Here is a 458,326-nt window from a genome sequence, read left to right as displayed (position 1 = left end):
TGCCACACCTCGGCGACCCGCTCGGGGGCGACGAAGGTGCCGAGGCGCTCGCCGAGGCGAGGGACCACCGAGAGCGCACCGCCGACCCACAGGTCGTAGCCGATGCCCAGCTCGGGGTGCTCGACGGCGACGAAGGCGCAGTCGTTGATCTCGTGCACGACGTCCTGGCTGGGGTGGCCGGTGATGGCCGTCTTGTACTTGCGGGGCAGGTTCGCGAGCGTAGGGTCGCCGATGAATCGGGCCGCGATCTCCTCGATCTGCGGGGTCGGGTCGATGATCTCGTCGGCGGCGATGCCGGCCACCGGGGATCCGAGGATGACGCGCGGCACGTCACCGCAGGCCTCGGTGGTGCTCAGGCCGACCTCTTCGAGGCGGCGCCAGATCTCCGGGACGTCCTCGACCTGGACCCAGTGCAGCTGCACGTTCTGACGGTCGGTGAGGTCGGCGGTGTCGCGGGCGAACTCGGTGGAGATCTCGCCGATCACGCGGAGCTGCTGCGTGGTGAGCTGGCCGCCGTCAATGCGGACCCGCAGCATGAAGTACTCGTCCTCGAGCTCGTGCGGCTCGAGCTGGGCGGTGCGGCCGCCGTCGATCCCGGGCTTGCGCTGCGTGTACAGACCCCACCAGCGGAAGCGCCCGTGCAGGTCGGTCGGGTCGATCGATGCGAAGCCGCCCTTGGCGTACTCGTTCTCGATGCGCTCGCGGACGTTCAGTCCGCCGTCGGCGAGCTTGAACTCCTCGTTGGCGTTCAGGGGCTCGTTGCCGTCGACGGCCCACTGGCCGTGCGGTTTCGTCGGCGTCCGGGTGGTGCGCGTGCGCGCGCCGCGGATCGGCGTCGGCTGCTGAATGGTCATGCCTGCTCCCTGGGTGGCTATCACTCAAGAGTGAGACGCCGCGTCCCATTCGAGAATCCGGGATGACATGTTGCGTCAGCGAACGTCACACAAGGTGATGTTCGGCTGAAGGTCTTGACAGGGCGGGGGAGTCAGGCTTCGATGCGCGCGGCGGCATCCCGGTAGCGCGCGACGACGAGATCGACGAGCGGCCGCGGCACCGGTCCGCCGTCGAGGAGCGGCAGCGTGAGCGCGCGACCCGGTGCCTGGCGCACGGCGAGGTCGAAGAAGAAGCCCCTGGCCAGCAGGTAGATCGACACCACGGCATCCGGATGCTCCGCGAGCGAGGTCGGCAGGTCCGGCTGGCGGGCGGCGAGGTAGGAGAGTTCGACGGGACGCCTCAGGCGCTCGGTGAGCAGGGCGGCCATGCCCTCGGCATCCGTCAGCGAGCGTGGATCGCGGGATCCGGCGACGGCGAGGATGACGGGAGCGTCCTGGTCGAGCTCGCCCAGGCGCTCGGCGAGCACCTCGGCGAGGAGCGGATCCGGGCCCATCGGATCGGCGACGACGGCATCCGCCCGCTTCGCCGCGATGCCGTGCAGGTCGTGGTGCACGTGGAAGCCGCTGGACAGCAGCAGCGGCACGATGACCACTGGTCCCTCGATCTCCGGCACCAGGTCGGCCGCGTCGGGCTGCTGCACGTCGACGAACGCCGCGCGCACCGGCACGTCGGGGAGGACGCGCTGCACCTCGTCGACGAGCGCGGCGATGGTGCGGGCGCCTTCGGCATCCGAGGTCCCGTGCGAGACGGCGAGCAGGGTGGGGCGTGACATGCGCTCAGCCTATGACGCGGGTGTGACGGGGGCGTTTCGCGGGTTCCCGACCTCCGGGTCGGTGAGGATGCGATGCAGGGTGCTGCGGCCCAGCGCGCTCATGCCCGGATTGGAGACGCGGTAGTACCAGACGAGACCCATCGCCTGCTGGAACGCCCAGGCCGCTCCGCGCAGCCACTCCGTCTCGCCGGAAGCGAGACCTTCGCGGACGACCGCTCGGGCCTCGGCATCGAGGAGGTGCCAGGCGGAGACGAGGTCGAGGGATGGATCGGCCGGGGCGAACCCGCCACCGTCGAGCACTCCGGCGAGGCGCTCGCCGGAGACGAGGAGATTGCCGGGCGTAAGGTCGCCGTGCGCCATCACGTCGGGGCCGGGCGCCGGGAGCATCCGGAAGCGAGCCCACAGTGCGCGCAGGTCGTCGACAGGCAGAAGCGCTGCGCTCTCCCGGAAGCAGGTCTCCATCCACGCGTCGGAGTCGCGCAGATCGCCGCCTCGTCCGCCGCCGTCGAAGGCGCGGCCGCGGGTGTCGGCGCCGCGGAGCGCGACGATGAGCTCGACGAGGTCGCGCGCGAACGTCGCGGAGTGCGCGAGACCGTCAGGGGTGGCGACGTCGCCCGGCACCCAGGTCTGGACGGACCAGGGAAGCGGATAGCCGGGGCCGGGCTCGCCGATCGCGACGGGCGCGGGAGTCGGCACCGGGCAGACGCCGACCAGCTCGTGCATGGCGGCGGCCTCACGCTCGAGAGCCGCGCGCAGCTCGTCGGGATCGGCGTCGGTCAGCGGCAGTCGGGCCGCGAGATCGTCGCCGATGCGGAAGATCGCGTTGACGGTGCCCTCGGAGGCGACCCTGCGGATCTCCTCGTGGCGCCATTCCGGATGCTGCGCGCCGATGAGCCGGCTCGCCGTGGCATGGTCGATGTCGAGTTCGCCGGCGTGCATCTTCATCGTGGAGAGGGTACCCGGTGCTGCGTCGTATCAGGTCTCCTGGCTGCGCGCGGGGGCGATGGCCGCGGCCACCGCTTCGGCGACCAGCCTGCTCGCTTCGGCGTCCAGGTGGATGCCGTCGGGGTGCGCCGTGACGCCCTGTTCCGTGACCGCGAAGACGTCGATGAGAGGCAGGCCGAGTCGCGCGGCGACGCGGCGCACGATCGGCGCGACCTCCTCGGCGACGATGCGCTCCGAGACGCCTCGGCGGTTGGGGAATGCGACGGGCGGCGTCAGGAGGTAGACGGCCGACCGGCCGCCGGCCCGGTAGCGGATGGCGAGATCGGCGAGTTCCGACTCATAGGCGTCTGCGTTCCAGTTGCCGCCCCGCGCATCGTTCGTCCCCAGCATGATGAGGACGATGTCGGCCCGTGCCCGGAGGGACGCCTCCGCGAAGCGGTTCGCGGCGTACGGCCAATCGCCGTCGCGCTGCAGCGTGCGTCGATTCAGCCCGTAGTTGAGCACCTGATACGAGTCGCCGAGCAGGCGGGCGAGCTGGGCTGGATAGGACCACCTGCGACGCCCCTTGAGGAGCACTCCCGCGCCGTAGGTGTTGCTGTCGCCGATCGCGGCGACGGTGATCTTGCCCGCTTCCGGGCGAGGGACCGGAGGATGCATCGTCCGGCGGGCGGCGTAGGCGATGCCGGAGGCGATGAGGAGTGCGACTGCGATGGCGATGAAGAACGGCATGAGGCTCCCGGTGTGTGTCCGTCTGGTCGATAATGGCAGTGTCTGCCAAGTGACAGTTACTGTCAAGAATTGCGCGGCAATGATCGCCTCGCCCAGTACATTGGTTCGATGGCATCCGGGCTGCGAGCTCTCAAGCGGGCGCGAACGCGAACGGCGATCGCCGACTCTGCGCTGCGTCTCTTCATCGAGCATGGATTCGGTGCCGTGACCGTCGCCGATGTCGCTGCTGCGGCGGGGGTCAGCGAGCGAACGGTCTTCCGCTACTTCGCCGACAAGGAGGACCTTCTCTTCGCCGAGGACGATGACTTTCGCGAGCTCCTCGCCCGTGAACTCGCGGCGAGAGATCTGAAGACGGCGCCGATCGCCGCCCTTCGTGGTGCGACGGTCGCCGTCGCCCTGACTGTCGAGGATCGTCGTGCGGAGCTGGTCGAGCGCTGGAAGCTGGTGGAATCCTCTTCGGCTCTGCAAGCGCGCGAGAGAGCGCGGCATCGGCGGTATGAGGCGACCATCTACTCCGCCGGCGTCACGGCCGGTCTCGCGGCGCAGACGGCGCGGCTGACGGCTCGATTCGGCATGATCGGATACGCCGAGTCGCTCCAGCGATGGCTGGAGGGTGAACCGGATGTCGATTTCCGCACGCACGTCGAGGCGACGTACGCGGAGATGCGCGAACTGATGGCGTGACGGCTGTGGGGGCCGCGGGGGCGCCTCGGATCAGCTGATCCGCGCGAGCCACTCGCCGAGCACCCGCCGGAACGCCTCCGGCTGCTCGACCCAGGGATAGTGCCCGCAGTCCTCGATCATCTCGACCTGGGCGCCGAGCGCGGCCGCGTAGTCGAGCACCGGGCGGACGCCGGTGAGCACGTCGCGGTCGCCGCCCACCACCAGGGCCGGCGGCATCTCCGCCGCGAGGATGCGCTGCGTCACGTCTTCGGGGATGTCCTGGAACCACGCCGCGTCCGACGCCAGACTCACCGCCCCGACTCGTGCGTGCTCCTGCTCGACGGTCGTCCAGTGGGCGTAGCTCGCGGGAGCCTGCCGCAGGAAGGTCTCACGGAACTCCTCCTCGGAGTCGCCGTCGCCGTCCTCCATCAGGGAGCGGATCGCCTCCGCGACGACCGGATCCTCCCTGTCGACCACCAGATCGTCGCCGTCATAGGCGCTGCCGGTCAGCCACATCGCGGGCGGCGTCACGAGAGCCATCGTGCGCACCCGCGCCGGGAATCGCGTCGCCGCCGCGAGAGCCAGGCGGGTGCCCGCCGAGTGCGCGACGAGGTCGGCGGCTTCGAGCCCGAGTGCGTCGATGACCGCGGCGACGTCCTCGGCATCCGTCCACCACCCGCGGGAGAGCCCGCCAGTGCGCGACGTGCCGCGGGGATGCAGCACGACCAGCGGCCGGGTCGAGCCGAGCCCGGCCAGATCGCCGAGATACTCCGGGCCGCGGCAGGCGCCGCCGGGAAGCACCACCGCCGGGTCCGCGTCATCCTCTCCGATCCAGGTGACGGCGACGGGCAGGTCTGAGGAGTCGATGCGCACGGGACCACATTCGCACAGCGGCGCGACGGCGCGCGCAGCATCCGAGGCCGCTGGCACGGGGATGACCCGCCTCGCTCAAAGTTGAGCCAATTCATATCAACTTTGGTTGACAGCATCCGACGCTCGGAGTACGGTTGAGTCATCGCGACTCAGGTTTTCCTGATCGCCGCAGATCTTCCCGATCAGACAAGACTTCTAACCCAAAGGAGAAACACATGGCACGTGCTGTTGGAATCGACCTCGGTACCACGAACTCCGTCGTCAGCGTCCTCGAGGGCGGTGAGCCGAAGGTCATCGCCAACGCGGAGGGCTTCCGCACGACCCCGTCCGTCGTCGCATTCACCAAGGACGGCGAGGTGCTCGTCGGCGAGACCGCCAAGCGCCAGGCCGTCACCAACGTCGACCGCACCATCTCGTCGGTCAAGCGCCACATGGGCACCGACTGGACCTTCGACGTCGACGGCAAGAAGTGGACGCCACAGGAGATCTCCGCGCGCATCCTCATGAAGCTCAAGCGCGACGCCGAGTCGTACCTCGGCGACACGGTGACGGATGCCGTCATCACCGTCCCCGCGTACTTCAACGACGCCGAGCGCCAGGCCACCAAGGAGGCCGGCGAGATCTCGGGCCTCAACGTCCTGCGCATCATCAACGAGCCCACCGCAGCCGCCCTGGCCTACGGCCTCGACAAGGGCAAGGAGGACGAGCTCATCCTCGTCTTCGACCTCGGTGGCGGAACCTTCGACGTCTCCCTCCTCGAGGTGGGCAAGGACGACGACTTCTCCACCATCCAGGTGCGCGCCACCGCCGGCGACAACCGCCTCGGCGGCGACGACTGGGACCAGCGCCTCGTCGACTACCTGATCAAGCAGTTCAAGGAGACCACCGGCGTCGACGTCTCGGGCGACAAGATCGCGCTGCAGCGCCTCAAGGAGGCCGCGGAGCAGGCGAAGAAGGAGCTCAGCTCCTCGACGAGCACCAGCATCAACCTGCCGTACCTGTCGCTGACGGAGTCCGGTCCGGTGTCGCTGAGCGAGACGATCACGCGCGCGAAGTTCGAGGACCTCACCAAGGATCTCCTCGACCGCACCAAGAAGCCCTTCGAGGATGTCATCCGCGAGGCCGGCATCAAGGTCGGCGACATCGCCCACGTCGTCCTGGTCGGCGGCTCCACCCGCATGCCCGCCGTCGCCGAGCTCGTCAAGCGCGAGACCGGCAAGGAGGCCAACAAGGGCGTGAACCCGGACGAGGTCGTCGCCGTCGGCGCCGCCCTGCAGGCCGGTGTCCTCAAGGGTGAGCGCAAGGACGTGCTGCTCATCGACGTCACCCCCCTCAGCCTCGGCATCGAGACCAAGGGCGGCATGATGACCAAGCTCATCGAGCGCAACACGGCCATCCCGACCAAGCGCAGCGAGACCTTCACCACGGCCGACGACAACCAGCCGTCCGTCGCGATCCAGGTCTTCCAGGGCGAGCGCGACTTCACCCGCGACAACAAGCCGCTCGGCACCTTCGAGCTGACCGGCATCGCCCCGGCCCCCCGCGGCATCCCGCAGATCGAGGTCACCTTCGACATCGACGCGAACGGCATCGTGCACGTGTCCGCCAAGGACAAGGGCACCGGCAAGGAGCAGTCGATGACCATCACGGGCGGCTCGTCCCTCTCCAAGGAGGACATCGACCGGATGGTGCGCGAGGCGGAGGAGCACGCCGCGGAGGACAAGAAGCGCCGTGAGGCCGCCGAGGTCCGCAACCAGGCCGAGACCCTCTCGTACTCGATCGACAAGCTGATCAAGGAGAACGAGGACAAGCTCCCGGCCGACGTCAAGGAGTCGGTCCAGGCCGACGTCGACGCCCTGAAGACGGCCCTGGCCGGCGAGGACGACGACGCCGTGAAGGCCGCGTTCGACAAGCTCAACGAGTCGCAGACGAAGCTGGGCGAGGCGATCTACGCGCAGTCCCAGGCGGATGCCGCGGCCGCTGCCGACGGCTCCGGCGAGGCTCCCGCGGGTGACGCCGCCTCCGAGGAGGATGTCATCGACGCAGAGGTCGTCGACGACGAGGACGAGAAGAAGTAACCATGACGGACAAGAACTTCGAAGAGAACGAGGTTCCGGAGGGGTCGGATGCTCAGGCATCCGGCCCCGCGCCGCAGAACCCGGACTCCGCTGAGGCCAGGGCGGCGGAGGGCTCCGACGACGAGCTCACCGTCGACGACATCCTGAACGCCGACCAGACCGCGGATGCCGCCGCAGGCGACCCGATCGAGGACGCCGAGAACGCGCTCCTGGTCGACCTGAAGCGCCTGACCGCCGAGTACGCGAACTACCGCCGTCGCACCGAGGAGCAGCGCGAGCGTGACGTCGAGCGTGCGAAGGGCGAGGCCGCCAAGGGCCTCATCCCCGTGCTCGACGACCTCGCCAGGGCCGAGCAGCACGGCGATCTCGTGGAGGGCAGCCCCTTCGCCGTGATCGCCGAGAAGGTGCGCGCGGTCGTGGAGCGGCTCGGGGTCGTCTCGTACGGCGAGCAGGGCGAGGAGTTCGACCCGCAGCGCCACGAGGCGATCTTCCAGCAGCCCACCCCGGGTGCCGAGAAGACCACGGTGCTCGAGGTCGTCGAGGTGGGCTACCGTCTCGGCGAGATCGAGCTACGTCCCGCGAAGGTCGTCGTCGCTGTTCCGGCCGAGTAGGCAGGTGATCGATGGCTAGCCAGGACTGGTTCGACAAGGACTTCTACAAGACCCTCGGGGTCACGAAGAACGTCAGCGACGCCGATCTCAAGAAGACGTACCGCAAGCTCGCCCGCAAGTACCACCCGGACTCCAACCCGGGGGATGCCGCGGCCGAGGCGAAGTTCAAGGAGATCAGCGAGGCCTACTCGGTGCTCTCCGACGCGGAGCAGCGCAAGGAGTACGACGAGATCCGCGCCATGGGCTCGGGCGCCCGCTTCACGGCGGGCGGCCCGGGTGCGGGCGGCTTCGAGGACGTGTTCAGCCGGTTCGGCCAGCAGGGGCGCGGACAGACCGCCGACTTCGAGGACATCTTCGCGATGTTCAACCAGGGGCAGGGCGGCTTCGGCTCCGGACGCTTCGGGCAGACCTCTGGCGGGTTCCGCGGCTTCGGAGGCCCGCAGCGCGGCGCCGACGTGACCGCGCGCACCACGATCGACTTCGCCACCGCCGTGCACGGCGAGACCATCACACTGCAGGGCGAGGACGGCAAGCCGTTCAAGGTGAAGATCCCCGCCGGCGTCGCCGACGGTCAGAAGATCAAGCTCCGCGGCCGCGGCCGGCCCTCGCCCGACGGCGGGGAGAACGGCGACATCGTGGTGCAGATCACGGTGCGGCCGCATCCGGTGTTCACCCGCGACGGACTCAACCTGCGCGTCGTGGTGCCGGTGACCTTCACGGAGGCCGCGCTCGGCGCGACCATCGAGGTTCCCACCCTCGGCGGGGACCCGGTGAAGCTCCGGGTCGCCCCCGGCACCCCGTCCGGCCGCGTGCTGCGGGTCAAGGGCCGCGGGGTCACCACGACGAAGGGCACCGGCGACCTGCTCGCCGAGCTCCAGATCGCGGTGCCGTCGCACCTCGACGAGGCCGCACGCGAGGCGCTGGAGAAGTTCCAGGCCCTCGAGCCGAACGAGAACCCGCGCGCCGACCTGATGGCGAAGGCGCGCCGATGACGACCGCGACACCGGGGCAGGAGGTGCAGGACCATGGCTGACAGGCGCATGGATGCCGACACCCCGGTGTTCGCGATCGCCGTCGCGGCGGAATTGGCGGGCATGCACCCGCAGACGCTGCGGCAGTACGACCGGATCGGGCTCGTCGTGCCCGGTCGCACCTCCGGCGGCTCCCGCCGCTATTCGACCCGCAACATCGAGCAGCTCCGCGAGGTCGCCCACCTCTCCTCGGAGGGCATGAGCCTCCCCGCGATCGCGCGGCTGCTCGACCTGGAGGACGAGAACCGCGCCCTGCGGCGCCGCATCACCGAGCTGGAGGGCGCGCTGCGCGCCGAGCGGGAGAACCGCCCCGGCGTCCGCGTCTTCGCCGCCGGGTCCTCCGGCGTCGTCCCGGTGCCGAGCGGCCGCCGCATCCGCCGCTCCACCGAGGTCGTGCTCTGGCACCCTGATCGAGGCTGAGCGCGCGATGGACTCCGGGGGGATGACACACGCGCCGCGCACGGCTCGGCCGCGACGCACCGCGGAGCAGACCCGGCGCCTGCTGATCGCCATCGCGATGGACCTCGTCCTCACCCGCGGCGTCACCAGCGGCGTCGCGCACATCCGCCTCCAGGAGGTGCTCCGGATCGCGGGCCTCACCACCGGCGCGGCGTACCGCATCTGGGCCGACCAGGAGGACTTCCAGCGCGAGCTCGCCGCCGCCGTCATCCGCTGCCGCATCGACGAGCCGACCGCGAGCACCCGTGAGGTGGTCTGCGGCGAAGGCTGGCCGGAGCACCTCGACGACGTCATCCGCCGAGGGGCGGAGCGCCACATGGCGACGTTCGCGCCCGAGAACCGCTCCGAGGTGTCGTCGCGGATCTTCCTCGCCGCGCTGGCGCTGCGGGCGACCGCGCAGGCCTCCGACCGGCTGATCGCCGCGAGCCGCGACCGCCACGAGCGGTCGATCGCCGAGTTCACCGCGTTCTATTCCGAGGCGATGCGCCGCTACGGGATGCGGCTGCGCGGGACCTACACGATGACCCAGTTCACGACCGCGATGGCGGCGCTGGGGGAGGGGTTCGCCCTGCAGGCGCTGGAGGGACTCGAGCACGAGACCGTGACCCGCAGCGCACCGGGCCGTGCCGACGAATCCTGGACCCTGTTCGGCGCCGCCGTGGCCGGGCTCGTTCGCGAGTTCTTCGTGCCGGCCGCGGAGGATCCGGCCGCGGAGGATCCGGACGCGGAAGCGCCGGCCGCGGAGTCTCCGCAGCCGGCGCCGTGACGCAGTCCGCGCGCCTCAGGACAGCTTCGTCTTGACGGACACGACCGCGTAGTAGGTGAGCGCGGTGGACTTGCAGGCTGCCCGGCGCGGATCCCAGCTGCCGTAGTAGTGCTCGCACTGCTGCAGCAGGTTGCTCTTGAAGCGGCTGTCGCAGGTGGAGCGCGTGACCGCGCGGTCCATGATGCACAGGTCGTGGCGCGCGCACGGTCCGCGGAAGTTCGCGTTCGTGCCCGGCGCGGAGAACTCGTCGGGCGACATCGTGCAGTAGTCGTGCAGCGTCCGCTGATAGGTGGCGTCGGGGTTGTACACGTAGCGATCCGGCACGCTCACATAGTCGGCCGCGGAGGCGGGAGCGACGCCGGCGGCGAGCACCATTCCGGTGGCGAGGGCGATGACGGCGAGGGACTTGGACAGGATCTTCACTGCTTCTCCTTCGAGGGGGGCGACGTCGTCCCGGTGGGGACGGCCACATCCTGTCCGTCGGGCCACGGCCAGGACCAGAGAAAACAATTACCTCCGCGCGGCGTCGGCGGCACGGCATCCGCCGGCCGCGCGATGCGCGGTATCGTTGCGACACGATGAGGATGACGCGGCGCACTCTGCTGGTCGGCGCCGGAGCCGGCGTCCTGGGGGTGCTGCTCGCCTCCTGCACCCCGGAGCCGGTGCCCACGCCCACGCCCACCTCGCCGTCGCCGAAGCCGACGCCGAGCGGTGACGGGCCCACGCCGAGCGCCTTCGCCCGCAGCGCCTGGACGACCGATCCGTTCTCCCGCGGAGCGGCGAGCTTCACGCCGGTCGGCACCCAGCCGAGCGCCCGGGAGGCCCTGGCCGCGCCGGTCGGGGACCGCCTGTTCATGGCCGGTGAGGCGACGGATGCCGACGCCCCCGGCACCCTGTCCGCGGCTCTGCGCTCCGGCCTCCGCGCCGCGGAGGAGCTTCTCGACGTCGCCGTCGAGGGCGAGCGGGTCGCGGTCGTCGGCGCCGGGCTCGCCGGGGCGGCAGCGGTCTCCCGCCTCCTGGCCGCCGGGCTCGAGGTGACCGTGTTCGAGGGACGCGACCGCGTCGGCGGCCGCGTCCGATCGGTGGTCGACGAGGAGTCCTGGCCGTTCCCCGCGCAGCTCGGCGGCTGGCTGGTGGGGGAGGACGGTGCGGAGATGGGCGAGCGGCTGGACGCGCTCGACATCCGCACCGCCACGCTCGAGACGCCCGCCTGGCGCTCGGCTGAGGGCGAGGTGGAACCGGTGCCGGATCAGCGGATCACGGATGCCGTCGCCGCCGCGCAGCTCCTCCCCGCCGACAGCTCGCTCGCCGACGCCCTCGCCGCGGCCGGCGCCGACATCGAGGAGCCGGGTCTCGCCGCCCTGCTGGCCGCGGTCTCCGCATCGACGGGGATCGCGCCGGACGAGGCGTCCTCCTGGTTCCCGCCCGCGCTTCCCGCCGCGTCTCCGACCGTGGCGCTCGGAGATCTCGGCTCCGTCTTCGACTCGCTGCTCGAGGGCGCGAGGATGAGCCTGTCGTCGCCGGTGTCCCGGGTGGCCCACGACGACCGCGGTGTGAGCCTGGGGATCGCGACGGGAGAATCGCTGTCCTTCGACCGCGTGGTCCTCACGGTGCCGCTCGGCGTGCTGCAGAGCGACGGGATCGAGTTCTCTCCGGCGCTGCCCTTCAGCCACCGAGGGGCCATCGCCGCTCTCGGCATGGGGCGCATCGAGACGATCTGGCTCCGCTTCGACGAGCCGCTCATCGAGACCGACGCCGCCCTCTGGCACGTCGTCGGCGGCGAGGCGCTGATCCGCACCTGGTACAGCCTCGCTCCTGCCACCGGCGAGAACGTGCTCGTCGGCATCGTCGGAGGAGCATCCGCCGCGGAGTTCGCCGATCTCGATGACGACGACGCGCTCGCCGCCGCTCTCTCCTCACTCGCCGTGTTCACGGCATCCGGCGGCTGAGACCGGTCATACCGGCAGCGGCACCTGACCGCGCGGGCGCACCCGGCTGATGATGACGAGCACCGTCGCGACCGCCGCGAAGATCGCGAGGGCGACACCGCTGGTGAGCAGGAACTCGGGCGGACCGGACACCTGGCGCGGGTCGAGGAAGTAGTACGGGTACCACCCGACAGACGGGCCGCGCCACATCGTCACCCCGCCCCAGCCGAGCGGGAAGGTCAGGGAGACGGGCACCACCCACCACGGGACTCCGCGGTGGCCGGGGGTGAGGATCCACGCGAGGGCGGTGCACGCGGGCAGCCAGAAGTGCAGCAGATGGTCGGACCAGGGCACGTCGACGCGGATGCCGCGCAGGCCGGCCTGCCACACGATCAGCGCGAAGGCGAGTCCTGCGGTGATCGTCCACGTCAGCACCAGGGCGAGGGCCACCGAGAACCAGCGCGGATCGGAGGGACGGTAGAACGCCAGTCCTGCGCCCAGCAGCAGGATGATCACGAGGGCGCAGTTCGACTGCACGGTCAGATAGGCGAGGAAGTTCTCGCCCGCGATCGTGCGCGAGCTCAGCCCCCAGAACAGGCGATGCACGAGGGCGGCCGTGCAGGCGGCCGCGCCGGCCAGGCGCAGTGCGCCGAAGACCGTCCGTGCCCTCACCGTCTTCGCGTCTCCTTCCGTCCTTCGCCGTTCCAGCGAGTCTACGGAGGCTTCCTGATCCGATCGGGTCGTCGGCGTCACGTACAGCCCGCGGAAATGTCGGCTTCCTAGCGTGGAGGCAGGGATCGCCCCTGCTCCGCGCCTGCGCGCGGTGTCCTGCCACGAAGGAACATCTCCGTCATGACGAACACCACCGCATCCACTCCGGCCGCCTCGTTCGGCCTCCTCATCCTCCGCATCGTCGTCGGCGCCGTCTTCGCCGCGCATGGCGCGCAGAAGATCTTCGAGTTCACCATCCCCGGCACGATCGGCAGCTTCAGCGACATGGGCGTGCCGCTCCCGGAGGTCGCCGCACCCGTCGTCGCCTTCGTCGAGCTCATCGGCGGCATCCTGCTGATCCTCGGCCTGTTCGCCCGACCCATCGGCGTCCTCCTCGCGGTCGACATGATCGTCGCGCTCATCGCCGTGCACCTTCCGGCAGGGCTGTGGGTCGGCGAGGGCGGCTACGAGTTCGTCGCCGTCCTCGGGGCCGCCGCGCTCGCGCTCGCCTTCACCGGCGCCGGGCGCCTCTCGCTCGACGGAGCCTTCCTGCGGGGCCGGGTCCCCGCCTGGATGAGCTGAGCCCGGAAGGACGAAGATCCCCGTCAGGACGGTTCCGGTGGAACCTCCTGACGGGGATCTCCCGCGAGCGGACGCGGCTCAGGCCGGCGCGAACTCCGCGTCGAGCGCGTCGATCTCCGCCTCGACCTCGGCGCGCAGCGTGTCGCGCTCAGCGGCGGGCAGCCACGAGGCGTCGACAGCGCGCAGCGCCATCGCCCGCAGCTGGGCATGAGTCGCGCCGATCTGCTCTGAGAGGATCGTGTACTCGTTCGTGAGCGTCGTCGGGAACATCCCCGGATCATCGGAGCAGGGGATCACCGACAGCCCGGCGTCGATCATGGCCCGGATGGACGCGCGCCGCCACGGGCGCCAGGAACGGCGGGATGTCGTGGACCCGACCGTGAACACGACTCCCTCATCGCGCACGCGTGCCACGACCTCCGGGTCCTCGACCACGTAGTAGCCGTGGTCGATGCGGTCGCAGCCGAGAAGGTCGAGGCAGGTGATCGTGTTCTGCGCGCTCGGCACATGCTCGGAGGAGTGCGCGGTGCGGCCGAGTCCCGCCTCGCCGGCGAGACGATACGCCTCGGCGAACCTCTCCGGAGGGCCGGCCGTCTCGAGATTGTCGAGCCCGATTCCGGCGACGTACTCATGCGGGTTGTCGACCACCTCGCGTACCTGCGCGAGCGCCGCCTCGCCGCTCTTCGAGCGGTCGATTCCCTTGATCATCCGTCCCGTCATCCCGAACTCGCGCTCGGCCATCCGGATGCCCTCCGCGTACGCCTCGACGCTTCCCGCGTACCCGAGCGAGGCGAGGTGCTCCGGCACGTCGTCGAAGAAGAGCTCGAGGTGACGCACGTTGCTCTGCCGATGTGCGTCCTCGAACGCCTCGTAGACGATGCGGGTGAGATCGTCGGCGGAGCGGAGCGCGTCGATCACCCACTTCGACGCCTGGAAGAGCGAGTACGACACCTCCGGCTCGTCGGCCGAGCGCTCCTGAGGCACGGGGATCACGGTGTTCCGGTAGAGCGCCGGATCCGGAGGCAGGGAGTTGATGTCGGCGAAGATGCGCTCGGGATCGTCCGGGAGGTCCAGCTTCTCGCGTCGCGCGAGCTCGGCGAACGTCGTCGCCCGGACGGCGCCGATCAGGTGGCAGTGCAGCTCCACCTTCGGCAGCCGTTCGATCCACCCTGCGGAGACTGCGCCTGCGGTCGGGCTCACTGGGCCGTGACCTCGCGGGCGAAGCGCTCGACCCACTCGTTGCGCGTGGGGATGAGCTCGGTCGGGTCGAGGGTCTCGAAGCCTGCGGCCACCGGGTCGACGGCGATGTCTCCGACGACGGCGGTGATCTCGGCCGGGATCTCGGCTCCGGGGTTGACCGGGAGGTCTCCGACGAGCGCGGCGGACGCCGTCTGCGCCTCGACGCCGAGGAGGTAGTCGATGAACTGGTGCGCGGCGTCGACGTTCGCAGCCCCGGTCGGGATCATCGCCCGGTTCGTCGCCATGTAGGCGCCGCTGGACGGGGCGACCCAGGCGATCGGCTCACCCGCCGCGACCAGGCTGGTCGCGAAGCCGTTGAGCGCGTCGGCCGCGACGATCTCACCCTGCGTGAGGAGGTTCGTGACCTCGGTCGACGAGCTGTAGAACTGCAGGATGTTCGGCGCCCAGTCACCCATCGTGGCGAACGCGGTGTCGGCGTCGTAGGGGCCGTCGCCATAGGTCGCCGCCACACCGCTGACGGCGAGCTGACCGGCGGTCACCGAGATGTTCGGCAGCGCGAGCTGACCAGCGTAGGCCTCGTTCCCGTAGAGATCCCAGCTGGAGGCCTCTTCGGCGGAGAGCTCGTCGGTGCGGTAGAGCGTGCCGTTGAGCTGGTAGCTGTAAGCGGGGCCGAAGTACGCGTCCTCGCGGGCGAAGTCGGCGATCTCGGCGAGAGCCGGAACGGCATCGGCGTCGACCTGTTGGAAGAGGTCGTCCTCCTGGCCGAGAGCCGCGTAGAAGTCGCTCATGAGCATCACGTCGACGCCCGGGTCGACGCCGCCGGCCAGCTGCAGCTGAGAGAGGCGGTCGGCGTTCGAGCCGGTCGCGATCTCGACCTCGATGCCGGTCGCCTCCGTGAACGGGTCGATGACCGCCTCCTGGAGCTGCTCCACGCCGAACGGGAAGGTGCTGACGACGAGCGTCTTCGGATCGCCGGCGCCCTCGGGGGCGTCGTCGGTGCCGGCGGTGCAGCCGGAGAGCGCGAGTACGCCGGCGGTGATGCCGGCTGCGAGCCCGAGCGGCCGGATGGGGAGGTGACGCGACATGGTGTCGTCCTTTCGGGAGGGGGGTCAGTCGGCGAGTGCGATCAGGCGTGACGCCGGGGCGGTGACGGTGACGGTGTCACCGGGGGATACGTGGGGGGCGCCGTCGGCACGGACGTCCGAGAGGAGCGTCGTGATGCCCGCCGCGTCGCTCGCGGAGACGGTGATGAGCAGGTCGACGCCACGGTAGGCGACATCGGTGACCGTGCCGGTGAGGGCGAGGCCGGCGGCATCCGGACGCTCGCCGGCGGTGACCGAGAGGTGCTCCGGCCGCACGGTCACCAGACCCTGCGGCGTGGTCACGAAGTTCTCGTAACCGAGGAAGTCGGCCACGAAGCGGTTCGCGGGGGATCCGAACACGTCGGAAGGCGCACCCTGCTGCATGATCCGCCCCGAGCGCATCAGCACCATCTCGTCGCTCATCTCGAGCGCTTCGTCCTGATCGTGGGTGACGAGCACGACGGTCAGGCCGGTCTCGTTCTGGATGCGCCGGATCTCGGCGCGCATCTGCACGCGCAGGCGGGCGTCGAGGTTCGACAGCGGCTCGTCCAGCAGCAGCAGCTTCGGTCGGATCGCGATCGCGCGGGCGAGGGCCACGCGCTGCTGCTGGCCGCCGGACAGTGCGCGGGGGCGGCGTGCGGCGAGGTGTCCGAGGCCGACGAGCTCCAGGCACTCGGCGACGCGGGCCGTGCGCTCCGCCTTCGACGTGCGCTGAAGTTTGAGACCGTAGGCCACGTTGTCGGCGACCGTCATGTGCGGGAAGAGGGCGTACGACTGGAAGACCATGCCGAGGCCGCGCTTCTCAGGCGGCAGGTCCGTGGCGTCCGCGCCGTCGATCAGGATCCGGCCCGAAGTGGGGCGGGTGTATCCCGCGAGCATCCGCAGCGAGGTGGTCTTGCCGCAGCCGGACGGGCCGAGCAGCGTCGTGAGCTTGCCTGCGGGGATGCTCAGGTCGATGTCGTCGACGGCGGTGAAGTCGCCGAAGACCTGACTGACGGAGACGAACTGGGCAGCGGCGTTCATCGGTTGATGCCTCCGAAGATCTTGGCGAAGCCCACTGTGCGCTCCGCGATGATGGCGATGACGACGGTCGCCGCGAGGATGAGGGTCGAGGTGGCGGCGATCATCGGGTCATAGCTCTGCTGCACGTAGTCGAGCATCGTGATCGGCAGGGTCTGGGTGGTGCGGCTCTGCAGCAGGAGCGAGAGCGGCACGTTGTTGAACGAGGTGATGAAGCTGAGCAGCGCGGCGGAGAAGATGCCGGGACGGAGCACGGGCAGCGTCACCGTCCAGAACGCGCGCCATGGCGAGGCGCCGAGTCCGCGCGCGGCCTCCTCCAGGCCGGCGTCGGCGCCCACGAGCGCCGCACCGGTCACCCGCACCGCGTACGGAAGCAGCAGTGCGGTGTGGCCGAGCAGGAGCACCGGGAAGTTGTCGATGCGGAAGGTGACGATGAGCTGCTGGAACAGAGCGAGGCCCACGACGAGCTCGGGCACGATCAGCGGGGAGAGGAACAGCCCCTCCACGATGCCCCTGCCGGGGAGTTTTCCGCGGTAGATGGCCAGCGTCGCGGGGACGCCGACGAGCAGCGCGAGCACCGTGGCGAGGATGGCGATCTCGGTGCTCGTCAGGAGAGAGCGTACGAACGGCGCGTAGCTGAGGGCCTCGCCGAACCACTGCAGCGAGAAGCCCTCCGGAGGGAACCTGAGCGTGCTTCCGCCGGTGAACGCGGTCGCCACGACGAAGAGGATCGGCACGATCATCACGATGTAGCCGGCGACGGCGAGCGCGGTCGCGATCGGGCGGCGGGTGTTCACGACGTCGCTCCCTTGCGTCCGACCGTCGTGGCGACCGCCGAGACGGCGAACACGAGCACGGTCATGATCAGTGCTGTCGCGGAAGCGCTCGCCCAGTCGATCGTGACGCTGGCGTACGAGAACAGCTGGGTCGAGAGCATCCGGTTTCCGGACCCGCCGAGCAGGTACGGCGTGGTGTACGCCGTCACCGAGCCCGCGAAGACCAGGGTCGACGCGACGACGATCCCAGGCAGGGACAGCGGGAGGACGACGTCCCAGAACGTGCGGATGCGGGAGGCTCCCAGTCCTCGTGCGGCATCGTCGAGGCCCGCATCGACCTGGGACACCGCGGAATAGCAGGTGATGATCGCGAGCGGCAGGAACAGCTGGGTGAGACCGAGGATGATCGCGAGCGGTGTGTAGAGGAGCTGCGGGGCCTTGTCGACGAGGCCGAGTCCGGTGAGCAGCTGGCCGATCGCACCGTTCGATCCGAGGACGACGAGCCAGCCGAAGGTGCGGACGACGTTGCTCAGCAGCAGCGGGAAGATCGCGAGGGCGAGGAAGACACCGGCCCAGCGCGAGGTCGAGCGGGCCAGCAGGTAGGCGGTCGGGAAGCCGAGGCACACGCAGATCGCGGTGACGACGAGTCCCAGCAGCAGCGTGCGGCCGATGATCGCCAGGTCGTAGGGGTCGGTGAGCATCTCGCCGAGACGCACGAAGATGTCGGATGTCGCGGTGCCGGGCGGGGCGAGGAGCATCGCGAGCGACGGAACCAGGAAGCCGATGAGCAGGAAGGCGAGCCCCGGCAGCAACAGGAGCGCTGGTGTGAGTCGGGTCCTCATCGCTGCCTCCAGATTCGTCAATGTAACCGGTTGCATGACACAGTACGCGTTGGAGGGAGTTTGCGCCAGACTTGGAGTAACATCTGTCCTGCGGGATCATGAAACCGGTTGTTCGAACAGCGCGGTCGAACCGGCAGGGGAGGGCGAATGGCGACGATCGCAGACGTCGCGATGCTCGCAGGGGTGTCGAAGGCCACCGCGTCCCGCGCGTTCTCCCGGGCCGAGATGGTGTCGCCTGCGACGGCTCAGCGCGTACGCGAGGCCGCCGAGAAGCTCGGCTTCGTCGCGAACAACGCCGCCCGCCAGCTCGCCGGCGGACGCACCGGCATCGTGGCGCTCGTCGTGCCGACTCTCGACAACAGCTTCTTCACGCCCATCATCGGCGGCGCCCAGGCGTGCGCCGACGCGGCGGGGCTGCAGCTCACGGTCGTCGTGCACAACCTCGCGCACAGCGGCGATCTCCTCGCGTTCGAGCGGCTTTCGCGACAGGTCGACGGCTTCATCATCGTGGCGCCGCTCGGCACCGACGACCTCGTCGAGGCGGTGGCCGGCCGCAAGCCCACGGTGCTCGTCGACCGCGAGACCGAAGGGGTCTCCTCGGTCGTGGCGGACACGGGGACGGCCTTCGGCGAGCTGGCCGCGCATTTCATCCGCAGCGGGTACCGGCGACTCGTCTACGCCGGAGGACCCGCCGGGTCCTGGCAGGATCGGCAGCGAGAGGCGGCAGTCCGGGCGGCGGCGGAGCGATCGGGCGTCGAGGTGGAGGTGGTCGGGCCGTATCCGCCCACTTTCGCCGCCGGGATCGGAGCCGCCGCCGAGATCCGATCGTTGAAGCCGGATGCGGTCATCCCCTACGCCACGGCGCTGGGTCTCGGCGCTCAGTACGCGTATCTCTCCGCGGGGGAGCAGCCGCCCGTGGTCAGCTCGGAGCGGGCCATCGTGCAGGCGCTCGGTCTGCGCGACGTTCCCGCGATCGACGTCGACGGGTCGGAGCTCGGCCGGATGGCGGCGCAGGCGCTCATCCGTGAGATCGAGTCGCCGGGCGCGGCACCGCAGCGCCGGCGGCTCCGGGTCCCGGTCGAGTGGGGCGCCTGAGCGAGGGAGCGGCACCGGGCGCGTGGATGCAAGGGATCCCGGGTCCTGAGCGAATCTGAATCGCTACAGTTGTCGCATGTCCAAAGCGAAGCGCGTGACGATCACAGACATCGCGCGGCTTGCGGGGGTCTCGCCGGGCGCGGTGTCGTTCGCGCTCAACGGGCGGCCAGGCGTCAGCGAGCAGACCCGGCAGCGCATCCTGGACATCGCCGCGCAGCACCAGTGGGAGCCGAGCTCGGCGGCGCGGGCCCTCGTCGGCGCCCGGGCCGGCGTCATCGGCTTCGCGGTGAACCGTCGCGCCGAGACCCTGGGCGCCGAGGCGTTCTTCACCGACCTCATCGCCGGCGCGCAGTCGGCCCTCGCGGCACGGCGGATCGGTATGCAGATGGTGCTCGTCTCCTCGATCGAGGAGGAGGTGGCCACCTACCGTCGCTGGAGCAGCGCCAACCAGGTCGACGGCGTGCTCGTGATCGACCCGCTCGAGGACGATCCGCGCCTGGCCGTGCTCGCCGACCTCGGGCTCCCCGCGGTCGTGATCGGCGGCCGGGCCTCCGAGCCGGGTCATCCGGCGACCATCTGGCTCGATGACAGCCAGGTCGCGCACGAGCTCTTCGGCTACCTGGGATCCCTCGGGCACCGCTCGATCGTCTACGTCGCCGGGCCCGCCGAGTTCCAGCACACCCGGCTGCGCACCGACGTGCTGGCCGGCCTCGCCGCCGGCGGCATCACCGGGGAGGTCATCGCGACGGACTACTCGCCGGCCTCGGCATCCGCCGCCACCCGGCGGCTGCTCGACCGCGAGGATCGCCCGTCGGCGATCGTCTTCGACAACGACGTCATGGCCATCGCCGGATTCCGGGTCGCGCAGGAGAGGGGCGTCGCCGTGCCCGGAGACCTCTCGATCGCCTCCTTCGACGACTCCGTCGTCGCGGGCCTGGTGCACCCGTCGCTCACCTGCATCACCCGCGACACCTTCGGCCTGGGAGCGGATGCCGCCGCCTTCCTGCTCGCCCAGATCGACGCGCCCGGCATCCTGGAGGACCGGAGGGGCGCCGCCCCGCGGCTCACCGTGCGGGAGAGCACGGCGGCCCCGCACTAGACGACGGTGTTCTGCGAGGAGTAGGGGGCGCCGGAGAGGGCGGGGCGGACCAGCTCGGTGATGCCGCGCGCCGCGAGGACCTCGGGCCTGTCCGCATCCGCCGAGGTGACGAAGGCGGGGTCTGCGCCGTCGGTGCAGGCGTCGACCCATGCCTGGAAGACGGAGCCGCCGGGGGCCATCGCGCTGCGGCTGACCGGCGTCTCCTGCTCGTCGACCTCGACCACGATGCCGAGGCTGCGGGCGGGCGGCTCCCGGCGCTCGCGCAGCTCGGGGATGATCTCTGCGAACCGGCGGCCGATCGGCTTCGCCGCGCCGTCCTGGTCGACGAGGCCGAGCGTGTACTCGAGCTCGGGGAAGTCGGCGAGGGCGCGGCTCACGTCGTGCGAGCACCACCAGGTCACGCCCCAGAGGTTCTCCGTGCGCGCGGCGGAGCGCACGGTCGCCTCGAGGAAGTCCGGCGTCTGCCCGGGGGCGAGGCAGTTCGACGGCGCGCCGACCTCCTGCAGCCAGATCGCCCGGCCCGGATCGGTGGCGAAGGCGCGCGCGAGCTCGATCATGTACTCGGCGTGCCGGTCGGATGCCACGGACCGGCCGCCGTACTTCTGCGCGGTGCCGTTGAAGATCCAGGAGTGCACGGTGGTGATGTCGCCGAGCCGGGAGGCGAGGGCGGGGGTGAAGCCGTGCCCGTCCATGTACCAGGCGGCGTCGTATTCGCTGTGCACGTGCTGCTGCGCGGGAGCGACGGCGTGCGCGGCGTCGAGGAGGGTGGTGATCCAGTGCGCGGCCTCGGCCTCGGTGACCGGCCACGGGGAGGGGTGGTTCGCGGCCGAGAACTGGTTCGTCTCGTTGCCGAGGGTGAATCCGAGGAAGTTGTCCGCGTCGCGGAGCCGCTCGCCGAGCCGGGTGACCAGTGCGACCTGGCCGCTGAGCGCGTCCGGGTGGGTGAACATGTTCTTGTCGTGCCAGGTGAACAGCCAGGACGGGATGAAGTCGAAGCTCGACAGGTGCCCCTGGATCACGTCGACGCTCGCGTCGAGCCCGAACTCGCGCGCCATGTCGACCACAGCCCGCACGTCCTCGACGGCCTCCTCGCGGATCAGCGTGCGGTTCGGCTGCAGCTGCGTCCACAGCGGGAGGATGCGCACGTGGTCGAGGCCGAGCTCGGCCAGGGCCTCGAAGTCGCGCCGCACCTCGTCGAGGTCGAGGGCCATCCAGGCGTGCATCCACTGCGAGCGCGGCGTGTAGTTCGCGCCGAACCGGAGCGGGGCGGTCGAGCGGGGCATCGCTGTCCTTTCGAGGGTGAAGCCGCGGGTCGAAACGGATCCGAGGGTGGACGCTCCGAGAGCCGGTGTGCCATGCTATGGTCACTATACCGTTTTAGTAGGGCTTGTGACAGCGACTCGAACGGAGCGCAGCAGCAGCCTGGACCACTTCGAAGGAGAACGTCCATGAAGTTCCGAATGACAGCAGCCGCGGGCATCGCGGCAGTGGCGTCCCTCGCCCTCGCCGGGTGCACCGGCGCCACGGGCGGCGGGGGAGCGGCCGGCCCGATCGACACGGACGGAGAGCTCAGCGGCACCATCCAGTTCCAGACCTGGTCTCTGAAGAACGAGAAGTTCACCCCCTATTTCGAGGACCTCATCGCCGAGTTCGAGGAGGAGCACCCGGACGTCATCGTCGACTGGATCGACCAGCCCGGCGACGGCTACCAGGACAAGATCCTCAGCCAGGCCAACTCCGACACGCTCCCGGACGTGCTCAATCTGCCGCCGGACATCGCCTTCCCCCTGGTTCAGGCCGGCAAGCTCATGGACCTCGCCGCGGCGGACCCGGAGCTCGAGGAGGGGTACAACGCCGGGGGCTGGGCGGCGTACAGCCAGTTCACGGGTGTCGAGGGCACCTACGGCCTGCCCTGGTACCTCGGCAGCGACCTCTCCTGGTGGAACCTCGAGAAGCTCGCGCCGTACGGCGTCACCAAGGCCGACCTGCCGGCCGAGACGTCCGACTGGCTCGAGCTCGCCAAGACCGTGGCCGCCGACTCCGGAGGCAGCGTCCAGCTCGTCTCCTCGATGCCGGGGCTGGACACCTTCGTCTCCGCGGGCATCGACATCATGGACGAAGACGGCGCCTTCATCTTCGACACCCCCGAGGCGGTGGAGATCGTGCAGCAGTACGCCGATGCCTACGCCGCCGGCGCGATGCCCGCCGAGGCGCTGACCGGCAGCTACGCCGGCAACGCCGAGATGTACCTGCAGGGCAAGGTCGCCTACACGACCGGCGGCTCCGGCTTCGCCGGAGACCTGCGCACCAAGGCGCCGACGCTGCTCGAGCAGACCACCGCCACGGCGCGCCCCGGCATCCCGCCGCTGTTCGTGCAGGGCCTGAACGTCTCCGCAGACACCGAGAACCCGTCGGCCGCGCTCGCCTTCGCCGAGTTCGTCACGAACGAGGAGAACCAGGTGGAGTTCGTGAAGCTCGCCGTCGGCTTCGCCCCCGGCACCGCCGAGGGCGCCGATGAGGTCGTCTCCTCGGTGTCCGCCGACCTCGACCCGGCGCAGGCCGAGGCGATGACCGTCATGTTCGACGCCCTCAGCACCGCCGAGGCCACGCCGTTCCAGTGGACCGGCGCGATGACGGACTACCTCAACCAGCAGATGGCGCTCGCGATCCGAGGCGATCTCGGCGCTGAGGAGGCGCTGGGCAAGATCGTCGAGTACGCGAACGACAACCGCATCGACCAGTAGCCGCGCAGCGCAGGCACCAGCACCCCGAGGAGGAGACTCGCATGAAATCGCACAGATGGTTCACCCCCTGGCTTCTCATCGGGCCCGCAGTCCTCTGGGTGCTGGTGTTCTCGCTGTGGCCGTTCCTCAACACGGTGATGCTCAGCTTCACCGATGCGCGGCCGCTGCGACCCGCGAACCCGGTCGGTTTCGCCCAGTACGAACGGCTCCTCACCGACGAGCAGTTCCAGTACGCGCTCATCACGTGCCTCATCTACGTCGTGGTGTGCGTGCCCCTGCTCACGATCCTCCCGCTGCTGCTGGCACTGCTGGTCGAGAAGAACATCCCCGGCATCGCCGTCTTCCGGACGACGTTCTACTTCCCGGTCATCGCCTCGGTCGTCGTCGTGGCGCTGATCTGGAGCTGGCTCTTCGACAGCAAGGGCGTGATCAACCAGGCACTCGAGTTCATGGGCATCGTCGATCAGCCGATCGCCTTCCTCGTCGACCGCTGGTGGCTGCTCGGCTGCGCCATCCTGCTCACGGTGTGGAAGGGCGTCGGGTACTACATGGTCGTGTACCTCGCCGCCCTGGGCAACGCGGGCAAGGAGCTGCACGAGGCCGCCATGCTGGACGGCGCGGGCAGCTTCCGCCGCTTCCTCAGCGTCACCATCCCCAGCGTGCGCGGGGCGATGCTCCTCATCTCGGTGCTCATCGCCGTCTCCGCGATGCGCGTGTTCACCGAGCTGGACATCCTGTCCAACGGCACGGGCGGCCCCGGCGGCTACGACATGTCCATCGTGATGCTGATCCGCCAGGTCGGCTCCGGCCTCAACGGCAACCTCGGCTACGCGGCCGCCATCAGCGTCGTGCTCTTCCTGCTGACGCTGATCCCGCTCACGGCGATCGCCCTGCTGAACCGGGAGAAGAAGGCGAAGGTTCCCGCATGACCCTCACCGCAGATCGCGAGACGACCGCCCCCGCCGCGCAGAGCCTGCCGCGCGAACGCCGCTGGCGGCGCAAGGGCTCCGGCGACTTCAGCAAGCCGACGCTCGCGTCGCTGATCCTCCGCTACGTGCTGCTGCTCTTCGTCCTCGTGCTCGTCATCGGCCCGTTCCTCTGGCAGCTCTCGACCTCCTTCAAGGGTCCGGCCGACGACCTGTACACGTTCCCGCCGAACCTCTTCCCGGTCGATCCGACGCTGGAGAACTACAGCAAGGTCACCGACATCGTCCCGGTGTACACCTACGCCTGGCACTCGCTGCTCGTCGCGGTCGGGTCCGTCATCACGAATGTGGTGCTGTCGGTGTTCGGCGGCTACGCGCTGGCATGCATGAGGTTCCGCGGCAAGATGATCGCGCTCGGCATCCTCGTGTCCACCATGCTGCTCCCCGGCGAGGTCACCATCACGAGCAACCTGCTCACGATCAACGCGCTCGGCCTGGCCAACACCCTGTGGGGCGTGTTCCTGCCGGGAGCGATCGCCGCGATGAACGTGCTGCTCATCGCCACCGCCTGCCGGATGATCCCGAAGGACGTGCTGGATGCGGCGACCGTCGACGGGGCCACGACCTGGCAGCGCATCCGCCACATCGTCTGGCCCAACGTGCGCGGCATGGCGAGCGTGGTCGCGATCTTCACCTTCATCGGCGCCTGGGACGACTACCTCTGGCCGCTCATGGTGCTGACGAACCCGAACAACTACACGCTCACGGTCGGAATGGCGTATCTCAACAGCAACTTCTCGCCCGATCCCCGGCTCATCGCGGCGGGCACCATGGTCGCCCTGATCCCGATCATCGTGCTGTTCTCGATCATGCAGCGCTTCTTCTTCCGCGGCGTCCAGGAGGGGGCGGTCAAGGGATGACCCTCCCCACCCTGCGGGCGGCGGACGGACCGGCGGATCCGCCGTCGTCCCGCCCTTCGTCCGGGGTGCTGGGCGGGCAGGTGCTCGCCTTCCGCTTCGACGCCTCCGAGGGTGTCCAGCGTCTCGCGATCCCCGGCGAGACCGACGTGGAGATCGCTCGGGACGCCCTGCTGCACTGGGCCTTCTACGCGGACGGCCCTGCTGCCACCCACGCGCCGCACTCGGCGCTCGCCGTGACGGTGGACGTCGTGTTCGACGACGGCTCGCGGCTCTCGGACGATGTCCGCGTGCGCGACCGCTACGGCTTCGCGGTCACCCCCGACACCCAGTTCGCGGCGGCCTGGTCGATGCCCGAGCAGTGGAACGCAGACAGCGTCTCGCTCGCCCCCTGGTCGGGGCGCCGCGGCACGGTCGAGGTCGTGCTCGGCGCCGTCGGACTGGCCGGAGAGGCATCCGGCTTCGTGGAGATCGCCTGGGGACGGATGCCGGAGGAGCCGGGCTCGCTCTCCGACCTCGTCGACACCCGCAGGGGCAGCCACTCGGGCGCGCGCTTCTCACGCGGGAACACGATCCCGATCGCCGCGGCCCCGCACGGGTTCTGCTTCCTGACCCCCGCGACCGACGCGTCGGATCCGCGCTGGCCGTACCGCTGGTCGGTGCACGACGACGCCGAGGGGCGCGCGCTCGAGGCGATCCAGTTCTCGCATCAGCCGAGTCCGTGGATCGGCGATCGCGGGGTGCTGCAGCTGATGCCGTTCCGGGGGGAGCCGACCTCCGACCGCGCCGCCCGTCGTCGCCGGATCGTTCCCGGCACGGAGCGGGCGCGCCCGTACGGATACCGTGCCGAGCTCCGCGGGGGCCTCGCCGTCGAGGCGACGCCGACGTCGCATGGCGGCGTCTTCCGTGTCCTGGCCGACGACCCCGCCGCGGCGATCGGCTTCGTGATCGACCAGGTCGACGACGGGGGCCGCCTGCGGATGCACGCCGGCGGCGCCTTCGACGGCTGGATTCCCGAGGGGAGTGCCGACTGGGGCAACCCGCCGCGGACCTACTTCGCCGGAGTGGTCCTGGGCGACGCCGCGACCGGGATGCTGACGGATGCCGGTCGTCCCTCCGTCGCCGGGTACGTCGGCGGGACCGGCGTCGTCGAGGTGCGCATCGCGCAGTCCTTCCTCTCGGTCGAGGAGGCGCGCCGCTCGCTCGAGGAGGAGCTGCCGGCGCACATCGGCTTCGACGAGATCCGCGAGAGATTGCGGGAGCGGTGGGATGCCCTGCTGGGCGCGGTGGAGGTCCCCCGTTCCGAGGACCAGCCGCATGCGATGCTCGCGCAGCGGGAGACCCGGGAACGGATCGCGAGCGCCCTCTACCGGCTGCATCTGTACCCGAACGACGCTTCCGAACGGGGTCGCTTCGCCGATCCGTTCGCCCCCGCCGGCCCGCATGGCGAGGAGACGACGGGCGCGCCCGTGCGCCGGGGCGGGCTCTTCGTGAACAACGGCTACTGGGACACCTACCGCACGGCCTGGGCCCTGCTGGGCCTGGTCGACCCGCGGGGGACGGAGCGGATGCTCGACGGCATCCTCGAGCAGTGGCGCCGTGGCGGCTGGATGGCGCGCTGGAGCGCTCCCGGCTACGTCGACTCCATGGTGGGCACCTCGAGCGACCAGATCCTCGCGGACGCCGAGCGCTGGGGCCTGGCGCTCGCCGACGCCGAGGCGCTGGAGAGCGCCTGGCGCAACGCCTGCGAGCCGAGCGCCGACCCGCGCCGCGGGCGCAAGGGCATCGGACGCGGCCGGTTCGCAGGATACGTGTCCTCCGCGGTACCGGAGGGGATGAGCTGGAGCCTGGAGAACGCGGTGTCGGATGCCGCGATCGGCCGTCTCGCGTCGAGGCTGGCCGCACGCGGCGGGCCCGAGGCCGCCCGGCACCGCGCATTCGCCAGGTACTTCGCCAATCGCTCGCGCTCCTACCGGTCGCTGTTCGATGACGGGCACGGGTTCTTCCGCGGACGCGACGAAGCAGGCCGCTTCGGCGACGAGCCGTTCGATCCGCGCGTATGGGGCGGCGACAACGTGGAGACCAACGCCTGGGGCATCTCGGTGAGCGCCGTGCACGACGGAGCAGGGCTCGCGGCCCTGCACGGCGGGCCGGCGGGGCTCCGCGCCCACCTCGATCGTCTGTTCGCCGAGCCGGAGACCGGAGACGAGGCCTTCGGCGGCTCGTACGGCACCGTGATCCACGAGCAGCGCGAGGCCCGGGCGCAGCGCTCCGGCATGTGCGCGATCTCGAACCAGCCCGCCCACCACATCCCGTGGATGCACGTGCACGGCGACGAGCCGTGGCGGGCCGGCGCCCTCGTGCACGGCCTCGCCGAGCGGCTGTTCGCCGGCGCGATGATCGGTCAGGGCTTCCCCGGCGATGAGGACAACGGGGAGATGAGCGGTTGGTGGCTGTGGGCGGCCCTCGGCCTGTACCCGCTGGAGCTCGCCTCCGGCGAGCTGCGCATCGGCTCCCCGCTGCTCGACGAGGTCACCGTGCGCCGCGGCGACGGCATCCGCCTGCGCATCCGCTCCGTGCGGGAGGAGGTGGACGCCCGCTTCCTCGTCGGGGCCAGGCTGAACGGCGCGCCGCTGGACCGGCCTGTGCTGCCCGTCGACGCCCTCCGCGGCGACACCGAGCTGGAGCTGGTCTTCACGAGCGACGCCGCGACCGCGGCCCGCAGCCCGCTGTGGTCCGTGCGGGAGACGCCCCTCGCATGGCATCCGGACCTCACGGCCGGCGGCGGCGCGCCCGCCGGAGCGGCCTTCGGCAGGCCGGAGCTCTTCGACGACCGCGGTGAGACCGCGGTCGCGCTCGCCGTGGGAGAGTCCGCAGGCTGGAAGTTCCGCGCGCCGACGAAGGTCACGGAGGTCTCCATGACGGCCGCTGCCGAGGCGCCCGCCGATGCGGTCGTCTGGGAGTCGAGCGACGACGGCGTACGGTGGGCCGCGGTTCCGACGACGCACTCCGAGGCCCTGCACGCGGACCGCACGACGCCGTTCGCCTTCACCCGTCCCGTCACCGCGCGGATGCTCCGCGTGCGCGCCGTGGCACCGCTCGCGCTGACACAGCTCGAGCTCTTCGACCTGGGCGGAGACCCCGCCCCGGACCTGCGATGACGCAGAGAGAGGTACGAGGTTCATGATCGATTCGAACGAGAAGCGTCACAGCCGACGCCGTGCACGATGGACGGCCTTCGCGGCGGCCTGCCTGGCCGTCGCGGGACTGGGGGTGCCGGCCACGGCATCCGCCCAGACTGCGCCCCCGAACCCGGATGACGACCCGAAGCGCGTCGTGTACGTCGAGGTCAACAGCAACGACATGGCGAACGTCGCCGACTACTCGCTCGAAGGCACCCAGCGTCCCGCCTTCGACATCGCGATCATCTTCGCGGCGAACATCAACTACGACACCGCCGCCCAGAGCGCGTACCTGCACCTGAACGAGCGGGTCACCGAGACGCTGCAGGATGCCGAGAACCAGATCCGTCCGCTGCAGGAGCGCGGCACGAAGGTGCTGCTGTCCGTCCTCGGCAACCACCAGGGGGCCGGCATCGCGAACTTCCCGACCAGGGAGGCCGCCGCGGCGTTCGCCGACGAGCTGGCCGCGGTCGTCGAGCAGTACGGCCTCGACGGCGTCGACTTCGACGACGAGTGGTCGAAGTACGGCGAGAACGGCACAGGACCGGCGAACGAGTACTCGTTCGTGTACCTCGTCGAGGAGCTCCGCGAACGACTCGGCGACGACAAGCTCCTCACCTTCTACAAGATCGGCGAGGCGGCGGAGGCCACCGAGTACGACGGCATCCGGGCCGGCGACCTGCTCGACTACGCCTGGAACCCCTGGTACGGCTACTGGTGGGTCCCGGAGACCGCGGGCATGGACGCTTCGCGGCTGGCCCCGGGAGCGATCAACCTCACCGCGACGAGCCAAGGCACTGCGGCGGCCTTCGCGCAGCGCACCGCCGACGAGGGCTACGGGGCGATCGTCACGTACAACCTCACCGCCGGCGACCACTCCGGGTACCTGTCGTCGATCACTGAGCCGCTCACGGGCCTGCGCACCGCCTACCGGGCGCCCTGGTACGACGTGGACGTCGACGCGACCGCGACCTGCGCGGGCGACGATGTGAAGCTCAAGGTCCGCGTGGCGAACGCCGGCGGAGTGTCCGTGGATGCCGAGGTCGTGTCGTCGCTGGGCAACCGAGTGCTCACCGGCATCGCCGCCGGCGAGGACGCGGTGGCCGTGCACCGGGCGAAGGGCGACGCGATCGCCGACGGCGCGGTGCGGGTGAGCCTCGGCGGCCCCGACGGCGCGAGCGCGATCGACGCCGTGTACACCGTGCCGGACTGCGGCTGACCTGGCGCTGTGCCAGAGCACGACATGCGGACGGCTGCGGGGGAGCGCTGGCTCGCGATCCCGCAGCCGTCCTCGTTCGCGCCCGCGGGCGGGAGATGGATGCCGTCGTCCGTACGGGTCTTCGCTGAGGAGCCGGCCCTCGAGGGTGAGGCGGTGCGGCTCGAGGAGGAGCTCGCCGCCCTCGGCATCCCTCGCGGCGATCGCGCGGTCGTCCGGCTGCGGCGCTCAGGCTCGTCTCCGGAGGCGTTCGCGATCGAGATCGGCGAGGACGTCGAGGTGAGGGCGGGGGATGCGGCGGGCAGCTTCCGGGCCACGCGGCAGCTGCTGCACAACCTCCGTGCGCAGGGTTTCGTGCCGTGCGGCCGGGTCGAATCGGCTCCCGCCGTCGCCGAGCGCGGGCTCCACCTCGACGCCGCGCGCAAGCACTTCCCGGCGGACTGGATCGTCGGGATGCTGCACGCCGCCGCCGACGTCGGCATCAACGTCTTCCAGTGGCACTTCTCCGAGAACGAGGGGTTCCGCCTGGCGTCCGAGACGTTCCCCGAGGTCGTCTCGGCCGACCACATCACCCGGGAGGAGGCCGGCCGGATCGTCGAGGTCGCGCACGACCTGCACGTCGACGTGGTCCCGTCGCTCGACATGCCGGGGCATCTTCGGCGGGTGCTGTCCGCGCATCCGGAGCTGAGGCTGCCACCGGGCGTCGACGCCGTCTCGGGAGGCGCCGTCGACACCGCGCACGCGCTCGACATCACGCGTGACGAGGCGATCGCCTTCGCGAGGGGGCTGATCGACGACATGGCGCCGGTCTTCCCGCACAGCACGAAGTGGAATCTCGGCGGAGACGAGTTCGTCGCGTTCGAGCGCATCGAGGACTACCCCGCGCTGACCGACGCGGCGCGGGCCCGATACGGCCCCGACGGCACCGGGTTCGATCTGCTCGCCGCGTTCGTGAACGAGATCGCGCGGCACCTGGGCGGCCGGGGTCTCCAGGCGCGGGCGTGGAACGACGGGATGCTGCGCGGTGCGGTCGTGCCGCTGGACCCGGAGGTGGTGCTGACGTGGTGGACCAACTGGCACGCCGCGATGCGGCCGGTGTCGGAGGCCCTGACGGCCGGACATCGACTCGTCAACCTGAACGACGATCTCCTCTACTACGTGCTGGGGGAGAACGCGGGCTACCGCTACCCGACCGCGGAGCGGATCTGGGCGGCGGACTGGCATCCGGGCCTGTTCCCCCGGCTCTGGGGCGAGGGCGGGCAGGCCACCGTGCGACAGGAGCTGGCGGCTCCCTATCCCGCTCCGCTGGTCGGATGCGCCTTCGCGATCTGGTCGGACCGGCCTGAGGCGCAGACGCCGGAGCAGGTCGCCGAGGGCATCCGTTCGCCGATGCGTGCGATGGTCGAGCGAGCCTGGAATGCCGGAACACTGCTGTCGCATCAGGAGTTCTGTGAGATCGACGCGCTGATCGGTGTCGCAACCGAAGTCGGGCGAGCGCGCCGGTAGCGTCGAGGGCGTCGCGATCACTAGGCTCGGGAGATCAGGGTCACTAGAGCGATTTAGTAAATTAGCCTGAGTAAATCCCCCGCCCGTCAAAAACGGAGACACGACCTCATGCATGACGACACCTCGCTCACCGTCGGCCGCGTCAAGCGCGTCCTCGACGAGCGCATCCGCCCGGCCATCCACTCGGCTTCGGTGCCGCTGACGGTCGAGGTGAACGAGCTCCCCGGCGAGCCGATCACGCCCGCCGAGGGACTCGCCCTCGAGTTCGCCCCCACCGCCGTGCCGAGCATGTGGGGGCCGGCCTGGTCGACGACCTGGTTCAAGCTCACCGGCCAGGTCCCGGCCGAGTGGGCCGGTCGCCGCGTCGAGGCCGTGATCGACCTCGGCTTCGACATCAACATGCCCGGGTTCCAGTGCGAGGCCCTCGTCTACCGCCCCGACCTCACCCCGGTGAAGAGCATCAACCCGCGCAACCAGTGGCTGCCGATCGCCGAGGTCGCACAGGGCGACGAGCCCGTGGAGCTGTACCTCGAGGCCGCGGCCAACCCGGTGCTGCTCGACTATCACCCCTTCCTGCCCACCCAGGAGGGCGACATCCGCACCTCCTCGCCCGAGCCGCTGTACCGCACCCGCCGGATCGACCTCGCGGTCTTCGAGCAGGAGGTGTTCGAGCTCTCCCTCGACCTCGATGTGCTCTTCGAGCTGCAGGCCGAGCTGCCGGCGACCTCGCCGCGGCGCATGCGCATCCTGCAGGCCATGGACGACGCCCTCGACGTGCTCGACCTGCAGCGCATCGCCGAGACGGCATCCGACGCCCGCGCCCGGCTCGCCGAGGTGCTCGCCGCGCCGGCCGAGGCCAGCGCCCACCGGATCTCGGCCATCGGCCACGCGCACATCGACTCCGCCTGGCTGTGGCCGGTGCGCGAGACGATCCGCAAGGTCGCCCGCACCACGTCCTCGATGACGACGCTCATCGAGGAGCAGCCGGACTTCCAGTACGGCATGTCCAGCGCCCAGCAGTATGCCTGGCTCAAGGAGCACCGTCCCGAGGTGTACGCGCGGGTGAAGGCGGCCGTGTCCGACGGGCGCTTCCTGCCGCTCGGCGGCATGTGGGTCGAGTCCGACACGGTGATGCCCTCCGGCGAATCCCTGGTGCGCCAGTTCCAGTACGGCCAGCGCTTCTTCGAGCGCGAGTTCGGCATCCGCTCGAGGGGCGTCTGGCTGCCCGACAGCTTCGGCTACTCACCCGCGCTGCCGCAGCTCATGCGCCGCGCCGGGTTCGAGTGGTTCTTCACGCAGAAGATCTCCTGGAACCAGCAGAACGTCTTCCCGCACCACACCTTCCTGTGGGAGGGCATCGACGGCTCGCAGATGTTCACGCACTTCCCGTCGATGGACACCTACAACTCGCAGCTGAGCGGCATGGAGGTGGCCAAGGCCTCCCGCCAGTTCAAGGAGAACCGGGTCACCTCGCGTTCGATCGCCCCGGTCGGCTGGGGCGACGGCGGCGGCGGCACCACCCGCGAGATGGCAGGCAAGGCCGCGCGCCTTGCCGATCTCGAGGGCAGCGCTCGGGTCGAGTGGGAGCATCCCGACTCCTTCTTCGAGAAGGCGCGCGCGGAGCTGCCGCATCCGGCGGTCTGGGTCGGCGAGCTCTACCTCGAGCTGCACCGCGGAACCCTCACCAGCCAGCACGCCACGAAGGCCCTGCACCGCTGGGCCGAGCACGCCCTGGTCGAGGCCGAGCTGTGGGCGGCGACGGATGCCGTGCGCACCGGCGCCGCGTACCCGCAGGCCGACCTCGACCGGCTGTGGCAGACCGTGCTGCTGCACGAGTTCCACGACATCCTCCCTGGCACCTCGATCGCCTGGGTGCACCGCGAGGCCGTCGAGGTGCTCTCGGGAGTGCTGGCGGATGCTCGCGGGCTCGCCGACGCCGCCCGCCGCTCGCTCGCGGGAGAGGGCGAGCGCGAGCTCGTGTTCGACCCCACCTCCGTCGGCGGCGGACGCGCGCTGGGCGCCGCTTTCGCAGAGGCGCCGACGACGGCATCCGTCTCCCTCGCCGAGGAGGCCGGGGGCCACCGCCTGGAGAACGATCTCGTGTCGGTGCTGATCTCGGCCGAGGGGCTGATCGTGTCGGCCGTCGACAAGGCCACCGGCCGCGAGGCCGTCGCGGCGGGGAAGGCGGCGAACCTCTTCCAGCTGCACCAGGACTTCCCGAACATGTGGGACGCCTGGGACATCGACCGGTACTACCGCAACCGCGTGGACGACCTCACGCAGGTCTCCGAGCTCTCGGCATCCGTCGTCGACGGGGTCGCGACCGTGACGGTGACCCGGGCGTTCTCGGAGTCGACCCTCGTGCAGACGATCACCCTCGCTCCGGATTCACGGACCGTCCTGCTGCGGAACGACATCGACTGGCACGAGACCGAGAAGCTGCTCAAGCTCGCCTTCCCGCTCGACGCGCAGGCCGCGCACACCGAGGCCGAGACGCAGTTCGGCTATCAGGCGCGCGTCACGCACACGAACACGAGCTGGGAGGCGGCGAAGTTCGAGACCTCGATGCACCGCTTCGTGCTGGTGCGCGAGCAGGACTTCGGTGTCGCCCTCGTGAACGACTCCATCTACGGCTACGACACCACGCGAGAGGTCGACGGCGACGCCGTGACGACGACCGTGCGGCTGTCGCTGCTGCGCGCGCCGCGCTTCCCCGACCCCGACACCGACCACGGCAGGCACGAGATCACCGTCGGTCTCGTGATCGGCGCGGATGCCGGCATCGCGACCGCCGAGGGCATCCGGCTGAACTCGCCGGCGACGCTCGTGCGCGGTGCGCGGGAGGTCGAGCCGCTGGTCTCGGTTGCGGGCGAGGGCATCGTGGTCTCGGGCGTGAAGCTCGCCGACGACGCCTCCGGAGACGTGATCGTGCGGGTGTACGAGTCGCTCGGCCGTCGCGCGACGGGGGCGCTGTCGGTCGGGTTCGAGCACCGGGAGGTGCGCGAGGTCTCTCTCATCGAGGACGAGCTGGAGTCGCCGCGCACCGGCGGCGAGCTGCGGCTGCGCCCGTTCGAGGTGCGGACGCTGCGCATCGTGCGCTGATCGCCGCCCCGGCGGGTGCGAGAAGTCGGAGTTTCCGCGCGACATGCGCGGCGCCGGGCACGTCGGGCGGCGTGTCCCTCCGGAACTCCGACTTCTCGCACGGCGACGCCCGCCCCTCGGCTCCGCCCCTCGGCTCCGCCTCCCGGGCGGCGGATGCTGCGCGTGCCGGTGGCGGGGCTGCGCGTGCGAGGTGCGGATGCCGTTCGTGCGTGTGGCGTTGCGAGGGCGCACGCGCGGGAGGACGATGGTGCGGTGGCGACCGTCGACGACGTGCGCGAGATCGCGCTGGCGCTGCCCGGGGTGACCGAGGTCATGGGCGGGCACACCGGCGCGGCCGCGTGGCGCCTGAAGGGCGGGCAGATCGCGTGGCTGCGCGGTCCGACCGGAGCCGACCTGCGCCAGCTCGCCGACGTCGGCCGGAGCTGGCCGTCGGGGGAGGTTCTGGGCGTGCGCGTCGGCTCGCTCGAGGAGAAGGAGGCCCTCCTTCTCGCGGAGCCGGATTGGCTGTTCACGATCCCGCACTTCGACGGCTACCCCGCGCTGCTCGTGCGCCTCGACGCGATCGACCGCGACCGGCTCGCCGAGGTGATCGCCGACGCATGGCTCCTGCGCGCACCCCGCACCGCCGCGAAGGCCTGGCTCGCGGAGCGCGGGCTGGAGTGATCCCCGCCCGGTGGACGAGGGCTTCCGTCCGCGGTCGTCGAGTGAGCGAGTCGAAACGCCTGTGCCCTGCCCCGCGGTCGTTGAGCGAGCGCGAGTCCACCGGTCGTTGAGCGAGCGGAGCGAGTCGAAACGCCCTTTCCGAGCACGACTCGAGATTCGGTCGAAAAGTTTCTCCGATCTGGGGAAACCGGCCTCACAATGTCGGTGGCCCCGTGTTCAATGGGAGGTATGAACAGCCCCGCCGACACCGTCGCTCAGGTCGCTTCCGACCTGCGCGAGCTGCTGTCCGGCGACACGGTCGCCGGGTTGTCGGATGCCGACCGCGCGGCGCTACTCGTCGGCCTCGGTGAGGTCTCCCGGCTGGCGGATGCCGGCATCGTGGAGGCGGTGGCGACGGCGGATGTGGAGTTCGGTCACCGATTCGGATGCCGCGGCATGAACGAACTCCTCCGCCGCGCCACCCTGGTCGATGCGCCGACGGCAGGGAGGATCATCCGCGCTGCGGACGCGGCGGCGCGGGAGGTGAGTCTGGTGTCGGGGGAGCGGATGCCGGCCCGCTGGCCCGCGATGCGCGAAGCACTGCTGGACGGTGCCGTCGGCGTGACCGGTCTGCTGGCGGCGGTGGGCCCGTTGGAGCGCGCGCGGGATCGGATCTCGCTCGAGGAGCGGTTGTGGGCGGACGCGAACCTCGCGGCGTTCGCGCGCGGTGAGAACCTCCCGGATGTGGACGCGGATGCGGATGCGGACACAGGGGCCGCGGTGGAGGCTGGGGCTGGCCAGGATGTCGATGCGGGCGAGGGGCGTCCGGATGCGGGTGTCGAGGACGATACGGCTGCAGGCACGGACGGCGATGCGCCCGGTCGGGGTCCGCGGGCATCCGCGGAGGACTTGAAGATGTTCGCGAGTGCTCTTGCGGTGGGGTTGGATCCGGATGGGGCAGAGCCCTCGGATCAGGAGGCGCAAGCGCGTCGCTGCTTCACGGTGGGCCGGTTGCGCAATGGGGTGCATCCGGTGCGCGGGAATCTGACTCCGGAGGTCGCTGCGGCGTGGCAGCTGATCGCCGACGCGTACAACAATCCGAAGGTCGGCGGCGCTCCCGCTCCTGGGGTGCGGTTCGAGCCCGCCGAGGATGAGTTCGACACTGACCCCGATGGCCCCGACCCCGATGGTGGTGAGGGGGAGGACAGGTTCAATATCGATCCGCGGAACCTGATCGATTCCCGCACGCCCGGGCAGAAGCGCCACGACGCTCTCGCCGCCGTGCTGGGGATCGCCGCGCGCCACGAGGAGATGCCGTCCCTGGGTGGTGCTGCGCCGACGCTGGTGGTGCATGTGGAAGCGAAGGACCTCGCCACCGGGACGGGCTGGGCGACGATCCCCGGCGCCGACACCCCCGTCTCGCTCGGCGTCGCCACGCACACGGCGTGTACGGGTGCGGTTCAGCGGGTGCTGTTCGACGAGGGCCGGATCATCGGGATCTCGACCACCGATCGGGTGTTCACGGTGCATCAGCGGCGGGCGATCGTCGCCCGCGATCGGGAGTGCCTGATCCCCGGCTGTCATGTCCCCGCGTCGTGGTGTGAGATCCATCACGTCCACGAGCACGCGAAGGGCGGTCCGACCCATACCGATAACGGGGTGCCGTTGTGCTGGTGGCATCACCGCTCCCTGGAGCATTCCGGGTGGGAGATCCGGATGAACGGCGGGGTCCCGCAGATCCGCGGTCCGGAGTGGTGGGACCCGCAACAGCGATGGCGCACCCCGAGACATTCCCTTCCCCTGAAGTCAGCGCGGCGGCCGGTGTTGCGTACCTGAACAGCATCTGCACTATCCGCGCGTACGTGTCGTGCTCCGGAAGGGGCGTTTCGTCTCGCTCCGCTCGCTCAACGAGCGGGTGGGCGCTCACTCAACGACCGAGCGACCGGATGGGTGCTCGGGTTCAGAGTGGAGCGATGGATGTCGTGGGGAAGCTGGCACCGGGTCTGGCGGGAGCACGCCGAAGGCGAGCGAGGGCATGTCTTCCTCACGACATCCATCGCGCAGCGCCCCACAAGCAACCGATGCCGCACCCCACAGGAAGCGCAGCGCCCACAGAACACGCCCCGCGCGCGAGCGACGGACGCCCCGGGCCCTAGTGTCGATCCCATGACCCCGCCCGCAGAGCTCGACCTCACCGATCTGCCGCGGTTCCTCGCCCGTCTCGGCGACCGGGACGCGGGTGCCGCGGCGCTGGCGCGTCAGCTGCTCGATCGCGGCTGGTCGGTGCAGAGCTTCTGGGGACCCGAGCAGATGGACGTGTGGTCCCTCACCGTCCGCCGCGAGGACCGGACGGTGCGATTCGGCATCGAGCGCGGCTACGTCGACCCCGTGATGGTGGCATCCGACGGCGACGGCGACGCCGAGCCCGCCTACCGGCTCCTGTCGCTGGCCATTCTCGGCTGGGCGCGTGCATCCGGCGTCGACCTGCCGTTCCCCGGCGTGAAGGACTTCCGCCCCGACCTCGGCGCGCACGGCCTCGAGGCGATCGATTGGCTCGCGGCCGGGAACGACCATGTCCTCGCGCGGATCGATGCGGCGTGGAAGGCGGACCGCGCCCGCCGCCACGAGCCGGCGGGCCGCGCGGGCGACGGCATCGTCGTCGACGCGAGGGCTCGCGGCATCCGTGCGATCGAAGAGGCGGCAGCGCCGCGCTGAGGCAGGAGTCGTTCAGTCTCCGACGAGGAACGGCCGCGCGGCCGCGAGGAACGCCCGCGGGTCGTCGGCCCACAGTCGGATGCTCTCGACCTCGTGCGACCCGCCGCGTGGCGCCAGTCCCGGCAGGGTGACGACGTGGGGGCGTTCCAGCTCGATGAGGATGTTCGTCTCGTCCTGCATCCGCTCGGCGTACTCGCCGTCCGTGACCCGTGGCTGCTTCGGCTCGTCGACGCGGCGGGAGATCTCGACGGAGGCGATGGCGTCCCAGGGCACGGGGACGTCGACCTCCAGGCCGTTGCGGACGCGGATGCCGTCGGGCCCGACCGTGTGGGGCCTCATGAGCATCGCGCAGAGCAGGCCGACCATCCAGGTGACTCCCCAGATCCCGAGGATGAGCATCGGGATGCGCACGGCCGGCCAGCGGTGCACGATGAGGTCGATGATCGGGATCTCGACCGTCGAGAGGCCGATGAAGATGAACAGCACGGTGAGGACGGGCCGGTGGTAGCCCAGGCCCGTGCCCCCGGTGGGGATCGCCGGACGTCGCGCGATGGCCCGGCCGATGCTGGAGTAGACGCGGATCTCGGCGTGCAGGGCGCGGCGGAGGAGGTCTCGGAGCCGGGCGCCGCGCGAGGGTGGGGCGATCGTCGTCGTCATCGTGCCTCCCCGGCCTGCGCCACGAGGGCGGCGAGGTGCTCGGCGATCGCCGCGACACCCCGCTCCACGGCGTCGCGATCCTCCGGCGCGACCGCCGAGAGCAGCGAGGCGCTCAGCTCCTGATGGTCCTGCTGCATCCGGGTCATCGTCGCGACCGCGTCCGGCGTGAGCTCGACGAGGACGGCGCGGCGATCCGTCGGGTGCGGGGTGCGGCGCACGTGCCCGGTCCCCTCGAGTGCGTCGACGAGTGCGGTGATGTTGCGCGGCGTGACACCGCAGAGGCCTGCCAGCGCCTGCTGAGTCGACGGGCCGGCGTGCTGCAGCGCCCACAGCACGTGCACCCGGGCGGGAGTCAGGCCGGTGCCCGCGAAGGCCCGATCCATGTCCTTCTGGAACAGGTCGCCGATCTGCAGCAGCCGGTCGAGAAGAAGGGGTTCCATAACCGTTACCTTACTACATGATTACATATATTCACGAAAGTGCGCGTCCGCTTCGCCGACGGCGCGGGGCCAGAAACGCACGTTCCGCGGGCTGAGAACGTGCACTTCTGACCCCGCGTCCGACCACGGCGGAAGCGCGAGCACGGGTTACGCTGACCGGGTGAGCAGCCCCGCGTCATCCGCCGATCGCTCCCTGTCCCCGAGCCTGCGCACCCTGCTGGCGCTCGCCGCGGCCGTCGTCGTGATCGCCGGCATCTCGCTCGCCCGCGAGATCGTCGGACCGCTCGCTCTCGCCGCGGTCATCGTCATCGTCTGCGAGCCGGCGCGCGCCCCGCTCGAGCGCCGCGGCTGGCCGCGCGGGCTGGGCACGACCGCCGTGATCGTGCTCGCCTACCTGATCCTCCTCGCGATGGGGGCGCTGCTCTGGTTCGCCGGCGTGCAGTTCACCGGCCTCGCCAGGGACTTCGCGTCGGACGGAGAGCTCGTCGGGCGGGTGAAGGACCTGATCGCCTGGCTGCAGTCCCTGGGGCTCGCGGAGGAGGGGGCGGACGCCCTCGCCTCCGCCCTCGACCCGGCGACGCTCCTCTCGATCGTCTCGCAGGTCAGCGGCGCGGTCCTCGCGGTGGCCACAGCCCTCTTCTTCGTCTTCGCGTACATCATCTTCATGACGGCGGATGCTGCCCGCTACCGCGAGGCTCCCGCGCTGTTCGGCGCCGTCCGCGGCCGGGTGCTCGGACGGATCGCGCACCTCAACAGCGGCATCCGCCGGTACTACGTCGTCAACGCGGCCTTCGGCGCCGTCGTCGCGATCGTCGACGGCCTGGCGCTGTGGTGGATGGGCGTGCCTGCGCCGCTGGTGTGGGCGATCCTCGCGTTCGTCACGAACTTCGTCCCGAACATCGGCTTCGTGCTCGGCCTCGTGCCTCCCGCGATCCTCGCGTTCGTCGTCGGAGACTGGCCGCTTCTGCTCGCGGTGATCGCCGTCTACAGCGTCGTGAACGTGGTGCTGCAGGTGCTCGTGCAGCCGAAGTTCGTCAGCGACGCGGTCGACCTCAGCCTCACCCTGAGCTTCTTCTCGGTGATCTTCTGGACCTTCGTGATCGGCCCGCTCGGCGCGATCCTGTCCATCCCGCTCACGCTCCTCGCGCGCACCCTCGTGCTCGAGCCGAACCCCGATGCGCTGTTCCTGCGCTGGGTGTCCGGCGACCGCACGGCCGTGCCGCCGCCTCCGGAGCCCGAGCCGCTGCCGATCCGCCGGCGCGGCCGTCGCCGGTGGCCGTGGAGCCGCCGCTGAGCCCGGCTCAGGCCGGATCGAGCCGCAGCACCTCGGGCGACTCTCCGCCGGTGAGCTCGTCGGCCACCCGGATGCTGCGCGCCAGGTCGTCGAGGGCGCCGCTCAGCGTGCCGAAGCGCTCGCGGTCGCTGCAGATCGCGGTCAGCGTGATGAGGTGCGTGCCGGTGTCCCAGGTGTAGGTGGTGAACGGGGGAGCGGTCGGCGACGGAGGCATCGCCACCACGAGCTTCTCGCCGGCGCCGAGCCAGCGGCTCCGGAACGTCTCCGTGTCGTCGTAGTCCATCGGCATGGATGCCCGGGCGATGCGCACATCCGGGGTGAGTGCCTGTGCTGTGGCCATCGCCACCACCAGCTCGGGCTCCGCCTTCCATGTCCAGGCGAGCACGCGGCCGTCGGCCTTCTTCATGAGGAGCGGCGCAGCCTGGCTCATCGCCCATGCGCCGAGCTTCGACCCCGGCCGCGGCGTCGCGCCCATCGCGGTGCTCGCCTGCCCCAGGAGCATCCGGATCGCCGCCTTGCGGTGCCGGCGTCCTTTCCAACCAAGGGAGTCGGTCACGGGGATCCAGCGCTGGGGGTCGGCCTCGGCTGTCAGTCGCATGCCCCCCACGGTACTGGCGGAGCCTGAGGGGATGCCGGTATGCCTGGGCGGTGCGATCAGGGCCCTCGGGTAGAGTGGCCAGCGCCCGAAAGGGCCTCCCGTGGCCGTTGTACCGTAAGGCAGCATGTCTTCTTCCTCCTCCGACCCGACGAGCGCACCCTCCGCCGAACCCGATAGGGCCGAGCCCGGCGGGGCCGGTGCGGAGCAGCGACCGCTGCGCATCCTGATCGGCTGCGACACCTTCGCGCCTGACATCAACGGCGCCGCGCGCTTCGCCGAGCGTCTCGCCGCCGGCCTCGTGCAGCGCGGCCACGACGTGCACGTCTCAGCCCCGAACCAGGCCTACCGCCGCACGCCGGCGCGCACCGAGGTCATCGAGGGCGAGCCGATGACCCTGCACCGCCTGCCGTCGGTGCGCTGGCTGCCGCACGATTGGATCCGCTTCGTGTGGCCGTGGCGCTCGAAGCACTACGCCCGCGAGGTCCTCGACCGTGTGCAGCCCGACGTGGTGCACATCCAGTCGCACATCATCATCGGCCGCGGTCTCGCCCGCATCGCGCACGAGCGGGGCATCCCGGTCATCGCGACGAACCACGTGATGGCCGAGAACATCCTCGACCACACCCTGCTGCCGAAGGTCGTCGCCGAGCCGATCCTGCGCGTCGCGTGGTCCGACGCCAAGCGCACGTTCGAGCGGACCCGCGCGATCACGACGCCCACTCGCCGCGCCGCGGACTTCCTCGAGCGCACCGTCGCCGTCGAGGGCGTCATCCCGGTGAGCTGCGGCATCGACCGGTCGCAGTACCAGCCGGTGATCGGCCCCCGCGAGAAGAACCGGATCATCTTCGTCGGCCGCCTCACCGCCGAGAAGCAGGTCGAGGTCATCCTCAAGGCGATGACCAGGCTCGACCCCGCGCTCGACGTCAGCTTCGACATCGTCGGCGGCGGTGACCAGCGCAAGCAGCTCGAGCACCTCAGCACGCAGCTCGGCCTCGGCGACCGCGTCACCTTCCACGGCCGCACCACCGACGAGGAGCTGCGCGCCCTGCTGTCCCGGGCCTCGGTGTTCACCATCGCCTCGATCGCGGAGCTGCAGTCCATCGCCACCATGGAGGCCATGGCCTCGGCGCTGCCGGTCGTCGCGGCGGATGCCGTCGCCCTGCCCCACCTCGTGCACGACGGCGAGAACGGCTACCTGTTCGAGCCGGGGAACGACGCCGAGCTCGCCGCGCGGCTGACGGACGTGCTCACCGCCGATCAGGCCGAGTACGAGCGGATGCAGCAGGCCTCGCTCGACGGCGTCGCGATCCACGACATCAACCGCACGCTCGACACCTTCGAGGCCCTGTACCGCGACGAGCCGCTGCCCGAGTGACGATGCACATCGTCTTCTTCGGCGATCAGCACCTCGGCTCGCTCGGCGGTGCGCAGGTCTCGATGCGGCTGCAGCGGGAGTTCCTGGAGCGCGCCGGCCACACGGTGACGGTGGTGGCGCCGAAGATGCACGGCCCCCGCGCGGCGGCTCCGGACCCGGCGTACATCGACCTCCCCTCGATGCCGATCACCGTCGACCGCGAGTACTCGATGAGCCTGCCGGGACGCGCGACGGACCGCTTCCTCGACCGCGCCCTGACCCGGCGCCCGCCGGTCGACCTCGTGCACGTGCAGGCCGACTTCTGGGGCGCCTTCATCGGCCACCGTTACGCGGCGCGCCACGGACTCCCCGTCGTGCACACGATGCACAACCGCGTCGACGTCGGCATCCAGGCGGTCACCCCGCTGCACCGGCCCGTGCTCGCCGTTCTCAACGCCTGGCGCCGTGGGGCCCTCCGCGGTGTCGCCGAGAGCGCTTCGGGCCACGACGGCTGGGCATTTCTGCGCGGCCTCGCCGCGGGGGCGGATGCCGTCACCGCGCCGTCGACGCACTTCGCGCGCCGGCTCGAGGAGCACGGCGTGTTCTCGCCGGTCGACGTCATCTGGAACGGCATCGACGACGACGTGCGCGCCGAGACGCTTGCCGGAGCCCCCGTGACGCGCGAGCCCGGCCGCCCGCGGTTCGTCTGGCTCGGACGGATGAGCCCGGAGAAGCGCCTGCTGCCCTTCCTCGAGGCGTTCGTCGCCTCCGGCGTGGACGCCGATCTCGAGATCATCGGCGGCGGCGGGCAGAAGGCCGCGGCCGAGAAGATCGTCGCGGGGCTCCCCGGGGTGCGCTTCGCCGGACGCCTCAGCTATCCGCAGACGCTCGCGCGGATCGCGGCGGCCGACGCCCTCGTGCAGACATCGATCGGCTTCGAGACGCAGGGCATGACGCCGTTCGAGGCGGCCACGCTCGGCACGCCCTCGGTCATCTGCGACCCCGACATCGCCGCAGAGCTCGGCGGCGGCCTGTGGGCCGTGCCCGGGGCCGAGGGCACCGAGGCGCAGCGCACGGCGGGGCTCATCGAGACGCTGCGGCGCGCGGCATCCGACATCGCGAACGGCACCGCCCCCGTCCCCTCCAAGGAGGTCGCCGAGGCGTTCCGGCAGTCCTCGCGCACCGCCGCGATGATCGAGGTCTACGAGCGGGTGCTCGCCGGCTGAGCGGTGCCGCCTTGCGGGGGGGGGGGGGGGGGAGATCAGAAGAAGCGGAAGAACAGCGACGACATCCAGGTGATGACCGTGCCGAGGATGCTCGAGCCGGCGATGCCGATCGCGATGCCGGCCAGCAGCGGAGATCCGGGGCGGCGGAGCGCCGTGATGCCGAGGATCAGGGCGACGACGGACCCGGCGACGCTGATGAGGCCCGTGGCGCCGCTGTACAGCTCGAGGAGCACTCCGTCGAAGTCGACGGCGCGGTAGGCGAACGGCAGCATCAGCGACATCAGCAGCGTCACCGTCATCGTGATCAGGGCGACGAGGAACGCGGCCCGGGCGAGTCCGTTCCCGGTGCCCGCCTGTCGCGGGGCCGGCGCGGCGGGATACGCCTGCGCCGACGGTGGGGAGCCGTACGGCTGCGCGATCGGCGGCTGCTGCGGCTCGGCAGGCGGGTACGCGGGGCCCGGCTGCGACGCGTACGGCGGGACGGGAGGCTGCGAAGGGTCGCTCATGCCGTCGAGCGTAACCGCATGCGCGGCACGACGGGGAGGTCAGAGGTGCCCATGCCGCGCGGTCTCAGCGGTATCCGTGCCCGATCTCTGCACGGTCGAGGGGCTCCCTGCCCGCGACGCGGCTCCAATCGGTCGGCACGGGACGGTAGCCGTCGCGGCGCACCTCGATGACGGTGGCGACGATCCCCCAGACGACGATGGCGATGAGTGCGATGACGAGTATCATGGCAGAAACACTACGTTCGACGTCTTACCGCCACGAGTGGCAGAAATGACTTAGTTCGTATGAAAACTGCCATGCTTCGACAATCTCAGCAAGCCAGACGAGGAGTGCACATGAAGACGGTGGCCTGCGTCATCCAGGACGGATTCGCCCCGTTCGAGTTCGGCGTCGCGTGCGAGGCCTTCGGGCTCGATCGCTCCGAGGACGGCATCCCGAACTTCGACTTCCGCGTGGTCGCACCCCGCCCCGGCGTCGTGCAGTCCAAGATGGGCTTCTCCCTCAACGTCGAGAACGATCTGTCCTTCGCGTACGAGGCCGACCTCGTGGTGTTCTGCCCGCTTCCGCGCGAACACTGGGGCAGCATCGACCCGCTGCTGCTGGACGTCGCCCGCGACGCGGTCGCCCGCGGCGCCTGGGTGATCAGCGTCTGCAGCGGCTCGTTCATCCTCGCCGCCGCCGGAGTGCTCGACGGTCGCAGGGCGACGACGCACTGGATGTACGCCCACCACCTGACCGCGATGTACCCGCAGATCGACGTCGACCCCGACGTGCTCTTCGTCCAGGACGGCCGCATCATCACCAGCGCCGGCACCGCGGCGGGGATCGACGCCTGCCTGCATCTGCTGCGCCAGGAGATCGGGGCGGAGCTGACCAACCGCATCGCCCGACGCATGGTCGTCCCGCCGCAGCGCGACGGCGGCCAGGCGCAGTTCATCGACCGGCCGATCCCCGTCGTCCCGAGCGACTCCCTCGCCCTGGTCGCCGACTGGGCGGTGGAGAACCTGCGCGAGGACCTCGGCGTCGACCAGCTCGCGGCCCGGGCGCTGATGTCGCCGCGGACGTTCGCACGCCGGTTCAAGGCCGAGTACGGCGCGACGCCGGCCGCCTGGCTCGCCCGCCAGCGCATCATCCATGCGCAGCGGATGCTGGAGCGCACCGACCTCCCCCTGGAGCAGATCGCCGACCAGTGCGGCTTCGGATCGGCCGCCGTGCTCAGGCAGAACTTCGCCCGCGTGCTGGGGCTCACGCCGACCGCCTACCGTGCCCGGTTCTCCTGCGCCGACGAGGACTGCGCGACCGAGGAGGACAGCGACGCCGCCTGAGCGCACCGCTGCCGGCCGGGTGCGGGCTCAGCCGCCGATGTAGCTCATCTCGATGCGGTTGCGCGCTGCGCGCAGCTCCGGGGTGAGGCTGGAGCGGATCTCGGAGTAGCGGTCGTCGCGAGCTCCCCAGAGGGAGGACAGCGCGGCCGCGAGCTGCTCGTCGTCGGCGCCTCCGCGCAGCAGCGCGCGCAGATCGTGCCCCTCGGTGGCGAACAGGCAGGTGAAGAGCTTCCCCTCGGTGGAGATGCGGGCGCGGTTGCAGGTGCCGCAGAACGCGTTCGTCACCGAGGAGATCACGCCGATCTCACCGGTGCCGTCGGCGTAGCGCCAGCGTGCGGCCGTCTCGCCTGGCGCCGCCGGCGCCGCGGGCTCCAGCGGATGCAGGGCGCTGATGCGCTCGACGATCTCCGCGGAGGGCACGACCTCGTCGAGGGACCACCCGTTCGAGGTGCCGACATCCATGTACTCGATGAAGCGCAGCGTGTACGGCGTGCCCTTGAACCGGGTCGCCATCGCCTCGATCTCGCCGTCGTTGAGGCCTCGCTTGACGACCATGTTCAGCTTGATGGGGGCGAGGCCGGCCTCGTGGGCGGCGTCGATGCCCTCGAGCACCCGCGCGACCGGGAAGCGCACGTCGTTCATGCGCTGGAAGAGCTCGTCGTCCAGGGAGTCGAGGGACACGGTCAGCCGGTCGAGCCCCGCATCCTTCAGGGACCGCGCCTTGACGGTGAGCGCCGAGCCGTTCGTGGTCAGTGCGATCTCCGGGCGGATGCCGTCGGCGCCCCGCAGTGCGGCGAGCCTGGCGATGAGGTCCTCGAGGCCGCGCCGGAGCAGCGGCTCCCCGCCGGTGAGGCGGATCTTGCGCACGCCATGGGCGACCGCGACCCGTGCGATCCGCTCGATCTCCTCGAAGCTCAGCAGTTCATCACGGTCGAGGAATGCATAGTCGCGGCCGAATACCGATCGCGGCATACAGTAGACGCAGCGGAAGTTGCAGCGGTCGGTGACCGAGATCCGGAGGTCGCGCAGGGGGCGGTCGAAGCGATCGGCGAGGCGGCCGGAGGAGGGCAGGCGGAGTGCCCCGGCGGTCCGGTCCGAGCCTGCGGCGGTCGGCGTGGACGCCATGCTCCCACCCCCTTTCGACGGGGCAACGGTACACCGTCGCACCGGAATCGGCACAGCCGGTAAGGTCACGTTTCCATACCACGATGTGGAAAACCAGTTCCGAAGATTGTGTGGACCTTTGCGGATGCGGCTGTTACAGTCGAACCCAGCTCGGGCCTCAACAGAGGTCGTCGGGCGGAAAAAGCACAACCTAGCGGTTCGACGTATATCTCGTGGAAGCGGCCCGATCCTGGCCCGACCCGATAAGCCGTATCACTGCGACGACAGCAAGGAAGCTTTCCGCATGAACCGTATCGACGTGCCCGCTGACGGGCCGCAGCCGACTCCCGTCGAGTATCTCGCCCGCGCCGTCGCCCTCGCAACGGACAACGTCCGCAACGCCGGCGGTCCGTTCGGGGCCATCGTCGTGTCCGCGGACGGACGCGTCTTCGAAGGCGTCAACCGCGTCACCGCGAACCTCGACCCCTCGGCGCACGCCGAGGTCACGGCCATCCGGAACGCCTGCCAGGGACTGGGGACGTTCGACCTCACAGGCGCGGTGCTCTACACGAGCTGCGAACCGTGCCCGATGTGCCTGGCGACATCGCTGTGGGCGCGGATCGACCGCGTGTACTTCGCCGCGAACCGCGACGACGCAGCGGATGCCGGATTCGACGACGCGGTCTTCTACCGCTACTTCGAAGGAGGCGAGGAGGACCGGGCGATCATGCCGGTCACCCAGGAGACGCTGCCTCCGGCGCAGCGCGTCGCCCCCTTCACCGAGTGGAGCACCACCGCCACTCGCATCGATTACTGACCCGACTGAACGTACTGGAGCCGAAGATGTCTTCATCCGTTTCCCTGCCCGAGGAGTCCGAGGGCGAAGCAGTCCGGCCGGCGGAGCATCCGCCGCTGCCCACCGGCGCGACCACCACCGTCGACGCCGAGCCCAGGAACGCGCTCGACCGCTTCTTCGAGATCACGCAGCGCGGCTCGACCGTCGCCCGTGAGATCCGCGGCGGCATCGTCACCTTCGTGACCATGGCCTACATCGTCATCCTCAACCCGCTGATCCTCGGCGGCGTCGCCGACGTCGCCGGCACCGAGCTCAACGGGGTGCAGATCGGCGCGGCCACCGGCCTCACCGCCGGCGTCATGACCATCCTGTTCGGCCTGGTCGCGCGGCTGCCGTTCGCCCTGGCCGCAGGCCTCGGCATCAACTCCTTCCTCGCCGTCTCCGTCGTCGGCCAGGTCACCTGGGCCGAGGCGATGGGCCTCGTGGTCATCAACGGCGTGCTCATCGTGCTCTTCGGAGCCACCGGCATCCGGACCGCCATCTTCAACGCCGTGCCGCAGCCGCTCAAGGCGGCGATCACCGTCGGCATCGGCCTCTTCATCGCCTTCATCGGCTTCGTGGACTCGGGCTTCGTCAACCGCACGCCGGGCGGCCCGCCCGTGCAGCTCGGCGACGGCGGCTCGATCACCTCGGTGCCGACCCTGATCTTCCTGCTCGGGCTCCTCATCATCGGCGTGCTCGTCGCGCGGAAGGTGCCCGGCGGCATCCTCATCGGCATCGTCGCCTCGACCGTGATCGCGATCGTCGCGCAGGCGTTCCTCAAGCTCGGCCCGAGCTTCGAGGACCCGAAAGGCTGGCACATGACGATCCCGGAGATCCCGACGTCCTTCGTCACGATCCCCGACTTCGGCCTGATCGGCCAGTTCGACCTGTTCGGCTCGTTCAGCCGCATCGGCGCCCTCGCCGCCACCATGCTCGTCTTCACCCTGGTGTTCTCGAACTTCTTCGACGCGATGGGCACCATGACCGGCCTCGCGAAGAACGCCGGGCTCGCCTACAAGGACGGCATGTTCCCGCGGCTGCGCTCGGCGTTCGTCGTCGAAGGCTTCGGCGCCGTCGCCGGCGGCATGACCTCGACCTCCTCGAACACGGTCTACGTCGACAGCGCCTCCGGCATCGGCGAGGGCGCCCGCACCGGACTCGCCTCGGTCGTCGTCGGCATCCTCTTCCTGCTCTCGATGTTCTTCACGCCGCTCACGCTCGTGGTGCCCATCGAGGTCGGCTCGGCGGCTCTCGTCGTCGTCGGCGCGATGATGATGGCGCAGATCAAGGAGATCAAGTTCTCCAACTTCGCCGTCGCGCTGCCCGCCTTCCTCACCATCGTCACGATGCCGCTGACCTATTCGATCGCCAACGGCATCGGCGTCGGCTTCATCGCCTGGACCCTGGTGAACGCGCTCTCCGGCCGGGCCCGCAAGGTGCACTGGCTGATGTGGATCGTGGCGGTCGGCTTCACGCTCTACTTCGTCCGCGGGCCCATCGAGCAGCTGCTCGCCGGGTAGCCGAAGAATCCCTCCCCTCCGCCGCCGCACAGGCATAGACTCACTTCACTCGGGAGACCTCCATGAACGACATCGCCGTCAACGTCAACGGTCAGCGCCGGCCCCTCGCGGGCACCGCCGCCCATGCGACAGCGCTCGACTGGCTGCGGGACGTCGGTCTCTCCGGCAGCAAGGAAGGCTGCGCGGAGGGGGAGTGCGGCGCGTGCGCCATGCTCCTCGCGACGCCGACGCCGGACGGCGGCACCGCCTGGACCCCGGTGAACGCCTGCCTCGTCCCGGTCTATGCGCTGAACGGACAGGAGATCGTCACCGCGGAGGGGCTCGGCAGCCCCGAGGCCCTGCACCCGGTGCAGGAGAAGCTGGCAGAGGCCGGCGGGTCGCAGTGCGGATACTGCACCCCGGGCTTCGCCTGCAGCATGGCCGGCGAGTTCTATCGCGAGGACCGGAAGGCCCCGGCGGGCGACGGCGAGGACTGCCCTGTCCACGATGCCGAGCACGGCCCGAACGGGTTCGACCTGCACGCCCTCAGCGGCAACCTCTGCCGCTGCACCGGCTACCGGCCGATCCGCGACGCCGCCTACACGCTCGGCGAGTCGGCGGCCGACGACCCGCTGCAGCAGCGCCTCGCGGAGCCCGCGCCGGTGCCGGTGCCGACGGATGCCGAGGTCGGCGGGGCCCGATTCCTCCGCCCGGCGACCCTCGACGAGACGCTGCGCCTGCTGCGCGACGAGCCGGAGGCCCTGCTCGTCGCGGGTTCCACCGACTGGGGCGTCGAGGTGAACATCCGCGGTCGCCGGGCTCCGCTCGTCGTCGCGATCGAGCAGCTCGAGGAGCTGCGCACCCTGCGCGTCTCGGATCAGGAGATCGAGATCGGCGCGGCCCTCTCGCTGTCCGAGGTGGAGAAGCGCCTCGACGGCACGGTGCCGCTGCTCGCCCAGCTGTTCCCGCAGTTCGCGTCCCGGCTGATCCGCAACCGCGGCACCTTCGGCGGCAACCTCGGCACCGGCTCTCCGATCGGCGACACCCCGCCCGCCCTGCTCGCGCTCGGCGCGAAGCTCGTGCTGGCCTCGGCGCCGGCATCCGGCAGCGGTCTCGTCGAGCGCGAGGTCGACCTGGCCGAGTACTTCACCGGCTACCGGCAGACCGTGCGCCGACCCGAGGAGCTCATCCGCGCCATCCGCATCCCGCTGCCGCTGGCGAAGGTGACCGCCTTCCACAAGATCGCGAAGCGCCGCTTCGACGACATCTCCAGCGTCGCTGTGGCGTTCGCCCTCGACATCGAGGGCGGCGTCGTGACCGCGGCGAAGATCGGCCTCGGCGGCGTCGCCGCCACACCTTTGAGGGCCTCCGCGACCGAGGAGGCCCTCGTCGGCAGGCCCTGGGACATCGCGACAGTGCGCGCCGCGTCCGAGATCCTCGGGTCCGAGGGCACCCCGATGTCCGACCACCGGGCGAGCGCCGGCTACCGCGCGCTCATGCTCAACACCGCACTGCTGAAGCTGTACAGCTCGACACTCGCGCCTGATCACAAGAGCAGCATCGACTCGAAGGAGGTGCCGGCATGAGCGCTCTCGCCGATCGTCCGGCCGACCCCGTGGTGGGCACCCGCGCCGCGCACGAGAGCGCGGCCCTGCACGTCACCGGCGCCGCGATGTACACCGACGACGTCGCCGCGCACACGGCCGGCGTGCTCACCGCCTGGCCGGTGCAGTCCACGAACGCCCACGCGAAGGTGACGGTCGACGTCTCCGGCGCGTACGACGTCCCGGGCGTCGTCCGGGTGCTCACCGCCGAGGACGTGCCGGGCGTGAACGATGCCGGCATCAAGCACGACGAGCCGCTGTTCCCCAGCGAGGCCATGTTCTACGGGCACGCCCTGGTGTGGGTGCTCGGCGAGACGCAGGAGGCCGCACGCCTGGGCGCCGAGCGGGTGAAGGTCGAGTACGAGCCGCTGCCCTCGCTGATCACCGTGCACGACGCCATCGAGGCGGGCTCGTTCCAGGGGATCGCGCGAACGGTGCAGCGCGGCGACGCGGCATCGGCCCTCGCCTCCGCCGCCCACGTCTTCGAGGGGGTCACCGAGTTCGGCGGCCAGGAGCACTTCTATCTGGAGACGCACGCCTCCTTCGCCCAGCGCGACACCGAGGGCGGCTACTTCGTGCAGTGCTCGACGCAGCATCCGTCCGAGACGCAGGAGATCGTCGCGCACGTGCTCGGCATCAGCTCCAGCGAGGTCACGGTGCAGTGCCTGCGCATGGGCGGCGGCTTCGGCGGCAAGGAGATGCAGCCGCACGGCTTCGCCGCGATCGCAGCGCTCGGCGCCAAGCTCACCGGCCGGCCGGTGCGCCTGCGACTCAACCGCACGCAGGACATCACGATGACCGGCAAGCGGCATCCGTTCCACATCTCATGGAAGGTCGGCCTGGACGCCGACGGGATGCTGCAGGGCCTGGACGCCGTGCTCACCTGCGACGGTGGCTGGAGCCTCGACCTCTCCGAGCCGGTGCTCGGCCGGGCGCTCTGCCACCTCGACAACGCCTACTGGATCCCGAACGTGCACGCGCACGGCCGCATCGCGAAGACGAACAAGACCTCGAACACCGCCTATCGCGGCTTCGGCGGCCCGCAGGGCGTCTTCCTCATCGAGGACATCCTCGGCCGGGTGGCCCCGGCGCTGGGCATCGACCCGATCGAGCTGCGGCAGCGGAACTTCTACCGGCCCGGTCAGAGCACGCCGTACGGACAGCTCGTGAAGGACGCCGAGCGGATGGACACCATCTGGGGTCAGCTCCGCGAGGAGGCCGACGTCGACGCGCGCCGTGCGGAGATCGCCGAGTTCAATGCGCGGAGCCTGCACCTGAAGCGTGCGATCGCGATGACGCCGATCAAGTTCGGCATCTCCTTCAACTTCGCGGCCTTCAACCAGGCCGGCGCGCTCGTGCACGTCTACAAGGACGGCTCGGTGCTGATCAACCACGGCGGCACCGAGATGGGCCAGGGACTGCACACGAAGATGCTGCAGGTGGCCGCGACCGCGCTCGGACTCGAGCTGCACCAGGTGCGCCTCGCGCCGACGCGCACCGACAAGGTGCCCAACACCTCGGCGACCGCGGCCTCCTCGGGCAGCGACCTCAACGGCGGCGCGGTGAAGAACGCATGCGAGCAGATCCGCGAGCGTCTCGCCAAGGTGGCGGGCCGGCTGCTGAACGTCGACGAGCGCGACGTGGTGTTCTCCGGCGGGTTCGTCACGGGCCTCGGCAACCGCGAGCAGCGGCTGAGCTTCGCCGAGGTCGTGAATGCGGCCTACCTGCAGCGCGTGCAGCTGTTCGCCGCCGGCTACTACCGGACCGAGGGGCTGCACTGGAACCCCGACATCATGCAGGGGTCGCCGTTCAAGTACTTCTCCTACGGCAGCGCCGCCACCGAGGTCGAGGTCGACGAGTTCACCGGTGCGTACACGGTGCGCCGCGTGGACATCATCCACGACGTGGGCGACTCGCTCTCGCCGATGCTCGACATCGGGCAGATCGAGGGCGCGTACGTGCAGGGCGTCGGCTGGCTGACGCTCGAGGAGCTGCGCTGGGACGAGACCGACGGCCCCAACCGCGGCCGCCTGCAGACCCAGTCGGCGTCGACGTACAAGCTGCCGAGCTTCTCGGAGATGCCCTCGGAGTTCCACGTCCGCCTGTTCGAGAACGCCCGCGAGGACGGCGCCGTCTACGGTTCGAAGGCCGTCGGTGAGCCGCCGTTCATGCTCGCGTTCAGCGCCCGCGAGGCGATCCGCCAGGCCGTGGCCGAGTTCGGGCCCGCGGGGCACATGGTCGAGCTCGCGTCGCCGGCGACGCCCGAGGCGGTCTTCTGGGCCGTGCGCGCCGCGCAGCAGGCGGCGGATGCCGAGGGCTCGGCTGCGTCATCGCACGAGCTCGTCGGCGCCGACAGCGTCGGCTGAACCGGCGCAGTCCGAGAGGCACGGTCATGGACTGGCTCGACGCCCTGCAGGACCTGCGCGCGGCGCGCACCCCCGCAGTGGTGGTGACGCTCGCGCTGGTTCGCGGGCACGCTCCGCGCAACGGCGGCGCGAAGATGGTTGTCGCCCCGGACACGGTGTTCGGAACCGTCGGGGGAGGGAACCTCGAGGCGACCGCCGTCGAGCGCGCGCGGGCGATGCTCGCCGAGGGCGCGGCGGAACCGGAGCTGCTGACCCTGACGCTCAGCGACAAGGCGGTGACGGAGTACGGGGTGCAGTGCTGCGGAGGAGAGGTCACGATGATGCTGGAGCCCATGCGAGTGACCCCGGGCATCGCCGTGTTCGGCATCGGTCACGTCGGACTGGAGCTCGCGCGCATCCTCGCCCGGCACGAGGTCGACCTGCACCTCATCGACTCGCGGCCGGAGATGCTGACCGCCGAGCGGATCGGGGTTCCGGGACGGTCCGGCGTCTTCGCCGACGCCGTGGCGCGGATGCACATCACGCATGCGCCGGTGCCGGAGGCGGCCCTGGCGGGGCTGCCCGCCGGATCGCACGTGCTGGTGATGACCCACGACCACGTCGAGGATCTCGCGATCGTCGACATGTCGCTGCGCACCCCGGGGCTGGCCTCGATCGGGCTCATCGGCTCGGCGTCGAAGTGGGCGCGCTTCCGCAAGAAGCTCGGCGAGCTCGGTCACGGGGAGGACGCCCTGGCGCGGGTGACCACGCCGATCGGCATCCCCGAGGTCGCGGGCAAGCAGCCGGCCGTGATCGCCGTCAGCGTCGCCGCCCGGCTGCTGCAGCTCATCGACGAGGCCGCGGTGGTGGAGTCGGCGCCTGCGGCGCCTGCTCAGGAGTGAGGCCAGGGGCCGCCGCGTGCGCGGGCGTTCCCTGCGCCCGTCGCGGGCTCGACGTCAGGAGGCCTTGGGGAAGAGGATGCGCATCGCGCGGAGGTAGCTGTTGCCGCGCTCGCCGCCGGCGGGGATGTAGAAATCGGGATCGATGTTGACGATCGGCTGCTCGCGGACCGTGCGGTTCGCAGCGGGGGCCTTGGTCGTCTCATGGCGGTTCATGACGGTCACCTCTCTCCTCGGACGTTCAGTCGTTCTAGATTCCATAATCCGGAACTAATGTTTTGAACTATGGAAAGAGTACGTCGAAGTCGGGCGCGCCGTCAAGGGTTTCGCTGTAGAGGGCCGGAATCAGTCGGCCCAGTGCGCCGGTGCAGGCAGGGCGTGATAGTCGACGTCGACTCCCGTCGCGGTCACGGCGGCGGTGCAGTACAGCAATGATTGGGTGGGGTAGCCGTGGGGGCGGTTGTCGCGGATGATCGCCCTGTCGTCCTCAGGGGAGAGGCGGGCGGATGCCGCCAGCACGGCGATCCACTCCGCCGGCCAGTCGGCGCTCGCCGCGGCAGGGTCGAGCGCGCGGAACTCGGGCAGCCAGGCCGCGATGCGCGGGGTGCCGGGGTCGTCGAGGTCGTCGTGCGCGATCATGTGCGTCCCCGCGTCCACGGCCGTCTCACGCAGGAGTGCACCGTCCCAGCTGAGCACCCGTGCCCCCTCGGCGCCCACCTCGAGAAGGTTGAAGCCGTGCATCGAGAGCGGCGCTGCGGGGGAGCGGCCGCTGACCGACTCCAGTGCGAGCGAGCCGCGGGAGAGAGCGAGTTCCTCCGGCAGGTCCACGACGTCGGCGCGGTTCAGCAGCACCGCGAGGCGCCGCTCCGCCGGATTCACCGCGAGCCAGGCGCCGCCGGCGCGCCGATCCCGGATGCCGGACACTCCGGGGTACTGCTCGGGCCACCAGGCGCCGAGCGCATCCCACTCGCGCAGCGGGTCCTCATCGCGCACGGCGAGCAGCCGCGCCGCGTCCGACCCATCGACATCGATCACGACCGTGCACACGGTCGTCAGTCTAGGTCGTGCCCGCGAGTGACAGCTCGGTCCGGGCCGGCGCGTGCGTCCCGGGGTTCGGGCTCTGGATGGCGGGATCCGGGTGCGCGTCGTTGTCGGGTTTCGCGGGTGGTGGCGGCGATTCCGCGCACGTGGTTGGGGGATGCGGGGGTCCGGGCTCTGGGTGGCGGCATCCGGGTGCGCGTCGTTGTCGGGTTTCGCGGGTGGGGGCGGCGATTCCGCGCACGTGGTTGGGGATGCAGGGTTCGGGGCGTGGCGGCGGGAGCGGATGCTGCTGCGGCCCGCGCGCCCGCGGCACCGGATGCTGGGGCAGAATCGAACCGTGAACATCGTCGTCTCCGTCACCGGCGGCATCGCCGCCTACAAGACCGTGCACCTCGTGCGCCTGCTCACCAAGGCGGGCCACGATGTGACCGTGGTGCCGACGGAGGACGCGCTGCGCTTCGTCGGCCTGCCCACCTGGGAGGCGATCAGCCGCCACCCCGTCACGACGAGCGTGCACGACGACGTCGCCAGGGTGCGCCACGTGGCGCTCGGCCAGAACGCCGATCTCGTGGTCGTCGCCCCCGCCACCGCGAACTCGATCGCGAAGATGGCGGCGGGGCTCGCCGACGACCTCTTCGGCACCACGCTGCTGGCGACCGAGGCGCCCGTCCTCATCGCCCCGGCGATGCACGCGGAGATGTGGCGGCATCCGGCCACTCAGGCGAACATCGCCACGCTCCGCGCGCGCGGCGTGCACATCGTCGGCCCTGCCGACGGCGAGCTCGCGGGCGGCGACAGCGGCCTGGGGCGGATGTCGGAACCGGAGGAGATCTTCGACGCCGCTGTGGCGCTGCTCGCTCCGCGCGACCTCGACGGGCTGACCGTGGCGATCTCGGCCGGCGGCACCCGGGAGCCGATCGACCCCGTGCGCTACCTCGGCAACCGATCCAGTGGACGCCAGGGCGCTGCCCTCGCTGCGGAGGCGGCGGCCAGAGGTGCGGAGGTCGTGCTGGTCGCGGCGAACATCTCCGCAGACGTGCTCTCCGCGGCGCAGCATCCGTCGATCCGGGTCGTGCCGGTCGGCTCCGCCGCGGAGCTGTCGGCGGCGATGAAGGATGCCGCGGCTGAGGCCGACGTCCTCGTGATGGCCGCGGCCGTGGCCGACTACCGGCCGGTGGCGGTGTCGGACCGCAAGCTCACGAAGGAGGGTGGCGGCATCCCGCCGATCGAGCTCGTGGAGAACGAGGACATCGTCGCCGCCCTCGTGGCCGCCCGCCGGCCGGGTCAGCTCGTCGTCGGCTTCGCGGCGGAGACCCCCGAGGATGAGGAGGAGCTGTTCGCCCGCGCGCGCCGCAAGCAGCAGCGCAAGGGCGTCGACGTCCTCGTGGTCAACGAGGTCGGCTGGGATCGGGGCTTCGAGAGCGCCGACAACGCCGTGCACATCCTCGGGCGCGACGGCGCGGCCGCCGGATCGGCATCGGGGTCCAAGCGCGCGGTGTCCGCCGCCGTCTGGGATGCGATCGCCGGCGCGCGCTGAGGGCTGGCGCCGCAATCCCCGGAGCGTTACAATTTTCGAACTGTAGAAGTCTGATTCCACAGAACGGAAATCACCCATGAACGCTCCTCTGCCCGCCCGAGCACCGCGCGAGATCGCGCCCGAACTGGCCCGCTCCTGGCTCCTCGTCGCCGCGACCAGGCCGGAGACCTTCGACGACGCGGCCGCGTCCGCCGCCGACGTCGTCGTGCTCGACATCGAGGACGCGGTCGACGCCAGCCGCAAGGACGAGGCGCGGCAGGGAGTCGTCGACTGGCTCTCCGGTGGCGGCAGCGGCTGGGTGCGCATCAACGACGCGACCAGCGAGCACTGGGACGCCGATCTCGAGGCCCTGCGCGACGCCCCCGGACTGCGCGGCGTGATGCTGGCCAAGACCGAGCTCGGCGGCCAGGTCATGGACACATACAACCGCCTCGGCGCCCGCGTGCCCGTGGTGGCTCTCGTCGAATCCGCCATGGGCATCGAGAACGCGACCGAGATCGCCCGGGCCAAGGGCGTGTTCCGCCTGGCGTTCGGCAGCGGCGACTTCCGCCGTGACACCGGCATGTCCGCCGACAGGGAGGCCATGGCGTATCCGCGTGCGCGGCTCGTGATCGCCAGCCGCTGCGGCGAGCTCCCCGGGCCGATCGACGGGCCCACGGTCGGCAGCAGCCACCCGCTCCTGCGCGAGCAGTCCGCGATCACGGTGTCGATGGGCATGACAGGCAAGCTCTGCCTGTCGCCGGATCAGACGCCGGTCGTCAACGAGGTCATCAGCCCCACGCGCACGGATGTCGAGTGGGCGCACTCGTTCCTCGAGGACTTCGACGCCCGCGGCCGGATCGTGCGCGACGGCAGCGACCTGCCGAGGCTCGGCCGCGCCCGCAAGATCTTGCAGCTCGCCGAGGCCTTCGAGGTCCACCTCGTCCTGCGCTGAGCGCGCCCAGAACCACCGAGAGAAGGAGAACCATCATGACCGCACGACTCGCCGCCGGCGACGCCGCCCCTGACTTCACCCTCGCCGACGCAGACGGGAACGGCGTCGCGCTCGCCGACTACCGCGACAGGAGCGTCGTCGTGTACTTCTACCCGAAGGCTGCGACGCCCGGATGCACGACGGAGGCCTGCGACTTCCGTGACAACCTCTCCTCCCTCGCCGCAGCCGGATACGCCGTGCTCGGCGTCTCGCCCGACACGGTCGAGGAGATCCGTGCCTTCGCGGATGCCGAGGGGCTGACGTTCCCGCTGCTGGCCGACTCCGACGCTGCCGTGGCGCGCGCCTGGGGCGTCTGGGGGGAGAAGACCGTCGGCGACCGCACCTTCGACGGCGTCATCCGCTCCACGTTCGTCCTCGACGGCGACGGAATCGTGCAGCGCGCCGAGTACGGCGTCGACCCGAACGGACATGTCGCTAGGCTCCGAGAAGAACTCGGTGTCTGAAAAGGGTTGACAACCGCTCGGACCTCACGCACACTAGTTGCACATGCTGAAATAACAGTTCCGGGATACGGAAATCAGTCTCTCCCTCGGGGGAGTTCCGTATAGCTCTTACACCCCGGATGCCAGTATGTGCTGAGGTACGAAGATGTTGCTCGAAGAGTTCAACGCCGCATCCCGTGACGCAGCCGTCACGTTCGTGAAGCCGGCGCTCGACATCCCCCGTTGGATCGACGCGATCGTGGACGCACGTCCCTACGCATCCGTCGAGGACCTGACCGCCGCCGCCCTCGAGGTCGCCGCTCCGCTCAGCGAGGGCGAGCTCGATGGCGCGCTGGCGCATCATCCCCGGATCGGGGAGCGCCCGCAGGGCGCCACCGCCGAGGCCGCGCTCGCTCGCAACGAGCAGTCCGGCGTCGACGCCTCCGCCGCCGAGGCCCTCGCCGCGGGCAACCGGGCGTACGAGGAGAGGTTCGACCGGGTGTTCCTGGTCCGCGCCGCCGGCCGCAGCGCCGACGACATCCTCGCCCTGCTGCAGCAGCGCCTCGGCAACACCCCCGAGCAGGAGCTGGCGGTCATCGACCAGCAGCTGCGCGAGATCGCCGCCCTGCGCCTGGCCGGAGCCGTCGAGGCCCCCGGCGCCGAGACAGAAGGAGCACGCGCATGAGCGTCTCTCACGTGACCACCCACATCCTGGACACATCGATCGGGCGCCCCGCGCCCGGCGTCGCCGTCGAACTCGAGGCCCGAGCCGGCGACGGATGGGTCGGGATCGGTACGGGCCTCACCGATGCTGACGGGCGGGTGAAAGAGCTGGGCCCCGAGAGGCTGGAGAGCGGTGCGTACCGCCTCCGGTTCGACACGGCGGCCTACTTCGCCGGCATCGACACGGACACCTTCTTCCCGGAGGTGGTGTTGACCTTCCTGGTCGACTCTGAGCAGGCGCACTATCACGTGCCGCTGCTGCTCAGCCCGTTCGCCTATTCCACTTACCGAGGAAGCTGAGTACGAAATGACCGACATCATTCTGGGAAAGAACCAGTACGGCAAGGCCGAGAACCGCGTCGTCCGCATCACGCGCGACACCCCCCGCCACGAGATCGAGGACCTGAACGTCACCTCGCAGCTGCGCGGCGACTTCGCCAGCGCGCACTTCGACGGCAACAACGAGAACGTCGTCGCCACCGACACGCAGAAGAACACCGTGTACGCCTTCGCCAAGGACGGCATCGGCAGCCCCGAGGACTTCCTCCTGCGTCTCGGCCGTCACTTCACGGGCGAGTTCGACTGGGTGACCGGCGGCCGCTGGTCGGCCGAGCAGTACACGTGGGCCCGCATCGAGGGCGACAGCGGCCCGCACGACCACGCCTTCGTCCGCGCCGGCACCGAGACCCGTACGGCGATCGTCCAGATCGACGGAGACGACACCGTCGTCATCGGCGGACTGCAGGACCTCACGGTCCTCAAGTCCACCGCGAGCGGCTTCGTCGGCTACCCGCGCGACAAGTACACGACGCTGCCGGAGACCGAGGATCGCATCCTCGCGACCTCCGTCACGGCCCGGTGGCGCTACAACCGCATCGACCTCGACTTCAACGAGGTCTTCGCCGACGTCCGCCGCCTGCTGCTCGCCGGCTTCTCGCGCAACTACTCCTACGCGCTGCAGCACACGCTGAAGGAGATGGCCGAGGCTGTGCTCGAGGCGCACCCCGAGATCGACGAGATCCGCTTCTCGACGCCGAACAAGCACCACTTCGTCGTCGACCTGTCGCCGTTCGGCCTGGAGAACCCCAACGAGGTGTTCTTCGCGGCCGACCGTCCGTACGGGCTCATCGAGGCGGCGTTCCTGCGCGACGGAGCCGACACCGACCACTGGTCGTGGACGGGCGCGGCGAACTTCTGCTGAGCCGCCCGCGTCCACCGCATCCTGACTGCGATCGACTGATCGCCTGAACTGTGCCGGCGACCTTGCCGGCGCACCCGGGGTGAGCCCGTTCCCGACGCACCGGGCTCACCCCGCACCCTCTTCGAGGCTGCCCGCCGACGGGCTGCTTCGCCATGCCCACAAACCGACACGCCCACCCCGATTCAGCGGGTCACGGACAAGGAGGTCCATCGATGTTCGCAGCACGCAATTCCACGAAGACCAAGACGAAGACCGAGTCGAACCGGCCAGAGGACGAGCGCCTCGGCGTCGGGACCGCCTTCACGTTCGGTCTCCAGCACGTCCTCACGATGTACGGCGGCATCATCGCCCCGCCGCTGATCATCGGCAACGCGGCGGGCCTGACGCCCGCCCAGGTCGGCGTCCTCGTCGCAGCCTGCCTCTTCATGGGCGGTCTCGCGACCCTCCTGCAGACCCTCGGCATCCCCTTCTTCGGCTCCCAGCTCCCGCTCGTGCAGGGCGTCTCCTTCGCGGGCGTCGCCACCATGCTCGCGATCGTCAACCAGGGGGCGGGCCTCAGCGCGGTGTTCGGCGCCGTGATCGTCGCCTCGCTGATCGGTCTCGTGATCGCGCCCTTCTTCGCGCAGATCGTGCGGTTCTTCCCGCCGGTCGTCACCGGGACGGTGATCACCATGATCGGCCTGTCGCTGGTCCCCGTCGCCGCGCGCTGGATCACCGGCGCGAACCCCGAGGCGCCGAACTACGCCGACCCGGTCTTCGTCGGCATCGCCGGCTTCACGCTGCTCGTCATCATGCTGCTCAGCAAGCTCGGCAACGCGACCATCTCCCGCCTGTCGATCCTGCTCGCCATGGTCATCGGCACGATCTTCGCGGCGCTCATCGGCAAGGCCGACTTCTCGAAGGTCTTCGAGGGGCCGGTCTTCGCCTTCCCGACGCCGTTCGCCTTCGGCGCGCCGACCTTCGACTTCGCGGCGATCATCTCCATGACCATCGTCGTCCTCGTCATTCTCACCGAGACCACCGCCGACATCATCGCGGTCGCCGAGATCACCGGCTCCAAGGTCGACCGCAAGCGCATCGCGGCCGGTCTGCGCGCCGACATGGCGTCCAGCGCCATCTCGCCGATCTTCAACTCGTTCACTCAGAGCGCGTTCGCGCAGAACGTCGGCCTCGTCGCGGTCACGAAGATCAAGAGCCGCTATGCGGTCGCCGCCGGTGGCGTGATCCTCATCATCCTCGGCCTGCTGCCGGTGCTCGGCCGCATCGTCGCCGCGGTCCCCACCGCCGTCCTCGGCGGGGCGGGCCTCGTGCTCTTCGGCACCGTCACCGCTTCCGGCATCCGCACGCTCGCCAAGGTGAAGTACGACGGCAACATGAACCTCATCATCGTCGCCGCCTCGCTCTCCTTCGGCGTGCTGCCCGAGGTCAACCACGACATCTACACGAACTTCCCGACGTGGTTCCAGGTCATCTTCGGCTCCGGCATCAGCTCGGCCGCGATCATGGCGATCCTCCTGAACCTCGTGTTCAACCACTTCCAGAAGGGCACGCCGGAGAACCCCTCTGTGTTCGCCGCGAGCCCGGTGCGCGCCGTGAAGACCGATGTCATCCGCGTGCTCCGCGACGGGGACCGCTACGTCGACGGCAAGCTCATCGACGCGAAGGGCACACCCATCCCCGTGGTCGACGACGAGCCGGCCGGCTCGGGGCACTGAGGCCGAGTGCTCTCATCGGGGCCTGCGGATCTGCGTCCGCGGGCCCCGATGCCTTGACAAGCGCACCCCGGGAAGCGCACACTTGTTACACATATTGAAATAGTTCTTTCATGATATGGAAGAACAGCTCGAACTGCTCCCGGGGGTCGCGGCCGCGCGCCGCGCAGGAGCGGCAGAGCCGTATGTGAGGTACGCCGGTCCTCTTGCCGGCGCATCAGGGGTGAGCCCGTTCCTTTGACGCCGGGCTCACCCCGAACCCCGAATCCCGTTCCCCGAACCCTGAATCCCGAGAAGCTTCCGACCCGCGCATCGACAGGAGGTCTGCGATGATCGGCATCCGTCTGCGCTCAGCCGCGGCCGCCGAACGGCATCCCGGAGGCTGCCACGGTCAGCGAGGAGATGTTCGCCTCGGCGGGCAGCTGCGCCATGAAGAGCACGGCGCGCGCGGCATCCGCCACGTCGAAGGTCGGCTCCACCCTGCGCGTGCCGTCCGCCTGCAGCGCGCCGGAGCCCACGCCGAGCTCGGTCATGATCGAGGTCCGGGCGTTGCCGATGTCGATCTGGCCGGCGGACACGCCGTGCGCGCGGCCGTCGAGGTCGATGGACTTCGTGAGACCCGTGATCGCGTGCTTCGTCACGGTGTACGCCACCGAGAGCGGCCGCGGCACGTGGGCCGAGATCGAGCCGTTGTTGATGATCCGTCCGCCGGACGGCTGCTGGGCGATCATCGCCCGCATCGCCGCCCCGGCGCACAGCAGCGAGCCGGTGAGGTTCACGTCCAGCGTGCGCTGCCAGTCCTCGAGCGAGATCTCCGCGGCGGATGCGGCGGGCCCGAACGCGCCGGCGTTGTTGAACAGCACGTCCACGCGGCCCCACTCGGCGACCACTCGCGCGAACAGCGCCTCCACCTCCGCCTCGACGGTGACGTCGGTGGGCACCACCAGCGCGTGCGGATGCTCGGCCGCGGTCTCCCGCAGGGCATCCTCGCGCCGGCCGGCCAGAGCCACGCGGAATCCGGCCTCCAGAAGCGCGTGCGTCACGGCACGGCCGATCCCTGAACCCGCACCCGTCACGACGGCGATCCGTCCGTCCATCCCGACACCTCCGACTTCGACCATCTGCCCGACCGGCAGCTTCCCTCCATCTAACAAGAAAGGCCGAACCGTGACCGACAATCGCGTCTCCGCCCTCACGAGCAGTGCCGCCACAGGCAGTGCCCCCGCAGCCGCCGACTTCGACCCCGAGGAGACCGCGGAGTGGCTCGAGTCCCTCGACGCGCTGATCAGCCAGCGCGGCCCCGATCGCGGCGAGCACATCGTCCGCACGCTGGCCGACCGTGCCGGCATCCGCTCGGAGCCGAGCGCGACGACCGACTACGTCAACACGATCCCGGTCTCGGCAGAGCCCGAGTATCCCGGCGACGAGGAGCTCGAGCGCCGCTACCGCGCCTGGATGCGCTGGAACGCCGCCATCATGGTGCACCGTGCGCAGCGGCCCGGCATCGGCGTCGGCGGGCACATCTCCACGTACGCGGGAGCGGCGACCCTCTACGAGGTCGGCTTCAACCACTTCTTCCGCGGCAAGGACCACCCCGGCGGCGGCGACCAGATCTACTTCCAGGGTCACGCCTCCCCGGGCATGTACGCCCGGGCCTTCATGGAGGGCCGCCTCAGCGAGGAGGATCTCGACGGCTTCCGCCAGGAGAAGTCCCGCGAGGGTCACGCGCTCTCCTCCTACCCGCATCCGCGCCTGATGCCGGAGTTCTGGGAGTTCCCGACCGTGTCGATGGGCATCGGCCCGATGAACGCCATCTACCAGGCGCAGTCGAACCGGTACCTGCACGGCCGCGGACTGAAGGACACCTCCGACCAGCACGTCTGGGCGTTCCTCGGCGACGGGGAGATGGACGAGCCGGAGTCGCGCGGCCTGCTGCAGCTCGCCGCGAACGACAGCCTCGACAACCTCACGTTCGTCGTCAACTGCAACCTGCAGCGCCTCGACGGCCCCGTGCGCGGAAACGGCAAGATCATCCAGGAGCTCGAGGGCTTCTTCCGCGGCGCCGGCTGGAACGTCATCAAGGTCATCTGGGGCCGTCAGTGGGACCCGCTGCTGGAGGCGGATGCCGAGGGCGCTCTCGTCGACATCATGAACACCACCGTCGACGGCGACTACCAGACCTACAAGGCCGAATCCGGCGCATTCATCCGGGAGAACTTCTTCGGCCGCGACCCGCGCACCCGCGCCCTCGTCGACGGTCTCACCGACGACGAGATCTGGGGCCTCAAGCGCGGCGGCCACGACTACCGCAAGGTGTACGCGGCCTACGCGAAGTCGATGGAGCGCAACGGCAAGCCCACCGTCATCCTCGTCAAGACGGTCAAGGGCTACGGCCTCGGCCAGCGCTTCGAGGCGCGCAACGCGACGCACCAGATGAAGAAGCTCACCCTGCAGGACCTCAAGGACTTCCGCGACCACCTGCGGGTGCCGATCACGGACGCCCAGCTCGAGGCCGACCCGTATCAGCCCCCGTACTACCACCCGGGCGCGGATGCTCCGGAGATCGCGTACCTGCACGAGCGCCGCCGCGCGCTCGGCGGGTTCGTGCCGGAGCGGCGCCCGCACGCCTCGGGCGAGATCGCGCTGCCGGACCGGAAGGCGTACGAGGTCGCCGCCCGCGGCTCGGGCAAGCAGGAGGCCGCCACGACCATGGCGTTCGTCCGCGTGCTCAAGGACCTCATGCGCGACCCGGATTTCGGCAAGCGCATCGTCCCGATCATCCCGGACGAGGCGCGCACCTTCGGCATGGACGCGTTCTTCCCGACCGCGAAGATCTACAACCCGAACGGGCAGAACTACCTCGCCGTCGACCGCGACATCGTGCTCTCGTACAAGGAGTCGACCTCGGGGCAGATCGTGCACGTCGGCATCAACGAGGCGGGCTCGATCGCGGCGTTCACCGCGGCCGGCACCTCGTACGCCACCCACGGCGTGCCGCTGGTGCCGGTGTACGTCTTCTACTCGATGTTCGGCTTCCAGCGCACCGGCGACTCCCTCTGGGCGGCCGCCGACCAGATGGCCCGCGGCTTCCTCATCTCCGCGACGGCGGGGCGCACCACGCTGACCGGCGAGGGCCTGCAGCACGCCGACGGCCACTCGCCTCTCCTCGCTGCCACGAACCCGGCCGTGGTCACCTACGACCCTGCGTTCGGCTACGAGATCGGCCACATCATGCGCGCGGGCATCGAGCGCATGTACGGCCCGTCGTCGGAGGACCGGAACGTCATCTACAACCTGATGGTCTACAACGAGCCGATCGTGCAGCCGGCAGAGCCGGAGGGCGTCGACGTCGAGGGCATCCTCGGCGGCATCCACCGGATCGCTCCGGCGGCCGGCGACGGCCCGCGGGCGCACCTGCTCGCCTCGGGCATCGGCGTCACGTGGGCTCTCGAGGCGCAGCAGCTGCTGCGCGACGAGTGGGGCGTGGCGGCGGACGTCTTCTCGGTGACCTCCTGGACCGAGCTGCGCCGCGACGCCGTGGCCGCCGAGGAGGACGAGTTCCTCGGGCGCGGCTCGCGGACGTCGTTCCTCGTGAAGCAGCTCGAGGGCGCCGAGGGGCCGATCGTCGCCGTGAGCGACTACGCCAAGGACCTGCCCGACCAGGTGCGCCAGTTCGTGAAGAACGACTGGGCCACCCTGGGCGCCGACGGCTTCGGCTTCTCCGACACCCGCGCGGCCGCGCGCCGCTTCTTCAAGATCGACGGCCCGTCGGTCGTGGTGCGGACGCTGCAGCTGCTCGCGAAGCGGGGAGAGGTGGATGCCGCGATTCCGGCCCAGGCGGCCGAGAAGTACCGCCTGCTGGACGTGAACGCCGGCACCAGCGGCTCCGACGCCGAGTAGGCGCCGGAACGACGCGGCCGCCGGAGGGACGGGAGATCCTCCGGCGGCCGTTCCGCATGAACGGCCTCCGTCAGGAGACCAGCTCGTCGCCGATCGCGGCGGCGGCGCGGCGCAGCAGCGGCACGGCGCGGGCGCCGAAGGCCTCGTCGACGCGCGAGATCGGCCCGGAGACCGACACGGCGGTCGGCGTCGGCGCGTCCGGCACAGCCATGGAGAAGCAGCGGACGCCGATCTCCTGCTCCTGGTCGTCGATCGCGTAGCCGCGCTCGCGGATGCGCTCGAGCTCGACGAGCAGCTCGTCGACGGTGCCGATGCTGTGCTCGGTCGGCGTCGGCATCCCGGCGCGCGTGACGATGCCGCGGACGGTGTCGTCGGGGAGCTGCGCGAGGATCGCCTTGCCGACGCCGGTGTCGTGCAGGTGGGCGCGGCGACCGACCTCGGTGAACATGCGCATCGAGTGCAGCGACGGCACCTGGGCGACGTACACGATCATGTCGCCGTCGAGCACCGCCATGTTCGCGCTCTCGCCGAGAGCGTCGACGAGGCCCTTGAGCTGCGGCCGGGCGAGCGCGCCGAACTGGCGCGAGGCGCCCTCGCCGATGCGGATGAGGCGCGGCCCCAGGGCGTAGCGGCGGTTCGGCAGCTGCCGCGCGTAGCCGAGCGAGACGAGCGTGCGCAGCAGCCGATGGATCGTCGGGAGCGGCAGATCGGTGGATGCCGCGAGCTCGCTGAGCGTCACATCGCCACCGGCATCCGTCACCAGCTCCAGGAGCTCGAACACGCGCTCCACCGACTGCACGCCGGATCCGGCCCCCTTCGGGGTCTTGTTCTCGGCCATCGAAACCTCCATTGTGTCGCGATCATTCCATCATGCGAGAGCCCGGTATCGGAACTCGGACGGCTCTGAAGTTCGACGCGTGTGCATGACTTCTCCGGAAGTATTTCGCGTCTTGCGCGAAACTTCCATAACGTAGATAATAGAGTCCACGATACGAAAATCGCTACACAATCACACGGTGGGTCCGGGCGTCGCAGCCCGGCGCATCTCGACGAGGAGGAATCATGGCGAATCCGGGTCCCGGAAACTCCATCACGCTGCGGATCGACGCTCCGTCGAACTTCAGCGTCACCAGCGAGCTGGCCGCAGCCGCGGCCGAGGCGGGAGCCGCGGTCACCGCGCTCGACGTCGTCGAGTCCCATCCGTCGACGATCGTCGTCGACCTCACCTGCAACACCGCGGGCGAGGAGCACGCCGAGCAGGTCCGCGCCGCGATCGACGCGCTCGAGGGCGTCACCGTCCGCCTCGTCAGCGACCGCACCTTCCTCATGCACCTCGGCGGCAAGCTCGAGGTCAACCCGCGTGTCCCCCTCCGCAACCGCGACGACCTGTCGCGCGCCTACACCCCGGGCGTCGCCCGCGTCTGCATGGCGATCGCCGAGGACAAGAGCAAGGCCCGCAAGCTCACCGTCAAGCGCAACACCATCGCCGTCGTCACCGACGGCACCGCCGTGCTCGGCCTCGGCGACATCGGCCCCGAGGCCGCGCTTCCCGTCATGGAGGGCAAGGCCGCCCTGTTCAAGCAGTTCGCGAACGTCGACGCCTGGCCGGTCTGCCTCGACACCAAGGACACCGAGGAGATCATCTCCATCGTCAAGGCCATCGCCCCGGTCTACGGCGGCGTGAACCTCGAGGACATCGCCGCCCCTCGCTGCTTCGAGATCGAGGCGCGCCTGCGCGAAGAGCTCGACATCCCGGTCTTCCACGACGACCAGCACGGCACCGCCATCGTCACCCTCGCGGCCCTCCGCAACGCCCTCAAGGTAGTCGGGAAGAAGTTCGAGGACGTGCGCATCGTCGTCTCCGGCGTCGGCGCCGCCGGCAACGCGATCGTGCAACTGCTGCTCGCCGAGGGGGCGCGGGACATCGTGGCCTGCGGCCGCGACGGGGCGATCCACGCCGGCGCCGAGTACACCGACGCGCACCGTCGCGAGCTCGCCGCGACCACGAACCCGCGCGGCTTCCAGGGCACCCTCAAGGAGGCCATGGTGGACGCCGATGTCTTCATCGGCGTGAGCGCCCCGAACATCCTCGACGAGAACGACATCGCCGCTATGGCCGACGACGCGATCGTCTTCGCGATGGCGAACCCGACCCCCGAGGTCGACCCGGTCGTCGCGTCGAAGCACGCCGCCGTCGTCGCCACCGGCCGCAGCGACTTCCCGAACCAGATCAACAACGTGCTGGCGTTCCCCGGCGTCTTCCGCGGCCTGCTCGACGCGGGCGTGTCGGACATCACCGCGCCTATGCTGGTCGCAGCCGCCGAGGCCATCGCTTCCCGCGTGGGCGACGACGAGCTCAACGCGAGCTTCATCATCCCCAGCGTGTTCGACCCGCTGGTGGCCGGCGCGGTCGCCGAGGCGATCGTCCGCGTCGCCGCATCGAGCCAGGAGTGAGCACAGTGGCCGCCAGCGTCAACACGAGCAGTTCGACCCTCGGCGAGGAGGATCTCGCCGCCATCGACGCCCGGCTGTCCGGCACCGACACGCTGCTCGCCACCTCCTACCCGGGGGATGACGGCACGCGTCAGCCCGTGCACACGCTCTACGTGCCCGCCGACCGCTACGACCCGGAGCTTCCCGCCCGGTTCGGCGCGGAGGCGGCCGCGGCGGTCGCCGGATTCGGCGGCGCAGCGGCGCTGGCCGAGGCGGTCGGACTCGGCCACCTGGCCGAGGAGCTCGCGCCGCTCGTCGACGCCAAGCTCGCGAGCGAGCCCATCGAAGACCTCCGCCTGGACTTCGAGGACGGCTACGGCGCCCGCCCCGACGAGGAGGAGGACGCGGATGCCGTGCGCGCGGCCGAGCAGGTGGCGCAGGCCGTGGCCGCCGGCGTGGCGCCGCCGTTCATCGGCATCCGGTTCAAGTGCTTCGAGGCGCCGACCCGGCGCCGCGGCATCCGCACCCTCGACCGGTTCCTGACCACCCTGGTCGCGAACGGCGGACTGCCCGACGGACTGGTCCTCACCCTGCCGAAGGTGACCACCGTCGAGCAGGTCGAGGCGATGGTCGCGCTGTGCGAGATCTTCGAGGAGCGCCTGGGCCTCGCGCCCGGCCGCCTGCGCTTCGAGGTGCAGATGGAGACGCCGCAGCTCATCGTCGCGGCCGACGGCACCGTGCCCGTCGCGACGCTGCTGCACCGTGCGGACGGCCGCGTCTCGGCGCTGCACTACGGCACCTACGACTACAGCGCCTCGCTCGCGATCGCGGCGGCGTACCAGTCGATGGAGCATCCGGCCGCCGACTACGCCAAGCAGGTCATGCAGGTGGCCGTCGCCGAGACCGGCGTGCGGCTCTCCGACGGGTCGACGAACGTCATCCCGGTCGGCGAACCGGAGCACGTCCGCGGCGCCTGGCAACTGCACGCCCGCCTGGTGCGGCGCTCGCTCGAGCGTGGCTACTACCAGGGCTGGGACCTGCATCCCACGCAGCTGCCGACCCGCTATCTGGCGACCTACGCGTTCTACCGCGAGGGCTTCGCCGCCGCCGCGAAGCGCCTGGACAACTACCTGCACGGCAGTGACGCGACGATCATGGACGAGCCGGCCACGGCCCGTGCCCTGGCGCGCTTCGTCGTCCGCGGCCTGGAGTGCGGCGCGATCATCGAGACGGAGTCGCGCGAGGCGACCGGCGCCACCCGTGCCGAGCTGATCAGGCTCGCCCACCCGAAGCTCGCCCTGGCTGCGGCATCCGACACGTCCGAGAAGGAGAACTCATGAGCACCGAGGCTCGCACCTACTACACCCCGGCCGGAGGGCTGCCTCCGCAGACCGACCTGCTGACCGACCGCGCGATCGTCAAGCTCGCCTACACGGTCATCCCGAAGGGGGTGCTGCGCGACATCGTCACCAGCAGCCTCCCGGGCTTCACGAACACCCGCGCGTGGATCATCGCCCGGCCGACGCCGAGCTCGGCGACGACCTTCTCGCAGCTGATCGTCGAGATCGCCCCCGGGGGCGGTGCGGTGAAGCCGGAGCCGGAGGCCGGCGTCGAAGGCGTCGTGTTCGTCACGACCGGAAAGCTCACCCTGACGCTCGAGGGCGAGACCCACGTGCTCGAGGCGGGCGGCTACGCGTTCCTCGCGCCGGGCGCGAACTGGTCGCTCGCCAACGAGGGCGACGAGATCACGAGCTTCCACTGGATCCGCAAGGCGTACGAGTGGCTCGACGGCGTCGACGCCCCGGCATCCTTCGTCACCAGCGACGACGACATCGAGCCCACTCCGATGGTCGGGACGGACGCGTGGCTCACCACCCGCTTCGCGGACTCGAACGACATGGCGCACGACATGCAGGTGAACATCGTCACCTTCAAGCCGGGCGGCTCGATCCCGTTCGCCGAGACGCACGTCATGGAGCACGGCCTCTTCGTGCTGGAGGGCAAGGCCGTGTACCACCTCAACGGCGACTGGGTCGAGGTCGAGGCGGGCGACTACATGCTCCTGCGCGCGTTCTGCCCGCAGGCCTGCTACGCCGGCGGTCCCGGCAACTTCCGCTACCTGCTCTACAAGGACATGAACCGTCAGATCAAGCTGACCTGAGGTCCGACCCGGAAGGCGCCGTCCCCGCAGCGGGGCGGCGCCTTCCGCGTGTCCGGGGGCGTGCGAAGGTGCGGGGCGGATGCTTGTGAGGCAGTGCTGACCGGGAGGGGGGGCTGCCCGTCGGGAGGGGAAAGCGCGTACGGGAGGAGGAATCTGTGGCGAACCTCAGCCCGAGTGTGCGTTCTCCTCCCGCAGGGCGAGACCCGGCATCCGCCCCTCTGAGCGGGAACACGCAGAAGCGGGGCCCGCCGGATGGCGGACCCCGCTTTCGACGCGTGCGACTCAGGGCTTCGCGTCGTCCTTGGCGCCGGCATCCGGCAGGGCGATCGTCGTGCCGTCGACCATTCGGATCTCCGGGTACTCGTCCTCGAAGGGTCCACCGCCGAACTTCGGGAGCGCCGGCTTGCCCTCGGCGACGCGCTGCGCGTTCGCCCGCTCGAACTCCTCGTCCTCGCCGAGCATGATCGCCGAGTCCTCGTTCGTGATCGCGCCGGCGAAGGCGGCCTTCATCACCTTGGGGTCGAACTGCTTCTCCCACTTCGCGACGACGAAGGTGGCGACGCAGTTGCCGAGGAGGTTGACCGAGACGCGCATCGAGTCCATCAGCCGGTCGGCGCCGAGCAGCAGGGCGACGCCCGCCACGGGGAAGATCCCCAGTGCGGCCGCGGTGGCGGACAGCGCGAGGAAGCTCGATCCGGGTACGCCTGCCATGCCCTTCGACGTGAGCAGCAGGATGCCGAGAGCCGCGAGCTGCTGGCCGAAGCTGAGGTCGTGGCCGAAGGCCTGTGCCAGGAACAGCAGCGAGATCGACAGGTAGATCGCCGCGCCGTCGAGGTTGAACGAGTAGCCGGTCGGGACGACGAGACCGACCGTGGCCCGGGAGCAGCCCGCGTTGGTGAGCTTGGTCATGATGCGCGGCATCACGGCCTCGGTCGACGCGGTGCCGAGGGCCAGCAGCAGCTCGTCCTTGATGTACTTGATGAAGGACCACAGGTTGACGCCGGCGAACACCCAGGCGACGACGAACAGCAGGCCGATGAAGATGATCGCCGCTCCGTAGCAGGCGAGGATCAGCACGCCGTAGGTGCTGAGGGTCTCGATGCCGTACTGGCCGATGATGAAACCCATCGCGCCGAAGGCGCCGATCGGCGCGATGCGCATGATCCACGACATGATCTTGAAGATCAGCTCGAGGATCAGCTCGAACAGGCTGAGCACGGGAGCGCAGCGCTTCGGCCCGATCACGATGATCGCCGCGCCGAAGAAGATCGCGAAGAACAGAACCTGGAGCAGGGTGTTCGTCGCGAACGCGTTGACGACGCTGTCAGGGATGACGTTCAGCAGGAACTCGGAGGCGCTCTTCGCCTCTCCGGTCTTGTCCGCCAGCGCTCCCTCGTCGAGGGTGGACGGGTCGATGTTCAGTCCCTTGCCCGGTTGAACGATGTTCGCGACGATGAGGCCGAACACGAGCGCGAACCCGGTCGCCGCCGTGAAGTACACGAGCGCCTTCACCCCGACCCGGCCGACGGACTTCACGTCGCCGACGGCGGAGATGCCGGTGACGATCACGAGGAAGATCAGTGGCGCGATGATCATCTTGATGAGCCGGATGAAGCCGTCGCCGAGCGGCTTCAGCTGCGCGCCGATGTCCGGGAAGAAATGCCCGATCGCGACGCCGAGCACGACGGCTACGGCCAGGTGGAAGAAGAGCGACTTGTAGAACGGCTGGCGCTTGGCCGGAACGCCGATCGTGGAAGTTGCAGTGTCTGGATCAGTGATCCTCATGGGAGACCTCTCTTGCTCGACATCGAGTTGAGTCTGGACGCCTCTGGAATCAGGGCGTTCGTGAACTGTAACGCCGACGCCAGAAATTCCGCAATAGGAAAGCAAACCTCCATATGATGAAAGTTCTGGTATACCAAAAGGGTGAACCTTCCCGTTGACATGCTCCCGCGACGCGCGTAGAGTTTCATTACTAGGAATTCTTCTTCCACGATCCGAAATCAAGGATGATCCCATGAGCTACACCGTGAACGCCTCGATCCTGCTGACCGAGCTGCCGCTCCTCGACCGCCCCGCCGCGGTCAAGGCCGCCGGCTTCGACGCCGTCGAGTTCTGGTGGCCGTTCGCCACGGCCGTCCCCGCCCAGGAGGAGGTCGACGCCTTCGTCGCCGCCATCCAGGACGCCGGCGTCCAGCTCACGGGCCTCAACTTCTTCGCCGGCGACATGGCCGGCGGCGACCGCGGCCTGGTCTCCTGGATCGGCCGTGAGGACGAGTTCCGCGCGAACGTCGACGTCGTGGTCGGCATCGGCGAGCGCCTCGGCACCAAGGCCTTCAACGCCCTCTACGGCAACCGCATCGAGGGCGCCGACGCGAAGGCGCAGGACGACCTCGCCGTGCAGAACCTCGCCTTCGCCGGCGCCGCGGTCGCGAAGATCGGCGGCATCGTTCTGCTCGAGCCGGTCTCCGGCATGGACGCCTACCCGCTGAAGACGGCGGCGGATGCTCTCGCGATCATCGACCGCGTCAAGGCCGAGCACGGCGTGGACAACGTCAAGCTGCTCGCCGACTACTACCACCTGGCCGTGAACGGCGACGACGTCGCGGCGGTCATCGCCGGCCACGCCGCCGAGTTCGGCCACATCCAGATCGCGGACGCGCCCGGCCGCGGCGAGCCCGGCACCGGCGAGCTGCCCCTCGAGGAGTGGATCGATGCGGCCCGCGCCGGCGGCTACACCGGACCGATCGGCCTCGAGTACAAGGCCACCCAGGCCGCACCGTTCGCCTGGCTCGGCCAGAACGCCTGACACCCTCTTCCCGCTAAGGAGCGACGACATGACCAGCATCGCCATCATCGGCCTCGGCATCATGGGCCTGCCCATGGCCAAGAACCTCGTCAAGGCCGGCTACGACGTGACCGGCTTCAACCGCAGCCAGGAGCCCATCGACAAGCTCGTCGAGGCCGGCGGCAAGGGCGCCTCCAGCGTCGCGGACGCCGTCAAGGACGCCGACGTCATCATCACCATGGTCCCGGACTCCCCGGATGTCGAGGGCGTCGTGCGCGGTGAGGACGGCGTGTTCGCCAACGCCAAGGCCGGTGCGCTGTGGATCGACAACTCCTCGATCCGTCCCGACGTCGCGAAGACGCTCGCCGAGGAGGCCGTCGCGGCCGGCTTCGGCGCGGTGGATGCTCCCGTCTCCGGCGGCGAGCAAGGCGCCATCGACGGCGTCCTCTCGATCATGGTCGGTGGCTCGCCCGAGCACTTCGCGGCCGCCGAGCCGGTGCTGAACGCCATCGGCAAGACCATCGTGCACGTCGGTCCCGCCGGCGCGGGTCAGACGGTGAAGGCCGCGAACCAGCTCATCGTCGCCGTGAACATCCAGGCCCTCGCCGAGGCCGTCACCTTCCTCGAGGCCTTCGGCGTCGACACGGATGCCGCCCTCAAGGTGCTCGGCGGCGGGCTCGCCGGCTCCAAGGTCCTCGACCAGAAGGGGCAGAAGATGCTCGACCGCAACTTCGACCCCGGTTTCCGCCTCGCCCTCCACAACAAGGATCTGGGCATCGTCACCTCCGCAGCGCGTTCCGTCGGGGTCACCGTCCCGCTCGGCGCGGCAGTCGCCCAGCTCGTGAACGCCCTCGTCGCCCGCGGCGACGGCGGACTCGACCACTCCGGGCTCTTCAAGCTCACCACCGAACTCTCCGGCCGCTGACGCGTTTCGTCTCTGCGTTTCGACTCGCTTCGCTCGCTCAACGACCGCAAAACCTAAGGACACTCCCATGACTCGCATGCGCGCAGTGGACGCCATCGTCCAGATCCTGGAGAAGGAGGGCGCCACTGAGGCGTTCGGCCTTCCCGGCGCCGCCATCAACCCGCTGTACTCCGCGATGCGCCGGCACGGCGGCATCCGCCACACCCTCGCCCGCCACGTCGAGGGCGCCTCGCACATGGCCGACGGCTACAGCCGCACCGGCGACGGCCGCATCGGCATCTGCATCGGCACGTCCGGCCCGGCCGGAACCGACATGATCACCGGACTCTACGCGGCGATCGCGGACTCCATCCCGATGCTGTGCATCACCGGCCAGGCGCCGGTCGCGAAGCTCGACAAGGAGGACTTCCAGGCCGTCGACATCGCGTCCATCGCGAAGCCGGTGACGAAGTTCGCGAAGACCGTGCTCGAGGCCGGCCAGATCCCCGGCGCCTTCCAGACGGCCTTCCAGATCATGCGCTCCGGCCGTCCAGGCCCCGCGCTGATCGACCTGCCGTTCGACGTGCAGATGACGGAGATCGAGTTCGACATCGACACCTACGAGCCGCTGCCCGTGGCCAAGCCCGCCGCGACCCGCGCGCAGGCCGAGAAGGTGCTCGACATGCTCATCGCGGCGAAGCACCCCGCGATCATCGCCGGCGGCGGCGTGGTGAACTCGGGCGCCTCCGCGAAGCTCGTCGAGCTCGCCGAGACGCTGGGCGTTCCCGTGTTCCCGACCCTGATGGGCTGGGGCGCGATCGGCGACGACCACCCGCTGGCCGGCGGCCTCGTCGGCATCCAGACCTCGCAGCGCTACGGCAACGCGAGCTTCCTGGAGAGCGACTTCGTGCTCGGCATCGGCAACCGCTGGGCGAACCGCCACACCGGCGGTCTCGACACGTACCGCAAGGGCCGTACCTTCGTGCACGTCGACATCGAGCCCACCCAGATCGGCCGCGTCTTCGCTCCCGACTACAGCGTGGTGTCCGACGCCGGGGCGTTCATCGACGCCCTGCTCGAGGCCGCCCGCGACCGCGTCGCCGAGCTGCCCGACTACAACGCCTGGGCCGAGGAGTGCCGCGGACGCAAGGCGCGACTGCAGCGCAAGACCAACTTCGACAACGTGCCCATGAAGCCGCACCGCGTCTACCAGGAGATGCTGTCCGCGTTCGGACACGACACCACCTACGTCACCACGATCGGCCTCTCGCAGATCGCCGGCGCGCAGCTGCTGCACGTGTACGGACCGCGCCAGTGGATCAACGCCGGCCAGGCCGGGCCCCTCGGCTGGACCCTGCCCGCCGCCCTCGGCGTCGTCCGCGGCAAGCCGGAGGAGAAGGTCGTGGCGCTCAGCGGCGACTACGACTTCCAGTTCATGATCGAGGAGCTCGCCGTGGGTGCGCAGCACAAACTGCCGTACATCCACGTCGTGGTGAACAACAGCTACCTCGGACTGATCCGCCAGTCGCAGCGTCCGTTCGAGATGGACTACGAGGTCTCCCTCGCCTTCGACAACATCAACACCCCGTACGACGAGAACAGCGTCGCCACCGGCTACGGCGTCGACCACGTCAAGGTCGCCGAGGGGCTGGGCTGCAAGGCGATCCGCGTGGAGCGTCCGGAGGACCTCGCCGCCGGCTTCGCCGAGGCGGAGCGACTCAAGGCAGAGTTCCAGGTGCCGGTGGTCGTCGAGGTCATCCTCGAGCGGGTCACCAACATCGCCATGGGTGCCGACCTCGACACGATGAACGAGTTCGAGGACCTCGCAGTCACCGCCGAGGACGCGCCCGAGGCCGTCTACGCGCTGCTCGACTGAGCTCCGCACCGTCATGCGCATCCTGATCGCCTCGGACAAGTTCAAGGGCTCCGCCACGGGGTCCGAGGTCGCCGCCGCCCTCGCGGACGGCATCCGGGAGGTCATCCCGGATGCCGTCATCGAGGCCGTGCCGGTGGCCGACGGCGGCGAGGGGACGGTCGACGCCGCCCTCGCCGCCGGGTTCGAGGCGATCACCGCGACGGTGACCGGGCCCACGGGGGAACCCGTCGAGGCCCGGTTCGCGGCGCGCTTCGGAGAAGGGCGCGCGGAGGCCATCATCGAGATGGCCGTCGCCAGCGGCCTCGACGTGCTGCCGGACGGCGAGAAGGCGCCGCTCACGGCGACGAGCCGGGGGACGGGCGAGCTCATCGCCGCCGCGCTCGATCGCGGCTGCACCACGATCGTGCTCGGCGTGGGTGGCAGCGCCAACACCGACGGCGGCGCGGGGATGCTGCAGGCGCTGGGCGTCTCGCTCCGCACCGCCGACGGCGAGGTCGCGCCCGGTGGCGCGGCCCTCGCCGACCTGACTTCCGTCGACGTCTCAGGACTGGACCCGCGCATCGCCGGGGCGAGCATCGTGCTGGCCAGCGACGTCGACAACCCGCTCCTGGGCGACCGGGGGGCCGCTGCGGTGTTCGCGCCGCAGAAGGGGGCGAGCGCCGACGATGTCGCCGTCCTCGAGGCGGGCCTCTCGCGGCTGGCCCATCTCCTCGAGGCCCAGCCCGGCGTCCGGCCGTCCGCCGGCGACCCCGGCGCCGGCGCCGCCGGCGGGGTCGGCTACGCCGCGCTCGCCGTGCTCCGCGCGAGCCGCGAGCCCGGCATCGACGTCGTTCAGCGCCTCACCGGGCTCGCCGCGCGCGTGGCCTCCGTCGACCTCGTCATCACCGGCGAGGGCAGCCTCGACGACCAGAGTCTCGGCGGCAAGACCCCGCTCGGGGTCGCCGCCGCCGCGAGGGCGGCCGGAGTCCCGGTCGTGGCCGTGTGCGGCCGCTCCACCCTCAGTCCCGCCGACGCGGAAGCCGCCGGCTTCCGTGCCGTCTACCCGCTCAGCGAGATCGAGCCCGACCCCGCCGTCAGCATCGCCAACGCGAAGCCGCTGCTGGTGCGGGTGGGGGCGCGGATCGCCTCGGAGTCCCTCACCCGGTGAGGTGTGCTCAGCGGGGCTCCTCGGAGCCCCGCCCAAAACCATTGACAAGTGATTTGTCATATGATTTGATCTCTACATCCCGAAATTACTTTTCCACTTTCTGGAATAGAATCTTCACAGACCTGACGTCGTCGTCAAGGAAGGGCCAAAGATGTCCGCTGAAGAGTACGTACACATCCCGAGCCGCCGCTCCGAGGGACTCGACGAAGCACCGTCGGCCCTCATCGCGGTGCAGGCCGGCATCAGTCCGCGCCTCTACAACAGCGACCTCGCTCCGACCACGCGCGAGGGCCGCCACTGGCACGCCTACAGCATCTTCGCCCTGTGGGCGAACGATGTCCACAGCCTGGGCAACTACGTCTGGGCGATCGGACTGTTCTCGCTCGGCATGAGCGGCGGCGCCATCCTGGGCTCGCTCTCCTTCGGCGCCCTGTTCCTGTTCCTCCTGCTCACCCTGTCCGGGTTCATGGGGGAGAAGACGGGCGTGCCGTTCCCCGTCATGAGCCGCATCAGCTTCGGAATCCACGGCGCCCAGATCCCCGCCCTGCTCCGCGGCGGCGTCGCCATCGCCTGGTTCGGCATCCAGACGTACCTCGCCTCGCAGGTGCTGCAGGTCGTCATCCTCGCGCTCATCCCCGGCGCCGCCGGCCTGCAGGAGGGCGCGTTCCTCGGCCTCTCCGCGCTCGGCTGGATCACCTTCCTCGCCCTCTGGGTCGTGCAGTCGATCATCGTCAGCTACGGCATGGAGATGATCCGCAAGTACGAGGCCTTCGCCGGCCCGATCATCCTCGCGACCTTCGTGGCGCTGGCCGTCTGGGTGCTCGTGCAGGCCGACTTCCAGATCTCCTGGTCCAACGACGCGCCGCTCACCGGCGTCGAGCTCTGGCTCAACATGCTCGGCGGAGCATCCGCCTGGGTCGCGATCTACGGAACCTTCGTGCTCAACTTCTGCGACTTCACCCGCGGAGCCCGCTCGAAGAAGGCCATCATCAAGGGCAACTTCTGGGGCATCCCGATCAACATGCTCTTCTTCGGGCTCATCGTCGTGATCCTCGCCGGCGGCTCGTTCACGGTCAACGGCCAGGCCATCGGCTCGCCCGCCGACGTCGTCGCCGCGATCCCGAACACGCTGCTGCTCGTGCTGGCCTCGCTCGCCCTCATCGTCCTCACCATCGCGGTGAACCTGATGGCGAACTTCGTCGCCCCGACCTACGCGCTGACCAACCTGTTCCCGAAGCGGCTGAACTTCCGCAGGGCGGCGCTGATCTCGGCGGTCATCGGGCTCGTCATCCTGCCCTGGAACCTCTACAACTCGCCCGTCGTGATCGGCATCTTCCTGAACGGCCTCGGCGCCCTGCTCGGTCCGCTGTTCGGCATCATCATGGTGGACTACTGGCTCATCCGGAAGCAGCGGATCAACATCCCCGACCTGTACTCCGAGCACGCCACCGGCGAATACCACTACACGCGCGGCTTCAACCCCCGCGCCGTCATCGCCCTGGTGATCTCCGGCGTGATCGCCCTCCTCCTCACCTTCGTCCCGGCGTTCCAGGTGGTCAGCCAGTTCTCCTGGTTCCTCGCCGCAGGCCTCGGCGCGATCGTGTACGGCGTCCTCGCCGACCGCCGCGGCCCGTTCCACGATGTCGAGGCGGGCGACATCGCCGTCACCCCGACCCACTGACCCGGAAGGCAGCACGAACATGCGCATCCTCGTCGCCAATGTGAACACGACCGAGACGATGACCGAGGCGATCGCCGAGGCGGCCCGTGCGGCCGCCTCGCCGGGAACCGAGATCATCGGCCTCACCCCGGACTTCGGAGCCGACTCCTGCGAGGGCAACTTCGAGAGCTATCTCGCCGCCATCGCCGTGATGGACAAGGTCGTCCGGTACGAGGGCGAGTACGACGCCGTCATCCAGGCCGGCTACGGAGAGCACGGCCGGGAGGGGCTGCAGGAGCTGCTCTCGGTGCCCGTCGTCGACATCACGGAGGCGGCCGCGTCCACCGCCATGTACCTGGGCCGCACCTACTCGGTCGTCACCACGCTCGACCGCACGGTGCCGCTGATCGAGGACCGCCTGATCCTCGGCGGCCTGCACGACCGCTGCGCCTCGGTGCGCTCCTCCGGGCTCGGCGTGCTCGAGCTCGAGTCCGACCCGGAGCGCGCGGTGGAGGCCATCGCCTCCGAGGCGCAGCGGGCCGTGGAGGAGGACCGCGCCGAGGTCATCGTGCTCGGCTGCGGCGGCATGGCCGAGCTGAAGGATCGCGTCGTCGAGCTCTGCGGCGTGCCCGTCGTCGACGGCGTGCAGGCGGCCGTCGCGGTCGCCGAGAGCCTCGTGCGCCTCGGACTCACCACCTCGAAGGTGCGCACCTACGCCCCGCCCCGCCCGAAGCGGATCACCGGATTCCCGTCCGCCGCCCGCTGAACTCGCGGATAATCCAGAACAGACACCACCACATCACACACGGCCCGGCGAAGGCGCCGGAAGAAGGGAAGAGCGACATGTCGCAGGAGAACGAGAAGCAGGATGCCGCAGGCGCATCGCTCGACCCGACGGGCGAGCACTACGACCTGGTGATCCGCGGTGAGCGCGTGCTCACCAGCGCCGGCATCCGTCCGCGGGAGGTCGGCGTCCGGAACGGCGTCATCGTCGCGATGCAGCCGCTGGGCAACAACCTCGACGGTGCCGAGATCATCGAGCTCGGCGAGGACGAGACGCTCATCCCGGGCCTGGTCGACACGCACGTGCACGTCAACGAGCCCGGCCGCACCGAGTGGGAGGGCTTCGCGTCGGCGACCCGCGCCGCCGCGGCAGGCGGCGTGACGACCATCGTCGACATGCCGCTGAACAGCATCCCGCCGACCGTCAGCGTCGAGGCGCTGAACGTCAAGCGCGAGGCGGCGAAGGGGCAGACGCACGTCGACGTGGGCTTCTGGGGTGGCGCCGTGCCCGGCAACACCGCGGACCTGCGCCCGCTGCACGACGCCGGCGTCTTCGGCTTCAAGTGCTTCCTGCTGCACTCCGGCGTGGACGAGTTCCCGCCGCTGGACGCGGACGAGCTCGAGACGGACATGCGCGAGCTCGCGAACTTCGACTCGGTCATGATCGTGCACGCCGAGGACTCCCGTGCGATCGACCGCGCCCCGCAGCCGGAGGGCGACGACTACAGCAAGTTCCTCGCGTCCCGTCCGCGCGGTGCGGAGAACCTCGCCATCGCCGAGGTCATCGAGCGTGCCCGCTGGACCGGCGGCCGGGCGCACATCCTGCACCTGTCGTCCTCGGATGCGCTGCCGATGCTGCGCTCGGCGAAGCAGGACGGACTGAAGCTCACGGTCGAGACCTGCCCGCACTACCTCACCCTGACGGCCGAGGAGATCCCGCACGGCGCCACGCAGTTCAAGTGCTGCCCGCCGATCCGCGAGGCGGGCAACCGCGAGCTGCTCTGGCAGGGCCTGGAGGACGGCACGATCGACTTCATCGTGTCGGACCACTCGCCCTCGACCCTCGACCTCAAGGACCTGGAGAACGGCGACTTCGCCGTGGCATGGGGCGGCGTCGCCTCGCTGCAGCTCGGCCTGTCGCTGATCTGGACCGAGGCGCGTCAGCGCGGCCTCGAGCTGGAGACCGTCGTGTCGTGGATGAGCGAGCGCCCCGCGCAGTTCGCCGGCCTCACCGGCAAGGGCCGCATCGCCCCCGGCTACGACGCGGACTTCTCGATCTTCGCGGCCGACGACGCCTACGTCGTGGACGTGAAGAAGCTGCACCACAAGAACCCGCTCACCCCGTACCACGGCAAGGCGCTCGCCGGCGTCGTGCGCAGGACGTGGCTGCACGGCGAGGTCATCGACTTCGAGACCCCGCGCGGCCGGCTGCTGCGCCGCGGCATGACCGACGCGGAGTGATCCGTCGCGGAGTGATCCGTCGCAGTCGCTGAGACCCCTGTCTGCCACCGAGACCCCCACCTGTTCACGCGGACAGCTGGGGGTCTCGACGGCATTCGGGGGTTTCGGCGTTGACGGGGGAGAGGCCTCAGGAGTAAAGTTGAGTCAACAACACTCAACTTTGTTCCGGAGGGCCGCACCGGTCGCCGGCGAACGACCAGAAGGAGTCTCCTCAGGAGGAACGCATGACCACCCCGCAGACCAGCTCTCAGAACCAGGAACAGCAGTCCGCCCTCGAGCAGTTCGGCATCAACCTCACCGATCGCGCCCGCCAGGGCAAGCTCGACCCCGTCATCGGACGGGACAGCGAGATCCGGCGCGTCAGCCAGGTGCTCACCCGCCGCACGAAGAACAACCCCGTCCTCATCGGCGAGCCCGGCGTCGGCAAGACCGCCGTCGTGGAGGGCCTCGCCCAGCGCATCGTCGCCGGCGACGTCGCCGAATCCCTCAAGGACAAGGAGCTGGTCACCCTCGACATCTCCGCGCTCGTCGCCGGCGCGATGTACCGCGGGCAGTTCGAGGAGCGGCTGAAGAGCGTGCTCAAGGAGATCACCGAGTCCGACGGGCGGATCATCACCTTCATCGACGAGCTGCACGTCCTGATGGGCGCCGGCGGCGGCGAGGGGTCGGTCGCGGCCTCCAACATGCTCAAGCCCATGCTGGCCCGCGGAGAGCTGCGCCTCATCGGCGCCACCACGCTCAACGAGTACCGGGAGTTCATCGAGAAGGATGCCGCGCTCGAGCGCCGCTTCCAGCAGGTGTACGTCGGCGAGCCCTCGGTCGAGGACACCATCGCCATCCTCCGCGGGCTCAAGGGCCGCTACGAGGCGCACCACGGGGTGACCATCTCCGACAGCGCCCTCGTCGCCGCGGCGGCCCTGTCGAACCGCTACATCCCGGCCCGGCAGCTGCCGGACAAGGCGATCGACCTCATCGACGAGTCCATGTCGCGGCTGAAGATGGAGATCGACTCCTCCCCGGTGGAGATCGACCAGCTCAAGCGCCAGGTCGACCGCATGAAGCTCGAGGAGCTCGCTCTCAAGAAGGAGAAGGACGCCGCGTCCAAGGAGCGCCTCGGCACCCTCCGCGAGCAGCTCGTCGAGATGGAGCGGGAGCTCGCCGGCCTCGAGGAGCGCTGGGCGCGCGAGCGCCAGGGCCTGAACCGGGTCGGCGAGCTGAAGAAGCAGCTCGACGACGCGATCACCCAGCGCGACCTCGCCATGCGCAACGCCGACTACACGAAGGCCTCCAAGCTCGAGTACGAGACGATCAAGCGCCTGGAGCGCGACATCGCCGAGGCCGAGCAGGCCGAGGCGACGGTCTCCGACGAGGGGCGCATGGTCAACGAGCAGGTCACCGAGGAGGACATCGCCGCGGTGATCGCGGCGTGGACCGGCATCCCCGTCGGCCGTCTCCTGCAGGGGGAGAGCGAGAAGCTCCTGCACCTGGAGAACGAGCTCGGCAAGCGCCTGATCGGCCAGAAGGAGGCCGTCAGGGCGGTGTCGGATGCCGTGCGCCGCTCGCGCGCCGGCATCAGCGACCCCGGCCGCCCGACCGGATCGTTCCTCTTCCTCGGCCCGACCGGCGTCGGCAAGACGGAGCTGGCCAAGGCGCTCGCGGAGTTCCTCTTCGACGACGAGCGGGCCATGGTGCGCATCGACATGTCCGAGTACGGCGAGAAGCACTCCGTCTCCAGGCTCGTCGGCGCCCCTCCCGGGTACGTCGGCTACGAGCAGGGCGGTCAGCTCACCGAGGCCGTGCGGCGTCGTCCGTACAGCGTGATCCTCCTCGACGAGGTCGAGAAGGCGCACCCCGAGGTGTTCGACATCCTGCTGCAGGTGCTCGACGACGGCCGTCTCACGGACGGCCAGGGGCGCACGGTCGACTTCTCGAACGTCATCCTCGTCCTCACCTCCAACCTCGGCTCGCCGATCCTCATCGACCCGACCCTGTCGGACGAGGTGAAGCGGGAGCAGGTGATGGCGCTGGTGCGGCAGGCCTTCCGGCCCGAGTTCCTCAACCGCCTCGACGATGTCGTGATGTTCTCCGCGCTCAGCGAGGACGACCTCGCGCAGATCGTGGAGCTCTCCGTGGACCAGCTGCAGCGGCGCCTGCACGACCGCCGGCTCACGCTCGCGGTCACTCCGGACGCGCGCGCCTGGCTCGCCGAGCGCGGCTACGACCCGGTGTTCGGTGCCCGGCCGCTGCGCCGCCTCATCCAGACCGAGGTGCAGAACAAGCTGGCGACGGCGCTGCTCGCAGGCGGCGTGCGCGACGGCGACGCGGTGCGCGTCGACGTGGCCGCCGACGGCTCGGGGCTCGTGCTCACCAGCGCCGGCCCGGCGCCCGAGGCCACCGGCCCCGACGACGACGTGATCGAGGCCGAGCTGCTCGACGACTGACATCCTCCACCGCGACGCCCCACCTGCGCGCCGACGCCCCACTTGAACGGCGTCCGCCAGGTGGGGCGTCGCGCCTCAGATGGGGCGTCGGCGCGATGCGAACCGGGCCGCGATCCAGTCCGCGGCTTCTGACGGGGCGTGCTGCGGATGCATCGTCCCGGAGTGGTGCGTGGGCCACCAGCGGCTCGTGAGGTCGACGCCCGCGGCGCGGTAGGCGCGCAGCAGGCGGCCGGAGAGGGGAGCGGGAGCCACCTCGTCGAATCGGGCGGCGTCGACGCGTACGGGGGCGCGGAAGCCTCGGAGCGCGACCACCTCGTTCGCCCGGAACGAGGCGTCGAGCCGCGCGAACAGCTCACGACCGGAAGCACCGCCGATGCGGCCCGGCGCGATCCCGCCCCAGGAGCGGGACGCGGCGAGCTCGGTGAGGGTGAGCCGGTCGAGATCACGCCATACGGCGGACGCCGCGGCGCCGAGCCCGTCGGCGGCGAGGAGCGCCCGCATCCGTTCGTCGGTCGTGGCGGCGCCGCGCAGCATCAGCGCGATCAGCGCCGAGACCACCCCCGATCCGGGGAAGCGCCCCGGCGCGCGCCGGGCGAGCCCGATGCTCACGTCCATGCGTGTGACGGGCGCGAACGCCGCGGTGCCGAGGAGTCGTGAGCGACGGTCGGGCTCCGATGCCACCGAGGCGTGCAGCGCGGCCACAGCCCCCTCGGAGTGCCCGGCGGCGACCCAGTCGTCGCCCAGATCCGCTGCGAACGAGTCCCGCGCCCGCATCATCCCGGTCATCGACGCCGCCAGCGACGCCCCGATCAGATACGGGTGGATGCCGGGGCCCCCGATGCCCTCGTAGTCCGGGCGGAGCACCGCGATGCCACGGGTGACGAGGGCGGCGCACAGCGCATCGCCCTGCGACATCCGCCGCCACTCCGGATGCTCGGGATCACCGGTGCTGGGTGCGGAGCGGGGCGAGCCGCCGGTGGTCATGTGGCCGTACACGACGACCGGGAACCCGCCCCGCGGCGGCGCCGCAGACGGCAGATGGATCAGTCCGGTCTGCTCCTGCGGCTCCCCGTCGATGCCGGTCGCCGGGAAGGAGACGACGCAGCCCTTCGCGAGCGGCCCGGTCATCGGGGCCCCGGTCACCAGCGCCCCCGCGGCAGGAGCCGACGCAGCGCGGCGGGCATCGTGCCGAGCATCCGTCCGTCCCGCCGCTCGGCGTCGTCGACGACGTCGGCGAAGAACCGGGCGACCGGAACGAGCTGGCCGCGGTCGATCCGGTCGATCGTGTCGGCGTCGTCGTAGAGGTACAGCGGGCCGGAGATGAGGCTGACGGTGGGCACGCCCGAGACGAACGTGAACGAGGCGTCGGTGGGGATGCCGGAGGCGAGGAACTCGAGCAGCCCGGCGCCGAGGAGGCTCGTGCCGTGCAGGCCTTGCCGCCGCACGGCGCGGCCGATCCGCCCGGTGAACGCCGGATTCACGTTGACGAAGATACCGCGCGGCTCGGTCTCCCCTGTGGACGCGAACCCGCCGTCCGCGCCCTCGACCGCGCGGAGCCCGATGTGCTCGATCGTGGCGTTCAGCACGATGTTCCACGGGGCGCCGGGGGAGAGCACGTGCCTCCTGGCGAACTCGCGGTGCGCCTGGTAGCCCGTGAAGTGCGTGTCGAAGGTGACGAACAGCAGCGTCTTCTCACGCGTCGCTCCCGCCGCGGCCGCCGCCCCGTAGTGCTCGGCGAGGGCGATCACCTCGGCGGTGCCGGAGGCGTCCTCCACGGCGCCGGGGCCGATCGAGTCGTGGTGGGACTGGATCATCACGGCATCCGTCGTGCGGCCGGGGAGCATGCCGATCACGGTGCGCGAGACGACCTCGGTGCGGGTGACGTCGAGGGTGAGCCGAGCGGCGGATGCGCCCCGCAGGAGCCGTCGCAGACGCGCGCCCTCGGCGCGCGTGACCCAGGCGCCGGGCAGGGGGAAGAGCGTCCGCCGGTAGTACTCGTTGTGGTAGTTCCGGGAGTCCGGGTAGTCGCGGAGCACGCCGATCACGCCCACTGCGCCGGCCGCCGCCGCCTCGGTCATCGTGCGGGCGAGGGAGGTGACATACGGGTTGCGGCTGCCGAGCACCTCGCGGCGCAGCACCCGCCGGCCGGGGTCGTGCAGGAAGAGCGTGAGCGGCAGCGAGTGCGCCACCGTCATGTCGAAGGTCAGGTCGAACAGCACGATCGCGCCGCGGACGTCGTGCCGGCGCACCCGCCCGTCGCCGATGTCGACGACCCGCGCCTCGATCCGGTGCTCCGCGGCGCCCGTCCAGTCATGCGCCGGAAGCGCCGAGTGCAGGATCGGCGCGCAGGCGACGGATTCGCCCCCGACGCTGACCGCACAGGTGCCGGCCCGCCAGGAGAACGACGGGACCTCGAGCACCTCGGTGGTCAGCCCGGCCGCGGCGAACCGCCGCTCGACGTAGCCGGCCGCCGCGGCGCCGCCCGGCGAGCCGGTCGCCCGCGGCGCCATCGCGACGAGATCCTCGATGGTCGCCATGATCGCGTCTTCGGTCATGCTCATGCCCTCGAGGCTAGGGAGACCGCGGTTGTGCCGCGCCATGCGCATCGAATCCTTCAGTACGGATGCTCTGATGCGTACGATTCGTCACATGGCACCACTCGACGACGGCGACGCCCGGATGCTCGGCGAGCTCGACCTCGCCATCGTGCACGCGCTGCAGATCGACGCCCGCGCCCCGTGGACGCGGGTCGCCGCCGCCGTCGGAGCGGACGCGGCCACCGTCGCCCGACACTGGCAGGCGCTTCGCGACGAGTCGACGGCGTGGCTCACCGCGTGGCCGACTCCGGAGCGCTGGTCGTCGTCGACGGACGTCGCCGTCGTGCTCCTCGATCCGCGCACGACGCCGGACGTGATCGACCGTGTCTCCGCCCTGCCGTGGGTGCTGAGCGCGGACGAGACCTCGGCCGGCTGCCTCGTGCTCGTGGCCTCCTCCGGCGGGCTCGCCCAGCTCGGGGAGCGCGTGCGCGAGATCGCCGCGCTCGGCGCCCGGGTGCGGCGGATGGACGTGGCGGCCGCGATCACCGCGGAGGACTCCGGGTGGCGGCTGCGCGTGCTCTCACGCCAGCAGCAGCGGGCCCTGCGGGACCCGAACCGCCCCGACGAGGCGCGGGCGCCTCGGCCCGACATCGTCGCCGAGCTGGCCGAGGCCCTCGACGAGGACCCGCGGATGCCGGCCGCCTCCGTGGCGAAGATGCTCGGCGTCTCGGAGGCGACCGCGCGGCGCACGGTCGACCGCGCCGTCGCAGCCGGGCTCCTCCGGCTCGGCTGCGACGTCGCGATGCCCGCTGCCGGCTACCGGCGTGGCGCCGTGCTGTGGGCGCGCGCGACGGATGCCGAGGCCGCGGCCGGGCACGCCGCACGGCTGCCGGAGGCGCATCGCGTCGGCATCCTCGTCGGTCGCGCGCCGCTGTTCGTCTGCGTCCGCGCCCGCTCACTCACCGCCCTGCCGGCGATCGAGGAGGCGTGGGGTGACGGCGTGGAGGTCGTCGACCGCTGGACCGTGCTGCGCAGCATCAAGCGCAACGGGCACTTGCTCGATGCCGAAGGGCGCTCGGCGGGTCGCGTGCCGCTGCGCTGGTAGGCGCCGGTCAGGCGGGGCTCCTCCCCGCGGTCGCCGCCTCGGCCCGCAGGCGCGCGTCCAGGCGGTAGCGCGACAGCGGCACGAGGCTGATCGCGCAGAGCACGGCGGGGATGACCGAGACGCCCAGCACGATGGCCCACTGCGCGGCGTCCGACTGCACCACCTCCGCGCCGGTCGTCGCGACGTAGCCGCCGATGCTGAGCACGAGACCCAGCACCGCCGGGCCCAGGGCATACCCGAGCAGCTCGAAGCCCGACCAGACGCCTGAGATCATGCCGATCCGGTTGGTGCCGGTGCGCTTCGCGTCCTCCGCGGCGAGGTCGGGCAGCATCGCGAGCGGGAACAGCTGTGCGCCTGCGTAACCGACGCCGACGACACCCGAGGCGATCAGCATCGGCACGGGATCGCCGGTGCGCGCCGAGAGCAGGGCGACGAGGCCCGCGGTCATCACGAGGGTCGCGACCGCGAAGCCGCCCTTCTTGCCGATGCGGCGGCCCAGCGCCGACCAGGCCGGGGTGAGGACGACGGCCGGGGCGACGAAGCACAGGAACGCGACCGTCGCGACGCCCGGGTCGTGCACCACATGGCGGGCCACGTAGACGACCCCGCCGAGGACCATGCCGATCGCGACGGCCTGCAGCACGAACGAGACGATCAGCGTGCGGGCATCGCGGTCGCGCAGCACGATCGCGAGCTGGCCGAACAGGCGCCCGCCGGCGACCTCGGTGCGGGTCAGCGCCACGCGCCGGGTGCCCCACCACACCCCGAAGGCGCCGACGAGGATGAGCACGGCCATGGCGCCCGCCATGATCCGGTATCCGCCGACGCCGCCCACCGCCTCGACGAGTGCCGGCGCGGTCGCGCCCGAGACGAGGATCGCGAGGGTGAACACGATGACCCGCCAGGTGATGAGCCGGGTGCGCTCGGAGTAGTCGTCGGTGATCTCCGCCGACATCGCCAGATACGGCACCTGGAAGAAGGCGTACACGGTCGCCGAGGCGAGGAAGAGCGCCAGCACCCACAGCGCGGCGGCCACCGGGGGAGCGGTGGGGCCGAAGAACATCGCCAGGAACGCCAGGGCGAGCAGGATGCCGGCGCGCAGGATGAACGGGCGCCGGCGGTCGTGCGGATGCCGGGAGCGATCGCTGAGCCGCCCGGCGATCGGGTTGAGGAAGAAGTCCCAGGCCTTCGGTGCGAACACGATCATCCCGGCGATCGCCGCTTCGACGCCGAGGAGGTCGGTGAGGAAGGGCATGAGGATGAGGCCGGGGACCGTGCCGTAGGTGCCGGAGGCGATGCCGCCGAGCGCGTAGCCGGCCCGGGTGCGGCGGGAGAGGGCGGTCATGAGCCGATGGTAGGGGTGCTCGCTCAGTCCCGGTCCGGAATTGACGGTGATCCGTCATCGACATGAGCGCGCGGGGCATCATCCGTCATTCCTGCTGGTTGGTGCCGGAGCATCCGCCCGCACCGGCCCAAGCGCGTCAATTTCGCTTCATGGAATAAGCAGTCCGGTTCTCGGAAGAAGTTGTTGACCTCCGGAAGCGCGCCGTGATACATCTGGAGGGTTCCGATGGCGGGACTCCTGGATCAGCAGACAGGGCAGAACTGAGCTGGCCCCCTCATCGTGGGGTCGCCGGCGACCCCACCGTCACGGATGGAGTCTCCCATGTCACAGAACACCGCCAGCGTCTGGCTGAAGAACCCGCTCGGCATCCACACCGGCACCGACGCCGACGCCCGCGGCGGGATCGTCGTCGACGGAGCGCGGGTACGCGAGCTCGTTCCCGCGGGGAGTGCGCCCGCCGCCCCCGTGGATCAGGTCGTCGACGCGTCGCGGCACGTGATCATCCCCGGCCTGATCAACACGCACCATCACTTCTACCAGACGCTCACCCGAGCCTGGGCGCCGGTCGTCAGCGCCGAGCTCTTCCCCTGGCTGAAGGGACTGTACGGGCTGTGGGCGGGGCTCACCCCGCGCGATCTCGAGCTCGCCACGACCGTCGCGCTCGCCGAGCTGCTGCTCTCCGGCTGCACCACGGCGGCCGACCACCACTACCTCTTCCCCGAGGGGCTCGAGAACGGCATCGACGTGCAGGTCGAGGTCGTCCGGCGACTCGGGATGCGGGCGACGCTGACCCGCGGCTCGATGTCGCTGGGCGAGGAGGACGGCGGTCTCCCGCCGCAGCGGACGGTGCAGGATGCCGACGTGATCCTCGCCGACAGCGAGCGGCTCATCGCGGCCCATCATGAGCGCGGGGAGGGCGCCTTCGTCCAGATCGGCCTCGCACCGTGCTCGCCGTTCTCGGTGACGACCGGAGCGATGCGCGACACCGCCGCGCTCGCCGACCGGCTCGACGTGCGCCTGCACACCCACCTCGCCGAGACGCTCGACGAGGAGGACTTCTGCCGCGAGATGTTCGGGCTGCGCACCGTCGACTACCTCGAGAGCGTCGGCTGGCTCACCGAGCGCACCTGGCTGGCGCACGGCATCCACTTCGATGACGCCGAGATCGCCCGGCTGGGCGCCGCGGGAACCGCGGTCTCGCACTGCGCCACCTCGAACATGCGGCTCGCCTCCGGCATCGCGAGGGTCCTCGAGCTGGAGGATGCCGGTGCGCCGGTCGGCCTCGGCGTCGACGGCTCGGCCTCCAACGACGGGTCGAACATGATCCAGGAGGTGCGTCAGGCCCTGTACCTGCAGCGCCTCCGCTACGGGGCGGCGGCGGTGACGCCGGAGCGCGCCCTGGACTGGGCGACGGCCGGGTCCGCCCGTGCCCTCGGCCGCGACGATCTCGGCGTCCTCGCACCCGGGAAGCAGGCCGACCTCGCGATGTTCACCCTCGACGAGCTGCGCTTCTCCGGCAGCCACGATCCCGTGGCGGCTCTGCTGCTCTGCGGCGCGGATCGCGCCGACCGCGTCATGGTCGGCGGAGACTGGCGCGTACTCGACGGCGCCGTCGTGGGGCTCGACGTCCCGCAGCTCATCGCCCACCACAGCGAAGCGGCCCGCGGCCTGCTCGCCAGGCACTCCTGAACACCGACAGCCACCGAAACCACCACACCGACGAAGAGGTCGAAATGAACAAGCAGAAGACGGCGGTCCGCCCCGAGGACGAGCGGCTCCCGCTCGGCTCCACCATCGCGTACGGCTTCCAGCACGTGCTCACCATGTACGGCGGCATCATCGCGCCACCGCTCATCATCGGCTCCATCGCCGGACTCGACGGCGCCGAGATCGGGGTGCTGATCACCGCCTGCCTGTTCATGGGCGGCCTCGCGACGGTCCTGCAGACGGTCGGCATCCCGTTCTTCGGCTCGCAGCTGCCCCTCGTGCAGGGCGTCTCCTTCGCGGGCGTGGCGACCATGGGCGCGATCGTGACGAGCGGCGGCGGGCTGCCGGCTGTGTTCGGCGCGGTGATCGTGGCATCCGTCATCGGCCTGCTCATCGCGCCGGTCTTCGCCACGATCATCCGGTTCTTCCCGCCCGTGGTCACCGGCGTCGTCATCACGACGATCGGCCTCACCCTGCTGCCGGTCGCCGCCGGCTGGGCGATGGGCGGCAACCGGGAGGCGGAGGACTTCGGCTCCCCGCAGAACCTGCTGCTCGCCGGGATCACGCTCGTGATCGTGCTGGTGCTCAGCAAGGTGCCGGTCGGGGCGATCTCGCGCCTGGCGATCCTCCTCGCCATCGTGCTCGGCACGATCGTGGCCGCGATCCTCGGACGCGTCGACTTCGCGACCGTCGCCGACGGCCCGATCTTCGCGCTGCCCAGCCCGTTCGCCTTCGGGATGCCGACCTTCGAGATCGCCGGCATCATCTCGATGTTCATCGTCATCCTGGTGACGCTCACCGAGACCACGGCCGACATCCTCGCCGTGGGCGAGATCGTCGGCACCAAGGTGGACTCGAAGCGCATCGCGGCCGGCCTGCGCGCCGACATGCTCTCCAGCGCGGTGTCGCCGGTGTTCGGCTCGTTCACCCAGTCGGCATTCGCGCAGAACGTCGGCCTCGTCGCGATCACGGGCGTCAAGAGCCGCTTCGTGGTCACCGCCGGCGGCGTCGTGCTCGTCGTGCTCGGCCTGCTGCCGGTGCTCGGCCGGGTCGTCGCCGCCGTGCCGACGCCTGTCCTCGGCGGCGCGGGCATCGTGCTGTTCGGCAGTGTCGCGGCCAGCGGCATCCGGACCCTCGCGAAGGTCGACTACCGCGGCAACATGAACCTCGTCATCGTGGCGACCTCGATCGGCATCGGGATGCTGCCGATCGCCGCGCCGACGATCTACGACCAGATGCCCGCCTGGTTCGACACGATCTTCCACTCCGGCATCAGCTCGGCCGCGGTGGCCGCGATCCTGCTGAACCTGCTGTTCAACCACCTCGGCAACGGCCCCGACAAGGATGCCTCGGTGCTCGCCGCGGCGCCGACGCGCAGCATCCCGGTCGCCTATCTCGAGGCGCTCGAGGACGGAGATTCCGTGGTCGACGGCCGCATCGTCGACAAGGACGGCAACGAGGTGACCGTCGACCGCCCCGAGCACTGACCCCGGGCACGCTCGACGCCCCACCTGGCGGACGCCCGTCAGGTGGGGCGTCGACCGCCAGATGGGGCGTCGGCGTGCGGGGGGTGCAGCGCTCAGGCGCTGAGGATCACGGTCTCCGCGATCGGACGGCGCACGCGCGGGGCGGTCTCGCCCTGCTGCAGGCCCTCGGGCAGCGCCGAGGCGTCGCCGAGCTCGCCGACGGCGATGACGGTCGTGGCGGTGAAGCGCGGGGCGAGGTCGGCGAACTCGCGGACGACCTCCGGGTCGAAGCCGCTCATCTGGTGCACGAGCAGGCCGTCGTTGTGGGCCTGGACGGAGAAGTGGGCGACGGCCTGGCCGAGGTCGTAGATCGCGTGGCTGATCGCGTTGCCGTCCTCGGACTCGGTCTCGGCGATCGCGACGATGAGCACTGCCGCGTTCGCGGCCCAGAGCTGGTTGAACTCGACCAGCGAGTCGACGATCTGCGCGTGCAGGGCGGTGCCGCGGCGGGCGACGATGAAGCGCCACGGCTGCAGGTTGTAGGCGGACGGGGCCCAGCGGGCGGCCTCGAGGGCGGCGGACAGCTTGGCCTCGTCGATCGTGTTCTCCGCGTCGTAGGCGCGGGTGCTCCAGCGGCCGGCGAGGACGTCGAGGACGGGGTGCTCGGTGGGGGCGGTGCGGTCGAGGACGGGAGTGCTCACGGAAGTGCCTTTCGGAAGGAGTGGATCGGACTCCTTCGTCCGCGTACATCGAGTCTAAACACATGTATGTGAATGCATATTCCCGATGTCACGGAACGACTTCCGGCACGCGTCAGGAGCTCGTCGGGCACCCCAGCTGCTCGGCGACCGCACGCATCGCCGCCGCCGCCTTCGGCACCGTCATCAGCGCGTTGCCGGCGACGATGTGCAGGCCGTAGGCGTCTTCGAGTGCGACGAAGGTCATCGCCAGCTGCTCGTCGTCGAGGCCGGGGGAGAAGACGCCGGCCGCGCGACCCGCGGCGAACACGCCCCGGTAAGTCTCCAGCTGCCGCACGTAGAGCGTCTGCACGAGCTCGTCATGCAGCTCCGAGTTCCCGGCGAGCACGTCGAACTCGTAGAGCAGGCTCATCAGGGCGTCCTCCGGCCCGTCGGGCAGGCCCGCGTCGATCGCCGCGCCGAGCTGGTCGCGCGGGTCCTCGATGTCGGCGAGCACGGCGTCCCGCTCGTCGCAGAAACGCTGGACGCCGGCGGCGTGCGCCTCGACGAGCAGGGCGTCGAGGTCCTCGTAGTAGTACAGGATCGCGCCGCGCGTGAGGCCGGCGGTCGCGGCGACGTCGGTGAGGGAGAGGGAGCGGAGGCCGTGCTCCTTGCCGGCCGCGTAGGTCGCCTGGATGAGCGCAGCGCGCCGCTCCTCCTGCCGTTTCGGTCGTGCCATCCCTTGACACTACCCGAGCGCCGTGTCACACTCGAAGAGTTATTTGACGTTTGAGTCAAAGAATTACGAGGAGCTCCCCGATGACCGTCGACACGCTGATCACCGGTGCGCGCGTGCGCACCTTCGACCCCGCCCAGCCGTGGGCCGAGGCCGTCGCCATCGACGGCGACCGGATCTCCTACGTCGGCCCGGCCGTCGACGCTCCGGCCGCCCGCCGCACGATCAACGCCGAGGGGCGCCTGCTCACCCCCGGCGTCATCGACAGCCACAACCACCTGCTGCTCGGCTTCGACGAGGACGCGGTCTCGTTGGAGGGCGCGCACACGCTCGCCGAGGTGCGCCGCCGCATCGCCGAGTTCGCCGCCCGCCGCCCCGACCTCACCTGGATCTGCGCGGAGAACGCGGTCTACTCCGTCGTCGAGGGGCGCCGCCCGAACGCCGCCGACCTCGAGGGGCTCACCGACCGCCCGGTGTTCGTCACCACGTACGACCAGCACTCGGTGTGGCTCAACCGGCACGCGCTCACGGTGCTCGGCATCGCGAACGGCGTCGACATCGCCTGGGGCCGCCCCGAGCGGGATGCCGCCGGCGAGGCCACCGGCTGGGTGACCGACTTCTACACGAGCGCCATGACCATCGCCGGCCTCGCCGAGCTGCAGCGCGACATCCCGATGTACTCGCCCGAGCGCCGCTACCGCAAGCTGCTCTCCAGCATGCGGATGGCCACCGCGAGCGGCATCACCACCGCCGTGGAGCCACAGGTCCCGCTCGCCGAGATCGGCCTCTTCCAGCGCGCCCTCGCCGCGGGGGAGCTCACCTCGCGCGTGATCACCGCGCTGTTCCACCCGGTGGGCGCCGACGGCGCCTTCCGCCAGCAGCTCAAGCAGGCGGTGACGGATGCCGAGGCGAACGCGGATGCCGCCGGCATGCTGCGTCTCGGCCCGCTCAAGCTCTACGCCGACGACGTCATCGAGCCGCACACCGCGCTGATGCTCGAGGACTACGCCAACCGCCCCGGCGTGCGCGGACGGCCGAGCTACCCGGGCCGCGAGCTCGTCGACGTGATCACGGAGCTCGACCGGATGGGCTTCCAGACGCACACGCACGCGACGGGGGATGCCGGCATCCGCCTCGCCCTCGACGCGATCGAGCAGGCTGGCCTGCGCAACGGCACGACCGACCGCCGGCACGGCATCGTGCACGTCGAGTGCCTGCACCCCGACGACCTGCCCCGGTTCGCCCAGCTCGGGGTCACCGCCGCGATGCAGCCGCGGCACTGCTCGCCCGACCTCGTCGCAGGCACCTGGATGGAGAACATCGGCGAGGATCGCTGGTCGCGCGCCTGGCGGTTCAAGAGCCTCCTCGACAGCGGGGCGACGGTCTCCTTCTCCAGCGACTGGCAGGTCGGCGAGATGGACCCGCTGATCGGTCTCTTCTCCGCGGCGACCCGTGCCGGACTCGACGGCTCGGACGCCTGGACCGCCGCCGAGCGGGTCGGTCTCGACCAGTCGCTCGAGGCGTACACCCTGCACGGCGCCCGTGCCTGGCACGCCGAGGGCGATCGCGGCCGCGTGCGCCAGGGCATGCTCGCCGACCTCGTGGTGTGGTCGGACGACCTGTACCGGCATGAGCAGGACCCGGCGGGACTCCTCGACCAGCACGCCGAGCTCACGATCGTCGGAGGCGGCTTCGCGCACTCCGCCGGCGCGCTCGCCGCACCGACCGCCGCACGCGCGGAGGACCCGGCGGCCTCGGGGCACGGCGCCGGCGAGGAGCACGTGCACACCCACTGAGCGCGCATGCACGTCGCCGCTGAGCGCGCATGCACGTCGCTGAGACCCCCACATTTCGCCGAGACCCCGGGCTGTTCGCGCGAACAGCCCGGGGTCTCGTCGCTGAGACGGGGTCTCGGCGAGCATGTGACGGGGCTCAGTCCGGCAGGATCAGCCCCGCGGCATCCGCGAGCGCCCGCCGTACGGCCCTGATCGACGGGGCGGCCGCCGAGACGCGCCGCGCCGAGGAGAAGATCTCGCGGCGCGGCGCCCCCGGCAGCGGCAGCAGGTCGACCGTGGGGGCGTCGCCGGCCCAGACCAGCTCCGGCAGCAGCCCGACGGCGAGCCCGGCGCGGATCAGGCGGATGTGCGTGGTGAGGTCGGCGACCTCGAAGTGCACGTCGGGCTCGAAGCCCGCCGTCCGGCACAGCTGCTCGGCCCAGGCGCGCGAGGCCGTGCCCCGCGGCTCCAGCACCCACGGCTCCTCCCGCGTCGCCCAGAGGGCCGCCGTGACGTCCTCGGGTGTGGAGCGCGCCTCCGCTCCGACCGACCTCCGGGCGAGGGCGATCGCGTCGTGCGTGAGCACCACCCGGTCGAGGTCGGCGTTGATCGGCCGGGTGTGACCCGGGTACTGCTCCGCGAGCATGAGGTCGAAGTCGCGGCTCGCGACGCCGACGAGGCTGGACTCCGGGTCGCTCTCGGTGACGTCGACGCGGAGCGCCGGATGCTGCGCCTGCAGGGCGAGCAGCGCGGGCGGGAGCAGCGCGTGCGCGGCCGTCTGGAACACGGCGATGCGCACCGTGCCGGTGACCTCGGTGAGCGACTCGGCGACCGCGACCTGGGCGTGCTCGAGCTGATCGAGGATGCCGATCGCCTCGGCCACGAGCACGTTCCCCTGCGGGGTGAATTGCACGCCCCGGCCGACGCGTCGCAGCAGCGGGGCGCCCACGTCGCGCTCCAGCGCGCTGAGCTGCTGCGACACCGTCGCCTTGCTGTAGGAGAGGGCGTCGGCGACAGCGGAGAGCGTGCCGCGGCGGGAGAGCTCGACGAGCATCCGCAGCCGGTTGACGTCCAGCATCCGGTCCTCCCGATTGTTCAGTCTGACCGAACGGAAATCATGCAGATCGGTTGATAGACGTAGCCTACTGGCCGGCCGGAAAATGATCGAGACGCACACGACCCGGGTGTGCGCCCCCTGAACCCGGAAGGCCCGCCGATGTCCGTCGTCGACACCACCACTCCGCGCACCGAAGAGGTCGCCGCCCTCGTCCAGCGCTGGCTGACGGAGAGCGAGACCCATCCGGTCGAGCCCGCAGCGCAGCGTCTCTCGGAGGTCCTGAAGGACCCGAACGGCCTCGCCTTCACCGTCGGCTTCGTCGACGGCGTGATGCGCCCCGAGGACCTGTCGGTCGCCGGTCGCAAGCTCGCCGACCTGTCTGAGATCACCCCGAGCCTGCTGCCCGGCTACCTCCGTCTCGCCATCAAGGCGGGCGGGTTCTGGGCGCCGAAGCTCCCCGGCGTGGTCGTGCCGATCTCCCGTCGCGTGCTGCGCGCCATGGTGGGCCACCTCGTGCTCGATGCCACCCCCTCGAAGCTCGGGCCGGCGATCGCGAAGCTCCGCAAGACCGGCAACCGGCTGAACCTCAACCTCCTCGGCGAGGCCGTGCTCGGCGAGCGCGAGGCCGGCCGCCGCCTGAAGGGCACCTACGAGTTCCTCGCCCGCGACGACGTCGACTACGTGTCGATCAAGGTGTCCAGCGTCGTCAGCCAGCTCTCGATGTGGTCGTTCGACGAGGCCGTCGCCGACGTCGTCGAGAAGCTCACCCCGCTGTACGAGCTCGCGGCGAAGGCCGAGGCCCAGGGCAAGGCGAAGTTCATCAACCTCGACATGGAGGAGTACCGCGACCTGGACCTCACCATCGCGGCCTTCACGACGATCCTCGACCAGCCGCAGCTGAAGGACCTCGAAGCCGGCATCGTGCTGCAGACCTACCTGCCCGACGCCCTCGGCGCCATGCAGCATCTGCAGGAGTGGGCCGCCGCCCGCCGGGCGAAGGGCGGGGCGCCGATCAAGGTGCGTGTCGTCAAGGGCGCGAACCTGGCGATGGAGGAGGTGGACGCGAAGGTCCACGGCTGGCCGCTCGCCACCTACGGCACGAAGCAGGACTCCGACACGAACTACAAGCGCGTGCTCGACTGGGCGATGACACCCGAGCGGCTGGATGCCGTGCGCATCGGCGTCGCCGGCCACAACCTCTTCGACATCGCCTGGACCTGGCTGCTCGCGAAGGCCCGCAACGTGACGGATGCCGTCGAGTACGAGATGCTCCTCGGCATGGCGACCGGTCAGGCCGAGGCCGTCCGCAAGGACGTGGGCCGCCTGCTCCTCTACACGCCGGTCGTGAACCCGGCCGAGTTCGACGTCGCGATCGCGTACCTCGTGCGCCGGCTCGAGGAGAACGCGAGCCAGGAGAACTTCATGTCTGCGGTGTTCGAGCTCGCCTCGAACCCCGCCCTGCTCACCCGCGAGCGTCAGCGCTTCGAGCGCTCGCTCGCCGCACTCGAGGTCGACCGCTCGGTGCCGGCGCCCAACCGGGTGCAGGATCGCACGACCGAGACCACGGATGCCGTCACGACGGGCTTCGAGAACCAGGCGGACACCGACCCCGCGCTCGCCGCCAACCGGGCCTGGGGCCGCGAGATCCTCAGCCGCTCCGCGTCGACGCGACTCGGCGTGGACGCCATCGCCTCCGCGCGCATCGAGACGGCCCCGCAGCTCGACCAGGTGTTCGCCGCGGCGACCGCCGCCGCGGAGAAGTGGGCCGCACGACCGGCATCCGACCGCGCCGCCGTGCTGCACCGCGCCGGCGACGAGCTCGCCGCCCGCCGAGGGCAGCTGCTCGAGATCATGGCCCATGAGGCCGGCAAGACCATCGCCGAGGCCGACCCGGAGGTCAGCGAGGCGATCGACTTCGCGCACTACTACGCGGAGCGCGCCCTCGCCCTCGAGGCCGTCGCGGGAGCCGAGTTCGTGCCGTCGAAGGTGACCGTGGTCACCCCGCCGTGGAACTTCCCCGTCGCGATCCCCGCCGGCGGCGTGCTGGCCGCACTCGCCTCGGGCTCCGCCGCCGTCATCAAGCCCGCCAAGCTCACCCAGCGCTGCGGCGCCGTGATGGTCGAGGCGCTGTGGGCCGCCGGCGTGCCGCGCGACCTGCTCGCCCTCGTCGACCTCTCCTCCCGCGAACTCGGCACGCAGCTCGTGTCGAGCCCGTCGGTCGACCGGGTCATCCTCACCGGCGCCTACGAGACCGCGCAGCTGTTCCGCTCCTTCCGGTCCGACCTGCCGCTGCTCGCCGAGACCAGCGGCAAGAACGCGATCATCGTGACGCCGTCGGCCGACCTCGACCTGGCAGCCGCCGACGTCGCCCGCAGCGCCTTCGGCCACGCCGGCCAGAAGTGCTCCGCGGCCTCGCTGGCGATCCTCGTCGGCTCGGTCGCCGACTCGAAGAGGTTCGAGCGCCAGCTCGTCGACGCCGTGCAGTCCATGCGGGTCGGCCTTCCGCAGGACCCGGCCACGCAGATGGGCCCGATCATCGAGCCCGCGAGCGGCAAGCTGCTGAAGGCGCTCACCACGCTCGACAAGGGGGAGCGCTGGCTCGTCGAGCCCCGCAAGCTCGACGCTGACGGGAAGCAGTGGACGCCCGGAGTGAAGACGGGCGTCGTCGCCGGCTCCACGACGCACATGACCGAGTTCTTCGGCCCGGTGCTCGGGATCATGCGCGCGAAGGACCTCGACGAGGCCATCCGGCTGCAGAACGCCGTCGACTACGGTCTCACCGCCGGTCTGCACTCCCTCGACTCCGACGAGGTGGCGACCTGGCTCGACCGTGTCGAGGCCGGCAACCTCTACGTCAACCGCGGCATCACCGGCGCCATCGTGCAGCGCCAGCCGTTCGGCGGCTGGAAGCGCTCCGCCGTCGGCGCCGGCGCCAAGGCCGGTGGCCCGAACTACCTGTTCGGCCTCGGCGAGTGGGCTCCGGCCGATCTCCCCGCTGCTGCTCCGGGTGCCGCCGTGGCCCCCGCCGTCGAGAAGCTGCTGAAGGCGGCCGGCGGCGCGCTCGACCCGGTCGAGTCCGAGTGGCTGCACCGCGCGGCGGTCTCGGACGAGCGAGCCTGGGTCGACGAGTTCGGCGCCGTCACCGACGAGTCGGGTCTCGGCGTGGAGCGCAACGTCTTCCGCTACCGCCCGGTCGCGGTCGACGTGCGCATCTCCGAGCAGGCGCCGCTGGTGGACGGCATCCGCGTCCTCGCCGCAGCTCTCCGCAGCGGCAGCCCGTTCACGGTCTCCGCTCCCGCGCTGCCCTCGGCGGTCGAGAAGGCGCTGCGCGCCGCCGGCGTGACCGTGACCCACGAGAAGGACGCAGCCTGGGTCAAGCGGTTCGCGAAGGAGCAGTCGAAGGCCGCGCACACCTGGCGGCGCGTCCGCCTGGTCGGCGGAGACTCGGCTCCGCTGTTCGAGGCGCTCGGCGGCATCCCGGATGTCGCGGTCTGGTCGCACGCCGTGACCGGTGCCGGCCGCGTCGAGATCCTCCCGTTCCTGCACGAGCAGGCCGTGTCGATCACGAACCACCGCTTCGGCAACCCGACCGCGCTCTCCGAAGGCGTGATCTGAGGCACACCTCCCGCTGAGCGCCGAGACCCCTGGATAACCCCGAGACCCCCAGCTGCCGACGTCGGCAGCTGGGGGTCTCGGCGATACGGCGGGGTCTCGGCGATCAGGGCGGGTCAGACCGCGACCGACGCCCCGGTGCGGATGCCGTGGCCGAACCGGAAGCTCGGCTCCGCCGTGTCGAAGGGCACGTCCTCGCGGGACGCCTCGACCGCGGCCATCGACGACGGGATGTCGAAAGGCAGCGTCCCGGTGAACGGCGCCATGCCGCTCAGGGCGTCGAGCACGACCGCGTCGCTCGCCCCGAAGTCGCCGACGACGCTCGTCGCGATGTCGACGAGGGGCGCGAGCACCGCGGGCCGCTCGAGGAAGACCGCGACGTGCACCGGCGCGATCGCCGCGTACGCCTTCAGCTGAGCGAGCTCCGCGGGGGAGAACTCCAGGCTCCCGCCGCGGAAGAAGTCGCCGAGCGAGCCGCGCCCCTCCTCGTAGGGCGCGTCGCGGCGCACCACGATGGCATCCGCCTGGGAGGGGTCGTCCACGATCTCGTTCGGGAGACCCGCGCCCGCGGCGGTCAGACCGTCGAGGAACAGCCGGGCCGTCGGTGCGATCGGCGCGGGATCCTTCTGCGAGATGAGAACGAGCGAATCGCGCTGCGCCTGGCGGCCGGCCTCGAGCAGCTCGGGGGCGCCGCAGATCGCCCCGGCGGTGTCGACGTCCACGCGCCGGTGCTCGAAGGCGCCGAGGCGGAACTTCTCGCGCAGCAGCCGGCGGACCGACTCGTCCAGCCGGGACTCCGCGATCTGCCCGCTGTCGACGAGCTCCTCGATCAGCGCCGGGTTGCGGTCGCCGCCGAACTGGTCGACGCCCACGGCGAGGGCGATCCCCGCGCGCTCCACCGCCGTGCGGTCCTCGAGGCCCCAGCCGTTCGGGCCGAACTCGATGTCGCCCATCGGCGTGGACTCGAGGAGGTTCCAGTCGGTCACCACGATGCCGTCGAAGCCGAGGCGGCGACGCAGGATGTCGCGCACGACCGGCTCGCTGAACGCGAAGCCGACCTCGGGCCAGTCGGTGCCGACCGGCTTGCCGTAGTACGTCATCACCTGCGTCGCTCCGGCCGCGAACGCCTTCACGAACGGCTCGATGTGCAGCTCCTGCCGCCCGCCCGGGTACACCTGCTCGGGGTAGCGCGGGTCGTGCGCGTCGTCGCCGCGGAGCTGCGGTCCGCCGCCGGGGAAGTGCTTCACCACGGCGGCGACGGAGCCGGCGCCGAGCTCCGGGCCGCCGCGGAGCGCCTCGATGAAGGCGACCGTGAACTCGGCGACGCGGGAGGGGTCCTCGCCCCAGGTGCCGAATCCGCGCGACCAGCGCGGCTCGCTGAAGATGTCGGCCATCGGGCCGAGGTACACCCGGATCCCCATCGCGAGGAACTCGCGGCGGATCGCCTCGCCGTAGGCGCGCGCGGCCTCCGCCGTGCCGATCGCGGCGATCCCGGTGGTCTCCGGCCAGCGGGAGAGGCTGTCCAGCGCCTGGCCCGTGAACGGGTTGTCGCGGAACCCGTGGCGCGGGTCGGAGGAGAGCGTGATCGGGATGCCCAGGCGCGTGCTCTCCGCCATCTCCTGGATGGTGTTGTGCCAGCGGGCGACGGCGGCGGAGTCCTCGCCGCCGAGCACGTTGAAGTGGGTGATGCCGCGGTTCACGACGTCCTCCTCGGCTGCGGCGAGGGCGGCCGGAGCGTCCGGGGTGTCGCCCGGCTGGGTGGAGGGGTGGAACATGAGCGCGGCCTTCTCGGCGACGGTCATGCGCGAGAGCAGGTCCTCGACGCGGCGTTCGACGGGCAGTGCGGGGTCGAGATAGTCGGCCATGCGTGCGGTCTCCTTACTTGGTCGACTTGATCATCGCCAGCGGCACGAGGCCCGCGAGCGACAGGATCGCGCCGGTGATCAGCAGCGCGGGGTAGTTGCCCTGTCCGCCGCCGATGCCGAGCAGGACCGGCGCCACGAACGGCATGATCGAGTAGGGCAGGGTGTACGCGATGTTCGTGACGCCGAGGTCGCGGGCCGAGGAGTTCGGATCGTTCATCGTCGCGATGGCGAGGCCGATGTACGTGCCGGAGAGGATGCCGGTGCCGATGCCGGAGGCGATGACCACGGCGATCAGGTACGGCGTCACCTCGGTGGTGAAGGACAGCATGGCGGTGCCGAGGGCGATGACGACGCCGGCGGAGCCCATGAGCACCTTGCGGCGACCGGTGCGGTCGTTGAGCCATCCTGCGACGGGGGCGATGACGGTGGCGATGACGCCGGGGATGACATAGGCGAGGGTGATCACGCCGCCCATCTCGTCCTCCGTCACGTTCACGCGGTCCTGCAGGATGTACACGGTGTAGGTGCCGACGACGGCGATGCCGCAGGAGACGAGGAACATCGTCACGAGGAACTTCGCGAAGTCGGGGGACCTGCGCGGGTCGACGTAGAAGCTGCCGAAGAACTCGGCGATGCCGAACGGCTGCGGCGCGAGGTCGCGCGAGTCGTCGCCGCGCAGGAGCCACATCAGGATGCCGCAGAAGACGAGCGCGATCAGGACGGGGAGCCCGAACTGGGCGAGCATGTTCGTCGGGAACCACTGCACGAAGAACACGCCGATGACGAGCGAGGCGGAGGAGGCCATGCCGGAGAGCGCGCCGACGAGACCCTGCTGTGCGACCGGCACGCGGTCGGCGACCACGGCGAGGGCGGCCGCGATCGATGCGTTGATGAACGCCTGCATCACGAGCCAGCCGAGCAGCAGCATCGGGAAGGAGCCGCTCAGCGCGATGATGAGCGCGCCGACCATCGTGCCGGCGAGGCCGATCACGATCCAGGGGCGGCGGCGGCCGAATCGGCTGCGCGTGCGGTCGCTGAGCCGGCCGAAGAAGGGGTTGGCGAGAAGGGCGACGAGCGTGCCGAGACCGGACGCGATCGAGTAGCTCGTGGTCTTGCCCTCGGGGTCGATCTCGGAGATGCGCAGCGCGATGGTGACGGATGCCGGAAGCATGATCGACATCCAGATGCCGAAGAGCGCCAGGGCGTAGATGACGATGAACAGCGGGCCGACGCGGTCGGCGAGGACGGCCGCGTCAGGCCGGGGTTCGTTGCGGGTGGTGTCGGTCACGGCGTGACTCTCCTTTGAGCGAGGGGGATGCGCTTCGGGTGCGCGATCCGGAATCGTTACCGGAAACGATTCCGGTAGGTTTTCACATAGAGTACGAGCACGGAGAAGACTTCGTCAAGAGGGAGGATGCATGGCAGCCGCAAGGGCGACGCTCGCCGACGTCGCACGGGAGGCCGGTGTCGGCCTCGCGACCGTGTCGCGAGCGCTCAACGGACGGCCCGACGTCAGCGCCGAGACCACGGCGCGCGTGCGCGAGGTCGCCTCCGCTCTCGGCTACCGGCCGTCGGGCACCGCGCGGGCGCTGCGCCGCGGATCCTTCTCGGCGCTGAGCGTCATCGTGCCCGACTCGGACTGGGGCTGGTGGGAGCCGGTGCTCCGCGCCGCGGCATCCGCGGCGGGAGAGGCCGGCATCCACCTCTTCGTGCATCCTGTCGGCACCGTCGAGGGCGGACCGGAGAGCCTCATCGAAGGGCTTGCGGACGTGCCCACCGAGGGCGTCATCGCGATCAGCGTGCCCGATCAGCAGGCCATCCGCGCGGCATGCGACCGGATCGGCCTTCCGGTCGTCGCCATCGACGACAGCACGCACTCGCTGCATCTGCCCACCGTCACCGTGGACAACCGCGCGGGCGCGCGGGCGATGACCGAGCACCTCATCGAGCGCGGCCACCGCAGGATCGCCTTCGTCGGCGCCGCCCTCGAGGAGCTGAGCGACTCGTGGGGCGAGGGCCTGTTCATCGAAGAGCGCCTCGCGGGCCATCGCGAGGCGCTCGAGGCCGCCGGCATCCGCTCCGACGATCTGGTGCTCGCCTGGGGCGGCGTGGGCAGCGAGGGCGCCGAGATCGTGCCCCCGCTCGATGACCTCCTCGCTGCAGGCACCGTGCCGGACGCGATCTTCTGCGTCGCCGATCTCGTGGCGCCGCCGGTGCTGCGCACGCTCGCGGCGCACGGGCTGTCGGTGCCGGCCGACGTCGCGGTCGCCGGATTCGACGACGAGCGGGCCGCGCTGCTGACGAGTCCGCAGCTGACGACGATGCGGCAGCCGTACGACGACATGGGGCGCCTCGCCGTCGATCTGCTGCGCAGGGCGATCGCGGGGGAGGACCTGCCGGTGCGCCGGCACACCCTCCCCGCGACCCTCGTGGAGCGGAAGTCCACGGAGCGGTCGTAGCGCCCCGCCCGGCTCGGGTCAGCCGCGCAGCGCCTCCGCGAGCTTGACGCGGGCGCCCATGCGCAGCAGCGAGTTCTCGTAGATCTTCGCGCCCAGGATGATCGCCACCACGCAGCCGGCGAGCAGGATGACGAGGGAGAGCAGGGGCTCCCACCACTGCGCCTCGCCGACGAAGAGCCGCATCGGCATCCCGACCGGCGCCGAGAACGGCACGTACGACATGATCGTCAGCACCAGCGGGTTGTCGTTGAAGAGGATGACGAGCAGGTAGGGCGCCATCACGAGCATCATGATCGGCGTGGTGGTCGAACCGATGTCCTCCATGCGCGACACCAGCGCCGCCGCTGCGGCGTAGAGCGCCGCCAGCAGCACGAAGCCGAACAGGAAGAACACGGCGAACCAGATGATCGGGGCGCCGAGGCCGGAGAGCACCTCGTCCTGGTCGGTGACGATGAGCCCGACCGTGGCGATCGCGGCGAGGGCGAGGATCTGCGCCATGGCGAGGACCGTGTTGCCGACGACCTTGCCGGCGAGCAGGGTGCGGGCGGGGATCGCCGAGAGCAGCACCTCCACCACGCGTGTCTGCTTCTCCTCCACCACGCTCTGCGCGATGGTCGCGCCGAAGGTCGAGGCGGCCATGAAGAAGACGAGGCCGAAGCCGATCGCGATGAAATAGCGCAGCAGGGGGTTCGTCGTCGCCGGTTCCAGGATCTCGACGGCGGGTGACAGCGACAGCCCGGAGACGAGGGCGCCGGGGGCGTCCTCGAGCGCGACGACCGTGTATCCGGTCGGCCCGTCGCCGGGCAGCACCGCCGCCTCGACCTCCTCATCGCGCACCAGCCGTTCGGCCTCGGCGCGGTCGGCCACCTCCGTGGTCTTCACGTTCGGCAGCGCTTCGACGACGGATGCCGTCTCCGAGGTCACGGCGACCGCCGTGGCCTCAGGGTTCTTGCTCGTGAAACCCCCGATGAGGATGCCGGCGAGGGCGATCAGCAGCAGGATGCCGGTCGAGATGAGGAACGTCTTGCTGCGCAGCTTCGACGTGATCTCGCGCTCCGCGACGAGCCAGATGCCGCCGGAGGCGGAGAGCGGGGAGCCCGAGTTCTTCGAAGGGCGGGCGGGGGTGCTCACTGGATGACCTCCTTGAAGATCTGGGCGAGGGACGGATGCTTGGGGGCGAAGCTGGCGACGTCGCCGCGCTCCACCGCGCTGCGCAGCACGCGCTGCGCCGTCTCCGGGCCGTCGGCGTCGAACAGGGCGTAGCCGCCCTCGAAGTCGAGCACGGTGACTCCCTGCTCGGTGCGCAGCCACCCCGCGTCCCCGGCGGAGACGAGCTCGTAGCGGTCGCTCGCGTGCTCGGCGCGGAGGCCGTCGCGCGAGCCCGCCGCGCGGATGGTGCCGCCGGCGAGGATGACGAGGTCGTCGCAGAGCCGCTCGACGACGTCGAGCTGGTGCGAGGAGAAGAGGATCGCAGCGCCCTGCGCCGCGCTCGCCTGGAGGACCCCGGCGACGACGTCGACGGCGAGCGGGTCGAGTCCGGAGAACGGCTCGTCGAGGATGAGCACCTCCGGCTCGTGCACGAGGGCGGCGGCGATCTGCGCGCGCTGCTGGTTGCCGAGGGAGAGCGACTCGATGGTGTCGTTCAGCCGGGCTTCGAGCCCGAGCTCGGTGAGCAGCGCGGTGGCGCGGGCCGTGGCATCCGTCCTCCCGAAGCCGTGCAGGCGGGCGAGGTAGACGATCTGCTCGAGCACCTTCATCTTCGGGTAAAGGCCGCGCTCCTCGGGCATGTAGCCGAAGCGCCGGCGGTCCTCCGTGGTGACCGGCCGGTCGTCGAGGTCGACGCTCCCGCCGTCTGCGGAGAGCAGCCCGAGGACGATCCGCATGGTCGTCGTCTTGCCTGCGCCGTTGCCGCCGACGAACCCGGTCAGGCGCCCGGGCGCCACCTGGAAGGACACGTCGTCGAGCACACGCCGTGAGCCGTAGCTCTTGGTGATGCCGGTGAGTCGCAGATCTCCTGTCATGCCCTTCACGCTACGGATGCCGCGGGGCGGGGGCATCCCCCGTGCGGCTGATCCGGAAGGCGGATGCCGCGGGCGGTGCGGTCCGCCGTGCGGGGGACATGCAGTCTCAGCGCGTGAGCAGCAGGGCGAGCATCCCGAGCGCCACGGGGAAGAGGGCCACCGCGCCGAGGACGGCGACGATGATCCCGACGATCAGCCAGGGGCTCCGGCGCTTCAGTCGCTGCCCGGGCGGCGCGACTCCGGGTGGCGGGGTGAGCAGCGCTGTCGGCGCGGCGAAGGGCAGCGCGGGCGGCGCTCCAGCGATCGGTGCCGGCGTGACCCCGCGCAGCCGGTCGTCGCGCCAGCGCGCCCACTGGTCGAGCTTGGACAGCAGCGCGGCGACGGCGCCGAACAGCCAGGCCCAGGTGGCGGGGTCGAGGCTCGAGGCTGCCCGGCGCGTGTACAGGAAGAGCCAGTCGTCGACGATCTCCACGTCGAGCTCGGCGGCGTGGTCGATGAAGCGCGCCATCACGTCGGGTGTGAAGAGGTACAGCGCATCGGTCTCGTAGCCGGCAGGGCAGTACAGCGAGAAGTACCGGTCGAAGTCGCCCTCGAGCGAGAGCCGCTGATCGCCCTGGAAGCCGAGCGCCATGGCGCTGCCGAGCGCGTTGTTGCCGAGGGCGTCGAGGACGATGTGCGGCAGCGGCACGTCGAGCTTCACCGCGACGTAGCCCCAGTGGTGGGTCCGGCGGTCGTCGCCGCTCCCTGTCGTGTACTGGTAGTTGCCGAACTCGACGAACCTCGGCTTCTCCCCGCGCAGCACGTGCGTGGACCGGCGGCCGGACCCGTGCCCGAAGAGCATCCCGGGCAGGGGAGGGGCCTCGATGGAATCGATGTACGTCAGGGCGTTCGAGGCGGCGAACTGTGCGAGACGGTAGTGGGCGACCCTCTGCGCGCGCAGCGAGCTGCGGATCAGCAGCACCGCGCCGACGACGACGCCGCCGACGAGCAGCAGCGCGAGCACGCCCGCCGCGAACAGGCCGCCGACGCCCCCGAGCATGTAGCCGAGGCCGAGCACGGTGATCGACAGGATCGGCACGACGAGCAGCAGCATCGCTCCGAGTGCGATGACCCAGCCCACGATCTGGAGGGCGGATGCCGAGGAGGCGGCAGGACGGCGCGCTCGGGTGAACGCGTCGACGGCGGCATCGTCGACGGGGTCGGTGAGCGCCCGGGCGTCGAAGTAGCCGAGGGGAGCGCCGGCGGCGGGTGCGGTCACGCGTCTACGGTAACCCGAGGGCGTGAGCGCGAGCCCCTCCTTCCGGCGCATCCGCTCTTCAGCGCCGCCCCGCGTGCAGCACCACCCGCACCATCAGGCCGGCGACCAGCGCCCAGAAGGCGGCGCTGACGCCGAGGAGGGAGATGCCGGATGCCGCCACGAGGAAGGTCACCACGGCGGGGACGCGCTCGCCGGGGTCGTCGATCGCCTGCTGGACGGAGGAGCCGAAGGCCCCGAACAGCGCGAGGCCTGCGACCGCGGGGATCACCGCATCCGGTGCCAGGAGCACGAGGGCGGCGAAGGCGGCGGAGAGGCCGCCGAGCACGAGGTAGGAGACGCCGGTCGAGACGCCGGCCACCCAGCGCCGCCGCGGGTCGGGATCGGCGTCGGGTCCTGCGGCGAGGGCCGCGCTGATCGCGGCGAGGTTGATCGCGTGCCCGCCCGCGGGGGCGCCGAGCGCCGTGCCGAGCCCGGTGACGAGCATCGCCGGGCGCCACGGCACCTCGTACCCGAAGCTGCGCATGATGGCGACGCCCGGCACGTTCTGCGACGCCATCGTCACGATGAACAGCGGCAGGGCGATGCCGACGGCCGCGCCCGCAGTGAACGTCGGGGTGGTGAGCTCTGCATGCGGCAGCAGCAGGGCCGGGTCGACGGCGGCGCTCTCGCGGATCAGGGAGACGCCCACGACGACGGCCGCGGCGGCGAACGCCAGGGGCACGGCCCACCGGGGTGCGATCCGCGCGAACACGAGCCAGGTCAGCACGACCGGCACGACTCCCCACGGGTTCTCGACGAGGCCGGTGATCGGCGCGAGGCAGAGCGGGAGGAGCACACCGGCGAGCATCGCCTGCGCGATCGACGGCGGGATGCGGGCGATCAGGGCCCCGAGCGCCGGCCAGAGGGCGGTGAGCAGGATCAGCGCCGCCGTGAGGAGGAACGCGCCGATCGCCGCCGGCCAGCCGCCGTCGACGGCGCCGGTCGCGGCCAGCAGCGCGGCTCCGGGCGTCGACCAGGCGACGGTGATCGGCATCCGGTACCGCCAGGCGAGGATCACGCAGGCGAGTCCCATCGTGATGCTCGCCGCGAGGAGGCCGCCGGCCGCCTGCGCCGAGCTCGCGCCGACCGCGGAGAGTCCGGTGAGCACCACGGCGAAGGAGCTCGTGAAGCCGACGAGCGCCGTGACCACGCCCGCCATGATCGGTCGGGAGAGCGGTGCGGCCTCGGGCATGCCTTCGAGGCTAGCGGTCACGCCGATGCGAGGCCCATCCGGTGCGCGAGCACCACGGCCTGCACCCGGTCGCGGGCGCCGAGCTTCTGAAGGATGCGCGAGACATGGGTCTTCACCGTGGCCTCCCCGATGAACAGCGCGCCGGCGATCTCCGCGTTGCTGCGGGCGTCGGCGAGGAGGGCGAGCACCTCCGCCTCGCGCTCGGTGAGCGGCTCGGCGAGTCCTGGATGCGCTCCGGTCGCAGTTCGGCCCGGTCCGGAGGGGGCTGCACCGGCAGGGGGTGCGACCGGAGCGGGGGCGGATGCCGCGGCGAAGCGCGACAGCACCCGGCGAGTGACCTCGGGCGCGAGCATCCCGTCGCCGGCGGCGAGCGCGCGGACGGCGGCGATGAGGTCTTCCGGGCCCGCGTTCTTCAGCAGGAAGCCGCTCGCCCCGGCATCCAGCGCCCGGTACAGGTAGTCGTCGCGGTCGAAGGTCGTGATGATCGCGATCGCGGCCTCCACGGCCGGGTCGGCGACGAGCATCCGCGTCGCCTCGATGCCGTCCATGTCGGGCATCTGCACGTCCATCGTGATCACATCGGGGCGGAGAACGGATGCCTGCTCCACCGCCTCCGCGCCGGTCGACGCCTCGCCGACCACGGTGATGTCGGGCTGCGTGTCGAGGATCGTGCGGAAACCGGCACGGAGCATCGCGTGGTCGTCGACGAGGAGCACCCGGATCATGAGAGCGTCCCCTCGGCCGCGCGGGGGATCGGGGCGTGCGGCTCGGGCTGCAGGGGCACCCGCGCGCGCACCCGCAGGCCGCCGGGCGTGCGCGGCGTGATCTCGAGGGTGCCGCCGGATGCCGCGGCCCGCTCCCGCATTCCCAGCTGACCGAGGCCGGGACGCAGCGCGCCCACGGCGCGGCCGGTGTTCACGACCTCGACCTCGACGCCGTCCTCGTCGTAGCGGACGCGCACGTCGGCGGTGGCGCCCGGCCCCGCGTGCCGGCGGGCGTTCGTCAGGGACTCCTGCGCGATCCGGTACAGGTTCACGGCCACGACGGAAGGCACGGGGACCGGGTCGCCGATCACCGCGTACTCGGTGGGGAGCCCGGCCGCGGTCGACGCCTCGGCGAGGTCGGCGATGTCGGCGAGGGTGACGGTGGAGGCGGCATCCGAGGAATCGCCCGGCGTGCGCAGGGTCTCCAGCAGCTGGCGGAGCTCGCGGATCGCGTCCCTGGCCGAGCTCTCGATCCCGGCCAGGATCCGCCGGGACTGCTCCTGATCCTGGTCGAGCACGAGACGCGCGGCCCCGGCCTGCACGCCCATGACCGACACGTGGTGGGCGACGACGTCGTGCAGCTCCCTGGCGATGCGCACGCGGTCGAGGGCGACGGCCTGCGCCGCGGTGACCTCGCGCTCGCGCTCCAGCTCGATCGTGCGCTGTTCCAGCACGCTGCGCTGCACGGCGGCGTGCCAGGAGCGCTCGCCGAAGTAGTACGCCCCGCCGAAGTACAGCACGTTCAGCAGGATCTGGATCATCATGAAGGCGACATACGGCGAGAAGGCGCCGGCGGCGACGTCGGCCTTGTCCGCCTCGCTGATCGCGTCGCGGTACATCGTGATGATCAGCCAGATGAACATCCCGACGATGATGCCGACGCGCACGACGAGCGCGCGGCGGCGGTCGTTCATCCAGGCGCCGACCGTGTACAGGCCGACGAACATGGCGATGTTGCCGACGTAGATCTCCGGCACCTTGATCGTGACGGCGGCGAAGTACGCCAGCGCGGTGATGATCGCGACGATGCCCGGCCAGCGGCGGCGCACGGCGAGCGGAGCGGTGATCACGGCGGCGTACACGAGGGCGGTCCACAGTTCGGCCTGCTCGTCGCCGTAGACCTCGGCGATCGACGAGAGCGCAGCGCTGAGCACCGCCCCGGCGAACATCACCGCCGCCAGCACGAGGTCGCTGCGCAGCTCGCGCGGGGTGGGCGTGCGGGTGAACGGCATGCCTCCCACGGTACGGGGGCCGGATGCCGGGGGCATCCCCCGCAGGGCGGATCGCGGCTCGGGGCTTGCTATTGACAAGCGGGCTTGTTTTTTGCAAGTATCGCCTCATCGGGTCGACGACAGCGCCGTCCCAGACATCGAGAACGACATCGACAAAGGAGCACGCATGTCCACCAAGGTCTTCGTCAACCTGCCCACCACCGATCTCGAGCGCGCCAAGGCGTTCTACACTGCGCTCGGCTGCGAGATCAACCCGCTCTTCACCGACGAGAACGCCGCGTGCGTGGTGTGGAGCGAGGACGTCTACTTCATGGTCCTCAAGCGCGAGTTCTTCGCCACGTTCACCGACAAGCCGATCGCCGACCCGAAGGAGGTCTGCCAGGTCTCGGTGTCGTTCGCGAAGGACTCCCGCGAGGACGTCGACGCCATCGCCGAGAAGGCCCTCGCAGCCGGCGGCTCCGAGCCCAAGCCCGCGCAGGACTACGGCTTCATGTACTCGCGCGACATCGACGACCCCGACGGCAACTCGCTGGGCTTCCTCTACATGACCCCCGAGGCCGTGGAGAACGGTCCGGAGCACGTCGCGGAGCAGAGCGCCACGGCCTGACATGGCGGCGCGCGGCTACGGCCAGTACTGCGGTGTGACGACGGCCGTCGAGCTGATCGGGGAGCGATGGGCGCTGCTCATCGTCCGCGATCTGCTCGTCGGGCCGCGTCGCTACACCGATCTCAAGCAGGGCCTGCCGCGCATCCCCACGAACATCCTGTCCACGCGCCTGAAGGAGCTGCAGGAGGGCGGGGTCGTGCGGCGCATCCCGCTGCGACGCGGCCTCGCCTACGAGCTCACCCCCTACGGGCAGGCGCTCGAACCCGTTATCCTCGAGCTCGGACGGTGGGGCTTCCAGACCATGGGCGACCCGGAGGAGGGCGACGTGGTCACCCCCGATTCCCTCACGATGGCGCTGCGCACGGCCTTCCAGGCGGATGCCGCCGCAGACGGGGCGCTGGATGCCGAGTACGAGCTGCACGTCGGCGAGGTGGCTCTGCGCGCCTCGGTGCAGGGCGGCACCCTGACGGTCTTCCGGCTCGCCCCACCCGAGCCGGTGGGCGGCCCAGGGCCTGAGGGTGAGCCGGATGCCGTGATCGTCGCCGGTCCCGGCATCCGCCGTCTGATCGGGGGAGAGATCACGCCTGCCGAGGCTCTGGAGCAGGACGTGCTCGCCGTGGTGCGCGGCGATCTCGGCCACCTGGAGTCGTTCGCGACGACCTTCCACATCGCCCCGATCGACGAAAGACTGAGTGCGTAACGAACCGACTGCGTAAGGAGCATCACCATGACCGGTCGCATCCTGATCGATCTGTTCACCACCCTCGACGGCGTCGCCCAGGGGCCCGGCGGCACCGAGGAGGACACCTCGGGCGGCTTCCGCTTCAGCGGCTGGCAGGCCGGCCACCCCTCCTCGGGCGTCGGCGAAGAGGTGATGAAGGGGATGCAGGGCCTCGACGCGCTGCTCCTCGGCCGCCGCACCTACGACATCTTCGCGGCGTACTGGCCGCATCACACCGACGGGCCCTCGGGGGAGATCGGCCGGCTCTTCGACCGCGTGCCGAAGTACGTGGCCTCCCGCGACGCCGGCATCGCGCTCGGCTGGCAGGGCTCGACGCGGGTCGGCGACGATCTCGCCGCCGAGATCGCCGAGATGCGTGAGCGGCACGGCGAGGTGCACGTGATCGGCAGCCTCGACTTCGTGCACACCCTTCTCGCCGAGGGGCTCTTCGACGAGCTGAATCTGTGGGTCTACCCGATCCTGCTCGGCGCCGGCAAGAAGGTCTTCGACGACCACGCTCTGCCTTCGGTGCTGGAGCTCCTCGCCCCTCCGGTCGCGGACGACGGCGGCGTGACACTGCTCCGATACCGCCGCACCGATCGGGTGCCGGAGGTCGGCACCTTCGAGGACTGATATCGCTTTCATCAAGACGCTCGACGGAAACCCCGGGATCCCCTAGATTCGGAAGGCACATTGCCGCGATCGGCAGGGTGATCTGCTGATCGGCGCGCACTGAGGGGTGCCGCGCCCCGACCCGTGGGGGAAGAAGATGTCGATGCGTGGTGCGCTCCGGCGCAGGATTCTGGGCGGTGCGATCGCCGGACTGGCGGCTGCGGCCCTGATGCTGGGTGGGTCGGTGTCGGCAGTGGCCGAGGAGCCGGTCCCGGGGACTGGCTCGATCCGCGGAGTCGTGACCAGCGAGACCCACGGGCAGCCCGTCGAGGGTGTGTCGGTGGCGGCTTGGAGCGAAGACGGCAGTTGGGCCTCGGCGACGACGGATGCCGCGGGCGCCTATGTCCTGGAAGGGCTGGCGCCCTCGGACTACAAGGTCGAGTTCACCGAGCCCCCGGCACCTCTCGTCGGTGAGTTCTACAACGGCGTTCACTGGAGCTGGGAGGCGCAGTTGGTTCCCGTCGGTGCCGGAGAGGACGTGACGGGCATCGATGCATCGCTCGAGCTGGGCGGTTCCATCGAAGGTCGGGTGACGCGGGATTCGGATGGCGCGCCCGTGCAATCCGGGATCGTTCAGGTATCGGGTTCTTCAGGTGGTCACGGTTCCGCGTTCACGGATGCGAATGGCGAGTACGTGATCTCCGGGCTCATGCCCGGGGAGTACCGGGTGGAGTTCCTCGGCGACTCGGGCCTGGCCGGCGAGTACTTCGACGGCGCGCGGTCGTGGGTGGACGCCCAGCTCGTGGTGGTGAACCCGGGCGAAACGACCTCTGGCATCGATGCGGGACTGGCGCAGGGCGGATCGATCTCGGGCATTGTGACGCGTGAGGGCGACGGTTCGCCCGTCGAGGGTGCATATGTGCACGTCGTCGACCAGAGCGGCTCCGCCTATTCCAGCGCCGTGACCGACGAGGGCGGCTTCTACCGTGTGGATTCCCTGGTCGCGGGTGAGTACACCGTCACCTTCCGGCCGGGCGTCGACGATGGACTCGCCGTGGAGTACTGGGACGGCGTCCACAGTGCGGGACAGGCGACGAGTGTCGCGGTGGCGCCCGGCGAGGACTCATCGGGTATCGATGCGTCGCTTGTCGAGGCGGCGACGATCAGCGGAACGGTGACGCGGGGGAGCGATGGCAGCCCTGTCGAGGCCAGTGTGACAGTCGGTGGCGAGTACACGACGACCGACGAGCACGGGAACTACTCGGTGAGAGTGGCTCCCGGTGAGTACACCGTCCACTTCCAGCCCTTCGACCAGTCCCTTCTCGCCGAGTACTGGCAGGACGCACGGGCGGAAGCCGACGCCACGCGCTTCTCAGCCGGAATCGGCGCGCAGGTCACAGGGATCGACGCGCAGCTGACGTCGGCCGCGCAGATCACCGGGACCGTCTCCACCGGCGGTGTCGAGATCTTCGAGGGCTCCGTCTCCGCTTGGAGCGGGGACGAGTTCGGTGGCATGGCATGGCTGAACGAAGACGGCACGTACACGATGTACGTCGCGCCGGGAACCTACACGATCGAGGCCTACGCGACTGCGCGCGAGGGAGCGCTCGTCACCGAGTACTACGAGTCGGCCGTGAGGCGCGCTGACGCCACCCCGATCACCCTTGCCGGAGATCAGACGATCTCAGGAATCGACTTCACACTCGAGCGCGGGGCGGACATCCGCGGAGCTCTCTCCGCGGAGGGGGTCGCCGGCGGCGAGGTCCAGGCGCACGTGACCGCATACCGCTGGAGCGGCGAGGAATGGCAGGCGATCCAGAGCATCCTCACCGGAGCAGGGGACTATTCGTTCAGCGGTTCCTTCGAGGACGTTCAAGCCGGGAGGCTTCCCGCGGGGACCTACACGATCGGCGTCCAGGCCGAGGGATTCTGCGACCTCTACTACGGTGGCGCGACATCGCTGGCCGACGCCGAGACCTTCGAGCTCTCGGCAGGGCAGACGTACTCCGGCATCGACGTGGAACTGTCGCGCGAGTGTCCCTCACCAGGCGTCTCCGCGGGTGTCCCCGTGATCGTGGGCGAGCCCCGCATGGGTCAGGTGCTCACGGTCCTGCCCGGCGACTGGGGCCCTTCGGGCGTCGAACTCCACTACCAGTGGCTGGCGGACGGTGAGCCCATCCCGGGTGCGCAGAGTGACATTCTGCAGGTGACGGGGCGTCTCCGCGGAGCCCGCATCAGCGTCGTCGTCACCGGAACCCTTGCCGGGCACATCCCCGCCGAGGCAGCATCTGCCGTGCTGGCGCCGGTCTATGCGGGTCCGAAGCGCGACGTGCCGGTCGGCTGATCGACCGCACGGTGCATGATGGCAGGATGCTGCGCGATCTGAGCCACCCGATCCGGGACGGCATGATGGTCTACCCCGGAGATCCCGCTGTCACGGTGAGCCCCGCGCTCACCGTGACAGCGGACGGCGCCGCGGTCGCTCGCCTCGGCCTCGGATCGCACACCGGCACCCACGTCGACGCGCCCGCGCACACGATCGCCGGCGGCCGCACCCTCGCCGACGTCTCACTCGATGCACTCGTCGGCGAGGCCGTCGTGCTGCGACCGCCGAACACCGAACCAGGGCACGCCATCCGCTGGGACGACCTCGCCGCCCCCGATGACCTGCCCTCGATCGTGATCGTCGACACCGGCTGGGCGCGCCTCTTCGGCACGGAGCGCGCACTGCGGCATCCGTTCCTCGACCCGGACGCCGTCCGCGAGCTCATGCGCCGCGGGATGCGTGTGCTCGCCGTCGACACCCTGAGCCCCGACCCGACGTCCGGCGCCGGCTTCCCCGTGCACGAGATCGTGCTCGGCGGTGACGGGCTCATCGTCGAGAACCTCTGCGGGCTCGATGACCTCCCCACGAGGATCCGCGTCGGCTTCTTCCCGCTGCGGCTCGAGGGCGACGGGGCTCCGGTCCGCGCGGTCGCGTTCCTCGACGCCGTCGCCGGCTGAGGGTCAGCCGAGCATCCGCTCGATCACCCGCGCCACACCGTCGTCGTCGTTCGACAGGGCCACCTCGTCGGCGGCGTCGAGCACGATCGGCTCGGACCCCGCCATGGCGACGCCGTGCCCCGCCCAGCGCAGCATCTCGACGTCGTTGAGCGCGTCGCCGAAGGCGACCACGTCGGCGCGGTCGACGTGCAGGTGCTCGCAGAGCCGCGCCAGCCCGGTCGCCTTGGTGACGCCCTCGGCCATCACCTCGACGAAGGGGGCGCCGGACAGCGTCGCCTCGAAGCCGGTGAGACCGAGGTCGCGGAGGTTGTCGAAGAGCACGGACGGCGCGAGCTCCGGATGCCGGATCACGAGCTTCAGGCTGGGAGCGGCGAGCACGTGCTCCAGGTCGACCCCGCCCATCGTGCGCGGGTGGCGCTTGTGGTCGGCGTAGTCGGCGATCTCCGCGTAGCCGTGCTGTGCGACGAAGGTCTCGCCGCCCTCGCGCACGCTCGCGAACAGCAGTCCGGGGATGCTCGCACGCAGCGCCTCGGCCAGCGTGCGGATCGTGTCGGCCGGCAGCTCCTCGGCGAACAGCATCCGGCCGTCCGCGAGGTTCGTCGCGTACGCGCCGTTGCCGCACAGCGCCCAGTCGTCGAAGCCCGCCTCGGCGGCGATCGCCCGCAGTCCTATGGGCTGGCGGGCCGTCACGGGGACGACGTGGATGCCGCGGGCGCGCGCCGCATCGAGCGCGCGGCGGGTGCGCGGCGTGACCGCGGCCGCAGAGTCGAGGAGGGTCCCGTCGAGATCGGTCGCGATCAGCCGCATTTCGTCTCGCTCCGCTCGCTCAATGACCGGAAGCCGGTCAGGAGAAGATCATCGGCAGGTCGTCGTCCTCTGCGGCCGAGCCGAAATCGAGGTCGACGACCACAGGGACGTGGTCGCTGGGCTGCTCGCCCTTGCGCTCGTCGCGGTGGATGGACGCGCCGGTGACGGCATCCGCCAGCGTGCGCGACCCGAGGATGAAGTCGATGCGGATGCCCTCGTTACGGGGGAACTTCAGGCGCTGGTAGTCCCAGTAGGTGTAGCCCTCCGGCAGCAGCGGGCGCACGACGTCGCTGACGCCGGCATCGGCGAGGGCGAAGAACGCGGCGCGCTCCTGCGGGGAGACGTGGGTGGAGCGGCCGACCACGATGTCGGGGTCGCCGTTGTCGTGGTCGAACGGGATGATGTTGAAGTCGCCGACGAGCGCGAGCGGCAGCTCCGGGTTCGCCGAGAGCTCCGCGGCCGTCGACTTCTTCAGCTCCTCGAGCCAGTGCAGCTTGTAGGCCAGGTGCGGGTCGTCGAGCGAGCGGCCGTTGGGCACGTACAGGCTCCACACCCGCACGCCGTCGACGATCACGCCGAGAGCGCGCGCCTCGAGCGGAGCATCCGGCCCCTCGTGCCCCTTCGCGAAGCCGGGCATGCCGGCGAACGAGGTCTGCACGTCGGTGATGGGCAGGCGGCTCGCGATGGCGACGCCGTTCCACTGGTTCAGGCCGTGCACCTCGACGTGATAGCCGGCCTCCTCGAACGGGCCGTACGGGAACTGCTCCGGCTTGCACTTGATCTCCTGCATCGCCAGCACATCGACGTCCTCGCGGACGGCGAACTCGACGGTGCGGGCGACACGGGTGCGGATGGAGTTGACGTTCCAGGTGGCCAAGCGCATGAGTCCAGCCTAGAGGCGGGTGCGGACACCGGATGCCGGGCGTCGGCCCCCTCCGCCAGAATGGGGCCGACCGCCGGTCGAGAGGAGCGCACGTGCAGAGAGTCATCGTCATCGGGGCCGGCATCGCCGGGGCCGCCGTCTTCTTCGCACTCGCGCGCCGCGGCGCGGACGTCACGCTCGTCGACGACGGCGCGGCGGGCCAGGCGACAGCCGCGAGCGCGGGGATCATCCAGCCCTGGTCTTCGAGCGCGACCGGCGCTTACGTCGACCTCTACATGGCCGGCGCCGCGTACTATCCGGAGCTCCTGTCGCAGCTCGCCGCTGCCGGGATCACCCGCACCGACTACCGCCGCTCCGGCGGACTCATCGTGCACCGCGACCCGGCGGAGCTCGACGCGGCGGAGGCGCTCCTCGAAGACCGCCGTGCCGAGCACGGGGAGGCGATGGGCCGGGTCGAGCGGATCGGAGGCGCCCGCGCCCGTGAGCTCTTCCCGCCGCTCGCCGAGGGACTGGACGCGCTCCTCGTGGAGGGCGGCGGTCGCGTCGACGGGCGGACGCTCTGCGACGCGCTGATCGCCGCCGGCCGCGCCCTCGGCGGAACGGTGCGCGGCGGAGCGGCGGCGCTCCGCGGTGACACCGAGGTCGTCGTCGACGGGGAGACCCTCTCGGCGGATGCGGTCGTCGTGGCGACCGGCGCGTGGACGCATGCCCTGTTCACCGGCCTCGGGCTGGACATCCCCGTGCAGCCGCAGCGCGGCCAGATCACGCACCTGCGCGTCGAGGGTGTGGACACCGCGGCCTGGCCGAGCGTGTTCCCGCTCTCGCATCATTACCTCGTCGCCTTCGATCACGGCCGCGTCGCCGTCGGCGCGACCAGGGAGAGCGAGGCCGGGTTCGACGCGCGCGTCACCGCGCAGGGTCAGCTCGAGGTGCTGCGGGATGCGCTGTCGGTGGCGCCGGGGCTCGCCGACGCCACGGTCATCGAGACGCGCGTCGGACTGCGGCCGCTCGCCGACGGAGGCACGCCCGTGGTCGGCGCGGTGCCCGGCATGCCGGGGCTCTTCGTCGCCACCGGCTACGGCGCCGGCGGGCTCACGATGGGCCCTCTGCTCGGCGACCTCCTCGCCAGGAGCGTACTCGGCGAGAGCATCCGGATGCTGGATGCGACGGCCCCGCGACCGGCATCCGGAATCTGATCCAGACCCCGGGGACTGCACCGCGCCCCGATCGCAGAGACGCGCTTCCCTCGCACGAATCCGGAAGATTCCTGCGAGGGAAGCGCGATTCTGAGGTCGAAGAGCCGAGATTTAGGCCTTGGCGGTCTGCTCGGCCTTCTTCTCGCGGCGCAGGCCGTGCAGCAGCGGCTCGGTGTAGCCGCTCGGCTGCGCTGCACCCTCGAGGATGAGGCGGCGGGCGGCCGTGTAGGCGATGCCGGGCTCGCCGCCCTCGGGGAAGGCGAGCGGCTCGTAGTTCGGATCGCCGGCGTTCTGCTCGTCGACGACCGGAGCGAGGCGGCGCAGGCTGTCATCGATCTGCTCGACGGTGATCACGCCGTGCTCGAGCCAGTTCGCCAGCAGCTGGCTGGAGATGCGCAGGGTGGCGCGGTCCTCCATGAGACCGACGCCGTTGATGTCCGGCACCTTCGAGACGCCGACGCCCTGGTCGATCCAGCGCACCACGTAGCCGAGGATCGACTGCACGTTGTTGTCGATCTCCTCCGCGACGATCTCCGGAGTCAGGTCGCCCTCGCCGGCCAGCGGCGGCACCAGCAGCGCGTCCAGGGCCTCGTCGCCGACGGCAGGGAGGGTGGCGCGAACGGCGAAGGGGTCGACCTGGTGGTAGTGCAGGGCGTGCAGCGTCGCTGCGGTCGGCGACGGCACCCACGCGGTGGAGGCGCCGGACTGCGGGTGCGCGATCTTCTTCTGGAGCATGTCGTGCATGAGGTCGGGCTCCGCCCACATGCCCTTGCCGATCTGGGCACGGCCGTCGAGACCGGCGGCGAGGCCGATGGCGACGTTGCGGTCCTCGTAGGCCTTCATGAACGGCTGCGCCTTGATCGCGGCCTTCGGCAGGAACGGGCCGGCGTGCAGCGAGGTGTGGATCTCGTCGCCGGTGCGGTCCAGGAAGCCGGTGTTGATGAAGACGACGCGGTCGGATGCCGCGGCGATGCTGGCGGCGAGGTTGGCCGAGGTGCGGCGCTCCTCGTCCATGATCCCGACCTTCATGGTGCGGGCGGGGAGCCCGAGGAGCTCCTCGACGCGGCCGAACAGCTCGGCGGCGAAGGCGACCTCCTCCGGGCCGTGCATCTTCGGCTTCACGATGTACATCGAGCCGGTGCGCGAGTTGCGGCCGGCGTCCGGGCCCTCGAGCTCGGGCAGGGAGCCCAGTGTGGTCATGATCGCGTCGAGGATGCCCTCGAAGATCTCCCCGCCGTCGCGGTCGAGCACGGCGTCGGTGCGCATCAGGTGGCCGACGTTGCGGATGAACAGCACGGCGCGGCCGGGAAGCGTGATCTCGCTGCCGTCCGCCGTCGTGTAGGTGCGGTCGGCGGCGAGGCGACGCTCGAACGTGCGGTCGCCCTTGGTCACCGTCTCGGTGAGGGTGCCGTCCATGAAGCCGCGCCAGTTGCGGTAGCCGAGGGCCTTGTCGTCGCCGTCCACCGCGGCCACGGAGTCCTCGAGGTCGAGGATCGCGGTGAGCGCGGACTCGAGGATGATGTCCTGGACGCCGGCGGCATCCGTCGATCCGATCCGTCCGGCGCGGTCGATGAGGATCTCGGCGTGCAGGCCGTTGTGCACGAGCAGCACGGCGGAGGGAGCATCCGCCTCGCCGGTGTACCCGACGAAGCTCTCGGCGGTCTTGAGGCGGCGCTCGCCGTCGGCGGTGTCGATGACGAGGCCGTCGGCGTCGACCCGGTACGCGGTCGCCGCGGTGTGCGAGCCCTCGGTCAGCGGGGCGATCTCGTCGAGGAACTCACGGCCCCAGGCGACGACCTCGGCGGCGCGGGCGAAGTTGAACTCGCGGCCAGGGGCGAGCTCGCCCTCCTGACTGATCGCGTCGGTGCCGTACAGGGCGTCGTAGAGGGATCCCCAGCGCGCGTTCGCGGCGTTCAGCGCGAAGCGGGCGTTGAGCAGCGGCACGACGAGCTGCGGGCCGGCCATGGTCGCGATCTCGGGGTCGACGTTCTCGGTGGTGACGGCGACCTGCTCGGGCGTCGGCACCAGGTAGCCGATCTCGGTGAGCAGGGCCCGGTAGGCATCGCGATCGGGCGTGCCCGGGTTCGCGCGATGGTACTCGTCGATGCGCTGCTGGAGCTCGTCGCGCTTCGCGAGAAGGGCGGCGTTGCGGGGGACGAGGTCGTGGATGATCGCACTCGCCCCGGACCAGAACGCGTCGACGTCGCGCCCGGAATCGGCGAGCGCCGCTTCGGCGAACTCGACGATCGGCGCGGCCACCGAGAGGTCGGCGCGGGAGAGATACGAGGTCATAGTTCCATTCCTTACTGCTGTTCGAATCCGACGGTGTTCGCGCCGAGGCGCTTCAGAGTCTTCAGGGCGATCTCGGCATCCTGCGCCGGGCTGCCGCCTGCCACGCCGAGCCCGCCGACGTGCGTATCGCCGAAGACTATCGGCACGCCTCCGTCGATGGTGGTGAGGGCGCCGCCCGTGCCGAGCGGCAGGGCGGTCGAGAGCGCTTCGGGGATGAGGCCGGTGCGGCGGCGGGTCGAGGCCGAGGTCGCGGCCTTGCGCCTGCTGGTCTCGGCGCTGTGCGGGGTGGCGCCGTCGGCCATGCCGTAGGCGATGAGGGTCATCGACGGGTCGGCGACGGAGACGACGGTCTTCACGCCGTGCTGCTCTCCCACCTCCATGGCGACCGCGACGGCACGGGCGGCCGTCTCGTAGGTGATGGCGACGATCTGGCGGTGGGTAGACATGCTGTCTCCTCTTCTCGTGCAGGTCGGGGTCATGCAGGCGGTCATCTCGGAAATTCACATAGCGAATAATTACTCTCGCATGACGGAATCATATGACAAATGCTCGACGAGGTCCAGCGTGCCTTTCACGCGCCTTCTACACTGGATGCCGTGACCGCACTCGACGCAGACCGTCAGAACCTCCTCGACCTGATCAAGGGCGAGGCGGTGTTCCACGGAGACTTCACCCTTTCCAGCGGCAAGAAGGCGACGTACTACGTCGACATGCGCAAGCTCACCCTCGATCACCGCGCCGCCCCCGCCATCGGCCGCATCATGCTCGACCTCATCGCCGATCTCGACGTCGTCGCCGTCGGCGGCCTCACCCTCGGCGCCGACCCGATCGCGAACTCGGTGATGCACGCCTCGGTCGCCACCGACCGGCCGCTCGACGCCTTCGTCGTGCGCAAGGAGCCCAAGGACCACGGTCGCGGCCGTCAGATCGAGGGCGCCGACGTCAAGGGCAAGCGCGTCGTGGTCCTGGAGGACACCTCGACCACCGGCCAGTCCGCGCTCAAGGCCGTCGAGGCGCTGCGCAAGGAGGGTGCCGAGATCGTGGCCGTCGCCGTGATCGTCGACCGCAAGACCGGGGCGCAGGCCGCGATCGAAGCCGAGGGACTCGAGTGGCGCGCCGCCTTCGACCTCGACGACCTGGGCCTCGACCCGCAGTGACCCGCCTCGCCCTCGCCGTCGACGTCGGCGGCACCAAGATGGAGGCCGCGCTCGTCGGCGCCGACGGCGCCCTCGTCCCGGGCAGCCGCAGCCGTCAGGCGACGGGGCGCGAAGCCACCCTCGACTCGCTCGACGCCGCCGTGCGGGCGATCGTCGAGCACGCCCTCGCCGCCCTCCCCGCCGACGCCGAGCTCGTCGGAGCGGGCATCGGCAGCGCCGGCCCCGTCGACAGGACTGCCGGCACGATCATGCCCGTGAACATGCCGCAGGCGTGCGGCTTCGGCCTCGTCGAGTCTGTCCGGGCCGCGGCATCCGCCGTGCTCGGCCGCGAGGTCCGCACCGTCCTCGGTCACGACGGCGGCGCGCTCGCGCTCGCCGAGTCCTGGCTGGGTGCCACGCAGGATGCCGGCGCCTCGCTCTCCATCGTCGTCTCCACGGGCGTCGGCGGCGGCTTCGTCGTCAACGGGGCGTACATCCCCGGAGCCACCGGCAACGCGGGTCACCTCGGGCAGGTCCGCCGCGAGGGCGGGCTGACGCTGGAGGAGATCGCCTCCGGCCCCGCGAGCGCCGCCTGGGCGCAGCAGCAGGGCTGGACCGGCGCCACCGGCGAGGACCTCGCCCGGGATGCCGCGGCCGGCGTCGCCGTCGCCCGCGCCGCCATCGAGCGCTCGGCGACGGCGGTCGGGGAGGCGCTGGCGGATGCCGCCACCCTCGTCGACCTCGACGTCGTCGCGATCGGCGGCGGGTTCTCCCGCGTCTCCGCCGACTACATCGATCTCGTGCAGCAGGCGCTCACCGCGAGCGCCGCGCACGAGTACTCCCGCCGCACCCGCGTGGTCCGCTCCGGCCTCGGCGACGAGGGCCCGCTCATCGGCGCCGCCGCCCTCGTGCTGCGCTGAAACCCTCGACGGAAGGACGGAGATGCGCGTTCTCGGCCTGCTCTCCGGCACCTCGCACGACGGGATCGACGTCACCGTCGTCGACTTCACCGAAAGCGACGGCGCGGTGCACGGCACCGTGCTCCACGAGGACAGCATCCCGTACGATCCGGCGCTGCGCGCCCGGCTCGTCGCCGCGCTCCCGCCCGCGCAGACGACCTTCGCGGAGGTGTGCGAGCTGGACACCCTGATCGGGCAGGCGTTCGCCGAGGTGGCCGCGAACGCGGCAGCCGCGGTCGGCGGGGTCGACGCCGTCTGCTCGCACGGCCAGACGGTGTTCCACTGGGTGGATGGCGAGCAGGCCAGGGGCACGCTGCAGATCGGCCAGCCGGCCTGGATCGCCGAGCGCACCGGCGCACCCGTCGTGTCGGACGTGCGGATCCGCGACATCGCGGCCGGCGGACACGGCGCGCCGCTGGTGTCGTTCCTCGACGAGCTGCTGCTCCGCGGCCGTGCAGGCGTCTCCGCGGCGGTCAACCTCGGTGGCATCGCGAACATCACCGTGGTCGGACCCGACGGGCTCTCCGCCTACGACATCGGACCGGCGAACGCCCTCGTCGACGCGGTGGTCGTGGCGGAGGGGCTGAACGAGCGCGGCTACGACGCCGACGCCGCCATCGCCCGCACCGGAGCGGTCGACGAGGACCTCCTCGCGGCCCTCCTCGCCGACCCCTACTACGCCCTCCCCGCGCCGAAGAGCACGGGCAAGGAGCATTTCCACCTCGACTACGTGCGCGCGCACACCGCCGGGAGGGACCTCGCCGTCGCCGACCTCGTGCGCACCCTCACCGAGCTCACCGTGCGGACCGTCGCGCAGGACGTGCGCGCCGCCGGGATCGGCTTCCTCGCGGCCTCAGGCGGGGGCTGTCACAACCCGCTGATCATGGAGGGCCTGCGTGCGGCGCTCCCCGGGGTCGAGGTCGTGCTCGCCGACGAGCTCGGTGCTCCTGCTGACAGCAAGGAGGCCATCCTCTTCGCCCTCATCGGCTGGTGCACCCTGCATGGCGTGCCCGCGGTGATCCCGGGCGGCACCGGGGCGCAGGAGCCGCGGATCCTGGGCACGATCACCCCCGGCGCGGGGCCGCTGAGGCTGCCGGAGCCGGTCGCCGCGCTGCGGAGCCTGACGCTCGGCTGAACCCGGCCTCCCGACTCAGGGCTTGCGGTCCTCGTCCCACGGGCCCTCCCACCAGCCCGCGCGGCCGTCGTCGCCGGAGCCTCCGCCGCGCCGCCCGCGGAAGAACTGCACGACGAACACGATCAGCGACGTCGACGTGATCGCGATCAGCACCAGGAACAGCCAGTCGGACTGGTTCACGGTCTCCTCCCCTCCGCGGCATCCGCCACGATCTTCGCGATCCGCGCCGCGCGGGTCTCCGGCCGCTTCGCCATCGCGATGCTCGTGAGCCCGAGCTTCTTCACCGACTTCGGGAACGCGTCCCAGTTCTGCCGGGCCGCGGGCACCGCGTCCAGCGCCGCCGCGAACTCGGGAGGCTCGATGCCCGCCTCCGGGCCGTCGAGCACCGTCCACGACCCGTTCGCCTTCGCGGCCTCGATCGCTCGGATGCCGGCGGGTGCCAGCTGTCCCGCCGCCTCGAGCTCGGCGATGCGCGCCTTGTTCGTCGCCGCCCAGCCACCGGAGGGCCGGCGCGGCGAGAACCACTGCCCGACGGTCCCGTCGTCGAAGGTGCGCACCGGGCCGTCGATCCAGCCGAAGCACAGGGCCTGCCGGACCGCATCCTCGTAGCCGACGCCCTCCGCAGCCCCGCCGCGCACGCTGAGCAGCCACACCCCGGCGGCTCGCTCGTGGTGCGCCTCGAGCCAGGAGCGCCAGGTCGCGGCATCCGCGGCCGTGATCCGCTCGCCGTCGTCGAGGACGCCCATCTCAGCCCTTCGTCTTGACCGTCGGGATGGTGTCGGTGATGCGGGGCAGCAGATCGGCCACCGACTGCACGATCTCGTCCGGCCGGAACGGATACCTCTCGATCTCCGCCTGGTCGCTGATGCCGGTGAGCACGAGGACGGTGTGCAGGCCCGCCTCGATGCCGGCGACGACGTCGGTGTCCATGCGGTCGCCGATCATGCCGGTGCGCTTCGAGTGCGCGCCGATCTTGTTGAGCGCAGAGCGGAACATCATCGGGTTCGGCTTGCCGACCACGTACGGATCCTTGCCGGTCGCCTTGGTGATGAGCGCCGCGATCGCGCCGGTCGCGGGCAGGGGGCCGTCGGCGCTCGGGCCGGTGGCATCCGGGTTCGTGACGATGAATCGCGCGCCGGCGTTGATGAGCCGGATCGCCTTCGTGATCGCCTCGAAGGAGTAGTTGCGGGTCTCGCCGACGACCACGAAGTCGGGGTTCGTCTCGGTCATGATGAACCCGGCGTCGTGCAGCGCGGTGAGGATGCCGGCCTCTCCGATCACGAACGCGGAGCCGCCGGGGAGCTGCTGCTTGAGGAAGTCGGCCGTCGCGAGCGCGGAGGTCCAGATGCGCTCCTCCGGCACGTGCAACCCGCTGGTGCGCAGGCGCGCGGAGAGGTCGCGCGCGGTGAAGATCGAGTTGTTGGTCAGCACCAGGTAGGGGATGCCGGCGCTCTCCCAGCCGGCGAGCAGCTCGGATGCCCCGGGGATGGCGTCGTTCTCATGGACGAGCACGCCGTCCATGTCGGTCAGCCAGCATTCGATGTCGTCTCTCTGAGCCATGTGCACAGCCTAAAGGGCGGACGTTGCGGGCAGATGTCGGGTTCTCGCACGGGCGCGTGCGTGGTCGAAGATGCTCCTCTCGAGGGCTCCGCTGAGGCGTGCGTGGTCAATATCGCTTCTCTTCAGGGCTGCGGGGATGCACTTCTGACCTCGCAGTGACGAGCGTGACGCTTCGGGGTGCGAATGAGGCGCGCACCGGGGTCGGGTTCAGGCGCTGAGCCAGACCACCTCGGCGGCGCCCTCGGGCAGCCAGACGGCCGCCCCGTCGAGCTCGACGCCGGATGCCGTCGCCGTCACCGCGCTGCCGACGGTGAGGCCGAGCGACTCCAGGGCGCGCAGCAGCTCCGGGTCGCGGTCGTCGACCCGCAGCACACGGCCCTCGTGCCCGGCCGGCGCATCGGCGAGCAGCACGAACGGCTCGCGGTGGACCGTGCCGTCGGCATCCGGGATCGCATCGCCGTGCGGGTCGAAACGGGGGCGCCCGAGCCGGGCGTCGATGCCCTCCAGCAGCCGGTCGCTGATGGTGTGCTCGAGCACCTCCGCCTCGTCGTGCACCTCGTCCCAGCCGTAGCCGAACTCGCGCACGAGCCAGGTCTCGATCAGGCGGTGGCGGCGCACCATGGCGAGCGCGCGCTGCGTTCCGGCATCCGTCAGCCGCACCGCGCCGTAGGGCACATGCGAGACGAGTCCGGCGGCGGCGAGCTTCTTGACCATCTCCGTCACCGAGGACGGGGCGATGCCGAGCTTCGCGGCGAGGACGGACGGCGTGATCGGCGCGTCCTGCCACTCGGTGTGCGCGTACACCGTCTTCAGGTAGTCGTCTGCCGCCGGGGATGCCACGGGTGCCAGCCTACGTCAGAGGCCTCAGGCCGTGGCGGCGGCCAGCAGGCCGAAGGCGACCTGGCCGGCGAAGAACACGACGGCGAAGCCGAGCAGGGCCGCGGCGAGCGAGAGCCGTCCGTCGAAGCCCTCGACCTCGGCGATGCCGACGGTGCGCGCGCGGAACGCGAGCACGATGGTCGCGACGCCGAGAGCCAGCTGCACCCACGGGCCGCCGGCCGGCAGCGCCTTGGGGAATGCGACGAGCAGGATGCCGATCACGCCCGTGGCCACGCCGATCCAGGTGAGGACACGGACCTTCGCTGCGGCAGTCATGCTTCGAGCCTAATCGCCGGCCTGGCGAACGACCTTCGCCTGGCGTCCAGGCCTCCTAGTGGAGGACCGGATGCCGGCGCCGGCGGAGCAGCACGCGGATCACTCCCTGCCGCGGGCTGAACAGGTAGACGAGGCCGAACACGCACCCCTGCACGAGCACGACGAGACCGCCGGATGCCGCGTCGAGCCAGTAGCTCAGGTAGATGCCGAGCACGGAGGAGAGCGCGGCGATCGTCGGGGCGATCGCGAGCATCCGGCCGAAGCGGTCGGTGAGCAGGTAGGCGGTGGCGCCGGGGATGATGAGCATCGCCACCACGAGGATGACGCCCACAACCTGCAGGGCGACCACGGCCGTCAGTGCGAGCAGGCTGAGCAGCAGGGCTCCGAGCAGCCGCGGGGAGAGCCCGATGGCGAAGGCGTGCGCCGGATCGAACGCGTACAGGGTGAGGTCGCGGCGCTTGATCATCAGCACGAGGAAGGCGGCGGCCGCGAGCACGGCGATCTGGATGAGCTCCGCCGCGGAGATGCCGAGGATGTTGCCGAAGATGATGTGGTTGAGGTCGGTCTGGCTCGGGGTGACCGAGATGAGCACGAGGCCGAGGGCGAACAGCGTGGTGAACACGATGCCGATCGCGGCGTCCTCCTTGACGCGGCTCGTGCCGCGGATGAGCCCGATCAGCCCGACGGCGAGGAAGCCGAAGACCAGCGCTCCGATCGCGAACGGGGCGCCGAGGATGTAGGCGATCACCACCCCGGGGAGCACGGCGTGCGAGACGGCGTCGCCCATCAGCGACCAGCCGATGAGCACCAGCCAGCAGGAGAGCACGGCGCAGAGGACGGCGGCGATCACGGTGGCGACGAGCGCGCGGACCATGAACTCGTACTGCAGCGGCTCGAGGAGCAGGTCGAGGATGCTCATCGGCCGCCCTCCCCGTCTCCGTGGCTGCTGTCGCCGCCGCTGCCGCTGCTGCGGTCGCCCCGGCCGTCGCCGAGCACGTCGAGCCCGAAGGTGCGGGCCAGCTGCTCCGGGCGGAGCGCCTCGTCCACCGGACCGTGGAACAGCACGCGGCGCAGCAGCAGCACGGCGGCATCCGCGAGTGCGGGGAGAGCGTGCAGGTCGTGGGTGGAGACCAGCACGGTGCGGCCCTCGGCGGCGGACTCGCGCAGCAGCCGGACGATCATCGCCTCGGACTTCTTGTCGACGCCCGCGAACGGCTCGTCGAGGAGCAGGATCCGCGCGTCCTGGGCGATGCCGCGGGCGACGAACACGCGCTTGCGCTGACCGCCGGAGAGCTGGCCGATCTGACGGTCGGCGAGGTCGGCCAGCTCGACGCGCTCCAGCGCGGAGTCGACGATCTCCCGGTCGGCTCGGTGCGCCCGCCTGGTCGGGCCGAGATGCCCGTAGCGCCCCATCATCACGACGTCGCGCACCGACACGGGGAACGCCCAGTCGACGTCCTCGCTCTGCGGCACGTAGCCGATCATCCGGCGCCTGCGCGCCTCGAGCGGAGCGACGCCGTCGAGGCGGACCCGGCCGTGCGCCGGGCGCACCATGCCGGTGAGCGTCTTGAACAGGGTCGACTTGCCGGAGCCGTTCATTCCGACGAGGGCCGTGACGCTCCCGAACGGCACCTGCAGCGACACGTCCTCGAGGGCAGTGACCTCGCCGTAGCGGACGCTCACGTCATGCGCGTCGATCGCGGGAGACACTGTGGTCATGGGGCGCTCCCGGTGAGGGCGTCGACGATCGTCTCGGCGTCGTGACGGATGAGCTCCAGATAGGTCGGCACCGGCCCGTCGGCCTCCGACAGCGAATCGACGTACAGGATGCCGCCGAACTCGGCATCCGTAGCTTCGACCACCTGGCGCATGGCCTTGTCCGACACGGTCGACTCGCAGAACACCGCGGGGACGTCGTTCTCCTCGACGTACTCGATCGCCCGCGTGATCTGCTGCGGGGTGGCCTGCTGCTCGGCGTTGACCGGCCAGATGTAGGCCTCGCTGAGGCCGGCGTCCCTGGCGAGGTAGGAGAACGCGCCCTCGCAGCTGACCAGGGCGCGCTGGCGCTCGGGCAGCGCCGACAGTTCGGCGACGAGCTCGTCGTTGACGGCCTGCAGCTCGGCCTTGAAGTCCTCGCCGTTCGCGGCGAAGTCGTCGGCGTGGTCGGGGTCGAGCTCGCTGAACGCCGTGACCATGTTGTCGACGTAGATCTGCACGTTCAGCGGGCTCATCCACGCGTGCGGGTTGGGCTTTCCCGCGTAGGCGTCCTCCGTGATGTCGATCGGCTCGATCCCATCGGAGACGACGACGTGCGGCACGTCGACGGACTCGACGAATTGCGCGAACCACGCCTCGAGGTTCAGCCCGTTGTCGAGGATGAGGTCGGCCTCGGCCGCCTTCGTGATGTCGCGCGGGGTGGGCTCGTAGCCGTGGATCTCGGCACCCGGCTTCGTGATCGACTCGACCGTGAGGTGGTCGCCGGCGACGTTGGCGGCGATGTCGGCGAGCACGGTGAACGTCGTGAGCACGACGGGGCGGTCGGAGCCGGGCGCGTCCGCAGGCGCTCCGCACGCGGCAAGCGGCAGCAGGGTGGCGCCGAGGAGGACGCCCGTGAGGATGCGGCGACGTTGAGGCATACCGAGATCGTATCGGATTTTTCGGTGTGCCTAAATATGCCTCGGCCGGGCGGATCGTGGGAGGGAGCGGCGACGTGTTAGACCTGAAGCCTGACCATCGACGGGAGGCGGAATGGTGCTCAAGCGGGCGCGGGCGAGCTGGTGGGTGCTACTGCTCCTCGCCGTGCTGTGCGTGTTCCCCGTCGCGACCGCGGGGCTGTCGCAGGCGGCGGATGCCGGTGCGGACGTCGTCGACTCCTGCTGGGAGAGCGAGTTGCCCGAGGGCGTGCAGCCGCGCGACGGCACGCTGCGCAGCGCGGCCGTCACCGCGATCCCCTCCGGGCTGCACTGCGACTGGGAGGCGGGGGACACCCAGACCGGCTGGCCAGTGACCGTCGCCGCGCTCATCGCCTCGGGCGCGTGCGTCGTGCTCACGCCGTTCGCGCTGCGGTAGGGCAGCGGGGGAAGATGGGTCGTCAGCCTGCTGCCTGTGCTCGCGATCGGCCTGATCTGGCTCGCGATCTGGTCGAACACGGTGTTCGTGATCATCGACTGAGCGGCGGGCCCTGGGCTGCCGGGCGGATAGCCTGGCGGGATGGAAGAGCAGACGCCCGAGCGCACGACCTACGGCGTCGGCCCCTGGCCCGGCGGTGAGGGCGAGTGGCCGGAGGGTGAGCAGTACGATCCCGATCTGCTCGCGCACGGCGACACCCGCAACGTGATCGACCGGTACCGCTATTGGCGGATGGAAGCGATCGTCGCCGACCTCGACACGCGCCGGCATCCGTTCCACGTCGCGATCGAGAACTGGCAGCACGACATGAACATCGGGTCCATCGTGCGCAGCGCCAACGCGTTCCTCGCCGACACCGTGCACATCATCGGCCGGCGGCGCTGGAACAAGCGGGGCGCGATGGTTACCGATCGGTACCAGCACGTCGTGCACCACGAGGACGTGGAGGCGTTCGCCGCATGGGCGGCCGCGGAGGGCATCCCGATCATCGCCGTGGACAACGTCGAGGGCGCCGTGCCCGTCGACAGAGCCGATCTGCCGCCGCGGTGCGTGCTGCTGTTCGGACAGGAGGGGCCTGGCCTGTCGGAGGCGGCGCTCGCCGCGGCATCCGCCCACATCGAGATCACCCAGTACGGCTCGACCCGCTCGATCAACGCCAGTGCCGCCGCGGCCGTGATCATGTACGAGTGGTGCCGGAGGCACGCGGTCTGACTCACCCGCGCGGGCGATCCGGCGTCTCTCCGGTGCATGAGAGCATGAGGGCGATGCGCCCCGAACCTGCACCGTCTCCGCCGGGCTGGCGGGCCTGGCTGCGCGCCGACACCGTCGTGGCGCTGGCCGCGCTCGTCGTGCTGCTGCCGTCGAGCATCGCGCTGCTGACCGTGGAGCCCACGCGACCCGAGGACGGGGTCGTGGCGCTCGCGGTCGCGCTCTTCATCGCGCTCCACCTCGCCACGCTGCTCGCGGTGCGGCATCCGCTCGTCGCCCTCGGGATCGCGAGCCTCGCGATGCTGACCCTCGCGCTGACCCCCGGCATCCAGGCCGTCGCCGGAGTGCTCTTCCCATCGGCCGCCGCCTATCTGCTGGTGATGGCCCAGGTCGCGATGCGGATCGTGGGTCCGTTGCGCATCGGCGCGCTGACGAGCGGCGTGCTCGGCGCCGGGATCATCGCCTTCACCGAACCGCGCTTCGACGACGGGATGCTGAAGATCGGCTCGTTCATCGGGCTGAGCGCCGCGGTCGCCGCGGCCTGGACCATCGGACTGCTGATCCGGCTGCGTCGTGCGCAGGCCGAGCAGCGCCTGCAGGCGCGGGTCGCGCAGGCCCTCTCCGACGAGCGGATGCGCATCAGCCGCGACCTGCACGACATCGTCGCGCACTCGATGACCGTGATGATCGCGCAGGCGGAGGTGGCGCGTGCCCTCCGCGACGACCCTGCGCGCAGCGACCGTGCTCTCGGGGTGGTCATCGACACCGGGCGGGAGGCGCTCCGCGGCATGCGCACGGTCGTGTCCGACGAGGCTCCCCGAGAACCGCTGCCGACGATCGGCTCGCTCAGCGCGCTCGTCGAGGGCGTGCGCACCCCCTCCGCCGAGGTGCGGCTCGTGGAGACCGGGGTGCGGGGGCGACTGCGCCCGGATGCCGCGGTCGCGCTGCACCACGCGGTGCGGGAGGCGCTCACGAACGCGGTCCGTCACGTCGCCCCGCCCGTGACGATCGAGGTCCGGCTCACCTGGGGTGCCGATCGGCTGCACGCGGTGGTCGCCGACGACGGCGGTGCCGGCCCGGGGCGCAGCGAGCTTGGCAGCGGCACCGGGCTCGTGGGCATCGCCGAGCGCGTGCGGCTCGCCGGCGGCACGCTCACCGCGGCCGCGCGGGAGCCCCGCGGCTGGACAGTGACCGTGGACCTGCCGGTGGAAGGGGCCTCCGCATGAGCCTGCGCATCCTGCTCGTCGACGACCAGGAGCTGTTCCGCGAGGCCATCGCGGTGATGCTCGCGCGCGATCCCCGCATCGCGGACGTCGTCGCCGTCGCCTCCGGCGCGGAGGCCGTCGCGCATGTGCGCGCGCACGCCGTCGACGTGGTGCTGATGGACATCCGGATGCCCGGCATGGACGGCATCGCCGCGACCCGCGAGGTGCGGGCCGTGCGGCCCTCGGCGCGGGTGCTCGTGCTCACGACGTTCGATCTCGACGAATACGTGTTCGCCGCGATCCGGGAGGGGGCGAGCGGCTTTCTCACGAAGGACGCGAGCGCGGCGGAGCTGGCGGATGCAGCGGCGGCGGTCGCCGCGGGGGAGTCGGTGCTGTCGCCGCGGGCGACGGCCGCACTGGTCGGTTTCGTGCGCGACGGGGCGCCCGCCCGGTCGCCGGAGGAGGCGCTCGCTCCGCTCACCGCACGCGAGCAGGAGGTCGCCAGGGCGCTCGCGACCGGCGCCTCGAACGAGGCCATCGCCCGGCAGCTGTTCCTCTCCGAGAACACCGTGAAGACGCACGTGAAGGCGGTGCTCGCGAAGCTCGGGCTTCCCGACCGCGTGCACGTCGTGATCTGGGCGTACGAGAACGGCGTGCTGCGGCCCGGCGCATGACCGTGCGGCGGTGCGCCGGCTCTCACCCGCGCGGGTGAGGCGGTCGACCCCGGCGGGCGATGTCCGGTCGAGGAGGCGCCGCAAGGCTGGAGCCATGACAACTCGCACTCGCGTTCTCGTCCTCCTCGTCGCCGCTCTCGCCGCCGCAGCGGTTGCGGTGGCTTCGCTGCTGCGGATGCTCGTCCCCGAGTTCCTCGCTTCCCTGCCGACCAGCCTCGCGGGACGCCTGGGTCACGGCGTGGAGCTCGCCGTCGCGCTCACCGGGGCGCTCGCCGTGCTCGTGGTGGCGCTGCTCGCGCTCGCCGCCGAGCGAAGTGCGCAGGTGGCAGTTTCGCCGGCCGCGCAGGTGGCGGTTCGGCCGGCCGCGCAGGTGGCGGTTCGGCCGGCCGCGCAGGTGGCGGTTCGGCCGGCCGCGCTCCGTGGTGTCGCCCTGCTCGCGGGACTGCTCCTCGCGGTCACGACTCCGGGCGGTGTGATCCCCGCCGCCGGCTACACGTTCGCGATGGCGGTCGTCGTCGGCGGCACCGTCTTCATCGTCCTCACGGTGCTGCGCCGGCCCTGGCTCGGCATCCTTCTCGCGGTCGTCGTCGGCGGCATCCTCACCCACGCCGTCGTCAACCTCGGTGCGGCATCGATCCCGGTGCGCCTCGTCGGAGGGTACGCAGCGGTGCTGCCGTTGGTCTCCCTCGCGCTCGGGCACGTGATGGCCGCGAGCGGCCTCCTCGTGTGGGCGGTGACCGACGCCCGCAGCGCGATCGGCCCGGTGGGCGGGTTCGTACTCCGTCACCGCGTCGCGATCACGGTCGTGGCCGCCGCGTGCGCCCTGCCCTACGCCCTCGCCCGGGCCAGCTGGCTCACCCCCTGGCCCCTGTTCGGCGGCAGCGCCGAGCTGTTCGCGGAGGAGCCCTCGATGCTTGTCACGGGACTGATGCTCGGCACGGGCATGCTCATGGGCGGCGTGCTGACGCTCGGTCTCGTCCTGCCGTGGGGCCGGCGCTTCCCGCGGTTCCTCGCCGGTCTCGGTGGGCGGGACGTGCCGCTGGCGCTGGCCGTGATCCCGGCGAGCATCGTCAGCGTGCTCTTCACCGCCGCCGGGGTCGAGTTCGCGATCGAGGGCGTCGGCCCGGCGAAGGAGGGGCTGTACCTCCTGCTGATGTTCCCGTTCTGGCTCTGGGGCCCGCTGCTCGGCCTCGCGGCCTGGGGCTACGCGATGCACCGCAGGCAGCAGGCGGAGGTTGCTGCTCCGATTCCGGGGGTTCCCGTCAGCGCGTGATCAGGCGACTGCGCAGAGCGGATGCCGTGGGTCTGGTGCCTGCGGCATCCGCTCGCACTGTGGCTGGCGCATCCCGCTCTGCCACGGCCGGGATCGACGACGGAGCCGGGTGCCAGGAACTGGTGATGTTCCCGGTCAACCGCGGTCGGTGCCGAACGCGTGCTTCATGAGCGCTGCCGACATCTCGTCACCGTGCGTCGTCCCTACGCCTCGACCGTGACCCAGCGCCCCGAGCGCACGCGCCAGCCGAGCGTGCCGAGTCGCGCGAGGAGGTAGACGCCGAAGAACGCGACGGAGAGCCAGATGAGCCCGGGGACGCCGTCGACGCCGGTCGCCGCGATGATCCAGAGTGCGGGCAGGAACGGCACGAGGTTGATGCCCCCGGCGATGGCGAGGTAGCGGGCGTCGTTCGCCCCCATCAGCACGCCGTCGAGCACGAACACGATTCCGGCGATCGGCTGCGCGACCGCGAGGACGATCAGCGCCGGCTGCACGAGCTGGGCGACCTCGGCGGAGCCGGTGAAGACGAGGCCGAGGACGCCGGAGAGCGCGGCGATCAGGCCGCCGACGATCACGCCGAACCAGGCTCCCCAGGCGACGGTGCGGGCGAGCACACGGTGCACCTGCTGCTGGTCGCCTGCCCCGAGCTCCTTGCCGATGAAGGCCTGTGCGGCGATCGCGAGGGCGTCGAGGGCGAACGCGGCGGCGGAGAAGATCGTGAAGACGATCTGCCAGCCGGCGAGTTCCTCGGTGCCGATGCCGGTGGCCACGCCCACGGTCGCGAGCAGCGCGATGCGCAGGCTGATGGTGCGCAGGAACATCCAGCCGCCGGAGCGGGCGGTGCTGCGGAGTCCGTCGCGCTGGGCGCGGAGGGAGGCGCTGTGCTTCGTCGCGAGGCGCTGCACGACGAGGACGTAGGCGGCGACCATGCCCCACTGAGCGGTGACGGTGCCGACGGCGGATCCGGCGATGCCCCAGCCGAGTCCGTAGATGAACAGGGCGTTGAGGAGCGCATTGGCGCCGAAGCCGAGCCCGGCGATCCACAGCGGCGTCATCGTGTCCTGCATGCCGCGGAGCAGGCCGGTCGCCGCGAAGACGATCAGCATGGCGGGCAGCCCCCACATCGAGATGACGAGGTAGGCGCCGGCCTCGGCGGCGACGGCGTCGGATGCTCCGAACAGCGACACCATCCACGGCGTCGAGACGGCGCCGATCACCGCGAGGATCGCACCGAGCCCGAGCGCCAGCCACATGCCGTTGATGCCGACGGAGACCGCCTCGCCCGGCTCCCCGGCGCCGAAGCGACGGGCGACGGCCGGGGTGGTCGAGTACGCGAGGAACACCATCAGGCCGACGATGGTCTGCAGCACGGCACCGGCGATGCCGAGGCCCGCGAGGGGCGTGGTGCCGAGATGCCCGACGAGGGCCGCGTCGACGATGAGGAACGCCGGCTCGGCGATCAGCGCACCCAGCGCGGGGACGGCGAGCCGCAGGATCTCTCGGTTGAGGGAGGCGCGCGGGTTCACCCCTCGAGCCTATGGGGTGGTGGGGACAGCGGTGCTCGGGGCTGAGGGTGGCGTGCGCAGGCGGCACGACGCGGGCGGCATGACACCGACGGCACGCGCGGGCGGCACGGCGCAGCGGGCACGACGCAGACGACAGGACGCGGGCGGCACGACGCAGGCGGTGGTGCATGCGGCGCTCGCGGCGTACGCGGACGGGTGCACCCTGTGCGACCCGAGCAGCTGCGGTTCGCGCGAGCGACGCGCGTGATCCGAGCGACCCGGGGTCAGACGAACATCATGCGACGGGGCGGCGGATCCACGTAGTGCCGGCCGAGCGGGCTGGTCCACTGGATCGAGCTGTCGGGGAGCGCCCGGGCCGACCAGCGGATGCTGTCGTCGAGGTCGGGGTGCTTGAGCACGTGGTGTCCACGACAGAAGTGCGACAGGTTGCCGAGGGCCGTCGGGCCCCCCTTGGCATGGTCGTGGTTGTGATCGATGTCGCAGCGGTGCACCGGCATCCGACATCCGGGGAATCTGCAGTGCTGGTCGCGAGCGCGCAGGAACCGGCGCATGCCCTCCGTCGGACTGTACGTGTCGGTCTCGATGACCATTCCGGTCGGATCGAGGAGCAGCCGGGTCCATCCGCCGTTGCGTCCGGCGAGATCGCGGGCGACGTCGGGATCGAGGGGGCCGTGCCGGTCGAGCTCGGCGAGCCGGTCGTCGCCGCCGGCGAGCGTCGTCGCGGCGATCGTGACCTGAACGTGTGCGGTGATGTTGTCGAGGGCGGTGCCGTGCGCGGCGCTCGGGTCGCTGGCGAGGAGGAGATCGGTGAGCAGATCGGCGCGGATCTGGTCGAGCGTGCGGGTGTCGGCGGGGATGTGCTCGACATCGGCCTCGGCGGCCGGCGCGGTGCTCACGTGCTCGACGTCGGCCTCGGGGCCGCCGTTCGAGGAGCTGTCAGCGCTGGCGCCCTGAACCGAACCGTCTGCGAACGGGTCGGTGGTGAAGGTGTCGTCGTCTCCGAAGATGGCGTCGCCGACGCCCCAGGCCTCGTCGTACGCGTCGTCGTCGGGGGAGAGGTCCTCGGCGTACACCGGGTCTGGGCCATCGTCGAGCAGGTCGAGGTCGAGCGCCGGCTCGCGGTCGTCGCGCGTCGCCACGACCTTGCGGGCGAGCTGCGTCAGGCGGTCGAGGATGGCGTACGCGAGGTACTCGGGCAGGACGACGGTGAGCAGGGCGAGACCGTCACCGAGAGGGCGCACGGAGACGGCCCGCTCGCCGGCCGCGCGGCGATGACGCTGCTTCTCGGTCTCGCCGGCGAGCGCTGAGGCGATCTGCCGGACATGCGCGCGGGTGCGCGACGGGGATTCCAGCTCGGCGACGACCAGGGCGGCGGTGTCGTACGCGGCCAGCGTCGCGGCATCCGCCCTCCTGTTGTTCACGGCCTCGCGGACGACCGCTCCCGCGCGGACGATCTCCCGCACATGAGCCGCCGTGATCGTGCCGCTCTCGAACGCCGCGCGCACAGAGGGGAGCGAATTCTCGAGCGCCACGGCGTCGGCGAACGCGTGATCCATGCTGCCCGTGGCCATCCGGGCCGCAGCGGCGTACTCGGCGACCATCGAGCGGCGAATCGTCTCACGATGGTACGGATGTTCGCCGACATCCTCGTCCATCAGGCGGGCGCGCGCGGCGAGCAGGCGGGAAGCCTTCGCCTCCATTCTGGCGATCTCGCGACGCGTCTCGACCCACTCGTCGAGCAGCGCGCCACGCTGTTCGGGGTCGAGATCCGAGGAGAAGGCCATAGGCTCAGTTTAGAATATAACTCCGAAGAAGGGAAGGGGTTATCCACAGAATCTCGCCGCTTCTCCGCCGCTGCGAATTACCCTGGAAGGGACCGGATGTCACGGAGGTGAGCGATGACCGACCCGCGCGAGGCCGCGGCGCGGTACCGCGCGCGGCAGCAGAACCCGCAGTTGGATGCGGAGGAGGAATCGGCCGCCGCGCAGGGGGCGGCCGCCGCCGTGGACAGGGCCGCGTACATCGAGACCGCGATCCAGGTCGTGATCCGGCGCGGGGATTTCGACGACCTGCCCGGCGCCGGGAAGCCTCTCGAGGGCCTCGGTTCGCACCATGACCCGGACTGGTGGATCCGGCGGAAGATCGAGACCGAGAACCTCACCGGACTCGGTCCGCCAGCGCTGCTGCTGCGCGTCGAGGACCGCGAGCTCGACGATCAGCTCGACCTGCTCGGCCAGGAGAGCGACGTGCGCGCCGTGCTGGAGGACTTCAACCGCCGGGTCGTCGAGGCCCGCCGTCAGCTGCTCGGCGGCCCGCCGGTGGTCACGAGCCCGAGGGACGTGGACGCCGAGATCCGCGCTTGGCGCGAGCGGAGGGATGCCGCCCGCGACGCGGCCCCGCCGGCTGCGGCATCCGCTCCGGAGAAGCCGCGCCGACGGAGGCTGTTCCGCCGGAGGTGAAGGCATCCGGACGCAGCTCGAAACGACCCCTCGGGAGTTTTATAGATCGTCTGGAAGAACCCGTTGACACCGTTCAGGGCCAGGAGTAGACCTCAGGTAGACCGGGCCGTCCGACCCGATCCTGAACGAAGGGCATGACATGACCACTGTCAAGAAGTTCCTCACCCAGGCGGGTGTCGTCTCGGGTCTGACCGCGGTGCTGGTGCTCGGAAGCGGTGCGACCGCTTTCGCCCACGAGTGCTTCATTCCGAACCGCTCCGACAAGGCGAACGAGAACGCCGCCAACTCGCAGCAATGGATTCCGCTCGCCGACATCATCACGATGTTCGAGCCGGAGGCAGCAGCGTGCCTGATTCCTGCGCTGGAGGAGCAGGGCGTCGACACCTCGACGCTGCTCTTCGGGCACCACACCCTCGGTGAGAACCGGGCGTCCGGCGACTGGATGGCCGACGGCTCGGGCGTCGACCACCTCTTCGCCGCCTATGGCGCCCAGATCGGCGCAGCATCGGAAACCTGCGGGATCGCAGCACCGTAAGAGGATCGCTCCATTTCGCCCGCGGCGTCGGCGCCGCGGGCGATTCGCATGTCGTCCGGACGTCGTTTTCTGATCCTCGGATGTCGTTCTCCGGACTTCGGATGCCGTCGTCTGTGAAGATCCTGAAACTGCCTATTGCGCAGGGGCGGACGCAGGTCCACTATGTGCTCAAGGAGCCGCGGAATACTGGGACGACCGCGACGCCGACTCTGGGGACCGGGACATTCGGAATGATTGGCGCTGCTGGGGCGCGCCGGTACAGAGCAACCCATTCCGTCGTCCCTAAGAGGGGTTTGCCATGCGCACTATCCACCGCCTCATCGAGGCGAAGAAGGCCGAGCGGGAGGAGAACGGCGAAGCCGGCTTCTCGCTCATCGAACTCATCATCGTCGTCGTGATCCTGGGGATCCTGGTGGCGATCGCGATCCCATTGTTCGCGAACATCCAGACCCAGGCGCAGACCAATGCGCTCAAGGCAGCTGCGGCGAATGGCGCCACGGCTGCTGCGGCGGAAATCACACAGCCGGGTGCGACACTCGCGACCGCACAGACTGCGGCGGCTTCGGCCGGTGATTCACCGATCGTCACATCCCTGGAGAACGCCGCCTTGCCGACGATCGACAAGATCTGTGTGAAGGCGGCGGGTGGTACGGGATGGCCTGCGGCCGTCTATGCCGGTCCGGGCGCAAATGCTGCTGGCACCGCCTGCACGGCTCCTTGATCCTCATCGCTGAGTGACGAGCGGAGGCCCGCCCGGCCTGACCGGCGCGCGGGCCTCCGCCTCAGCATCCGTCTGGAGGCCGGCATGCTGCCACGTGCGCACGACGACGAGGGCTTCGGTCTCGTCGAGGTCGTCATCGCGATGTTCCTGCTTGCGATCATCGCTGTGGCGCTGCTTCCCGCGCTCTGGAACGGCATCGCCCAATCCTCCCGTCAGTCGGCGACCGCCACGGCGACGCGCGAGCTGAACTCGCTCATCGAAGAGGCGAGAGACGCTCACACGTGCGCGGCTCTCGACGCGATCACGACGACGCAGACCTTCTACGGCGGCACGCAGAAGGAATTCCTCGTGCGCGTGCCGAGCGGGTTCACGTACTCGTGCACGGCCAAATCGGCGGTGCCGGTCACCCTCGAGGCCGTGCAGGGCGGCGTGGTGCTGGCCGTGGTGGAGGCGAAGGTGTACGTCTCATGAGCAGCGCGGCCGCCGATCACGCCGTCGCCGACGACGTCGGCCTCTCCCTCATCGAGCTGATCGTCGTGGTCGTGGTGGTCGGGATTCTCAGCAGCGTGGTCGTGATGATCCTGGTGAACTCGTGGACGACTCAGCAGGACGTGAACTCCACGACCGTCGCCACGAACGAGGGTCAGGTATACGCCTCGAGCATCGAGAAGGCGGTCCGCAACGCGGACGCCATCCAGCTCAACGGTGCACAGACGCAGCTCCTGGTGCGGACGACGCTCGGCGGCGCCCTGACCTGCCAGGCGTTCAAGATCGAACCCGTCGACGCGCTGAATCCCGCTCGGGGAGACGCGGCGTATCTCGCGACCGGGGCGAGTGCCACGACCTGGTCGGGGCCGAGCATCCGGGAGAGTGTCGATCCGGTCGCCGCCTCCTACTTCACCAAGAGCGGAAAGGTCATCACCTACGCGTTCCAGATCGAGACCGAGGCCTCTCCCGTCACGTTCGATGGCGAGGTCTCGGCACGCAACAATCTCAGCGAGACAGGTGCACCGTGCTGGTGATCAACAGCTTCCTCGACAAGGCCCGGGCACGCAGCGGTGATGACACGGGGGCGGTGCTCGTCGCCGTCGTCGTGGTGATGCTGCTCGGCTTCCTCGTCGCCGTCACCATCGCGGGGAGCGTGGTGTTCACGATCCAGGCGAACGTCGGCAACCGCAGCAGCACACAGGCGTTCATCGCCGCCGAGTCGGGTCGAGACGCGGCGGTCGCGCAGCTCGGCGCGGCCATCTCGTCGAACGGCAGGACGTTCACCTGCAGCGCCGGGACGCTCACGGGCAGCGGGACGAATCCCACGTACACATTCACGATCTACTGGACGCCGAGCGACACCGCGCCCACCTCGCATCTCGACGCCGGTCTGTCGTCGACCTGTCCCACCGGTGAACCGGGGCACGTCGTCATCAACGCGGTCGGCACGGATGCCGCGGGCGGACGCGCCGAGATCGACGCGGTCTACCCCTGGGACTACAAGGACGAGCAGCAGGCGGGCGGCGTGCTCGCGTACTTCGCCGGGAACGTGACCTCGACCGTGTCGAACTACACCGGTGACCTCGTCGTCCGGTCGGGCAGCTACACGTGCGTGAACGAGGGCACGATCAACGGCGATCTCTACGTCACGCACGGCAGCGTCACCCTCAGCCGGGAGTGCACCGTCAACGGCAGCATCTGGGTGCGGGACAACGTCGACGCCTCCTCTCAGCGCATCGAGGTCACCGGCGAGATCCGTGCCGGCGGCGACGTCACGTTCACCTCCAACGGCACGAAGCTCGGTGCCACGCCGGCTCCGGCGCCCCCCGCGCCCAACGGCGACATCCTCGCGGGCGGAGACATCGATCTGACGGACACCGGCTCGACGAACGGGCTGGCGTACGGCATCCTCTCCGCCACCGGCGCGATCGATGTCGGCAGCAAGTGGACGGCCACCGGCACCCGGACCCCGGGCGCCGCCGCACCGGAGTTCAACCCGACCCTCGACTTCATCAAGTCGGTCACGTCCTGGATCGACCTCGACGGCGCGTCCGGGTGGGGCGTGACGCCGGTGTCCGCCTGCTCGCTGAGCTCGGCCGACATCGTCAGCATGATCTCGAACGGCTCCACCGATCCGATCGCGCTCGACTACCAGAGCTGTTCCTCCGTCGACACGGACATCGTCATCAGCGGTCCGTCGACGGTGGCCGTGACCAAGGACGTCGTCTTCCTCGCTCCGGCAGGCAAGAGGATGAACCTCCACATCGACACCAGCCTGACCGGCGGCAAGCAGCTCGTGTTCCTGCACGCCGATGCCAGCCGCGCGCTCGTCAGCGACGAGACGGCGCCGAGCTGCGGCAACGGGAACACGAAGGACACGTTCGACCTCGACGCCGGACGCGACGTCACCGACGTGAAGATCATGGTCTACTCTCCGTGCGGTCTCACCGGCAACATCCACGCGAGCTTCACCGGTCAGCTGTACTCGAACGACTCCGGCAATCTCTCCTTCGGCAACGGCGCCTCCTACACCTGCGCGCTGATGAGCTGGCCCGATGCGTTCGAGAAGCTCGGCTGCAAGGTCCGCGGCAGCGGTGACGACGTCGTCGTGGAGACCGTGAAGGTCTACAAGCTTCTCGACCGGACCTACCAGACGGAGCGATGATGCAGACCTCGCTCACGATCTTCGTCACCGTCTTCGCCGGGCTCTTCGGGCTCGCGATCGGCTCCTTCCTGAACGTCGTCGCCTACCGGCTGCCGCGGAGGATCTCGCTGCTGCGGGAGAGTCGCTGCGCGAACTGCCGCTCCCGCATCCGCTGGTATCAGAACATCCCCGTGGTCTCCTGGCTCGCGCTGGGCGGCCGGTGCGCCGTGTGCTGGGACCGGATCCCGGTGCGCGACCTCCTCGTCGAGATCGGCACCGGCGTGCTGTTCGCCGCGGTGGCGCTCGGGGTGACGGTGAGCCGGCCGTTCGACGCGCGCCCTGTCGACGGGCCGCAGTGGTTCGGGACCCCGGAGTACTGGGGCGTCCTCCTCACCCTCGAGGTGTTCGCGGCGCTGACGGTCGTGCTCACGCTCATAGATCTCGACACGAAGAGGCTGCCGAACGCGATCGTGCTGCCCGGCTGGGCGACGGTGGTCGCGCTGATCCTCCTCACGACGATCGCGACCGTGCTGATGCCGCAGCCGGTTCCGGAGGCGAGCGCGATGGCGGGCCCTTCGGGCGCAGGAACGCCGGCGGCGGGCATCGAGCTGTGGATGCCGCTGCTGCGGGCGCTCATCGGAGGAGCATCGCTCTTCCTCTTCTACTTCCTCGTGCGGGCGATCAGCCCGCGGGGGATGGGGGGCGGCGACGTGAAACTCGCCGGCCTCGCCGGGACGGTGCTCGGGTGGTTCGGCTGGGGCGAACTCCTCGTCGGCGCCTTCTCGGCCTTCCTGCTCGGCGGCGTCTTCGGCGTCGTGCTGATCGCGCTGGGGCGCGCGAAACGCAAGACGGCGATCCCGTTCGGGCCCTGGATCCTCGCGGGGGCGTGGGTCGGGCTCGTGGCGGGGGCGCCGCTGAGCACGTGGTACCTGAGCCTGTACAGCTGATCGGCTGAACAGGGCCAACTGAACAGCAAGAGGGGTGTGAGATGGGAGCCAGTCACGTCGGTGTGGAGATCACCGAGGAGAGCGTGCGGGCGGTGGAGGTGACCACGGGACGGAGTCCGAAGGTGATCGCGTACGGCGAGGCGCCGCTGCCGCCGGACGCGGCGAAGGATTCCGAGGTGGTCGACGAGGGCGCCGTCGCGGCGGCGATCCGGCAGCTCTGGCAGGGCGCGCACATCAAGGCGAAGACCGCGACGCTCGGCATCGCGAGCCGCCGCGTGCTCGTGCGCGAGTACATCACCACGGCCATGCCGCCTGACGTGCTGCGCAAGGCGCTGCCGTTCCAGGTGCAGGACCTGCTGCCCGTGCCGGTGAACCAGGCCGTGCTCGACTACTACCCGACATCGCAGAGCGGGGACCGGCTGCACGGGCTGCTGGTCGCGGCCGTCGCCGACACCGTCGAGCAGATGATCGCCGCCTTCACGCGGAGCAGGATCCGGGTGACCGGCGTCGACCTCACGGCGTTCGGGCTCGCGCGGGCCGCGCGCACCGCGGCGCCCGAGGGCACCGCCGCGATCGTCAGCGTCGGAGACCACACGACCCAGGTCGTCATCATGCGCGACGGCATCCCCGTCTTCGTCCGCATCCTTCCCGCCGACCTGGACACGGCGGCCGTCCGCCGGCGCAACGTCGTCGCCTCCGACGAGTACCTGTCAGGCGACGTCGCCGACGACCTCTCAGGCACCGCCGGGATCATCCCCCGTGGCGCCCTCCGCGGCGACGTCGGCAACAAACCGGTGGCCGACCTCATCGCCCGCCTCCGCGGCACGATCGCCTTCTACCTGGAGCGCCCCGGGGCCACGCCCGTGTCGCAGGTGCTGCTGACCGGAGCCGGAGCGATGGTCGAGGGGGTGCAGAGCGGACTCGAGGAGCGAGGCGAGTACCCGGTCCGCCTGCTCGCACTGGCGGATGCGGTGGCGGTGCGGGATGCCCCGCCGACGGGTGAGCTCGCCCTGAACCTCGTCGGCACCGCCGGCCTGGCGATCGGGAGGGACAGCTGATGGCCCGCGCAGCAGCGGTCGCATCCACCGCGATGCCCCGCGTCAACCTCCTCCCGCCCTCCGAGGTCGCCCGCCGCGAGCGGGAGCGTCTCGGCAGGGGCTGGACCTGGATCGTCATCGCCGCCGTCATCGTCTCGCTCCTGATGATCGGGGCCACCTGGGTCTGGAACCAGGTCGCCCAGCAGCAGCTGGCCGCCGAGCAGGCACGGACGAACACGCTGATCGCGGAGATCGGCTCGCTCTCCGACGTGAGCGGCGCGCTCGCCGCGGAGAGCGAGCTCACCGGATACCTCGCAGAGGCCATGGGATCCGACCTCACCTGGCAGGACGTCCGCCGAAAGGTGGAGTCCGTGCTCCCCGCCGACGTCTCCCTCGTCGGATTCGACCTCATCCCCGGCGCCCCGTCGACGCTCGTGCAGTCCGACGACGAGGCGGCGGGTGCGGTCGGACTCGCGGGGACCATCACGCTGGACAGCCCGAACACGATCGAGATCGCCACCATCTCCGCCGCGCTGCGGCAGGTCGACGCGATCATGCTCAGCGACGCGAACGCGATCACGGAGAGCTCGATCCAGGAGGGACGCTTCACCTACACGATCGACGTCACCTTCGACCAGAGCATCTACACGGCCCGGTTCGCCGCCGAGGAAGGGGGCGAGTGATGTCCAAGCAGCTGATCACCCTCCTCGGCGTCCTCCTCACCGTCGCTGTGCTCGCCGTCGCCGTCATGGTCGGCGTGATCCCGCTCACGGCCGGAGTGCTCGGCGCCTACGCCCAGCGTCAGCTCGTCGCCTCCACGAACGCCGACTACGAGGCGCAGATAGCGGCGCTGGAGCAGCAGGCGGAGCGCATCGGCGAGATCGAGGAGTCCGTCGCCGGCCTGCGTGCGCGGATCCCCGCCGCCGAGCAGCTCAACGAGGTGTTCGAGAGGATCGCACGGGCGGAGGAGTCGGCCGGAGTGCAGGTCGTGTCCGTCACCCGCGGCGACCTCGTCCCCTATGCCGTGCGCACCGGGACCGGAGACGACCCCGTGCCCGCGCCCGCCGCCACGCCGCCCGCCGCGGAGACGCCCGCCGCCGACGGCTCCGTGCCCGACCCGAGCGCGCCGATCGACGCCGCGCAGGGCGTCGCCGATGCCGCCGGCGGGCAGGGGGATGCCGTCGCCGCGCCGGTCGCGTCGTCCCGGAGCCAGGTGGAGCTGAGCATCGCCGTGACCGCTCTCGACATCGGCAGCGCCTTCGCGTTCATCGACGCTCTGCGGGAGGGGCCGCGGGCCATCGCGGTCGACAAGGCGGTCGTCACCGGCAGCCCCGGCGCGTTCGACGTGCAGGTCACCGCCCTCGCATTCATCCAGACCGACGGGGGAGAGTGAGATGCCCGCGACCCTCACCGAGCTGCTCCGCATCGGCGCCCGCGCCGGAGCATCCGACGTCCACATCACCGCCGAGGCGCCGCCGCTGATGCGCGTCGACGGCGACCTCGTCGGCATCCCCGGCCACCCCGACGCGCTCGGCGACACGTGGGTGCGGGACGCGGCCTTCGGACTCATGAACACCGGACAGCGGGCCGAGTTCGAACGCCATCACGAGGTCGACCTCGCGCACGCCGCCGAGGGCATCGGACGCTTCCGGGTCAACGTGTTCCGCCAGCTCGGCGCGATCGCGATGGCGCTGCGGTTCATCCCCGACCGGGTGTTCACGCTGGAGCAGCTGGGAGCCCCGGCGATCGCGCACGACCTCGCCCTGCGTGCGCGGGGTCTCGTGCTGCTCACCGGGCCGACCGGATCCGGCAAGTCGACCACCCTCACCGCCATGGTCGACATCATCAACAGCACCCGGCCCGTGCACATCGTCACCATCGAGGACCCGATCGAGTTCCACCACACCAGCCGCCGTGCGCTCATCCACCAGCGCGAGGTGGGCAGCGACACCAACTCCTTCGCCGAGGCGCTGCGCCGGGTGCTCCGGCAGGACCCGGACGTCATCCTCGTCGGAGAGCTCCGCGACCCGGAGTCGATCTCCACCGCCCTGTCCGCCGCGGAGACCGGGCACCTCGTGCTCTCCACACTGCACACGCAGGGTGCCGCCAAGGCCGTGAACCGCATCGTCGACGTGTTCCCGTCCGACCAGCAGCACCAGATCAGGGCGCAGCTGGGCGACACCCTGCAGGGAGTGATCAGCCAGACGCTGCTCCCGCGCGCGCAGACGAACGGCCGCACCATCGCCACGGAGGTGCTCATCAACACCCCGGCGGTCGCGAACCTCATCCGCGAGGGCCAGGTCGCCCAGCTCTACACGGCGATGCAGGCCGGGGCGAGCGACGGCATGCACACCCTCGACCAGGACCTGCGGCGCCTCGTCGGCGAGGGCGTCATCGCCGCGCACGTCGCACGGACGTTCGCCACCGATCCGGCATCCCTCGACGGGGTGCACGTGCGGCCGGCCGACCTGGACGCCGAGTCCTGGTCGCACTTCGCCGTCGACCAGCAGCTGAAGGAGTGGGGATCCTGATGGCGACCATGCAGGAGTGGCAGTACCAGGCGGTCAACCCCGCCACCAGCCAGAGCGTCAAGGGGACGATGGATGCCACGAGCGAGGCCGCCGTCACGGCGAAGCTCCGCGCGCAGGGGCTCATGCCCACGCACGTCGGCGTCGTCGAGAAGACGGGACTGCGGCGCGAGATCTCGATGCCGAGCCTGAGCCGCGGGGTCTCCGCGAAGACCCTCGCGATCTTCGCCAGGCAGATGGCGGCTCTCATCAACGCGGGCCTGCCGCTGATGCGCACGCTGAGCGTGCTCACCGAGCAGACCACCGACAAGAAGCTGCGCACCGTGCTCACCACCGTGTCCGTCGACGTGGAGAGCGGATCCTCGCTGTCGGCGGCGCTGGCGCGGCACCCGCTGATCTTCCCGCCGCTGATGGTCTCGATCGTCCGCGTCGGCGAGTCCGGCGGCTTCCTCGGGGCCGCGCTGAACTCGATCGCCGAGAACTACCAGAAGCAGGCCGAGCTGCACGGGAGGATCCGCTCGGCGACCACCTACCCGGCGGTCGTGCTCGTCATCGCGATCATCGGCGTGCTGGTGATGGTGACCTTCATCGTCCCCGTGTTCGAGAACATGTTCAAAGGCCTCGGCGGGGAGCTGCCGCTGCCCACGCAGATCCTCGTCACCATCTCGCACAACATGGTGTGGATCCTTCCCGTGCTCCTCGTGCTCATGGTCGTCCTCTGGGTGCTGTGGGTGCGCAACCGGTACACCGACGGCTACCGGAAGGCCGTCGACCCGATCAAGCTGCGGCTGCCCATCTTCGGCCCGCTGATCACCAAGATGGCCGTGGCGCGGTTCAGCCGGAACCTCTCGATGATGCTGGACGCCGGCGTGCCGATCATCCAGGCGCTGTCGATCGTCGGCCAGGCCTCGAACAACTGGAAGATCGAGGAGACCGTGCGCGACATCCAGGAGTCGATCCGCGGCGGACGCTCCTTCGCGGTGCCGCTGGCGAAGGCCGCGGTGTTCCCGCCGATGGTGTCGCAGATGGTCGCCGTCGGCGAGGAGTCCGGCACGCTCGCGCAGATGCTCGGCAGCATCGCCGACTTCTACGAGGACGAGGTGGAGACCGCCACCGAGCAGCTCTCCTCGCTCATCGAGCCGGTGCTCATCGTCGGCCTCGGCGTCGTCATCGGCGGCATGGTGATCTCGCTGTACCTGCCGATCTTCACCCTCTACGGAGACCTCGCCAAGCAGTGACCCGCGTCACACCGAGACGCGCAGCACCTCTTCGACCGTGGTGATGCCGTCGGCGACCTTCGCCCAGCCGTCCTCGCGCAGCGGCACCATGCCCTGCTCGAGGGCGAGGTCGAGCAGCTCGGCCCCCGTCGCCCGCGCGACGAGCCGCTGCTCGATCTCGTCGGTCACCGTCATCACCTCGTGCAGGGCGACCCGGCCGCGGTACCCCGTGCTCGAGCAGCTCGCGCAGCCGACGGCGCGGAACACCTCGGCATCCTCGATCAGTCCCTCCGGCATCCCGATGTGCCTGAGCACCTCGCGGTCGCCGTCGAACGGCTGCCGGCACTTCGTGCACAGGCGCCTGGCCAGGCGCTGGGCCACCACGGCGCTGAGCGCGGTGGCGACGAGGAAGGGCTCGGTGCCGATCTCGGTGAGCCGGGTCAGGGCGCTCGGTGCGTCGTTCGTGTGCAGGGTCGACAGCACGAGGTGGCCGGTGAGCGCCGCCTCGATCGAGATCGCGGCCGTCTCCCGGTCGCGGATCTCGCCCACGAGCACCACGTCGGGGTCGGAGCGCAGGATCGAGCGCAGCGCCGTCGCGAACGTGAGGCCGGCACGCGGGTTGACCTGCACCTGGTTGATGCCGTGGATGCGGTACTCCACCGGGTCCTCGACGGTGATGACGTTGATCTGCGGGTTCGCGACCGTGCGCAGCGCCGTGTAGAGGGTCGTCGACTTGCCGGAGCCGGTCGGCCCTGTGACCAGCACCATCCCGTGCGGGCGGGTGATGGCGCGGTGGAAGCGGTCGCGGTTCACGGTCGAGAAGCGCAGGTCCTCCATCGTCATCACCTGGCCGGTGTTGTCGAGGATGCGCATCACGATCTTCTCGCCCCACACGGTCGGCAGCGTCGCCACGCGGAGGTCGACCGAGCGCCCCTCGTGCAGCACCGAGATGCGGCCGTCCTGCGGGATGCGGCGCTCGGCGATGTCGATGGAGGACATGATCTTCAGCCGCGAGATCACCCCGTCCTGGATGGTGCGCGCGGCGCTCTGCATCTCGTGCAGCACGCCGTCGATGCGGAACCGCACGGTGAGGTGATGCTCGCCCGGCTCGATGTGGATGTCGCTGGCCCTGTCGTTGATGGCCTGGGTGATGAGCAGGTTCACGAACCGCACCACGGGGGCGTCGGCATCCTGGTCCTCGAGGTGCTCGGTGAACGTGACCTCGGAGCCGGTCGACGACTCGTCGATCTGCTCGGACAGGTCGGTGAGCTCGCCGTCGGAGCGCAGATACCGCTCGAACGCCTGGGCCAGAGCGTCCGCCGCGGCGACCACCGGCGTCACCCGCCTGTCGGTGAGCGTCGCGACGTCGTCGAGGGCGATGATGTCGTTCGGGTCGGTCATCGCGACGGTGAGCTCGTCGCGGAACACCCGCAGCGGCAGCATCCGGTACCGGCGGCAGAGGTTGCCCGGCACCAGTGCGATCACGTCGGGATCGAGCGGGTAGGTGGTCAGATCCACGTACCTGTGCCCGGTCGTGAGCGCGACGGCCTCGGCGAGCTGGGCGTCGGTGACGGCGCCCTTGCGCACCAGGTGCGGCCCCAGCTCGTTCCCCTCGCCGACCGCGGCCAGCGCCGCGGAGACGTCCTCTGCTCGTGCCGCCCCGGTGAGCACGAGCGTATGCGCAAGTCCGCGCATGGCAGCCTCGTTTCCCCTCACGGCATCCGCGTCCCCAGCGGAATGATGCCGTGGCACGATTCTAGGCCTCGAGGATGCGCGTGACCAGGCCTTTCCCGCGTCACCCCGCGATCGGCAGCCGGATGTCGAATCGTGCTCCCCGGCCGGTGTCGTGCGCGCTGATCGCGCCGGCGTGCGCTTCGACGATGCCCCGGGCGATCGCGAGACCGAGGCCGGCTCCGCTGGTCCCGAGCACGCCCGTGCCGGGGGTGCGGGCATGGGTGCCGCGCCATCCCGGTTCGAAGACGCGAGCGAGGTCCGCGTGCGGGATGCCGGCGCCGGAGTCCTGCACGGACAGCACCATCTCCTCGTCCTCGCGAGCCGTGCTGATCCGGATCGTCCCGCCCTGCGGGGTGTGCTCGATCGCGTTCGCGAGCAGGTTGACCACGACGCGGGCGAGTTCGCGAACATCCCCGACGACCGTGTGGTCGGGGCTGGTGAGCTCGATCAGAGTGACGTCCTTCGCCTCGGCGATCGGAGACAGCTCTGCGGCCGCATCGCTGACCAGGTCGTGCAGCGACAGCGTCTCCGGGCGCAGCACGAGGGTCCCGGACGTGATCTTCGACAGCTGGAAGAGGCTCTCCACGAGCTCGGTCATGTGGTCGACCTGCAGGCGCATCTGCCGGTGGAAGCGGGCGGGATCCTCGGCGAGTCCGTCGTCGAGTGCCTCGGTCATGGCGCGGAGGCCGGCGAGCGGGCTGCGCAGATCATGGGAGATCCACGCCACCAGCTCGCGCCGTGACCGGTCGAGCAGCTGCACCTCCTCCCGCGCTGCGGCGAGGCGCTCGCTGGTGGCGACGAGCTCGTCGGCGACGCGGGCGAAGTCCGCGTTCACCTGGAGGCCGCCGGTGCCCTCCAGCCTCTCGCCGTCTCCGACGGAGTGCGTCAGCTGCTGTAGGGAGCGGACGCCGCGCAGCAGCTGCGCCGCGAGCAGGGCCGCCACGAGCAGCGCGACGACGGCTGAGATCGCGGTCACGACCACGACCACGAGGAAGTCGTGCGGGGAGATGTACATCGCCTCGGCCACGGCGAGCACGCCGGCTGCCAGGGAGACCACGACCGCGAGGATCACCACGCACAGCTGCAGCAGGAGCGAGCGCCGGCGCAGGAGCCACAGGGCGACCACCCCGGCGAGGCCGACGAGAAGCGCGCAGGCCAGGGCGATGCCGGCGATGGCGACGACGTCCGCGAGAGGCATCAGCCGTCTCCGAGCTCGAGGCGGTACCCGACGCCCCAGACCGTGACGAGCACCGTGGGGTGGCCGGGATCGTCCTCGATCTTCTCGCGCAGACGCCGCATGGTCACCGTGACGGTCGACAGGTCGCCGAACTCCCAGCCCCACACGCTGCGCAGCAGCGTCGGCCGGTCGAACGTCTGCTGCGGATGCTTGAGGAGGAACGCGAACAGGTCGAACTCGCGCACGGAGAGCTCGAGCGGGATGCCGTCACGGCTGACCAGCCGCGCTGACGGGTCGAGCCGGAACGGCCCCAGTGCGAACGGGGCCTCTCTGGCGAACTCGGGCAGGCTGCGGCGGAGCACCGAGTTCACGCGGAGCACGAGCTCGCGCGGGGAGAACGGCTTCACGACATAGTCGTCTGCACCGGCCTCCAGCCCGTCGATGCGGTCGTCCTCCGAGCCGAGGGCGGTCAGCATGATGATCGGCACGGCCGACTCCGCCCGGATGCGACGGCAGACCTCGGCGCCGTCGATGCCGGGCAGCATCCGATCCAGCACGATGAGGTCCGGCGCGCTGGCCGCCGCGGCGGCCAGTCCGGAGAAGGCGTCCTCGGCGCTGTCGACCAGGTATCCGGCTGCCCGCAGGTACGTGCGGACCACCTCGCTCACCGTCGTGTCGTCCTCGATGACGAGCACGCGGCGGTCGGCGAGTCCGGGCGATTCCGCTGGCGCCTGCGTCATGCTCTCATCGTAGGTTCGAACCGTCGTCGCCGACCCCCGGATCCGGGGCCGGCCGGCATCCTTCCTTGCTTCGTAAGGAGTTAGCGTTCCCCGGGCGCCCCGCGCTTCCTACCGTCGGATCATGAGCATCCGCGTCGACGTCGTCCTGCCCTGTCTCAACGAGGCGGCGGCGCTGCCGGGCGTGCTCAGCGCCCTTCCGGAGGGCGCGCGGGCGATCGTGGTGGACAACGGCTCGACCGACGGCTCCGCCGAGATCGCGCACCGCGCCGGCGCGCTCGTCATCGACGCTCCCGTGCGCGGCTACGGGGCGGCGGTGCACGCGGGGCTCTGCGCGGCGACGGCGCCGGTGGTGGCGTTCTGCGACGCCGACGGCTCCTTCGATCTCGGCCAGCTCGACCGGGTGACCGGACCGGTGCAGCGCGGGGAGAGCGACCTCGTCTTCGGCCGTCGCCGGGTCACCCGGAGCTCGGCCTGGCCGGTGCATGCCCGCGTCGCGAACGCCGCCCTGATGGCGATGGTGCGCGAGCGCACCGGACTCGGCCTGCGAGATCTCGGGCCGTTCCGGGCGGGCCGGCGGGAGCAGCTCCTCGCCCTCGGACTGGAGGACCGCCGCAGCGGCTACCCGCTGGAGCTGCTGCTGCGGGCGTGGCGGTCGGGGCTGCGCATCAGCGAGACCGACGTCGACTACCGCCCCCGCCTGGGCAGGTCGAAGGTGACCGGCACGGTGCGCGGCACCCTCACCGCGGTCGCGGACATGCGGCGCGCGCTGCGGAGGTTCGCATGAGCGCCCCGGTCACCGTCATCGTGATGGCGAAGGAGTGCGTGCCCGGCCGGGTGAAGACCCGGCTGCATCCGCCGTTCACGCTCGAGGAGGCCGCCGGCCTCGCGGCGGCCAGCCTGGCGGACACGCTCGACGCGGTCGCCGGCACCGGCCTCCCCGCCGTGCTGTGCGTGCAGGGCGAGGTGGCGGCGCCGGCCGGGATGCGCGCCGTGCCGCAGGCGGAGGGCCCGCTGGACGAGCGGATCGCCGCGGCCGTCGACGCCTGCGCGGGGCGCGTGCTGCTGATCGGCATGGACACCCCGCAGGTCGATCCCCGGATGCTGCGCCGCATCGCCGACGAGTGGCCCGACGACGTCGACGCCTGGTTCGGCCCGGCGTCGGACGGCGGGTTCTGGCTGCTGGGCCTGGGCGATGCCCGTCCGGGCCTGCCGGGCCGGCGCGGCGACCTCGTTCGCGGCGTGCCGATGTCTCGGTCGGACACAGGGCGGGTGCAGCGCCGCCGGCTGATCGACGCCGGCCTGCGGGTCGCGGACGCACCCGCGCTCACCGACGTGGACGACCTGGCGTCGCTGCGCACGGTCGGACCGCTGCTGCCTGTGCGGAGCCGGCTGGCGCGGCTGCTGGCGGAGAGCGCCGCCCTCTCCGAGACGGGAGGTGCATCGTGAGCACGGTGCAGACCTCGCACTTCGGCGCCGGAGGCGACGCGCCGTACGACGTCGCGCTGCGCAACGGCGGCGGCACCCTGCGACTCGTCGAGCTCGGCGCCGGCGCCGGGCGCCGCGTCGAGATCGGTCGCTTCCTGGCGGCCGCGGACGCGGCCGACGAGTCGGTGATCGCGCAGCTCGACGGCTCGGTGCTGGACGTCGGCTGCGGACCGGGGCGGCTCGTGCACGCGGCGATCGTCGCCGGGCACCTCAGTCTCGGGGTGGACGTGTCCCGCACCGCGGTCGAGCACGCGCGGGAGCGCGGCCTGCCGGTGCTGCACCGCTCGGTGTTCGATCCGCTTCCCCAGGAGGGCGCCTGGCGGACGCTGCTGCTCCTCGATGGCAACATCGGCATCGGCGGGGATCCGACGCTCCTGCTCGCGCGCTGCGCGCAGCTCGTCGCGCCGGAGGGACGCATCATCGTCGAGGTCGATCCCGTGCGCACCACCGACCGCGGCTACGCGGCCACCGTGGTGGACGAGGACGGCCGCTCGAGCTCCGTGTTCCCCTGGTACGACCTCGGTGCGGAGGCGCTTCGCACCCGGCTGGACGGCACCGGGCTCGACCTCGCGGGGGAGTGGGCGGTCTCAGCGAGAGCGTTCGTCCTGCTCGTGCACCGGCGCTGAACGGCGAAGGCGGTGGCGGATCGCGCTCGCCACCGTCAGTCCGCCGTCGTGGACGACGACCACCGCCGCCAGCCAGACGGCCACGCTGAGCAGCTGCACCGGATCCTGATCGCTCACCAGCAGCCAGGCGCCCCAGCCGAGCATCAGGATGCCGCCGGCGGCCGTCGCGACCCGCGCGACCCGCATCAGAGCACCTCGATCGACGCGAGCCACTTGGTCTGCAGCACTCCCGGCCTTCCGGGGGCGATGACCCTGGCGGGGGAGCCGTGGTCGAGGTCGAGGCGCTCTCCGTTCAGACGCAGTGCGACGAGCGTCAGCGGGTCACGGGCGAACTCGGGCGGCATCGTGGTCGCGCGGAACGCGCCGCGCTGTTGGAGGCTGCGGAACCGGATCGTGGCCGCCTCGGGCGCGTCGACGAGGGCGAGCAGGTCGCGCAGCCGCACTCCGGTCCACACGGCATCCGCCGTCCACCCCTCGACGCACGCGATCGGCAGCACCTCGGTGCGCTGCGGCATGGCTTCGAGGTCGGCCGGAGCGAGGGCGATCGTGGAGTACCCCGACTGCAGGCGCAGCATCCAGCCGGGGTCGAGTGCGAGCTCTGCGACGCCGGCCTGACGGGCCGACTTGTTCACCGGCAGATCTTGCGGACTGCCGGCGCGGGCGCGCGGCGCCTTCAGGCTGAACGGGCCGACCGGTGCGACCGCATGCGCGAGCGCCGCGGCGCCGAACACCGCGGACGCCCCGCCGACACCCCACAGGAAGCGCCTGCGTGACACCTCATCGGTCATCGCGATCCTCCTCTTCCTGTGCGCTCGCCGAGACGTCGCCGTCGGCGCGCCAGGCTGCGGCGATGGCAGGCAGGTGCACGGCGATGTGCACGGCCATCGCGCCGATCAGCACCCAGGCGAGGGCGAAATGCGTGCGGCGGAAGGAGAAGTCCCACGGGTACCACTGCAGGGCGTTCAGCGCTCCCGTGACCGGCATCATCAGCGCGGTCGAGACGAGCACGGCGACGCTGATCCGCTCCAGCAGGTGCGGGATGCTGCGCACCGGGGGCCACTCGAAGAGCTTCGGGAAAACCGTCCAGAGCTTGGCGAGCAGCAGCGGGACGAGCATCGATCCGACGACGACGTGGATGCCCTGGTTCCAGGCGTACAGGTGCACCGGCCGGGTCGGCAGGCTGAGCCACGGCAGCGGGTCCTGGTGCAGGTGGCTGTACAAGCCGGTGAGGAAGCAGATCACGAAGGCGATCCCCAGCAGCCGGCCGACGACCACCGCCATCCGGGTGGTGCGCACCGGCGACCCGAGGGCGCGCTGCGCGCCCTCGGCGCGGTGCCGCAGCGCGAGCGACAGCCGCTCGGTGACCGAGGGCCGGGTGCTCCGGCCCGTGCCGGTGTCTGCGCTCATGCCCTCAGTATGCGAACGCACGGAGCGGGACCGCGCCCCGATCCGATTACAGAGCGGTGACGGCGCGCGTGTCCTCGGCGTGTAAGGAAATCGGGTCCCGCTCGCGCCCGGCGGCGCGCACGCTGGACTCATGACGGATGCCGACGCGCCACCCGCGCCTGCCGAGATCGAGTTCGCGGTGATCGGCGGATCGGGCTTCGAGAGCCTCGACCTCGCCGATCGGGTCGTGCTGCCCGCTCGGGACTCCCCGTGGGGACAGGTGCCCGAGATCGTCACCGGCCAGCTGCGCGGGCGGGGCGTGGCGTTCGCCCCGCGCCACGGGGCGGGCCACGGGCTCCCTCCGCACCGCGTCAACGCGCGGGCGCTGCTGTGGGGCCTGCGCCGGCTCGGCGCCGGCGTGCTGGTCTCCACGAACGCGGTGGGCGGGCTCGCCGCTGCGCTTCGCCCCGGCGACCTCGTGCTGACCGACCAGCTCATCGACCGCACGCACGGCCGGGACGACACGTACTTCGACGGCCGGTCCGACATCGCGGGCGTGCAGCACCTCCCGTTCGCCGAGCCGTACGACCCGTCGCTGCGGGCGGCCGCCTTCGCCGCGCTGCAGGAGATCGGCGAGCGCGTGCACCCCGCCGGGACGAGCGTGGTGATCCAGGGGCCCCGGTTCTCGACCGCTGCCGAAGCGGCCTGGCATCGAGCGATGGGCGCGCAGCTGGTCAACATGACGCAGCTGCCGGAGGCCGCACTGGCGGCAGAGCTCGGCTTCGCGCACGTCAACCTCGCGCTGATCACCGACACCGACACCGAGCGCGGATCCGCTGACGCCGACACCTCGGTCACCGCGGAGCGGGTGTTCGCGGTGATGGCCGCCGCCCGGCCGCGGCTGGCCGCCGCCGTCTCGGCGATCATCGCCGCGGTGCCGCCCGGCCACCGGGCCTCGCCGAGACTGGATCCCGTGGTCGTCGACGCGCTGCTGCGGTGGCAGGGATGAGCGGTCTGCTGCTGGTCACCGGCGGCTCCGGCTTCATCGGCTCGGCGGTCGTGAGCGAGGCCCTGGCGACTGGCTGGCGGGTGCGCGTGCTCGATTCGCTGCGCGCGGACGTGCACGGCCACGGGCAGGAGCTGCTCGCCGGCGTCGAGTTCATCCGCGCGGACGTGCGCGACCCCGACGCCCTGCGCGACGCTCTCTCCGGCGCGGATGCCGTGTGCCACCAGGCGGCGAAGGTCGGACTCGGCGTCGGCATCCGCGACGCCCCGGACTACGTCTCCTCGAACTCGCTCGGCACCGCCGTGCTGCTCGCCGCGATGGCGGATGCCGGGATCGGCCGGCTCGTGCTCGCCTCGTCGATGGTCGTGTACGGGGAGGGACTCTACCTCGACGGCGACCGGGTCCTGCAGGCGCCGGCGCGGACGCGCGCCGACCTCGAGGCCGGACTCTTCGAGCCGATGTCTCCGCGCACCGGTGAGCCGCTGACGTCCGTGCCGATCGGCGAGGACGCGCCCTGCGACCCGCGCAACGTGTACGCGGCGACGAAGCTCGAGCAGGAGCTGCTCGCGCGGACCTGGGCGCAGGGCGGCGGCCGGGTCGCGATGCTGCGCTACCACAACGTCTACGGCCCCGGTATGCCGCAGGGCACGCCCTACGCCGGCGTCGCCTCCCTGTTCCGGTCGGCGCTCGAGCGGGGCGAAGGTCCTCGGGTCTTCGAGGACGGCCGGCAGCGACGGGACTTCATCCATGTCCGCGACGTGGCCCGCGCGAACATCGCCGCGCTGGACTGGACCCTGGCAGCCGACGCCACGGCCGCCAGGGCGTTCAACGTCGCCACCGGCGAGCCCCGCACGATCGGCGAGTTCGCCGACGCGCTCGCGCGGGCCTTCGGAGCCCCGGAGCCGGAACGCACCGGCGAGTTCCGGATGGGGGACGTGAGGCACATCGTCGCCTCCGCCGACCGCATCCGCGCCGAGCTCGGATGGCGTGCCGAGGTCTCCTTCGAGGAGGGCGTGCGGGAATTCGCGCACGCGCCGCTGCGTCCGGCGGTGGTCCGCTGATGGCCGTCCCGGCGAACCGCCCCGGCTCGCGGGTCGCGATCGCAGGGACCGCGGTCGCGCTCGCGCTGATCGCCGCCGCGATCGCGATCCCCGCGCTGACCGGGTGGAACGTGCACGTGAAGTCGTTCCCTCCGCTGCACGCCGAGTGGATGCCGCGGCTCGGGCCCGGCACCCCGCTCGCGGTGCTCGTCGGCGTGGCGGGCATCGTCTGGGGGCCGCGCCTGGCGGCATCCGTCCGCTGGCCACGGCTGCTCCTGCTCTCGTTCGCGATGTCGGCCCTCTGGCTGTTCGCGCTCGCGACGGTCGACGGCCTCGACGGGATCGGCACGATCCTCGACCATCGCTACGAGTATCTCGGCACGGCCAGGGCGATCGACGACGTCGGCGAGACGCTGCGCGAGTACGTCGAGCGGATCCCGTACGCGCACGAGGACAACTGGCCCGTGCACATCGCCGGGCATCCGCCGGGGGCCCTCCTCTTCTTCGTCGCGCTGGTGCGGCTCGGGCTCGGCAGCGCGCTCGCCGCGGGAACGGTCGTGCTTCTGGTCGGGGCGACGACCGTGATGGCCGTGCTGATCACGCTGCGGACGCTCGGGGCGGAGGAGCTCGCGCGCGATGCGGCGCCGCTCCTCGTCTTCACCCCGGCCGCCATCTGGGTCGCCGTCTCCGGCGACGGGATGTTCATGGCGGTCGCCGCCTGGGGCGTCTGCGCGCTCGCGCTCGCGACCCGGCCCCGCGGCGTGCGGCAGGTCGGCTGGTCGATCGCCGCCGGGCTCATCCTCGGATACTGCGTGATGCTGTCGTACGGGCTGCCGCTGCTCGGCATCCTCGCGGTCGCCGTGCTCGTCGCCGGCCGGTGCTGGACGCCGCTGCCGATCGCGGCGGTGGCGGCGATCGGCGTCGTCGGCGCCTTCGCGGTGAACGGCTTCGCGTGGTGGGAGGCGTTCCCGGTCCTGCAGCAGCGCTACTGGGACGGCGTGGCCTCGCGCCGGCCGCCGGAGTACTGGATGTGGGGGAACCTCGCCGCATTCGCTGTCAGCGCCGGCCCGGCGGTGGGCGCATCGCTCGCCGCGGTCGCGCGGCGACATCCTCTGCCCTCTCCCGACAGGGTGGTCCTGCTCCTGTGCGCGGCGGGCTGGCTGATGGTGCTCGCCGCCGACCTGTCGAACATGAGCAGGGCGGAGGTCGAGCGCATCTGGCTGCCGTTCACGCCCTGGGCGGCCCTCGGGCTCGCCCTGTTCGCCCCCTCGGTGCGCCGGTGGCTGCTCGGCGGGCAGGTCGTCTTCGCGATCGTCGTGCAGTCGCTCCTCGCGACGGGCTGGTGATCCGGCGCCGCGTCCGCACGCGGGCCATAGGCTGTCTGCATGACCGACGTTCTCGCCACCGACCTCGAGTCCACCCTTCCCTCCGGCCTCGCGATCGAGGAGTTCAGCTCCGACATCCGCCCGCAGGACGACCTGTACCGCCACGTCAACGGCGCCTGGCTGGCGCGCACCGAGATCCCCGAGGACAAGGCCCGCTGGGGCTCCTTCCACCTCCTCGCCGAGCAGGCGGAGAAGGACGTCCGCGCGATCATCGAGGAGTCGCAGGACGCCTCGGAGGGCACTCTGGCCCGCAAGATCGGCGACCTGTTCGCGAGCTTCATGGACACCGAGCGCATCACTGCGGCCGGTGTGACGCCGCTCGCCGAGACCCTCGCGGAGATCGACGCGGCAGGCGACATCCCCTCCTTCCTGCGGATCGCCGGCGCCTACGAGCGCGACGGCCGCGCCCACCTCATCGGCCTCTACGTCGACGGCGACCCCGGCGACCCCGAGCGCTACGTGCCGGTGCTCCTGCAGTCCGGGCTCTCCCTGCCGGACGAGAGCTACTACCGGCTCGACACCTTCGAGGGCACCCGGGCGACCTATCGCGAGCACCTCGTCCGGCTGCTCGGCCTCGCCGGCATCCCGGATGCCGAGGCGCAGGCCGACCGCTCGATCGCCCTGGAGACCGAGCTCGCCGGCCACCACTGGGACAACGTGCGCAGCCGCGACGCCGTGGAGACCTACAACCTGAAGACCTGGGACGAGCTGCAGGAGCTCGCCGGGGTCGACCTCACCCCGTGGCGCGACGCGGTCGGACCGACCAACCCGGTCGCGTTCGCGGAGGTCGTCGCCTCGCAGCCGAGCTTCTTCGAGGGACTGGGCACGCTCCTGACCGCCGAGCGGCTCGACGACTGGAAGGCGTGGCTGCGCGCGCAGGTCGTGCACGCCGCCGCCCCGTACCTCACCGACGACCTCGTGCAGGAGAACTTCTCCTTCTACGGCACCGAGCTCTCCGGCGTCCCCAGCATCCGCGAGCGCTGGAAGCGAGGGGTCTCGGTGACGGAGGGCGCCCTCGGCGAGGCGATCGGCAAGGTCTACGTGGAACGGCACTACCCGCCGACGGCGAAGGCCGCCATGGACGAGCTCGTCGCCAACCTCATCGAGGCGTACCGGCAGAGCATCGCCGCGCTCGAGTGGATGACCCCCGAGACCCGGGAGCGGGCGCTCGCGAAGCTCGACGCCTTCACCCCGAAGATCGGCCACCCCGAGGTGTGGCGCGACTACTCCTCCCTGGTGATCGACCGGGAGGACCTGCTCGGCAACGTCCGGCGCGCGGCGACGTTCGAGCACGACCGGCACATCGACAAGGTCGGCAGGCCCATCGACCGCACCGAGTGGCACATGCCCCCGCAGATGGTGAACGCCTACTACAACCCGTCGATGAACGAGATCGTGTTCCCCGCGGCGATCCTGCAGTACCCGTTCTTCGACGCCTCGCGCGACGCTGCGGCGAACTACGGCGGCATCGGCGCGGTCATCGGCCACGAGATCGGGCACGGCTTCGACGACCAGGGCAGCCGCTACGACGGCGACGGCAAGCTCGAGGACTGGTGGACGGATGCCGATCGCTCGGCGTTCGAGGAGCGCACCAAGGCGCTCATCGCCCAGTACGACGCCCTGGTGCCGGAAGGCCTCGACGCGGAGCACCACGTCAACGGCGCGCTCACCATCGGCGAGAACATCGGCGACCTCGGCGGGCTCGGCATCGCGCTGAAGGCGTACGAGCTCTCGCTCGGCGGTGCCGAGGCGCCGGTGATCGACGGCTACACGGGTGTGCAGCGCCTGCTGCTGTCGTGGGGCCAGGTGTGGCAGCAGAAGAGCAGGGATGCCGAGACACTGCGCCTGCTGACCATCGACCCGCACTCGCCGAACGAGTTCCGCTGCAACCAGATCGTGCGCAACATCGACGCGTTCTACGAGGCGTTCGGTGTGACCGAATCCGACGAGCTGTGGCTTCCCGCCGCGTCGCGTGTGACGATCTGGTGACCTTTCTCCGTTGCCGGTGACGGATGCCTGCCGGAGGGGGTTACGATATCCGTGCCGCTGGGGAACGAGCCCCATCGGCATCCCCATCCACCCCCTCCGGTAAGGATCCTGCGTGGGCACTCCCCCCGAGCCTTCGCACGCCATGCTCCGGCGCTCTCAGAGTGTGAGCAGGCGTCTGCCCCGCCGCGCCGCCGCGGGCCGACGGTCGTTCACGTCGACGCTGCGCGCGCTGGAGGAGCTGGCGGATTCCGGGGCCCAGGTCTCGGTCCACGTCGTCGACCTCGACAGCCACGTGCACGTCCTCGCGGGCGACGACCACGTCACCATGCCGGTCGCCGGCCTCGGCGTCGTCCCGCTGCTGATCGAGGTCGCCGCCGGCTTCGCCGACGGATCGATCGACCCGCTGGAGATCATCGACCGCACCGCCGTCGATCCGGTCACCACCTCCGGGCTGTGGCGGCATCTGCACGCCCCCGCGCTGCCGCTCGAGGACCTCGCCGTGCTGGCGGCCACCGCGGGCGACCCGATCGCGGTGAACGCCCTGCTGCAGAAGGTCGGCCACGACCGGGTGCGGGCGCGCATCGAGTCGCTCGGCCTGCGGCGCACGGCGCTGCTCGACCGCTTCCGCGACGAGCGCGGCCCGGACGACGCCCCGCAGGTCGCCGTCGGCTCGGCGCGCGAGCTCGCCGGCCTGTTCTCGGCGCTCGTGAACTCGCAGGTCGTCGACGCCGCGGTGAGCGCGCAGGTGGCGGAGTGGCTGAGCCTGAACCAGGACCTCAGCCTCGTCGCCGCCGCGACCGGGCTCGACCCGTTCGCGCACGACCACGACGCCCACGGCCTGCTCTTCATCAACAAGACGGGCCGCGACCGCGGCGTCCGCGCCGAGGCGGGGGTGCTCGCCGGCCCGCGCGCCGGCGTGGCCTATTCGCTCATCGTCTGCTTCGACGACCTCTCCATCACGCACCGGCTGCGCTCGCACGACGCCTTCCGCGTGCTCGGGGTCGAGCTCATGGAGTACACGCACTGACCCGGTTCGATTCCCGGCGGCGGTGCGGGGTCGAAAGGGCATCCGGGACGATTCCCGGCGGCGGTGCGGGGTCGAAAGGGCATCCGGGATGCGCTGCGGGGGAGCTTTTCTGGCCTCCGCAGGATCCGCAAGGTGTTGCGGGGTCGAAAGAGCATCTGGGACGCGCTCCCGGGGAGCTTTTCTGGCCTCGCACCTAGCGGCGACGGCGTCCGACGCGGCTACCCTCGGAAGCATGCCGCGCCCCGACTGGACCCCGCACCGCCGCGACGACGGCGAGCTGCTCGGCTGGATCCACCCGCACGACGAGGACTGGGTGGCCGTCGACGTGCTCGGCCGCACGGTCTCAGAGCCGACGGACTGGCTCGACGCCGAGGAGGCGCTCGACCTGCACGGCCTCGCCTGGCTCGCCGAACCGTGGATGCTGGAGGGCGAAGCCGACCGACCCCTCCGGGTGCGCATCCTCGAGGTCACGCCCGACGAGGAGGGGGCACCGGGGCGCATCGTGGTGAAGATCGACGACTTCGGCGACATGTCCAGGCCCGCCACCGCGCAGTTCACCCTGCCGTGGCCGATCCCCGGCAGCCTGCGCCCGCCGCGCGACGGCGACCCGGACCCGCGCACGATCACCCGTTGACGGCATCCGTCCGCGTCGCGTAGACCGGAGTCCGACGCGATCGATGAGGAGCAGAGCATGGGCATCGTCTACAGCGACATCTCCGTATCCGCCGACGGCTTCGCCACCGGGCTGAATCAGCGGGAGGAGGCGCCGTTCGGCGACATCGACGAGACCTGGCTGCACGCCTGGATGTTCGACGCCTACGAGGAGAACCGGGCCGAGGTCGACGCGATCGTCGAATCGGGCGCGACGATCATGGGGCGCAACATGTTCGGTCCGGTGCGAGGCGAATGGGATCGGGACTGGCGCGGCTGGTGGGGTCCGAATCCGCCCTATCACGGGCCGGTGTTCGTGCTCACGCACCACCCGCGCGACCCGGTCGAGATGGAGGGCGGCACCACGTTCCACTTCGTCACGGACGGGATCGAGGCGGCCCTCGATCGGGCGCGGGCCGCGGCGGGGGAGAGGAACGTCTCCATCGCGGGCGGGGCGCGCACGGTCAACCAGTTCCTCGCCGCAGGGCTGCTCGACGAGCTGCGACTGCATGTCACTCCCTGCATCCTCGGCGCCGGCGAGCGCGTCTTCGACGGGGTGCCGCCGCAGCGGCTCGAGCGCACCGCCGTGCGCGCCACCTCGCTGGTGACGCACATCACCTATCGCCGCAGATGAGCCTGCCGGCGCTCACCCCTCCGGCGGCAGCACGAAGTCGCCGCTGAGGCCGGGGTTGACCGCGATCTCCCAGCGGAAGCCGTCCGGATCGCTGAAGTAGCCGGAGTAGCCGCCCCACTCGCGCTGCCGCCCGGGGCTCACCGGCGCACCGAGCAGCGCGGCCTCGGCGAGCACGTCGTCGACCTCGGCGGGAGTGCGGACGTTGTGGGCCAGCGTGAGCGGCGCGAGCCCGGATGCCGGGGCCTCCCCGATCTCCGCCGTGAAGCCCTCGACCGACCACAGCGACAGGATCACCCTGTCCGCGACCGGGAGCATGAGGACGTCGTCGGCGGCGAACACCGGCTCCCAGCCGAGCCCTTCCACGTAGAACGCGCGGCTGCGCTCGACGTCGGCCACGGCGAGGGTGATGAAGCTGACGCGCTGTTCCATGAGCCGATCCTCGCACCGGCATCCGACGCGCGCCATGGTTCGTCTCGTCGTGCGGCGCGCGTTTCCCTGATTGCCGGGAGGAGGGGCAGACTGGGTCTGTGCGAACCATCCGTGACCTCGACACCGTTGAACTCATCCTCGACGCGCAGGGCGTGCTCGACGCGATCCGCGGCCGGGAGCGGGTGATCGACGCCGGCACGCTGCGCGCGCTGCAGCAGTCGGGCAACTACGTCGTCGGCCTCTTCGACGGGGAGGGCGAGGAAGAGCGGATGGTCGGCGCCTCCATCGCCTTCTTCGGCGAGCCGGGGCGGCGGGCGATGCACTCCCACATCACGGCGCTCCTGCCCGAGTACCGCGGGCGCGGCTGGGGCCGGGAACTCAAGGAGCACCAGCGGCAGTGGGCCTTCTCCCGCGACGTGGGGCAGATCACCTGGACCTTCGATCCGCTGGTCGCCCGCAACGCGCACTTCTTCCTCACGGTGCTCGGTGCACGGGTCACCGGCTACTCCGTGAACGTGTACGGCATCTTCGGCGGCGGCGACGCGGGTGACGAGAGCGACCGCCTCGACGTGAAGTGGGCGCTGGCCGACATCGCGAAACCCCCGGCGGAGGACGCCGTCGTGGCCGCACTCGAGATCCCGACGGACATCGAGGCGATGCGCGAGACGGATCCGGATGCCGCGCACGAGTGGCGCCTGCGTCTGCGCGCCGAGATGGAGGAGCTGCTCGGACGTGGCCTCCGCATCGCCGGCTTCGACACGGAACGCGGGTACCTCTTCACCGAGTGAGGTCCCTGCCCGGTGGGCGCCGCGATCGCTGAGGAGGGACCGGCCGGTCGCGGCTAGGATTGTGGATGCCCGTGCTCACGGGTATTTCTCCACAGCATCCGACCATTGGAGCCACCGTGGCCGAACAGTCCCGTCTTGACAAGGTCATCGCCCTCGCCCGCCACCGCGGGTTCGTGTTCCAAGCGGGTGAGATCTACGGCGGTTCGCGGTCGGCCTGGGACTACGGCCCCCTCGGCACCGAGCTCAAGGAGAACATCCGGCGGCAGTGGTGGCAGACCTTCGTCCGCGGCCGCGGCGACATGGTCGGCCTGGACTCCAGCATCATCCTGCCGAAGCGCGTCTGGGAGGCGTCGGGTCACGTCGCCACCTTCACCGATCCGCTGGTGGAGTGCCTGCAGTGCCACAAGCGCTTCCGCGCCGACAACCTCATCGAGGACTTCGAGGCGCGCAAGGGCCGCAAGGCCGAGAACGGCCTGGCCGACGTGCCCTGCCCGAACTGCGGCACCAAGGGCCAGTACACCGAGCCGAAGTCGTTCTCCGGTCTCGTGAAGACCTACCTCGGCGTCGTCGACGACGAGTCCGGCCTGCACTACATGCGGCCAGAGACCGCGCAGGGCATCTTCGTGAACTTCTCGAACGTGCTCACCGCGAGCCGCAAGAAGCCGCCGTTCGGCATCGGCCAGGTCGGCAAGGCGTTCCGCAACGAGATCACCCCCGGCAACTTCATCTTCCGCACTCGCGAGTTCGAGCAGATGGAGATCGAGTTCTTCACCCCGCCGGCGGATGCTCAGCAGTGGTTCGAGCACTGGGTCGAGGCGTGCTGGAACTGGTTCGTCGACCTGGGCATCGACCCCGAGAACATGCGTCAGTTCGACGTGCCCGCCGAGGACCGCGCGCACTACTCCGCCAGCACCATCGACGTCGAGTACCGCTTCGGCTTCCCCGGCAAGGAGTGGGGCGAGCTGATGGGCATCGCGAACCGCACCGACTACGACCTGTCCAGCCACAGCGAGGCCTCCGGCCAGAGCCTCAGCTACTTCGACCAGGCCTCGGGTGAGCGGTACACGCCGTACGTCATCGAGCCGTCGTTCGGCCTCACCCGCTCGATGATGGCCTTCCTCGTCGACGCGTACCGCGAGGAGGAGGTGCCGAACGCGAAGGGCGGCACCGACGTGCGCACCGTGCTGAAGCTCGACCCGCGCCTCGCTCCGGTGAAGGCGGCCGTGCTGCCGCTCAGCCGCAACGAGAACCTGTCGCCGCTCGCCCGCGAGGTCGCCGACACCCTGCGCGGCTCGTGGTCGGTCGACTTCGACGACGCCGGCGCGATCGGCCGCCGCTACCGTCGTCAGGACGAGATCGGCACCCCGTTCTGTGTCACCGTCGACTTCGACTCGCTCGATGACCGTGCCGTCACGGTGCGCGACCGCGACACCATGGCGCAGGAGCGCGTGCAGATCGAGGGGCTGCACCAGTACCTCGCGGAGCGTCTGAAGGGCGCCTGACCGCCCTCGGGCCCGGGCCGCCGAGACCCCATCGTACCGCCGAGACCCCCGCCTGCCGACGTGCGCAGGTGGGGGTCTCGGCGTCAGGTGGGGGTCTCGGCGCCCGGGAGAGCGGCGTGCGAGCCGGCGACCGCCCGGGCGTACCGCTCCGAGAGCAGCTTCAGGCGCGGGACGAGCTCGGGCGGGCTCTCGACGGTGAAGTCCATCATCAGCATCCCGATGTAGGCGACGACGGTGTCGAGGCTGTCAGCTCCGGTGACGAGGATGCAGTGATCGTCGTCGACCGGCTCGACGACGCCGACCGCGGCGTGGATGCGGTCGAGCACGGCCTCCGCGGGGGCGTCGATGCGCAGCCGGGCGTGCACCACCCACCCGCTCACCGCGATCGTGCGCATCGCGAACGCCGTGTAGTCGCCGCCGGGCAGCGGCTGCGGATCGAAGCGGCGCCTTGTCGGCATCCGCATCGTCATCCAGTCGACGCGGTAGGTGCCCCATTCACCCGACTGCGGATCGCGGGCGACGAGGTACCAGCGGCGATGCCAGGTGAGCAGGCGGTACGGCTCGACGAGCACCGGGGCGTCGGCGTAGTCGAAGCGCAGCCACTCCTCGCCGCGGATCGCGCTCGCGATGGCCTGGAGGGATGCGGCGTCGACCTCGGGGTCGGGGGCGTCGGTGTCGTTGTTCTCCGGGGCGCGGTCGACACTGGAGCGCAGCGCGTCGACGGTCGGGCGCAGATGCGAGGGCAGCACCTGCTCGAGCTTCGCCAGCGCGCGGGCCCCCGAGTCGGCGACGCCGGCGATGCCCGCTGCGGCGCGCAGGCCCACCGTGACGGCGACGGCCTCCTCGTCGTCGAGGAGCAGCGGCGGCAGCTTCCCGCCGCTGCCGAGCCGGTAGCCGCCGGTCGAGCCTCTCGTCGCGTCGACGGGGTAGCCGAGGCCCCGCAGGCGGTCGATGTCATGGCGCACGGTGCGGCCGGAGACGCCGAGACGGGCGGCGAGATCGCTGCCGGAGCGCTCCGGGGCGGTCTGCAGCAGGGCCAGCAGCGCCAGCAGCCGGCCGGTCGGATCGGCCATCGGAATCCTCTCGAAAGAACTTCGCTCATTAGGAACATATTCAACCTAATGGTTTCCTACTCTCGAGACATGGACAACACGAACCTCACCTTCAGCCCCTTCTCCGTCTCCGTCGCCCCCGCCGAGATCGCCGATCTCCGCGATCGCCTCGCCCGCACCCGCCTGCCGCAGCCCTCGCCCACCGAGGGCGAGGGCGGATGGGATGCCGGCACCCCGAACTCCTACCTCCGCGAGGCGATCGCCGCCTGGCGCGAGTTCGACTGGGAGGCCGCGCAGGAGCGCATCAACGCGGTCCCGCAGTTCACCACCGAGATCGACGGGCAGCCGATCCACTTCCTGCACGTCCGCTCCGCGCACGAGGGTGCGACGCCGCTGCTGCTCGCGCACACCTACCCGGGCTCCGCGGTCGACTACCTCGACATGATCGACCTGCTCACGGACCCCGTCGCGCACGGCGGCCGCGCGGAGGACGCCTTCGACGTCGTGATCCCGGATGCTCCCGGCTACGGCTTCTCCCAGCCGCTCGCCTCCGCGGGGTGGACGACCGCCCGGGTCGCGGAGGCCTACGACCGGCTGATGCGCGGTCTCGGCTACGACAGCTACGGCATCCACGGCTCCGACAACGGCGCGATGATCGCGCGAGAGCTGGGCCTGCTGAACCCGGAAGGCTTCCTCGGGCTGCACGTGCTGCAGCTGTTCTCGTTCCCCTCGGGCGACCCGGCGGAGTTCGAGAAGCTCGAGCCGCAGGACTATGCCGGCCTGGAGCACATGCAGTGGTTCCAGTCCGTGGGCGGCTACAACACCATGAACGCCTCCCGTCCGCAGACCGTGGCCGTCGGCCTCAGCGACTCCCCGGTCGGACTCCTCGCGTACAGCGAGCTGTTCAACTCCTTCGGCAGCGGCACCTCGCTCGTGCCGCTGGAGAAGATCCTGCTCGAGGTCAGCGTGAACTGGTTCGCCAACGCGGCATCCGGCATGTCGCGCAGTTACCTGGAGAACGCTCGGGCCGAGGCGCCGGATGCTGTGAACGCGGCGCCGACCGGGGTCGCCGTGTTCAAGGACGACTTCCAGACGATCCGCGTCTTCGCCGAGCGCGACAACACGAACATCGTGCACTGGAGCCGCTTCGACGAGGGCGGGCACTTCGCCGCCCTGGAGCGCCCCGAGCTCGTCGCCGGCGACATCCGCACCTTCTTCGCCGGGCTGCGCTGAGCGGCATCCGCCCTCCTCGCCGAGACCCCGGCGTACCGTCGAGACCCCCACCTGCCGACGCCCGCAGGTGGGGGTCTCGGCGGCAGACAGGGGTCTCGACGTCGTGCTCCGGGTCAGCCGGTGACGGTCAGCTGCACCTGATCGGTGCCGCCCGCCTCCACCCACGCCATCGAGCGCTCGAGGATGCCGCGCAGCACGTCGAGGTCGATCTGCTCGAGGTCCTTGATGTACAGGCATCCGACACCCGTGGTGTGCGGGCCGAGCTCCGCGAGGGCGTCGGCGTGCGCGTCGACCCCGTCGAACAGGTAGATCGTGGTCGCGGCTTTGCGCGGGGCGAAGCCGAGCACCCCGCTGTCGCCCTCGGTGCCGGTGGGATAGCGGTAGTGCACGGAGCCGAAGCCGATGATGCTGCCCCAGACGACGGGCTCGCGGCCGGTGATCTCCTGGAGCAGGGCGGTCAGCGTCTCGGCGTCCCGCCGGCGGATGGCCGGACTGGCGCGCGCGATCAGGCCGGCGACGTCGTTCCCCGTGGGCTGCACGATGCTACGCCTTCGCCTTGCTGGCAGCCTTCATCGCCTTCTTGTGCTCGCGGACCTTCGCGAGCGACTCGGGGGAGACGATGTCGGCGACGCTGCGGAACGAGCCCTCCTCGCCGTAGGGGGCGGATGCCTCGCGCCAGCCCTCTCCCGTGAAGCCGTACTGCTTGCCGAGCAGGGCGAGGAAGATCTTCGCCTTCTGCTCGCCGAAGCCGGGGAGGGCCTTCAGCCGCTTCAGCACCTCGGGTCCGGACGGGTCGCCCTCGGTCCAGAGCGCGGCGGCATCCCCGCCCCAGCTGTCCACGAGCTCCTGGCACAGCGTCTGCACGCGCGCGGCCATGGAACCCGGGAAGCGGTGCACGGAAGGGGTCTGCTTGAACGCTGCGAGGAAGGCGTCCGGATCCATGTGCGCGATGGCGGCGGCGTCCGTCGCCCCGGTGCGCTGCTCGATCTTCAGCGGGCCGGCGAACGCCGTCTCCATCGGGACCTGCTGGTCGAGGAGCATCCCGACCAGGAGGGCGAGCGGGTTGTCGGTGAGCAGGGCGTCTGCGGCGGTGTCTCCGGTGATGTGAAGGGCCATGCCCTCCAGTCTCGCACCCGGCCCGCAGGCGCCGCGAGCGAGCTTGCCACTCAGATCATAAGCGCGCATACTAAATGCCGTGATCGAACTCGCGTCCGCCATCCGCACCTCCACGGCCCCGCCGTCCGCCTTCTTCGAGCGCTGGCTCGACCACGGCACCTGGCCGGAGTGGTCGCCGGACACCGCCTGGGTGCGTGTGGACGGCCCGGTCGTCGCCGGCGCACGTGGCATGCTCAAGCCGGTCGGCGGGCCCCGCACCGCGTTCACGGTGGCCGAGTGCGAACCGGACGCCGTCTACACCGATGTCAGCCGGCTTCCCGGAGCGCGGCTCGAGTTCCGCCACGAGGTGGAGGCGGCGGACGCCGGCTCGATCGTGCGCGTGCTGGTGCGACTCGACGGCCCGCTGGCGCGGTTCTGGGCGCGCACGGCCTTCCGCGGCTTCCGAACGTCCGTCCCCGCCGACCTCGACCGTCTCGTGTCGCTCGTGGAGGACTGATGCTCACCAGCAGGTTCGCCGCCGCCGACGCCAGCCCGGGGCTGCTGCTGTGGCGCACGACCAACCGATGGCAGGCGGTGATCCGCGAGGCGCTCGCGCCGTTCGCGCTCACGCATGTCCAGTTCGTGCTGCTCGCCGCCCTGACCTGGGCGGACGCCGGCGACGGCCTGACCCAGGCGGAGCTCGCCCGGTTCGCGCAGACGGATCCGATGATGACGTCCCAGGTGCTGCGGGCCCTGGAGGCGAAGGGGCTGGTCGATCGCCGGCCCGCGGCGTCGGATCGGCGAGCGCTCATGGTGACGCCGACGGCGGACGGCATCCGCCTGGCCAATGCGGCGAACGCGGCGGTGGAGTCCGCCGACCAGGCGTTCTTCAGCGCGGCAGCCGGAGAGCGGCGGACGCTGGAGGAGCACCTCCGCGCACTCGACGGGAGCAGCCGGGGCTGAACGGCTCAGGCCGTCGCGGCGTCCTCTGCGGCGGCCGGCTGCTCGGGCTCGATTCCGTACAGAGCGCCGAGCGCGGCGGTGAACTCGTCGGCGCGACCGGCCGCGGCGAGCTCATGCGCGCGCACAGTGGGGGTGTGCAGCAGCACGCCGGCGAGGTGGCGGAGAGCCTGCTCGACCTTGCCGTCCTCGTCGCCACGCGCGCGGGCGCGGTCGATCTCGGTCTCGAGCAGCTCGAAGATGTGCGAGCGCAGCGCGACCACCGAGGGCGTGACGCTCTGGCGCGCACCGACCACGTGGAAGGTGTCCGCCGCCTCGCGCACCACGCTGCGCGCGGCATCCGTCGCCTGCAGCTCCTCGAGCGGGGCGTGCAGGCGGATCGTCTCGAGGTCGAGCAGGGCGACGCCCTCGAGGGCCGCGACGGCGGGGTCGACGTTGCGGGGCATACCGAGGTCGACGACGAGCTGGTTGTGGGAGCCGATCGGGCAGCCCGCGGCGGCGGCGACGGCGGGCCGCTGCAGGTGCGCGGGGCCCAGCACGGGCTCGGTCGCGGTGGTGCAGGTGATCAGCAGGCTGGAGCGGGAGGCGGTGCGCGCGTAGTCCTCGGCGGCGACGGGGCGGATGCCGTGCTTCGCCGCGAAGATCCCGGCGCGGCCCGAGGGCGAGTACACCGAGATGTCGACGGCGCCGCGCTCGCGCAGCGTCGCCAGGGTCACCGCGGCGTAGGCGCCGGTGCCGACGAGGAGCACGCGCTCGGCGGACCAGTCCGCGATGCGGCTGTCGGCCAGCTCGAGGGCGAGGCGCACCAGGGAGCGGCCGGCGCGGCTGAGCGCGGTGACGTTCTTGACCTTGCGCTGCGCCTGGCTGGCTCGCTGGAACAGGCGCTCGAGCTCGGGGGAGGTGGTGCCCTCCTTGCGGGCCGCCTTCAGCGCACGGCGGACCTGTCCGGCGATCTCGCCCTCGCCGGCGACCACGGACTCGAGCCCGGAGGCGACGGCGAACAGGTGCTCGGCGACGCGGCGGCCGGAGTGCACGTCGTACGCGCCGTCGAGGTCGGCGGCCGGGATGCCGGTGGCGGATGCGACGGCTTCCAGCACGCGGTCGACGCCCTCCGTGGCGGTCGGTTCGTCCATCTCCACGTACGCCTCGAACCGGTTGCAGGTCGCGAGAACCACCGCACCCTGCACGTTCGGCGTCAGGTCCAGGAGGGTGGAGGCGACGTCATCGGGGGTGCGGCTCAGGCGTTCGAGCAGTTCGAAGGAGGCGGTCTTGTGACTCGCCGTGACACACAGCAGCACCCCTCGATTCTACCGGAGCCCGCATCACGCGAGCGTTTCGGGTCGCCGTGAGACGTTCGGCTCCGCGTTCGGCGCCGCCAGGTACCTCAGAACGCCGCGTGGAGACGAGGCCGACGACGATGTGAGGCCCCTCGTCGGTGGGGGCATAGGCGCCGGATGGGAGGATGGACCCATGGCACTCTCCGACGCCCCGCTTCTCCGCGCCCTCGCCGGCTCCCGCCCCGACCGGACCCCGGTCTGGTTCATGCGGCAGGCCGGCCGGTCCCTGCCGGAGTACCGGGACCTGCGGGTCGGCACGCGGATGCTCGACGCCTGCCTCACTCCGGATCTCGCCGCCGAGATCACGCTGCAGCCGGTGCGCCGGCACGGTGTCGACGCCGCGGTGTTCTTCAGCGACATCGTGATCCCGCTCCGCCTCGCGGGCGTCGAGGTGGAGATCGAGCCCGGTCGCGGCCCCGTCTTCGCGAACCCGGTGCGCACGGCGGCCGACGTCGACCGGATCACGGCGATCGACCCCGCCTCGCTCGACGGCGACGCGATCGCCGCGGCCGTGCGCCTGGTCACCGCCGAGCTCGGCGACACCCCGCTCATCGGCTTCGCCGGGGCCCCGTTCACGCTCGCCGCCTACCTCGTCGAGGGCGGGCCGTCCAAGGAGCACCTGCGCGCGAGGGCGATGATGCACGCAGACCCCGATTCCTGGAACCGTCTCGCCGGCTGGCTCGCCCGGGTCTCCCGCCGGTTCCTGGAGATCCAGCGCGACGCCGGAGCATCCGCCGTGCAGCTCTTCGACAGCTGGGCCGGTTCGCTGAACCCCGCCGACTTCCGCGCCTTCGTCGCCCCCCATTCGCGCGCGACGCTCGAGGGCATCGGCATCCCCTCGATCCACTTCGGCGTCGGCACCGGACCGTTCCTCGCCGACATGCGTCTCGACGGCGCCGCCGACGGCGTGGGAGTCGACTGGCGTCAGCCGCTGGACGAGGCCGCCGCGATCCTCGGCCCCGACGTCACCGTGCAGGGCAACATCGACCCGGCTCTCCTCTCCGCGCCGTGGCCCGTGCTCGAGGCGCACGTGCGCGAGGTGCTCCACCGCGGCCGCGCGGCGCGCGCCCACATCGTCAACCTCGGTCACGGCGTGCCGCCGGAGACCGACCCGGACCAGCTCACCCGCATCGTCGAGCTCGTGCACGCCGATGCCTGAGCAGGTCTCGCCGGAGGGTCTCGCCACCCGCGCCGCGGAGAAGCACGTCGTCGTCATCGGCGGCGGGATCGGCGGGCTCATCGCCGCCCGCGAGTGCGCGAAGGTCGGCATGCGGGTGACCGTGCTGGAGGCGGCGGATGCTCTCGGCGGAGCGATCCGCCGGGCCGAGCTCGACGGCGTGGTCGTCGACGCAGGGGCGGAGAGCTTCGCGACCCGCGGCGGGCACGTGCGCGCCCTCCTCGCCGAGCTGGGACTGGAGGACCGCATCGTCGCTCCGGCGGCCGGCGGCGCGTGGCTGTCCGGCATCCCCGGCGTGGGAGCTGCGCCGCTGCCCATCGGAGGCATCCTCGGCATCCCCGCCAACCCGTTCCAGGACGACGTGCGCCGCATCATCGGCTGGTCCGGCGTGTGGCGGGCATACCTCGACCGGATCCGCCCGCCGCTGACGATCGGTCACAGTCACAGCCTGGGCAGGCTGGTCTCGTCGCGGATGGGCGCGAAGGTCCGCGATCGTCTCGTCGCCCCGGTGACGACGGGCGTCTACTCCGCCTCGCCGGAGGACGTGGACGTCGACATCGCGGCCCCCGGCCTCAACGCCGCGCTCACCACCGCCGGCTCGCTGTCCGGCGCCGTGCAGGCGCTGCGGGACGAGGGCGCCGCCCGCGCCGCGAAGGCGCCCGGTTCCGCGGTGGAGGGGCTCGAAGGCGGCATGGCCGGTCTCGTCGACGCCGTCGTCGCGGACCTCGCGCAGCTGGGCGGCGAGGTGCGCACCGGGGCGAAGGCGCTCTCCGTCGCACGCTCCGGGACCGGCTGGGCCGTGGTCGCGGAGCTGGCACCGGATGCCGCCGCCGCGGAGGCCGAGGAAGAGGCCGCGACGGAGGCGATGACCGCTGATGCCGTCATCGTCGCGACCTCGGAGACCGTCGCACGGAGCCTCCTCGCCGACGCCGTGCCCGCCCTCGCCGCTACCGAGGCCGCCGCCGCCCCGGAGATCGAGATCGTGACGCTGCTGCTGGAGGCTCCGGCGCTGGATGCCGCGCCGCGCGGCACCGGCGTGCTCACGGTGCCGGGAAGCCACACGGCCAAGGCGCTCACCCACTCGTCCGCGAAATGGGAGTGGGTCCGGAGGGCCGCAGGGGAGCGCCACGTCGTGCGGGTGTCGTTCGGCGCGCAGGGCGAGCCCGCCGCCACCGCGCGACTCGACGAGGAGGGCGCCGCGCGGCTCGCTCTCGCCGAGGCATCCGCTCTGCTCGGGGTCCCGCTCGCCGAGGACGCCCTGGTCGCCGCGCACCGCGCGCGATTCGTGCAGTCGCAGCCGGCGTCGATCATCGGCTCCGCGGAGCGCCGCGAGGCCGCCCGCGCCGCCATCCGGGCGGTGCCCGGGATCGCCGCGGTCGGCGCCTGGCTCTCCGGCACCGGCCTCGCCCAGGTCATCCCCGACGCCGCAGAGGAGTCCGACCGCCTCCGGCACGCGCTGCTCTGGGACTGACGGACGTCCATCTGTCAACCCTCAGAGGTCTAGATGCCGAAATCGGCATACGGGGTTACGCTTGGAGCCTGGCACGCCTCAGAGTTGCTGGACTGTCACGAGAGGAGACCCCATGAAGGGGAAGATCGGACTCGTCGTCGGACTCGGCGTCGGATACGTCCTCGGCACGCGTGCCGGGCGCGAGCGTTATGAGCAGATCAAGACGCAGTGGCTCAAGGTCTGGAACCTCGACCCTGTGCAGGAGCAGGTCGGGAAGGTCAAGGACTACGTCGGCGACAAGGCCGCCGCGGTCCCTGGGGCCCTGTGGAACGGCGTCGTCAAGGTCGCCAAGTCCGTGAACTCGAACGGCACCCCCGGCCAGAAGCTCGACTCCGCCATCGCCACCGGGCGCAAGGCCGCCGAGGACCTCGCGGAGGCGACCGAGGAGGCCGTCGAGGAGGCCCAGCGCCGTGACCAGCGGAGCGAGGCGAAGACCGCGGGGAAGCGGGGCACTGAGCGAGCGAAGCGAGTCGAAGAGAAGCCGTCGACCACCGAGAAGACTGGCGAGTGACGTGGTGCGCGAGAGCGGCACAGGCAGGATCAGGCGCGATCGCGCGGACGACAGCCTGCTGACACTGCTCGGGGACCTTCCCGAGCTGGTCACCAATCTCGTCAAGGCGGAGATCGACGCCGCGAAGGCGTGGGTCGCGAGGACCTCGAAGGATGCCGGCATCGGCTCCGTCTGGTTCCTCGTCGCACTGTTCTTCCTGTTCTGGGCCGTCCCGGTCATCCTCGTGTTCGCCATCGCCGGCCTGTCGTCCTGGTGGCCGGTGTGGCTGTCGGCGCTCGCCGTCTTCGGCATCCTGATCCTCGCCGTGCTGTTCTTCGCGCTGCTCGGCATCCTCAAGTTCCGCAAGGTGCTGTCCCGGCAGAATCCGGCGCAGGCCGTCGCGGAGGACATCCGCCTCGTGAAGGAGACCGGTCATGACGAACTTCGCTGACGCGAGCCGCCTGCCCAGGACGGCCGTCCCCGCGGGGATCGTCGACCCGGTCGCCTCGGCGCGGGCGGAGCTCAAGGCCGCGCTCGCCGCGATCGAGGTGAAGGGCAACTTCCCCCGCCGCATCGAGAAGGCGTCGGTGCGTGCGGCGGCCAAGGCCCGCCGCTTCGCCGACGAGAACCCGGCCGGCGCGATCGCCGCAGCGGTCGGAGTCGCCGCGGTCATCGGCGGTGCGGTGTGGGTGATCGCCCGCGCGCTGTCCCGCTGACGCCGACGCTGTCCCGCTGACGACGGCGACGTCCCGCTGACGTCGCGGCGCCCGGCCGTCGCCGCGACCCGCGGCCGACCAAAGTCGGGCGCCGGAGATTGTCGACCGCTCATTCGCGCCCTCCTCGTAAAGCGGGCAGACTGGTGACATGTCCGAAGAGCGCGAAGAGAATCCGTCCGGCTTCACCCTCTGGGCGGTCTGGCGACGCAACCCCGACGCCCCCGTGACCGAGACCGACTCCACCGAACTCGAGACGATCGTCTCCTACATCGAGGATTCCGGCGTCACCGTGCGCGGGTTCTACGACGTCTCCGGACTCAAGGCCGACGCCGACCTCATGGTCTGGCTGCACGGCGAGACCGCCGAGGAGCTTCAGAAGGCGCTTCGTCGCCTCCGTCGCACCGAGCTGCTCAGCCCGCTGCTCCCGGTGTGGAACGTCATGGGCGTGCACCGCGACGCCGAGTTCAACCGCCAGCACGTCCCCGGCTTCCTCCGCGGTGTCGAGCCCAAGGGATGGCTCTGCCTCTATCCGTTCGTGCGGACCCCCGAGTGGTACCTCGCGCCGGAGGAGGAGCGTCGCAAGATGCTCGCCGATCATGGCCGCAAGGGCGCCGCGTTCTCGGGCGTCATCGCGAACACCGTCGCCGCCTTCGCCCTCGGCGACTACGAGTGGCTGCTTCCGCTCGAGGCCGACGACGTCACCGAGCTCGTCGACCTCATGCGCGACCTCCGCTACACCGATGCGCGGATGTACGTGAAGGAGGAGGTGCCCTTCTACACGGGACGCCGGCTCCGGTTCGACGAGATCGCGGACGTGCTGCAGTGAGGGCGTCGTCATGAGCACTCCGATCAGGCTGGGCACCCGGCGCAGCGCACTCGCGCAGGCGCAGTCGGGCCACGTCGCCGCGGCCCTGGAGAAGATCTCGGGCCGCCCCGTCGAACTCGTCACCATCACGAGCGAGGGCGACACGAACCGCGCCTCCCTCTCGGAGATCGGCGGCCAGGGCATCTTCGCCACGCGGCTGCGCGAGGCTCTTCTCGCCGGTGAGTGCGACATTCTCGTGCACTCCCTGAAGGACCTGCCGACGGCCGTTCCCGATGGGCTGACGATCGCGGCGACCCCGGTGCGGGAGGACGCCCGCGACATCGTCATCACCCGCGACGGCACCCCGCTGCACCGGCTCCCGGCAGGCAGCACCGTCGGCACCGGATCGCCGCGGCGCATCGCGCAGGTGCGGCGCCGTGCCCCGCACGCGAAGGTGGTCGACATCCGCGGAAACGTCGACTCGCGGCTCGCGCGGGTCTCCTCCGGCGAGCTGGACGCCGTGATCCTCGCCGCCGCAGGACTGTCCCGCCTCGGCGACGGCTCGCCGCTGCAGCGTGAGGACGCGGCGCTGGGCTGGGAGGGCCTCGGCCTCGCCGAGTGGCCGACCGCCCCCGGGCAGGGATCGCTCGCGGTGGAGACGACGACGGATGCTCCCGCGGAGCTGCGTGCGGTACTGGCGCAGCTGGACGATCCGGACACGCGGCTCGCGATCACCGTGGAGCGCGCGATCCTGGAGGGGCTGGACGCCGGATGCCAGGCGCCGATGGCCGCGCACGCGGTCGTGGAGGGCGATGACATCCGCGTGAGAACGGTCGTCTATTCCGAGGACGGAGAGCGCCGGATCGGCCTCGACGTCACGGAGGCCCTGAACGGGGAGTATATTCGTCGGAACGGCAGTGGCAATGGAGCGGATGCTGCCGATGGTGCATACCCGACGCACGCCGCACGCGAGCTCGGGCTCATTCTTGCCCGTCGGCTGCTCGAAAAAGGGGCGGCTGACCTCGTCTCCCGAGAGCATTCCTCATGACTGATTCAAAGCAGGACCGCCCGCTGAACGGCTGGCGCGTGCTCGTCCCGCGCGGTGGACCGTGGGGCGACGGCGTCGCCGCGAGCCTCCGCGCTCAGGGCGCGGTGCCCGTCGTGGCGCCGCTCATCAACTTCGCCGCGACCACCGACCAGGCCGCGCTCGACACCGCGCTCGAGAAGCTGGCTGCCGGGGCGTACGACTGGCTGACCATCACCAGCGCGACCACCGTCGACGTGATGTTCGCGCACCGGGCCGTCGTTCCGAAGAAGACGAGGATCGCAGCGGTCGGCGAGACCACGGCGGCGGCCCTCCAGGCCGTCGGCTACGAGGTCGCCCTCGTCCCGGAGCAGGACAACTCCGCCGAGGGCATGGCGGAGCAGCTCATCGCGCTGACGACGGAGCCGCAGCGCATCCTCGCCCTCCGCAGCGAGATCGCGAAGCCGGTGCTCAGCAGGCTGCTGGAGGACGCAGGGCACGACGTCGACAGCGTCGTGGCGTACCGCACGGTGGGCGTGCCGGTCACCGATCGCATCATGCGCGATGTGCAGAACGGCCGCATCAACGCGATCCTCATCACCAGCGGCTCGGTCGCAGAGCAGGTGCGCGAGCAGTTCCCGGACATCCCCGACTCGACGCTCCTGGCCGCCATCGGCCCGCGCACCGCGAAGGACGCACGCAAGGCGGGCCTCCCCATCACGGTCGTCGCCGACCGGCAGACCGTGGACGCCCTCATCGACGCGGTCTCCCACTTCACCCTCCCGCACGCGGCGGACGAGTTCGCGCCGTGAGCTTCCCCGAGACCAGGCTCCGGCGGCTCCGGCAGTCGCCGGCCGTCCGCGACCTCGTGCGCGAGACGTCCCTCGAGCCGCGCCATCTGGTGCTGCCCCTGTTCGTGCGCGAGGGGCTGAGCGAGCCGTCGCCGATCGGGTCGATGCCCGGTGTGATGCAGCATTCGATGGACTCGCTGCGTGCCGCGGCCGTGGAGGCCGCCGAGGCCGGCGTCTCCGGCGTGATGCTCTTCGGCGTCCCCGCCGTGCGCGACGCGCAGGGCTCCGGGGCGGACGACCCGCGCGGCATCCTCAATCTGGCCACCGAGGCGCTGGCGGCCGAGGTCGGCGGCGCCCTCGTCGTGCAGACAGACCTGTGCCTGGACGAATTCACCGATCACGGGCACTGCGGCGTGCTCGCCGAGGACGGCTCGGTCGACAACGACGCGACGCTGGAGCGCTACACCGCGATGGCGCTCGCGCAGGCGCGCGCCGGCTCCCACCTGCTCGGCCTTTCGGGCATGATGGACGGCCAGGTCGCGGCGATCCGCGGGGCGCTGGACGCCGAGGGCTTCACCGGCACCCTGATCCTCGCCTACGCGGCGAAGTACGCGAGCGCCTTCTACGGCCCCTTCCGCGAGGCCGTCGACTCGCAGCTCAAGGGCGACCGCCGCACCTACCAGCTGGACCCGGGCAACCGCCGCGAGGGGATCCGCGAGGCCGTCATGGATGAGGCCGAAGGGGCCGACATCGTGATGGTGAAGCCCGCCATGGCCTTCCTCGACGTGCTGCGCGAGGTGCGCGACACCGTCAGCATTCCGGTGTGGGCATACCAGGTGTCCGGCGAGTACGCGATGATCGAGGCGGCCGCCGCGAACGGCTGGATCGACCGCCGCTCCGCCGTGCTGGAGTCGCTGCTGTCGATCCGCCGCGCCGGTGCGGATGCCGTGCTCACCTACTGGGCGACCGAGGCCGCCCGGTGGCTGCGCGGCTGAGCGCCGTCCACGACCTGTCCCTGCCGCATCCGTTGGAGCATCCATGACCGACCGCAATGACGACCTGTTCTCCGCTGCCCGCGAGGTGATCCCCGGAGGGGTGAACTCGCCGGTGCGCGCCTACGGCTCGGTCGGCGGCACCCCGCGGTTCCTCGCGTCCGCGAAGGGCGCGACGGTGACGGATGCCGCGGGGCGCGAGTACGTCGACCTCGTCGCCTCCTGGGGGCCCGCGCTGCTCGGTCATGCGCACCCCGAGGTCGTCGCGGCCGTGCAGGAGGCCGCCACCCGCGGCCTGTCGTTCGGCGCTCCGACGGAGGGCGAGGTCGAGCTGGCCGCGCTGATCGCCGATCGTGTGCGGTTCGGCGACGCCCGCCCCGTGGAGCGGGTGCGTCTGGTGTCCACCGGCACCGAGGCCACCATGACCGCGATCCGTCTCGCCCGGGGTGCGACCGGACGCGACCTGCTCGTGAAGTTCGCCGGTCACTACCACGGCCACTCCGACGGACTGCTGGCCGCGGCCGGATCGGGCGTCGCGACGCTCGCGCTCCCCGGATCCGCCGGCGTCCCCGCTCCGATCGCCGCGCAGACCCTGGTCATCGACTACAACGATCCCGAGGCGCTCGACGCCGTGTTCGCCGAGCACGGCGAGCGGATCGCCGCCGTGATCGTCGAGGCGTCCGCGGCGAACATGGGCGTCGTGGCGCCGGAGCCGGGCTTCAACCGCCTCATCGCCGAGACCGCGCACGCGCACGGCGCCCTGATGATCCTCGACGAGGTGCTCACCGGGTTCCGCGTGCACCCGGCCGGGTTCTGGGGCCTGCAGGCAGCGGCCGGCGAGGAGTATCTGCCGGACATCATCACCTTCGGCAAGGTCGTCGGCGGCGGGATGCCGCTGGCCGCACTCGGCGGACGCGCGGAGATCATGGACCTCCTCGCCCCGCTCGGCCCGGTGTACCAGGCGGGAACGCTGTCGGGGAATCCGCTCTCGGTGGCGGCGGGCCTGGCCACCCTCCGGCTCGCGACGCCCGAGGTGTACGCGACCGTGGACGCGGCATCCGAGCGTCTCGCGCGCTCCCTCGGCGAGGCGCTGACCGCGGCGGGCGTGACCCACGCCGTGGCGAAGGCGGGCAACCTGTTCAACGCGTCATTCCGTGCCACCGCGCCGCGCGACTACCGGGAGGCTCAGGCGCAGGAGGCTTTCCGGTACGCCCCGTTCTTCCACTCGATGCGGGAGCAGGGCGTCGCCCTTCCGCCGAGCGTCTTCGAGGCCTGGTTCCTCACCGCCGCGCACGGCGACGAGGAGCTCGCCCGCATCGAGCAGGCGCTCCCGGCAGCGGCCGCGGCGGCAGCATCCGCGCAGGCCTGACGCGCCGGCCTGCGATCACGCGGTCTGGGATCGCGCAAGCGCTGAGGAAGCAGGTTCGGGAGAGAAGGACCCGGCGTGGTGCGACCGACGCGCGTCAGACGAACATCACGCGTCGAGGCGGGGGATCGATGTAGAGCCGGCCGAGCGGACTGGTCCATTGGAAGCTTCCGTCGGGGAGCTGGCGCGCGGACCAGCGGTGCCGTTCGTCGACGTCGGGATGCTTGAGCACGTGATGCGCGGTGCAGAAGTGGCCCAGGTTGCTGATCTCGGTGCGACCGCCCTTGGCGTGGTCGTGGTTGTGGTCGACCTGGCATCGGTGCACGGGCATCCGGCATCCGGGGAATCGGCAGTGCTGATCGCGTGCGCGCAGGAAACGGCGCATGCCTTCGGTCGGACTGTACGTGTCGGTCTGAGTGAGCATCCCGCTGGGGTCGTGGAAAAGACGAGTCCACCCGCCGTTCCTGCCGGCGAGGTCTCGCGCGATATCGGGGTGGATCGGGCCATGGCCGTCGAGTTCGGCGGGGCGCTCGTCGGCGCCGGCCAGGGTCGTGGCGGCGACGGTCACCTGGATGCGGGCCAGGATGCCATCGAGTCCGGTGCCGTTCGCCTCACTGGGGTCGGACGCGAGGAGCAGATCGGTGGCGAGGTCGGCGCGGACCTGGTCGATCGTGCGCTCGTCGGTCGGCAGGTGCTCCACGTCCAGATCGGGGTCCAGGGCGAACGTGCCGTCCTTGCCGAAGATGATGTGGTCGTCGAGGGCGTCCAGTTCGTCGAGGGCGGGATCGTCGGGGCCGAGGTCTTCGGCGAAGATCGGATCGGGATGCACATCGTGAACGCCGGAGTCGAGAACCGGCTCGCGGTCACCGCGCGTCGCGATGACCTGCCGTGAGAGCTGCGTGAGCCGGTCGAGGATCGCCAGCGCGAGATACTCGGGCAGCAGGATCTGCAGCAGCGCCAGGCCGTCGCCGACAGACCGGACCTTCACGGAGCGCTCGGAAGCTGCCCGCCGGTGGGTTTCCACGATCGTCTCGCCGGCCAGGGACGCCGCGATCTGCCGGACCCGCGCGCGGGTGCGCATGGGGGTGTCGCCCTCAGCCGTGACGACGGCGGCGGTCTCGTAGAGCAGCTGTGTCTCGGCATCCGCCCGGCCATCGCTGATGGCCTGACGGACCACATGACCGGCCTCGATGATCTCGTGCGCGTGTGCCGCTGTGATCGCACCCCGCTGGAAGGACTCCCGCACGATCGCGTGGCTGGAAGCGAGGAAGGCCGCATCGGCGAAGGCGCGCTCGATGGTTCCCTTCGCGATACGGCCTGCCGCCGCGTACTCGGCATGCATCGCCCGCTCGATCGCGTCGCGGTGGAACGGAGTCTCCTGAGCGTCTTCTTCGCACAGCCGCTGGCGATCGGCGAGCAGAGCGCTCGCCTCGGCCTCGAGTTGCGCGATCTGTCGCCGCTTCGCCACCCACGCATCGAGCAGCGCGCGACGCTGCTCGATCTCGTCGATCCGGCGGGTGCTCATATGACTATGTTAGTACAGATGTTCGAAACTCGGAAGGAGTGAGATGAGGAAATCTGACGAGGGATCGTTGCGTTCCTGTGAACAAGATGCAGACAACTGGCAGGGTGCCGCTGGCAGACTGGACCCATGGTGACGCTGCTGCTCGACCGGACGCGACTGGAGATCGTCCTCTCACCGATCGAGCGCGCCGTGAGCTTCCACCGTGACAACCTCCGCATCGCCCGCGAGACGATCACCAAGGTGCAGCTGACGGATGACGCGTGGACCTGGCTCCGCGGAGTCCCCAACCCCGGTACGCACATCCCGGGCGTCGTCGCAGCCGGGTCGTGGAAGGCCGCGGGCAGCGTCGACTTCGTGCTGATCCGCCGTCGCCGGCCGAGCGTCGTGATCGACCTCGACGGCGATGCGGAATACGGTCGCCTGATCCTCACCACGAGCCACGGTCTCGCGCTCACGCAGGCGCTCCGGCTCGACGTGTCGGCAGAACCCGCCGATGTCGAGGAGATCGTCGCGACCGCACCGGTTCCGGTCGCCAAGGGGAGCCGCCGGCCGGTGATCCGGCCCCGGCCCGCCTGAGCCTCTGAACGAGAACGCCCCTCCGCAGCCCTCGGGCCGGAGGGGCGTCTCAGTTCGCGGGGCGATCAGCCGTGGTGGTGGTCGCCTTGCTCGTGGTGGTCGCCTTGCTCGTGGTGCTCGCCTTGCTCGTGGTGCTCGTTGTGCTCGTGGTCCTCGTGGTGGTCGTGGTTCTCGGCGCCGTCGCCGGCGTGCTCCTCGTGCTGCGGCTCCGCGTCCGTGTTCTCGGCCTGCTCGCCGGTCTCGTCGTGGTCGGCATCCGCGCTGTCGGTCGACTCCTCGTCGCCGTCGGCATCCGCGCCCTCGCCCTCGGGGATCTCCTCGACCTGGGCATCGCCATCGCTGTCAGCCGAGCGCTCTTCGGCGCCCTCGGTTCCGGGGACGGCGTCGATGACGCCGGTCTGCGCGACCGCCCAGTGCGCGCCCTCGCCCTCCTGATCGTGCTCCGAGGAGCCGGCTGCATCGTCGTCGGATGCAGGAGTGCCGAACGGGTAGTCGCGGGGCTCGTCCTCGTAGTACGCCCGCGCAGCGGCCGCGAGCATCGAGCTGACGGCTGCGGACCGCGGGTCCACGTCCTCTTCGGCGGAGTCCTCTTCGGCGGAGTCCTCTTCGGCGGAGCCCTCCTCGGCGGAGCCCTCCTCGGCGTCGTCCGCCTCCTCGAGATCCTCGAAGAACTCCACGCCCGAGTGCCCCTCGTCCGCCTCGTCGTCGGAATCGTCGTCGTCGGAATCCTCGTCCGATGCGCGCTGGTCGTCGCCGGACTCGTCCGCGCTCGACTGCTCGGCCTCGGGGTCTGCTGCGGCCTCGGGGTCTGCTGCGGCGTCGTCGTCTGACTCGGACTCGGGCGCTGCCGCGGGCTCGGGCTCTGATTCGGCCTCCGGCTCGGCGAGGCTCAGCGGTTCGGAGGCCGAGACGGGAGCCGTGCCGAAGAGGATGTCGTCGAACGACGGCGCGTCGGATGCCGGATCTTCGGCATCCGCGTCGCCGGACGGATCGGTGCGGTCGCCCTCAGTCGCCTCGGCGCGCTCGGCCTCGGCCTCGCGCGCTGCGGCCCGGGTGGCGAACAGCGAGGACAGCGGCGGTGCGGGGACGTCCTCGGGCTCATCGTCCTCGACGGGCGATGCCGTCGGCGTGAAGGGGAGAAGCGGGGTCTCCGGCTCCGTCGACTCGGGCTGCCCGGCGTCGGCTCCCTCAGCGGCTTCGGTGCCGACAGGCGCAGCGTCGTCGGAATCCTCCGCGGTCTCGCCCCCGGCGTCCGCATCGGTCCCGCCTTCCACGGACGCGGGCTCGGATCCGGACTCGGAGTCCGCCTCGGACGCGGGCTCCGCCTCAGAACCCGGGGCCGCCGCGGAATCGGCATCCGCCGACGTCTCGGCCCCCGCCGACGTCTCGCCCTCCGCCGGGTCTCCGCCGTCAGCGGGTTCCTCGGCAGGCGAGGGCTCTGCAGCATCCGCGCCCTCGGCGCTCTCGATGCCGGCATCCGTCGCATCGGCGGATGCCGCACCTGCCTCATCCGCGATCGCGGCACCCGCACCAGCGGTCAGCACGGCCGCAGCGAGGGGATCGCCGGGAACCGACTCCGCCTCCACCGGCGGCGTGGCCTCTTCGGGGGTTCCGGCAGAGGCCTCGGCCTCAGCGTCCGCGGGCGCCCCGGCCTCGGCGTATTCCGGGTGCACGAGCTGGGTCGCCGCGGCCTCGGCGCGCGGGGTCAGGGTGCCGCCGCGGACCAGTTCGATGAAGACGTCCTCGAGGGTCGGCCCGCGCTGGACGAGAGTGCTCAGCGCGATGCCCGCGTCAGCCGCGACCGCACCCACGGTCTTCGCGTCGGCGCCGCGCACCGTCAGACCGGAGCGGAGCACCTCGATGTCGAAGCCCGCGCCCGCGAGAGCCGTGCGCAGCGCTGCCCGGTCGTCGGCGTCGACGACCACGGAACCGGAGGAGGGGTCGGCGAGCTGCTCGATGCCGCTGGAGAGCACGAGCTGGCCCTTGGAGAGGACGAGCACGTTGTCGGCCACCTGCTCGACCTCGCTGAGCACGTGCGAGGAGACGAGCACGGTGCGTCCCTCGTCGGCGAGGCGGCGCATGAGCAGGCGCATCCAGCGGATGCCCTCGGGGTCGAGGCCGTTGGCCGGTTCATCGAACACGAGCGCGCCGGGGTCGCCGAGCAGCGCGTGCGCGACGCTCAGCCGCTGGCGCATGCCGAGTGAGAAGCTGCCGATGCGTCCCTCGCCCTCGTTCTCCAGGCCGACGAGCGCGAGCACCTCGTCCACGCGGGACAGGGGGATGCCGTTCGCCTTCGCGGCGATCGTGAGCTGGCGGGTCGCGGTGCGGCGGGGCCGGTAGATCGTCTCCTCGAGGACGGAGCCGATCGTGCGCAGCGGATGCCGCAGCTCGGCGTACGCGGAGCCGCCGATCGTCGCGGTGCCGGAGGTCGGCCGGACCTGCCCGAGCAGGATGCGCAGCGTCGTGGTCTTGCCGGCGCCGTTGGGGCCGAGGAAGGCGGTGACCACACCGGGCTCCACCCGTGCCGAGAAGTCGGAAACCGCCGTGACGTCGTTGAAACGCTTCGTCACGCGGGTGAACTCGAGCACCTGTCCGTCGGGCATCCGCGACCTCTCCTTATTGGGCAGTTCCATCCATCCTGCCGGAAGAGGCCCCTTATCCCTGTATTTCCTGCGGATTCCGGCATCCTGGGAGCGGAGTAGCCTGGCACGTGTGACCGACTCCACAACCGCTCCCGTCGCTCCGCCGAAGATCCTCGTCCGCACGGAGGGAGCCCTCGGCCGGCTCACCCTCAACCGCCCTGAGGCGATCAACGCGCTCGATCAGGAGATGATCCGCCTGATGTCGGAGGCGCTCGAGGCGTGGCGCGAGGACACCGATGTGCAGATCGTCCTCATCGACGGTGCGGGGGAGCGCGGCATGTGCGCCGGCGGCGACGTGCGAGCCCTGCACACGCAGATCGTCGAGGGCCGCCTCGGCGACACCGCGGAGTTCTTCCGCGCGGAGTACGCGCTGGACGCCATGATCGCCGAGTATCCGAAGCCGGTCGTCGCGTTCGCCGACGGCATCACGATGGGCGGCGGCATCGGCCTCGCCGGCCACGCCGCCATCCGCATCGTCACCGAGCGCTCGAAGCTCGCGATGCCGGAGACCCGCATCGGCTTCACGCCGGACGTCGGCGGCACCTGGCTGCTGGGTCGGGCGCCCGGACGCTTCGGGGAGTACTTCGGGCTGACCGGCAGCACCATGAGCGCCGCCGATGCCCTGCACCTCGGCTTCGCCGACTACTTCGTGCCTTCCGATCGCCTGGACACCCTGCGCGACGCGCTCGCGTACCGCGCCGACCCCACCGGCCCCGCCGAGATCGTGCTGCTCTTCGACGAGACTCCGGAGCCCTCGATGCTGCCGGCCGCGCGTGCATGGATCGACGAGGCGTTCTCCGCCGACACCGTCGCCGAGATCGTCGAGCGTCTGCGCGCCCAGGGGACGACGGATGCCGCCGCCGCCGTGGACCTGCTGGAGAGCCTGGCCCCCACCGGCCTCAGCGTCACCCTCGACGCGATCCGCGAGGCGCGGGGGATGCCGGGCCTGCGGGAGGCGCTGGAGGGCGAGTACCGCCGGGTGATGTGGTTCGTGACCCAGCATCCGGACCTCGTCGAGGGCATCAGGGCGCAGGTGGTCGACAAGGACCGCAACCCGCGCTGGGATCCGCCGACCATCGCGGACCTGGCCCCGGATGCCGGCGCCGACGCGCGCGCCTACGTGCCGGAGCGCGTGCTCTTCTGAGCCCGGCGCCCCGGCACAGGCGGCATCCGGCCGGTCAGATCGCGGCGATGACCGAGAACTCGACGAGGTAGTCGGGGGTGGCCAGCTTCGCCTCGACGGTCGCGCGCGCCGGCGGGTTCGCGGTGTCGATCCACGTCTCCCAGACGGAGTTCATCCCGGCGAAGTCGGCCATGTCCGCGAGGTAGACCGTGACCGACAGCAGCTTGGAGCGGTCGCTGCCGACCTGTGCGAGCAGATCGTCGACGAGCGCCAGCGCCGCGCGGCTCTGCTCCTCGACGCCGGCGCCCTCGGCGACCTGGCCGGCGAGATACACGGTGCCGTCGTGGACGACGGCCGCGCTCATCCGCGCGCCGGGGTTGATGCGTTCGATGCTCACAGATCCTCCTGCTGTTCCGGGCTCGCCTCGCGAGCGCTCCGATCCATCCTGATGCACCCCCGCGAACGGACGACCCCACATGACGAAGCCAGGGGTCTGACAAGGGCGTCCGATTCTTCGTCCGAGTGCAGAAATCGCCGCATCCGACTGCGGAAACCGCAGGCCGGAAGGGATTTGTTTCGCTGTCAGCGAAGGTCCCCCTTGAGGGGGATGCGAATGTCCGCGGGTCGTGGCACGCTGTGATGCGGCCGATTGCCGGCCGGCATCCGCCTGCCGGGAAATCCGCCGCTCTGATCCCACAAGGAAGTCCGCCTGTGCTCGGAAAGATACTCGTCCGCTACCTCTCCAGATATCGGTGGCTGCTGGTGGGCGTGCTGGTGTTCCAGTTCGCCAGCGCCCTCGCCTCGCTCTACCTCCCGACACTGAACAAAGACCTCATCGACGAGGGGGTCGCCCAGGGCGACACCGACTACATCTGGCGCACCGGCCTGTTCATGCTGGTCGTGTCGCTGGGGCAGATCGTCGCCTCGGTCATCGCCACCTACTTCGCCGCGCGCGCCGCGATGAGCGCCGGCCGCGACATCCGCGCCGACGTCTTCGCGCGCGTGAGCGGCTTCTCCGAGCGCGAGGTCTCGCAGTTCGGCGCCGGCTCCCTGATCACCCGCAACACGAACGACGTGCAGCAGGTCCAGATGCTCGCGATGATGGGGGCGACGATGTTCGTCACCGCCCCGCTGCTCGCCATCGGCGGCATCATCATGGCCGTCGTGACGAATGCGGGGCTGAGCTGGCTGATCGCCGTCTCCGTCCCGGTCCTGCTGATCGTCGCCGGGCTCATCATCGGCCGCATGGTGCCGCTGTTCCGCAGCTACCAGAAGAAGCTCGACGCCGTGAACCGCGTGATGCGCGAGCAGCTCACCGGCGTCCGCGTCGTCCGCGCCTTCGTGCGCGAGCGCATCGAGGAGGACCGATTCCGCGAGGCCAACACCGACATCATGGTCGTCGGCCGCAAGGTCGGCTCGCTCTTCGTGCTGCTGTTCCCGGTGTTCATGCTGATCCTCAACGTCACGGTCGTGTCGGTGATCTGGTTCGGCGGCATCGAGGTCAACAACGGCACGGTCGAGATCGGCACCCTGTTCGCCTTCATGCAGTACATCGGGCAGATCATGATGGGCGTCATCATGTCGAGCTTCATGGCGATGATGATCCCCCGTGCCGCGGTCTCGGCCGAGCGCGTCGGCGAGGTGCTGAACGCCGAGTCGTCCATGACCCGTCCGGAGAACGGCGTCGTCGAGTTCCCCGTCCCCGGCTCCGTCGCCTTCGACGACGTCGAGTTCACCTATCCCGGTGCCGACTCGCCCGTGCTCCACGGCATCAGCTTCGCCGCGCAGCCCGGGGAGACCGTCGCGATCGTCGGCTCGACCGGCGCAGGCAAGACGACGCTCGTCTCCCTCATCCCCCGGCTTTTCGACGTGACCGGCGGGGCCGTGTCCGTCGGCGGCACGGACGTGCGCCAGGCGGACGTCGAGGCGCTCTGGGACAGCATCGGCCTCGTGCCGCAGCGTCCGTTCCTGTTCACCGGGACCGTGGCCTCCAACCTCCGCTACGGCCGGGAGGACGCCACCGACGAGGAGCTCTGGCGCGCACTCGAGATCGCGCAGGGTCGCGACTTCGTCGAGGAGATGCCCGACGGGCTGAACTCGCGCATCGCCCAGGGCGGCACGAACGTCTCCGGAGGCCAGCGCCAGCGCCTCGCGATCGCCCGCGCGATCGTGCACCAGCCGCAGATCCTCGTCTTCGACGACTCGTTCTCGGCCCTCGACCTCACCACCGACGCCCGCCTGAGGCAGGCGCTGTGGCGGGAGCTCCCGCACGTCACGAAGATCGTCGTCGCGCAGCGCGTGTCGACGATCACGGATGCCGATCGCATCGTCGTCCTTGAAGGAGGAACCATGGTCGGCGTCGGCACCCACGAGGAGCTGCTCGAGACCAGCGACACCTATCGCGAGATCGTCGAGTCGCAGCTGGGGGTGGACGCATGAGCGCGCAGAACGCCCCTCAGAAGGACAAGCCGCAGAGCCGTCGCGAGCGCATGGCGGCGGCCCGGGCCGCGGCCACGGCGACGGCGGAGACCGAGATGACCGAGGAGGAGCGGTACGAGGCGGAGCTCGCCGAGCAGGCCCGCCAGAACTCCGGCGACTGGGACAGCGTCGCACCGGGCAAGGCCGACAACTTCGGCAAGAGCTTCGGTCGGATGATCGGGCTTCTCAAGCCCTCTGCGATCTGGTTCGTGTTCGTGTCGGTCCTCGGCGCGATCGGCGTCGTGCTGACGGTCATCGCGCCGAAGGTCCTCGCTGAGGCGACGAACCTCGTCTACGAGGGCTTCGTCACCAACATGCTCGGCCAGCCCCAGGGAGACTTCCCCGGGTTCCCCGCCGGCACCCCGAAGGAGACCGTCGTCGAGGCGCTGCGCGCCGCAGGGCAGGATGACTTCGCCGCGCAGGTCGCCAACATGAGCGACTTCGCCGTCGGGGACGGCATCGACTTCGAGGCGCTGCGCGGGGTGATCACCCTCGTGCTCGCGATCTACGTCGTCGCCGCCCTCCTGAGCTGGATCCAGGGCTTCGTCATCAACGTGATCATGGTCCGCACCATGTGGCGCCTTCGCGAGCAGGTCGAGGCGAAGATCAACCGCCTACCGCTGTCGTACTTCGACAAGGTGCAGCGCGGCGAGCTGATCTCGCGAGTCACGAACGACATCGACAACATCACGCAGACCATGCAGCAGTCGCTGTCGGGGGCGCTCACCTCGGTGCTGACGGTGGTCGGCGTCCTCGTGATGATGTTCTCGATCTCCTGGCAGCTCGCGCTCGTCGCGCTGATCGCACTGCCGCTGATGGGCGTGATCTTCGGCATCATCGGCCCGCGCTCGCAGAAGGCCTTCGGCACCCAGTGGCGCAAGGTCGGCCGGCTGAACGCGCGCGTGGAGGAGGCCTTCTCCGGTCACGCGCTGGTCAAGGTGTTCGGTCGCGAGCAGGACGCCCTCGACAGGTTCCAGGTGGAGAACGAGGAGCTGTACCAGGCCGCGTTCAAGGCGCAGTTCCTGTCGGGCATCATCATGCCGGCGATGACCTTCGTCGGCAGCCTCAGCTACGCGGGCCTCGCCGTGCTCGGCGGCCTCATGGTCGCCAGCGGCCAGCTGCGTCTCGGCGACGTCCAGGCGTTCATCCAGTACTCGCAGCAGTTCTCGCAGCCGCTCGCGGAGCTGGGCGGCATGGCCGCGGTCGTGCAGTCCGGCACGGCATCCGCCGAGCGGGTGTTCGAGCTGCTCGACGCCGACGAGCAGGACCCGGATGCAGAGGACGCGCCGACCCCGACCGGCGGAGAGGGTGTCATCGAGTTCGAGAACGTCGCGTTCTCCTACTCGGAGGACCGGCCGCTCATCACGGACCTCTCGTTCCGGGTGGAACCCGGGCAGACCGTCGCGATCGTCGGGCCGACCGGTGCAGGCAAGACCACCCTGGTCAACCTCATCATGCGGTTCTACGAGCTCAGCGGCGGACGCATCCTGCTCGATGGGCAGGACATCTCGGAGATGACCCGCGACGACCTGCGCTCCCGCACCGGCATGGTGCTGCAGGACCCGTGGCTGTTCGCGGGCAGCATCCGCGAGAACATCCGCTACGGTCGCTCCACGGCGACCGACGAGGAAGTGCTCGCCGCCGCCAAGGCGACCTATGTCGACCGGTTCGTGCACGCCCTCCCCGAGGGCTACGACACCGTGCTCGACGAGGACGCCTCGAACGTCTCGGCCGGTGAGCGCCAGCTCATCACCATCGCCAGGGCATTCGTCGCGCAGCCGTCGATCCTCATCCTCGACGAGGCGACCTCGGCCGTCGACACGCGAACCGAGCTGCTGCTCCAGCACGCCATGGCGGCGCTGCGCCAGGGACGCACGTCGTTCGTGATCGCGCACCGGCTGTCGACGATCCGCGACGCCGACCTCATCCTCGTGATGGAGCACGGCGACATCGTGGAGAAGGGCACGCACGACGAGCTCATCGCCGCGCAGGGCGCCTACTGGCGCCTGTACCAGTCGCAGTTCGAGCAGGCCGCTGCCGACATCGACGCGGAGGACGCTCTCACCGGGGCCACTCCGGTCGTCGTCACGGGCGACGCCGAGGAAGCCGAGGACGCTCGTGTCGGCGCATCCGTCGGCGCGGAGAACCCGGCGGCGGAGGCGTCCGCTGCTGAGGCGATCGCCGAGAGATCCGAGGGTGAGAGCAGGGCCTGAGCCGCACCGCGATCTGAATCGCGCGTCGGCCCGAGCCGCACCGCAGAACGCCCCGCCCGGTCGACCCGGGCGGGGCGTTCCGCTGCGCGGCGGGGCGGGACGTCAGAACTCAGCGCTGCGAGTCGGCGAGGCCGAGGAGCTCCAGCGGGTGAGTCAGCCGCCACCACGGGCTCGGGCCGTCGATGTCGTCGGCGAGGGTCAGCGCTGTCGTGACGGATCCCAGGGGGCCGGTGGTCGTCAGCGTGCCGACCGCGTCGCCGGCCTCGCGCCTGTCGCCGAGGGAGAGGTCCACCGTCGCCTGCGCGGTGGCGGCATCCCAGAGGATGACGTCCGCATCCTCGTCCACGACGATCTCGGCATTCTCGCCCCAGAGCGTCTCCACGGTGCCGGCGATCGTCCCCTTCGCGACTGCGGGCGGCTGCGTCGTGAGCTCGGCTTCGACCTGGTCGAACAGCGACCGCGTGGCGGCGAGGCGCTGCTCGTCGTCGGCCTGTCCGAGCACGGCCGCATACAGCCGCACCGTCGAGTCGCCGATCGTGACGTCCTTCGCGGTGAGCAGGTTCCAGCTGTCGTCGAGCGTGCCGGTCTTGATGCCGACCACGCCCGGGTCGGCGAGCATCCCGTTCGTGTTGACGACCGTGCCGGCACCGGGCAGGTCGACGGACGGCGTCGCGACGATGCTCGCGAAGACCGGGTTCCTCATGGCGGTCTCGGCGAGTTCCACGAGCGCCGCCGGGGTCGCCGTGTTGCGCTCGTCGAAGCCGGACGGCGTCGCGATCGTGATGCCCCCGATGCCACGGCTGCGGAGCCAGGTCTCCGCCGCGGCGGCGAACTCGCGGTCCGAACCCCAGATCTCGGCGGCGAGCCGGTCGATGTAGTTGTTCGCGGAACCCAGCAGCGTGCCCTGCAGCAGCTGCAGCTCGGTCAGCGTGCCGCCGACCGGCACGTCGAGCGCCGACTGGTCGTCGCGCCGGTACTCCCAGTACTCGAGGTTGTCGGCCCAGGTGAAAGCGAACTCCGGCCCCTGCTCCCCGGGTGCGAGCGGCATCCGTTCCAGCACCATGAGGCTGGAGACGACCTTGGTCACGCTGGCGATGGCCGCCGCGTCGAGGCTGGAGGATGCCGTGCCGATGCCGCCGACCCCCACCGCGGCGCTGCCCTGCGCAGGCCAGATCACGGCCGCGGGGTCCGCCGGCATCGGCGCGATCTCGGCGGCCTCCACCGTGGGGGCGACCTCATGGAGCGGCCAGAGGAGGGTCGAGCCGGCGTAGACGGCGACGAGGCCGGTGAGGATGCCGAAGGGGACGAGCACGCCGGGAGCGGCGAAAGCGGGCCGCAGGCGGGCGCCCTTCAGCAGGGCCGCGCCGACCTCCTGCTCGTCCTCGCCGTCCAGCGTGGCGATCGGAGCGTGCTCCGCGACCTCGGCATCGTCGACCCAGGTGAGGGCGGTCGCCCCGCGTCCGTCCGGGGCCCACTGCGCGGCCGGACGGATGCCGTCCTCGGTCGCCTCGCGCACCGTGCCTCCGGCGACAGCCTCCTCGAGCTCCGCTGCCGCGAGGGCCTCGTTCACGACGGCCGGGGCGGGGGCGACTCCGTCGGCCTCCGCGGACGCGGTTCCGTCGGTCTCGGGCGTCGCGGGCGTGTCGAGCTCCGCGGCGTCGAGGCGCTCATCGCCGGGCACGTCGGCGGGCACCGCGGCGGAGTCTGGTACGGTCACCTCCTCACGGTACCGAATACCGGCTGAGAACCCCGCCCCTGCAACGGGAGTGCGGGTGAGTGTCGGGACCGGTAGAATCGTGCGCACAACCACGGGAGTCCGGCGAGCCGGGCTGAGAGGGAGCGAATCGCGCTTCGACCGTCGAACCTGATCTGGGTCATGCCAGCGCAGGGAGGAGCAATCATGAGTACGTCCACGCCCGCATCCGCCACGGAATCGGCATCCTCAGCCACTGGCCTCCGCTCGCCACAGCTCTGGCGCTGGCGCGTCGTCGACATCGTCGTCGCCAGCGTCATCGCCGTCGCCTGCGCGGCCGTCTTCCTGCTCTGGAACGTCGGCTACGAGCTCCCCAGCAGCTTCCTCACCCCGCTGCTCCCCGGTGTGCAGGCGCTGGTCAACGGCCCCTGGCTGATCGCCGGCGTCCTCGGCGGCCTCATCATCCGCAAGCCCGGCGCCGCCCTCTACACCGAGCTCGTCGCGGCGGTCATCTCCGCCCTCGTCGGCAACGTGTGGGGTCCGCTCACCATCGTCTCCGGACTCGTCCAGGGCCTCGGCGCCGAGCTGATCTTCCTGCTGTTCCTGTACGGGGTGTGGCGCCTGCCCGTCGCGATCCTCGCCGGCGCGGCCGCCGGCGTCGCCTGCGGCATCAACGACATGATCCTCTGGTACGCCGGCGCGGATGCGCTGTTCACCTCGGTGTACATCGCGGCGAGCACCGTCTCCGGTGCGGTCATCGCGGGTCTCGGCGCCTGGCTGATCGCACGCGGCCTCGCCGCGACCGGCGCCCTGAGCAGGTTCGCCGCCGGCCGCGAGGTCGCCGCACGGGTGTGAGCCGCGTGATCGCCCCTGCCGCGCTGGAGGCGCGCGGATGGGGATGGCGCTACGCGACCCGGCGGCGCTGGGCGGTGCGCGAAGTCGACCTGCGCATCGAACCGGGGGAGCGGGTGCTGCTGCTCGGCGCGTCCGGCTCCGGCAAGTCCACCCTGCTGCAGGGTTTCGGGGGCGTGCTCGGCGGCGCCGACGAGGGCGAGAGTCACGGCGCGCTGCTCGTCGACGGCATCGCGGCGACCGAGGCGCGCGGCCGGGTCGGCATGGTGCTGCAGGACCCGGACACCCAGACGATGCTCGCGCGGGTCGGCGACGACGTCGCCTTCGGATGCGAGAACCTCGCCGTCCCGCGCGAGGAGACCTGGTGGCGGGTGCGCGAGGCTCTGGATGCCGTCGAGCTCGACGTGCCGCTCGATCGTGCGACGAGCGCCCTCTCCGGCGGGCAGAAGCAGCGCCTCGCGCTGGCCGGGGTGCTCGCCATGCGGCCGGGCGCGATCCTGCTCGACGAGCCGACCGCGAACCTCGACCCTGAGGGCGTGCGTGACGTGCGGGATGCCGTCGCCGCCGCCCTCGAGGCGACTGGCGCCACCCTCGTCGTCATCGAGCACCGCATCGACGTGTGGCTGCCCCTCGTCACCCGTGTGATCGTGCTCGGCGCGGAGCCGGAGGGCACGATCGTGCTCGCCGACGGCACGCCGGGAGAGGTGCTCGGAGCGCGCGGCGCCGAGCTCGCCGCATCCGGGGTCTGGGTGCCGGGGCACCCGCCCGCCGTTCCGCCGCCCCCCGCGCGGACCTCGGGCGAGCTGCTGCTCGAGACGCACGGACTCGTCGTCTCCCGCAGGCGCGGCCTGCCCGTCGCCGGCCCGCTCGACCTCGACGTGCGCGAGGCCGAGGCCATCGGCATCACCGGGGCGAACGGGGCCGGAAAGTCGACCTTCGGCCTCACTCTCGCCGGCCTGATCCCCGCGGAGAGCGGCCGGGTGGCGGCATCCGCCCTGCTCGCCGCCGGCGAGAGGCCCGACCCGCTGCGCTGGTCCTCGCGGGCCCTGCTCACGCGCATCGCGACGGTGCTGCAGACGCCAGAGCATCAGCTGCTCGCCAAGACCGTGCGCGAGGAGCTCGCCGTCGGTCCCCGCGCGCTGCGGCTGGACGAGGCGGAGATCGCCGTGCGCACCGAGGAGCTGCTCGAACGGCTCCGGCTCGCACCGCTCGCGGAGGCGAACCCGTACACGCTCTCCGGCGGCGAGAAGCGGCGGCTCACCGTCGCAGCGGCGCTCGCCACGCGGCCCAGGGTGATCGTGCTCGACGAGCCGACCTTCGGACAGGACGCCACGACCTGGGCGGAGCTCGTGGCCATCATCGCCCGACTGCGCGACGAGGGCACCGCCATCGTCGCCATCAGCCATGACGAGGCCGTGCTGCGCGCGCTGCACGCCCGGCGCTTCGAGGTGACCGCATCATGATCGATCCGCTCACCGCGACCGTGGAGCGCACGGGACCGATCGCCCCTCGCTCGGCGCTGGCCAAGCTGGCGGCCGCCCTGCTCGTCTCGGTGCCGCTCGTCTTCTCGATCGACGTGGTGTCGGCATCCGTCGCCCTGATCCTGGAGATCCCGCTGCTGCTGCTCGCCGGACTCGGCGTCAGGGAGTTCTGGACGCGCACCGCCCCGCTCTGGATCGCCGCCCCGCTCGGGGCCGTGACGATCGCGCTGTACGGCGTGACCAGCGGAGAGGTGCACTTCGAGTGGCTGCTGATGCGGGTCAGCGACGGCTCGCTGTCGCTCGCCGCGGCCACCGCGGTGCGCGTGCTGGCCATCGGCCTGCCCGCGGTGGTGCTGTTCATCACCGTCGACCCCACCGACCTCGCCGACGACCTCGCCCAGCGGATGCGGCTGCCGGCACGATTCGTCATCGGCGCGCTCGCCGGCATGCGGATGCTCGGGCTGCTCGTCGAGGACTGGCGCGCGCTCGGCCTCGCCCGGCGAGCCCGCGGCGTCGCGGATCAGGGCCGGATCCGCCGGGCGCTGGGGATGGCGTTCGCGCTGTTCGTGCTCGCCATCCGGCGCGGATCCTCGCTCGCGACGGCGATGGAGGCGCGCGGCTTCGGGGGCACCGGGCCGCGGTCGTGGGCGCGGGCGTCGGTGTGGACCTGGCAGGACACCGTCCTCGTGCTGGCGGCGGCCGTGATCCCGGTGGTCGCGATCTGGGTCGCGGTGGCCATCGGCGCGTGGAACTTCATCGGCGCGGTGTGACTCAGGTCGCGTTCCACAGCTCCCGGTAATACGCGAGCCGTTCGCGGTCGGGGGTGACGCCGTAGGCGGCGATGAGCTCGTCCTCCCAGCCGGGACCGCAGTTCCACTCCGTGCTCATCGACGCCACCGCGATGTCGGCCCAGCGGTCCGCGGTGCCGAGAGCCGCGAGATCGACGAAGGCGACGGGGCGTCCCGCCGCGTCGAGCAGCGTGTTCGGCATGCAGGCGTCGCCGTGGCACACGACGAACCGGTCGATCGGCGGAGCATCCGCGAGTTCGGCGGGAATGCGGATGCCGCGCCGGGCGGCGTTCGCGAGACGGGCGGGCACGCTCCACGTCCACGGGCACCCGTCCACCGGGACCGCCTCGTGCAGGGCGCGCAGGCCCTCGCCGACCGCCCGCACGGCCACCCGGGGGTCGCCGTGCCAGCGCGGATCGACGGCGCTGCGGGCATCGAGGGCGACGGTGACGAGCCACTCCTCCGCAGCATCCTGCCCCTGCTCCACGACCTCGGGCACGGTGATCCAGTCGCGCGCCCACCGCATCCGCTCGGCTTCGTCGCGCATGTTCGCCTCGAGGTCGAGCGGACCCCACTTGATGTACCGCCCGTCGTCGGTGCGGAAGGTCAGCCCGCCGATGCCGTTCTCCCAGACCGGGATGAGTGCGGCGTCGCCGGCGAGGTGGCGTACGCGCGCGGGGATCGCGACGCCGGGGGAGGGGAAGCTCATGACTCCATGTTCGCCGACCGGCGGCGGGCTCGGCGCCGGCGGCGCCGGGGTCCTGCGTCAGCGGTACTCGGGGTTGGCGTCGTATCCGAACCGCTCGCCTTCGTTCCACGCCTGGCGGAGGTTGCCGTAGGCGGGGATGCCGCCGGCGTCCTTGAGCCGCCGCGCCGTGTGGAGCAGATTCCACGTCATGAAGGTCGTGTTGCGGTTGGTGAAGTCGCTCTCCGGACCGCCGGAACCCGGGTCGAGATAGCTGGGGCCAGGACCGATGGCTCCGATCCATCCGGCATCCGCGGCGGGCGGGATCGTGTAGCCGATGTGCTGCAGGCTGTACAGGATCGACATGGCGCAGTGCTTCACACCGTCCTCGTTGCCGGTGATGATCGCGCCGCCGGTCTTGCCGTAGTAGACGTACTGGCCTCTGTCGTTGAAGAGGCCGCTCATCGAGTACAGGCGCTCGATGAGCTTGCGGGTGATCGAGGAGTTGTCTCCCAGCCAGATGGGTCCGCCGACGACGAGGATGTCGGCGGCGTCGATCAGCGGCCAGATCTCGTCGGGCCACGCGTCCGAGGCCCAGCCGTGCTCGCGCATGTCGGGGTAGACCCCGGTCGCGACGTCGTGGTCGATGAAGCGGATGCAGTCCACGGTCACGCCCTGGGATCGCATCAGGGCGATGCTCCGGTCCATGAGTCCCTGGGTGTTGCTCTCCTGGGGGCTGGGCTTGAGCGTGCAGTTGACGAACACGGCGCGCAGGTCGTCGTAGGTCGCCGGCGGGGTCGGTGTGTCGGACATGGTTGCACGCTACGCCTGCGGCGCCCGGATCTGAAGGTGCTCCCTCACCGATCCAGCAGCGGCCGCAGCGCCTCCTCGAGGACGACCACGTGGTTGTGCGCGGGGTCGTGCGCGGCGTACACGAGGGTGACCACCGGATGGGGATGCAGCGTCTCGGCGAGCTCCCGCACTGCGGCGGCCGATTCCCCGGCGAGCTGCACGCGGTACCGGTCCGCGTAGACGTCCCATTCGTCGTCCGGTGCGGCATGCCAGTCGCGTCGCAGTTCGGTCGTCGGGGCGGTGTCCTTGGCCCACAGATCGATCCCGGCGCGCTCCTTGGAGACGCCGCGCGGCCACAGCCGGTCGACGAGCACGCGGAAGCCGTCATCCGCGGAGGCGGTGTCGTAGGCTCGCTTTCGACGCAGTTCCATGCTCACAGCCAACACCCGAGCAGCCCAGTGCGCCAGTGCCGGAGACACGGATGCTCGATGAGACCAAGAGTCACGTACACTGACACTCAGTCGCACAACGACGTTCGAAGGAGAACCTCCGATGCAGATCACAGGACAGGGCGCGCTGATCACCGGCGGCGCATCGGGCCTCGGCCTCGCCACCGCGCGTCGCCTCTCGGCGGCCGGTGCCCACGTCACCATCGTCGACCTCGCCTCCTCGAAGGGCGCCGAGATCGCCGAGGAGCTCGGCGGCGCCTTCGCTCCCGGTGACGTCACGAGCGTCGAGGACGTGCAGGCCGCCGTCGCCGCCGCGCAGGCCGCGGCTCCGCTGCGCATCGTCGTGAACTGCGCCGGCATCGCCCCGCCGGCCAAGGTGCTCGACCGCGACGGCAACCCCGCCGTGCTCGCCGACTTCGAGCGCATCGTCCGCATCAACCTCGTCGGCACGTTCAACGTGCTGTCCCAGGCCGCAGCGGTGATCGCGAAGAACGAGCCCACCGAGAGCGGCGACCGCGGCGTCATCGTGAACACGGCATCCGTCGCCGCCTTCGACGGCCAGATCGGGCAGCCCGCGTACTCGGCGTCCAAGGGCGGCGTGCACGCGATGACCCTCCCCGTCGCCCGCGAGCTCGCGCGTCACGGCATCCGGGTCTGCACCATCGCCCCGGGCATCATGGAGACCCCGATGCTGATGGGTCTGCCGCAGGCCGCGCAGGACTCCCTCGGGCAGCAGGTGCCCTTCCCCTCGCGCCTCGGCCGCCCCGACGAGTACGCCTCGCTCGTGCAGCAGATCGTCGAGAACGGCTACCTCAACGGGGAGACGATCCGCCTCGACGGCGCCATCCGGATGGCGCCGAAGTAAGCCCCCGACAGACCCCGAGGAGAACAAATGTCACTGGCCGGCAAGACCATCCTGATGTCAGGCGGCAGCCGCGGCATCGGGCTCGCGATCGCGTTGCGGGCCGCGCGCGACGGAGCGAACATCGCGATGCTCGCGAAGACCGACACCCCGCATCCGAAGCTCGAGGGCACGGTGCACACCGCGGCCGAGCAGATCCGCGCGGCCGGCGGACAGGCGCTGCCCATCGTCGGCGACGTGCGCGACGACGACGACATCACCGAGGCGGTGCTGAAGACGCAGGGCGAGTTCGGCGGCATCGACGTCGTCATCAACAACGCCAGCGTCATCGATCTCTCGCGCTCGCTCGACCTGAACGCCAAGAAGTACGACCTCATGCAGGACGTCAACGTCCGCGGCACGTTCATGCTGTCGCGCGCCGCGATCCCCGTACTGAAGGATGCCGAGAACCCGCACATCCTGTCGCTCTCGCCGCCCCTCAACCCGTCGCCCAAGTGGCTCGGCGCGCACACCGGCTACACGCTGGCGAAGTTCGGCATGACCATGGTCACCCTCGGGCTCGCCGCCGAGTTCGCCCGCGACGGGATCGCCGCGAACGCCCTCTGGCCCCGCACGACGATCGCGACCGCGGCGGTGCAGAACCTGCTCGGCGGCGACAAGGTGATGGCGGCGAGCCGCACGGCCGACATCTACGCGGATGCCGCCTACTCCGTGCTCACCAAGCCCGCCAGGGAGTACACGGGGCAGACGCTCATCGTCGAGGACGTGCTCGAGGCCGACGGCGTGACCGACTTCTCGGGCTACGCCGCGATCCCCGGCACGCCAGACAGCGCCCTGTTCCCGGACATCTTCCTGGACTGACGCGGCCCCTCGACTTCGGGTGGTCAGAACAGCAGGTAGAGAGACCCGGCCACCGTCAGCACGATCACGAGCCGGTCGAAGAGCCGCTGCGGGATCCGCCGCGCGATGCGGAGGCCGACGAGGGCGCCGGCCACGACGAGCGGGGCGAGCGCCAGGTCCATCAGCAGCACCGACGGCGTGATCAGCCCTAGGCCGGTGAGGAAGGGCACCTTCACCAGGTTGATGATCGCGAAGAACCACGCGGACGTGCCCAGGAACACCTGCACCGGCGTGCGCGTCGCGAGGAAGTACATCGCCATCACCGGTCCGCCGGCATTCGCGACCATGGTGGTGAAGCCGCCGAGCGCGCCGTAACCGGTGGAGAGCAGGATGCCGCCGGATGCCGTCGCGACGGCATCCGCTCTGTCCTGCCGGTGCCGCCGCCACAGGGTGACCGCGATCATCAGCAGGAGGATTACGCCGACCGCCCGGCGGACGATGGCGTCGTCGGCGAAGGCGAGGAAGGCGAAGCCGACGAGGAGTCCCGCGATCACGGCGGGGGCGAGCCGCAGCAGCGTGGGCCAGTGCGCGTGCCGCCGGTAGGCGATCAGCGCGAAGACGTCGCCGACGATGAACAGCAGCAGCATGGCGGCCGTGGACGTGCGCGCGGGCAGGACCGCGGCGAACAGCACGACAGCGAGGGTCGCACCGCCGGGGATCGCCGACTTCGAGACGCCGGTGATGACGGCGGCGAGTCCGAGGGCGATCCACGCCCACGCGCTGAGATCGGGCACCGGCGGGTCAGCCCTCCAGGAGTGCGGCGATGGCGTCGTACCCGCGGGAGGCGGCGAGGTCGTGCGGCAGCACGCCGTCGCCGTCGCGGATCGTGATGTCCGCGCCGCCCTCGATGAGCGCCTCGACGATGTCGACGTAGACCTGCGAGCCGTCGCCGAGCACGATCGCCTCGTGGAGCGCGGTCCAGTGCAGGTTGTTCACGTGGTTCGGGTCGACGCCCGCCTCGAGGAGGATCCTCACGGTCTCGACGTGCCCGCGCTCGCAGGCCGGGATCAGCGCGGTGCCGCCGTAGCGGTTCGTGCTCTTCAGGTCGGCGCCGTGCTCGAGCGCGAGCCTCAGGATCTCGTCGTGGCCACGTGCGCCGGCGTAGAGGTAGGCGGAGTCCTGGATGTCGTCCTTCGCGTTCACGTCGGCACCTGCCTCGATGAGCACCCGCGCGGCGTCGACGTGGTTCTGCTTGGTCGCGGCGACCAGCGCCGTCATGCCGCCGGAGCCCCGCGCCTCGAGGTCGGCACCGGCGTCGATCGCCGACCGCACGGCCCCGGCGTCGCCGGCGACGGCGGCCGCGTGCAGTTCACGGGTGGCATCGGACATGTCGGACTCCTCGGAGGTGGTGGGTGCCGGGGCGGATGCGGAGCAGCCGGCGGTGCCCAGCAGGGCCGCGACCATCAGAGCGGCGACGAGCATCCGCGATCTTCTCATGTGCACGGTATACCAGAACGCGCGGTGGCGTGCGTCACGGGCGACCGCGCGGGACCCACGCCTCGATCTGATCCTTGGTCTCCTTGAGCCCGAGGCCGGTCTGCTCGCGGAGGAGCTTGATGGCGGTGATCTTCTGCCCCGAGAGGACGAGCCGGTCGATCTCCGCGGCGACCGCGGGCGAGAGCCGTGAACGGATCGCCTCCGGTGAGAGGTGGGCCGCGGGGAGGGAGGAGCGTGCCACGGGCGAGTGCGAGACGGCGGCGAGGTGCGGGGCGGTGGTGCTGATCGACCAGTGGTCGATGCGATCCTTGGCCTCCTTCAGGCCGACGCCCGTGTGCTGGCGGTAGGCCTTGATCGCGTGGATCTTCTGCCCGGCCGCGACGAGCCGGTCGATCTCCGCGGTGGCTCGGGGGTCGAGACCGGATCCGGCCCGTGCGACGGCGCTCGTGGGGGCCGAGCGCGCGGTCACGATCGGAGCCGTGTAGGTCTGCGGTTCCGGCTCCTTCGGCCGCATCGACCGCAGCGCCGCAGCGATGATCACCACGCCGATGACGATCAGGGCGACGACGCCCGCGAGCACGAGGAACTCCATGGGCTCAGTCTAGGGACGCGACCACCCGCGCCCCAGGTGCTTCCCACCTGCCACCGCGTACCCTGGAGGGTATGACCGAGAATCCCCGCACACGCCAGACGCGACCTGCATCCGCGTCCCCGCAGGGGAAGCTCCGCACCACCGGTACCCCGCAGGTGCGCCCCGCGACGGAGGGCTGGACCCAGAAGAAGGATGCCGAGGGGCGCCCGCTCCTCCAGTTCGCGAGCCCCAAGCGCGGCAAGCCGCCGGTGCACCTCGCCGACCTCACCCCGGCCGAGCGCGCCGAGAAGGTCAAGGAGCTCGGCCTGCCCGCCTTCCGCGCCAAGCAGCTGTCGACCCACTACTTCACGCACTACACCTCGGATGCCGCCGAGATGACCGACCTCCCGCTCGGCATCCGCGACGACCTCGTGGCCGGAATGCTGCCGCCGCTGCTCACCGAGGTGCGGCGGCTGGAGACGGACCGCGGCGACACGATCAAGTTCCTCTGGCGCCTGCACGACGGCGCCCTCGTGGAGTCGGTGCTCATGCGCTACCCGGGCCGCATCACGCTGTGCGTGTCGAGCCAGGCCGGCTGCGGCATGAACTGCCCGTTCTGCGCCACCGGCCAGGCCGGTCTCACCCGCAACATGTCGACCGCCGAGATCATCGAGCAGATCGTCCGCGCCAACCGGCTCATCGCCGAGGGCGGCCTCGGCGGGAAGAAGGCCGGCGACCACTCGATGGAGCGCGTCTCGAACATCGTCTTCATGGGCATGGGGGAGCCGCTCGCGAACTACAAGCGGGTGATGGACGCCGTGCGCATCATGGTCGCGCCGCAGCCCGAGGGCCTCGGCATGAGCGCCCGCGGCATCACCGTGTCCACCGTCGGACTCGTGCCGGCGATCAACAAGCTCGCCGACGAGAACATCCCGGTGACGTTCGCGCTGTCGCTGCACGCCCCCGACGACCACCTGCGCGACGAGCTCATCCCGGTGAACTCCCGCTGGAAGGTCGACGAGGCGCTCGACGCCGCCTATGGCTACTACGCCAAGACCGGTCGCCGTGTCTCGATCGAGTACGCGCTCATCAAGGACATGAACGACCACGCCTGGCGCGCCGACCTCCTCGCGGAGAAGCTGAACGCCCGCGGCCGCGGCTGGGTGCACGTGAACCCGATCCCGCTGAACCCGACGCCCGGTTCGATCTGGACCTCCTCCGAGAAGTCGGTGCAGGACGAGTTCGTGCGCCGCCTCAACGACGCCGGCATCCCGACGACCCTCCGCGACACCCGCGGCAAGGAGATCGACGGAGCCTGCGGTCAGCTCGTCGCGACCACCGAGGACGAGGCAGCCGCCGCGGCCATGGGCTGAGCCGCGGATCAGGACCCGTCGCGGGGCGTGTGCAGGCGCAGCAGGCGGCCCGACCCCTCGATGAGCTCGGCCCAGGAGCCGACGTCGACCGCGCACTCCGCCACGGCGCAGGTCGGCATCTGCACGAACTGGCCGGTGAGCTCCGCGACGGCGTCGCTCATGCCCGGGTTGTGGCCGACGAGCATGGCGACGGTGCTCTCCTCGGGGAGGGCGGCGGCGATCGCGAGGATCGAGCGAGCGGATGCCGCGTACAGCAGCCGCTCCTCGACGACGGACAGGTGGAAGGCCGCCGCGTACTCCTCCGCCGTGCTGCGGGCGCGGGTCGCGGTGCTCGACACGATCCGGTCCAGTGCGAGGTCGTCGTCGACGAGACGGCGGGCCAGCACGGGGGCGTCGCGGCGGCCTCGTCCGTTCAGCGGGCGGTCGTGGTCCGACAGACCGGGCATGCCCCAGTCCGACTTCGCATGGCGTGCCAGCAGCAGCGTCTTCATGCGTCCAGCCTGACAGCAGAGCGGCATCCGCGCACCTGCGAACCTGTGAACGGCTCGCAGGGATCGCCCGGGTTTCGCACAGGCGGCCTTTCCTACCCTGGAACGATGGCTTACTCCGCGCATCGCCCCGGCCGGATGGACTCTCAGGGGCGGATCTCCTTCGAGACCGACGCCCCCGACGGCACGGTCACCGATGAGGACCTCGAATTCCTCCGCAGCTTCGAGCCCACCGGCAGCCCGCGTCAGGAGACGTCGGAGAGGGAGGCCGAGGACACGGCCACGCACCCCACGACCGTGATCCCGCCCGTCGAGGAGGAGCCGGCCGCGCCGGCATCCGCTCCGCGTCCCCGCCGCGCGCCGCGCCCGAAGCGGGAGAAGAAGCCCCGCGTTCCCGGGTCGCGACTGCGCACCCTCGCGATCCTCGGCGGCGCCGAGGGCGAGATCCTCGACCGCGTCCCCGGGGAGACCCCGCGCTTCGTGCAGATGTTCTTCGTGCTCGCCGGGACCGCGCTGGTCTCCGCGATCTCGATGCTGTTCGCGCTCACCACGGGTGTGCAGGCGGCGATCTGGCTGGCCGTGCCGCTGGCGATCGTCTGGGCGCTGATCATCTTCAACCTCGACCGATTCCTCACCTCGACCATGACGTCGACGACGAACGTCTGGAGGCTCATCGGCCTCGCGATCCCGCGCGTCGTGATGGCGGCGATCATCGGCTTCGTCGTCGCCGAGCCGCTGGTGCTGCAGATCTTCCACAACGACATCGCCCGGGAGGTGGCGTCGACGAACATCACGCAGGCGCAGTCCGATCAGGAGGCGCTGGAGACCGGGCCTGAGAAGAAGGCCCTGGATGCGGCATCCGATCGGGTGGCCGCCCTGGAGAACCAGGCCGCCACCGGCATCGTCGCGGGCACCGACTCCTCGTCGGCGACGGAGTCGGCCGCGCAGGCCACGGTCGACGACCTCACCGCGAAGATGACCGAGCAGCAGGCGGTCATCGACCAGGCGCGCATCCTGTACCAGTGCGAGCTGACCGGCGAGGGCGCAGGCACCGTGCCGGGCTGCACCGGCGTGAACGGCGAGGGCGCGAGCTCGGATGCAGCCGAGGCGCAGCTGGCCGAGGCGCAGCAGACCTACGATGCGCTCGCCGCACAGCTGCGCACGGCGAACGAGGAGCTCGCCGCCGCCGGGACCTCGGCCAAGGAGAACACCGCCGCCTCCGAGAAGCAGAACCGCGAGGAGGCGCAGTCGCAGCTGCCCGCGGCCCGCAAGACCTACGAGGCGGCGCTCGCGGCGTACAACGCGCGGGCGGATGCCGTGGCGCAGGGCAACGCCGGCGCCGTGGGCCTGCTCAGCCAGATCAGCGGACTCAACCGGCTCAGCGAGAAGGAGCCCACGATCCTCTGGGCGCACTGGCTGATCGCGGCGCTGTTCTTCATGATCGAGCTGCTGCCCGTGCTCGTGAAGGTGCTCACCTCGTACGGCGAGCCGTCGCTGTACGAGAAGGCCGCCGCGATCCGCAGGCAGGTCGCGCTCGACAAGGTCACCGCGGAGGGATTCCGCGACCGGGCCGACGTGGTCACGGCTTCTGCCGCCGGCACCGCGGCCTCCGCCGGCTCGGGTGCCCCCGTCGCCTCGGCCTCCTCGGCTTCTCAGGCGACCTGAGGCTCCGGCATCCGGTCGGTCCGGGCATCCGTCTCGAATCGCGCGAATGACCCCGAATCAGGGTGTTTCGAGGTCATCTGCGCGATTCGAACGCAGTCTCCGATCCGCTCCGTACCGTGTTCCCGGACCGCGGCGGCGAGCGAGCGGATCAGCGCGACCGTCGACGGCTCTCCGGTCCACCGTGCGCCGGTGACGGCCGCCTCGACGAGGGCGAGCGGATGCCGCAGTGCAGGATCGTGCTGACGCGCGTCGTCGGTCAGCCTCGCGACGAGTTCGGCGATGGTCCAATCCGGCTGGATTGGCGCAAGAAATCCCAGATCATTGGTCATCAGCTCGTCCATTGGTCCAGAATCGGTTCTCATGAGCGAGGTCGACAGGGCCAATGGCCGGCCAATGGACCAGAGATCGGTCAATGGACCTTCCGGGCTGGTCCACGCCGGCGATGTCGCCGCGGACCGGCTCGCCGCGCGGCTCGGTCGCTGGACCCACGCCGGCGGCACACTGTCGTCGAATCTGTCCCGCGGGATCGCCGCACTGATCGGCGGCGGGGAGCTGCGACCCGGCGACCGGCTGCCGGCAGAGCGCGCTCTCGCCGCGGCGACCTCCGTCTCCCGCGGCACCGTGGTCGCCGCCTACGCCGACCTCGCGGAGTCCGGACTGGTCGAGCGCCGCCAGGGGAGCGGGACGCGGGTCGCCGGGGGAGCGGCGTCCGGCATCGCACCGGTGACCCGGCCGGGCCGCGGCGAGGCGCTCTTCTCGGCGCTGCCGAACGCGATCGACCTCCTGCGCACGGTTCCGCAGATCCCCGAGCTCGCCGTGCGGCTCATCCGCGAGCACACCCCGAGGCTCGACCTCGCTCTCCTCCCGGAGACCGATCCCGCGGGCCTTCCGGTGCTGCGGGCGCAGATCGCCGAGCTCTTCCAGGCCGAGGGCACGCCGACCACGCCCGAGCAGATCCTCGTCACGCACGGAGCGCAACAGGCGATCAGCCTCGTCGTGAACGCTCTCGTCGGCCCCGGCGACGTCGTGCTCGCCGAGGAGGTCACCTGGCCGGGTGTCACCGACTCCGTGGGTCTCCGGGGCGGCACCGTGCACGGCATCCCGATGACGAGCGAAGGCCTCGACGTCGACGCCCTCGAGCAGGCGCTCGCCCGGCTGCGCCCCGCCCTCGTGGCGCTGAACCCGCACCACCAGAACCCCACCGGAACGCGGCTTCCGCCCGCGGCCCGGCATCGGGTTGCGGAGCTCTCCGCGCAGTACGGCGTGCCCGTGATCGAGGACCGCGTGGTCGCCGGCATCTCCTTCGACGGCGTCGTGCCGCCCTCTCTCGCGGCGGAGCGCGCGGATGCTCCGATCATCGTCGTCGAGTCCGTGTCGAAGTGGGCCTGGGCGGGCCTGCGAATCGGATGGCTGCGCGCCGACCCGGTGCTGGTGCGGCGGCTCCGCGGTGCGCGGCAGCTCGCCGATCAGTCCACGAGCGTGCCCGCGCAGCTGCTCGCCCTCGACCTCCTCGCCCACGCCGACGAGCTGCGGCGCGAGAACAGCCGCATCCACCACGAGCGGCTCCGGCTGCTGCAGAGCCTGATGGCCGAGCACCTCCCCGACTGGACCGCCGTGCCGCCGCGCGGAGGACTGTCGCTGTGGGCAGGGCTGCCGATCGGCTCGGCGAACTCGCTCGCGCGGGTCGCGGCGACCCACGGGGTGTCCGTCGCCGGCAGTGCCGAGTTCGCGGCATCCGTCTCTCCCGACGACCACATCCGCATCCCGTTCACAGCGCCCGACGACGTTCTCGCCGAGGCGATCCGCCGGCTCGGGGAAGCGTGGCGGGAGTATCGGGAGACTCTCAGCGGGACTCTCTAGCGTGACGCGCATGGACCGGAGAAGTCAGACGATGTGGGTGTCGATCGCCGGGGTGGTGGCGGTGGGGCTTTACGCGGGTCTCGCCGCGTTGCAGCTCCTCGTCCTGGGCCCTCTCGACATGGTGCCAGGACTCACCATCGATGAGATTAGGTCGGGGGTTCTCGCGTCCGGTGAATCGATGGGTGAGGCCGGTGTGATCGCTATCCTCGGCGCCGGTGTGGTGATCGGGGTCTTCCTGGCGGTGGTCGTGATCCGTGCTCGAGTCCGTCCCGCGCTGGCCGCGATGGGCTTTCTCGTGATGCTCATGCTCGGAGCACCGGTGTTGTTCCACTCCTCGTTCATCCCTGGGATGGCGGTCGCCGACGCCTTCGCGGCCTCGGGCGGGGCCATGACGTTCGGACTGCTGCCGTTCTACGCGATCAGCATCGCCTCCGGCATCCTGCTCATCATCGGCGCGCTCGTCGTCGCCCGTCGTGAGCGGGCGGCCGCCACCGTGGCATCCGTCACAAACTGAGACCGGTCACGGAATCCGGCCCCGAGGTCCCCGGCGGCCGGTAGCGTTTCACCATGGTCAACTATCGCTATCTCGGCAACAGCGGTCTCAAGGTCTCTGAGATCACCTACGGCAACTGGGTCACCCACGCCTCCCAGGTCGGCGACGACGCCGCCGTCAAGACGGTGCACGCGGCGCTCGACGCGGGCATCACCACGTTCGACACGGCCGACACCTACGCCAACACCGCGGCGGAGGTCGTGCTCGGCGACGCACTCAAGGGGCAGCGTCGCGAGAGCCTCGAGATCTTCACGAAGGTCTACTTCCCGACCGGCCCGAAGGGCCCGAACGACACCGGTCTGAGCCGCAAGCACATCCTCGAGTCGATCAACGGCTCGCTGAAGCGCCTCGGCACCGACTATGTCGACCTGTACCAGGCGCACCGCTTCGACCACGAGACGCCGCTCGAGGAGACCTTCCAGGCCTTCGCCGACGTCGTCCGGCAGGGCAAGGCGCTGTACATCGGCGTCTCCGAGTGGACGGCGGAGCAGCTCCGCGAGGGTCACGCCCTGGCGAAGCAGCTGGGCGTGCAGCTCATCTCGAACCAGCCGCAGTACTCGATGCTGCACCGCGTCATCGAGGGCAAGGTCGTGCCGGCATCGGAGGAGCTCGGCATCTCGCAGATCGTCTGGTCGCCGATGGCGCAGGGCGTGCTCAGCGGCAAGTACCTGCCCGGCCAGCCGGTGCCGGACGGCTCCCGCGCCACCGACCCGCACAGCGGTGCGCACTTCATCAAGGACCTCCTGCGCGATGAGATCCTCGAGGCGGTGCAGCGACTCAAGCCGATCGCCGAGCAGGCGGGCCTGACGATGCCGCAGCTCGCGATCGCGTGGGTGCTGCAGAACAAGAACGTCGCTGCGGCACTGGTCGGCGCCTCGCGTCCCGAGCAGCTCGCGGACACGGTCAAGGCCTCCGGGGTGAAGCTGGATGCCGACACGATGGCCGCCATCGACACCGCCCTCGGCGACGTCGTGAACCGCGACCCGGAGCACACCTACTCGGTGTCGCCGAAGCGCCGCCTGGTCTGAGCTCCGCGGGTCGCCCGCCGAGCCCCCGTGCTGCTGCCGAGACCCCGGCCTGCTGACGTCAACAGGCCGGGGTCTCGGCGATAGCACGGGGTCTCGGCGGAGGTGCCAGCGCCGAGAAGGATCAGGCGACCGTGATGTCGACCTGGATCTCGGTCGCGAGACGCTCGAGGTCCGCGCGCAGGGCGTGGAGGTCGACGGACGCCGGCACCCTGGCCGTCACGGACGCCTCGAACAGACGTCCGCCGGCCATCGCGGCATCCTTGGTCTCGCTGGTCAGCTCCTCGATGCTCAGCGCGTGCGCGTTCAGCACGCCGGACACCTCGCGGACGATGCCGGGCCGGTCGTTGCCCAGCACCCGGATGTCGATCTCGCGGTCTGCCGGGTTCGCGGCAGCATCCGATCCCGTGTGCACCGCGACGGTGAGCAGGCCGTCGAGGGCGCTCAGCGCGGACTCGAGCTCTGCGGCGCGATCCGCGCTCACGGACACCTCGATCACGCCGGCGAATGTACCTGCGAGCTCGGCGAGCCGGCTGTTCTCCCAGTTGCCGCCGTGGGCCTCCACGACATCGGCGACCGCGGCGACGAGTCCCGGCCGATCAGCACCCGCGACAGTGAGGATGAGTGTGGTCATGGCGACAGCGTAACCCCGCCCGGTCACTCGGATACCGTTCACGATTCCTCAGAAGAGGGCGTGTTCCCGTCCCACAGCCCCGGAACGGGCGTTCGACGGGCGATTCTTGAGGAATTGTGAACGGCGCGCCGCCGTCACTCGACCCAGCCGCCGGTGGCGAGGAACCGTTCGAGCCGCTCGCGGTGGGGGGCGAGGTCCCAGCCCTGCTCCGCCACCCAGTCGTCGGAATAGTACGTGCCGGCGTAGCGGGCGCCGCCGTCGCAGATGAGCGTCACGACGCTGCCGGTCTCGCCGGCCGCGCGCATGCGCGCGATGAGCTGGAACGCGCCGTACAGGTTCGTGCCCGTGGAGCCGCCCGCCCAGTGCAGCGTGCGCTCCTTGAGCATCCGGATCGCGGCGATCGACCCGGCATCCGGCACCCGGATCATCTCGTCGATCACGCTCGCCACGAACGAGGGCTCGACGCGGGGGCGCCCGATGCCCTCGATGCGACTCGGGCGTCCTACCGGAGCATCCGGAGTGCCGGCCCAGCCGTCGTAGAAGGCCGAGCCCTCCGGGTCGACGACGGCGATCTGCGTCAGGTGCCGGCGGTACTTCACGTAACGGCCGAAGGTCGCACTGGTGCCGCCGGTGCCGGCGCCGACGACGATCCAGCGCGGGATCGGATGCCGCTCGCGGGAGAGCTGGCTGAACACGCTCTCCGCGATGTTGTTGTTGCCCCGCCAGTCGGTCGCGCGCTCGGCGAAGGTGAACTGGTCGAGGTAGTGCCCACGGCAGTCGGAGGCCAGACGCTGCGCCGCGGGTGAGATGTCCTCCGCACGGTCGACGAAATGGCAGCGACCGCCGTAGAACTCGATGAGGTCGATCTTCTCCTGGCTCGTCGAGCGCGGCACCACGGTGATGAAGTCGAGTCCGAGCATCCGTGCGAAGTACGCCTCGGAGACCGCTGTCGAGCCGCTGGACGACTCCACGAGCACCGTGTCCTCGCGGATGCGGCCGTTGACGAGGCCGTAGAGGATGAGGGAGCGCGCGAGCCGGTGCTTGAGCGAGCCGGTCGGATGCACCGACTCGTCCTTCAGGTACAGGTCGATGCCCCACTCGGGCGGCAACGGGAAGAGGTGCAGATGCGTGTCGGCGCTGCGGTTCGCGTCGGCTTCCAGCAGGGCGATCGCGGTGCTGGTCCAGTCGCTCATGGTTCGAGGGTACCGGGACGGCTCAGGCGGATGCGGCCTGCCGCAGCCACCGCTCGACGCCGGCGATGTGGGCCGTGGCCAGCGAGGTGGCCAGCGCGGGGTCGTGCTGGGCGATGGCGTCGGCGATCGCCCTGTGCTCGGAGAGGGTGCGCTCCACCGCGCCGCCCTCGGTGAGACCGCGCCAGACGCGCGCGCGCACGGTCTGGCTGCTGAGGTGCTCGATGAGGCTCGCGAGATAGGCGTTGCCCGCCATCCGCACGATCTCGCGGTGGAAGCGGATGTCGTGCTCGACGAGCTCCTCGATGCCGACCGAGCTGTCGACTCCCTCGACCTCGGCGACCAGCTCGGCGATCTCCTCGTCGGAGCCGAGCGTGGCGGCGAGGCCGGTGGCCTGGGACTCCAGCATCCGGCGCACCGCGAAGATCTCCAGCATCGAGTCGTCGTCGTGCATGTCGACGACGAAGGCGATGGCCTCGAGCAGCAGATGCGGCTCCAGGCTGGTGACGTAGGTGCCGTCGCCGCGGCGGACGTCGAGGACGCGGATCACCTCGAGCGCCTTCACGGCCTCGCGCATCGAGTTGCGGGAGAGGCCGAGCCGCTCGGAGAGCTCCTTCTCCGGGGGCAGCCGGTCGCCGGGGGCGAGCTCGCCCGACACGATCATCGCCTTGATCTTCTCGATCGCCTCGTCAGTCACAGCCATGGCGTCATCCTCGCATATTGATCGGATGTCTGCGCTCTCTGGTGCAGGATGGTGACATGCGCGTTCTCGATTCGCACCTGCACCTGTGGTCGCCCGACGTCCTGACGTACACCTGGCTCGCAGGCCCGCTCGCCTACGAGTTCGAGACGCTGGAGCTGCAGCACGCGCGGATCGAGGGGGCGCGCGAGGAGGCGGCGGTCTTCGTGCAGGCCGAGTGCGTCGAGGAGCAGTTCCTGGACGAGGTGCGCTGGGTGGACTCGATCGCGGACGCCGCCGGCGTGCGCGCGATCGTCGCCGGCGCGCGGCTCGACCGCGGTGACGCCACGCTCGCGCACTTCGACGCGCTCGCCGCGCACGACCGGGTGGTCGGGGTGCGGCATCTGCTGCAGGGTGAGCCCGACGGACTCGCGGGTTCGCCGGCCTTCGTGTCCGGCGCCCGGGCCCTCGTCGCGCGCGGATGGAGCTTCGACGCGTGCGTCCGCGCGCACCAGCTCCCCGACGTCGCGGCGCTCGCCGCGGCCGTGCCGGAGCTGCGGATCGTGCTCGACCACCTCGGCAAGCCTGAGGTCGGGACGGCGTCTGCGCCGGTCGAGCCGTCGGAGCAGTGGCTGCGCGATCTCGGCGCTCTCGCGCAGCATTCGCAGGTCTTCTGCAAGCTGTCCGGGCTTCCGGCCGAGGCCGGCGGCGACTGGGATGCCGCGCAGCTCGAGCCGTTCCTCGACGCGGCGCTCGCCGCGTTCGGACCCGAGCGGCTCATGTGGGGGAGCGACTGGCCGGTTTCGGTGATCGGCCCCGCCGAGCCCGGTGACCCGTACGCTCCCGCGGACGGTTCCGACGCATACCAGCCGACCGCGAGGAGGCGATGGGCGCAGTTCGTCGCGACCTGGGCCGAGGTGCGAGGCCTCGACGTCGACGCCATCCTGTGGCGCAACGCTGCGGGCTTCTACCGGGTCTGAGTCTCCGCTCCCGTATGAGTTCCTGCGCAGAAAACGCCCCGGCCGCAGGAACTCATACGGGAGCGCAGGAGAGGCGGCTCAGCGGCGCCGGCGGATCGCGTCGCGCACGCGGTCGACCATCGCGTCGGGATCGGCGAGAAGCGCTGCGGTGACCTCGATGACGATCCAGCCGTGTGCGCGGAGACGGGCGAGTCGTTCGACGTCAGCCGAATACCGAGAGGTGTGCAGCACGCTCTGGTACTCGATGGCGATCTTCAGCTCGGGGTACGCGAGATCGACGCATCCGAGGAAACGTCCGTCATCGCTGTGGACGTCGACGTTCAGCTGCGGCTCGGGAAGACCAGCGAAGACCAGGTGACACCGCACGGCGCTCTCGCGCGGCGACCACGAATCGGTGCGGATCAGGGGGAGGGCTTCGCGGAGCCTGCGGATGCCGACGCGTCGGCCCGACCTCGCAGCGTGCTCGAGGCGCGCAACTGTGGAGATCGGAGGCATCCCGACGTTCGGCCGTCCGGCACCAGGGCTCCAGACCCGGCAGAAGTAGTCGCCGAGAGCGACCAGGTCGATGATCGAGAGCGTGCCGAGACTCGCCCACGTCGTCTCGGCATCGGCGACCAGGATGCCGTCGATGCGCGAGATCGTGGATGTGCTGGTCCGTGCTCGGTGGGCGAAGACCCCCGATGCCCGGATGAGGTGGCCGTCGCCGAATGTGCTGACGTCGAGCGGGATCGCGTCGTCCGCGACGACAAGGCCGTCCTCGTCACGGAGCAGAGGGAGAGGTGCACGCCAGAGCGCGGCGGCAGAGTGGTGGCTGATGAACTGCCCGGGCTGTAGAAGCGGTGCGTAAGCTCGCGCTGCGCGGCGTCGCGCCTCGGCCTGTGCGGCGTAGGGGGAGTCGTCGGCCGGAGACGGAGCCTGCTCCGGCCGTGTCCGTGCTCCCCGGAACGGACGACCGAGATCGGGACTCCGCAGCTGATGTGCGCTGACTCCGAGCGCCGTCGCGGCTCGCACGGAGAACACGTCGCCCAGTTCTGAGGGCAGAGGCTTCCGCGTCGGCATCCGCTCATGCTTGCACCACGCCTCGAGATCGGTCTCCGGTTATCCACACCCCGCCGCTCCCGTATGAGTTTCTGTCGCGAGATCGCCGTTTCGTCGACAAGAACTCATACGGGAGTGAGTCGGGAGCCGGGCCTCAGCTGCCGGCGGGGCGAAGACGCAGCTGCGCCATGCCGCCGTCGACCTCGATGAAGGTGCCGGTGGTCGACCCGGCATCCGGGGAGACGAGGTAGGCGACGGCGGCTGCGACCTCGTCGGGGGAGACGAGGCGGCCGTGCGGCTGCCGGGCCTCCAGCGCCGCGCGCTCGGCGGCGGGGTCGGATGCCGCGTCCAGAAGCCGTCCGACCCACGGGGTGTCCGCGGTGCCGGGGTTGACCGCGTTCACCCGGATGCCTTCGCGGAGGTGGTCGGCAGCCATCGCCCGTGTGAGCGCCGAGACCGCGCCCTTCGAGGCGCTGTAGAGGGCGCGCTGGGGGAGGCCGGTGGTCGAGGCGATGGATGCCGTGTTGCAGACGGATGCCGACGGCGACTCACGCAGCCACGGCAGGGCGGCGGCGGTCACCCGCGCGATGCCGGTGACGTTGATGGAGAGCACCCGCGCCCACTCCTCGTCGTCGTTCGCGGAGATGTCGCCCTGCGCGCCGATGCCGGCGTTGTTCACCACGATGTCGATGCGGCCGAAGCGCTCGGCTACCGCAGCGACGGCGGCGTCGACGGAGGCGCGGTCGGAGACGTCGGCGGTGAACGCCGCGAAGGCGGCATCCGCTCCCGAGGTGTCGCGGTCGAGCACCGCGATCTGCGCGCCGTCGGCGTGGAGGCGGCGCGCGATGGCAGCCCCGATCCCGGATGCTCCGCCGGTGACGATCGCCACCAGCCCGTCGAGTGCGCCGCTCATGCCTGTGCCTCCCATGCCACGAACTCCTGCCGCTGGTGGCCGAGTCCCTCGATCTCGATGTCCACGACGTCGCCCGCCTTCAGGTACGGGAACCTCCCGCCGAACGCGACGCCCTGCGGGGTGCCCGTGAGGATGAGATCCCCGGGCTCGAGCGTCACATACTGCGACAGGTGGTGCACGATCACGTGCACGTCGAAGATCATGTCGGACGTGTTCGAGTCCTGCCGGGGCTCGCCGTTGACCCAGCTGCGCAGGCGCAGGCTGTCGACGTCGACCTCGTCAGGGGTGACCAGCCAGGGGCCGGTGGGGTTGAAGCCGGCGGCGATCTTGCCCTTCGACCACTGCCCGCCGGAGACCTCCATCTGGAAGGCGCGCTCGGAGACGTCGTTCGCGACCACATACCCCGCGATGTGCGCCGACGCCTCCTCAGGCGAGTCCAGGTATGCGGCCCGAGCGCCGATGACGATGCCGAGCTCGACCTCCCAGTCGGTCTTCTCGCTGCCGCGCGGGATGGTGACGGCGTCGTTCGGGCCGACCACCGTGTTGGGGGTCTTCAGGAACATGATCGGGACCGTCGGCGGCTCGGCGCCGGACTCGCGGGCGTGCGCGGCGTAGTTCTGGCCGATGCAGATGACGGCGCTGGGCCGGGCGATCGGGGCGCCGATGCGCATCGCCGCGGCGTCCTCGAGCAGAGGAAGCTCGTCGGCCTCCCGCGCGGCCTGCACCCGTGCGCGGAAGTCTCCGGCGAGGAAGTCGCCGTTGACATCGGATGTCACGGAGCGGAGATCCAGAAAACGGTCGCCCTCCACGAGAACGGGGATCTCGGTCCCTGGATCGCCAAGCCGCGCGAACTTCATGTCTCTCCTCGAATTGTCCGTGGGGACACCGCTCGGCGTCCGTCTCGTTGACAGTATAGACATCGGATGTTTACACTCCAAGAGATCCGCACGACATAGCTGATCCGCACGACAGAGCGTGCATCGAGAGGAACCCCGTGAGCCGCATCGTCGCCCTCGACACCACCGACATCCGCTTCCCCACGTCCCTGAGCCTGGACGGGTCGGATGCGATGAACCCGGATCCCGACTACTCGGCGGCGTACGTCATCATCCGCACGGATGCCGGCGACGGCATCTCCGGCCACGCCTTCGTCTTCACGATCGGGCGCGGCAACGACGTGCAGGTGGCGGCGATCGACGCCCTCGCCGGGCACCTCGTCGGACGGGAGATCGAGCCGCTCCTGGATGACATGGGCGGCACGTTCCGCGAGATCATCGGCGACTCGCAGCTGCGCTGGCTCGGCCCCGAGAAGGGCGTCATGCACATGGCCATCGGCGCGGTGATCAACGCGCTGTGGGACATCAAGGCGAAGCGCGCGGGGCTCCCGCTGTGGCAGCTGCTCGCGCGGATGACCCCGGAGGAGCTCGTCGACCTCGTCGACTTCCGCTACCTCACCAACGCGCTCACCCGAGAGGACGCGCTGGCGATCCTCAGGGCGGCGGAGCCCGGCCGCGCGGAGCGCGAGCAGCAGCTCCTCGCCTCGGGCTACCCCGGCTACACCACGAGCCCCGGCTGGCTCGGGTACTCCGACGAGAAGCTCGAGCGCCTCGCCCGCGAGGCGATGGCCGACGGCTTCACCCAGATCAAGCTCAAGGTCGGCGCCGACGTGCAGGACGACATCCGCCGCTTCCGCAAGGCCCGCGAGGTGTGCGGACCCGACTTCCCCATCGCGATCGACGCGAACCAGCGCTGGGAGGTGTCGGAGGCGATCGAGTGGGTGAACGCGCTCGCCGAGTTCCGCCCCGCCTGGATCGAGGAGCCGACGAGCCCCGACGACATCCTCGGGCACGCCGAGATCGCCCGCGGGGTCGCGCCGATCCGCGTGGCCACCGGCGAGCACGCCCAGAACCGGATGATCTTCAAGCAGCTGCTGCAGGCCGACGCGATCGGCGTCATGCAGATCGACGCCGTGCGCGTGGCCGGCGTCAACGAGAACATCGCCAACCTCCTGCTCGCCGCGAAGTTCGGGGTGCCGGTCTGCCCGCACGCCGGCGGCGTCGGTCTCTGCGAGGCCGTGCAGCACCTCTCGATGTTCGACTTCGTCGCGGTCAGCGGCACCCGCGAGGGGCGCATGATCGAATACGTCGATCACCTGCACGAGCACTTCGTCACTCCCACCGACATCGTCGGCGGCTCCTACATGCCGCCGACCGCCCCCGGCGCGGGCATGGAGATGAAGGCCGGCAGCATCGACGCCTACACCTGGAAGGGCGAGCATGTCTTCGCATGATCTCCGCGTCCCCGCTCTCGGCTACGGCGCCGCGAACCTGGGCAACCTGTTCCGCGAGCTGAGCGACGAGGAGGCCTGGGCCGTACTCGAGGCCGCGTGGGATGCCGGCATCCGGCACTACGACACCGCCCCGCACTACGGGCTCGGACTGTCCGAGCGGCGGCTCGGCGCGTTCCTCGCGACCAAGCCGCGCGACGAGTACTTCCTCTCCACGAAGGCCGGCCGTCTGCTCCGCCCGAACCCCGCGCATCAGCCGGGCGGGCTCGACACGGCGAACGACTTCCATGTGCCCGACGACCTGCAGCGGGTGTGGGACTTCTCCGCCGACGGCATACGCGCGAGCCTCGACGAGTCGCGCGAGCGGCTCGGCATCGAGCGCCTCGACCTGCTCTACCTGCACGACCCGGAGCGCCACGACCTCGACCTCGCTCTCGCCGAGGCGCTGCCCGCGCTGGAGCAGCTGCGGGCCGACGGCGAGGTGGCGCGGATCGGCGTCGGATCGATGGTGTCGGATGCTCTCGCCACGGCCGTCCGCGCCGCCGACCTCGACCTCGTCATGGTCGCCGGCCGCTACACGCTGCTCGAGCAGCCCGCCGCGGCCGAGGTGCTCCCCGCCTGCCGGGAGAAGGGCACCGGCATCGTCGCGGCATCCGTGTTCAACTCCGGCCTGCTCGCGCAGAGCGAGCCGCGGCGCGACGGCCGCTACGAGTACGGCGCACTGCCGGAGGAGCTCTGGGCGCGCCTGGTGCGCATCGCCGCGGTGTGCGCCGAGCACGAGGTGCCCCTGCCCGCGGCCGCCGTGCAGTTCCCGCTGCAGGACCCGACGGTGCGGACGGTCGTCGTCGGCGGCTCGCGGCCCGCGCAGCTGCGGCAGAACGCCGAGTACGCCGCCCTGGAGATCCCCGCCGCGCTCTGGGAGCACCTCGCCGCCGAGGAACTCATTCCCGCCGACGTTCCCGTATGAGTTCGTGTCGCTTTTCGGCTTGAATCGCGACAACAACTCATACGGGAGCGGAGGGGGCCGCTGAAAGGAGACCTGATGCTCGAAGGCATCCACCCGCTGCTCACCGGGGAGCTGCTGCTGCACCTCGACCGGATGGGGCACTCCGACTCGGTCGTCGTCGCCGACGCGCACTTCCCGGCCTGGGCACTGGGCCCGCGCGTGGTCGACCTGCCCGGAACCACCACCCCCGAGGTCGTCGCGGCGATCCGCACGGTGCTGCCGCTCGACGACGCCCCGGGGATCGATCTGATGACATCGGCGGACGGCGAGGTGCTCGACGTGCAGCACGAACTCATGGCCGCCGCCGGCACCGAGCTCGAGACGACGCGGTTCGTGGAGCGTTTCGCCTACTACGACGTCGCGAAGGGCGCCTATCTCATGGTGCGCACCGGGGAGACGCGGAAGTACGGCAACGCCCTGCTGCGGAAGGGCGTCGTCGGGCATCCGTCAGTCTGAACGGCGTGGCGCGGGAACCCCTTGCCGGTGTCGGATGCCGGGTCCAGACTGGGCGTCGTCCGACCGACGAAAGGGACCATCATGGCGCACGGAGACATCACGCACATCGACATCCCGGTGAGCGATCTGAAACGGGGAGCGGAGTTCTACTCGAAGCTGTTCGGCTGGCAGATCGCCGAGATGCCCGGCTTCGAGGGCTATCCCATGTGGCAGGCCCCGAACGGCATCTCCGGCGGCGGGCTGGCCCCGCGCGGCGAGGGATTCGTCGAGCCGCGGTCGTACGTCGAGGTCGACTCGATCGACGAGACGATCGCGCTCGCGCAGGAGGCCGGCGCGAGCGTCGCGCAGCCCAAGCAGCCGATCACAGACACCAGCGCGTGGGCCGTCATCGTCGACCCCGACGGCAACCACATCGGGCTGTTCGAGGGCGTGGTCGGCCAGGGCTGACCGGCACCGGGCGCGGCCCGGTCAGGACGCGCCCAGGGCCCTGGCGAGGTGTGCGAGCCCGGCGCGGACGGCGTCTGCGGTGACCTCGTGCGCGCCGGGATACTCGGCGTGGCCGGCGGGCAGCACGGCCAGCTCCAGGTCGCGCGCGCCCGCGGCGACGGCGAACTGACCCGGCGGGGGCACGTACTGATCCCAGAGCGCGGCCTCCACCCTGATCGGGACGTCGGCGAAGCCGATCGCGCTGGACGCGTCGAACCACCGCAGCGTCTCGCGTGCTCCGGGGTGCGCGGCGACGTGCGCGCGCACGGTCTCGCCGCTGCCCAGGCAGGTGACCGCGAGCCGCTCGTCGTACTGTCCGAAGCTCGGCACGATGAGCGTCGCCCCGCGGAAGCGCTCGTCCCACGGCACCGCGAGAGCCCCGATGCCGCCGCCGAAGCTCTCCCCGACGTAGTAGAGCGGCACGTCCCCGGCCAGCGCGACGAGGGCGTCGGCGGCGAGCCACAGATCCCGGGCGCACAGGCCGAGCACGTACGTCTCCGGGTCGGCGATGCCGGCGAGCACGTGCTCCTCCTTCGGCTGCGGGGCGCCGATGCCCGCGTTGAGCGCGCCGAGCCCTCTCGCCACGGGGAAGATCGCGGCGGCGTCGGCCGGCACCCGTCGCAGGTCGACGGCGTCCCGCCCGCCGTAGCCGTGCCCGTGCACGACGCCGGCGCGAGCAGGGCCCTGGGCCGGCATCGCCAGCCAGGAGCGCAGACGCACGCCGTCGACGCCGGCGTGCTCGACGAGCGACACGCGTCGCCCGTGCCGTTCCTCGGAGGACAGCACCACCGGGGCTGCGTCGACCGACCTCGCCTGAGTGCGCCAGCCGCGCCAGCGCTCGGCGAAGCCGGGCGGGGGCGGGACGGGGGCGATCCTCCGCAGTGCGCCGAGGTCACGTCCGTACGTGCCGTCGAACGCGGCGTCGGGGAACCAGGAGTCGTAGGGGCGGGCGAAGGTCATGCGGTCGGGAGCATCCTGTGCGGGGGCTCGGGGTTCGGGCGGTGGTGCAGGATGCCGGGCGGACGCCGCATGGCAGACTGGAACCCCCACCGGAAGGAGAGCGCGTGCTGGTCACCGAGCGCCGAGAGCGCATCCTCGAGGTGGCGCGCGAGCGGGGCACGGCGTCGATCCCCGAGCTCGCGGCCGCGCTTCAGGTGAGCGTGATGACTGTCCGCCGCGACATCGAGCAGCTCGCGGAGGAGGGCATCGTCCAGCGCATCCGCGGGGGACTGCGCCTGCGCAGCGCGCAGCGCCCCGGCACCCTGCCTCCCGTGTCCGCCGAGCGCCGCGCGATCGCGGCGGAGGCGGCGACGGCCGTCGAGGCGGGGATGGCCGTCGGCATCTCGGGCGGAGCCGCCGGGCTCGCCCTCGCCAGGGAGCTCAGGGACGTGCCCGAGCTCACCGTCGTGACGAACTCGCTCGCCGTGGCCGACCTCTTCTCCCCGCCCGACAGGGCGGACGCGCCCTACACGCAGACGGTGGTGCTGACCGGCGGGGTCCGCACCCCGTCGGACGCGCTGGTGGGCCCGGTGGCGGTGCGCGCTCTGGAGCACCTGCACTGCGACCTCGTCTTCCTCGACGCGCACGGGCTCGACGTGCAGGCGGGCATCACGACCATGAACCTGCTCGAGGCCGAGACGAACCGGGCGTTCATGGCCGCGGCGCGAGAGGTCGCCGTGCTCGCCGACCACACCCGCTGGGGCGTCGTCGGACTGACGACGGTCGCGGACCTGGCGGACATCGACAGGCTCATCACCGACGACGGGCTGGATGCCGCCGCGCGGGAGCAGCTCGCCGCGCACGTCGGCCGGCTCGTCGTCGCCGCGCGCGAGAGCGACGCCGGCACGCCCGCGGAGCAGGCTCCGGCGGGCTGAGGGCCTCGGCGTCATCGCCTCGCCGTGCTCGCGCGGCGGACGAGGGCGGCCGGGATCGTCACATGACGCACCGGGAGATCGGCTCCCGGAGGAGACGTCAGCTGCCGCTCCAGCTCGGTGAAGGCGGCATCGACGAGCTGGTCGTGGTCCGGGGCCATCGTGCTGAGGGCCGGCACCGCGAACCGCGCCGCCCGGATGTCGTCGATCCCGATCACGGCGACGTCGTCCGGCACGCGGCGACCGGCGGCGTGCAGGGCGGCGAGGGCGCCGAGGGCCAGGGAGTCGTTGGAGCACACGATGCCGTCGAACGGAAGGCCGGCCGCGAGCATCGCCTGGGTCAGGCGCTCGCCCTCCTCCGCGGTGAAGGCCTCCACCTGCGCCGTGAGCTCCGGCACGACGGACAGGCCGGCCGCGGTCAGCGCCTCAACGTAGCCGACGTGGCGCCGGTCCGCGGCATCCGACGGGCGGGCGTCGCGTCGTCCGACGTACGCGATGCGGCGGCATCCCACCTCGATCAGGTGCTCGGCCGCCGTGCGGGCCGCGGCCCTGTTGTCGATCGTGATGTGCGTGAACGGACTGACCTGGATGTGCTCGCCGAGCAGCACCAGGGGTCCGGGCGCCGTGCGCCTGGTGAGGTCGGCCACGGTCAGGGAGCGGGGGATGTGGATGAGGCCGTCGACGGCCGGAAGGCCCACGCCGTTCGCGACATCCACCTCCCGCGCGTGCTCGCCCTCGGTCTGCACGATGAGGACCGCGAGCCCGCGCTCCTCGGCGCCCCGGACGAGCCGCGAGCCGAGCTCGGCGAAGTACGGCTCCTCGAGGTGCGGCACGGCGAGCGCGATCAGCCCGGTGCGGGTCGCCCGCGCGACGGGCACGGCGCGCCCGCTCGACGAGGTGGTCACCAGCGGCCTCCTGGGGGGACGACGATCGCCGGACGGCCGGCGGATGCCCCTCACGTTACCGCCCCCGGTCATGCCTGCACCCGGAACGCGATCACGCGCGCCTCTGCCGCGCCGTTCGTGCGCTCGATGACGACCCGCGCGGCGGTGAACGGGCCGAGGTCGCCGGGGAGGGGGTGCACGCGCAGGCGATGCCGGTTGTCGCGCTCCTCGGCCACCACCGTCCAGTCTGCGGCGCCGGCGGTGAGCACCTCGACCCGGTAGTCCCTGGCGAGCTGCGGGAGCACCTCGTCGGGGCTGCGGTGGTGGTGCAGGGTGTTCAGCTCGAGATCCACGTCGTCGTCGAACACCAGGCGGATCTCGGATGCCGTGACGGCGGCATCCCAGTCCAGCCGCAGCCACTGGGGGCCCTCCGCCGCCGGGTCCGACGCCCACATGTTCGGCCCTCCGTACGGACGGTTGTATCCGGACACCGCGCGTTCCGGGGCCAGCGCCTCGGACTCGGGGAAGGCGCGGAACACGAGGCTGCGGCCGCGGAGCGGCTTGGTCGGCCACTGCGCGAGCAGGCCGTCCTGATCCACCTGCACGTTGCGGTCGTCGTTGTCCACGCGGTGCACCAGCGTGAGCACCCCGGGCGGCAGCGGAGCGGCGAGATGCACCCGCACATGCGGGTTCGCGCGCAGCACGACGATCGCGTTCTGCGGCACGTCCGGGGCGAAGGGCGTCTCGACGCGCACCCGGCTGCGCTCACCGGCGGGCACGACGGCCACCGTACGGTGCTCGAGCCGGAACGGCACGACGTTCTGGCGGCGCCCGGTCGACCAGACCTCGACGGCGAGCTCCGTCTCCTCATCCGCGCCGAGCAGCAGCTCCACGCTCTCCAGCCGCGGGTGCACGGGCACGACGATGCCGAGGTCGTCGACGAGCGCGTGCGGCACGGCATCCGCGCTGTCCGCCGCGATGGTCCGCATCGTGCTCGACGCGCTCGGGGAGGCCGAGCGGGCGAGATCGGACGGATCCTCGTTCGCGACGCCGATCAGCGACGCGTCCGCGCGCAGCAGCGTCTGCCGCAGCTCCTCGCGGTGCCCCTCGTATAGCCCCCGCGGGGTCACGTCGTGCTCGAGGCAGAGGGCGGCGGCGGTGCCCGCCGCCTCGCCCATGGCGGCGCAGGTCGCCATGACCCGCGCCGCGCCGAAAGCGATGTGGGTGGCGGAGACGTTGCGCCCGGCCATGAGCAGGTTCTCGACGTTGGCGGAGTACAGCGAGCGGAACGGGATCTCGAAGACGCCGTCGGAGAACCGCTGCACGGCCCCGGCGCCGGTGGCGTACATCCCCTCGGCGGGATGCAGGTCGATCGACCAACCGCCGAACGCCACGCCGTCGTCGAACGACGTCTGCTCGATCACGTCCTGCTGACGGAGCGTGTGATCGCCGACGAAGCGCCGGTACTCGCGCTTGCCCGGCAGGTTGCCGATCCACTCGAGGGTCAGGTTGTCGGCGTCGAACTCCCCGGAGTTCTTGATGTGGTCCCAGATGCCGAGGATCACGGAGCGCAGCTCGTCGCGGATCCGCTCGTTGTCGTCCACGATGTCCAGCTGGCCGCCCCACTCGATCCACCAGTAGTGGGCGCCGCTGTCGCCGCTGCGGATGATGCGGGAGGACGGGATCGGGGTGGTCGTGATGTCCTTCGCGGTCTCCGGGGCCACGTACTTCACCGGATGGCCGAGGTCCTTCGTGTAGAACAGCAGGGTCGAGCCGAGGAACTCGCGGGTGGCGTGCTCCGGGGCCCACTCCTCGCCGAACTCGTCGCGCCCCTCCTTGCCGAGCCGATGCCGCGCCCCGACCAGCCGGCCGACGAGGCCGTCGCCCGTGCAGTCGAGGAACACGGGCCCGCGGAAGATCGTGCGGATCTCCGAGCCCATCGTCCAGCCGGTGACCGAGCGGACGCGGCGGGCGTCGTCGGGGCCCGTCGCCTCGGCCTCGAGCACCTCGGTGTTGAGGAAGAGCGTGAGGTTCGGCTCCCTGCGCACGGTGTCGAGCACCACGTCGTCCCAGTACACCGGGTTGCCCTCCGGGTTGCGGTACTGGTTCTCGCGGTACATCTCGCCGATGATGCCGGTCTCCCTCGCCCAGCGCTGGTTGCCGTGGGCGGTCGCCCCGCACACCCACACCCGCACCTCCGAGGAGGAATTCCCGCCCAGCACCGGCCTGTTGTTGATGAGCACGGTGCGCCGTCCGAGGCGCGCGGCCGCGACGGCGGCGCTCACTCCGGCGAGGCCGCCGCCGACGACGATGACGTCGGCTTCGACGGTCTGGGTGCGCATAGGGTGGGGTCCTTTCGTGGAGGTGGGGTGCGGGTGGCGCGGGGGTCAGGGCGCCGCGATCGCCTCGACCTCGTAGACGCGGGCCACGTCGGTGGTCGAGTCGGACGGATCGGTGATCACGAGGCGGACGGCGTCGGCGCTGAGGCCCTGGGCGTCGACGACGACGGTGTTCGACGTGTTGTCCGCGATCGCCGCGACGGGAGTCCAGCCGGCGGCGGTGCGCAGCTCCACGGTGAAGTCGCGGAGCACGGATGCCGCGGCGGGGCCGACCGAGTAGCCGCTGCGCACCCGGACGATGTCCAGCGGTGCGGCCTCGGCCCATTCGATCGTGAGCGCGGGCTGCCGGTCGTCCAGAGCCGAGATCCATCGGCTGGCGTCGGTGCAGCCTCCGTCGATCGCCTTCTCCGGACCGGTGTCGGCGCGCAGCTGCGAGGTGGCCGTGGCGGTGCCGGTGCGTGCGAGGTTCTCGCCGCCGGCGTCGCCGCGCAGCGCGGAGACGATCGCGGAGAGCGAGCCGCCGTCGCGCTTCTGCCCGTCCCTGGGCACCTCGGCGTACCGCAGCGTGCCGCCGCCGGGGGTCGCCGGTGCGCTGAGATAGAGCACGTCCGTCCCGTCCTCGCGCGTCGCCGCGCGGAGGCGCTGCTGGCCTGTCACGGGGTCTCCGACGGCCTCGACGGCCCAGTCCGGGCTGCCCTCGGCCGACTCCAGGAGCACGGCCTGACTGCGGGTGACCCCGCAGTCCTGCACGGAGACGACCGCGTAGACGCGGGTCTTCGATCCGTGCCTCGTCGTGTCGAGCGTGGCGATCGTCGCGACGCCGGCGCCGAGGCCCGCGGCGTCGATGAGCTTCTCGTCGGTCCAGGCGCTGCCGTTCCAGGTGGCCCAGTGCACGTCGAAGTCGTTCTCCGTCTCGTCGGCGTAGCGGTAGGCCACGCCGACGAGCGCGCCGTCCTCGATCGCCATCTTCGCGGTCTGCACGGCGGGGACCGCGTCGCCGATCGTCTCGCCCGGTGCGTACCCGCGCCACACCACGGACCCGGGGGAGTCGGGTCGGATCGGAGTGGGCAGGGCCGCGCCGGCGATGTCGCTGAACGCGTGGGCGGCCGGGTCGTATACGGCGTAGGAGCCCAGGTGGCGGTAGGGATCGGCGGGCCAGGGGCCCCACTCCCAGAGCACGTGCACGCGCCCGGCGGCGTCGACTTCGAGGTCGTCCGGGTAGAAGGAGTGGCTCACGGCGGAGGCGATGACGGTCTCGCGGCTCCACGTGTGCGTCGCGAGGTCGTAGTGGTAGAGCACGCCGTCGCGCCGCCCCTGCGGGTCGGCTCCGATGCGCACCATCAGCCAGGCGTCGCCGTCGGCCCCCGGCGCGGTCACCGGGTAGGACACCGCGGAGCCGGCATCCGGCATCTCCGCGCTGACGTCGACGAGGCTCGTCACGTCTCCGGGGGTGGTCGACCGGAAGTAGTTCCAGTCCTCGTGATGCATGGAGACGAACGCGTGGATGCTCCCCTCCCCGTCGACGACGATCGACGGCTGGTTGTGGCCGTTGTCGTCGAGGAAGTCGGCGCACGCGCCCGCGGCATCCCGCAGGCATCCGGACGTCCAGGTGCCGTCGGCCGCCCGGGCGCCGAGGTGCACCTCGTGACGGTTCGCCGCGGAGCCGGGCACGTTGTACGCGAAGTACGTCGTGCCGCCGACGACGGCGACGGGGTTCCACCAGCCGGACTGGTTCGAGCTGTCGACGGTGACGGGGACGGTCTCGACCGTCGACGGGTGCACCCCGGCGTGCGCGGGTGCGGCGAGGGAGCAGACGGCCGCGGCGGCCAGAGCGGCGGCGGCGATGCGGAGGCGCGACATCGGAGGCGACCTCAGCCCAGCAGCTTCTGCGCGGCCGCGCCGGCCTCGGTCATGGCGTCCTTCGGGCTCTGCTGACCCACGAGCACCGCCTGCACCTTGTCGGCGATGGTCGTCTCGATCTGCGCGTACTGCGGGTACTGCCAGAACGGGTTGGTCGTCGCCGTCGCGGTGATCTTCTCCGCGAACCGCGCTCCGAACGCGTCCGCCTTCACGACGTCGGCGGTCTGGGCCTCCTCCGTCGCCGGCGGGAGTCCGCGCAGTTCGTAGTCGGCCAGGACGGCATCCAGGTCGCTGGTGGCCCACTGGCCGAAGTCGGCCGCGGTGCGGGTGCTGTCGCCCTCGCCGCCGACGACGACGATGGCGCCGCCCCAGACGAGCGCCCGCGGGGTGTCGCCCTTCTTCAGCACGGGGCGGGACTCCGCGACGAGCTTCGACGCGAGGTCGGGGTCGGGGGAGTCCTTCGTGACGGCGCCGCGGCCGACCGGGGCGTCGTCGTAGATCGCCGCGCGGCCCTGGGCGAACAGCGAGCGGGCGTCGAAGCGGTCGACGTCCGCCGCGATCAGGCCCTGGTCGTACAGCGACTTGTACCAGCTGACGGCCTCGATGCTCGCGTCGTCGCCGATGGTGACCTCGCCGTCCTTGACGAGGTCGCTGCCGAAGGTCTGCATCCAGATGAGGATGTCCTTGAGCTGGGCGGCCTTCGTCGAAGCGGCGTAGGGGATGAGCCCGCCGCCGAGGCCCTTGAGCTTCTTCAGCGTCCCCTCGAAGTCGTCGACCGTGGTCGGGAACTCGGAGACGCCGGACTTCTCCATGATCTCGGAGTTGGTGACGAGGCCGATGGCGCCGATCGTCCACGGGAAGCCGTACTGGATGCCGTCGTACTGCGCGGCCTCGAGAGCGGATGCCGTGTACCCGCGGTCCTTCGTCAGAGCCGACACGTCCTCGAGCTTGCCGAGCGCGGCCAGCGACGCGAGCCAGGCGACGTCCACGTGCGCGGCGCCGGAGAACTGCCCGCCGCGCACCTGCAGCATCAGCTGCTTGAAGTACTCGTTGTACGGGAACGAGACCTCGGTGATGCCGACGTCGCTCTTCTTCTTGTAGCCGTCGAGGATCGCGCGGATGGCCGGTGCCGCGGCCTCCTCGGTGAGCGACCAGCTCGCGAACGAGAAGTCGGTCGCGGTGAAGTCGCCGGCGCCGAGGCCGGAGCCGGGGGATGCGGAGGGGGCGCCGGAGCCGCCGGACGGCATGCAGCCGGCGAGCAGGAGGCCGGCCGCGCCGAGCCCGGCGAACTGCAGCAGCTGGCGGCGGGAGACGGACAGGTTCTCAGACATGGTTGCTCTCTTCTTCGAGGGACTTCGGGGGATGTCGGGTACTGCGGAGGTGGTGCGGGATCAGCCCTTGACCGCGCCGGCGGTGAGTCCGCCGACGAGGAAGCGCTGCAGGGCGATGAAGGCGATGGCGACGGGCAGCGACACGACCAGCGAGGCGGCCATCAGCTCGGGCCACGCGGTCGACGCCTCGCCGATGAAGGTGTTCACGAGCCCCGGCGGGAGCGTCTGCTTGTCGGGGCCGGCGAGGGTCAGCGCGAAGATGAAGTCGTTCCAGCCGCGCACGAACGCGAACAGACCGGCGGCGACGAGGCCGGGGGCGGCCAGGGGCATGACGATGGAGTGGATGATGCGCATGCGGGAGGCACCGTCGACCCGGGCGGCTTCGATCAGCTCGTCGGGGATCGTGTCGAAGAAGCCCTTCAGCATCCAGACGCAGAGCGGCAGCGTGAACGTGGTGAACGACAGCACGAGGGCCGCATACGTGTTCAGCAGCCCGTAGGCGGAGAACACGGCGTACAGGGTGATGAGCAGCAGCGCCTGGGGGAACATCTGCGACGCCAGCACGAAGTACATCAGGCTCCGCCGGCCGCGGTAGCGGAACTTCGAGAAGGCGTAGCCCATGTACGCCGACACGAGAACTGAGAGGACGGCGGTGATCACGGAGACGACGATGCTGTTGCGCAGGTACCCGAACAGCGCGGGGTTGTTCGCGAGCGCGGCGTACGCATCGAGCGTGATCGCCGTCGGGAAGAGCTTCGGCGGGTACGAGAAGACCTCAGTGCGCGGGGTGAGCGACGTCGCCAGCAGCCAGTACACCGGAAGGAGGGCGAATCCGCCGAAGACGACCACCGCCAGCCAGGCGCTGATGGTCACGGCGCGGCGGTCGGCGCGCACGCGCGGACGACGAAGGGCGGGGGCGGGCGTCGACACGGCCGCAGGCTTCTCGGTGAGGACAGCGGTCATCGCTTCTCTCCCTTCTCGGACAGGCGGACGTACACGACGACGAGCCCCATGAGCAGGACCATCCAGAGCAGGCCGAGCGCGCCCGCGCGCCCGAGGTCGAAGCCGCTGAAGGCCGTCTCGTACACGGCGGTCGCGAAGGTCTGCGTGGAGCCGGCGGGCCCGCCGCCGGTGAGGACGTAGATGATGTCGAAGTGCTGGAAGTTCCAGATGAACTCGAGCAGCAGGACGAGCCCGATGATGCCGCGCATCTGCGGCACCGTGATCGAGAGGAAGCGCCGCACCGTGCCGGCGCCGTCGATCTCGGCGGCCTCGTGCAGCTCGACGGGCACCGTCTGCAGCCCGGCGAGCAGCATGACCATCATCCAGGGGAACGACTGCCAGGTCTTCGCGACGATGACCGCGACCATGGCGGTGGTCGGGTTCGCCAGCCAGGCCTGCGGCCCGTCGATGAGCCCGATGCCCTCGAACACGGCGTTGAGCACGCCGTAGTTGGCGTTGAAGATCCACATCCACAGGAACGACACAACGACGCCCGGGATCAGCCACGGGATGAGCATCAGCCCGCGCAGCACCTTCGCTCCGCGGATGCGGGTGTTCAGGGCGAGTGCCAGGGCGAACCCGACCACGAAGGGCGCGACGGTGGTCCCGATCGTGAAGACCAGCGTCTGCGACAGCAGGCGGAGGAAGTCGCCGGTGAGCACGTCGACGATGTTCTGGAGCCCGACGAACTCGCGGCCGGGCTCGACGAGGCTCTGCCGGAAGAAGGCCGTGATGAGCGCGGTGACCAGCGGGTACACCACGACGGCGGCGAGGAGGGCCAGGCCGGGCGCGGTGAGCAGGAGAGCGAACATGCCGTCGGAGAGCCGGCGGGGCCGTCGACCTGTTCCTATCTGTGAGGAAATGGTCTGTTCTGTCATCGAGGTCGTCCTTGGCCTTGGGGGATGAGGGGCACGATCACTGTGCGGAGCGGGTGATCTCAGTATTTCCAGAGAAGTTCGCACACGTCAACACGTGAGCGCAATCGGTAGAAGATGTGATCTTTTGAAAGATGATGGTCTCAATCTATCTGGAATCGATCCTTGATACTCGATTATCGATTGACTATCCTCCTGAGAGTCGCGTGTGCGACGCGCCGGACGGACCCCCGCCGTCCGGCTCCTCGAGAGTACGGAGACGCAATGAAGCGTGTGCTGGCATCCCTCGCCCTCGCGGCGGTGCTCGGATCAGCTCTGATAGCGACCGCCCCGACCGCGGCCGCCGCGGATGAGGCGGCCCTCTACATCGCGCCGGGGGGTGACGACACGGCAACCGGCGCGATCGACGCCCCGCTGGCCACCCTCGAGGGCGCGCGCGACCGCATCCGCCAGCTGAAGCAGGACGCGGGACTGCCCGCCGGCGGGCTCACCGTCTACCTCCGCGAAGGGGAGTACCTGCGCGACGCCTCCTTCGAGATCGGCGAAGCCGACTCCGGCACCGCGGAGGCTCCCCTCACCTATCGCTCGTACCCGGGTGAGACGGCGACCCTCACCGGCGGACGCGACCTCCCCCGCGACGGCTTCGCCCCCGTCGCGGACGCCGCCGTGAAGGAGCGCATCGTCGAGGCGTCCGCGCGCGACCGCGTGCTGGAGATCGACCTCGCCGGACTCGGCATCACCGACTACGGCCAGCTCAGCCGGCACGGCTACTGGAAGGCCAACGACGTCAGCACCACCCCGCCGATGGAGCTCTTCATCGACGGGCAGGGGATGACCCTCGCACGGTGGCCCAACGCGGACGCGGCGAACCCGACCGTGCAGTTGGGCGACATCATCGACCCCGGACCCACCCGCAAGGACGCGGACCTGCAGGACCGCGGCGGCACCTTCACCTACGGATACGACCGCCCGCGGTTCTGGACGAACGCGGAGGACGTCTGGCTCGACGGGATCTTCGGCTACAGCTGGGAGTGGTCGTACAACAAGATCGAGAGCATCGACACCGAGGCGAAGACCATCACGCTGCGCTACGGCGAGATGTCAGGGATCATGAAGAGCTGGTTCCCCGACTTCCACTTCGCGCAGAACCTGCTCGAGGAGCTCGACGCACCCGGCGAGTACTACATCGACCGCACGTCCGGGAAGCTGTACCTCATCCCGAACGCCGCGTTCACCGCGGGCCGCGGCGACGTCACCGTGACCACGCTCGACGAACCGATGCTCCGGGCCGACGGCGCCTCGTACGTGAACTTCGACGACCTCGTCATGGAGTACGGCCGCGCCACCGCCGCCGTCATCCTCGGCGGCTCGCACGTCACCGTCTCGCGCAGCGACATCCGCAACTTCACCGACGGCGGCGTGCTCATCAACTCGCCCGGCCGGTACACCTACGACGGCATCCCGGTGAACCGCGGCGGCCGCGACCACGCCGTGCTGGACAGCCGGCTGACCCACATCGGCGGCGTCGGCGTCGTGCTCCAGGGTGGCGACAAGGTCACGCTGGCGCCGGGGCGCAACCGGGTGGAGAACTCCGAGATCGCCGACTTCGCGTACTACCACAAGGCCTACAACCCCGGCGTGATGTTCGACGGCGTCGGCAACGTCGCGCGCGACAACGAGATCCACGACGCCCCGCACCCGGGCATCATCGTGCACGGCAACGACCACCTCTTCGAGCGCAACGAGGTGTACGACGTGTGCAAGCTCTTCCACGACCTCGGCGCGATCTACATGAACTCCGGCAAGACGCCGCAGCAGCGCGGCCACGTGTTCCGGGAGAACTACTTCCACGACATCGGGGTCGGCATGGCCGGCGTCGAGGGCATCTACGCCGACAACTTCACGTGGGACCTGCAGATCGAGAAGAACATCTTCGTCAACATGGGCAACAGCGCGATCAAGAGCGGCTCGGCCGACTACATCGAGGCGCGGAACAACATCTTCGTCGACGCCTTCGTGCCCTACGACAACTACGAGCAGTGGATGGGCGACCAGGAGGGCAATGTGGTCGATCGCGACTACATGCCCGCCTGGCGTCAGGTCTTCGCCGACAACAACGACTTCGTCGGAACGCCCTACCTCGAGAAGTACCCGGAGCTCACGCACTTCTTCGAGGACAACCACTACTACCCCGACCACAGCACCTTCGCGCAGAACGTGGTGTGGAACCCGAACCGCAAGCCGATCGCCGGTCTCAACGACCAGGGTGCCAAGGACGGCAAGAACCTCCTCAACTACGAGGCGAACTGGGTGGCCACCGCCGACCCGGGGTTCGTCGACGCGGCCGCGGGCGACTACCGGCTGAAGGAGGACGCGGCGGTGTTCTCGCAGATCCCCGGCTTCGAGGCGATCGACTTCGCGGAGATCGGCGTCGCCGGACACATCGGCCAGACCCAGCAGCCGCAGACCGTCGCGCTGGAGGCCATCGCCTTCGACGGCCCGCGGGTGACCCTGGATGCCGGCGACGAGGTGCGGGTGCGCGCCGTGCCGCTCCCGTGGAACGCGGACGACGCGGCGGTGACGTACGCGTCGGCCGACCCGGCCGTCGCCACCGTCTCGGACAAGGGGATCGTGCTCGGTGCCGGGCCCGGCGCCACGACCATCACGGCCACGGCCGTGGCGGATGCCGCCAAGACGGCGACCATAGAGGTCGTCGTCGAGGAGGGCGACGGGGTGCTGCACTTCACCGACTTCGAGTCCGGTGCGAACGGCTGGCCGACCGACCCCAACCGGAGCATCCAGGTCGACGCCTCGGGTGACAGGGTGTACCGCATCGTCAAGGGCGCGAACGCCGTGCTCCCGCGCGACTTCACGGAGTTCGTGCTGGACTTCGACGTGACCACCCCGGCGACGACGCCGGCGGGCTCCGGCCTCGTGATCTACGACCGCAACGGCAAGGGCGGCGGGTTCATCCGCTACCGCAACGCCGCGGCCGGACCGACCTGGACGATCTTCGACGACACCTGGAAGGTCGTCGCCGAGCAGGTGCTGCCCGCCGAGAAGGCGCTGCCGGCCGGAGCGACCTCGCACGTGCGGGTCGCCGTGCAGGACGGCCGGATCCGGATCGTCGTGAACGGCGAGATCGCGCTCGAGGGCGCCGATCCCGGCCCCGGCAAGGCCGGACGCGTCGGCTTCTACGTCGAGGGCTACGCCTCCCTCGACTTCGACGACATCGGCTTCTCGCTCTCCGGGGTGCCGGTCACCGGGGTGACCCTCGATGCGGAGGAGGTCGGGCTGAACGTCGGCGAGCGCCGCAGCGTCACGGCATCCGTGGCGCCGGAGGACGCGAGCGACGCCCGCGTGGCGTGGACCACCGGCGACGCCGGCGTCGCGACGGTCGTCGACGGCCGCATCGCGGGCGTCGCCGCCGGGACCACCACGATCACCGCGACCTCGGTGGCGGACCCGTCGCTCAGCGACACGGTGACGGTCACCGTGACGGATGCCGCCTATCCGGTGACCCGCCTCGACGCGCAGCTGCGGGATGCCGCGAACTGGACCACCTCGGGCGTCATCGCGGTGGACGAGAGCGGAGTGACGATCTCCGGTCAGGGCGTGCACGGCTACGAGGCCGAGCGCTTCGGCAGCACCCTGCTGCAGGTCGACGCGGACTTCGGCGCCTTCGACGGAGGCTGGTACGGCTTCCAGGTGCGCTCCGACCAGACCGGCCTCCCCGCCTGGCAGAACTCGAACACGGGCTACCTCGTCGTGTTCAAGGAGGACGTGATCGAGTTCCAGAGCTGGTCGCCGGGGCAGACCATGCTCGACGTCATCCCGAACACCGTCATCGACCCGGGGACGACGCATCGGATCGAGTTCGGCGCGATCGCCGAGCCCGGCGGCACGCGCGTGGTGCTGCGGGTCGACGACGCCACCGTCTGGAACGTGCTCGACGCGAGGCAGAACCTCCGCATCGGCGCCGACGGCTTCTTCAACATCTACCACTACGGCAAGACGAACACGTTCACGGTGCGCCCGACGCCGCCTCCGGCGACCGTCACCGGGATCGCGTGGGCGGCGGACGCCGCGCCGAAGACCGGATACGCCGTCGGCGAGGAGCTCTCGGTGGACGGCATGCTGCTCGATCTGACGTGGAGCGACGGCACCGTGACGCAGAAGGCCGTGACCGCCGATATGGTGAGCGGGTTCGACAGCCGCAAGGTCGATCCGCGCCAGACGATCACCGTCGCCACCGACGGGTTCACGGTCGAGCTCGAGATCTCGGTGCGGAAGAAAGCGAAGGAGCAGTGATGACCCCCGCCACACGCATCGTCTTCATCGGAGACTCGATCACCGACGCCGGCCGGGATCGGGAGGATCCCGCGTCCCTCGGCGACGGCTACGTGTCGCTGCTCGCACCCGAGCTCACCGCGGGCGGGGCGACGGTGCGCAACCTCGGCATCGCGGGGAACAGGGCCGTCGACCTCGCAGCCCGGTGGGACGACGAGCTGATGCCGACGGAGCCGGACCTGCTGACGGTGTACGTCGGCGTCAACGACATGTGGCGGCGGTTCGATCGGGACGACCCGACCTCGGCGGAGGACTTCGAGGCGCGGCTGCGCCCGCTGCTGGAGCGAGTGGTGGCCGTCCACCGCCCGCGCCTGGTCCTCATGGAGCCGTTCTTCCTCCCGGTGGTGCCGGAGCAGACGGCGTGGCTGGAGGATCTCGACGGCAAGCGCGCCGTGGTCCGAGCGCTCGCCGCCGAGTTCGGGGCCGAGCTGGTGCCGCTGCACGAGGTGTTCACGGCGGCGGCGGCCGAGCATCCGGTGGCCGCGCTGGCGCCGGACGGCGTGCATCCGACCCCGCTCGGATCCCGCCTGATCGCCGACGCCTGGCGGGCGGCCGCGTTCATTAGCGATAGTCGATAACGAAAGTACACTGGGAACATGACGGATGCTCTGGCCACTGCCGGACTGCAGCGCGGGCTGCTGTCCGATCAGATCTACGCGATGATCAAGGCGATGATCAAGGACTCCACGCTCGCCCCGGGCGAGCAGCTGGTGGAGTCGCAGCTGGCGCGCCAGCTGCAGGTCAGCCAGGCTCCCGTGCGCGACGCGCTCAAGCGCCTCGCCCACGAGGGCCTCGTCTCGCACGTGCGGCATCAGGGCAACTTCGTCGCCAGCTATTCCGCCGAGGAGGCCGAGCAGGCCAAGGTCGCGCGGGTCGAGCTCGAGGGCCTCGCCGGGCGACTGGCCTGCGGGGCCCTCGGCGCCGAGACGCGCGCACTGCTCACCGGGCTCATCGAGCAGATGCACGACGCCGCGGAGAGCACGGATCTCGCGCGCTTCCGCGAGCTCGACTTCGCCTTCCACCGCGCCGTGATCGAGGCCAGCGGGAACGCCTATCTGCCGCGGATGTGGGACCTCCTGGAGCCGAGCCTGCGCGTCATGCACGTCCTCGGGGACCCCCGCTTCACCGGCGACTGGCACGAGGTCGCGGAATGGCACCGGGGGCTGCTCGACGTCCTCGACGCCGGCGACCCCGAGGCGGCATCCGCGCTGTTCCGCAGCCACGCCGCCGGCACGCTGCTCGACGGCTAGAGCGCGTACAGCCGGGTCGCCGTGCCGGCCCAGAAGGCGGCGGAGGCGGCCGGGTCCAGTGCGGGCATCGCGTCGATCGTCGCCGCGATCACGTCGTCGTAGCCGCACCGGCGCACCGACATCGGCCAGTCGCTGCCGAACATCAGGCGGTCGGCGCCGAACGCCTCGAACGCCGCCGTGACGACCTCCCGGGATCCGGCCCCGGCGCGTGCGGGGAGATCGAGGCCGGAGACCTTCGCGGACACCCCCGGCGCGGACGCGGCGACCGCCAGGGCCGAGAACCACGCGGCATCCGCCCGGCCGGCACCCAGGCCGAGATGGCAGATCACGATGCGTGCGGCCGGATGCCGGCGCGAGAGGGCCGCGACCGCGGGGAGCTGCTCGGGGCGCACGAGCATCTCGAGCACCCCGCCCGTGCCACCGAGGAAGGCGGCCAGGGCGTCGAGCCCGGCCACGTCGGCGAGATCGGCGGCGCACTGCGGCACCGCCGCCCGGAACCCGGCGACCGCGGGGGAGAGGGCGGCGGAGGTGCGTCCGCTCGGGGCTGCGGGCGCCGGCGCGTACTGCAGCACGGCGCGGCGGATCAGGGGATCGCCGCCGGCGAGTGCGGCGAGCCAGCGGGCCTCGGCGAGCGAGTCGGCGGCCTGCACCGCGATCGCCGCCTCGACGCCGGCCGCGGCGGCCGCCGCGCGGAGGTCGCCGGCGGCGGCGGCGCGGGGAAGGCCGAGATCGTCGCGGAACCAGGGGAGGGGGAACGCGCGCACGTCCCAGACGTGGACGTGCGCGTCGACGATGCGCGGGTCAGGCCGCAGCGGCATCCAGCTCCGCCCACAGCGGCTCCGGCACCGCGGCGTCGAGGCCGTCGACGAAGGCGTCGACCTCCTCGGGCGTGCGCGCGCCGACGACCACGGCATCCGCTCCTGCGCGCAGCGGGAACTGCACGGCCGCATCGGCCAGGCGCACCCCGTGGGCGCGGCAGAGGTCGCGCAGGCGCAGGGCGCGGGCGCGGACCTCGGCCGGGGCCGGCTTGTACTCGTAGTACGGGGAGGCCACCGGGTCGACGAGGATGCCGGAGTTGAACACCCCTGCGGCGATGACGCCGATCCCGCGTGACGCCGCGATCGGCAGGAGCCGCTCCTGCGCCGTGCGGTCGAGAAGGGTGAGCCGGCCCGCCTCCATCAGCACGTCGAGGGGCGCCTCCGCGGCGTAGCGCTCCAGCGGGTCGAGCCGGCCGAGCCCGACGCTGATCGCCCGCACGACGCCCTGCTCCCGCAGCTCCGCCAGCGCGGGGAGGGCGCCGGCGACGGCGGCGTCCACGTCGAGCGGATCATGCAGGTGCAGCACGTCGATGCGGTCGACGCCGAGCCGCGCGAGACTGCCCTCGAGGCTCCGCCACACGCCGTCGCGGCTGAGATCGGCGACGGAGTCGTGACCGCTCGCCGCACCCGTCACCGGCCGTCCCTCGGCATCGACGAGCAGCCGGCCGACCTTCGTCGCGATGACGACGTCGTCGCGCGGCACGCCCGGGAGGGCGAGGCCCAGCTTGCGCTCGCTCTCACCGGAGCCGTAGAGCGGCGCCGTGTCGAAGAGGCGCACGCCGCGGGAGAGCGCGCGCTCCACGGTCGCCACGGCGTCGGCATCCGTCACCGGCGTGAAGAGGTTGCCGATCGGCGCGCAGCCGAGGCCGACCCCCTCCCGGACCGCGACGCCGGGGCTCAGCGGACGGAGCTCTGCGCGGTGCGCCATGTCTCGTACTCCTCGCGGCTGTCGGGCGTGAGCGGGTAGTAGTCGCTCAGCCGGGCGCCGCCGTCGAGACGGAGGCGGCTGAAGACCTCCCACTCCTCATGATCGCGCGCGGACTCCACGACGCGCGGCGCCATCGCCTTCGGCACGACGACGGGGCCGTCGTCGTCGGCGACGACGAGGTCGCCCGGCATGCACAGCGCGCCGCCCACGGCGACGGGCACGTCGTAGGCCCAGGGGACGAGCTCGGACTGTGAGGCGTAGTGCGGGGTCGTGCCGGTGGACCACACCGGGATCCCGAGCTCGCGGATGCGCCCCGCGTCGCGGATGCGCCCGTCGACGACGATGCCGGCACCGCCCTTGCGGGCGAAGTAGCGGGCGAGGATGTCGCCGATGCAGCCGGAGAACCGGCTGCCGTACGACTGGATCACGAGCACGTCCCCCGGCTGCACGGCCTCGAGCACGTGCCACAGCGCGGTGTGCCGCTCGGCGTACTCCTGCCCCGCGCCCGACGCCATGTCCTCCCGCTGCGGCATGAACTGCAGGGTCAGCGCGGACCCCACGACGCGCTGACCGGTCGTGAGCGGCTCGGGCCCGTCGATGTAGCTGCGACGGATGCCGAGCTCGTGCAGCTTGGCGCAGGCGGTGGCCGACGAGATCGCCGAGAAGGAGTCGAGCACCTCGGCCGGCGCGCGGTCGTAGGCGGCTCCGCGCACCGGAAGGGCGAAGTCGGGGCGGATCAGTTCGGTGCTCATGCGGCTCCTCCGATGGCGAGATGGCGCGGCGAGCCGGTCGCGCGCGCGATGGTCAGGTCGAGGTCGGCGCCGTGCGCCGGAGGGAGTGCGACCACGAGGTCGTCGTCGCACTCCCACGTGCGGGTGCGGGTCGCTCCGACCGGGGCGGCGTAGCTGCCGGAGGCGCCGGGGTACCCGCCGGGCTCCTCGAACGAGGCGGTGACGGCGACGATGCGGTCGAGGCCGAAGCGCCCGCCGCGGAGCCGGACGGTGCGCGCGTGCACGGTCGAGGTGTTGACGAGCCGCACGCCGGCGCCGTCCGCGTCGAGGCGGTGCACCACGGCCGCGACGTCCTCGGGGAGACCGGGGCGGCCGCGGTCGACGTCCTCGTAGCGCAGGGCGGTGAATCCCAGCCCGCCGTTGTACAGCACCTGCGGCGCGCCGGCGACGAGCTGGGTGAGGACCTCGGTGACGACGGGGTTCACGCGCTGCCAGAAGTGCAGGTGCGCGGCATCCGGGTCCTGGTCGTCGCCCAGCATCATCGCCGTGCGCCGCGCCACCTGGCCCAGGGCCATCTCCAGGGCCCGCTCCGGGTAGTCCGGCAGGCGGCCGTCGAGGAAGCGGATCCAGCCGGCCTCGTGCCCGGCCTCCTCCTTGTCGCGGAAGGGGGCCACGGGGTCGGCGGAGGCCGGCAGCGCGTCGATCGCGCGCTGCAGCAGGGCGCGATCGGCGTCGGAGCGCGACCACCACCACAGCCAGGTCGGCAGGTCGAGCTGCAGGGGGCCGTGGTCGAACCACCCGTCGACGCCGTAGCGGTAGGGAACGAGCAGTCCGGGTTCGGACGCCGCCGCGCCCAGCCGGGCCAGCCAGCCGCCGCGGAGGCTGTAGGTGCTCTCGGCGGCGCTGCCCGGCCGCGCCTGCGCGAGGACGGTGCCGAGCATCGTGCGGACGAGATCGAGCGCGCGGTCGTCCCCGGTCACGAGCGCGTGGTTGAGCGCGCCGATCAGGGCGCTCATGCCGACCGAGTGCAGGCCGTGCGGCCAGGTCCAGCCGTAGTGGCCGCCCCACCAGCGGCCCTCCTGGAGGGAGCCGGCGACGCCGTCGGGGCCGACGCTGTCGGGCAGCATCCCGCCCTCGGCGCGGGCGATCCATCCCTCCACGTACCGGCGCACCCAGGCGGCGGACTCCTCGTCGCCGTCGTACAGCCAGCGGTTCGCCGCGAGCGAGGTGGCGGCCAGGTTCACGGCGACGTCGCCCGCGGCGCGCCGGTTCATCTCGGCAGCCATCCGCCGGGCGTTCTCGGGATCTGCGAGGTCGTCCCAGGTGCGGATGCCGTCCAGACCCTGGATCGGCAGTCCGTACGGGCGCATCTCCGCGCGGTCGGCGGAGTACGGGACCACGACGTCGTCGAGCCCGTCGCGCGCCCCGAGGGCGCCGTTGTGCGGGGCACGGATGATGTTGCGAACCGGATCGTAGTTGCCGTGCGCGGGGTCGGTGAACAGGGCGGCGAACCTCGCGGCGCGCGCCGCGAAGGCGTCGTCGGCCGGATCGGCGGCGCACAGGCCGGCGAGGAGCAGCAGGGACTCGCCCTGGTGGAACCAGTCGTAGCCGTTGTCGTACTCGTCGGTGAGCATGCCCGCTTCCGTGAGCTGCGCGGTCACCCCCTCCCAGTGCCGCTTCGCGTCCGCGAGCGCCTCGTCGGCGCCGCCGAGGAGATAGAACGCCGGCCAGTTGAAGAAGGGCTCGTACAGGTCGTCGACGCCGTCGCGGTCGACGAACTCGGCGACGCCGCGCAGGCGTCCGTCCGGGAGGGTGTAGCGGTCGCGGAACACCTTCCTCGCCTCCTCGATCTCGGCGAAGAGGCGTCGCTGCAGCACCGCCCACGCCGGGACGGCGCGCAGCGGGCTGGTGAAGGAGTCGGTCATCGTCAGCCCTTCGTGGCGCCGGCGACGAGGCCGCCGATGATGTGGCGCTGCATCACGATGAAGAACACCATGGCGGGCAGCACGGCGAGCAGCAGGGTGGGGAACACCTGCGTGTAGTCGGTGGAGAACTGGCCGACGGCCGCGTACACGCCCGTCGTCACCGTGTAGATCCCCGAACTCGGCCCGAGGATGATCTGCGGGCTGACGAAGTCGTTCCAGACGCCGATCGAGTTCAGCACGACGATCGTCGCGACGACCGGCCTCATGATCGGGAAGATGCACGACCAGAACGCGCGGACGGGGCCGGCGCCGTCGAGGGCGGCCGCCTCGTCGATGTCGCGGGGGACGCTGCGCAGGTAGGCGGTGAACAGGAAGATCGTCACGGGGAGCGTCGCCGCCGTCTCGAACAGGATGAACCCGGGGATCGTGTTGATCAGCCCGAGGACGCGGAGCACGAACACCACGGGGATGAGCGTGACCTGCCCGGGGATGAACAGTCCCGACACGAACAGCAGCAGCAGGCCCAGGTGCCACTTCGAGCGCCCGCGGGCGATCACGTAGGCCACCGGGGCCGCGAGCGCGATGCAGCAGACGTTCACCAGGAGCACGAAGAGCAGGGTGATGCCGTAGGCGGCGATCACGTTGAACCGGCTGCTCGTGATCGCGGCCCAGAGGTAGTCGAACGTGAAGCTCTGCGGGGTGATGAGCAGCGGGTTCTCGATGATGTCGGCCTGCGGCTTGAACGCGTTGATCAGCATCGTGTACATCGGGATCAGCATCGTGATCGCGAGGACGGCGAGCACGATCCAGCGGACGGCGCTGACCACGAGGGCGGGGCGGTTGCGGGTCTGCTTCATCAGTCGGTCGCCTTCTGCTCGGAACGGCGGCGCACCAGCGTGACGGCGAGGCCGATGATCGCGGTGACGACGAGGAGCACCATCGACTGCGCGGCGCCGAAGCCCAGCGCGGAGTTCGCGAAGGAGTCCTTGAGGATCTGGTAGACGATGGTCTGCGTGGAGCCGGCCGGCCCGCCGTCGGTGAGCGACAGCACGACGTCGTAGGCCTTCAGCAGCCCGACGAGTGTCAGCACGAGGTTCACCGTGAAGACCGGGGCGATCAGCGGCAGGGTGATCGAGCGGAACTGCTGCCAGCGGGTGGCGCCGTCGACGGTCGCCGCCTCGTAGTACTCGGCGGGCACGGACTTGATGCCGGCGAGGAACAGGATCATGTTGAAGCCGAAGTGCGACCACACGATGGTGAAGATCACGCTCGCCTTCGCGAACGCGGGGTCGGTGAGGAACGGCATCGCGGGCAGCCCGATCGCACCGAGCACGCCGTTGACCGCGCCGTCCGGCGAGAGCATCGCCGACCAGATGAAGCCGATGATGAGGGCGCTGATCACGTAGGGGTAGAAGAAGATCGTCCGCAGCACGGTGTTCGCGCGCCCGGGCCCCGCGATGAGGGCCGCGACGGCGAGGCCGACGGCGTTGCAGAGGATCGTCCCGACGACGGCGATGATGCCGGTGAAGATCGCCGCCTGCACCGACCGCGGGCTGCGGAAGGCCTTTGCGTAGTTGTCCCAGCCGACGAACGAGAAGTTCAGGCTGTAGCCGTTCCAGTCGGTGAAGCTCAGCACGGCGGCGAGGATCATCGGAATCACGAACATGGCGATGAAGACGGCCACGGCCGGGCCGCCCATGAGGATGCCGGGCAGCCGATGCCGCCACTGCTGCAGCGCTGTGCGCCGGCGCGGGGCGAGGGTCGAGCTCATGCGTCGACGCTCCTTCCTTCGGAGGATGCGCCCGGGGCGGGAGGAGCCGCCCCGGGCGCGGTCGCGGTCAGCCGGCGTTGGCGGCGAACCAGTCGTCCATGGCCTTGATGACGTCGGCGGCGGGGGTGCCGCCGATCAGGGCCTGGGTCTGCGTGTTGATCTCTCCGGAGTAGCCGTCGGGGAGGGTGCGCTCGCCGTAGCCGCCGCCGGTGGGGGTGTAGGCGTCCGCCGGAGTGTCCGCGACGATCTGCAGCAGCTCCTCGCCGAGCGGCGTCATTTCGTACTCGTACCCGTCGCGGAAGTTCCCGTCGACGGCGAGCTGGTCGGTGACCGCCTTCTCGTCGGTGACGAGGAACTCGATGAGCTTCGCCGCGGCATCCTGGTTCTTGCTCGCCTTGAGGATCGAGTAGGGGCTGGCGATGTTGGCGCCCATCGCCGGCTGGTCCTTCGCAGCGGCCGCCGGGGCGCGGAAGACCCCGATGTCGGCGGAGTCCGCCGCCTTCGCCTGCGTGCCGGCGAACCAGCTGCCCATGGAGTACACGGCGGTCTTGCCGGACAGGAAGGCCTGCTCGGCGTCGGGGTACTTGATGCCCAGGGCGTCCGTGGGGATGTAGCCCGCGGCGACCCAGTCGGCGTAGGTCTCGATGGCGTCGCCGTAGGTCTCGCCGAACGTGACCTCGCCCGAGGAGACGTCCTGGAACCAGGTCGGGTCCTCGGCGATCACGGTCGGGAGCGCGAGCGCCTGCAGGGTGTGGCTCGTCATCCAGTCGCCGCCGGTCTGGATCGGAGTCCACCCGGCGTCCTTCAGCTTGCCCAGCGCCTCGGTGAGCTCGTCGACGGTCGTCGGCAGCTCGTCGATGCCGGCCTCGGCGAAGGCGGTCTTGTTGTAGAAGAACAGGCTCTGCAGCTGGAAGCCGATGCCCGCCATGTAGTTCTTGCCGCCGATCGAGTACTGGTCGGCGAGCGGCCCCTCGGCCGCCCACTCGTACTGGGAGAGGTCGACGAGCTCGGGCGCCAGCTTGGTGGTCGGCGCGATCGACTGCACCACGTCGGGAGCGTCGCCGGCGGCCAGCAGCCGCGGCACGGCCGCCGCGACGCCCTCGGCGCCCGGGTTCTGGATGACCACGTCGATGTTCGGGTTCTCCTCCTCGAACGGCGCGACGAGGTCGTTCCAGAACTCCTCGGTGAGGTTGGGGGTGACGTTCACGAGCATGCGCAGCGTGATCTCCTCGTCGGAGGAGGGGTCGCCGCCGGCGGCTCCGGTGGAGCAGCCGGCCAGGGCGAGCACCGAGGCGGCGAGGCCGACGGCGGGGAGGAGGCGGTCCTTGATCATCGTTGATCCTTTCCTGATGCATGGGGGAGGGCCATTCGGGAGATTACACTAATCGATAATCGTTTGTGAAGTGTTCGACGGGATCTCCGTGCACAACGAGGATGAGGAGCGAGATGTCCGAACACCGAGACCGCCTGCACGTCCTGCGGTACCCCGAGCCTGCCCGCGAGTGGGTGGAGGCGCTGCCGCTGGGCGACGGCAGCCTGGGCGCCATGTGCTTCGGCGGCCTGCTGTCGGAGCGGATCGCGCTCAACGACGACACGGCGTGGTCGGGTTCTCCGGCCAGCGAGCGGATGCCGCCGCTGGTCGCGGGAGCGGACGCCATCGAGGCCGCGCGCGCCGCGATCGCCGAGGGCCGGCATGCCGACGCCGACAGGGCGCTGCGCGGCATCCAGCATCGGCATTCCCAGGCGTACCTGCCGCTCGCCGACCTCCGCGTCGACATCTCCGGGGTCGCAGGAGAGGTGACGGAGTACGAGCGGATGCTCGATCTGCGCACGGCGACCCACGAGACGCGCGGCGCGGTCGGCGGCGTCGGGATCACTCGGCGGACCTGGGTCAGCGCGACGGACGGGGTGCTCGTGCACGAGATCTCCGCCGCCGAGCCGGTGGCGGTGCGCATCGGCCTGGAGACGCCGCTGCGGCTCCTCGGCGCCGTTCGGACGGGGCCGCTGCGGTCGATCACGATCCGGCTGCCGGCCGACGTCTCGCCCCCGCACGACGACGTGGCCGACCCCGTGAGCTACGCGGGGGAGTCGCTGCGGGCCGCCGTGGCGTGCCGCGTCGAGCACGACGGGGTGGAGCGCGACGGCGTGCTCGAGGGTGTCCGCGTGCTCCGTCTCGTGCTGGCGGCGCGGACGACCTACGCCGGTCCTCGCCGCCCGCCGGAGGGAGACGAGGCGACGGCGCTCGCCGCGGCCTCCGCCAGGATCGCGGCAGCCGCCGCGCGCCCGGCGGCCGCCCTCCACCGCGATCACGTCGCGGCGCACGCCGCCCTCTACGACCGGGCCGAGCTCGAGCTGGAGGGTCTCGACGCGGACACCCCCTCGCGCCTGGCCGCCGTGCAGAGGGGCGACTCCGAGGACCCGGCGCTGACCGCCCTGCTCTTCCACTACGGCCGCTACCTGCTCATCTGCTCCTCCCGCCCCGCCAGCCTGCCTGCCACCCTCCAGGGCATCTGGAACGAGGACCTTCCCCCGGTGTGGAGCTCGAACTACACCGTGAACATCAACCTCCAGATGAACTACTGGGGCGCGGACGTCACCGGGCTGAGCTGCCTCCTCGAGCCCGTCATGGACCTGCTCGAGCACATCGCGGCCGGGGGTGCGGAGACCGCCGCGCGGCTCTACGGCGCACCGGGCTGGGTGCTGCACCACAACACCGACGCGTGGGCGTACACGCAGCAGATCGGACACGGCCGTCACGACCCCGCCCACGTCTTCTGGCCCTTCGGGGGCGTGTGGCTGCTCGTGCAGCTCTGCGACTCCCTGCGGTTCGGCGCCTCAGCCGGCCTGCGCGACCGGCTCGTACCCTTGATGCGCGGCGCCGTCGAGTTCACGCTGCACTGGCTGCGGGCCGACGGCGACGGGATGCTCGGCACCTCCCCGTCGACGTCTCCGGAGAACGTCTTCACGGTGCCCGGCGGGACATCGGGGCTGTCTGCGGACTCCGCGATGGATCTCACGCTGGCCGCTCAGCTCCTCGACCGGTTCGCGGCGCTCGCCGCGGAGACCGGGGACTCCTCTGCGCTCGTCGCACGGGCGGCCCGCGCGCGGTCGCGCCTCAAGCCCCTGCGCCTCGACGCGCAGGGGGCCGTCGCGGAGTGGGGCGGGGAGGAGGCGGCCGCCGACCCTCACCACCGCCACGTCTCGCCGCTGGTGTTCCTCTACCCCGGCGCCGACGAGCCCTCCGCGGCGCTCGCGGCCGCCGCGGCGCGTCTGCTCGACCTGCGCGGCGACGAGTCGACCGGCTGGTCGCTGGTCTGGAAGGCCGCGCTCCGCGCGCGGCTGCGCGACGCGGGTGCGGTCGAGCGCCTGCTCGCCCTGCTGCTGCGCGACATGTCGGAGGATCGCGGGGGCTTCTCCGGCGGCCTGTACCCCAACCTGTTCGCGGCGCACCCGCCGTTCCAGATCGACGCCAATCTCGGCCTCGTCGGCGCGATCGCCGAGACGCTCGTGCAGTCCCACCGCGGCGAGATCGAGCTGCTGCCCGCCTGGCCGGCATCCCTCGGCGCCGGACGCGCCAGGGGCATCGTGGCGCGTCCGGGCGTGACCGTCGACCTCTCCTGGGGGCCGGACGGCGTCTCCGCGAGGCTCGAGGACGCCCATCCCGGCGCGGCCGGGCGTCATCGGGTGCGCTGGCGCGATCAGGTGCTCGAGGTGGACGTGCCGGGATCCGTGCGGTTCCCGTCGCGCTGAGCGATCCACTCGTCGACGAGCTTCGGCATCCGCAGGACGAGGTCAGGCCTCGGCGCGGCGCGCACGGTAGGCGGCGACGGCGTTGCGGTTCGCGCAGGTCGTGGAGCAGTAGCGCTTGGAGCGGTTGCGCGACAGGTCGAGGGCGAGCGCCTCGCAGGTGTCGTCGGCACAGATCGTGATGCGCGAACCCTCGTCGGAGCGGATGACGTCGGTGAGCGCCATCACCGTCTCGACGAGGATGCGCTCGGCGAGCGGCCGATCGTCGGCGATCGCGTGCAGGTGCCAGTCGAGGCCGTCGTGCCGGCGCAGCTGCGCGGTGAGCGTGACCTCGGAGAGCGCCGCGTTCACGTGCTCGGCCATCTCGTCGCGGGGAGCGAGGAGCATCGCTCGCAGTCGCGGGCGCAGTGCGCGCAGGGCGGCGAGCTCGGCATCGTCGTGGTCGATGCGCCCGGTGTACGGGTACTGCGCGACGAAGGCGTCGGCCTCGGCGCGGGTGGTGAGCGAGTCGGGATCCTCCGCCGAGTTCACGAGTCCGACCGCGGCGCGGAGGGCGTCTTCGGTGTCATCGGTGAAGATCATGTTGACATCTTACATGGCTCCGGAGTAGCGTCACATGTCATGAGCACTGTTGTCGATGACACTCGTCGAATCGCGCCGCGCCGCGGCATGAACGCCGGGCTGCTCTTCGCACTCGGCGCCGCGCTGTCCTTCGGCACCTCCGGCGTCTTCGCCCGCGGCCTCATCGATGCCGGCTGGTCGCCCGGTGCTGCCGTGACCGTGCGCATGTGGGTCGCGGCGCTGGTCCTTCTCGTACCGACGCTGCTGGCTCTGCGCGGCAAGTGGGGCATCGTGCGTCGCCACGCCGGCATGGTCGTGCTCTACGGGCTCCTCGCCGTCACCCTCGCGCAGCTGTGCTACTTCCAGGCCGTCGCGGTGATGGACGTGGGCATCGCGCTGCTCATCGAGTACACCGCCCCGATCGCGGTGATCTTCTGGCTCTGGTTCCGCAGGGGGGAGCGGCCCACCAGGCGCAGCCTGCTCGGCGCGGGCATCGCGTTCATCGGACTCGTCCTCATGCTCGACGTGCTCACCGGCGCGCAGGTGAACCTGGGCGGCATCCTCTTCGCCATGGGGGCGATGGTCGGCGCCGCCACCTACTTCATCCTGTCCGGCAAGGGCGACACCGGACTGCCGCCGATCGCGCTCGCCGGCCTCGGCCTGCTCATCGGATCGCTCGGCCTCACGGTCGCCGCCCTCGTGGGGGTGCTGCCCTTCGAGTGGACGACCGCCGACGTCGAGTTCCGCTTCGTCACGGTGCCGTGGTTCGTGCCCGTGCTCGCCGTCGGCGTGATCTCCACCGCCCTCGCCTACAGCTTCGGCATCGTGTCGACTCGCAGGCTCGGCTCGCGCCTCGCCTCCTTCGTCGCCCTGTCGGAGGTCGTCGCGGCCATGGTGTTCAGCGCGATCATGCTCGGCCAGGTGCCCGGTCCGATCCAGGCGCTCGGCGGCGCGCTGGTGCTCGCCGGCGTCGTGCTCGTGAAGCTCGGTGAGCCGGCGGCTGACGAAGCGGATGCCAATCGGGCGGACGCCGATCGGGCGGATGCCGATCGGGCGGATGCCGACGACCCCTCGGCCGTGCGCCCGCAGGTGACGGTGCTTGACGGGGTCTGACGCCACCTGAGGGCGGATGGCGCCGCCGGCGCGCCGCATCTCGCCCGATCCGGTGCTTCGGCCCGCGGTTCAAGGGCGAGCGGCGCGACGCCGGGATGAACGCTCGGCGCCCGAGTTGCGGCTGTTGAGCGAGCGAGTCGAAACGCCTGTGTCTTGTCCGGTCGTTGAGCGAGCGGAGCGAGTCGAAACGCCCTTCCGAGGGGAGTCCGCCTCGCGGTGGTTCCGGTCGCAGCCGGGGTGGGAGCGCAGGGGTTTCACCCGCACGAACTGCGACCGGAATCGAGGTCGGAAAAGCATCTCCGATCTGGGGAAACCGGCGTCGCAATGTCGGTGGCCCTCGGCAGAATTGAGGTATGAACAGCCCCGCCGCTCTCGTCACCCAGGTCGCTTCCGGCCTGCGTGAGCTGCTGTCCGGCGACACGCTCGCTGGGCTGTCGGATGCCGACCGCGCGGCGCTTCTGGTGGGTCTCGGCGAGGTGTCGAGGTTGACCGATGCGGCGACGGTGGAGGTGGTGGCGACGGCGGATGTGGAGTTCGGTCACCGGTTCGGATGCCGCGGGATGAACGAACTCCTCCGCCGCGCCACCCTGGTCGATGCGCCGACGGCGGGGAGGATCATCCGTGCTGCCGACGCGGTGGCGCGGGAGGTGAGTCTGGTGTCGGGGGAGCGGATGCCGGCTCGCTGGCCTGCGATGCGCGAAGCCCTCCTGGGCGGTGCCGTCGGCGTGACCGGTCTGCTGGCTGCGGTGGGGCCGGTGGAGGCGGCGCGGGATCGGATCAGCCTGGAGGAGCGCCTGTGGGCGGATGCGAACCTCGCCGCGTTCGCGCGGGGCGAGGAGCTCCCGGATGCGGATGCGGATGCGGATGCCGACGTCGACGACGCGGATGGTGACCCGACCGACGTGAACGCGAATGCCGACGTCGAAGACGACGCCACTGCAGGCACGGACGGCGATGCGTCCGGTCACGGTCCGCGGGCATCGGCGGAGGACTTGACACTGTTCGCGAGTGCTCTCGCGGTGGGGTTGGATCCCGACGGGGCGGAGCCTTCGGACTTGGAGGCGCAGTCGCGTCGGCACTTCACCGTCGGGCGGTTGCGCAACGGCGTGCATCCGGTGCACGGAAACGTGATCCCGGAGGTCGCTGCGGCATGGCAGTTGATCGCCGACGCGTACAACAACCCGAAGGTCGGCGGCGCTCCCGCTCCTGGGGTGCGGTTCGAGCCCGCCGAGGACGAGGCCAATACCGGCCCCGATGGCCTCGATGGCCCTGAGGGGGAGGACAGGTTCAATACCGATCCGCGGAACCTGATCGATGCCCGCACGCCCGGGCAGAAGCGTCACGACGCTCTCGCCGCCGTGTTGGGCATCGCCGCCCGCCACGAGGAGATGCCGTCGCTGGGTGGCGCGGCCCCGACCCTGGTGGTGCATGTGGATGCGAAGGATCTCGCCACTGGGACGGGGTGGGCGACGATCCCGGGCGCGGAAACTCCGGTTCCGTTGTCCGTGGCCGCGCACACGGCGTGTACGGGTGCGGTTCAGCGGGTGCTGTTCGACGAGGGCCGGATCATCGGGATCTCCACGACCGATCGGGTGTTCACCGTCCACCAAAGACGCGCGATCATCGCCCGCGACCGGGAGTGTCTCATCCCCGGGTGCCACGTCCCCGCATCCTGGTGCGAGATCCATCACGTCCACGAACACGCGAAGGGCGGGCCCACTCATACGGACAATGGGGTGCCGTTGTGTTGGTGGCATCACCGGTCGCTGGATCATTCCGGGTGGGAGATCCGGATGAACAACGGCCTGCCGCGGATCCGGGGTCCGGAGTGGTGGGACCCGCAACAGCGATGGCGCACCCCGCGACACTCCGTCCCGGTGAAACCACCCCGAAGACCGGTGCTGCGCACCTGATGCATCCGCAGCATCCGCAGCCTAGTGTCGTACGTCGGAAGGGGCGTTTCGACTCGCTCCGCTCGCTCAACGACCGCGAGGCGAACCCCTCCGGCAGCGCGTTTCGACTTGCTGCGCTCGCTCAACGACCGGAATCTTTACCTGAAGTCGTGCTCCGGAAGGGGCGTTTCGACTCGCTTCGCTCGCTCAACGACCGGGCGGTGGTGTTCGGGTTCCGAGCGGAGCGATGGATGTCGTGGGGAAGCTGGCACCGGGTCTGGCGGGAGCACGCCGAAGGCGAGCGAGGGCATGTCTTCCCCACGGCATCCATCGCGCAGCGCCCCACAAGCGAACCCCCGAAGCGACCCACGAGAAACCCCCCCCGCAGCGACCCACAAGAAGCCATGCGCTGACAAGCCACCCGCCACGACTATGTATACGAAAGTCGAAGCAAGCGTCGCCTGAGTATCAACACGCGCAGTTTATGTATACACTGACCCCATGACCCTCGCCGCCGATCGGACCACCGCGAGCGATCGCGCGTATGCCGATCTGCTCGACGGCATCCAGTCCGGCGCCCTGCCCGCAGGGTACGTGCTCGGCGAGGTCGAGCAGGCGGCGCGGCTCGGGATCAGCCGCACGCCGATGCGTGAGGCGCTGCGCCGGCTCGCCGCCGACGGACTCGTCGTGCAGCAGTCGCCGCGGGTGACGGTGGTCGCCGATCTCGATGCCGACGACATCCGCGCCCTGTTCGAGATCCGCCGCGCGCTGGAGGAGACCTCGGCCCGGCTCGCCGCCACCCGCGGAGACGCCGCGCTCTTCGCGGCACTCGCCGACGAGTTCAGCCACGTCGACCTCGACGCCGATGAGGGCCGCGACGCCTACTACGCGCTCATCGCCCGCTTCGACGCCGCCCTCGATGCGGCCGTCGACAACGACTACATCGCCGCCGCTCTCCGCACCGTGCGCACCCACCTCGTGCGCGTCCGGCGGATGGCCCGCGACAAGCCCGCCCGGCTCGCAGCATCCGCCGCCGAGCATCGCACCATCGCGCAGGCTCTCGCCGCCCGCGACGGCGACCTCGCCGCGCACGCCACCCACGTGCACCTGCACAACGCCCTCACCGGCATCCTCGACTCCCTCACCGACAGCGAAGGACAACCATGACCGTCACCCATCACGTCCGCGTCCACCGCAGCGAAGAGAACCTCGCCCGTGAGGATCAGCTCGCCTGGAAGATCGCCGAGGTCGCCGTCGACCCGGTCGAAGTCGAGACCGCCGTCGTCGACATGATCATCAACCGCATCATCGACAACGCCTCGGTGGCCGCGGCATCCCTCACCCGCGGGCCCATCAACGCGGCCCGCGCGCAGGCTTTCAGCCACCCCGTGTCCACCGGCGGCCACGGCGCCACCGTCTTCGGCGCGGCCCTCGACCACCGCACCAGCCCCGAGTGGGCGGCCTGGGCGAACGGCGTGGCCGTGCGCGAGCTCGACTACCACGACACGTTCCTCGCCGCCGAGTACTCGCACCCCGGCGACAACATCCCGCCGATCCTCGCCGTCGCCCAGCACGTCGGGTCCGACGGCCGCGCTCTCGTTCGCGGCATCGCCACCGGCTACGAGATCCAGATGGACCTCGTCCGCGCGATCTGCCTGCACAAGCACAAGATCGACCACGTCGCCCACCTCGGGCCGTCGGCCGCCGCCGGCATCGGCACCCTGCTCGGACTCGACGCGGAGACGATCTACCAGGCCGTCGGCCAGGCCCTGCACACCACCACGGCGACCCGTCAGAGCCGCAAGGGCGAGATCTCCACCTGGAAGGCGCACGCCCCGGCCTTCGCCGGCAAGATGGCCGTCGAGGCCGTCGACCGTGCCATGCGCGGGCAGACCAGTCCCGCCCCGATCTACGAGGGCGAGGACGGCGTCATCGCCTGGATGCTCGACGGCAAGGATGCCGCGTACGAGGTGCCGCTGCCGGCATCCGGCGAGCCGAAGCGCGCCATCCTCGACTCGTACACGAAGGAGCACTCCGCCGAGTACCAGGCGCAGGCGCTCATCGATCTCGCCCGCCGTCTCGGCGCCGAGAACCCGGCGCTGCGCGACCCCGCGAACGTCGAGGCCATCGTCATCCACACCAGCCACCACACCCACAACGTGATCGGCTCCGGCGCGAACGACCCGCAGAAGTACGACCCGACGGCGTCGCGCGAGACCCTCGACCACTCGATCCCGTACATCTTCGCGGTCGCGCTGCAGGACGGCGGCTGGCACCACGTCGACTCCTACACCCCCGAGCGTGCCGGCCGCGCCGACACCGTCGCGCTGTGGCGGAAGATCACCACCGCCGAGGATGCCGAGTGGACGCGTCGCTACCACTCGGAGGACCCTGACGAGAAGGCGTTCGGCGGTCGCGTCGAGATCCGCCTCACCGACGGCACCACCGTCGTCGACGAGATCGCCGTCGCCGACGCGCATCCGCTCGGCGCCCGGCCTTTCGTCCGCGAGAACTACATCGCGAAGTTCCGCCTTCTCGCAGGGCCCGTCCTGGAGCCGGCAGAGATCGAGCGCTTCCTCGAGCTCGTGCAGCGACTTCCGGAGCTCACCGCCGCCGAGGTCGGCGAGCTGTCGATCATCGCGAAGCCCGGTCTGCTGGAGAACGGGGACGCTCCGAAGGGGCTGTTCTGATGCTGTACTCCACCGTCACCCCGGCGGAGAAGCGGAGGCTGTTCCGCGAGCGTCTGGCGAGCGGCGAGCTGCTGCGCTTCCCCGGCGCGTTCAATCCGCTGAGCGCCCGGCTCATCGAGCAGAAGGGCTTCGAGGGCGTCTACATCTCGGGCGCCGTGCTCTCCGCCGACCTCGGCCTGCCGGACATCGGCCTGACAACGCTCACCGAGGTCGCCGGCCGGGCGAAGCAGATCGCCCGGATGACGGACCTGCCCGCGATCGTCGACGCCGACACCGGCTTCGGCGAGCCGATGAACGTCGCCCGCACCATCCAGGAGCTCGAGGATGCCGGGCTCGCCGGCACCCACATCGAGGACCAGGTCAACCCGAAGCGCTGCGGCCACCTCGACGGCAAGAGCGTCGTCGATGCCGACACCGCGATCAAGCGCATCCGCGCCGCCGCCGACGCCAGGCGGGACGCGAACTTCCTCATCATGGCGCGCACCGACATCCGCGCCGTCGAGGGGCTGGATGCCGCGATCGACCGAGCCAAGGCCCTGGTGGACGCCGGGGCCGACGCGATCTTCCCCGAGGCGATGCGCACTCTCGAGGAGTTCGAGGCCGTCGCGAACGCGGTGGACGTGCCGATCCTCGCCAACATGACCGAGTTCGGCAAGAGCGAGCTGTTCTCCGTCGACCAGCTGCGCGGCGCCGGCGTGCGCCTCGTGATCTGGCCGGTGTCGCTGCTGCGCATCGCGATGGGCGCGGCGGGCCGCGCACTGGATACGCTGAACGACGACGGGCACCTGTCGTCGCGGCTCGGCGAGATGCAGCACCGCGCCGACCTCTACGACCTCATCGACTACGAGTCGTACAACCACTTCGACTCCGGCGTCTTCAATTTCACGATCGAGCGGGACCTCACGAAGGAGTGACCATGACCGAGCCGGACATCAGGAAGGGCCTCGCCGGGGTCGTCGTCGACACCACGGCGATCTCCAAGGTCAACCCCGAGACCAACAGCCTGCTCTACCGCGGGTACCCCGTGCAGGAGCTGGCCGCGACCCAGTCGTTCGAGGCGGTCGCCCACCTGCTCTGGCATGGCGAGCTGCCGGATGCCGCGCAGCTGGCGGAGCTGCGTGCCACCGAGCGCGCGCACCGCGCACTCGCCCCGCAGGTGAAGGCCGTGATCGACGGCCTTCCCGTCGACTCTCACCCGATGGACGAGGTGCGCACGGCGGTCAGCGCGATCGGCGCGATCGAGACCGCGGGCACCACGAACGTGCTCGACGCCGTCGGCACCCCCGAGCAGAACCTCGAGCGCAGCCTGCAGCTGTTCGCCGCGCTCCCGGCGATCGTCGCCTACGGCCAGCGCCGTCGGCGTGGACTCGACGCGCTCGAGTCCCGCGACGATCTCGACTACGCGGCGAACTTCCTCTGGCTGACCTTCGGCGAGGAGCCGGACCCGGTCGTGGTCGCCGAGTTCAACCGCTCGATGATCCTGTACGCGGAGCACTCCTTCAACGCCTCGACGTTCACGGCGCGGGTGATCACGTCGACCCTCAGCGACCTGTACTCGGCCGTCGTCGGTGCGATCGGCGCGCTCAAGGGCCCGCTGCACGGCGGCGCCAACGAGGCCGTGCTGCACATCTTCGACGAGATCGGGTCCGCAGACAACGTCGTGCCCTGGCTCGACAAGGCCCTCGCCGAGAAGCGCAAGATCATGGGCTTCGGCCACCGCGTGTACAAGCGCGGCGACTCGCGCGTGCCGACCATGAAGTCCGCGCTCGACCGGCTCGTGGAGCACTACGACCGTCCGGAGGTCGCGGAGCTCTACTCCCGGCTCGAGGAGGAGTTCGTGTCCCGCAAGGGCATCTACCCGAACCTCGACTATCCGTCGGGTCCGGCGTACAACCTGATCGGCTTCGACACGGTCACGTTCACGCCGCTGTTCGTCGCCGCGCGCATCACGGGCTGGACCGCTCACATCATCGAGCAGCAGGCTTCGAACGCGCTGATCCGCCCGCTCTCGGCCTACGACGGCGTCGACGAGCGGCACATCGACGGATACGTGCCCACGGAGGCGGAGCGGGCCGCCGCCGAGCGCCTCGAGGAGAACGCCGCCGGCTGAGCGTGCGCGACGCTCACGCGGAGAAGCGCTCCGCCAGCCACTCGGCCTGGCGCACCCACTGCACGATCTGCCCGCCCTCGTGCCCGTTGAACTCGTACACCTCGATCTCGGCATCCGACGACCTCAGGTGGTTGAAGGCGGCGAACACGCTCGAGGGCAGCACGACCGCGTCCATGAGCGCGACCGAGAACAGGGCGGGGGCGGTGATCCGCCGGGCGAAGTTCACGCCGTCGAAGTACGAGAGCGTCTCGAAGACGTCCTCGACACGTCCGCGTCGCACCGCGAGGTAGCGCTCGACCTCCTTGAACGGGTTCTCCGGGGTCAGCTCCACGGATCGCCGGAAGTGGCACAGGAACGGCACGTCCGGCATCACCGCCGACACGTCCGGATGCAGCGCGGCAGCCGCGAGGCTGATGCCCCCGCCCTGGCTGCCGCCGGTCACGGTGATGCGCCCCGCGTCGGCGGACGGCAGCTGCTTCACCGCGTCGACGAGCAGCGTGGCGTCGGTGAAGACGCGGCGGTAGAAGTACGTCTCGGGACTCGAGATGCCGCGGGTCATGAACCCGGGCACCGCGCCCTCGGAGCCGTGCGGGTCGGGGGTGTCACCGCCGGAGCCCCACCCGCTGCCCTGGCCGCGGGTGTCCATGAGCACGTGCACGTACCCGGCTGACGCCCACTGCAGCCGCTCGCCCGGCACCCCGCGTCCGCCGTTGTAGCCGATGTACTCCACGACCACCGGCAGCCGCTCGTCGGTCCGGGGGCGCGTGATCCACGCGCGGATCGGCTCGCCGCCGAAGCCGCTGAACGTGAGGTCCTCGACGATCAGCTGCGTGATCGGCGTCGCGGCGGGGCGAACCTCCGGTGCGGTCGCGAGAGCGCGCGACTCGGAGAGGGTGCTCGTCCAGAAGTCGTCGAATCCGGCGGGCTCGGCCACCTCGGGGCGGAAGTCGCGGAGCAGGTCGAGAGGGAGGTCAGTCAGGGCCACCCGCGTCACAATAGCGCACCGGGTGCGGCCCCTCCGGATGCCCGGAAAGCGCTCGCCTTGAAGTTCCAACGTTTACGCGAGGGCGGGTTGGGTGATCGGCCTCGACATCCCTTCTCGGCTCAGATATGTTGACGTCATCACATTTATGTGTTGACGTCAACACTTCTCCCGATAGGAACAACGATGTCCTCTTCGAAGTCTCGACCGCGCCGCCTCGGCGCCGGCCTCGTCGCCGCGAGCGTCGCGGCCGGCGCGCTGCAGTTCGCGCCTTCCGCCGCGCATGCGGTGGAACCCGATGCCGTGCTCACACCCAACCCTGCCGTCACCGGCCCCGCATTCGAAGGCTGGGGGACCAGCCTCGTCTGGATGGCGAACGCCACCGGCGACTATCCCGCTGCCCTGCGCACCCAGCTCATCGACACGCTCTTCGCCGACGACGGGCTGAACCTCAACATCGCCCGGTACAACATCGGCGGCGGCAACGCGAGCGACGTCGACGACTACCTGCGTGCGGGCGGGGCCGTGGATGGGTGGTGGAATTCCGACGCACCGCTGACCGACGGGAGCGGCGCGATCACCTCGACCTACGCCGACCGCGACCGCTATCTCGCCGCGTGGACCGGCACGCAGGCGAGCGACTACGACTTCACGGCCGACGCGACCCAGCTCGCCTGGGTCGACGAGATCAAGGACCGCGTGACGAAGTGGGAGGCGTTCAGCAATTCGCCGCCCTACTTCATGACCGAGAGCGGCTACGTCTCGGGCGGTTTCGACGCGAACGCGGAGCAGATCAGGTCGGATGCGGTGGAGAAGTTCGCGACCTACCTCGTGACGGTCGCCGAGCATGTCGAGGACGCGCACGGCATCTCGTTCGACACGATCGATCCGCTGAACGAGCCGAACACGAACTACTGGGGCACGACTCTCGGCGGCGAGGGCGCGCCCACCGGCGGTCGACAGGAGGGAGCACACGCAGGCCCCGCGATGCAGGCCCAGGTCCTCACCGCCCTCGAGGGGGCGCTCGCCGGCTCGACCACCGATGCGGGCGTCTCCGGACCCGATGAGACGAACCCCTCGCTCTTCGTGGCGGACTGGAGCGGCTGGACCCCGGAGGCGAAGGCGGCCGTCGACCAGTTGAACGTGCACACATACGGCACTGGCGACCGGCTGCGCGTGCGCGACATCGCGAAGGCGGCGGGCAAGCCGCTGTGGATGAGCGAGGTCGAGGGCAACTGGGGCGGCAGCACCTGGAACCCGACGTCGATCGAGAACGGTCTCGGGATCGCCCAGCACATCACCGATGACCTGCGCGAACTGGATCCTTCGGCATGGGTGCTCTGGCAACCCGTCGAGGACCTCTACAACATGGAGAAGGCCGAGAAGCTCAACTGGGGATCGGTCTTCATCGACTTCGACTGCAACGCCGACGGCGACTCCGTGCGACGCGTCGCCGACGGCGACGCCGACCCGTCCTGCAAGGTCGTCACCAACACGAAGTTCGACACGCTGCGCAACTTCACACATCACATCGAGCCCGGTGACCGAATCGTGCCCACGAATGACGCGCAGACCACCAGCGCCGTGAAAGCCGACGGCGACGGCGCGGTGCTCGTGCACACCAACGCGTCCACCTCGGCGCAGACCGTGCGGGTCGACCTCTCCCGCTTCGGCACGATCGCCTCCGGGGCGACCGTCACCCCGATCGTCACGACCGAGTCGCCCGCCACGGCGCCGTCGTCGAACGCGCTCGTGGCGGGCGGCGCCGTGCCGGTCGAGCCGTCGACGAAGTCTGCGGTCCTCACCGTCCCGGCGAAGTCCGTCGTCACCTTCGTCGTCGACGGGGTCAGCGGCGCGGCGTCCGACGCCCCTGCCCTCCGCGACGGCGACACCGTACGGCTCGTCGGCGTGCAGAGCGGCAAGCCCGTCACCGTCACAGCTGGCAACCCGGCCACCGTGCTCGGAGACGCCGCGTCGCCCGACGCCGACGCCACCCAGCTCTGGACCGCGACGCGCATCGCCGAGGGTGACGGCACGACGCGCGACCGCTTCGTGCTCCGTCTCGCCGACGGACGCGCCCTCGCCGCCGATGCGAACGGCACGACCCTGCGGGAGATCAGCGATGAGGATGCCGCAGTCGACCCCTCCGTGCAGTGGCTCGCCAGCAGCACCGACGGTGCGACCTTCTCGCTCCTGAACGCCGCGCACGAGCGGGTGCTCGACGTCAGCGGACAGTCGACCGCGGTCGGCGCGACCGTCGGTCTCTGGCCGTCGAACGGGGGAGCGAACCAGACTTTCCGACTCGCCGACGCCGACGCCCAGGTCGGCCCGACCTACACGAGCTTCCGCCCGGGGCGGCCCTGGCTCGACGACAACGGCAACGTCATCCAGGCGCACGGCGGACAGGTCGTCCCCTCCACGGATGCCGAGGGCCGGACGATCTACTACCTGTATGGCGAGGACCGCACCAACGGCTACCACTCGGCGCCCGGCGTGCACGTGTACAGCTCGTACGACCTCTACAACTGGAAGGACGAGGGTCTCGCCCTGCGGGCGCTCTCCTCGACGGCGCAGTTCGACGAGCCGTACTTCGCGGCCCTCTACGGCGACTACACGCAGGCTCAGAAGGATGCCGTCTACCGCGATCTCGGCACGACGCCGGTCGCGGGCGTTACCCCGCCGATCATCGAACGGCCCAAGGTCATCCACAACGAGGCCACCGGAAAATGGGTGATGTGGGCGCACATGGACGGGCCCTCCGACACGTCGACCGCCCAGTACGCCAAGGCGAAGGCCGGCGTCGCGATCGCCGACTCGCCGTTCGGACCGTTCCGCTACATCGAGAGCATGCCGCTGAATCACTCGGCCGAGGGGTGGGGGACCCCGGGCATGGCGCGCGACATGAACCTGTTCGTGGACGACGACGGCACCGGGTACATCATCTACTCCAGCGAGGACAACGCGACGATGTACATCTCGAAGCTCAACGAGGACTACACGGGCCTCGCGACCCCGGCCGACGAGGCCGTGGAGGGCGTGGACTACAACCGGATCTTCGCGGGCTGGTCCCGCGAGGCGCCGGCGCTGTTCAAGCATGACGAGCGGTACTTCCTGCTGACGTCGGGCACGAGCGGCTGGTCACCGAACCCGACGAAGTACGCCACGGCCACGGACCTCATGGGCGAGTGGACCGAGATCGGCAACCCGTTCCCGTGGTGGGCGCAGAACGACTCGTGGAACACCCAGCCGACGTCGGTGGTCCCCGTCGACCGGGAGAGCGGGAAGTACATCTACATGGGCGACCGCTGGAACGGTGGGTCCGACGACGCGCTGCGCAACGCGCCTCTGGTGTGGTTGCCGCTGAACATGGGCGAGGGCGGCGACACGCTGTCCGTCGAGGTGTACGACGAATGGACCCTTGGCCAGCTCGACCAGTGGGCGGCGTGGAGCGTCTCGGGAGTCCCGGCGACGCTGCCGGTCGGCGGCTCGCTCGACACGACGACCGTCACCGTACGGCAGAACGGCGTCGAGACCACCCAAGCCGTGACCTGGAGCGTCTCCGGTTCGACGGCGGCGCCGGGCGTGGTCACCGCGACCGGCGCACTGCCCGACTTCGGCGGCCGCACCTTCACCCGCTCGATCCCGGTCGTGCCGGACGGCCTCCGGTATGCGGTGAACGCCGGGGGCCAGGAGACGGCCGACTGGCTGGCGGTGAAGGCTTTCGGTGGAGAGGACCTCCTCAACAGCGAGGCCGATCACGCCCACGGAGCGGATGCCGCCACCGACGCGTCCTGGGGCTGGATCAGCGAGGGCAGCAAGACCAGCGGCACCGCGGAGGGCACGATGTTCTCGACTCTCCGCTATGCCGTCGAGGGACGCGATCTCGCGTACCGGTTCGGGGATCTCGAACCCGGCACGTACAGCGTCCATGTCGGGTACGCGGACCCGTGGGATCAGTGGGACGACCGCGGCGCGCAGGTCAGCGTGAACGGTGCCGTCGTCGAGGCGGACCACGACTACGCGGCGGCGAACGAGTCTCGCTCCTACGGCGACATCACCGTCGGGTCGGCGGGCGAGATCGAGCTGCTCCTGCATCCGACCCGAGGCGCGGACGTTCAGGTGAGCTGGATCATGATCGCGCTCGACGCCGCGGCGCCCCAGCCCGCACGCCTCGATGTCACCTTCACGGCGACGGCCACGTGCGTCGGGAAGAAGGCGGTCGTCAGGACTTCGCTGGGCAACGCGTCCGTCGTGGAGGTGGAAGCAGACATCGAATCGAAGGATGGTCGGAAGTCGATCGTCGCCGTCGCCCCCGGGGCGGAGGCGACTCGGGAGTTCGCGACGCGCAAGCCCAAGCTCGCGGCGGGTGTCGTGACGGCGACGGTGCGCGGCGAGATCGACGGGAAGCTCGTGACCACCACACTGGATGCGGACTACGGCGCGAAGCGCTGCTGATCCATAGCGGGACCGTCCTGCGGAGCGAGATGCTCCGTGGGACGGTCGCCGGATCAGCGGTGTGAAGCGGGCGGGCCGATAGGGTGAACTCGCAGCGGCCCAGAGCTTCTGCAACGTTGTAGACTGATCGCGACACAGGGGGTGCTCATGGCGGCGACGCTGCACGACGTGGCGAGGATCGCCGGCGTCTCGATCAAGACGGTGTCGAACGTCATCAACGACTATCCGCACATCCGCCCGGCGACGCGCGAGAAGGTCGAGGCCGCGATCGCCGAGCTCGGCTACACGCCGAACCTCACGGCGCGCAACCTCCGCTCAGGGCGCACGGGGGCGATCGCCCTCGCTCTGCCCGACCTCAGCCTCGCGTACTTCGCCGAGCTCGCCGCGCAGGTCATCCACGAGGCCGAGGCGGCCGGGGTGGTCGTGCTCGTGGAGCAGACCGGCGCCGATCGGGATCGCGAGCTCGAGCTGCTGCGCAGTCCCCGCCTCAAGCTCACCGACGGGCTCATCTTCAGCCCGCTGGGGATGGGGCAGGAGGATGTCGCCGCGCTCGATGTCTCCTACCCGATGGTGCTGCTCGGCGAGCGCATCTTCGACGGCCCGACCGACCATGTGACGATGCGCAACGTGGAGGCCGCCCGGGCCGCGACGGAGTACCTCATCGCCCAGGGGCGGCATCGGATCGCCGTCGTCGGCGCGCACGAGGGAGAGGTCATCGGCTCCGCCGCCCTCCGCCTGCAGGGGTATCGCGAAGCCCTGGAGGGGGCCGGCATCCCGTACGACGACGAGATCGTCGGCTACACGACGCTCTGGCACCGCGCGAACGGCGCCGACTCGATGCGCGAGATCCTCGCCAGGGGCGTGGACTTCGACGCCGTCTTCGGTTTGAACGACACGCTCGCCCTCGGCGCGATGCGCGTGCTGCAGGAGGCCGGCCGCCGGGTGCCGGACGATGTCGCCGTGGTCGGCTTCGACGGCCTCGACGAGGCGGAGTACTCGATCCCGTCGCTCACCACCGTCGACCCCGGCCGGGACTGGATCGCGAAGACCGCCGTTTCGACGCTGCTCAAGCGGATCTCCGGCGGCACGGATGCCGAGCCGCGCACGCTGCTCTCCGACTTCCGCATCCTCGCTCGCGAGTCCGCACCCTCCGCCTGACCCGCCTCTCCCGGCACCCGCGCCCCCGCACCCGCGCCCCGGCACGGCACCGCGCTGTCCCGACCGCCCCGCGCTCCGCGTCCGGAGCCGGTCGCGGGGTCAGAAGCGCACCGGAGAACCGCTTCGGGGGTGCTTTCGGCCCCGCACCCCCGTCGAGATGCGCTTGTGGCCTCCCATCGCGGAAGACGCGATTGACAGCCCGCCGGATCCGGGTCACAATGTCTCTACAACGTTTACGTACAACGTTGTAGAACGAGTGAGATCGCTCCAGCGGACCACCCCCGAGCGATGACATCGAAGTCAGCTCCCGAGAGGAAACACAGCACAATGAAGTCACGGATCCTGGCCGCGACGGGCGTGATCGCGCTCGCCACCGCCACCATCACCGGATGCTCGAGCGCAGGCGCCGCCGGTGGCGACAGCGACACCCTCACCTTCATGTTCCGCGGCAGCGACGCGGAGAAGGCGGCGTACACGGCTGCCATCGAGCAGTTCGAGAAGGACAACGACGTCGACGTCAAGATCATCATGACGACCGCCGACGAGTACTCCACCAAGCTCAAGGCGGCGATCACCGGCAAGCAGATCCCCGACGTCTTCTACGTCGACCCGGGCAGCGTCCAGGCCTACGTGAAGTCCGGCATCATCAAGGACATCACCGAGGAGGTCGAGGCGTCCGCCGACCTCGACAACGTCTGGGCGTACGGCGTCGACAGCTACCGCTTCGACGGGAAGATCATGGGCGAGGGCGCGATCTACGCGATGCCCAAGGACATCGGCCCGTTCTCCTTCGGCTACAACAAGACGATGTTCGAGGCCGCCGGCATCCCGCTGCCCTCCACCGACACCCCCTACACCTGGGACGAGTTCATCGACGTCGCCGAGAAGCTCACCCTCGACACCGACGGCGACGGCACCCTCGACCAGTGGGGCACCGGCCTGAACGTGCAGTGGAACCTGCAGTCCTTCGTCTGGTCGAACGGCGGCGACTGGCTCAACGAGGACCACACCGAGGTCACCGTCGACACCCCGGAATTCGCCGAGGCGCTGCAGTTCTTCGCCGACATGTCGAACGTCGCGAAGGTCACCCCGTCCACCACGGACGCGCAGACGCTGGACACCTACCAGCGCTGGATGCAGGGACAGATCGGGTTCTTCCCGGTCGGCCCGTGGGACGTGCCCACCTACGAGAAGCTCGACTTCGAGTGGGACCTGATCCCCTACCCGGCCGGAGCCACCGGTGAGACCGCGACCTGGACCGGCACTCTGGGCATCGCCGTCGCGGAGACCACGAAGAACGCGGAGCTCGCCACGAAGCTCGCGATCTACCTCTCGACCGACGAGACCGCGCAGCAGTCGCTGGTCGACGCGGGCGTGCAGATCCCGAACCTCAAGGACATGGCCGACACCTGGGTCTCCGAGTCCACCCTTCCGCCGGCGAACAAGCAGGAGTTCCTCGACGTCGCGAACGACTACGGCCGCGCGCTCCCGGCGAACACCACCTACTCCGCCGAGTGGTACGACGAGCTGTTCAAGAACATCCAGCCCGTCCTCGACGGCGAGCAGACGGCCGCCGACTACCTCGCCGAGGTGCAGCCGCGCATGCAGGAGCTGCTGGACAAGGCCAACGCGGACGCCGGCATCGGCTGATCGAATCCCGGGGCCGGCCCCGCGCCGGCCCCGGGGCACCAGCCCGACCGTCCCACAGAACGAGGTGACCATGTCCACGACGACCGTCCGCCGATCCCGGCTGCACCGCCGCGAGCATCTTGCCGCCGCCGCCTTCATCGCGGTGCCGGTGCTCGGGTTCCTGATCTTCATCGCCTACCCGCTCCTGTTCGCCGTGTACGCGTCGTTCACGAAGTGGAACGGCCTCAGCGACCCGGTCTTCAACGGCCTCGACAACTACGTCGAGATGTGGAACGACCCGTACTTCTGGCAGGCGATGGGCAACACGGTGTTCATGATGATCGGCATCCCGATCGGACTGATCATCTCCCTGCTGCTCGCCCTCGCGCTCAACCGCAAGATGCGCGGCACCACCTTCTTCCGCACCGTCTACTACGTGCCCGTGATCTCCTCGCTCGCCGCGGTGGCGATCCTCTGGCAGTGGGCGTACAACGGCGACTTCGGCCTGGTCAACCAGGTGCTCGGATTCTTCGGCATCGAAGGCCCGAACTGGCTGCAGAACACCGACACCGCCAAGCCCGCGATCATCATCATGGCGATCTGGAAGGGGCTCGGCTTCTCGATGCTCCTCTACCTGGCGGCCCTCCAGTCGGTGCCGCGGCACCTGTACGAGGCGGCCTCGATCGACGGGGCCGGTGCGCTCTCGCAGTTCCGCCACATCACGATCCCGATGCTGCGGCCGGTGACGTTCTTCCTGGTCGTCACCAGCATCATCGGCGGCGCGCAGATCTTCATCGAGATCAACATCATGACCCCCACCGGAGGCCCCGAGTTCTCCACCGCATCCATCGTCTGGTACATCTGGCAGAAGGCGTTCAACTACCTCCAGATGGGCTACGCGACATCGATGTCGGTCGTCCTGGGACTGCTGGTCTTCGTCATCACGGCGATCCAGTTCCAGGTCAACCGCCGGTCCCAGTTCTCCATCGAGTGAGGCAGCCATGACTCTTTCAGCCCCTGGCGCTCAGACAGCCCCGGACGTCGACCCTGCGCCCGGCACCATGACCACCGTGCTCCCCGCGACGGCCCGCCGCAGGCTCCCCCGCCGCGTCGCCGGCGGCTCCGGTGGCTCGTCCGCCCCCGTCGGCACCCGCTCGCGCTCCTACCGCATGACGAACGTGATCGTCACGATCATCCTGTCGATCGGCGGGATCGTGATGATCGCTCCGCTGCTGTGGACGTTCAGCACCTCGTTGAAGACCAAGGAGGCGGTGTTCGCCCTCCCGCCGCAGTGGATCCCCGACCCGGTGCAGTGGGACACCTACATCCGCGTCTGGACGGCGGGCCCCCTCGCCAGCGGCATCTGGAACAGCGTCATCGTCTCGGTCAGCGTGACCGTGGTCGGCACGGTCAGCTCGGCGATCGCGGCCTTCGCGTTCGCGAAGATGCGCCTGCCGTTCAAGAACGTCGTGTTCCTGGCGATGCTCTCCGCGATCATGATCCCGTTCCCGACGATCATGATCCCGCAGTTCAAGATGTTCGCGGATGCCGGCATGGTCGACACGCTGTGGCCGCTGATCCTGCCAGGGCTGTTCGGCAACATCGTGATGATCTTCTTCCTCCGCCAGTTCCTCGACTCCGTGCCCGACTCGATCATCGAGGCGGCCAAGCTCGACGGCGCCGGCTACCTGCGGATCTTCTTCACGCTGATCTTCCCGGCGATCCGCCCCGCCGTCGCCGCGCAGTTCATCCTGTGGTTCATGGCCGTGTGGAACGACTACCTCGCGCCGATCATCTACCTGAACTCCCCGGAGAGGCAGACGCTGCAGCTCGTCATCGCGAGCTTCAACGCCACCTACGCCAGCCAGACCGACTATCCGCTGATCATGGCCGCGTCGTTCATCGCGCTGGTCCCTGTCCTGGTCGTGTTCGTCGTCTTCCAGCGGCAGATCATCGAGTCCGTCGCACTGAGCGGATCGAAGGCCTGAGATGACGATCCTCACGAGCGATCCGAGCAGCTGGGGAGCGCGCAACGCGCACGACCCGACGGTGGTGCGCGGCGACGACGGCCTCTGGTACATGTTCTCCACGGATGCCGCGGCCGACGTATCCGGCTTCCCGGTGGGCGCGCACGTGCGCACCTCTCCTGACCTGGTGACCTGGTCGTTCCACGGGACCGCCCTGGGCGAGGTGCCGACACCTGCGCGCGAGTGGAGCGGAGCCGAGGGGCTCTGGGCGCCGGAGGTGGTGCGCTGGCCGACCACCGACGGCAGCACGCGCTGGCACATGTACTACTCGGCCTCCACGTTCGGCTCGCGCACCTCGGCCATCGGCCTCGCGACCGCCGAGAGCCCGGCCGGTCCCTGGACGGATCAGGGCATCGTGGTGGCCACCCTCCACGACCGCGACGCGCACAACGCGATCGACGCCGCTGTCTCCTTCGACCGCGATGGCCGGCCGTGGATGATCTACGGGTCGTTCTTCGGCGGCATCCACATCGTCGAGCTGAACCCGGAGACCGGGATGCGGCTGCGCGAGGAGACCGGCACGCTGATCGCCCGCCGGCCCGCCAGCGTCGACGGCGCGATCGAGGGCGCGTACGTGCAGTACCGCGCCGAGGAGGACCGGTTCGTGCTGTTCGTGTCCTACGACTCGCTCGCGAGCACCTACAGCGTGCGTGTCGGCGTCGCCGACGAGATCACCGGCCCGTACCGGGATGCCGCAGGCAGGGACATGACCTCGCCGGAGCCGGAGACGGCGGTCGAGGCCGGCACCAAGGTGCTCGGCGGTCACCGCTTCCCCGGCGGCACCGGGCTCATCGCGCCGGGGCACAACTCCGTCTTCACCGACGGCGACGCGACCTTCATGGTGCACCACGTGCGGCTGGCGGATGCGCCGACGCAGCACGAGGCGCAGATCCGCCGGGTGCACTGGACCGCGGGCGGGTGGCCGCTGGTGTCGCCGCACCCCTTCGCCGGGCCCGGCACCGAGCGGCTGAGCACCGCGGCGCCGGCCTCGGGGGAGTGGGATGCCGTGCGCTTCGCGCCCGAGGTGCCGGGCCTCATCGAGGCGCAGCGGGTGACGATCGCGTCGGATGCCGTGTCCGACGGCGAGCCGGTCGCGGCGAGGCTGGACGTGGGTGGGCTGGACGAGGCCGATCGCGTCGTCCTCGACGCCGTCGTCTTCGGCGCCTGGGACCCGGTCGCCGCGCGCACCGTGCTCGCGTTCAGCGGCATCGACGCGCACGGCGTGGTGTGGAGCGGCTCCCAGGCGGTGACCTCATGAGCGCCGAAGCGCTCGCCGGCGCCGGCTGGACGGGCCGTGTCATGCAGGTCCTGCACGTCGCGACGGCGCTGATCGCGGTGAACCTCATGTTCCTGCTCGGCACGCTGTTCGGGCTCGGCGTGCTCGGTCTCATGCCGGCATCGGTCGCGGCATCCGCCGTTCTGCGCCGCGGCGACCTGCTCACCGGAACCGCCGAGGGCGGAGTCGTGCGCACCTTCTGGGCGCGCTACCGCGCCGAGTTCGGCCGGGCGAACCTCGCCGGCATCCCGTTCGGCCTCGCGGCCGCGCTCCTCGCGGCGGATGCCGTGGTGCTGCCGCAGCTCCAGGGGCCGGTGTCGGCCGCGCTGCTCGTCTTCACGGGCGTCCTCGCCTCCGTCGCGCTGGTCAGCGCGATCACGACGGTCGTGCTGCTCTCGCGCTACGACGACCGGCCGGCCGCCGTGCTCCGCTTCGCCCTGCTGCTGCCGATGACCTCCGTGCCGACGGCACTCGGCGTGCTCGTCGTCATCGCCGCCTGGACCGTCATCGTCGGTGCCGTCCCGGTCCTCCTGCCGCTGGCAGGCGTCGCGATCCCGCTCGCGATCGCCGTGCGGCTGATCGACCGCCGCCTGGATCGCATCGACGACGCCGGCTGACGGCATCCGCTCTTCCCCACCCGCATACCTCGTCGCGCTGCGTCGCAGCCGGCCCGTCCCACAGAAGGAACATCCGTGACCAAGGCACGCATCTCCATCGACCGCGAGGCGGTCGTCGCCCCGATCGACCGGCGCATCTTCGGCTCGTTCGTCGAGCATCTCGGCCGCTGCGTCTACGACGGCATCTACGAGCCCGGCCACCCGACCGCGAACGAAGACGGCTTCCGCCTCGACGTCGTGGACCTGGTGCGCGAGCTCGGCTCGACCACGATCCGCTACCCCGGCGGCAACTTCGTCTCGGGCTTCCGCTGGGAGGACTCGGTCGGTCCGCGCGATCAGCGCCCGGTGCGCCGCGACCTCGCCTGGCACTCCATCGAGACCAACCAGGTCGGCGTCGACGAGTTCTCCCGCTGGCTGAAGCTCACCGGCTCCGAATTGATGATGGCGGTGAACCTCGGCACCCGCGGCATCGAGGCCGCCCTCGACCTGCTCGAGTACTGCAACCACCCGTCCGGCACCGCGCTCAGCGACCAGCGCATCGCGAACGGCACCGTCGAGCCGCACGACATCCGCATGTGGTGCCTCGGCAACGAGATGGACGGCCCCTGGCAGACCGGCTACATGACCGCGGAGGACTACGGCAAGATCGCCGCCCGCACCGCGCAGGCCATGAAGGCGGCCGACAAGGACCTCGAGCTCGTGGTCTGCGGCTCGTCCGGCTCGGGGATGCCGACCTTCGGCGACTGGGAGCGCACGGTGCTCGAGCACGCGTACGAGCACGTCGACTTCATCTCCTGCCACGCGTACTACCAGGAGCGCGGCGGCGACCTCGCCTCGTACCTGGCGTCGTCGCTGGACATGCAGTACTTCATCGAAACAGTCGTCTCCACGGCCGACCACGTCGGCAACAAGCTCAAGTCGTCGAAGAAGATCAAGCTCTCCTTCGACGAGTGGAACATCTGGTACCTCGACGAGCACCAGGCGTCCGATGAGGTCAACGACGAGTGGCGCATCGCCCCTCGCCAGCTCGAGGACGTCTACTCGGTGGCGGATGCCGTGGTGCTGGGCAACCTGCTCATCACGCTGCTGAAGAACCACGACCGGGTCGCCTCGGCATCCCTCGCCCAGCTCGTCAACGTGATCGCCCCGATCATGACCGAGCCCGGCGGCGACGCGTGGCGGCAGACGACGTTCTTCCCGTTCTCGGTGACCTCGCGCCTGGCGAAGGGTGAGATCGTGAAGCCGCGCATCGACGTGGGCACGTACGACACGATGGTGTACGGCAAGGCGCCGCTCGTCGATTCGGTGGTCACGACCGACGGAACGAACTCGGCGGTGTTCCTGGTGAACCGGAGCCAGACCGAGTCGATCGAGGTCCAGATCGCGGCGTCCGAGCTGGGCGTCTCGTCGATCGACGAGGCCGTCACGCTGTGGGATGACGACGTGTACGCGAAGAACACGCTCCAGGATCAGAACCGGGTCGGCCTGAAGGCGCTCGAGGGTGCGACGCTCGCCGACGGCGTGCTCACCGTCACGCTGCCCCCGGTGTCCTGGTCGGCGCTCGCCCTCTCCTGATGGGCATCGTCCGGCGCCTGGCAGGCGCTGTCGCCGCACTCCTCGCCGCGGCGGCGCTGGCCGGGTGCGGGGCCGTCGTGCCGGCGGCGCCCGAGCTCTCGGGCGACGTGTTCGTGCACGACCCCGCCTACGTCGCGACCGACGACGGGCACTTCGTGTACTCGACGGGCAACGGGCAGATCGGCGACGGCAACATCCAGATCCGCCGGTCCGACGACGGGGCGAGCTGGGAGTACGCCGGCGAGGTCTGGGCTTCGAAGCCGCAGTGGCTCGCCGAGGCGGTGCCCGGCGTCGACAACCTCTGGGCGCCGGACCTGTACGAGCACGACGGCACCTGGTACCTCTACTACTCGGCGTCCACGTTCGGCAGCAACAGGTCGGTGATCGCGCTGGCGACGAACACGACGCTCGACCCGGAGGACCCGGGGTACGAGTGGGTCGACCGCGGCGCGGTCATCGCCTCGGAGGGCACCGACTTCAACGCGATCGATGCCGGGGTCGTCGAGGACGAGGACGGCGCGCCCTGGATGGCGTTCGGATCGTTCTTCTCCGGCATCCATATCGTGCCGCTGGAGTGGCCGAGCGGGATGCCGGCTGCCGGCGGAGAGCCCGTGCTGATCGCCGACCGCGGACTCCTGGAGAACGCCATCGAGGCGCCGTACATCGTGCCGCGCGACGGCTGGTACTACCTGTTCGTGTCGCGGAACCTCTGCTGCAAGGGCGTCGACAGCACCTACGAGATCGTCGTCGGGCGGTCGAGGGCGGTGACCGGCCCGTACCTGGATGCCGACGGCGGCGCGCTGCTCGACGACGGCGGCACGGTCGTGCTGTCCGGCGAGGGCGACCGGATCGGTCCCGGCGGTCAGTCGACGTCCGGCGACCTGCTCGCCTTCCACTTCTACGACGGCGCGGCCGACGGCGTGCCGACCCTCGGCATCCTGCCGATCACCTGGCGCGACGGATGGCCCGCGGTCGAGTGGCCTTCCGGAACCTGAGCACAGCGCGTAGGCTGTGACCGGTCACGGAATCGAAGGAGCTTCATGCGCACGGCATCCGCTCGCCTGGAAGACGTCACGGTCACGGACCCGTACCTCCGCAACGCGCAGGCGAAGACGATCGCCTACCTGCTCGAGCTCGATCCCGAGCGCCTGCTGTACTCCTTCTACCGCAACGCCGGCCTCGAACCGCTCACAGACGAGGGCTACGGAGGATGGGAGCGCGAGGAGGGCACCCGCTTCCAAGGTCACTTCTTCGGCCATGTGATCTCCGCGCTCGCGCAGGCGTGGGCCACGACCGGAGACGAGGAGCTGCTCGCGCGCCTCGAGATCGCCGTGAACGGGCTCGACCGCTGCCAGCGCGCCTACGCGGACGCCGATCCGGATGCAGCCGGATACGTCTCGGCCTTCCCGATCGGTCTGCTCCCCGCCGGCGGCGACGGACTGCTCGTGCCCTTCTACAACCTGCACAAGGTGCTCGCCGGCCTCCTCGACGCGCACCGGTACGCGCCGGGAGACGTCGCGGAGACCGCGCTCGGGGTGGCATCCCGCTTCGCCGCCTGGGTCGAGCGCTACGCCGGATCGCTCGACGACCCGCAGACCATCCTCGACACCGAGTACGGCGGCATGAACGAGGCGCTCTACCGGCTGTACGCGATCACCGGCGACCCCGTGCACAAGCGGGCCGCCGAGCGCTTCGACGAGACCGACCTGTTCCGCAGCCTCGCCGCGGGTGAGGACGTGCTGGCCGGCCGGCACGCGAACACCACCATCCCGAAGCTCGTCGGGGCCCTCACCCGGTACACGGTGCTCGCCGCCGAGCCCGATCTGCCCGCCGAGGAGCGCGCAGAGCTGGAGACGTACCGCGCTGCCGCCGAGAACTTCTGGCGCATCGTCGTGGACGCGCACACCTACGCCAACGGCGCGAACAGCCAGTCGGAGCACTTCCACGCCCCCGGCACCCTGTATGCGCGAGCGCACAGCGGCACCACCACCGGCTACGGCGAGAACTCCACCGCGGAGGGGTGCAACGAGTACAACATGCTCAAGCTGTCCCGCGCGCTGCTCGCCCTCACCGGGGACGTGACCTACGCCGACTACGACGAGTCGACCTTCCTCAACAGCATCCTGGCCTCGCAGAACCCCGAGACCGGGATGGTGACGTACTTCCAGCCGCAGCGCGCCGGCTACGCGAAGGTGTTCGGGCGGCCGTTCGACCAGTTCTGGTGCGACCACGGCACCGGCGTCGAGAGCTTCACGAAGCTCGGCGACGGCATCTACGCCCTCTCCCCGGATGCCGTGACCGTCAACCAGTTCCGCTCCAGCACGCTGCGCGACGCCGCGCGCAACCTGCTCCTCGTGCAGACCGCCGACATCCCCGTGGAGGACACCGTCCGCATCGAGGTGCAGAGCCTCGACGGCGGAGGGCTCGCCGCCCCGGTGACCCTCCGGCTGCGCGTGCCGTCGTGGACCGCCGGGTCGCCGTCGCTCTCCGTGAACGGCTCCCGGCGCGCGCTCGACCCCGAAGCCGGCCACCTCGCCGTGGAGGTCGGGGACGGAGACGTCGTCGAGTACACGATCCCCGCCGAGGTGCGCGTGTCCGCCGGCACCGAGAACCCCGACTGGGTCGCCTTCCGCTACGGGCCGGTGCTCCTGGCCGCCGAGCTCAGCCGCGAGAACGTCGAGGCGAGCTACGAGGCGGGAGTGCTCGTGCAGATGGGCGTGCCAGACCCGTCGCTCACCGGGGAGGTCGTCGTCGACGACCCGAAGGCCTGGCGCGACCTCGTCCGCGAGCACCTCGTGCGGCTGGAGGATGCGGTGGGCGCCGACGGCATCCGCTCCCTGCGCTTCGCGATGCGCGACGTGGATCCGGATGCCGCGACCTGGACATGGCAGCCCTACTACAGCCTCTACGGCGCCCGGTATGCGACGTACGTCACGCTCGTCGCGAGCGGATCGACAGCGCGCGCTTCGGCCGACGACCGCACGCTCGACGCGCTGACCTCCTTCGACAACAACAACTCCGAGGCCGACAAGAACCACCGCTTCCTGCACTCGACGGTGGGCGTGCGCGGCGGCGCGCAGTACCGCGAGGCATCGGCGGATGCCGGGGCGTTCTTCGAGTACGACCTCATCGCCGACCCGGCCGGCACGGTCCTCGGCGTGACGTACAGCGGTGCGGACGCCGGGCGCCGCTTCGACGTGCTCGTGAACGGCACGCTGCTGCGCCGCGAGGTGCTCGAGGACGGGCACGGGGACGGAGTGCTCTACGAGCGTGTCGTCGAGATCCCGGCCGCCGTCCTCGCCGCGGGCGGGTTCAAGCGCGACCAGCACGGCGGGTTCGCCCTCGACGCGGCCGGCCGTCGGATCCCCGTGGCAACCGTGCGCTTCCAGAGCACCGGTGACAGCCCGGTCGGGGGCGTCTACGGCGTCCGCACCCTCCGCGGTCCGCGCGCTTCGGGCTGAGGACGCGCGCTCCGGAGGAGGAATCCCCGGATACCCTCAGCCCGAGCGTGCGTTCTCCTCCCCAGCGGAGGGCGGAGCGCTTCAGGCGAGCTCGATCACCGACCAGGACAGCGCGGGGAGCGTGGCGCGCACCGAGCCGTCGACGACCTCGGCCGCGACGAGCGGCACCATGTGCACGGCATCCGGCGTCGTCTCCAGGTTCGCCGTGAAGCGGTCGCCGCCCTCGGGGATCGTCAGCGTCTCGGCGTTCGCCACCGCCAGGTCGCCGAAGCCGCGGAGGTCGACCGTGAGGTCGTTCGCCGACTCCAGCGACCGGTTCGCCACGAACAGCACCACGCGCCCGGTCTCCTCGTCGAAGGTGGCGGCGGCGTCGACCGAGTCGACGTCCCCGTACTGCTTCGTGCCGATCTGCGAGGCCGACACGGCGAGCTGCAGGATGCGGCCGCGGGCGAGCCGCGCCATCCGCTCGAAGGGCCAGAAGCTGGTCTGCCGCCAGGCCGGGCCGCCCTGCTCCGATCGGATCGGCGCGATCACGTTCACGAGCTGCGCCTGGTTCGCGATGTGCACGCGGTCGCCGTGGCGCAGCAGGCTGTTCAGGAAGGTGCCGACGACGACGGCATCCGTCACGTTGTAGGTGTCCTCGATGAGGCGCGGATGCTCCCGCCAGCCGGCCGCGGCGATCGCGGCCTCCTCCTCGTCGTTGTACCGGTCGAAGTCCCAGACGTTCCACTCGTCGAAGGAGATGTTGACCTGCTTCGTGTGCTTGCCCGCGGCCTTGACGGCGTCGATCGTGGCGATCACCCCGTCGATGAAGGCGTCCATCTCCACCGCTTCGGCGAGGAACGACTCGGCGTCGCCGTCGAGCTCGCGGTAGTACGCGTGCATGGAGATGAAGTCGACCTCCTCGTAGGCGTGCGTGAGCACGGTGTGCTCCCAGGTGCCGAAGGTCGGCATGCCGCGGTTCGAGGAGCCGACCGCGACGAGCTCGATCGAGTCGTCGACCAGCTTCATCGCCTTCGCGGTCTCCTGTGCGAGCCGGCCGTACTCGGCCGCGGTCTTGTGGCCGATCTGCCAGGGCCCGTCGAGCTCGTTGCCGAGGCACCACAGCTTGATGCCGAACGGGTCCTCGGCGCCGTTGCGCCGGCGCAGGTCCGACCAGTACGTGCCGCCGGGGTGGTTCGCGTACTCGACGAGCGCGCGCGCCTCCTCGACGCCGCGGGTGCCGAGGTTGATCGCCTCCATGACCTCGACCTCGGCCTCGCGCGCCCAGTCGACGAACTCGTGCAGCCCGAAGGCGTTGGTCTCGATCGTGTGCCAGGCGCCGTCGATGCGCCGGGGGCGGTCGGCGACGGGGCCGACGCCGTCCTCCCAGCGGTACCCCGACACGAAGTTGCCGCCGGGGTACCGGATCACCGTCGGGCCCATCTCGCGCACGAGCTCCAGCACGTCGCGCCGGAAGCCGCGCTCATCGGCCTGCGGGTGCCCCGGCTCGTAGATGCCGGTGTACACGCAGCGCCCCATGTGCTCGACGAAGGATCCGAAGAGTCTCCGGGGGACGTCGGCGATGGTGAAGTCGCGGTCGATGGTGATGCGGGCCTGAGCCATGGTTCTCCTTGTCGGGGGATGGAAGGGGTGTCTACTGGCCGCCGAAGCCGCTGGTGGCGACGCCCTTGACGATCTGCTTCTGGAAGACGATGAAGACGATGATGAGCGGGAGCGCTGCGAGCACGGCCTGGGCCATGACCTGTGCGTACTGCACGCCGTAGGCGCTGATCACGGTCTGCAGCCCGACCGGCAGCGTCATCAGCGTCGTGTCGTTGATGACGAGGAACGGCCAGAGGAAGTTGTTCCACGCGCCGATGAACACGAAGATCGCGACGGAGGCGAGGATCGGACGCGACAGCGGCAGCACGATGGACCAGAAGATCCGCAGACGCCCTGCGCCGTCGACCCTGGCCGCGTCTTCGAGCTCGATCGGGATCGCGTCGAAGAACCGCTTCAGGATGAAGACCATCGCCGGCGCCACCACCTGCGGCAGGATCAGGCCCCAGTAGGTGTCGATCAGGTTGAACGCGAGCATCTCGTAGAAGAGCGGGATGATCAGCACCTGCGGCGGCACGACGATCGACGCGATGATCACGGCGAACAGCCAGCGGCGTCCGGTGAAGTCCATGCGCGACAGCGCATAGGCCGCCAGCGCCGAGATCGCCAGCGTGATCAGCGTGACGGCGACCGACGTCCAGAGGCTGTTGAACGCCCACGTGTAGACGTTCCCCTGCGAGAGGATCGCGGCGAACGCCTCGGTCGTCGGCCCGGAGGCGCCGATCCACGACGGGTCGCCGGAGGCGGCATCCGTCTCGGTCTTGAAGGCGGTCGCGACCGCCCACAGGAACGGCAGCAGCCAGCCGATGGCGAGCAGGAGCAGCACGACGAAGGCGGCGACCCGGAGCGGGGCGAACGGCTTCTGGCCCGGCATGCGCGCGGCACGTGGCGGCTTCGACGTGACGAGCGTCTCGGTGAGGGTGGCGGTGGACATCACAGCTGCTCCTTCCGGCGGCGCGTGATCAGCGCCTGCACGACGCCCACGATGACGATGAGCGCGAAGAACACGTACGAGATGGCGGCCGAGTACCCGAAGCGGTAGCTCACGAATCCGGCCTCGTAGATGTACTGGACGATCGATCGGGTGGTGTCGCTGGCGACCCCGCCGAGCATCTGGTACGCCTGGTCGAACAGCTTCAGCGAGGCGAGGATCTGCAGGATCAGGATGAGCACGGTGGCCGGTCCCAGCTGGGGGAGCGTGATCGACCAGAACTGGCGCCAGGAGCCTGCCCCGTCGAGGGAAGCCGCCTCGTACTGCTGCGGCGGGATGTTCTGCATCGCGGCGAGGTACAGCAGGAAGTTGAAGCCGACCGTCCACCACACCGTCGCGATGACGATGGACATCATGTTGGTCTCGGGGTTCTGCAGCCACGCGAGCGGCTCGAGACCGAGCGCCTTCAGGATGTTGTTCGCGGCGCCGATCTGCGGGTTGAAGATCCACACCCAGATCTGTGAGATCACCGTCGAGGCGAGCAGGTACGGCATGAAGAACGACAGCCGCCACAGCCACTGGCCGGGAAGGCCCCGGTCGACGAGCGCCGCCATCAGGAGGGCGATCGCGACCAGCGGGACGGTGGACAGCAGCGTGAACCAGACGGTGTTCCACAGCGACTGCCACATCACCGGGTCGCCGAGCGCTTCGGCGTAGTTCGCGAACCCGACGAAGCCGCCGCCGGCGCCGGTGAGGGACTGGTCGGTGAAGCTGAGGATGACGCCGTGCACGATCGGCCAGACGAGGAACAGCACGAAGGCGAGCAGGAACGGCGCGAGGAACGCCCAGCTGACGAGCTGCTCGCGGCCGCCGGAGCGTCGGACGGGGCGAGCGGATGCCGTGCCGGTGACGATCGCGCGGGTGGAGGTGGCCGTGAGCGTCATGACTCGAACGTCCCTTCGGGGTCGGCGGGGTTCGGCTGGCGGAGGAAGGTGTTCACCCGGCGCTCGAAGCGGTCGATGGCCGCCGCCGGATCGTCTCCGTTCAGCAGCACGCCCTGGACGGCCGCGCCGAACTCGCCCTGGAAGTTGGAGCCGGAGCCGGTGAACCAGGCGGTGGGGTCGTAGACGACGTGCTTCGCGGCTTCCGCGTAGTGCGCCTGGGGGAGGAGGTCGTCGTACTCGGACGACTCGGTCACCGGGAGGAACGCGGGCACGTGCCCCGCCTCGGCCCAGCCGAACGAGCCCTTGAGCATGTCGGCGACGAAGCGGTACGTGAGGTCGCGCCGCACCGGGTCGGCGTTCGTCTGGTGAGGCAGGACGAAGGAGTGCGAGTCGGCGTACACGGCCGGGGTGCCGTAGAGCGTCGGGATCATGGTGGCGTCGAAGGGGAGCTTCGCGTTCTGCATCGTTCGCAGCTCCCAGACGCCGGTGAACAGCATCCCGCTCTGCCCGGTGGCGAACTCCGCCACCGCCGTGCCGTAGTCGGCCTGCGTCGCGGCGATCTCCCCGTCGAGGAGGGTGCGCACGAACGACAGCGATTCGACGGCCGCATCCTTGTCGATCACCGCGGGACCGCCGGCGGGGAGCTCGATCGGCGCCCCATGCTGCGAGTACAGCGTGTAGAACAGCCGCCACATCTGCGCTCCGTCGCCGAGGTAGCCGTAGGAGAGGGCGTGCCCGCCGGCCTGGCTGCCGATCGCGCGCAGCTGCTCGACGAACTCCTCGGGAGAGGCGGTCTCCGCGAGCCGTCCGTCGCTGTCGAGCACCCCGGCCGCGTCGCAGATGTCGGTGTTGAACATCGCCACGAACGGGTGGGCGTCCAGCGCGATGCTGTACATGTCCTCGCCCACGAACCCCTTCTCCCAGATCGGCGCGGGGAAGGTCGAGGCGTCGACGCCGAGCTCGGCGAGCCGGTCGAGATCCCACGGGTCGAGCAGGCCGCCCGGCGCCCAGCCGACCGTGCGGGTGGCGTGCATGACGGCGACGTCGGGAGCGCGTCCGCCGGCACCCGCCATCGCGAGCTTCGTGTAGTACGGAGTGCCCCAGGCGAGGACGGTGGGGCGGATGCGGTATGCGCTCTGCGCGTCGTTCGCGTTCTGCAGCAGCTGCGACATGGTCACCCCGTCTCCGCCGGAGAGCAGGTGCCAGAACTGCAGCGTCTGCGGGCCGGAGCCGGGGGTCGCGCCGGGCGCGCAGCCCGCGAGCACGGCCGTGCCGGCGGCCAGGGAGGCGGCGGCCAGGAACTGCCTTCGAGACAGATCGAGGTGTCTTGTCGGGGGCGTCATCCGTCACTCCTTCGTGACTGCGGTCGGGGGCGCCACCCATCATTACATCGTGGTAATCCGTGACGCAAGCATCGGAACGAATCGCTCCGGTCGCACCTGAACACAGTGCTGAGCGCGCAGACCGGCACGAACTGCGACCGGAACGAGCGGACGTCGACCGGCCGGAACGCCGACCGGAACGATGTCAGGGACGGTATCCGGCGGGGGAGGCGGCGGTACTGGCGCGCTCGATGAGGCGGTGCGACAGGGTCAGGCCGCGCGGCGCAGCGGTCCGATCGTCCATCCGCGACTCGAGCAGGCCGAGTGCGGCCTCGGCGAAGGCCCGCCGGTCGAACGCGATCGTGGTGAGCGACGGCGAGGTGAAGTCCGAGAACTCCACGTCGTCGAAGCCCGTGACGATCACGTCATCGGGAACGCGGATGCCGTGCTCGTGCAGCGCGTGCAGCACGCCGAGCGCGAGCGAGTCGGTCAGCGCGATCACCGCGTCGAAGCCGATCCCGCGCGAGATCAGCGTGCGCGCCGCATCCGCCCCCGACGCCATCGACCACGGCAGGCGGTTCACCTCGAGTCCGGCATCCCGCGGGACCCCGGCCTCGCGGAGCGCGTCGTGCACCCCGTCGAGCCGGAGGCGGCTGGTCGCGGTCGCGATCGAGGCATCGCCGTCGGCGCCGATCACGGCGATCCGCCGGGCACCCCGCGCGAGAACGTGCCTCGTGGCATCCGCCGCCGCCAGGCGACTGTCGATGCGGACGTGGTCGGCCCTGTGCTGCTCCACCTCCCCGATCACCACGACCGGCGGCAGCCGGTCGGCGTACTTGAGGACGCTGTCCTCGAGCCGGACCGGGTTCAGGATCAGGCCGTCGACGAGGTGCGCCCTGGCCCGCGAGAGCAGCTCCTTCTCGCGCTCGGGCTCGGTGGCCGTCTCCTCGATCTGCACGGCGAGCCCGCGTTCGTGGGCGGCCTGGACGATGCGGTGCACGAGCTCGGCGGAGTACGCCGTCGCGAGGTCCGGCAGCGCGACGGCGATGATCCCGGAGCGGCCCTTCCGCAGGCCCCGCGCGCTGAGGTTCGGCACGAAGTCGAGCTCGGCCATCGCCGCCTCGACCTTCGCCCTCGTCTCCTCGCGCACGACGACCGTGCCGGTGACGACGTTCGACACGGTCTTCGGCGAGACGCCGGCGAGCGCGGCGACGTCCTTCATCGTCGCTCGCCTCGTCGCCCCCTTCGCCGCGGGCGGCGGCATCGCTGTCATCCGGTCAGCCTAGCCGCGTGCCCGCCCGTCATCCGGAATTCATCGATGTAGACGGGTGGTTAGGCTGGCGCCATGAGCATCGAGCGCAACTGGGCGGGCAACCTCGCGTACCGGGCCACGTCCGTCGAGCATCCGGAGTCCGTCGAAGAGATCCGGTCGCTTCTCGCCGAGCCGGGACCGGTCCGCGTGCTCGGCTCGCGACACTGCTTCAACGACATCGCCGACAGCGCCGGCCGGCTGGTCGCGCTCGACCGGATGCCCGCGGTCATCGAGGTGACTCCTGAGCGCGACGCCGTGCGCGTATCCGGCGGGCTCCGTTACGGAGACGTGGCTCCCGCGCTCGAGGAGCAGGGGCTCGCGCTCGCGAACCTCGCCTCGCTGCCGCACATCTCGGTCGCCGGCGCGGTCGCCACCGGCACGCATGGCTCCGGGGACGGCATCGGCTCCCTCGCGAGCGCGGTGCGCGCCCTGACGATCCTCACCGCCTCCGGCGAGGTGCGCACGCTCTCCCGCGGCGACGAGGGCTTCGACGGCGCGGTCATCGGTCTCGGCGCGCTCGGCGCGGTGCTCGACGTCACCCTCGACGTCGAGCCGACCTATCAGGTCGCGCAGCACGTCTTCGAGCACCCGTCGTGGGACGGCATCCTCACCGACTTCGACGCCGTCACCGGCCTCGGCACGAGCGTGAGCATCTTCTCGACCTGGCAGCAGACCGGCGACGCCGACCAGATCTGGGTCAAGCAGCGGGTCCCCGCGACCCGCGCGGATGCGCGTGCCCTGCAGCTGCTGCGCGACGACAGGGTCGCGGCGCTCGGGGCTGTCGCGGCCGACGGCAAGCGGCATCCGATCCTCGGCATCGACCCCGAGGCCTGCACCGAGCAGGGCGGGGTCGCCGGCACCTGGTTCCAGCGCCTGCCGCACTTCCAGCTCGAGTTCACCCCGTCGGCCGGTGCCGAGATCCAGAGCGAGTACCTCGTGCCGCGCGCCGACGCCGTGGCCGCGATCTCGGCGGTGCGCTCGCTCGCCGACCGCATCGCCCCGCTGCTGCTCGTGAACGAGATCCGCACGGTGCGCGCCGACGACCTCTGGCTGAGCTCCTCGTACGGAACGGATGCCGTCGGCATCCACTTCACCTGGAAGCCCGAGGAGAAGTCCGTCCGCGCCCTCCTCCCCGAGCTCGAGGCGGCGCTGCCGGCATCCGCGCGTCCGCACTGGGGCAAGATCTTCACCCTGGACGGCGCCGAGGTGCGCTCCCGCTACCCGCGGTGGGACGACTTCGCCGCGCTCGCCGCCTCGTTCGACCCGGAGCGTCGCTTCGTGAACGAGTACCTCGAGCGGCTGGGCCTCTGAGCCCTCCGGGTGGCAACCGATGGCGTTCCGGTCGCAGTTCGGCACAGTCCGCCGCCCGTCGACCGTGCCCGAGTGCGACCGGAAGCGGGGTCGTGGCGTCACGACCTCCCGACGAGTCCGCTCGGGCGTCATACACTCGACGGCGTGAGTGAGTCCCGCAGCGCCCCCGGCCGCACGGTCGGCGTGCGCGACGTCGCCGCCCTCGCCGGAGTCTCCAGGCAGACCGTGTCGCGCGTCCTCAACGACCATCCGGACGTCGCCCCGGAGACCAAGGAGCGGGTGCTCGCCGCGATGGCCGAGCTCGGCTATCGGATGAACAACGCGGCCCGTGCGCTCGGCACCCGCCGCTCCCGCACGGTCGGCGTGCTCGCCTCCGATGCGCTGCAGTACGGACCATCGCGCAGCATCGCCGCGATCGAGGCCTCGGCCAGGGAGGCCGGCTACTGGGTGAGCGCCGCCTTCGCCGACGCGGGGGATGCCGCCGCCGTCGTCTCGGCCGTCGATCACCTGACCGCCCAGGGCGTCGAGGGGATCGTCGTCGTCGCCCCGCACGCGCGCACCCTCGACGCGCTCGACGAGCTGCGGATCGGCGTGCCCGTCGTGATCCTGCACTCCTCCGGCCGTGGATCGCGAGGCCTGTCGGTCGACCAGGTCGCCGGCGCCCGCCTCGCCGTCGCCGCACTGGCGGATGCCGGCCACACCCGCATCGCGCACCTCGCAGGACCCGCCGACTGGCTGGAGGCGGAATCCCGCGCCGACGGCTTCGCGGCCGAGCTCGCCGCGCGCGGGCTGGAGCCCGGACCGGTGATCGCGGGGGACTGGTCCGCCGGATCCGGCTACGCCGCCACCGAGGCGATCCGCGACTCGGGTGTCACCGCCGTGTTCGCGGCGAACGACCAGATGGCGCTCGGCCTGCTCGGCGGGCTGCACGAGGCGGGGCTCTCGGTGCCCGGCGACATCAGCGTGGTCGGGTTCGACGACATCCCCGATGCGGCCTACTACTGGCCGAAGCTCACCACGGTGCGCCAGGACTTCGACGAGCTCGCCCGCCGCGCGGTGGCCGCGCTCATCGGCGGGGCGGATGCCGCGGCATCCGATCTCGCCCCCGTGGCGCCCGTGCTGGTGTCGCGGGAGTCGGTCGCGGCTCCGCGCTGAGCCGGGTCTCGACCGCAGGCGGCCGCCGCGGCCGTTCACAATTCCTCAGTATCGCGCGCTGCCGCGTCCGCGTTCCCCGGGAGGACGCGGCGGTCATCGACCAGTGCCACGGAATCTGAGGAGTAGTGAACGGCTGGGCGCCCTTGACGATCGCACGGCGGCCGTGTCACACTACTGTGACCGGTCACAGTGACCGGTCACGAACTTCCGAGGTCACCGTGAGCAGCGAAGCCCCCGCCTTCAGCCCCGCCGTCGAGGCGTCGATCCAGGCCGTCCGCGAGGACGTCGCGCGCCTGCACGGCGAACTGGTCCGCTACGGACTCGTCGTGTGGACCGGCGGCAACGTCTCGGGCCGCGTCCGCCTGACCGAGGACGGCGGCGGCGACCTCTTCGTGATCAAGCCCTCCGGCGTCTCCTACGACGACCTCGCCCCGGAGAACATGATCCTCTGCGACCTCGACGGCGATGTCATCCCGGGAACGCCGGGCAGCGAGCGCAGCCCGTCCAGCGACACCGCCGCGCACGCGTACGTGTACCGCCACATGCCCGAGGTCGGCGGCGTCGTGCACACCCACTCGGACTATGCGGTCGCCTGGGCCGCCCGCGGCGAGGAGATCCCCTGCGTGATCACCGCGATGGCCGACGAGTTCGGCGGGCCGATCCCGGTCGGCCCGTTCGCGATCATCGGCGACGACTCGATCGGCCGCGGGATCGTCGAGACCCTGAGCGGGCACCGCAGCCGTGCGGTGCTCATGCAGAACCACGGACCGTTCACGATCGGAGTGAACGCGAAGGATGCCGTGAAGGCGGCGGTCATGGTCGAGGACGTGGCGCGCACGGTGCACCTCGCCCGCGAGGCGGGACCGCTCATCCCGATCCCTCAGGAGGCCATCGACAGCCTCTACAACCGGTACCAGAACGTGTACGGCCAGAGCGCGGACGCCCGCCGATGAGCGCGCGCGACGACATCCTGGCGGGTCGCACCACCCTGGGCATCGAGCTCGGCTCCACCCGCATCAAGGCGTGCCTGATCGGCTCCGACGTCACCGGGGTGATCGCGACCGGCTCGTTCTCCTGGGAGAACCGGCTCGAGGACGGCCTCTGGACCTACGGCCTCGACGAGGTCTGGCAGGGCCTGCAGGCCGCGTTCGCCGATCTCGTCGCCGACGCCCACGACCGCTACGGCGTGCGGCCGGCGACCTTCGGCGCCATCGGCATCTCCGCCATGATGCACGGCTACCTCGCCTTCGACGCGGACGGTGACCTGCTCGTGCCGTTCCGCACCTGGCGGAACACGAACACCGGCGTCGCGGCATCCGAGCTCACCGATCTCCTGGGCGTGAACATCCCGCTGCGGTGGTCGATCGCGCACCTGCACCAGGCCGTGGTCGACGCCGAGGCGCACGTGCCGCAGCTCGACTTCGTGACCACGCTCGCCGGGTATGTGCACTGGAGGCTCACCGGCGAGCGCGTCCTGGGCGTCGGCGACGCCTCCGGCATGTTCCCCATCGACTCCGCGACCGGCGGGTACGACGAGCGGATGCTGCAGGCCTACGACGCCCTGGCCGGCGACCGCCTCCCGGCGGGCCTCGTCGCGCTGCTGCCCGCTGTCCTCCCCGCGGGTGCGGCGGCGGGGAAGCTGACGGCCGAGGGCGCCGCGCTCCTCGACCCGTCCGGCGCGCTGCAGCCCGGCATCCCGCTGTGCCCGCCCGAGGGCGACGCCGGCACCGGCATGGTCGCGACCAACTCCGTCGCGCCGCGCACCGGGAACGTCTCCGCGGGCACGAGCATCTTCGCGATGGTCGTGCTGGAGCGTCCGCTCACCAGCCTGCACCACGAGCTCGATCTCGTCACGACTCCGGCCGGCGACGCCGTCGCCATGGTGCACTGCAACAACGGCGCCAGCGAGCTGGCCGCCTGGGCAGGTCTCTTCACCCGGTTCGCGGTCGCGGCCGGGCAGCCGGTCGGCGACGACGCCGCGTTCGAGGCCCTCTTCCGCGAGGCGCTCGAGGGCGAGGCGGATGCCGGCGGCCTGATCGCCTACAACCACCTCGCCGGCGAGCCCATCGCAGGGCTTGCCGAAGGTCGCCCGCTGTTCGTGCGCACCCCCGGCAGCGCGTTCACGCTGGCGAACTTCATGCGCGCCCAGCTGTACGGCGTGTTCGGCACGCTGGCGCTGGGCATGCAGGTGCTCGCCGGCGAGGGCGTCGGGCTCGACCGCATGTTCGCGCACGGCGGGATGTTCCGCACCGCCGGGGTCGCGCAGCGCTTCCTCGCCGGCGCTCTGGGTGCCCCCGTCGCCGTGGGCGAGCTCGCGAGCGAGGGCGGGGCCTGGGGCATCGCCGTCCTCGCCTCCTACCTCGGCCGCGCCGAGACGCTGGCCGCCTATCTCGACGGCACCGTGTTCGCCGCGGCATCCGTCTCCGTCGCCGACCCCGACCCTGCCGACGTCGCCGGCTTCTCCGCCTACCTCGACCGCTACCGCGCGGGCCTGGCCATCGAGGCCGCCGCCGTCGACTCCCTGTAAGGACCCGCCATGCCGAAGCTCACCACCACCCTCGACGGCTACGAGGTCTGGTTCCTCACCGGGAGCCAGCATCTGTACGGCCCGGAGACGCTCGTGCAGGTCGCCGCGCAGTCGCAGGAGATCGCGCGCCTGCTCGACGACGCGGACGAGACACCCGTCAGGATCGTGTGGAAGCCGGTGCTCACCGACTCCGCCGCCATCAAGCGCATCGCGCTGGAGGCCAACGCCGACGAGAACGTGATCGGCCTCGTCGCCTGGATGCACACGTTCAGCCCGGCGAAGATGTGGATCGCCGGCCTCGACGCGCTGCAGAAGCCGCTCGCGCACCTGCACACGCAGGCGAACGTCGAGCTGCCGTGGGCCGACATCGACTTCGACTTCATGAACCTCAACCAGGCGGCGCACGGCGACCGCGAGTTCGGCTACATCCAGACCCGCCTCGGCGTGCCGCGCAAGACGATCGTCGGCCACGCGAGCGACCCGCGGGTGCGTCAGGAGCTCGCCACCTGGCAGCGCGCCGCCGCCGGCCTCGCCGCCGCCCGCTCGATGAAGCTCGCCCGCTTCGGCGACAACATGCGCTTCGTCGCCGTCACCGAGGGCGACAAGACCGAGGCCGAGCTGCGGTTCGGCGTGCAGGTGAACACCTGGGGCGTGAACGAACTGGCGGATGCCGTCGCCGCGGCATCCGAGACCGACATCGACGCCCTCGTCGCCGAGTACGAGGAGCTCTACGAGGTCGCCCCGGAGCTGCGCCGTGGCGGGGAGCGCCACCAGTCGCTGCGGGACGGCGCCGCCATCGAGATCGGCCTGCGGCTGTTCCTGGAGGAGGGCGGCTTCGGGGCCTTCACCACATCCTTCGAGGACCTCGGCGAGCTCACGCAGCTCCCCGGCCTCGCCGTGCAGCGCCTCATGGCTGAGGGCTACGGCTTCGGGGCCGAGGGCGACTGGAAGACCGCGATCCTCGTGCGCGTCGCGAACGTCATGGGCGCGGGTCTGCCGGGCGGCGCCAGCCTCATGGAGGACTACACCTACGACATGACCCCGGGCGACGAGCTCATCCTCGGCGCGCACATGCTCGAGGTGTCTCCCTCGCTCACCACCGCCAAGCCGACGCTGGAGATCCACCCGCTCGGCATCGGCGGCAAGGACGACCCGGTGCGACTGGTCTTCACGGCCGACTCCGGCCCCGCCGTCGTCGTCGCGCTGAGCGACATGCGCGACCGCTTCCGCCTCACGGCGAACGTCGTCGAGAACGTCGAGCCGCGGGCCTCGCTGCCCAAGCTCCCCGTCGGCCGCGCCGTGTGGAAGCCCGCCCCCGACTTCAACACCTCGGCTGCCGCCTGGCTCACCGCCGGAGCCGCGCATCACACGGTGATGTCCACCGCGGTCGGCATCGAGGCGTTCCGCGACTTCGCCGAGATGGCGGAGGTCGAGCTCCTCGTCATCGACGAGGCGACCACGCTGCCCGAGTTCCAGAAGCAGGTCCGCTGGAACCAGGCGTACTACCGGCTCGCTCAGGGGCTGTGATGACGACCGCCGAGGGTGCTCCCGTCGCGCGAACTGTCGCCTCGACCGCCGCGCAGGCGACAGTTCCAGAGACGGGAGCGGTGGTGCTGCCGCGCTCCGGACGGCAGCTGCGCATCGCGCACGGCTCTTACGAGGCCGCGATCGCGAGTGTCGGCGCGTCGCTGCGCTCGCTCACGTTCGAGGGGCGCGACCTCGTCGTGCCGTTCGGCGCCGACGAGGTGCGCCCTGGCTACCGCGGCACGACCCTCGCGCCATGGCCGAACCGCATCGTCGACGGCCGCTACTCCTTCGGCGGCGCCGAGCACCGGCTTCCGCTCACCGAGCCGGAGCGGGGTCAGGCCCTGCACGGCCTGCTGTCGTGGGCGGAGTTCTCCGACCGCGTGATCGAGGCCGACCGCGTGGTGCTGGCCGCCGTCATCGAGCCCCAGGCAGGGTACCCGTTCCGCGTCGAGGTGGAGACCGAGTACCGTCTCGACGACGACGGGCTCACGCAGACGGTCACCGCGCGGAACATCGGGGCGGATGCCGCGCCCTGGGGCACCGGTCCGCATCCATACCTCGTGGCCGGGCCTTCCGGCCGCGTGGATGCGTGGAACCTCCTGCTCCCCGCCTCCGAGGTCCTCACCGTCACCCCCGACCGGCTGAGCCCCGTCGCCCTGGAGAGCGTGGACCGGCATCCGGAGTGGGACTTCCGCTCGGCCCGGCCGATCGGCGACGTGTTCATCGACCACGCCTTCACCGCACTCTCCCGCACGGACGGCGCCGCCGAGGTGCGGCTCACCGAGGGGGAGCACGGCGTCGCGATGACCTGGGACGAGCGCTGCCCGTGGGTGCAGGTGCACACCGCCGACAACCCCGGGATCGACGGCATCCACCGCATCGGCCTCGCGGTCGAGCCGATGACCTGCCCGCCCGACGCGTTCAACTCCGGCACCGACCTCGTGGTGCTCGAGCCCGGCGCGACGCACGCGGCATCCTGGCGGATCCGGGCGCTGTGACCACCGCGCCCGCGCCACCGATGGGGTGGAACAGCTGGGACTGCTACGGCACCACGGTGACCGAGGCGGAGGTGCTCGCGAACGCCGAGTTCATGGCGGAGCACCTGCTGCGGTTCGGCTGGGACACGATCGTCGTCGACATCGACTGGGCCGACCCGACGGCGCGCTCGCACGGCTACAACGCGGATGCTCCGCTGCACCTCGATGCGCACGGCCGGCTCATCCCCGACCCCGAGCGGTTCCCGAGCTCCGCCGGCGGCGTCGGCTTCGGGCCGCTCGCCGCTCGCATCCACGAGCTGGGCCTGCGCTTCGGCATCCATACGATGCGCGGCATCCCGCGGCGGGCCGTCGCGCAGAACCTGCCCGTCCTGGGGACGGATGCCGGTGCCGCCGAGGTCGCGGACGCGACGAACGTGTGCGAGTGGAACCCCGACATGCTGGGGCTCGATCACGAGCATCCGGCGGCGCAGGCGTACTACGACTCCACGCTCGCGCTGTATGCGGAGTGGGGCGTCGACTTCATCAAGGCCGACGACATGCTCTGGCCGTACCAGGAGGCTGACATCGAGGCGTACGCGTCCGCGATCGCCCGCTGCGGCCGGGACATCACCCTGAGCCTGTCGCCCGGTCGCGACCTCTCGCTCGAGCGGCTCGACCACCTGCGTGCGCACGCCGGCATGTGGCGCATCTGCGACGACCTCTGGGACTCCTGGGACGACGTCGCCGCCAACTTCGCGCGCTTCGCCCGCTGGGCGCCGTTCGCGGGGGAGAGGGGCTGGCCGGACGGCGACATGCTGCCGCTCGGGCGCATCGGCATCCGCGCCGAGCGCGGGGAGCCCCGCGACGACCGGCTGACCCCCGCCGAGCGGGTCTCGCTGCTGACGCTGTGGATCATCGCGCGCTCGCCGCTGATGATCGGCGGCGACCTGCCGTCGAGCGACCCCGCCACGATCGCGCTCTTCCAGAACGACGAGGTGCTCGCCGTGCTCCGGGGCTCGACCCGCAACCGCGAGGTGTTCCGCGAGGGGACGCTGGTGCTCTGGGCGGCTGACGGACCGGACGGCGAGCGGTATGCCGCGGCGTTCAACCTCGGCGAGAAGCCCGCCGAGATCGCGCTCGACGCAGGGAACATCGGCTTCCCGGCATCCGGAGCAGTCACCGAGCTGTGGACCGGCCGCGCCGTGCCGCTCGAGCCGGTGACCGTGCAGAGCGACGCGGCCAGGGGAGTGGCTCCCGGCAGTGCCGCGCTGCGAATCGCACTCGCCCCACACGGCGCCGCCCTGCTCCGCCACCGGCCCTGACGCCTGCCCTCGCCCCGCCGCGGAGCAGTTCCGGTCGCACTTCAGCACAGTCCGACGGCGCACGACTGTGCTCGACTGCGACCGGAACGAACCAGGACGAACGAACGCGGGGCGGCCAGGCAGCGGCGTCCGCACCGCGGGAAAGGGCTTGCCCATCGGGCATCCGTCCTGCTTGAATGTGTGTTGACGTTAACCTGTTGACGTCAACATGCGCGAGGCGAAGAGGCCTCGGTCCACAAGGGAGTGCGAATGAAGAGAAGCAAGGGCGTCGCGATGGTGGCCTGTGCCGCTGCGGTGCTGACGATGTCGACCGTGGCGACCGCGCAGGCGGCCGTGCCGACGGGCGAGCCCGTCACCTACACGGCGTACCCCGCCATCCAGGATCCGGGTTCGAGCTCGCCGAGCTACTTCCAGCCCTACTGGTTCGACGACGGAGGGGCGCACATCCAGGCGCACGGCGGCGCCGTGGTCAGCGCCCAGGAGCTCGGCGTCGAGGGCGGCGACGTCGTGACCGGCACCGAAGACGGCCGCACCGTGTACTACTGGTACGGCGAGGATCGCAGCAACGGCTACTACGGCAGCCCCGGCGTGCACGCCTACAAGTCCTACGACACCCTCAACTGGACCGACGAGGGCGTCGTGCTGCGCTCGGTCTCCAGCGCCGCCGAGCTCGAGACCGAGTACTTCGACGCTCTCTACGACACGGTCGACGATGCCGGCCAGCCGCGCGCCGACCGCATCTCCACCCTCAACTACCACCTCAACACCAGCGATGCCGCCGAGTACACGACGATCTTCGAGCGCCCCAAAGTGCTGTTCAACGAGGGCACCGGCAAGTGGGTGCTCTGGTGGCACTCCGACGGGCAGACCACGCCAGGCGGCAGCATGTACGCGCGCTCGATGGCGGGCGTCGCGGTGTCCGACAGCCCGACCGGGCCGTTCCGGATGACCGGGGTGTACCGGATGCCGAACCGCACGGACTACAAGGCCTGCATCTCGGCCGCGGTCCCGGGTCAGGCCAGGGACATGACGGTCTTCCAGGACGACGACGGCACCGCCTACATCGTGTACTCCTCCGAGGAGAACCGCTCGCTGTACATCGCCGAGCTCGACCCCTCCTACACGAACGTCACCCACACCACCGGCTCCGACATGGTGAACGCGGGGCAGTACTCGGAGGACGGCCGCTACCCGTACGTCTTCGCCGACGGCACCGCCGAGGCGCCCGTGCGCGGCGAGGACTTCCAGATCGTGAAGGAGTGCGGGATGCTCGAGGCTCCCGCGCTCTTCCAGCACGGCGGGAAGTACTACGCCCTCGCCTCCGGCGCGACCGGATGGGCGCCGAACCCGCAGACGTATCACACCGCCGACAGCATCCTGGGCACCTGGATCCGCGGAGTCGAGACCGGCGACTCCCACGAGAACGTCGCCTACAACGCGATCCCGGAGGGCGGTGACGGCCTGCTCTCGATCGGCGACACCCGCCGGACGACCTTCGGCTCGCAGGGCACGAACGTCCTCGACCTCGGCGGCGGCCGCTTCGTCTACATGGGCGACCGCTGGAACTCGGGAGCCGCGAACTCCACATACGTGTGGCTGCCGATCACGATCGGCGAGAACGGCCGCGCCGAGATGCGCAACCCCGCCACCGAGGACCCGGCGCGCTGGGGCGGCGGCTGGGACGCCTCGTACTTCGACTCGCACGGGCTCGGCACCGAGATCTGGAGCGTCGTCGACGACGGCCTGCCGGAGTCGGTGGAGCCCGGAGAGGACTTCGCGGATGCTCTGCCGGCCACGGTCCCCGTGAAGGTGGGCGACGCGACGGTCGACACGGCCGTGACCTGGAGCGCCACCTCGTTCGCCGAGCGCGGCACTCAGACGATCACGGGCACACTCTCCGCGGACGCGCAGTTCACCGCAGGGCGCACGTTCGCCCGCACGATCGAGGTGGCCACCCCCGGGATCGTGAACCTGGCCCTCGAGTCGGCCGTGTCGGCGTCCAGCCGTGCGAGCCTGGCCCCGACCGTGGCCGACGGCAACGTCAAGGGCAAGGGCTGGGACGACTGGCTCGGCGGCGGGGTCTACCCGAAGTCGAGCTGGCTGTCGTTCACGTGGCCGCTGACGCAGGATGTCGACGAGGTCACCGTGCACACCTACAAGGACGGCGCGGGGGCCACCTGGCCGTCGAGCATCGCCGCCGAGTACCTCGACGCTTCGGGCAGCTGGGTCGCGGCGGACGTCAGCGTCGACCTGGCGCAGGATGCCGCGGCATCCGCTCCGGTGGCGACGCTCGACGTCTCGGACCTGCCGCAGACCAACGGCATCCGCCTGCAGCTGAAGACGGCGACGAACACGTGGCAGTCCATCTCGGAGGTGCAGATCTGGGGCGCCGACGGCGTCGAGGACATCTGCTCGGCGGCCGGCACCACGGTCTCGGCGAGCTTCCACCAGACCGAGTGGGAGACGATGCCCCCGCAGAGCGCCTGCGACACCAAGGGGACCACCTCGTGGTCCACGTGGACCGGCGGCACGATGAAGGACTCCGCGACGTTCACGATCGAGCCCGCCGAGGCGCGGATCGTCGACCGCCTCGGGTTCACGAACATCGAGGGGTCGATCACGGGCGTGAGCGTCGAGTACCGCGACGCGCAGGGATCCTGGCACGCGACGACCGCACAGAACGCGGCGCCGAGCGCCAACGGCAAGCCCACGTCCATCGCATTCGACGCCGTGCTCGCCTCGGCCGTGCGGCTCACGTTCACGACTCCGGGCTCGTACCTGAAGATCCCCGTGCTCGCGGTGGGCACCACGTCGTCCGATGTCGCGCCCGCGGTGACGACGCGCTGCGTCTCCGGCAAGGTGCAGCTCGTGTCGACCGTGCGCAACGACGGCGATGCCGTGACGGATGTCGTCGTCGAGACGCCGCTGGGCCGCCGCGTGATCGATGACGTCGCGCCCGGTGCCGAGGGGCAGGCGGTCGCGGCGACGAAGAAGGCGTCGGTCGACGCCGGAGTGATCACCGCGACGGCCGGGGGATCGTCGGTGACCGCCGGGTACCCGGCGGCGACCTGCCGGTAGACGCGATCCTGCGGCGCGCATCGCTCGCCGGTCGTTGAGCGAGGAGCGCAGCGACGAGACGAAACGCCCCTTCAGATACATGACCTCGGGTCGTGTTCACTGAAGGGGCGTTTCGACTCGTGGATACCCGCACTGAGCGAGCGAAGCGAGTCGAGGCGTCGCTCAACGACCGCGGAGGAGACGACCGCGCCGCGTCAGGCCAGGATGGCGAGCAGCGCGGCCGCGGCGGACGCCGAGGACTGCGGGTTCTGACCGGTGATGAGCAGGCCGTCGACCACCGTGTGGTCGCTCCACGGCTCGGCCACCACGATGTCGGCGCCGAGCTCGCGCAGCGAGGACTCGAGGAGGAAGGGGGCGCGGTCGGCCAGGCCGCCGATGCGCTCCTCCTCGTCGGAGAAGCCGGTGATGCGCCGGCCGGCGACGATCGGCCGGCCCGCGGCGGTGCGTGCGGGCAGGAGAGCCGCGAGACCGTGGCAGACGGCGGCCAGCGGCCGGCCGGCCTCGACGGTGGCGGTGATGAGGGCCGCGGAATCGGCATCCGTCGCGAGGTCCTGCATCGGACCGTGCCCGCCGGGGTAGTACACCGCGTCGTAGGCGGCGGGATCGATGTCGGCGAGCGTGAGCGGCGCTGCGAGGCCGGGGATCGCGGCGATCGCGTCGGCATCGCCCTCCGCGAGGCTGCCGGCGTCGACCACGGGAGCGACGCCGCCGGGGGTGGCGAAGGCGACGTCGTGACCGGCGTCGGTCAGCAGCCGGTAGGGCGCGAGCAGCTCCTCGGCCCAGTAGCCGGTGGGGTGGGCGGTGCCGTCGCTGAGGGTCCAGGTGCGGGCGCCGGTGACGACGAAGAGGACGGTGGACATGTGGTGCTCCAATGCTGTCGAGATACACCGAGGAGAACCCGTCGTCGAGAAGAGTGATTCCGATACATTGGCGATGTGAGCGATCGGAATTCCGATGGATTGCAGGACGTGGCGCTGTGGCGGACCTTCCTCGCCGCGTACCGGGCGGGCTCCGTGTCGGCTGCGGCGCGGATGCTCGGCCTCGCCCAGTCCTCGGTCACGACCCAGCTCCAGGCGCTGGAGCGCAGCATCGGCGAGCCGCTGTTCGTCCGCCTCCCGCGCGGCATCCGTCCCACCTCCCGCGCCGATGAGCTCGCCGAGCGGGTGGCCGATCCGCTGGACGCGCTCGCCGCGGCCGTCGGCACGGCATCCGCAGGGCCGCAGCCTGCGGTGCGCCTCGGCGGCGCCGCCGAGTTCCTCGCCAGGGTCGGGGTGCCCTCCATCGCTCCCGCAGTGGCCGACGGCCTGCGCCTCACCGTGACCACCGGACTCGCCGACGATCTCCTCGCCCAGCTGCGCGCGGGGAGCCTCGACGTCGTCGTCTCGGCGGTGCGCCCGCGCGGACGTGCGCTGCCCGCATCCGCTCTCTGCGACGAGGAGTTCGTCCTCGTGGCAGCGCCCTCGCTCGGCGTCGCGCCGTCGCGCGGCCTGCCGCCCGCGGACATCGAGCACCTGCCGCTGCTCGCCTACGCGCAGGACCTCCCGATCCTGCGGCGGTACTGGCGGCACGTGTTCGGCATCCGTCTCGATCGAGAGCCGGCGCTCATCGCGCCGGACCTGCGCGCGCTCGCCGCCGCCGCCGTCGCCGGAGCCGGAATCACCGTGCTGCCGAGCTATCTCATCGCCGGCGAGCTCGACGACGGCAGGCTCACGGTGCTGAGGCCGACGGACGATCCGCCGATCAACACGCTGCACGTCGTCCGGAGGCCCGGCCCGCTCACCGAGGAGGTCGCGGCCGTCGAGCGGATGCTGCGCGACGCCGTCAGCGCCTGGTGAGGGTCAGCGCGCCAGCCAGTCCTTCAGCGACCGGGTGACCCGGGGCAGCACCCAGTACGTCATGATCGGCGTGAGGACGACCGTGGTGGCGAGCACGCGAAGCCAGATCGGCAGCGCATCCCATCCCGGCACCGGGCTCATCGCGTACGTGAACGCGAGGTTCACAGGGAAGAACCCCAGCCAGATCGACACGGCCTGCTTCCACCGGGGCGGCGTGCGGACCACCGACATCGTCGTGGTCGTGCCATCGCCGCGGGGCAGGGTGATGGTGTCTGTCGTCGGCTCGTCGAACCAGCCCTCGATGCCCGTGCGCCGCTTCGTCCGCTCGCTGCGCACGAACCCCTCGCCCATCGACAGCCACCACTCCCGCTCGCCGGAGCGCTCCCAGGCCTCGAGCGTCTCCTCGTCGGCGAACCGGTAGAGCATGTGCCAGACGTGCGAGTCCTCTCCGTCGCGCACCCAGCCGGAGCCGAGGAATCCGGGATGCCGGTGCGCGAGGTTCACCCCGGTCTGCACCCAGGCCGTCGCCTCGGCGATGTGCTGGGGGTCGACCTCGCGGCGGATGGACACGGTGATGGGTTCGCTGGACATGGCGGGTCCTCGGAGAAGGGGCGACCGGATCGCGGGCGCACCGATGGGACGGGGTGCGCCGGGGTGCGGCGCGGCTTCGATTCTATTTCGTGCGGGCGCCGCGCAGGCGCGAGGAGCCCGTTCCGACCGGAATCGGAGCCCCGCGCGAAGGACGGCGTGAAAATGGACGCATGAGCACGCGCAGCGAAGCCGTCCTGATCGATGTCGTCCGCACCCCGGTCGGGCGCGGGAAGTCCGGGGGAGCGCTGTCCGGAGTGCATCCCGTCGATCTCGCGGCGGGGGTGCTGTCGGCGATCCTCGAGCGCAGCGGCCTGGAGTCCGCGCAGATCGACGATGTGCTGCTGGGATGCGTGAGCCAGGTCGGCGACCAGTCGACCAACATCGCCCGGCAGGCGCTCCTCGCCGCCGGCTTCGACGAGTCGGTGCCGGGGACGACCATCGACCGGCAGTGCGGGTCGAGCCAGCAGGCGGTGCACTTCGCGGCGCAGGGGATCATGGCGGGCGCCTACGACGCCGTGATCGTCGGCGGCGTCGAGTCGATGAGCCGCGTGCCGCTGGGCTCGTCCGCCGCCGGCGGGTCGCCGATGTCGCCGCGGCTGCGGGAGCGCTATCCGCAGGGGCTTGTGAACCAGGGCGTCTCCGCCGAGCTCATCGCCCAGCGCTGGGGCCTCAGCCGCGATGCGCTCGACGCATACGCCGCCGAGTCGCACCGCCGCGCGGCATCCGCCTGGGCGGACGGCTTCTTCGACCGGACCGTCGTGCGCGTGCTCGAGGCGCCGGATGCCGTCGCCGATGAGACCGTCAGGGCGGGCACGACGGCTGAGGGGCTGGCCGGACTGCCGCCTGCGTTCCGCACCGACGCGCTCGCCGCGCGGTTCCCGGAGATCGACTGGAGGATCACGCCGGGCAACTCCTCTCCGCTGACCGACGGCGCCTCGGCCGCGCTGCTGATGAGCGCGGAGCGCGCCGAGGAGCTCGGCCTCACGCCGCGCGCACGGTTCCACACCTTCGCCGTCGTCGGCGACGACCCGCTCCTGATGCTCACCGGTCCGATCCCCGCGACGCGCCGCATCCTCGAGCGCAGCGGACTCGGCATCGAGGACCTCGACGTGTACGAGGTCAACGAGGCCTTCGCCTCGGTGCCGCTCGCGTGGGCGGCGGAGATCGGCGCGGATGCCGCGAAGCTGAACCCGCGCGGCGGAGCGATCGCCCTCGGCCACGCGCTCGGCTCCTCAGGCACCCGCCTGCTCGGCACCCTCGTCGACCACCTCGAACAGGTCGGCGGCCGCTACGGCCTGCAGACCATGTGCGAGGGCGGCGGCATGGCGAACGCCACGATCGTCGAGCGGCTGTAACCCGCCCCGGCCTGCGTGCGCTTCGCTCGGCCGGGTACGTCTCCCTCGGCCGGATGCGGCTCAGATGGCCGAGGGAAGCGCACTTGGCCGAGGCAGGCGCACCCACCCCGGAACAGAGGAGACCCCCGCCGACCCGATTCGGCGGGGGTCTTCGCGGCGTGGAACCGCGACGGGAGCAGATGCTCACCGTGAGCGCAGAAGCTGTGACTACCCGATCCGGTCAGAGTCTTCGTCCGCGCATCTGCAGTTGTAATCGGCGGACGTGTCCGCAAGGTGAACGCGGGGAGAACGTTCGCGGCAGCCGCCGCTCCCTTCCTGGAAACGCTTGCGAAAGGAGAGCGGCATGCGCCGTCGCACACGCGAGATCTCGGGATGCAGTTACTGGAAGCGCTTGCAGTCTATGCGCCAAGCCTGCTAGCTTCGCACCACAGCATCCGGGCACGTCGCCGTGCCCTCCCATCCCCCAGGGAGCCCCCGTGTCGAAGAAGACAGCATCGATCCTCGCGACGACCGCCCTCGTCGCGACCGCCCTCACCGCGTCGGCCGTCGCCCCGGCCTCCGCCGCCGACCGCACCGTCGCCCTCGTCGGGTCGCTCCAGTCCGAGCTCGGCTGCGCCGCCGACTGGGCCCCCGACTGCGCCACCACCGAGCTCGCCCCCACCGGCGCCGACGGCGTCTACAGCGCCGAGTTCGAGATCCCGGCCGGCAGCTACGAGTACAAGGTCGCGCTCAACGACACGTGGGACGAGGCGTACGGCCTCGACGGCGGCAGCGACAACATCCCGCTCGCGATCGCCGGGCCGTCGACCCTCCGGTTCACGTTCGACGACACCCTCAAGCGCGTCGGCGTGGAGGTCACGGAGCTCCGCGGCGGCTACACGGCCGATGATGACGCGCTCATCGCGGCCCCGGTCCGGCAGGACGGCGCCGGCGAGCAGTTCTACTTCGTCATGACCGACCGCTTCGCGAACGGCGACGCGTCGAACGACGCCGGCGGCCTCACCGGCGACCGCCTCGCGACCGGCTTCGACCCCACGGACAAGGGCTTCTACCAGGGCGGCGACATCGCCGGCATCCGCGAGAACCTCGACTACATCGAGGGTCTCGGCACCACCGCGATCTGGCTCACTCCGAGCTTCGCGAACAAGCCGGTGCAGGGTGAGGGCGCGAACGTCAGCGCCGGCTACCACGGCTACTGGGTCACCGACTTCACCCGCATCGACCCGCACCTGGGCACCAACGAGGAGCTGCAGGCGCTGATCGCCGACGCGCACGCCCGCGGCATCAAGGTGTACTTCGACATCATCACGAATCACACCGCCGACGTCATCGACTACGCCGAGGGCCAGTACGGCTACATCGACCAGGCCACGAGCCCGTACACCGACGCGAACGGCGCCGCATTCGACCCCGCCGACTACGCGGGCACGGGCGAGTTCCCCGCGCTGGACGCGGCCACGAGCTTCCCGTACACGCCGGTGGTCGCCGACGAGACCGCGAAGACCCCGGCCTGGCTGAACGACCCCACCCTGTATCACAACCGCGGCGACTCGACCTGGTCCGGCGAGTCGGTCACCTACGGTGACTTCGTCGGCCTCGACGACCTGATGACCGAGCATCCGACCGTCGTCAACGGCTTCGTCGAGGTGTACGACCAGTGGATCGACCTCGGCATCGACGGCTTCCGCATCGACACCGTCAAGCACGTGAACTTCGAGTTCTGGGAGCAGTGGACCACCCAGGTGCTCGACTACGCGCACGCCAAGGGCAAGGACGACTTCTTCATGTTCGGCGAGGTCTACGACGCCGACCCGGTCAAGCTCGCCCCGTACGTGCGCGACACCGACATGAACTCGGTCCTCGACTTCACCTTCCAGTCGTCCGCCGTCAGCTACGCGTCGGGCAACTCGGCCAAGGGGCTGCAGTCGCTGTTCGCAGGCGACGACCGCTACACGACGCCGGATTCGAGCGCGACCGCGCTGCCGACGTTCCTCGGCAACCACGACATGGGCCGCGTCGGCTCCTTCCTGCAGAACACGGATGCCGGGCTGCAGCGCGACGAGCTCGCCCACGAGCTGATGTTCCTCACCCGCGGCCAGCCCGTCGTCTACTACGGCGACGAGCAGGGCTTCGCCGGCCCCGGCGGCGACAAGGACGCCAGGCAGACGCTGTTCGCGACGCAGGTGGCCGAGTACGCGAACCAGAACCTGATCACCGGCGAGCAGGCCGGCTCGACCGACCGCTACGCGACGGATGCTCCCCTCTACACGCACATCGCGGCGCTGTCCGACCTGCGCGCGGCTCACCCCGCGCTCGGTGAGGGCGCGCAGATCGAGCGGTACGCGGCAGCCGGAGCCGGCGTCTACGCGTTCTCCCGCGTCGACGCGACCGAGAAGGTCGAGTACCTCGTCGCGGTGAACAACGCGACGAGCCCGCAGACGGTCGACCTCACGACCCTCACGGCGGATGCCGGCTACAGCGTGCTCCACGGCGACGCCGCTGCGCTGACGACGGATGCCGGCGCCGCCACGAGCATCACCGTGCCCGCCCTGTCGGCCGTGGTCTGGAAGGCCGACCGCACGGTCACCGCGCCGGCCGAGGCCGCCGCGGTCACCGTGACCGCTCCGGCTGCAGGAGCCGGCCTCTCCGGCCAGTCCGCCGTGCAGGCCGGCATCGCCGACCAGTGGGCGCAGACGAGCTTCGCCTGGCGGGTCGTCGGCTCCGAGGAGTGGCACGCGCTCGGCACCGCCGAGGACACCGATCCGCGCGTCTTCCACGACATCCGCGGGCTCGACAGGGGCACCCTCGTCGAGTACCGCGCCGTGACGACGGATGCGGCCGGCCACCACGCCGCCGCCTCGACCTACGCCTCGGTCGGCAACGCCGTGACCCTCGAGGCCGGTGAGGAGCCGGAGTCGCCGATCGACATGGTGACCGTGCCCGGCAGCCTCAACTCCGAGATGGGCTGCGCCGGCGACTGGGATCCTGCCTGCGAGAAGGCGAAGCTCGCCCTCCGCGCCGACGGCGTGTGGGCCGGCACCTTCGACCTGCCCGCCGGCACGTACGAGTACAAGGCGGCCGTGAACGGCAGCTGGGCGATCAACTACGGCGCGAACGGCGTGCCCGACGGCGCGAACATCCAGATCACGCACGCCGGAGGGTCGATCACGTTCTACTTCGATCCGCGCACGAACATCGTGCAGTCCACGGCCGAGGGTCCCATCGTCACCCTCCCGGGCTCGGAGCAGAGCGAGCTCGGCTGCGCCGGCGACTGGGCGCCCGACTGCCTGGCCACGCTGATGGCCGACGGGAACAGGGACGGCGTGTACGAGTTCTCCACCGACGAGCTGCCCACCGGGGCCTACGAGGTGAAGGTCGCACACGGCCTGAGCTGGGCCGAGAACTACGGCGCCGACGGCGTCCGCGACGGCGCGAACATCTCGTTCAGCGCCACCGAGGGCAAGGTCACGACCTTCCGGTACACCCTCGCCACGCACGTGCTCGAGGTCACCAGCGACGACCCGCCGCTGCCCGGCACCGGCGAGCTGCGCGCGCACTGGATCGACGCGCAGACGATCGCCTGGCCGGCGAACCTCGGCGACACCGACCGGGCGGCGTACCAGCTGTACTCGGCATCCGACGCCGGCCTGGCGGTCGCCGAGGGCGAGGTCACCGGCGGCGACCCGATCGCCCTCGAGGTGGTCGACGGCGGCCTCACCGAGGAGCAGCTGGCACGGTTCCCCGCGCTCGAGGGCTACCTCGCGCTGAGCGCGGCGGATGCGGATGCCGCGGCACTCGTGCGCACCCAGCTCGCCGTCGCGCAGCGCGACGAGGCAGGGGAGCTCACCGCCTTCACCGGGATGCAGATCCCCGGCGTCCTCGACGACCTGTACGCGGCCTCCCTCGAGGATGTCGAGCTCGGCGTCACGTTCACGGGCAAGGCCCCGACGTTCCGGCTGTGGGCGCCGACCGCGCAGAGCGCGACGCTGCTCACCTGGGACCCCTCCGCCGACGGGGATCCCGTCCGTCACGAGGCCACGTGGGATGCGGCATCCGGGGTCTGGTCCGTGAAGGGCAAGAAGGACCTCAAGGGCGACGAGTACCTGTGGGAGGTCGTGGTGTACGCCCCGGCCACCGGCAAGGTCGAGACCAACAGGGTCACCGACCCCTACGCGCTCGCACTCACCGAGAACTCGGAGCGCGCCGTCGCGATCGACCTCGACGACAAGGCGTGGAAGCCGAAGCAGTGGAAGACGACCCCGTCGCCGGTCGTGGAGAACCCGGTCGACCGGGCGATCTACGAGCTGCACATCCGCGACTTCTCGATCACCGACGAGACCGTTCCGGCGGAGAAGCGCGGCACGTACCTTGCTTTCACCGAGGACAGCGCGGGCACCGACCAGCTGCGTCAGCTCGCGGATGCCGGCATCGACACGGTGCACCTGCTGCCCTCGTTCGACATCGCCACGATCGAGGAGGACCGCGCCGCCCAGGCCGTTCCGGCCTGTGACCTCGCCTCCTACGGCCCCGCCGACGCGGCGCAGCAGGCCTGCGTGCAGGCGGTCGCCGACGAGGACGGCTTCAACTGGGGTTACGACCCGTATCACTTCTCCACGCCCGAGGGCTCGTACGCGGTCAACCCCGACGGCGGCACACGGGTCAGCGAGTTCCGGTCGATGGTCGGGGCGCTGCACGACATGGACCTGCAGGTCGTGCTCGACCAGGTGTTCAACCACACGGCGGCCTCCGGGCAGGGGGAGAAGTCGGTGCTCGACAAGGTCGTGCCCGGCTACTACCACCGCCTGAACGCGGCGGGCGGCGTGGAGACCTCCACCTGCTGCCAGAACGTCGCCACCGAGCACCTCGCCGCGCAGAAGCTCATGGTCGACTCGGTCGTGACCTGGGCGCGGGACTACCGCGTCGACGGCTTCCGCTTCGACCTCATGGGCCACCACTCCACGACGAACATGCAGGCGATCCGCGATGCGCTCGACGCCCTCACCCTCGAGGAGGACGGTGTCGACGGCCGGGCGATCTACCTGTACGGCGAGGGCTGGAACTTCGGCGAAGTGGCGGACAACGCCCTGTTCGAGCAGGCCACGCAGGGTCAGCTCGGCGGCACCGGGATCGGCACGTTCAACGACCGGCTGCGGGATGCCGTGCACGGCGGCAGCCCCGTCGACGGCTCGTCCACGTTCCGACAGGGCTTCGGCACCGGCCTCGGCACCGACCCGAACGGCGACCCGATCAACGGCTCGACCGAGCAGGCGCTCGCCGATCTCGGCCACGAGACCGACCTCGTCAAGCTGGGGCTCGCGGGCAACCTCCGCGACTTCGCGTTCACGACCAGCGACGGCGAGGTCACGGCGGGCGAGGACATCGACTACCGCGGCTCCCGCGCCGGCTACGCCGACGAGCCGGGAGAGGTCATCAACTACGTCGACGCGCACGACAACGAGACGCTGTACGACCTCTCGGTGTTCAAGCTCCCGACCGGCACCCCGATGGCTGACCGGGTGCGCATGAACACGCTGTCGCTCGCGACGGTGACGCTCTCGCAGTCGCCCTCGTTCTGGCACGCCGGCACGGAGCTGCTGCGCTCGAAGTCCCTCGACCGCAACAGCTACAACTCGGGAGACTGGTTCAACCGGATCGACTGGACCGGTCAGGAGTCGACCTTCGGCTCCGGCCTGCCGACCGCCGCGGACAACGAGGGGAAGTGGGGCATCATGGCGCCACTGCTCGCCGACCCCGCGCTGAAGCCCGCCCCGGCCGACATGGCCGCCGCCGAGGCATCCGCCCTCGACCTGCTGCGGGTGCGTGAGGAGGTCGACCTGCTGCGCCTCGGCTCCGCCGAGCTCATCCAGCAGAAGGTCACCTTCCCGAACGGCGGGGCGGATGCCGCGCCCGGCGTCATCCTCATGCAGATCGACGACCTCGTCGGCGCCGACGCGGACCCGTCGCTCGACGGAGCGCTCGTGGTGTTCAACGCCTCGCCCGAGGCCGTGACGCAGACGGTGAGCGGGCTGGCCGGACGCGACTTCGCGCTGACCCCGGCCCAGGCCGACGGGGCGGACGCGGTCGTGAAGACGACGACGTGGGACGCCGCGACCGGCACGGTCACCGTCCCCGCCCGCTCGGTGGCGGTGCTGGTGGACGACCAGCCGATCGGCACCTCGGTGCTCCTCACCTCCTCGGACCTGTTCGTCAAGGCGGGCAAGGCAGCGACGGTGAACGTCAAGGTGACGGCATCCGTCGAAGGCGTCGAGGGTGCGCCGCTCGGCACCGTCACCGTCCGAGACGGCGGCGAGGTCGTCGCGACCGCTGAGCTCACGGCGTCCGCCGACGGCACGATCTCGATCGAGGTGCCGAAGCTGCGCCGAGGCCTGCACCTGCTCACGGTGCGGTTCGAGGGCTCCGGCCCCTGGCAGGACTCGCGCACCCGGCTGCCGCTGTCGGTGTTCGCCTACTGACAGGCCCTCGGCAGCGAGAGGCGCCGGCCCCGACGAGAGTCGGGACCGGCGCCTCCTTGGCTACCGTGCCGGGTCTCAGCCCGCCTTGGGCGGCGTGACCTCGATCAGCGCGGCGGTGTTGCCCTGCAGCGCCTTCTTCACCGTGATCACGGTGCCGTAGCCCACGCCGGCGTCCGCCGGGTTGCCGGTGCCGAGCACCGTGAACCCGAGGTCGAGACCGTAGTAGTCGGTCGCCGGGGAGCCGTCGGGGTTCACCACGCGGGTGGTGTACGGCGCGCCGTCCACAGAGGGAACGACCACCGAGGCGTCGCGCAGGCGGTTGAACAGCGAACCGTCGCGCACCTCGATGCCGGCGACCCAGCCCTGGTCGTCGGTGAAGGTGCTCACCGGGGCCTGCGGAGCGAACTCGGTGCAGGCCTCGTTGGCGAACGACGCGTCGACGAGGCAGGACTTGAACCCCGTCGTCGGCACGAGGCCGAAGGCGGCGTTCGACGACTGTGCGCGGCTGGAGAGATTCTTCAGCGTGGTCGGGTCGAGTGCGGCCTCGGCGCCGGTGCGGCGCAGCGGGTCGAAGTGGCTGTCCACCAGGAGCAGACCGCCCTTCGCGCCGTAGCTCGGCAGGCTGGTGAGGTTCGCTGTGACGTGGTTCACGTTGCCGTAGGCCGTGTCGCGGTACCAGACCAGTGCGCCCGGAGCGTTGTACGGCACCTTCTCGACCTTCCAGCCCTCGGCGGAGTACGTCGTCGTGTACCCGTACTTCAGGCCCTCGTCGAACCCGTCGTAGTTGCGCCATTCGACGAGGTAGTACTGCGCCTTGATCTGCGTGCCGCTGTCGCGGTGCCAGCCGGCGCCGGTCGTGTCGGTCCAGGTCTCGACGGTCGCGGTCCAGCCGTTGTCGCCGGACTCGACGTCGTCGGCCCAGACCTCGGAGCCCGCACCGGTGAGCGCGAAGTCGTCGGCGAACCAGCCGCGCTCCTCGAACCCGGCATCCGTCGCCGTCCGCAGGCGGATCTGGATGTCCTGACCCGCATAGGCCGTCAGGTCGACATAGTCGTGGCGCCAGCCGCCGGTGGAGCCGGTGAGGCCGTACTTCTTGCCGCCGTAGTCGCTCATCCGGCCGTTCGGGTCGGAGTAGCCGTCATCCGTCGAGACCAGCGTTCCCGCCTCGTCGTAGATCTTCTGCTCGGTCCAGGTGCTGCCGCCGTCGGTCGAGACCTCGACGAAGCCGTAGTCCCAGTCCTCCTCGAGCACGTAGTCGTTCCACATCCAGAACTTCGCGTCGGCGGGCACCGACTCGATGGTCCGGGTGAGGCGCACGTCCGCCCAGGTCTGGTCCGCAGCGGAGTACCACATCTCCTCGCCGCTGTGCGGCTCGGCGAGGGTGATCACCTTGTCGGGGAGGTTGACCTTGATGCCGTCCTTCGTGCCCTTCTTCGGGCGCGAGGTCTGGCCCACCTTGATGGTGGTGGTGTCATCGCCCGGGTTCACGACCTGCGGGTCCGCCCAGCCGAGCACCCACTTGTCCCAGAGGCCCATGTGGGTCGGCATCGACTGGAAGATGGGGCCCGAGTGCGAGCCGGAGCTCATGAGGTCCCAGAAGTCGACGTCGGAGTTGCCGTTGTTCGAGGTGTCGTACAGGTCGGGCAGGCCGAGGTCGTGCCCGTACTCGTGCGCGAACACGCCGACGCCGGAGTCCTCGGGCTGCACGATGTAGTTCGAGATCTGGAAGTCGGTGCCGGGGATGGTGGCGCCGCCGGCGACCGCCGACGAGTGCGCCCAGATCGCGTAGGTGCCCTCCTTGCCGCCGCCGCCGGACTTGTCCTCGCCGGCGTGCACGAGCACCACATGGTCGATGACGCCGTCGGGCTCCGAGACGTTGCCGTCGCCGTCACGGTCGCCCTGGTCCTCGATGTCGTAGTCGGCCCAGGGGAAGTCGGGGTCGGATGCCGCGACCGCGGCGACCGCGTCGATCGGCAGCTGGCCGGGGCCGAGCGGGTTGTCCGGGTGGCCCTGCTGATCCTGCACGGCGCCGGCCTCGTACACGCCCTCGTCGTTCAGGTGGCAGACCGTCGCGCCGTAGTAGCCCTCGGAGTGCGGCACCTTCACCCACGCCGTGGCCTCGCCGGAGAGGCTGTACGCGCCGCGCGACATCTCCTCGTACATGTTCGTCATCGTGTAGCCGGAGATGTCGAAGCCGGGCTGCCCGTCAGGACCGGTGAGGTCGGTGCGCACGCGCTCCGTGATGCCCTCCTCGGAGAACAGCATCTTGTTGTAGTGCTCGGAGGAGAAATCCTCCACCCACATGCTGTTGTTGTCCGGCTGTGCGGCATCCGCGGGGTTGGGGATGTTGTTGTGCAGGGTCGGTCCCTGCACGCTGCCGGGCTTGCAGGTCGTGGCGCCGAACGCGGTGGGCACCTGGACGTCGGAGAAGTCGTCGGTGCCGTCGAACTCGACGAGGATCGTGAGCAGCTTCGCCTGCTGGGTGGTCTTCGAGTTCTTCAGGGCCTTGGGGCTCTTGCCCGTCTTGAGGGACTGGGCCTCGGTCTTGGCCAGCTGGCGGGCGGCCATCGGGTTGCCCTGGGCGAACTTCTCGTCGGTCTTGGTCGCGAGCTCCAGGGCCGCGCCGCCGATCGGGGCTCTGCCGGTGCCGCTGGTGACCTCCGCATCGTCGGAGGACTCGAACGCGCCCTCCGCCCGCGGGGCCACATAGTTCATGTAGTACTCGCCGGCGCCGATCACGGCCGGTGCCGGTGCGGCGTCTCCCTGTGGCGGGGCCGCTGCGGCCGAGCCGGAGCCGAGCGTCACGAGCCCGGTCGTCGCCAGCGCGAGCGCAGTGGTCGTCGCCAAGGCACGTCGTCGTACCTGAGCAGTCCGTCTGGACATGTTTCTCCTTTCGCGCGCGTCGGGGAGAGGGTTGCCTCCTCGATGCGGTTGTTGTGCGCTGATCAGCACACCCGTAAAGGTCTACCGGAGGTGAGGTCGTGGGGGAATAGCCGAACGGCCAGGTTCGCTGTTCCGATCGCTCAGCCGTGAGATACAAGGGTGTCCTAGTAAATGCACGGATGCCGGAGTATCATCGGCAATGTGCCAAGGACGGCACGGAGGGACGTCACACAATGACTCGTACTATCCCGCACTTCGTAGGCGGATCGCTTCTCACTCCTGACAGCGGACGCTTCGCCGACGTGTTCGATCCGAGCACCGGCTCGGTGCAGGCCCGGGTGCCGCTGGCATCCGCCGAAGAGGTGAGCCGCGTGATCGCCGACGCCGAGGCCGCGCAGCCCGGCTGGGCGGCCACGAACCCGCAGAAGCGGGCGCGCGTGCTGCTGAAGTTCCTGGAGCTCGTGCAGCGCGACATGCAGTCGCTGGCCGAACTGCTCGCGAGCGAGCACGGCAAGACGGTCGACGACGCGAAGGGCGACATCCAGCGCGGACTCGAGGTCATCGAGTTCGCGGCCGGGGCGCCGCACCTGCTCAAGGGCGAATACTCGACCGGCGCAGGCGCGGGCATCGACGTCTACTCGATGCGCCAGCCTCTCGGGGTCGTCGCCGCGATCACCCCGTTCAACTTCCCCGCCATGATCCCGCTGTGGAAGGCCGGCCCGGCGCTCGCCGCCGGCAATGCGGTCGTCCTCAAGCCCAGTGAGCGCGACCCCTCGGTGCCGGTGCGGCTCGCCGAGCTGTTCCTCGAGGCGGGCCTGCCTGCCGGCGTGCTCAATGTCGTGCACGGCGACAAGGAGGCCGTCGACGCGCTGCTCTCCGACGACCGCATCCGCGCCGTCGGCTTCGTCGGGTCCACCCCGATCGCCGAGTACATCTACTCGACCGCCGCGGCGCACGGCAAGCGTGCGCAGTGCTTCGGCGGAGCGAAGAACCACATGATCGTCATGCCCGACGCCGACCTCGACCAGGCCGTGGACGCCCTCATCGGCGCCGGCTACGGCTCCGCGGGGGAGCGCTGCATGGCGATCTCGGTGGCCGTGCCCGTCGGCGAGGAGACGGCGGATGCCCTCGCCGCGAAGCTCCTCGAGCGCGTCGCGAAGCTCCGGGTCGGCCCCTCGCTCGCCGCCGACGTCGACTACGGCCCGCTCGTCACCCGCGCCGCGGTCGAGCGGGTGGAGGGATACATCCAGCAGGGCGTCGACGAAGGGGCCACGCTCCTCGCCGACGGGCGCGGCTTCACGGTGCCCGGCCATGAAGAGGGCTTCTACCTCGGCCCGACGCTGTTCGACCACGTCACCACGGACATGTCGATCTACCGCGAGGAGATCTTCGGCCCGGTGCTCGTGATCGCCCGCGCCGCGGACTACGAGGAGGCGCTGCGCATGGCGAACGAGCACGAGTACGGCAACGGCGTCGCGATCTTCACGCGCGACGGTGACGCCGCCCGCGACTTCGCCGCCCGCGTCGAGGTCGGCATGGTCGGCGTGAACGTGCCGATCCCGGTGCCGATCGCGTACTTCACCTTCGGCGGATGGAAGCGCAGCGGCTTCGGCGACCTGAACCAGCACGGAGCCGACGCGTTCCGCTTCTACACGAAGACCAAGACCGTCACCTCGCGGTGGCCGAGCGGCATCCGCGAAGGGGCCAGCTTCGTCATCCCCACCATGCACTGATCCCCACGCTCACAAGGAACCACGATGACAACGACCGCCGTCACCACCACCGCCGAGGAGCGCGAGGCGATCCTGGCCGCCGTCCGGGAGTTCACCGACACCGAGCTCGCACCGCACGCCCTCGAGCGCGACGAGAAGCACATCTTCCCGAGGGAGTCGCTGCACCGGGCCGGCGAGCTCGGCCTCGGCGGCATCTACGTGCGCGAGGAGTTCGGCGGCACCGGACTCAGCCGCACCGACACCGTCGCCATCTTCGAGGAGCTCGCGAAGGGCGACCCCGCGGTCGCCGCCTACATCTCGATCCACAACATGGTCGTGTGGATGATCGACACCTACGGCGACGACGCGCAGCGCGGCGCGTGGCTGCCGAAGCTCACCGCGATGGAGGAGTTCGGCGGCTACTGCCTCACCGAGCCGGGCGTGGGATCGGATGCCGCGAACATCTCCACCAGCGCCATGCGCGACGGTGACGACTACCTGCTCACCGGCGTGAAGCAGTTCATCTCCGGTGCCGGCGAGGCCGCCGTGTACGTGGTGATGGCGCGCACCGGGGAGCCGGGTGCCCGCGGGATCAGTGCCTTCCTCGTGCCCGGCGACGCCGCGGGCCTGAGCTTCGGCGCCCCTGAGAAGAAGATGGGCTGGCATGCCCAGCCCACTCGCCAGGTCATCCTCGACGGCGTGCGGGTGCCGGCATCCGCCATGCTCGGCGAGGAGGGCAGGGGCTTCGCGATCGCGATGTCCGCCCTCAACGGCGGCCGGCTCAACATCGCGGCCTGCTCGCTGGGCGGTGCGCAGTGGGCGCTCGACCGCGCCGTGCAGTACGTGCACGAGCGGGTCGCGTTCGGGGAGCCGCTCGCCGAGAAGCAGTCGATCCTCTTCGCGATCGCCGACATGCGCACCGACCTCCAGGCCGCGCGCCTCATGGTCCGCGACGGCGCGCAGGCCGTCGACGAGAAGGCGCCCGACGCCACGATGCGCTGTGCGATGGCCAAGCGGTTCGCCACGGATGCCGGCTTCGACGTCGCCAACAGGGCCCTTCAGCTGCACGGCGGCTACGGGTACCTTCAGGACTACGGGATCGAGAAGGTCGTCCGTGATCTGCGGGTGCATCAGATCCTGGAAGGGACGAACGAGATCATGCGACTCATCGTCGGACGGGAGATGCTGCGGCCGGCAGGCTCGGCGTCGATGCGGAGCGCATCATGAGCAGGATCGCGTTCCTCGGTCTGGGCCACATGGGCCTCCCGATGGCGAAGAACCTCGTCGAGGCCGGCCACGAGGTGCACGGATACGACGTCGTGACCGCAGCCGATGAGGCGGCCCGGGCCGCCGGCATCCCTGTCGCCGCGAGCGGAGCGGATGCCGTCGCCGACGCCGAGGTCGTCATCACGATGTTCCCCGCAGGCAGGCACGTGATCGAGGCGTACCAGGGCGGCCTGCTCGCCGCCGCGAAGCCGGGGACACTGTTCATCGAGTCGTCCACGATCGCCGTCGACGAGGCACGCACCGCGCACGAGCTCGCGCTCGCCGCGGGGCACCGCAACATCGACGCGCCGGTCTCCGGCGGGGTCGTCGGCGCCGAGAACGGCACGCTCGCCTTCATGGTCGGCGGCTCCGACGAGGACTTCGCGGCGGCGCTCCCGCTGCTGGAGGCCATGGGCAAGCGCATCGTGCACTGCGGCGGGCCCGGACTCGGCCAGGCGGCGAAGGTCTGCAACAACATGATCCTCGCCGTCTCGCAGATCGCGGTCGCCGAGGCGTTCGTCCTGGGGGAGCGGCTCGGACTCGAGCACCAGGCGCTGTTCGACGTCGTCTCCCAGGCATCCGGCCAGTGCTGGTCGATCACGACGAACTGCCCCGTGCCCGGTCCCGTGCCGACGAGCCCCGCGAACCGCGACTACCAGCCCGGTTTCGCCGGCGCCCTGATGGCGAAGGACCTCGGGCTCGCGCTGCAGGCGATCGAGCAGACCTCGACCGACGCCAAGATGGGGCGGCTCGCCCAGGAGCTCTACGCGGCCTTCGCCGCCGGCGAGGGGGCGACCCGCGACTTCTCCGGCATCATCACCGACATCCGGGACGGCCGGGTCTGAACGCGTCCGGTGCCGGATGTCGGGCCGGACGCACGCATGACGGGTGAGAATCGCCTTCTGGCCCGGCATCCGTGTCCGCGATCTGACAGGTGTGCGCCCGGATTCCGGCGATACTGAACACGAACGACGACGAGGCGAGAGGCACCGATGACCGAGTACGAGACGATCCTGGTCGAGCAGCGCGGACGGGTGGGGTGGATCACCCTGAACCGCCCGGAGGCCCTCAACGCGCTGAACTCGCGGCTGGCAGAGGAGATCACCGCCGCCGCCACCGCATTCGACGTCGACGAGGGCGTCGGGGCGATCGTCGTCACGGGCTCGGAGAAGGCGTTCGCCGCCGGCGCCGACATCAAGGAGATGGAGGGGATGTCGGCCGCCGAGATGCTGCGGACCGATCACTTCGGCGTCTGGCGCGACTTCGCCGCCGTACGCACCCCCGTGATCGCCGCGGTCTCCGGCTTCGCGCTCGGCGGCGGCTGCGAGCTGGCGATGATGTGCGACATCATCCTCGCCGCCGACACCGCGAAGTTCGGCCAGCCCGAGATCAACCTCGGCGTCATCCCGGGCATGGGCGGCACGCAGCGTCTCATCCGCGCGGTCGGCTACTACAAGGCCGCCGAGCTCGTGCTGTCCGGCCGGTTCATGGGGGCGGAGGAGGCGGAGCGCTCGGGCCTCGTCTCGCGCGTCGTGCCGGCATCCGACCTCCTCGAGGAGGCGGGGAAGCTCGCCGACACGATCGCGTCGAAGTCCCTGCCCTCGGTCTACGCGGCGAAGGCCGCGCTGGACGCCGCGATGGAGACGGGACTGGAGGCCGGCCTCGCGCACGAGAAGCTCGCGTTCGCCGCGCTGTTCGACACCGCCGACCAGAAGGAAGGCATGGCGGCGTTCCGGGAGAAGCGTGCCCCCGACTTCCAGAACCGCTGAGTCGGCCGGTCACGCGGTGTCAGCCGCGCAGCGCCTCGACGACCTTCGCGAGGCGGCGCTCCCGCGTGGCCTCCTGCTTCGCCTCGGCGATCGAGCGGGCGTGCTCCTTGCGGACCGAGGAGGAGAGGGCGTCGAAGGCCGCGCGCAGCGCCGGGTCGGCGTCGAGGAGCCCGGCGAGGGCGGGCGGGATCTCGACCTCGCGCTCCGCGGTGTCGACCGCGATGACCGCGTCGACCTCCTGGCCGATCTCCACGCCGAGCTCGGCACGGACGGCCTTGCTGAAGCCGATCATGTTCTCGCCGCCCATGCGCGCCAGGCGCAGGCGCGCGCTGCGGCCGTCGATCGTCACGGCGACCGGGAACGCCCTGCCGGCGCCGAAGCCGGCGACCTGCTCATCGCTGAGCAGGATGGCGGCGGCCGGTCCACGCGGTTCCAGCACGGTGTGCAGATGCAGTTCGCTCATGCGGTCAGCGTACGCCCGCGACCCTCGATCTCGGCGGCCAGCACCTCGTTGCGCTCGTCGATCAGCCGGCGCATGTACTCGCGCAGGAACAGTCGGTCGACGAGTCGCCCGAGCGCGCCGAACGGGGAGCGGAACGTGACGGTGTCGCGCATCAGCGTGCCCTGCGGATGCTCGTCGAACACGTGCTCGTGCAGGAAGGCCCCGAACGGGCCCGCGATCTGCCGGTCGCAGAACCGGTGCGGCGGGTCGATATCGAACACGACGGAGCGCAGCCGGAACGCGATGCCGAAGTGCCGCGCCCGCCAGGTCACCGTCGATCCCTCCCGGAAGGCGCCGCCCGCCGGCGCCTCGACCATGGTCTCGCCGTATCGCGCCATCGAGCGCACGTGCAGGCCGGGGTCGAGCGAAGCGGCGAACACCGCGGCAGGCTCGGCGGAGATCACCCGCTCGAGGACGAACCGTGCCACCTCAGAGGGGTTCCGGCTGCGGCCGGGGGTCGGCGAAGTCGCCCGCCGCCTTGCGCATCCGTGCCACGATCGCCACGAGCTCGGCGGCGTCCGTCCTGCTGATCCCCGGGTCCGTGAACACCTCGGCGTTCAGGGCGGTGGTGGCGCGGTCGACGAGCTCGCGCCCGGCATCCGTCAGGGCGAGCATCGCGGCCCTGCCGTCGTGCGGGTGCGGTTCGCGCACGATGAGGCCGTCGCGGATGAGCCGGTCGGCGGTGCTGGTCACGGTCGTGGCGTGCACCTGGAGGCGGGCGACCACGCTCGAGAGCGGCAGGCGCCCGGCACGGCTGAAGGCGAGCAGGCGAAGGACCTCGTAGCGGGCGAAGCTCAGCGCGAAGGGCTTGAGGGTCGCGTCGACGCGGGCGAGCAGCAGCTGCTGCGCCCGCATCACCGAGGTGACGACGGCCATGCCGTCGGCGGCATCCGTCCACCCGTGCGCGAGCCACTGCCGCTTCGCCTCGGCGAGCGGGTCCACGGGCAGCGGGCGCGGGTTGGTCACGTGATCTACGGTAGGGCATCGGATGCTCTGAGTCTCAGTCGCATCAACGGTGGCACTCGGTTTCAGGGGGCTAGAATCATGGCAGTCGTGAGGAGCAATCGATGAAGATCTTCGTCCTGGTCAAAGAGGTGCCGGACACCTATGGCGATCGCAAGCTGAATCTCGAGACCGGGCTGGCCGATCGTGAGGCTGGCGACGTGGTGCTCGACGAGATCACCGAGCGCGCCCTCGAGGTCGCCCTGAGCTTCGCCGACAAGAAGGAGGGCACCGAGGTCGTGGCGCTGTCGATGGCTCCCGAGGGGTCGACCGCCTCGGTCCGCCGTGCGCTCGCGATCGGCGCCGGATCGGCGATCCACGTCGCCGACGAGCAGCTCGCCGGTGCCGATCTGACGCTGACCGCCGAGGTGCTGGCTGCCGCCATCCGCCGCGGCGGACCCGACCTCGTGATCACCGGCAACCTCTCCACCGACGGCTCCGGCGGCGTGATCCCGGCGATGCTCGCCGAGCACCTCGGCTGGGCGCAGGCGACGGCCCTCACCGCGGTGGAGATCACCGCAGACGGGGTGAAGGGCACCCGGGGTGCGGATGCCGGATCGCAGGAGGTCACCGCGCCCCTTCCGGCCGTCATCTCCATCACCGAGGCGCTGCCGGACGCGCGCTTCCCGAACTTCAAGGGCATCATGGCGGCGAAGAAGAAGCCGCTCGAGGTGCTCTCCCTCGACGACCTCGGCGTCTCCGCCGATCCCTCGCTGGCCCCCCGCACGATCATGACCGCGGTCTCCGAGAAGCCGCCGCGCGCGGCCGGCGTCAAGATCGTCGACGAGGGCGACGCGGCCGAGAAGCTGGTGGACTACCTCGTGCAGAACAGGCTGGTGTGAGATGACGTACCCCGAGAACCCGATCCTCGTCCTCGTGGACGTCGACCCCGCCGGGAGCCCGGCGTCGAGCACCGCGGGCCTGATCGGCGCGGCGTCGACCGTGGGCTCGCCGGTCGCGCTGATCGTCGGCGGATCGGCGGCGGCCGCGGACGCGGTGGCCGCGGCCGGCGCGCAGGTCGTGCTGACCGCACCCGGAGATGCCGGTGCGCTCACCGTCCCGATCGTGGACGCGCTCCAGAGCGCCTATGAGAAGGTGCGCCCGGATGCCGTGCTGATCTCGAACTCGATCGCCGGTCGCGACGTCGCCGGCCGGTTCGCGGTGCGCGCGAAGCTCGCTCTCTCGGTCGACGCCGTGGGTGTCAGCCGGGATGAGGAGGGCATCGTCGCCCACCACTCCGTCTACGGCGGCGCCTACCTCACCGAGTCCGCCCCGACGTTCGGCGCCCCCGTGATCACCGTCCGTCAAGGCGCGATCGACGCCCGGGCCGAGGCCGTGCCGTCTCCGGTCGTCGAGGAGCTCGCGGTGACGGCATCCGGTGCGGTCGCGGCATCCGCCGGCCCGATCGAGGCCGTCGAGGCCACGTCGTCCCGGCCCGAGCTGCGCGGGGCCGCGCGGGTCGTCTCGGGCGGCCGGGGACTGGCCTCGAAGGAGAAGTTCGTGCTCGTCGAGGAGCTCGCCGACGCCCTGGGTGCGGCAGTCGGCGCGTCTCGCGCCGCGGTCGATGCCGGCTACATCCCGCAGTCGCACCAGGTCGGCCAGACCGGTGTCTCGGTGTCGCCGCAGCTGTACGTCGCGCTCGGCATCTCGGGCGCGATCCAGCACCGCGCGGGCATGCAGACGGCGAAGAACATCGTCGCGATCAACAAGGACGCCGACGCCCCGATCTTCGACGTCGCCGATTTCGGCATCGTCGGCGACCTGTTCACGGTCGTCCCGCAGGTGATCTCGCTGCTCGAGGCGCGGAAGAAGTAGGCATGGCCACGCGGATGCTCCGGCGCGGCCTGCCGCGCGTGCCCGGCGGCGAGCCGTGGCCCCCCGCGGATGCCGTCGCCGAGGTCGTGGACGACGCCGTCGCCCCGACGGCTGCGGCGCCGGATCCCGAGGTCGCTTCAGGTCCCGACGTCGCTGCAGATGCCGTGCCCGCGACGGTCCGGCAGGAGGGCGCCGTCGCGCCGGCCGTGGAGAGGCCGATCCGCGATGAGGACCTTCCGGCCGCGGTCGCGAGCATCGTCGCCTCGAGCCCCGTCGGCGCCGCCGGCGCGGGCGGCACGACCCTGCGCCGCGGCCTGCCGCGCGTGCGGGGCGGAGAGCCCTGGCCCCCGGCCGGCGCCGCACCCGGTCCTGACGGAGCCGCGCGTCTCGCCGCAGCTGCGCACGACGCGAAGCCGGTCTCCGCGGCATCCGCCGTGCCCCCGGCATCGGCTGCCGCCCGGGGGGCCGAGACGCCGGATGCCGGACAGAACACCTCCTCCGCTCCTGCAGGCGGCGTATCGGCCTCCGGAGCGGCCGCCACGGAAGCCGCACCCGGCCCGGCCGCCGGCGCCGAGCCGCGCGTCGACCGGGCATCCGCCGTCCGCCGTGGCCTGCCGCGCGTGCCCGGCGGCGAGCCGTGGCCGCCTGCCGGCACCGCCCCTCTGACCGCAGCCGCCGCCGTCCCCGCGGCCGTGCCCGTCGACAGCAGCGTTCCCGTCGCGCAATCCGTCGAGTCCGAGCCCGTCGAGGCGACACTTTCCGCGACGGGAGCGCGCGACGCGGGAGCGCTCGAGGCCGCGGCCCCGGCGCGCGACCTCAGCACCCCGCTGCCCTGGACGCGCACCGTGTGGGACGGCCGTGCGCCGCGGCACGTGGCCGCGCCCGCGGCATCCGGGCGCTTCCGTCCGACCTGGACGCAGGCCATCGCAGGACTCTTCGGAGCCGCGGCCCTCGGCGTCCTCGCCGGTGCCGCCGTGGCGTTCGTGCGCGCCCTGCTGAGCCTGCCGTTCATGCAGGACTTCCTCGCCGCGTTCCCGGGCGAGTACGAGCCGGCGGTCCACGTCGAGCCCGGCTTCGCCCCCTGGATCGGCTGGCAGCACTTCTTCAACGTGTTCCTCATGGTGCTGATCATTCGCTCGGGCCTGCGCATCCGCGGCGAGAAGCGGCCGACCGCGTTCTGGACGCCGCGGAACAACCCCAAGGGCAAGGTCAGCCTGACGATCTGGTTCCACCAGGCCCTCGACGTGCTGTGGCTCGTGAACGGCGTGGTCTTCGTCGTGCTGCTGTTCGCCACCGGGCACTGGGTGCGCATCGTGCCCACGAGCTGGGAGGTGTTCCCGAACGCCCTGTCGGCGGCCCTGCAGTACGTCTCCTTCGACTGGCCGCACGAGAACGGCTGGAACAACTACAACAGCCTGCAGCAGCTCGCCTACTTCGCGACCGTGTTCCTCGCCGCCCCGCTCGCCGCCGTCACCGGATTCCGGATGTCGGGCATGTGGCCGAAGAAGGCCGAGGGCCTGTCGAAGGCGTACCCGGTGGAGTGGGCGCGCGCCGTGCACTTCCCGGTGATGCTGTACTTCGTGACCTTCATCGCCGTGCACGTGGCGCTGGTCTTCCTCACCGGATTCCTGCGCAACCTCAACCACATGTACGCCTCGCAGGATGCTGTCACCTGGACAGGGTTCTGGGTGTTCGTCGCATCCCTCGCCGTGATCGCGGCGGGCTGGGCCGCCGCGCGTCCGCTGGTGATCGCCCCCGTCGCGAAGCTGTTCGGAACAGTCTCCGGCCGCTGACCGCACGCCGAGACCCCCTGCTGTCGCCGAGACCCCGGGCTGCTGACGTCAGCAGCCCGGGGTCTCGGCGGTAAAGCGGGGTCTCGGCGACGGCCGAGAGAGGCTCAGCGCACGAAGCGGACCTCGGTCAGCGTCTCGCCGAGGAACGGCTCGGTGTGGGTCGCTCCGTCGAGGTGGAAGCCGTTGCGTGTGTAGAAGCGGTGCGCACGGGGGTTGTCCTCGGCGACCCACAGGTACAGCGGCTCATCCTTCTCGACGGCGGCGTCGAACAGCTTCTGGCCGATGCCGGTGGAGTGCCACGCGTCGAGCAGGTAGATGAAGTACAGCTCGCGGAACGCCGGAGCATCCTTGTCGCGGGCGGGGCCCGAGCCGACGAAGCCGACGATCTCGCCGTCGACGAGAGCGGCGTTCATCTTGAACTCGGGGCCCTGAGCGGCCCAGTGCGTCCAGAGCTCGGCCATCCGGCGCGGGGAGACCTTCTCCAGCGCGGCCTTGCTGATCAGGTGGTCGTAGGTCTCGTGCCAGCACTGCGCGTGCACGCGACCGAGGGCTTCCGCATCCACATCACGGACCGGACGGACGATGACTTCGGGGTGGGCTTCGGCGCTCATGCCGCGACTCTACGCGCGCCGTCCGCGAAGAGGAAATCGAGCGAAAACCGTTCATCGCACGGTCGCGGGCGCTGGAGGTATCGCACAACGAAGTTCGAGGTTCGTGGGTCCGTGGATACGATCGATCCTCGTGAATGTGATCTGGCGCACCTTCCTCGTGATCCTCAGCGCCCGCCGCCGTGTGCGGCGCGGGAAGGTCCTCGACCCGACCTCCGTCGGCACCATCACCGTGACGACGCTGCCCACCGATCTCGACATCCTGCGGCACATGAACAACGGCCGGTACCTGTCGCTGTTCGACCTCGGACGCTGGGACCAGCTCATCCGCACCGGACTGTTCGACGCCATGAAGGAGCGCGGCTGGTACGCCGTGGTGTCCAGCGAGACGATCACCTTCCGCAAGTCCCTGCAGCTCTGGCAGCGCTTCGAGGTGCAGTCCCGGTTCATCGGCCACGACGACAAGGCGCTGTTCATGGAGCACCGCGCGGTCGTGGACGGCGAGGTCTACGCCCGTGCGATCGTCCGGGCCCGGATGCTGCGCCGCACCGGCGGCACGGTCAGCAACGAGGAGCTCTTCGCCGCGGTCGGCAAGCCCCACGGCGTGCCGGAGATCGACCCGTGGGTGCACGACTGGGCGGCGGCATCCGCTCTTCCGCCAGTACGCAAGCCCGCGCCGAGCCTGTGGAGCTGACGGCATGAGCCGCAGAAGGCCCGGACGGACTCTCCTCGTCGGCTGCGGCAAGCTCGGGATCGCGCTGGGGGAGCGGCTGATCGCCGGCGACGGCGAGGTGACGGGCATGCGCCGCGGCACCGACGGCCTGCCCGGCGTCTTCGGCGCGATCGCGGCCGACCTCCGGCATCCGCTCCCGCAGGTGCTGCCCGCCTTCGACTCGATGGTGATCACGCTGCCACCGGACACCTCCGGTGAGCCGGTCTACCGGCGTGCGCTCACGCACCTCGCGGACGCCTTGCCCTCGCGTCCCGAGCGGGTCGTCTTCGTCTCCTCGACCCGGGTGTTCGAGGGACGCCCTGGCCCGCAGCCGCTCACCGAGGCCGACGCCCCCGCGCCGCGTACCGCGCGCGCCGCGGAGCTCCTCGACGGGGAGGCCGCGGCGGCCGAGCTCCTCGGGGCGCTGGTCGTTCGCCCGGCCGGGATCTACGGCCCCGGGCGCGACTCCCTCATCCGCCGCGTGACCGGGGGCGTGCCCGTCGATCACACGCGGCGGACCAACCGCATCCACGAGACCGACCTCGTCGGGCTGCTCGAAGCGCTGCTGCGCGCCGAGACCCCGCCCGCGCTCGTACACGCGGTCGATGAGGCTCCGGCGCCGCTCGGCGACGTCGTCGCGCACATCGCGATGCGGCTCGGCGTTGAGCCGCCCCCGCACGCCGAGCCCGAGACCGGCGGCGGCACGGTGCTCGACGGCAGCCTGTCGGCGGAGCTCCTTGGCGGGTTGCGATACCCGACGTACCGCGAGGGCTACGACGAACTGCTCTCAGGACGCGCGGCGCGGTAGTCTCGGGTCGTGCTGGCGATCCTGACGACGACGGGCCGGGTGCTGTGGAGGCACTGGCCGGCTCTTCTGGTGTGGTTCATCGCCGGCATCACCGCGCGCTATTTCATCATCCAGCTCGCGGGATGGATCGGCGGTCACGTCGCCACCTTCGGCATGCTGCTCCTGCCGCTCGCTGTGCTCGCGCGTCTGGTGAGCTTCGTCGGCATGTTCCTCGTCGTCCGCGAGGCGCTGCGGAACCTGCAGGCGATCGCCCCTGTTCCGGAGTCGGCGCGCGAGCGGCGCACGATGTTCCTCGGCTCGCTGATGGCGAGCATCCTGCCGTTCTTCGCCGTCTACACCGCGGCCGGACACCTCAGGGAGGACGCCGCGGAGTACGCGCGGATCGCCCTGGACGTCGCCAGCGGGATCGGCTTCCTCGCCGCGGTCACCGGTGGCGAGGTGGCAGACAGCGACGTCGCGCTCGAGGTCTCGCTCGGACCCTGGACCCTGCTGATCATCGCGATCGCCTTCTCCGGGCGCTGGGCGTGGAAGAAGTGGTCAGCGAAGCTGCCGCGCGTGACCGCGCTTCTCGCGGTGTATCTGGAGGTGATCTGGATCGCGTTCGCCGTCGCACTGATCAGCGACGCGGTCGAGAGCGTCAGCGGCTGGGTGGACCGTCGGGTCGCCATGGTCTGGCTGGCCGACGTACGGGCCTGGGTGGGAGAGCAGCTCGTTCCCCTGGCCTGGATCTGGGACGGCATCGAGTGGCTGCTCGGGGAGATCGGTGCGATCGTCATCCAGCCGCTGGCGTGGCTCATGATCGCCGGTGTCATCTACGGGCAGACGATCGTGGCGGAGAAGCTGCGGATCGAGCATGCGATGATCGCGCGGGCGAAGGCGAGGGCCGAGCGGGTTCCGGGCGTCATCCGCCGCAGGACCGCGGAACTCGGCGACGAGCTGGCTTCCAGATTCAAGCCGATGGGCCGGGCGCTCCTGCTGATGTGGCGTGCGGGGCCGGTCCTGATCACGGGTTACATACTGCTCTACACGCTCGTGCTCGCGATCCAGCCGCTGCTCGAGCGCGGGATCGTCACGCTGATCGGGCCGCACGAACTCACCTTCTGGGTGACGTTTTCGACGCTGATCGCGACCGCGCCGATCCTGATCGCCGAGCCGGTGCGCATCGCGATCGTCGCCGGCGCGTACGACGCGACCCTGAAGGCGACCCGGCCCGCGAGGGTGGCTGCTCAGGACGGATCGATCGAGAACCGCACGAACCTGCCGTCCTGGCCCGTCCCGCCGGTTCCGCCGTCCGTCGGGGAGTCGACGCTGCCGTCCGCTCCGACCTCGTTGTAGGGGACGACGTCGACCCAGAACGGCCCCTCGACGTCGTCGGGCACCACGAACGGGACGATGATCTCGTACGCCCCGGTCGCCTCGAAATCGCAGGATGCGTGCTCGGTTGCGCTGTAGACGAAGCCCAGTTCGACGCTCATCTCGTTCCACTGCCGCCCCGTGCTCTGCTCGGTGAGGATCGGGCGGTCGCAGCGCACCGGATCGGCAGGGTCGGTGTCGACCGGGATGGCGACGCCGATGACCTGGGTGTGCGGCGGGAGCGTCATCCCTGAGGTGTCATGGATCACGGCCGCGCGGATGGGCCCCCAGGTCGCGCCGGACAGATCGGCGGTGCCGCCGTCCTCCGCGACGATCGGGGTCGTCCGGTCGAATGCGACCGAGTGGGCGATCGTCCAGTCCCGCCAGCCGATCGAGAGCACGCTGGCGGGCAGCAGGACGGCGAGTATGCCGACCGGGAGGGCGTTGGTGCGCCACCACCCTCGGGCGCTCACGATCCGCTCCAATCCACCGGGATGAGTTCGATGTCGGCCTCGACGGGGAGGTCGTCCAGATCGAACGTCAGCGCGATGATCGAGTCATAGTCCGGGTCGAGATTGGCAGCGAGCTCGAGGGTGGCGGTACCGGTGAGGGCGCCGTCCGGCAGCTGGAAGGCGAGTGCGCCGGTCTTCGGGATGCCGGGGACGAGGGCCGCGCCGGTGAGGGTGAGCTGATCGATGCTGCTCTCTCCGACTCCCCGCTCGGTGGCGCTGAAGACACGGTCGCCGACGGTCAGGGTGGTGCTGCTGAGCAGAGCGCCGTACTGGCTCACGACAGCCTCGGCGTCCAGTTCGACGACGACCCAGGTTCCCTCGGCGCGCCAGCCGGCCGAGGTGGAGATGGCGCGCGCCGCCCGTACGTCGTGCACGGTGACCGCGAGGTTGCGGCCCTCTGCACGCTCACCCAGCGACGCCTGGACGACGAACGCGCGCGCCGAGTCGGGATCGTCCGGCGTCGCGAGGGCGACAAGCCACGCGCAGGCGAACAGTCCCGCGGCGGTGAGCCAGGGCAGCGCGCGCTTCACCAGGGGTCTCCTTCGCCGACGTCGACGAGCGTAGCGGTCACGAACGCCGAGGTGCCGCCGTCCGACCAGTGCATCTCGGTGTCGAGGAACTGGCCGCGGTACGGCTGCGGGTTCGACAGCGCGATCCGCACCTCGTCGCCCGCGCGATAGGCGTCGCCGTCGACGGTCCACGACAGGATGATCTCATCGCGCACCCCCGGCTGCAGCATGATCGCCCGCCCCGCCGTCTCGCCGGGACGGCTCGTGTCGGCGACCTCATCAGGCCCGTCGACGATCCGCGTCGTCGAGAAGCCCGGCAGTCCGCGCACGAGCCGAGGCTCGTCGTACAGGCTGGTGACCTCGAGTCGAACAGCGAGCACCCGCTCGCCGGTCTCGGTATCGGCGCTGGCGCCGCCGACGACCCGGTCTGAGAGGAACGCCTTCGTCACGGTCATGTCGAGATTCGATGTGAGCACGCGCTCATCGACCCCGACCTCGGGAGTGCCCGGCTCCGCGGCCTCGTTCAGGCCGCCGAACGCAGCGGTCGCCGCGAGGAACAGTCCTACGCCGATCGCGCTGACCCATTTCGTCGGCACCTTGTCGATCGCGGCGCGGACCCACTTCACGCCGGGACGCTCGGCGGCCGGCATCGCCGACGTGGCGGCATCCCCCTGCTGGCTCACGGCAACATCTTATGACCCGCCGCGTGGCATCCGCTCGCTCTCCGGTTTTCTCAAGAATCCCGTTTCTTTCGCCGTCACGGAGCGGAAGAATCAGGGGGCGCCGCGACGTCATCAGTAATGTAGGCCGAGCGTCAGGGGCATCGCCGCCCCAAGATCCCCCGTCTGAGAACACAACAGCGTGCAGGCGGGTAGAGGAGGTTGCATTGGCAGTCATCGGTATCGTGCGCGAGCCTGCGGGCGAGGCGCGCGTCTCAGCCACTCCGGCGACGATCGCGTCGCTGCGGAAGCTGGGTCATGAAGTGGTCGTGGAGCGGGGCGCGGGTTCCGCCGCCTCCTACCCCGACGAGGCCTACGAGGCGGCAGGGGCCGCCGTCGTCGACCGTGCGCAGGCATGGGGCAGCGAGATCGTACTCGCCATCACCGCGCCAGGAGCGGACGAGATCGCGCTGCTCAGGGACGGCGCGACGATCGTCGCCCTGCTGTCCCCGGCACTGCGTCCCGACCTGGTGGAGTCGCTCGCCCAGCGGGGCATCACTGCGCTCGCCCTCGACGCCGTGCCGCGCATCTCGCGTGCGCAATCGATGGACGTGCTGAGCTCGATGGCGAACATCGCCGGCTACCGCGCGGTCGTCGAGGCCGCGCACGAGTTCGGCAGGTTCTTCACCGGACAGGTCACCGCGGCGGGCAAGGTCCCGCCGGCCAAGGTGCTCGTCGCGGGCGCCGGCGTCGCCGGACTCGCAGCGATCGGTGCGGCATCCAGCCTCGGCGCGATCGTCCGCGCCACCGACCCGCGCCCCGAGGTCGCCGACCAGGTGAAGTCCATCGGCGGTGAGTACCTCGCCGTCGACGTCGCCGTGGAGAAGTCCACCGACGGCTACGCGAAGGCGACGAGCGAGGACTACGACCGTCGCGCCGCGAAGATCTACACCGAGCAGGCGGCCGACGTCGACATCATCATCACCACCGCCCTCATCCCTGGACGCGCGGCGCCCCGCCTCATCACGGCATCCGACGTCGCGCAGATGAAGCCCGGCAGCGTGATCGTCGACATGGCTGCCGGCCAGGGCGGCAACGTCGAGGGCTCCGTCGCCGGAGAGCGCGTCGTCACCGACAACGGCGTGATCATCCTCGGCTACACCGACCTCGCGTCCCGCCTTGCCGCCCAGGCCTCGCAGCTGTACGGCACGAACCTGGCGAACCTCATCGCGCTGCTGACACCCGCGAAGGACGGCGCGCTCACGATCGACTTCGACGACGTCGTGCAGCGCTCCGTCACCGTGGTGCGGGACGGCGAGGTCACCTGGCCACCGCCCCCGGTGCAGGTGGCTGCCGCGCCGGCGCCCGCCGCCGCAGCATCCGCTCCGGTGGAGATCCCGCCGAAGAAGACGATGCCCGCCGGTCGCAAGGCGCTGCTCGTCGTGCTCGGCATCGCCGCGCTGTTCGCCGTCAACGCGTTCGCGCCCGCGCCGCTGCCGCAGCACTTCACGGTGCTCGTGCTGTCGGTCGTGATCGGCTTCTACGTCATCGGCAAGGTGCACCACGCCCTGCACACGCCGCTCATGTCGGTCACCAACGCCATCTCCGGCGTGATCGTCGTCGGCGCGATGCTGCAGATCACCGACCCGAACCCGGTCGTGCAGGTGCTCGCGGCGATCGCGGTGCTGCTCGCGTCCATCAACATCTTCGGAGGCTTCGCGGTCACCAGGCGAATGCTCGCCATGTTCACGAAGGGAGCCGGCAAGTGACCGTCGACGCGCTCGCGGGCGCGGCGTACATCGTCGCGGCCCTGCTGTTCATCCTCAGCCTCGCCGGGCTCAGCCGGCACGAGTCGGCCCGCTCGGGCGTGCTCTTCGGCATCTCCGGCATGACGATCGCCCTGCTCGCGACGATCGGTCTCACCGTCGCGAACGCCTGGACCACGGGCGCCTTCCTCGGCCTCGGGCTGCTCGTCGTCGTGATCGCCGTCGGCGCCGCGATCGGCCTCTGGCGTGCCAGGGTCGTCGAGATGACCGGGATGCCGGAGCTCATCGCCCTGCTGCACAGCTTCGTCGGCCTCGCCGCCGTCCTCGTCGGCTGGAACGGCTATCTCGCGCACCCGGAGATCCCGGCCGAGCTCGCCGGCATCCACAACGCCGAGGTGTTCATCGGCATCTTCATCGGCGGCGTCACCTTCACCGGCTCGATCGTGGCCTACCTGAAGCTCTCCGCGAAGATCTCGTCGAAGCCGCTGATGCTGCCGGGCAAGAACGTGCTGAACGTGCTCGCCCTGGTCGCGTTCCTCGTGCTCACGGTGTGGTTCGTGATCGACCAGCAGCTCGGGCTGCTCGTCGCGGTCACGCTGCTGTCGTTCGCCCTGGGCTGGCACCTGGTCGCCTCGATCGGCGGCGGCGACATGCCCGTCGTCGTGTCGATGCTGAACAGCTACTCCGGCTGGGCGGCAGCGGCCGCCGGCTTCCTTCTGAACAACGACCTGCTCATCGTCACTGGAGCACTCGTCGGCTCCTCGGGTGCCTACCTCTCCTATGTGATGTGCAAGGCGATGAACCGGTCGTTCCTCTCCGTCATCGCCGGTGGGTTCGGCATCGTCGCCCAGGCGTCGTCGGATGCCGAGGACGGCGAGCACCGCGAGATCACCGCCGAAGGCGCGGCCGAGATGCTCACGGCCGCGAAGAGCGTCGTGATCACCCCCGGCTACGGCATGGCCGTCGCGCACGCGCAGTATCCGGTCGCCGACCTGGTGAGCCGGCTGCGCGAGCGGGGCGTGGACGTGCGCTTCGGCATCCACCCTGTCGCCGGCCGCCTCCCCGGGCACATGAACGTGCTCCTCGCCGAGGCGAAGGTGCCGTACGACATCGTGCTGAGCATGGAGGAGGTCAACGACGATCTCGCGTCGACCTCCGTCGTGCTGGTCATCGGCGCGAACGACACGGTCAACCCCGCCGCCGCGGAGGACCCGGGCAGCCCCATCGCCGGCATGCCCGTGCTGCGGGTGTGGGAGGCGGAGAACGTGATCGTGTTCAAGCGCTCCATGGCCGCCGGCTATGCGGGCGTGCAGAACCCGCTCTTCTTCCGCGACAACGCGCAGATGCTGTTCGGCGACGCGAAGCAGAAGGTGGAGGACATCATCGCGGCCCTCTGACCGCGGGGCGCGGTCCGTCGGTGAGGGCGGCGATCTAGGCTGAGCATCATGGCAGAGTCGTCGTCCTCTCCGGATGCCGCGGCATCCGCTCCTCTTGCGCAGCGCGCGGTCGAACTCGCCCGCCGCTGGGTGACCGAGGCGGCAGCCGCGGAGGTGGATCCCGCTGCCGAGCGTCTCGCCGGCGTGCTCCGGGACCCCGACGGCCTGCCCTTCACTCTCGGCTTCGTCGACGGCGTGATGCGCCCGGAGAGCCTGGGGGCCGCGGCATCCAGACTCCACCGCATCGCGCCGATCGTGCCGGAGTTCCTGCCCTGGTACCTGCGTGGCGCCGTCCGCCTCGGTGGCGGCGTCGCGCCGGCGCTGCCGACGCCCGTGGTGCCCATCGCCCGGAAGGTGCTCCGCGAGATGGTCGGGCACCTCGTGGTCGACGCCCGGCCGGCGAAGCTCGGACCGGCGATCGAGAAGCTCCGCGAGTCCGGCGCCCGCTTGAACCTCAACCTCCTCGGTGAGGCCGTGCTCGGCGAGGCCGAGGCGAAGCGGCGCCTCGACGGCATCCACGAGCTGATCCGCCGGCCCGACGTCGACTACGTGTCCGTCAAGGTCTCCGCCATCATCAGCCGCATCTCCATGTGGGCGTTCGACGAGGTGGTGGATGCCGTGGTCGACCGGCTCCTTCCGCTGTACCTCACCGCCTCCACCGAGGGCACCTTCATCAACCTCGACATGGAGGAGTACCGCGACCTCGACCTGACGATCGCGGTCTTCACGCGCATCCTCGAGGATCCGCGCCTGACCGGCCTCGAAGCGGGGATCGTGCTGCAGGCCTACCTGCCCGACGCGCTCCCCGCCCTGCAGGAGCTCACCGCGTGGGCGGACGACCGGGTCCTGCACGGCGGCGCTCCGATCAAGGTGCGCCTGGTCAAGGGCGCCAACCTCGCCATGGAGCGGGTCGAGGCGACCATGCACGGCTGGACGCCCGCGACCTACGACACGAAGCTCGACACCGACGCGAACTACCTGCGCTGCCTGGACTGGGCGCTGCGCCCCGAGCACACCCGCGCGGTGCGGATCGGCATCGCCGGGCACAACCTCTTCGGCATCGCCCACGCCTGGCTGCTCGCGGGCGAGCGCGGCGTCCGCGATGCGATCGAGTTCGAGATGCTGCTCGGCATGGCCCAGGGGCAGGTGCAGGCGGTGTCACGCGAGGTCGGCCCGGTGCTGCTCTACGTCCCCGTGGTGAAGCCCGCCGAGTTCGACGTCGCCATCAGCTATCTGGTGCGCCGGCTCGAGGAGACCGCCTCTCCCGACAACTTCCTCTCCGTGGCCTTCCAGCTCGACGAGGACGAGCGGCTCCTGGTCCGTGAGGAGGACCGCTTCCTCGACGCCCTCGACCGCTCGGTCTCGCCGACGCTGCGGACGGGGCCGCGACGCACGCAGAACCGGCTGGCACCCGTGCACGAATCGGTGCGCCCGCTGCCGGCCGCCCCGGCGGAGGAGCAGCAGCTCACGCAGGCGGTGCTCGGCATCACCCGCGGCTCCGACGAGCCGGACTCCTTCCTCGAGACCGCCGTCTACTCGGACCGCGAGCTCACGCACCCGGCGGGCGAGCCGGAAGCCGGCGGCGCGCCGGGCTTCGCCAACGCCGCGGACAGCGACCCGGCCCTGCCGGCGAACCGCGACTGGGCACGGTCGGTGCGGGCGCGGATCGCGGAATCGACCGCGGGAGATGCGACTCTCGCCGCGGCGAGGATCGACGACGCCTCCGCGCTCGACGCCGTGATCGCGCGCGTCAGGGACGGCGGGTCGCGCTGGGGCGCACGTCCCGCGGCAGAGCGGGCCGCGATCCTCCTGCGGGCTTCGGCTGCCCTCGAGTCGCGCCGTGGCGAGCTCATCGAGGTCTCGGCGTCCGAGACCGGCAAGGTGTTCGCCGAGGCCGACGTCGAGGTCAGCGAGGCGGTCGATTTCGCCCGCTACTACGCCGCGAAGGCTCAGGAGCTGGATGCGGTCTCCGGCGCGACCTTCGTGCCGGCACGGGTGACCGTCGTCACTCCGCCGTGGAACTTCCCGATCGCGATCCCCGCCGGTGGCGTGCTGGCCGCGCTCGCCGCGGGATCGGGTGTCGTGCTGAAGCCCGCGCACCAGGCCCGCCGCTGCGCAGCGGTGCTCGCCGAGGCGCTGTGGCAGGCGGGAGTGCCGCGCGAGGCGCTGGCCCTCGCGGCGCCGGCGCGGGAGCTCGGACGCCGCCTCATCACGCACGAGGCGGTGGACCGGGTCATCCTCACCGGGTCCTGGGAGACGGCTGCGATGTTCCGCTCCTGGCGGCCCGACCTGCCGCTCCTCGCCGAGACGAGCGGCAAGAACGCGATGATCATCACGCCCTCCGCGGATCTCGACCTCGCGGTCTCCGATCTCGTGCGCGGCGCCTTCGGGCACGCCGGGCAGAAGTGCTCGGCCGCCTCCCTCGCGATCCTCGTCGGTCCGGTCGGGCGCTCCCCGCGGTTCGCCCGGCAGCTCGCGGATGCCGTCCGCTCGCTGCACATCGGCTGGCCCACGGACCCGCTCGCGGAGGTGGGTCCGGTGATCGAGAAGCCGCAGGGCAAGCTCGCCTGGGCGCTCACAGAGCTCGAGGGGGACGAGCGCTGGCTCATCCGGCCGCGGCTCGTCGGAGACGACCCCAGCGGGCGGCTCTGGAGCCCCGGCATCCGCGTCGGCGTCCAGCCGGGCTCCCGCTTCCACCAGGAGGAGTTCTTCGGCCCCGTGCTCGGCGTGATCCACGCGCCCACGCTGGCACGTGCGATCGAGATCCAGAACGCCGTCCCCTACGGGCTCACCGCCGGGCTGCACACGCAGGACCCCGACGAGCTGGCGCTCTGGCTCGACCGCGTGCAGGCCGGCAACCTCTACGTCAACCGCGGCATCACGGGCGCGATCGTGCAGCGCCAGCCGTTCGGCGGGTGGAAGCGCTCCTCAGTCGGTCCCGGGGCGAAGGCCGGCGGGCCGAACCACCTCATCGGGCTCGGTTCCTGGCGCGCGCAGCAGGCGGGACCGGTGTCCAGCACGCTGCACCTGCGGGGCCTGGACTCGCGGATCACGGCTCTCATCGAGGCGGCTCAGCCGTCGCTCGACTACGAGGGCTTCGAGTGGCTGCGCCGCTCTGCGCTGTCGGATGCTCTTGCCTGGGACCGCGAGTTCGGGCAGGTCCGCGACGTCTCGCAGCTCGGCGTGGAGCGCAACCTGTTCCGCTACCGCCCGGTGCCGGTGGCGATCAGGGCCACGGCGGATGCCTCGTGGCGGGAGCTGCTGCGCATCGTGATCGCCGCGGTGCGCTCCGGCGCCGCGTTCACGGTGTCGACGCCGGTCGGGCTGCCGGCGGAGGTCCGGCATGCACTCACCGGGGTCGGCGCCGCCGTCTTCCTGGAGACCGATGAGGAGTGGATCGAGCGGATGCGGCACCACGCCGACCCGCCCCCGCAGGACGGCGAGCCGACGCCGCCCGCGCCGGTGCAGCGCGCGCGGCTCGTCGGCCCGCGGGACTCCGTCGCCGCCCTGCACCATGCACTCGCCGAGGCGGTCGGCGGCGACCCCGACCTCGCGGTCTACGACGGCGAGGTGACGTCGGCCGGCCGCATCGAGCTGCTGCCGTTCGTGCACGAGCAGTCGATCACGATCACCGCGCACCGGTACGGCAACCCCGACGACTGGAGCGCCGCCGTCATCTGACCCGCTCCGGTCGCACTTCGGCACGGTCATGTCCCGTCGCACCGTGCCGAACTGCGACCGGAACGCGGGCGAATGTAAAGAATTCTTGACACAGCGGATGCCGCGACGTACGCTGGCCCATGTCAAGAATCCTTTACATGGGAGGCGTCATGGTCTACGAGGAGCGCAATGCGTGGACGGGGCTCGTCCTCAGCGTGATCGCGATGACGGCGTACGTCGTCCTCGTCCTGCAGCAGGCGGACGGCGGGCCGCTCACGGCGGTCGACTGGTTCCCCCTCATGCTGTGGACGATCGGCATCGGCATCGCGGCCACCATCGTCACGACGATCCTGTGGGGGATCGCCGCGGGCATGCGCGACCCCGACGGCGCGACCCGATCCGACATCCGGGACCGCGACATCAGCCGGATGGGCGGCCGCGTCGAGCAGGCCTTCGTCGCGATCGCCGGAATCGGCGTGATCGTCCTCTGCGCGGTCGGCGCCGACGTGTTCTGGATCGCGAACACCATGTTCTTCGGCTTCGGGGTCTCGGCGGTCGTCGGAGGCATCGCACGGGTCATCGCCTACCGCCGGGGGCTTGTCTGATGGTCAAGCCCACCCTCGTCTCGAACAGCATCCGCGCCCATCGCGAGGCGGCGGGCCTCACCCAGGCCGAGCTCGCCCGCACGATCGGCGTGACCAGGCAGACCCTCATCGCGATCGAGCAGCAGAAGTACTCGCCGACGCTCGAGCTCGCGTTCCAGATCGCCCGCGCCTTCGGCCTCGGGATCGACGACCTCTTCGAGTACCCGGAGGTGTGACATGGCGGAGCTGATGCAGGCCTGGCGGAACGAGCGGTACGGATCCGCGTCCGGCGCAAGGCTGCACGAGATCCCGGTGCCCGAGCCGCGGCCGGGGGAGGTGCTCGTACGGGTGCGCGCGACGGCGCTGAACGCCGGCGACGTGCGTCTGATGCTCGGCGATCCGCTCCTCGTCCGTCCGGTCTTCGGCCTCACCCGTCCGAAGTATGCCGTGCGCGGAATGGACATCGCGGGTGAGATCGTCGCGGCGGGGGCGAACGCGATCGGCGTCGAGATCGGCGAGCAGGTGATCGGGGAGCTCTTCGGCGGCGGCGGGCTGGCCGAGTACGCGACCATCCCCGCCGAGCGCGTCGTTCCGGTGCCGCCCGGCGTCACCGCCGAGGCCGCGGCATGCCTCCCGGTCGCCGCGGGCACAGCGTGGCAGGCCCTGGACCTCGCCGGCGTCGGCGCCGGCTCTCCGACCCCCCGCGTGCTCGTGATCGGCGCCTCAGGGGGAGTGGGGACCTTCGCCGTCCAGCTCGCGGCCCTCCGCGGCGCCGAGGTCTGGGCGACCTGCGCCGCGCGGAACGCGGCCGTCGTCGAACGCCTCGGGGCGGTGCGCACACTGGACCATCGCCGGGAGCCGCTCTCCGCCATCCCCGGCGGTCGCTTCGACGCCGTGATCGACATCGCCGGCGGCATCGCGCTGCGCGACCTGCGCCGCCTCACCGCCCCTGGCGGCGCGGTGGTCCTCGTGACGGGCGACGGCGGTCACATCCTCGGTCCGGTGCCGCGGATGCTGAAGGCCGCATTCCTCTCGCTCACGCCGGGACCGCGCATCCGCCCTCTCACCGCCGCGAGCAGGCCCGAGGTGCTGACCCGGCTGCTCGAGCTCCTCTCCGAGGGGCGCATCGCGCCCGTGATCGCGCAGGAGTACCCGTTCGCCGAGGCATCCGCCGCCCTCGCCCGCCTCGAGGACGGCCACGTCGTCGGCAAGCTGGTGGTACGGGGCACCTGACCCGACGTTCCGGTCGCAGTCCGCGCCGGTGTGCGGCTGCCGCACCGTGCTGAAGTGCGACCGGAGCGGATACCGGAGCGAGGCGAGCCGAGCAGCGGCGGCAGGGCGGGGGCGCGTTCTCTGGCGAGGCACAGGGGCGGATGACAGAATGGATGCCGGCGTGCCCGTGTCGCATCTTCCCCGCATCCTTCTCGAGAGAATGAGGACGGGCGAAGGACCGCCGGGCCCCTGGACAGCGTCCGCCGCATCCGTTCCGAGGAGCATCCATGTCGACGCCCGAGACGTCCGTCACCCCTGTGCCCGCGCGCACGGCGCACCACCGCCGCTACCTGATGTGCAAGCCGGAGCACTTCACGGTGAGCTACACGATCAACCCGTGGATGGAGCCGGCCAAGCCGACCGACACCGCCAAGGCCGTCGCGCAGTGGCAGAAGCTGCACGACCTGTACCTCGAGCTCGGCCACGAGGTCGAGCTCATCGAGCCGCTCGCGGGCTACCCGGACATGGTCTACACCGCCAACGGCGGCTTCCTCATCGACGGCCGTGCGTACGTGCCGAAGTTCCGCTTCGAGGAGCGCGCCGGCGAGGCTCCCGCCTTCGCCGACTGGTTCCGCGCCGCCGGCTACGACACCGTCCTCCCGGAAGAGGTCAACGAGGGCGAGGGCGACTTCCTGCTCGTCGGCGACGTCATCCTCGCCGGCACCGGCTTCCGCTCCACCGGCGACAGCCACCGCGAGGTGGGCGAGGTCTTCGGCCGCGAGGTCGTCTCGCTGAACCTCGTCGACCCGCGGTTCTACCACCTCGACACCGCGATCGCCGTGCTCGACCCGGTGCAGGGCGTGGAGAACGGCGGCCCCGAGCACGCCAACATCGCCTACCTCCCCGGCGCCTTCGACGACGCCAGCCGCGCGATCCTCGAGGAGCGATTCCCCGACGCGATCCTCGTGTCCGACGAGGACGGCGCCGTCTTCGGCCTGAACTCCGCCAGCGACGGCTACAACGTCATCATCTCGCCGCGCGCCAAGGGCTTCGAGAAGCAGCTCCGCGAGCGCGGATACAACCCGATCCTCGTCGACCTCTCCGAGCTCCTCCTCGGCGGCGGCGGCATCAAGTGCTGCACCCTCGAGCTGCGGGGTGCGAAGTGACGACGGCCCTTCGGCAGGCTCAGGGACCGGACGAGGTCGTCGCCGAGCCGCACGTCGCCCACAACTACCACCCGCTGCCGGTCATCATCGCGCGCGGGGAGGGCGCCTGGGTGACGGACGTCGAGGGCAGGCGCTACCTCGACCTGCTCGCCGCCTACTCGGCCGTGAACTTCGGCCACCGGCATCCGGCTCTGGTCGCCGCGCTCACCGAGCAGCTCGGCCGCGTCACCCTCACCAGCCGCGCGTTCATGAGCGACCGGCTGGAGCCGTTCGCCGCGGCGCTCGCGGAGCTGGCTGGCAAGGACATGGTCCTGCCGATGAACACCGGCGCCGAGGCCGTCGAGACCGGCATCAAGGTCGCGCGCGCCTGGGGCTACCGGGTCAAGGGCATCGCCGACGGCAAGGCGCGCATCGTCGTCGCCGCAGGCAACTTCCACGGCCGCACCACGACGATCGTCAGCTTCAGCGACGACGAGCAGGCCAGGGCCGGCTTCGGCCCCTACACGCCCGGGTTCGACGTCGTCCCCTATGGGGACGCGGATGCCGTCGCCGCGGCGATCACCGACGACACCGCCGCCGTGCTGATCGAGCCGATCCAGGGCGAGGGCGGCGTGATCATCCCGCCGGAGGGCTACCTCCGCCGCATCCGCGAGATCTGCGACGAGCGCCGTGTGCTCTTCATCGCCGACGAGATCCAGTCCGGCCTCGGCCGGGTGGGCGAGACCTTCGCATGCGACCGGGAGGGCGTCGTGCCCGACCTGTACCTGCTGGGCAAGGCGCTCGGCGGCGGCATCCTGCCGGTCTCCGCCGTGGTCGGCGACCGTGACGTCCTCGGCGTGATCCAGCCGGGTGAGCACGGGTCGACCTTCGGCGGCAACCCCCTCGCCGCAGCCGTCGGCCTCCGGGTCGTCGAGATGCTCGAGACCGGCGAGTTCCAGGAGCGCGCCCGCGCGCTCGGCGAGCACCTCGCCCAGGCGCTGCAGCCCCTGATCGGCCACGGCGTCACGGCGGTGCGCATCGCCGGCCTCTGGGCGGGCGTCGACATCGACCCCGCGCTCGGAACCGGGCGGCAGATCGCGGAGAAGCTCCTCGAGCGCGGCGTTCTCGTGAAGGACACCCACGGCCAGACCATCCGCATCGCCCCGCCCCTGGTGATCCGGGCGACCGAGCTCGACTGGGCGGTCGAGCAGCTGAGGGTGGTCCTCGGCGCCTGATCCCCGATCCGGACCCGTGCGGGGTCAGAAGTGCACGTGATGAGCCGTCAGAGCGTGCACTTCTGGCCCCGCATCGTTTCGCGAGCCCGACGCTAGGCTGAGGGCGGGGGGAGACATGACAGAGCACGCACTACCGGCCGGCCCGCGGGAACCGGGCATCCACCTGTTCGCCTGGCGCCTGTGGTGGTGGATGAGCTGGCTCCTGCCGGCGCTGTTCGTGTTCGGCGGGTTCTTCAGCGGCGGCGGCTGGATCGCCTTCGCGCTGCTGCTGTTCTCCTGGATCATCCTCCCGATCGCCGGTCTGCTCGGGATGTTGCCGCAGATCGTCCTCCGCAGGCGCGGATACCGGTCCACCCCGGGCCCTGTCACCTCGCTGCTGTTCCTGAACTGGTGGAGCTGGCTCGCGATGGTGGTCTCCCTCACGGACTTCGGCGACACCGGCGAGACCACGTCGTTCGTGCGGACCACGCTCGGACTGCCGATCACGGAGACGGGCGAGCAGGTGATCTTCGTGATCGCCGTGTTCTTCGCGATCCTCTCGTGGATCGCCGTGCTGGTCCTCTCCTTCACCGTGCGCAGGGCGGATGCCGACGGCGTGCCCGCCGCACGGTGGACGCCGCTGGCGTGGGCGACTGCGTTCGGCGCGCCGGCGCTGCTGGTGCTCGGCATCGCCGTCGGCTCACTGGCGGGCGCGGCCGGCGCGGCCTGAGCCGACCTCAGGCAGGCGGGTCGTCGGGGTCGAGCGTCTTGAGAGTGTCGTCTTCGACGGCGTTGTCGGAATCGAGCTGCTCCTCAGTCGTCTCGTCGCCGCCGAGCGGGGAATCCTGCCGCTCTCCGGGTTCCCCGGACTCTCCGGGCACGCCGTCAGGGGCGCTGTTGTGCTCGGGGATCTCCTCGGGATCCCCGGTGTGGCCGCCGCGGGTGGCGTCGCCGGAACCCTCTGCGGGTTCCTCGGGGTGCGGAGTGCGGTGCCCGAGTGAGTCTCCGCCACCGGCTGCGCCTTCTGCGGGCTCTTCGGGGTGCGGGGTGCGGTCCATGTTCTCGTCCATGAGGCGACGCTACGGCGAGGTGATCGTGCGCGTCAGGGGATTGACATCTCCCGCACCCCGTCACCGGGGCAGCAGCGGGGGCTCGTCCTCGCCGTGCGCGGGGATGTCGGCGTCGTCGTGCGCCGACAGCTCGTCGGAGGACACCAGCTCGTCGACGTCGAGCGTCGCCGGCCCGGCATCCGATCGCGCCTCCTCCGACAGCACCTGCGGGCGGACGCGCGCCGGACTCGCCGGGGCCACCGGCATCCGGAACCTGCGCTGCAGCTGGCGCATCCACCGGGGCTGCGCGCCGAGGATGCCGCGCTCGTCATGCGATTCGACCTCCAGGCCGTAGTACTCGCCGATGCGATCGATCAGCTGCGCACGCTGAGCGCGGGCGTAGGCGCGGCGCTCGCGGATGAAGGCCAGCGTCGTCGCCCAGCAGATCAGCAGCAGCACGAAGCTGAACGGGAGCGCGATCGTGATCGCGGCGGTCTGCAGCGCGGTGAGCCCGCCGGCGAGCAGCAGCGCGATGGCGAGGGCGGCCGTCACCAGGACGAAGAACGCGCGGATCCAGCGCTTCGGATTCTGCTGGCCGCCGGTCGCGATCATGCCCATGACCAGCGCGCCCGAGTCGGCCGAGGTGATGAAGAAGATGGCGATCAGCAGGAGCAGGCCGATGCTGATGATCGATGTGCCAGGGACGTGCTGCAGCAGCGCGAACAGGGCGCCCTGCAGATCGACCTTCCCATCGGAGGTGAGCGTGCCCGGATGCTCGAGCTCGATGGCCAGTGCCGAACCGCCGAGGACCGCGAACCAGAGGATGCCGAGCAGGGTCGGCACCAGGATGACGCCGGCGACGAACTCCCGCACCGTGCGCCCCTTGGAGATGCGGGCGATGAAGATGCCGACGAAAGGCGCCCAGGAGATCCACCAGCCCCAGTAGAACGAGGTCCATTGCGCCTGCCAGGCCTCGCCGGCCTCACCCTGGAAGGCGCTCACGTTGAAGGAGAGGCCGACGAAGTTCTGGATGTAATTGCCGATCGACTGCACGAAGTCGCGCAGCAGGAACTCGCTCGGTCCTGCGATCAGCAGATACAGCACCAGGAGTCCTGCCATGATCAGGTTCGCGTTCGACAGCCACTTCATGCCCTTGGTGACGCCGGAGAGCACGGACATCATGACGAAGACCGTGATGACGAGGATGATGATCACCTGCGTCGTCGCGTCGGGGTCGGCGATGCCGGCGGAGTCGAGGCCCGCGCTGATCTGCAGCACGCCGAGGCCCAGCGAGGTCGCCACGCCGAACAGCGTGCCGACCAGGGCGATCACGTCGATCGCGTGGCCCCAGCCGCCCTCGACGCTGCGGCCGAGAAGGGGTTCCAGCGTCCAGCGGATGGAGATCGGGCGGCGTCTGCGGTGGATCGCGTAGGCGAGGGCCAGGCCGATCACGACGTAGATGGACCAGGCATGCACACCCCAATGCAGATACGTCTGGCTCAGGGCCTGCTGTGCGAGCTGCTCCGGCGTGCCGGCGACGCCGGGGCGCGGGGAGACGAAATGGGTGAGCGGCTCGGCGACCCCGTAGAAGACCAGCCCGATGCCCATGCCCGCCGCGAACAGGAGGGAGAACCACGACATCAGCGAGAACTCGGGCTCGTCGTCGTCGCCGCCCAGCTTGATGTCGCCGAAACGGCTGAAGCCGAGGAAGAGGCTGAAGGCGACGAAGAACGCGGCGATCAGCACGTAATACCAGTTGAACGCGTTGACGATGCTCGTCTGCACCACCTGGAACAGGGACTCCGCGAGCTGGGGCGCCGCCAGCGTGAAGGTCACGAACACGGCGACCACGGCGGACGCCGGCCAGAACACCCAGCGCTGCACGGGCGGGAGGGATCGTCGTGACGCCGCGGCGCCGTCAGCGGGCGTTTCGGAATGCGAGGCGCTCAGATCCGGTTCGCTCATCCGACCACGCTAACGCCGGAGCGGGCCGGGCGTCAGGTGCTCCCCGGAGCGTCCCTCCGCTCGCGCGTCCCGGCATCCTCGGCCATGCTCCGCTCACCGCACGCGCCCGGCGCGGTGCGGATCGGCGTCGTGGCCGCCGCCTCGTCGCTGAACTCGACCGGGTCGACCTCGTCCACGATGCTGATCGGGCGCGTCTCGTCGAGCGTCAGCAGGAAGCGCCGGTTCTCGTGGCGGTGCAGCCGGCCCGACACGAGCATCCAGATCCCGCCGATCGCGCAGGCGACGAGACCCGCCGTGCCGCCGAGCATGATCGCGGTGCGCGGGCCGAAGGCGTCGGCCACCCAGCCGGCGATGGGAGCGCCGACCGGCGTGGATCCCATGATGACGGCCATGTAGAGGGCGAGCACGCGTCCGCGCAGCGCCGCATCGGTCGTGATCTGCACGTAGCCGTTGGCGGTGGTGAGCAGGGTCACGATCATGAACCCGGTGAACATCAGCGTGACCGCGTAGGAGGCGTAGCTGGGCATCGCCGCCGACACGAACGCGCTGACGCCGAAACCTCCAGCGGCCAGCACCACGACCCGCACCCGGGCCCGGTCGCGGCGGGCGGCGAGCAGCGCTCCGGCGAGAGAGCCGATCGCGAGGATCGAGCTGAGCACGCCGTAGCCGTCGGCGCCGGCGCCGAACTCGAGCGCCATCGTCGAGGCGAAGATCGGGAAGTTCATGCCGAAGGCGCCGATGAGGAACACGGTCACGAACACGACGCGCAGGTCGCTGCGCGCCCACACGTAGCGGAACCCGGCCGCGAGGCCGCCGCGGCTGCGGTTCTTCAGCCGCGGGGCGAGCTGGTTCCGCCTCAGCGACATCAGGGCCAGCATCATCGCGAGGAAGGTGGCGGCGTTCGCGATGAACACCCAGCCGGAGCCGATCGCCACGATCAGCAGGCCGCCGACGGCGGGGCCGATCATCCGGGCGAGGTTGAAGGATGCCGAGTTGAGGGCGACGGCGTTCGATGTGTCTCCGGTCGAGACCATGTCGGAGACGAAGGCCTGCCGCGCCGGGGCGTCGAAGGCGTTGACGACGCCGAAGGCGGCCGCGAAGCCGAACATCATCGGCAGCGTCATCGCTTCGCCGAGCAGCAGGAGGCCGACGGCCAGCGCCAGCACGAGCAGCGTCGACTGCGTGGCCATCAGGATGTGGCGGCGGTCGAAGCGGTCGGCGACCCAGCCGGTGAGGCTCACCAGCACGAGCGGCGGGCCGAACTGCAGCGCCATCGTGATGCCCATCGCCGCGGCGTCGTTGTCGGTCAGCTCGGTGAGGACCACCCAGTCCTGGGCCGTCGCCTGCATCCACCCGCCGATGTTGGACACGAGCGCGCCGGCGAACCAGATGCGGTAGTTGACGTTCGCGAAGGAGCGGAACATCGCGCTCATCCCTCGACCACCTTCCGCATCAGGGCGCTCGCCTCGCGCAGGGTCCTCAGCTCGTCGGCGGTGAAGTCCTGCTCGGCGAGCATCGCCGCCAGCAGCTCGTCGCGGCGCTGGATGGTCTCCGCGACGATGGCGGTGCCTGCATCCGTGATCTCGACCTGCACGCGGCGGCGGTCCTCCTCGTCGGCCGTCCGGCGCACGTACCCCTGCTCCTCGAGACCGTTGATCATGCTGGTCATCGAGGGGGCGGTGACCCGCTCGCGCTCGGCGAGAGCGGTGATCGTGCGGCGCCCGTGCATGTGCAGCGTCGAGAGCACCGCGAGCTGCGCGTCGCTCATCGCGTCGACGGCCCGGGCGCAGCGTAGGCGCCGTGCGAGCCGGAAGGTCGCCATGCGCAGGTCTGTCGCGGTGAGGTGGAGCTCTTCATCAGGCGCAGACATTACTTAGACAGTCTAAGTAATTTTCGGGGCGGAGGGAAGAGCGGATGCCGGGCGGCCCGCCGCGGCACGGGAGAATGGACCCGTGACCCGAACCCTCGCTCTCGAAATCGCCGTCCAGGATCCCGCGGGCGTCCGCATCGCCGGAATCGTGGGCGCCGCCCGCGTCGAGCTCGCCCAGGCGCTTCCGCTCGGCGGGCTCACCGCATCGCCGGCCACCCTCGAGCTGTCGGTCGAGGCCGCCCGTGCGGCGGGGGTCGAGGTGCACGCGCTGATCCGGCCCCGCGCCGGCGGCTTCCATTACGACGCCGAGGAGATCGCGATCTCCGAGCGGGACGTGCGGCGCGCGATCGACGCCGGCGTGGACGGCGTCGTCATCGGCGCGCTGGACGGGCAGGGGAGCCTGGACCTCGATTCCATGGCGCGGCTGCGCGACGCGGCCGGGGGAGCATCCGTCACCCTGCACCGGGCCATCGACGTCACGCCCGACCCGGTCGCGGCGCTCGCCGCCGCACGCTTGCTGGGCCTGCGACGGGTGCTCACCTCGGGCGGCGCCTCCGCCGCGATCGACGGCATCGACACGCTCCGCGCGCTCGTCGCCGAGGCCGCGGGGGAGATCGAGATCATGGCGGGGAGCGGCGTGACCGCGGCATCCGCCCCTGCGCTCGCCGCGACGGGCGTCGACGCCCTGCACTTCTCCGCCAAGCGCGCGGTCGCCGAGACCGGCGGGGTGCGGATGGGCTCCGCCTCAGACGGCGTCGGCGGGTACGAGGTCACCGACCTCGAGATCGCGCGCGGCGTGGTCGCGTCGCTCGGCCGCTGAGCCGGGAGGTTCGCCGCCGCCGAGACCGCTGAGTAGGGTGGGGGCGTGACGGATACGCGCGAGTTCACGGATGCTCACGGCATCGCCATCGTCTACGACGTGCACCCCGCCGCGGGCACGCCGCGAGGAGTGGTGCAGCTGCTGCACGGGGTCGGCGAGCACGCCGGACGCTACGGCGCGCTGATCGCCGCCCTCACCGGGGCGGGCTTCACGGTCTACGCCGACGACCACCGCGGGCACGGGCGCACCGGCATCCGCCAGCATGACGGCCCCGCCAGGCTGGGGCGTCTCGGCAAGGGCGGACTCCGCGCCGCCGAAGAGGCGATCTGGCAGCTCACCGGCATCATCCGGGCGGAGAACCCCGACCTGCCTCTCGTGCTGCTCGGGCACTCCTGGGGGTCCTTCCTCGCGCAGATGCTCGTCAACCACCACCCCGAGGCGTGGGATGCCGTCATACTGTCGGGCTCCGCCCTGCGCATGCCCGGCTCGCTGAACGCCGCGCCGCTGAACGCGCGCTGGGCGGGACCGGACGCCAGCGGGTTCGAGTGGCTGAGCCGCGACCCGGCGATCTGGGCATCCTTCGACGAGGACCCGCTCACCACCGACGTGCCGCTGCTGAAGCTGTTCGGCCCGATCGAGGCGGCGAAGCTCTACGGACGCCCGCGCAAGGACCTCGGCCGCGACATCCCGATGCTGCTGATGGTCGGGCGCGACGACCCGGTCGGCGGTCCGCGGAGCGTGCACAGGCTCGCAGACGAGTACCGCACCCGATCCGGCCTGACCGACGTCACGACGCTCGTCTACCCGGACGCGCGCCACGAGATCTTCAACGAGCTGCAGCAGGCGGAGGTCCGCGCCGACGTGCTGAGCTGGCTCGACGCGCGCATCCCCGCGCGCTGAGGCATTCCCGCCGGCCCGAAACATTTCGTCCGGGGTCGGAGTGTGACGTCATCCCCTCGGCGACCCTCTGCCGCGTCCTAGATTCGCGACGGAGGAGAGGTGCGTCGAGATGAGCTTCGAGGATGACTGGCGGGTCTGGCATGCAGCGCGGGAGAACTATGCGGGGGCAGAGTACGGCCCCTCGGCGCTGGAGTCGACGAACTGGCTGATCACGATGCCGGCCGCCGTCGAGGGGATCCCCGGGCTGTGGGCGCTCACCGGAGACGGCGGCATCCGCGGCAGCGAGCTCGGCGCCTCCGGGGAGAGCCTCACGCTGCGCGGGGCGGAGACCGTCCGCCTCGGCCGCCGCGAGCTGCGGGTCTTCGAGCGGCAGGGCGCCCTCGCCCTGCGCGTGTTCGATCCGCGCCGGCCGCAGCGCGAGCTGTTCTCCGCGATCGACGCCTATCCGCCGCGCGAGTCCTGGCGGCTCCCCGCCGTGTTCGAGCCGACGCCGGGGGAGAGCATCGTCGTCACCGCGGTGGACGGCGCCGACCACGAGTCGGCGGTCGCCGGGCGCCTGCACTTCGAGCTCGACGGCACGGCGCAGACGCTCACGCTGACCCGAGGCTCGCAGGGCGGCCTGCGGGCGGTGTTCGGCGACGGCACCAACGGGCTGGAGACGTACCGGTTCCGGTTCCTCGCGGTCGACGAGCCCGATCCGGACGGCACCGCCGTGATCGACTTCAACCGCGCGTACCTGCCGCCGTGCGCGTTCTCGGACCAGTTCATCTGCCCGCTGCCCACGGCAGGCAATCGCTACTCGGCACCGATCAGGGCGGGAGAGCGCGCGGTGGTCCTCGGCGGCTGAACGGGCGGCGTGCCGCGGGTGCGCCTTAAGCTGGAACCGTGCACGGTGAATACAAGGTCCCCGGGGGAAAGCTCGTCGTCGTCGACCTGGATGTGGAGGACGGCCGGATCGCCCGTTTCCGCCTCGCGGGCGACTTCTTCCTCGAGCCGGACACGGCGCTGGACGACATCAACGACGCGGTGAACGGGCTGGCCGTCGAGTCCGACGCAACGGCGATCGCCGCCGCCGTGCGCGGAGCGCTTCCGGCCGGCGCGCAGCTGCTCGGATTCACCCCGGATGCCGTCGGCACCGCGGTGCGCCGCGCCCTCGTCACGGCACCCGGCTGGCGTGACTTCGACTGGGAGATCATCCACGAGAAGGCCGTGTCCCCGCGCATGAATCTCGCCCTCGACGAGGTGCTCACCTCCCGCGTCGGTGAGGGGCGCCGTCGCCCCACCCTGCGCATCTGGGAGTGGGACCAGTCCGCCGTCGTGATCGGCTCGTTCCAGTCGTACCGGAACGAGGTCGACCCCGAGGGGGCGGCGCGGCACGGTTTCGACGTCGTCCGCCGGATCTCCGGGGGCGGGGCCATGCTCATGGCCGCGGGGCAGATCATCACCTATTCGCTGTACGTGCCGGCATCCCTCGTGCAGGGCATGACCTTCGCGGACTCGTACGCCTTCCTCGACGACTGGGTGCTGCAGGCGCTGCGCTCGCTCGGCATCGACGCGGTCTACCAGCCGCTCAACGACATCGCCAGCTCCACCGGCAAGATCGGCGGCGCCGCGCAGAAGCGCCTCGCCAACGGCGGAGTGCTGCACCACGCGACTCTCTCCTACGACATCGACGGCCAGACCATGACCGAGGTGCTCCGTATCGGCCGCGAGAAGCTCAGCGACAAGGGCACCACCTCGGCGGCCAAGCGCGTCGACCCGCTGCGCAGCCAGACCGGACTCGCGCGCGCCGAGATCATCGAGCGCTTCAAGGACACCTTCCGCGCGCTGACGGATGCCGAGGACGGCGCGATCACCCCCGACGAGTACGCCGACGCCGAAGCGCTCGTGGAGTCGAAGTTCGCCACCGAGGCGTGGCTGCACCGTGTCCCCTGAGCTTCGGTGCCGGGCTTCGTGACGTCGGTCGCTCCGCGGGAGGAGACGGCGCCCGGCGCGGTGACCGTCATCGAGGGCGACAACCTGGCTGTCGCCGCGACCCTGCCCGCGGCATCCTTCGCCCTGGTGTACCTGGACCCGCCGTTCAACACAGGCCGCACGCAGGGGCGTCAGGTGGTCACCGCGCGGCGGACGTCCACAACTCCTCAGGAATCCGAGGCTGAGAGCGCACGGCCCGCGGATTCCCGCTATGGCCGGGCGAGCACGCCCGCGGATCTGCGGAGTTCTGAACAGCCCGCCGCGGAGATCGAGATCCGGCACGGCTTCCACGGGCATCGGTACGAGCGGGTGCGCGGGATGCTGCGCGCCTACGACGACCGGTTCGACGACTACGGGTCGTTCCTCATGCCGCGGCTGGAGGAGGCCTGGCGGCTGCTCGCCGACGACGGCACGCTGTACCTGCACCTCGACTACCGCGAGGCGCACTACGCCAAGGTGATGCTGGATGCCGTCTTCGGCAGGGACTGCTTCCTCAACGAGCTGATCTGGGCGTACGACTACGGGGCGAAGTCGCGGCGGCGCTGGCCGACCAAGCACGACACGATCCTGGTGTACGTGAAGAACCCCCGCTCCTACTTCTTCGACTCCGAGGCGGTCGACCGCGAGCCGTACATGGCCCCCGGGCTGGTGACGGCCGAGAAGGCCGAACGCGGCAAGCTGCCCACCGACGTGTGGTGGCACACCATCGTGCCGACGACGGGCCGCGAGAAGACGGGGTACCCGACCCAGAAGCCCGAGGGCATCCTGCGCCGCATCGTGACGGCGTCGAGCCGGCCTGGCGACCGCGTGCTCGACCTGTTCGCGGGTTCGGGGACGACCGGAGCAGTGGCTTCGGCGCTCGGGCGCGACGCGGTGCTCGTCGACGACAACCCCGAGGCGATCCGCGTGATGCGCGAGCGGATGCCGCATGCCGAGGTCACGGCGCGCGAGGACTGACTCAGGCCACGTACACCTTGCGGAGCGTCTCGGTGACGGTCCACACGGTCTGCATGCCCTCGGCGAGCCGCACGACCGACCCCGGACCCACCTCGAGGTCGGGCAGCGCGGGAGAGACGAAGGAGATCACGGCCCGGCCGGAGAGCACGACGAAGACCTCGTCGGCCTCGGTGTCGGATGCCGTGCCGGGGGTCATCTCCCAGATGCCCACCTCGACGTCGCCGATGGTCGCGAGGGCGACCGACCCGGTCGTCGGCGCGCCGGCCACGACCTCCTCGGCGGGCAGCGGCGCGTGCGCGAGGTCGAGGGTGTGCGCATCGGCGCCGGCGCCGGCGGCCAGCGCGCTCACGAGTCGAACCCCATGCCGACGGCGTCGAGCGCCTTGAGGAAGAGGTTGCGCTTTCCCTCGTTGTGATCGGCCTGGTTCATCGCCGCGCGCACGAGGTTGATGCCGATGGCGGCGGCGGGCTCGGGCGGGAAGGGGATCGGCTTCTCGCGCACCATCCGCAGCTCGGTGCGCTCGGTCTCGACGCCCGACAGCTTGTCGAGCATGACGTCGGCGGCGAAGCGTGCGGCGCCGACGCCGAGCCCGGTGAACCCGGTGGCGTAGGCGACGCGCCCCTTGCGGGCGGTGCCGAAGAAGGCGCAGAAGCGGCTCGACGAGTCGATCGCGCCGGCCCAGCGGTGCGTGAAGCGCAGGCCCTCGAGCTGCGGGAACGTCGTGAAGAAGTGCGAGGCGAGCCTGCGGTGGCTCGCCATGCGGTCCTCGTACTCCGGGCGGACCTTGCCGCCGAAGTGGTAGATCGCGTCGTAGCCGCCGAACAGGATGCGGTCGTCGGCGGTGAGCCGGTAGTAGTGGAACTGGTTCGCGCTGTCGGCGAGGCCCTGCCGGTTCGACCAGCCGATCGAGGCCAGCTGCTCGGAGCTCAGCGGCTCCGTCATCAGCACGTAGTCGTACACCGGCACGGTCATCAGGCGGTTGCGCTTGAGCAGGGACGGGAACACGTTCGTGCCGAGGGCGACGGCATCCGCGGTCACCCGGCCGCCCTCGGTGACGACCGTGATCGGGCCGGAGCCGTCGCCCTCGACGCCGCGGACGAGGGAGTGCTCATGGATCTCGACGCCCAGGTCGAGCGCGACGCGGGCCAGCTCCATGCCGAGCTTCGCCGGGTGCACCATGGCGCAGCCCTCGCGATCCCAGGAGCCGGCGAGGAAGGTGTCCGAGTGCACCTCCGCCTGCACGGCCTCGCGGTCGAGGAATCCGGGCTCGTCGCGGTACCACTCGACCTGGTGCGGCTCCACGGCGACGCTGAGCTGGCCGGTGCGCTCGAAGTCGGCCTTCATGTCGTAGCGGCCGACCGCGGTCTCGATCCCGTCGAGGTTCTCCAGCCCCATCGCCTCGAGCCGGTCGATCTCCTCTGGCCAGCGGTTCAGGCCGTTCTCGTGACCGTGGGTGAGGCTCGCCTCGCAGAACCCGCCGTTGCGGCCGGATGCCGCCCAGGAGACCCGCGACGCCTCCAGCAGCACGACGCGGCGCTCCGGGTGGCGCTCCTTCGCCCGGATCGCGGTCCACAGGCCGGTGTAGCCGCCGCCGACCACGACGAGATCTGCGGTGACGTGGCCGGAGAGCGACGGATGCCGGGGGCGCTCGACGTCATCGAGCCAGAACACCCCGAAGGCGGTGCCGCGCAGCGACTCGTCGATGACGGCGTCGGTGGGACGCCGGCGTTCGAAGACGGTGGTGCCCATCAGCGCGTGCCCCAGTTGTAGAGGTCCTTGTAGAGGCCGGCGTAGAGCAGGCTCTCGGTGTGGGTGACGCCGGGGATCGTGCGGATGCGCGTCGCGATGAGGTCGATGAGGTCCTCGTCGCTCTCGCACACGGCCTCGACGAGGATGTCGAAGGTGCCGAGGGTGACGACCACATAGGCGAGCTCGGTGATCTTCGTCAGCTCCTGTGCGATCGCCCGCGGGTCGCTGTCCACCCGGATGCCGATCATCGACATACGGTGGAAGCCGAGCTGCATCGGGTCGGTCACGGCGACGATCTGGATGATCCCGGCTTCGGTCATCCGCTGCACGCGCTGACGGGCAGCCGCCTCGCTGAGTCCGACGGCGCGGCCGATCTCGGCGTACGGGCGTCGGCCGTCCTCCTGGAGGAGCTCGACGATCTTCTTCGACACGTCATCCAGGGCGGGATGCTTCGGTGTGGCGCTCATGTGTCGATATTGACAGGTATACCGTGCTTGCGCAACTGATTCAGTCGTCATTTACGCGATCGGATTCAGAATCCGCAAGAACCCTCGTCGCGCGACGAGCGGCGCACAGGTGCAACGCCGACGAAAGTCGGGGAGTGGTGCGACGAAAGTCATCTGCTGGAGGGTGGAGCGGCGCCCATAGAGTTGGGCCGTCGTAAGTGTGCGCTGGGGAAGCGTCGAAATCACGGGAATGGCGCCTCCCCCTGAAACGCCTACGAAAGAGGGCTCGTGCGCACACCCACCAAGGCCGTCGTCGTCGTCGCGACGACGGCTCTCCTCATCCCCGTGTTCTCCTCCCCGGCCTTCGCCGCGGACGACGTCCCGGTGCTGCTCGGCACCAACACGTCGGCCGCGGCTGCCGGCGACGTCCTCACCGACCTGGCGGTGGCCGGAGGCGAGGTCTACTCCAGCTACGGCGACTACGACGCCAACACCGGTCCGGTCGATCTCAACTCCCTGAACGTCTCGACCGGAGCCCAGACGAAGCAGTTCACGCTCAACGGCGAGGAGCTCAAGGCGCTCCGCGTCATCGACGGCAAGGTGTTCGCCGCCGACGTCGACCCGAAGGCGTCGTGGACGTCGAACGTCGGGTACGTCACGAACGCCGGCGGTGCCTGGAGCTACAACGCGGCATCCCCGTTCCAGCACGTCTTCGACATCGCCAAGAGCGGCAGCGAGATCTTCCTCGCCGGCAGCGTGGTCAACCCGAACCCCTCGCTGTACGGCCCGACCCCGGATCTCGCCGTGATCAAGAAGAGCGCCGACGGCGGGAAGACCTGGACCATAGCCAAGGCGAGGGCCTCGGCGAGCGGCTCCAGCGCCTATGACCGCTACTACTGGCTCGCGAACGTGAACGGGAAGATCGCCGCGATCGCAGAGGTCCGGGACGCGAGGGGAGCCACCAACCGCGTCCTCGACGTGTACAGCGGCGGACGCTGGACCACTCTCGATCTCGGAGCTTGGTTCGGGCTTGCCCACCGCCATGAGCCGACGAAGTACGAGGTGCTCGGCAGCAAGATCATCCTGTCCGACAGCAACACGACCGGATACATCGACCTGAACGCGAAGGGCAAGGCCGGCGGCGTCAAGCTGTCCAACCTCCCGCCCTCGTTCGCGTCGCGTGACATCACAGTCTCCGGCGGCGTCGCCTACTCGATCGGCAACTGGATCTCCGGAGCCGACATCGACATGACCCGCAACGTCGTGTTCGCGACGCGCGACGGCGTGAACTGGACGCAGGTAGCCGCGCCGGTCGTGGTGCCCGCGACGACGTACTGGAACCACAACGGGACGATGCTCCCGCACTACGGCCGCTACACCTCGATCGCCGTCAGCAACGGGATCATGTACCTCGGCGGCGACGACGCGAAGATCTACACGATGCGCGCTCCCGCCGTCCCCTGACCGGCTGCGAAGCAACAGGAGCCGCCTCTCCCAGGGACCGGGAGGGGCGGCTCTCGTGTGTCCGGCATCCGCCTGCGAACGCGGTTCCGGTCGCAGCCCGTGCGGGTGCTGCGCCGCCGGACTGTGCTGAAGTGCGACCGGAACCGGACGTGCAGGCCGCGACGGATGCGGCGGCCGGACGTGGAGGCCGAGCGCGGCGTCAGGATGCCGCGCGGCGGGCCTCCCAGCCGGTGCGGACCATCTCGTCGACCGTGTACCGCATCCTCCAGTCGAGGTCGCGGGCGGCCAGGTCGCCGTTGGCGACGATGCGGTCGGGGTCGCCGGGGCGGCGCGGGCCGATCTCGGGTGTGAAGCCGATGCCGGTCACGCGGGCGACGGCATCCATGATCTGCTTCACGCTCAGGCCGTCGCCGGAGCCGAGGTTGTACGCCGCCTCGATCGGCGCGCCGGAGGCGAGGCGCTTCGCCGCCGCCACGTGCGCCGAGGCGATGTCGCCGACGTGCACGTAGTCGCGCACGTTGGTGCCGTCGGGGGTGTCGTAGTCGTCGCCGTTGATGCGCGGAGTCTCGCCCGCGATGAGCTTCTCGAACACGATCGGGAACAGGTTGTGCGGGCTCACGTCGTGCACCGTCGGGTCGGCCGAGCCGACGACGTTGAAGTAGCGCAGCGAGGTGTGCCGCAGCGGGAGCTCCGAGTCGGCCGTCGCGACGGCCTGGTCGCGCAGCAGCCACTCGCCGATGAGCTTCGACTCGCCGTAGGGGCTGGCCGGCTTCTTCGCCGTGTCCTCGACGACGAGCGGGACGTCGGGGGTGCCGTAGACCGCGGCGGAGGAGGAGAACACGATGTTCGCGACCCCTGCCGCCGCCATGGCCTCGAGGATCACACGGGTGCCCTCGACGTTCTGCGCATAGGTGTGCAGCGGGCGCTGCACCGAGACCCCGGCGTACTTGTACCCGGCGACGTGGATGACGCCCTCGGCGGCGTGCTCGCGCAGGGTGCGCTCCACGAGCTCGCGGTCGAGGATGCTGCCGCGCACGAACGGCACGCCCTCGGGGACGAACGACGCGACGCCGCTGGAGAGGTCGTCGAGGACGACGGGGGAGAGGCCGGCATCCGCCAGCGCCCGTACGACGTGCGATCCGATGTAGCCGGCGCCGCCGGTGACGATCCAGGACATGCTTCTCCTTCAGCGGGGGTCGAGCGTCAATTGTCTCAGGAACGGGTCAGGCGTCGCGGCCGGCGCCGGCCGACGGGGTCACGGTGAACAGGGTCGGGGCAGCGAACCCCGCGTCGGCGAACGCGGCGGTCACGGCATCCGACACCGATTGCACCGCGTCCTGCTCCACCAGGGCGATCGCCGCCCCGCCGAAGCCGCCTCCGGTCATCCGCGCGCCGAGGGCGCCCGCGGCCAGCGCCGCATCGACGGCCGTGTCCAGCTCGGGCACCGAGATCTCGAAGTCGTCGCGCATCGACGCGTGCGAGGCGACGAGGAGGTCCCCGATCGCACGGGCGCCGCGCGTGCGCAGCACTTCGACGGTGTCGAGCACGCGCTGGTTCTCGGTCACCACGTGGCGCACCCGACGGAAGGTCACGTCGTCCATGAGCTCCTGCGCGCGGGGAAGGTCGTCCACGGAGAGATCGCGCAGCGCGGGGACGCCCATGATCGAGGCGCCCCGCTCGCACGAGGCGCGGCGCTCGCCGTAGCCGCCGGTCGAGTGCGCATGCTTGACGCGGGTGTCCATCACCAGCAGTGCGAGTCCGGCCTCGGCCATCCCCAGCGGCACCAGCCGGGTCTCCAGAGATCGGCAGTCCAGGAAGATCGCGGCGTCAGGCTCTCCGAGCATCGACGCCATCTGGTCCATGATCCCCGTGGGGGCGCCCACCGCCTCGTTCTCGGCGCGGCGGCCGATGCGGGCGAGCGCCGTGCGGTCGAGTCCGGCGCTCCAGAGGTCGTTCAGAGCGGATGCCGTGGCGCCCTCGATCGCGGCCGAGGAGGAGAGGCCGGCGCCGACGGGGACGTCGGAGGCGATCGCGATGTCGACGCCGGGCCCCCGGACGCCGTCCTGACCGAGCGCCCAGGCGACGCCCAGCGGATACGCGGCCCATTCGGCCACGCCCGGCTCTGCGCCGGCGGCGGTCGGGAACAGCTCCTGGAGCTCGTCGAGGGCGACCTCGACCGGCTCGTCGGCGAACGTCGAGGCGACGAAGACGCGACTGCGGTCGTCGGCGCGGATGCCGACCGCCGCGACCGTGCGCTGCGGGATCGCGAACGGAAGCACGAAGCCGTCGTTGTAGTCGGTGTGCTCGCCGATCAGGTTCACCCGGCCCGGCGCCGACCAGAGCCCGTCCGGCTCGCGGCCGGTGAGCGCGGTGAACAGGGTGCGGGCGGCCTCAGGGGCGGTGGCCTCGGCGGTGCCGGCTTCGGTGGCGGTGGTCATGCGGATGCCCTTTCGACGGCTTCGCGGATGCGGGCGGCGCCCTGTTCGGGGGTGACCTCGGCGGCCCAGGCCCACATCGCGGCCTCGGAGCCGGCGAGGAACTTCAGCTTGTCGGCCGCGCGGCGCGGGCTCGTCAGCTGCAGGTGCAGGCGCACGCTCTCACGGCCGACGTGCACGGGGGCCTGGTGCCAGGCGGCGATGTACGGGGTCGGGGTCTCGTACAGGGCGTCCACCCCTCGCAGCAGCTTCAGGTAGAGCGGGGCGAGCTCGTCGCGCTCAGCATCCGTCGTCTCCGCGAAGTCGGGCACGTGGCGGTGCGGCATCAGGTGCACCTCGAGCGGCCAGCGGGCCGCGAACGGGACGAAGGCCGTCCAGTGCTCGCCCCGGAACACGACGCGCTCGGAGCCCTGCTCGAAGTCGAGGATGTGCTGGAACAGGTCGGGGGCGGTGCGGTCGATGCTCTCCAGCACCCGCGTCGTGCGCGGGGTGACGTACGGGTAGGCGTAGATCTGACCGTGCGGATGCGGGAGGGTCACGCCGATGGCCTCGCCGCGGTTCTCGAACGGGAAGATCTGCTCGATGCCGGGCAGCTGAGACAGGGCGGCGGTGCGGTCGGCCCACGCCTCGATCACGGTGCGCGCGCGGGTGACGGTCTGGGTGCCGAACGATCCGGTGTGCTCCGGGCTGAAGCACACGACCTCGCAGCGGCCCACCGAGGTCCGGGTGCGGCCGAGGCCGAGCGCCTCGAGGTCGTCGAGTCCGCGCGGAGGGTTGCTCGCGGCCGGAGCTGCGCCGATCGCCTCGGCGAGGGCGGGACCGAATGCGGGGGAGCGGTTCTCGAACACCGCGACGTCGTAGAGCGAGGGCACCTCGGACGGGTTCGCCGGAGACTGCGGGGCGAGCGGGTCGGCGTCGGCGCTCGGCATCATCACGCGGTTCTGCCGGTTCGCGGCGACGGTGATCCAGTCGCCGGTGAGCACGTCGAGGCGCATCGTCGCGGTCTCGCCGCGGGGGTCGAGGGTGCGCGCGTCGACCGAGCGCTCTGCGTCGAGCGTCGTGCCGGGGTCGTCGTAGTAGATGAGTTCGCGGCCGTCGGCGAGGGCGGTGGCGCGCTTGACGACGCCGGCGCCGAGGGTCTCTGTCCGCAACTCCGGAGATTCGGTCATGTTCACGTAAACATGATGGCACGGCGGCCGTGGTAACGTCAACATTCAGGAGTTGTGAACGCAGGACGGGACGGAGGATGCCGGTGACCGACAGGGATCTCGACCTCGGCCGCTCCCCGGCGCCCCGACGCCGCGCAGCCTCCGGCCGTGTCTCCATGGCGATGGTCGCCGCCCGTGCGGGCGTCTCCGGGCAGACCGTCTCCCGTGTCGTCAACGACAGCCCGCGCGTCGATCCGGCCACCCGCGAGCGGGTCGAGAAGGCGATGGCCGACCTCGGCTACCGCCCGCACCGCGCCGCCCGCGCCCTGCGCACAGGACGCTCGCACACCATCGGCCTCGTCGTCACCACCCTCGCGACCGTCGGCAACTCCCGGATGCTGCAGGCGACCGCCGAGGCCGCCGCCGAGCGCGGCTACGCCCTCACCGTCGTCACAGCCTCGGGCGGCGTCGCCGACGCCTTCGAGCGCCTCGCCGAACAGGAGGTCGACGGCGCGATCGTGCTGAACGAGGCCTCGGCCCAGGTCCCCTCCGCCGCGCGGCCCGCAGGACTTCGGCTGGTCGTCGTGGATGCGCCGGCGGGAGCCGGCCTCGACGGCGTGCACAGCGACCACGTGGGCGGCGCCGCGGCGGCGACCGCGCACCTCCTCGCACTCGGGCACCCGACCGTTCATCACCTCGCCGGTCCCGCCGACTCCTTCGCCGCCGCCGAGCGCGAGCGCGGCTGGCGGGAGACGCTCGAGGCCGCAGGCATCGCGCCGCCGCCCGTCGTGCGCGGCGACTGGAGCGCCGACGCCGGATTCGACGCCGGGGGCGCACTCGCCGCGGCATCCGCCGTGTTCTGCGCCAACGACCAGATGGCGCTCGGCCTGCTCCGCGCGCTCGCCGAATCCGGTCGCCGGGTGCCGGAGGACGTCAGCGTGATCGGCTTCGACGACGTGCCGGATGCCGCGAACTACCGGCCGCCGCTGACGACGATCCGCCAGGACTTCACCGCGCTCGCCCGCCGCGCCTTCGACGCGCTGGTCGCCGGCATCGAGGGCGCCGACACGTCGTCGGGCGATGCCGTCATCCCGACGACGCTCGTCGAGCGCGCCAGCACCCGCTGACGCGACTCAGGCCGGTGCCGCCGACGACTCGCGCACCTTGAGCGTCGGGCTCAGCGACACCCGGTGCACCGGCCGCGACGGGTCGGCGAGCCTACGGGCGATGAGGTCGACGGCCGCGGCTCCGACGCTCTCCCGAGGCGGGCTGATCGCCGTCAGCGCGGGGGTGAACAACTGTGCCACCTCGTCGTCGTAGGCCACGACGGACAGATCCTCCGGCACGGAGAGCCCCCGGCTCAGTGCGATGTCGATGAACGCCATGGCCTCCGGGTCGGAGTGGATCAGCAGGCCGGTCACCCCCATCTCCAGCGCCGTGTCGATCGCCGCGTTCACCGCCCTGGTGAAGCCGGGGCCGTTGCGATCAGGGAACAGGCTCTCGAAATGGTCGGCGTCGCCGAGCTCGAGCTCCGCGCAGGCGCTCGCCCAGCCCGTCAGGATCTTCCGTCCGGTGGGGGAGTCGCGGGACAGCACGAGCCCGAACCGGCGGTGGCCGAGACGCTGGAGGTGGCGCACCGCGAGCACGGCGCCCAGGGCGTGATCGGTGGTGACGCTCTCCACGGGGGCGCGCTCGGGGAGCAGCACGGCATCGCGCTCGACGAACACGGCGGGAAGGGCGGCGTCGTGCAGCCACTGCACCACGTCCTGCGCGTGCGCGGCGTCCGGGTTGGGGGCGACGATGAGTCCGCGCACGTCGTCGGAGGCGACGAGTCGCTCCAGCACGGGGCGCTCGTCCTGCAGCTCGTACGAGGCGCCGCGCGGCACCAGCCGGAGGCCGCGGCGGCGCGCCTCGGCCTCCATGCCGCGGATGACGCTGGGCCAGTAGTACGCGAGGGACGGCACGAGCACGGCGATCGCGCCGCCTGTGCTCTCTCCCGCCGGCTGCGCCGGGGCGGTGACGGAGATCGGCACGGCACCGCCATGCACCCGCTCGAGGTGCCCGTCGTCCTCGAGCTGCTGGAGGTCGCGCCGGAGGGTGACCGGGGCGACGCCGAGCTCCTCGGTGAGCTGCGAGACGCGCACGATGCCGTCGCGCTCCAGGGCGGAGAGGATGTGCGCATGGCGCGCGGGTGCCAGCGGTGCGTGCTGCTGCTGATCGGTCATTCCTCGTCCTCGCCGTCGCCCGTCGCGCGGGCCTCGATGTCTCTTTCTACCGTGATCCACGCCGCGTCGCGCGCGCTCGCGTCGAGTTCGATCCGGGTGAGCCGCTCGCCCCAGACCGCGGAGAGCATCGGATCGTCGAGCTCGCGCACCGTCATCCGCGCCGTCAGCTCCGCCGGCCAGCGGACCAGCACCGGCGACGCGCCGTCGAGGGGCACGATCCGTGCGCCGCCGTCGCGGAGGGCGACCTCGCCGGCGACGACGAGGTGCAGCATCGCCGGGTCGCCCGCAGCGGACCAGGAGTCCTCGATGCGCACCAGGCCGGCGTCCCGGTCGAGTCGCGCCGTCCGCCGCCACGAGAGGCCGGGGACGTCGTATGCCCCGCCGATGTCGAGGGACAGCGCGGAGGCGGCATCCGACACCGTGGCGGACACGTCGGATGCCGCGAACGCGCGTCCCGGAGACTGGTCTCGGCCGGCCGCCACCGGCACGCTGTGCCAGGCGCTCTGCATGGTCCAGATGTCGTAGCGGCCGGGACCGAATGTCGCCTTCGTGTAGGTGGGGCGCCCGGCGTCCACGATCACGGGCACGCCGTCGGAGGCGACGAGGAACGACCCGACGTCGTTGTGGTTGTGGTGCTCGGCGTTGTGCCCGCCCTTCACGACGAGCGTCAGCCCGCTCGCACTGCCCGCCGCCGTGCGGCTCAGCAGGACCTCGGTCGAGGGCAGCCAGACGTCGCGCGGCAGCGGGGAGCGGGTGACGGATGCCGCGGCCCACTCCGGGTCGGTGAGCTCCCGCGCCAGGCGTCCGAATCCGGCCTCCTCGGAGGGAGCGCGATCGCGGTGCGCGGAGGCGTGCGCGGCGGCATCCGCGTCTCCGAGCCGGCGCGCCGCGCGGTGCAGGGCGTGCCAGGGCTGGGCGGCGGGAGGCCGCGCCTGCCCGTCGGCGAGGTTCACGTACCAGTCGCCGCCGAGGTGGCAGCGGTGCGGGAAGGCGACGGTCTCGCGCAGCGCCGGCACGTCGAAGCCGTCGAGTCCTGTGGCCGCGGCGAGCACGTCGAGCGCCTCCAGCGCGCGGCAGGCGCCGTTCCACCAGTACGCGTAGCCCTCGTCGATCGCGCCGTCGTCGGGCAGGGCGGTGATGTAGCGGTCGAGGCCCTCGACGACGAGGGCGACGATCTCGGCGGGGTCCTCGTGCAGCTGCAGCGCGGTGGCGAGCACGTTCGAGTGGATCCACGGGTTCCAGTTGTGCACGTCGCCGTCGAGGCCCAGCCAGTGCCAGTCGCGGCGGGCGAGGAACGGCGTGAACACGCGCGTCTGCGCCTCATGACGGATGCGGGTGCGGATGCCGGGGGCGCGCGTCTCCAGCTGCGCGCCGAGCACGCGGTCGATCCAGGCGAGCTGCCCGGCGGCCTCGCCCGCGCCCAGGTCGAGATACGGGTCGGTGACCACGGCCAGCACGCTGCCGTGCCGCTCGAGGGCGTCGTCATGGGCGGGCCAGCACCACGAGCTCTGCTCGCACAGCAGCTGGATGCCGTCGACGACCTCGTCGATCCAGCGCTCCTCGAGCGTGACGGCGGCGGCGACGGCGGCGCGGCTCAGCCGATGCTGCCGCGCGAAGGCCTCGCCCTCCCACGTCGAGCGGTCGCCGTCGCGGTGCACGCGCGCCGCCTGGGAGGCGAGGGGCTGCGGCCACGGGGCGCCGAGATCGGCCTCGGCCCGCGTCAGCAACGCGGCCGCGTCGACCCGCGACCAGGAGGATCGATCCTCGGCCGTCGGCACGGGGAGGGGTGCCCACGACGGGAGCGCACGCAGGCGCGCGACGGAGACGCCGCCGCCGAGGGCTGCCGCGAGAGCGCCGCGGAAGCGGGTCGTGGCGGGCTCCGCCGTTGCGTCGTGCTGGGTCACGGCCCCAGCTTAGCTGATCGAAAATGATCGAACTAGGATTATTTTGGTGTTGTCTTGATCGAAACAGGATGATAGCCTCCCAACGATCGCGAAGGGACGACAGCCCGTCGCGGAACAGCCTTCGAAGGAGAATCCTGTGTCGTTCGAGTCCCTCACGGGCACCACGGAATGGACCCGCGACGATCTGATCGCATATGCCGACGGACTGCTGGCGGCCGTGCGGCCCTGGGCCTCCGAGAACGGTGCGAGGATCACGCTGCCCGGAGCCTCCGGTGGCTACGGGGAGGCCGTGGACGGCCTCGAGGGGTTCACCCGCACGCTCCTGCTCGCCGGGTTCCGCATCGCCGGCGCCCGCGGCGAAGGCGTCGACGACCTCATCGACTTCTATGCGCGAGGCATCGCCGCCGGCGTGGACCCCCAGGCTGCGGACCGCTGGGTCCGCCTCGAGGAGCACGCGCAGGCGAAGGTCGAGGCGGCCTCGCTCGCGCTCATCCTCGACATGACCCGCCCCTGGATCTGGGACCGTCTCGACGCCGTCACCAGGCAGCGCGTCATCGACTACCTCGCCCCGGTGGTCGGCGACGAGAGCTACCCGCGCAACAACTGGCTCTGGTTCCGTGTGGTGGTGCAGACCTTCCTCCGCTCGGTCGGCGGGCCCTGGTCCCAGGCCGACATCGACGCGGACCTCGCCCGTCACGACTCCTACCTGCGCGAGGGCGGCTGGATCTCCGACGGCGACGAGCGCTCCTTCGACCACTACGTCGGCTGGGCGCTGCACCTGTATCCGGTGCTGTGGGCTCGCATGCAGGGCGCCGAGGAGCTTTCCAACGGTCGCACCGCCGGCGACATCGCCAGGCTCGACGACTTCCTGCAGGACGCGATCGCCCTCGTCGGGGCCGACGGCGCGCCGCTCATCCAGGGCCGCAGCCTCGTCTACCGCTTCGCCGCCGCCGCCCCGTACTGGGCCGGAATCCTCGCCGGAGCGCCCTCGGTGCCGCCCGGGCAGCTGCGCCGCGCGGCATCCGGCATCATCCGCCACTTCGCCGGCCACGGGGTTCCCAACGCCGACGGGCTGCTCGACCTCGGCTGGCACGCCGAGTGGCGCCGCCTCGCCCAGAACTACTCGGGCACCGGCTCTCCGTACTGGGCGTCGAAGGGCCTGCTCGGCATCGCCCTCCCCGCCGACCACCCGGTGTGGACGGCGCCGGCGGACCGGCTCCCCGCGGAGACCGCCGACACCCTCCGCGTCGCGGTGTCGCCGGCCTGGATCATCTCCGCCACGGCCGACGACGGCATCGTGCGCGTGATCAACCACGGCACCGACCATGCACTCCCCGGAGCCCTCGCCGGCGACTCGCCCCTCTACGCACGCCTCGGCTACTCGACGGCCACCAGCCCGCTGCTGAACGGCGACGCCTGGGCCGAGCCGCTCGAGCAGTCCGTCGCCCTGCTGCACGCCGACGGGCGCGCGACGCACCGTGCGGGCATGCGAGTGCGCGGCATCCGTCTCGACGACGGCGTCGCGCTCGCCGGCTCGACCGCCACCGCGCACTGGATCGCGCCGGCCGCGACGCAGACGCGTCACGGATCGGGGATCGTCGGCGAGGCGCAGCCGGCCGGGGAGGTCACCACCTGGTCGATCGTCCGCGGAGCCTGGGAGGTGCGGCTGGTCCGCATCGACAGCATCGCAGCGGATGCCGCCCCCACGGCGCTGCGCATCGGCGGCTGGCCTGTCGCCGCGGATGCCGTGCACTCCTCGGCGGCCGCCGACCGGGCGATCGCGGCGGCGGCCGGCCGCCACAGCACGATCGTCGCGCTGACCCCCGGCGGCACCGCCTCGGTCGAGGAGCGCCGCGATGCGAGCCCGCTCGGCGCGGCGGCATCCGTTCCCGTGCTCACGCATCCGATCGCGGCGGGCACGTGGATCGCCTGCGCCGTGCACCTCTCCGACCGTCCCGCCGCGTCGGCCCCCGCCGTCGCCCTGGCCGACGGCGACATCTCCATCACCTGGCCCGACCTCGCAGTCACCCACCACCGGCTCTCCTGAGCCCGACCCCCGACCCGTCCTGGGCACCCGCAATTGCAAAGGAGCAGTACCCTCATGAACCGAAAGTTCCTCGCCGCCGGCAGCATCGCCGCGGTGGCCGCCCTCGCCCTCGCCGGCTGCGCCGGCGGCACCGACGCCGGCGAGAGCGCCGATCCCGACGCTCCGGTCACCCTGACGCTGTCCGGGTGGAGCCTCGAGACGACTCCCGAGTTCCAGACGCTCGCCGACGCGTTCACCGCAGAGCACCCGAACGTCACGATCGAGCTCAAGGAGTACGACGCCGCCGAGTACAACACGCTCGTCACCGCCGACCTCGCCGCGGGCTCCGGCCCGGACATCATCACGCAGAAGGAGGTCAAGTACATGACCACCTTCCAGGAGGGCAGCCAGCTGCTGGACGTCTCCGACGTGGAGCTCCCCGAGGGCATCAGCGGCGCCGACTCCTACAAGGTCGACGGCACGGCCTACGCCGTCCCCTACCGCCAGGACTCCTGGGTGCTCTTCTACGACAAGGACCTGTTCGACGCGGCGGGCGTCGAGTACCCCGACGGCTCGTGGACCTGGGACGACTACGCGGATGCCGCGGCCGCGCTCACGACCGACACCGTGAAGGGCGCATATCTGCACCGCTGGCAATCGACCGTGCAGGGCTTCGCGAACGCGCAGACCGGGACCAGCGTGCTCGACGGCGACTACGGCAACATGACCGAGTTCTACGAGAACGCCCTCGCGATGCAGGATGCGGGCGACCAGGTCGACTTCAACACGTCCACCGCCAACCAGCTCACGTACCAGGGCGAGTTCGGCACCCAGAAGTCCGCGATGCTGCTGATGGGCACCTGGTACACGGCGACCCTCATCGCCCAGCAGGCCTCCGGCGAGGCGAACGACTTCGAGTGGGGCATCGCCCCGGCGCCGCAGCTGGACGAGAAGACCGCCGGCACGGACAACACCCCCGTGACCTTCGGCGACCCGACCGGTTTCGGCATCAACGCGAACATCGACTCCGCGAAGGCGGACGCCGCGAAGCAGTTCCTCGAGTTCGCCGCCTCCGAGGAGGCCGCACAGGCTCTCGCGGCGATCGGCATCACGCCGGCGCTCACGAACGACGCCGTCGTCGAGACGTACTTCGGCGTCGAGGGCGCCCCGAGCGACGAGCTGTCGAAGTTCGCGTGGTCGACGCACGAGGTGCTGCCGGAGAACCCCACCTCCAGCAAGACCGCCGCGATCCAGGGCATCCTCGCCGATCTGCACACGGCCGTGATGTCGGGCTCCGCGCCGCTCGACGAATCGATCAAGACCGCCGAGGAGCGCGTGAAGAGCGAGGTCGGTCTCGACTGACCTCTCAGGGGCCGGCCGGACCGGCCGGCCCCTGACCCCACGCGAACGAGAAGCACCCCGGAGAGAGACAGACATGACCACCACCGAGACCGCGCGTCGCGGTCCGGCACCGCAGCAGAGCGGGCAGGCGCCGCCGAAGCGCCGCCGCTCCGCCCTGCGCCGCCGCAACGCCCTGATCGGCTGGAGCTTCATCCTGCCGAACTTCATCGGGTTCGGGTTCCTCACCCTGCTCCCGGTGCTGATCCTCTTCTACATGGCGTTCACCAACTGGAACGTCTTCGGCAAGGCCGACTGGGTGGGGCTGGCGAACTTCGAGCGGCTACTCGGCGACGGCAGCTTCCGCATCGCGTTCGTGAACACCCTCTACTACTCCGTGCTGCACATCCCGCTGACGATCGTCGTCTCGCTCGGGCTCGCGCTCCTGCTCAACAACAAGCTCCGCGGCGTCGCGTTCTTCCGCACCGCCGCCTTCTTCCCGTACATCACCTCGATCGTCGCGATCGCGGTCGTGTGGAACCTGCTCTTCAGCCCCGACTACGGTCCCGTCAACGAGATCCTCCGTGCCGTCGGCATCACCGAGCCGCCCGGATGGCTCACCAGCTCCGACTGGGCGATGCCCGCCGTCGTCATCGTCAGCACCTGGCGCGACATGGGCTACTACATGATCCTGTTCCTCGCCGGGCTGCAGACCGTGCCGCGGGAGCTCCACGAGGCCGCCCGCGTCGACGGCGCGAGCGTGTGGCAGCGATTCGTCAACGTGACGCTGCCCTGCCTGCGCCCGACCATGTTCTTCGTCACCGTGATGCTGACGATCAACTCCTTCAAGATCTTCGACCTGATCCTCGTGATGACCGACGGCGGACCGGGGCAGTCCACCCTGGTGCTCTCCCAGTTCATCTACAAGAAGGGCTTCGAGGAGTCGCAGTTCGGCTACGCCTCCGCCGCCGCCGTCGCGCTCTTCTTCCTCTGCATCCTCGTCACCATCGGCCAGTTCCTGTGGAACAAGAAGCGGAGCGCATGATGACCCAGACCGAGCTGCTGGTCACCGGCCGCAAGAACCTGAACAGCCTGACCGCACCCGCGCCGGAGAGGCCCCGCGGTGCAGGACGCTCCGTCGCCGGCCGCCGCGCCGGCCGCGTCCTCGGCTACGCCGCCCTGATCATCGCCGCGATCGGCCTGCTCGCGCCGTTCTTCTGGATGGTGATGAGCTCCCTGAAGAACGCCAACGAGGTGTTCTCGGTGCCGGTGATCTGGGTGCCCGAGACCTTCGTCTGGCAGAACTACCTCGACATCTGGACCCAGTCGGACATGCTGGTCTGGATCCGCAACACGCTGTTCCTCGCCGTGAGCGTGACCTTCCTCCAGGTGCTCACCGGATCCTTCGCCGCGTACGGCTTCGCGCGCATGCGGTTCGCCGGTCGCGACATCCTGTTCCTCGCCTACATCGGCACGATCGCGGTGCCGTGGCAGTCGTACATGATCCCGCAGTTCATCCTGCTCTCGAACCTCAAGGTGTCCAACACGCTGTGGTCGATCATCCTCCTGCAGGCGTTCGGCGCCTTCGGCGTGTTCCTGATGAAGCAGTACTACGAGACGATCCCCGAGGAGCTCAGCGAGGCGGCCCGTCTGGACGGGCTCAGCGAGTACGGCATCTGGCGGCGGATCATGCTGCCGCTCTCGGTCCCGGCGATCGCGAGCCTCACGCTGCTCACCTTCGTGAACACCTGGAACGACTACCTCGGCCCGCTCATCTATCTGCGCAACCCCGATCTGTGGACGATCCAGCTCGGACTCAAGAGCTTCGTCTCCAACCTCTTCGACACGAACTACGCCCTGCTGTTCGCAGGGCTCACGATCTCCGTGCTGCCGATCGCGATCATCTTCCTGCTCGGGCAGAAGTACTTCGTCGAGGGCATCGCCACCAGCGGGATGAAGGGCTGATCGATGAAGCGCGTCTCCCACGGCACCTGGGCAGCGATCCTCGGCGTCGTCCACCTCGGCCTGATGGTGAACCTCCTCGTCCTCCTGTCGGCCCTGCCCCTCATGCTGCTGCTGTTCACGACCGATCCGGCGCTGTCCTGGCCGCTGCTCGTCCTCGCCGCCCCGATCGCGGCGCCCGCCCTCACCGGCGCGTTCACCGCCTTCCGCGAGTCGGCCGACGGCGAGACGCAGGTGGTGCGCGCGTTCCTGCGCGGCTGGACGGCGACCTGGCGCAAGGCGATGCTGCTGGGGCTCCTCTCGACGGCCACCGTGGTGGTGCTGCTCGTGGACGTCAGGGCGGTGGCGGACACGGCGGCATCCGTCGTCGTCGTGCCCGTGCTCGGGCTGCTCACCGTGGTCGCCGTGGCCACCGCCCTGGTCGGCCTGGTCGGGCTCGCCGAGGCCCCGAGGGCGCGGATGCGCGACCTCCTCAGGGCCGCGCTCTACCTCGGGGTGCGGCGCTGGTACCTCACCGCGCTGTCGTTCGCTGTGCTCGGCGTGCAGTTCGCGGTGTTCACGACGGTCCCCGCGATCGCCGTCGGCCTCACGTGCGCGCCGGCGCTGTACGTCGCCTGGGCGAACAGCCGGCACACGCTGCGGCCGGTGCTCGAGGTCGAGGAGGCGGCCGCATGAGCGGCGTCATCCGCACGGCGATGAACCCCGAGGTGTTCGACCTGCTGTTCGACGAGTCCCGCCTGCAGCGGCTGCACGCCCTGGCCGGCGCGACGCGGCTGCCCATCGACGACGGCGACATCGCCGGCACCGAGATCCTGCTCACCTCGTGGGGCGCCCCGCGTCTGGATGCCGGGATGCTCCGCCGCATGCCCCGGCTGCGCGCCGTCGTGCACGCAGCGGGCAGCGTGCAGGGGCTCGTGTCCGAGGAGCTCTGGGAGCGCGGCATCACGGTGACCTCCGCGGCGGACGCCAACGCCGTGCCGGTGGCCGAGTACACCTTCGCGTCGATCATCCTCGCGTTCAAACGGGCCTTCGTGCACATGCGCACCCCGGCGCGCGTGCTGGAGTGGGGCGACCTGGTCGGCTCCCGGCGGTACGGCAGCGTCGGCCGCACGGTCGGCATCGTCGGCTTCTCCCGGATCGGCCGCCGGGTCGTCCGGATGCTGGGCCAGCTCGACGACGTCCGCATCCTCGTCGCCGACCCCTTCGTCTCCCCGGATGCCGTGGAGGAGGCGGGAGCGGAGCTGCTGCCGCTGGACGAGATGCTCGGGCAGGTCGACGTGCTCTCCCTGCATGCGCCCGCGCTGCCGGAGACGCGGCACCTGATCGGTGCGGCGCAGCTCGCGGCGCTCCGCGACGGCGCCACTGTGATCAACACGGCGCGCGGGTGGATCCTCGATCACGAGGCCCTCTACGCCGAGTGCGCCTCGGGGCGGCTGGATGCCCTGCTCGACGTCACCGAGCCGGACCCCCTGCCCGCCGACGCGCCGCTGCGCGCTCTGGCGAACGTCGCGCTCACCCCGCACATCGCGGGGTCGATGGGCACCGAGGCGAGGCGGCTGGCGGACTCGGCGCTCGACGATGTCGAGGCGCTCCTGCGCGGCGGCCGTCTCTCGGGTGTGATCACCCGACGCGACATGGAGCTCAGCGCCTGAGGGCGCCGACGCTGCGGCGTACGGTCACAGCGCCCGTTCGTAGCGGCCGATCAGGCGTCGCAGCTCCGCAGCCACCTCCGGGGCGTCGACGACCTCGAAGTCGAGATCGAGCATGCTGAGATACCGCACGAGGGTGCCGGGATCGTCGGCCCCGGTGTCGAGGATGCAGGACTCGTCATCGACGGGCGTGAGATCGCCGGCTGACGGCGGGAGGAGCGCCTTCACCGTCTCGAGCGAGGCGAGGATGCGGATGCGGGCGCGGTACTCCCAGGCGGCCCGGGCGACGCCGCGGTCGACATAGGTCGCGATCCCCTCCGGCGGGAGGGGACGCGGGGTGAAACGCGGCCCGGTCGGGATCTTCGGGGTCATGCGGTCGGCGCGGAACGTGCGCCAGTCGTCACGGTCGAGATCGAACGCGACGAGATACCAGCGGCCCTCGCGGTGCGCGAGGCGGTACGGCTCCACCGAGCGCCGTGTCACCGTGCCGGAGTGGGTGGCGTAGTCGAACCGCAGGCGCTCGTGGTCTCGGCACAGGGCGGCGAGCGTCGTGAGCACCGCGGCATCGACGACAGGTCCGGTGCGGGCGACGGGTACGGTGAACCTGCGCAGGGCGTCGATGCGGTGGCGCAGCCGCGACGGCAGCATCTGCTCCAGCTTCACGAGCGCGCGCACGGAGGTCTCCTCGATCCCGGTGAGCGCCCCGCCCGCGCTCGCGCGCAGCGCCACCGCGACGGCGACGGCCTCTTCATCGTCGAGCAGCAGCGGCGGCATGTCCGCACCCCGGCCCAGCCGGTAGCCGCCGGCCACGCCCGGCGCGGCCTCGATGGGGTAGCCGAGCTCGCGAAGGCGGGCGACGTCGTTGCGCACGGTGCGCGGGGTCACGCCGAGCCGGTCGGCCAGGTCGGCGCCCGGCCAGTGCCGTCTGCTCTGCAGAAGGGACAGCAGCTGCAGCAGCCGGGTGGAGGTCTCGAGCATCCTCCGAGGATATTCGGAATCGAGGAACAAAGTGTTCCTCAATGGTTTCTACCATCGGAGCATGAACACGAACTCCACCGCCATCCGCCCTTTCCGCATCGACGTCCCGCAGGCCGAGATCGACGACCTGCACGCCCGGATCTCCGCGACCCGATGGCCGCGCGAGCTCCCCGGCCTCGGCTGGGGCCGCGGCGTGCCGACCGGATACCTCCGGCGCATCGCCGAGTACTGGCGCGACTCCTACGACTGGCGCGGCGCCGAGGCGCGCCTGAACGAGCTGCCGCAGTTCCTCGCGGAGATCGACGGCCAGACGCTCCACTTCGCGCACATCCGCTCCGAGGTTCCCGGTGCACGTCCGCTGATCATGGTGCACGGCTGGCCGAGCTCCTTCGCCGAGTTCGCCGGCCTCGTCGGCCGGCTCACCGATCCGGAGGCTCACGGCGGCAGCGCCGAGGACGCCGTGCACCTGGTGCTGCCTTCGATCCCGGGCTTCGGGTTCTCGCCCCTGGAGGAGAGCGGCCGCGGCGACCTGCTCCGCGTGGCCGGCGCGTTCGCCGAGCTCATGACCCTCCTCGGCTACGACCGGTTCCTCGCGCAGGGAACGGATGCCGGGGCCGGCATCGTCGGGCTCCTTCCGATGGTCGCTCCGGGCCGGGTCATCGCCACGCACGTCAACGGGCCGGCGCCTTCGCCGTTCGGACCTGCGATCGATGCCGGGGCGCTGAGCGGACGGGAGCGCGAGCGGGCCGAGGCCTTCAACGACTGGCAGCGGAACGGCACCGGCTACCTCGCGATCCAGTCGACCCGGCCGCAGACGATCGCCTACGGGCTCACCGACTCACCGGTGGCGCAGCTGGCGTGGATCGTGGAGAAGTTCCAGGAGTGGACCGATCCGGCGGCTGCGCTGCCGGAGGATGCCGTCGACCTCGACGACCTGCTCACGATCGTGAGTCTCTACTGGTTCCAGGAGCTCGGCTGGTCGTCGGCGCATGCGCTCCACGAGGGCATGGAGACGTTCCGCCGGTTCGCCGAGACCGCATCCTCCGGCGCCGCGCCGGCGGAGGGCGGGTGGGAGATGCCCCCGATGCCGCCGGCATCCGTCGCCGTCTTCGCCGCTGACATGTCGGTGCGCAGCGCGGTCGATCCCTACGGGACCGTCTCCACCTGGAACGAGTACGGGGTCGGCGGGCACTTTCCTGCGATGGAGGTGCCTGAACTTCTCGTCGACGACATCCGCTCCGCCTTCCGCGGCCGCTGACCCGCCGCATTCGATCCGGGCCGGCTCGCGCCGTCGTCTCAGGTCGACTCGCGCACGTGCAGGGTCGGTGCGAGCTTGGTGCGCTGCGACGGGGTCGAGTCGCGCTCCTCGAGCCGCAGGAAGCACATCTCCAGCGCCCGGCGGCCCACGGCGAGCTTCGGCGGAGCGACGGCGGTGAGCGGGACGCCGGCGAGCGAGGCGATCTCGTCGTCGTAGGCGACGATGGCGAAGTCCTCCGGCACGCGAAGGCCGCGCTCCTCGGCGATGCCCAGCAGCCCGATCGCGAGCTCGTCGGGCAGCACCAGGGCGGCGCGGGCGCCCGCGGCGAGGCAGTCGTCGAGGAAGCGCCGGAGGACGTCGGACGTGGACCCGTCCCCCCATCGCGGCGAAGGCGCGGTGACGACGGGCGCATGCGGGTCGAGGCCCCAGCGGGCGGTCGCCCTGGCGTGCCCGCGCACGATCCACGGCGCTGTGGCGCTCTCCCTGCACAGCAGGGCGACGCTGCGGTGTCCGCGTTCGGCGAGGTGGTCCACGGCGATCTCCGCGCCGTAGCTGTGGTCGCTGCGCACCGCGTCGATCCGCAGCGAGGTCGGGGCCCCTCCCGCCGAGCGCTCCACCAGCACGACCGGGGTGCCGATCCGCGCGATCGTGTCCCAGGTGGCCTGGTCCTCGATCTGCGGGCGGGCGGTGACGAGCATGATCGCGTCGACGCCGCTCTCACTGAGGCGCCTGAGCTGGCGTCCCTCCTCGCCGGCGTCGTAGTTCGTCGCTCCCAGGACGAGGCGGATGCCGGCGGAGCGTGCGGCCTCGCTGGCCCCGCGGATCACGGGAGGGAAGTAGTAGGAGGCATCCGGCACGATGAGCCCGATCGTGGCGATCGGCCGGCCGGCGGAGCCGATGCCGCGCGCCCCGGTCGCGGGGGCGTCGGCGGCGTCAGGCAGCACGGCGCCGCCGTGCACCCGTCGCAGCAGGCCGCGCTCGGAGAGCACCGCGAGGTCCCGGCGGATGGTCATGCCGGACAGGCCGAGGCGGGCCGCGAACTCCTGCACCTCGATGCGTCCGCGCAGCACGAGCTCGCGGAGGATCCGCTCGCGTCGCTCCTCGGCTATCACGGCATCAGGCTAGCGAGTCGCCGGTCGTCCGGGGCGGATGCGGGCATGTCGTCTCCTTCGTCGCGGGATGCCGACGGGGCGGTGCGCCTCCGAGAGGACGCACCGCCCCGCGGCGTGATCGGTCAGCGGCAGCTGCGCGCGGCGTAGGGGACCTCGAGCGTCGTGCTGTCGGAGCCCGCGCCGGCCGTCACCTCCACGACCCCTGCCGGGAACTGGACCGGCGCCTTGAACGACACCGTCATCGCCTTGCCTGCGGCGAGGCGCTGATCGGCCTTGGTGCCCAGCGGCGTGGTCACCGTGACGCTGAGCGCGCGACCGTCCGCGCTGGTGACGGTGGTGTCCAGCTGCGCCTTCCCGCCGTTGCACTGCGTGCTGACGGCGATGTGCGCCTTCGCCTCGGCTGCGTGGAGGGCGAGCCCGAACAGGGTGACGCCTTCGCCGAGGAGCGGACTGCCGTCCGGGAGCGTCACGCCGGCCACCGGCTTGCCGGAGAGCGGGATCCGCTGGGCGAACACCGAGGCGGTCGACGGCACCGTCGTCACCGTGCCGCCGAGGTAGGGGCGGTCCCGCTTCAGGTACGAGGCCGCGGTGCCGAGAAGGACCGTGTCGGGGTCGCCTCCGGCATCCGCCGCCGACCACAGCGGCAGGTCGATCCTGATCTCCTGGCTGGTTCCGTCCTGGTAGCGCACGAGCGCCGTCCTTGCCTTCGCGGTGCCGGTGGAGAACCCGGCGACGATGATCGCGTCGCCGGTGCCCTCGAGCTCCACCGCCTGGCCGGCGGCCTTCACCGAGTCGGGGGTGCCGACCGGGTCGGGATGCCAGTCGAGCTCCGTGCCGAAGGCCGTCACGGCCGCGCCGGTGCGCAGCCCCGCGTCTGCCAGCGCCGACTCCGAGAGCACCCGGTAGTCGGTGGTGATCGCCCCGTTGCGCGGGTTCGCGGTGCTCGCGACCGAGGTCTGGTTCACCAGCGCGCGGAACGGAAGGGGCGCGGCCTGGACGCCGGCGCCCTGGTCGGCGCCGATGTTCGGAGCATCCGCGGGGATGGGGCCGCCGAAGAAGTCCTGCGCACCGGCATCCGCGACGGGCACGCCCGCGCCGATCAGCGGCGAGCCGACGAGGAGGCGGTAGCCGGGGAGCTCGCGGGTCTGCTGGCCGCTGCCCGCGGCGACGAGCCCTGGATCGCCGACGACGGCGCCGGTCTCGGTGGCCGGGGGCTGGATGCCGCCCCAGTACGCGTTGTGCGCGTACACCGCGTTCGTGGTCCGCAGCGTGCCGCCGGGCGCGATGATGATGTTGTTCTTCAGCTCGCGCGGGGCGTTCATGTCGTCCTCGAACGGCCGGTTCAGGCACGAGAACGTGTTGTTGTAGATGAGGTGCATACCGGGGCCGCCGCTGGCGCCGGCGATGCGGCAGTCGTCCTGCGAGACGTTGTACCGCAGGATCGCGGTCGCGGTCGTCGAGGCCGTGCCGCAGCCGGAGATGCAGTCCAGGTAGAAGCCGCCGGCATTGCCGTACGAGTAGTTGTACTGGAACGTGCAGGTGCCCTTGATCTTCATGTCGCAGTCCCATGCGGTGGAGTCGTACGTCGACGCCGTGCTGTTGCCGACGACGTTGTACTGGAACAGCGGATCCACCGAGTTGTAGGGCCACATGCCCGCGAAGTTGCCCTTGAGGAACGGGTACTCGCCGTGGCCGAGATCGATGGCGGAGTTGTACTCGACGACCGGCTTGTCGGAGTTGTGGATGACGATCCCGTCGCCGCCGACCTCGTGGATGTCGTTGCGGGCGACGTAGACGCCGGTGTTGTAGACCTTCGTCGTGTCCGGTGCGGAGAGCTTGATGCCGCCGGCCGCGGTGTCGTTCACCTCGTTGCCGGTGATGGTGATGCCCTGGAAGGCCCCGATGCCGTCGCCGAGCACCGAGATGCCGGCCGAGCGCGAGAATGCGTTGCCGAGCGTGGTCTTGTCCGACCAGCCGGCGACCTTCTCGACGTGGTTGTCCGTCAGCACCACGCCGCGGCGGATGGAGCCGTCGTTGATCTCGTAGAGGATGCCGACGCGACGCTGATCCGGAGTGCCGGGGTTGATCACGCGCATGCCGTCGACGGTCCAGTTGCTCACGTTCAGCAGGTGGATGCCGGCGAGGGCGCCGTTCCCGTTGATCGTGGCCTTCTCCTCGCCGTCGCCGTAGCCGGAGACCACGATCGGCGCGTGATCGAAGCCGGACCCGGTGGGCGCGAAGGTGCCGATGCACTCGGTGCCGCGGCGGAACAGGATCTTCTCGCCGGGGTAGAACGCGCCGACGCCGGCGAGCTCCTCCAGGGAGCGGAACGGGGACTGCTCGGTCCCGTCGCCGGCTTCTGCGCGCGAGCAGTCGACGAAGTAGGTCTGCGTGGATTCCCGCACGACCCGGGCCAGGAGGCTGCCCTCGGCCACGGTGCCGAAGAGGGAGCCGGCGAACGCGGTGATCGTGTGATCGCCCTTCGCCGCATCCGCGGGCACGACGAACGTCGCCAGGGCAGTGCCCTGATCGTCGGCGTTCACGACCGTGCTCTCGCCGTCGAAGGCGACCGTCACCGGCGCCTGCGGGCTCGCGCCCTCGACGCGGAGCGTGACCGGCATGCCGGGAGAGAGCAGTGAGAGGTCCGTTCCCTGCGGGGTGAGGGTGAGCGGCTGAGCGAGGAAGGCGCCGGTGCAGTTGAACTTCAGGTCGGCCCAGTCTGCGTGGTCGTTCCCGTTGCCCTCCGGGCCCGCCTCGGCGCGGAGCTCGACGAGATCGGCGCCTCGGAGATCGAGATTGAGTCGGCCCGCGGGGTCGGTGCCCGTGCGCTGCTGACGGAACTGCTCCACGCCGTCGACGACGACCACGAAGTCGACGCGCCCCTTGCCCGACTGGCTGTCGTCGATTCCGACGTAGCCGAGCAGCTGGGTGCACTCCTGGTTCACGTCGTAGACGATCTTCGCGGGGGCGTGCGTGCCGAGGCCCTTCTCGTACTTCGTGCCGCGGATCGAGATCGTCTTCCGATCGGGGTCGGGCACCGCCCTGGCGCCGTTGCTGTAGTCCCGCTCGACGGGACCCCAGCCGTTCTCCGCGCTCACCCAGTCCAGATCGCTCGCGTAGTGGACGCCGCCGGCGAGGCCGTCGACGGCGGCGGCCGGCAGCGGTGCGGCGGTCAGGCAGAGCGCGCTCGCCGCGATGGCGGCCAGCATCCGTGTTCGTGTCTTGTGCACGTGACTCCTCCTCGAATCAGCATGAGGACCGCCTTCGGGGGCGGTCGATGTCATCGTTCCACTGCCGTCTGCACAGCCGTGAACACATGAACAGACTTGAACACCGCGCTGTCGTTCGAATCGCTCAGATGGCTCTGAAACCGCCGCTGCAAGGGCCATTCATTCACGCGATTCGAGCGCCGGTGGTTGCGCCGCCGGCACAGAGCTGGCATGCTATGGGAAAGCGCTTACCGAATGATGGAGCGCGTCAGCTTGCAGAGAACGGACCACCATGTCGCAGTCGACCACCCGCGAGATCGGGATCATCATGAACGGCGTCTCCGGACGCATGGGCTACCGTCAGCACCTCGTGCGCTCGATCCTCGCGATCCGCGACGAGGGCGGCATCGAGCTGCCCGACGGCTCCCGCATCACCGTCAAGCCCCTGCTCGTCGGCCGTAACGAGGCCAAGCTCGCCGAGCTCGCGGCCAAGCACGGCATCGAGGACTACACCACCGACCTCGACGCCGCCCTGGCCGACCCGCAATGGGAGATCTACGCCGACTTCCTCGTCACCAAGGCGCGCGCCTCCGCGATCCGCAAGGCCATCGCCGCCGGCAAGGCCATCTACACCGAGAAGCCCACCGCCGAGTCCCTCGAAGAGGCCCTCGAGCTCGCCCGCCTCGCGAAGGAGGCCGGCGTCAAGACCGGCGTCGTGCACGACAAGCTGTACCTGCCCGGCCTGCAGAAGCTGAAGCGCCTCATCGACTCGGGCTTCTTCGGCCGCATCCTCTCGGTCCGCGGCGAGTTCGGCTACTGGGTGTTCGAGGGCGACTGGCAGCCCGCGCAGCGCCCGAGCTGGAACTACCGCACCGAGGACGGCGGCGGCATCATCTCCGACATGTTTCCGCACTGGAACTACGTGCTGGAGAACCTCTTCGGCGAGGTCAAGAGCGTCTACGCCCAGGCCGCCGTGCACATCGCCGACCGCTGGGACGAGAAGGGCGAGCACTACACCGCCACCGCCGAGGACGCCGCGTACGGCATCTTCGAGCTCGAGGGCGGCGTCATCGCCGAGATCAACTCGAGCTGGACCGTGCGCGTCAACCGCGACGAGCTCGTCGAGTTCCAGGTCGACGGCACCCACGGCTCCGCGGTCGTCGGCCTGTTCGGCGCCAAGATCCAGCCGCGCAACGCCACCCCGAAGCCGGTCTGGAACCCCGACCTCGAGGACAGCCACGACTACGACGCAGACTGGCAGAAGGTCCCCACGAACGACGTCTTCCTCAACGGCTTCCGCCAGCAGTGGCAGGAGTACCTCGTCTCCTACGTCGAGGGCACCGAATACGAGTACGACCTGCTCGCCGGCGCCCGAGGCGTGCAGTTCGCCGAGGCCGGCCTCACCTCCAGCGCCGAGGGGCGCAAGGTCGCGATCGAGCCGCTGAGCATCTGATGAGCACGCTCCGACTCCTCGACGCCGCCGGCGCGGTCACGGATGCCGCGCTGAACGAGGGCGGCGGGTACGCGCGCCCGACGGCGCCTCTGCAGAGCCGCGTCGCGTACGCCGCCGCGCACGTGGTGCCGAAGGTGCACGCCGACAACACCCCGGGTCAGCCGGCCGACATCGACTGGGATTCCACCCTCGCGTTCCGCCGCAACGTGTACTCCTGGGGCCTCGGAGTCGCGGACGCCATGGACACCGCGCAGCGCAACATGGGCCTCGATGCCGCGGCGACCCGCGAGCTGATCGCGCGGAGCGCCGAGGTCGCCCGCGAAGAGGGCGGCTCGGTCGTGGTGGGTGTCAACACCGACCATGTCCTCGAGTCGCGCATCTCGCTGGATGCCGTCATCGACGCCTATAAGGAGCAGCTGCACTTCACCGAGGAGCAGGGGGCGGGCCCGGTGCTGATGGCCTCCCGTCATCTCGCACGGGTCGCGACCTCCGCCGACGACTACCGCCGTGTGTATCGATCCGTGCTGGAGAGCGCGACCGTCCCGGTCGTGCTGCACTGGCTCGGCACGGCCTTCGACCCCGAGCTGCAGGGATACTTCGGCGCGGATGACTGGCAGACGGCATCCGCCGTGCTGCGCGACATCATCGACGAGAACCCGGGCAAGGTCGCAGGCGTCAAGATGAGCCTGCTGAACGCGGAGTCGGAGATCGCGGTGCGCGCGCAGCTGCCGGACGGCGTGCGGATGTTCACCGGCGACGACTTCAACTACGTCGGCCTCATCGGCGGTGACTCGGTCGGGCAGGGCGATGCGCATTCCGACGCGCTGCTCGGCGCCTTCGCCGCGATCACCCCGGTCGCCTCCGCGGCGATCCAGGCGCTGGATGCCGGTGACCCGGCGCGCTACCTCGAGATCCTCGGCCCCACCGAGGAGCTCAGCCGGCAGGTGTTCGCCGCGCCAACGTTCTACTACAAGACGGGTGTCGCGTTCCTCGCCTGGCTGAACGGCCACCAGCCCGCCTTCCAGATGGTCGGCGGCCTGCACTCGGCCCGGAGTCTTCCGCACCTGAGCCGCATCGTCGAGCTCGCGAACGCCTCGCTCGCGCTGGAGGATCCGGAGCTCGCCCGCGAGCGCTGGCACGGGATGCTGCGCCTGAACGGAGTGGACGCATGAGCGCCGTCGATCCACGGCTGTCCATCAACCAGGCCACCATCAAGCACGCGGACCTCGAGACCGCGCTGAGGGTGACGGCGGATGCCGGCATCCAGGCCATCGGACTCTGGCGCGAACCGGTGTACGAGGTCGGCCTCGACGTGGCTGCGCGGATGCTCGCCGACTCCGGCCTGCGGTTCACCACGCACTGCCGCGGAGGGTTCTTCACCCTGCCGGAGGGGCCGGGGCGGGTCGCCGCGCTGGACGACAACCGGCGCGCGATCGAGGAGACCGCGACGCTCGCCGCCGCCGGGGCGGACGGCTCGAAGGCCGTGCTCGTGCTCGTCGCCGGCGGACTGCCGGAGGGATCGCGCGACCTCATCGGGGCGCGCGAGCGCGTGCGCGACGCGATCGGCGCGCTCGCCCCGTTCGCTCAGGAGGCCGGTGTGACTCTCGCGATCGAGCCGCTGCATCCGATGTACGCGTCTGATCGGGCCGTGGTCTCGACCCTCGGTCAGGCGCTCGACATCGCGGCCGACTTCGAGCCCGAGGTCGTCGGCGCCGCCGTCGACACCTTCCACATCTGGTGGGACCCGCAGGTGCTCGAGCAGATCGCCCGTGCAGGCCGCGAGGGGCGCATCTCCACGTACCAGGTGTGCGACTGGAAGACCCCGCTGCCCGCCGACGTGCTGCTCTCGCGCCACTACACGGGCGACGGCGTCATCGACTTCGGGTCGCTCACGGAGGCCGTGATCGCCACGGGGTACGACCGCGACATCGAGGTCGAGATCTTCAACGCCGACATCTGGGCGGATGCTCCCGAGCATGTGGTCCGCCGCACCGCCGAGACCTTCGGCGCCGCGGTCTCCCCGCACCTCGCCTGAGTCGCCCCGCCCCGCCCCGCCTCGCTCCGGTATGAGTTCTTGTCGCCTTTTCGCCCGATTCTGCGACAAGAACTCATACCGGAGCAGGGTGAGTCCGTCGCTGAGAGGATGAAACCATGACCGCGATCCGCCCCGGCCTCTGCTCTGTGACCTTCCGCGCGCTCACTCCGGAGCGCATCGTGGCGCTCGCGGCGGACGCCGGCCTCGAGGTGATCGAGTGGGGCGGCGACGTGCACGTGCCGCCGGGTGACACGGCACGCGCGGCGGAGGTCGCCAGGGCGACGGCGGATGCCGGGCTCGGGTCCTGCTCGTACGGGTCGTACTTCCGCGCCGGCGCCGGCGAGGAGCTCACGCCGATCCTCGACAGCGCCGAGGCGCTCGGCGTCGACCGGGTGCGGATCTGGGCGGGCGCCGTCGACGTCGCCGATGCGACGGACGGGGACTGGACGCGGACCGTGGAACGGCTGCGATCCGCGACCGCCGAAGCGGGGGAGCGGGGCATCGGCCTCGCGCTGGAGTTCCATTCCGGCACGCTCGCAGCCACAGCGCCGTCGACGCTGCGTCTGCTCGAGGAGGTGGGCAGCCCGCATCTGACCACCTATTGGCAGCCCACCGTGGCGGCTTCGGTCGACACGGTGCTCGACGAGTACCGCGCCCTCGCCGCGCACACGAGCGCCGCGCACGTCTTCTCGTGGTGGCCGGTGAGGGAGCGGCTGCCCCTCCGGGCCCGCGATGCGCTCTGGACCCGCTTCTTCACCGAGGCCGCGGCCGCCGAGCGCCCTCCGCGCGACGCGCTGCTCGAGTTCGTCCCCGGCGACGATCCCGGCATGCTCTCCTCCGAAGCGGCGACCCTGCGCGGATACCTCTCGGCCTGAAGCTCGCTGCTGTCGGTCTGGCGTCTGGCGTCTCCCGTCTCCCGCCGCCCGCCGCCGCACGAGACGGCACTGGCATGAGAGCTATCTCGTGGCATAGAGTGATCCTGCTCGGCCTGGCAAGCGTTTGCCAAAAATGCTGGTGCGCGATGGCCGAGTAATGGTAAGAAGTTTTACGAACGGTGCCGACCGGCTCCGTCGGATGCTCTTCGAACCGCGCAGGAGACGACGATGTCACACGCACGACCCACCGTCCGCCGACGGCTGCTGACCATGCTCGCGGCCGCAGCCGTCGTACTCCCCCTCGCCGTCGCCACCTCGGCGGCAGCCGAGGCGACGCCGACCCTGATCTCTCAAGGCCGTCCGGCGACGGCATCCTCCCTGGAGACCTCGTCCTTTCCCGCGAGCGCCGCCGTCGACGGCTCCGCGAGCACCCGGTGGGCCAGCCTCGAGGGCGTCGACCCGCAGTGGATCACCGTCGACCTCGGCGCCGGAGCATCCGTCAGCCGGGTGCTGCTGAACTGGGAGGCCGCCTACGCGACCGACTACACGATCCAGCTCTCCGCCGACGGGACGGCCTGGACCACCCTGGCCGCGGAGACCGACGGCGACGGCGGCATCGACGACATCACCGGCCTCAGCGGCACCGGCCGCTACCTCCGGGTGCACGGCACCGCCCGAGGCACGTCCTACGGCTACTCGCTCTGGGAGCTGCAGGTCTACGGCGCCGCCGGCACCGGCACCCCGCCGGCCGGCACGGTCGTCGACGTCGCCACCTCCGCGCAGCTCACCGACGCTCTCGCCGCCGCGGTGCCGGGGCAGACCATCCGGCTCGCCCCCGGCACGTACCAGGGCAGCTTCGTCGCGACGAGGCCGGGCACGGCATCCGCTCCGATCACGCTCACCGGACCGCGCAGCGCGATCCTCACCAACGACGGCCCCAGCGGCACGCTGAACGGATGCCCCCACCCGGGTGACGGCTGGGACTCCGGCTACGGGCTCTGGCTGTACGGCGCCTCGCACTGGAACGTCACCGGCCTGACCGTGGCCGACGCGAAGAAGGGCATCGTCCTCGACGCCGCCACGCACGTGACGATCGACGGCGTGCTCGTGCGCGACATCGAGGACGAGGGCGTGCACTTCCGGAAGTCCTCGGCGGACGGCGTGATCCGGAACTCCGAGATCACCCGCACCGGGCTCGCGCAGCCCGGCTACGGCGAGGGCCTCTACCTCGGCTCCGCGAAGTCGAACTTCCCCTGCTACGCCGACTCCTCGGGGCGCGACCGCTCCGACCGGGTGCAGGTCATCGACAACGTCTTCGGACCGGGCATCGCCGCCGAGCACATCGACATCAAGGAGGGCACCGCCGGCGGCGTCATCCGCGGCAACGTCTTCGACGGCACGGGTCTCTCCGGCCAGAACTCGGCGGACTCCTGGGTCGATGTGAAGGGCAACGGCTACCTCTTCGAGGGCAACACCGGCGCCTTCTCCAGCCCCGGCACCTTCGCCAACGGGTACGAGACGCACAACCCCCTCGAGGGGTACGGCTGCGGCAACGTGTGGCGGAGCAACGACTCCGATCTCGGCGACGTCGGGAAGTACGCCGTGCTCGTGACCTCGACGTCGAAGTGCTCCGGCAACCCCAACAGGGTGTACGCCTCCAACACCGTCAGCAATGCGGTGAACGGACTCACGAACATCGCGGTCACGCCGTGATCCCGACGCAGTAACCCCACCCCCCATCAACGAAGATCGGAAACTGCATGATGAAGACCACCCATCGGGTCATCGCGGTGCTCGCCGCGGCGACGCTGTCGCTGACCTGCGTGCCGGCGGCCGCCGGCGCCGCCGAGACCGCTCCGCTGCACGCCGCGCCGGCAGGCCAGGCAGGGCCGCTGACCGCCGCCGAGGTCGGACCGCTCGCCGAGACCCTCATCTCGCAGGGGCGTCCGGCGACGGCATCCTCCCTGGAGACATCCGCGTTCCCGGCATTCGCCGCCGTCGACGGCTCGTCGACCACGCGCTGGGCGAGCGAAGAAGGCGTCGACCCGCAGTGGATCACGGTCGACCTCGGCGAGGGGGCGACGGTCTCCCGCGTGCTCCTGAACTGGGAGGTCGCCTACGCGTCGAAGTACAAGGTGCAGATCTCGGACGACGGCACGAACTGGACCACGCTCAAGGACGAGACCGCCGGCAACGGCGGAACCGACGACATCACGGGCCTGAGCGGAACCGGCCGCTACCTGCGCGTCTACGGCACCGCCCGTGGCACGTCGTACGGCTACTCGCTCTGGGAGCTCCAGGTCTACGGCACGCCCGGCACGACGGGCGGTGGCGGAACCAGCGGCCCGACAACCACGGTCACCTCGATCTCGGCGCTGCAGAGCGCGATCAACGCCTCCGACCCCGGCGACACGATCGTGCTGAAGAACGGCAGCTACAGCGTCTCCTCGGCGGTGAGCCTCGGCTCCAGCGCCTCCGGGACCTCATCGGCGCCGGTGGTCGTCAGGGCCGAGACCGTCGGCGGAGTGACGCTCACCGGATCATCGAGCTTCTCCTTCTCCGGCGTGCACGACATCAGCATCCAGGGGTTCCGGTTCACGCAGTCGACGACGATCGACGTGGGCTCGAGCAGCAAGGCGGTGGACTTCGTCCGCAACGAGTTCGCGTTCTCCGACGCGGCGAATCACAACCTGATCGTCCGCTCCGACGACTCGGAGATCGCGTACAACTGGTTCCACGGCAAGGACTCGATCGGCGTCTACCTCGGCATCGAGGGTCCCGACAGGGTGACGGTCGCCAAGAACTCCCACATCCACCACAACTACTTCTCCGACCACAACTTCACCGGCACCAACGGCGGCGAGCCGATCCGCCTCGGCACCAGCCCGAAGGCGCTCTCCAGCGGCGGCGCGATCGTGGAGTACAACCTGTTCGAGAACGCGAACGGCGACCCCGAGGCGATCTCGGTGAAGACGAGCGGCCACACCATCCGGTACAACACGATCCGCAACAGCGAGGGCGGCATCGTGCTGCGCCACGGGAACGACAACAAGGTGCTGTCGAACTACATCATGAACGGCGACAACGGCATCCGCATCTACGGCAACGACCACGTCATCATGAACAACCACGTGAGCGGGATCACCGACACCGACGGCGCCATCATCGTCGGCTCCGGCACGGTGCGCGATCACTTCGTGGGCGAGAGCGACGACTCGCGTGAGCAGTACGACGCCCCCGACCGCATCCGCATCGGCCTGAACACCGTGGCGAACAACGTCAACGGGCTCGCGGGTGAGACGCACCGCACACTTCCGCCGCTCCGTGTGACCATCGTGGACAACATCTTCCAGGGGTCCACGGGCAAGCTCGCCGACGTGCCGCTCATGCAGGACTTCTACTGGCGCGGCAACATCCTGTGGGGATCGGCCGCCAACGGCAACATCCCCACGGTGGGCTACACCCGGGTGAACCCGCAGCTCGCGCAGGACGCGGCGGGCGTGTGGAAGATCGGCTCGTCGAGCCCCGCGGTGAACGCGGCGTTCATGACCGACCACGGCACCTGGGTGACGGACGACATCGAGGGCCGGCTGCGTGCGGGCGTCTACGACGTCGGCGCCCACGAGGTGACGAGCAACCCGGCGACACGTGCCCCGCTGACCACGTCGAAGGTCGGCCCTAGCGCGCCGTAGCGGCCGGAGGGGGAGCGCCGGGGAGGGATTCCTCCCCGGCGCTTCGTCGCGTTCGGGCCGTCGCGACGTGGTGCAGAATTCCTCAAGACCGCACGCTGCTCCCGTGTCGTGCCGCGTGATCCCGCCCTTCGAGATGCGCCCGCAGGCGGAATCTGAGGAGTTGTGAACGGGCAGGGCGGCCACCGGGCCTCCGGCCCCGCCGCTCAGCGCGGGATGCGGAAGGTGTCGTACGGGATGCGCTGCACCAGGTCGAGGGCGATGTCGGCGGCATCCGCCTCGGTCAGTCGATGCGTGGCGACCAGGGAGGCGAGGTACGAGGCGTCCGCCCGGCGGGCCATGTCGTGCCGCGCGGGGATCGAGCAGAACGCCCTGGTGTCGTCGATGAACCCGGATGTCTTCGCGAAGCCGGCGCTGTCGGTGATGGCGCGACGGTAGCGTTCCATGGCGTCGGGGGTGTCCAGGAACCACCACGGGGCGCCCACGTACACGCTCGGATAGAAGCCCGCGAGCGGGGCGAGCTCGCGGGAGAACGCGGTCTCGTCGACCGTGAACAGCACGAGCCGCAGCGCCGTGCCGGTGCCGAAGTCGTTGAGGGCGCGCCGCAGCGGCTCGGTGAACGTCGTGGGCAGCGGCAGGTCGTGACCGGTGTCGGCGCCGTGCCGCGCGAGCGTCGGCGCGTGGTGGTTGCGGTGCACCCCGGGGTGCAGCTGCATGACCATGCCGTCCTCTGCGGACATCTCGATCAGCCGGTACAGGATGTCGCGGCGGTAGGCCACGCCCTCTGCGGCGGTCGCGCGGCCCCGGAGCCCGGCGGCATGGATGCGCTCCGCCTCGGCCGCAGCGAGCGGCACGGCCCACGCGTCGGCGACGCCGGTGTCGGTCGCTGTGCCGCCGAGGCCGCGGAAGTACGCGCGACGGGCGCGCAGCGCCTCGAGCAGGCCGGAGTGGGTGCCGCAGGGGATGCCGGATGCCGCGGCCAGCCGGTCGAGCGCGGGGATCCACCCGGGTGTCGCCGGGTCCATGATGCGGTCGGCGCGGAAGGTGGGCAGCACCCGGCCGTGGAAGCTCGGATCCTCGGCGAGGGCGCGGTGCGCGGCGAGGTCGTCGGCGGGGTCGTCGGTGGTCGCCAGCACGTCGACGCCGAAGCGCTCGAACAGCGCGCGGGGGCGGAAGTCGTCCTCGGCGAGGCGCTCGGCGATCTCGTCGTACAGGGCGTCGGCGGTCTCCGCGCTGAGGCGCTCGGAGACGCCGAAGACCTCGCTGAGCTGATACTCGAGCCAGTACTGCACGGGCGTGGCGCGGAAGAGGTGCCAGTGGGCGGCGAGCACGCGCCAGGCCGCGCGCGGGTCGACCGCGGGCTCTCCGGCGGGGGCCTGCACGGTGCCGAGGGGGACGCCGGCGCCGTGCAGCACGCGGGTCACGTAGTGGTCGCCCGTGATGAGGAGGTCGGTGGGGGAGGCGAAGGGCTCGTCGTCCGCGAGCAGGGCGGCGGGCACGTGACCGTGCGGGGAGCAGATCGGTGCGTCGGCGACCGTGAGGTAGAGCTCGCGGGCGATGTCGCGGGTGATCGGATCGCTCGGGAAGAGGCGGTCCGGATGCATCTTCGTGGTCGGCATGCTGTCCTTCGGCGGGTCGTGCGCAGGGGAGGGCCCCGGCTCGACGTTACCGGTCACAGTCCGTTATGGCAACCGTTTGCCATTACACTGGGGGAGGCCGACGCGGACGTCGGCTCCAGAGACGAGGAGACCGCATGCACGACGGGCATCCCGGGGCCGAGACAGCCACCGTCGCCCACCTGGGCGTGGGCGCCTTCCACCGCGCCCACCAGGCCTGGTACACCCAGCGGGCGGCGCCTGCGGGGGAGAGCTGGAGGATCGCGGCCTTCACCGGACGCTCCGGCGAGCAGGCGCGGCTGCTCCAGGCTCGCGGGGGGCGGTACACGCTGCTCACCCGCGGGGCGGACGGCGACGCGTTCACGCAGATCGGCAGCATCCGCTCGGTTCACGACGGGTCCGACCGCCAGGCCTGGGAGGCGGTCCTGGCCGACCCCGGCACGAACGTCCTCACGCTCACGATCACCGAAGCCGGGTACGCCCTCGACACCCGCGGCCGGCTGGACACGGCGGCGCCGGCGGTCGCCGCCGATCTGCGTCACGCCGCCGACCCCGAGGCGCCGATCGCCACCGCACCGGTGCGCCTCGCCCTGGGCCTCGCCGCGCGGCGCAGGTCCGTTGCGGGACCGCTCACCGTCATCAGCTGCGACAATCTCGGCGGGAACGGCGCCGTCACGCGGTCCGTGGTCCTCGGCGCCGCGCTGGCCCTCGACCCGTCCCTCGCCCGCTGGATCGAGCAGAGCGTCGTCTTCCTCTCCTCCATGGTCGATCGGATCACGCCCCGCACGACCGGTGCCGACATCGACGAGGTCGAGCGCGCCACCGGCATCCGCGACGAGGGCACCGTGGTCACCGAGCCGTTCTCCGAGTGGGTCATCGAGGAGGGCTTCGCCGGCCCGCACCCGGACTGGGCGAGCGCGGGCGTCCGCTTCACCGCCGATCTCGGCCCCTACGAGCGACGCAAGCTCCGCATCCTCAACGGGGCGCACTCGCTGCTCGCGTACCAGGGGCTGCTGCGCGGCGTGGACGATGTCGCCGGCGCCTTCGGCGATCCGGCGCTCCGCGCCCTCGTCGAGGAGTACTGGGAGGCCGCGGCGGCGAGCTGCGACCTCCCCGCCGCCGAGCTCGCCGAGGCGATCGCGGCGACCCGCACGCGGTTCGCCAACCCGCGCATCCGGCACCTCCTCGCCCAGATCGCGACGGACGGCGCGCACAAGCTGCCGCAGCGCGTCGTGCCCGTGCTCGCGCATGCGGTGCGCAGCGGCGGCGCGGTCTCGGCGCCTGCGTCGGCGATCGCCGCATGGGCGGTCGCCGGCGGACACTCCGAGACCGAGGTCGACGCGCTGCTCGCCGGCGTGGACGAGTCCGGCGTCATGCGCGCGATGCGCGCCGCGATCGGGCGGGAGATCCGTAGGCTGGACGCGGACCCGATCGGCGCCGTTCCGCGTGCCGAGGCAGTGAGGAGCTGACATTGGCTGATGACAGCGCCGTCGGAGAGCCCGGCGAGACGGATGCCGCGTCGGAGCGCCCGTCGGAGAGCGTCACCATCTACGACGTCGCGAAGCTCGCGGGCGTCAACCCGTCGACGGTGTCGCGTGCGCTGAACCGTCCCGGCCGCGTGAACGCCGTCACCGAACGCCGGATCCGCGCCGCCGCCGAGTCGCTGAACTACCAGGTGAACCCGATGGCGCGGGCGCTGCCGACCGGTCGCACCTCGATCGTGGGGCTCGTCGTCTCCGACATCACGAACCCGGTCTTCTTCGACGTCATCCGTGGTGCGGAGGCGGCCGCCACGCGCGCGGGCTACACCCTCGTGCTCACCGAATCCGAGGAGTCGGACGAGCGCGAGTACGAGCGCGCCCAGCGGATGCTGCGCATGGTCGACGGCCTGCTGCTGGCGACCCCTCGCATGTCGGACGAGCAGATCACGGCGCTCGCGAGGCAGAAGCCGGTCGCCGTCGTGAACCGCCTCATCGACGATGTGCTCTCCGTGGTGCCCGACCTGCAGCACGGCATCGCGGAGGCCGTGCGTCACCTGCGTGGCCTCGGCCACAGCCGCATCGCCTACGTGCCGGGGCCGACGCTGTCGTGGATGGCGCGTCGCCGCGGCGAGCTGCTCGCCCAGCGCTGCGAGTGGGCGCACATCGACCTCGTCACCCTCGACCCGGTCGCGCCGACGGTCGTCGGCGGGCGCAGCGCGGCGGTCGCCGTGCGCGACAGCGGGGCGACCGCGGTGTTCGCCTACAACGACCTCATCGCAATCGGCCTCATGCAGGAGCTCGTCGAGACCGGCATCCGGATCCCCGGCGACATCAGCGTCGTCGGCTTCGACGACATCTTCGGTGCCGACTTCACCTCTCCCTCCCTCACCACGGTGAAGTCCCCGCTGCGTGAAGGAGGCGACCACGCCATGAGCGCCCTGCTCGGGCGGGTCACCGGCGGCGAGGCGCCCAGCGGCGGCTTCGACCTCGCCACGAACCTCGTGGTGCGCGGCTCCACCGGTCCCGCCGCGCACTGATCCCCGCCTGCCGGCCCGAGGGCACTCCGCCGGAGGGGCCCCGGCGGCATCCGCGGGGTGCCGCGTCGTACGGCATCCGTGCTCGTCGGCATCCGCGTTGGTGCGTGGTCGAAAAGGCTGCTCCGCGGCCCGTTTCCGGTGCGTTTCTGACCGTGCAGCGGTTCCGGATGCCGGTGGGGATGCGCTTCTGACCTCGCACGGTGAACCGGACCGACCGACCGCCTCGCACCGCCCCGCCCAGGGCGCACGCGAAGCAGCCGGCCGCACTCGATGAGACGAGCGCGACCGGCCGCGAGGGCGAAGACCCGGGTCAGGGCGCGAGCGGGCCCACGTCGGCCGTGGTCAGGGGCTCGCGCTGCGCACGGCTCGCACCGAACTCGTGCGCGCCGACGTCGGCGATGCCGGTGCGGCGGCGGCCCTCGATGTCGTCGCGGACGACGGCGGAGTGGTCCTGCGTCGCCGCATCGATCGCGGGGCTGCCGGCGCCGATGCGCAGCACGTCGGCCGCATCGCGGGTGAGCAGCGGGTCGACGCGCGTGAAGCCCTCGGTGGGCAGATCACCGTCCGACGCTGCGCCCCACAGGATGTTGCCCGCCCAGGTGAATCCGCTCGACACGGGCACCTTCGCGAGCACGCCGGTGTCGCCCTGGAAGATGTTGTCGACGATGACGCAGTCGGCCGGCGCGATCGGGCGGTGGGTCTCCCCGGAGACGCCGCCGGCGTTGCCGACGATGGTGTTCAGCGCGACGCGCACCCGCTCCGCCGCGTCGTTCTTGTTGCGGGAGTTCGCGGGCTCCCCCTCGTAGTGGTCCTTCACGGTGCCGGCGCCGAGCACGATCGCCGTGTCCGCCGTCTCGCCGATGTAGTTGTTCACGATGACGTGGTCGTTGCCGTAGATGCGGATGCCGCGCTCGCCGCGGATGATGTGGTTCGCCTCGACCCTCGTGCGGTTGCCGTGGCGCAGCACGATGCCGCCGCCGCTGTCGCGGATCGTGTTGTAGCGGATGACGTTGTCGCTGGACTTCACCGAGATGGCCTCGGGGTCGCCGTTCGTGCGCTCGAACAGGTTGTACTCGATCACCGCGTAGGCGCTGCTGAGCGCCCGCGGGCTCACGCCGAGGCGGATCGGCTCGCCGCCGTTGTCACCGGGAAAGGTGTGGTCGGAGAAGTAGTTGTGATGGATGTGGACGTTCTCGGCCATCTCGGTCGAGTTCGCGCCCTCGATGCCGAGGAAGATGCCGAGCGTCGACTTGCCGTGGAAGTGGTTGTACTCGACGACCGTGTCGTCGGCGCGCACCATCACGCAGTGCATCCCCTCGATGTCGGCGAGGACGAACTCGTTGCGGCTCAGCGTGATCGCCCGGCAGCTCGCGGGGATCTCCAGCGTCGTCGACTGCGTGAACACGAAGCCGCTGATGACGACGTCGTGCGTGCCGTCGAATGCGAAGCTGCGCGCACCGGTGAGCGTGACTCCGCCGATGGACTCGGCCATGATCGTGAGCGGCTTGTTCCAGCGTCCGCCGACTCCGGCGAGGTCGATCGCACCGCCCTCGGGCACCGCGTAGGTGCCGTTCGCGACGATGATCGTGCCGCTCGACTCGGGGTCGGCGGCGTCGATCGCCGCCTGAAGCTGCTCGAGCGACGACACGTGGGAGTACGGGCCGCGGCCCGGCAGCATCGGGACGACGGATGCCGCGGCACGGCCGAACGCGGACGCTCCCGCCTGCTGCGGGATGGCGATCGCTGCGGCGGCACCGGCGACGGCGGACAGGATGAATGTACGGCGCTTCATGTTTCCTCCTCGTTGAGGGTTGGGGGTGTTGAGGGCGTGGAGGACCGGGCCCCTCGACGCGGTCCCGAGGGGGGAGACGAGACGGGGGATGAGAGGCCCGGCCGGTCAGGGGGCTTCGGCGAGGAACAGCTCGATGACGGGCACCGGGGTGTCGGGGCGCTGCACGGGCAGCTGCAGGGTGAGCGTGCCCTCGGGGAGGCCGCCCATCAGGGTGTTCTGCGCGACCCGGTCGGGGTCGATGTGCAGCGGGATCAGCTCTGACGCATCCGCCATCAGCTGGGCGTAGCGGACCTTCCCGGCGAGCCCCGGCAGATGCAGGTGCTTGAACGGCCAGGAGTAGAGGTGCACGTACAGGCGGTCGCCGCGCAGCGTGTAGCGCGTGTCGCTCGGCGCCGGGAAGGGCGCGGGGCCTGCGCCGTGGACGGACCTGGCGTGATCGTCCATCCAGCGGGCGATCTCGGCGAAGGTGCGCTGCGCGCTGGCGTCGATCCGGCCGCGGCCGTCGGGTCCGACGTTCAGCAGCAGGTTGCCGTCCTTGGAGACGCCGTCGATGAGGAGCTTGATCAGGGACTCCGGGCTCTTCACATCGAGGTTGTCGCGGTCGTAGCCCCAGCTGCCGTTGAGCGTCTGGCAGGCCTCCCACGCGACGGGCTCCCCGTCGCGCGTCATCGGCTCCAGCGGCTGGTACTGCTCGGGGGTGACGACGTCGCCGGGGATGCCGAGCCGGTCGTTGACGACGATGCCCGGCTGCAGGGCCCTGACGAGGCAGAGCAGGTTCTCGGCGTCCCAGTCCACCGCGCCCTTGCCGCCCCAGTAGTCGGGGTGATGCGTGTAGGAGAAGTCGAAGAAGAGGTAGTCGATCCGCCCGTAGCCGGTGAGCAGCTCGCGCACCTGGCCGTGCAGGTAGCGCTGGTAGTCGCGGATGTCCCGGGTCGCGGCGGCAGCCTTGAAGTCCTCGTCGTCGCGCTGCGGATGCGTGCCGTCGACGGGGAAGGACGGGTGGTGCCAGTCGATGAGGGAGTAGTAGAGCCCGACCCGCAGCCCCTCGGCGCGGCAGGCCTCGACGAACTCCGCGACGGCGTCGCGGCCGAACGGCGTGTTCACGGAGGTGTAGTCGGTGAGCTGCGAGTCCCACAGGCAGAACCCGTCGTGGTGCTTCGCGGTGAGCACGACGTAGCCGGCGCCCGCGGCCCTGGCGGTGCGCGCCCAGGCCCGGGGGTCGTAGCGGTCGGGGTCGAAGTGCGCGAAGTACGGCTCGTAGTCGGCATCCGTCATCCGCTCGTGGTTCTTCACCCACTCGTGCCGTGCCGCGAGGGAGTACAGCCCCCAGTGCACGAACATCCCGAGGCGGGCCTCGGTGAACCAGGCGAGCCGGTCGTCGGTCGTCAGCGTGGCCGGTGCGAAGGCGAGATCAGCGGATGCCGTCATGACGGTGCTCCTCGGTGATGGTGTCGGGTGCGACGAGGGCGGCGCGGAGCGCGGCGAGCTCGTCGGCGGTGAAGTCGTGGGCCAGGAGGTAGTCCGCCGCCGATCCCCATTCGGCGTCGAGGGCGGCGAGCGCGTCGCGCATGACCTCGGCGGGTGATTCGGTGGCGAGCATCCATGCGTGCCGCGACTGCGGGTACTTCGCGGCGAGACGCTCGGAGGTCGCCCGCCGGTGCGCAGCGGGGATGAGGTCGGCGGTGAGCGCGTAATCGGCGACGACGGCGTCCCGGTCCGCCCCGACGGCGGAGAGTGCGAGTGCGATCGTGACCCCGGTGCGGTCCTTGCCGGCCGTGCAGTGCACGAGCGTCGGGTCGCCGGCGGCGATCACGCGCAGCGCCGCGACGAGCTGCGGGGCGCATTCCGCGAACAGGTGCGCGTAGATCTCGCCGAGGCTGTAGTCCTCGAGGAAGAAGGAGCGCGCGGACCCGAGGAACAGGGGGATGCGGGTGATCTCCGCGTCGCCGCGAGCCGTGACGTCCTCCGCGACCTCGTCGTCGGCACGGAGGTCGACGATGCGGCGCACCCGGGCGCGCAGCTCCTCGACGGCGTGAGCGGGGAGCCCGGCGAGATGACCCGAGCGGAACAGCCGTCCGCTGCGGATCGTCCCGCCGGAAGCGGGGATGCCGCCGACGTCACGGAATCCGGTCACGCCGTCGATCATGATCACCGCCATGGTCCTGTCCTGGTCCCGGTCAGCCCTTGAGCGCCCCGGACGTGAGTCCGCGGGCGAACGAGCGCTGGAACAGCAGGAACACGATCACCGACGGGGCGAGCGCGAGCAGCGAGGCCGCCATCACCACGCCGGGGGTGACCTCCGGCTCGATGCGCAGGGTGCGCAGGGCGAGCGGCAGGGTGTACGTGTCGCTCGAGGTCGAGACGAGCAGCGGGAGCAGGTACTGGTCCCAGATCATCGTGAACCCGAACACGCCGATGACGCCGAGCGCGGGCTTGCACAGCGGCACGATGATCTGGCCGAAGACCCGGAGCTCGCTGGCGCCGTCGATGCGGGCCGCCTCCTCGAGCTCGAGCGGGACGTCCTTCATGAACTCCGTCATCACGAGGATCGAGAACGCCCAGGCGCCGATCGGCACGATCATGCCGGCCAGGGTGCCCATCAGGTTGAGGTGCACGATCGGCAGGTCCGCGAGCAGGATCGACAGCGGGAGCGCCAGGATCTCGTCGGGCAGCATCATCGTGGCCAGGATGGCGACGAGGGCGAGCGCCGAGAAGCGGAACCGCTTGCGGGCGAGCGCGTAGCCGGCGAGCACCGAGACGATCACCTGCAGCAGCAGGCCGAAGCCGACCACGAAGAAGGAGTTCATCAGGTAGCCGAGCACGCCGAAGTCGAAGGCGACGGCGAAGTTCTCCAGCGTCGGCCGGGTCGGGATGACGCTGAGCTCGGTGGGGTCGGTGACCTCGCTGAACGCGCCGGACAGCAGTGCGACCAGGGGGCCGGCGAACAGGGCCACCACGAGGGCGTACAGCACGACCTTCACGCCGATGCCGACGACGGTGCGGCTCTCGGTCAGGCCGAGGGCGGTATCGGTTCCGGCGCTCATGCGTCCTTCTTCCTGCGCAGGAGCAGCTGGACTCCGACGGTCAGCACCAGGGTGGCGAGGAACAGCAGCACCGCGCCCGCCGAGCCGACGCCGAGCTTCTGCTGCTCCAGGCCGAGCTTGTAGAGGAGGGTCATCACGACCTCGGTGGCGCCGTTCGGGCCGCCGTTGGTCATCAGGTACACCTCGGTGAACACCCGGAAGCCGCGGATGGCGGCGAGGATGAACAGGATCGTGAACACCGGGCGCAGACCCGGCAGGGTGACGTGGACGATGCGCTGCCAGCGGTTGGCGCCGTCGACCGTCGCCGCCTCGTAGAGCCCGCGGTCGATGCCGGCGAGCCCGGCGAGGATGATCATCATGTCGTAGGGTCCGCCGCGCCAGATGCCCATCAGCATGATCGACCACATCGCCGAGTCGGGGCTGTTGATGTACTCGCTGGGGCCGAGGCCGAGGAAGCCGATGAGGGAGTTCAGGAACCCGTCGGGGGACGGGTGGTACATGATCCGCCACAGCTCGGCCACCACGGCCATCGGGACGACGACAGGGAGGAACGCCGCGGAGCGGATGAAGGAGAGCTTGCGGGTCTGGCCTTCGAGCAGCAGCGCCAGGACGAAGCCGAGGAGGAGGCATCCGGCCGTCTGCCCGACGGCGAGGATGAGGGTGTTGACCGTCGCGTCCTGGAAGGCAGGGTCGGCGAGGATCGTCTGGTAGTTCTTGAGGCCCACGAACTCGTTGCCGAGGTAGGGGCGCACGTTCTCGACCGACATCGAGACGGCCTGGACCATCGGGATGTAGCGGAAGACGAGGAAGAGCAGGAGAGCGGGGGCGAGGAAGGCCCACGGGACCCACCACTGTCCCTGCACGCGGTGGCGGCGACGCCGCCGGGCGGGCGGCGGGGACGCGATGGCCCCCGCCGCCGCCTTGGGAGCGTCGGCCGCGGTCGCGGCGTCGGCTGTGTGGATGGTCACTGCTTGAGGATTCCCTGCGTCAGGAGCTCGGCGGTGAGCTTGCCGTCGAGCTTGGTGAGTTCCTCCTCGACGTCCAGCGAGCAGTCCGCGAGGAGGGCGTTGATGGTGTCGGCGCTCATCTGGCGCACCGGGGTCCAGCTCGGGATCGTCGGCGCGTAGTGGCCGCTCTCCTTGTAGGCGGTGGCGAACGTCTGCCAGCGCGGGTCGTCGCGGACGTCGGAGATGTCGACCTTCTCGTTCACCGGGAGTTGGATGGCGAAGGCATCCGTGCCCTCCATGCCGAACTTCTGCGCCTCGGGGCTGACGTACCAGTCGGCGAACGCCGTCTGGCCCTTCTCGTTCTCCGACCCGGCCATCAGGTAGACGGTGCCGCCCTCGGCGAGCACCGAGCCGTCCTTCGGGCCCTCGGGTGCGGGGACGACCTCGTACTTGTCGGCGCCGAGCACCTTGTCGAAGCGCGGCATCATGTAGGGGCCGGTCACGTACATGCCCGCGACGCCCGACTCGAAGGCCTCATTGGTCGGAGGGGTGTCCATGCTCGGGGCGCCCGGCTGGACCACGCCCGCCTTGCACTGCAGATCGCGGAACCAGGTGGTCGCCTCGATCGCCTCGTCGGAGGTCATCGAGGGCAGCCACTCGTCGCCGGAGCCCGTGATGAAGTCGCCGCCGGCGGCCCACAGGAAGTTCGAGAAGTACCAGGACGCGTAGCCGCGCTTGGTGGAACCGGGGACGGCGAGCCCGTACGTGTCGGCCTGGCCGTTGCCGTCGGGGTCGTTCTCGGTGAAGGCCGTGGCGACCTCGAGCATCTCGTCCCAGTCGGTCGGCGCTTCGAGGCCGAGGTTCTGCAGCCAGTCGCTGCGGATGAAGAGGGCGTTGGCCTGCGCCGAGTACGGGATGCCGTACGTCTTGCCGTCGACGGCCTTGCCGGCTTCGAGCGCCTGGGCGGTGAGGTTCTTGGAGTTCTCGATGTCCTCGAGGTCGATCTCGCGGAGGATGCCCTGCGACTGCATGGTGCCGAGCTGGCTGACGTCGTTGAGCACGATGTCCGGCAGGTCCTTCTGGCCGGCGCGCTGGGCGAGCTTGATCTCGAAGTCGTCGAAGATCGCGGTGACCTCGGCCTTGAAGCCGGTGGCCTCGGTGAACGCCTCGACCTGACGGATGGTGGCGGCCTCGCTGGGACTGCCGGGCGTGGTGCGCGTCCAGATCTCGAGGACGGCCTCTTCGTCCTGCTTCACGCCGGAGCCGCCTTCGGGAGCGGGGGCTGCGCTGGAGCAGCCGGCGAGTGCGAGCGCGGCGACGCCGAGGACGGCGGCTGCTTTCATCTTTGTGTGCATGTGATCTCCAGGGTTTGGCAAACGCTTGCCACTTTGCAAGACGTCGTTGGCGAATCTAACCTAGGGACGCGAGCACTGTCAATCATTGATCGGATGTTTCGCTTTCAAAGGAGATGGGAATGACCGACGACGCGAATCGCATCACGGTGCGCCTGGTGATGGAGGAGGGACGCCGCGGCGACGTCTATCCCGCGGATGTACTGGCCGCAGTCGACCGTATCGCGGACCTGCGCAGGCCGTTCCTCACCGCGGAGGAACTCGCCGCCGATCCGGGTGTGCTGCACGACACGGAGGTGCTGCTCACCGGCTGGGGCGCCCCCGTCGTCGACGCCCGGCTGCTCAGCGCTGCGCCGCGGCTGCGCGCGGTGCTGCACGCGGCGGGATCGGTGAAGCACCTCATGACCGACGCGGCCTGGCGGCGCGGGATCACGGTGGTCTCGGCGGCCGCCGCGAACGCCGATCCTGTCGCCGAGATGACGGCCGCGCAGATCGTCCTCGCCGCCCGCGGAATCCCCGCCGCACGCCGTCGCTACCGCGCGGAGCGGGATCGCCAGGCGGCCGCGGCGGCGGCATCCGGCATCCGGGGCACCGTCGTGGGCCTCGTCGCGCTGGGGGAGATCGGGCGCAGGGTCGCCGGGCGGCTGCGCGGCACCGGAGTGCGGATGCTCGCCGCCGACCCCTTCGCGACACCCGATGCGGCCGCGGAACTCGGCGTCGAGCTCGTCTCGCTCGAGGAGCTGTTCGACCGGGCCGAGGTGGTGAGCCTGCACGCGCCCCTGCTCCCCGCCACCGAGGGCATGATCGGCGCCTCGCTGCTGGAGCGGATGCCGGAGGGCGCGACGCTCATCAACACGGCGCGTGGCGGCCTCGTCGACGAGCAGGGCCTGGCCGCCGTCTTCTCCCGCCGCCCGGATCTCACCGCCCTCCTGGACGTCACGGTCGAAGAGCCGCCGGCGCCGGACTCGCCGCTGTGGGAGCTGGAGAACGTCGAGCTGACGCCGCACGTGGCCGGATCCATGGGGTCCGATCGCGGGGCCATGGGACAGCTCGTCGCCGAGGAGCTCGAGCGCCTCGTGAAGGGGTCGCCCCTGCGGCACCGGATCGAGGAGGAGGCGCTCGCGAGGATGGCCTGAGTCGGCAACCGCTTGCCAGGGCGCGAACCTCGGTTGGATGGGCCCGCGGCCACTATGCTCAGGGGCATGGAACTGCAGGAAAGCCCTTCCCGCACGCGCCAGGCGCGCCACGCGCGCGCGGCGGCGCCGACTCTGCATGACGTGGCCCGTGAGGCGGGCGTCTCCCTCGCCACCGCATCCCGCGTCCTGAACGGCTCCGAGCGCAAGGTCGCGGAGTCCTATCGCGAGCGCGTCGAGCAGGCGGCCGCATCCCTCGGGTACACGGCCAACGTGTCCGCCCAGGCCACCGCGCGCGGGACCTCCCCGGTGATCGCCCTGCTCGTGGCGGACATCGCCGACCCCTACTTCGGGCTGATCGCCTCCGGGGTGGCGCGCGGGGCGGATGAGCAGGGGCTCGTCGTGACCATCGCGATCACCGAGCGCGATCCCGCCAGGGAGGCGCGCATCGTGCGCGCCCTGCGCGGCCAGCGCCCGCAGGGGCTCATCCTCGCGGCATCCCGTACCCAGGAGGACCCGGCCGATTCCGCAACCGTCGCCGAGCTGACCGAGTTCGCGCGATTCGGCGGGCGGGTCGTGACGTTCGGCGAAGGCGGAGCAGAGGGTCGCCATGTCGAGATCGACAACAGGGCGGGCGCCGAGGCGCTCGGGCGGAGCATGGCAGAGCTCGGCTACCGGTCGGCCGTCGCGATCGCCGCCGCCGAGGGCGTGCGGACCTCGGACGACCGGCTCGCCGGCTTCCGTGCCGGGTTCGAGGCCGGTGGCGGGGCCGTGCACCGCGTGCTGCGCGGAGACTTCCGCAAGGAGAGCGGCGCGGCGCTGATGACGCAGGCGCTCGCCGAGGGCGTGGAGCCGGGGACTCTGGTCTTCGGCCTCAGCGACGTCGTGGCGATCGGCGCGATGTCCGCCCTCCGCGACGCCGGCAGGGCAGTGGGCGCGGACGTCGCGGTGTGCGGCTTCGACGACGTCCCCTCCAGCGTCGACGTCACCCCGGCGCTCACCACGGTGCGGGTGCCGCTCAGCGAGGTCGGGTATCAGGCCTTCCGCGCCACGGTGGACGCCGACTGGGAGCAGCCGCCGCTGCCGCTGGAGGTCGTGGTGCGGGACAGCACCCCCGGGCTGCGTCGATGACGACGGTGGTCCTCGCCCCGGACAGCTTCAAGGGGACGATCACGGCCGCGGACGCGGCGCGGGCGCTGGCCGAGGGGTGGCGCGACGCGGACCCGTCGGCCGTGTTCGTGCACCGGCCGATGGCGGACGGCGGCGAGGGAACCGTGGCGGCGTTCGCCGCGGCCGTGCCCGGAGCCCGGCGGATGCCGGTCACGGTGGACGGCCCGGCCGGACGTGCCGTGAAGACGTCGTGGCTGCTGCTGCCGCCCACTGCGGACTCGCCGGCCGGGACCGCAGTGGTCGACCTCGCATCCACCTCCGGCATCGAGCTCCTCGACGAACTCCGGCCGTGGGACGCGGACACGACCGGCTTCGGCCAGGCCATCGCCGCCGCCCTCGACCACGGCGTCTCGCGCGTGGTGGTCGGCATCGGCTCGAGCGCCTCCACGGACGGCGGCACGGGGATGCTGACCGCCCTCGGCGCCCGCTTCCTCGACGCCGCGGGCGAGCCCGTCGCGCGAGGGGCGCGCGGTCTCGCCGAGATCGCCGCGGTCGACCGGAGCGGGCTGCGCGCCGCCCCGGAGGTGCGCGTGCTCACGGACGTGACCAATCCGCTGTGCGGCCCTCGGGGCGCGGCCGCGGTGTTCGGCCCGCAGAAGGGGCTCACGGCGCCGGCGGACATCGCCGCGGTCGATGCCGCGCTCGGACGGCTCGCCGCGCTGCTGGAGCTCGACGCTGGGCTGGCGGGCACCGGAGCCGCGGGAGGCACCGGCGGAGCACTCGTCGCCTGGGGCGGCATGCTCGCGCCCGGGGCGGCCGAGGTGGCCGAGCTCATCGGACTCGCCGTGGCGATCGCCGGCGCCGACGTCGTGATCACCGGAGAGGGCTCCTACGACGGGCAGTCCGGCGACGGCAAGGTCCCCTCGTTCATCGCGGGCCTGGCCGCCGGCTCCGGAGCGCGGGCGCTGCTCGCGGCGGGTCGGATCACGGATGACGCCGACACCGCTCTGTTCGCGGCATCCGCCTCGCTCACAGAGCTCGCGGGCTCCTCGGAGTCCGCGCTCGCGGACCCCGCGAGGTGGCTGCGCGAGGCCGGGGCCGCGCTGGCGCGCTCTGAGTCCTGAGGCCCGGAGGTCGCCTCCGGCATCCGGTGCGCGGTCAGAAAGGAATCCGGCGTCGGGTGCGCGGTCAGAAAAGCCTCGCGCAACCCGGTTCCGGATGCTCCCTTGACCACCCACGCATGAGCGAGAGGGCCCGGCGTCAGCCCCCGAGCGCGGCGGAGACGACGGCGCGCGCCTCGGCCTGCACCTCGGCGAGGTGCTCGGGGCCGCGCAGGCTCTCGGCGTACAGCTTGTAGACGTCCTCCGTGCCCGACGGGCGGGCGGCGAACCAGGCGTGCTCGGTCTGCACCTTGAGGCCGCCGATCGCCGCGCCGTTGCCTGGCGCGTGCGACAGCTTCGCCGTGATGTCCTCTCCGGCCAGGGTCGTCGCGCTGACGGCATCCGGCGCCAGCTTGGAGAGCGCCGCCTTCTGCTCGGGAGACGCCGGTGCGTCCACGCGCTGGTAGGCGGAGGCGCCGAAGGCTGCCTCGAGCTCGGCGTAGCGCTCCGAGGGCGTCTTGCCGGTCACGGCGATGATCTCCGCGGCGAGCAGGCAGAGCAGGATGCCGTCCTTGTCCGTCGACCAGACGGAGCCGTCCTTCCGGAGGAAGGACGCGCCGGCGGACTCCTCGCCGCCGAACGCGACGGTCCCGTCGAGCAGCCCCGGCACGAACCACTTGAAGCCCACCGGGACCTCGAGCAGGCGACGGCCGAGCGACTCGGCCACCCGGTCGATGATCATCGACGACACGAGCGTCTTGCCGATCGCGGCGTCGCGCGGCCACTCGGCCCGGTGGGAGAACAGATAGTCGATCGCGACGGCGAGGTAGTGGTTCGGGTTCATCAGCCCGGCATCCGGAGTCACGATGCCGTGCCGGTCGGCATCCGCGTCGTTGCCGGTGAGGACGTCGTAGTCGGCCTTCTTCGCGACCAGGGACGCCATCGCGGAGGGCGAGGACGGATCCATGCGGATCTTCTCGTCCCAGTCCAGTGTCATGAAGCGCCAGGTCGGGTCGACCTCCGGGTTCACCACGGTGAGGTCGAGATCGTGGACCTCGGCGATGAGCGCCCAGTACTCGACGGATGCTCCGCCCAGCGGGTCGGCGCCGATGCGCACGCCGGCCCTGCGGATGGCGTCGACGTCGATGATCGACGAGAGGTCGCGCACATAGGCGTCGCGGAAGTCGTAGCTGCCGAGCGTGTCGGCGTCGATGTCCGCGTAGCGCACGCGCTTCACGCCCTCGAGTCCGCCGGCGATGAGCTCGTTGGCGCGGTCGGCGATCCAGCCGGTCGCGTCCGTGTCGGCGGGGCCGCCGTGCGGCGGGTTGTACTTGAAGCCTCCGTCGCGCGGCGGGTTGTGGCTCGGAGTGACCACGATGCCGTCAGCGCGGCCGGCGTCATCCGGCGCCAGGTCGCGGTTGTAGGTGAGGATCGCATGGCTGAGCGCCGGGGTCGGAACCCAGGCGTCCCGGGAGTCCACGCGCACGTCGACGCCGTTCGCGACCAGCACCTCGATGGCGCTGCGCTCGGCCGGGAGCGACAGTGCGTGGGTGTCGCGGCCGAGGAAGAGCGGACCCGTGATGCCCTGCCCTGCGCGATAGTCCACGATCGCCTGCGTCGTGGCGAGGATGTGGTTCTCGTTGAAGCTGTTCGACAGGGAGGAGCCGCGATGGCCGCTGGTGCCGAACACGACCCGCTCACCCGGGACGTCGGGATTCGGGGTGCGATCGTAGTAGGCGGCGATCAGCTCGTCGACATCGATGAGGTCACTTTCCTCCGCGGGGAGGCCTGCACGGCTCGTCATGCAGACAGTCTGCCCCTCGCGCGGCGATCGCGCACCTCACATTTCCTGAGTCGTGCAGGTTTTCGTCACAGGCAGGGGCGGTGGGGCGCGGGCGACTAGGCTTGCCGCGTGACTGAACGCCGCACCTACAGCTATCTCGGCCCCGCGGGGACGTTCACCGAAGCGGCGCTGGAGCAGGTGGCGGAGGCGCGCGGGCAGGAATGGCGCCCGGTGCACAACGTCGGCGAGGCGCTCGACGACGTGCTCTCGGGCGTGTCGGACGCCGCGATGATCGCGATCGAGAACTCGATCGAGGGCGGCGTCTCCACCACCCAGGATGCCCTCGCGACGCTGCCGGGGCTGCGCATCATCGGCGAGTACCTGGTGAGGGTCAACTTCGTGCTCGTCGCGCCCCGCGGCACCCGGCTGGAGGATGTGAAGGTCATCGCCGCGCATCCGGTCGCCTACGCGCAGTGCCACGGCTGGCTCGGCGCGCACCTGCCGCAGCACTCGCACGTGCCGGCGGCCTCGAACGTGGCATCCGCGATCGGCGTGCTCGAGGGCACGCTCCCCGCGCAGGCGGCGATCGCCGCCCCGGGCATCGTGAACCACTACGACGTCGACGTGCTCGCCGAGGGCATCGGCGACAACGCGCACGCCGTCACACGCTTCGTGCTCGTCACCCGCACGACCCGCTCGCCGGAGCCGACCGGAGCCGACAAGACCTCCCTCATCGTCGAGCTGCCGCACGACCACCCCGGTTCGCTCCTGGAGATGCTCGAGCAGTTCTCCACCCGCGGCATCAACCTGTCGCTGATCGAGTCCCGGCCGATCGGCGACGAGCTCGGCCGCTACCGCTTCGTCATCGACGCCGACGGCCACATCGAGCACGAGCGGATGGCGGACGCACTGCTCGGCATCCGCCGGTTCAGCCCTCGTGTCGTCTTCCTCGGCTCGTACCCGCGCGCCGACCGCCAGATCGTGCAGTACCCGGAGCGCTACTCCGACGACGTCTTCGTCGAGGCGCGCGACTGGCTCCGCGGCATCCTCTCCGGCGAGCCGGAGGCGTAGCCGGCTCTGTCGCGGCGTTCTGTCGCGGCGTTTTGCTTCGGGGTTCTGCCGCGGCGTTCTGCCGCGGCGTGGATCGAAAATGCCGGTCCAGGCGAGCTGCGTGCGGCATTCTTGATCCACGGTCGAGTGGAGAACGACTGCACAGGGGGACGTGCGGCGGAGTTCTCCCCACGCTCCGGGACGTCGGGCCCGCGCGCGAGGAGTCGCGGCCGCGGCGATGGGAGCATCGTCGGATGCGTCATCGAATCGCGCTTCCCCCTCGGCTGGGCGAGAACTTCAGCGTGCGGCAGGCGGCGGCACTCGGAGTCCGCCGGGGACGGACGGATGCTGCGGACCTGGCGCGTCCGTTCCACGGGATCCGCTCCGTCGAGGCGCCGCAGACGTTCCGCGCGACCGTCGACTGCTACCTGCCGCGTCTGCGTCCGCATCAGAGGTTCGTCGGGCGCAGCGCGGTGAGGCTCTGGGCGCTTCCGTACCCCGATCCGTGGCAACCCGAGGAGGCTCTCGAGATCGCGGCGCCCCAGGAGCAGAGCCCGCCGCGTGCCGCAGGCGTGAAGGGCCGGCATCTCGGACGCTCGCGGGCGCAGACGTGGTTTCTCCGGCAGGCGCCGGTCGTGGACCCGGTAGCGGCTGTGCTCAGCAGCGCGGGCGAGCTCACGGTCCCGCACCTGGTGATCCTGCTCGACGCGATCCTGACCGATTGCACGAACTATCCGGGGATGGAGGAGGCGGGGCGGCCGCGGTGCACTCTTGACGAACTCGAGATGCGGGTCGCGGCATGGGGGCGCTTTCCTGGCAGCGGACGCGTCCGCATCGCGCTCCGGATGACGCGGGAGAGGGTCGAGTCGCCGAAGGAGACCGAGACCCGCCTTGCGATCCTGGACGCGGGACTTCCCGAGCCGACCGTCCAGTTCGACGTGCGAGCGGGCGAGCGATTCATCGCCCGGGTGGATCTCGCGTACCCGCAGTGGCGGATCGCCGTCGAGTACGAGGGCGACGGACATCGCAGGAGCAAGGAGCAGTGGCGCCGAGACGTTGCCCGACAGCGCGATCTCGAGGACCGTGGCTGGATCGTGATCAGGCTGACGCAGCACGACCTGGAGGACCCGGCGGAGTTCCTCGCGCGGCTACGGCGGGCGATCGCCTCCCGCGCGACTTGATTCTGGCGGCGTGGATCAGAGATGACGGTGCGGAGCGGCTCACGCCGGCATTTTCGATCCAGCGCGGGACACGAAGGACACAGGCGGACGACTAGAGCGCGGCGGCGATGAGCTCCAGGGTCTGGGCTCGTCCGGGGGCGGCATCCCTCGGTTCGGACTCGTATGATGCGGCGACGGGGGAGAGCATGACTTCGTCGACTCCCCACCGGGCGGCGAAATCGCGCACCTCGGCGGCCACGGAATCCCCGGTGCCGACGAACCAGCGCGCCCGCGCGTCGGCGACGACCTGATCGGTCGCGGCGTCGGAGGGTGCGGCGAGGGCCTCCTCCACGGCCTCCAGGGCGACGAGAGGCTTGTTCAGGCGCAGGCGCGCCATCATCCGCAGCTGAGGGAGCGCCCGCTCCTCGGCCTCGGCGGCCGTGGGGGCGGCGACGGCGTTGACCGTCAGGAAGGTCTGGGGTTCCGGATGCTCCTCGCTCGGCCGGTAGCCGCTGCGGTAGAGATCGAGGGCGCGTTCGAGGCCCTGCCCCGAGAAGTGGTTCGCGAAGACGTACGGCAGGCCGTGGGATGCCGCGAGCTGCGCCGAGTAGTCGCTCGAGCCCAGCAGCCAGACCTCGGGGGCGCCGGTCGCGGCGGGCGTGGCGTGCACGGTGTACTCGCCGCCGGAGGTGAAGCGCACGGTCGCGCCGTCGGCGGAGAGGAGCGCGGCGATGTCCTGCACGTGGCGGGGGAACTGCTCCACGTCGCTCGTGGTGCCCGATCCGCGCAGCAACTGCGTGATCACCGGGTCGCTGCCCGGGGCGCGGCCGAGGCCCAGGTCGATGCGGCCCGGCGCGATGGCCTCGAGCGCCGCGAACTGCTCCGCGACGATGAGGGGGGCGTGGTTCGGCAGCATCACGCCGCCGGAGCCGAGCCGCATCTGCCTGGTGCGCGCGGCCGCGGCGGCGATGAGCACCGGGGGCGTGGTCGACGCGACGGCCGGCATGTTGTGGTGCTCGGCGAACCAGTACCGGCGGAATCCGAGGCGGTCGGCGGTCTCCGCGAGGGAGAGCGAGGCGGCGACCGCCTCTGCGCTGGTCTGCCCGGTGCGCACCGGGACGAGGTCGAGGACCGAGAGAGCAGTCACTCAGGGGCCAACCGGGGGCCGCACCGGAGCATTCCCGCACGCAGGCGGGTCGGATGCCGGGACCGCGGCGCCGGTCGCGCGAACGCCGGTCGGGGCGGATGCAGGCGCGGACGCGCGCGGAGCGGATGCCGTGCGGCCGAGGGGAAGGTGGCGCGGCATCCGCTCCGGCCCCGGTCAGGCGTGCGCCGGCTCGGCCGGAGCGAAGGCGTCGGCCAGCGCCCGGCGAGCCAGCCGGTAGCGCACCTGCCAGGCGGCGCCGTAGCTCTGGTCCGGCAGCCCGGACAGCAGCATCCTGTCCTCGACGGCGAGTCCGTCGCGCGCCGCCTCGCGCTCGAGATCGTCGCGCGTCGCGGGATACTCCATGGCCCGGAGGAAGCGATCGAGCGAGGGGGAGAGCGGCATGATCATCGTCCTTTCCGTGTCGTGCATCTGAGGATCGGGACCGGGCGCCGAGGCCCGGCCCCGTTGGCGCATCAGGCGTCGATCGCCTGCCGGCGCTCGGTCGACTCGACCTCGATCTTGCGCGGCTTCGCGCGCTCGCTGACCGGGATGAGCACCGAGAGCACGCCGCTCTCGTAGTTGGCGCTGATCTTGTCGACGTCCACGCCGTCGCCGAGCGTGAACTGGCGGAGGAAGGACCCCGCGCCGCGTTCACGGGCGAGCCAGCGCACGCCCTCGCGGCTGTCCGCGGTGCGCTGCGCCCGGATCGTCAGCTGTCCGCCGTCGACGTCGACGTCGATCGAGCCGGGATCGACGCCCGGCAGATCGGCGTGCAGGACGTACTGCTCCCCGTCGCGGAAGAGGTCCACCGGCATCAGCCGGGGCGCCCGAACGGAGTCCAGCACGCTCGCTGCGAATCGATCGAGCTGACTGAACGGGTCGAAGGTGAGTGCCATGAGTTTCTCCTTTCGTGCGGCCCTGCATGGGCTATGGTGAGGAGGTGAGATTATCTGCACCTCGTGCTATAGATTTGTTATAGATCAATTCGAGGTCGATTGCAACGGGAAAGAGGAGGCAGCATGGCCGAGCGTGATTCCGGCACCCCCGTCTACGGGATCGCGGTCGCGGCGCAGCTCAGCGGCGTGAACGAGGCCAGCCTGCGGCTGTTCGAGGCCAAGGGCCTGCTGACCCCCGCCCGCAGCGAGGGCGGGACGCGCCGCTACAGCGACGACGACATCGCGCGGCTCCGCCGGGTGACGGACCTCCGCGACGAGGGCATCAACATCGTCGGCATCCGTCGCGTGCTCGACCTCGAGGACGAGAACGCGGACCTGCGCGCGGAGCGCGACTCCGCCGACGAGTAGCACCCCGCGCCTGCGTGCGGGACGGGGTTGACCGCGCGCGGCCCCGGGCGTAGGCCGGTGGCATGGACAGATTCCGCGACCGCATCGAGGCCGGACGGATGCTGGCGGCGAGGCTGCGCGAGAAGCCGCCTCCCACCCCGGTCGTGCTCGGCCTTCCGCGCGGCGGCGTTCCGGTGGCGGCGGAGATCGCGCACGCCCTCGACGCGCCACTGGACGTGCTCGTGGTCCGCAAGCTCGGCGTTCCCTGGCACCGGGAGGTCGCGATGGGCGCCGTGGGAGAGGACGGCGCGACGGTGCTGAACACCGAGGTGACCGCGGCGGCGCGCGTCACGCTCGATGACGTCGAGGCGGCGGAGCAGCGCGAGCGGGCCGAGGTCGAGCAGCGGGTGCTCCGGTTCCGCGAGGGGCGTCCGCCGGTTCCGCTCACCGGCCGCACCGCGGTGATCGTGGACGACGGCATCGCGACCGGTGCCACGATGCGTGCGGCGTGCTCCATCGCGCGGGCGCGCGGTGCGGCATCCGTCGTCGTCGCCGTCCCCGTCGCCGCCCCGGACGCGCTGAGCGCGCTCGACGAGGCGGATGACGTCATCTGCCTCCGCGCCCCGGAGGACTTCATGGCCGTCGGGATGCACTACCTCGACTTCCGCCAGGTCGACGACAGCGAGGTGGTGGAGCTGCTCAGGGCCGCTCGCTGACGAGCCGTCGCGGCTACGCTTCTCGCATGGATGCGGAGATCTTCTACGTTCTCGTCGGATCGGTCGTGGTGGCCGCGATCGCGCGGTGGCGCGGATGGCCAGCGCCGCTGCTCGTCACGGTCGCGGCGCTCGCGGCATCCTTCCTGCCGTTCGCTCCCGACCTCGAGATCGACGGCCACCTGCTGCTCAACCTCGTGCTGCCGCCGCTGCTGTACTCGGCCGCGCTGGACGTCTCCTTCGTCGGGTTCCGGCGCAGCCTGCCGCAGATCCGCCGGCTCGGCATCTGGCTCGTGCTGCTCACGGCGATCGCCGTCGGGCTCGTCGCATGGTGGATCCTGCCCTCGCTGACGCTGCCCGGCGCGCTGCTGCTCGGTGCGATCGTCGCACCGCCGGACGCCGTCTCGGCCGCGGCGATCGGCCGCAAGCTCGGCCTGCCGCGGCGCATCATGACGGTGCTGTCAGGGGAGAGTCTCATCAACGACGCCACCTCGCTCACCCTGTACCGCGTGTTCGCGGCGATCCTCGCCGGTGCGACCCTCACCGTCTGGGACGGGATCGGGCAGTTCCTGCTCGCCGTCGGCGTGGGCGTCGCGGTCGGCCTCGTCTTCGGGATCGGCCTGCACCAGCTGCGGATGCGCATCGACGACGCCGTCGTGATCGGCACCTTCGGGCTGCTCGCGCCGTTCGGCGCCTACGCGATCGCGGAGCATCTGCTCGGCTCCGGTGTGCTGGCCGTCGTCGCGATGGGGCTCTACGTGGGGTTCAACGCCCCGCGCACCGACTACACGACACGTCAGCAGGAGACCCCGCTGTGGCTCTCCGCCGACCTGCTGCTGGAGAGCTTCGTGTTCGCCTACATCGGCCTGCAGTTCCCGCGGGTGCTCGCCGACCTCGGCGACGAGTCCGTCGGCCGCATCCTGCTGCTGTCGGGTGCCGTGCTGCTCGTCGTGCTCGTCGTGCGGCCGCTGTACATCTACCCCGCGAACGGCTGGGCCAATCACCTCGACCGCCGTCGCCTCGCCCGGATGGATCGCGGCATCGCCTCCGGGGAGTTCGAGAAGCGCAAGGATCGGTCGCGGCACTGGCGCCAGTACAGCGCCGAGGAGCTGCGCACCCAGATCGTGCGCGAGCGGATGGCGGGGCTCCAGCTCACCTGGAAGGACAACGCCGTCATCTCCTGGGCGGGCATGCGCGGCGTCGTGACCCTGGCGACCGCGCTCGCCGCCGCCGACCTCGCGACGCTCGGCTCCGAGGCCTCGCACGCGATCGTCGTGGTCGCGTTCGTGGTCACCGTCGGCACCCTGCTGCTGCAGGGACTGACCCTGCCGATGCTCATCCGCGGCCTCGGCATCGAGAGCGATGTCGACGAGGCCGAAGACGAGAGGGCCCTCGCCGCGGTGAAGGAGAAGAGCCGGGAGGCAGGCAAGACCTATCTCGCCGAGAAGCGCGTCGAGTGGGAGGCGAAGCACGGCAGCGTGGATCTCGGCGTCTTCGACGCGTTCACGAAGCGCATGACCAGGGTCGAGAAGGACACCGATCAGGCGCAGGAGGTGGAGGATGCCGTCGCGCGGCCCTCCTACGACGACCTGGTCGCGCTGTCGAAGGGATGGCTGCAGGTGCGCCGGGAGATCCTGCTCGCCGAGCGCGACGCCGGCAACCTCGACGAGGAGCTCATGCGGGAGCTGATGATCGCGATGGATGCCGAGGAGCTCGCCCTCGACACCCGCGGCGCGACCCGCAGCCAGGGCCGCGTGTAGTCCTGGACCGTCTCGGCGTGGCCGGCCGACGGCGTGCGCAACTCCTCAGAAACGCGGGGGCGACCACTTCGGCGCCGCGGAACCACGGGGTGGGTGCGAGGGAGCGGGCGCAGTCCTGAGGAGTTGTGAACGAGGCAGGACGCGAGGAGCGCCCCGCCCCGCGAGGGGACGAGGCGCTCCAGGTGCGACGGAACCGAGGGGTCAGCGGGCGCCGACCGGCTCCGGGTCCTTGTCGGAGACGGCGCCCGGCTCACCGGCATCCGCTTCTCCGGCCTCGTCGGCGGCATCGTCCGCCGAATCGTCCGCGAAGGGCAGGCCCGCGCGCGGAGCGTTGTAGAGCTCCTCGTCGAGGATGCCCTCGCGCTTGGCGACGATGGTCGGGACGAGCGCCTGGCCGGCGACGTTGACCGCGGTGCGGCCCATGTCGAGGATCGGGTCGATGGCGAGCAGCAGGCCGACGCCCTCGAGCGGGAGGCCGAGCGTCGACAGCGTGAGCGTGAGCATGACGGTCGCGCCGGTTGTGCCGGCGGTGGCGGCCGAGCCGACGACCGAGACGAGCACGATCAGCAGGTACTGGACGATGTTGAGCTCGATGCCGAAGAACTGCGCGACGAAGATCGCGGCGATGGCCGGGTAGATCGCGGCGCAGCCGTCCATCTTCGTGGTGGCGCCGAACGGCACCGCGAACGAGGCGTACGAGCGGGGCACGCCGAGGTTGCGCTCGGTGACGCGCTCGGTGAGCGGCAGGGTGCCGATCGAGGAGCGGCTGACGAACGCGAGCTGCACGGCCGGCCACACACCGGAGAAGTACTGCTTGATCGACAGCCCGTGGGTCTTCACGAGGATCGGGTAGACGACGAACAGCACCAGTGCGAGGCCGATGTAGATGGCGATCGCGAACCAGCCGAGGGCGGCGAGCTTCTCCCAGCCGTACTTGACGACGGCGGCGCCGATGAGGCCGAAGGTGCCGATCGGGGCGATGCGGATGATCCACCACAGCACGCGCTGGATGACCTTGAGCAGCGACTCGGTGAACGCGAGGAACGGCTCGGCCTTCCTGCCGGCCTTGAGCGCGGCGATGCCGACGGCCACGGCCACGACGATGACCTGCAGGATGTTGAAGCTCACGCTCGAGGTTGCGCTGCCTGCCTCCAGGTCGACCTGAGTGTTCACGCCGATGCCGAGGAAGTTCTGCGGGATGAGGCCGAGGAGGAAGTTCCACCAGGTGCCGACCGTGTACGGGTCGCCGGGCTCGAGTCCGTCGCCGGCCTTGGAGCCGGGCTGGATGACGAGACCGAGCACGATGCCGATGGTCACGGCGATGAACGCGGTGATCGCGAACCAGAGCAGGGTCTGCCCGGCCAGGCGGGCGGCGTTCTGCACGCGGCGGAGATTCGAGATGCTCGCCACGATCGCTGTGAAGATCAGCGGGACGACGGCAGCGCGCAGCAGCGTGACGTAGGAACTGCCGATCGTGTCGAGGGTGGCGGAGAGGCCGTTCGGGGTGTCGGCCGTCGCGCCCAGCTGGCGGGCGATGAGGCCGGCGGCGATGCCGAGGACGAGGGCGGCGAGGATCTGGAAGCCGAACGAGGTCAGCAGCTTCCGGATCGGCCCGCGGGTGTCAGGCGCCTTCGCGGCGCGTGCGGTGGTGCTCATTGCAGGGGACTCCAGAATCGCGGCGCGCCGTGTGCACGCCCATGACCTCAACGCTAGGAGCGGCTGTTCATTCCCCGGGCGGGTATGACGAAGGATGACGGATGCTGCGCGTTTCCGTCACGCTCGGTCACGGGGCGTCACGCGGTGCAATCGGCGTAGTTGTCCGCGAGGATCTTCGTGGTGAGGTCGCGATCGGCGACGCTGGACTGCTTGTCCTCGCCGTTCGCGATGTAGTTGAGAGTCTCGTTCGACAGATCCGAGTCGAGGAGATGCTCTGCGAAGCAGGCGGCGGCATCCGCATCGATGTCCTCCATCTGCTGCTGCGCCGCCCACTTCTCCAGGCCGTCGGCGATCTGGTCGGCGGTCGGACGCGGGGCGCTGCACGCGGCGAGGGACAGGACGAGGGCCGTCACGGGCAGGGTCATCAGCAGGCGGGTTCTCCGGTCGACGCTCATGGGATCACGGTACGCCGTCGACCAGGTCGGCGTGGGGGCGAGTCACCCTTTCACGCTTTCGTACAGAAGAGGAGGCACGAACCCACCGACGGAACATCTGAAACACTCTTGGCAACGCACCCCCTTGTGTGTAATATCTGTTTCAGAATCGACCGGACCGGCGTCACCCGAACGATCCGGTTAGCCACCCTGGGCGTCAGAGCAGACGTCAGACCGAAAGGCCCGAAATGACTTCGACGACGAAGGTCCCGAGCGACGGAGCGTCCTCCGCCGGGACGACACCCCGCAAGACCCTCCGCCTCTGGGAGGTGGTCGCGATCTCGGTGGGCTTCATGGGCCCCGTGATGGCCATGTCCCTCAACGGCATCGGCGTGGCCGGCCTCGTCGGCTCCGGCGTGCCGTTCACGTTCATCGTGTCGTTCCTCGGCACCATGCTCGTGGCATACGCGTTCATCCGCCTCACCCGCTACATCACCCACGCCGGCTCGGTCTACGCGCTCGCCGGCTCCACCCTCGGTCCGCGCGCCGGCTTCTTCGGCGGCTTCGCCCTCCTCGGCACCTACGTCTTCTTCGCGGTCTGCATCGCCGGAGCCTGCGGCGTGTTCTTCGAGGCGATGATGGCCGAGTTCGGCGTCACCCTGCCCACCTGGACCTGGGTGATCATCCCGGTCGTGGTCGCCGTCTTCGCCCTCATCCTCAACGTCCGCGAGTCGACCGTCACCGCCCGCACCCTGCTCGGCATCGGCTTCGTCGGCATCGCCGCGATGGTCATCCTCTCGATCGTCATCATCGTCCGCGTGGCCTCCGGAGACGCCCCGGTGAGCACCGGCGTCGACCTCTCCGTGCTCCTCCCCGGCGATGCTCCGATCAGCGCGGTGATGACCGCCGCCGTCTTCGGCTTCCTGTCCTGGGCGGGCTTCGAGTCGGGCACGTCCCTCGGCGAGGAGACGCACAACCCGAAGCGGGTCGTCCCCAAGGCGCTGCTCCTCGCGGTGGTCGTCGCCGGCGTCATCTACGTGCTCGTGATGTTCGCGCAGACCATCGGATTCGGAACGGATGCCGCGGGCGTCGAGGCCTTCGCCGGAGCATCCTCGACCCTCACCACCCTGGCGTCCACGTACGTCGGCCAGTGGTTCGCCGTGCTCATCGCGATCTTCGCCTTCCTCGTCGCGTTCGCCTCGCTGCTGAGCTCGACGGCCGCCGCCGCCCGCCTGCTGTTCGCGCTGGCCCGTGACGGATTCGGACCGAAGTCGTTCGCGGCCGTGAACCCGAAGACCGGGGTGCCGGTGCACGCGACCGTGTTCGTCGTCATCCTCACCGTCGTCTTCGCCGTCGGATTCGGCCTGTTCGGCGCGACCTCGGTCGACGTCTACTACTGGTTCGCGACCATCGCCACCCTGTGCATGGTCGTCGCCTACGGCATGACCTCGGTCGGCGTGATCAAGCACACGTTCTCGCGCGGCTCGAAGATCCCGAAGTGGGAGGTCGTGATCCCCGTGCTCGGCCTCGCCTTCCTCGCCTACGTGTACTTCATCCAGATCGCGGGCCAGGTCGCCCCGTACTCCTACTTCCCGTGGATCTCCGGCGCGTGGTGCCTCATCGGCCTGGTCATCGTGCTCGTCAAGCCCTCCCTCGCCGACCGCATCGGCTCGCGGCTGAGCATGGAGGATCTGGACTGATGACCGAGCACCTCCGCCACCACGACAACGACGACACCCCCACCGGAACGGACGACATGGACAGCACCGCCGCGAACGACGAGCTCATCTTCATCGCCACCACCGACATCGCCGCCCGCACCAAGGGCCGCTCGATGCGCCTCGCCGACTTCGACGAGCGCACCTCGCTCGGCTGGGTGCCGGCGAACCTCGGCATCGGCTCCCTCGGGCACATCGTCGACGACATCCCCTACGGCTCCACCGGCGACCTGCGCCTGAAGCCCGATCCGAGCTCGCACGCCCGGGTCGACGGCATCCCCGGCCGCCCGCCGCTGAACGTCGTCTACGCCGACCTGGTGAACACCGACGGCACGCCCTGGGAGAGCTGCCCTCGCACCTTCCTGCGGGAGGCCGTGGAGCAGCTGCGCACCGAGTTCGGCATCACCACCCGCTCCTCCTTCGAGCACGAGTTCATGGACGTGAGCGCCAAGGGCGACCACCACCCGTTCTCCCTGCAGGCGTTCCGCCGGGCCGAGCCGCTCGGCTCCGAGCTCATGGCGATCCTGCACCGCGCGGGCCTCGAGCCGGAGACCTGGCTGCCCGAGTACGGTCGTCACCAGTACGAGATCACCGTCGCCCCGACCGACCCGGTCGCCGCCGCCGACCGCGCGATCCTCGTGCGCGACATCGTCTACGACCTGTTCGAGGCGCACGGCCGCGAGGCGTCCTTCGCTCCGGTCGTCGCACCGGGGGAGACCGGGAACGGCGTGCACGTGCACTTCGGCCTCGACGACCTCGACGGCAACACGCTCGTGTGGGACCCGTCGCGCCCCGGCCGCCTCTCCGAGCTCGCCGGGAGCTTCGCCGCCGGCATCGTGAAGTACGGCCCGTCCATGGCCGCGCTGTTCGCCCCGCTGGCGACCAGCTACCTGCGCCTGGCGCCGCACAACTGGTCGACCGCCCGCTCCTTCCTCGGCCTGCAGAACCGCGAGGCCCTGCTGCGGATCTGCCCGACGAACGAGATCGACGGCCGCGACCCCAGCCGCCAGCTGCACTTCGAGTTCCGCGGCGGCGACATCGGCGCGAACCCGTGGATCCTCCTCGGCATGATCCTCCGGGCGGGGATGGCGGGCCTGCGCGAGGGCCTGGGCACCCCGGAGATCGTCGAGGGCGAGCTCGACCTCGAGGACCGCCACGCCCACCTCGCGAAGCTGCCGCGCGACCTCGAGCAGGCGCTGGAGATGCTGAAGGCCGACGAGGTCGTCTCCGGCTGGTTCTCCCCGGCGTTCCTTGCGACGTTCGAGGCCATCAAGCGCGACGAGTTCGCCTCCGTGCAGGCGCGCTCCCTCGCCGAGCAGTGCGAGGTGTACGCGCGTGTCTACTGAGATCAGCCCCGCGGACGTCCCGCTGCTCGACCACCACTGCCACGGTGTCACGACGCAGAACCTCGGTCGCGGACTGTTCGAGGCGCTGATCACCGAGTCGGACTGGGATGCCCCGGACGGCACCACGCACTTCGACACCCAGGTCGGCTTCGCGATCCGCCGGCATTGCGCCCCGGTGCTCGGGCTCGAGCCCTTCGCGACCGCGGAGGAGTACCTGACGCGCAGACGTGAGCTCGGCGGCGCGGAGGCCAGCAGGCGGCTGCTGCGCGCCAGCGGGATCAGCGACTACTTCATCGAGATCGGCCATCGCGCCGACGAGATCCTGGATCCTGCGGGGATGGCGGATGCCGGCGCCGCACGAGCTTTCGAGATCGTCCGCCTGGAGCGCCTCGCCGAGGAGCTCGTGATCGACGGCTGCGACGCCGCCGGCTTCCGCGACGCCTACGCGCGCCTGCTCGACGAGCGGCTGCGCACGGCGATCGGCGTGAAGTCGATCGCCGCATACCGGATCGGCCTCGACTTCGCCCCCGAGCGACCGTCGGCCGCGGAGGTCGACGAGGCGGTCGTGCGCTGGATCGCGGCTGCCGGAGACACCGTGCGCCTGGACGACCCCGTGATCATCCGGCACCTGCTGTGGGCGGCCGTCGACCGGGAGTGCGCGATCCAGTTCCACATCGGCTACGGCGACGCCGACGTCGACCTGCACCGCTGCAGCCCGCTGCTGCTCACGGAGTTCCTGCGGCTGACGCGGCCGACCGGCGCGCGCGTGCTCCTGCTGCACTGCTATCCCTTCCACCGCGAGGCGGGGTATCTCGCGCACGTGTTCCCGCACGTGTACTTCGACGTGGGGCTGGCGATCAACTACACCGGCTCCCGCTCCGACGAGGTCATCGCCGAGACCTTCGAACTCGCGCCGTTCCACAAGATCCTGTTCTCCTCGGACGCCTTCGGCGCCGCCGAGCTGTACTACCTCGGGGCGCTGCTGTTCCGTCGCGGGCTGCAGCGCGCACTCGACGTGTTCGCCGAGCGTGACGGCTGGCCGGCGGGCGAGCGCTCCCGGGTCACCGAGCTCGTCGCGTGGCGGAACGCGCGCCGTGCCTACCGGCTCGACGACGCGCACTTCGCGTCGAGGACCGGCTTCATCGGCGCCGACGGCACCGTGATCGAGGGAGACGGCCCCGCGAACGACGGCACCGTGATCGAGGGCGGGGAGCGCTCGTGACCCCCACGCTGACCCGGCTGACCGACCTCGCCGCACGCTGGAACCTCGCCCTCGAGCGGGAGCTCCCGGCGGCCAGGCGGCTGCGGCGCGAGCTGCATGCCGCGCCGTGCCTGTCCGGCCAGGAGCATCCGGCGCGGGAGCGCCTCGTCGGCGCGCTGAGCGATCTGATCTCCTTCGACCGGCTGGCGGATGCCGGTGCCGTGGGCCGCACGGGCCCGGCCGACGGGCCGTCCGTCGCGATCCGCGCCGAGCTCGACGCCCTCCCGGTGACCGAGCTGACCGGTGCGAGCTTCGCCGCCTCGGGCGGGGTGATGCATGCCTGCGGGCACGACGTGCATCAGGCCGCCCTCGTCGCGCTGCTGCGCGCGGCGACGCGTCTCGACCTGCCGCTCGGACTCGTCGGGCTGCTCCAGCCGCGCGAGGAAAGCTATCCCTCCGGCGCGCTGGAGATGGTCCAGGCCGGCGTGATCGCAGAGCAGGAGATCGCCCACGTCATCGGCGCCCACGTGCACCCCGGCGTGCCCCGAGGAGCGGTCGCGTCCGGCGGCGGCTTCATCAACGCCGCCGCGGACGAGATCGAGATCAGGATCTCGGGGCGCGGCGGCCACGGCGCCTACCCGCACGACGCGAGCGACGCCGTCGCCGCGATCTCGCACATCGCGATCGGCCTCCCCGAGGTCGTCCGCCGCACGGTCAGCCCGCTGCGGCCGGCGCTGATCAGCGTCGGCACCCTCGCGGCGGGGGAAGGGGCGGCCAACGTGCTGCCCGCCGAGGCGCGGATCCTCGCGACGATGCGCACGACCGATCCCGCCGATCGGGCGACGCTGTTCGACGCCGTCCGCGAGATGGCCGAGCGCACCGCGCAGGCCTACGGCACGACGGCGACGACCACGCGCATCGAGGGGGAGCCCGCGCTCATCAACGACCCGACGCTCGCGTCCGGCGCCGACGACTGGCTGGCGCGGCTCGGCGTGGACGGCGCAGAGCCGATGCGCTCGCTCGGCGCCGACGACTTCTCCTACTTCTGCGACGCGGTCCCGTCCCTCATGCTCTTCGTGGGTGTCGAGACCGCCGGGGAGCATCCGCAGCCCGCGCTCCACCACCCCCGGTTCCTGCCGGGCGAGGACGCCGTCGACCTCGTGGCGCGCGCCCTGATGGCCGGCTACCTCGCGGCGGCCGAGCGAGTGCTCGGGATCGAGCACCACCGCGGCGATTCGAGCGAACCGGGCGAGGACGCATGACGGATGCCGAGCGGCTCATCGCCCGCGACGACGCGGTCATCGCCGGCGTCGAGAAGCTGCGGTTCTTCCCGCTCGCCGTGGAGTCCGGTCGCGGGGAACGGCTGATCGAACCGGGAGGGCGCGCCCTGATCGATCTCAGCGCGAGCTGGACGGCATCCGGATTCGGCCACGGCCACGAGGCGATCGCGGCAGCCATCGCGCACGCGGCCGTCGACGCACCGGGCGCGTCGATCCTGTCGGCCACGCACCCGTCGGCCGTCGCCCTCGCCGAGCAGCTGATCGCGCTCGTCCCGAGCGACCTGCCCCCGCACGCGCGCCGGGTCTATCTCGGCCATGCCGGCACCGACGCCAACGACGTGGCCATCCGCGGATGCCGGCACGCCACCGGGCGCCCCGGCATCCTGGCCTTCCAGAACGGCTATCACGGCGGGCTCGGCACGGCGCAGCGGATCTCCGGCGTGCACGTGTCGGCCGGCGTGACCGCCGATCCCGCCGTCGCCTTCCTGCCGTATCCCGACCCATACCGTCCGCACACCGGGGACCCGGCGACCGTCGTCGACGACGTGCTCCGCCTTGCGGCCGTCGAGCTGGCGCGCGGCGAGACGGCCGCGGTGATCGTGGAACCCGTGCAGTCCGACGGCGGCGTGATCGTGCCTCCGCCCGGTCTCCTCGCCGGCCTGCGGGCGCTGTGCGATCGGCACGGCGCGTACCTCATCGTCGACGAGGTGAAGGTCGGGCTCGGCCGTACCGGTCGCACGCACGCGTTCGAGCACGAGGGCGTCGTGCCCGACATCGTCACCCTGGGAAAGGCGCTCGGCGGCGGGCTGCCGCTGTCGGCCGCGATCGGCCCGGCGGAGGTGCTCGACGAGCCGGTCGCCTCCGCGCTGATGACGACCACGGGCAACCCGATCTCCTGCGCCGCCGCTCTCGCGGTGCTGGAGATCGTGCGCTCCGGCGTCGCGACCCGCAATGCGAGAGAGCGGGGCGATCAGCTCCGCGGGCTGCTGGACGAGTACGTGCGGAGCGGCCGCCCCGGTGCGTCGCGCGTCGGCGACGTGCGCGGACGCGGGCTCTCCCTCGGTCTCGAGCTCGTCGCCGACCGGAGGTCGGCCGAGCCCGATGCGGTGCTCACCGCCAAGGCCGTCTACCGGGCCTGGCAGCTCGGCGCCGTCGCCTATCCGGTGCGCGGCAACGTGATCGAGCTGACGCCGCCGCTCACCATCTCGGCCGAGGCGATCGACCGCGCCGCCGCCATCCTGACGGCAGCGCTGGATGACGCCGCGCTCGGGGCCGTCTCGGATGAGGAGATCGCGCCCTTCCAGGGCTGGTAGCGGCTCAGTCGCCGCTCAGTCGCCGCGATCGGCGGAACTCGTCCGCAGCTCCTCCATCGCCTCGACGCGCCGCCGGCCGGTCTCGCCGAGCCGATCGGTCACGCCGGCGATCACCGTCTCGACGACCGCCATCGCCGGGACCAGGGAGTCGAACGGCGACGGCGCGTCGACGTTCGCGGGAAGCACGGTCCCCGCCTCGTCCGCGGCCGGGGACAGCCAGCGGTCGGTGAAGAGCACCAGCTCGGCGCCGCGGTCGGCGACGCGGCGGGAGAAGCGCACGATCGCCTGGTCGTAGCGCCGGTAGTCGAACACCACGACGACGTCGCCGCGGCGCGTGTCGGAGACCGCGGCCAGGCGGCTGAACTCGTCGCCGGGGACGACGTCGACGTCGGGCCGCAGCAGCATCAGATGGGCGCCCAGGTACTCGGCGAGGAGCTGGCTGAACCGCCCGCCGATCAGGCGGATGCGTCGGCGCGGATCCGACAGCATCGCCACCGTGCGCTCGAACTCGCTCTCCGGCAGGTCGCCGAGCGTCGTGATGATGCTCTCCGAGAAGACCCGGGAGGCATGCGCGAGCTCTCCGTCCTCGGAGCGCAGATCGTCGCGCCCGTACTGCTCGAGCGGAGAGCCGAGGCGCTCCTGGACCTCCCGCACGAGGCGCTTCTGGAAGGCGGGGTAGCCGCTGAAGCCGAGACGCGTGACGAAGCGCACCACGGTCGGCGGGCTCACGCTCGCGCGCTGGGCGAGCTCTGCCACCGTGCCGAGACCGGCGATCGGATAGTTCGCGACGATCGCCCTGCCCACCTTGCGCTCGCCGGAGCTGAGCGTGTCGAGGGACCGCCTGATCAGCGCACTGACCGACCCGTCGCCGGTGTCCTGTGCGGCATCCGCCATGGCTGCACCCCCTTGTGAAACATACGTTACACGCGTCACGCCGCCCGATGCTCGATGGCCGTCCGGGCGATCAGCTCGGTGATCGCGGGGTCGAGCGTCGGCGCCGTGAGCAGCGTGATCTCGCGGGAGAGATCGGTGCCGCGCAGCTCCACGCGCGCCACGCCGCTCTGCGGATCGGGCCGGTCGGGCACGGCGAGCTCGGGCACGAGCGCCACGCCGAGCCCCGCCGCGACGTACGCGGCGACGACCCGGTAGTCGTCGCTGCGCGGACCGGGGAGCGGCTCGAACCCCGCGAAGCGCGCGGCCGCGAGGAAGGCGAGGTCGCCGGGGTCGGTCTCGCTGATGCCGAGGATCCATCGCTCCTCGCGGAAGTCCCGCAGCCGGCGCGGGCCGGATCCGGCGAGCGGATGCTCCGCCGGCACGATGAGCGAGAACCGCTCCCGGAACAGCGGCGTGCGACGGATGCCGCCGCCGAGGCGCGTGGGATCTCCCGGCCGTTCGAACACGATCGCGGCGTCCAGGGCCATGCGCCCAAGCAGCGCGGTGAGCTCGTGGAGCTCGCCCTCTTCGACGCGCGTGTCGTGGTCGGCCTCGGCGAGGGCGCGCACGAGACCGGGGAGGAGGCGGGCCGCGGCGGTCGGGAAGATCCCGAGCCGCAGGCGCCGTCGTCCGCCCTCGAGGGCCTTCGCGACGTCGGCGCGCGCGCGGTCCGCCCGATCGAGGATCGCCTCGGCGTGCGGGAGCCAGAGCCGGCCCGCGACGGTCAGCCGCGTGCCCGACCGCGAGCTCGCGATGACGGGGGCCCCGGTGACGCGTTCGAGTCCGCGCAGGTGGTGCGACACGGTCGGCTGGCTCCACTGCAGCGCCTCGGCCGCCGCGAGCACGGAGCCGTGCACGGCGACCGCCCGCAGGGCGAGGAGCTGACGAAGGTCGAGCACGAGCATCCGTTCGTTCAATATCTGGTATGGATGATTGCAGGATACTCGCGATTCCGTATGGGACACAGAAGGCGGAGCATGGATGTCATGACCACCGCATTCCTCGCCGACGAATCGCCCCGCCTCGACCCCGCGGCGGCCGCCTCGTCCACGCCCTACGCCGACGCCCTCGCCCGCTACGCGGCACGCGACACGGTGCGGCTGAACGTGCCCGGCCACTCGGCCGACCCGCAGGCGGCCCCCGCGCTCGCCGCGTACTTCGGCGAGGACCTGCTCCTCAAGGACGTGCCGCCGCTGCTCGCCGGCCTCGACAAGGGCGAGGACAACCCGCTCGCCGAGTCCCTGCGCCTCGCGGCCGAGGCATTCGGCGCCCGCCGCACGTGGTTCCTCACGAACGGCGCCTCGCAGGCGAACCGCATCGCGGCGCTCGCCCTCGCCGGCTTCGGCGACGCCGCGCAGCCGGTCCTGGCCCAGCGCAGCGCGCACTCGTCGTTCTCCGACGGCATCATCCTCGGCGGCCTCTCGCCGCGCTTCGTACAGCCCTCGATCGACGGCTGGTTCGGCATCAACCACGGTGTCTCCCCGCAGGCGCTGCGCGACGCCCTCATCGCGCTCGGCGACGAGAAGCCCAAGGGCGTCTACCTCATCTCGCCGAGCTACTTCGGCGCGGTGGCCGACGTCGCCGGCCTCGCCGAGGTCGCGCACGATGCGGGCGCGCCGCTCATCGTGGACGCCGCCTGGGGCAGCCACTTCGGGTTCCACGAGGACCTCCCCGAGAACCCGCTGCGCCTGGGCGCCGACCTCATGGTCTCCAGCGTGCACAAGCTCGGCGGCAGCCTGACGCAGTCCGCGATGCTCCACCTCGGCCACGGGGCGTTCGCCGACGAGCTCGAGCCGCTCATCGACCGCGCGTTCGGGCTGACGCAGTCGACCAGCGAGAGCTCGCTGCTGCTGGCCTCGCTCGACATCGCCCGGGACTCGCTGCAGAACGGCCGCGACCGCATCAGCGCCTCGATCGCCGCCGCCGAGGAGCTGCGCACGAAGATCCGCGCCGGCGGGCGCTTCCCGATCGCCAGCGACAGCTTCGACCGTTTCGACGACATCGTCGCCGTCGACCCGCTGAGGGTCTCCATCGATGTCGTCGACGGCGGCCTGCACGGCCCGACCGCTCGCGAGACCCTGATGGAGCAGGACGGCATCTACTTCGAGATCGCCACCGAGACCTGCATCGTCGCCGTGATCGCGCCCGGCGTGGTGCCGGACGTCGATCGCGTGGTCCGCGCCCTGCACGCGCTGCCGAAGGACCCGACCGTGCACGTCGACACCGCCGAGGCCCTCGGCGCGCTGCCCGAGCCCGGTCGCCTCGCGATGCTGCCGCGAGACGCGTTCCTGCGCGCATCCGAGTCCGTGCCGATCGAGGACGCCATCGGCCGGGTGTCCGCCGCGGCGCTGGCCGCCTACCCGCCGGGCATCCCCAACGTCCTCCCCGGCGAGGTCATCACCGCCGAGCTGGTGCGATTCCTGCAGCGCATCGCGTCGACGCCGGGCGGCTACATCCGCGGCGCTGCCGACCCGACCCTCGCGACGCTCGCCGTCGTGCGCTGAGCACCCGGGCCCGCACCGCGACACCCGATCGCGGTGCGGGCCTGCGGCGTCAGCGCTCGGCGAGCACCAGCAGCTCGCCGACCTCGCAGCCGAGAGCCTCGCAGATCGCGCGCAGCGTCGAGTAGCGGATCGCCCGCGCCCTGTCGTTCTTCAGCACCGACAGGTTCACGATGCTCACCCCGACCTGCGCGCTGAGCTCGGTCAGCGTCATCCCGCGCTCGGCGAGCAGCTCGTCGAGCCGGCAGTGGATGCCGGTGAACTCCTCGTCGCTCTCCGCCGGGGTCATACCAGTCCCTCGGTCTCGCGCCGCAGGCGGTCGCCGACCACGAAGACGGTGCCGATGATCGACAGGGCGAACGCCGCCAGCAGATAGGGGAACGGCTCGACCGTGAGCACGGCCGTGTCGAACGATCCGTCCGTCACCTGCGCGATCGCGGCGTTCGCGAGCATGTTGTCGAAGAAGCGGGATGCCGCGGCGCCGATCAGCCCGACGATCCCGCCTCCCATGACGAGCCCCGTGTTCACCTTGCCGAACACGACTCCGCGCAGGAGGTTGCGGCTGAGGGCGAGGAGGCAGAAGACGACGCCGACGACGGTGGCCGCGAACGCGATCTGCCCGAGGACGCCGGACGCGACGCCCATCGGCATGAGTCCGTCGACGGTGACGACGCCGCGATCGAGCAGGACGGGGAGCGTCTCCTCGCCGGCGGTCGCCTGCGCGGCGGTGTCGACGAACTCCGCGAGAACCTGCACCTTCCCGCCGGACGTGAGCTCGGCGATGCGCAGAGCCGCCATCCAGGCTGAGGTGACGGCGATGCCGACGCCGATGATCGCGAACAGGGCGAGCGCCAGGGTGTCACCGGTGCTCAGGACGCGCTGCTGATCCTTCATCGCCATTCCTTATCGAATGTCATTGTTATATCGAATGTCATTGTTATCGACTTTCGTTAACATAACGACTCTCGATAAGAACGTCAAGAGTGCGGTATGCCCACGGCGAACACGGGCATACGGCATCCCCCCGGTGGTTACTCTCGATGTATCAGCGCTTCGACCCCGTGTATTCGGGGAACGAACCAAGGAGTGAACAATGTTCGAGAGATTCACGGACCGAGCCCGTCGAGTGGTCGTCCTCGCCCAGGAAGAGGCGAAGATGCTCAACCACAACTACATCGGAACCGAGCACATCCTGCTCGGCCTCATCCACGAGGGCGAGGGCGTCGCCGCCAAGGCGCTCGAAAGTCTCGGCATCTCCCTTGACGCCGTCCGCGAGCAGGTGCAGGACATCATCGGCCAGGGTCAGCAGCAGCCGACCGGCCACATCCCGTTCACGCCGCGCGCCAAGAAGGTGCTCGAGCTCAGCCTCCGCGAGGCCCTGCAGCTCGGCCACAACTACATCGGCACCGAGCACATCCTGCTCGGTCTCATCCGCGAGGGCGAGGGCGTCGCCGCACAGGTGCTGGTCAAGCTCGGCGCCGACCTGAACAAGGTCCGCCAGCAGGTCATCCAGCTGCTCTCCGGTGCTCCCGGCCGCGAGCCCGCGGCCGTCGGCGCGCAGACCAACGAGACCCAGGGCAGCCAGGGCGGCTCCGCCGTGCTCGACCAGTTCGGCCGCAACCTCACGCAGGCCGCGCGCGAGAACAAGCTCGACCCGGTGATCGGGCGCGAGAAGGAGGCGGAGCGGGTCATGCAGATCCTCTCCCGCCGCTCCAAGAACAACCCCGTCCTGATCGGCGAGCCCGGCGTCGGCAAGACCGCCGTCGTCGAGGGTCTCGCGCAGGCCATCGTCAAGGGCGACGTGCCCGAGACGCTGAAGGACAAGCAGCTCTACTCGCTCGACCTCGGCTCGCTCATCGCTGGCTCCCGCTACCGCGGAGACTTCGAGGAGCGCCTCAAGAAGGTCACCAAGGAGATCCGCACGCGCGGCGACATCATCGTCTTCATCGACGAGATCCACACCCTCGTGGGTGCGGGTGCCGCCGAGGGCGCGATCGACGCCGCCAGCATCCTCAAGCCGCTGCTGGCCCGCGGCGAGCTGCAGACGATCGGCGCGACCACGCTCGACGAGTACCGCAAGCACTTCGAGAAGGATGCCGCTCTCGAGCGACGCTTCCAGCCGGTGCAGGTGAACGAGCCGACGCTGCCGCACGCGATCAACATCCTCAAGGGGCTGCGCGACCGCTACGAGGCGCACCACAAGGTGCAGATCACCGACGGCGCCATCGTCGCCGCGGCGAACCTCGCCGACCGCTACGTCTCCGACCGGTTCCTGCCGGACAAGGCCATCGACCTGATCGACGAGGCCGGCGCCCGCCTGCGCCTCAGCATCCTGTCGTCGCCGCCCGAGCTGCGCGAGTTCGACGAGAAGATCGCCGCCGTTCGCGAGCAGAAGGAGCAGGCTTCGGAGGATCAGGACTTCGAGAAGGCCGCGGCCCTGCGCGACGAGGAGAAGAGCCTCCTCGCCGAGCGCCTCCGCCTGGAGAAGCAGTGGCGCTCGGGTGACGTCTCGTCGCCGGCCGTGGTCGACGAGGGCCTGATCGCCGAGGTGCTCGCGCAGGCCACCGGCATCCCGGTGTTCAAGCTCACCGAGGAGGAGTCCAGCCGCCTCGTCTTCATGGAGAAGGCGCTGCACCAGCGCGTCATCGGCCAGGAGGAGGCCATCGCGGCTCTCTCCAAGACGATCCGCCGTCAGCGTGCGGGCCTCAAGGACCCGAAGCGCCCCTCCGGCTCGTTCATCTTCGCCGGCCCCACCGGCGTCGGAAAGACCGAGCTCGCCAAGGCGCTCGCCGAGTTCCTCTTCGACGACGAGGCCGCGCTGATCTCCCTCGACATGAGCGAGTTCGGCGAGAAGCACACCGTCTCCCGTCTGTTCGGCGCCCCTCCCGGGTTCGTCGGATTCGAGGAGGGCGGCCAGCTCACCGAGAAGGTGCGCCGCAAGCCGTTCAGCGTCGTGCTCTTCGACGAGATCGAGAAGGCGCACCCTGACATCTTCAACTCGCTCCTGCAGATCCTCGAGGAGGGTCGTCTCACCGACGGTCAGGGCCGGATCGTGGACTTCAAGAACACGGTCATCATCATGACCACCAACCTCGGTGCGCGCGACATCGCCGGCGGTCCCGTCGGCTTCCAGATCGAGGGCAGCAACGCCTCGACCTACGAGCGGATGAAGGGCAAGGTCAACGAGGAGCTGAAGCGCCACTTCAAGCCCGAGTTCCTGAACCGCGTCGACGACATCATCGTGTTCCCGCAGCTCACCAAGGACGAGCTGGTGCAGATCGTGGATCTGTTCACCAAGCGCCTCGGGGAGCGCCTGCTGGACCGCGACATGACGATCGAGCTGTCGCAGGCCGCCAAGGAGCGTCTCATCGAGATCGGCTTCGACCCGGCGCTCGGCGCCCGTCCGCTGCGTCGCGCGATGCAGCACGAGGTCGAGGACCGGCTCTCCGAGAAGATCCTGCACGGCGAGCTCAACTCCGGCGACCACGTGAAGGTCGACGCGAAGGACGGGGAGTTCCTGTTCGAGCACGGCCCGCGCGGCGAGAAGGTCGCCGTCGGCATCAACACCGGCGGTGGCGGGATCTCCGGCACCCCCGACCTGGCGGTCGCCAGCGGGGAGTGACCTCCGGGCGAAGACCTCCGGGTGAACGAAGGGGCGGATGCTGCGGCATCCGTCCCTTCGTCGTTCCCGGGGGGCGTCGCGCACGATGGCGCGCCCGATGGCGCGCAGGATGGCGTGCCCGGTGCCGCGCCGGATTTGACCCTGCACCATGGTTCAGGGCCGAGGCTGGCGTCATGACAGACACCGCACTCCTTGAAGTCCCTGCCGCGACCCGCCCCCGCTGGGGCCTCGCCGGCGCCGTGTACGACCTGGTCGTGACCGTCGGCTTCGCCACCCCGTTCACCGCTCCGGTCCTCCTGGGCGCGACCCGCTGGATCCACGACGCGCTGGGGCTCCCCGGCGCCCGGCTGCCGGAGTTCGACGCGGCGGCGGTGATGTTCGTCAGCCTGTTCGGCACGGTCGTCACGATGTGGGCGATCGCCCGGATCCTCCGCCCGGCCCCGGTGCTGATCGCGATCGACACGGCCGGGCGCGCGGCTTTCGCGCTGTGGATGACGTGGGCGCTGTTGAATGGGCAGAGCACGACGGTCGTCGTGTTCCTGATCGGGGAGGTCCTGTGGCTGGTGCTCCAGTTCAGCGGGCTGTGGCGCCTGCGGCGTCGCTGACCATCGGCGGCCTCGCACGCGCCGCCGGCGTCGCCGTCAGCACCGTGCGGTTCTACGAACGGCAGGGGATCGTCGAACCCGACGAGCGCTCCCCGGCGGGCTACCGGTGGTACACGCCCGAGACGGTGCGCCGCGTGCGCTTCATCCGCCGGGCACAGAGCCTCGGCTTCACGCTTCGCGAGGCGCACGACGTGCTGCGCCTCGCGGACGAGCCCGAGCTCATCGTCCTCGGCGACGTCGCCGCGCAGGTGGCGGGGAAGATCGCCGAGATCGACGAGCGGATCGCCGATCTCGTGCGGGTGCGCGAGGCCCTGACGACGCTCGTCGACTCGGCGCCCGTGCATCCGCACTGCCCGATCGTCGAGGCGGTCGTCCCCGCCGGCGACGCGGACGGCGGAGAGGGCGTCGGCGCCGGCGCGGGTTCTAGGCTGGTGGTGTGAGCGAGTACATCGTCCGGCCGGCGCGGAGCGCCGACGTCGTCGGCATCCGCGACCTCCTGCAGCCGATGGTCGAGCAGCGCATCCTCCTCGGCAAGGACCTCGCGGTGCTCTACGGCGCGGTGCAGGAGTTCGTGGTCGCCGAGGCCGACGGCGAGCTCATCGGATGCGGGGCGCTGCACGTGTTCTGGGAGGATCTCGGTGAAGTGCGCACCCTGATGGTGCGCGACGACTGGCTGCACCACGGAGTCGGCGGCGCCATCGTCTCCCAGCTCGAGGACCACGCGAGGGTGCTCGGCCTGAGCCGCCTGTTCTGCCTCACCTTCGAGGTGGAGTTCTTCGGGCGCCGCGGCTTCACCCCGATCGGCGAGCAGGTCGTCGACCCCGACGTGTACTCGCAGCTGCTGCGCAGCGGAGACGCCGGCGTCGAGGAGTTCCTCGACCTCGCGCACGTCAAGCCGAACACGCTCGGCAACACCAGGATGCTCAAGCGGCTCGGTTAGCCTGGAGGCATGCCTCGTCAATCCGCCGCCGTCTATCGTCGCCGGCGGCTGGTGACGCTGATCGCGCTCATCGTCTTCCTGGCGATCATCGGCGTCTCGGTGTGGCTGCTGATCGCGCGTCCGTGGGCGGGCGCAGCGACCGAGCCGACCCCGGAGCCGAGTGCGAGCACCTCGGAGAGCGCGAAGCCCGACCCGACGGAGAGCAGCACCCCGTCGGCCTCGCCGGAGCCGACGCCGGATGCGACCCCGGGCATCGTGGCGTGCACGGCGCGCGACATCGTGGTGGAGGCGGTGACGGACTCGGAGGCGTACCCGGCCGGGGTGCTTCCGCAGCTCTCGATCTCGCTGACGAACAACGGCCCCGCGGACTGCACGATCGACGTCGGGTCGACGACCCAGGTCTTCACCGTGTCCAGCGGGAGCGACGTGTGGTGGCGGTCGACGGACTGCCAGGAGAACCCGAGCAGCATGATCGCCACCCTCGCCGCGGGCACCACCGTGGTGAGCAAGGTGCCGGTGACCTGGGACCGCACCCGGTCGAGCGTGGAGACGTGCGCGCAGGAGAACAGGCCGCGGGCGCCCGGCGGCGGCGCCTCGTATCACGTGGCCGTGGAGATCGGCGGGTTCAAGGCCGCCGCGACCAAGCAGATCCTGCTCTACTGACGGCTTCCGGAGCGCGGAACGCCCAGCTCCGGTGCAGACAGTCCGGTGCAACGTGGGATACCATGGGATGACTCTCGTGCATATGCGGCGGCATGCCATCCCCAGTGGCGTCGACTACAGCGTCCCCAGCGCTTCGACACTCGCCGTTCGAGAGTACGAGGGCCCTCTCGAGTACCCCAGTCCCCAATGGAGGACTCGAGAGGGCCCCAATCGTTAAGCTGGTTCCATGGCAGCGAAGAGGGCGAAGAAGAAGCCGGCACCCGAGGAGTTCCGATCGGATGCTCTGGCCCAGGCCCTCGAGAAGCAGGACGTCGCGGCCGTCGCCCTGGCCCTGCGGCACGGCACGACCGTCGTCCCGCTGAACAAGCCCGGAGCGCGCGACAATCCGCTCGACAGCGGCGAGGTGTGGACCTACCGCGACCCGCAGAGCGGCGACCTCGCGCTGCTGCTGTTCAGCGACGCGAAGAACAAGCCGGCCAACCTTCCGCCCGGGGTCGGCATCTACTCGGCCGACTGGCTGCGGAGGTTCCTCGCGACCCACCCGATCACGACGGTCTTCCTCGACATCGCGGGCCCGCACCCGATGCAGGCGTCACCCGAGGAGCTGCTCAAGGCGCTCGACGCCTGAGCCTCCTCCGCCTCGTCGGCCTGCCGTGGCCGGCGCCATGCCGGCCCCGATGCGGGTGACACGGAACCGTGGATCGAAAGTGCCGCTCGCGCGGGTCGTGCGGGTGCGTTTCTGATCCACGCCGGGGCGGCCGTCACGTGGTTCAGCGCTCAGCGGAGACGTCGCAGGGCGGCGGCGAGGATAGCGCGCACGACGCCGAGCAGCGGCGGGAGTGGCAGCGCGAACCTCCACCGGCCGCCGAAGCGGTCCGCTCAGAACGGCGGGATGTCGCCTTCGTGGCGGCGCGAGGTGCTGCGGGCGCGCACGTCGGTGAGCGCCGCGCGCAGGGTCTTGGAGCGGTCGTCGACGACCTGCTCGTAGCCGAGTCGCGCGGCCTCGGAGCGGCGCTGCGCGGCCTGCGTGACCGGGCGCACCTCCCCGGCCAGGCTCAGCTCGCCCACCGCCGCCACCGTGCGCGGCACCGAGCTGTTGTGGATCGAGCCGGCCACCGCGATCGCGATCGCGAGGTCGGCGGCGGGCTCGGTGAACCGCACTCCGCCGACGGTCGACACATACACGTCGAGCTGACTGGTCTTGATGCCCGCGCGGCGCTCGAGCACCGCCAGCACCATCGCCACCCGGGAGGAGTCGAGTCCGTGGACCACGCGCCGCGGGTTCGGGGCGGTCGTGTTGATGGTCAGCGCCTGCACCTCCACCGGCATCGCGCGCCGGCCCTCCAGGGCGATCGCCACGCACGTGCCGGGCTCGGTCGCCCCCTGAGAGAGGAACAGGCCCGAGGGATCGGGCACCTCGGCGATGCCGTCGCCGGTCATCTCGAAGCAGCCGACCTCGTCGGTCGGGCCGAACCGGTTCTTCAGCGCGCGCACGAACCGCAGGGAGGTCTGCCGGTCGCCCTCGAAATGGCACACGACGTCGACGAGGTGCTCGAGCACGCGGGGTCCGGCGACCTGGCCGTCCTTCGTGACATGGCCGACGATGACGATCGGCAGGTCGCGCTCCTTCGCCACCCTGATCAGCGTCGCGGCGACCTCGCGCACCTGGCTCGGCTGCCCTGCCGCGCCGTCGGTGAGCGATGACGACACGGTCTGCACCGAGTCGACGATCACGAGCTGAGGCTTCACCTCGTCGATGTGCCCGAGGATGGTCGCCAGGTCGGTCTCGCTGGCCAGGTACAGCTCGTCGTGCAGCGCTCCGGTGCGCTCGGCGCGCAGCCGCACCTGCGCCGGCGACTCCTCGGCGCTCGCGTAGAGCACGCGTCGTCCGGATCGCGCGGCCTGCGCCGCCACCTCGAGGAGCAGCGTCGACTTGCCGACGCCGGGCTCGCCGCTGAGCAGGATCGCGGCCCCCGGCACGATCCCGCCGCCGAGCACGCGGTCGAACTCGCCGACGCCGCTCGTGCGGCGCGGAGCATCCTGCGTGGTGATCTGCGTGATCGGGCGGGCGGCCCGATCCGCCGTCGGAGCGAGCGCCGTGACGCGGTTCAGGATGCCGGTCTGCGCGCCCTGCTCCTGCACCGTTCCCCACTGCTGGCACTCGGCGCAGCGGCCGACCCACTTCGCCGTCGTCCACCCGCATTCCGTGCAGACGAAGGCAGGAGGGGCGGGACGACGGGCAGCCATGCACCCAGGCTATCGCCGGCATCCGACATCCCTATCGCCGTGGGGCATTATTCACGGCCGAACGGCCCTTTGCGTCGCCTGCTCCACGCGACAATGGAGACATGGCCAACGGCGGGCCCGTCTGCGGGCCGATCTCGACCTACTCCCGGGTGCAGATCCTGCACCTGGTCCAGACGCGAGCCGAGCGCACGATCGGCGAGCTCAGTGCGGCCACCGGGCTGCACGCCAACACCGTGCGGGAGCACCTGCAGCGTCTCATCGAGGGCGGCTACGTCATCCAGGCCACCGAGCGCCGCACCACTCGCGGCCGTCCGCGCACCCTGTACAGCGCCGCCACCGGGGCGCCCGGGGCGTCGAGCGCGGTCGCGCGCGACAAGGCGAAGGCCGCCGCTCAGCGCGGGGACCTCCTGCGCCGGATGCTCCCGGCAGCGGCATCCGACCTCGAGCAGGACGCGACCCACCAGCTCGACGCGCTCGTCGAGCACCTCGAGGAGAGCGGGTTCGAGCCGATCGTCGACGACGAGCGCCTCACGGTCGATCTGAGCCCCTGCCCGCACGCGGCGGCGCGTCCGGAGAACCGGCCGCTGCTGTGCCAGGTGCACCTGAGCCTCATGCAGGGCGTGCTCGCCGAGGCCGGCGGCCCGCTCTCCGCCGAGAGCGTGCAGGGCGCCACCCCCTCCGAATGCACGGTCCAGCTGGGGCGCCGCGGTCCGCGACGGCCGCGCACGCAGAGAACAGGAGTCGCTCATGGAATGGCTTGACCCGCTCGTCCTCGCCCGGTGGCAGTTCGGCCTGACGACCGTCTACCACTACCTGTTCGTGCCGCTCACGATCGGCATGGTCACGGTGGCGGCGATCTTCCAGACGGTCTGGGTGCGCACCGGCAAGGTCGAGTACCTGCACCTCACCCGCTTCTTCGGGAAGATCTTCCTCATCAACTTCGCGATGGGGGTCGTCACCGGCATCGTGCAGGAGTTCCAGTTCGGCATGAACTGGTCGGACTACTCCCGGTTCGTCGGCGACGTGTTCGGGGCTCCGCTCGCCTTCGAGGGGCTGCTCGCCTTCTTCTTCGAGGCGACCTTCATCGGCCTGTGGATCTTCGGCTGGGACAAGCTGCCGCAGAAGCTGCACCTCGCCACCATCTGGTGCACCGCGATCGGCAGCATCCTGTCGGCGTACTTCATCATCGCCGCCAACGCGTTCATGCAGAACCCGGTCGGCTACGTGTACAACCCCGAGACGAACCGCGCCGAGCTCACCGACTTCTGGGCCCTGCTGACGAACCCGGTGGCGCTCGCCGCCTTCCCGCACACGATCTTCGGCGCCTTCATGTTCGCGGCCGGTGTCGTGATCTCGGTGTCCGCCTGGCACCTGTCGCGCGGGCAGCACTTCGACTCCATGCGCATCTCGCTGAAGTTCGGCCTCTGGGCGATGATCCTCTCCACCGCCGGGGTCTTCCTCACCGGCGACCAGCTCGGTCTCGCGATGTACGCGGCGCAGCCGATGAAGATGGCCGCCGCCGAGGCGACGTTCAACACCGTGTGCGGCTACGACGCCTCGTTCAGCCTCTTCACCCTCGGCACCCCCGACGGCAGCTCGGAGCTGTTCTCGATCCGGGTGCCCTACCTGCTGTCGCTGCTGTCGACCCACTCGCTCGACGAGTGCGTGCACGGCATCCGGGATCTGAACGCCGAGTACGCGACGACCTTCGCCGACACCGGCCTCACCGAGTTCGCGCCGATCCTCTGGGTCACGTACTGGGCGTTCCGCTGGATGATCGGCCTGGGCACCCTCGCCGGCCTCGTCGCCGTCGTCGGCCTCTGGGTGACCCGCAAGGGCGCCAAGAACCCGCCGGCGCCGTGGATGTGGAAGCTCGCGATCTGGTCGTTCCCGCTCGGGCTCGCCGCCAACATCATGGGGTGGGTCTTCACCGAGATGGGCCGGCAGCCCTGGCTCGTCTTCGGCCTGATGACCACGCGCGACGGCGTCTCGCCGGGCGTGAGCGGCGTCGAGGTGCTCATCTCCCTGATCGCGTTCACGGCGATCTACGCGGCTCTCGCCGTCGTCGAGATCCGCCTCATCGTCAAGGCCGCGCAGAAGGGCCCCGACACCGCCGAGCAGCCCCACGAGGACACGGCCCAGGTGCCGTCCGTCGTCTACTGAGAAGGAGCAGACCGTGGAATACATGTGGTTCTGGATCGTCGCCTTCCTCTTCGTCGGGTACTTCGTCCTCGACGGGTTCGACTTCGGCGTGGGCATGTCGCTGCCGTTCCTCGGCAGGGACGACGTCTCGCGGCGGCAGGTCATCAACACCATCGGACCGGTGTGGGACCTCAACGAGACCTGGGTCATCGTCGCCGGCGCCTGCCTGTTCGCGTCGTTCCCGGAGTGGTACGCGACGCTGTTCAGCGGCTTCTACCTGCCGCTGCTGCTGATCCTGCTCGCGCTGATCCTGCGCGGCGTCTCGTTCGAGTACCGGCACCAGCGCGACTCCCTGCGCTGGAAAGCGGGCTTCGACCGGATGATCGTGATCGGCTCGGTCGTGCCCGCCCTGCTCTGGGGCGTCGCCTTCGGGAACATCGTGCAGGGCGTCGCGCTCGACGAGCGCCACGTCTACGTGGGCGGCTTCTTCTCGCTGCTGAACCCGTATGCGCTGCTGACCGGCCTGACGACGCTGCTGCTCTTCTTCCTGCACGGCGCGCTGTTCGTCGCGCTGAAGACCGACGGGGAGGTGCAGGCGGGGGCGCGCCGGCTCGCGCGTCTGGCTGCTGGTCCGACCGTGCTCGCCGCGGCCGGCGTCGTCGTCTGGACGATCGTGATGGCCGCGGGGCGGGAGGCGCCCCTGCTCGGGCTCACGGTCGGCGTCGGCGCCGTCGCCGCGGTCGCCCTCATCGCCGCGGTGCTGCTGTCGCTTCGGGGGCTCGACGGGCGGGCCTTCGCCGCAGGGGCGGTGACGGTGGCTGCCGCCGTGGTGATGCTGTTCTCGGCGCTGTTCCCGTACGTGATGCCGTCGACGATCGACGACGCGTTCAGCCTCACGATCGAGAACGCCTCCAGCACGCCCTATACGCTGACGATCATGAGCTGGACCGCGCTGATCGCCCTGCCCCTGGTGCTGGCTTACCAGGCATGGACCTACTGGGTGTTCCGCAAGCGGGTCACCCGCCGCTCGATCGAGGCGGCACCGGCGCACGCGTGAGACTCCGTTCCGCTTCCGGTCGCAGTTCGTGCCGCTCCCGCGCGCACGGACTGTGCCGAAGTGCGACCGGAGCGCCGGTCGGAGCGCCATGAAACCGGTCGATCCGCGGCTGCTGCGGTACGCAGGAGCGGCGAGAGGATTCCTCGCGGCATCCGCCCTCATCGGCGTGGCGCAGACGGCGGTGACGGTCGCCTTCGCCTGGATGCTCACGGATGCCGTCACCGGCGCCCTGGCGGGCCGTCCGGTGTGGACGGCGCTGGTCTGGCTGCTGGGCCTCGCTGCGCTGCGCGGACTGCTCATCGCCGTGTCGGATGCCGCGGGCACGCGCGCCGCGGCCCGCACCGGTGCACAGCTGAGGTCGGCGCTCATCGCCGCGGTCGGACGCCTCGGTCCCGGCTGGCTCGCACAGCGCAGCCGTGCAGGACTCGCGGTCACGGCGGGGCACGGGCTGGAGGCGCTGGACGCCTACTTCGCCCGGTACATCCCGCAGCTCGTGCTCACCGTCATCGCGACGCCGGTGCTGCTCGCCGTGATGTGGTGGCGGGACTGGCCGAGCGGCCTCACCGCCCTCATCACGCTGCCGCTCATCCCGCTGTTCCTCATCCTCATCGGGATGGCCACGCGCACCGTGCAGCGGCGGCAGTGGCAGACGCTTCAGCGGCTCGCGGTGCGGTTCGCCGACACCGTGCAGGGCCTGTCGACGCTGAGGCTGTTCGGTCGTGACCGGCGCGCGGCCGACCGCATCGAGCAGACCGCCGACGAGTACCGCCGCGAGACCATGAAGGTGCTGCGGTTCTCCTTCCTCTCCGGGTTCGCGATGGAGCTGCTGGCCTCGCTCGCCGTGGCGCTCATCGCCGTGTCGATCGGGTTCCGGCTGCTCGCCGGAGACCTCTCGCTCGAGGTGGGACTGTTCGTGCTGCTGCTCGCCCCGGAGACGTTCCTGCCGATCCGCCAGGTGGGCGTGCAGTTCCACGCCGCCGCCGAGGGGGTGGCCGCGACCGAGGACGTGTTCGAGGTGCTGGACGCGGCCGTGGCTCCGACGCGCTCGCGCCACAATTCCGGAGATCCGGGCGCCCTCTCCGACGGGAGCGGCGACACAGGGGCGGCGCGGGAAGATTCTCCGGAGTCGTGGCGTGCCGGCGGTGACCTCGTCGTCGAGGGACTCCGCGTGCGCGACCTCCCGCCCGTCTCCTTCACCGCGCAGCCGGGCACGATCACGCTGATCGAGGGTCCCAGCGGCGTCGGCAAGTCGAGCCTGCTGGCGGCGCTGCGCGGAGCCGCGGAGTTCGAGGGCACCGCGACGATCGGAGGCATCGACGTGCGCGGCCTTCCTCCCGCCGAGTGGCTCGCCTGGGCAGGCCAGCGCCCGCAGCTCGCCCGCGGCACGATCGCCGCGAACGTCGGGCTCGGCGACCTGGAGCCGGATGCCGACGGCGTCCGTCACGCCCTCGCCGCCGCCTGCGCGGGGGAACTCGACCCCGCCGCGGAGCTCGGCGTGCAGGGGAGCGGGCTGTCCGGCGGGCAGGCGCAGCGGATCGCCGTCGCCCGGGCGCTGTACCGCCACGCCGCCGACCCGTCGCGGGTGCTCGCGCTCGACGAGCCGTCCAGCGCTCTCGACGCCGAGACCGAGGCCCGGCTCTGGACGTCGCTGCGCGATCGGGCGGATGCCGGTGCCACGGTGCTGCTCGTGTCGCATCGCCGGTCGGCGCGGGGCATCGCCGACCACTTCGTGTCGCTGGGGGTGCGCGCATGACCCGCCGCGCCGACGTGCTCCGTCTGGCGCAGCCGCCGCTGCGCCGATTCCTCCCGGGACTCCTCTGGGGCGTCGTCTCCGCGGGTGCCGCGGTGAGCCTGCTCGCGGTGAGCGGCTGGCTGATCGTCAGCGCCTCGATCGTCGACTCGCTGGTGCCGCTGTCGATCGCGGTGGTCGGCGTGCGCTTCTTCGCCGTCACCCGTGCCGTCACCCGCTACCTCGAGCGCCTCACCGGTCACGATGCGGCCCTCCGTCAGCTCGCGCGCACCCGGTCGGACATGGTGCGCCGGCTGATCCCGCTCTCGCCGGCCGGGCTCGGCCGCACCGATCACGGGCGGGTGCTCTCGGCGCTCGTGGATGACGTCGAGAATCTGCAGAACCTGCCGCTGCGAGTGGTGCAGCCGCTCGCCGTCGCGGGGCTCGTCGCCGTCGGCGCCGTGGTCTTCGTCGCGATCGTGGCGCCGCCGGCCGCGCTCGCCCTCGCTGCCTGCCTCCTCATCGCCGCCGCCGCAGCCGTCGGTCTCGGCTGGCTGTTCGGGTCACGCGCGGAGGCGGCGGTGTCCTCCCGGCGCGCCGACCTCTCGGCCGCCCTCGTCGACTATCTCGGCAGCCTCGACGTGCTGCTCGCCTACGGAGCGGAGCCGCAGGCGAGGTCGCGAATCGACGCAGCGGATGCAGCGCTCCGGCGCGCCGTGGGCCGCGCCTCCCTCGCGCAGGCCATCGCCGCCGGCGTGGTGTCGTTCGCCGCCGGGGCGGCATCGGCGTGGGCGCTCGCCGCCGCGGCACCGGGTCTGGCGACCGGCGGGATCGACGGTCCCTGGCTGGCCGTCGTGGTGCTCGTGCCGATGGTCGTGTTCGAGATCTTCGGCGCGGTGCCCGTGGCCGCGGCATCCTGGCGCAGCGTCCGATCCGGCGCCGATCGCATCGTCGACGTCCTGCCGGCGGCGATGCCTGACGAGCTGCGCGCGGATGACGGCGCCGAGGTCGAGTTCGATCGCGCACCCGTCATGCGGCTGCGCGGCGTGCGGGCGGCCTGGCCGGGCGGAACCCCGGCGCTGCGCGGGGTCGACCTCGATCTGCGGCCAGGGGAGCGCGTGCTCGTCTCCGGGCCGAGCGGTGCCGGCAAGAGCTCTCTGGCCGCTGTGCTCGTGGGCTTCCTGCGTGCGGAGGGCGAGTATTCCCTCGACGGCATGGATGCCGGGGAGCTGTCGGGTCCGGCCCTCCGCCGCACCATCGGCCTGTGCGAGCAGACCCCGCAGCTCTTCGACGAGGACATCCGGCAGAACCTGCTCTTCGCCCGGGACACGGCGACGGATGCCGAACTGCTCGACGTCCTCGACCGCGTCGGCCTCAGCGACTGGACGCGAGAGCGCGGCGGACTCGACGCCCGCGTCGGAGATCGCGGCGGGCTCGTCTCCGGAGGACAGGCCCAGCGGCTCGCGCTCGCCCGGGCGCTGCTGCGCGGGTTCCCGGTGCTCGTGCTCGACGAGCCGACGGCCGGCGTCGACCCCGGCGCCTCCGACGCGCTGCTGCGCGATCTCCTGCAGGCCGCGGGCGCCCGCTCCGTGCTGCTCATCTCGCACGTGGACCCGCCGGCCGGGACGGTCGACCGCGTCGTCCGGATCGAGGCCGGCCGGACTCTCTGAAGCTCACCGTGCTGACGGGGCCGGCATGCCCGGCGCCGGCATCCGGATGCACGTCCGCGGGTGCTCGTCCGCGGGTGCTCGTCCGCGGGTGCTCGTCCGCGGGTGCGCGTTGTGGTCGGGTGGGCGGAGCGGACCCGGCATGAAGGCGCACCTGGATGCACGCCGGGGGTGCTTCGTGTGGGCGAAGTGCGCGTTGTGGTCGCCTGAGTGCTGTGGAGGCGGCAGCAGGGCGCACCTGGATGCACGCCGGGGGTGCTTCGTGTGGGCGAAGTGCGCGTTGTGGTCGTCCGAGTGCTGTGGAGGCGGCAGCAGGGCGCACCTGGATGCACGCCGGGGGTGCTCCGTGTGGGCGAGTGCGCGTTGTGGTCGTCCGAGTGCTGCGGAGGCGGCAGCAGGGCGCACCAGGATGCCTGATGAAAGTCGGCCCTTCGATCGAGGTGCGCGCCAGTGCCGCCTGGGGGACGCGGTGGCGACCTCAGCACGCACCAGACGCCGCATCCAGGCGCAGTCCGCCCCACGCGCCGCGCACCAGCCGCCGCGATCGCGCCGTCGCGAGTGCCTCAGCGGGCCGACGCCGCCACGGCCGCCGCGAACGAGGTCGCCGGATCAGCGAGCACCTCGTCGACGGCGGCATCCTGCACGATCCTCCCGGCCTCGAGGATCACGAGGCGCCCGGCGAGAGCCTGCGCGTCGAGGATGCCGTGCGAGACCAGGATCGTCGTGGTGTCCTGCCTCTGCTCCTGGACGACCTGGCGCAGCTGCGCGGCGGCCTCGACGTCGAGAGAGGTGAACGGCTCGTCCAGCAGCAGCATCCGAGGTCGCGCGGCGAGTGCCCTGGCCAGGGCGACGCGCTGACGCTGCCCGCCGGAGAGCTGGTCGGGGCGGCGCGCGCCGAGGCCGTTCAGGCCGATGCGCGCCATCCACTCCGTCGCGAGCTCCCGCGACTCCGTGCGGGACATCCCGTTCGCGTGCGCCGCGAAGGCGATGTTGCCGGCCGCGGTCATGTGCGGGAACAGCAGGGCGTCCTGCCCGAGCAGCCCGATGGCGCGGCGCGAGGGGGAGACGTGCATGCCGTCGCCGGCCACGGTCTCGCCGTCCAGGGAGATGCGCCCCTCGTCGAGCCGCACCAGTCCCGCGAGGGCCTCGACGAGCGTGCTCTTGCCTGCGCCGCTCGGCCCCATGATCGCGACGACCTCGCCCGGAGCCACCCGCAGCGACGCGTCGAGACCGGCGCGCGCCACCACCACCCGCGCGTCGAGGGACGCGCTCATCGCAGGGCCCCGGGGCGCCAGGCGCGGACGAGCAGGAGGACGACGACCGCGGTGACGAGCAGCAGGATCGACAGCGCCACAGCCGTCTCCCGCCCGGCGCCCGCGCCGTTGAACACGGAGTAGATCGCGAGCGGCATCGTCTGGGTGACGCCGGGGGCGTTGCCGGCGAAGAGGGCGGTGGCGCCGAACTCCCCGATCGCGCGGGCGAAGCAGAGGATCACCCCGACGACGATGCCGGGGGCGGCGAGGGGCAGCGTCACGCGCCACAGCACGGTGGCCGGCCCCGCGCCGAGGGTGGCCGCGGTGCGCTCGTAGCGGCTGCCGGTGCTGCGGATCGTGCCCTCCACCGCGAGCACGAGGAAGGGGAGGGCGACGAACGCCTGCGCGATCACGACGGCGCCGGGGGTGAACGGGAGTCCGGTGCCGAACCAGTCGGCGATCAGGCGCCCCGCCGGGCTCGTGCGGCCGAAGAGGAACAGCAGCGCGACGCCGCCGACCATCGGCGGCAGCACCAGCGGCACCGCGACCAGGGCGCGCAGCAGCGCCGAGGTCCGCTCGCCGGCGCGGGCGATCAGCAGGGCGAGCGGGAGGCCGAGCACGACGCACAGCGCAGTGGCGGCGAGCCCCGTGCTGAGCGAGAGCCCGAGGGCGTCGAGCGCGGCTTTCGACGTGATGTCCTGCCAGAAGGTGCTCCAGGAGGCCCGGGTGAGCAGCGCGATCAGCGGCAGCACCAGCAGCGCCACCCCGAGCACGGCCGGGGCGATGAGCAGGAAGGGCGTGCCCGCGCCGGTGTCAGCCCGCCGCATGACGGGCCCTCTTCGCTGCTCCGGTCGCAGTTCGTGTGGATGGAGAGCCCGAGGATCGGCACGAAGTGCGACGGGAGCGGATGCCGCTCACGGCGCACCGAACCCGTGAGCGGCGAGGATGCTCCGGCCGGCCGGGCCGAGCACGAACGCGGCGAACGCCTCGCCGGCCGCGTTCGCGCCGTCGAGCGCGACGATCGGATAGTGGTTCACGACGTCGGCGGCGCCCTCCGGGGCGAAGCTCTCCACGTCCTCGTCGCCGATCACGTCGGTGGCGTAGACGAGCCCGGCATCCGCCTCGCCCGCGGTGATCTTCTGCAGCACGCCCGAGACGTTCTGCTCCTGACTGGCCGCCTGGACGGCCACGCCGGCCGCGTCGAGGAGCCGCTGCGACGCTGCGCCGCAGGGCACCTCGGGGGCGCACAGCACGGTGGTGGCATCGGCGAGGTCGGCCAGGGAGCGGACGTCGCCCGGATTGCCTGCCGGGACCGCGACGACGAGCGTGTTGGTGGCGAACACCTGCGGATCCGATGCCAGTCCCGCGTCCACCAGCATCCGCATTGTGCGCTCATCGGCGGTGGCGAGCACATCGGCTCGCGCGCCCTCGGTGAGCTGGGTGACGAGGATGCTGGAGCCGTCGTACACGATCGGCTTCACGGTGACGCCCGGATGCTCGGCGGCGAAGGCCTCGGCGATCTCGTCGAAGGAGCCGCTCAGCGAGGCGGCGGCGAAGATGGTGACCTCGCCGGTGAGCCCGTCGGCCGCCGGCGACGGGGCGGATGCCGGGGCGCCCGAGCATCCCGCGAGGAGGAGAGCTGCAGTGAGGAGTCCTGCGACCCCGCGGACGCGCCTCATGCCGGCGTCTCCACGATCACGGTCGTGGCCTTGACCACGGCCACGGCGAGGGAGCCGGGTTCGAGGGCGAGCTCGCGCACGGCCTCGGCGGAGAGCAGCGACACGAACCGATGCGGACCGGACTGGATGTCGACCTGCGCCATCACGCCGTCGACCTGCACGCGCGTGACGAGGCCGGTGAAGCGGTTGCGGGCGCTGGTGAGGCGGTCGGTCGGGTCGTCCGGAGCCTCCGCCAGGGCGACGGCGTGCCGGGCCAGCGCGTCGCCGGGGATGCGGGCCGGGCTGTCGCCGGTCACGGGCAGCGCGCCCTGGTCGATCCAGCGGCGGACGGTGTCGTCACTGACCCCGAGCAGTCGCGCGGCCTCGGCGATGCGGTAGGTGCTCACCTGAAGAGGGTAGGGCAGAACTCCGCATCTGCGGAAGACATGCTCCTGAATCCCCGCGTCCGCGAGAGCACCACGAATGCCGAGACCCCGCCCTGTCGCCGAGACCCCAGGTTGCGGATGCCGGAAGCACGGGGTGTCGGCGAGAGCCGGGGGTCTCGGCGGATGACGCGGACGAGGATGCCGCACCGCCACCCGCGATACCCTGAGCGCATGCCCCTGCCCCCTCTGGTCGAGCCCGTCGCCGCGCTCAGCGCCGACGAGGCCGCGCGCACCGCGCGGCACCTCGTGCTGGCCGACCTCGGCGAAATCGGCCAGCGCCGGCTGCGCGCCGCACACGTCGCCGTGCTCGGCGCCGGGGGCCTCGGCTCGCCCGTCGTGCTGGCGCTCGCCGCCGCGGGCGTCGGCACTCTGACCGTCATCGACGACGACGACGTCGAGCTCTCCAACCTGCAGCGCCAGGTGCTTCACCGCCTCGCCGACGTCGGCGCTCCCAAGGTCGACAGCGCCGTGCGCGCGGCGGCAGACCTCTCGCCGGAGACGACCGTGCGCGCGGTGCGCGAACGCCTCACGGCGGAGAACGCCGAAGAGCTCCTCGCGGACGCCGACCTCGTGATCGACGGCTCCGACACGTTCGAGACCCGCTCCGTCGTCGCCGCGGCGACCGAGCGCCTCGGCATCCCTCTCGTCTGGGGCGTCGTGCAGGAGTTCGCCGCCCAGGTCACCGTGTTCTGGTCGCGCCCGCCGGCCGGTGCCGCGCCGGTGGTGCTCAGCGATCTCTACCCGCCGGGGCAGGTGGGCGAACTGCCGACCTGCGCCGCGGTCGGCGTGCTCGGCGCGCTGTGCCTCCAGGTCGGCTCCGTCCTCGCGATGGAGGCGATCAAACTCGTCGCCGGGATCGGCGAACCGCTGCTCGGCCGGGTGCTGCTCATCGACGCCCTGCGCGGGAAGATGAGCGAGGTGCCGCTGCGTCCGGCATCCGCTCCCGTCGAGTCCACGGCCCCGGCCCCGGAGAACACCACGGCCCCTGCGCCAGAGCCCCCGCACGTCGCGGTCGCCGCCCTCGACGCCGAGATCGTCGCCGGAGCCGTCGTGCTCGACGTCCGTGAGGACTCGGAGGTCGCCGGCGGCATGATCCCGGGCGCCCGGCACGTCCCGCTCGCGCAGGTCCTGAGCGACCCCGCCGCGCTCGCGGGACCCGAGCGGATCGTGGTCGTGTGCGCGGTCGGCGCCCGCGCCCGGCGTGCGGCGATCGCCCTGCGGACCGAGGGAGCGGATGCCGTCGTCCTCACCGGCGGCATGAGCGAATGGAACGCGCGATGAGCGGACTGAGAACCGTCGAGGAGCAGCTCGAGGCCGTGCTCGCGCAGGTGCGCGCCCTCCCGGCCGAGGTGCGGCCGCTCGCCGAGGCGACCGGCTTCACCCTCGCCGCGGCCGCCCGCGCCCTGAACCCGGTGCCCGCCTTCGACAACTCCGCCATGGACGGCTTCGCCGTGCGCTTCGCCGACGTGGCGACGGCATCCGTCACCAGCCCGGTGACGCTGCGGGTCATCGCCGACGTGCCGGCCGGCAGCGGGGCCGACCCGCGGCTCGAGCCCGGCACGGCAGCCCGCATCATGACGGGGGCGCCGGTGCCGACGGATGCCGACACGGTCGTGCCGTTCGAGGACACCGCCGGCGGGCTCGCCGACTCGCTGGAGACGGCCGTCGTGATGCAGGCGCCCCGGGCCGAGGGAGCGCACGTCCGCGCCGCCGGCTTCGACGCGGCCGCCGGGGCGACGGTGCTCGAACCGGGGGTGCTCCTCGGCGCTCGGCAGCTCTCGGCCCTCGCCTCGGTCGGCCTCGCCGCCGTCGAGGTCGCACGGCGCCCGCGCGTCGCCGTCGTGTCGACGGGATCCGAGCTCGTCGCCCCGGGGGAGCCGCTCTCGCGCGGCCGGATCCCGGAGTCCAACGGCATCCTGCTCGCGGGGCTCGCCGTCGAGGCCGGTGCCGAGATCCTGTTCCGCGAGGTCGTCGACGACGAGGGGAACGGCCCCGCAGAGGCCGCAGCGCGCGCCGCCGCTCTCGGCGCCGACGCTGTGATCTTCTCCGGCGGGGTCAGCGCCGGCGCCTACGAGGCCGTGCGGCAGAGCCTCGGCGACGCGATGGACTTCGTCAAGGTGGCCATGCAGCCGGGCAAGCCGCAGGGCTTCGGCGTGACGGCCGAGGGGATGCTGCTGTTCGGGCTGCCGGGCAACCCGGTGAGCGCGGCGGTGTCCTTCGAAGCGTTCGTGCGCCCTGCGCTGCTGCGGATGCAGGGCCGCACCGGCATCCACCGCCCGATCCGCACATTCCCGGCCGGCGCCGCCTGGCGCACGCCGCCGGGACGCCGCCAGTACCTCCCCGCCGTGATCGACGCCGACGGCCGGGTGCAGCCCGCCACCCGCGGCGGCTCCGGCTCCCACCTGTCGGTCGGCCTCGGGGCCGCGACCGCGTACGCCATCGTCCCCGCCGAGACCGACGAGGTCTCGATCGGCGACTCTGTTCTCGTCATGGAGCTGTGATGACCTTCACCCATCTCGACGCCGCCGGCAACGCACGCATGGTCGACGTGACCGAGAAGCAGCCGACGGTCCGCGCCGCCTCCGCCGCCGGCTTCGTCCGCTGCGCGCCTGCGACGATCGCCCTGCTCCGCGATGGCGCCGTGCCGAAGGGCGACGTGCTCGCGGTGGCGCGCATCGCCGGCATCCAGGCCGCCAAGCGCACGCCGGAGCTGCTGCCGCTCGCGCATGTGATCGGCGTGCACGGCGCGGTCGTCGACCTCGCCGTTGAGGACGAGGGGGTCACGATCTCCGCCACCGTCCGCACCGCCGACCGCACCGGCGTCGAGATGGAGGCGCTCACCGCGGTCTCCGTCGCCGCCCTCGCCGTGGTCGACATGATCAAGGGCGTCGACCGTGCGGTCACGATCGAGAACGTGCGGATCACCGCCAAGGAGGGCGGCCGCAGCGGCTCGTGGCGGAGGCCGGGGGAGTGACCTCCGTCGGCGCCGTGCTGCTCGCGGGCGGCCGGGCGCGGCGCATGGGCGGCATCGACAAGCCGCTTCTCGAGCTCGGCGGGCGGACGCTGCTCGCGGCATCCGTCGACGCCCTCACCCGCGCCGGCGTCAGCCCGATCGTCGCCGTCGGGCCGGTGCTCGACGCGGATGCACCGGTGGACTGGGTGCGGGAGGAGCCCCCGTTCGGCGGACCGACGGCCGCCATCGCCGCCGCCCTCCCGCAGCTCACCGAGGACTGGACGCTGGTCATCGCCGGCGACCTGGAGCGCCCGGATGCCGTCGTCGCCCGGCTCCTCGTGGAGATCGCCGTGGAGACGGATGCCGATGCCGTCGTGTTCACGGCCGAGGGCCGTGAACAGTGGCTCGCCGGCGCCTACCGCACGGCTTCGCTGCGCGCGGCGCTCGCCGCCGTGGAGACCCCTGCGGGAGCATCTGTCCGCTCCGTGCTCGGCGGCCTCGCCATCGCGTGGATCCTGGACGAAGATGGAGTCACCCGCGACATCGATGCGCCGGCCGACCTGGACCGTGCGCGCGCCCACCTCGAGGAGTCATCATGAGCGATCGCACCCTGCCGCCGGAGGCGCTGGAGGAGTGGTCCGCCGACCTTCGTGAGCGCTTCGGCCTCGCACCGGAGGACGTGCCGATCGCGCTCATCCTCGATCTCGCCCGGGACGTGGCGAACGACGTCGCCCGCCCGGCCGCGCCCTTCAGCGCCTTCGTCGCCGGGCTCGTCGCCGGGCGTGCGGGTGGTTCGCCGGAGGACGTCCGCGCGGCCGTCGCCGCGGTCGTCGAGCTCGCCGCCGCGCACGCGGCCCGCTCGGCCGGTGAGGTGGGCCGATGACCACGGTGCGCTACTTCGCCGCCGCAGAGGATGCCGCCGGCGTCGCCACGGAGACGACGGATGCCGCGACGCTCGGCGCCCTGCGCTCGGAGCTGGTCGACGAGCACCCTGCTCTCGGCCCGATCCTCGGACGCTGCGCCCTGCTCGTCGACGGCACCCGGGTGGCCGACGACTTCGCGTTCTCGGGCGCAGAGACCGTGGACGTGCTCCCGCCGTTCGCGGGCGGGTAGTCGCGCCGAGGCGGCGCGACCACCCGCATCCGTCATACGGCGGCGTCGGCCGCCGCTTGCAGGGCCGCGACGTCGATGCGGTTCATGCCCTGCAGTGCCATCCCGGCGGCTGCGGCACGGCGCGGGTCGGGGTCGGTGAGCAGCTCGACGAGCGCGCGCGGCACGACCTGCCAGGAGAGGCCGAAGCGGTCCTTCAGCCAGCCGCAGCGGCTCTCCTCGCCGCCGTCCGAGACGAGCTCATCCCAGTAGCGGTCGACCTCGGCCTGGTCGGCGCAGTCGATGACGAACGACACCGCCTCGGTGAAGGGGAATTGCGGGCCGCCGTTGAGTCCGAGGAACGGCTGTCCGTCGAGCTCGAACGAGACCGTGAGCACGGGCCCGTCCTCGCCCATGCGGCTGACGTCGGTGATGCGGGAGCCGGGGAAGACGGACACGTAGTACTCCGCCGCGTCGAGGGCCTGTCCGTCGAACCAGAGGTTGGGGGTGATGCGAGGCATTTCGTTTTCCTTCCGTAGGGCCGCCCGCTCGGCGGCTTCATCAGGGAGTCGGAGCCGGTCCTTCGTTCTCGACATCTGCGCCGGAATTCTCTCGAGTTTCTTTCCGGGAGTCTTCGGAGAGGCGGGATGCCGCATCGGCGAGGTAGCGCCGCTCGGCCTCGTTCGCGGTGCGTGCGGCGGCGGCGCGGAACTCGGCGGCGGCCCGTGCGCGCTCACCGGCCAGCTCGTGGAGATGGGCCCGCACGGCGTGGACCCGGTGGTGGTCGCCGAGCAGGCCCGAGGCGGCATCCACTTCGCGCAGGGCTGCGGGCACCCCCTCGGTCATCGCGACCGCGACGGCGGCGTTCAGGCCGACCATTGGGTTGTCGGTGAGGCGGGCGAGCGCGCGGTAGAGGCCGGCGATGCGGACCCAGTCGGTGTCGTCATAGGCCGGCGCCTGGTCGTGGACCGCGGCGATCGCCGCCTGCAGCTGATATTCGCCCACCTCGCCGTGCCGCATGGCGTCCGTGAGCAGCACGACGCCCTCGGCGATGAGGGGGAGGGCCCAGCGGGTGCGGTCTTGCTCGGGGAGGGGCACGAGGCGGCCTGCCCCGTCGACGCGCGCCGGCCGGCGGGCCTCCGTGAGCAGCATGAGGGCGAGCAGACCGGCGACCTCTGGGTCGTCGGGCAATGAGGCGTGCAGCATCCGCGTGAGCCGGATCGCCTCGACGGCGAGGTCGGGACGGGCGAGATCGTCGCCCTCGCTCGCGACATAGCCCTCGTTGAACATCAGGTACAGCACGTGCAGCGCCGACCGCATGCGCGCGTGACGAGCGTCGTCCGGCGGCGGTTCGAAGCGCCCGCCCGCGGCACGTAGCGTCGCCTTGGCACGGCTGATCCGCTGCGCCATGGTCGCCTCGGGCACGAGAAAGGCGGCTGCGATCTCGCGCGTCGTGAGGCCGCCGACCGCGCGGAGCGTCAGCGGGATGGCCGCGCCGGGCGTCAGGGCCGGGTGACAGCACAGCAGTACGAGGGTGAGCGAGTCGTCGACGTCGCCGCTCCCGGGCTCATCGGCGGCCGGAGCGTCCGCATCCTCCCACGCGTCGCGCTCGCGCTGCCGCCGCGCATCGGCCGAGCGGTACGCGTCGACGAGCCGCCGCGACGCCACCGTCACGAGCCAGCCGCGGGGGCTGTCCGGGATGCCGGACGGCCACTGCTCCGCGGCGGCGATGAGCGCCTCCTGGACGGCATCCTCGGCGCCGTCGAAGTCGCGGTACCGGCTCGCGACGATCGCCAGGGCCCGCGGGGCGTGCTCTCGGAGCAGCCGCTCGATCGAGCGGGGGTCGGACTCCGTCGTCACAGGTCGTCGGTCGCCGGCGCGCCCATCACGGGGCGCACCTCGATGGGCGCCTGGATGGGCGTGGTCCCGTCGGGGCCGGGTGCCGCCGACACCTGCGACGCGATCTCGAGTGCGCGATCCCAGGACTCGACGTCGACCACGCGGTACCCGGCGAGCAGCTCCTTCGCCTCCGGGAACGGGCCGTCGGTGACGACCGGCGTGCGGCCGTCGCTCGTGACGATCCGGGCGGCCTCGGGGTCGGCGAGCCCGACCGCGTCGATCAGCTCGCCGAGCTCGGCCAGCCGTGCGTTCAGCTCCTGCTGGAAGGCGATGTGCGCCCGCACGCCGGATGCCGGCCACTCGCTCATCGGCGGGCAGTCCGTCGGGGTGGGGCCGTAGGTCTGCATCAGCATGAAGCGCATGCGGTCATTCTGGCAGTGGCGCTGCGTCGGCGGAACCCGCTTCGGGCGGGCGCGGTCTCAGCCGCCGATGCCCTTCCAGGCTGTCGTGCCGTCGGCCTCGACCTGGCGCTTCCACACCGGCAGCTCGCGCTTGATCGTCTCGATGATGTCGCGGCAGACGACGAAGGCCTCGTCGCGGTGGGCGGCGGCGACCACGATGATCACGGCGGCCGCGCCGACCTCGAGGTGCCCGATCCGGTGGCTCACGGCGACCGTGGCCTCTCCGCTCTCGCCGGCGGCGATCGCCGTCTCGGCGATGCGGCGCAGGATCGTCTCGGCATCCGGGTGCGAGGTGTACTCCAGGGCGACGACGTCGGTCGCGGCATCCGGGTCGTGGTCGCGGACCCGCCCGATGAAGGTGGTGACGGCGCCCGCGTGCGAGTCGTCGACGGCGGCGAGGTGGGCGTCGAGCGACAGCGCGGTGTCGCTGATCGCGGCGAGGGCGACGGGCATCAGTGATCCTCTCCGTCGAGCTGGGCGAGCACGTGGCCCGCGAGGGACAGGATGAGCGGCATCCCGTCGGCGACCGCCGAGGGGGAGCCGGGCAGGTTCACGATGAGGGCCCTCCCGGCGATGCCGGCGAGGCCGCGGGTGAGCAGGGCGTGCGGCTTCACGGCGGCGCCCTGACGGCGCAGCTCCTCGGGGATGCCGGGGAGCTCGCGGTCCAGCACCCGCGCTGTGCCCTCGGGGGTCGCATCGCGCGGGGCGACGCCGGTGCCGCCGGTGGTGACGATCAGGCGGATGCCGGCGGCGAGGAGGTCGCGGAGCGCGGCCTCGACGGCATCCGCTCCGTCCGGGACGATGACCGCGTCGTCGCAGTCGAAGCCGGCCGTGCGGAGCGCCTCGACGGCGATGGGTCCCGCGGTGTCTTCGCGCACGCCGGCCGCGGAGCGGTCGGACACGGTGAGCACGGCGGCGGACGTCATGTACCGAGGGTATCGGCCACCGCTCGCGGAAGTCGATCAGGGTGCGAGGTCGGCGCGGGGCTCCATCACGATGCCCTGCGCCTCGAAGGCGCGGCGGCGCTCCTCGATGCGGCGGTGCATCTCGACCTGGGCGGCGTCGACGAGCTGCGGGTCGAGGTCGACGGTCGGCGGGTGCGGGTCGCCGTGGTTGGCGGCGATGTACGCGTCGAGCGCGGGGCCGGACGTCCAGGAGGTGATGAGCGCGTAGCGCGGAGCCGTTCCGCGGTGCCAGACGGCGTGCCAGAAGCGCTGGGTGTCGACGACGATCCGGGAGCCGGCGCGCAGCGGCAGGCGGATCTCGGTCGCGGGGTCGAAGCGGTCGGAGCGCAGGATCAGCAGGGAGCCGGTGTCGTCGGTGAGGTTGAAGAAGCCGCGCACCACCCAGCCGCTGCCCTCGTCGTTGAGGCGGTTGTTGTCGTCCTGGTGGAGGTTGTAGATCGCGTCGGCGTACTCGTTGGGCTGCAGCTCGATGACGCGGCAGCGGCCGACGCCCGCGCCCGGCTCCAGCGCGCGCCGCTGCAGGGTCGGGGCGATGGCGACCTGCGAGGACACCCACACGCCGTCCTTGTCGGTGCGGGGAGGGGTGTGGTTCCAGAAGCCGTTGCACTCGACCTCGCCGGCGTAGCTCGCGAGCGGGGCGAAGCGGGTGATACCGGAGGATCGCCAGCCGACGTACTCGAGGTCGAGCCACTCGACGGGGTCGGCGGACTGGTCGTGGTCGTCGAGGACGACGTAGCCGGTCTCGGCGAGGGCCGCGGAGGTGACGAATCCCATGCTGCGCATCCTTCCCGGGTTCCCGTGGGCGACTGAGGCCATCCTAACTCGGGGGTGTCGCGGCGATTCCGGCGCAGGGCCGTCGATATCCCCGACATGAACCGACGCGTACTGCGTGAGGCGCCACAAAGGGCGTGGTGTCTCACGCGATGCACGGCGCTTCGCAAAGCATCCGCGGTGCCATCGTCGTCGCCCGTCTCATGCCGGGGGGGCGACGGTGACCGCTCGATTCGCGCGCAGGCCCGCCGTCGCGTAAGCTTGTCCGCGGTGACGTGTCCGAGCGGCCGAAGGTGCAACTCTCGAAAAGTTGTGTAGGGTAACCCCCTACCGTGGGTTCAAATCCCACCGTCACCGCCATGAAAACCCCCGAGAGATCGGGGGTTTTCCCATATCCGGAGCGGTCCGGCGCGTCTGATCGCGAACCGGCGGCCGCCCTTCTTCTGCGAGTGTCAGCCACCCTCCCGGCGCCTCGCGTGCGAGGTCAGAGCGACTCGCGCCGGATCAGCGACGTCGGAAGCACCTGCTGCTTCTCCGCGGGCAGCCCGCGGATGGTCGCGAGGAGCGTGTCGGCCGCGGCCCTGCCCATCTCCTCGAGCGGCTGACGCACCGTCGTGAGCGGGGGGTCGGACGTGCCGGCGACGAGGATGTCGTCGAAGCCGACGAGCGACACATCCGCGGGTACCCTGCGCCCCGCGGCCTGCAGGACGCGCAGCGCGCCGGCCGCCATCAGGTCGGACGACGCGAAGATCCCGTCGAGGTCGGGGGCGCGTTGCAGCAGGCGCGCCATCGCGGCGGTGCCGCTGTCCAGAGTGAAGTCGCCGTGCACGATCGGTCCGGGTGCGATGCCGTGACGAGCGAGCTCATCGGTCCACCCCCGTGTGCGCTCCCGCGCCTGCTCGAGGTCGAGCGGGCCGGTGATGATCCCGATGGACCGTCGACCCGCCTCCACGAGCGCGCGCGCCGCGAGCACTCCGCCGCCGTAATTGTCGGAGTCGATGACGATCGGGTCGGCTCCGATGTCGGCATGCGGACGCCCGACCCAGGCGACGGGGACGGGGGAGTCGGCCAGCCGTTCGACGAGATGCGTGATCTCGTGCTGCAGGATCACGATGACACCGTCGAGCGACCCCGAGCGGAGGAACCGCGGAATGCGATCGAGGTCCTCCTGGTCGGCCGGGAGGAGCACCGGCTGCACAGCGCCGGCGGCCAGCCCCTTCGCGGCTCCCTTGAGGACGGCCGTGAAGAAGGTTCCGCTGTGGCTGCCCAGCTCATCGAAGGCGATGACGAGGCCGACGGCTCCAGCCCGCCCGCCGCGGAGCACGCGCGCGGCGAAGTTCGTCTGGTAGCCGAGGCGCTGCGCCTCCCGCTCCACAGCCTGCGTCATCGCCGGATCGACGTTCGTCGCCCCGGCAAGGACGCGAGCCGCCGTCGCGCGCGAGACTCCCGCCGCCTGGGCGACGTCGACGATCGTTGGTCTGGCCATTGCTCTCTCCGGGCAGCTCGTCTCGTGGTCGAGATCGTTCTCTCGATCAAGAGATCATTGCACGAAAATCGCTGGATCGTCGTCTTTCCCTCGGCTCGCTGGGCCAGGTTTCTCGTAGGAGGGTTGCCCTCTCGCTTGAGATTGGCTACTGTGACCCGAGCGAGAGATCGATCTCTCAGACAAGCAGCCGAGCGAACGCACTGAGTCGCCCGCACTCACAGGTCCCCGAAGAAGAGGAGCAGTTGTGAACCGTCGCACATTGGCCCTGCCCGTCGCCGCACTCGGCGCCATGGCACTGATCGTCTCCGGATGCTCGTCCGGCGGCTCGGAGTCCGGCTCCGGGGACCCGAATGCGGAGTTCGAGTTCTGGTCGTTCACCGGCATCGGGCAGAAGGACTCCGTCGACCGCTACCTGGAGAAGAACCCCGACGCGAAGGTGAAGCTGAGCGAGGTCGGCAGCACGACGGAGACCGCCACGGCTCTCACCGCTGCGCTCGCCGGCGGTCGCGTGCCCGACCTCGTCATGATCCAGAACGACGATCTCCCCAAGTTCGTCGAGAACCCCGGCAACTTCGTCGACCTGCGCACGCTCGGCGGCGACGACATCGGCGACGGCTACCTCGACTGGGCGATCGCCGGTGCGACGGCGGAGGACGGGTCCCTCATCGGCATCCCCACCGACGTCGGCGGGCTCAGCTTCGCCTACCGGGCCGACCTGTTCGAGGCGGCCGGCCTTCCCACCGACCCGGCCGAGGTGGCCGAGATGTGGTCGACCTGGGACAAGTTCATCGAGATGGGTGAGAAGTACACGGCCGCGACCGGCGAGCCGTTCGTGGACAACGTCGAGACGAGCGTCTTCTTCTCCACCGTGAACCAGGTCAGCGAGAAGTACTACTCTCCGGACGGCGATCTCGTCTACGACTCGAACCCCGAGGTCGAGGAGGCGTTCGACGTCGCCGTGCGCGCCTACGAGGCGGGAATCAGCGCCAGCATCCCCGCCTGGTCCTCCGGATGGGCGCCCGGCAAGGCGAACGGCGCCTTCGCCGTGACCACAGCACCCTCGTGGATGCTGTCCGGCATCAAGACCGACGCTCCCGGTACCGAGGGCCTGTGGCGCCTGGCGTCGATCCCCGGGGTCGGCGGCAACTGGGGCGGGAGCGTGATCGCCATCCCGGCCCGCGCCGACAACCCGGAGGCGGCGTGGCAGTACATCGAGACCATGCTCTCGCCGGAGGGACAGACAGAGCACTTCGACACGACCGGCACCTTCCCGGCCGCCAAGAGCGCGCTCGAGAGCGAGGAGGTGCGCGGCTACACCGACCCGTTCTTCGGCGACTCCGCCATCGGCGCGACCATGAGCGACGCGGTGCTGAACTTCAACTCTTTCTACAACGGCCCCGACACCAGCGCGATCGGCGCCGCGCTGCTGAACGCGCTCGTCGACATGGAGGCGGGCAACGTCGAGCCCTCCGACGCGTGGCGGACGGGGCTGGAAAGCGCTGAAGCCGCCATCGGCGGCTGACTCACCGATCCGATCGATGGTGGCCCGTGCCGGCACGGGCCACCATCCCCACCGAGGCAGGACCATGACCGCGACAGCGACCGCAATCCCCGTCCAGAAGATCCGCCGCCGAGACCGACCGCCGACTCAGGCGATCAGGCAGCCGCTCGCTGAACGCATCGCGCCGTACCTCTACGTCGCGCCGTTCTTCGTCATCTTCGCCGTCTTCGGGCTGTTCCCGCTGTTGTTCACGTTCTACGTGGCACTGTTCGACTGGAACCCGATCGGCGAGCAGACCTTCGTCGGGCTGGCGAACTTCGAGCGTCTCTTCCAGGATCCGCGGTTCTGGAACGCCTTCGTCAACACGTTCGGCATCTTCCTCATCTCGACCGTTCCCCAGCTCCTGCTGGCTCTCGGCCTCGCGCATCTCCTGAACCACGCCACGCTCAGGATGGCGAACTTCTTCCGCATGGCGCTGCTGGTGCCCTACATCACGTCCGTCGCCGCGACCGCGCTCGTCTTCGCCCAGATCTTCGACAAGAACTTCGGTCTCATCAACTGGGTCCTCGACCTCGTGGGCGCCCCGGCGGTCAACTTCATGTCCTCGCAGCTGGGGTCGTGGATCGTGATCTCCTCGATGGTGATGTGGCGGTGGTTCGGCTACAACACGCTGCTCTACCTCGCCGGACTCCAGGCCCTTCCCCGCGAGATGTACGAAGCGGCATCCGTCGACGGGGCGTCGGGCTGGCAGCAGTTCGTCCACCTGACCATTCCCTCGCTGCGGCCGATCATCATCTTCACCGTGATCATGTCGACGATCGGCGGACTGCAGATCTTCACCGAGCCCCTGCTCGTCGCCCCGGAGTCAGGGCTGACGTGCGGTGGCGGCCGCCAATGCCAGACGCTCGCCCTGTTCCTCTACGAGCAGGGATTCGGGCAGTTCGAATTCGGATACGGCTCGGCCATCGGCGTGGCGCTGTTCGTCATCGTGGTCGTCGTGTCGCTCATCAACTTCTACCTCACGACCCGTACACGGAAGGCGCGCGCATGACGAACGTGACAGAGAGGACGGCGACCGCGCCGTCTGCGAAGCCGGAGGTCCCGGTCCGTCAGCGCCGCAGCCGCCGCATCGGCGCGGTGTCCTGGCCGGTGTACGCGCTGCTCATCCTCGCCGTGATCATCAGCGTGTTCCCGCTCTACTACATGTTCGTGATCGCCTCGGTGGGCGCCTCCGCCGTCACCTCGATCCCGCCGCGGCTGTACCCCGGGTTCGACTTCATGGACATCGCGACGAAGGTGTTCGAGACGGTTCCGTTCCTGCAGTCGCTGCTGAACAGCGTGATCGTGTCACTCACCGTCGCCGTCGTGACCGCTCTGCTCTGCGCTCTCGCGGGGTACGCCTTCGCGAAGCTGCAATTCCCCGGCCGCAACACGCTCTTCCTCATCGTGCTGCTCACGATGACGGTGCCCGCGCAGCTCAGCGTGATCCCGCAGTACCTCATCATCTCGTGGCTCGACTGGGTGGACACGCTGCAGGCGATCATCCTGCCGGGGCTCGCGAGCGCCTTCGGGATCTTCTGGATGCGGCAGCACCTGTCGACGACCCTCAGCGACGAGCTCATGGCCGCCGCCCGCATCGACGGGGCGAACAGCTGGCAGATCTTCTGGCGCATCGGGTTCCCTGTCGTCCGCCCTGCGGCGTTCGTGCTGGGGCTCATCACGTTCACCAGCGTGTGGAACGACTTCATGTGGCCCTTCATCGTGCTCAAGTCGCCCGAGCTCTTCACCGTCCAGATCGCGCTGAAGCAGCTGCAGGCGAACCGCACGATCGACCTGGCGCTGACGATGGGCGGCTCGTTCATGGCGACGCTGCCTCTGCTTGTGGTCTTCTTCTTCGTCGGACGACGCATGGTGGCCGGCATCATGGACGGGGCGTTCAAGGGATGACGGCCGAGCGGAGCGCCGTCGATCGGGATCGGTGGCGCGACCCGGCGCTGGGCGCCCGCGAGCGGGCGCAGGCGCTGGTCGATGAGCTGACTCTCGAGGAGAAGATCGCCCAGCTGGGCTCGATCTGGCTCACGGATGCGGCGGATGCGTTCGCGCCGCGCCTGACGGACGGTCCCGCCGGCACCGTCGAAGACCCTTTTCGGGGCGGCGTCGGACAGCTCACGCGCGTCTTCGGCACCGCCCCGGTCACCCTGCGCGACGGAGTGGCCAAACTGCGGATGCTGCAGGACCGGGTCGTCGAGAACCAGCGGCTCGGGATCCCCGCGCTGGTGCACGAGGAATGCCTGACCGGTCTCGCCGCCTTCGGGGCGACGGCCTTCCCGGCGCCCCTGGCATGGGCGGCGACGTTCGACGAGACCCTCGTCCGGGAGATGGCGCACGCCATCGGGGAGGACATGCGGGCCATCGGCGTGCATCAGGGGCTCGCTCCCGTGCTCGACGTCGTGCGCGACTACCGGTGGGGGCGCGTCGAGGAGACCCTCGGCGAGGATCCGTACCTCGTCGGGCAGCTCGGCGCCGCCTACGTCTCCGGGCTGGAGGGCGCGGGGATCATCGCGACGCTGAAGCACTTCGCCGGGTATGCGGCATCGCGCGGTGCACGCAACCACGGGCCTGTCAGCATGGGGCCCCGCGAGTTCGCCGACACCGTGCTGCCGCCTTTCGAGACGGCCCTGCGGCAGGGAGGTGCGCGCAGCGTGATGACCTCCTACACGGATGTCGACGGCGTCCCGAGCACGGCGAACCGCGCGCTGATCGACGGGCTCCTCCGCGCCGAGTGGGGGTTCGACGGGACGGTGGTCGCCGACTACTGGGCGATCCCCTTCCTCGTCTCGATGCACCGCGTCGCCGCCGACCGTGCAGAGGCCGGCATGCTGGCGCTGCGTGCGGGGGTGGACGTCGAGCTCCCGTCGACCGTCGCGTACGCCGCCCTGCCGCGCCTCGTGCGCGAGGGCGTCGTCGACGAGAGCGACATCGACCGGGCCGCGGTGCGCCATCTGCGGCACAAGATCGAGGCGGGCCTGCTCGACGGCGCACCGCTCGTGCCCGCGGGAGCGGAGGACGTCGACCTCGACAGCGAGCGCAACCGGGTGCTGTCCTCCCGGATCGCCGAGGAGTCGATCGTGCTGCTCGAGGACGACGGCATCCTCCCGCTCGCCCCTGGCGCCCGCGTGGCGCTGATCGGTCCGGCAGCCGGAGAGTACCGGAGCCTGCTCGGCTGCTACGCCTTCCCCAACCATGTGCTGACGAAGTACCCCGGGCACGACCCGGGGATCGTCGTGCCGACGATCGAGGCGGCGCTGCGCAGCGAGCCTCGGATCGGCGAGATCGCGTTCGTCCGCGGTTGCGAGATCCTCGACGACGCGGAGGAGATCTCCGCCGCCGTCGACGTCGTGCACGAGAGTGAGGTCGCCGTGGTCGTCGTGGGAGATGTGGCCGGCCTCTTCGGAGCCGGCACATCGGGTGAGGGATGCGACGCGGCCGACCTGCGTCTCCCTGGACGTCAGCACGACCTCGTCACGGCGGTTCTCGCCACGGGGGTGCCCACCGTGCTCGTCGTCGTGTCGGGGCGTCCGTACGCGCTCGGCGACTACGGTGCGGCTCGCGCGATCGTGCAGGCCTTCTTCCCGGGAGCCGACGGGGCCGCGGCGATCGCCGGCATCCTGTCCGGGCGCGTCGCCCCGAGCGGTCGGCTGCCGGTCCAGATACCGCGTGCGCCTGCGGCCACGACGACCTACCTCGAGCCTCCGCTCGGCCGGCATAACCCGGGCATCACCGTGGCGGACCCCACGCCGCTCTATCCGTTCGGGTACGGACTCACCCGCGGTCGCGTGGAGTACGAGCGGATCGGCGCTCCCGCCACCCTCCCGACCGACGGCGCGGCCGAGGTCGCCGTGACAGTGCGCAACACTGGTGAGACCGCCGTCGAGGTCGTGCAGCTGTACGCCTCGTTCCCCTCGGCGACCGTGGTGCGACCCGAGGCCCAGCTCGTCGGCTTCGCCCGGGTGACCATCCCCGCGGGCTCCCGTCGCACCGTGCGCTTCACTCTGGAGGCCGCGCGGCTCGCCGCGACGGGAATCGACGGCCGGCTCAGCGTCGAGCCCGGTACCGTGGTGCTCGCGGCAGGGCCGTCCGTCGCGGATCGGACGTGCGCGACGCGCATTCGGCTGTCCGGGCCCCGGCGAGCGGTTCTCGCCCGCGCGGGTAGGACGGCATGGGACGTCGACGGCGGGGAGGACGGACGATGACGGCTGAGCGGCCGATACGGGTGCTGGTGTGGGGTGAGAACCATCATGAGAAGCACCACGAGGTTCCGCAGCGTCTCTACCCGGAGACGATGCACGGCACGATCGCGGCGGGTCTGCGAGAGCTGCTGGGAGAGCGTGCAGAGGTCGAGACGGCCACGCTCGACGAACCGGAGCACGGCCTCGACGAGGAGCGTCTGGCAGGCACGGACGTTCTGCTCTGGTGGGGGCACCTCCGGCACGATGCTGTGGACGACGAGGTGGTCGAGCGGGTGCATCGGCACGTGCTCGGCGGAATGGGGCTGATCCCGTTGCATTCCGCGCACTTCTCCAAGATCTTCATCCGTCTCATGGGGACGACCTGCAGCCTGCGCTGGCGGCAGGGAGTCGATCGGGAGCTCGTCTGGACGGTCGCGCCCGCGCATCCGATCGCCCAGGGCGTACCGCATCCGCTCGTGATACCCGCGCAGGAGATGTACGGGGAGTTCTTCGACGTGCCGGCGCCCGACGACCTCGTCTTCGTGTCGAGCTTCTCCGGCGGCGAGGTGTTCCGGTCCGGGATGACCTTCTCCCGCGGCCATGGGCGCATCTTCTACTTCTCGCCCGGTGACCAGGACTACCCGGTCTACCACCAGCCGGAGATCCGCCGTGTCCTCGCCAACGCGGTCGAGTGGGCGTTCCAGGACCGGCCTCGGTCCCTGCCGCAGATCGCGATGCACCGCGAGGGAGAGTTCGAGACGCCGCGCGAGTGGGACGGAACGCCGCGATGACCGCGGGCGGGGAGGAGCCGGCGGTGCGCGAGGTCGTGATCGTGGGCGCCGGAGGCATGGGCCGTGCGTGGATGGATGTGGTCGAGGCCCGGCCGGGGCTCCGGGCCTCCGCCGTCGTCGATCTCGATCTCTCGGCGGCGCGCTCGGCAGCGGCAGAGCGCGGATGGGACGTGCCGGTGTTCACCGATGCGGCGGAGGCGCTGCGAGACGCGCCAGCCGACCTGCTGCTCAACGTGACGGTGCCGGAAGCGCATCGCGTCGTGAGCGAGGCCGCGCTCCGAGCCGGCGTGCCCGTGCTCAGTGAGAAGCCGGTGACGCCGTCCGTGGCGGACGCGATGCGCCTCGCGGCTCTCAGTGAGGCGTGTGGCGTGCTGCTGGCGACGAGCCAGTCGCGCCGTCACTCGCCGGGGATCTCCGCGTTCCGCGACGCGGTGCGATCGCTCGGAGGGGCAGGACAGCTGGAGGCGCAGTTCTTCCAGAACCCGCGTTTCGGCGGCTTCCGCGACGTCATGCCCTCGCCGCTGCTCATCGACATGGCGATCCACCAGTTCGACCAGGCCCGGTTCCTGCTCGGGAGCGAGCCCGAATCCGTCTACTGCGAGGAGTTCTCGCCGCCGTGGAGCTGGTACCGCGGTGCGGCCGCGGCGCAGGCGATCTTCCGCTTCTCCGATGGGGCGCGGTTCGGGTACGCAGGCAGCTGGTGCGCGGACGGGCTGACGACGTCATGGAACGGCTCGTGGCGCGCCAGCGCCCCCGGCGGATCGGCCACGTGGGACGGCGAAGGAGCCGTGCAGGTGGAGGGCCCGGGTGAGACCGCGCAGGACCTGCCCGTCGGCGGCGGAAGCGAGGGGCTCGACGCTGCGCTCACCGAGTTCCTGACGGCGCTCGACGGCGGCGACCCGCCGTCCGGGGAGATCCGGCGCAACATCCGCAGTCTGGCGATGGTCGAGGCGGCGGTCGAGTCGGCGGCCTCGGGGGTGCGCGTCGAGCTGGACGCCGTCTTCGCGCGCGCCGGCGCTGCGGCCCTCGCCGAGGCGCGTGCGTCGGGGGAGATGCAGATCGCCGATCGTCTCAGCGCCTGGGCAGGCGGCCCTCCGCGCTGAGCCGGAAGGGCGGAGCCTCCAGGCGGGCGGAGCCTCCGGGCGGGCGGTGCGGCCTCCCGGCGCGGCTCACGCAGCCGGCTCCGCGCGCAGATGCACGACGACCGCGCGCTCCGGATGGAAGGTGGGGAACTCGAGCCCTGCCGACGAGAGCACGCCGCCGGAGAGCACCGGGGCCGCGCCCGCGGAGTCCAAGTCGGGCGCCCGCAGCCACTCGGGGATCTGCCACGGAGGCCCCAGGGTCTCCGGGACGCTGGCCGTCAGCCGATACCGCCGGTCGGGGTCGAGGCCGGGGAAGCGCACGCGCGCGAGGGTGTCGGGCGTCGCCTGAGGCGTGACGACCGTGAAGAGGGCCTCGCCGCGGTCTTGGGCGACGACGCCGCGCACCGACGGAGCGGACGGGTCGTCCTCGCCGCCGACGCTGCGACCGGTCTGGATGAGCGGGCGCAGCGCGCGGTAGCGGGCGATCCAGGACGCCAGCTCCTGCCGCTCCGCGTCGGTGAGCTCGCGGATGTCCCATTCGATGCCGAAGTGCCCGAGGAACGCGACGGCGCAGCGGAAATGCAGATCCGACGTGCGTCCGGTCGTGCTCGACACCGCGGACGCCACGTGCGACCCCATCATCTCCGGGGGGACGAGGAGACCGGTGCCCCGGAGGATGCCCGTACGGTCGACCGGGTCATGGCTGTCGGACGGATGGATGCGATCGGCGCGCTCGAGGATGCCGAGGTCGACGCGCCCGCCGCCGGACGCGCAGCTCTCGATCTCGAGGTCGGGGTGACGCGCGCGCAGCTCGTCGATCAGCCGATAGAGCGCCAGCGTCTGCGCGTGCACGGCCGGGGCTCCGGTCGCCGGATGCCCGGCGGCCACGAGATCGCGGTTGTGATCCCACTTGAGGCAGATCACGCCGATGTCCTCGATCAGCGCGTCGAGCGTGTCGAGGATGTGCGCGAACGCGGCGGGCTGCGTGAGGTCGAGCACCTGCTGGAAGCGGTACCTGGCCGGCAGCTCCTGCCGCGCGCGGAGGATCCACTCCGGGTGCGCGCGGGCGAGATCGGAGTCCTCGTTGATCATCTCGGGCTCGACCCACAGGCCGAACTCCATGCCCAGCTCCCGCACTCGGTCGGCGAGCGGCCGCAGGCCCTCCGGCCAGGCCACCGGGTCGGGTGACCAGTCGCCGAGGCCCGCCCTGTCGTCCCGGCGTCCGCGGAACCAGCCGTCGTCGAGGACGAACCGCTCCACGCCGAGGGCCGCGGCGCGCTCGGCGAGATCCTCGAGCACGACGGGATCCTGATCGAAGTAGATCGCCTCCCAGACGTTCAGCGTGACCGGGCGATCCCGCTTCGCCGAGCGGGAGACGCCCCGCAGGAACGCATGGAATCGGGCGGAGGCTGCATCCCAGCCGTCGCCGTGGCTGCCGTAGATCCACGGGCTGACATACTCCTCGCCGGGAGCGAGGCGCACCTCTCCCGGCAGCAGCAGCTCGCCGCCGCGGAAGGCCAGGGTGCCGTCGCCGCGCTCGAGGGCGTGCTCGTGATCGCCGCTGAAGCCGACGTGGAACATCCAGACCTCGCCGCTCTCGGAGGAGAAGCCCGGCGTGCCGGCGAGCATCACCGTCGTGGCGTCGAGTCCCGTGCGGCCGCGCCGCGAGGTTCGGGTGTGGGTGCCTCTCACCACGGGATGCCGCTGCGGCTGCCGCTCGTGCGCCCATCGCCCCGCGAAGTCGAGGATCTCGGTGGCACGCGTCGGAACCGCGAGCGCGAGGGAGAGGTCGTCGAGCTGAAGGAGTGCGCCGCCTGTCGCGTCGTTGCGCACCCCGGCGCGGACCCGCAGCAGCCCGGCCTCGGTGAGATCGATCTCCAGGTCAAGGCAGATCTCCGTCTGGTCATCGCGCGCGCTCAGTGCGAGCGAGCCGCCCTCCGCCTGAAGGACGCTCTGCTCCACCCGCGTGCCGTCGAGGGACGCGGCCTCGACGCGAAACGACGGCACCCACCCCGCTCCGGCCCGATGTGCGCTCAGTCCGGGACGTCCGAACCAGCCCCGCCCGTGCTCCGGAAGGATCGATGGGCGATATGGAATGTCGGAAAAATCCTCGATACCTGGCTTTTGCTCGGCGACTGCGAAGGCGAGGAGGTCGTCGTCCGTGGACGTGATCCGTCTTCCCCAGTGCAGGATCACCGGAAGATCCTGCGTCGACCAGGCGAGGACCAGTGAGACGTCGCGAGCGGAGAGATGGGCGACCTGAACCGGGGGCATGGCTACCATTCTGCACACCGCGCCGCGCGGCGTATAGGTCAGAGATCGATCTCGCGATGTGGGCGGGTCGAGCCGCGAACGATGAGTTCGGTCGGCAGCACGATCGCCTCGGTCGTGAGGTCGCCCGCAGCCGCCCGCGCGAGGATCCGCACGGCAGTCGATGCCATCTCACGGATCGGCTGGCGGATCGTGGTCAGCGGGGGATGCAGCCAGCGCGCTCCGCGCACGTCGTCGAATCCCACCACCAGGACGTCACGGGGGATGCTGCGCCCGCTGTCGGCGATCGCACGGTACGCGCCGGCCGCCATCTCGTCAGAGCACGCGAATACGCCGATCGGTCCGCTTCCCGGGAGCTCCGACAGCGCTCGTGCGCAGGCGCGCCTGGCATCCCACGCGCTCCAGTCCGCGCTCGTGCGCACGCAGGGAGCGCCCGGGGCGACCTCTGAGATGGTGCGCACGAAGCCTTCGACGCGTGCGCGTCCGTATCGGTACGAGGGCGCCCCGCCGATCACGACGAACCGCTGGGCGCCGCGTTCGACGAGATGACCTGCCGCTGCGGCTCCGCCGTCGTCGTCCGTCGTGCGCAGACTCGGCAGGGGGCTCGAGGCCTCGGAGGGCGGCTCCATCAGCACGAGAGGGATCGATGCGCGGCGCATGGCGGCGATCTGCGTGCTCGTCGGCACGATCAGGCCGACGATGACTCCGGCCGAACCTCTCGAGCGGATCCGCTCCGGCCAGTCGTCGGACGGCTCGTCGCGCTCAGCGGTGAGCACGAGGTCGTATCCGAGCTCTGACGCCGTCGTGCGCGCACCCGCGGTGATCTCCTCGGTGTAGGGGTCGTGGAAGTGACCGAGGACGAGGTCGAACATGAGCGACGTCCCCCGCCTCGGCCGGCCGCGCACCTGCCCGATCGCCGGGTAGCCGAGCTCCGCGGCCGTCCGGAGAACCCGGGAGCGGGTCTCCGCCGCCATCTCGCCGCGGGCACGCAGGGCGCGGGAGGCGGTGGCGACGCTCACCCCGGCGCTGCGTGCGACGTCGGTGAGGGTGACGCGCGGCGCAGAGGTCATCCTCTCATTTTGCGCAAAGAACGACCGCTCCGCCACCGGTCGGTGGCATGGTGGCGGACATTGCACATTCCCGTCGATGCGGAGGGACGAGTCGATGAAGACCACGCTGCCGGAAACGCTGCCAGAACACGGGCGCGCGCTGACCGTGCCCGAGGGGCGATCATGACCGGGCGGAGGGCACTCGTGGTGCGCGGCGGGTGGGACGGCCACCGACCGGTCGAGGCCACCGAGCTGTTCCTGCCGTTCCTCGCCGACAACGGATTCGACGTGCGCATCGAGGACACCAACGAGATCTATGCCGACCGCGACGAGATGGACCGCACCGACCTCATCGTGCAGAGCGTCACGATGTCGGACATCTCGGCCGAGGCGCTGAGCGGGCTGCGCGGCGCCGTCGAGCGCGGCACGGGCCTCGCCGGGTGGCACGGAGGCATCGCGGACTCGTATCGCAACAGCTCCGACTATCTGCAGCTCGTCGGCGGCCAGTTCGCCACGCACCCCGCCAAGCATCCGGAGGCGCGTGAGGGCGGCGAGGCCGACAACTACCTCTGCTACACGGTCGACGTGACCGATCTGGGGCGCACGCACCGGATCATGGAGGGGATCGAGGACTTCACGCTTCGCACGGAGCAGTACTGGGTGCTCGCCGACGACCTCAACGACGTGCTCGCGACCACGACCCACCCCGTGCAGTCGTACCACCCCTGGCATCGGCCGGTCACGTCTCCGGCGGTCTGGACGCGGCAGTGGGGCGATGGGCGCGTGTTCGTCGCCACGCCGGGACACAGCCTCGCCGTCCTCCGGGACACCAGTGTGCGCACCATCATCGAGAGGGGGATGCTGTGGGCGAGCCGCACGGTATCGGAATAGTCGGTCTCGGCGTCATCTCGGGGCAGTACCTCGACACGCTCGGCACGCATCCGGGCGTGCGCATCGCCGCGGCGGCCGACCTCGACGCGGCGCGGGCTGAGGCCGTGGCGGCCCGCTACCCCGGCTGCCGCGCACTCAGTCTCGACGAGCTCGTCGCGGATCCTGCCGTCGACACGGTCATCAACCTGACCATCCCGTCCGCCCACGCGGACGTCGCCCTCGCGGCGCTCGCCGAGGGCAAGGACGTCTTCGGGGAGAAGCCGCTGGCAGCGACCCTGCCCGATGCGCGACGGGTCATCGGGGCAGCGGGCTCGGCGTGGATCGGCTGCGCACCCGACACCGTGCTCGGCACGGGGGTGCAGACCGCGCGCGCCGTGGTCGATGCAGGAGGCATCGGCCGCCCCGTCGCCGCGGTTGCCACCTGGGTCTCGTCGGGGCACGAGGCGTGGCACCCGCACCCCGACTTCTACTACCGTGCGGGCGGCGGCCCCCTGTTCGACATGGGCCCCTACTACCTCACGACGCTCTTCCACCTGCTCGGTCCCGTCGCGCGGGTGATCGGCTCGTCGTCGCGACCGAGGGCCGAGCGCGCGATCGGGTCGGGCCCGCGCGTCGGCGAGAGGATCCCGGTCGAGATCGACACCCACGTCACCGGGGTGCTCGAGCACGCCGGGGGAGCCGTCTCGACGGTCACCTTCAGCTTCGACGGCGCGGCGACCGAGGCCGCGCCGCTCGAGATACACGGCGAGACGGGCACGCTGTCCGTACCCGATCCCAACCTCTTCGACGGTGTCGTGCGCCTGCGGCGACCGGCCGAGGAGTCGTGGACGACCGTCACGGAGCGCGCCGGCTACGAGAACGCCGGCCGGGGGATCGGCGTGCTCGATCGCCTCACGACGGGCGAGGGCAGCGCCCGGGGCGACATCGCCCTGCACGTGCTCGAGATCATGACGGCGCTGGCCGAGTCCGCGGCGTGCGGGAGACGCATCGAGCTGACGACGGCACCGGACCGGCCCCCTCTCATCCCCTTCACACCGGCGAGTCTCTGGAGGCGACGTTGACCACGACCCCCACCGCACGGGCGATCATCGATCTCGACGTGACCGGCGACCGCATCAGTCGGCACATCTACGGACACTTCGCCGAGCACCTGGGCCGGTGCATCTACGACGGCTTCTGGGTCGGTGAGGACTCGGAGATCCCGAACGTGCGCGGCATCCGGCGAGACATCGTCGACGCCCTGCGAGCGCTGGAGATCCCGAACCTCCGCTGGCCCGGCGGATGCTTCGCCGACACGTACCACTGGCGCGACGGCATCGGCCCGCGCGATCAGCGGCCGCGGATCGCGAACACCAACTGGGGGGACGTCGTGGAGAACAACCACTTCGGCACCCACGAGTTCATGGACCTGTGCGACCTTCTGGGGGCCGACGCCTACGTCAACGGCAACGTCGGCAGCGGCACGGTGCAGGAGATGTCGGAGTGGGTGGAGTACCTCACCCGAGGGGATGACAGCCCGATGGCGCGACTGCGCCGGCAGAACGGCCGGGATGAGCCCTGGAAGGTGCCGTTCTGGGGCCTCGGCAACGAAGCATGGGGTTGCGGCGGCAATCTCTCGGCGGCGCATTACGCCGAGGAGGCGAGACGGTACGCGACGTTCGCGCACGACCACGGCGGCAACAGGCTCACGCGCATCGCCGCGGGCGCCAACGAGGACGACCTCGACTGGACGCGCGTGCTCATGAAGACCCTCATGGAGTGCCACGGCTGCACGCTCTACGGGAACCTGCCGTACCAGGCGATCTCGTTCCACTACTACACGCACTCCGGTTCCGGCATCAACACCGAGGACGCACGGCCCTTCACCGATGCCCAGTACTACGAGACGCTGGCGTACGCCGCGGGCATCGAGCGGGTCGTGCGCGGCCACGTGGCCGTCATGGACTCCTACGATCCCGGCAACCGCGTCTCCCTGGTGTGCGACGAATGGGGCACGTGGTGGAACGTCGAGGAGGGGACGAATCCGGGCTTCCTCTTCCAGCAGAACACCGTCAGGGATGCGCTCGTCGCGGGCCTGCACTTCGACGTCTTCCACCGGTACGCGCGGCGTCTCTCGATGGCGAACATCGCGCAGACGGTGAACGTGCTCCAGGCGATGGTGCTCACCGACGGCGACCGGCTCGTGCTGACGCCGACCTATCACGTGTTCGAGATGAACAGGAGGCACCAGGACGCACTGCAGGTGCACACCCACCTGCGCGACGTGCCGACGGTGCGGGCGCGCGGAGAGGACCTCCCGCTGATCTCGATGTCGGCATCGACGCGAGGCGACACGGCACTGATCTCGGTGAGTCATCTGGGGCTCGAGGCGGGCTGCGAGGTGAGGATCGACCTTCGCGGTCGCGATGCGCGCGTCGCGAGGGCGCGCGTGCTCACCGGGGAAGATCCCTCGGCGCACAACGACGCCGACGCACCCGACCGGGTGACCCCGCGTCCCCTGGCCGCTGCGGTGCACGGCGGCGTCCTCACGATGACCATGCCGCCGCACGCGTTCGCGACCATCGAGCTGGACCTGGAGCCGGACTCGGTGACGCCGGGTACGGCCGTGAGGCGAGACGAGGTGTCCCGATGACCACGAGACCGCTGCGCGTCGCGGTGATCGGCGCCGGCTTCATGGCACGGGCGCACTCCCATGCCTGGCGCACCGCGCCGCGATTCTTCGACCTGCCGAGGGAGCCCCGGCTGTCCGTGCTGGTGTCGCGCGACGAATCCAAGGGGGCCCAGCTCGCCCGCGACTGGGGCTGGGAGTCCTGGTCTGGCGACTGGCGGACCGTGATCGATCGCGACGACATCGACGTGGTGGACATCTGCACCCCCGGAGACACGCACGCCCGGATCGCGGTCGCCGCCCTCGAAGCGGGCAGACATGTGCTGTGCGAGAAGCCGCTCGCCAACGACCCCGCGGATGCGGCGATGATGGTCGCCGCATCGGAATCGGCCGCGCGTCGTGGCGTCGTGGCGATGTGCGGCTACAGCTACCGGCGCACGCCCGCTCTCGCCTCGGCGCGCCGGCTGATCGCGGACGGCGCGCTCGGCACCATCAGGCACGTGCGCGCGCAGTACCTTCAGGATTGGCTGAGCGATCCGGATGCTCCGCACACCTGGCGGCTGGACAGGGCAGCCGCGGGTTCCGGCGCTCTCGGCGACATCGGGGCGCACAGCATCGACACAGCGCAGTGGCTCACCGGCGAGCTCATCGAGGGCGTGTCGGCGCGTCTGCGCACCTTCGTGACCACGCGTCCACAGCGCAGTGCCGAGGTGGGGCTGGGCGGGACAGGAGACCCGGACTCCCCGCGGCTGCCGGTGGACGTCGACGACGCGGCGGCCTTCATCGCCGGCTTCAGCGGAGGCGCCCTCGGCGTGTTCGAGGCCACGCGCATGGCGCTCGGACGACGCAACGCCAATCGCATCGAGATCAACGGCGATCGCGGGTCTGTGGCGTTCGACTTCGAGCGGATGAACGAACTCGAGTACTACAGCGCCGACGACGGCGACGACCGCCAGGGGTTCCGCACCATCCAGGCGACCGACCCTGCGCATCCCTATGCGGACGCGTGGTGGCCTGCGGGCCACGGGCTCGGCTACGAGCACGCGTTCACGCATCAGATCGTCGACTTCGTCCGCTCGATCGAGAGCGCACCGGCGTCGCCGGGCTTCGCCGATGCTCACCAGGTGCAGCGCGTGCTCGCCGCGGTCGAGGAGAGCGCCGCCGATGAGGGCCGTTACACGCGAGTGCGCTGACGCGAGGCCGTCGGAGCCGGAGGACCGGATGAAGGGGAGAGAACGCTACGTCAGTGAGAGCACCGCTCCCACCTGGGATCTCGGCATGATCGCCGGCAGCGGCCGGGTGGGCGCGGTTCTCTGGGGCACACCGCACGAGCACGTCGTCTCGCTGGCGCACGAACGGTTCTTCCTTCCGGTGAACCCGCGCACCGCGCCGCCGGCTTTCGCTGAGGTCATGCCGCAGGTGCGCGACGCGCTCCTCGCTCACGATGCGGACGCGGCGGCCGCGCTGGTCTCCGAGTTCTCCGATTCCTCGGGTTTCGCGCAGATGATCTGGACCGACCCCCTCGCCCCGGGCGCTGAGCTCAGAATCGTCTTCGGCGACGAGGGCGACGTCGAGACGGAGTCGTACCGCCGCCGGCGCGTTCTCGAGACGGGGGAGCTGTCGACGTCCTGGACCGCGGGAGGATGCGCGCACGAGATCCGCATCACCACTCCGCGAGGCGGGCGGCGCGCGATCATCGGCCTGCGATCGACCGCGCCTCGGTCGGTGCGGGTGCGTCTGGGGGTGACCGACGATCGCACGGCCGGCATCCCCGGAGCGGCGAGCTACGCCCGGTTCATCGACGCGGCCGCGTCGATCCCCGGGCCGGCCGAGATCGAGCTCCGGGTGACGGCGGGAGCCGACCGCGCCGTGGCTCTGAGGACCACGGCGAGGGCCTCGCGGGGCACCACCCGCCTCACCGACGAGGGGAGTGCCGCGGAGCTCGCCGTCGACCTGGACGGAGAGACGTGGTTCGCTCTCGAGGTCGAGCTCTCACTCGGCGACGCCGATCCCGAATCCCTCGACCTCGGCGACATGGCGGCACTGCAGGGAGCATCGCGTCTGGATCTGCGCACCGGTGTCGGCGAGGACGTCCCGACCGAGTCCCTGCTGCGTGAGGCCGCCGCAGACCCTCGAGCGAAGCGAGCGCTCATCGAGCTCGCTTTCGCCGCCGGCCGGGCGAACATCATCAGCGCGACCGGCGAACTGCCGGCGACGCTGCAGGGCGTGTGGCAGGGGACGTGGTCGCCGGCATGGTCGGCTGACTACACCCTGAACGGCAACGTGCAGAACGGCGGGATGGCCTCGCTCACCCCGACCGGGACCCCCGAGCTGACGGCATCCCTCTCGCGCCTGCTCGTTCCGCATCTCGAGGACTTCCGCACCAACGCCTCGCGAATCTTCGGCTTCGCCGGGGCGATGCTCCCGAGCCGGATGAGCACGCACGGTCTCGCGAATCATTTCGCCGACGACTTCCCGCATCAGTTCTGGATCGGCTGCGGCGGCTGGGTGCTGCGGATGCTCGCCGATGCGGTCCTCGCATCGGGAGATCGCGGGCTGATCGACGACGAGACGTGGCTGCTGGTCGAGGAGATACTCGGCTTCGCACGGGAGGTCATGGAGCGCGGGCCCGTCGCGCCCTCCTACTCGCCCGAGAACACGCCGGGCGGGGCGCGCACCCCGCTGGCCGTGAACGCCACGATGGACGTCGCGCTGCTGCGCGACGCCGACAGGGCGGGGCGGATCCTCGCCGAGGCGCGCGGCGCCGATCCGATACGGCTGCCTGCCGTGGCGCCCGATTTCCGCATCGACGACGACGGGCGCCTGGCCGAATGGGCGGATCCGGCCTTCGCGCCGCACCTCGCCCACCGCCACGCGAGTGAGCTTTACCCGCTGTGGTACGACGCCGACCCGGCGTTCGGGCGGCGAGACCTCCGCGATGCGGCAGCACGGCTCATCCGGGCGAAGATCGGCTGGCGCGCCGAGGATCCGGCAGCGCCGCCCGGGCGAGGTGAGATGGCGTTCGGGCTCGCCCAGCTGGGACTCGCGGCCGCGACCCTGGGCGACGCGCGGAGCGCAGAGCAGTGCGTCGACTGGCTGGCGACGCTGCATGTCACCCCCGCGATGACGACGACCCATGACACCGGATCGATCTTCAACCTGGACGCGAGCGGTGCGCTGCCGGCGCTCGTGGCGGCGATGCTCGTGCGCTCCTCGCGTGACAGCATCGCACTGCTGCCCGCGGTGCCCGACTCGTGGGGCGAAGGGGCGGTGTCGGGACTCACCACCCGGACGGCGCTGACGGTCGAGCTCCTCGAATGGAGCGCTTCCGGCATCTGCGTGACCCTGACCGGCGCCCCCGGTTCCGAGTGGGTGCGCATACGCCCGATCGAACTGCGCCTGCCGAAGCCCGTCGTCTCCCCTGCGCATCCCGAGCCGGTGCGGAGCATCTTCCTCGACCATCGGCTGAGCGGTCATCGTCTGACTCTCGCCTGGGCGCAGCCCGGAGCCTGAACCGGAGCGCCGTGTATCAGGGCCCGGTCGCCGCCCCTCTTCCTTCCAGGCGACCGATCCCGGCCGTCGGACTCGGAAGGAAGGTTCGTCATGAGCACTCTGCACGTCGAGAATCTCGGGTCGGTGGAGCTTCTGCGGACGCACCGGACGCTGGGCATCTCGCCCGGCGACGTCGCGTCGGTCATCGAAGACGAAGCCCGGCGCATCATCGAGGAGGCGGACGGCAGCCGGCAGCGGGCGATCGGCCTCGGCATCCGGCGGATGCGCGCCCGCGGCTTGATCACCGACGCGGACGTGAAGCGCCTGGAGCAGGCGAGCCGGACCGTGTTCCTCGTCGGCGCGGGCAAGCAGCCTCCGGAAGAGGGCGCAGCCACCCTCGACACGATCTACCGGGAGTCGCTGGACGACCCGGAGGCGAGCGAGATGGGGTCGACCATGGTCGGCGCCACCTACGCGGCGCGCAACAGCTCGGTCGCCCCGGCGGCGGGGCTGTTCGGGATGCTGATCGGTGGACTGCTCACCGGGGGATCCGGCGGGATGCTGATCGGCGGCCTCATCGGCTGGGGCGTTGGCAAGGTCTGCGGAGACGAGGAGGAGTGACATGGCCGTTCTCAGGCTCACGTCGATCACCTGCCACGAGCAGGCGGAGACGTTCACCGACGAGCTCTACGTGACGTTCAACGGCACGAAGCGCTCTCTGCCGAACATGACCAAGGGACAGACGAAGGTGCTCGGCGACGAGTTCCTCTTCGACGGGTCCCGACAGCTCAGCCTGTTCGAGAACGACGGAGACCACTGGTACGACCGGGACGACTTCATCGCCGCGCACACGATCACCGAGTCCCCGGGGGACTCGACGCTCGTCTTCGAGAGCCACAGCGGGAACGCGCTGGGTGCGCACTACTCCCTGGGAGTCCGCGTGGGAGCGCCGAGCGGTTCCGCCATCCTCCGCCTGCAGTCGATCACATGCAAGGAGCAGGCGGAGACCTTCACGGACGAGCTGTACGTGACGTTCAACGGCACCAAGCGTGCGCTGCCGAACATGACCAAGGGGCAGAACCTGACTCTCAGCGACGAGTTCCTCTTCGTCGGCTCGCGGGAGCTCAGCCTGTTCGAGAACGACGGCGATCACTGGTACGACCGCGACGACTTCATCGCGAAGCACACGATCACCACGACGCCCACCGACGTGACCCTCGAGTTCGAGGCGAGCGGCGGAAACGCCGAACCGGCGCACTACGCGATCAGCCTGAGCGTCACTCCGGCGCCCTAGATGAGAAGGGAGTACCGATCATGCCTGTGAGAGAGAAGTTCGTCCGCGCGGGGGACTGGCGGACGCTGGAGACGTTCTGGAACGTGACGACCACCGCCTGGTTCCAGATGCCGGCCGGCGCCGAGGTCAAGATCCGCTACTCGGGGTGGTGGTTCGGTGTCGACCGGCAGCGCACGCGCCTCGACGGCACCACCGTGAAACGGCTCGTCATCAGCCGGTGGTCGCTGTTCACCGCCCGGCTGCAGATGAAGGTGACGGCCGACACCGCCGTGATCTACGTCGTCGAGCCCGGTAACGTCGCCAACCTGCCGCCGGGCATCTCCTTCTGATCCGCTCTGCGCGTCGCTCTCGCAGGCCGGGAGCGACGCGCCGGTGGCGGCGGGCGCGGAGCGTCTTGGAGCATCGCCCCGTGTTCGAGTTTGTTCACACCCTCTACTATTCAAAGCGGAAAGCGTATACCGTAGCCATCGGAACCCCCCCCCACCGACAGGAGGCCGATGATGTCCGCCCTCGAACTCGACCGCCGCTCCTTCCTGGCCCTGCTCGGCGCCGGAGCGCTCGTCACCATGACCGGAGAGGCGGCGAACGCGAGCACCTCCGCGTTCGGCGTCGCCGCCGACGACCCGCTCGGCGCGCTCGTCCTGCGTCGCCGTGTCATGCTCGCCGGTGACGGCAGCGCGGCATCCGTGCCCGAGCTCGCGGGCGTGCTCAGCGACATGAGCACCAAGGCGGGGGCGACGTGGAGCTCCATGGTGCGGCCTGCTGCCGCCCCGGGCGTCTGGGCCGACCTTCCGCTCACCGGAGTGAGCGGCACGGTGATGTCGGGCAACATGGGCGTCACCTTCAACCGCGTCTTCGACCTCGCACTCGCGTACTCGACCGCCGGGTGCGCGCAGCACGGGGATGCCGCGCTCGCCGCCGACCTCGTCGACGCGCTGACCTACCTGAGCGCGAACGTGTACGCCGTGGGCAAGGCGAAGGTCGGCAACTGGTGGTTCTGGGAGATCGGCGTGCCCCGCAAGGCCGCCGACATCCTCGTGCTCCTGTACGACGTCGTGCCGGCCGAGGTGCGCACCGCCCTGATGGCGGCTGCGCGCTACTTCACACCCGACCCGAACTGGCGCGGCAGCGGCACCAGCTTCGCCGAGACCGGCGCGAACCGCACCGACAAGGCGCTCTCGTGCGCCCTGCGCGGCATCCTCGACGACCGCCCCGACGAGATCGCGCTGGCCCGCGACGCTCTCAGCGACACCGTGCGCGGCGGACGCAACAGCGTCTTCGGCTACGTCACCAGCGGCGACGGCTTCTACACCGACGGATCGTTCGTGCAGCACGGCTACCTGCCGTACGTCGGCACCTACGGCGTCGTCACCCTGGGCGGCATCGCCGAGATCCTCGGCCTGCTCGGCGGCAGCAGCTGGGACGTCGTCGATCCGAAGAAGTCCGTGATCCTGGATGCTGTCGAGGGCGCATACGCCCCGTTCATCTGGAACGGCCGGATGATGGACACCGTCCGCGGTCGTGCGGTCTCCCGGCAGGCGGCGCCCGACTACGTCGACGGCGCCGGCGCGATGACCGCGATCCTGCTGCTGGCTCAGGGCGCCGGCGAGCCCTACCGCAGCCGCTACCTGTCGCTCGTGAAGGGCTGGCTGCTGCGCAGCAGCGAGAAGCAGTACGGCCTCCAGTCGCAGACGGTCGCGAAGTCGCTCCTCGTCACCTCCGTCCTCGGCGACGACGCCGTGGTGCCCGCCGATGCACCGGTGTACACCAAGGCGTTCGGCGATCAGGACAGGCTGGTGCACCACCGCCCGAACTTCAGCGCCGTGGTGAACGTGTCCTCGAAGCGCATCGGCCGCTACGAGTGGGGCAACCGCGAGAACAACCTCGGCTGGTACCAGGGCGACGGTCTCACATACTTCTACAGCCCGGCCGACCCCGGCCAGTTCAGCGCCGACTTCTGGCCGACGATCGACCCGTACCGGCTGCCGGGGACGACGGTCACCGCCGAGCCGCGCAACAACGGGGCCGCCGACGGCACCGGCATCCCGCGGGCGTACCAGGCCTTCGGCGGCGGGCTCGCCCTCGACGACCGGTGGGGCATCCAGGGCATGGACCACCTCAACCACAACCGCACGCTGAGCGCCCGCAAGTCCTGGTTCTTCCTCGACGACAGGGTCGTCTGCCTCGGCGCGGCCGTCGCCTCGGCATCCGGTCATGAGGTCTTCACCACGATCGACAACCGTTCGTTCGCTCCCGACGCCGTGCCGACTCTGCGCACCGACAGCCGCAACCGCGTCCTGGCGGCAGGCTCCGCGCCGGTCAAGGTCAGCCGCAACGTGCACATCATGGGGCACGGCGGATACGTGTTCCTGAAGGGGGAGAACGTGAGCGGCGACATCGACGTGCAGGTCGTGCGCCGTACCGGAGACTGGAAGACCATCAACTCGGGCGGGGACACGGGCGGCACCGACGAGCCCAAGACCCGCGACTACGTCACCATCACCCACCACCACGGCACCGACCCGTCGGGCGGCGGCTACGCCTACATGGTGCTGCCCGACGTCGACCACTCGGTCACCTTCACCGAGTCGGACGCCCCGACCGTCGAGGTGGTCGCGAACAACGCGACCGCGCAGATGATCCGCGTCGCCGGCCAGGGGCTCACGCTGGCGAACTTCTTCGCCGCCGGCGAGGCGCAGGGCGTCACGGCGAGCGGGCCCTGCTCGGTCGCGGTGCGGACGGATGCCGGTCGCACCACGGTCGCGGTCTCCGACCCCAGTCGCACGCAGGCGGTCGCGAGGGTCTCGCTGGCCGACGCCGCATCCGCTTCGGTGATCGAGGCGGATGCCGGTGCGCGCGTCGTCTCGACGTCGCCGCTCGTCCTCGAGTTCGAACTCGACGGACACGGGCACTCGAAGCGCATCGTGCTCGGCTGAGCATCCGCGCCGCAGGGACGGCCCGGCCCGTCGGCTCGGGCCGTCCTCGTCTATCAGGATCCCGGCGCCCACCTTTCGGGTCGGACACCGCCGTCATCCACGTCGTCGAGCCGTGGAAGGTCGCGAACCCGCCGCCCAGCATCTCGCTCTGAGTGCGAGGGAGCTCGCGCTACGCCGCAGGACGCCAGCCGAGCTCGAGCGAGATGTCGTTCGTGGTGCGCAGCAGTTCGGGGAGGAACTCCTCGAGCGCCTCGAGGTCGGCCTTCTCGCGGAAGGCGGTGATCGAGATCGCCCCGGCGACCGTGCCTGAGTGGTCCCAGACCGCGGCGGCGATGCAGTTCGAGATGATGTCGTATTCGCCGTCATCCGTCGCCCAGCCGCGCTCCTTCACCTGGTCGAGGCGGGCTCGGAACTCGTCGATGCCGGTGATCGTGTTCTTCGTGTAGCGCTCGAACTCGACGCCGGCGAGGATCCGCTCCCGGGGCTCAGGCTCCATGTTCGCGAGAATCGCCTTGCTCACCCCGGCAGTGTGCGTGACGACGTACCCGCCGATCGTCGTGTTCAGGCTGATGGCCTGCACAGGCTCGACTTTATCGACGTAGACGAGGCGGTCGCCCTGCGGCACCGCGAACTGGATCGTCTGGCCGGTCGATTCGGACAGGCAGACGAGGTGGGGATGCACCACGGTCCGCAGGTCGAACTGCGAAAGCGCGGCTTGCGCGAGACCGGCGAGGCGGAAGCCCACGCCGTAGCGGCCCTGGTCGTCTTTGCGGACGAAACCGGCGGCCTCCAGGGTCTGAAGCGTGCGCAGCGCCGTCGTACGGTGGACCTCCAGTGCGGCCGCGATCTCACGCAGCTCCCGCGGGCGTGTGCTGCAGAACTCCAGAATGGAGATCGCTCTGCCGACTGTCTGACTCATGTCTGTGCACCCCTTGCCCTTGGCCTGCGATTATTGCACGGCAGCGGCCGCGGCTGCGGTCGCGGTGACACCGACCGTGAGGAGAACGTTGCCGAATCGTCTCGTGTCTCCTGTGACGACGCAGAGCGCCACATCTTCGCTGCGTGCGAGGTCGTAGAACTCCTGGCGCGCCACATCGACGTGGGGAAGGTCGTCGGAGAGCGCGCACCGGATCCCATCCTGGACCTCTCTCAGCACGTCGGGCGGGGACTGCATCGCCACGGATGCTTCGATTGCGATGTTCTCGGCGATGAGCTCGACGATCTCCGGGATCGTCGGCGCCCCTGGCGTGTATCCGAGGTGGCATATCGTCGCTCGGGGATTGACCGCCGTCGAAGTGGCGTAGTGCGCATCCGTGACGAGGATCCGCGCACGGTGGCCGGTACGCGCGAGCGCACCCAGAATGTCCGGATGAATCAGGCGTGAGGCGATCATGGTCAGCCGAAGTACTGAGCGCCGTTGATGTCGATGACCGCCCCGTTGACGTAGGAGGCCGTCGGGCCCGCCAGCCACACGGCCGCTCCGGCGACGTCGTCCGGGGTGCCTGCGCGCCCTGCGGGGATGCCGCTGATCGTCGTCTCCTTCGAGGCGGCGGTGGTGAACGTGTCATGGAACGGCGTGTCCTCGATGAAGCCGGGGGCGAGCGCGTTCACGGTGATGCCTCTCGGTGCGACCTCTTTGGCGAGGCCGCGGGTGAATCCGAGTACGCCGGCCTTGGTCGCCGCGTACGCGGTCGCACCGGCGTGACCGCCGTTGCGAGCTGCCAGCGACGCCACGTTGATGATTCGGCCCGCGCCCGAAGGCATGTGGGCCAGGACCGCGCGCGTGGCGAAGAACATGCTGTCCAGGTTCACGGCGAGTACCTGTCGCCAGAGATCGACGTCCATCTCAGCGATCGGCGATCGCTGCACGAGGCCGCCGACGTTGTTGACGAGGATGTCGATGCCGCCCGTCTCGGCGGCGATGCCGGAGAGTGCTGCATCCACGGCGGCGGAGTCCGTCGCGTCCACCGGGAATGCGAGAAGGGGCCGGCCCGACCCAGCCTCGACCGCTCGGAGCATGTCCTCATCCGGGGCATGAGTCCGGTGTGTGATCGCCACGCGGGCACCGGCATCGGCGAGGGCGATCGCGATCGAACGACCGATGCCGACCGCACCCCCGGTCACCGTCGCGTTGAGGCCGGCAAGGGGCTGGTCCATCTGATCCTCCGTTCCATGAATGCACAAGCTGTGCGTGTAGTGCACACCATGACAGATCGAGGCGGCGTATGCAACCGTTGACATCGCCCGCTGAGCGCGTATAGAGTGCACACGTTGTGCAGATAGCGCACAGCAGCTCATCAAGGAGGATTGGCATGAAGAAGAGCCTGCTCACTCGTTCTGCCGTGGCCGTGGTCGCGGTGGCGGGTCTCGTCGGCGTCACCGGTTGCTCCTCATCGTCGAGCGGCCCGGATGACGAGGTCACGCTGACGGTCTGGAACCCGCAGGACAACTGGCGCAAGACGACCTCGTACTACGAGGACAAGCTCGCTGAGTTCGAAGAGAAGCATCCGAACGTCACCATCGAGTACGTCGACATCCCCTACGGCCAGTACGAGGCCCGTTACACCGCCGGTTTCACCAGCGGCAAGGACGCGCCGGACATCTTCATGGGCCAGGTCTCGTACTACGCAGGAGGCCTCGGTGTCGCCGACGAAGCTCCCGACGACCTGCAGAAGCTGTGGAGCGACAACCTCACGCCGCTGACGGCGCGGAACTTCCAGCTCGACGGCAGCTGGTACGGCTACCCCGTCAGCTCCGACCTAGGCATGCAGCTCTACTACAACATGGATCAGTTCACCGAGGTCGGGCTCGACCCCGCCCAGCCTCCGACGACCTTCGACGAACTCCAGGAGTACGCCGAGAAGCTCGCGATCCAGGATCCGTCAGGCAAGGTCACCCGCAACGGCATGGCGCTGCGCTACTCAGGCAACCCCACCGGCATCGTCGACAAGGCCCTGCCCTACATCCACGCCTTCGGTGGGCGTCTGTACGCCGAGGATCAGAGCACGGCCGACGGCTACCTCAACAGCGATGAGACGGTCGCGGGCATCCAGTACATGCAGGATCTGGTGAACGACGGCGTCTCGAGTCTCGAACTGGGCAGCCCGGACGACACCTTCGCACAGGGGCTGTCCTCCATGACCTTCCGTGAGGGCTGGTACGAAGGCTGGCTCACTCAGAACGCGCCCGACGTCAACTTCGGCGTCGTCCCGTACCCGGAGGGTCCCGAGGGCTATCCCCAGGTGAGCCTGCTCTTCAACTGGGCCTGGATGGTCAATTCGCAGAGTCCCGACGCCGAGATCGCGTGGGACTGGATGCGTGCCGTCTCCGACCCCGAACTCGACCTCGGACTGGCCGAGCTCGAAGGCTACCTCCCGGTGTGGACCGAGAACTTCGATACACCGTATGTCACTGAGCGCAACGACTATCAGGCCGTGGAGAAGCAGATCGAAGAAGGCGCCGGGCCCGTCTACAACGCCCCGTACACCAACCAGATCGCCACCGTCGTCGGCGCGGCGATCGAGAAGGCGCTGCAGGGCGGAGACGTCCGTGAGGCTCTCGACGGCGCGGTCGCCGAAGTCGACGAGCTCCTCGAGCGCGGACGCTGAGAGCCGGGCCATGACCACCTTGGACACGCGTCCGGCATACGGCGCCACGCGTCGGCGGCCGATCGGCACGACGCTGAAGGCGTACGGATTCCTGACCCCCGCGCTCTTCTTCGTCGTCGTGCTGTTCCTCATACCGCTCGGATTCAACATCCTGATCAGCTTCTTCGACTGGTCGATCATCGGCCGCCGAGAATTCATCGGCCTCGAGAACTACATCGACGTCGCGACGAGCGAGCGGTTCCTGAACGCGGCCGGCAACACCGTCGCCTTCACCGCGATCGGAGTCCCGGTCGGCGTCGTCCTCTCCCTGGTCGTGGCGCTGGGTTTCAACGCGCTGACGATCAGCCGGGGCAGCGGCTTCATCCGTGCGCTCTACTTCGCCCCGGTGGTCGCCTCGCTGACCGCGGTCGCGTTCGTGTGGCTGTGGATCTTCAACCCCGCGTACGGGCTCGCCAACTCCGTGCTCGAGGGGCTGGGCATTCCGGGGCAGAAATGGCTCACCTCGGAATCGCAGGTGATCCCGTCGCTGGCCGTGATGTACGTCTGGGCCCGCCTCGGATTCAACGTGATCATCCTCGTCGCGGGGCTGCACGCGATCGACAAGTCCTATTACGAGGCGGCGAGGCTCGACGGCGCCGGTCCGTTCCGGATGTTCTGGTCGATCACGCTGCCGCTTCTGAACCGGCAGCTGGTGCTGGTGATCAGTGTGGAGGTGATGAACGCGCTCAAGCTGTTCGAGCTTCCTTTCGTGGCCACCAAGGGCGGGCCGACCGGCTCGAGCCGGTCCATCGTCATGGAGATCTACGAGCTCGCCTTCAAGATGGACAGGTGGGGAGAGGCTGCCGTGTATGTGCTCTTCTTCTTCGCCTTCCTGATCGTCGTGACAGCTCTCATCCGCAAGCTCTTCACGAGGGACATCTCAGAATGAACACGCTCATCGAACACGCACCCGCGGATCAGACCCGCGCGATCGTCACCGCAGGATCCCGGCGAGGCACCAGGATGTCGGTGCGACGCTCCCGCGGCCAGATCGCGCTCATGATCGCACTCGCGCTCGGCGGCGTCCTGATGGTCGTCCCGCTCATCTGGGTCGCGCTGTCGTCTCTGAAGCGTCCGGATGAGATCCTGCGCCTGCCGGTGAAATGGCTGCCGGACGACTTCTTCAACTTCGACAACTACGTCGCGCTGTTCGCCCAGCACGATTTCGGCCGGTACATCATGAACTCGTTCATCGTCACCGGCATCGGGATCGTGACGAGCCTCCTCATCGCGCTCCTCGCCGCCTACGCCTTCGCCTATTACGACTTCAAGTACAAGGAGGCCGTGTTCCTCCTCGTGCTGGCGCTCTTCATGGTGCCGCAGGAGGCGCTCGTCATCCCGCTGTTCCTCATGGTGTCCGAGGCGGGTCTGACGAACACATATCTCGGTCTGGCGTTCCCGGATCTGTTCACCGTCCTCGGCGTCTACCTGCTTCGGCAGTTCATGGAGGGCATCCCGTACAGCTACGTCGAGGCCGCACGGATGGACGGGGCGAGCGAGCTGCGGATCCTGTTCCGCGTGATCACGCCGATGGTGAGTCCCGCGATCGTCGTGTTCATCATCATCAAGTTCATGTTCACCTGGAACACCTTCCTCTGGCCCATGCTCGTCGCCCAGGACGAGACCATGTACACGGTCACCGTGGGCCTGGTGAACTTCGCCGGTTCCGAGTTCAACCAGTGGAACCTCATCAACGCCGCCACCATGATCAGCATGCTCCCGATGATCATCCTGTTCATCGCCCTTCAGAAGTACCTCGTCCGAGGCGTCGCACTCAGCGGCATGAAGTAGCGGGACCCAAACAGACGTGCGCTCCATCCCTCCCCTCATCGGGAGCGCACCCCGCGCCGAGCGATCTGGGGATCGCGCGTCGGCGCCCGGGGGATCACTGCGATGCGCGGCGCGTCGCGGTGATCCCCCGACCTGACCGGTCGGGACCCCGACCGATCGATCGTCCAGAAGGCCCATGAACCCCAGCGCCCTGCGGAGAGGACGTGATGACGCCCGGCACCCGGCGCGCCCCTGGTGGGCTCCACCCCGACGATCCGCGTCACTGGCCGGCCCTGCGTCTCGGTCCGGCGTGGTCGATCCCGGTGATCGCTGCCGCCCTGGAATCCGACGAACGGGCACCGGTCGCGATCCCGACTGATGAAAGGTCTGAACATGATCCACTCTGTCTCCCTGCGTCTCCCCACGCTCTCCACGGAGGCTGTCCGTGCCGTCCTCATCCGGATCGGAGCGGCGTGATGCGCGAATCTGACTCGGGAACGCCGCTGATCGTCGTCATGGGAGTCTCCGGCTGCGGCAAGTCGACGGTCGGGGCCGCTCTCGCGGCGCACCTGCGTGTGCCCTTCCGCGACGCGGACGACCTGCATCCGACTTCGAATGTGGACAAGATGTCGCGCGGCATTCCACTGACCGACCACGATCGCGCGCCGTGGCTCGCGGCAGTGGGGGAGGAGCTCGCGCTTCACCGATCGTCCGGAATGGTGATCGCCTGCTCGGCCCTGAAGGCGGCCTACCGCGACATACTCCGCACGCACGCGCCCGGCGTCTTCTTCGTACATCTCAGCGTGTCGAAGGACGTGCTCGCGGAGCGGATGTCTGCGCGCGCCGACCACTACATGCCACTCAGTCTTCTCGAGTCCCAGCTCGACACCCTCGAGGCGCTCACCGCGGGAGAGGGGGGAATCGCCGTCGATGCCGAGCAGCGCGTCGACGAGATCGTCGAGGCCGCACTGCGAACGATTCCCTACTTCACGATCGAGGAGCATTCTGTGCCCGAAGCATCAGCGAACATCGGAGTCGTCGGACTCGCCGT

408 protein-coding genes, 1 tRNA gene and 1 riboswitch (1 of these 410 cut by a window edge) are annotated in these 458,326 nt (G+C 70.9%); of the genes, 248 read left to right on the top strand and 161 right to left on the bottom strand.

Features of this window, described 5'->3' with window-relative positions:
* From G6G98_RS10415 to G6G98_RS10400, 4 genes are all read right to left on the bottom strand, one after another.
* A protein-coding gene (locus G6G98_RS10415) for a nitrite/sulfite reductase (protein ID WP_067348017.1) crosses the window boundary here: on the bottom strand, positions 1-854 show its beginning. The gene continues 865 nt to the left of window position 1, outside the view; only the first 854 of its 1,719 coding nucleotides appear in the window; the start codon lies at positions 852-854; its stop codon lies beyond the left edge, outside the window.
* Positions 855-985: 131 nt separating this feature from the next.
* Positions 986-1,666, bottom strand: coding sequence for a sirohydrochlorin chelatase (locus tag G6G98_RS10410; protein ID WP_067348015.1), 681 nt, complete (start codon positions 1,664-1,666; stop codon positions 986-988).
* Positions 1,667-1,675: 9 nt separating this feature from the next.
* The gene (locus G6G98_RS10405; RefSeq protein WP_164234610.1) at positions 1,676-2,611 is read right to left on the bottom strand and encodes a phosphotransferase; all 936 of its coding nucleotides are present in this window, start codon (positions 2,609-2,611) and stop codon (positions 1,676-1,678) included.
* A 30-nt stretch (positions 2,612-2,641) separates the two neighbouring features.
* Positions 2,642-3,340, bottom strand: a complete 699-nt coding sequence (locus G6G98_RS10400) for a GDSL-type esterase/lipase family protein (protein WP_067348009.1) — start codon at positions 3,338-3,340, stop codon at positions 2,642-2,644.
* Positions 3,341-3,448: 108 nt separating this feature from the next.
* Here G6G98_RS10400 and G6G98_RS10395 point away from each other — a divergent pair, with 108 nt between their 5' ends.
* On the top strand, positions 3,449-4,024 hold the full coding sequence (locus G6G98_RS10395) for a TetR/AcrR family transcriptional regulator (RefSeq protein WP_067348007.1): 576 nt from the start codon (positions 3,449-3,451) through the stop codon (positions 4,022-4,024).
* Positions 4,025-4,054: 30 nt separating this feature from the next.
* Here G6G98_RS10395 and G6G98_RS10390 read toward each other — a convergent pair whose 3' ends face one another.
* Entirely contained in the window at positions 4,055-4,876 is an 822-nt protein-coding gene (locus tag G6G98_RS10390) for an alpha/beta fold hydrolase (protein WP_243842084.1), read from the bottom strand.
* A 215-nt stretch (positions 4,877-5,091) separates the two neighbouring features.
* Between G6G98_RS10390 and dnaK the strand changes: the two genes are divergently transcribed.
* The 5 genes from dnaK to G6G98_RS10365 are packed head-to-tail and all read left to right on the top strand — an operon-like array spanning position 5,092 to position 9,821.
* Positions 5,092-6,954, top strand: a complete 1,863-nt coding sequence (dnaK, locus tag G6G98_RS10385; RefSeq protein ID WP_067348003.1) for a molecular chaperone DnaK — start codon at positions 5,092-5,094, stop codon at positions 6,952-6,954.
* 2 nt (positions 6,955-6,956) lie between these two features.
* On the top strand, positions 6,957-7,565 hold the full coding sequence (locus tag G6G98_RS10380) for a nucleotide exchange factor GrpE (protein ID WP_164234611.1): 609 nt from the start codon (positions 6,957-6,959) through the stop codon (positions 7,563-7,565).
* A gap of 11 nt (positions 7,566-7,576) precedes the next feature.
* On the top strand, positions 7,577-8,557 hold the full coding sequence (locus tag G6G98_RS10375; protein WP_067347996.1) for a DnaJ C-terminal domain-containing protein: 981 nt from the start codon (positions 7,577-7,579) through the stop codon (positions 8,555-8,557).
* Positions 8,558-8,590: 33 nt separating this feature from the next.
* Positions 8,591-9,016, top strand: coding sequence for a heat shock protein transcriptional repressor HspR (locus tag G6G98_RS10370; protein WP_067347993.1), 426 nt, complete (start codon positions 8,591-8,593; stop codon positions 9,014-9,016).
* Between the two features lie 22 nt (positions 9,017-9,038).
* Entirely contained in the window at positions 9,039-9,821 is a 783-nt protein-coding gene (locus G6G98_RS10365; RefSeq protein ID WP_164234612.1) for a hypothetical protein, read from the top strand.
* Positions 9,822-9,836: 15 nt separating this feature from the next.
* Here G6G98_RS10365 and G6G98_RS10360 read toward each other — a convergent pair whose 3' ends face one another.
* On the bottom strand, positions 9,837-10,244 hold the full coding sequence (locus G6G98_RS10360) for a phospholipase A2 (protein WP_164234613.1): 408 nt from the start codon (positions 10,242-10,244) through the stop codon (positions 9,837-9,839).
* Positions 10,245-10,405: 161 nt separating this feature from the next.
* Between G6G98_RS10360 and G6G98_RS10355 the strand changes: the two genes are divergently transcribed.
* Positions 10,406-11,770 carry a flavin monoamine oxidase family protein gene (locus tag G6G98_RS10355; protein WP_243842083.1) on the top strand — a complete coding sequence of 455 codons (1,365 nt, stop codon included), beginning with the start codon at positions 10,406-10,408 and terminating at the stop codon, positions 11,768-11,770.
* 6 nt (positions 11,771-11,776) lie between these two features.
* Here G6G98_RS10355 and G6G98_RS10350 read toward each other — a convergent pair whose 3' ends face one another.
* Positions 11,777-12,421, bottom strand: a complete 645-nt coding sequence (locus tag G6G98_RS10350) for a Pr6Pr family membrane protein (protein ID WP_164234615.1) — start codon at positions 12,419-12,421, stop codon at positions 11,777-11,779.
* A gap of 180 nt (positions 12,422-12,601) precedes the next feature.
* Here G6G98_RS10350 and G6G98_RS10345 point away from each other — a divergent pair, with 180 nt between their 5' ends.
* Complete coding sequence (locus G6G98_RS10345; protein WP_164234616.1) at positions 12,602-13,042, top strand: DoxX family protein; 441 nt, start codon at positions 12,602-12,604, stop codon at positions 13,040-13,042.
* Between the two features lie 78 nt (positions 13,043-13,120).
* On the opposite strand, the gene G6G98_RS10340 is transcribed toward G6G98_RS10345, so the two are convergent.
* The 5 genes from G6G98_RS10340 to G6G98_RS10320 are packed head-to-tail and all read right to left on the bottom strand — an operon-like array spanning position 13,121 to position 17,962.
* Positions 13,121-14,242, bottom strand: a complete 1,122-nt coding sequence (locus G6G98_RS10340; protein ID WP_243842082.1) for an adenosine deaminase family protein — start codon at positions 14,240-14,242, stop codon at positions 13,121-13,123.
* Positions 14,239-15,327 carry an ABC transporter substrate-binding protein gene (locus G6G98_RS10335; protein WP_164234617.1) on the bottom strand — a complete coding sequence of 363 codons (1,089 nt, stop codon included), beginning with the start codon at positions 15,325-15,327 and terminating at the stop codon, positions 14,239-14,241. Before G6G98_RS10335 ends, G6G98_RS10340 begins: the two co-directional genes overlap by 4 nt.
* A 24-nt stretch (positions 15,328-15,351) precedes the next feature.
* Positions 15,352-16,347 (bottom strand): ABC transporter ATP-binding protein, encoded by a 996-nt coding sequence (locus tag G6G98_RS10330; RefSeq protein WP_164234618.1) that lies wholly within the window; start codon positions 16,345-16,347, stop codon positions 15,352-15,354.
* On the bottom strand, positions 16,344-17,141 hold the full coding sequence (locus tag G6G98_RS10325) for an ABC transporter permease (RefSeq protein WP_164234619.1): 798 nt from the start codon (positions 17,139-17,141) through the stop codon (positions 16,344-16,346). Before G6G98_RS10325 ends, G6G98_RS10330 begins: the two co-directional genes overlap by 4 nt.
* Entirely contained in the window at positions 17,138-17,962 is an 825-nt protein-coding gene (locus G6G98_RS10320) for an ABC transporter permease (RefSeq protein WP_164234620.1), read from the bottom strand. Before G6G98_RS10320 ends, G6G98_RS10325 begins: the two co-directional genes overlap by 4 nt.
* Before the next feature lie 147 nt (positions 17,963-18,109).
* Here G6G98_RS10320 and G6G98_RS10315 point away from each other — a divergent pair, with 147 nt between their 5' ends.
* Positions 18,110-19,057 carry a LacI family DNA-binding transcriptional regulator gene (locus G6G98_RS10315; protein ID WP_164234621.1) on the top strand — a complete coding sequence of 316 codons (948 nt, stop codon included), beginning with the start codon at positions 18,110-18,112 and terminating at the stop codon, positions 19,055-19,057.
* Between the two features lie 76 nt (positions 19,058-19,133).
* Positions 19,134-20,156 (top strand): LacI family DNA-binding transcriptional regulator, encoded by a 1,023-nt coding sequence (locus tag G6G98_RS10310; RefSeq protein WP_164234622.1) that lies wholly within the window; start codon positions 19,134-19,136, stop codon positions 20,154-20,156.
* On the opposite strand, the gene G6G98_RS10305 is transcribed toward G6G98_RS10310, so the two are convergent.
* Complete coding sequence (locus G6G98_RS10305; RefSeq protein ID WP_164234623.1) at positions 20,153-21,439, bottom strand: glycoside hydrolase 5 family protein; 1,287 nt, start codon at positions 21,437-21,439, stop codon at positions 20,153-20,155. The two genes, G6G98_RS10310 and G6G98_RS10305, sit on opposite strands and share 4 nt — an antisense overlap.
* A 165-nt stretch (positions 21,440-21,604) precedes the next feature.
* Here G6G98_RS10305 and G6G98_RS10300 point away from each other — a divergent pair, with 165 nt between their 5' ends.
* The 10 genes from G6G98_RS10300 (at position 21,605) to G6G98_RS10255 (ending at position 37,106) form a co-directional block, all read left to right on the top strand.
* A complete protein-coding gene (locus G6G98_RS10300; protein ID WP_164234624.1) occupies positions 21,605-22,900 on the top strand; it encodes an extracellular solute-binding protein in 1,296 nt (431 codons plus the stop codon).
* A gap of 41 nt (positions 22,901-22,941) precedes the next feature.
* On the top strand, positions 22,942-23,829 hold the full coding sequence (locus G6G98_RS10295) for a carbohydrate ABC transporter permease (protein ID WP_164234625.1): 888 nt from the start codon (positions 22,942-22,944) through the stop codon (positions 23,827-23,829).
* On the top strand, positions 23,826-24,746 hold the full coding sequence (locus tag G6G98_RS10290; protein ID WP_164234626.1) for a carbohydrate ABC transporter permease: 921 nt from the start codon (positions 23,826-23,828) through the stop codon (positions 24,744-24,746). The genes G6G98_RS10295 and G6G98_RS10290 overlap by 4 nt, the downstream gene beginning before the upstream one ends.
* On the top strand, positions 24,743-27,904 hold the full coding sequence (locus tag G6G98_RS10285; protein WP_164234627.1) for a GH92 family glycosyl hydrolase: 3,162 nt from the start codon (positions 24,743-24,745) through the stop codon (positions 27,902-27,904). Before G6G98_RS10290 ends, G6G98_RS10285 begins: the two co-directional genes overlap by 4 nt.
* Positions 27,905-27,926: 22 nt before the next feature.
* Entirely contained in the window at positions 27,927-29,144 is a 1,218-nt protein-coding gene (locus G6G98_RS10280) for an endo-beta-N-acetylglucosaminidase H (RefSeq protein ID WP_208321467.1), read from the top strand.
* Between the two features lie 9 nt (positions 29,145-29,153).
* The gene (locus tag G6G98_RS10275) at positions 29,154-30,647 is read left to right on the top strand and encodes a family 20 glycosylhydrolase (RefSeq protein ID WP_164234628.1); all 1,494 of its coding nucleotides are present in this window, start codon (positions 29,154-29,156) and stop codon (positions 30,645-30,647) included.
* A gap of 108 nt (positions 30,648-30,755) precedes the next feature.
* Positions 30,756-33,749, top strand: a complete 2,994-nt coding sequence (locus tag G6G98_RS10270) for an alpha-mannosidase (protein WP_164234629.1) — start codon at positions 30,756-30,758, stop codon at positions 33,747-33,749.
* A 252-nt stretch (positions 33,750-34,001) separates the two neighbouring features.
* On the top strand, positions 34,002-34,412 hold the full coding sequence (locus G6G98_RS10265; RefSeq protein ID WP_164234630.1) for an MmcQ/YjbR family DNA-binding protein: 411 nt from the start codon (positions 34,002-34,004) through the stop codon (positions 34,410-34,412).
* A 228-nt stretch (positions 34,413-34,640) separates the two neighbouring features.
* Complete coding sequence (locus G6G98_RS10260; protein ID WP_164234631.1) at positions 34,641-36,227, top strand: HNH endonuclease signature motif containing protein; 1,587 nt, start codon at positions 34,641-34,643, stop codon at positions 36,225-36,227.
* Between the two features lie 330 nt (positions 36,228-36,557).
* A complete protein-coding gene (locus tag G6G98_RS10255) occupies positions 36,558-37,106 on the top strand; it encodes a hypothetical protein (protein WP_164234632.1) in 549 nt (182 codons plus the stop codon).
* A 12-nt stretch (positions 37,107-37,118) separates the two neighbouring features.
* Here the strand turns inward: G6G98_RS10255 and G6G98_RS10250 are convergent, their stop codons facing one another.
* Together G6G98_RS10250 and G6G98_RS17065 are read right to left on the bottom strand one after the other, a co-directional pair.
* Positions 37,119-37,763 (bottom strand): PH domain-containing protein, encoded by a 645-nt coding sequence (locus G6G98_RS10250; protein ID WP_164234633.1) that lies wholly within the window; start codon positions 37,761-37,763, stop codon positions 37,119-37,121.
* On the bottom strand, positions 37,760-38,203 hold the full coding sequence (locus G6G98_RS17065; RefSeq protein WP_067347933.1) for a MarR family winged helix-turn-helix transcriptional regulator: 444 nt from the start codon (positions 38,201-38,203) through the stop codon (positions 37,760-37,762). Before G6G98_RS17065 ends, G6G98_RS10250 begins: the two co-directional genes overlap by 4 nt.
* A 160-nt stretch (positions 38,204-38,363) precedes the next feature.
* Between G6G98_RS17065 and G6G98_RS10240 the strand changes: the two genes are divergently transcribed.
* Positions 38,364-39,497 (top strand): AI-2E family transporter, encoded by a 1,134-nt coding sequence (locus tag G6G98_RS10240; RefSeq protein WP_243842081.1) that lies wholly within the window; start codon positions 38,364-38,366, stop codon positions 39,495-39,497.
* Between the two features lie 7 nt (positions 39,498-39,504).
* Here the strand turns inward: G6G98_RS10240 and G6G98_RS10235 are convergent, their stop codons facing one another.
* Positions 39,505-40,095 (bottom strand): hypothetical protein, encoded by a 591-nt coding sequence (locus tag G6G98_RS10235; protein WP_067347926.1) that lies wholly within the window; start codon positions 40,093-40,095, stop codon positions 39,505-39,507.
* Positions 40,096-40,219: 124 nt separating this feature from the next.
* Between G6G98_RS10235 and G6G98_RS10230 the strand changes: the two genes are divergently transcribed.
* Entirely contained in the window at positions 40,220-41,470 is a 1,251-nt protein-coding gene (locus G6G98_RS10230; RefSeq protein ID WP_067347923.1) for a glycosyltransferase, read from the top strand.
* A gap of 2 nt (positions 41,471-41,472) precedes the next feature.
* Positions 41,473-42,675, top strand: a complete 1,203-nt coding sequence (locus G6G98_RS10225) for a glycosyltransferase (protein ID WP_067348435.1) — start codon at positions 41,473-41,475, stop codon at positions 42,673-42,675.
* Positions 42,676-42,710: 35 nt separating this feature from the next.
* Here the strand turns inward: G6G98_RS10225 and G6G98_RS10220 are convergent, their stop codons facing one another.
* Positions 42,711-43,181, bottom strand: coding sequence for a hypothetical protein (locus G6G98_RS10220; protein ID WP_067347920.1), 471 nt, complete (start codon positions 43,179-43,181; stop codon positions 42,711-42,713).
* A 64-nt stretch (positions 43,182-43,245) separates the two neighbouring features.
* Complete coding sequence (locus G6G98_RS10215; RefSeq protein WP_166706088.1) at positions 43,246-43,407, bottom strand: hypothetical protein; 162 nt, start codon at positions 43,405-43,407, stop codon at positions 43,246-43,248.
* Positions 43,408-43,517: 110 nt separating this feature from the next.
* Here G6G98_RS10215 and G6G98_RS10210 point away from each other — a divergent pair, with 110 nt between their 5' ends.
* Positions 43,518-44,507, top strand: a complete 990-nt coding sequence (locus G6G98_RS10210) for a GlxA family transcriptional regulator (RefSeq protein ID WP_067347917.1) — start codon at positions 43,518-43,520, stop codon at positions 44,505-44,507.
* Positions 44,508-44,534: 27 nt separating this feature from the next.
* On the opposite strand, the gene moaA is transcribed toward G6G98_RS10210, so the two are convergent.
* A complete protein-coding gene (moaA, locus tag G6G98_RS10205) occupies positions 44,535-45,632 on the bottom strand; it encodes a GTP 3',8-cyclase MoaA (protein WP_164234635.1) in 1,098 nt (365 codons plus the stop codon).
* 283 nt (positions 45,633-45,915) lie between these two features.
* On the opposite strand from moaA, the gene G6G98_RS10200 reads away from it, so the two are divergent.
* The 5 genes from G6G98_RS10200 to xdhC all read left to right on the top strand — a co-directional run bounded on the left by G6G98_RS10200 (position 45,916) and on the right by xdhC (position 52,799).
* Entirely contained in the window at positions 45,916-46,428 is a 513-nt protein-coding gene (locus tag G6G98_RS10200) for a nucleoside deaminase (RefSeq protein ID WP_164234636.1), read from the top strand.
* A 26-nt stretch (positions 46,429-46,454) separates the two neighbouring features.
* Positions 46,455-47,969 carry an NCS2 family permease gene (locus G6G98_RS10195; protein WP_164234637.1) on the top strand — a complete coding sequence of 505 codons (1,515 nt, stop codon included), beginning with the start codon at positions 46,455-46,457 and terminating at the stop codon, positions 47,967-47,969.
* Between the two features lie 62 nt (positions 47,970-48,031).
* The gene (locus G6G98_RS10190; protein ID WP_164234638.1) at positions 48,032-49,534 is read left to right on the top strand and encodes a xanthine dehydrogenase small subunit; all 1,503 of its coding nucleotides are present in this window, start codon (positions 48,032-48,034) and stop codon (positions 49,532-49,534) included.
* Complete coding sequence (xdhB, locus tag G6G98_RS10185) at positions 49,531-51,918, top strand: xanthine dehydrogenase molybdopterin binding subunit (RefSeq protein WP_164234639.1); 2,388 nt, start codon at positions 49,531-49,533, stop codon at positions 51,916-51,918. Before G6G98_RS10190 ends, xdhB begins: the two co-directional genes overlap by 4 nt.
* A gap of 26 nt (positions 51,919-51,944) precedes the next feature.
* Positions 51,945-52,799, top strand: coding sequence for a xanthine dehydrogenase accessory protein XdhC (gene xdhC / locus G6G98_RS10180; protein WP_164234640.1), 855 nt, complete (start codon positions 51,945-51,947; stop codon positions 52,797-52,799).
* Positions 52,800-52,853: 54 nt separating this feature from the next.
* On the opposite strand, the gene G6G98_RS10175 is transcribed toward xdhC, so the two are convergent.
* Together G6G98_RS10175 and G6G98_RS10170 are read right to left on the bottom strand one after the other, a co-directional pair.
* A complete protein-coding gene (locus G6G98_RS10175) occupies positions 52,854-53,021 on the bottom strand; it encodes a hypothetical protein (protein ID WP_164234641.1) in 168 nt (55 codons plus the stop codon).
* Between the two features lie 120 nt (positions 53,022-53,141).
* Positions 53,142-53,843, bottom strand: a complete 702-nt coding sequence (locus tag G6G98_RS10170; RefSeq protein ID WP_208321466.1) for an NRDE family protein — start codon at positions 53,841-53,843, stop codon at positions 53,142-53,144.
* Between the two features lie 331 nt (positions 53,844-54,174).
* On the opposite strand from G6G98_RS10170, the gene coaBC reads away from it, so the two are divergent.
* The 7 genes from coaBC to G6G98_RS10135 all read left to right on the top strand — a co-directional run bounded on the left by coaBC (position 54,175) and on the right by G6G98_RS10135 (position 60,429).
* Positions 54,175-55,374: a bifunctional phosphopantothenoylcysteine decarboxylase/phosphopantothenate--cysteine ligase CoaBC gene (gene coaBC, locus G6G98_RS10165; RefSeq protein ID WP_164234643.1), complete on the top strand. Its 1,200-nt coding sequence runs from the start codon at positions 54,175-54,177 to the stop codon at positions 55,372-55,374.
* 76 nt (positions 55,375-55,450) lie between these two features.
* Positions 55,451-56,308 (top strand): HpcH/HpaI aldolase/citrate lyase family protein, encoded by an 858-nt coding sequence (locus G6G98_RS10160; RefSeq protein ID WP_067347889.1) that lies wholly within the window; start codon positions 55,451-55,453, stop codon positions 56,306-56,308.
* A 35-nt stretch (positions 56,309-56,343) separates the two neighbouring features.
* The gene (gene bcp / locus G6G98_RS10155) at positions 56,344-56,811 is read left to right on the top strand and encodes a thioredoxin-dependent thiol peroxidase (RefSeq protein WP_067347885.1); all 468 of its coding nucleotides are present in this window, start codon (positions 56,344-56,346) and stop codon (positions 56,809-56,811) included.
* A gap of 145 nt (positions 56,812-56,956) precedes the next feature.
* Positions 56,957-57,475, top strand: coding sequence for a 2-oxo-4-hydroxy-4-carboxy-5-ureidoimidazoline decarboxylase (uraD, locus tag G6G98_RS10150; RefSeq protein ID WP_067347882.1), 519 nt, complete (start codon positions 56,957-56,959; stop codon positions 57,473-57,475).
* Complete coding sequence (gene uraH / locus G6G98_RS10145; protein ID WP_067347878.1) at positions 57,472-57,813, top strand: hydroxyisourate hydrolase; 342 nt, start codon at positions 57,472-57,474, stop codon at positions 57,811-57,813. Before uraD ends, uraH begins: the two co-directional genes overlap by 4 nt.
* A 7-nt stretch (positions 57,814-57,820) precedes the next feature.
* The gene (pucL, locus tag G6G98_RS10140; RefSeq protein ID WP_067347875.1) at positions 57,821-58,714 is read left to right on the top strand and encodes a factor-independent urate hydroxylase; all 894 of its coding nucleotides are present in this window, start codon (positions 57,821-57,823) and stop codon (positions 58,712-58,714) included.
* 212 nt (positions 58,715-58,926) lie between these two features.
* Positions 58,927-60,429, top strand: coding sequence for a nucleobase:cation symporter-2 family protein (locus tag G6G98_RS10135; protein ID WP_164234644.1), 1,503 nt, complete (start codon positions 58,927-58,929; stop codon positions 60,427-60,429).
* A gap of 347 nt (positions 60,430-60,776) precedes the next feature.
* Here the strand turns inward: G6G98_RS10135 and G6G98_RS10130 are convergent, their stop codons facing one another.
* Entirely contained in the window at positions 60,777-61,523 is a 747-nt protein-coding gene (locus tag G6G98_RS10130; RefSeq protein WP_164234645.1) for an SDR family oxidoreductase, read from the bottom strand.
* Positions 61,524-61,593: 70 nt separating this feature from the next.
* Here G6G98_RS10130 and aceE point away from each other — a divergent pair, with 70 nt between their 5' ends.
* On the top strand, positions 61,594-64,326 hold the full coding sequence (aceE, locus tag G6G98_RS10125; RefSeq protein ID WP_164234646.1) for a pyruvate dehydrogenase (acetyl-transferring), homodimeric type: 2,733 nt from the start codon (positions 61,594-61,596) through the stop codon (positions 64,324-64,326).
* Positions 64,327-64,396: 70 nt separating this feature from the next.
* Here the strand turns inward: aceE and G6G98_RS10120 are convergent, their stop codons facing one another.
* Positions 64,397-65,164, bottom strand: a complete 768-nt coding sequence (locus G6G98_RS10120; RefSeq protein ID WP_067347865.1) for an IclR family transcriptional regulator — start codon at positions 65,162-65,164, stop codon at positions 64,397-64,399.
* Positions 65,165-65,388: 224 nt separating this feature from the next.
* Here G6G98_RS10120 and G6G98_RS10115 point away from each other — a divergent pair, with 224 nt between their 5' ends.
* The 3 genes from G6G98_RS10115 to G6G98_RS10105 are packed head-to-tail and all read left to right on the top strand — an operon-like array spanning position 65,389 to position 68,920.
* Positions 65,389-66,780, top strand: a complete 1,392-nt coding sequence (locus G6G98_RS10115) for an NAD-dependent malic enzyme (RefSeq protein WP_067347862.1) — start codon at positions 65,389-65,391, stop codon at positions 66,778-66,780.
* A gap of 5 nt (positions 66,781-66,785) precedes the next feature.
* A complete protein-coding gene (locus tag G6G98_RS10110) occupies positions 66,786-68,099 on the top strand; it encodes a DUF6986 family protein (protein WP_164234721.1) in 1,314 nt (437 codons plus the stop codon).
* Positions 68,096-68,920, top strand: a complete 825-nt coding sequence (locus G6G98_RS10105) for a bifunctional allantoicase/(S)-ureidoglycine aminohydrolase (protein WP_067347856.1) — start codon at positions 68,096-68,098, stop codon at positions 68,918-68,920. Before G6G98_RS10110 ends, G6G98_RS10105 begins: the two co-directional genes overlap by 4 nt.
* 282 nt (positions 68,921-69,202) lie before the next feature.
* Here the strand turns inward: G6G98_RS10105 and dctA are convergent, their stop codons facing one another.
* Positions 69,203-70,705 (bottom strand): C4-dicarboxylate transporter DctA, encoded by a 1,503-nt coding sequence (gene dctA, locus G6G98_RS10100; protein ID WP_067347852.1) that lies wholly within the window; start codon positions 70,703-70,705, stop codon positions 69,203-69,205.
* A gap of 232 nt (positions 70,706-70,937) precedes the next feature.
* On the opposite strand from dctA, the gene G6G98_RS10095 reads away from it, so the two are divergent.
* From G6G98_RS10095 to G6G98_RS10060, 8 genes are all read left to right on the top strand, one after another.
* Positions 70,938-71,729, top strand: a complete 792-nt coding sequence (locus G6G98_RS10095; protein WP_067347850.1) for a hydroxypyruvate isomerase family protein — start codon at positions 70,938-70,940, stop codon at positions 71,727-71,729.
* A 28-nt stretch (positions 71,730-71,757) separates the two neighbouring features.
* Entirely contained in the window at positions 71,758-72,633 is an 876-nt protein-coding gene (locus G6G98_RS10090) for a 2-hydroxy-3-oxopropionate reductase (RefSeq protein WP_067347846.1), read from the top strand.
* Positions 72,634-72,700: 67 nt separating this feature from the next.
* Positions 72,701-74,488: a glyoxylate carboligase gene (gene gcl / locus G6G98_RS10085; protein WP_067347842.1), complete on the top strand. Its 1,788-nt coding sequence runs from the start codon at positions 72,701-72,703 to the stop codon at positions 74,486-74,488.
* A gap of 13 nt (positions 74,489-74,501) precedes the next feature.
* Entirely contained in the window at positions 74,502-75,635 is a 1,134-nt protein-coding gene (locus tag G6G98_RS10080; protein ID WP_067347838.1) for a glycerate kinase, read from the top strand.
* Between the two features lie 151 nt (positions 75,636-75,786).
* Positions 75,787-77,316 (top strand): NCS1 family nucleobase:cation symporter-1, encoded by a 1,530-nt coding sequence (locus G6G98_RS10075; RefSeq protein ID WP_067347836.1) that lies wholly within the window; start codon positions 75,787-75,789, stop codon positions 77,314-77,316.
* A gap of 19 nt (positions 77,317-77,335) precedes the next feature.
* Complete coding sequence (locus G6G98_RS10070) at positions 77,336-78,061, top strand: aspartate/glutamate racemase family protein (RefSeq protein ID WP_067347833.1); 726 nt, start codon at positions 77,336-77,338, stop codon at positions 78,059-78,061.
* Between the two features lie 77 nt (positions 78,062-78,138).
* The gene (allB, locus tag G6G98_RS10065; RefSeq protein ID WP_067347829.1) at positions 78,139-79,539 is read left to right on the top strand and encodes an allantoinase AllB; all 1,401 of its coding nucleotides are present in this window, start codon (positions 78,139-78,141) and stop codon (positions 79,537-79,539) included.
* 224 nt (positions 79,540-79,763) lie between these two features.
* On the top strand, positions 79,764-81,980 hold the full coding sequence (locus G6G98_RS10060) for an ATP-dependent Clp protease ATP-binding subunit (RefSeq protein ID WP_164234647.1): 2,217 nt from the start codon (positions 79,764-79,766) through the stop codon (positions 81,978-81,980).
* Positions 81,981-82,055: 75 nt separating this feature from the next.
* On the opposite strand, the gene G6G98_RS10055 is transcribed toward G6G98_RS10060, so the two are convergent.
* Both G6G98_RS10055 and G6G98_RS10050 read right to left on the bottom strand, forming a co-directional pair.
* Positions 82,056-83,108: a lipase family protein gene (locus G6G98_RS10055; protein WP_067347815.1), complete on the bottom strand. Its 1,053-nt coding sequence runs from the start codon at positions 83,106-83,108 to the stop codon at positions 82,056-82,058.
* Between the two features lie 11 nt (positions 83,109-83,119).
* Complete coding sequence (locus G6G98_RS10050) at positions 83,120-84,541, bottom strand: M28 family peptidase (protein WP_164234648.1); 1,422 nt, start codon at positions 84,539-84,541, stop codon at positions 83,120-83,122.
* 88 nt (positions 84,542-84,629) lie between these two features.
* Between G6G98_RS10050 and G6G98_RS10045 the strand changes: the two genes are divergently transcribed.
* Complete coding sequence (locus G6G98_RS10045; RefSeq protein WP_067347810.1) at positions 84,630-85,622, top strand: AsnC family transcriptional regulator; 993 nt, start codon at positions 84,630-84,632, stop codon at positions 85,620-85,622.
* A gap of 7 nt (positions 85,623-85,629) precedes the next feature.
* On the opposite strand, the gene G6G98_RS10040 is transcribed toward G6G98_RS10045, so the two are convergent.
* Positions 85,630-86,967 carry an MFS transporter gene (locus tag G6G98_RS10040; protein ID WP_067347807.1) on the bottom strand — a complete coding sequence of 446 codons (1,338 nt, stop codon included), beginning with the start codon at positions 86,965-86,967 and terminating at the stop codon, positions 85,630-85,632.
* Positions 86,968-87,288: 321 nt separating this feature from the next.
* On the opposite strand from G6G98_RS10040, the gene G6G98_RS10035 reads away from it, so the two are divergent.
* Together G6G98_RS10035 and G6G98_RS10030 are read left to right on the top strand one after the other, a co-directional pair.
* A complete protein-coding gene (locus tag G6G98_RS10035) occupies positions 87,289-88,656 on the top strand; it encodes an 8-oxoguanine deaminase (RefSeq protein WP_164234649.1) in 1,368 nt (455 codons plus the stop codon).
* A gap of 44 nt (positions 88,657-88,700) precedes the next feature.
* Positions 88,701-90,161, top strand: coding sequence for a nucleobase:cation symporter-2 family protein (locus G6G98_RS10030; protein WP_164234650.1), 1,461 nt, complete (start codon positions 88,701-88,703; stop codon positions 90,159-90,161).
* A gap of 92 nt (positions 90,162-90,253) precedes the next feature.
* Here G6G98_RS10030 and G6G98_RS10025 read toward each other — a convergent pair whose 3' ends face one another.
* Both G6G98_RS10025 and G6G98_RS10020 read right to left on the bottom strand, forming a co-directional pair.
* Entirely contained in the window at positions 90,254-90,841 is a 588-nt protein-coding gene (locus G6G98_RS10025) for a nitroreductase family protein (RefSeq protein ID WP_067347799.1), read from the bottom strand.
* A 112-nt stretch (positions 90,842-90,953) separates the two neighbouring features.
* The gene (locus G6G98_RS10020; protein ID WP_067347797.1) at positions 90,954-91,556 is read right to left on the bottom strand and encodes a TetR/AcrR family transcriptional regulator; all 603 of its coding nucleotides are present in this window, start codon (positions 91,554-91,556) and stop codon (positions 90,954-90,956) included.
* A gap of 80 nt (positions 91,557-91,636) precedes the next feature.
* On the opposite strand from G6G98_RS10020, the gene G6G98_RS10015 reads away from it, so the two are divergent.
* On the top strand, positions 91,637-93,349 hold the full coding sequence (locus G6G98_RS10015) for an amidohydrolase (protein WP_164234651.1): 1,713 nt from the start codon (positions 91,637-91,639) through the stop codon (positions 93,347-93,349).
* A gap of 136 nt (positions 93,350-93,485) precedes the next feature.
* Here G6G98_RS10015 and G6G98_RS10010 read toward each other — a convergent pair whose 3' ends face one another.
* Positions 93,486-94,406 (bottom strand): LysR family transcriptional regulator, encoded by a 921-nt coding sequence (locus G6G98_RS10010; RefSeq protein WP_164234652.1) that lies wholly within the window; start codon positions 94,404-94,406, stop codon positions 93,486-93,488.
* Positions 94,407-94,544: 138 nt separating this feature from the next.
* Here G6G98_RS10010 and G6G98_RS10005 point away from each other — a divergent pair, with 138 nt between their 5' ends.
* Positions 94,545-98,000, top strand: coding sequence for a proline dehydrogenase family protein (locus G6G98_RS10005; RefSeq protein ID WP_164234653.1), 3,456 nt, complete (start codon positions 94,545-94,547; stop codon positions 97,998-98,000).
* A 113-nt stretch (positions 98,001-98,113) separates the two neighbouring features.
* Here the strand turns inward: G6G98_RS10005 and G6G98_RS10000 are convergent, their stop codons facing one another.
* Together G6G98_RS10000 and G6G98_RS09995 are read right to left on the bottom strand one after the other, a co-directional pair.
* On the bottom strand, positions 98,114-99,862 hold the full coding sequence (locus G6G98_RS10000; RefSeq protein ID WP_164234654.1) for a glycoside hydrolase family 3 protein: 1,749 nt from the start codon (positions 99,860-99,862) through the stop codon (positions 98,114-98,116).
* A 13-nt stretch (positions 99,863-99,875) separates the two neighbouring features.
* Positions 99,876-101,150 (bottom strand): MFS transporter, encoded by a 1,275-nt coding sequence (locus tag G6G98_RS09995; RefSeq protein WP_067347783.1) that lies wholly within the window; start codon positions 101,148-101,150, stop codon positions 99,876-99,878.
* Positions 101,151-101,280: 130 nt separating this feature from the next.
* Here G6G98_RS09995 and G6G98_RS09990 point away from each other — a divergent pair, with 130 nt between their 5' ends.
* The gene (locus tag G6G98_RS09990; protein ID WP_164234655.1) at positions 101,281-102,321 is read left to right on the top strand and encodes a LacI family DNA-binding transcriptional regulator; all 1,041 of its coding nucleotides are present in this window, start codon (positions 101,281-101,283) and stop codon (positions 102,319-102,321) included.
* 18 nt (positions 102,322-102,339) lie between these two features.
* On the opposite strand, the gene G6G98_RS09985 is transcribed toward G6G98_RS09990, so the two are convergent.
* The 6 genes from G6G98_RS09985 to G6G98_RS09960 all read right to left on the bottom strand — a co-directional run bounded on the left by G6G98_RS09985 (position 102,340) and on the right by G6G98_RS09960 (position 108,827).
* Positions 102,340-103,452 carry an ABC transporter permease gene (locus tag G6G98_RS09985; protein ID WP_208321465.1) on the bottom strand — a complete coding sequence of 371 codons (1,113 nt, stop codon included), beginning with the start codon at positions 103,450-103,452 and terminating at the stop codon, positions 102,340-102,342.
* Positions 103,449-104,342 carry an ABC transporter ATP-binding protein gene (locus G6G98_RS09980; RefSeq protein WP_067347774.1) on the bottom strand — a complete coding sequence of 298 codons (894 nt, stop codon included), beginning with the start codon at positions 104,340-104,342 and terminating at the stop codon, positions 103,449-103,451. Before G6G98_RS09980 ends, G6G98_RS09985 begins: the two co-directional genes overlap by 4 nt.
* A 106-nt stretch (positions 104,343-104,448) precedes the next feature.
* The gene (locus tag G6G98_RS09975) at positions 104,449-105,600 is read right to left on the bottom strand and encodes a hypothetical protein (RefSeq protein WP_067348426.1); all 1,152 of its coding nucleotides are present in this window, start codon (positions 105,598-105,600) and stop codon (positions 104,449-104,451) included.
* A 58-nt stretch (positions 105,601-105,658) separates the two neighbouring features.
* On the bottom strand, positions 105,659-106,831 hold the full coding sequence (locus G6G98_RS09970) for a benzoate/H(+) symporter BenE family transporter (RefSeq protein WP_164234656.1): 1,173 nt from the start codon (positions 106,829-106,831) through the stop codon (positions 105,659-105,661).
* 17 nt (positions 106,832-106,848) lie between these two features.
* Positions 106,849-107,556: a response regulator gene (locus tag G6G98_RS09965; RefSeq protein WP_067347768.1), complete on the bottom strand. Its 708-nt coding sequence runs from the start codon at positions 107,554-107,556 to the stop codon at positions 106,849-106,851.
* Entirely contained in the window at positions 107,553-108,827 is a 1,275-nt protein-coding gene (locus G6G98_RS09960) for a sensor histidine kinase (RefSeq protein ID WP_067347764.1), read from the bottom strand. The genes G6G98_RS09965 and G6G98_RS09960 overlap by 4 nt, the downstream gene beginning before the upstream one ends.
* A 166-nt stretch (positions 108,828-108,993) precedes the next feature.
* Between G6G98_RS09960 and G6G98_RS09955 the strand changes: the two genes are divergently transcribed.
* From G6G98_RS09955 to G6G98_RS09935, 5 genes are all read left to right on the top strand, one after another.
* Entirely contained in the window at positions 108,994-109,434 is a 441-nt protein-coding gene (locus tag G6G98_RS09955; RefSeq protein WP_067347761.1) for a VOC family protein, read from the top strand.
* A 1-nt stretch (position 109,435) separates the two neighbouring features.
* A complete protein-coding gene (locus G6G98_RS09950; protein ID WP_067347759.1) occupies positions 109,436-110,134 on the top strand; it encodes a winged helix-turn-helix transcriptional regulator in 699 nt (232 codons plus the stop codon).
* 27 nt (positions 110,135-110,161) lie between these two features.
* Positions 110,162-110,788, top strand: coding sequence for a dihydrofolate reductase family protein (locus G6G98_RS09945; protein ID WP_067347756.1), 627 nt, complete (start codon positions 110,162-110,164; stop codon positions 110,786-110,788).
* Between the two features lie 142 nt (positions 110,789-110,930).
* The gene (locus G6G98_RS09940) at positions 110,931-113,111 is read left to right on the top strand and encodes an MSCRAMM family protein (RefSeq protein WP_164234657.1); all 2,181 of its coding nucleotides are present in this window, start codon (positions 110,931-110,933) and stop codon (positions 113,109-113,111) included.
* A gap of 26 nt (positions 113,112-113,137) precedes the next feature.
* Positions 113,138-113,770 (top strand): cyclase family protein, encoded by a 633-nt coding sequence (locus G6G98_RS09935; RefSeq protein WP_067347751.1) that lies wholly within the window; start codon positions 113,138-113,140, stop codon positions 113,768-113,770.
* A gap of 3 nt (positions 113,771-113,773) precedes the next feature.
* On the opposite strand, the gene G6G98_RS09930 is transcribed toward G6G98_RS09935, so the two are convergent.
* Together G6G98_RS09930 and G6G98_RS09925 are read right to left on the bottom strand one after the other, a co-directional pair.
* Positions 113,774-114,577, bottom strand: coding sequence for a Cof-type HAD-IIB family hydrolase (locus G6G98_RS09930; RefSeq protein WP_067347748.1), 804 nt, complete (start codon positions 114,575-114,577; stop codon positions 113,774-113,776).
* Between the two features lie 37 nt (positions 114,578-114,614).
* Complete coding sequence (locus G6G98_RS09925; RefSeq protein WP_067347745.1) at positions 114,615-115,460, bottom strand: exodeoxyribonuclease III; 846 nt, start codon at positions 115,458-115,460, stop codon at positions 114,615-114,617.
* A 92-nt stretch (positions 115,461-115,552) separates the two neighbouring features.
* Between G6G98_RS09925 and G6G98_RS09920 the strand changes: the two genes are divergently transcribed.
* Positions 115,553-116,656 carry an NAD(P)/FAD-dependent oxidoreductase gene (locus tag G6G98_RS09920; RefSeq protein ID WP_208321464.1) on the top strand — a complete coding sequence of 368 codons (1,104 nt, stop codon included), beginning with the start codon at positions 115,553-115,555 and terminating at the stop codon, positions 116,654-116,656.
* Between the two features lie 111 nt (positions 116,657-116,767).
* On the opposite strand, the gene G6G98_RS09915 is transcribed toward G6G98_RS09920, so the two are convergent.
* Positions 116,768-118,948 carry a malate synthase G gene (locus G6G98_RS09915; protein WP_164234659.1) on the bottom strand — a complete coding sequence of 727 codons (2,181 nt, stop codon included), beginning with the start codon at positions 118,946-118,948 and terminating at the stop codon, positions 116,768-116,770.
* An 11-nt stretch (positions 118,949-118,959) separates the two neighbouring features.
* A complete protein-coding gene (locus tag G6G98_RS09910) occupies positions 118,960-119,394 on the bottom strand; it encodes a GlcG/HbpS family heme-binding protein (RefSeq protein WP_067347737.1) in 435 nt (144 codons plus the stop codon).
* 150 nt (positions 119,395-119,544) lie between these two features.
* Here G6G98_RS09910 and pyrE point away from each other — a divergent pair, with 150 nt between their 5' ends.
* From pyrE to G6G98_RS09895, 3 genes are read left to right on the top strand one after another with little or no spacing between them, the layout of a single operon-like run.
* Positions 119,545-120,105, top strand: a complete 561-nt coding sequence (gene pyrE / locus G6G98_RS09905; RefSeq protein WP_067347734.1) for an orotate phosphoribosyltransferase — start codon at positions 119,545-119,547, stop codon at positions 120,103-120,105.
* Positions 120,102-121,004 (top strand): ROK family protein, encoded by a 903-nt coding sequence (locus G6G98_RS09900; protein WP_067347732.1) that lies wholly within the window; start codon positions 120,102-120,104, stop codon positions 121,002-121,004. The genes pyrE and G6G98_RS09900 overlap by 4 nt, the downstream gene beginning before the upstream one ends.
* A gap of 22 nt (positions 121,005-121,026) precedes the next feature.
* Complete coding sequence (locus G6G98_RS09895; RefSeq protein WP_067347729.1) at positions 121,027-122,178, top strand: anhydro-N-acetylmuramic acid kinase; 1,152 nt, start codon at positions 121,027-121,029, stop codon at positions 122,176-122,178.
* A 15-nt stretch (positions 122,179-122,193) separates the two neighbouring features.
* On the opposite strand, the gene G6G98_RS09890 is transcribed toward G6G98_RS09895, so the two are convergent.
* From G6G98_RS09890 to G6G98_RS09855, 8 genes are all read right to left on the bottom strand, one after another.
* Positions 122,194-122,358, bottom strand: a complete 165-nt coding sequence (locus G6G98_RS09890; RefSeq protein ID WP_166706086.1) for a hypothetical protein — start codon at positions 122,356-122,358, stop codon at positions 122,194-122,196.
* Positions 122,355-122,924, bottom strand: a complete 570-nt coding sequence (locus tag G6G98_RS09885; protein ID WP_067347726.1) for a YdeI/OmpD-associated family protein — start codon at positions 122,922-122,924, stop codon at positions 122,355-122,357. Before G6G98_RS09885 ends, G6G98_RS09890 begins: the two co-directional genes overlap by 4 nt.
* Position 122,925: 1 nt before the next feature.
* Positions 122,926-123,738 carry an HAD-IIA family hydrolase gene (locus tag G6G98_RS09880; protein ID WP_067347723.1) on the bottom strand — a complete coding sequence of 271 codons (813 nt, stop codon included), beginning with the start codon at positions 123,736-123,738 and terminating at the stop codon, positions 122,926-122,928.
* A 207-nt stretch (positions 123,739-123,945) separates the two neighbouring features.
* Positions 123,946-124,578, bottom strand: a complete 633-nt coding sequence (locus G6G98_RS09875) for a metal-dependent transcriptional regulator (RefSeq protein WP_067347721.1) — start codon at positions 124,576-124,578, stop codon at positions 123,946-123,948.
* A gap of 24 nt (positions 124,579-124,602) precedes the next feature.
* On the bottom strand, positions 124,603-124,893 hold the full coding sequence (locus G6G98_RS09870) for a hypothetical protein (RefSeq protein ID WP_067347718.1): 291 nt from the start codon (positions 124,891-124,893) through the stop codon (positions 124,603-124,605).
* A gap of 55 nt (positions 124,894-124,948) precedes the next feature.
* Positions 124,949-125,812, bottom strand: a complete 864-nt coding sequence (locus tag G6G98_RS09865; RefSeq protein ID WP_164234660.1) for a metal ABC transporter permease — start codon at positions 125,810-125,812, stop codon at positions 124,949-124,951.
* Complete coding sequence (locus tag G6G98_RS09860; protein WP_164234661.1) at positions 125,809-126,612, bottom strand: metal ABC transporter ATP-binding protein; 804 nt, start codon at positions 126,610-126,612, stop codon at positions 125,809-125,811. Before G6G98_RS09860 ends, G6G98_RS09865 begins: the two co-directional genes overlap by 4 nt.
* Entirely contained in the window at positions 126,609-127,529 is a 921-nt protein-coding gene (locus G6G98_RS09855) for a metal ABC transporter substrate-binding protein (protein ID WP_164234662.1), read from the bottom strand. The genes G6G98_RS09860 and G6G98_RS09855 overlap by 4 nt, the downstream gene beginning before the upstream one ends.
* A 112-nt stretch (positions 127,530-127,641) precedes the next feature.
* On the opposite strand from G6G98_RS09855, the gene G6G98_RS09850 reads away from it, so the two are divergent.
* The 5 genes from G6G98_RS09850 to G6G98_RS09830 all read left to right on the top strand — a co-directional run bounded on the left by G6G98_RS09850 (position 127,642) and on the right by G6G98_RS09830 (position 131,882).
* A complete protein-coding gene (locus tag G6G98_RS09850; RefSeq protein WP_164234663.1) occupies positions 127,642-127,962 on the top strand; it encodes a hypothetical protein in 321 nt (106 codons plus the stop codon).
* 141 nt (positions 127,963-128,103) lie between these two features.
* Positions 128,104-128,733 carry an RNA methyltransferase gene (locus G6G98_RS09845; RefSeq protein WP_164234664.1) on the top strand — a complete coding sequence of 210 codons (630 nt, stop codon included), beginning with the start codon at positions 128,104-128,106 and terminating at the stop codon, positions 128,731-128,733.
* Between the two features lie 53 nt (positions 128,734-128,786).
* Positions 128,787-129,956, top strand: a complete 1,170-nt coding sequence (locus G6G98_RS09840; protein ID WP_067347702.1) for a sensor histidine kinase — start codon at positions 128,787-128,789, stop codon at positions 129,954-129,956.
* On the top strand, positions 129,953-130,609 hold the full coding sequence (locus G6G98_RS09835) for a response regulator (protein WP_067347699.1): 657 nt from the start codon (positions 129,953-129,955) through the stop codon (positions 130,607-130,609). The genes G6G98_RS09840 and G6G98_RS09835 overlap by 4 nt, the downstream gene beginning before the upstream one ends.
* Positions 130,610-130,703: 94 nt before the next feature.
* Positions 130,704-131,882 carry a hypothetical protein gene (locus tag G6G98_RS09830; RefSeq protein WP_067347696.1) on the top strand — a complete coding sequence of 393 codons (1,179 nt, stop codon included), beginning with the start codon at positions 130,704-130,706 and terminating at the stop codon, positions 131,880-131,882.
* Positions 131,883-132,085: 203 nt separating this feature from the next.
* On the opposite strand, the gene G6G98_RS09825 is transcribed toward G6G98_RS09830, so the two are convergent.
* Positions 132,086-133,408 carry an MATE family efflux transporter gene (locus G6G98_RS09825; RefSeq protein WP_164234665.1) on the bottom strand — a complete coding sequence of 441 codons (1,323 nt, stop codon included), beginning with the start codon at positions 133,406-133,408 and terminating at the stop codon, positions 132,086-132,088.
* 263 nt (positions 133,409-133,671) lie between these two features.
* Positions 133,672-135,192, bottom strand: a complete 1,521-nt coding sequence (locus G6G98_RS09820) for an HNH endonuclease signature motif containing protein (RefSeq protein ID WP_164234666.1) — start codon at positions 135,190-135,192, stop codon at positions 133,672-133,674.
* Positions 135,193-135,306: 114 nt separating this feature from the next.
* Between G6G98_RS09820 and G6G98_RS09815 the strand changes: the two genes are divergently transcribed.
* The 12 genes from G6G98_RS09815 (at position 135,307) to G6G98_RS09760 (ending at position 145,505) form a co-directional block, all read left to right on the top strand.
* Positions 135,307-135,867 (top strand): DUF1992 domain-containing protein, encoded by a 561-nt coding sequence (locus tag G6G98_RS09815; protein WP_164234667.1) that lies wholly within the window; start codon positions 135,307-135,309, stop codon positions 135,865-135,867.
* 139 nt (positions 135,868-136,006) lie between these two features.
* Positions 136,007-136,402 (top strand): hypothetical protein, encoded by a 396-nt coding sequence (locus G6G98_RS09810; protein WP_067347685.1) that lies wholly within the window; start codon positions 136,007-136,009, stop codon positions 136,400-136,402.
* Between the two features lie 298 nt (positions 136,403-136,700).
* Positions 136,701-137,123, top strand: coding sequence for a type IV pilin protein (locus G6G98_RS09805; protein WP_067347682.1), 423 nt, complete (start codon positions 136,701-136,703; stop codon positions 137,121-137,123).
* An 84-nt stretch (positions 137,124-137,207) separates the two neighbouring features.
* Complete coding sequence (locus tag G6G98_RS09800; RefSeq protein ID WP_067347680.1) at positions 137,208-137,594, top strand: type IV pilus modification PilV family protein; 387 nt, start codon at positions 137,208-137,210, stop codon at positions 137,592-137,594.
* The gene (locus G6G98_RS09795) at positions 137,591-138,145 is read left to right on the top strand and encodes a prepilin-type N-terminal cleavage/methylation domain-containing protein (protein ID WP_067347677.1); all 555 of its coding nucleotides are present in this window, start codon (positions 137,591-137,593) and stop codon (positions 138,143-138,145) included. The genes G6G98_RS09800 and G6G98_RS09795 overlap by 4 nt, the downstream gene beginning before the upstream one ends.
* Positions 138,136-139,776, top strand: coding sequence for a hypothetical protein (locus tag G6G98_RS09790; protein WP_067347674.1), 1,641 nt, complete (start codon positions 138,136-138,138; stop codon positions 139,774-139,776). Before G6G98_RS09795 ends, G6G98_RS09790 begins: the two co-directional genes overlap by 10 nt.
* The gene (locus G6G98_RS09785; RefSeq protein ID WP_164234668.1) at positions 139,773-140,702 is read left to right on the top strand and encodes a prepilin peptidase; all 930 of its coding nucleotides are present in this window, start codon (positions 139,773-139,775) and stop codon (positions 140,700-140,702) included. The genes G6G98_RS09790 and G6G98_RS09785 overlap by 4 nt, the downstream gene beginning before the upstream one ends.
* Before the next feature lie 41 nt (positions 140,703-140,743).
* The gene (pilM, locus tag G6G98_RS09780) at positions 140,744-141,760 is read left to right on the top strand and encodes a type IV pilus biogenesis protein PilM (RefSeq protein ID WP_084788122.1); all 1,017 of its coding nucleotides are present in this window, start codon (positions 140,744-140,746) and stop codon (positions 141,758-141,760) included.
* On the top strand, positions 141,760-142,422 hold the full coding sequence (locus G6G98_RS09775) for a hypothetical protein (RefSeq protein ID WP_067347667.1): 663 nt from the start codon (positions 141,760-141,762) through the stop codon (positions 142,420-142,422). The genes pilM and G6G98_RS09775 overlap by 1 nt, the downstream gene beginning before the upstream one ends.
* Complete coding sequence (locus tag G6G98_RS09770; protein ID WP_067347664.1) at positions 142,422-143,132, top strand: hypothetical protein; 711 nt, start codon at positions 142,422-142,424, stop codon at positions 143,130-143,132. Before G6G98_RS09775 ends, G6G98_RS09770 begins: the two co-directional genes overlap by 1 nt.
* 1 nt (position 143,133) lies before the next feature.
* On the top strand, positions 143,134-144,270 hold the full coding sequence (locus tag G6G98_RS09765) for a type IV pilus twitching motility protein PilT (RefSeq protein WP_084788121.1): 1,137 nt from the start codon (positions 143,134-143,136) through the stop codon (positions 144,268-144,270).
* Positions 144,270-145,505, top strand: a complete 1,236-nt coding sequence (locus G6G98_RS09760; protein ID WP_067347661.1) for a type II secretion system F family protein — start codon at positions 144,270-144,272, stop codon at positions 145,503-145,505. The genes G6G98_RS09765 and G6G98_RS09760 overlap by 1 nt, the downstream gene beginning before the upstream one ends.
* 6 nt (positions 145,506-145,511) lie before the next feature.
* Here G6G98_RS09760 and G6G98_RS09755 read toward each other — a convergent pair whose 3' ends face one another.
* The 3 genes from G6G98_RS09755 to G6G98_RS09745 all read right to left on the bottom strand — a co-directional run bounded on the left by G6G98_RS09755 (position 145,512) and on the right by G6G98_RS09745 (position 149,135).
* Complete coding sequence (locus tag G6G98_RS09755) at positions 145,512-147,179, bottom strand: GspE/PulE family protein (protein WP_067347659.1); 1,668 nt, start codon at positions 147,177-147,179, stop codon at positions 145,512-145,514.
* 100 nt (positions 147,180-147,279) lie between these two features.
* Positions 147,280-148,416: a sensor histidine kinase gene (locus G6G98_RS09750; RefSeq protein WP_067347656.1), complete on the bottom strand. Its 1,137-nt coding sequence runs from the start codon at positions 148,414-148,416 to the stop codon at positions 147,280-147,282.
* The gene (locus G6G98_RS09745) at positions 148,416-149,135 is read right to left on the bottom strand and encodes a response regulator transcription factor (RefSeq protein WP_067347653.1); all 720 of its coding nucleotides are present in this window, start codon (positions 149,133-149,135) and stop codon (positions 148,416-148,418) included. Before G6G98_RS09745 ends, G6G98_RS09750 begins: the two co-directional genes overlap by 1 nt.
* A gap of 121 nt (positions 149,136-149,256) precedes the next feature.
* Here G6G98_RS09745 and G6G98_RS09740 point away from each other — a divergent pair, with 121 nt between their 5' ends.
* From G6G98_RS09740 to G6G98_RS09730, 3 genes are read left to right on the top strand one after another with little or no spacing between them, the layout of a single operon-like run.
* Positions 149,257-149,919 (top strand): glycosyltransferase family 2 protein, encoded by a 663-nt coding sequence (locus G6G98_RS09740; protein ID WP_067347650.1) that lies wholly within the window; start codon positions 149,257-149,259, stop codon positions 149,917-149,919.
* A complete protein-coding gene (locus G6G98_RS09735) occupies positions 149,916-150,581 on the top strand; it encodes a TIGR04282 family arsenosugar biosynthesis glycosyltransferase (RefSeq protein WP_067347648.1) in 666 nt (221 codons plus the stop codon). The genes G6G98_RS09740 and G6G98_RS09735 overlap by 4 nt, the downstream gene beginning before the upstream one ends.
* Complete coding sequence (locus G6G98_RS09730; protein ID WP_067347645.1) at positions 150,578-151,246, top strand: class I SAM-dependent methyltransferase; 669 nt, start codon at positions 150,578-150,580, stop codon at positions 151,244-151,246. The genes G6G98_RS09735 and G6G98_RS09730 overlap by 4 nt, the downstream gene beginning before the upstream one ends.
* Here the strand turns inward: G6G98_RS09730 and G6G98_RS09725 are convergent.
* The 3 genes from G6G98_RS09725 to G6G98_RS17140 are packed head-to-tail and all read right to left on the bottom strand — an operon-like array spanning position 151,208 to position 152,653.
* The gene (locus tag G6G98_RS09725; RefSeq protein WP_067347642.1) at positions 151,208-151,432 is read right to left on the bottom strand and encodes a hypothetical protein; all 225 of its coding nucleotides are present in this window, start codon (positions 151,430-151,432) and stop codon (positions 151,208-151,210) included. The genes G6G98_RS09730 and G6G98_RS09725 overlap by 39 nt on opposite strands.
* Positions 151,432-152,034 carry a molybdopterin-dependent oxidoreductase gene (locus G6G98_RS17145; RefSeq protein ID WP_243842080.1) on the bottom strand — a complete coding sequence of 201 codons (603 nt, stop codon included), beginning with the start codon at positions 152,032-152,034 and terminating at the stop codon, positions 151,432-151,434. Before G6G98_RS17145 ends, G6G98_RS09725 begins: the two co-directional genes overlap by 1 nt.
* A complete protein-coding gene (locus tag G6G98_RS17140) occupies positions 152,024-152,653 on the bottom strand; it encodes a hypothetical protein (protein WP_243842079.1) in 630 nt (209 codons plus the stop codon). Before G6G98_RS17140 ends, G6G98_RS17145 begins: the two co-directional genes overlap by 11 nt.
* 130 nt (positions 152,654-152,783) lie before the next feature.
* Here G6G98_RS17140 and G6G98_RS09715 point away from each other — a divergent pair, with 130 nt between their 5' ends.
* The 7 genes from G6G98_RS09715 to G6G98_RS09685 all read left to right on the top strand — a co-directional run bounded on the left by G6G98_RS09715 (position 152,784) and on the right by G6G98_RS09685 (position 160,364).
* Positions 152,784-153,641: an MTAP family purine nucleoside phosphorylase gene (locus tag G6G98_RS09715; protein ID WP_067347638.1), complete on the top strand. Its 858-nt coding sequence runs from the start codon at positions 152,784-152,786 to the stop codon at positions 153,639-153,641.
* Entirely contained in the window at positions 153,638-154,699 is a 1,062-nt protein-coding gene (locus tag G6G98_RS09710; protein ID WP_067348423.1) for an NAD-dependent epimerase/dehydratase family protein, read from the top strand. The genes G6G98_RS09715 and G6G98_RS09710 overlap by 4 nt, the downstream gene beginning before the upstream one ends.
* Positions 154,699-156,024: a hypothetical protein gene (locus G6G98_RS09705; RefSeq protein ID WP_164234669.1), complete on the top strand. Its 1,326-nt coding sequence runs from the start codon at positions 154,699-154,701 to the stop codon at positions 156,022-156,024. The genes G6G98_RS09710 and G6G98_RS09705 overlap by 1 nt, the downstream gene beginning before the upstream one ends.
* A gap of 39 nt (positions 156,025-156,063) precedes the next feature.
* Entirely contained in the window at positions 156,064-158,052 is a 1,989-nt protein-coding gene (locus tag G6G98_RS09700; protein ID WP_164234670.1) for a M13 family metallopeptidase, read from the top strand.
* A gap of 142 nt (positions 158,053-158,194) precedes the next feature.
* Positions 158,195-159,079 (top strand): serine hydrolase, encoded by an 885-nt coding sequence (locus tag G6G98_RS09695; protein WP_164234724.1) that lies wholly within the window; start codon positions 158,195-158,197, stop codon positions 159,077-159,079.
* A gap of 232 nt (positions 159,080-159,311) precedes the next feature.
* Positions 159,312-159,713 carry a hypothetical protein gene (locus G6G98_RS09690; RefSeq protein WP_164234671.1) on the top strand — a complete coding sequence of 134 codons (402 nt, stop codon included), beginning with the start codon at positions 159,312-159,314 and terminating at the stop codon, positions 159,711-159,713.
* A gap of 57 nt (positions 159,714-159,770) precedes the next feature.
* Entirely contained in the window at positions 159,771-160,364 is a 594-nt protein-coding gene (locus tag G6G98_RS09685; RefSeq protein WP_067347623.1) for a dihydrofolate reductase family protein, read from the top strand.
* A gap of 12 nt (positions 160,365-160,376) precedes the next feature.
* On the opposite strand, the gene G6G98_RS09680 is transcribed toward G6G98_RS09685, so the two are convergent.
* On the bottom strand, positions 160,377-160,793 hold the full coding sequence (locus tag G6G98_RS09680) for a VOC family protein (protein WP_164234672.1): 417 nt from the start codon (positions 160,791-160,793) through the stop codon (positions 160,377-160,379).
* Between the two features lie 98 nt (positions 160,794-160,891).
* Between G6G98_RS09680 and G6G98_RS09675 the strand changes: the two genes are divergently transcribed.
* Together G6G98_RS09675 and G6G98_RS09670 are read left to right on the top strand one after the other, a co-directional pair.
* The gene (locus tag G6G98_RS09675; RefSeq protein ID WP_164234673.1) at positions 160,892-161,581 is read left to right on the top strand and encodes a GNAT family N-acetyltransferase; all 690 of its coding nucleotides are present in this window, start codon (positions 160,892-160,894) and stop codon (positions 161,579-161,581) included.
* A 116-nt stretch (positions 161,582-161,697) separates the two neighbouring features.
* Positions 161,698-163,083 (top strand): glycine--tRNA ligase, encoded by a 1,386-nt coding sequence (locus tag G6G98_RS09670; RefSeq protein WP_164234674.1) that lies wholly within the window; start codon positions 161,698-161,700, stop codon positions 163,081-163,083.
* 83 nt (positions 163,084-163,166) lie between these two features.
* On the opposite strand, the gene G6G98_RS09665 is transcribed toward G6G98_RS09670, so the two are convergent.
* Positions 163,167-164,156 carry a helix-turn-helix transcriptional regulator gene (locus G6G98_RS09665; RefSeq protein ID WP_164234675.1) on the bottom strand — a complete coding sequence of 330 codons (990 nt, stop codon included), beginning with the start codon at positions 164,154-164,156 and terminating at the stop codon, positions 163,167-163,169.
* A 69-nt stretch (positions 164,157-164,225) separates the two neighbouring features.
* Between G6G98_RS09665 and G6G98_RS09660 the strand changes: the two genes are divergently transcribed.
* The gene (locus G6G98_RS09660) at positions 164,226-165,368 is read left to right on the top strand and encodes an epoxide hydrolase family protein (protein ID WP_164234676.1); all 1,143 of its coding nucleotides are present in this window, start codon (positions 164,226-164,228) and stop codon (positions 165,366-165,368) included.
* Positions 165,369-165,481: 113 nt separating this feature from the next.
* On the opposite strand, the gene G6G98_RS09655 is transcribed toward G6G98_RS09660, so the two are convergent.
* Positions 165,482-165,907 (bottom strand): DUF1801 domain-containing protein, encoded by a 426-nt coding sequence (locus G6G98_RS09655; protein ID WP_164234677.1) that lies wholly within the window; start codon positions 165,905-165,907, stop codon positions 165,482-165,484.
* Between the two features lie 4 nt (positions 165,908-165,911).
* Entirely contained in the window at positions 165,912-166,484 is a 573-nt protein-coding gene (locus tag G6G98_RS09650) for an HhH-GPD-type base excision DNA repair protein (RefSeq protein ID WP_067347604.1), read from the bottom strand.
* Between the two features lie 79 nt (positions 166,485-166,563).
* On the opposite strand from G6G98_RS09650, the gene G6G98_RS09645 reads away from it, so the two are divergent.
* Entirely contained in the window at positions 166,564-166,980 is a 417-nt protein-coding gene (locus G6G98_RS09645; RefSeq protein ID WP_164234678.1) for an SRPBCC family protein, read from the top strand.
* A complete protein-coding gene (locus tag G6G98_RS09640) occupies positions 166,980-167,426 on the top strand; it encodes a MarR family winged helix-turn-helix transcriptional regulator (RefSeq protein WP_067347597.1) in 447 nt (148 codons plus the stop codon). Before G6G98_RS09645 ends, G6G98_RS09640 begins: the two co-directional genes overlap by 1 nt.
* Before the next feature lie 5 nt (positions 167,427-167,431).
* Here G6G98_RS09640 and G6G98_RS09635 read toward each other — a convergent pair whose 3' ends face one another.
* On the bottom strand, positions 167,432-168,721 hold the full coding sequence (locus G6G98_RS09635) for a glutamyl-tRNA reductase (protein ID WP_164234679.1): 1,290 nt from the start codon (positions 168,719-168,721) through the stop codon (positions 167,432-167,434).
* 172 nt (positions 168,722-168,893) lie between these two features.
* Between G6G98_RS09635 and hemE the strand changes: the two genes are divergently transcribed.
* The 10 genes from hemE (at position 168,894) to hemL (ending at position 177,634) form a co-directional block, all read left to right on the top strand.
* The gene (hemE, locus tag G6G98_RS09630) at positions 168,894-169,919 is read left to right on the top strand and encodes a uroporphyrinogen decarboxylase (RefSeq protein WP_067347589.1); all 1,026 of its coding nucleotides are present in this window, start codon (positions 168,894-168,896) and stop codon (positions 169,917-169,919) included.
* A complete protein-coding gene (locus G6G98_RS09625) occupies positions 169,912-171,408 on the top strand; it encodes a protoporphyrinogen/coproporphyrinogen oxidase (protein WP_164234680.1) in 1,497 nt (498 codons plus the stop codon). Before hemE ends, G6G98_RS09625 begins: the two co-directional genes overlap by 8 nt.
* A gap of 112 nt (positions 171,409-171,520) precedes the next feature.
* Positions 171,521-171,958: a hypothetical protein gene (locus tag G6G98_RS09620; protein WP_067347583.1), complete on the top strand. Its 438-nt coding sequence runs from the start codon at positions 171,521-171,523 to the stop codon at positions 171,956-171,958.
* Position 171,959: 1 nt separating this feature from the next.
* On the top strand, positions 171,960-172,388 hold the full coding sequence (locus G6G98_RS09615; protein WP_243842077.1) for a phage holin family protein: 429 nt from the start codon (positions 171,960-171,962) through the stop codon (positions 172,386-172,388).
* Entirely contained in the window at positions 172,372-172,653 is a 282-nt protein-coding gene (locus G6G98_RS09610; RefSeq protein WP_067347579.1) for a hypothetical protein, read from the top strand. Before G6G98_RS09615 ends, G6G98_RS09610 begins: the two co-directional genes overlap by 17 nt.
* Before the next feature lie 148 nt (positions 172,654-172,801).
* Positions 172,802-173,479: a hydrogen peroxide-dependent heme synthase gene (gene hemQ / locus G6G98_RS09605; protein ID WP_164234681.1), complete on the top strand. Its 678-nt coding sequence runs from the start codon at positions 172,802-172,804 to the stop codon at positions 173,477-173,479.
* Between the two features lie 10 nt (positions 173,480-173,489).
* Positions 173,490-174,506 (top strand): hydroxymethylbilane synthase, encoded by a 1,017-nt coding sequence (gene hemC, locus G6G98_RS09600; protein WP_067347572.1) that lies wholly within the window; start codon positions 173,490-173,492, stop codon positions 174,504-174,506.
* Entirely contained in the window at positions 174,503-175,294 is a 792-nt protein-coding gene (locus tag G6G98_RS09595) for a uroporphyrinogen-III synthase (protein ID WP_164234682.1), read from the top strand. The genes hemC and G6G98_RS09595 overlap by 4 nt, the downstream gene beginning before the upstream one ends.
* A complete protein-coding gene (gene hemB, locus G6G98_RS09590; RefSeq protein WP_164234683.1) occupies positions 175,291-176,268 on the top strand; it encodes a porphobilinogen synthase in 978 nt (325 codons plus the stop codon). The genes G6G98_RS09595 and hemB overlap by 4 nt, the downstream gene beginning before the upstream one ends.
* 43 nt (positions 176,269-176,311) lie before the next feature.
* Positions 176,312-177,634: a glutamate-1-semialdehyde 2,1-aminomutase gene (hemL, locus tag G6G98_RS09585; protein ID WP_164234684.1), complete on the top strand. Its 1,323-nt coding sequence runs from the start codon at positions 176,312-176,314 to the stop codon at positions 177,632-177,634.
* Positions 177,635-177,728: 94 nt separating this feature from the next.
* On the opposite strand, the gene G6G98_RS09580 is transcribed toward hemL, so the two are convergent.
* Positions 177,729-179,156 (bottom strand): HNH endonuclease signature motif containing protein, encoded by a 1,428-nt coding sequence (locus tag G6G98_RS09580; protein WP_067347558.1) that lies wholly within the window; start codon positions 179,154-179,156, stop codon positions 177,729-177,731.
* A 126-nt stretch (positions 179,157-179,282) separates the two neighbouring features.
* Between G6G98_RS09580 and G6G98_RS09575 the strand changes: the two genes are divergently transcribed.
* Positions 179,283-179,732 carry a hypothetical protein gene (locus G6G98_RS09575; RefSeq protein ID WP_067347555.1) on the top strand — a complete coding sequence of 150 codons (450 nt, stop codon included), beginning with the start codon at positions 179,283-179,285 and terminating at the stop codon, positions 179,730-179,732.
* A 65-nt stretch (positions 179,733-179,797) separates the two neighbouring features.
* Here the strand turns inward: G6G98_RS09575 and G6G98_RS17060 are convergent, their stop codons facing one another.
* Positions 179,798-182,365: an ATP-binding cassette domain-containing protein gene (locus G6G98_RS17060; RefSeq protein WP_243842076.1), complete on the bottom strand. Its 2,568-nt coding sequence runs from the start codon at positions 182,363-182,365 to the stop codon at positions 179,798-179,800.
* 79 nt (positions 182,366-182,444) lie between these two features.
* Between G6G98_RS17060 and G6G98_RS09565 the strand changes: the two genes are divergently transcribed.
* On the top strand, positions 182,445-183,518 hold the full coding sequence (locus tag G6G98_RS09565) for an enoyl-CoA hydratase/isomerase family protein (RefSeq protein WP_164234685.1): 1,074 nt from the start codon (positions 182,445-182,447) through the stop codon (positions 183,516-183,518).
* Between the two features lie 34 nt (positions 183,519-183,552).
* Here G6G98_RS09565 and G6G98_RS09560 read toward each other — a convergent pair whose 3' ends face one another.
* The gene (locus G6G98_RS09560; protein WP_067347545.1) at positions 183,553-183,894 is read right to left on the bottom strand and encodes a RidA family protein; all 342 of its coding nucleotides are present in this window, start codon (positions 183,892-183,894) and stop codon (positions 183,553-183,555) included.
* A gap of 314 nt (positions 183,895-184,208) precedes the next feature.
* On the opposite strand from G6G98_RS09560, the gene G6G98_RS09555 reads away from it, so the two are divergent.
* Together G6G98_RS09555 and G6G98_RS09550 are read left to right on the top strand one after the other, a co-directional pair.
* Positions 184,209-185,936 (top strand): ABC transporter ATP-binding protein, encoded by a 1,728-nt coding sequence (locus G6G98_RS09555; RefSeq protein ID WP_067347543.1) that lies wholly within the window; start codon positions 184,209-184,211, stop codon positions 185,934-185,936.
* Between the two features lie 50 nt (positions 185,937-185,986).
* Positions 185,987-188,188: an ABC transporter ATP-binding protein gene (locus G6G98_RS09550; RefSeq protein ID WP_084788156.1), complete on the top strand. Its 2,202-nt coding sequence runs from the start codon at positions 185,987-185,989 to the stop codon at positions 188,186-188,188.
* A gap of 109 nt (positions 188,189-188,297) precedes the next feature.
* Here G6G98_RS09550 and G6G98_RS09545 read toward each other — a convergent pair whose 3' ends face one another.
* Positions 188,298-189,905: a D-alanyl-D-alanine carboxypeptidase gene (locus G6G98_RS09545; protein ID WP_164234686.1), complete on the bottom strand. Its 1,608-nt coding sequence runs from the start codon at positions 189,903-189,905 to the stop codon at positions 188,298-188,300.
* 81 nt (positions 189,906-189,986) lie between these two features.
* A riboswitch (TPP riboswitch) is annotated at positions 189,987-190,096 on the top strand.
* Between G6G98_RS09545 and G6G98_RS09540 the strand changes: the two genes are divergently transcribed.
* The 3 genes from G6G98_RS09540 to G6G98_RS09530 all read left to right on the top strand — a co-directional run bounded on the left by G6G98_RS09540 (position 190,089) and on the right by G6G98_RS09530 (position 192,984).
* Positions 190,089-190,736 (top strand): ECF transporter S component, encoded by a 648-nt coding sequence (locus G6G98_RS09540; protein WP_166706084.1) that lies wholly within the window; start codon positions 190,089-190,091, stop codon positions 190,734-190,736. (Overlaps the previous riboswitch by 8 nt.)
* A gap of 5 nt (positions 190,737-190,741) precedes the next feature.
* The gene (locus tag G6G98_RS09535; protein ID WP_243842075.1) at positions 190,742-192,196 is read left to right on the top strand and encodes an ABC transporter ATP-binding protein; all 1,455 of its coding nucleotides are present in this window, start codon (positions 190,742-190,744) and stop codon (positions 192,194-192,196) included.
* Positions 192,193-192,984 (top strand): energy-coupling factor transporter transmembrane component T family protein, encoded by a 792-nt coding sequence (locus G6G98_RS09530; protein WP_164234687.1) that lies wholly within the window; start codon positions 192,193-192,195, stop codon positions 192,982-192,984. Before G6G98_RS09535 ends, G6G98_RS09530 begins: the two co-directional genes overlap by 4 nt.
* A gap of 1 nt (position 192,985) precedes the next feature.
* Here the strand turns inward: G6G98_RS09530 and G6G98_RS09525 are convergent, their stop codons facing one another.
* From G6G98_RS09525 to G6G98_RS09515, 3 genes are read right to left on the bottom strand one after another with little or no spacing between them, the layout of a single operon-like run.
* Positions 192,986-193,711 carry an aminoglycoside 3'-phosphotransferase gene (locus G6G98_RS09525; protein ID WP_164234688.1) on the bottom strand — a complete coding sequence of 242 codons (726 nt, stop codon included), beginning with the start codon at positions 193,709-193,711 and terminating at the stop codon, positions 192,986-192,988.
* 57 nt (positions 193,712-193,768) lie between these two features.
* Positions 193,769-194,500, bottom strand: coding sequence for a flavodoxin family protein (locus tag G6G98_RS09520; RefSeq protein WP_164234689.1), 732 nt, complete (start codon positions 194,498-194,500; stop codon positions 193,769-193,771).
* Between the two features lie 44 nt (positions 194,501-194,544).
* Complete coding sequence (locus G6G98_RS09515; protein WP_164234690.1) at positions 194,545-194,910, bottom strand: DUF488 domain-containing protein; 366 nt, start codon at positions 194,908-194,910, stop codon at positions 194,545-194,547.
* Between the two features lie 121 nt (positions 194,911-195,031).
* Here G6G98_RS09515 and G6G98_RS09510 point away from each other — a divergent pair, with 121 nt between their 5' ends.
* Positions 195,032-195,793, top strand: coding sequence for an SDR family NAD(P)-dependent oxidoreductase (locus G6G98_RS09510; RefSeq protein ID WP_067347519.1), 762 nt, complete (start codon positions 195,032-195,034; stop codon positions 195,791-195,793).
* A 27-nt stretch (positions 195,794-195,820) separates the two neighbouring features.
* A complete protein-coding gene (locus G6G98_RS09505) occupies positions 195,821-196,651 on the top strand; it encodes an SDR family oxidoreductase (RefSeq protein WP_067347516.1) in 831 nt (276 codons plus the stop codon).
* A 23-nt stretch (positions 196,652-196,674) separates the two neighbouring features.
* Here G6G98_RS09505 and G6G98_RS09500 read toward each other — a convergent pair whose 3' ends face one another.
* The 3 genes from G6G98_RS09500 to G6G98_RS17055 are packed head-to-tail and all read right to left on the bottom strand — an operon-like array spanning position 196,675 to position 198,719.
* The gene (locus G6G98_RS09500) at positions 196,675-197,424 is read right to left on the bottom strand and encodes a sulfite exporter TauE/SafE family protein (RefSeq protein WP_067347513.1); all 750 of its coding nucleotides are present in this window, start codon (positions 197,422-197,424) and stop codon (positions 196,675-196,677) included.
* A 7-nt stretch (positions 197,425-197,431) separates the two neighbouring features.
* A complete protein-coding gene (locus G6G98_RS09495) occupies positions 197,432-198,112 on the bottom strand; it encodes an ankyrin repeat domain-containing protein (RefSeq protein WP_243842074.1) in 681 nt (226 codons plus the stop codon).
* Between the two features lie 49 nt (positions 198,113-198,161).
* Entirely contained in the window at positions 198,162-198,719 is a 558-nt protein-coding gene (locus tag G6G98_RS17055; protein WP_067347506.1) for a ribosomal protein L7/L12, read from the bottom strand.
* A gap of 71 nt (positions 198,720-198,790) precedes the next feature.
* Between G6G98_RS17055 and rlmN the strand changes: the two genes are divergently transcribed.
* Positions 198,791-200,071: a 23S rRNA (adenine(2503)-C(2))-methyltransferase RlmN gene (gene rlmN / locus G6G98_RS09485; protein ID WP_067347502.1), complete on the top strand. Its 1,281-nt coding sequence runs from the start codon at positions 198,791-198,793 to the stop codon at positions 200,069-200,071.
* Positions 200,072-200,079: 8 nt separating this feature from the next.
* On the opposite strand, the gene G6G98_RS09480 is transcribed toward rlmN, so the two are convergent.
* Positions 200,080-200,562 (bottom strand): SixA phosphatase family protein, encoded by a 483-nt coding sequence (locus tag G6G98_RS09480; RefSeq protein WP_067347499.1) that lies wholly within the window; start codon positions 200,560-200,562, stop codon positions 200,080-200,082.
* A gap of 105 nt (positions 200,563-200,667) precedes the next feature.
* On the opposite strand from G6G98_RS09480, the gene G6G98_RS09475 reads away from it, so the two are divergent.
* Positions 200,668-202,224: a DUF4407 domain-containing protein gene (locus tag G6G98_RS09475; RefSeq protein ID WP_067347496.1), complete on the top strand. Its 1,557-nt coding sequence runs from the start codon at positions 200,668-200,670 to the stop codon at positions 202,222-202,224.
* Here G6G98_RS09475 and G6G98_RS09470 read toward each other — a convergent pair.
* Positions 202,212-202,565 (bottom strand): hypothetical protein, encoded by a 354-nt coding sequence (locus tag G6G98_RS09470; RefSeq protein WP_067347492.1) that lies wholly within the window; start codon positions 202,563-202,565, stop codon positions 202,212-202,214. The two genes, G6G98_RS09475 and G6G98_RS09470, sit on opposite strands and share 13 nt — an antisense overlap.
* 52 nt (positions 202,566-202,617) lie before the next feature.
* Between G6G98_RS09470 and G6G98_RS09465 the strand changes: the two genes are divergently transcribed.
* From G6G98_RS09465 to G6G98_RS09455, 3 genes are read left to right on the top strand one after another with little or no spacing between them, the layout of a single operon-like run.
* Entirely contained in the window at positions 202,618-204,084 is a 1,467-nt protein-coding gene (locus G6G98_RS09465; protein WP_243842073.1) for a PLP-dependent aminotransferase family protein, read from the top strand.
* Between the two features lie 10 nt (positions 204,085-204,094).
* Complete coding sequence (locus G6G98_RS09460) at positions 204,095-204,598, top strand: hypothetical protein (RefSeq protein WP_164234691.1); 504 nt, start codon at positions 204,095-204,097, stop codon at positions 204,596-204,598.
* A gap of 53 nt (positions 204,599-204,651) precedes the next feature.
* The gene (locus tag G6G98_RS09455) at positions 204,652-205,665 is read left to right on the top strand and encodes an aldo/keto reductase family protein (protein ID WP_067347486.1); all 1,014 of its coding nucleotides are present in this window, start codon (positions 204,652-204,654) and stop codon (positions 205,663-205,665) included.
* 121 nt (positions 205,666-205,786) lie between these two features.
* Here G6G98_RS09455 and G6G98_RS09450 read toward each other — a convergent pair whose 3' ends face one another.
* From G6G98_RS09450 to G6G98_RS09440, 3 genes are all read right to left on the bottom strand, one after another.
* Positions 205,787-206,296, bottom strand: a complete 510-nt coding sequence (locus G6G98_RS09450) for a glycine cleavage system protein R (protein WP_067347483.1) — start codon at positions 206,294-206,296, stop codon at positions 205,787-205,789.
* 134 nt (positions 206,297-206,430) lie between these two features.
* Positions 206,431-207,489 carry a PLP-dependent cysteine synthase family protein gene (locus tag G6G98_RS09445; protein WP_164234692.1) on the bottom strand — a complete coding sequence of 353 codons (1,059 nt, stop codon included), beginning with the start codon at positions 207,487-207,489 and terminating at the stop codon, positions 206,431-206,433.
* 22 nt (positions 207,490-207,511) lie between these two features.
* Positions 207,512-208,189, bottom strand: coding sequence for a FadR/GntR family transcriptional regulator (locus G6G98_RS09440; protein WP_067347477.1), 678 nt, complete (start codon positions 208,187-208,189; stop codon positions 207,512-207,514).
* 56 nt (positions 208,190-208,245) lie between these two features.
* On the opposite strand from G6G98_RS09440, the gene G6G98_RS09435 reads away from it, so the two are divergent.
* Positions 208,246-209,145 (top strand): amidohydrolase family protein, encoded by a 900-nt coding sequence (locus G6G98_RS09435; RefSeq protein WP_164234693.1) that lies wholly within the window; start codon positions 208,246-208,248, stop codon positions 209,143-209,145.
* A gap of 78 nt (positions 209,146-209,223) precedes the next feature.
* Here G6G98_RS09435 and G6G98_RS09430 read toward each other — a convergent pair whose 3' ends face one another.
* The 3 genes from G6G98_RS09430 to G6G98_RS09420 all read right to left on the bottom strand — a co-directional run bounded on the left by G6G98_RS09430 (position 209,224) and on the right by G6G98_RS09420 (position 211,953).
* A complete protein-coding gene (locus G6G98_RS09430) occupies positions 209,224-210,204 on the bottom strand; it encodes a hypothetical protein (protein ID WP_164234694.1) in 981 nt (326 codons plus the stop codon).
* Positions 210,205-210,337: 133 nt separating this feature from the next.
* Positions 210,338-211,096: an SDR family NAD(P)-dependent oxidoreductase gene (locus G6G98_RS09425; protein ID WP_208321462.1), complete on the bottom strand. Its 759-nt coding sequence runs from the start codon at positions 211,094-211,096 to the stop codon at positions 210,338-210,340.
* A complete protein-coding gene (locus tag G6G98_RS09420; protein WP_164234696.1) occupies positions 211,093-211,953 on the bottom strand; it encodes a fumarylacetoacetate hydrolase family protein in 861 nt (286 codons plus the stop codon). The genes G6G98_RS09425 and G6G98_RS09420 overlap by 4 nt, the downstream gene beginning before the upstream one ends.
* Before the next feature lie 137 nt (positions 211,954-212,090).
* Between G6G98_RS09420 and G6G98_RS09415 the strand changes: the two genes are divergently transcribed.
* The 4 genes from G6G98_RS09415 to G6G98_RS09400 all read left to right on the top strand — a co-directional run bounded on the left by G6G98_RS09415 (position 212,091) and on the right by G6G98_RS09400 (position 215,292).
* Entirely contained in the window at positions 212,091-213,386 is a 1,296-nt protein-coding gene (locus tag G6G98_RS09415) for an L-fuconate dehydratase (protein WP_164234697.1), read from the top strand.
* Positions 213,373-214,350, top strand: coding sequence for an aldo/keto reductase (locus G6G98_RS09410; RefSeq protein WP_164234698.1), 978 nt, complete (start codon positions 213,373-213,375; stop codon positions 214,348-214,350). Before G6G98_RS09415 ends, G6G98_RS09410 begins: the two co-directional genes overlap by 14 nt.
* A 75-nt stretch (positions 214,351-214,425) precedes the next feature.
* Positions 214,426-214,845 (top strand): RbsD/FucU family protein, encoded by a 420-nt coding sequence (locus tag G6G98_RS09405; protein WP_164234699.1) that lies wholly within the window; start codon positions 214,426-214,428, stop codon positions 214,843-214,845.
* Positions 214,846-214,926: 81 nt separating this feature from the next.
* A complete protein-coding gene (locus G6G98_RS09400; protein ID WP_067347455.1) occupies positions 214,927-215,292 on the top strand; it encodes a VOC family protein in 366 nt (121 codons plus the stop codon).
* Positions 215,293-215,313: 21 nt separating this feature from the next.
* On the opposite strand, the gene G6G98_RS09395 is transcribed toward G6G98_RS09400, so the two are convergent.
* Positions 215,314-216,291: an acetylxylan esterase gene (locus G6G98_RS09395; RefSeq protein WP_067347452.1), complete on the bottom strand. Its 978-nt coding sequence runs from the start codon at positions 216,289-216,291 to the stop codon at positions 215,314-215,316.
* 104 nt (positions 216,292-216,395) lie between these two features.
* Between G6G98_RS09395 and G6G98_RS09390 the strand changes: the two genes are divergently transcribed.
* Positions 216,396-217,205: a DeoR/GlpR family DNA-binding transcription regulator gene (locus G6G98_RS09390; protein ID WP_067347449.1), complete on the top strand. Its 810-nt coding sequence runs from the start codon at positions 216,396-216,398 to the stop codon at positions 217,203-217,205.
* Positions 217,206-217,216: 11 nt separating this feature from the next.
* Here G6G98_RS09390 and G6G98_RS09385 read toward each other — a convergent pair whose 3' ends face one another.
* From G6G98_RS09385 to G6G98_RS09360, 6 genes are all read right to left on the bottom strand, one after another.
* Positions 217,217-218,107 (bottom strand): LacI family DNA-binding transcriptional regulator, encoded by an 891-nt coding sequence (locus G6G98_RS09385; RefSeq protein ID WP_243842072.1) that lies wholly within the window; start codon positions 218,105-218,107, stop codon positions 217,217-217,219.
* Between the two features lie 68 nt (positions 218,108-218,175).
* Positions 218,176-220,428, bottom strand: coding sequence for an FAD-dependent oxidoreductase (locus tag G6G98_RS09380; protein ID WP_164234700.1), 2,253 nt, complete (start codon positions 220,426-220,428; stop codon positions 218,176-218,178).
* A 45-nt stretch (positions 220,429-220,473) separates the two neighbouring features.
* Positions 220,474-222,285, bottom strand: coding sequence for a BNR-4 repeat-containing protein (locus tag G6G98_RS09375; RefSeq protein WP_164234701.1), 1,812 nt, complete (start codon positions 222,283-222,285; stop codon positions 220,474-220,476).
* An 11-nt stretch (positions 222,286-222,296) separates the two neighbouring features.
* The gene (locus G6G98_RS09370) at positions 222,297-223,616 is read right to left on the bottom strand and encodes an extracellular solute-binding protein (protein ID WP_164234702.1); all 1,320 of its coding nucleotides are present in this window, start codon (positions 223,614-223,616) and stop codon (positions 222,297-222,299) included.
* A 60-nt stretch (positions 223,617-223,676) separates the two neighbouring features.
* The gene (locus G6G98_RS09365; RefSeq protein ID WP_067347437.1) at positions 223,677-224,579 is read right to left on the bottom strand and encodes a carbohydrate ABC transporter permease; all 903 of its coding nucleotides are present in this window, start codon (positions 224,577-224,579) and stop codon (positions 223,677-223,679) included.
* Entirely contained in the window at positions 224,576-225,430 is an 855-nt protein-coding gene (locus tag G6G98_RS09360; protein WP_208321461.1) for a carbohydrate ABC transporter permease, read from the bottom strand. Before G6G98_RS09360 ends, G6G98_RS09365 begins: the two co-directional genes overlap by 4 nt.
* A gap of 327 nt (positions 225,431-225,757) precedes the next feature.
* On the opposite strand from G6G98_RS09360, the gene G6G98_RS09355 reads away from it, so the two are divergent.
* The 3 genes from G6G98_RS09355 to G6G98_RS09345 are packed head-to-tail and all read left to right on the top strand — an operon-like array spanning position 225,758 to position 231,093.
* Positions 225,758-229,804: an Ig-like domain-containing protein gene (locus G6G98_RS09355; protein ID WP_164234703.1), complete on the top strand. Its 4,047-nt coding sequence runs from the start codon at positions 225,758-225,760 to the stop codon at positions 229,802-229,804.
* The gene (locus tag G6G98_RS09350) at positions 229,804-230,421 is read left to right on the top strand and encodes an SGNH/GDSL hydrolase family protein (RefSeq protein WP_067347429.1); all 618 of its coding nucleotides are present in this window, start codon (positions 229,804-229,806) and stop codon (positions 230,419-230,421) included. Before G6G98_RS09355 ends, G6G98_RS09350 begins: the two co-directional genes overlap by 1 nt.
* An 18-nt stretch (positions 230,422-230,439) precedes the next feature.
* Positions 230,440-231,093 carry a GntR family transcriptional regulator gene (locus G6G98_RS09345; RefSeq protein WP_084788116.1) on the top strand — a complete coding sequence of 218 codons (654 nt, stop codon included), beginning with the start codon at positions 230,440-230,442 and terminating at the stop codon, positions 231,091-231,093.
* Here G6G98_RS09345 and G6G98_RS09340 read toward each other — a convergent pair.
* From G6G98_RS09340 to G6G98_RS09310, 7 genes are all read right to left on the bottom strand, one after another.
* Positions 231,090-231,911: an amidohydrolase family protein gene (locus tag G6G98_RS09340; protein ID WP_164234704.1), complete on the bottom strand. Its 822-nt coding sequence runs from the start codon at positions 231,909-231,911 to the stop codon at positions 231,090-231,092. The genes G6G98_RS09345 and G6G98_RS09340 overlap by 4 nt on opposite strands.
* Positions 231,895-232,839: an aldo/keto reductase gene (locus tag G6G98_RS09335; protein ID WP_067347423.1), complete on the bottom strand. Its 945-nt coding sequence runs from the start codon at positions 232,837-232,839 to the stop codon at positions 231,895-231,897. Before G6G98_RS09335 ends, G6G98_RS09340 begins: the two co-directional genes overlap by 17 nt.
* Positions 232,809-233,591: a ribonuclease activity regulator RraA gene (locus tag G6G98_RS09330; RefSeq protein WP_164234705.1), complete on the bottom strand. Its 783-nt coding sequence runs from the start codon at positions 233,589-233,591 to the stop codon at positions 232,809-232,811. The genes G6G98_RS09335 and G6G98_RS09330 overlap by 31 nt, the downstream gene beginning before the upstream one ends.
* Positions 233,588-235,495 (bottom strand): hypothetical protein, encoded by a 1,908-nt coding sequence (locus tag G6G98_RS09325; protein ID WP_243842071.1) that lies wholly within the window; start codon positions 235,493-235,495, stop codon positions 233,588-233,590. Before G6G98_RS09325 ends, G6G98_RS09330 begins: the two co-directional genes overlap by 4 nt.
* Before the next feature lie 2 nt (positions 235,496-235,497).
* Positions 235,498-236,352, bottom strand: a complete 855-nt coding sequence (locus G6G98_RS09320; protein WP_067347413.1) for a carbohydrate ABC transporter permease — start codon at positions 236,350-236,352, stop codon at positions 235,498-235,500.
* Positions 236,352-237,266: a carbohydrate ABC transporter permease gene (locus tag G6G98_RS09315; RefSeq protein ID WP_067347409.1), complete on the bottom strand. Its 915-nt coding sequence runs from the start codon at positions 237,264-237,266 to the stop codon at positions 236,352-236,354. The genes G6G98_RS09320 and G6G98_RS09315 overlap by 1 nt, the downstream gene beginning before the upstream one ends.
* Before the next feature lie 67 nt (positions 237,267-237,333).
* The gene (locus G6G98_RS09310; RefSeq protein WP_164234706.1) at positions 237,334-238,599 is read right to left on the bottom strand and encodes an ABC transporter substrate-binding protein; all 1,266 of its coding nucleotides are present in this window, start codon (positions 238,597-238,599) and stop codon (positions 237,334-237,336) included.
* Between the two features lie 113 nt (positions 238,600-238,712).
* Between G6G98_RS09310 and G6G98_RS09305 the strand changes: the two genes are divergently transcribed.
* Positions 238,713-241,016, top strand: a complete 2,304-nt coding sequence (locus G6G98_RS09305; RefSeq protein ID WP_164234707.1) for a glycoside hydrolase family 95 protein — start codon at positions 238,713-238,715, stop codon at positions 241,014-241,016.
* A 42-nt stretch (positions 241,017-241,058) separates the two neighbouring features.
* On the opposite strand, the gene G6G98_RS09300 is transcribed toward G6G98_RS09305, so the two are convergent.
* Entirely contained in the window at positions 241,059-241,595 is a 537-nt protein-coding gene (locus G6G98_RS09300) for a CGNR zinc finger domain-containing protein (RefSeq protein WP_164234708.1), read from the bottom strand.
* 39 nt (positions 241,596-241,634) lie between these two features.
* Between G6G98_RS09300 and G6G98_RS09295 the strand changes: the two genes are divergently transcribed.
* The 6 genes from G6G98_RS09295 (at position 241,635) to G6G98_RS09270 (ending at position 249,379) form a co-directional block, all read left to right on the top strand.
* Positions 241,635-242,687 carry an EamA family transporter gene (locus G6G98_RS09295; protein WP_164234709.1) on the top strand — a complete coding sequence of 351 codons (1,053 nt, stop codon included), beginning with the start codon at positions 241,635-241,637 and terminating at the stop codon, positions 242,685-242,687.
* Positions 242,688-243,040: 353 nt separating this feature from the next.
* Positions 243,041-244,600: an HNH endonuclease signature motif containing protein gene (locus G6G98_RS09290; RefSeq protein WP_164234710.1), complete on the top strand. Its 1,560-nt coding sequence runs from the start codon at positions 243,041-243,043 to the stop codon at positions 244,598-244,600.
* A gap of 480 nt (positions 244,601-245,080) precedes the next feature.
* Positions 245,081-245,746: a GntR family transcriptional regulator gene (locus G6G98_RS09285; protein WP_067347388.1), complete on the top strand. Its 666-nt coding sequence runs from the start codon at positions 245,081-245,083 to the stop codon at positions 245,744-245,746.
* A complete protein-coding gene (locus G6G98_RS09280; RefSeq protein WP_164234817.1) occupies positions 245,743-247,269 on the top strand; it encodes an MmgE/PrpD family protein in 1,527 nt (508 codons plus the stop codon). Before G6G98_RS09285 ends, G6G98_RS09280 begins: the two co-directional genes overlap by 4 nt.
* Positions 247,269-248,183: a methylisocitrate lyase gene (prpB, locus tag G6G98_RS09275; protein ID WP_164234816.1), complete on the top strand. Its 915-nt coding sequence runs from the start codon at positions 247,269-247,271 to the stop codon at positions 248,181-248,183. The genes G6G98_RS09280 and prpB overlap by 1 nt, the downstream gene beginning before the upstream one ends.
* Positions 248,184-248,185: 2 nt before the next feature.
* Positions 248,186-249,379 (top strand): bifunctional 2-methylcitrate synthase/citrate synthase, encoded by a 1,194-nt coding sequence (locus G6G98_RS09270; protein ID WP_067355201.1) that lies wholly within the window; start codon positions 248,186-248,188, stop codon positions 249,377-249,379.
* A gap of 13 nt (positions 249,380-249,392) precedes the next feature.
* On the opposite strand, the gene G6G98_RS09265 is transcribed toward G6G98_RS09270, so the two are convergent.
* Positions 249,393-250,364 (bottom strand): acetylxylan esterase, encoded by a 972-nt coding sequence (locus G6G98_RS09265; RefSeq protein ID WP_067355205.1) that lies wholly within the window; start codon positions 250,362-250,364, stop codon positions 249,393-249,395.
* Positions 250,365-250,547: 183 nt separating this feature from the next.
* Between G6G98_RS09265 and G6G98_RS09260 the strand changes: the two genes are divergently transcribed.
* The 10 genes from G6G98_RS09260 to G6G98_RS09215 all read left to right on the top strand — a co-directional run bounded on the left by G6G98_RS09260 (position 250,548) and on the right by G6G98_RS09215 (position 266,559).
* Positions 250,548-254,816, top strand: coding sequence for a family 43 glycosylhydrolase (locus tag G6G98_RS09260; RefSeq protein ID WP_164234815.1), 4,269 nt, complete (start codon positions 250,548-250,550; stop codon positions 254,814-254,816).
* Positions 254,817-254,963: 147 nt separating this feature from the next.
* Positions 254,964-255,974, top strand: a complete 1,011-nt coding sequence (locus tag G6G98_RS09255; RefSeq protein ID WP_164234814.1) for a LacI family DNA-binding transcriptional regulator — start codon at positions 254,964-254,966, stop codon at positions 255,972-255,974.
* A 327-nt stretch (positions 255,975-256,301) separates the two neighbouring features.
* Positions 256,302-257,624, top strand: coding sequence for an ABC transporter substrate-binding protein (locus tag G6G98_RS09250; RefSeq protein ID WP_164234813.1), 1,323 nt, complete (start codon positions 256,302-256,304; stop codon positions 257,622-257,624).
* 70 nt (positions 257,625-257,694) lie between these two features.
* On the top strand, positions 257,695-258,597 hold the full coding sequence (locus G6G98_RS09245; protein WP_164234812.1) for a carbohydrate ABC transporter permease: 903 nt from the start codon (positions 257,695-257,697) through the stop codon (positions 258,595-258,597).
* A 7-nt stretch (positions 258,598-258,604) separates the two neighbouring features.
* Positions 258,605-259,591, top strand: a complete 987-nt coding sequence (locus G6G98_RS09240) for a carbohydrate ABC transporter permease (protein ID WP_347877967.1) — start codon at positions 258,605-258,607, stop codon at positions 259,589-259,591.
* 1 nt (position 259,592) lies between these two features.
* On the top strand, positions 259,593-260,888 hold the full coding sequence (locus G6G98_RS09235; RefSeq protein ID WP_164234811.1) for an arabinan endo-1,5-alpha-L-arabinosidase: 1,296 nt from the start codon (positions 259,593-259,595) through the stop codon (positions 260,886-260,888).
* Positions 260,885-261,523, top strand: a complete 639-nt coding sequence (locus G6G98_RS09230) for a YesL family protein (RefSeq protein ID WP_164234810.1) — start codon at positions 260,885-260,887, stop codon at positions 261,521-261,523. The genes G6G98_RS09235 and G6G98_RS09230 overlap by 4 nt, the downstream gene beginning before the upstream one ends.
* Positions 261,524-261,598: 75 nt before the next feature.
* Complete coding sequence (locus tag G6G98_RS09225) at positions 261,599-263,098, top strand: alpha-N-arabinofuranosidase (RefSeq protein ID WP_067355225.1); 1,500 nt, start codon at positions 261,599-261,601, stop codon at positions 263,096-263,098.
* On the top strand, positions 263,098-264,093 hold the full coding sequence (locus G6G98_RS09220) for an arabinan endo-1,5-alpha-L-arabinosidase (RefSeq protein ID WP_164234809.1): 996 nt from the start codon (positions 263,098-263,100) through the stop codon (positions 264,091-264,093). The genes G6G98_RS09225 and G6G98_RS09220 overlap by 1 nt, the downstream gene beginning before the upstream one ends.
* Positions 264,094-264,138: 45 nt before the next feature.
* Positions 264,139-266,559, top strand: a complete 2,421-nt coding sequence (locus tag G6G98_RS09215) for a beta-L-arabinofuranosidase domain-containing protein (protein ID WP_067355231.1) — start codon at positions 264,139-264,141, stop codon at positions 266,557-266,559.
* 81 nt (positions 266,560-266,640) lie between these two features.
* Here G6G98_RS09215 and G6G98_RS09210 read toward each other — a convergent pair whose 3' ends face one another.
* The 5 genes from G6G98_RS09210 to G6G98_RS09190 form a co-directional block, all read right to left on the bottom strand.
* Complete coding sequence (locus G6G98_RS09210; RefSeq protein ID WP_164234808.1) at positions 266,641-268,164, bottom strand: alpha-N-arabinofuranosidase; 1,524 nt, start codon at positions 268,162-268,164, stop codon at positions 266,641-266,643.
* 31 nt (positions 268,165-268,195) lie between these two features.
* Positions 268,196-269,095 carry a carbohydrate ABC transporter permease gene (locus G6G98_RS09205; protein ID WP_067355238.1) on the bottom strand — a complete coding sequence of 300 codons (900 nt, stop codon included), beginning with the start codon at positions 269,093-269,095 and terminating at the stop codon, positions 268,196-268,198.
* Positions 269,095-270,036: a carbohydrate ABC transporter permease gene (locus G6G98_RS09200; RefSeq protein ID WP_067355242.1), complete on the bottom strand. Its 942-nt coding sequence runs from the start codon at positions 270,034-270,036 to the stop codon at positions 269,095-269,097. The genes G6G98_RS09205 and G6G98_RS09200 overlap by 1 nt, the downstream gene beginning before the upstream one ends.
* A complete protein-coding gene (locus G6G98_RS09195; protein ID WP_067355246.1) occupies positions 270,033-271,379 on the bottom strand; it encodes an extracellular solute-binding protein in 1,347 nt (448 codons plus the stop codon). Before G6G98_RS09195 ends, G6G98_RS09200 begins: the two co-directional genes overlap by 4 nt.
* 184 nt (positions 271,380-271,563) lie before the next feature.
* A complete protein-coding gene (locus G6G98_RS09190; RefSeq protein WP_067355250.1) occupies positions 271,564-272,631 on the bottom strand; it encodes a LacI family DNA-binding transcriptional regulator in 1,068 nt (355 codons plus the stop codon).
* Positions 272,632-272,703: 72 nt separating this feature from the next.
* Here G6G98_RS09190 and G6G98_RS09185 point away from each other — a divergent pair, with 72 nt between their 5' ends.
* The 8 genes from G6G98_RS09185 (at position 272,704) to G6G98_RS09150 (ending at position 284,567) form a co-directional block, all read left to right on the top strand.
* Positions 272,704-273,981, top strand: coding sequence for a D-arabinono-1,4-lactone oxidase (locus G6G98_RS09185; protein WP_067355253.1), 1,278 nt, complete (start codon positions 272,704-272,706; stop codon positions 273,979-273,981).
* A 144-nt stretch (positions 273,982-274,125) separates the two neighbouring features.
* Positions 274,126-275,136, top strand: a complete 1,011-nt coding sequence (locus G6G98_RS09180; protein WP_164234807.1) for a LacI family DNA-binding transcriptional regulator — start codon at positions 274,126-274,128, stop codon at positions 275,134-275,136.
* 218 nt (positions 275,137-275,354) lie between these two features.
* Positions 275,355-276,089, top strand: coding sequence for an L-ribulose-5-phosphate 4-epimerase (locus tag G6G98_RS09175; RefSeq protein ID WP_067355261.1), 735 nt, complete (start codon positions 275,355-275,357; stop codon positions 276,087-276,089).
* On the top strand, positions 276,086-277,663 hold the full coding sequence (locus G6G98_RS09170) for a xylulokinase (RefSeq protein WP_164234806.1): 1,578 nt from the start codon (positions 276,086-276,088) through the stop codon (positions 277,661-277,663). The genes G6G98_RS09175 and G6G98_RS09170 overlap by 4 nt, the downstream gene beginning before the upstream one ends.
* Positions 277,664-277,672: 9 nt before the next feature.
* Positions 277,673-279,190 carry an L-arabinose isomerase gene (araA, locus tag G6G98_RS09165; protein ID WP_164234805.1) on the top strand — a complete coding sequence of 506 codons (1,518 nt, stop codon included), beginning with the start codon at positions 277,673-277,675 and terminating at the stop codon, positions 279,188-279,190.
* Positions 279,190-280,188, top strand: a complete 999-nt coding sequence (locus G6G98_RS09160) for an aldose 1-epimerase family protein (RefSeq protein ID WP_164234804.1) — start codon at positions 279,190-279,192, stop codon at positions 280,186-280,188. The genes araA and G6G98_RS09160 overlap by 1 nt, the downstream gene beginning before the upstream one ends.
* A gap of 20 nt (positions 280,189-280,208) precedes the next feature.
* Positions 280,209-281,489, top strand: a complete 1,281-nt coding sequence (locus G6G98_RS09155; RefSeq protein WP_164234834.1) for a glycoside hydrolase family 27 protein — start codon at positions 280,209-280,211, stop codon at positions 281,487-281,489.
* A 249-nt stretch (positions 281,490-281,738) separates the two neighbouring features.
* Positions 281,739-284,567 carry a glycoside hydrolase family 43 protein gene (locus G6G98_RS09150; RefSeq protein WP_243842070.1) on the top strand — a complete coding sequence of 943 codons (2,829 nt, stop codon included), beginning with the start codon at positions 281,739-281,741 and terminating at the stop codon, positions 284,565-284,567.
* Between the two features lie 194 nt (positions 284,568-284,761).
* Here the strand turns inward: G6G98_RS09150 and G6G98_RS09145 are convergent, their stop codons facing one another.
* Positions 284,762-285,427 carry a type 1 glutamine amidotransferase domain-containing protein gene (locus G6G98_RS09145; protein ID WP_164234803.1) on the bottom strand — a complete coding sequence of 222 codons (666 nt, stop codon included), beginning with the start codon at positions 285,425-285,427 and terminating at the stop codon, positions 284,762-284,764.
* A gap of 75 nt (positions 285,428-285,502) precedes the next feature.
* Between G6G98_RS09145 and G6G98_RS09140 the strand changes: the two genes are divergently transcribed.
* Positions 285,503-286,402 (top strand): LysR family transcriptional regulator, encoded by a 900-nt coding sequence (locus G6G98_RS09140; RefSeq protein ID WP_208321460.1) that lies wholly within the window; start codon positions 285,503-285,505, stop codon positions 286,400-286,402.
* A 3-nt stretch (positions 286,403-286,405) separates the two neighbouring features.
* Here G6G98_RS09140 and G6G98_RS09135 read toward each other — a convergent pair whose 3' ends face one another.
* Positions 286,406-286,993: an antibiotic biosynthesis monooxygenase gene (locus G6G98_RS09135; RefSeq protein WP_164234802.1), complete on the bottom strand. Its 588-nt coding sequence runs from the start codon at positions 286,991-286,993 to the stop codon at positions 286,406-286,408.
* Positions 286,994-287,163: 170 nt separating this feature from the next.
* On the opposite strand from G6G98_RS09135, the gene G6G98_RS09130 reads away from it, so the two are divergent.
* Both G6G98_RS09130 and pulA read left to right on the top strand, forming a co-directional pair.
* Positions 287,164-288,348, top strand: a complete 1,185-nt coding sequence (locus G6G98_RS09130; protein ID WP_164234801.1) for a thiolase family protein — start codon at positions 287,164-287,166, stop codon at positions 288,346-288,348.
* Between the two features lie 476 nt (positions 288,349-288,824).
* Positions 288,825-294,821, top strand: coding sequence for a pullulanase-type alpha-1,6-glucosidase (gene pulA, locus G6G98_RS09125; protein WP_243842069.1), 5,997 nt, complete (start codon positions 288,825-288,827; stop codon positions 294,819-294,821).
* 75 nt (positions 294,822-294,896) lie between these two features.
* Here the strand turns inward: pulA and G6G98_RS09120 are convergent, their stop codons facing one another.
* The gene (locus tag G6G98_RS09120) at positions 294,897-297,668 is read right to left on the bottom strand and encodes an immune inhibitor A domain-containing protein (protein ID WP_243842068.1); all 2,772 of its coding nucleotides are present in this window, start codon (positions 297,666-297,668) and stop codon (positions 294,897-294,899) included.
* A 269-nt stretch (positions 297,669-297,937) separates the two neighbouring features.
* On the opposite strand from G6G98_RS09120, the gene G6G98_RS09115 reads away from it, so the two are divergent.
* The 4 genes from G6G98_RS09115 to G6G98_RS09100 all read left to right on the top strand — a co-directional run bounded on the left by G6G98_RS09115 (position 297,938) and on the right by G6G98_RS09100 (position 302,451).
* Positions 297,938-299,437, top strand: a complete 1,500-nt coding sequence (locus G6G98_RS09115; protein WP_067355289.1) for a CoA-acylating methylmalonate-semialdehyde dehydrogenase — start codon at positions 297,938-297,940, stop codon at positions 299,435-299,437.
* A 24-nt stretch (positions 299,438-299,461) separates the two neighbouring features.
* The gene (locus tag G6G98_RS09110) at positions 299,462-300,643 is read left to right on the top strand and encodes an acyl-CoA dehydrogenase family protein (protein WP_164234798.1); all 1,182 of its coding nucleotides are present in this window, start codon (positions 299,462-299,464) and stop codon (positions 300,641-300,643) included.
* Positions 300,640-301,527: a 3-hydroxyisobutyrate dehydrogenase gene (mmsB, locus tag G6G98_RS09105; RefSeq protein ID WP_067355296.1), complete on the top strand. Its 888-nt coding sequence runs from the start codon at positions 300,640-300,642 to the stop codon at positions 301,525-301,527. Before G6G98_RS09110 ends, mmsB begins: the two co-directional genes overlap by 4 nt.
* 147 nt (positions 301,528-301,674) lie before the next feature.
* Complete coding sequence (locus tag G6G98_RS09100; protein ID WP_164234797.1) at positions 301,675-302,451, top strand: enoyl-CoA hydratase-related protein; 777 nt, start codon at positions 301,675-301,677, stop codon at positions 302,449-302,451.
* 19 nt (positions 302,452-302,470) lie between these two features.
* On the opposite strand, the gene G6G98_RS09095 is transcribed toward G6G98_RS09100, so the two are convergent.
* The 3 genes from G6G98_RS09095 to G6G98_RS09085 are packed head-to-tail and all read right to left on the bottom strand — an operon-like array spanning position 302,471 to position 303,919.
* Positions 302,471-302,914 (bottom strand): YdeI/OmpD-associated family protein, encoded by a 444-nt coding sequence (locus tag G6G98_RS09095; RefSeq protein WP_164234796.1) that lies wholly within the window; start codon positions 302,912-302,914, stop codon positions 302,471-302,473.
* The gene (locus tag G6G98_RS09090) at positions 302,911-303,381 is read right to left on the bottom strand and encodes an SRPBCC family protein (protein WP_164234795.1); all 471 of its coding nucleotides are present in this window, start codon (positions 303,379-303,381) and stop codon (positions 302,911-302,913) included. The genes G6G98_RS09095 and G6G98_RS09090 overlap by 4 nt, the downstream gene beginning before the upstream one ends.
* A 1-nt stretch (position 303,382) precedes the next feature.
* Positions 303,383-303,919, bottom strand: coding sequence for a MarR family winged helix-turn-helix transcriptional regulator (locus G6G98_RS09085; protein WP_067355308.1), 537 nt, complete (start codon positions 303,917-303,919; stop codon positions 303,383-303,385).
* Between the two features lie 101 nt (positions 303,920-304,020).
* Here G6G98_RS09085 and G6G98_RS09080 point away from each other — a divergent pair, with 101 nt between their 5' ends.
* The 3 genes from G6G98_RS09080 to G6G98_RS09070 are packed head-to-tail and all read left to right on the top strand — an operon-like array spanning position 304,021 to position 307,563.
* Positions 304,021-304,797: an electron transfer flavoprotein subunit beta/FixA family protein gene (locus G6G98_RS09080; protein WP_164234794.1), complete on the top strand. Its 777-nt coding sequence runs from the start codon at positions 304,021-304,023 to the stop codon at positions 304,795-304,797.
* A 1-nt stretch (position 304,798) separates the two neighbouring features.
* Positions 304,799-305,770 carry an electron transfer flavoprotein subunit alpha/FixB family protein gene (locus G6G98_RS09075; protein ID WP_164234793.1) on the top strand — a complete coding sequence of 324 codons (972 nt, stop codon included), beginning with the start codon at positions 304,799-304,801 and terminating at the stop codon, positions 305,768-305,770.
* A 2-nt stretch (positions 305,771-305,772) separates the two neighbouring features.
* Entirely contained in the window at positions 305,773-307,563 is a 1,791-nt protein-coding gene (locus G6G98_RS09070) for a cytochrome b/b6 domain-containing protein (protein WP_208321459.1), read from the top strand.
* 104 nt (positions 307,564-307,667) lie between these two features.
* Here the strand turns inward: G6G98_RS09070 and G6G98_RS09065 are convergent, their stop codons facing one another.
* Positions 307,668-308,174 (bottom strand): GNAT family N-acetyltransferase, encoded by a 507-nt coding sequence (locus G6G98_RS09065; protein ID WP_067355325.1) that lies wholly within the window; start codon positions 308,172-308,174, stop codon positions 307,668-307,670.
* Between the two features lie 130 nt (positions 308,175-308,304).
* Between G6G98_RS09065 and G6G98_RS09060 the strand changes: the two genes are divergently transcribed.
* Genes G6G98_RS09060 through G6G98_RS09050 form a run of 3 tightly spaced genes read left to right on the top strand, consistent with a single transcriptional unit; the run spans position 308,305 to position 311,026 of the window.
* Positions 308,305-308,865 (top strand): acyl-CoA thioesterase, encoded by a 561-nt coding sequence (locus tag G6G98_RS09060; protein ID WP_164234792.1) that lies wholly within the window; start codon positions 308,305-308,307, stop codon positions 308,863-308,865.
* Between the two features lie 4 nt (positions 308,866-308,869).
* Positions 308,870-309,691, top strand: coding sequence for a sugar nucleotide-binding protein (locus G6G98_RS09055; protein ID WP_164234791.1), 822 nt, complete (start codon positions 308,870-308,872; stop codon positions 309,689-309,691).
* A gap of 9 nt (positions 309,692-309,700) precedes the next feature.
* Positions 309,701-311,026, top strand: a complete 1,326-nt coding sequence (locus G6G98_RS09050) for a hypothetical protein (RefSeq protein WP_067355335.1) — start codon at positions 309,701-309,703, stop codon at positions 311,024-311,026.
* On the opposite strand, the gene G6G98_RS09045 is transcribed toward G6G98_RS09050, so the two are convergent.
* The 3 genes from G6G98_RS09045 to G6G98_RS09035 are packed head-to-tail and all read right to left on the bottom strand — an operon-like array spanning position 310,918 to position 312,748.
* On the bottom strand, positions 310,918-311,517 hold the full coding sequence (locus tag G6G98_RS09045; protein ID WP_164234790.1) for a hypothetical protein: 600 nt from the start codon (positions 311,515-311,517) through the stop codon (positions 310,918-310,920). The two genes, G6G98_RS09050 and G6G98_RS09045, sit on opposite strands and share 109 nt — an antisense overlap.
* A complete protein-coding gene (locus G6G98_RS09040) occupies positions 311,514-312,086 on the bottom strand; it encodes a DUF4352 domain-containing protein (RefSeq protein ID WP_164234789.1) in 573 nt (190 codons plus the stop codon). Before G6G98_RS09040 ends, G6G98_RS09045 begins: the two co-directional genes overlap by 4 nt.
* The gene (locus G6G98_RS09035; protein ID WP_067355342.1) at positions 312,083-312,748 is read right to left on the bottom strand and encodes a hypothetical protein; all 666 of its coding nucleotides are present in this window, start codon (positions 312,746-312,748) and stop codon (positions 312,083-312,085) included. The genes G6G98_RS09040 and G6G98_RS09035 overlap by 4 nt, the downstream gene beginning before the upstream one ends.
* Before the next feature lie 203 nt (positions 312,749-312,951).
* Between G6G98_RS09035 and G6G98_RS09030 the strand changes: the two genes are divergently transcribed.
* The 9 genes from G6G98_RS09030 (at position 312,952) to G6G98_RS08990 (ending at position 324,471) form a co-directional block, all read left to right on the top strand.
* Positions 312,952-314,493 carry a Re/Si-specific NAD(P)(+) transhydrogenase subunit alpha gene (locus G6G98_RS09030; RefSeq protein WP_164234788.1) on the top strand — a complete coding sequence of 514 codons (1,542 nt, stop codon included), beginning with the start codon at positions 312,952-312,954 and terminating at the stop codon, positions 314,491-314,493.
* Positions 314,490-315,887 carry a Re/Si-specific NAD(P)(+) transhydrogenase subunit beta gene (gene pntB, locus G6G98_RS09025; protein WP_164234787.1) on the top strand — a complete coding sequence of 466 codons (1,398 nt, stop codon included), beginning with the start codon at positions 314,490-314,492 and terminating at the stop codon, positions 315,885-315,887. The genes G6G98_RS09030 and pntB overlap by 4 nt, the downstream gene beginning before the upstream one ends.
* 48 nt (positions 315,888-315,935) lie before the next feature.
* Positions 315,936-319,607, top strand: coding sequence for a proline dehydrogenase family protein (locus G6G98_RS09020; RefSeq protein ID WP_164234786.1), 3,672 nt, complete (start codon positions 315,936-315,938; stop codon positions 319,605-319,607).
* Positions 319,608-319,726: 119 nt separating this feature from the next.
* Complete coding sequence (locus G6G98_RS09015; protein WP_243842067.1) at positions 319,727-320,191, top strand: hypothetical protein; 465 nt, start codon at positions 319,727-319,729, stop codon at positions 320,189-320,191.
* The gene (locus G6G98_RS09010) at positions 320,191-320,406 is read left to right on the top strand and encodes a helix-turn-helix transcriptional regulator (RefSeq protein WP_067355355.1); all 216 of its coding nucleotides are present in this window, start codon (positions 320,191-320,193) and stop codon (positions 320,404-320,406) included. Before G6G98_RS09015 ends, G6G98_RS09010 begins: the two co-directional genes overlap by 1 nt.
* A gap of 1 nt (position 320,407) precedes the next feature.
* Positions 320,408-321,403 carry an NAD(P)-dependent alcohol dehydrogenase gene (locus G6G98_RS09005; protein WP_084788398.1) on the top strand — a complete coding sequence of 332 codons (996 nt, stop codon included), beginning with the start codon at positions 320,408-320,410 and terminating at the stop codon, positions 321,401-321,403.
* A 266-nt stretch (positions 321,404-321,669) separates the two neighbouring features.
* A complete protein-coding gene (gene ddaH, locus G6G98_RS09000; RefSeq protein WP_164234785.1) occupies positions 321,670-322,548 on the top strand; it encodes a dimethylargininase in 879 nt (292 codons plus the stop codon).
* The gene (rocD, locus tag G6G98_RS08995; protein ID WP_067355360.1) at positions 322,545-323,762 is read left to right on the top strand and encodes an ornithine--oxo-acid transaminase; all 1,218 of its coding nucleotides are present in this window, start codon (positions 322,545-322,547) and stop codon (positions 323,760-323,762) included. The genes ddaH and rocD overlap by 4 nt, the downstream gene beginning before the upstream one ends.
* Before the next feature lie 115 nt (positions 323,763-323,877).
* On the top strand, positions 323,878-324,471 hold the full coding sequence (locus G6G98_RS08990; RefSeq protein ID WP_164234784.1) for a hypothetical protein: 594 nt from the start codon (positions 323,878-323,880) through the stop codon (positions 324,469-324,471).
* Between the two features lie 7 nt (positions 324,472-324,478).
* Here the strand turns inward: G6G98_RS08990 and G6G98_RS08985 are convergent, their stop codons facing one another.
* From G6G98_RS08985 to G6G98_RS08970, 4 genes are read right to left on the bottom strand one after another with little or no spacing between them, the layout of a single operon-like run.
* On the bottom strand, positions 324,479-324,811 hold the full coding sequence (locus tag G6G98_RS08985) for a hypothetical protein (RefSeq protein ID WP_164234730.1): 333 nt from the start codon (positions 324,809-324,811) through the stop codon (positions 324,479-324,481).
* Between the two features lie 60 nt (positions 324,812-324,871).
* Positions 324,872-326,755 carry a BCCT family transporter gene (locus tag G6G98_RS08980; protein WP_164234783.1) on the bottom strand — a complete coding sequence of 628 codons (1,884 nt, stop codon included), beginning with the start codon at positions 326,753-326,755 and terminating at the stop codon, positions 324,872-324,874.
* Positions 326,756-326,787: 32 nt separating this feature from the next.
* Positions 326,788-328,179: an MFS transporter gene (locus G6G98_RS08975; RefSeq protein ID WP_164234830.1), complete on the bottom strand. Its 1,392-nt coding sequence runs from the start codon at positions 328,177-328,179 to the stop codon at positions 326,788-326,790.
* A gap of 5 nt (positions 328,180-328,184) precedes the next feature.
* Complete coding sequence (locus G6G98_RS08970; protein ID WP_067355372.1) at positions 328,185-328,625, bottom strand: MarR family transcriptional regulator; 441 nt, start codon at positions 328,623-328,625, stop codon at positions 328,185-328,187.
* An 82-nt stretch (positions 328,626-328,707) separates the two neighbouring features.
* On the opposite strand from G6G98_RS08970, the gene G6G98_RS08965 reads away from it, so the two are divergent.
* The 5 genes from G6G98_RS08965 (at position 328,708) to G6G98_RS08945 (ending at position 333,276) form a co-directional block, all read left to right on the top strand.
* Positions 328,708-329,445, top strand: coding sequence for a copper homeostasis protein CutC (locus tag G6G98_RS08965; RefSeq protein ID WP_164234782.1), 738 nt, complete (start codon positions 328,708-328,710; stop codon positions 329,443-329,445).
* Positions 329,446-329,490: 45 nt separating this feature from the next.
* Complete coding sequence (locus G6G98_RS08960; RefSeq protein ID WP_164234781.1) at positions 329,491-330,345, top strand: alpha/beta fold hydrolase; 855 nt, start codon at positions 329,491-329,493, stop codon at positions 330,343-330,345.
* Positions 330,346-330,454: 109 nt separating this feature from the next.
* The gene (locus tag G6G98_RS08955) at positions 330,455-331,192 is read left to right on the top strand and encodes a DUF1684 domain-containing protein (protein ID WP_067355380.1); all 738 of its coding nucleotides are present in this window, start codon (positions 330,455-330,457) and stop codon (positions 331,190-331,192) included.
* Positions 331,193-331,230: 38 nt separating this feature from the next.
* A complete protein-coding gene (locus tag G6G98_RS08950) occupies positions 331,231-332,280 on the top strand; it encodes a lipoate--protein ligase family protein (RefSeq protein ID WP_067355383.1) in 1,050 nt (349 codons plus the stop codon).
* A gap of 18 nt (positions 332,281-332,298) precedes the next feature.
* Positions 332,299-333,276, top strand: coding sequence for a DNA-methyltransferase (locus tag G6G98_RS08945; RefSeq protein WP_243842066.1), 978 nt, complete (start codon positions 332,299-332,301; stop codon positions 333,274-333,276).
* 1 nt (position 333,277) lies between these two features.
* Here the strand turns inward: G6G98_RS08945 and G6G98_RS08940 are convergent, their stop codons facing one another.
* From G6G98_RS08940 to G6G98_RS08930, 3 genes are read right to left on the bottom strand one after another with little or no spacing between them, the layout of a single operon-like run.
* Complete coding sequence (locus G6G98_RS08940) at positions 333,278-333,625, bottom strand: cupin domain-containing protein (protein ID WP_164234780.1); 348 nt, start codon at positions 333,623-333,625, stop codon at positions 333,278-333,280.
* Positions 333,622-335,025, bottom strand: a complete 1,404-nt coding sequence (locus tag G6G98_RS08935; RefSeq protein WP_164234779.1) for an NAD(P)/FAD-dependent oxidoreductase — start codon at positions 335,023-335,025, stop codon at positions 333,622-333,624. Before G6G98_RS08935 ends, G6G98_RS08940 begins: the two co-directional genes overlap by 4 nt.
* Positions 335,025-335,492 carry an Lrp/AsnC family transcriptional regulator gene (locus G6G98_RS08930; RefSeq protein WP_067355396.1) on the bottom strand — a complete coding sequence of 156 codons (468 nt, stop codon included), beginning with the start codon at positions 335,490-335,492 and terminating at the stop codon, positions 335,025-335,027. Before G6G98_RS08930 ends, G6G98_RS08935 begins: the two co-directional genes overlap by 1 nt.
* 267 nt (positions 335,493-335,759) lie before the next feature.
* Between G6G98_RS08930 and G6G98_RS08925 the strand changes: the two genes are divergently transcribed.
* On the top strand, positions 335,760-336,935 hold the full coding sequence (locus G6G98_RS08925; RefSeq protein ID WP_067355399.1) for a hypothetical protein: 1,176 nt from the start codon (positions 335,760-335,762) through the stop codon (positions 336,933-336,935).
* A 199-nt stretch (positions 336,936-337,134) separates the two neighbouring features.
* Here the strand turns inward: G6G98_RS08925 and galE are convergent, their stop codons facing one another.
* Genes galE through galT form a run of 3 tightly spaced genes read right to left on the bottom strand, consistent with a single transcriptional unit; the run spans position 337,135 to position 340,539 of the window.
* Positions 337,135-338,112: a UDP-glucose 4-epimerase GalE gene (gene galE, locus G6G98_RS08920; RefSeq protein ID WP_067355404.1), complete on the bottom strand. Its 978-nt coding sequence runs from the start codon at positions 338,110-338,112 to the stop codon at positions 337,135-337,137.
* Between the two features lie 46 nt (positions 338,113-338,158).
* A complete protein-coding gene (gene galK / locus G6G98_RS08915; RefSeq protein ID WP_067355407.1) occupies positions 338,159-339,373 on the bottom strand; it encodes a galactokinase in 1,215 nt (404 codons plus the stop codon).
* Positions 339,370-340,539, bottom strand: a complete 1,170-nt coding sequence (gene galT / locus G6G98_RS08910) for a galactose-1-phosphate uridylyltransferase (RefSeq protein ID WP_067355761.1) — start codon at positions 340,537-340,539, stop codon at positions 339,370-339,372. The genes galK and galT overlap by 4 nt, the downstream gene beginning before the upstream one ends.
* A gap of 155 nt (positions 340,540-340,694) precedes the next feature.
* Between galT and G6G98_RS08905 the strand changes: the two genes are divergently transcribed.
* Entirely contained in the window at positions 340,695-341,645 is a 951-nt protein-coding gene (locus tag G6G98_RS08905; protein WP_067355765.1) for a LacI family DNA-binding transcriptional regulator, read from the top strand.
* Between the two features lie 6 nt (positions 341,646-341,651).
* On the opposite strand, the gene G6G98_RS08900 is transcribed toward G6G98_RS08905, so the two are convergent.
* Together G6G98_RS08900 and G6G98_RS08895 are read right to left on the bottom strand one after the other, a co-directional pair.
* Positions 341,652-342,743, bottom strand: coding sequence for a substrate-binding domain-containing protein (locus tag G6G98_RS08900; RefSeq protein ID WP_067355410.1), 1,092 nt, complete (start codon positions 342,741-342,743; stop codon positions 341,652-341,654).
* Positions 342,740-344,647, bottom strand: a complete 1,908-nt coding sequence (locus tag G6G98_RS08895) for a heparinase II/III domain-containing protein (protein ID WP_067355413.1) — start codon at positions 344,645-344,647, stop codon at positions 342,740-342,742. Before G6G98_RS08895 ends, G6G98_RS08900 begins: the two co-directional genes overlap by 4 nt.
* 136 nt (positions 344,648-344,783) lie before the next feature.
* Between G6G98_RS08895 and G6G98_RS08890 the strand changes: the two genes are divergently transcribed.
* The 6 genes from G6G98_RS08890 (at position 344,784) to G6G98_RS08865 (ending at position 351,625) form a co-directional block, all read left to right on the top strand.
* On the top strand, positions 344,784-346,694 hold the full coding sequence (locus tag G6G98_RS08890) for a DUF2264 domain-containing protein (RefSeq protein WP_166706082.1): 1,911 nt from the start codon (positions 344,784-344,786) through the stop codon (positions 346,692-346,694).
* A gap of 54 nt (positions 346,695-346,748) precedes the next feature.
* A complete protein-coding gene (locus G6G98_RS08885; RefSeq protein WP_164234777.1) occupies positions 346,749-348,035 on the top strand; it encodes an extracellular solute-binding protein in 1,287 nt (428 codons plus the stop codon).
* Positions 348,036-348,108: 73 nt separating this feature from the next.
* The gene (locus G6G98_RS08880; RefSeq protein ID WP_067355425.1) at positions 348,109-349,056 is read left to right on the top strand and encodes a carbohydrate ABC transporter permease; all 948 of its coding nucleotides are present in this window, start codon (positions 348,109-348,111) and stop codon (positions 349,054-349,056) included.
* Positions 349,053-349,976, top strand: a complete 924-nt coding sequence (locus tag G6G98_RS08875; protein WP_243842065.1) for a carbohydrate ABC transporter permease — start codon at positions 349,053-349,055, stop codon at positions 349,974-349,976. The genes G6G98_RS08880 and G6G98_RS08875 overlap by 4 nt, the downstream gene beginning before the upstream one ends.
* Before the next feature lie 3 nt (positions 349,977-349,979).
* Positions 349,980-350,648, top strand: coding sequence for a DUF624 domain-containing protein (locus tag G6G98_RS08870; protein ID WP_067355428.1), 669 nt, complete (start codon positions 349,980-349,982; stop codon positions 350,646-350,648).
* On the top strand, positions 350,645-351,625 hold the full coding sequence (locus tag G6G98_RS08865) for a hydroxyacid dehydrogenase (protein WP_067355432.1): 981 nt from the start codon (positions 350,645-350,647) through the stop codon (positions 351,623-351,625). The genes G6G98_RS08870 and G6G98_RS08865 overlap by 4 nt, the downstream gene beginning before the upstream one ends.
* Before the next feature lie 24 nt (positions 351,626-351,649).
* Here G6G98_RS08865 and G6G98_RS08860 read toward each other — a convergent pair whose 3' ends face one another.
* Positions 351,650-352,600, bottom strand: a complete 951-nt coding sequence (locus tag G6G98_RS08860) for a helix-turn-helix transcriptional regulator (RefSeq protein ID WP_067355436.1) — start codon at positions 352,598-352,600, stop codon at positions 351,650-351,652.
* A 61-nt stretch (positions 352,601-352,661) separates the two neighbouring features.
* Here G6G98_RS08860 and G6G98_RS08855 point away from each other — a divergent pair, with 61 nt between their 5' ends.
* Entirely contained in the window at positions 352,662-353,858 is a 1,197-nt protein-coding gene (locus tag G6G98_RS08855) for an epoxide hydrolase family protein (protein WP_067355440.1), read from the top strand.
* 38 nt (positions 353,859-353,896) lie between these two features.
* Here G6G98_RS08855 and G6G98_RS08850 read toward each other — a convergent pair whose 3' ends face one another.
* Both G6G98_RS08850 and G6G98_RS08845 read right to left on the bottom strand, forming a co-directional pair.
* Entirely contained in the window at positions 353,897-354,970 is a 1,074-nt protein-coding gene (locus G6G98_RS08850) for a LacI family DNA-binding transcriptional regulator (RefSeq protein WP_067355443.1), read from the bottom strand.
* Between the two features lie 122 nt (positions 354,971-355,092).
* Positions 355,093-358,200, bottom strand: coding sequence for an NPCBM/NEW2 domain-containing protein (locus tag G6G98_RS08845; RefSeq protein WP_164234776.1), 3,108 nt, complete (start codon positions 358,198-358,200; stop codon positions 355,093-355,095).
* A 271-nt stretch (positions 358,201-358,471) separates the two neighbouring features.
* Here G6G98_RS08845 and G6G98_RS08840 point away from each other — a divergent pair, with 271 nt between their 5' ends.
* The 6 genes from G6G98_RS08840 (at position 358,472) to G6G98_RS08815 (ending at position 366,234) form a co-directional block, all read left to right on the top strand.
* Positions 358,472-359,632 (top strand): Gfo/Idh/MocA family protein, encoded by a 1,161-nt coding sequence (locus G6G98_RS08840; protein ID WP_067355449.1) that lies wholly within the window; start codon positions 358,472-358,474, stop codon positions 359,630-359,632.
* Complete coding sequence (locus G6G98_RS08835) at positions 359,632-360,804, top strand: dihydrodipicolinate synthase family protein (RefSeq protein ID WP_067355452.1); 1,173 nt, start codon at positions 359,632-359,634, stop codon at positions 360,802-360,804. The genes G6G98_RS08840 and G6G98_RS08835 overlap by 1 nt, the downstream gene beginning before the upstream one ends.
* Positions 360,801-361,667, top strand: a complete 867-nt coding sequence (locus G6G98_RS08830) for a sugar phosphate isomerase/epimerase family protein (RefSeq protein ID WP_067355456.1) — start codon at positions 360,801-360,803, stop codon at positions 361,665-361,667. Before G6G98_RS08835 ends, G6G98_RS08830 begins: the two co-directional genes overlap by 4 nt.
* A gap of 116 nt (positions 361,668-361,783) precedes the next feature.
* Complete coding sequence (locus G6G98_RS08825; protein WP_067355459.1) at positions 361,784-362,542, top strand: sugar phosphate isomerase/epimerase family protein; 759 nt, start codon at positions 361,784-361,786, stop codon at positions 362,540-362,542.
* Positions 362,543-362,770: 228 nt separating this feature from the next.
* Positions 362,771-364,255, top strand: coding sequence for a discoidin domain-containing protein (locus G6G98_RS08820; protein ID WP_208321458.1), 1,485 nt, complete (start codon positions 362,771-362,773; stop codon positions 364,253-364,255).
* A gap of 47 nt (positions 364,256-364,302) precedes the next feature.
* Positions 364,303-366,234: a chondroitinase-B domain-containing protein gene (locus G6G98_RS08815; RefSeq protein WP_164234775.1), complete on the top strand. Its 1,932-nt coding sequence runs from the start codon at positions 364,303-364,305 to the stop codon at positions 366,232-366,234.
* Positions 366,235-366,437: 203 nt separating this feature from the next.
* On the opposite strand, the gene uxaC is transcribed toward G6G98_RS08815, so the two are convergent.
* Complete coding sequence (gene uxaC, locus G6G98_RS08810) at positions 366,438-367,850, bottom strand: glucuronate isomerase (RefSeq protein WP_164234827.1); 1,413 nt, start codon at positions 367,848-367,850, stop codon at positions 366,438-366,440.
* Positions 367,851-367,984: 134 nt separating this feature from the next.
* On the opposite strand from uxaC, the gene G6G98_RS08805 reads away from it, so the two are divergent.
* Together G6G98_RS08805 and G6G98_RS08800 are read left to right on the top strand one after the other, a co-directional pair.
* Positions 367,985-369,316, top strand: a complete 1,332-nt coding sequence (locus G6G98_RS08805; protein WP_164234774.1) for a mannitol dehydrogenase family protein — start codon at positions 367,985-367,987, stop codon at positions 369,314-369,316.
* A gap of 2 nt (positions 369,317-369,318) precedes the next feature.
* The gene (locus G6G98_RS08800) at positions 369,319-370,365 is read left to right on the top strand and encodes a LacI family DNA-binding transcriptional regulator (RefSeq protein WP_067355476.1); all 1,047 of its coding nucleotides are present in this window, start codon (positions 369,319-369,321) and stop codon (positions 370,363-370,365) included.
* A gap of 310 nt (positions 370,366-370,675) precedes the next feature.
* Here the strand turns inward: G6G98_RS08800 and G6G98_RS08795 are convergent, their stop codons facing one another.
* The 6 genes from G6G98_RS08795 to G6G98_RS08770 all read right to left on the bottom strand — a co-directional run bounded on the left by G6G98_RS08795 (position 370,676) and on the right by G6G98_RS08770 (position 377,503).
* A complete protein-coding gene (locus G6G98_RS08795; protein WP_067355479.1) occupies positions 370,676-372,157 on the bottom strand; it encodes a polysaccharide lyase 6 family protein in 1,482 nt (493 codons plus the stop codon).
* A gap of 105 nt (positions 372,158-372,262) precedes the next feature.
* Positions 372,263-373,585 (bottom strand): alpha-L-fucosidase, encoded by a 1,323-nt coding sequence (locus G6G98_RS08790; protein WP_084788401.1) that lies wholly within the window; start codon positions 373,583-373,585, stop codon positions 372,263-372,265.
* Positions 373,569-374,315 carry a tyrosine-protein phosphatase gene (locus G6G98_RS08785; protein ID WP_164234773.1) on the bottom strand — a complete coding sequence of 249 codons (747 nt, stop codon included), beginning with the start codon at positions 374,313-374,315 and terminating at the stop codon, positions 373,569-373,571. Before G6G98_RS08785 ends, G6G98_RS08790 begins: the two co-directional genes overlap by 17 nt.
* Positions 374,316-374,334: 19 nt before the next feature.
* Positions 374,335-375,201 carry a carbohydrate ABC transporter permease gene (locus tag G6G98_RS08780; RefSeq protein WP_067355486.1) on the bottom strand — a complete coding sequence of 289 codons (867 nt, stop codon included), beginning with the start codon at positions 375,199-375,201 and terminating at the stop codon, positions 374,335-374,337.
* Positions 375,198-376,169 carry a carbohydrate ABC transporter permease gene (locus G6G98_RS08775; RefSeq protein ID WP_243842064.1) on the bottom strand — a complete coding sequence of 324 codons (972 nt, stop codon included), beginning with the start codon at positions 376,167-376,169 and terminating at the stop codon, positions 375,198-375,200. Before G6G98_RS08775 ends, G6G98_RS08780 begins: the two co-directional genes overlap by 4 nt.
* A complete protein-coding gene (locus G6G98_RS08770; protein ID WP_164234772.1) occupies positions 376,166-377,503 on the bottom strand; it encodes an ABC transporter substrate-binding protein in 1,338 nt (445 codons plus the stop codon). The genes G6G98_RS08775 and G6G98_RS08770 overlap by 4 nt, the downstream gene beginning before the upstream one ends.
* A 119-nt stretch (positions 377,504-377,622) precedes the next feature.
* Here G6G98_RS08770 and G6G98_RS08765 point away from each other — a divergent pair, with 119 nt between their 5' ends.
* The 3 genes from G6G98_RS08765 (at position 377,623) to G6G98_RS08755 (ending at position 380,867) form a co-directional block, all read left to right on the top strand.
* A complete protein-coding gene (locus G6G98_RS08765; protein WP_164234771.1) occupies positions 377,623-378,636 on the top strand; it encodes a hydroxyacid dehydrogenase in 1,014 nt (337 codons plus the stop codon).
* A 66-nt stretch (positions 378,637-378,702) separates the two neighbouring features.
* Positions 378,703-379,764 carry a LacI family DNA-binding transcriptional regulator gene (locus G6G98_RS08760; protein ID WP_164234770.1) on the top strand — a complete coding sequence of 354 codons (1,062 nt, stop codon included), beginning with the start codon at positions 378,703-378,705 and terminating at the stop codon, positions 379,762-379,764.
* Positions 379,761-380,867, top strand: a complete 1,107-nt coding sequence (locus tag G6G98_RS08755) for a glycerate kinase (protein WP_164234769.1) — start codon at positions 379,761-379,763, stop codon at positions 380,865-380,867. The genes G6G98_RS08760 and G6G98_RS08755 overlap by 4 nt, the downstream gene beginning before the upstream one ends.
* A gap of 136 nt (positions 380,868-381,003) precedes the next feature.
* Here G6G98_RS08755 and pgm read toward each other — a convergent pair whose 3' ends face one another.
* Positions 381,004-382,647, bottom strand: a complete 1,644-nt coding sequence (gene pgm, locus G6G98_RS08750) for a phosphoglucomutase (alpha-D-glucose-1,6-bisphosphate-dependent) (protein ID WP_164234768.1) — start codon at positions 382,645-382,647, stop codon at positions 381,004-381,006.
* Positions 382,648-382,755: 108 nt separating this feature from the next.
* Here pgm and pheA point away from each other — a divergent pair, with 108 nt between their 5' ends.
* Positions 382,756-383,697, top strand: a complete 942-nt coding sequence (pheA, locus tag G6G98_RS08745; protein ID WP_164234767.1) for a prephenate dehydratase — start codon at positions 382,756-382,758, stop codon at positions 383,695-383,697.
* Positions 383,698-383,930: 233 nt separating this feature from the next.
* On the top strand, positions 383,931-384,857 hold the full coding sequence (locus G6G98_RS08740; protein ID WP_164234766.1) for an endonuclease domain-containing protein: 927 nt from the start codon (positions 383,931-383,933) through the stop codon (positions 384,855-384,857).
* 91 nt (positions 384,858-384,948) lie between these two features.
* Here the strand turns inward: G6G98_RS08740 and G6G98_RS08735 are convergent, their stop codons facing one another.
* The 3 genes from G6G98_RS08735 to G6G98_RS08725 form a co-directional block, all read right to left on the bottom strand.
* Positions 384,949-385,983: an LLM class flavin-dependent oxidoreductase gene (locus G6G98_RS08735; RefSeq protein WP_164234765.1), complete on the bottom strand. Its 1,035-nt coding sequence runs from the start codon at positions 385,981-385,983 to the stop codon at positions 384,949-384,951.
* Positions 385,984-386,157: 174 nt separating this feature from the next.
* Entirely contained in the window at positions 386,158-386,385 is a 228-nt protein-coding gene (locus tag G6G98_RS08730) for a DUF2795 domain-containing protein (protein WP_164234764.1), read from the bottom strand.
* Between the two features lie 71 nt (positions 386,386-386,456).
* Positions 386,457-386,879, bottom strand: a complete 423-nt coding sequence (locus G6G98_RS08725; RefSeq protein ID WP_067355524.1) for an Hsp20/alpha crystallin family protein — start codon at positions 386,877-386,879, stop codon at positions 386,457-386,459.
* A 123-nt stretch (positions 386,880-387,002) separates the two neighbouring features.
* Here G6G98_RS08725 and G6G98_RS08720 point away from each other — a divergent pair, with 123 nt between their 5' ends.
* From G6G98_RS08720 to G6G98_RS08710, 3 genes are all read left to right on the top strand, one after another.
* A complete protein-coding gene (locus tag G6G98_RS08720; protein WP_067355527.1) occupies positions 387,003-387,287 on the top strand; it encodes a MerR family transcriptional regulator in 285 nt (94 codons plus the stop codon).
* 62 nt (positions 387,288-387,349) lie between these two features.
* Entirely contained in the window at positions 387,350-387,982 is a 633-nt protein-coding gene (locus G6G98_RS08715) for a phosphoribosyltransferase (RefSeq protein WP_067355531.1), read from the top strand.
* A gap of 26 nt (positions 387,983-388,008) precedes the next feature.
* Positions 388,009-389,739 (top strand): cation:proton antiporter, encoded by a 1,731-nt coding sequence (locus G6G98_RS08710; RefSeq protein ID WP_164234763.1) that lies wholly within the window; start codon positions 388,009-388,011, stop codon positions 389,737-389,739.
* 201 nt (positions 389,740-389,940) lie between these two features.
* On the opposite strand, the gene G6G98_RS08705 is transcribed toward G6G98_RS08710, so the two are convergent.
* Both G6G98_RS08705 and G6G98_RS08700 read right to left on the bottom strand, forming a co-directional pair.
* Complete coding sequence (locus G6G98_RS08705) at positions 389,941-391,395, bottom strand: dicarboxylate/amino acid:cation symporter (protein WP_208321457.1); 1,455 nt, start codon at positions 391,393-391,395, stop codon at positions 389,941-389,943.
* 137 nt (positions 391,396-391,532) lie between these two features.
* On the bottom strand, positions 391,533-391,850 hold the full coding sequence (locus G6G98_RS08700) for a hypothetical protein (protein WP_164234762.1): 318 nt from the start codon (positions 391,848-391,850) through the stop codon (positions 391,533-391,535).
* A gap of 227 nt (positions 391,851-392,077) precedes the next feature.
* On the opposite strand from G6G98_RS08700, the gene G6G98_RS08695 reads away from it, so the two are divergent.
* The 5 genes from G6G98_RS08695 to G6G98_RS08675 are packed head-to-tail and all read left to right on the top strand — an operon-like array spanning position 392,078 to position 398,687.
* Positions 392,078-393,529, top strand: coding sequence for an APC family permease (locus G6G98_RS08695; protein WP_164234761.1), 1,452 nt, complete (start codon positions 392,078-392,080; stop codon positions 393,527-393,529).
* Positions 393,529-394,893: a glutamine synthetase family protein gene (locus G6G98_RS08690; RefSeq protein WP_243842063.1), complete on the top strand. Its 1,365-nt coding sequence runs from the start codon at positions 393,529-393,531 to the stop codon at positions 394,891-394,893. The genes G6G98_RS08695 and G6G98_RS08690 overlap by 1 nt, the downstream gene beginning before the upstream one ends.
* Positions 394,883-396,115, top strand: coding sequence for an amidohydrolase family protein (locus G6G98_RS08685; protein ID WP_164234760.1), 1,233 nt, complete (start codon positions 394,883-394,885; stop codon positions 396,113-396,115). The genes G6G98_RS08690 and G6G98_RS08685 overlap by 11 nt, the downstream gene beginning before the upstream one ends.
* Positions 396,112-397,356: a M20 metallopeptidase family protein gene (locus tag G6G98_RS08680; RefSeq protein ID WP_208321456.1), complete on the top strand. Its 1,245-nt coding sequence runs from the start codon at positions 396,112-396,114 to the stop codon at positions 397,354-397,356. Before G6G98_RS08685 ends, G6G98_RS08680 begins: the two co-directional genes overlap by 4 nt.
* Complete coding sequence (locus tag G6G98_RS08675; protein WP_164234759.1) at positions 397,353-398,687, top strand: aspartate aminotransferase family protein; 1,335 nt, start codon at positions 397,353-397,355, stop codon at positions 398,685-398,687. Before G6G98_RS08680 ends, G6G98_RS08675 begins: the two co-directional genes overlap by 4 nt.
* A 15-nt stretch (positions 398,688-398,702) precedes the next feature.
* Here the strand turns inward: G6G98_RS08675 and G6G98_RS08670 are convergent, their stop codons facing one another.
* Both G6G98_RS08670 and G6G98_RS08665 read right to left on the bottom strand, forming a co-directional pair.
* Positions 398,703-399,581: a MurR/RpiR family transcriptional regulator gene (locus G6G98_RS08670; protein ID WP_067355551.1), complete on the bottom strand. Its 879-nt coding sequence runs from the start codon at positions 399,579-399,581 to the stop codon at positions 398,703-398,705.
* A 35-nt stretch (positions 399,582-399,616) separates the two neighbouring features.
* Positions 399,617-400,519 (bottom strand): LysR family transcriptional regulator, encoded by a 903-nt coding sequence (locus tag G6G98_RS08665; protein ID WP_164234758.1) that lies wholly within the window; start codon positions 400,517-400,519, stop codon positions 399,617-399,619.
* 87 nt (positions 400,520-400,606) lie between these two features.
* Here G6G98_RS08665 and G6G98_RS08660 point away from each other — a divergent pair, with 87 nt between their 5' ends.
* Positions 400,607-402,124, top strand: a complete 1,518-nt coding sequence (locus G6G98_RS08660; protein ID WP_164234757.1) for an aminotransferase class I/II-fold pyridoxal phosphate-dependent enzyme — start codon at positions 400,607-400,609, stop codon at positions 402,122-402,124.
* Positions 402,125-402,173: 49 nt separating this feature from the next.
* On the opposite strand, the gene G6G98_RS08655 is transcribed toward G6G98_RS08660, so the two are convergent.
* Positions 402,174-402,410 carry a helix-turn-helix domain-containing protein gene (locus G6G98_RS08655; protein ID WP_164234756.1) on the bottom strand — a complete coding sequence of 79 codons (237 nt, stop codon included), beginning with the start codon at positions 402,408-402,410 and terminating at the stop codon, positions 402,174-402,176.
* Positions 402,407-403,015 (bottom strand): hypothetical protein, encoded by a 609-nt coding sequence (locus tag G6G98_RS08650; protein ID WP_164234755.1) that lies wholly within the window; start codon positions 403,013-403,015, stop codon positions 402,407-402,409. Before G6G98_RS08650 ends, G6G98_RS08655 begins: the two co-directional genes overlap by 4 nt.
* 199 nt (positions 403,016-403,214) lie before the next feature.
* Between G6G98_RS08650 and G6G98_RS08645 the strand changes: the two genes are divergently transcribed.
* The 6 genes from G6G98_RS08645 (at position 403,215) to G6G98_RS08620 (ending at position 408,579) form a co-directional block, all read left to right on the top strand.
* The gene (locus G6G98_RS08645; protein ID WP_067355567.1) at positions 403,215-405,743 is read left to right on the top strand and encodes an ATP-dependent Clp protease ATP-binding subunit; all 2,529 of its coding nucleotides are present in this window, start codon (positions 403,215-403,217) and stop codon (positions 405,741-405,743) included.
* 173 nt (positions 405,744-405,916) lie between these two features.
* A complete protein-coding gene (locus tag G6G98_RS08640; RefSeq protein ID WP_067355571.1) occupies positions 405,917-406,348 on the top strand; it encodes a hypothetical protein in 432 nt (143 codons plus the stop codon).
* Positions 406,327-406,788 (top strand): heavy metal-responsive transcriptional regulator, encoded by a 462-nt coding sequence (locus G6G98_RS08635; RefSeq protein ID WP_084788403.1) that lies wholly within the window; start codon positions 406,327-406,329, stop codon positions 406,786-406,788. Before G6G98_RS08640 ends, G6G98_RS08635 begins: the two co-directional genes overlap by 22 nt.
* Positions 406,785-407,288, top strand: a complete 504-nt coding sequence (locus tag G6G98_RS08630) for an amino-acid N-acetyltransferase (protein ID WP_067355575.1) — start codon at positions 406,785-406,787, stop codon at positions 407,286-407,288. Before G6G98_RS08635 ends, G6G98_RS08630 begins: the two co-directional genes overlap by 4 nt.
* 9 nt (positions 407,289-407,297) lie before the next feature.
* Positions 407,298-407,951, top strand: a complete 654-nt coding sequence (locus G6G98_RS08625) for a hypothetical protein (RefSeq protein ID WP_067355578.1) — start codon at positions 407,298-407,300, stop codon at positions 407,949-407,951.
* Between the two features lie 226 nt (positions 407,952-408,177).
* Positions 408,178-408,579: a dehydrogenase gene (locus G6G98_RS08620; RefSeq protein WP_067355581.1), complete on the top strand. Its 402-nt coding sequence runs from the start codon at positions 408,178-408,180 to the stop codon at positions 408,577-408,579.
* A 251-nt stretch (positions 408,580-408,830) separates the two neighbouring features.
* On the opposite strand, the gene radA is transcribed toward G6G98_RS08620, so the two are convergent.
* Entirely contained in the window at positions 408,831-410,198 is a 1,368-nt protein-coding gene (radA, locus tag G6G98_RS08615) for a DNA repair protein RadA (protein ID WP_164234754.1), read from the bottom strand.
* A gap of 101 nt (positions 410,199-410,299) precedes the next feature.
* On the opposite strand from radA, the gene G6G98_RS08610 reads away from it, so the two are divergent.
* The 5 genes from G6G98_RS08610 to cydC all read left to right on the top strand — a co-directional run bounded on the left by G6G98_RS08610 (position 410,300) and on the right by cydC (position 416,796).
* Positions 410,300-410,959: an ArsR family transcriptional regulator gene (locus tag G6G98_RS08610; protein ID WP_164234753.1), complete on the top strand. Its 660-nt coding sequence runs from the start codon at positions 410,300-410,302 to the stop codon at positions 410,957-410,959.
* A complete protein-coding gene (locus G6G98_RS08605; protein ID WP_164234752.1) occupies positions 410,946-412,361 on the top strand; it encodes a cytochrome ubiquinol oxidase subunit I in 1,416 nt (471 codons plus the stop codon). The genes G6G98_RS08610 and G6G98_RS08605 overlap by 14 nt, the downstream gene beginning before the upstream one ends.
* Positions 412,362-412,383: 22 nt before the next feature.
* Positions 412,384-413,397, top strand: a complete 1,014-nt coding sequence (gene cydB, locus G6G98_RS08600) for a cytochrome d ubiquinol oxidase subunit II (protein ID WP_067355789.1) — start codon at positions 412,384-412,386, stop codon at positions 413,395-413,397.
* 88 nt (positions 413,398-413,485) lie between these two features.
* Positions 413,486-415,150, top strand: coding sequence for a thiol reductant ABC exporter subunit CydD (cydD, locus tag G6G98_RS08595; RefSeq protein ID WP_164234751.1), 1,665 nt, complete (start codon positions 413,486-413,488; stop codon positions 415,148-415,150).
* Positions 415,147-416,796: a thiol reductant ABC exporter subunit CydC gene (cydC, locus tag G6G98_RS08590; RefSeq protein WP_067355598.1), complete on the top strand. Its 1,650-nt coding sequence runs from the start codon at positions 415,147-415,149 to the stop codon at positions 416,794-416,796. Before cydD ends, cydC begins: the two co-directional genes overlap by 4 nt.
* A gap of 560 nt (positions 416,797-417,356) precedes the next feature.
* On the opposite strand, the gene G6G98_RS08585 is transcribed toward cydC, so the two are convergent.
* From G6G98_RS08585 to G6G98_RS08570, 4 genes are all read right to left on the bottom strand, one after another.
* On the bottom strand, positions 417,357-418,067 hold the full coding sequence (locus tag G6G98_RS08585) for a sulfate/molybdate ABC transporter ATP-binding protein (RefSeq protein WP_067355601.1): 711 nt from the start codon (positions 418,065-418,067) through the stop codon (positions 417,357-417,359).
* Positions 418,064-418,873: an ABC transporter permease gene (locus tag G6G98_RS08580; protein WP_164234750.1), complete on the bottom strand. Its 810-nt coding sequence runs from the start codon at positions 418,871-418,873 to the stop codon at positions 418,064-418,066. The genes G6G98_RS08585 and G6G98_RS08580 overlap by 4 nt, the downstream gene beginning before the upstream one ends.
* 87 nt (positions 418,874-418,960) lie before the next feature.
* The gene (gene modA / locus G6G98_RS08575) at positions 418,961-419,725 is read right to left on the bottom strand and encodes a molybdate ABC transporter substrate-binding protein (RefSeq protein WP_164234749.1); all 765 of its coding nucleotides are present in this window, start codon (positions 419,723-419,725) and stop codon (positions 418,961-418,963) included.
* On the bottom strand, positions 419,722-420,111 hold the full coding sequence (locus G6G98_RS08570; RefSeq protein WP_067355611.1) for a TOBE domain-containing protein: 390 nt from the start codon (positions 420,109-420,111) through the stop codon (positions 419,722-419,724). Before G6G98_RS08570 ends, modA begins: the two co-directional genes overlap by 4 nt.
* A gap of 210 nt (positions 420,112-420,321) precedes the next feature.
* Here G6G98_RS08570 and G6G98_RS08565 point away from each other — a divergent pair, with 210 nt between their 5' ends.
* From G6G98_RS08565 to G6G98_RS08540, 6 genes are read left to right on the top strand one after another with little or no spacing between them, the layout of a single operon-like run.
* Positions 420,322-421,431, top strand: a complete 1,110-nt coding sequence (locus tag G6G98_RS08565) for a ThiF family adenylyltransferase (protein ID WP_164234748.1) — start codon at positions 420,322-420,324, stop codon at positions 421,429-421,431.
* Positions 421,428-422,651 (top strand): molybdopterin molybdotransferase MoeA, encoded by a 1,224-nt coding sequence (locus G6G98_RS08560; protein WP_164234747.1) that lies wholly within the window; start codon positions 421,428-421,430, stop codon positions 422,649-422,651. The genes G6G98_RS08565 and G6G98_RS08560 overlap by 4 nt, the downstream gene beginning before the upstream one ends.
* Complete coding sequence (moaC, locus tag G6G98_RS08555; protein WP_067355621.1) at positions 422,651-423,124, top strand: cyclic pyranopterin monophosphate synthase MoaC; 474 nt, start codon at positions 422,651-422,653, stop codon at positions 423,122-423,124. Before G6G98_RS08560 ends, moaC begins: the two co-directional genes overlap by 1 nt.
* Complete coding sequence (gene mobA / locus G6G98_RS08550; protein ID WP_164234746.1) at positions 423,121-423,702, top strand: molybdenum cofactor guanylyltransferase; 582 nt, start codon at positions 423,121-423,123, stop codon at positions 423,700-423,702. The genes moaC and mobA overlap by 4 nt, the downstream gene beginning before the upstream one ends.
* Positions 423,699-423,986 (top strand): DUF6457 domain-containing protein, encoded by a 288-nt coding sequence (locus G6G98_RS08545; protein WP_067355624.1) that lies wholly within the window; start codon positions 423,699-423,701, stop codon positions 423,984-423,986. The genes mobA and G6G98_RS08545 overlap by 4 nt, the downstream gene beginning before the upstream one ends.
* Positions 423,983-424,216, top strand: coding sequence for a MoaD/ThiS family protein (locus G6G98_RS08540; RefSeq protein WP_164234745.1), 234 nt, complete (start codon positions 423,983-423,985; stop codon positions 424,214-424,216). Before G6G98_RS08545 ends, G6G98_RS08540 begins: the two co-directional genes overlap by 4 nt.
* Positions 424,217-424,248: 32 nt before the next feature.
* Here the strand turns inward: G6G98_RS08540 and G6G98_RS08535 are convergent, their stop codons facing one another.
* The 6 genes from G6G98_RS08535 to G6G98_RS08510 are packed head-to-tail and all read right to left on the bottom strand — an operon-like array spanning position 424,249 to position 428,231.
* The gene (locus G6G98_RS08535; protein ID WP_067355631.1) at positions 424,249-424,713 is read right to left on the bottom strand and encodes a VOC family protein; all 465 of its coding nucleotides are present in this window, start codon (positions 424,711-424,713) and stop codon (positions 424,249-424,251) included.
* Between the two features lie 40 nt (positions 424,714-424,753).
* The gene (locus tag G6G98_RS08530) at positions 424,754-426,052 is read right to left on the bottom strand and encodes an RNA polymerase sigma factor (RefSeq protein WP_164234744.1); all 1,299 of its coding nucleotides are present in this window, start codon (positions 426,050-426,052) and stop codon (positions 424,754-424,756) included.
* On the bottom strand, positions 426,049-426,453 hold the full coding sequence (locus tag G6G98_RS08525; RefSeq protein WP_164234743.1) for a YciI family protein: 405 nt from the start codon (positions 426,451-426,453) through the stop codon (positions 426,049-426,051). The genes G6G98_RS08530 and G6G98_RS08525 overlap by 4 nt, the downstream gene beginning before the upstream one ends.
* Positions 426,454-426,510: 57 nt before the next feature.
* Complete coding sequence (locus G6G98_RS08520; RefSeq protein ID WP_067355641.1) at positions 426,511-426,945, bottom strand: molybdenum cofactor biosynthesis protein MoaE; 435 nt, start codon at positions 426,943-426,945, stop codon at positions 426,511-426,513.
* Positions 426,945-427,418, bottom strand: coding sequence for a MogA/MoaB family molybdenum cofactor biosynthesis protein (locus G6G98_RS08515; RefSeq protein ID WP_164234742.1), 474 nt, complete (start codon positions 427,416-427,418; stop codon positions 426,945-426,947). Before G6G98_RS08515 ends, G6G98_RS08520 begins: the two co-directional genes overlap by 1 nt.
* 36 nt (positions 427,419-427,454) lie before the next feature.
* Positions 427,455-428,231 (bottom strand): hypothetical protein, encoded by a 777-nt coding sequence (locus G6G98_RS08510; RefSeq protein ID WP_067355648.1) that lies wholly within the window; start codon positions 428,229-428,231, stop codon positions 427,455-427,457.
* Between the two features lie 266 nt (positions 428,232-428,497).
* On the opposite strand from G6G98_RS08510, the gene G6G98_RS08505 reads away from it, so the two are divergent.
* Positions 428,498-428,588: transfer RNA gene (locus tag G6G98_RS08505), tRNA-Ser, on the top strand.
* A 124-nt stretch (positions 428,589-428,712) separates the two neighbouring features.
* Here the strand turns inward: G6G98_RS08505 and G6G98_RS08500 are convergent.
* A complete protein-coding gene (locus G6G98_RS08500) occupies positions 428,713-429,714 on the bottom strand; it encodes a LacI family DNA-binding transcriptional regulator (protein ID WP_067355651.1) in 1,002 nt (333 codons plus the stop codon).
* Positions 429,715-429,958: 244 nt separating this feature from the next.
* On the opposite strand from G6G98_RS08500, the gene G6G98_RS08495 reads away from it, so the two are divergent.
* The 6 genes from G6G98_RS08495 to G6G98_RS08470 all read left to right on the top strand — a co-directional run bounded on the left by G6G98_RS08495 (position 429,959) and on the right by G6G98_RS08470 (position 437,338).
* Positions 429,959-431,236: an ABC transporter substrate-binding protein gene (locus G6G98_RS08495; protein WP_208321455.1), complete on the top strand. Its 1,278-nt coding sequence runs from the start codon at positions 429,959-429,961 to the stop codon at positions 431,234-431,236.
* 64 nt (positions 431,237-431,300) lie between these two features.
* Entirely contained in the window at positions 431,301-432,266 is a 966-nt protein-coding gene (locus G6G98_RS08490) for a carbohydrate ABC transporter permease (protein ID WP_067355658.1), read from the top strand.
* Positions 432,263-433,162, top strand: a complete 900-nt coding sequence (locus tag G6G98_RS08485) for a carbohydrate ABC transporter permease (RefSeq protein ID WP_164234741.1) — start codon at positions 432,263-432,265, stop codon at positions 433,160-433,162. Before G6G98_RS08490 ends, G6G98_RS08485 begins: the two co-directional genes overlap by 4 nt.
* A complete protein-coding gene (locus tag G6G98_RS08480) occupies positions 433,159-435,468 on the top strand; it encodes a beta-glucosidase family protein (protein ID WP_164234740.1) in 2,310 nt (769 codons plus the stop codon). The genes G6G98_RS08485 and G6G98_RS08480 overlap by 4 nt, the downstream gene beginning before the upstream one ends.
* Positions 435,465-436,235, top strand: coding sequence for a ThuA domain-containing protein (locus G6G98_RS08475; RefSeq protein ID WP_067355667.1), 771 nt, complete (start codon positions 435,465-435,467; stop codon positions 436,233-436,235). Before G6G98_RS08480 ends, G6G98_RS08475 begins: the two co-directional genes overlap by 4 nt.
* Positions 436,214-437,338 (top strand): Gfo/Idh/MocA family protein, encoded by a 1,125-nt coding sequence (locus G6G98_RS08470; protein ID WP_243842062.1) that lies wholly within the window; start codon positions 436,214-436,216, stop codon positions 437,336-437,338. The genes G6G98_RS08475 and G6G98_RS08470 overlap by 22 nt, the downstream gene beginning before the upstream one ends.
* A 66-nt stretch (positions 437,339-437,404) precedes the next feature.
* On the opposite strand, the gene G6G98_RS08465 is transcribed toward G6G98_RS08470, so the two are convergent.
* Together G6G98_RS08465 and G6G98_RS08460 are read right to left on the bottom strand one after the other, a co-directional pair.
* On the bottom strand, positions 437,405-439,591 hold the full coding sequence (locus G6G98_RS08465; protein ID WP_208321454.1) for an alpha-galactosidase: 2,187 nt from the start codon (positions 439,589-439,591) through the stop codon (positions 437,405-437,407).
* 38 nt (positions 439,592-439,629) lie between these two features.
* Entirely contained in the window at positions 439,630-440,658 is a 1,029-nt protein-coding gene (locus tag G6G98_RS08460) for a LacI family DNA-binding transcriptional regulator (protein WP_067355677.1), read from the bottom strand.
* 162 nt (positions 440,659-440,820) lie between these two features.
* Here G6G98_RS08460 and G6G98_RS08455 point away from each other — a divergent pair, with 162 nt between their 5' ends.
* The 9 genes from G6G98_RS08455 to G6G98_RS08415 all read left to right on the top strand — a co-directional run bounded on the left by G6G98_RS08455 (position 440,821) and on the right by G6G98_RS08415 (position 451,858).
* Entirely contained in the window at positions 440,821-441,528 is a 708-nt protein-coding gene (locus G6G98_RS08455; protein WP_164234737.1) for a ThuA domain-containing protein, read from the top strand.
* Positions 441,501-442,589, top strand: a complete 1,089-nt coding sequence (locus G6G98_RS08450) for a Gfo/Idh/MocA family protein (RefSeq protein WP_164234736.1) — start codon at positions 441,501-441,503, stop codon at positions 442,587-442,589. Before G6G98_RS08455 ends, G6G98_RS08450 begins: the two co-directional genes overlap by 28 nt.
* Positions 442,586-444,160 (top strand): alpha-N-arabinofuranosidase, encoded by a 1,575-nt coding sequence (locus G6G98_RS08445; RefSeq protein ID WP_164234735.1) that lies wholly within the window; start codon positions 442,586-442,588, stop codon positions 444,158-444,160. The genes G6G98_RS08450 and G6G98_RS08445 overlap by 4 nt, the downstream gene beginning before the upstream one ends.
* Positions 444,157-445,329, top strand: coding sequence for a Gfo/Idh/MocA family protein (locus tag G6G98_RS08440; protein WP_067355693.1), 1,173 nt, complete (start codon positions 444,157-444,159; stop codon positions 445,327-445,329). Before G6G98_RS08445 ends, G6G98_RS08440 begins: the two co-directional genes overlap by 4 nt.
* Before the next feature lie 28 nt (positions 445,330-445,357).
* Positions 445,358-447,649 carry a glycosyl hydrolase family 95 catalytic domain-containing protein gene (locus tag G6G98_RS08435; RefSeq protein WP_164234734.1) on the top strand — a complete coding sequence of 764 codons (2,292 nt, stop codon included), beginning with the start codon at positions 445,358-445,360 and terminating at the stop codon, positions 447,647-447,649.
* 90 nt (positions 447,650-447,739) lie between these two features.
* A complete protein-coding gene (locus G6G98_RS08430; protein ID WP_067355700.1) occupies positions 447,740-448,249 on the top strand; it encodes a hypothetical protein in 510 nt (169 codons plus the stop codon).
* A 1-nt stretch (position 448,250) separates the two neighbouring features.
* Complete coding sequence (locus G6G98_RS08425; protein ID WP_067355703.1) at positions 448,251-448,922, top strand: hypothetical protein; 672 nt, start codon at positions 448,251-448,253, stop codon at positions 448,920-448,922.
* 20 nt (positions 448,923-448,942) lie between these two features.
* A complete protein-coding gene (locus G6G98_RS08420; protein WP_164234733.1) occupies positions 448,943-449,251 on the top strand; it encodes a hypothetical protein in 309 nt (102 codons plus the stop codon).
* A 171-nt stretch (positions 449,252-449,422) separates the two neighbouring features.
* Positions 449,423-451,858: a polysaccharide lyase 8 family protein gene (locus tag G6G98_RS08415; protein WP_243842061.1), complete on the top strand. Its 2,436-nt coding sequence runs from the start codon at positions 449,423-449,425 to the stop codon at positions 451,856-451,858.
* 169 nt (positions 451,859-452,027) lie between these two features.
* On the opposite strand, the gene G6G98_RS08410 is transcribed toward G6G98_RS08415, so the two are convergent.
* From G6G98_RS08410 to G6G98_RS08400, 3 genes are read right to left on the bottom strand one after another with little or no spacing between them, the layout of a single operon-like run.
* Positions 452,028-452,777 (bottom strand): IclR family transcriptional regulator, encoded by a 750-nt coding sequence (locus G6G98_RS08410; RefSeq protein ID WP_067355714.1) that lies wholly within the window; start codon positions 452,775-452,777, stop codon positions 452,028-452,030.
* A 30-nt stretch (positions 452,778-452,807) separates the two neighbouring features.
* On the bottom strand, positions 452,808-453,251 hold the full coding sequence (locus tag G6G98_RS08405; protein ID WP_067355718.1) for an RbsD/FucU domain-containing protein: 444 nt from the start codon (positions 453,249-453,251) through the stop codon (positions 452,808-452,810).
* Between the two features lie 2 nt (positions 453,252-453,253).
* A complete protein-coding gene (locus G6G98_RS08400) occupies positions 453,254-454,015 on the bottom strand; it encodes an SDR family NAD(P)-dependent oxidoreductase (protein WP_067355721.1) in 762 nt (253 codons plus the stop codon).
* A gap of 155 nt (positions 454,016-454,170) precedes the next feature.
* Between G6G98_RS08400 and G6G98_RS08395 the strand changes: the two genes are divergently transcribed.
* The 4 genes from G6G98_RS08395 to G6G98_RS08380 form a co-directional block, all read left to right on the top strand.
* Positions 454,171-455,466, top strand: a complete 1,296-nt coding sequence (locus tag G6G98_RS08395) for an extracellular solute-binding protein (protein WP_067355725.1) — start codon at positions 454,171-454,173, stop codon at positions 455,464-455,466.
* A 10-nt stretch (positions 455,467-455,476) separates the two neighbouring features.
* On the top strand, positions 455,477-456,394 hold the full coding sequence (locus tag G6G98_RS08390) for a carbohydrate ABC transporter permease (RefSeq protein ID WP_164234732.1): 918 nt from the start codon (positions 455,477-455,479) through the stop codon (positions 456,392-456,394).
* Positions 456,395-456,474: 80 nt separating this feature from the next.
* Positions 456,475-457,296: a carbohydrate ABC transporter permease gene (locus tag G6G98_RS08385; protein ID WP_164234731.1), complete on the top strand. Its 822-nt coding sequence runs from the start codon at positions 456,475-456,477 to the stop codon at positions 457,294-457,296.
* 206 nt (positions 457,297-457,502) lie between these two features.
* Positions 457,503-458,326, top strand: an 824-nt coding sequence (locus tag G6G98_RS08380; RefSeq protein ID WP_243842060.1) for a gluconokinase, incomplete at its 3' end; no start/stop codon positions are given.

The organism is Microbacterium hydrocarbonoxydans, from assembly GCF_011752045.1.
GTDB lineage: Bacteria > Actinomycetota > Actinomycetes > Actinomycetales > Microbacteriaceae > Microbacterium.
The sequence above is the reverse complement of the archived record's forward strand: the minus strand, read 5'-3'. Positions and strand labels throughout refer to the sequence as shown.

Bases quoted from the DNA above. Each gene is read 5' to 3' on its own strand.
- G6G98_RS10410 (WP_067348015.1), bottom strand. From the start codon at position 1,666: ATGTCACGCCCCACCCTGCTCGCCGTCTCGCACGGGACCTCGGATGCC.
- G6G98_RS10405 (WP_164234610.1), bottom strand. From the start codon at position 2,611: ATGAAGATGCACGCCGGCGAACTCGACATCGACCATGCCACGGCGAGC.
- G6G98_RS10400 (WP_067348009.1), bottom strand. From the start codon at position 3,340: ATGCCGTTCTTCATCGCCATCGCAGTCGCACTCCTCATCGCCTCCGGC.
- G6G98_RS10395 (WP_067348007.1), top strand. From the start codon at position 3,449: ATGGCATCCGGGCTGCGAGCTCTCAAGCGGGCGCGAACGCGAACGGCG.
- dnaK (WP_067348003.1), top strand. From the start codon at position 5,092: ATGGCACGTGCTGTTGGAATCGACCTCGGTACCACGAACTCCGTCGTC.
- G6G98_RS10380 (WP_164234611.1), top strand. From the start codon at position 6,957: ATGACGGACAAGAACTTCGAAGAGAACGAGGTTCCGGAGGGGTCGGAT.
- G6G98_RS10375 (WP_067347996.1), top strand. From the start codon at position 7,577: ATGGCTAGCCAGGACTGGTTCGACAAGGACTTCTACAAGACCCTCGGG.
- G6G98_RS10370 (WP_067347993.1), top strand. From the start codon at position 8,591: ATGGCTGACAGGCGCATGGATGCCGACACCCCGGTGTTCGCGATCGCC.
- G6G98_RS10365 (WP_164234612.1), top strand. From the start codon at position 9,039: ATGACACACGCGCCGCGCACGGCTCGGCCGCGACGCACCGCGGAGCAG.
- G6G98_RS10355 (WP_243842083.1), top strand. From the start codon at position 10,406: ATGACGCGGCGCACTCTGCTGGTCGGCGCCGGAGCCGGCGTCCTGGGG.
- G6G98_RS10345 (WP_164234616.1), top strand. From the start codon at position 12,602: ATGACGAACACCACCGCATCCACTCCGGCCGCCTCGTTCGGCCTCCTC.
- G6G98_RS10335 (WP_164234617.1), bottom strand. From the start codon at position 15,327: ATGTCGCGTCACCTCCCCATCCGGCCGCTCGGGCTCGCAGCCGGCATC.
- G6G98_RS10330 (WP_164234618.1), bottom strand. From the start codon at position 16,347: ATGAACGCCGCTGCCCAGTTCGTCTCCGTCAGTCAGGTCTTCGGCGAC.
- G6G98_RS10320 (WP_164234620.1), bottom strand. From the start codon at position 17,962: ATGAGGACCCGACTCACACCAGCGCTCCTGTTGCTGCCGGGGCTCGCC.
- G6G98_RS10315 (WP_164234621.1), top strand. From the start codon at position 18,110: ATGGCGACGATCGCAGACGTCGCGATGCTCGCAGGGGTGTCGAAGGCC.
- G6G98_RS10310 (WP_164234622.1), top strand. From the start codon at position 19,134: ATGTCCAAAGCGAAGCGCGTGACGATCACAGACATCGCGCGGCTTGCG.
- G6G98_RS10305 (WP_164234623.1), bottom strand. From the start codon at position 21,439: ATGCCCCGCTCGACCGCCCCGCTCCGGTTCGGCGCGAACTACACGCCG.
- G6G98_RS10300 (WP_164234624.1), top strand. From the start codon at position 21,605: ATGAAGTTCCGAATGACAGCAGCCGCGGGCATCGCGGCAGTGGCGTCC.
- G6G98_RS10295 (WP_164234625.1), top strand. From the start codon at position 22,942: ATGAAATCGCACAGATGGTTCACCCCCTGGCTTCTCATCGGGCCCGCA.
- G6G98_RS10290 (WP_164234626.1), top strand. From the start codon at position 23,826: ATGACCCTCACCGCAGATCGCGAGACGACCGCCCCCGCCGCGCAGAGC.
- G6G98_RS10285 (WP_164234627.1), top strand. From the start codon at position 24,743: ATGACCCTCCCCACCCTGCGGGCGGCGGACGGACCGGCGGATCCGCCG.
- G6G98_RS10280 (WP_208321467.1), top strand. From the start codon at position 27,927: ATGATCGATTCGAACGAGAAGCGTCACAGCCGACGCCGTGCACGATGG.
- G6G98_RS10270 (WP_164234629.1), top strand. From the start codon at position 30,756: ATGCATGACGACACCTCGCTCACCGTCGGCCGCGTCAAGCGCGTCCTC.
- G6G98_RS10260 (WP_164234631.1), top strand. From the start codon at position 34,641: ATGAACAGCCCCGCCGACACCGTCGCTCAGGTCGCTTCCGACCTGCGC.
- G6G98_RS10255 (WP_164234632.1), top strand. From the start codon at position 36,558: ATGACCCCGCCCGCAGAGCTCGACCTCACCGATCTGCCGCGGTTCCTC.
- G6G98_RS10250 (WP_164234633.1), bottom strand. From the start codon at position 37,763: ATGACGACGACGATCGCCCCACCCTCGCGCGGCGCCCGGCTCCGAGAC.
- G6G98_RS17065 (WP_067347933.1), bottom strand. From the start codon at position 38,203: ATGGAACCCCTTCTTCTCGACCGGCTGCTGCAGATCGGCGACCTGTTC.
- G6G98_RS10235 (WP_067347926.1), bottom strand. From the start codon at position 40,095: ATGCGACTGACAGCCGAGGCCGACCCCCAGCGCTGGATCCCCGTGACC.
- G6G98_RS10230 (WP_067347923.1), top strand. From the start codon at position 40,220: ATGTCTTCTTCCTCCTCCGACCCGACGAGCGCACCCTCCGCCGAACCC.
- G6G98_RS10225 (WP_067348435.1), top strand. From the start codon at position 41,473: ATGCACATCGTCTTCTTCGGCGATCAGCACCTCGGCTCGCTCGGCGGT.
- G6G98_RS10220 (WP_067347920.1), bottom strand. From the start codon at position 43,181: ATGAGCGACCCTTCGCAGCCTCCCGTCCCGCCGTACGCGTCGCAGCCG.
- G6G98_RS10215 (WP_166706088.1), bottom strand. From the start codon at position 43,407: ATGATACTCGTCATCGCACTCATCGCCATCGTCGTCTGGGGGATCGTC.
- G6G98_RS10210 (WP_067347917.1), top strand. From the start codon at position 43,518: ATGAAGACGGTGGCCTGCGTCATCCAGGACGGATTCGCCCCGTTCGAG.
- moaA (WP_164234635.1), bottom strand. From the start codon at position 45,632: ATGGCGTCCACGCCGACCGCCGCAGGCTCGGACCGGACCGCCGGGGCA.
- G6G98_RS10200 (WP_164234636.1), top strand. From the start codon at position 45,916: ATGAACCGTATCGACGTGCCCGCTGACGGGCCGCAGCCGACTCCCGTC.
- G6G98_RS10195 (WP_164234637.1), top strand. From the start codon at position 46,455: ATGTCTTCATCCGTTTCCCTGCCCGAGGAGTCCGAGGGCGAAGCAGTC.
- G6G98_RS10190 (WP_164234638.1), top strand. From the start codon at position 48,032: ATGAACGACATCGCCGTCAACGTCAACGGTCAGCGCCGGCCCCTCGCG.
- xdhB (WP_164234639.1), top strand. From the start codon at position 49,531: ATGAGCGCTCTCGCCGATCGTCCGGCCGACCCCGTGGTGGGCACCCGC.
- xdhC (WP_164234640.1), top strand. From the start codon at position 51,945: ATGGACTGGCTCGACGCCCTGCAGGACCTGCGCGCGGCGCGCACCCCC.
- G6G98_RS10160 (WP_067347889.1), top strand. From the start codon at position 55,451: ATGAACGCTCCTCTGCCCGCCCGAGCACCGCGCGAGATCGCGCCCGAA.
- bcp (WP_067347885.1), top strand. From the start codon at position 56,344: ATGACCGCACGACTCGCCGCCGGCGACGCCGCCCCTGACTTCACCCTC.
- uraD (WP_067347882.1), top strand. From the start codon at position 56,957: ATGTTGCTCGAAGAGTTCAACGCCGCATCCCGTGACGCAGCCGTCACG.
- uraH (WP_067347878.1), top strand. From the start codon at position 57,472: ATGAGCGTCTCTCACGTGACCACCCACATCCTGGACACATCGATCGGG.
- pucL (WP_067347875.1), top strand. From the start codon at position 57,821: ATGACCGACATCATTCTGGGAAAGAACCAGTACGGCAAGGCCGAGAAC.
- G6G98_RS10135 (WP_164234644.1), top strand. From the start codon at position 58,927: ATGTTCGCAGCACGCAATTCCACGAAGACCAAGACGAAGACCGAGTCG.
- G6G98_RS10130 (WP_164234645.1), bottom strand. From the start codon at position 61,523: ATGGACGGACGGATCGCCGTCGTGACGGGTGCGGGTTCAGGGATCGGC.
- G6G98_RS10120 (WP_067347865.1), bottom strand. From the start codon at position 65,164: ATGGCCGAGAACAAGACCCCGAAGGGGGCCGGATCCGGCGTGCAGTCG.
- G6G98_RS10115 (WP_067347862.1), top strand. From the start codon at position 65,389: ATGGCGAATCCGGGTCCCGGAAACTCCATCACGCTGCGGATCGACGCT.
- G6G98_RS10105 (WP_067347856.1), top strand. From the start codon at position 68,096: ATGAGCACCGAGGCTCGCACCTACTACACCCCGGCCGGAGGGCTGCCT.
- dctA (WP_067347852.1), bottom strand. From the start codon at position 70,705: ATGAGGATCACTGATCCAGACACTGCAACTTCCACGATCGGCGTTCCG.
- G6G98_RS10095 (WP_067347850.1), top strand. From the start codon at position 70,938: ATGAGCTACACCGTGAACGCCTCGATCCTGCTGACCGAGCTGCCGCTC.
- G6G98_RS10090 (WP_067347846.1), top strand. From the start codon at position 71,758: ATGACCAGCATCGCCATCATCGGCCTCGGCATCATGGGCCTGCCCATG.
- gcl (WP_067347842.1), top strand. From the start codon at position 72,701: ATGACTCGCATGCGCGCAGTGGACGCCATCGTCCAGATCCTGGAGAAG.
- G6G98_RS10080 (WP_067347838.1), top strand. From the start codon at position 74,502: ATGCGCATCCTGATCGCCTCGGACAAGTTCAAGGGCTCCGCCACGGGG.
- G6G98_RS10075 (WP_067347836.1), top strand. From the start codon at position 75,787: ATGTCCGCTGAAGAGTACGTACACATCCCGAGCCGCCGCTCCGAGGGA.
- G6G98_RS10070 (WP_067347833.1), top strand. From the start codon at position 77,336: ATGCGCATCCTCGTCGCCAATGTGAACACGACCGAGACGATGACCGAG.
- allB (WP_067347829.1), top strand. From the start codon at position 78,139: ATGTCGCAGGAGAACGAGAAGCAGGATGCCGCAGGCGCATCGCTCGAC.
- G6G98_RS10060 (WP_164234647.1), top strand. From the start codon at position 79,764: ATGACCACCCCGCAGACCAGCTCTCAGAACCAGGAACAGCAGTCCGCC.
- G6G98_RS10055 (WP_067347815.1), bottom strand. From the start codon at position 83,108: ATGACCGGGCCGCTCGCGAAGGGCTGCGTCGTCTCCTTCCCGGCGACC.
- G6G98_RS10050 (WP_164234648.1), bottom strand. From the start codon at position 84,541: ATGAGCATGACCGAAGACGCGATCATGGCGACCATCGAGGATCTCGTC.
- G6G98_RS10045 (WP_067347810.1), top strand. From the start codon at position 84,630: ATGGCACCACTCGACGACGGCGACGCCCGGATGCTCGGCGAGCTCGAC.
- G6G98_RS10040 (WP_067347807.1), bottom strand. From the start codon at position 86,967: ATGACCGCCCTCTCCCGCCGCACCCGGGCCGGCTACGCGCTCGGCGGC.
- G6G98_RS10035 (WP_164234649.1), top strand. From the start codon at position 87,289: ATGTCACAGAACACCGCCAGCGTCTGGCTGAAGAACCCGCTCGGCATC.
- G6G98_RS10030 (WP_164234650.1), top strand. From the start codon at position 88,701: ATGAACAAGCAGAAGACGGCGGTCCGCCCCGAGGACGAGCGGCTCCCG.
- G6G98_RS10020 (WP_067347797.1), bottom strand. From the start codon at position 91,556: ATGGCACGACCGAAACGGCAGGAGGAGCGGCGCGCTGCGCTCATCCAG.
- G6G98_RS10015 (WP_164234651.1), top strand. From the start codon at position 91,637: ATGACCGTCGACACGCTGATCACCGGTGCGCGCGTGCGCACCTTCGAC.
- G6G98_RS10010 (WP_164234652.1), bottom strand. From the start codon at position 94,406: ATGCTGGACGTCAACCGGCTGCGGATGCTCGTCGAGCTCTCCCGCCGC.
- G6G98_RS10005 (WP_164234653.1), top strand. From the start codon at position 94,545: ATGTCCGTCGTCGACACCACCACTCCGCGCACCGAAGAGGTCGCCGCC.
- G6G98_RS10000 (WP_164234654.1), bottom strand. From the start codon at position 99,862: ATGGCCGACTATCTCGACCCCGCACTGCCCGTCGAACGCCGCGTCGAG.
- G6G98_RS09990 (WP_164234655.1), top strand. From the start codon at position 101,281: ATGGCAGCCGCAAGGGCGACGCTCGCCGACGTCGCACGGGAGGCCGGT.
- G6G98_RS09980 (WP_067347774.1), bottom strand. From the start codon at position 104,342: ATGACAGGAGATCTGCGACTCACCGGCATCACCAAGAGCTACGGCTCA.
- G6G98_RS09970 (WP_164234656.1), bottom strand. From the start codon at position 106,831: ATGCCCGAGGCCGCACCGCTCTCCCGACCGATCATGGCGGGCGTGGTC.
- G6G98_RS09965 (WP_067347768.1), bottom strand. From the start codon at position 107,556: ATGATCCGGGTGCTCCTCGTCGACGACCACGCGATGCTCCGTGCCGGT.
- G6G98_RS09960 (WP_067347764.1), bottom strand. From the start codon at position 108,827: ATGCCGTTCACCCGCACGCCCACCCCGCGCGAGCTGCGCAGCGACCTC.
- G6G98_RS09955 (WP_067347761.1), top strand. From the start codon at position 108,994: ATGTCCACCAAGGTCTTCGTCAACCTGCCCACCACCGATCTCGAGCGC.
- G6G98_RS09950 (WP_067347759.1), top strand. From the start codon at position 109,436: ATGGCGGCGCGCGGCTACGGCCAGTACTGCGGTGTGACGACGGCCGTC.
- G6G98_RS09945 (WP_067347756.1), top strand. From the start codon at position 110,162: ATGACCGGTCGCATCCTGATCGATCTGTTCACCACCCTCGACGGCGTC.
- G6G98_RS09940 (WP_164234657.1), top strand. From the start codon at position 110,931: ATGCGTGGTGCGCTCCGGCGCAGGATTCTGGGCGGTGCGATCGCCGGA.
- G6G98_RS09935 (WP_067347751.1), top strand. From the start codon at position 113,138: ATGCTGCGCGATCTGAGCCACCCGATCCGGGACGGCATGATGGTCTAC.
- G6G98_RS09930 (WP_067347748.1), bottom strand. From the start codon at position 114,577: ATGCGGCTGATCGCGACCGATCTCGACGGGACCCTCCTCGACTCTGCG.
- G6G98_RS09925 (WP_067347745.1), bottom strand. From the start codon at position 115,460: ATGCGCTTGGCCACCTGGAACGTCAACTCCATCCGCACCCGTGTCGCC.
- G6G98_RS09915 (WP_164234659.1), bottom strand. From the start codon at position 118,948: ATGACCTCGTATCTCTCCCGCGCCGACCTCTCGGTGGCCGCGCCGATC.
- G6G98_RS09910 (WP_067347737.1), bottom strand. From the start codon at position 119,394: ATGTCTACCCACCGCCAGATCGTCGCCATCACCTACGAGACGGCCGCC.
- G6G98_RS09895 (WP_067347729.1), top strand. From the start codon at position 121,027: ATGCGCGTTCTCGGCCTGCTCTCCGGCACCTCGCACGACGGGATCGAC.
- G6G98_RS09885 (WP_067347726.1), bottom strand. From the start codon at position 122,924: ATGGGCGTCCTCGACGACGGCGAGCGGATCACGGCCGCGGATGCCGCG.
- G6G98_RS09880 (WP_067347723.1), bottom strand. From the start codon at position 123,738: ATGGCTCAGAGAGACGACATCGAATGCTGGCTGACCGACATGGACGGC.
- G6G98_RS09870 (WP_067347718.1), bottom strand. From the start codon at position 124,893: ATGACTGCCGCAGCGAAGGTCCGTGTCCTCACCTGGATCGGCGTGGCC.
- G6G98_RS09865 (WP_164234660.1), bottom strand. From the start codon at position 125,812: ATGAGCATCCTCGACCTGCTCCTCGAGCCGCTGCAGTACGAGTTCATG.
- G6G98_RS09860 (WP_164234661.1), bottom strand. From the start codon at position 126,612: ATGACCACAGTGTCTCCCGCGATCGACGCGCATGACGTGAGCGTCCGC.
- G6G98_RS09855 (WP_164234662.1), bottom strand. From the start codon at position 127,529: ATGCCTCAACGTCGCCGCATCCTCACGGGCGTCCTCCTCGGCGCCACC.
- G6G98_RS09850 (WP_164234663.1), top strand. From the start codon at position 127,642: ATGGTGCTCAAGCGGGCGCGGGCGAGCTGGTGGGTGCTACTGCTCCTC.
- G6G98_RS09845 (WP_164234664.1), top strand. From the start codon at position 128,104: ATGGAAGAGCAGACGCCCGAGCGCACGACCTACGGCGTCGGCCCCTGG.
- G6G98_RS09840 (WP_067347702.1), top strand. From the start codon at position 128,787: ATGCGCCCCGAACCTGCACCGTCTCCGCCGGGCTGGCGGGCCTGGCTG.
- G6G98_RS09835 (WP_067347699.1), top strand. From the start codon at position 129,953: ATGAGCCTGCGCATCCTGCTCGTCGACGACCAGGAGCTGTTCCGCGAG.
- G6G98_RS09830 (WP_067347696.1), top strand. From the start codon at position 130,704: ATGACAACTCGCACTCGCGTTCTCGTCCTCCTCGTCGCCGCTCTCGCC.
- G6G98_RS09820 (WP_164234666.1), bottom strand. From the start codon at position 135,192: ATGGCCTTCTCCTCGGATCTCGACCCCGAACAGCGTGGCGCGCTGCTC.
- G6G98_RS09815 (WP_164234667.1), top strand. From the start codon at position 135,307: ATGACCGACCCGCGCGAGGCCGCGGCGCGGTACCGCGCGCGGCAGCAG.
- G6G98_RS09810 (WP_067347685.1), top strand. From the start codon at position 136,007: ATGACCACTGTCAAGAAGTTCCTCACCCAGGCGGGTGTCGTCTCGGGT.
- G6G98_RS09805 (WP_067347682.1), top strand. From the start codon at position 136,701: ATGCGCACTATCCACCGCCTCATCGAGGCGAAGAAGGCCGAGCGGGAG.
- G6G98_RS09800 (WP_067347680.1), top strand. From the start codon at position 137,208: ATGCTGCCACGTGCGCACGACGACGAGGGCTTCGGTCTCGTCGAGGTC.
- G6G98_RS09795 (WP_067347677.1), top strand. From the start codon at position 137,591: ATGAGCAGCGCGGCCGCCGATCACGCCGTCGCCGACGACGTCGGCCTC.
- G6G98_RS09785 (WP_164234668.1), top strand. From the start codon at position 139,773: ATGATGCAGACCTCGCTCACGATCTTCGTCACCGTCTTCGCCGGGCTC.
- pilM (WP_084788122.1), top strand. From the start codon at position 140,744: ATGGGAGCCAGTCACGTCGGTGTGGAGATCACCGAGGAGAGCGTGCGG.
- G6G98_RS09775 (WP_067347667.1), top strand. From the start codon at position 141,760: ATGGCCCGCGCAGCAGCGGTCGCATCCACCGCGATGCCCCGCGTCAAC.
- G6G98_RS09770 (WP_067347664.1), top strand. From the start codon at position 142,422: ATGTCCAAGCAGCTGATCACCCTCCTCGGCGTCCTCCTCACCGTCGCT.
- G6G98_RS09765 (WP_084788121.1), top strand. From the start codon at position 143,134: ATGCCCGCGACCCTCACCGAGCTGCTCCGCATCGGCGCCCGCGCCGGA.
- G6G98_RS09760 (WP_067347661.1), top strand. From the start codon at position 144,270: ATGGCGACCATGCAGGAGTGGCAGTACCAGGCGGTCAACCCCGCCACC.
- G6G98_RS09755 (WP_067347659.1), bottom strand. From the start codon at position 147,179: ATGCGCGGACTTGCGCATACGCTCGTGCTCACCGGGGCGGCACGAGCA.
- G6G98_RS09750 (WP_067347656.1), bottom strand. From the start codon at position 148,416: ATGCCTCTCGCGGACGTCGTCGCCATCGCCGGCATCGCCCTGGCCTGC.
- G6G98_RS09745 (WP_067347653.1), bottom strand. From the start codon at position 149,135: ATGACGCAGGCGCCAGCGGAATCGCCCGGACTCGCCGACCGCCGCGTG.
- G6G98_RS09740 (WP_067347650.1), top strand. From the start codon at position 149,257: ATGAGCATCCGCGTCGACGTCGTCCTGCCCTGTCTCAACGAGGCGGCG.
- G6G98_RS09735 (WP_067347648.1), top strand. From the start codon at position 149,916: ATGAGCGCCCCGGTCACCGTCATCGTGATGGCGAAGGAGTGCGTGCCC.
- G6G98_RS09725 (WP_067347642.1), bottom strand. From the start codon at position 151,432: ATGCGGGTCGCGCGGGTCGCGACGGCCGCCGGCGGCATCCTGATGCTC.
- G6G98_RS17145 (WP_243842080.1), bottom strand. From the start codon at position 152,034: ATGACCGATGAGGTGTCACGCAGGCGCTTCCTGTGGGGTGTCGGCGGG.
- G6G98_RS17140 (WP_243842079.1), bottom strand. From the start codon at position 152,653: ATGAGCGCAGACACCGGCACGGGCCGGAGCACCCGGCCCTCGGTCACC.
- G6G98_RS09715 (WP_067347638.1), top strand. From the start codon at position 152,784: ATGACGGATGCCGACGCGCCACCCGCGCCTGCCGAGATCGAGTTCGCG.
- G6G98_RS09710 (WP_067348423.1), top strand. From the start codon at position 153,638: ATGAGCGGTCTGCTGCTGGTCACCGGCGGCTCCGGCTTCATCGGCTCG.
- G6G98_RS09705 (WP_164234669.1), top strand. From the start codon at position 154,699: ATGGCCGTCCCGGCGAACCGCCCCGGCTCGCGGGTCGCGATCGCAGGG.
- G6G98_RS09700 (WP_164234670.1), top strand. From the start codon at position 156,064: ATGACCGACGTTCTCGCCACCGACCTCGAGTCCACCCTTCCCTCCGGC.
- G6G98_RS09695 (WP_164234724.1), top strand. From the start codon at position 158,195: ATGCTCCGGCGCTCTCAGAGTGTGAGCAGGCGTCTGCCCCGCCGCGCC.
- G6G98_RS09690 (WP_164234671.1), top strand. From the start codon at position 159,312: ATGCCGCGCCCCGACTGGACCCCGCACCGCCGCGACGACGGCGAGCTG.
- G6G98_RS09685 (WP_067347623.1), top strand. From the start codon at position 159,771: ATGGGCATCGTCTACAGCGACATCTCCGTATCCGCCGACGGCTTCGCC.
- G6G98_RS09680 (WP_164234672.1), bottom strand. From the start codon at position 160,793: ATGGAACAGCGCGTCAGCTTCATCACCCTCGCCGTGGCCGACGTCGAG.
- G6G98_RS09665 (WP_164234675.1), bottom strand. From the start codon at position 164,156: ATGGCCGATCCGACCGGCCGGCTGCTGGCGCTGCTGGCCCTGCTGCAG.
- G6G98_RS09660 (WP_164234676.1), top strand. From the start codon at position 164,226: ATGGACAACACGAACCTCACCTTCAGCCCCTTCTCCGTCTCCGTCGCC.
- G6G98_RS09650 (WP_067347604.1), bottom strand. From the start codon at position 166,484: ATGGCCCTTCACATCACCGGAGACACCGCCGCAGACGCCCTGCTCACC.
- G6G98_RS09640 (WP_067347597.1), top strand. From the start codon at position 166,980: ATGCTCACCAGCAGGTTCGCCGCCGCCGACGCCAGCCCGGGGCTGCTG.
- hemE (WP_067347589.1), top strand. From the start codon at position 168,894: ATGGCACTCTCCGACGCCCCGCTTCTCCGCGCCCTCGCCGGCTCCCGC.
- G6G98_RS09625 (WP_164234680.1), top strand. From the start codon at position 169,912: ATGCCTGAGCAGGTCTCGCCGGAGGGTCTCGCCACCCGCGCCGCGGAG.
- G6G98_RS09620 (WP_067347583.1), top strand. From the start codon at position 171,521: ATGAAGGGGAAGATCGGACTCGTCGTCGGACTCGGCGTCGGATACGTC.
- G6G98_RS09610 (WP_067347579.1), top strand. From the start codon at position 172,372: ATGACGAACTTCGCTGACGCGAGCCGCCTGCCCAGGACGGCCGTCCCC.
- hemQ (WP_164234681.1), top strand. From the start codon at position 172,802: ATGTCCGAAGAGCGCGAAGAGAATCCGTCCGGCTTCACCCTCTGGGCG.
- hemC (WP_067347572.1), top strand. From the start codon at position 173,490: ATGAGCACTCCGATCAGGCTGGGCACCCGGCGCAGCGCACTCGCGCAG.
- G6G98_RS09595 (WP_164234682.1), top strand. From the start codon at position 174,503: ATGACTGATTCAAAGCAGGACCGCCCGCTGAACGGCTGGCGCGTGCTC.
- hemL (WP_164234684.1), top strand. From the start codon at position 176,312: ATGACCGACCGCAATGACGACCTGTTCTCCGCTGCCCGCGAGGTGATC.
- G6G98_RS09580 (WP_067347558.1), bottom strand. From the start codon at position 179,156: ATGAGCACCCGCCGGATCGACGAGATCGAGCAGCGTCGCGCGCTGCTC.
- G6G98_RS09575 (WP_067347555.1), top strand. From the start codon at position 179,283: ATGGTGACGCTGCTGCTCGACCGGACGCGACTGGAGATCGTCCTCTCA.
- G6G98_RS17060 (WP_243842076.1), bottom strand. From the start codon at position 182,365: ATGGAACTGCCCAATAAGGAGAGGTCGCGGATGCCCGACGGACAGGTG.
- G6G98_RS09550 (WP_084788156.1), top strand. From the start codon at position 185,987: ATGGCGGCGGCCCGGGCCGCGGCCACGGCGACGGCGGAGACCGAGATG.
- G6G98_RS09540 (WP_166706084.1), top strand. From the start codon at position 190,089: ATGAGTACGTCCACGCCCGCATCCGCCACGGAATCGGCATCCTCAGCC.
- G6G98_RS09530 (WP_164234687.1), top strand. From the start codon at position 192,193: ATGATCGATCCGCTCACCGCGACCGTGGAGCGCACGGGACCGATCGCC.
- G6G98_RS09525 (WP_164234688.1), bottom strand. From the start codon at position 193,711: ATGAGCTTCCCCTCCCCCGGCGTCGCGATCCCCGCGCGCGTACGCCAC.
- G6G98_RS09520 (WP_164234689.1), bottom strand. From the start codon at position 194,500: ATGTCCGACACACCGACCCCGCCGGCGACCTACGACGACCTGCGCGCC.
- G6G98_RS09515 (WP_164234690.1), bottom strand. From the start codon at position 194,910: ATGGAACTGCGTCGAAAGCGAGCCTACGACACCGCCTCCGCGGATGAC.
- G6G98_RS09510 (WP_067347519.1), top strand. From the start codon at position 195,032: ATGCAGATCACAGGACAGGGCGCGCTGATCACCGGCGGCGCATCGGGC.
- G6G98_RS09505 (WP_067347516.1), top strand. From the start codon at position 195,821: ATGTCACTGGCCGGCAAGACCATCCTGATGTCAGGCGGCAGCCGCGGC.
- G6G98_RS09495 (WP_243842074.1), bottom strand. From the start codon at position 198,112: ATGCTCGTCGCCGCTCTGATGGTCGCGGCCCTGCTGGGCACCGCCGGC.
- G6G98_RS17055 (WP_067347506.1), bottom strand. From the start codon at position 198,719: ATGGAGTTCCTCGTGCTCGCGGGCGTCGTCGCCCTGATCGTCATCGGC.
- rlmN (WP_067347502.1), top strand. From the start codon at position 198,791: ATGACCGAGAATCCCCGCACACGCCAGACGCGACCTGCATCCGCGTCC.
- G6G98_RS09480 (WP_067347499.1), bottom strand. From the start codon at position 200,562: ATGAAGACGCTGCTGCTGGCACGCCATGCGAAGTCGGACTGGGGCATG.
- G6G98_RS09475 (WP_067347496.1), top strand. From the start codon at position 200,668: ATGGCTTACTCCGCGCATCGCCCCGGCCGGATGGACTCTCAGGGGCGG.
- G6G98_RS09470 (WP_067347492.1), bottom strand. From the start codon at position 202,565: ATGGACGAGCTGATGACCAATGATCTGGGATTTCTTGCGCCAATCCAG.
- G6G98_RS09465 (WP_243842073.1), top strand. From the start codon at position 202,618: ATGGACCAGAGATCGGTCAATGGACCTTCCGGGCTGGTCCACGCCGGC.
- G6G98_RS09460 (WP_164234691.1), top strand. From the start codon at position 204,095: ATGGACCGGAGAAGTCAGACGATGTGGGTGTCGATCGCCGGGGTGGTG.
- G6G98_RS09455 (WP_067347486.1), top strand. From the start codon at position 204,652: ATGGTCAACTATCGCTATCTCGGCAACAGCGGTCTCAAGGTCTCTGAG.
- G6G98_RS09450 (WP_067347483.1), bottom strand. From the start codon at position 206,296: ATGACCACACTCATCCTCACTGTCGCGGGTGCTGATCGGCCGGGACTC.
- G6G98_RS09445 (WP_164234692.1), bottom strand. From the start codon at position 207,489: ATGAGCGACTGGACCAGCACCGCGATCGCCCTGCTGGAAGCCGACGCG.
- G6G98_RS09440 (WP_067347477.1), bottom strand. From the start codon at position 208,189: ATGGCTGTGACTGACGAGGCGATCGAGAAGATCAAGGCGATGATCGTG.
- G6G98_RS09435 (WP_164234693.1), top strand. From the start codon at position 208,246: ATGCGCGTTCTCGATTCGCACCTGCACCTGTGGTCGCCCGACGTCCTG.
- G6G98_RS09430 (WP_164234694.1), bottom strand. From the start codon at position 210,204: ATGCCGACGCGGAAGCCTCTGCCCTCAGAACTGGGCGACGTGTTCTCC.
- G6G98_RS09425 (WP_208321462.1), bottom strand. From the start codon at position 211,096: ATGAGCGGCGCACTCGACGGGCTGGTGGCGATCGTCACCGGCGGAGCA.
- G6G98_RS09420 (WP_164234696.1), bottom strand. From the start codon at position 211,953: ATGAAGTTCGCGCGGCTTGGCGATCCAGGGACCGAGATCCCCGTTCTC.
- G6G98_RS09410 (WP_164234698.1), top strand. From the start codon at position 213,373: ATGTCTTCGCATGATCTCCGCGTCCCCGCTCTCGGCTACGGCGCCGCG.
- G6G98_RS09405 (WP_164234699.1), top strand. From the start codon at position 214,426: ATGCTCGAAGGCATCCACCCGCTGCTCACCGGGGAGCTGCTGCTGCAC.
- G6G98_RS09400 (WP_067347455.1), top strand. From the start codon at position 214,927: ATGGCGCACGGAGACATCACGCACATCGACATCCCGGTGAGCGATCTG.
- G6G98_RS09395 (WP_067347452.1), bottom strand. From the start codon at position 216,291: ATGACCTTCGCCCGCCCCTACGACTCCTGGTTCCCCGACGCCGCGTTC.
- G6G98_RS09380 (WP_164234700.1), bottom strand. From the start codon at position 220,428: ATGCGCACCCAGACCGTCGAAGCCGACGTCATCGTCGTCGGCGGCGGC.
- G6G98_RS09375 (WP_164234701.1), bottom strand. From the start codon at position 222,285: ATGTCGCGCCTCCGCATCGCCGCCGCCGCTCTGGCCGCCGCGGCCGTC.
- G6G98_RS09370 (WP_164234702.1), bottom strand. From the start codon at position 223,616: ATGTCTGAGAACCTGTCCGTCTCCCGCCGCCAGCTGCTGCAGTTCGCC.
- G6G98_RS09365 (WP_067347437.1), bottom strand. From the start codon at position 224,579: ATGACCGCTGTCCTCACCGAGAAGCCTGCGGCCGTGTCGACGCCCGCC.
- G6G98_RS09360 (WP_208321461.1), bottom strand. From the start codon at position 225,430: ATGTTCGCTCTCCTGCTCACCGCGCCCGGCCTGGCCCTCCTCGCCGCC.
- G6G98_RS09355 (WP_164234703.1), top strand. From the start codon at position 225,758: ATGAAGCGTGTGCTGGCATCCCTCGCCCTCGCGGCGGTGCTCGGATCA.
- G6G98_RS09350 (WP_067347429.1), top strand. From the start codon at position 229,804: ATGACCCCCGCCACACGCATCGTCTTCATCGGAGACTCGATCACCGAC.
- G6G98_RS09345 (WP_084788116.1), top strand. From the start codon at position 230,440: ATGACGGATGCTCTGGCCACTGCCGGACTGCAGCGCGGGCTGCTGTCC.
- G6G98_RS09340 (WP_164234704.1), bottom strand. From the start codon at position 231,911: ATGCCGCTGCGGCCTGACCCGCGCATCGTCGACGCGCACGTCCACGTC.
- G6G98_RS09335 (WP_067347423.1), bottom strand. From the start codon at position 232,839: ATGGCGCACCGCGCAGAGCTCCGTCCGCTGAGCCCCGGCGTCGCGGTC.
- G6G98_RS09330 (WP_164234705.1), bottom strand. From the start codon at position 233,591: ATGAGCACCGAACTGATCCGCCCCGACTTCGCCCTTCCGGTGCGCGGA.
- G6G98_RS09325 (WP_243842071.1), bottom strand. From the start codon at position 235,495: ATGACCGACTCCTTCACCAGCCCGCTGCGCGCCGTCCCGGCGTGGGCG.
- G6G98_RS09320 (WP_067347413.1), bottom strand. From the start codon at position 236,352: ATGAAGCAGACCCGCAACCGCCCCGCCCTCGTGGTCAGCGCCGTCCGC.
- G6G98_RS09315 (WP_067347409.1), bottom strand. From the start codon at position 237,266: ATGAGCTCGACCCTCGCCCCGCGCCGGCGCACAGCGCTGCAGCAGTGG.
- G6G98_RS09310 (WP_164234706.1), bottom strand. From the start codon at position 238,599: ATGATCAAGGACCGCCTCCTCCCCGCCGTCGGCCTCGCCGCCTCGGTG.
- G6G98_RS09305 (WP_164234707.1), top strand. From the start codon at position 238,713: ATGTCCGAACACCGAGACCGCCTGCACGTCCTGCGGTACCCCGAGCCT.
- G6G98_RS09300 (WP_164234708.1), bottom strand. From the start codon at position 241,595: ATGATCTTCACCGATGACACCGAAGACGCCCTCCGCGCCGCGGTCGGA.
- G6G98_RS09295 (WP_164234709.1), top strand. From the start codon at position 241,635: ATGAGCACTGTTGTCGATGACACTCGTCGAATCGCGCCGCGCCGCGGC.
- G6G98_RS09290 (WP_164234710.1), top strand. From the start codon at position 243,041: ATGAACAGCCCCGCCGCTCTCGTCACCCAGGTCGCTTCCGGCCTGCGT.
- G6G98_RS09285 (WP_067347388.1), top strand. From the start codon at position 245,081: ATGACCCTCGCCGCCGATCGGACCACCGCGAGCGATCGCGCGTATGCC.
- G6G98_RS09280 (WP_164234817.1), top strand. From the start codon at position 245,743: ATGACCGTCACCCATCACGTCCGCGTCCACCGCAGCGAAGAGAACCTC.
- prpB (WP_164234816.1), top strand. From the start codon at position 247,269: ATGCTGTACTCCACCGTCACCCCGGCGGAGAAGCGGAGGCTGTTCCGC.
- G6G98_RS09270 (WP_067355201.1), top strand. From the start codon at position 248,186: ATGACCGAGCCGGACATCAGGAAGGGCCTCGCCGGGGTCGTCGTCGAC.
- G6G98_RS09260 (WP_164234815.1), top strand. From the start codon at position 250,548: ATGTCCTCTTCGAAGTCTCGACCGCGCCGCCTCGGCGCCGGCCTCGTC.
- G6G98_RS09255 (WP_164234814.1), top strand. From the start codon at position 254,964: ATGGCGGCGACGCTGCACGACGTGGCGAGGATCGCCGGCGTCTCGATC.
- G6G98_RS09250 (WP_164234813.1), top strand. From the start codon at position 256,302: ATGAAGTCACGGATCCTGGCCGCGACGGGCGTGATCGCGCTCGCCACC.
- G6G98_RS09245 (WP_164234812.1), top strand. From the start codon at position 257,695: ATGTCCACGACGACCGTCCGCCGATCCCGGCTGCACCGCCGCGAGCAT.
- G6G98_RS09240 (WP_347877967.1), top strand. From the start codon at position 258,605: ATGACTCTTTCAGCCCCTGGCGCTCAGACAGCCCCGGACGTCGACCCT.
- G6G98_RS09235 (WP_164234811.1), top strand. From the start codon at position 259,593: ATGACGATCCTCACGAGCGATCCGAGCAGCTGGGGAGCGCGCAACGCG.
- G6G98_RS09230 (WP_164234810.1), top strand. From the start codon at position 260,885: ATGAGCGCCGAAGCGCTCGCCGGCGCCGGCTGGACGGGCCGTGTCATG.
- G6G98_RS09220 (WP_164234809.1), top strand. From the start codon at position 263,098: ATGGGCATCGTCCGGCGCCTGGCAGGCGCTGTCGCCGCACTCCTCGCC.
- G6G98_RS09215 (WP_067355231.1), top strand. From the start codon at position 264,139: ATGCGCACGGCATCCGCTCGCCTGGAAGACGTCACGGTCACGGACCCG.
- G6G98_RS09210 (WP_164234808.1), bottom strand. From the start codon at position 268,164: ATGGCTCAGGCCCGCATCACCATCGACCGCGACTTCACCATCGCCGAC.
- G6G98_RS09205 (WP_067355238.1), bottom strand. From the start codon at position 269,095: ATGTCCACCGCCACCCTCACCGAGACGCTCGTCACGTCGAAGCCGCCA.
- G6G98_RS09200 (WP_067355242.1), bottom strand. From the start codon at position 270,036: ATGACGCTCACGGCCACCTCCACCCGCGCGATCGTCACCGGCACGGCA.
- G6G98_RS09195 (WP_067355246.1), bottom strand. From the start codon at position 271,379: ATGACGCCCCCGACAAGACACCTCGATCTGTCTCGAAGGCAGTTCCTG.
- G6G98_RS09190 (WP_067355250.1), bottom strand. From the start codon at position 272,631: ATGACAGCGATGCCGCCGCCCGCGGCGAAGGGGGCGACGAGGCGAGCG.
- G6G98_RS09185 (WP_067355253.1), top strand. From the start codon at position 272,704: ATGAGCATCGAGCGCAACTGGGCGGGCAACCTCGCGTACCGGGCCACG.
- G6G98_RS09170 (WP_164234806.1), top strand. From the start codon at position 276,086: ATGAGCGCGCGCGACGACATCCTGGCGGGTCGCACCACCCTGGGCATC.
- araA (WP_164234805.1), top strand. From the start codon at position 277,673: ATGCCGAAGCTCACCACCACCCTCGACGGCTACGAGGTCTGGTTCCTC.
- G6G98_RS09160 (WP_164234804.1), top strand. From the start codon at position 279,190: ATGACGACCGCCGAGGGTGCTCCCGTCGCGCGAACTGTCGCCTCGACC.
- G6G98_RS09155 (WP_164234834.1), top strand. From the start codon at position 280,209: ATGGGGTGGAACAGCTGGGACTGCTACGGCACCACGGTGACCGAGGCG.
- G6G98_RS09150 (WP_243842070.1), top strand. From the start codon at position 281,739: ATGAAGAGAAGCAAGGGCGTCGCGATGGTGGCCTGTGCCGCTGCGGTG.
- G6G98_RS09145 (WP_164234803.1), bottom strand. From the start codon at position 285,427: ATGTCCACCGTCCTCTTCGTCGTCACCGGCGCCCGCACCTGGACCCTC.
- G6G98_RS09135 (WP_164234802.1), bottom strand. From the start codon at position 286,993: ATGTCCAGCGAACCCATCACCGTGTCCATCCGCCGCGAGGTCGACCCC.
- G6G98_RS09130 (WP_164234801.1), top strand. From the start codon at position 287,164: ATGAGCACGCGCAGCGAAGCCGTCCTGATCGATGTCGTCCGCACCCCG.
- G6G98_RS09115 (WP_067355289.1), top strand. From the start codon at position 297,938: ATGACTCGTACTATCCCGCACTTCGTAGGCGGATCGCTTCTCACTCCT.
- G6G98_RS09110 (WP_164234798.1), top strand. From the start codon at position 299,462: ATGACAACGACCGCCGTCACCACCACCGCCGAGGAGCGCGAGGCGATC.
- mmsB (WP_067355296.1), top strand. From the start codon at position 300,640: ATGAGCAGGATCGCGTTCCTCGGTCTGGGCCACATGGGCCTCCCGATG.
- G6G98_RS09100 (WP_164234797.1), top strand. From the start codon at position 301,675: ATGACCGAGTACGAGACGATCCTGGTCGAGCAGCGCGGACGGGTGGGG.
- G6G98_RS09095 (WP_164234796.1), bottom strand. From the start codon at position 302,914: ATGAGCGAACTGCATCTGCACACCGTGCTGGAACCGCGTGGACCGGCC.
- G6G98_RS09080 (WP_164234794.1), top strand. From the start codon at position 304,021: ATGAAGATCTTCGTCCTGGTCAAAGAGGTGCCGGACACCTATGGCGAT.
- G6G98_RS09075 (WP_164234793.1), top strand. From the start codon at position 304,799: ATGACGTACCCCGAGAACCCGATCCTCGTCCTCGTGGACGTCGACCCC.
- G6G98_RS09070 (WP_208321459.1), top strand. From the start codon at position 305,773: ATGGCCACGCGGATGCTCCGGCGCGGCCTGCCGCGCGTGCCCGGCGGC.
- G6G98_RS09065 (WP_067355325.1), bottom strand. From the start codon at position 308,174: ATGAGCGCCGAAGCCCACCCCGAAGTCATCGTCCGTCCGGTCCGTGAT.
- G6G98_RS09055 (WP_164234791.1), top strand. From the start codon at position 308,870: ATGAGCCGCAGAAGGCCCGGACGGACTCTCCTCGTCGGCTGCGGCAAG.
- G6G98_RS09020 (WP_164234786.1), top strand. From the start codon at position 315,936: ATGGCAGAGTCGTCGTCCTCTCCGGATGCCGCGGCATCCGCTCCTCTT.
- G6G98_RS09015 (WP_243842067.1), top strand. From the start codon at position 319,727: ATGTCAAGAATCCTTTACATGGGAGGCGTCATGGTCTACGAGGAGCGC.
- G6G98_RS09010 (WP_067355355.1), top strand. From the start codon at position 320,191: ATGGTCAAGCCCACCCTCGTCTCGAACAGCATCCGCGCCCATCGCGAG.
- G6G98_RS09005 (WP_084788398.1), top strand. From the start codon at position 320,408: ATGGCGGAGCTGATGCAGGCCTGGCGGAACGAGCGGTACGGATCCGCG.
- ddaH (WP_164234785.1), top strand. From the start codon at position 321,670: ATGTCGACGCCCGAGACGTCCGTCACCCCTGTGCCCGCGCGCACGGCG.
- G6G98_RS08990 (WP_164234784.1), top strand. From the start codon at position 323,878: ATGACAGAGCACGCACTACCGGCCGGCCCGCGGGAACCGGGCATCCAC.
- G6G98_RS08985 (WP_164234730.1), bottom strand. From the start codon at position 324,811: ATGGACGAGAACATGGACCGCACCCCGCACCCCGAAGAGCCCGCAGAA.
- G6G98_RS08980 (WP_164234783.1), bottom strand. From the start codon at position 326,755: ATGAGCGAACCGGATCTGAGCGCCTCGCATTCCGAAACGCCCGCTGAC.
- G6G98_RS08975 (WP_164234830.1), bottom strand. From the start codon at position 328,179: ATGTTCCGCTCCTTCGCGAACGTCAACTACCGCATCTGGTTCGCCGGC.
- G6G98_RS08970 (WP_067355372.1), bottom strand. From the start codon at position 328,625: ATGTCTGCGCCTGATGAAGAGCTCCACCTCACCGCGACAGACCTGCGC.
- G6G98_RS08955 (WP_067355380.1), top strand. From the start codon at position 330,455: ATGAGCTTCGAGGATGACTGGCGGGTCTGGCATGCAGCGCGGGAGAAC.
- G6G98_RS08935 (WP_164234779.1), bottom strand. From the start codon at position 335,025: ATGGGCACCACCGTCTTCGAACGCCGGCGTCCCACCGACGCCGTCATC.
- G6G98_RS08930 (WP_067355396.1), bottom strand. From the start codon at position 335,492: ATGAGCGCCACACCGAAGCATCCCGCCCTGGATGACGTGTCGAAGAAG.
- galE (WP_067355404.1), bottom strand. From the start codon at position 338,112: ATGTCCTGGATCGTCACCGGCGGCGCCGGCTACATCGGATCGCACGTC.
- galK (WP_067355407.1), bottom strand. From the start codon at position 339,373: ATGACCACCGCCACCGAAGCCGGCACCGCCGAGGCCACCGCCCCTGAG.
- galT (WP_067355761.1), bottom strand. From the start codon at position 340,539: ATGACCGAATCTCCGGAGTTGCGGACAGAGACCCTCGGCGCCGGCGTC.
- G6G98_RS08905 (WP_067355765.1), top strand. From the start codon at position 340,695: ATGGCGATGGTCGCCGCCCGTGCGGGCGTCTCCGGGCAGACCGTCTCC.
- G6G98_RS08900 (WP_067355410.1), bottom strand. From the start codon at position 342,743: ATGACCGATCAGCAGCAGCACGCACCGCTGGCACCCGCGCGCCATGCG.
- G6G98_RS08885 (WP_164234777.1), top strand. From the start codon at position 346,749: ATGAACCGAAAGTTCCTCGCCGCCGGCAGCATCGCCGCGGTGGCCGCC.
- G6G98_RS08880 (WP_067355425.1), top strand. From the start codon at position 348,109: ATGACCACCACCGAGACCGCGCGTCGCGGTCCGGCACCGCAGCAGAGC.
- G6G98_RS08875 (WP_243842065.1), top strand. From the start codon at position 349,053: ATGATGACCCAGACCGAGCTGCTGGTCACCGGCCGCAAGAACCTGAAC.
- G6G98_RS08870 (WP_067355428.1), top strand. From the start codon at position 349,980: ATGAAGCGCGTCTCCCACGGCACCTGGGCAGCGATCCTCGGCGTCGTC.
- G6G98_RS08865 (WP_067355432.1), top strand. From the start codon at position 350,645: ATGAGCGGCGTCATCCGCACGGCGATGAACCCCGAGGTGTTCGACCTG.
- G6G98_RS08860 (WP_067355436.1), bottom strand. From the start codon at position 352,600: ATGCTCGAGACCTCCACCCGGCTGCTGCAGCTGCTGTCCCTTCTGCAG.
- G6G98_RS08855 (WP_067355440.1), top strand. From the start codon at position 352,662: ATGAACACGAACTCCACCGCCATCCGCCCTTTCCGCATCGACGTCCCG.
- G6G98_RS08840 (WP_067355449.1), top strand. From the start codon at position 358,472: ATGTCGCAGTCGACCACCCGCGAGATCGGGATCATCATGAACGGCGTC.
- G6G98_RS08835 (WP_067355452.1), top strand. From the start codon at position 359,632: ATGAGCACGCTCCGACTCCTCGACGCCGCCGGCGCGGTCACGGATGCC.
- G6G98_RS08830 (WP_067355456.1), top strand. From the start codon at position 360,801: ATGAGCGCCGTCGATCCACGGCTGTCCATCAACCAGGCCACCATCAAG.
- G6G98_RS08825 (WP_067355459.1), top strand. From the start codon at position 361,784: ATGACCGCGATCCGCCCCGGCCTCTGCTCTGTGACCTTCCGCGCGCTC.
- G6G98_RS08820 (WP_208321458.1), top strand. From the start codon at position 362,771: ATGTCACACGCACGACCCACCGTCCGCCGACGGCTGCTGACCATGCTC.
- G6G98_RS08815 (WP_164234775.1), top strand. From the start codon at position 364,303: ATGATGAAGACCACCCATCGGGTCATCGCGGTGCTCGCCGCGGCGACG.
- uxaC (WP_164234827.1), bottom strand. From the start codon at position 367,850: ATGCCGACCACGAAGATGCATCCGGACCGCCTCTTCCCGAGCGATCCG.
- G6G98_RS08805 (WP_164234774.1), top strand. From the start codon at position 367,985: ATGCACGACGGGCATCCCGGGGCCGAGACAGCCACCGTCGCCCACCTG.
- G6G98_RS08795 (WP_067355479.1), bottom strand. From the start codon at position 372,157: ATGAAGCGCCGTACATTCATCCTGTCCGCCGTCGCCGGTGCCGCCGCA.
- G6G98_RS08790 (WP_084788401.1), bottom strand. From the start codon at position 373,585: ATGACGGCATCCGCTGATCTCGCCTTCGCACCGGCCACGCTGACGACC.
- G6G98_RS08785 (WP_164234773.1), bottom strand. From the start codon at position 374,315: ATGGCGGTGATCATGATCGACGGCGTGACCGGATTCCGTGACGTCGGC.
- G6G98_RS08780 (WP_067355486.1), bottom strand. From the start codon at position 375,201: ATGAGCGCCGGAACCGATACCGCCCTCGGCCTGACCGAGAGCCGCACC.
- G6G98_RS08770 (WP_164234772.1), bottom strand. From the start codon at position 377,503: ATGCACACAAAGATGAAAGCAGCCGCCGTCCTCGGCGTCGCCGCGCTC.
- G6G98_RS08765 (WP_164234771.1), top strand. From the start codon at position 377,623: ATGACCGACGACGCGAATCGCATCACGGTGCGCCTGGTGATGGAGGAG.
- G6G98_RS08760 (WP_164234770.1), top strand. From the start codon at position 378,703: ATGGAACTGCAGGAAAGCCCTTCCCGCACGCGCCAGGCGCGCCACGCG.
- G6G98_RS08755 (WP_164234769.1), top strand. From the start codon at position 379,761: ATGACGACGGTGGTCCTCGCCCCGGACAGCTTCAAGGGGACGATCACG.
- pgm (WP_164234768.1), bottom strand. From the start codon at position 382,647: ATGACGAGCCGTGCAGGCCTCCCCGCGGAGGAAAGTGACCTCATCGAT.
- G6G98_RS08740 (WP_164234766.1), top strand. From the start codon at position 383,931: ATGCGTCATCGAATCGCGCTTCCCCCTCGGCTGGGCGAGAACTTCAGC.
- G6G98_RS08730 (WP_164234764.1), bottom strand. From the start codon at position 386,385: ATGCCGCTCTCCCCCTCGCTCGATCGCTTCCTCCGGGCCATGGAGTAT.
- G6G98_RS08725 (WP_067355524.1), bottom strand. From the start codon at position 386,879: ATGGCACTCACCTTCGACCCGTTCAGTCAGCTCGATCGATTCGCAGCG.
- G6G98_RS08720 (WP_067355527.1), top strand. From the start codon at position 387,003: ATGGCCGAGCGTGATTCCGGCACCCCCGTCTACGGGATCGCGGTCGCG.
- G6G98_RS08715 (WP_067355531.1), top strand. From the start codon at position 387,350: ATGGACAGATTCCGCGACCGCATCGAGGCCGGACGGATGCTGGCGGCG.
- G6G98_RS08710 (WP_164234763.1), top strand. From the start codon at position 388,009: ATGGATGCGGAGATCTTCTACGTTCTCGTCGGATCGGTCGTGGTGGCC.
- G6G98_RS08705 (WP_208321457.1), bottom strand. From the start codon at position 391,395: ATGAGCACCACCGCACGCGCCGCGAAGGCGCCTGACACCCGCGGGCCG.
- G6G98_RS08700 (WP_164234762.1), bottom strand. From the start codon at position 391,850: ATGAGCGTCGACCGGAGAACCCGCCTGCTGATGACCCTGCCCGTGACG.
- G6G98_RS08695 (WP_164234761.1), top strand. From the start codon at position 392,078: ATGACTTCGACGACGAAGGTCCCGAGCGACGGAGCGTCCTCCGCCGGG.
- G6G98_RS08690 (WP_243842063.1), top strand. From the start codon at position 393,529: ATGACCGAGCACCTCCGCCACCACGACAACGACGACACCCCCACCGGA.
- G6G98_RS08675 (WP_164234759.1), top strand. From the start codon at position 397,353: ATGACGGATGCCGAGCGGCTCATCGCCCGCGACGACGCGGTCATCGCC.
- G6G98_RS08670 (WP_067355551.1), bottom strand. From the start codon at position 399,581: ATGGCGGATGCCGCACAGGACACCGGCGACGGGTCGGTCAGTGCGCTG.
- G6G98_RS08660 (WP_164234757.1), top strand. From the start codon at position 400,607: ATGACCACCGCATTCCTCGCCGACGAATCGCCCCGCCTCGACCCCGCG.
- G6G98_RS08655 (WP_164234756.1), bottom strand. From the start codon at position 402,410: ATGACCCCGGCGGAGAGCGACGAGGAGTTCACCGGCATCCACTGCCGG.
- G6G98_RS08650 (WP_164234755.1), bottom strand. From the start codon at position 403,015: ATGAAGGATCAGCAGCGCGTCCTGAGCACCGGTGACACCCTGGCGCTC.
- G6G98_RS08645 (WP_067355567.1), top strand. From the start codon at position 403,215: ATGTTCGAGAGATTCACGGACCGAGCCCGTCGAGTGGTCGTCCTCGCC.
- G6G98_RS08640 (WP_067355571.1), top strand. From the start codon at position 405,917: ATGACAGACACCGCACTCCTTGAAGTCCCTGCCGCGACCCGCCCCCGC.
- G6G98_RS08625 (WP_067355578.1), top strand. From the start codon at position 407,298: ATGCCTCGTCAATCCGCCGCCGTCTATCGTCGCCGGCGGCTGGTGACG.
- G6G98_RS08620 (WP_067355581.1), top strand. From the start codon at position 408,178: ATGGCAGCGAAGAGGGCGAAGAAGAAGCCGGCACCCGAGGAGTTCCGA.
- radA (WP_164234754.1), bottom strand. From the start codon at position 410,198: ATGGCTGCCCGTCGTCCCGCCCCTCCTGCCTTCGTCTGCACGGAATGC.
- G6G98_RS08610 (WP_164234753.1), top strand. From the start codon at position 410,300: ATGGCCAACGGCGGGCCCGTCTGCGGGCCGATCTCGACCTACTCCCGG.
- G6G98_RS08605 (WP_164234752.1), top strand. From the start codon at position 410,946: ATGGAATGGCTTGACCCGCTCGTCCTCGCCCGGTGGCAGTTCGGCCTG.
- cydB (WP_067355789.1), top strand. From the start codon at position 412,384: ATGTGGTTCTGGATCGTCGCCTTCCTCTTCGTCGGGTACTTCGTCCTC.
- cydD (WP_164234751.1), top strand. From the start codon at position 413,486: ATGAAACCGGTCGATCCGCGGCTGCTGCGGTACGCAGGAGCGGCGAGA.
- cydC (WP_067355598.1), top strand. From the start codon at position 415,147: ATGACCCGCCGCGCCGACGTGCTCCGTCTGGCGCAGCCGCCGCTGCGC.
- G6G98_RS08585 (WP_067355601.1), bottom strand. From the start codon at position 418,067: ATGAGCGCGTCCCTCGACGCGCGGGTGGTGGTGGCGCGCGCCGGTCTC.
- G6G98_RS08580 (WP_164234750.1), bottom strand. From the start codon at position 418,873: ATGCGGCGGGCTGACACCGGCGCGGGCACGCCCTTCCTGCTCATCGCC.
- modA (WP_164234749.1), bottom strand. From the start codon at position 419,725: ATGAGGCGCGTCCGCGGGGTCGCAGGACTCCTCACTGCAGCTCTCCTC.
- G6G98_RS08565 (WP_164234748.1), top strand. From the start codon at position 420,322: ATGCCCCTGCCCCCTCTGGTCGAGCCCGTCGCCGCGCTCAGCGCCGAC.
- G6G98_RS08560 (WP_164234747.1), top strand. From the start codon at position 421,428: ATGAGCGGACTGAGAACCGTCGAGGAGCAGCTCGAGGCCGTGCTCGCG.
- moaC (WP_067355621.1), top strand. From the start codon at position 422,651: ATGACCTTCACCCATCTCGACGCCGCCGGCAACGCACGCATGGTCGAC.
- G6G98_RS08545 (WP_067355624.1), top strand. From the start codon at position 423,699: ATGAGCGATCGCACCCTGCCGCCGGAGGCGCTGGAGGAGTGGTCCGCC.
- G6G98_RS08540 (WP_164234745.1), top strand. From the start codon at position 423,983: ATGACCACGGTGCGCTACTTCGCCGCCGCAGAGGATGCCGCCGGCGTC.
- G6G98_RS08535 (WP_067355631.1), bottom strand. From the start codon at position 424,713: ATGCCTCGCATCACCCCCAACCTCTGGTTCGACGGACAGGCCCTCGAC.
- G6G98_RS08525 (WP_164234743.1), bottom strand. From the start codon at position 426,453: ATGCGCTTCATGCTGATGCAGACCTACGGCCCCACCCCGACGGACTGC.
- G6G98_RS08520 (WP_067355641.1), bottom strand. From the start codon at position 426,945: ATGCCCGTCGCCCTCGCCGCGATCAGCGACACCGCGCTGTCGCTCGAC.
- G6G98_RS08515 (WP_164234742.1), bottom strand. From the start codon at position 427,418: ATGACGTCCGCCGCCGTGCTCACCGTGTCCGACCGCTCCGCGGCCGGC.
- G6G98_RS08510 (WP_067355648.1), bottom strand. From the start codon at position 428,231: ATGGGATTCGTCACCTCCGCGGCCCTCGCCGAGACCGGCTACGTCGTC.
- G6G98_RS08500 (WP_067355651.1), bottom strand. From the start codon at position 429,714: ATGGCCAGACCAACGATCGTCGACGTCGCCCAGGCGGCGGGAGTCTCG.
- G6G98_RS08490 (WP_067355658.1), top strand. From the start codon at position 431,301: ATGACCGCGACAGCGACCGCAATCCCCGTCCAGAAGATCCGCCGCCGA.
- G6G98_RS08485 (WP_164234741.1), top strand. From the start codon at position 432,263: ATGACGAACGTGACAGAGAGGACGGCGACCGCGCCGTCTGCGAAGCCG.
- G6G98_RS08480 (WP_164234740.1), top strand. From the start codon at position 433,159: ATGACGGCCGAGCGGAGCGCCGTCGATCGGGATCGGTGGCGCGACCCG.
- G6G98_RS08475 (WP_067355667.1), top strand. From the start codon at position 435,465: ATGACGGCTGAGCGGCCGATACGGGTGCTGGTGTGGGGTGAGAACCAT.
- G6G98_RS08465 (WP_208321454.1), bottom strand. From the start codon at position 439,591: ATGCCCCCGGTTCAGGTCGCCCATCTCTCCGCTCGCGACGTCTCACTG.
- G6G98_RS08460 (WP_067355677.1), bottom strand. From the start codon at position 440,658: ATGACCTCTGCGCCGCGCGTCACCCTCACCGACGTCGCACGCAGCGCC.
- G6G98_RS08455 (WP_164234737.1), top strand. From the start codon at position 440,821: ATGACCGGGCGGAGGGCACTCGTGGTGCGCGGCGGGTGGGACGGCCAC.
- G6G98_RS08440 (WP_067355693.1), top strand. From the start codon at position 444,157: ATGACCACGAGACCGCTGCGCGTCGCGGTGATCGGCGCCGGCTTCATG.
- G6G98_RS08435 (WP_164234734.1), top strand. From the start codon at position 445,358: ATGAAGGGGAGAGAACGCTACGTCAGTGAGAGCACCGCTCCCACCTGG.
- G6G98_RS08430 (WP_067355700.1), top strand. From the start codon at position 447,740: ATGAGCACTCTGCACGTCGAGAATCTCGGGTCGGTGGAGCTTCTGCGG.
- G6G98_RS08425 (WP_067355703.1), top strand. From the start codon at position 448,251: ATGGCCGTTCTCAGGCTCACGTCGATCACCTGCCACGAGCAGGCGGAG.
- G6G98_RS08420 (WP_164234733.1), top strand. From the start codon at position 448,943: ATGCCTGTGAGAGAGAAGTTCGTCCGCGCGGGGGACTGGCGGACGCTG.
- G6G98_RS08415 (WP_243842061.1), top strand. From the start codon at position 449,423: ATGTCCGCCCTCGAACTCGACCGCCGCTCCTTCCTGGCCCTGCTCGGC.
- G6G98_RS08410 (WP_067355714.1), bottom strand. From the start codon at position 452,777: ATGAGTCAGACAGTCGGCAGAGCGATCTCCATTCTGGAGTTCTGCAGC.
- G6G98_RS08405 (WP_067355718.1), bottom strand. From the start codon at position 453,251: ATGATCGCCTCACGCCTGATTCATCCGGACATTCTGGGTGCGCTCGCG.
- G6G98_RS08400 (WP_067355721.1), bottom strand. From the start codon at position 454,015: ATGGACCAGCCCCTTGCCGGCCTCAACGCGACGGTGACCGGGGGTGCG.
- G6G98_RS08395 (WP_067355725.1), top strand. From the start codon at position 454,171: ATGAAGAAGAGCCTGCTCACTCGTTCTGCCGTGGCCGTGGTCGCGGTG.
- G6G98_RS08390 (WP_164234732.1), top strand. From the start codon at position 455,477: ATGACCACCTTGGACACGCGTCCGGCATACGGCGCCACGCGTCGGCGG.